Genomic DNA, 461,373 nt, shown 5'->3' with positions numbered 1-461,373 from the left:
GTCTCTCTCAGCCCATCAAAATGGGGGCGACGACACGAGAACGTATTCAAAGCATCAAGGTGGATGCTCCCACAGCAGCTCAACTGGGCCAGTTCTTCCACGGGCGCGCCATGAGCGATGTACGCGGTTGGTCCCGCGCCTTAGCGAGCGAGCCCACGCGGACCTTTGAGCACTGGAAATTTCCCCAAACCGACCCCAGCGATATGCGCTCTGTCACCATCGCCCCTTTTGTGAATACCAAAGGCGAGGTCGAGCGTTATTGTCATTTACATCAGCCCGATGGTATCAATGGCAGCCTGTTGGCTCGTTATGGCGCAAAAGAGACGCTAACGGTGCGCTGGAAGACCGAGCCAGCCTTGCCCAAGGATGTGAGCCGCTGGCGGGTTGGTATTGTGCCAGCCGATAGCGAGCATGGCTTTGAAGAGAGCCTGGATGAACGCAGCGTCATCGGGAGCCGCCGCACGGTTACTATTAAACTAGGTATGGATTTCGAAGAGCCGCCCGATTACGCGGTCTGTGTTCGCATCATGCCCCTTAGTGCCGATGGCAGCGAGATTCTCGACCCGGAGACAGAAGAAGTTTTTGTCGCAACTAGCCAGGAATTTTTCCTGGTTAAAGATGCAGAAGTCGGCCCTACTAACACTATCAGAAATCAGTTGCGCACCGTCCCCACGCTCGCTTTTGGGCGTCTTGAAGTTGCCGTTGAGATGCGCGCGGATGCCTTTGGCGAGGAGGAAGAGCCACAATGGCTGGCAAAGGATCTGGCCTATTTTCGCCTGCGCTTAAATGAGCGCACCAAAACCCATATTCTCACTGTTGGCCTCAGCAACTCGCTGCTAGCCTTGGAAAAGCGTGTACTTGAGCGGCCACGCGACGGTGGCTGTTTTCTGCTGGATGTCGATGAAGTTCGCCCGGTAGATGAGCAGCGTTTTGCTCCCTATCCGCTGCTCGCTGGCGAAGGCGAAGCCTGGTCGGCCTTCTGGCGGGCGCGTGAAGCGTTTTTTAAACGCCTGAAACAAGCAGAGGGACGCGCGGTCATTGAGGTGGCCGAGTGGACCCCAGAACTGGCTGCTGCCGCCCTGCGCTACGCACAAGCCTATCACGAGCTGATCGACGAGCTGGTAGCTCGCGGTGGGTCAACTGAGCTGCGCCAGGCGCTCTCTATCGATACGCTGTTGATCAGAAATGCACGAGGCAGCAGCCAGGCCGAAGAGGCGCTGGTGACTTTGCCCACTCACCCGTTGCGTGCCGCCTGGTATGCAAGTTATACCCAGTTGCTCCGTGTCTGGGAACAGCAGTTGCTCAGCTACTCGATGCGCGAGCGCAAGCGCAATCTGGATTTACGCGCTCTGCGTCAGCTTGTGCCAACGAATGTCCCTGCCTTTGCCTATCACGCAGCCTCCATAGAGACCTTTGCTTTCTTCCAGAACCTGCGTTTCTTCCACGGCGTAGCCCTTCCGGCAGGCGTACCTGATCCCCACCGCCGTTATAGTGATATCGCTCTCATTCTGGATACAGGCATTGACCAGGTGGGCGTTGGGGATATTCAGCCAGATCAACTGGCGGAACATCTCGCCAAATTTCACCAGCTCCATCCCTATGTAAAAACCCTGGTCACGACCTTGATCAATCCTGATCGCGGCGATTTCTTTGCTGAGGCTCTCCAGAAGATGCTCACAAGCAAAACGTCTACTGAGGAAGCTGAGCAGATCTCTGAGCCGCCTCAGTTCCAGATTGTCTCCTATGCGGAAGATGGGCAGAAGAGCACCTTCCAGGCTTTGGAGAAAGTGCGCCAGCGGCAGAGTGATCAGCAATATAACCGCAGCTCCGATCACTTCCTGCCAGCGCTGACGGTTGCTGCACGTCCGCTGAGTCAGTTGGAGTACTCAGGTCCACCTGAGGCACATATGGCGGTGGTGACAGATCTGACGCGGCCTGCGATTGTCACCTCTTCCCCGACTACGGAAAGCGCCAGCAGCGATACGAGTAGTTTCTCGCTCTATGGGCTGGTCAATCGCTTTATCTCCCAATTCACCGCCGATAGCCAGGGGCTGCTCTGGCGGCATCGGGTTGTGACAGAGGGCATCAGAAAGCCTGAGCCGCATCCCGCTGGCCCCAGGTATAGCGAGACCCTGATTGATCTGCATACCTCCTTGCTCAAAGCTGGTGGATTGCTGCTCGGTGGCGGCGTTGAGAGTCGCCCCGTCCTGGAGGTGCGCCTGGAGCAGAAACGGCGTGATCTACTTGAACGCTTACATAGAAACACAAACTGGGTGGTCACGCTGGATCGCTTCTTTACCCTTGATTACTACGATTCGCCCAATGAACCGGGCCTGAACGATCTGGCGCGCAAATACGTCCTGGATTATTCGCCCGAATTTACCGAGGGGCTGGGGCATCGCATGATGGTTACAACCTCCTGGCATAAAGAGATCGGCTCCTTGCTCCACCAGGCAATGAACGAGCTAGGCTTCGCGAGCATTGAGCAGAGTGTCAGCCGTCTCCTGCATCACTTAAAAATGATCTCTGGCCGTCTGGCCCTGGAGGCGCTGGAATCGTCAACCGGCAGAGCTGCCGCAGTCGGTCTGGGCGTGGTGACGGCCTGGCTAGAGAAGAACAAAAGGTTGCGCCAGGCTGTTCTGGTTCCCGTAGATATCTACCCACAAATGTTCTCACAAGAGGGGAATGGCCGCTCGGCACGCGGCGAGAGGCGCTGCGACCTGGTTCTTATCTCGCTGAAACGCAACATTGTGGACGCGACTTTTATCGAGGTCAAATGGCGGCGCGGCAGCGTCCCCCTTGAGGGCTTGGCGCAGGATATGGTCTTGCAAATGGAGGGGTCCGCGCGAGCCATGAAAGAGCGCTTCTTTAGCGAGAACCGGGTTGATGGCGCACTCCAACGCTCCTACCTGGCGAATGTGTTGCGCTTCTACTTTGAGCGTTCCCGGCGCTATGGGCTTTTTGATCCCGAAGCGGCGGCCTCGTTCCTGGAGCATGTGACACGCCTGGAGAAGACAGGCCTGGAGTTCAGGGCCAGCTACGAAGGGTATATTGTAAGCCTGGAGAGCGAGCAGCGCAAACCACTGCTACTGGACAACGCGAAAGTCGTGATCCTGACTGCCAGAGATTTTGAGAACGACCCGGAATTTTTCCCGCCTCTTGCGCAAGCGAGCAGTGGCACGCTCTGGACCGAAAATATTCCCGTTGAAGAACAGGTAGCGCCGGATGTGACTCAGGACGATTCTGTCGAACTAGAGGATGAGATGGATCGAACCATGCTCAGACCGATCCCACAGGTTGCACTTATCACAGGGCCTGGCGCTGATGTCACTCCTGCGAGAGATGTGCCAGCGCTGGTGGAGGAACAGAGTGATGAGGTGGTGATTCCTCTTGGTGATGCGCTGGGAGAGCGGGTAGACTGGAATCCTGGCGTGAAGGGCAGTCCGCATCTCTTTATTCTGGGCATCCCCGGTCAGGGAAAATCGTGGGCAGTGACGCGCCTCTTATCTGAGCTAGGACGCCAGAATGTGCCCGCCCTGGTTCTAGACTTCCATGGGCAGTTTGCCGAAGAGGATGGCCCATTTGTGAAAGCTGTGCATCCGCATGTCCTGGACGCGGCCAGAGGGCTGCCCTTTTCGCCATTCGAGTGTACCAGCGAGGTTGGTCAAGGTGGTTGGGAAGCCAACGCTTTAACTGTGTCCGAGATTTTTGCCTATGTAGCTAGCCTGGGCGAGATGCAAAAGGATGTGGTCTATACTGCTATTCGCAACGCCTATAAAGCGTGCGGCTTTGGGAGCGAGGCTGACCCATCGAGCTTAGAATATCCCACCCTCAAGGATGTGCTCAAACGGATTGAGCAGAATGAGCAGTCGCGCCATGTAGCAAACGTGGTGGCGCGTTGTCGGCCTTTGTTAGAGATGGACCTTTTCCGCCCAGGTGAGCAGGCGAGCGATCTTCTGGCCCTGGTGCGCGGTGGTCTGGTCATCGACCTGCACAATCTGTTCGCGGAATCGTTGCAAATGGCCGCTGGCGCGTTTGTCTTGCGCAAAATCTATAAGGATATGTTCCGCTGGGGTGTGGCGAAAAAGCTGCGCCTGGCAATTGTACTGGATGAAGCGCACCGCCTGGCCAGAGATATCACCTTGCCCAAACTGATGAAAGAAGGGCGCAAGTTTGGTATCTCTGTCATCGTCGCGAGCCAGGGCATCGGAGATTTTCACCCTGATGTGCTGGGCAACGCGGGCACAAAAATGCTGTTTCGCATGAACTTTCCTGAATCGCGCAAAGTCTCCGGCTTTATTCGAGGACGTCAGGGGCAAGATCTCTCGGAACGCATCGAGCAGCTCCCCATCGGCTCCGCCTATGTACAAACGCCTGAGATGATGTATGGCTCGGTGGTGAAAATGTATCCGCTGGAAGAATGAAAGAGTCTAATCACAAATGACAAAAACGAATCCGCTCACTCTTGGGGGGGAGGGGGATCACGTAGCGGATCTCCACCTCTTCCCCGGTGACCACGACACGATCAACAAGCAACTCAATGAGTTGTCGTTTCTGCTCGGAGGTGGCCTGGTCCCAGCCCTTGCGCAGGAGTCGCTCCTTTTTTCGTAAAAATTTTGATCATCTCTTGCTGTCATAGGCTTCTCACCTTTTTGACGTCATTAACCATATTCGTAAATAAATATAACATAATTTATTTATAATTGCATTTTTCGCCTTTTTAATTACATTGTGTTATTCCCCTCAAATTGCTCTAAGACCTGCATAGGCAAAAATTGAGCCAAGGTTTTTACTCTCAGCGACTGCTCACTAGCAATCTCAACAACGATTGGCATATTCCTCAATGTTTCTTGTCGCTGGCAAATGACCTGGGCCGTATGACTTCATACGGCCCAGGGTACTGAGATAGATGTGGGTAAACGCACCTGTAGCCTGGCGAGAATCTGACAGTAGCCATTACACCAGGAGGCAGATCGTCAGGGCTTCATCTCCATCACTTCGTGGTCATGTTCACTTTCGACAAGCGGGCGCAGATGCGCCACCGCCTGCTGCGGTGTGAGGATGCGTCCTTGGATGACCCCTGAGATTGTAATGGTTCGCTCCTGCTTGGTGACTATCACTGGTTCCTGGAACGTTCCCACGTAGCCTGGTGGAGGTGCCAGGACGAGCTGCTTCAGGTGAAATGGCTGAAGCAGTTGCTCTTTTTTCTCTTGCTTGCGAAAGTTCCGATCCATTGTCACAAACAGACCATCAGGCCCGGCCCAGGTGTTATAAACCTGAGATGAGTGATCGCTTGCGCGAAATTGTCAAAGTGTCATTGATCGGGTTCTGGCTCCACGAGGTTTTTATTCTTCCCAGCGACCTGGAGGTCGCGCTCTCGTCTGTAGGCAATTCATTCGTCGATTACGATGCATATGAGAGCGAAGAGGAAGCCAGAGCAAACGCCCAGGCATTTGATTGGAAGAATCCTGCGCACCGCGCTGCTCTGAGGGAACGCCTCTGGTCTTGCAACTGCTAGACGAGTTTATGTTGAGATATCTCAGTTGCGCCTGGCCAGATTTTCCTCTTCCGAAAATGCTCGACCAGCTTTCGAATGAGAGCGAAGAGGTACTGCGAGCATTGGAAGGATTATGCAAATTTTGAAATTCTGCGGCTCTCCCGCACTTTGCGTGATTCGAGAGTGCCTGGAGCCACACAAAAGCAGAAAGACGTTGTAACGCCTATTCCTGCACTCTGGCTTCGCAGGTATGCTAGAGCTTTCACGGAAAGTGCGAGAGAGCCAATGTTGCTGGGTAAAAACGTTACTATCCCAAAATGGCACTTAGGGGCCTATCGAGCAGAAATACGCTTCTTGCATTTGCATATTCCTATGATATACTGCATTTGATTCTTTTCCTGATTTCTCGTTTTTTAAAAAGATTACTTGCTTTGTAGAGGATGCAGCATGAAATATCAACTGGTGTTTTCTCCCTCTCTCGGCCTCTCCCCTCAGGATATTGCTCACGCATGGAATGAGGATTCGGAGGCACAGGCGATCGCTCACGTACGCCTGGAGCCCGCTTCTCAGAAAGCGTATAATGACCCGTTGCTCGATATCGCCTGGCTTGTGGTCGGTAATGTTGGTTTCGGGATCGCGACAAATGCCCTCTATGATCTGCTCAAGAAGGTGATTGCGAAGAAGGAACCAAAGAAACACATCAAAATCACGAAACTTGATCAACCAGATGGAACCCATTTGCTCATCTTCGAGCAGGATGAAGAGACTAAGGCTTGATGCTGATGTGCTGATTTCTGGGAAGGGAAGAAAGCGATGACGGTGATACGCATACAGGAACAGACGACCAAGGAGCATGAAAGCGTGGCTGTGGTCAGTTTTGATTATGGGATCCAGTTCCCTATAACAGTGAAGGATCCCTTCGCTGATGACTCAGCACGAGAGCGGGACCTGGAGTGGTATTTTGAGGAACACCTCTCACTTCCCTTTCTGGAAACAGTTCGAGCGCAGAAGGCAGCTCGGAGCATCCGCGAATATGGTGAAATCCTCTTCAAGCAGATCTTCGCCGACCCCCGAGCCTTGGCGTCATACCAGCAGGCGCGCATGGGGGGACTAGAAACGTTGCGTATTGAGATTGCTGGGTCACCGATTTTTGATCGTCTCCATTGGGAAGCGCTCTATGATCCCGAACTCAAGGAATTTTTGGCACTATATGCTTCTGTTTGGCGTCAGAATATCGCGCCACAGACCTTCCCTGCAGATATGCGTTCCTCAACGACGATCAACATTCTGGTCGTGGTCGCCCGTCCGGCAGGAGCACAGGATGTGGGCTATCGCACTATTTCCCGTCCTCTCCTAGACGCGCTCAAAGAGATTCCGCAGCCGGTACGGTTGACCCTGCTACGACCAGGAACTTATCGAGCGCTCGACGAGCACCTGGAGCGAACCACCGGTGAGCATAAGGCGGGCTACTACCATGTCATCCATTTTGATGTGCACGGTGCGCTCTTGAACTATGAGCAGTTTCAACAGGGGACGCAAACCAGCCGCTATGTCTATCAGAGCCGCTTTGGGCGCGATGACATCCAACCCTATGAAGGAGAGAAAGCGTATCTCTTTCTGGAAAGCGAGAAAGAAGAGGCTCAAGCCGACCCTGTTGAGGCCAGCGAGGTCGCCAAATTGCTGTTTAGGCATAAAATTCCCATCGCCATTCTCAATGCCTGCCAATCGGGAAAATTCATCAATGGGAGTGGAGAAGAGAGCAGCCTGGGCAGTTATTTGATCCGAGCGGGCGTTCAATCCGTGCTCTCCATGGCCTACTCGGTGACCGTCAGCGCGGCAGAGTTGCTCATGCCAGTTCTCTATCGTGAACTGTTCGCTAACCAGAACCTTTCCACAGCCCTCTCACGCGCACGGCGCGCGCTTGCCAATCAGAAGACGCGGCACGCGTACTATAATCAGACCATCGACTTGGAGGATTGGCTCCTACCAGTGGTCTATCAGAACAAAGAGGTTCGCTTTGCACTCCAGCCCTTCACTCCCCAGCAGGAGAGCGCGTACTACCAGGAGCAGGCAGCGCGCTACCGCATACCGCAGGAGCCAAGCTATGGCTTTCTGGGACGCGACATCGATATTCTCCAGCTGGAGAAACGTCTCTTGCTCAAGAGGAATATTGTGCTGGTGCGGGGCATGGGCGGAGCGGGCAAGACGACACTGTTACACCACCTGGCGACCTGGTGGCAGCACACGGAATTGGTGAAGCAGGTTTTCTATTTCGGCTACGATGAACGGGCCTGGACACGCCAGCAGGTGATGCGTACTATCGCTCAGAAACTGTTGAGGAGAGAGGAGTTTGCCCTCTTTCAGGCACGTGGCGAGGAGGCCCAGCAGGCACAACTCGCCACGCTGCTCAACAGTAGCCGTCACCTGTTGATTCTGGACAACCTGGAATCAATTACGGGAACACATTTCGCCATCCGCCATACCCTCTCTTCAAAGGAGCAGAAACGCCTCCAGCACTTTTTAACAGGCTTGGTCGGGGGCCAGACGCTTGTCCTGCTTGGCTCACGCGGGGAGGAAGCATGGCTCTCTAAGAGCACTTTTGAGAAGAATTGCTACGACCTTGGGGGCCTTGACCCCGAAGCTGCCTCTATCTTAACGGAGCGCATCCTCGAACGCTATTACGTGACCCGGTATCGCCAGGAAATGGACTTACGAACGCTAGTCAAGGTACTGGATGGCTACCCCCTAGCACTGGAAATTGTCCTTGCCAACTTGGCTCGTCAGACTCCGACTCAGGTGCTTTCTGCTCTCCAGACAGGAGCTGAAGACCTCCATCCTGGTGCGAGCGAGAAGAGAACTGAGAATATCCTACGTTGTGTCGACTACTCCCACAGTAACCTCTCAGCCGAGGATCAGCACCTCTTGCTCTGCCTAGCCCCTTTCACCTCCATTATCTATCAGAATTCATTGAAGCATTATATAGCTGCACTGAAGCGACAACCTGCTCTTGAGCATCTCGCTGTAGAACGTCTCCCTGATGTGTTGCGCGAAGCACAAAACCGGGGTTTGCTCGCTCCAGACCCCGACGTTCCTTCATTTCTCCATCTTCAGCCTATCCTGCCCTACTTCTTACGTAACCGCCTTGGGAATGAGGAGCGGCGCGAAATGCGCGCTGCCATTGAAAAAGCATTTTATGCTTGCTATCGAGAAATCAGCCAGATGTTTAATGATCTTCTTGTATCGAATCAAGCAGAAGAACGAAATGTGGGCATGGTATACACACACTTCGAGTACGAAAACCTCTCCGCGGCCTTTGACTTCGCCTTACGCGAAAATACATCATTTTTTGCTCTCTATAAACCGCTTAGTCTCTATCTTGAACGGACGCAGGAGCACCAGCGTGGAGAGGATCTGGATGCCAAGGTCTTGGCTAAATTGGAAAAGGGTTCTTCAGGTGATATTCCTGATTTTTTAAATGAAGAGTTTGTGCGTACCCTTGGATTAGCCGCAAATCGCCAGATGCATCTAAAACAGCACAATCATGCAAAAAAGATGTATGATATGGTGTTGAGGATGATGGAAAGTCTCAAGCTAGAAGAAAAAGAGCAAGTAGTCATGCAGGCAGGTACCTTGAATAATTTAGGCATAGTGTCACAGGAACAGCACCAGTGGGACCAGGCTGAGCGCTACTACCAGCAAGCCTTGCAAATCTATGTTGACCACCAAGTCTACTATGAGCAGGCGAGCACCTTGCACAATTTAGGCATAGTGGCACAGGAGAAGCGCCAGTGGGACCAGGCTGAGCGTTACTACCAGCAAGCCTTGCAAATCTATATTGACTACCAGGAACGCTATAAGCAGGCGATCACCTTGCACAATTTAGGCATAGTGTCACAGGAGAAGCACCAGTTGGATCAGGCTGAGCGCTACTACCAGCAAGCTTTGCAGATCAAGATTGACTACCAAGCCCGCTATGAGCAGGCGAGCACCTTGCACCAGTTGGGCAGAGTGGCACAGGAGAAGCACCAGTTGGATCAGGCTGAGCGCTACTACCAGCAAGCCTTGCAGATCAAGATTGACTACCAGGACCGCTATGAGCAGGCGAGCACCTTGCACCAGTTGGGCAGAGTGGCACAGGAGAAGTGCCAGTGGGACCAGGCTGAGCGCTACTACCAGCAAGCCTTGCAAATCTATATTGACCACCAAGTCTACTATGAGCAGGCGAGCACCTTGCGCCAGTTGGGCAGAGTGGCACAGGAGAAGCGCCAGTGGGACCAGGCTGAGCGCTACTACCAGCAAGCCTTGCAAATCTATATTGACTACCAGGACCACTATGAGCAGGCGAAAACATTGCACCCCTTAGGCGTGTTGGCACAGGAGCAGCACCAGTGGGACCAAGCTGAACAGTATTTCGTGCAGACACTCTTGATTTGTGGAGCTTGTCAAGATATGATCGGAACTACTATTGCTCTGGAGAGCCTGGCTCGATTCTGGCAGGTTCATAAAGATGTTGGACTGGTGGAACGTATTGCGACGCTTCTGGCATCCACATCTGAAGAGATTGAAAAGCTGTTTCAGGAGTGGTCTGGATCAGAACAATAAGGCGCTCCTTTCTCTCTGCAAGAAGTTTATGTTGTTGATCATGCCCCAACTAAATTGTTTTCTTTTTAGTTATCCCATGGCGCTTTATATCTGAAGTCTTTTAGCCTTCTACGCGCCATTTCCCGTTCATTTTCATCGAATAGAGAAGCAAATTGGGGCTTTAGTACCAAAGCCTCAACAGATAAATCGAGACGCTTTTTCTCCCAAAGCTTAGTAAATCCATCTGTTGGCTCTTTTGCTAAGAGGCGATGAGCCGTTTCTACCCCACCTTCTTCGTTTACCATGTGATAAAATTGGGTCGCTCGATAACCTATTGCTTTCATTGTTTCCCGATAAAGGTTTATCATCGCTTCATGAAATTCTTGTCTGAGTATGTCTGGATCTGCTATTTTACTTTGATCAGCTATCCTGTTAGGAACAGGCTTATTTGAATTTATTTCAACTAGACTAGTAATCTCTTCCTGTGAAGAACGTTGAGATATCTCCTTAACAACCTTTCGAATGTCGTTTGCAACACTGAGAAAAGCCTTATCACGATTATGCCAACCCAGGTCTGTAACTGGAAGAGCGTCTTTCGGAAGAGCTTGAAGCTCTCCAAGTATACCTTCCCATGAAACGTGACGAAGAATTATGGGTATAACTCGTGCTTCTCCTCGTTTATGCCTTTCAATTGCGCGCTTCATTTCAGTACTGTAACAGTATTCCGAGTCCATAAAATCTGAACTGATGAGTAGAAGAATGATTTGCGCTGAATCAAGCTCTCTCTTGATTGCAACTTCCCATTCCATACCAGCGCTAATATCGGCGTCGTACCAGATATCAATAAGCCCCTCTCTCTCCAGAGGACGCAAATGAGCCTTTAGTTCCTTGAGTAATTGTTCATCTTCACGGGCATAACAAAAAAAGATTTTCGTTGGCATTTGCAACTACCTTACGTTCTGGCTGCTGAACTTCTAATATTTTAAATATTATAATGCCGAATAAGAAGTAGTTTCAATACCAAAATGCGCAGAGCGCTTTTGGTTAGAAAATCTAGCTTGAGGATTTGCTTATTCATTTTGGGTGACAATGGCTTGTTACGTTGAAGTTGAAACAGTGTTAATAGCAAATCTAATCTGCATAAAACAATATCTTACCCAAAAGTACCGATAGCGATTTGCGTGAGATTGGGTCGAGATTTCTGGTTAGCACGTTCAAATACCTTACCATTATGGACGAGATACTCTGTCTCCGCGATTAACGTCTCGCCACGCCTTACAGCGAGTCGTACTGGCTCATCGTCGGATATCCAGAAGCCAACTCTTACATATCCATTGTTATTTGTCGTAGGAACTTCTTTTCCACGAAACTCAATCTGTACTTGGGCACCTTCTGGAACATTGTGAACGTGGACGAAGAAGTTACGAGGGACGGTTTTGTCTGTGTTATGGCTCAGCTTCACTTCGATGGGAGGTGAAGACGGATTAGTAGGCATACTTCCTCCTTGCAGTCTTCTGGACTACCTTGTGCTATTCTCGCATACTAGAGAGGAGCATATTGATGATGTTCAGCTCCCGGGACATGAACAGATATTTGCCTGTAAATATCTTGCTACGAGCTTCACTGGCGTTTAAACTGCGGAAAACGAGAAAGGGAAATTCGTCGTATTGTTGCCCAATGGGTAGCATGCTGTCCGCGGGGTAGAGCGTACGTATATAGCGTGCTAGGAGCGTGTGAAATGGGAGCCGCAGTGGGTTTTCCTGATCTTGTGGCTCATGTTCTCCCCTGAAGTGATCGCTCATTTCTTTATGCAGGAGGAAAACGGATAATGGTAGGGCATAGTGTTGATCGGTATGACTGCTCTCTTGCTCATACCGCGGAATTTTGTGCTCAGCCATATCCTGCAGTGCCTTGATCAGCGCAATACCGTCTTTGAGCGCACTCTGAAAACTGGGCGGGTAGCGCGGATCTGTGCTTAACTCTTTCATGGCCGCCAACAGATCGATACCTAACACCCTATTCCGTTTCAGGACCTGCTCAAATTGCATCCAGTATGCTTCTTGCATCGACATGTTTACTATGGGCACGACGAGAACACTCCCGTTGACGTGTGCAATTTCCAGTGGGGGGAGCGTTAATAGCTGGTCGAAGCCCTGACGCATCCTGCGGTCAAATTCGTGTGCGAAGGTCGATATCAACGCGATGTAGTTGTGTCGTTTTATCTCATCTTCTTCTTGTTTCCGCACTGAGAGTGGACGCAGGCTGATGTGTACGTTTTCCAGGGTACGCATTAGGCTCTCCTGCACAACTGAGAGTCTTTTGTCACTGTAGAATCGATGGCTAAGCGTCTGTGCTTCACGTATCAAATTGCTGATGCGCGAGGTAAACGTTTCCCCTGCAGCATACACAGATTTTCCCCCAATGGGTATCATCATGAAGTGTTGGTCGACACCCAATTTCAGGTACCCCGCGATACGTGTCATCATCGAGGTTTTAAGAATGAGCAGGACGTTGAGGAGATGGATCATACTTTCGCGCACCGTGTAGGAACGGTCGGCGCTATTGGTGTAGATGACCTGATCGGTGAGGTAAAAGAGCAGGTGTTTTTCCTCTTGATCGCGGTGCTTATCGCCGCGTCCTCTGTAGATTACCTGGAGGATTTCCATGAGGTTTTGTTCGATGTCAAAATGGGGAATATCGATGAGAATGCGTGTCGCCTCAGGAAAAGAGAGGCCGCGACTGGCTGAAGCTGTCATGAAGACGACTTTGACAGTCTTGCGAAACTGTGCAATATCCTTTTTGTCTTGCTCTGAGACGTTGGCGTGGATCTCAAGGTAATCAACGTTGGGCTCAAAGTGACCATGTGCTCTCTTGATGATCTGAATGAGCTCGGACAGGCGCTGCTTATCCTGAATGTAGACCAACTGCTGGGCAACGTTCTTGTTTTCCAGTGTGGTAATAATGTCGGTTACAATACGTTGCTTTTTCTCTTGCTCTAGCTGTTTGCTTCGCTCGGTGAATGTAGTTGCGTCGAATTGCAGTGCATCTACGCCTATTTTATAGGTGATATGAAGCTTACTGGCTGGATAGGCGTTCGCATTAATGACTGTTGCTGGTTTGCGGAGGAAGTGAAAAGTTTCTCGGTGTAGTGGGTAGGACTGATTTGAGTCTGGCGAGACCCGACGGAAGTAGATTTTATCCGGTTCGTAAGCGATATCTTCAAGATGTTGCTTGATAATTTGGGGATCGACGATTGAAGCGTCGGCAACGATAATTTTGGTGTTGATTTGTGATGAGGTGAGTAGCTCGCGATCCTGCAAGAACGTATGTAATCCATGCAGAAATTGGACGCCGCTCTCATCGCCGGTTACTTCGTCGATCATGATGAAGAGATGCCTGATGTTCTGGCTCAGTTCCCGCAGTTTCTCCGGGATAACCTGCCCTCGGTCGTTATAGACGCCTTTGAAGATGGTATTCAGGTGGTGGAGCGTCGTTTTCTGCGCGTCCTTTAACCGTTTCAGCGATTGAACGGCAACTGTCGCAACGATGGCTTGTGCCTGAGGTTTCTCTAATGTCACATGGAGTGCTGTGCAGAGACTATCCAGTACTCCGCTGATCCGTTCCCCCTTGTCGATTAACAGTCCTTCCTGGATCTCTTCGAGTTGGCGGGCGCGAGCCTGTTGCCGTTGTGCCTCGTCGCTCTCAGCGTGGATGAAGGTGACATTTTTTTCTCGGAAGGTGTCGTTGCGCTGGCCCGAGTAGTAATGCACTGCTTTTTGCCCGCCGTGGTTGCGAATGATCAGCGAATTCGAGGTAATCCCGAAGATGTCGGAGCAGGGGGGCTCCGTATCCGTCGTTTCGTGGAACTTCTGGATGATATCGAGATTGACTTGCTTGCGTGGACTGATATACAGAAACAGAAAGCCCTCGCCACTCCGGCGAGCCCGTTTCAGGAAGTTGACAATGGCGGTTGTTTTCCCGATACCTGGATTGCCGGTCAGAAAGAGGTAGGGGGAATGTCCCTGTAACTCTTTGCTGGTTAATAAGGCGTGCACATTGAGAATGTTCTGGTTGGTGTATTCTTCGAGCGTGAGCTCGGTGCGCAGGTTGGGGCTCAGATCCTTCTCTCTAATGGGCTCACGCGTATTCAAAAAGCCTTCAATGGTCTCGGAGTGAATGTGCCAGTGCGGGCCGTCACCGATGTCTACCAGGTGAACCAGCCTTTCTACAAAGTCCCTTTGGCCGCCGAACCCTTTGCGTGCCGCCCTTTGAACCTTACTCAGTACCGCGTCACGCGCCTCGCCAATATCTTTATCGTTGGTGTGGTGTCGGTAAATCTCAGCGCATGTTTTCAGTAATGATACTTGATCCTGGTTTACCGACATGGCGTTGATGGCGCGGTCTGTATAGCCAATGATGTTGAAGAGGACTTTATCCGCTTCGGTCAGAATACCCTTGCGCAATAAAAAGGCATAAAAGTCGTCCGCATAGCTGGCTGCTTGTATTAATTTGACCGTTTCTTTATCATTGCGTTTGAAGGCTGTGAAGTAGGTTTTGAGTTGTTCTGATAAAAGATCTTTGGTAACGGTCTCTTTTTCGGTATCGATACTCATGTCGCTGAAGACGCTTTTGGACCGATTGTAATACAGCTCTGCGCCGAGCATGTTGCGCACGTTCTCTATGTTGCTCAAATCCCTGGCCTCGTCGAGGTGTTGGAGCGAAAAGACAGAGAGGTCGATACAGAGGATGCGCCAGTGGCGACCGTACTTAAGCAGGAGCAGGGTATCTGCGTTGAGGAATTTGCCCCTGCGGCCGTGCTCTTTTATCTCCGCTTCGCTCATGGAGAACTCGGTCGCTTTAAAATTTTGGAATTGTTGCATCAGGTCTCGCACCGCGGCCTTATCGTTTTTGTTGTAGATGTAGAAACTATTCTGACCGTAGAAATTGCATTGCAGATAGACGATCTCTCGAGGTATGTCTTTGCGGTGGTGCGCGAACGATTGCAGGTATTCAGTGAAGAGGTTGAGGCCGGCGAGATACCCTTTGTGGGAGAAGTAAAGGATCCAACGTTGCAACTGCTCTTTGTCTATCTGGTTGATAACTCCTGTCCTCTTGTATATCTCGTTCAGCAAGCTCTGTTTGCGCAAGTGCTTCAGGTCGTTGGTGTAGAGGTCTTCAAAGTGAGTTATAACTCTCTCGTGCTGAGTGATGGCGGCTAGAAAGCCTGTGTTGAAGCCGAGCTCAAAGATTCTCCCCAGAATTTCCCCGAAATGCTGATCCTGCTCCCGTTGCTCAGTGGCGTCCCCAATAGTACGTGCGTGATGCTGTTCCATACCATAATCCTCCCTTGCAACTGCTATTTCGCGTTAGCGTGCATGACTGCGCGGACAACGGTCAGGAAAGCCAGGGAGTTGAAGCGTGCTCGTCCATCGTTCATGTTGGGAAAGATTGAGAACGCTCCGACGGATGAATCGCCGATGATGTCAGTGTAGGGGTCGAGTTTGAAACCTACTGGATTCTTTTGCTGGCCGGCTTTCTCGTAACGTGAAAAGTGCAGTAGGGTAATAAAATCGAGGATCTCCGCCTTCATGCTATTGGATGCTGAGGTGTTGAGCAGGTCATTCCAGATATATTGATCGTAGGTCGGATCGTTGGTGTAGACATTAATCAACGTCGCATAGGACATTACACCATTGTAGATGGCATTGGGATTGACTTTGATGCCATTGAAAAGGTTCAAAAAGATTTGTGAGCGACGTGACGGGTCGTTGCTTACCGTTGTGAGATCGCTGATATTATCGATATAAAGTGAGTCAGCGCGTAGCAGGGGCCCATTTTGTGCCGATGGCAATTTCCGGTTGATAACGTAGTACTTGTCGCAAAATGTCGGGTAGACTTTGATGGTATCGTCAACGCTGCGCATGGCCTGGATAATATCTTTATTCATGAAGAAGAGATCCTGCTCGTCGCTATCGGATATATTGAGATTGCTGCTATAAGGCGCGTGCGCAACGTAGAGAAAATGCTGATAGCCCTGGCGATGATACTTTCTTACCTGCTCGATAATGACATCGGGGCGGCGAAAAAGATCCTGGCTGTTCTGATTGGCTGAGAATGTGTTCAGTGTACGCACGGTGACGGTGTTGTCTGAACCCCTTTCGAGTCCAATAACTTTTCCTATGACTGTGGATATATAGGAGTCGGGCGATTTGAGGTTCTCATCGCTCTTGCGGCTAGAAACAACGATAATCGCAAGCTTATTCAAGAGATGGGGGCGCTCAGGTGCGGATGATGCACCACTGGTTTCCGGCTCTTGCAATTTAAACGTATGTGGCAGGGTAGAGTAGAGCGAGTAGAGAGCATTCCCCAACTTGTATACGTTGTTTTGAATCGTATCGATATGGAACCCTTGTGAACCACTCATATAGTCCTCTCCGAGCATGTGGGCAAGTTGCTTAGAGAGTGAGTGCATAAAAGTCTCGTCGTCGTACTTGTCGCTTTTCTCGTCCGGTGCCTGCTCTGCCCTGGCGTGGATACAGATAATAGGAGTGAATAGTGTTCTTTTCTGTTCAGTCGGGAGATTGTCGGCGAGTAGCTTAATCGCGGTGTAGGCGAGGAGCGTGTAGGTGAAACGGTACACGAAGGCTCGCGTAGAGTCCCCGTAAATGTCATGATGGCGGTAGTAGAGCGCGATGCGGCTGATATTTTCGTAAGCCTTTTTGTATTTGTTGGGTGCTCCTTCGTCAATGGGGGCCAGGAATGTTGGTAAGATGTGAATGTCCTCCGTCTGCGCGTACATGGTGAATTGATCGGTTTGCTGACTGGTTGGAGAGTAGTAGATGGGCTCAAAGACCATGTTCAATGACAATTTACTCAGTGTATTGGCGCTGGGGGCATCGCTGATGACGGCTAGGTATTTGAGCGCGTTGCGCCCGTTGCGGCTATCGAAGGTGTCTTGAAAAAAGTTCCCTTGAATAATCTGATTGACGTCTTTGGTAAGGATGCTTTTGTCTAGCGTCAACGCCAGCGAGTATTCTTGTTGAGTGGGGCCAATGGGTGCCTGTCTCAGAAAATCAACAATTGTATCGCGGAGTAGGTTAAGATTATTGCTCACTACCGGCTGAGTAACGGCTTGCTTGAGCTTTTTAATCGCAGCGATGACTTGTGCGTCGTCGTTAGAGCGGAGTGCGGGGAGGAGCTCGCTTTCAAAGTAGGCGCTTGGGCGGAAGTCTTTATTCTCCATCTCTACAAACACAAAACAATAGAGCAGAGCTACTTTCAATACTTTCTCGTAGAAGGTGTGCTCGTTTTTTGCTGCAATTTTGCGCGCCAGGAATTCTCTGCTTGTGGGATCGAGCAAGATAGTGTTGAAGTCGAAGACGGAGCGCCCGTTACCTCCGTGATTATGGACTTGCCCGTTGAATTTTATTTTGACACCAGAGGTGAAAACTTTGGTATGCCGATTTGTATCAGTGTTTTCTCCAAGGAAACCGTCTATCTCCGGAATAATCGGGAGCGAGTTAAAGGCATCGGCGCGCGCAAAGAGATCGCGGTAGTTGAACTCATCTTTGTTAAAGTATACTGTATATTCGCTATAGGCTTTGTCCGGCTGGCGGATGTATGCATCTAGCCCTTGAAGGCGTCGAATGAGATTGCCTAGGAGTTGGATGGCCTTGCTTAGCTTCTGAGCGCTTTGGCTTTGCGGCTGTTTGCTCTTTTTCCACGCCTGCATACCGTGTGCTAGGTAGTGCAGATAACGTATTCTGGCTTCACGATGTATACGTGCCACAGATTCTTTCAGGACAATGTCCTTGAGCTGATTGAGATTCGAGTTCTCCTGGACTTGCGCGCTAGCCAGGTTCTCTCGCACGTCAGCGACATCGTCTTCGTCGCAACCATCATATTGTTCGATATACTCATTGATGCTCCGGACAATTTGCTCAGTAAAGCTGTCAATATTGGTGACCTTGAGCGTTAACTTATGCGCTTTCAGCCAAGTATCGTCCTTTGATTCCTCTTTGCTTGCGTGCAGACTGCGTTTTTCTAGTAGGTGTTCTTTTTTGAGTGGATAGGAAAGCCCAACGGCTTTGTCCTGGATAAATGCATCTATGGGCGTTCGTAGCGCCTGCGTGTAGCGTTCTAGGGAGCGGTGCTGAAGTGCTTTCTCCATTCGCTCAAGTAGCTGAGTGCGCAGTTCATTGAAGATTTTTTGTTGGAGATCGTGGCTAAATTCTGACTTTTCGTTGATATCGAGGGCATGGACTGACGCAAAGCTCAGACCATCCCTGATTTCGAAGGGGTAGCGGTTGCTATCGGCAAATTTTCGTGCGACAGCGTCAGCGATTTTATCAATATCAAAGGACAGCCTATCTTTTTCGGGGAAAATGTATTCGTTGCTTTTGCTCTGATCGCTACCCTTTGTCGGTTTCTGCATTTCTCCCTGAATAGCCTGGAGAAGTTCGGCGTAGTTGACAGGGGAAAGTTGCTGATCGTTGTATTCGATACCGCTCATATGTGTACAGCCATGCTACCGCTAATACAGCTTGCACAGCACTCCCTTCTTCTATCATCTGAAAAACGTATAAACTCACAGGAGCTATAAACGTGAATAGACTTTAGCGTAAGAATAGCACAGCAACTTGGTTTTTGCAATTAATATCTCTCTTTCCCCTATATAGTAATACCGCCTTTCCCCTTTTGCTTTTGTAGAATCATTATCCCCTAAACTATGTCGTCCTTATACGCTCTAATGTTCCTGAAAGATATGGTAAGATAATGATAAACGGTATGAAGAGTAGACATGCATGTTTTTAACAGGGCCGCTGAGTGATATAAATCGCAGTGTGAAAAGCGGATAGCCACAGATGGAGATTATTATACCTCATATGTCTCTAGATGAGGAAACAGCCTGGAACTGGCCGCTAAATGATCAGATGCCTGTTGATATCACCCAGTATTATGTCTGCAAGCATAGGAAGAGCGGCCTGAGTTACTGGGTGGGAGCAGCGCGACGTATTGGCCAAACAGCGCAGGATTGGGAACAACAGCGTAAAGCGCCCATTAGCTACCTACTGAAAGTCGGCGGCGATGCCATCCATGAACGACTTTACTATGTGCTGGCTCGTGCTCTCAATCTCCCACAACAGTATGTGTTCTGGGCGGTCACGCCTCCTCATAGGGATTTGGTCGCTGTCGCTATCCAGTTTGAGCGGGACGCCTTTTTCCCTAAAGAGATCGACGTGACGAACAAAACGATCCTCTATCGCCGAAAGAGGTATGCCGTTCTCAATGCTGAGGACTTCTGGCGCCATGAGGTCTTACATTACTATTGTGGAACGGGAGACATTCATCAGGCGATGGTGAAGGGGAAGGTGCTCTTTGGCATCGATGCCGCTGATTGTCGCTTTTACACCCCTTTTCTTGAGGGCCGTTGGCAACGGTTTCTCGAACACCACCAAAAGCACAACCCTGCCGCACTTCCTGTGCTTCAGGAGATGATGCATCGTATCACTCAGCATCCGGAACTGCCCGATCTCGTCGAGCAGGAATTGGCAAACGCACCTGGACCTGTTCTGGAGTTTCTTGCACGTCTCGACCATGGGAAGTATGGAGAGAACCTTCGAGCGATGCATGCGAGTCTTGCCCAAGCGTTTACCTCGGAATGAATTTTAGAAGCTGTGCAGTCAAGCTAAAAGGCTCTTGGATGGTGCAGCATAGAGAGGGATATTTTGCCTTTTCGACACCTATCCTGTAAACCGCATCATAACAAGGTTGGTTGTAGTTGATCCGCTTTTATTGAGGGACAAAACAGGGATGCAGGTGTTTGGAGACCAAATCAACGGGGTTGAGGTCGCCTCGATAAAGCACCTCAAAATACTCAAAGAAGACTCTACGAAACTGCTAACACGTTCGAAAGCGTATAGGGCTTTGTGAGTCTCTCGGTGTAAGCAGAGTAGGGCACCATGGATTTCGATATGTTCTGGTAGCCTTTTGCCTGCCTGTTTGACCATGCCTATTGGTATCTTCTGCACTGGCGAAATCTTTTTTGCGTTCACCATCAGTGGTGGATGGAGCGTTTTACCTGAGAAAGTGGCATTGCGTGGATGCTGTATTATGCAGAACTGGGCATTCCGAGCTGCCCACGAACTATCCTCATGTTTGAGAGATACGAGATTCCGAGTTCTTGTACGATGAAACTAGACCAATCATACAACGTCTCTATCCCGTCAAACTCGATAGCATACCAGCTCCAACCTGTATCGGGGAAGAAAAAGTGACAGATGACCAGAGGGACATGACATCCCATTGTGAAATGAATGGTGGTAACAACTGCCCTGACTCCTGTGTCAATAATTTTATGTTCTGTTCTCCTTGCATGGCTCACGGATGTGTCTAGAGGTATACCTCTGCTATCAGAGGTTTTTTTCTCAAGTATAGATATGGAAGGGATGGTGTTCATGAGGATATGAGGGGTAACAGAGGAGAGAACTGGCAGGCGGACGTAGATATGATATATGTATAATTTACCCTGTAGATGCGAGATCCTGGCAAATTGCCATTGGTGGTTGGTCTCGCCACCATTTTATGCGCTCGTCGATGATAATGGCGCTGTCATAACATTCCATTTCGCGTCTTTTTTTTAAAAGCTTGGCTTCGTTGCGTATAGACAATTTCTGAGGATCTTCAGGGGCAAGATTTGAATTTTTGTATACATCTAACAAAGACTCTAACGTAGACGCGACATCTATCAAACTTGGTAAGACATCTTTTATATCATGATATCTTGGATCACTTTCTTTTATCTTCTTGCTTGCTATAAAGTAGCAGAATTTTTTGTATATCTTCTCAATCGCTATTTTCATCTGTCTTATAGATGCTTCATTTGATAGTTCATATTCATTTTCGTCATTATCTTCTTCGTCATCCTCAAATTCATCTCCTGCTAACCTTCTAGCGACCTCTTTAAAAACAAGAGCATAGACATAGCATAAGCAGTTGATGTTCTCACTTTTAAGCGAAATATGATGATCTTTTGCTATGCTTCTAATCAGGTCCTCAGGTTTTTGCTCTTTTTGCATAGCATACAACCTATCTTCAAAATTATCGAAATATACAAGGATGGTTCCCGTGTATGCTCAGTTGCATCAATGCGTTGAAGATGGTTGCTACAGTAACTCTCAGAAATCGTTTTGCTTAGGAAGAAACCTATCTATTTTTTTCAAAGCCTTTCGAAGCGACGAAAAATCTGCTATTTGGTTTTTGTTGAGAGCTGGCACTAGCCGTTTTTCGATCTGCTCAATGATAGTATTGATGTAATCATTGATTACTGTACGGTTCTCTAGGATCTCATCCGGTATGGAGGAACTGTTGTATAATTTTGCATAAAGAGATTGTATAGATTGTTCCGCTTTTTCCAGTGAATCAATAGCATTTATAATTTCTCCACGGGCGGGGAGCGTGCCTTCTGTGAAAGGCGCGCATGCATCGTCTATAGACTTTTGAGTATCTTTAAGGTATTGGCGTGTTTCCTGAAGAAAGGGCTGATTGGAAGCCATCTTTTGAGCTTTTTGTTGCTCTCTCAAGATGCTTATGTCAATGATCTGGCATACTGTATCCTCGTCTGATGAAAGTTGGTCTGTTCTGCTTAGTTTTTTTTCCGCAGGCGCGAAGATAGTAGCCGTGTAGAGTGGAAAGATCCACATTTCCATCACCTTCGGCCCATTTAAGAAGTTCAGAGGCTCGGATAGCTTGGGACGCTTGGTTGCTGGAAAAAATGTCATCAGGTGCACGGCAATAGGTGATGATCTTACTGAAAACCCCTGGAAGGCAGCTACTTAATCGATCAAAAAGATCATTTCTATCGATGGAAGCTTCGTCTCTGGTGTATCCCTTATTAGTAGGTGGGAATGTAGGTGCTTCAGCCTCCAGATGAGTAGGATAAGATGGTTCTCGAGGAGAAGATGAAGCTTGCCTTTGTGAATGCAAAACTGAGGATATGTTTGGAGCAACTTCGTGTCCTTTGGTTTGACACACTTCTGAAGATGAATGATTCATAAAGGGGATAAAAATGTCTTTGTGTCCGCGTGTTTCAAGAAGTTTCGTAATAGCAGTAAACGGAATGCCCTGGTTGTACTGGGGATGATCACTAGGGTCGCCAAAATGATGTAGGGCGACTAGTTCCCAATTCATAGTAAAGCAGGGGGCACCAGATGAACCAGGCGCTGTATTGGTCCTGTGCCTGATGCGCGTCCGATTTTTGTTTATCCCGATGATAGCATTGGTTTCCAATGAAAGTTTTAGGGTTAGAGGTGAATATGGATCTGTCTGTGGATAGTGAAGAATATATAGAGATGCATTGCATGGAAAGGAGTAGCCTTGTGCAGATGGTGTAATCCAGCCGCGTCGATTTGGGTAATCTTGATAAGGGTAGCGGATGAACTGGTTCCCTGGGGCTTTGGCGAGTCGTAAGAGGGCGTAGTCGAGTTCCTCGGAGGAGGGAAGAATATTTGAGAGATCCTCGTTAGGATTATGGAAGCTCAGATCAATGCTTGGTTCTTCTGCCAAGTAATAGGGAGGATGTTCCGATGTGAAGTAGCATACAAAATTTTCACTGCCCTTTGCTGCTTCCCACACATGATAGCATGTGATAATCCTATCTGGACCAACAAGAAATCCCGTCCCGAGATGCGTTCCATGGCGATCTTCAATGCGACATATCCTGCTCGCTAATTCATAAAGACGTTGCATGAAGATATCTAGATCGTATATAGGATTTGGAGTAATGGCCCTTTCAAGTCCCGTGTGTTTAGAAACAAGCTCTTTGAGTGGGGGGGTCGTTATTACTGGCCCAAACTGTTGTGCAAACTTAAACAGTGAAAGGTCATCAGGTCTTACTGAAAGTGCGGCTTGAAGTAGTTGTGTTGTCCAGCTTTCTTGCTCTGCTCTCTCTATCACTTTCCTTATAATGTCTGGAAAACCTAGGCCGTTTGGGACAATAATATCTTCGACTTTCTTGTCCAGATTGTCACGTAGCATCTGATCAAATTTATTGAGGTCAAATGCTTGTTGTAATGTTTGGCAAAATAGTTGCCTTTGAGTTCCATTTAAATGCTGGCCTGCTAAAAGCATTATCCTCACCTCAAAAATCTTTATTGAAGAATTGTACGCAACGAGTAGAGAGAACTAAGAGGCATTCCAATGGCGAGTTTATTTGAGGTACCATTGTTGAATAAATTGCTTGTCAGCTTCAGATAGTGTCGTGTTTATTGGCGTTTCAAAGCCATTGAGAGTTAATTCTTTGGGGATGTGATATAGCATGATGGAGTAGGGGTCAAATGTAGAGCTTTGTGTTTGTGTGTGCTTATAGTGGGTAAATATATTCTTTTCGAGCCACTCATCTGAGTAGCCGGTATAGTACTTTTTTATTGCCACTTTATTCCATTGGATGCTTGCATTAGGGCTCTGGTGTTCGTGGATCAGGCCTAATGCATGACCGAACTCATGCAGAACATAATACGAGAAATCTTTGTCGAGTGAGTTAAGCGTTAACCAACTATAATTCATCGTAGGTTCGCTTTTTGGGATAATCAGTGCATCAGTTCCAATATACGACCATGTCCCGATCTTTCCAGGCTGAAACGTAATACGTATTTCAGCTTCTGGATGATTGTCAAAAAGAAAGGTAACATTGGCGTACTGAGACCATCGTTGCGCATAAGTGGCAACTTTTTGTTGTAATGAGGGGGAGCCTTCTAAAAAAGCTACATGTAAGATGCGGCCAGGTCTCCAGCGTTTGGAGCGTAAGAGGGTAGCCTCAAAAGGAGATCGGTTAATAGGAGTTTCCTCAAAGGCTTTTTGGTTGACAAGCCAGGCCTCTTCTGGAGGGATGATTCGGTCAGCACAAAAGTATTTTGTTGTTTCTGGCATTATATTCCTCCCGATGGAAAACTCATATACTGGCTATTTTGGGGAATATTTCGGATGCTTCGATTTATATTATACATTATTTAATTCAAAAAATACTTGCGGAAATGGAAATGTTAAGCTGCAATAATGTTGCATTCAACACTTATAATAGAACATGCGTTCTCAATGAGCGCGTAAGGTTTTGGTCAAAAAGGCTCTCCTAGAAAGGAGAAGCAGACGAGAGCCGATTGAAAGAGGAAAAGAAAGACAGAGCTCTCATGAACAAACAGGCTTACCCATCGGATCTGACCGATGCCCAATTGGTTTCTTCGTCGGATTTGGAGATGGTATCTTTGAGATCTCGTGGGATATGCTCAGGCATGGGGAGTCTACATTCTCATAGAGTACTCGCCAGTCTCCTCGCAGTGTGGGATCCTGTACAACAGGAACATGGTCTGCGTCATTTAAAAAGTTCAACAGCCCAGACGCCGGTAATAAGCCAATCACACCAAGCAAGGAAGAACCTTGGTCCTTGCCCGTTCTGAAAACGTGGTAAAGAATGAATGACAAATAGCTGATATTGTGTTAAATATTGATGGGGTTGCCTTTCATTGGGCTCTAGCCTTCTTTTAAAAATGCTCAAACTATTTCGATGAAAGACGGCCTCTTTTAAGAGAGAAAGGAAGTCAAAATTGCCAGGCAAAATAATTAAGCAATATATGTGGGGGTATCAGCCTCATTTCAGGATACACGTTGAAACCGTTACGGAAATTTTGCTCCAATCTCTGGGATGCAAAACTGATGTTGAGATCTTCCTGATCGGGTTTCGAGCCGATGAAGGTAATTATCCAATTTGTGTTGAACCCGAGGACAGCTACATTTCTCCAAGCCAACTCCTAGATGTTCAGGATCGAGCTAGAGTAATCTATCAGGAGCACCCGCGTCGCCACTTGATACACAGTGCAGCGCATATGCATGAGAGGATGCATAGCAAACTTCAGGATGCCTGTCGTGCGGAGGCATTGAAGGAAGCGCTCGATCGTCACTATCTAGCTGGGGAGCTTAGCTTTTTTGTCAGCCAGTCGGCTCTGGTTGAAGCGTACGAAGTACATGTAGCCATTGGGATTCCAACAAATCTATTAGTGGAGATCCCAAGATTAGTAACGCGCGAGAAGGACTATACTCCAATCACCTCGTCGTTGGTATCAAGCGCCGTTAGTGAGATCTTAGCAGAGGCAACAAAAGCTCTGCATGGCCCAGAACCTGGTTCAGTCTCCATTATTGAACGGACAAGTGCAGAGATGGCGAGATCTGCTGCTCAGCGGTTTGTGTGGTCAATGATTGTATTGTCAACAGCGAATATGCCTATATTGCTTTATGATGCTCTTAACGAGATCGCGACGATGCGTTACGAGCGGCGAGAGGGTCTTGGCCGCATGCTGCTGGCTTCACGCAATGCAGCATGGATCACAAGAAAATTTACTCTCAACCAGCCAGTCAATCTCCGTCAGCACCGAACTGTACGTAAACTGTTGGAGCTTAGTGGAGTGAAAGGGCTAGCGCTCCTAACAGACGGACAGAAAATCTACGGTCTTGGGTCACTTGAGGATGGGTATGATCCAACAAGCGAATCTGTATTTTTCATTACGATCATTGGACAAGGCACTTGGGAGATTTACCATTGTGAGCAGTGTCTACTTCATGTGCAGTACGGGCGTCCTATGCTCCCTCATCCACGTCTTGATCGCGAACATTTCATTGATATCGCGGAGCGAGTATTTAAAGATGCAGAGATGTGCAATGCAACTATCTTGTGGGAGCTAGCTCAAGCTGCTGCCCATGCGGAGCATGGAACTATGCTTATCGTCTCTGCGGATGCTGCTGGCGAGGCGCGCAGACTAAGTGCTCAAGCAATTGTCATTGATGCGGTGCCTGTGACAGCGAACGATATAGGTCCTCTTACTGCCATTGACGGGGCAGTCCTTGTAGACCCAAAAGGAATGATGCACGCCATTGGAGTAATTCTGGATGGCGTGGCGACCGAGGTTGGAGATCCGTCTCGTGGATCTCGTTATAATTCTGCAGTTCGCTATCTTGGAACGAGCGAAATCGCAACACTGATCATTTTAGTTTCCGAAGACGGAATGATCAATGTACTTCCGGATCTCCCAAGGCGGATATCGCGCCAAGAACTTCAGGATCTGATTGCCAATCTTCAGGATGAAGCCAAAAAGGTAGGGGAGAATGGCTTTAATCTCGAGAAATTCAACAAATTCTATGATCGTTTAAAAAACCTCAGTTTCTACCTTTCTAGCACACAATGTGATGTGATCAATGAACTCCGCCGAAGAGTGGATGATTGGCTGGGGAACACTAATAACATGCGGATAATATATCAAGAATTACAGCCTTACCCAGGCATGAATGACAGCTATTTTCTGGATGAGTTGTAGGCTCAGAATAACTATTAAGGGCTCTGAAGAAAAAGAGGCAATTTGGCATAAGCAGTTTACCAATTATTCCATAGCCGTATTGCAGCATTGATAAATTTCTCTCCATTAGCAACTGGCCAACAAATGGCGTTGTTATTGCGCAGCAAATAGTGCTGCTCATTCGCACATGTAAATTTAGTGCGATCCGTTGTTTGATAAAGCCAATTGAGAATGTTAAGGACCATTTCCTTATAGGAACCGGAAAAGTTCCTGTTAGGAACATTGTAGAGTAGGCCCTCGATAAAGTATGATGGAGCGCCGCCTTCTTCGATTAAGCCATCGGCTTCGAGCTTACCACGCATGTTCTTAAAAATGCGGACAAGTGGTTTGAAATTATTGTTCGTCGCTTGATGTTTCGCCGTAACGTTTTGCGAGTGTAGTTTCGGATAATTTATAATATAGCCGTTTGATATACTGGCTAAGATAATGCCTGGAATATATTTATAATCACTTGAACTTTTAAACCGGAGATAGTGTCGATACTGATAGCAAACCACCACATCGGCGCTGCGCCGAGACCCGCCTGCTTTGATTCTAATTGCCTTGTTTCGAGGTGTCACGTTATCAGGACCGAAAGCATTTGAAAGGCGGGTGATCACCTCTTGTTTGAACTCAGCAAAAGTGTAGGTAGCGGCACTAAAACCTTGTCGAAATGCCTCTTGCTGCTCAGGTAGCAGATCGCTTATGTCATAACCATAAATGGAATCCAGCCTCATAACTATGTCCACATCGCTGTCGGCATAGATATTTGTATCGTTTCCATATGAACCCTGAAGGAACACTTCAAAATTTTTATTCGCATACGCAGCTTCTGAAGCTAAAAGCGCTTTGCGGGTTATCTGGTATGTGGCACTTGATTGAGCTACTGAGCCTTGCTTTGACCAGGTTTCGAGTTGCGATTCTGGTATGGTCATTGTGCAATATCCTTAAATTTTGAGTGTTGCTCTGATCTCTCTTTCGTATTTGGCAAACGATTCCCTTCCGAGAGAATGGAGTTTTCTCAGTTTTTGTACATCGTCTTCCAATAGATCAGTTGCGTATTCTGGCTGAGGATAAGATTCACTCACACGAACACACGGCACTTGAGGAAATAGAACGATTCTCAGTTGGTCAATTGTTCCTGAGCTTATATTGAACATCTTTGCGATATGCCGAAATGGCCAAAACCTGAAGATGATCTGGTGGAAAATACTTCGTTTCGGTTCATTGTAGCTGCCGACTCCTACGCTCAAAACTGCAATTTCTGAAGTATCCTTATTTAAAGCATGATATGTATCAGCAAGAGCGAAAAGGGTTGGATTATTTGCCACATAACCGCCATCCATTAATAACGGCTCTCCTTGATTTTCTGTTTTTACTTTAACCTTCTCAAAGAATGGATAAGCTGCACAGGAAGCAACCACCGCTTCCGCAATTGTACAGCCAAACCCCGGTTTAAAAGTTGCTGCACGCCCATGAGATTGCTGGACAGAGTTCTTAAAAACCATTGGGCGCTCAAAGTCATAATTAGTGCAAACTATCCCGACAAGCGTTTTGAACGCAGAGAAGTCTTGATCTACAAAAAGTTTATCTGCTTCAGCTTTCAAAGCTTTAGTACGCTCTCTACTAAAACGGTGCCTCATAATTTTTGGAATAAGAGTGAAATAAAGGTTTTCGATTTCTTCAATTCTGTAGCCTAGTGCAATTAGGGCGGTGATTATCGAGCCAGTACTCGTGCCAAAAATTAAATCAAAAACCTCACATAATGGTGCATTTGCGGCTGCTTCCACTTCTTTTAAGACTCCCAATGTATAAACGCCTTTAGAACCACCACCGTCCAGAGAAAGAACTCGAAATGGTTTTGCCACCTCATTGAGTTGTGCTTTATTATCTCCTATCATGTCTGTTATAAACTCCGCATTATCTTAATCTATTCTGTATTTTTACAATGCAAGCCGATCTATCTTTTTCTTACAATCGCCTAAGCATTTCCATCAGCTTTTGCTTCAAGCAATTGAAAGCTCTGTACTATTCTATTTTGTGGCGATAAGTATACCACCAATTTCTTTTTTGTACTATGATATTGCAGAGATCGAGCTGAAATGGCAGCTGTGATGAACTCAAAGGCACGGTTGTCAGCCGCAACGACTTCTGTGCCACGACCAGCAACAAGCAACTGAACATGAGCAGCATGTCTGATCGCTGCTCAAACCTAACAGACGAGCAGCAGTAGCTGCGTCAGATAATGTGCTCTTCGAGGGAGAGGTAAGGGGAGTCTGAAGTTGTCGCTCATTTCTTTATGCAGCAGAAGAACGGATAATGGTAAGGCATAGGGGTTAGTCTATATGACTGCTCTCTCATGTTCATAACTCAGAATCTTGTATTTAACTATATCCTGTGTATTATTCCCTTAATGTTTCTTATGACCTGAAACTAACCCTGAGCTGTATGACGTCATACTGCTCAGGAGGCCAAGGTAGGTTGTGGATAAACTGGATACTTGAGGCGTCGCGTCAAGATATCACAAAACTGATGCAATCAGGAACACAGGTTGAATAAATTAGCTTGTTCTCTTCTGTACAGCGTTGATTAAACGTCTTACCGTCTCGTGTGAGACTCCATAATCTTCTGCAACTTTGCGCAGTGGCTCGTGATTCTCTGTGACGCGTCGTAACACGGTTGGCCACTCCACGTGCGGAATTTTCCACTGGGGATGATGTGGTCCCGGGCGAAGTTGTGATCGGGAAACAATCGCAGGATTGCTAAGAGCATCCTCAACAGGATGATCTGGAACAGCTTCGCTTGGCTGCTCTTGACACACAAGAAGAGCATCTTTCGCCGAGCAGAGAACGTCAAGAGGGATGAGTCCTAGGTGCGACCGATGGTTCGTCGCCCGTCGGTTCCGCCGGTTCCGCTGTCGCACCCGGGATTGCTATTGCTTCCCGGGTGCTTCCCTTTCTTTCCTTTCTCTTCCAATCCAGTGGCTGCTATTGAGATGTTGGTTTCTCTTCTCGTTGGTAAATCGGGCTCTGCAGTGTTATTTCTGGTGCGATTGAAATCGCTTCTGAAGCAGACAGCAGGTTGAACGGCTGAGGTACTGCGCAGGAAAAATCCATGAGCTTGTCTGTTCCTGTCTTTTACAGAGACCGTGGTGAGAATGCCCTGGTCGGTGATGACTCTGTTGGGAAATTTTGTCCGGACAAGTTGTCGAGAAAGAGGAATAAGCACAAGCGGTATTTAAGGCGTGAAAGAGGCACCTTGACAGTCATTTTTCAGGTGAGTTCGCTCTCTTTTCTGCCCATTTTTGCATTCCATGCCTCTTTCGCAGATAGTGATTCCCTCGTCAGGACAACCTGATAAAATTTTTCAACAGAGTCATTGATGCCGGGGATGAATCGCCACCCCCGCGTGAGCGTGAGGATCGGAAAAAGCCAGCCTTTTAGAACTTGCGTTCTTTGTGACTCTCTGGTACAATAGACGTGCTAGGATCGATCGCACGTACGAGATTGAAGGAGGAGCGGGTATGCCAAAGAAATGCCAGGGACAACGCAAGCAGAAGGAACAGCAGGAGAAACGGCCTGCCACCCCCACCTTCCTGCTCGAACTGCCCCTGGTCGTCAATGCAGGGCAAGCCTCCCGCTTGCGTGCCCACCTGGAAGCCGCCCGTCAGCTCTACAATGCCATCCTCTCCCAAGGCCAAAAGCGCCTGCGTTGCATGCGCGCTGACCCTGCTTGGCACGTGGCTCGTACCCTTCCTCGCACCCAGAAAGCCGAACGGGCCGCCGCCTTCTCCGCCTTGCGCAAAACGTATGGCTTCACCGAGGCGGCCTTGCATGAAGCGGTCAAAGGACTGCGCGTGGGCTGGATTGCCGAGCACATCGAGGCGGTGCTGGCACAAACGCTGGCCTCCCGGGCGTACCGCGCCCTCAATCGCGTCTGCCTGGGCAAGGCCAAACGCGTGCGTTTTAAGAGTCGAGGACGTGGCTTCTCCAACATCGAGAACAAGCGCAATGATACCAGTCTCCGCTTTGTCTTGCAGGCGCCCGAAGCTGGAAACGCGGGCTTTGTGCTCTGGAACGGGGACCAGCTGCCCGCTCTCATCGATTGGAAGGATGAGGTGGTCACGCATGGGCTGAGGCACCGCATCAAGTATGTTCGCCTCATCCGACGTCCCGCCAGTAGCCCCAGAGCAGCCGGTGCTGATGCGCAGGGCGATCGCTACGTGGTGCAACTGGCCTTGGAGGGTAAGCCTCACCACAAGCCTAAACACACGATTGGCACGGGCACCGTCGGAGGGGATTGGGGACCCTCGACCCTGGCCCTCGTTCCCCAGGAAGGGGAGGCGAGCCTGGAGGTCTTCTGTGCAGAACTTGCTCCCGAGGCCCGTGCCATTCGTCGGTTGCAGCGGCAAATGGATCGGCAGCGGCGAGCGGCCAATCCTGAGCACTACGACGAAAAGGGGCGCATCAAGAAGCAGGGCAACAAGAAGCTCCAATGGAAGCAGAGCAGGCGCTACCAGGCCACCCGACGACGAAAGGCGACGAGAGAGCGCAAGCTGGCAGCGCACCGCAAGAGCCTGCATGGCCGCAAGGTGCATGAAGTGATGAAGCTTGGCACCACCATCATCATCGAAAAGATTTCCTACAAGGCGTGGCAGAAGCAGTTTGGCAAGAGCGTGGGACTGCGAGCACCAGGGATGTTTGTGGAACTCTTGAGACGCACCGTTGCAAGCACGGGCGGCACCCTGGTGGAAGTTCCCACACGAACCACGGCATTGAGCCAATGGTGCCACGGCTGCGGCAGACGGGTCAAGAAGCCGCTCTCTCAGCGCTGGCATCAGTGTGCATGTGGCGTGGGTCCCGCGCAACGTGACCTCTACTCCGCCTTTCTTGCCGCCTACCTCGATCCAGCAGATCCAACTCCCTCGTGTGCCCGATACCAGGGGTATTGGGATGGTGCGGAAGCGCGCCTGCGGGCAGCACACGAGCGTACTCGTCAACGCGCGAAAGAGGGGCAGAGCCTGCCCCAAAGCTTGGGCATCTCCCGAGCCGGAGCGCGTCTGCCCAAAAGTCCAGGCGAACCACCACAAGAGCGAGCAGGTCTCACCAAAGGGGACTGGCTCGAAGCGTGGAACGAACCCTTGGAACCCCCGTTGCTTTAGCACAGGGAGCTCTCAGTGTACAGTTCTACTTGTGAAACGGCAAACCAAAAAGGAAAAGAACAGGTAGGACAGATGGAGATATCATCACAGACGCGTCAGCCAGAACAGCCAGCCTGGAATTGGCCCCTTGATGATCAAACGCCGGTGGACATTACCCCCTATTATGTCTCCAAATATTCCAAAGGGGGACTGAGTTACTGGGTTGGAGCAGCGCGTTCCGTCGGTCTAACTGCTCAGGATTGGGAACAGCGACGAAAAGCTCCTATTGTGTATCTTCTCAAAGTCGGCAGCGACGCCATCCATGAACGGCTCTACTATAGAATAGCGCGCACACTCGATTTGCCACAACAACATGTATTCTGGGCTGTTACGCCACCCCATACTGATTTGGTTGCCGCTGCTATCCAATTTGAGCCAGAGGCATTTTTCCCGAGAAGGATTGATGTTTCCACAAAAACAGTACTGTATCGTAGGAGAACCCATTTCGTTCCCAATGCAGAGGATTTCTGGCGTCACGATGTCTTACACTACTATTGTGGAACTGGAGATATCCACCAGGCAATGGTGAAAGGAAATGTGCTTTTTGGTATCGATGCAGCGGATTGTACGTTTCGTGCGCCTTTTCTAGAAAACTACTGGCAACAGTATCTCGACCATTATCAAGCCCAAGATCCGATACGCCTTCCCGTCATCTATGAGATGATGCAGCGCATTGCTCACCATGCTGAATTGCCTGAACTGGTAGAGCAAGAGCTAGGAGAGGCACCAGGGCCGGTTCTGGAACACCTTGCTTATCAGCATGCTATTCCCGGTGAAAATATACGTGCGATGCATAATGAACTCCTTCATAATCTCCAAAAACTATCTCCCACCTTTCCAGGGGCTATTTTTCTATAGGCACTCGCTGAAACGTGACCACTTCTTTGAATTCGTGCAGGTACTCTCTCACTTGCTCAAAAGACAATGGCTCCTGTTGTTGAAGTTGTTTCACCGGCCTTGCTTGTTGATCTCGCCTTGTTTGCTTTGCTCTCCTTATTTTTTCGACATGATTCTCCCTGCTCTGCTTGAATTTCCTGTCGAGGTAGGATGAGTCATTTTGCCATGTGATGCTTCTACTGTATCCATTCTAGTCTTTTTTGGCAAGCTCTTGGACTTCTGAATAGATATTTCACGATGATTCAGTGCCAATGCTGGTATCTCCACCGCTTTTCTGATGCCATGTGGTAGTCTTATGAGAGAGCAGGAGAGAAAAGTGCATGACAAAGAAACAACCACCATGGATGTTCGGTACACCTCGTTCAATGCCAACTCGAGGTGGAGTACCAGAAGCCGTCAAAGCGGAAGTTAGCACAAAGGCGAATGATCTAATCGAGACGGTTTTGAAGCCACAGTATATCCAACCGCCACCTGATAATCCACAGTTCAATTATATCGTCGATCTGTATGGAAAGTGGTATCAGCGCTATTTTTATCTCTGTGCAACCTATCGTGTTCCAGATCCAGATGCACGGGTAGCGAGTTTTGAGGTAAAATGAGCGCGTATGGAGTACTCGCGCGACAATCGCTTTCACCTCTCGTTTCCACGCCACACTGGGCAATGGGTAGAGTTGTATACGGACCTGCCATTAGATGAGTGCCTGGTCTCTATCAGGGACGAGCCATTCTTTTTCCCCTAGTCGCGTAGCAACAGGCGAACCATGGCAACACCAGTAACAGGATAGTTTCTCATTCATCGCCTTCGGCGCTTCTTTTTCTTCGTTCGCTGCTGCTGCGATGGCCGTTGTTGCTGGTGTTGTGCTTGTTGCTGATGCTGCTCAGACAACAGGTGAGCGGCATACTCAGCACGTGTGCTACTCGTATTGGGAAGCCCCTGCCGCTGACAATAGGCTTCTAGTTCGTCCACATCAACAGTCATATCAATCGGATACATACCAAGTGCCGCCATCTTTTGCTTGGTGTCCTGCAAAACGTGGTACCACTCCTGCCAGGTTGTCTCCAAATCACTGGCGTCTTCTGCCGTGGCTAAGAGTCTGGCGTATTGTTCTGGTACGTAAACAGCGACAGCTATTGCCAGAGAAGGAGCGCTCAAATCTTTCCTCATGGAGTTCGCTTCCTGTCTATCAGTCAGAAACTCAAGCGGTTTCACTGACTCCCCTTCCACCTCTCGCTTCAAGACCATTACAGCATATCACACAACATTGGGAGCGGGCATTTGCTATCACGCACTCGGTTTTTGCCTCATCAGAACACATCTCCCACATCTCGTCTGCTATACTACAATAGGGCTATTCTCCCCAGACAACCTGTGCGAAGCAACCTGGAGAAAGGGCAATGCTTTGCTGCATGAGCGTACAAGGTATACTCTGCTATGAGCAGAGAGGACAAAGTACCACGCAACAATCAAATGGAAAGCGCTTTTCTGCTTGTCTTGAGTGAAAGATGGAGAAGATCTCATGGCAGAACGGATTAAGAAAGAAGACGTTGCCCGCCGGCTGGCTACACGTATGGACACGGATGAAGCGACAGCAACAGCCTGGGTTGATGGCGTCATTGAAATATTGTATGAGGCTTTTAAAGCGGGAGAAAGCGTCACGTTGCCAGGTTTTGGCGGCTTTTTTGTTCGCCCCGAGCCGAAAAGCTGGGTTTTCAAGTTCAATCCGGGCCAGCGCTTGCGCGCGCTGTTTGGTTGGTCATCAACCTACACTGGCAAACTCTAAACGAACAGAACAGTGAAAACATTCCAGGATATACTCTCTGCATCAGGACTGCAACATACAGGTGAAAGGTGACTGAACAATGACCAGAGCAAGTTGGGTCGAGCTTTGTGTGAGCAACTTCGAGCAATCCATCACGTGGTTTGAGAACGTCCTGGGTTTTCATGTTACCGCCCGCGACGCCAATGAATATGCGGAATTGTCACGTGATGAGACCTGTATTCAACTGGCAGCAGACGATACCCCATACTGGGAGACCGAGCGTTCACACCTTATTCCACCAGGGCAGCGAGGCAGTGGCGTTGAGATCGTCCTTCTGGTAGAGAACATCGATGCCATCTATCATCAGGCACAACAGGCTGAGGCTGACATCGTGCGCCCACTCGCCGAGTATCCCTGGCATATGCGGCAATTTTGGGTGCGTCATCCTGATGGCTACCTCCTTCGTCCGGCGCAAAAAATCCTCTCAGTCCATCCAACGATCTATCGTCGTCAGGTGGCTGACGCTTTTCAACGCGATATTCCACGTATTACGCAGGGATTGCAAGCAGTAAAAGAGGCCGCCGAGAAGTTGACACAACAACGGGACTATCTTGGTGCGACCACCATCTATGAAACGCTGGTGACAGAAATCTTTGAGCAGTCTCACCTCTACTACGAAGAAGAAGCTGAATACGATGGCTACCATGAAGAAGAAGGGTACTATCCCGAAGAGGAAGGATTGGAGGAGTTTGTCACAGAATGTATTGAAGCGCTGGGTATCATTTTGGCGAACGAACGGACCGATCGAGTGGCGCGTGAGAAGAGCATCGAGGTGTTGTTTGAGATCTATCAGCATGACTTGCATGCAGATGATGGGCACGGCTTTGATTCCAGCGCTGCTGATCAACTTGTCCGCTACACCACGCCGTTGGAATGCCACACACTCGCAACGAGGATTCGCAAGATTCTGGGCGGAGAAGAAGAAGCACTCACTGGTTCACGGCGTCAAGCCTATGGAAAGCTCTGGCTGGATCTAGAAAAAGAGACACTCGACGACGAAGCTTACCTGCGCATCTGTCGCGAAACCGGGCGCACTACTGACCTGATTGATCGGCTTTTGACACTTGGGCGCATTGACGAGGCCACCAGGGAGACGCGGCAGGTCGATGATCTTGTATTCCTCGGATTGGCCGATCTGTTCATCCAGCATGGACAAGATGCCGAAGCTGAGCGCTTGATGAAAACCCGTGTTCAGGAGAAACCGGCTCTCCACCTCCTGGAATGGCTGCAAAAATACTATCGGGACAGGGAGAATCTTGGTGCTGAGCTGGAGATGGCCGAAATGGTGTTCCGTGTGCAGCCACTTCTCAATCGCTATCGGGAGATCCGCAATCTCGCCAGGAAGCTCAATTGCTGGGAGACACTTCAACCGCAGTTACTCGCTTTTTTGGAGCAAGGCAAGAATGCCACGCTCCTGATCCAGATTGCCTTAGACGAAGGGGACATCGATCACGCCTTGCAATTGCTGAAAGGGATGGCAAAGAAGGATAGCTATGGTTATGCCTACGAATCTTCCTGCTATGGATATTATGGATTCGGCAACATTGCTCTCCAGGTTGCCGGATCTGCCGAAGAGACGCGACCGCGTGAGGCCATTGAATTGTATCAGCAGCACGCTGAACGATTGATCGCTCAGCGTGGTCGTCAGAATTATCAGGTAGCTAGCCAGTATCTTGCGAAGGTGCGTGCGTTGTACGAAAGACTCGGTGAGCATGAGGTATGGACGAGTTACATGAAAGCGTTGCATGAGCAAAACCGCAACCTGCGCGCGTTGAAAGAAGAATTGACGAACGCTGGCTTGTAATACCGAGATTGCCTAGTCGTGCGATGAGGAGGTTGGGGAATTTGGCCCGAGCACGACGACTTGTCGATGTTTTATGTCATTGCCTGCAAATATTTGAACCTCATGGGTCGTTGTGTGAATACGGCCAATTGGCTCTCCTTTCCCCTCCATGTAGACCGAAGTCCAATCTATACCTTTGGTGGAGAGATCCATCAGCAACGAAATTTCCCATATTACGTTGAACTGCGCGACAATGTGTCCATTTTGAAATAGCAGGCGCAACGTCTTGTTCCTTCTAGATAAAAAATAGCGTATGCTTTCACCATTGTATCTTATTTTTGCCTTTTCCTTAAAATAAAAACGCCTCTTTCCCCCACTCAGACTGCATCTAAAGCGTTGTTCTTCTGTAATTGTTCTGGTTTGGAAGAGCCGGTTAAACTAGAAGGAAAAGTCGTAGAACAATAAGCGAGGTGTTCATTAGGGGCGCAAACGGGCCATTTGTCTGATGCAATAGGAGAAGCTTTCTCCGCCCAGTGCGGAAAGCTTTACTATGGGCTATCTCAGCTCTGTTCAATTTGAACGAGCTAATAGTTGACTTTTTATTTTCAGGGGCCTGTAAAATCGGTTCATCCGTATCTTTAATACTCAGCAATTCAAACGATGTTGCGAAAAGCAAGATCGAATGTCCCGTTTAATAGGGTTAATGTTCTAGAAGCGTTAGAGGGGGATACAGGGCGAGGAAATAAAGAGGGATGATCTGTTTGCCGTTCGTATGCTTCCGGGTGATCATTTCTTTCTGCAAAGTTCGCAACATTTGCTTTTTAATGCGGTACGACATGACCTGATGAGTTTAGCATGATATCAGAAAACCTGTGCATACAAGAAATTGCCAACAGCAGCAAACAAAGAACCTAGACTTTAAGCGCCTGGAGGGCAACCACAAACACCCGCAAACAAGCTGAGCCGACTCCGGCCATCGGCTCTTTTTTTATGCCCGCAAACATGCCATATTTTAAGTTTGACCTGTTTACTCCCACGGGATACGCAACGAGATGTACCTATGACTGAAGTGGCTCTCGAACGTCCTTCATTGCTGTTATGCTTTCTGTGAAGAAGTAACATCCCCCTATCGTCAACAAGCAAATGCTGTGGCCAAGATAGCTTCTGAAGCCGTTTCGCACTCTATCAACTGTGTGCTGCTGCAATCTCGTTGCGCAACCCGTGGGTTCAGCGTGTTCAAGTACATACCCAATTAGGGGGAAGTATGTCCCACTATAATTGAAATATAGAGGTTATCTAAACTTCTCTGGGATAGCACCATGCGTCCCGTTTCATGGTCCTTACACGACCAACGAAAGGAGCAGATATGTCCCATCTTTTACATTACATGCGACGAACCATCATGTACGCTCGTCAACATTATAGCCAACTGCACATACGACGAACCATCATGTACGCTCGTCAACATTATAGCCAACTGCACATACGGCGAATCGTCATGTACGCTCGTCAACATTATAGCCAACTGCACATACAACGAATCATCATGTACGCTCGTCAACACCATAGACAACTGCAGGGAATGCTCCTCATCGTTGCTCTCCTGGCCAGCATGATCCTGCTTGCCCACTCCCTCGCTATCACCCAGCAAGCGGCAACGCACTATGCACCCTCATTACATCCATCTATCGGCTATCCACATGGTGCTAGCTCCCCCGCTGCCGTTCCGCATAATTCGACCCCCCAGGTCGCCTACTCGGATGGTGCTAGCTCCCCCGCTGCCGTTCCGCATAATTCGACTCCCCAGGTCGCCTACTCGGATGGTGCTAGCTCCCCCGCTGCCGTTCCGCATAATTCGACCCCCCAGGTCGCCTACTCGGATGGCGCTAGCCGCCTCGATATGGCCTATCCTGGGCGGACTCGCTCCTATCATCGTCTATCCTGGCGGCAGCCCATCCATCGTCTATCCTGGCGGCAGCCCATCCATCGTCTATCCTGGCGACAGCTCATCCATCGTCTATCCTGGCGACAGCTCATCCATCGTCTATCCATATGGCGGCCCTTCCGCTAAGCTGAAATAGCAACCTGTCACGCAGTGTGTTGCAGATAATTTGTATCCCGTCGGTTCCGCCGTCGCCACCGTGATGTGACTAACATCCCGGTGGCTTCTTCGTATTCAGTCACTTCCTCAAGCAGCCTCAGCACTGGTAGAAATGCTGGACGAGGTTTGAGTGGGGCAATCATCTTCAATTCGGTATCATAATAGAACCCTTCTAGTTCCAAGAGAATGGTCACCATTTCATACCGCTCTTTGGGCGTAGCAACATCCCACAAGGCGGCCATGGCTGGGAGATGTTCACCAGCTTCTCTCACCTCGTCGTAGATGACTCCACCCACGTCCGGAACATCAAGCTTTTTGAGTGCGAGGGTGATAGCAGCCATTTCGCCATCAAACGCTTCATCCTCGATATACCCTTCTCTGTGCTGCTCGAGCGTGCGATTTTTTTGAGTCTGAGGCGCTCTTTTTCGCGCTCGGCGGTTTCCGGAGTGGCTGTATTGGCGAAGGCCTTGGCCATCATGTCGCGGCGTATGAGGTCTCGCCAGTTTTCCGGCAATGCTCTGCTTTTGAGCAATTCGCCAAAATGAGCATGTACCGTTCTCGGTTCTGACATTTCCGCTCTCCTGCTCCGATAAATGTAGTAAAACGTATGCAAGCACAGCCTTACTGCATCGTTCGTTGTTGTTACTTCATCCGTAGGTGCCTCAATGCCTGGGCATTTTTGGTCTTACCCCGCGTCCATAACCAAGTTCACGTCCGCGTCCGAGCCAGTACCGCTGACGACTTGATCAACCAGCCCGATCAAGTGAAGGGCTTCGCGCAGAATGTTCAGAGATGCGTTATAATCTCTATCCTGTTCAAATTGATAATAGGCGCATTTCTGGTTTTGGCAGAGAAAAATGCGGTCAGACAACGCCATGTCTTCCCACTTCCAACGGCAACAATGGCAGGTCTTACTGGAGGGAAAGAAGCGCCCCACCTTCATGACCTGTCCCCCGCGCTGCTCAACTTTGCTGGTGAGCAGGTTCAAGAGCTTGCCGAGCGAGGCATCAGAGAACGAGCGAGCGAGCTTGCGATTTTTGAGCAATCCCTTGAGATTGAGGTCTTCAATCCCAATGATCCCATAACAGTCAGCGAGCCTGGTGGTCAGCTTGTGGAGCACATCCTCTCGCATGCAAGTGATACGGTAGTGCAAGCGTGCGACCTGCCGACGGGCTTTCTCCCGATTCGCGGGATCCCTGTTTCCTGCGATGCAGCCGCTTATTCGCTTGACGGAGCTTCCCCAGTGCCGTTTTGAGAAATGCTTGGTTTTCGTATTCCTCTCCGGTGCTCAAGGTGACCAATCGGTTCAAGCCCACATCGATGCCAATGGCTGCGGGTCGCTTTGCTGATTGCTTATCTGGAACTTCGACGGTGATCGCGATGAACCACCAATCCGCTGTGCGCGTCACCCGTGCCCCGGTGATTTTTCCCTGGAATCTCAGATTCTCCGCCATATTCACCCATCCGAGTTTGGGGATCCACACTCGGTGGTCCCCTCGTTCCATCTGATCGTTCGCGAGATAAAAGCTCGGTTTACTCCGCTTTTTGCTCTTGAATTTGGGACGGCGAGCCTTGCCCTCGAAGAACGCCGTAAAGGCTTTGCCCAGGTCCAGAATAGGCTGATCCGAAGCATTCTTCGTGACTTCCCACGTCCAGGGGAATTGTTCCCGCCTGATCTCGTTGAATTGCTTCTTGAGCTTCAAAGCGGTCGGTTTCTCTCCGGCTGCATATTGCCGATTCCATTCAGCCAATGCCCAGTTCCAGACGAACCGGCTGGTTCCCGCTGCCTTCGCGAAGTAATTGGCTTGCTCAGGTGTAGGATGCAGCCGAATCTTGTGCGCACGAATCATCGACAGTTTCCCTTACAATAGATTAAAGCGCATGATGCATGTCTATATTAGAACATTCCTTCTCCAGTGTCAAGGGAAGAGAAATGTATGTCTTTTGCCACCATTTAATGGTGTTCTCCTATCTTCTTGAAAACTGTCGCATTCTCTTTGCAAGTTGACAGTACCGATCAAACGAGATGCTCGCTGGCTGTTCCGAGCTGCCCCCCTCCCTCTGTCCGAATAAGCAAGCGGCTCAAGCCGACGGCTACCAGGGCACTACTTCCCACCAAGGCCCATCCGAGAGCTGAAGGAAGGGCCAATCCCAGGAACGTGCGGAGTGGCGCGACAGTGAACGCGGCAGCTAGTACACCAACCGAACCACCGACTGCGGTCAGCACCGAGGGGGTGAGTGTCCCCTCAGCCCGCCCTGCGTCAAGCGTCTGTGCAAGCTGGGTTATCACCACGCTGGCAAAGGCCACAGAGCGAGCCTGTGGCAAGGTACCCGTCAACCGGGTGATGAGATAGGAGAGCAGTGACGGTAGCGCTGTTGCAAGTCCACGACGCAACACATCAAAACGCAAGGTTCTGTTAAGTGCGCCTGTGCCCTCGCGACTAAGATGAGCAAGTCGCCGATGCTCAGGCCCCTGAAGCGCGACAGCTAGTGAAGGGAAGATATCCGTGATTGCGTTTACTGCGAGCATCTGGGAAGCGGTAAGCGGTGTACTCAAGCCGAGCAGGCTTGCGCCAACTACCAGGGCAAGTTCACCCATGTTGCCTCCAAGTAGCAGCCCCAGTGCACGCCGAATATTCCGCCAGAAACTACGCCCCTCGACAAGTGCTTCCACCAGTGTAGAAAAATCGTCGTCAGTCAGGACCAGATCGGCCGTCTGCCGGGCGACCTCGGTTCCCCCAATACCCATAGCAACGCCAACGTCAGCCAGGCGCAACGCGGGCGCGTCATTGACTCCATCGCCCGTCATGGCGACGACGTGCCCACGACGTTGCAAGTGTTCGATGATGCGCAGTTTATCTAAGGGGGTTGCACGCGCGATAACGGCTGCCCGCTCCAGGCGTCTGTCGACTTCCTCATGAGAAAGATCGGCGAGTTCTTTCGCGACCAGGACCTGGCCCTGATCCACCAGCAAGCCCGCCTCGCGCGCGATAGCGCATGCCGTCGAGGGATGGTCACCGGTGATCATGATGACCCGTACCCCCGCCTCGTGACATCGCTGGACCGCCGGGCACACGGTTTCACGCAGTGGATCGCTGATGCAGACGAAACCGAGTGCCGTCAGGTCTTGCGGATCTTCAAGTACACTGGCGTTGCTTCCTTCAGCCACCATCAGAACACGTAAACCGCGTTCCGCCAGGCTCTGGGCTCGTGTGAGCAGCTCCTGTCGCTTTTGCGTGTCTACTGGCAGTTTTTCACCATGTACAAGCATCCAGCGACAACGCTTAGCGAGCACCTCCGGCGCTCCTTTAAGGCAGGAACGCCCCCGCGTCACGGTGAGATGAAAAGAGCGGACGGGGTCGAAAGGAAGTTCCGCGCTGTGCTCGACATATAGTTCATTGTCCAGGGTGGCATCCAATGCTCCCTGGATGATTGCCACGTCAGTTGGATGAGCGCGCATATCCGGCGCATCTGGATGGGGGCTGGCGAGAGCCGCAGTGGAGAGGACCTGTCTCAACTCCGGCGAGAGTTCCCCTGGCACACTCGCCTCCTGCTGCATGTCAGCAACTAGAGTCAGCATCAGGCGCCCCCTGGTCATCGTACCCGTTTTATCGGCACAGGCGACATCCACGCGCCCAAGTGCTTCGACAGCCGAGAGCCGTCGCACCACTGCGTTATGACCAATAAGCCGACGCGCTACACCGGCCTCCCCGACCCTGGCAAGCAGGGGAAGCCCTTCAGGGATTGCCGCCAGGGCTACCGTGACTCCCGTGGTTATAAGCGCTGTCAGCGAGCGCTTCCAGAGCAAGCCAGCCCCGACGACGAGCGCCCCACCCGCCAGAGAAAGCGGCAGGAAATAGCGCAAGATCTGACTTAAGCGAACACCAAGTGGATTGAGCACTTCTTCTTCAGCAGCAAGAGCTGCCTTGAGGGTTCCCAGCCTGGTTTGGCGCCCGACTGCTACCACCACGGCGGATCCGGTTCCAGAGGTCACATCGCTTCCCTCCAACAAAATATGATTCGCATCCGCCAGCCCATCAGAGCGCTTTGGTACTGGGAGCGATTCGCCCGTCAGAGCCGCTTCGTCTACTTCGAGTCCCTGGGCAGTCAGTATGCGAGCATCAGCTGGAATACGATCACCTGGTGACAGCAGCAAGATATCTCCCAGTACAATCTCGCCAGCGTCCACCGTCATCGCCTGCCCATCGCGCAGCACCTGCACACTCGTTGTATCCAGATGTTGCAACGCTTCAGCAACCTGGTCTGCCTTCTGTTGTTGCCAGGCACCTACGGCGACATTAAGGAGAATCGTGCCCCCTATCAGAAACACGTCGCCAGTGGCTCCCAAGAAGAGCGAGAGCGCCGCTCCCGCGGCCAGAATACCCGTCAAGGGAGAGCGAACCTGTTCCCAGAGCGCCGAGAGCAGGCGGTGAGAAGGCACAACCACTGGCGTCTGGCGTCGCCGTTGCTCCGCTTGCGCCACCGTTAGCCCTGAAGGGGAGGATTGCAGCGTCTGGAGGACTTCCGCGATGCTTCTGTGTCCCCAGCGCTCAGGATGTGGATCGACCAGCGTCGCGAGAGCGGATCTGGAGCGTTTCCCCCCTCGTAAACGTAACCAGCTCGCGGCAATTGCCGCGAGCGAGGTCAGATGGACTCCGCGGGAGGCAATCTTCAACGCAGGTAGACCACGCAAGCCCCAGAAAACACCGATGAGATTAGAGAGGAGAGAGAAGCCAACAGCGTCACGTACAGCGGCATCACGGCACGCACTCGCCTCAATGATCGCGACGACCGCCCGTAAATCGCCAGCCATCAGGTCCGCTCGTGCTGGCAGCCGACTGCGACCATCGCTGAGTCCAATCGCCAGATCGCAGGCGGCAAAACCCTCTGCGGCGGCCGCGTGATCAGAGACAAACGCCACCACCCCCCCTTGCTGTTGCCTGGCGCGAATGATGGTCGGCGCGTCATCTTGATTGAAAAGCGCGACATGCGCGCGCTTAGCAAAGGCTTCAACCGCAACCTGATCGCCAGCCGCAAGGATGCCAATCTCAACACCATAACGCTGGCAGACCTGAACCAGCAAGTCGATCCCCTGTGCCAAGCGCGGACGAAGCGCGAATATCCCAAGTGGCTGCTCACCGTGCTCACGGCGTAGCACGAGGACATAGTAGCCACGCTGGCGCAAGTTCGCGGTATTTGGCAACGCGCTCCAATTCTCAACAGGACCTAGTGTATAGCCTTGCCCGTCAATCGTAGCCGTGGCCACCTTTCCATCAAAAGCGTCCAGGATTGCGGGTAGACAATTCACGTCCTTGAAGATATCGCCCCAGGGAGACCCGGCGGCCATGGAGACGCTAGCGGCGTGGGCAAGCAACTGCGCTATGTCATGTGCCTTTGCCAAAGGAAAGGCGCCCCCAAGCTCCAGTTCGTCCATCAGCAGGCGTACCCCATCGAGCAGCAGCAATTGCGGAAGACGAAGCATCCGTTCCTTGCGTGTACTGACCACCGTCACTCCAGAGCGTATCAATCGCGCATAAGCGGCGAGATCGGCGGTATCCTGGCCGATAGACGCTGTGCGAGGATTGACCAGGAGGAGCGCTGCCAGCGTCTGGTTCAAGGAGCGTGTCAAAAGAGCGGTTACACCAGCAAAGGCAAGCACGCACGGACCCACAATCTGCTGATAGCGATCGTAGGAGGTAGGAGTCAGGGGAGCTGGACGAGGTTGAGGAGTGAACGCGTCAAAGGAGGCAGCGCCTTGAAGCTTGAGCGCGAATGGACCACCATAGAGCCGTACTCCCGCGGGAATGCGATCACCCTGAAGGACCGAAAAAGGCATACCATCACGTCCAATGCCGGTTCCAGTTCCCGATATGACAAGAGCAGCCAGAGGAGTACGCTCACCTGTTTCTAGATGTATCAGGGCATCGGGTTGGTCCGTTGGCGCGTTCGCCATATGCTCCAGGTAACGTTGCCAGGCCTGCCGTCGCGCCTGCGTGGTAGTGAGGTGGCCCAGCGACTCCGAGCCGATCACGGCCAATCCAAGCGGACTATTCGCCAGTGACAACAGAAGGATGCTGGGCAGACTGACAAGAAGATCCGCGGCCGTGCGTCCGATGAGCCTGCGTAGCCCATAACGCACCATGGGAATACCCTGAAGGATGCCGATGACGCTTGAAACATGTACCGCTGTTTCAGCACCGGGCAGCTCCTCCTTGGCTCCGAGCAACTGGCGCACCGCCAACATCCCCAGGCCAAGCGTCGAACCCAAAAAGCGCGTCGCACTTTGCACGAGCGGCCCCGCTTCAAGGGGATAGGTAGGGCTCGACTCTCCTGGAAGTTCTGGCAACTCCAAACCTATCATTGCCGCCAGGATATCATCCAGTTCGGCCTGATGCTCATCAAACTCTACCAGCACACGCCCGGTTAAGAGGCTCACCTCTGCTCGTATACCTGGGAATTCAGTGAGTTTCTCTAGTACGCGCTGGGCCAGGGAGGGGTCGCGCTCCAGGCCGCGAACGGGAATGCGTGTGCGCACAAGCCGGCCTCGCCGCTCTGTTACAGCGTGCGAGCGTGGAGCCGCTTCTTCCGCTTCCACTATGTGAATTTGCGCCAGTTCAAGCTGGCTCACCGCCTCAAGAATAGTCTGTTCATCCGTGACCGTGGCGTCAAACTGGATCAGCACATTCCCAGTCAGCTCGTTATCCTGGACACGTTGGACTCCCTGCATCTGGCGCAATCGCGCTTTTGCGACACGCCTTTCCTGTTTTGACCATCCTGGGAGGTGAACACGCATGCGACCTGGAAGGGTATGAAGAATAAGAGGCTCTCCAACAACGGCTACGCTCATACACATTCTCGCTTTACTCGTTCAGTCAGTAAGTTCAGGAGAGGTGCATGAATGTCGGGTAGGCACGCTATTTATAAGCCCCTAGCCCCCTGTAGGTGTAGCGTTTACAAGCACCCCCCTTTCTTTTCATTATTTTGCTACTGCATCATTTCTTCGCCTGTTGGCGAAGATGTTGTGCATCTACCAAGATATCCTCAATATCCTCTTGTAGATAGGCGCCGAACCGTTGGGCCTGAAATAGAGCGCGCTTACTTATGTCGCTCAGTTGCTTACTCGTGCTATCGACCACGGCTTCAGCTCTCGGCAAGGCAGGTTGAATGCGATCATTGTTTACGGCATCGCTATTGGTCGGCTCGTGTGCTTTAGCCTGGATGTGATCCACAGAATCAGCCTCCGCGCGTGCTGTCACAATGGCCTGCTGAATACGTTGGCGGGTGAGTGCTGCGAGCAATCCAATACGTTGTCCTATTACCTCAAAGGCCTCATCAGCTCTTGCGATTGCCGACCGCCCCGACATCTCCCCTGACTCCTGGTGCATCACTGTGTCCCTTCCTTGTCCGGTATCGATGGTTTTGCAGCCGCTTTGTCAAGAGGGGTAGACCCCCTCGCTGCCGCTTCAACCTCTGATGTTGCAATCGTTTCTCCACCGACCTGCTGGCCCTGACTTCCCGCGTTCTGTGTCTGCTGTGCTGCGGTAGAGGCGGCTACCTGCATACCACGCCCCAGGCTTCGGGCAAATGAAGTCACTACATCACCTGCAACAAGCACACCCGCTGCTCCATAGACAACCCCTTTGCGAATGACTTTGCGCACCCTGGGAGAGAAGAGAGCGGCAGTAATTATAGCAGTAGTAGCGACTTCGGGTTCTAAAAAATTCTCGGCATCCATAAGTCTATTCTTCCTTTCGCTTTATCATTCTTCAGGAGCACTGTACCAGGAGAGAATCTATACGAACATCATAGACCACCCTTTAATAGATGCCTTTATCTAGAAGAACTTATAGCAGGCTATACCAGAGGGGCAGAAATCATGTGTGTTGCCTGCGAGGAATACGATGAGGAAAGACACAACGGTTGGAGAAATCAAGCGCCCAGGCGAGCAACCCATTGCTCGCCTGGGGGGTGTTCTGCCTAATCTATCAAACCTATCCATTCGACAATCTGACAGCACGCCCATACAACCCTGAGGAATTGCGTACCTTGTTCGACGAGTGTCACCCAGGGGGCTGGCTGGCTGGCGTACTTGGCGGGCTCGACGACGTGTTCCATGACCGTATCAGCAAACTGCAATACCTTATCCACGGTATTACCCTCCTGTCTGATGCTGGCAACGTTCCCCTATGCAAGAAGAGGGGAGAAGCACCTCACACTGCTCGTTTTTCAGTACTACTTGAAAGATGGCCACAGGCAAAACGAACAGCAAAGCGACAGTAGGACATACTCGAGCAGGAACTATCGGTTTGTGAGCGATTTGCCTGTAGAACGATACCAATACCTCCTACAACTGGGAGGTTGACTACTATCACCGTCCATACAGACGCGTCTCCTTTTCGCTGAAAGGTACTATTTCACCACCTGCCAACACTTCCTTCCACCCTCGGAGAAGAAGGATATTCACACTCGTCATGTTCCCTCAGTACCCACCAAAATTCTCAACGAAACGTTGCTGTTTCTCGTTTCATTATAATCATCCACAATATCCGACCGAGCCAGGGCGCCCATGGCTCAATGCTTTGGTATCTGGCTCTTGTGCTGATTTACTTGCTCCTGTTTTTAGGGAAAACGAAGACGATCAGGCATCGACGCAAAGACCGATTTGCACTCCTGATTAGTCGCACCCCTCACCACGAGCAAGAAGAATTACTCATCTTGATATCAATGCGGAAACAAAGGTTGTACACATTGGCCTGGCAACGTAACGGGAATATTCTGTCGAATGGCTATGTTAATTATAGACAGGCAAGCGGTGTTGCCGTGCTTCTCAGTCTGGTTTCTGATGGCGCTGTAGAATCGCTTTCGACGCCTGCTCGTAACGGGAAGTGGGGCCTGTTTCTTGTCGTTCTCAGTGAGGAGACATTTAGTAGTTGGGCGCAAGTGAGCATACGTACCGCATACTCCTGCTCCTTTCGGCAACCGCCATGTAACACCATGATGGTGTGTCCTTTGGGTTACCAATTCATTAGAAGGATGTCTCTATGTATTCTCGCAGAAAACGCCTACATATGCTGCCACCACTCATTTTGTTAGGTCTTGTCGCCGGTCTCTTGCTGACAGCCTGTGGCGGCAATACCAACGTCGCGACGAATAACAGCAAGGCCGCGGCGAATCAGCAAATCTTGGTACAGCCAATTAGTGGCTACTCGGATATTCAGACCCTTGATCCCGCGCTCGCGAATGAAATTCCGGCCCTGAACGTTGACAATATGCTGTATTCAGGACTGGTGCAGCTTAATAATAAACTCCAGGTGCAGGGGGAGCTTGCCTCCTCTTATAGTGTGGCGCCAGATGGGATTACCTGGACATTCAAGTTGAAACCAAACACCACATTTAGCGATGGGCAATCCCTCACTTCGGCGGACGTTGCCTTTAGCATTGATCGCGCCCTTGAGCCGACGCTGAAGTCCAGCGTCTCGCCCGCGTATCTCGGCTTAATCAAAGATGCGGCGCGGCGCAACCATGGCGAGATCAAAACGCTGATAGGTGATAGTTTGCTGACGCCTGACAAGCAGACGATCATTATCAAGACTAGCAAACCAGCTGCGTATTTTCTCCAAACGCTGACCTACCAGTGCTCATTTGTTGTGGAAAAGAGTCTGATCGATAAGTATGGCAACGATTTTAGCGATCATCTGAATGAGGGTATTGGAGGGTCTGGCCCCTGGATGGTCTCGCAATATATTCACAACAAAGAGATCGATTTTGTCCCCAATCCAAAGTACTTTGGCCCCAAACCCCAGCTCAAAAAGGTCGTTATGCCGTTCGTCAGAGAGGGCGATACGACGTATAAGCTGTATCAGAGCAACCAGGTTGATTCAGCTCCCATCCCCTCGACGCAGATTGCGAACGCCAGATCTCAGCTTGGAACACAGTTCCACCAGCAGCCTTTGCTGGATGTCTATTACTTGAGCCTGAACTACCTGGCAAAGCCGTTTGACAATATCAAGATACGTCAAGCTTTCGATCTGGCAATCAATAAAGATGCCATCGCTCATAATGTCTTTCACGATATGGTCATTCCGACGAATCATATCGTTCCATCCGGCATGCCTAGCTATAATGCCAACTTGACAGGATCACAAACCCATAAAGGTACAAATAGCGATGTTCAGCTTGCCAGGCAGTTGTTTAACCAGGGCTTAAAAGAAGAAGGCCTGACCCTGGCTGACCTTCCTCCCATCACATTCACCACGGCCTCGCAAGGATCTGCGGACAAGAGAAATGAGTACTCCGCGCTCCAGCAGATGTGGGAGTCCGCACTAGGGGTCAATGTCAAGATTGATGACATAGAACTCACGCGTTTATATTCTGAACGCAGCGCCACGGTCAATAATCCCAATGGTCTCCAGTTGCACACATTGGATTGGATTGCGGACTATCCAGATCCTCAAAATTGGTTGACTCTGCTGTTCGACCAGGGTTCGCCCAAGAATGCCGGGAACTATGGACAGAACCATACGTCAAATGCCATTCAACAGCAGGCGAATCAACGCCTCCTGGAGCAAGCTGACGTCAATCAAAATCCGGCTGAGCGTCTCAAACAATACAATCAAGCGGAGCAAGCACTGATCAACGATGTTGCCTGGATTCCAATTTACCAGAACACTAATGTTTTGGTGCGCAAATCTTGCGTCGTTGGTATTGTTGATAATGCCCAGAATATGATTCCTCCCGCTGACTGGGGAAATATTTACATCTCAACAGCGACTCCTTGTGCCAATACCAGTCAATATCAATAGCGAGGTTGCACCCGATTCAGTAGCCTGAGCAGACAGCGAGAGGGCGAGGCAAATGCTGCCTCGCCCTCTCGCTGTCTGCTCCTCTAGAGCGCATGGTCATTCGGCTGTCGCTCGATGCCTTCCTGCTCAACCAACCGCTGAATCGTTCCCCGCGAGGTACCCAGAGCGCTGGCGACCTTGCGGATGGACATGTCGGGCTGCTGCAAAAAGCGTGATCGCCTCTTCTCGCTGTGCGGGCGACAGGCTCGGGTGCGCAGGGGGTGGGAGATGCCTGGTGGTGATGTCCCGTTTGGGCGGCCAGTACTCGGTGCGTAACCAGAGCCCTTCCTCCCTTGGCTCCCATTTCCCCGTCTGCTGGAGCCCTAACGCGAGGACAGGGAAGACGCTGGGTCGCGGGACGAGCCCTACGATGACTTGCCGCTCCAGGTCGTAGATCAGCAGGGGCAGAGCTTGCTCTGCCCCCCCGAGCACAGCGATCTCCCCTGAGTGCCTGAGTGTCGGCCTGCGGGCACGCCAACGATGAATCGTGGGCTTCCAGTCCATGCTTACATGGACCCTACAATATGCATGCGACTTTTTTCTTCTCTGGACTTTGTGAGTACGCCAATTAGTAGCGGCTCCAGCCTACAAGGCGCAGATCGGTGCCATCGGAGATATCCGCAAAGTAGGTTGGGTCCCCTGTATCGAGGGAGCCATAGTACATCTTACGATTAGCGCTATGAGGATCGGCCTCCTGGAGCGCAAAGAGTTGCCCATCTTGCGATACGTTCGACCAGGCATACTGAGAAAAGGGGCAGAGTGACTGACCACCAGTTGTATCCCTGGAGAGGCGCGTGAGATTCGTACCATCAGTATTCATCCGCCAAAGGCCATTCTGGCTGGTATCTCCGCTGCCGTTCTCGACCATGAGTAGCAGCGTTGTGGGAGTGATGGCGCGTAGCATGGTAACGGCTTGATCCAGATGTGTGATGACCTGGGAGGTACCGCCCGTTGAGGGCTGAACGGTGATTGTCGTTGGTCCAACGGGAGTGTGCCCATCGCTGGTGCCGCAGTTGGCAACGTAGAGTTTTGTGCTATCGTAGCTTACATCAAAGCTACCGCAATTCCAGTTCTGACTAAGCAGCTTTTGCAGGTTGCTATCGTGCTGATTGGGGCCCCGTGTAATATCCAGGGTATAGAGATCGTTGTGAGTAGCACCCGAGTCTGGGATGAAAGAAGACAAAAGGACGCGATTATTATCTAACCAGGTCATAGGTCTATAGGCCAGAGCCATTTGTGATTGGAGGATCATCTGGAACGTGCCTGTGCCCATAGTATACAGGTAGAGCAGTGGCTTGCCTCCACTACCAGGGTACTGATTGAAGACTAGCTTCTGCCCGTCGTAGGAGAGCTGCATCTCAGCTAGCTGATTGCCACTAGGGGCACAGTACAGCGTTTGTTGTTCCTGTCCATCCACTCGTAGGAGACGGAGTTGGCTTATCCCATTTTTGTTCAAGATATAGACAACCCATTGCCCATTCTGCGTGACCTGTCCCTCATTGATATGGACGTTTGGTTCACCCAGGATGGGAGTCGCTTTAACTGTATTGTCGGCGTCGCGACGTTTTAGCGTTCCCTGCGTTGGTGCGCTGTCTGGTCCTTCATTCACAATGTAGATAAGCTGGCGATGGCTACCTTGCGTAACAGGATGGAGTGTTGCGGGACGGGCTACACTCCCTGTCGGACAGTCAGTGGTAATGGCAGCCGCGGCTGGCTGGAGTAGCGTTTTTGAAGGTGTTTGGGTTGACCTAGCGCTTGCGGGTGTATTTATTGCGACCTCTGGTTTGGCGGGAGATGCTGCATGATTATTGAGGTAGCCAGTATTGTAGAGGAGGGCAAAGACACTGGCAGTCAATGCTATACCAATTAAGGTGTAGGTAAACGCGGTGACGCGATTCGTTGTTCGCGTCGTGGGAGGAGGAGTTGAATATGTTGATGGAGGATATGAAGCGAGGATGGTTGGGGCGAAGGTTGTCTGCTTCTGTGTAGGGACGACTCCCTGTGGCATAGGGGGAGACTGGTCTGTTGGGGCAGTATAGTAATTCGTGTCTGTAGGTTTAGCGCCCATGGGTTCAGGGGAGGTGGGCGTGGTGGCGATTTGCCTCTGGAAAGGACTAGCTGGTAGCCTGGAGTCATTGACTATGGCAGAAGGCATATCAGTGAGGGCTGGGGCAGCAGAATCTGGTTTTACTGCCTCATTGAGAGCGGTGCGAAATGCAGCGGCCGACTGGAAGCGGTATGTAGGATCTTTTGCCAGAGCTTGGAGCACGACACGCTCAAGTATTGGCGTGATAGTAGGGTTGAAGGCACTCAAAGGACGTGGTTGCTCGCTGAGATGCTTTACCAGGAGTGCCATAGAGTCGTCAGCATGAAAGGGGCGCTGCCCGGTGAGTATTTCATAGAGCACTATACCGAGCGAGTAGATATCGCTCGTTTTATCGGGCCGGCTCTGAATCTGTTCCGGTGCCATATAATCGGGTGTGCCCTTAATGGCAAAGCTATCTGTGCGTGTGACATCCTGCGTTAGGGGTTTATTGTTTGTGTGCTCTACAATCTTGACGAGGCCGAAATCGGAGAGCATAAGCGTCTCTTCATTTTTGAAGAGGATATTGCCAGGTTTAATATCGCGGTGGATCAGACCTTGCTGATGAGCATATTCTAGTGCGTTAAGAATTTGATGGATAAACAGGAGTGCTTGCTCAAGAGGAAGCGGCCCTTGGTGTTTTTGCAGATAGTCTCGAAGAGAGCCTCCAGGCATATAGGGCATAACCAGGTAGGCGTAAGTACCTTGCTCGCCATACTCATACACTGGGAGGATATGGGGGTGGTCCAGGCGCGCCAGAACGCGTGCCTCTCGCGTAAAATGAGCAAGGAATTCTGTTGTATTAGATGTCTGAGGGTTGGGTGCAAAGACTTTTACAGCAACCTGGCGATGGAGATGAATGTCTTCAGCTAGATAAACGGTCGCGGTACCACCTCGACCCAATTCGCTTAACAGGCGATAGTGACCTAATATTGTTCCTATCATGCTATTACTTTCAATTAATACATAAAATTTAATTATGTCAATTCGCGCTTAGTATAGCAGGTGGGTATTTAGCATAAAAGAAAGAGACGCAGTTGTGCACCTTGCTATAGCTATTTATTATGCGCAGATAACAAACAAAGGTATTGTCAACTCGGTACAGAACTGAGCAGTGTGCTAACATGGCTTCATGAAAAAGAATGTCTCAACTTCTCCGCGCAAAGGGTTATCTGAATTCTGACAGAACCATCACTCGTTGCTTCTTGGGAACATTCTTGAGCTTGTGTTTACGCGTTCGTCTCTCTTCTCTCGGAGAGTTTCTGGAGATCCTGGTCCGACCAGATGGACCATCTGGGTTTTGCGTCGAAGGTGCGTTGCAGTTCATACTTGTTCTCAAGCACACTTTCACTGACGAAGACATTCCGCCGTCGAAATGGTTCGGGTGCTGCTCAGAGCAACCAGCCTCGCTGCGATACTTGAGGAGAAAAGAACCAGGGAGTTTCAAGCACATACTCCTTCTGGTAAAGCCACTTAGGACAAGAAAAAGATGTTCTCAAGCAAAGCTCCTTAACGGTAGCCGCGCAAAAGGCGACCCAGGGCTTTCCTTCCGACGTAGTAACTGGTGGCAATGGTTCGCTTATCAACTCCAGGCGATGATCTGTGGCATAGCGCCACCAGTCATGGCGAAAGCAACCGAGAGCAAACCAGGGATCTTCACCCTGGCCAATCTGCATCGCAACATCAGCAATAGTATGAATGGGAGAGGGAAGCGAAGCTGCTATAGTTGTTGGTTGCCCTTTCCTTGCATACCTTTTCTACTTCTATTATAGAACAAATAAGGCTCCTCTGCTAGTGGCCTTTTTTCTCATCTTGTTCTTGTCGCCTTCACTACACGCCTGACCGTCTCATATGATACCCCATAATCATCTGCAACCTTGCGCAGCGGCTCTTGGTTCTCTACTACACGACGTACCACATTCGGCCATTCGGAAACGGGAATTTTCCACTGTGGTGTGTTTGGGCCTGGGCGGCGTTGCGATAAAGGAATGCCTACTGGAGCATCAAGGGCCTGTTCAAGTAGAGTGCCAGATTGAGCATAATCAGAACTGGACTTTGGCATGTAGACAAGAATATCACCGCGACCGGGAAACAACTTGTCAATGGGGATCAAGGCCAGGTGCGACCGGTGGTTCGTCGCCCGTCGGTTTCGTTGCGACCAGTGAATTGTCACAAGCAGTTCACTGATTTTTTTGTATTCAAAACTCCAAGCTGTGGGCTCCCCCTTGGAAACAGTGTCTATCTTTACAAAGCATGGGGAGCAATTTCAAATTGCCCAGAACGATCAAGAATAACCGTCATTGGAGCATGTCTAGCAGCAGAGCGGCCGTCCATGAGAATTGGTGTGTGCCATGCCCCTCCCCATTGAGAGGGTTGTAGTACTCATAAAAGCCATGCTGCTGAACGAGATCAAGGACTGATTGGCGAACACGTTGCGAGTATTCAAGAAACCCGTAACGACGTAGTCCATGGTAGAGCAGCCAGTCCAGATTTATCCAGACAGGACCACGCCAGTAACGGTTGGGTGAGAAATCGGGTGCCTATCGGTCGTAGCTTGGTAGCGCGTAACAGGCTTCATCCAGGCCGCAGAAGGAGCGCGAGTTGAGGTAGCTATACATGCGTTGAGCCCGATTTGTGTCAGGAATTCCGGCGAAAAGCGGCAGCAAGCCAGCAGCACTCTGAACGTGAATCTGTTTGTTCTCTACGAGATCAAAATCAACATAGATTCCGTGCTCCTCGTCCCAGGGCTTGCTATTTATCGCCTGGGATGTCTGTTCAGCCCACTTCTCGAAAGATGTCGGGTCTTTCCCCACGATGCGCGAGATCTCCGCAAGGTCGCAGTCAGCCTGGCAGAGCAACGCATTGAACAGCACGTCTTGCACGAGGAAGGGGCAGTCAAGACGAATCTTTGCTTCATCGTGATCCCTGGATGAGAAGAATCTGACCAGGTAGACATAGCGATCATAATCATTGTCACTGGGCCTATCCGCTGCTAGACTGCTCCCCGTTTCCCAAAACTCAAATGATGAAAAATATTTGATCGTCGCGTCAGGATCAAATATGATATGCGGTAACAAGCCATTGGCCCATTGTCCCTGGAAGAGAGCGTAGTTCCTGCTCTGCTCGTGCTTGATCATAGTGGACGGTTCCAATGGAGACGAAAGCCGAATCCCATGATCACTGGTGACCCTAGAGAAGCGCTCCGGGCTTAGTAAAGGTCCCTGTCCAGTTCTTCCGCAATACCTCAATTGCCTGTTGAACAAGAGGTTCATGTATAGACTTCATTGTCCTACTGCTACCTTTCTCATACTCAAAGGTGAGCGAACCCACCCTTAAGCGGTCAGTTGTTCCTGCTTCATCGTCAGTTGCCAGCGCACGGGAACCTTTGGATCAGCCCTCCCGTTTCGGTCTCACATTGACTCCACAGGCGCTTTTACGTCATCGGTCGTAGCCACTACCCAGGACGGCCAGCTTTAGGTGTGAAGCTGGCGAAGCATGTCGGTGGCGAACCACGCAAGATTCAACGCGGCATTCAGGTCGCGGTCCAGGATGAGTTTACAAACCAGGCATTGATAGGTACGATGTTTGAGTGGCATGCGCTTTTTGACATGCCCACAACACGAACACCGTTTGGTGGAAGGAAACCAGCGCGAGGCAATGAACACGTCTCCTCCTGCGGTGGCGACCTTGGTCTTGAGGAACTGCAAGAGTTGTCCCATCGCCGCATCAGCCACCGCTCTCGCCAGTTTGCGATTGGCCATCATCCCCAACAGATGGAGGTCTTCGATGCCGATCACTCCAGCGGTCCGTGCCAGTTCGCTAGTAAACTTGTGCTGGACATCCCGGCGAATATTGGCGATCTTCTGGTGCTCGCGGGCCACCTTCACCCGTTGTTTCTCATAATTTTTGCCGAAAACGGTTCGGCCCGTCTCCGGGTCTTTCGTTTTCTGCTTCCGTGCAAGGGTTCGTTGCAGCTTGCCGAGCTTTCCCAGATGGTGTTCGAGCGGCTTTTGGTTCTCAAGTCGCCGCCCATCGGAAACCACAGCAGCCTGCTTGATGCCCACATCTACCCCCACGACAGCCGTGGGAGTGGGAGGGCTCTGTTTCTTGATCTCGACCTGAATACTCACATACCAATGACCTGCTTCACAGGAGACCGTTGCCCCCAGCATTTTGACCGACCCACAGATGACCTGCTTGCGCTGGTTGCGCTTCTTCGTCGGCTGTGGCGCTTTTCCCTCCTCCACAAAGCGCAGCTTTTCGGCGAGATTGACGGTCCCAAGTTTGCGAAGCAGTTTCCCTCGCCCTTTCTCGATCTTGCGCTGATCCAGAAGGAAGCGGCCAAGTCCTGGGATTGACATCCAATGGCTGCCGACGGTGAATTTGTCATTGGAAAGGTAAAAGGATTCGTGCGCTTTCCCTTTTTTCTTGTACCTGGGATACTCGGCTCGGCCTGCGAAGAAGTTGTCGTAGGCTTTCTTCAGGTCATCAAAAGCTCCTTCCACCACACATTTCGTCACGTCGTAGGTCCACGGATACTCCTGCTCCCGGATCTTGTTGAACTGCTTTTTCAGGGACATCGCGTTGGGGGACGTGAGCGTGCGCTCGGCCTCGGGGACCGTTTCCTGTTCCACTTTGTACGCTTGATACTGTTTCTCCCACTGTTCTCTCCCCCAGTTGTAAATGAATCTTCTCGTACCACAGGCACGTTTGAGATACTCCACCTGTTCAGGCGTCGGGTTGATCCGTATTTTGTGCGCGGTTTTCATCCTTGAGCGCTTTCTCTAAGGCTTTGCGGTACTCCCTGAGACCATACAATCGTGAACGAAAACAGTGGACAATACTCATCAAGTCCTGCACTCACTCTTGTTCGGGGGAAAGTGTCTCCATGTTCATCACAACCAATTCCGTGTGATGAGTCTCGTACAGATGCTTGATCAGGGCAAAGCCAAAGCGAGCCAGCCAATCCTGATGGGCAATGAGCAGGCGCGAAACCTGCCCTTCGATAATGGCATCGACGAGCCGAAGAAACCGCTTGCGCTCAAAATTGAGGCCGCCCCCGATTTCCATGATCCACTCATCCACCGCCAGTGACTTGGAGGCTGCGTAGCTTTCTAAGGCGGCCCGTTGGTTCTGTAAATCCGGTCATTGAGCGGGGCTTGACACCCGGCAATAGGCCACCGTTCGGCGTATGGGTGGCCGATGAGGGAGATTGAGCGTCGTAGCCAGATCAGCCTCATCATAGTAGCGACGCCCGGAAATGGTTCGTTTCGCTTTGAGGCGGCCTTCCCGATCCCAGCGCTGCAAGGTTTTTACACTTACACCTATTTGCTTGGCAAACTGTGCAACTGAGTATATATAATAGTTTTAGCTCGCTTTTGCACACTTTGTCAATATCTGATATTCATCTCCCCCTTCGCTGTCAAGGATTGTGTATCGCCTCCTGACGAAAAACTGATTCCTAGTTTAATCGCATGGACCGGATTGTGATAAATGTCGAGAAAGGCCGTGGCGGCATCCGCGAATGGAACGATAGGATCGATAATGCCTTCAGAAGTCAGGCGCTTCTTCAGAAACATGTCTACGAGAGTGCGTGTGATGCGTTGCCTATCCCAATGAGGATACTCTCTGGATGGGTTGTTCCAGACAGGCATACTGCTGATCAATTCAAGCCGATTGTGGTGCCACTCTGCTCCGAGTTCGAGCACAGCATCTCTTCCCTTGTAGTAGCCTAACGTGACAACACGAGCGCAGTTGCGAACCGCCCGCATCGCGCCATGTAACGCGTTGTAATTACCACTGGCTTCGATGGCGATATCCGCTCCCTGCCCATCAAACAGTTCTCGCGTGATCAGGCCAATATCCTCAAGAGTTGGATCGACAACGGTGGTGGCTCCAAATCCCCTGGCGAGCGCGCGTCGTTTCTCAATCGGATCAACCGCGACGATGTGGGCGCAACCACTGAGTTGAAGCATCTGGACAATGAAGAGACCAATAGCTCCCAGGCCAAAGACAACGACGTTATTGCCTAAACGCGCCCCGGAATCGCGTACCGCCGCGAAGGCGAACAATGCCGGGTCCAGGCACATAGCGTCCCATGCTCTCATGGGAGCGCACAATAGCTCCACTTCTTCCTCTGTCTTTGTGACCAGCTCACAGGCTGGCCCATAACAATAGATGGTATCTCCTGAGCGCACCTTACTCACACCCTGACCGATCTCGATCACCGTCCCGACAACCATGTTGCCCACAAAGTGCTGGGCGAAGATATCTGGCTGCTCCCCCTCCTCTTTCTTGACGAAGAGTCGTCGTTGTGTATCAAAGCGCCTGTCCTGAAACGGGGATTCTCCGCTAAAGAGGTGGAATTCCGTTCCATGCTTGACGGAGGCAAATGTGGTACGAATGCGTACCTCGTGTGGTTGCAGGGGAGCTTCCTGCTCTTCATGAATACGAACACTTTGAGGCTTATCGACGTAGAGACCGCGATACATGTGTAGACCTTTCTAGAACAACAAGAGCACCTTACTTCAAACCACCAGCAGCGAGTCCTTCGATGAAACGACGCTGCAAGAACAGGAACAGTACGATAACCGGGAGCATGACAATGACGCCAGCCGCGTCGGTGAGTCCCCAGTAGCGGTGAAAGGACTGCTGAAACGAAAGGAAACTCGTCGACACGGGTAGGAGCGAGTTGTCTTGGATGAACGTAATAGCGTAAATGAACTCGTTCCAGGCAGCGAAGCCAGCCACGAGGCCAACAGTGAGGAAGCCAGGCAGCGAGAGTGGCATCACAACATGGAGTGCGACCTGCAATTCGTTCGCTCCATCAATACGCGCGGCCTCGCTAAAGTCACGCGGAATACTGATAAGGAAGGAGCGCAACAGCATAATCGCCAGGGGGCTATTGATTGCCCAGTAGATGATAATTAACCCCAGTAAGTTGTCCGTCAGATTGAGGGAACTCCAGAGAAAGTAGAGCGGAACCAGAAAGAGTTGAAAGGGGATGGCAAAGCAGATCACCAGATACAGAAGAACGGCATTTCCTCCCGGCAGATCCATATGAGCCAGGGCATACGCCGCCAGCCCAGCAATAATCCATATACCGATGATGGTCCCGGTGGTAATGATGACGCTATTGAGCAATGTAACGCCGAGATTTCCCTGATTCCAGGCATTGACATAGTTACTTAGCAACGGCTGGAGCGGAAGGCCGATGGGATTGCTCCCTAGCTCGCTATCAGATTTCAAGGAGTTAAAGAGCAAGACGAGCACTGGCCCCAGCGAGAATACCGCGAGCACAATCGCGAGCAGATAATAGATGGTGCCTGCCGAATAGCCCCACACACGTTGCTGCCATTTTTTTGCGTGCGATTTCAAATCTCTACCCCCTTCCGCCGTATGAAAACGAAGATGGACGCGACGATTGCCGCTAAAACGCTCACACATAATCCCATCGCCGCTGCATAACCAGCCTCATTGAGCGCGAACGCGTTTTTGTACAGGAGGATGGTCATTACCTGAGTAGCTCCCGCCGGGCCGCCCTGTGTAATGATAAAGGGATACTCAAAGACGAGCAGTGACCAGACCGTTACCAGCAAGAGGGAGAGTCCTAGCACTGGGCGAATGCCGGGTAGCGTGATATGGTAGAACTGACGCCAGCGGTTTGCGCCATCCACCCTCGCCGAGTTATAGAGTTCGGGATCAATCGCCTGCATTGCCGACAGGTAGATCACGACAAGGAAGCCCCAGAAATGCCAGTTATCGACAAAGGCCACCGAGGCCAGGGCGAGCTTCTTATCCCCAAAAAAGTAGACATTATCCAGCAGGTGAATGCCAAAACGATCAAGCACAAACGCTAGCCCCTGTTGTGGGTCCAGAAGTTGCTGCCAGATAGCGGCATTCACGACGCTGGCGATGACGTATGGGATGAAGTACACCGCTCGGAAGAACATCTGGAAGCGCTTGATTTGCGAGAGCAGAAAGGCTCCCACAAGTCCCATTGCGATAGGGACGGTCAGAAACATGACGACCCATAGCAGGTTATAGGTCAGCGCCTGGTGAAAATCAACGTCGTGTAACAGATGCTCGAAGTTCGCTAGTCCCACGAAGTGAGCGACACCTATGCCCGACCAATCGGTAAAGGCGTAGTAGAACGTAGAGAGCGATGGCCCAAGGACAACGACAAAATTGACGAGAAAGAATGGAAGCATAAAAGCCCACGCGAGCAGCTTCCGCTTTCTACCGCGTGTGCTACGCCGGGCGCGGTCGCGGCTGACGCGCTCGGAAGAGAGCGCGCCAGTGATCGATCGCGAGGCTTGACGATGAGCCTGCTTTGACAACATTAGATCCGTCCCTTTGGAATTGGTGGCACCACTCCTTGCGCCCGCTCTTTCTGGAAAGTGTCGTTCATCTGCGCGCAGAACTGCGCTGGCGTCAGATCGCCCGTGAGCACTTTATCCAGACTCTCATAGGCAACGACTTCTGACTTAGAGGGCCAGAAGGTCCAGGTTGTGTATCCGAAATTCCCTTGAGACGCGGCCTGATTGAGTGCCAGGTAATGGTTCTTCACTCGTGGATCAATGTTCGAGGAAAAATCCGTTGCCTTGAGCGGTATGGGTGGTGGTGGATAATTGATGTCAGCTGTTTCTTGCACGGCGCGTTGTGGCGTGCTGTAGAGCCAGTCCAGGTACGTAGCCGCCGCGTCCGCCGTCTTGCTGCTGGCCTTAATGGAGAGGGTGTACCCAATCCCCAGCGCGTACAGATTGGATGGTACTCCTTCGCGCAAGGGAGGAATGGGGAACCAGTCATACTCCATATCGGAGTTTCCTTTCCCAAAATAGGACGACCAATTCGAGAAGGCCCAGCTTCCTTCTACGTCCATAGCCGCCTTCCCTTTGCCAAAGGCAGAGTCTAGCGCATCAAACTTATTGGTAAAATACTGTTGGATGCCACCACCGAACCACCCTTTTTGGAAATACTGGCGTAGAAGGGTAATAGCATCTACAAAGACCGGGTCAGTCCAGGGGATCTCACCTGTAAGCGCCTGGTAGACGGCTTGTGGTCCTGCATAGTGGTTGAAGAACATGGTCGTATACCACTCTGAACTGGGTCGACTGTCAGCGTTTCCGGCAATAAAAGGCATAATCCCCTGCCCCTGAGCTTCCTGGGCTAAGGCTTCTAGTTCGCTTCTGTTGGTTGGGACCTTCCAGCCCTTCTGACTAAAAAGCGTTTTGTTGTAGTAGATGATGAGTGTCTGATAGGAGCCAGGAAGCGAGTAAAGCTTGTTATGGATGCGTCCGGCGTCGAGCGCCCATGGAGATATTTTGTCCTTCCAATGGTATTTGTCTGCGTACGAACTAAGGTCGAGCAGCAAGTTCGCATTGATATATTGCAGGGCATACGCGGGTCCGGGGGTAGGCACGATATCGGGACCTTTGCCAGAAGAAAGAGCGATCTGAATGAGGCGATCAACATCAGCAGTTGGCTTAAAGCTGATATTGATGTTGATATTAGGATTGGCTTTATTGAAGGCATCGATATCATGCGCTTTCATATAGTTGCGCTGTTTCCCATCATCCAGCCCATACCAGTACTCGACATTTGCGCCGCTCGATTGGCCACCACAAGCGGCCAGTAGTGCTCCGGCAATGCTTGCGCCCAGGGCCGCGTTGCCGCTATCTATCAAAAAACGCCGCCGCGAGATAGGTAAATGCATGGCGCTCACTCCTTTGCTTGCGCTAAAAACCAACAGTTATGACTCGCTGATGTGTATACATCATGGTGGTTATATACATCACTTGCCATTTCCTTCTGATAAATAACAGTTTTGCCACAATAGCTTATAAAGTAACTATCTAGGTGCCTTTTCAGTACCTCTAGCGCTTCACGGGAGAAGTTCTGAGCGGCTCTCTTGCTCAGAAGGTGCAGCATGCGATGTATACATCTTGCTATATGTCATCGATGACATAGGAAGCATAACTTACTCTTCACTTATTTGTCAAGGTAATTGAAGGGAGAAATTCCAAGGAAACGGCAGGCTTCTTGACAAAAAGGGAGGGGATAAGTATGCTTTAAGTGTCATCGATATCATACAGATAATGAAGAACAGGTTTCCTTTTCTACTATGGAAAAAAGAAATGTAACGCTAAAAGACGTTGCCAGGAAGGCTGGAGTCTCTACCGCCACTGTAGCTCGTGTCCTGCACGACCAGGGGTATATCGCGGAAGAGACCCGCAAACAGGTTGAGGCGGCCATTCGGGAAACGGGCTATCGTATCAACGTTGTAGCTCAGGGATTACGGAAACAGCAAACGCTCACCATCGGCCATATCCTCCATAGCATTATGCCTAATCCGTTCTACGCGGGCGTCGCGCTTGGCGTTGAGCAGGAGGCAATGAAGCATGGCTGGAGTGTCCTGATGATTAATGTGCAAGGAGATGCACGTCGTGAACGGCTAGGGGTAGAGACGCTCATTCAGCGTCGCGTGGACGCGATTCTTTTCACCTCGGCGGTCGATGAGACCAACGTGCGCCTCGCGCTAGATGCGGGTCTCCAGGTTGTGCAAGTGCAACAACCTACCGCTATCCCCACTCATCAAGTAACGGTAGATAACTATGTTGGTTCAGCGGCGGCAGTAGAGCATCTTATCTCACTTGGACATCGACGCATTGCCTATATTGGCGCTGGCCCAACCTATGTACACCAGGACCCCGCTTTCGTTGAGTGCCTGAAATCGGTTGAGGGAGAACGGTTTTCAGGCTACCGGGATACATTACAAAAGTATCAAATCTCGGTGGACGAGCAATTGATCGCTTTTGGCCGCTACTATACTCTGGAGCATGATGACAACTCGGGTGATGGGTACACCTATACCAGGCAATTTCTGCAACTTGACAGGAGACCTACAGCGATCTTTGCTACCTGCGATATCCTGGCAACTGGAGCCTTACAGGCCATATATGAGCGCTCTCTGAGAGTTCCCGACGATATTTCAATTATCGGCTTTGACAACACATATGCACCCTATCTTACGCCGCCGCTTACCACTGTTGAACTGCCAATGACGGATATTGGAAAAGCGGCAGTGCGTATTGTGCTCGAACAGGGGCAACAAGATACTTCAACCTCTTGGGTTCAGCACCAGGTTCGACTCTCAACGCGCCTGGTTGTCCGTTCCTCCACCGGAGTCGCGCCGTCAGAACACGCGCCCACTACCCAAATTGCGCCAACAACAAATATGATGAAGGAGTAGACAAGACTATGGCTACGATACAGCAATCTTTCTCGTGGGGCGGCTTCGCCCAGCATGTAGAAGCGAACAAGTTGATTCACGCTGCGGCGGAGATTGGCCTGAGAGGTGTAGAGTTAGTTCCGCAAGAATACTGGCAGCGTATCAAGGATCATGGACTCTCCATCGTCTCTGTGGATGGTCATCGTTCTATTCAGGAAGGCCTAAATAGGCGCGAGCATCACGCACGTATTGAGCAGGAGATATATGCGAAACTTGCCCTGGCGGAGCAATGGGGGATTCGCAATCTGATCGTCTTTAGCGGCAATCGCGCGGGCCTGGATGACGAGACTGGCGCGCAGATCACTGCCGAGGGGCTACGACGAGTGGCGAAAGCCGCTGAGGATGCCGGAGTCATGCTCGTTATGGAATTACTCAACAGCAAGGTGAATCACCGGGATTACCAGTGCGATCATGTTGCCTGGGGCGTTGAGGTGTGTCGGTTGGTCGACTCACCAGCGGTGCGCCTGCTGTACGATATCTATCATATGCAGATCATGGAAGGCGATATTATCCGTACTATTCGCGAGAACCACGCCTACTTCGCGCACTATCATACCGCAGGCAATCCGGGTCGCCACGAGATCGATGAGAGCCAGGAGCTTTATTATCCCCCTATCATCCATGCCATTCAGGAAACCGGGTATATGGGTTATATTGGTCATGAGTTTAGCCCCCTCGGTGATCCGCTCGCCTCATTAAAATATGCGTTCGACCTGTGCCAGATTTAGAGCGTAGTTACTGACCTCAGCATGGAAACTTGCGGTGCTGTTGCCTCTCATACCATCCCGGTGATTGTGGTCTCACCACACTTCACAAGCCACCATTGCCTAGCGTGAGTACGCACGCTCAAGCTTTTCTTGAGCGTGCGTACTCACATTTGTACTGCTTGTGGTATAGAGTGAGATTGGGACCACAATGGGGGGTGTTTGGGTAAAAAAGTAAACCTGAACTTCCCCTGATTTTGTGGAGTAGGAAAGCCTTTGAGGTATACTACGACAGAAAGAAGGGAAACAAAGCCGTAGAAAGTACAAAAGGCCTATCCCATCGAATTTAAGCAGAAGCCGTAAGACTAGCGCAAACGAGCGGAAAATCGATTGCCCAAATGGCCCGTGACTAAGGAATGCGAAGAGGGGAAGTGGGCAAGGCTAGCGAGAACTTCTCAGACATCTGGGCGCGAGGTATGAAACGCTTGTATGTACCCATTCAAGGAGGTGTCAAGTGTCAATCAATCCTGATACTCGATTGCAGAACCTGCCACCCGAAATTCAAACCTACTCCCTGCAAATGGTTCAGTTACTTTATAACTATTTGCAAGGGAATTTATTAGGGGTCTACATAGTCGGTTCCGCAGCATTAGGAGGGTTTATTGCTGGTAGAAGCGATATCGATATACAAGGGGTATGTGCACGACAACTCAGCCAGGACGAAAAGGAACAGATTACTTCCTTACTTGCCCATCCTTCCTTACCATGTCCAACGCGAGGATGTGAATTTGTTCTCTACAGTAGAGAGAAAGTAACTACCCCCTCTCCAACTGCCGGATTTGAAGTGAATCTCAACTCTGGTCCTCAAATGCGCTTTCATGTCACCTATGATCCAAAGGATGAATCATTTCACTGGTTTCTCCTCGATCGATCGATTGCACGAGAACATGGTATCAGCATTTTTGGCCCAGATGCCCACGAACTCTTTGGGGTCATTCCGAGAGCATGGCTACTCAATGCTCTTCTTACTTCATTGCGTTGGCATACAGACCATGATGAGGCCGGCTATTCCAGTATCCTCAATGCATGTCGAGGGTGGCGATTTGCTGAAGAGAATCACTGGTCATCAAAAGTAGATGCGATTGAGTGGGCCAAAACACGTGCTGCTGATGGTGAGCTGCTTACGCAAGCCCTCGCTTTACGTGCCGGAACATGTGACAAAACATTAGATCAAAAGAAGGTAAAACAGTTTCTCAACAGAATCAGAGAGAGAATAGAGCAAGTACAACAGGTTGACACTCTCCCGCATACATGATGGGGGATGCTTCTTTCATCCAGGTGGCTTGCAGCATCCCAGTCGGCTTGCCCACATTTATAGAGAACGCGGCGAGAAAGCCCCGGTCATTGATACCGGGAATGAATCGTCGTCTCTGCTATTGATCTGAGCATAAAAACCTAAAGAGAGTAGCCGGCATGAGCAAAACAGTGACGCAGAGCCTGCTTGCGATGCCTGAGCCTTGCACGGGCGAGCAGCAGTTCATGCTCAAGCTCAGACAGATCCTTGCAACAGCGATTCTTGAGTTCACGACGTTTAAGCAGATTCCAGACTCCTTCCTGGGGATTGAACTCGGGTGCATAGGCAGGCAAACGTTCCAGGTGAATGCGTGCAGCAGCGCCTTGCGCCAGGAAATCTTTGACGGCCTGGCAGCGATGGATGGTGGAACCGTCCCAGATGACGAGCAACTTGCCTGGGATCTCGCGCAAAAGCAGTCGCAGAAACCCCACCACATCTGGTCCCTTGTAAGAGCGTTCTTGGGTCTGCATAAAGAGACGCCCCTCGGGAGTCAGCGCACCAATAGCCGAGATGTGGTCATACGTCAGCGGCACGCGCAGGACCGGCGTTTGGCCCACAGGAGCATACGTGCGTACCGCCATCGGCAAGAGATAAAAGCCCGCCTCGTCTACAAAAACGATCTGCCGCTTTTCTTGCTCTGCTTTTTTTTGAGGGCAGGCCAGCGCTCTTCTTTCCATGCCTTGATGGCCTCTTCATTCCTTTGGGTGGCCAGTTCAATCGGTTTTTGCACACTCTGCTTGGCTGCGCGAAGGAGGCGGCTACAATGGGCTGGATGATACCTGACACCAAATTGCTGCTTGATCAGCACTGCCACCCGAGCCGTGGTCCAGGCCTCACCGCGAAATCCATAGTGCTCGGATCCTTTGGCCAGCAGGTCAGGCAACTGGGCGCGTTGTTCCTCAGTCAGTTTAGGTTGGGGACCTGGTGGTGGCTGGTGGCGCAGCCCATCAGGACCATCTTGCTTCGCTCGACTCATCCATTGACTCACCGCACCTTCAGTGACTCCCAAGGCCTCGGCGATGTCTTTCTGTTTCCAGCCTTGCTGATACAGTTGCCAGGCACGCAGTCGTCGACCTTCGCGCCAATCTTTGGGAAGGGGTTCTTTCTTGCTCATACCTCCGTTCATCGGCTCGCATCGTGCTTCACTTTAGATCCTCATGCTCAGGTCAATAGATGAGGGGGGAAAGAGAGCGGGTGGCAGACATCTAGAACTTGTGTTCCTCGAATGAGGCTGGTCGCCTGCATAAGCGCAAATGTAGAAAACGCAAAAAAACGATAAAAAAGAAGAGAATATATTGTAGGGCAACAAAGGCCCAGCTCTATGCTGGGCCTTTGTTGCCCATCGTGACGGGTAAGAAGAATCTTATGAAGAGGTTGGTTGGTTTTGAGAAGAGTCCTGTTCTGGAAGCACAGCTTCGACGGAGAGAAATTCTTCGTAGTAGTAGCTCTCGACTGATGGATGCTTGCATGGTAGGGTGATGTCAATGTCCGTATCTGGTGGTGCAGGGAAAGGGTTTCCTCATGAAGAGAGACGGCTTCCTTGGAAACATGGCTCCCTTTGCTCTGTCAGTGTCGTTACCAAGAAGGGCTTCCTTACTGTTTGCAAGCAGCACGAACGACACGCCTGATCGTCTCATACGAAACCCTATACTCCTCCGCTACCTTTCGCAGCGACTCCTGGTTTTCGAGAACGCGGCGTACCACATTTGGCCATTCCGAAACGGGTATTTTCCACTGTGATGTGTCTGGACCTGGGCGGCGTTGCGAGAAGGAAACCACTTCCGGATTATCAAGTGCCTGGTCAAATGGATCATCAGATTGGATATATTCAGCACTTGACTTTGGCGTATAGACAAGAATATCACCGCGACCGGGAAATAACTTGTCAATGGGAATCAATGCTAGGTGCGACCGGTGGTTCGTCGCCCGTCGGTTCCGTTGCGACCAGTGAGTTGCTTGTAGCAATTCACTGGTTTCTTTGTGTTCAAAAACTCCTTTACGCATACGGAAAATGGACAGGAATGCCGGGCGCGGTTTGAGTGCAGCAATCATTTTCAATTGGGTATCATAGGAGAACCCTCTAGCTCCAAGAGAATCGTGACCATCTCATACCGCTCTTCAGGTGTCGCGACACCCCACAAGGGGTTCTGTCAGAGCTGAGAACGCAAGAGCGAATAAAGCGCGCAAGCCTGCTCTTCTCTCCTCCATCACCAGAGCTAACGCCTTCGATATGTCCAATCGCTGGCGGAATACCTCGCGTTGTTGAGCCAGGGAAACCTTTTGCTTCATGATGGTCCGAACGCGAAAGAACTGACGAACCTCATCAAATGCACGACAGAAGCGTGCCGCAGCTTCAACGGTTCCAAAACCATGCATCGGATAGTATCGCTGTTTGATGCCACGGTGATCTTGCTCCAATCGGTTATTGAGATACTTGTTTGTCCGATGCTGGACATGACTCCCTATCGTCTCGCGTCTAGCTCGTGGATAAGAACGATGCCCATCGGTCGTGACTTGCTCAGGAGCCTGACCAACCACAGCAACTGCCTGCTTGAAAAATCGCTGGGCTGCCTCCATATTCCGCTTCTCGCTCAACACTCAACAGAGAATCAACGAGATTGCCATCTTGGTCGATAGCCCGATAGAGGTAGCACCACTTCCCATGCACTGCGCAGAGAGGTTTCATCAACATACCAGGATCTCCCTGCTTGGCCACAGCGCTTGGTTCGCAATTGCTCTGCTATCAAGGAGCAAACCGAGCTTCCCAGTCCCGAACGGCCTCGTGAGGAAAGACAAAGCCACGCTCCAAAAACATCTCGGCACTATCGCGTAGGCTCAACCTAGAGCGAAGTCGCCACAGAACCACAAGGAAAACGATGTCAGTAGGAGCCTCAAGAGAATTGAAAGGAGTGCCCGTTCGCTCATTGAAGCACTAAGTTTGCACATTTCAAAACAAGCCGCTTAAGCGGTCAAGAGATCAGCAATTTGCTCGCTTGTGGTGCCTTGAAGCGCGTGATCAGCGATCCATGCCACAAGCAAGCGGTGATGAATTTGCTGGAGATTCCGTTTGGCTTCCCCCAGCGTTACATGCCGTTGCCATTGGGTCTGCAACCAGCCGCGATGCTCCTCCAAAAAGGAGAAGGCGATCCAGCACAAACTCCAATAGCGCTGCAGCCCCTGGGCACTCATCAGTTGATAGTGATCAATACCCAGCAGTTCTTTGACGTCTTCAAAGAAGACCTCGATGTCCCAGCGACGAGAGATATGGGTGAGCAGCTGCTCCACATCGGCCTGCAGATCGCTTGAAGCCCAGAAGCGAGCCCGGCTCACTGGATCATCGAGGTGCTGACGAATGATGATCAGTTGACAGCGATACAAGCTTTTCACCGAACTGCTCAGCACATGCACCCACACCCGATGCTCGGGGTTGCGTGGCCAGGCACAGGGCACAAAGGCCGCATCTGGTAGGCTTTCGGCATAGGCGCAAAGCCGTTGCCAACGCCAGCCTTGTGGCGAGGCCGCATCCGGGATGCGCACCGAGCGATTGCTGCGCAAGGCCGTGGTGATCAAAAAGCCACGATCTCGTGCCGCTTTCCAGATGGCTTTGGCGCTGTACCAACTGTCGAGCAACACGTGGGTGAGCGTGTCCTGCGGCGGCTCAAACTGCTTGATGATCTCAATCATGAGAGCAATCTTGCTCTGGAAAGGGACCCCTTCTTGCTCACAGGTCGCCTGCTGACGGTAGAGTCGGGGCTCAAGCGGAAAATGCTGTCCAAGCAAGACATAGAGGCCTTGCACCAGGGAATGGCCCTTGACCCGTTGGTTCTGCTTGCTGTCGTGATGCCGCCCCAGGCCTTGCATCTTCACGCCTTTCGGTTTGCCAATCGTCGAGTCGTCGCCAATTAAGTAGCCTCTCACGAAGAGCTTGCGAGGGCGACCTCGTCCAACAGGTTGCAATGTGCGCTGGCGTGAGAGATCCTCGTGTACCGAGGGCTGCATCTGAGCCACAAAGCGAGACCAGGCCAGGGCATGTATGAGTCTTTGGCTCCACGGAGCTTGGGCAAGGAAACGGCTCAGACTTGCCAGACTTTTGCTCCCAGCCACCGCCCGTTTGAAGTGCAAGAGCGTGAACCCTTGGGAACCGACGATCAACGCAAGCAGCACGGTAACGAAGTGCTGAAATTGTGGGCGCGAAAACAAGGTCTGCCAGTGGTCTAGATACTGGCGAAAACGCGCGTCCAGACATACAATAGGGTGTGGCATGGCTGACTCCTGACAAAAGACGTTTTTGCTTGTTTCTTTTGTATCATGAGTCCTCCATGCTTTCAATTTTTTACCCATTTGGGAAAGTGCAAACTTAGTGATTGAAGGTTCGTTGGCACGTTGAGCAAAAGAATGTCAGGTAACCAAGTTCAGTTTTCTTGGCGCGCTTGCGGGTCGTAGATGCCGCGCACTAAGGACAATTCATGAGCTTTGTCTTCCCTTTCCGTTCTCTTCTATCTGGGGGAAGAAGAGCAAAAGTCTGACTTCATGCCAAGATGTGGTTTCAATTCTGACAGAATCGAAGAACCCGTCGCGCCGTGAAGGGAAACAACAAGGAGGGGGGCATGACCTCGCGCGTTCCTGACCGTAATCACGGTCACCCCGCAACGGAGCCGCATTACGGACGCGGACTGGGCCGCTATCGCTGACTCGTTGCAAATCAACGCGGCCTTTGCGTCGTTTCCGCTCGATGCGCGACTACTCTCAAGACCTCCCGACGAATCGCATCGCTAAACGGGCGGATGACGAACCAGTACGCCGTGAAGGCCCGCATTGTATCTGGGTCCATCGCGTGAATGCGGGTCTCGGTACTTAGCAGATTGCCCTTGGGGGTGGATTCCAGGCGGAACTCCATCCCTACCTTTAGCCATCCAGTCCCGGTCCAATCTCGCAAACCCGCCGCGTCCAGGACGGGCGGCGTCGATCCTCCCAGCAGGCGCCAGGCCTGACTGAGGCCTGCCGAGATCACAACATGGGGAGGCTCGGAGAACAGAACGGGAATGGGCGTGACATCGAGAAAGGTGAGCCCTGCCAAGCTTGGATGCTTTTGGCCGGAGAGTTTCGCAGGCAGGAGACGCAGGCTCTCGAGCACGAGCCCAAGAGGGAGCGCGGACATCGGCACCGTGTTCAGCTCGTCCCATACATCGGCGAGCGGGGCAGCGATGACACGGGAGTGACACATGCGAAATTGCGGGTTAGGTATAACGTTATCGAGATTCAACGCCAACTCACTCCTGAACTAGCCTTTCGATGAGCCCCATTGGAAGTCTGGACGACCCTGGGATCCTTGGAGACTCTGAAGTTTGGTCTTCGTCGCTCTTTGTTATTGCATTATAGCAGATCCGTGTAGTGCCTCCCCCAATCCACCTGTGGCCCACTTCCAGTGGCAGGTGCGCTGTGCAGGCCAGCGCCAAGGGGCCGTTGCACCGCGCCTTCGCTCCCAGGCGTGGCTAGTTGGCTGAGCAACTCGTGCAGCCACGTCTCATCGAGCAGCACCTTCTGGTGGGCAGCACACCAGAAGGTGCTGCTCGCCTCTTCCTCCTGTCCGGCCTTCCTACAACTGGCTTGTAGCCTCATCTGCTTTCAACATGGTGATCGTTTTCGTTCTCTCCAGGTTTTCGAATAAGCTTTAAGGGAGAAACGTATGCATTATGCTGACACAGCTTAGGTGAAAAAGTGCATCGTCCCTTCGTTTATGACCTGAAAAATATCTTGGGTCATCTGTCTTTTCGACTTCGTGTGCGCTTCCTGACTCCATTTGACAGCTGCTCCAAAAATTCCCCAACTCACGATCTGGGCGACTGTTTCAGCCGGTACCTGGTGACACGAGCGAGAGGGTATCGCGTCCTGGAGCACCCTCAGATCCAACACGTGCTGGCCCACCCACCAACCGCGAGGGTGACTAGAGTGAACAGCGATGAGGAGGTCGAGTTGTTTGATGGCGGCTGGTTGCAATTGGATGAGGGGGTATCTCAAACCCGCATCAGGCAAGAGGGCTTCGGTGGGCAAGTGTATCGGCGAGTGGGTGTATGAGATCTTCATCACGACGTTGCCAATCGATGGCTTCCTGGTCGAGGATGTATTGGACCTCTATCATGGGCGAGTCGCCTTTGAAGCGGTATTGGCTGACGAAGATATTGAAGAAGATCCCGATCGCTGGTGTTCCTACACCGAGTGTGGGCAAGAACTCTGGCAAATCGCGTGCCAATGGGTGTGGAACCTGCGGTTAGTGCTTGGGCAAGAGATGCAAGCAGGCATGGTACGCGAGATCGAGTGGGCTCCTGCGAAAGAGGCCCCTCCTCATTTAGTGGCTGTGGAAAACTCAGTGGAAGAGTATGGCCCATGGCAGTGGGCGAGAGCCTTCGGAGGTACAACGGGACGCTTCGGGGCTGGGGCCTTTACCCCGCAAGAAAACGGGATGCTCCGTTGTCCGGCAGGAGCAAGCCTCTGGCTAAGCGAAGTGCGTCAAGAAAATGCCTTTACGCAACGGGCCGTCTACGTCGCTTCCCAGGCGGATTGTCCGCACTGTGATCTGCGGGGACAGTGTCTGGGACGGGGAGCGAAAGGTAATCGTGCTCGTCGGGTGAGTGCAATACGCCGTCTCTTACCCAGTTCTTCGTCTGTGGAGTGCAATCCTCATCTTCTCGGAGCCATCCGGTGGGTGGATGTCGCCGGTCGAGCACTTCGTCGCACGTGGATGGCTCATTGGCGCAGGCAATATGTCGAGGTGCATCCTCTTGCGGAAATGCCCGGGCCTCTTTCTCCTCCTCCTCGCCCACCGCGTGTGGTGCGTTCGCATTACCGCTGGAGTTGGTGCGACCGGCTCGCACGCAATGCCTGGTGGGGACCACCCCAACTGCGCATCACCCTTGCCGGCGTTCCCGCATTCCTTGTCAGCAACTAACCAAGGAGGAACCAGCAAACACGACAGCTTTTTCTACGATGTATTCTCTTCCCTCTGAGCTGATCATGAGGGCCGAGAGGCCTTGCCTGATTTCAGTATCCTCCAGCAACCTTCCTCTCTCCCTTTATTACTCGCTTGCTTCTAGCTCGTTGCGTATCCCGTGGGCTCTTCCACAATTTCGGGGCAGGATCAACAAGAATGGACAAAATAACCTACTCTCAAGCTCAAAAAGGCCGAGAACAGAGCTTCAAAGCCAGGCCAAAAAGCCGCAATGGGAGGTTCAAATCCTCTGACCTTGGCCCCTAGAAGGTTAGAAGTAGAACTGATAAACCTACTTCTAACCTTTGCGTATCAATGTCAAGCCATAAGGCTCATAAACACCTTCTGAAAGTTGAAGGCTTGTAAAACTTATCAAATTAGTGCTAATTTCTCAAGGAAACTTGATACACAAGCAACCTTGAGAAATCGCTTTTTGGCTATATATCAGCATAAAACCTCCAAGATTGCCCTATCTTAACTATAGAAACCCTTCTGTAAAAAACATAAAAACAACTCGCCTGTAGTGCGGTTTTAGCAACCATACATGGGCAAAGCCTAAGCAATAAAACTGCATTAGTTGTGGAATATAGTGGGGGATTTTCAGGTGTAATTCAGGGAACGGATGTATTTATTTGGGGAGAAGTGAAATACTTCTATGGATTGACAGCCTTTGCATTCTTCACCTGTGTTCACGGTTTGAAGACCTAGTTTATGGAGGAGAGAGACTATGAGTTTACGAAAGCATACTCTGCTATAAGGTGCGGTGTTTGTGTTATGCCTTGGAGCTTGAATGTGATAGGCATTTGCAAAAGCTTCTCGAGAGAAAACATCTTGTCGGTAACGTATCCTTGCTTCATTTGACAACACGCGTACAACAAAGTATCTCACACCTGAGGAGAAAAGGATGAACCAGAAAAACCTCACAAGCGCCGCGACCAAAGCCTGGCTTTGTCTATATGTTGTTAGCCTTTTGCTGGCGCTGGCGGCATGCGGTGGCGCCTCCGCAACTACTAGCGCACCAACACCCACAACGGTCCCCGCTACAGCACCCACAACGGCCCCTACTACAGCTCCAACCACAGTCTCCAGCCGCGGGAATAGTATTTCCATCGCGCAATTCACTTTCACCCCAAATAGTCTCACGGTCAAAGTGGGAACCAAAGTAACATGGGCAAACAACGATAGCGCGACTCACACAGTCACAGCTGACCAGGGAGCCTTCAATTCGGGTGCACTTGCCTCTGGCAGTAGTTTTAGCTTTACCTTTAGTAAGGCTGGAACCTTCAGTTACCACTGTTCCATCCATCCATCAATGACAGCTACCATTATCGTACAATAGCAAGCCATACAGTAGAAATTCTGACATCCATTTTGACATCCTAGAGGTTGAGATCATATACATTTGATTCACCTCCAATGGACAAAAATAAAACGCTATTCCGCACAGCAGGCCAATGGAACCGCATCAGAAGAGCACCTAGGTTCTCGCGTCGTGGACTTCAACTCTCCCCCTCTGCACCACCAGAAGGCTCGAAGTAGCAATAGATAAACCAGCTTCTAGCCTTCTTATACGTATCAATGGCAAACTGTGCTTGAAAAGGCAATTTCTATAATCAAATCAGAACACCAATAATACGTGAAAAAGATGCCGTAGCCTAAGGCCTTGGTAAAGCTTTTCTATCTTGACTATAATGATTAAAGAGGGGTAGGACATCACAAATATTGACGTTCTGCAATCTATGAGAAGGGCTGCGATGACACCAGAATGCTACCAGAAGCTTGAAACGTTGCGTCTCTCTGTCGGGACAATCAAAGCAGCACTAGAAACGGCAGAAGTGCAAAAGACAAAGGCTGACCATATCAAATTCATGAACATAGTCCGAAAGGAACTCAAGGCACTATGTCATATAATAGAGTACATCGGAGCTGATTTGAACGCTCAAACAACGGAAAAAACGAGTATTGAGGAACCGAAAAGAGAAGCAGCGCCGCCATCGTCATTTTGGTCAGCTATATTCAAGAGTCTCTTCAGGTCGCTCTCATAGCTCTAGTTGAAAAAATCGAACCATCATCTTAGTACAACAAGTACAGCGTTTAGTACAGCCACACTGACCAACAGATAAAAGAAACTACCAATACCCACAGACGATAGGCCAAGATTTTAAGCGTTCAGAAAACGACAACAAATACCCACAAATAAACCGACTAGAATCTCTCCATCGGCACCAATGGCAAGCTATAAAAAGTCATTCTCCCCCAGAGGTGGTAAGAGGCAGCTTTGACATCCCCCCAAACTAATTAATGTGGTTTCTCTCGTGTATGTTATAATTCTACGGCTCATGGCCACTCCTGGTGCATACTGCCTGCTTAGCATCCATATGATATACTTTCTTGCCAGTATGCCCACAAGAACAAAATGCCAGGAGGAAGTCATGACAGAAGTGACCAATGCAGACGTGATAAAGGCCTATGCTGAATATCCTCAGGATCTCATCGAAGGGTTTGGTGAGGAAGGGGATCTCACGCGCAAACATCTTCTGAATCCAGCCATTTTTGCCCTGCTTGGAGATGTGAGAGGCAAAAGCATTCTGGATGCAGGATGTGGTCAAGGATATCTTTGTCGGCTCCTTGCCAAAAAGGGAGCTAGCATCACAGGTGTCGAGCCATCAGAAGCTTTCTACACGTATGCGCGGAGCCGAGAACAGGAGGAACAGTTAGGCATTCACTATGTACAAGCTGATCTCTCGACCTGGACGCCTCCCTCCAACACCTTTGATTTTGTGATTGCGAACATGGTCTTGATGGATATCCCCAACTATGAGCCTGCACTCAAGAACTGTATTACAGCACTCAAGAGTGGTGGAGGACTCCTTTTTTCCATCCTCCATCCATGTTTTGAAGAAACAGGATCAGCATGGAAGGAAAAAGGCTATGTCGAGGTCCGGGACTATTTTGAGGAACGATCCATCAAACAAACCTATGGAGGATACTTCATCCATCGCCCACTCAGTACGTATCTGAACAGTGTTATTCAAGCAGGCGGCATGCTCCAAAAGGTGATTGAGCCTCAACTAGAGAAAACGGTTGCCGAGCTGCACAATGCTGAACGCTATTGGTTGGTCCCTGGCTATCTGGTCATTTTTGCTACGCGCGTTGCGCCTCTGAAAGAAGCGAGATAGGTGAAAGAGGGCTTTTCTCAGATTGCATGAAGCACCCGCTGGCGGAGCAGAGGAAAACCTGCTCTGCCATACCCCTGTCTTTTGATCAATTTCAGCTTGGTCACGTGACCTTCGACCATGCCATTATTGATCCATCAGGTGAGGCCATTCCTCACAGCATCTTTGTCTCTTTCAACACCAACGGCAAAAGACTGGAGTTCAGGGAGCTTGCTGCTTGCTGCCTGGGTCAGCCAGGCATCGAGGTGCTCGCCCGTGCGGGTGCGCAGCATCTGCGCAAACTGCTGAACCAGGTCATAGGCCAGATCGACCTCCGGGTGAAGCTGACGAAGCTTGGCCAACGTATCCTGCTCCTCAACCCGGAGCTTTTCCGGGCGACGAAGAAACAGAAAGGAAGCTTGTCGTGAAGTCGCCAAAGCTGGTGCCTTCAACGATGAGTGAGCAGGATTCTTTCGCCCGGTTGGAAGCAGACGGACAAGGTTGTCCCGTACACTCTCATAGGACCCCTGGTATCCTTGCTCTACGAGTTCGCGAAAGAGGCAGGCGATATTGTGGCAGCCGTCTTCCCAACGCTTGAACAGGTAGGGGAGATAGCGATCAACGTGGCTGGCTTGCTCACGCGGCTTACGTTCAGGAAACGTCCCCGCTGCCAACCAACTCTGCACTGTGCTGGCGCCTATGCCGACCTGTCGAGCAATAGCAGCTTGACTCAGATCAAGCTTACGTAAAGCGATCACCTGCGCGTATCGAGCCAGACGTTCCTCACGTCGGCTTTGTTGAAGGCGCTCCAGGTTTGGAGAAATTCTGACCGCTCGCTCGGATTGCCACGTTGGGACCTCCTCCTCAAGGATGACTTGTGTCTGACGTTTGCACTGAGTAGACAAATGGCGCGCCAGAAGCCCCTCCAAAGCCTCTCGAAGATTTTTCAACAGGTGAAATCTGTCCGCACACTGAATGGCTTGGGGAGCGCCTTCTCGCGCAGCAGAGGCATATTCCCCTCCACGATCTCGGCTGACCGCCATCAGATCTGGGTGCTGGCGCATCCAGGCAGCCGAAGTTTCCGCTTCCCGATCAGATAAGAGATCTACCACCCGCCGGCTCTCCAAGTTGACCAGGACCGTGCCGAATCGGCAGCCTCGTCGAAACGAAAAATCGTCTACCCCAAGATAGACGATTGAAGCAGGAAGGGCATCGGGGAGATCCATGACGCGGCGCAGAATCGTCTGACGCGTGGTCTGGATACCTAAACGGGTGGCAAGTCGAACCCCCCCTTTGCCACAGGTGGCCAGTCCGATGGAGGTGATCTGCTGGCAGTACCGGATGGTCATCCTGGCCCAGGGCTCCACAAAGGACGGGAGCCGTTCAGTAAAAATTTTCCGTGGACAGAGGGGATTGCGACAGTAGAATTTCCGCACGGTGAGGAACAACTGAACCTGGCGTCCTGCGCAGGGCACATCACGCAAGACCCGACGATAGTGACTTTGGATCGAGGATGACAGGTCAGAACACAAGGGACAACACGACGTAGGATGTGTCGCAATGACCGCAATGACCAAACCGTTTTCGGTGATCTGGATCTCATCAATCAACATCCCTTCAGGCAGTGGAAGCAGGGGCGTCCTTTCCATCACAACCTCATTCTTGGTGATGAAACACTCTTTTAGAAGGAAGCATATCATTGTTTGCCAATACATAAAAGCAAACAAGCAGTATGCACCAGGAATGTTACTGGTGGCGAAGTCGAAGCTTCCATCTCAGCTTGCTTGCTTCATGACCTGTTTGAAGGCAGAGAGACGAATTTGCGCTGGTGCTTCTCCCCGTAGAAAGCTCATAAGTTGAATGATATTGACGGCGGCAGCAATAGCTATATGGCCCAGGTGGGTTTTGGGGAGACCGATATAGCGCGAACGGCGTAAGCCCATCGTGCGCACCGCCTGTGAATGCGTTCCTTCAATCCCTGCCCGATGGCGATAGGTGTCCTTGAACTCCTCCGTCTTCTCCCGCCCGCGCGCTGCAAAAAGCGCCTGCATTTGTTCCTTGGGGTGCAAGGTCAGGGGACGTCGAGTCGTTCCTGTACAGAGGGTCCGACTGGGACAGACCTTACAATCGCTCTGAGAAAACTTGATCTTGATCAACGACTTGCCTGCATCCTGAACGGGTGTCCAGCTCGAACTGGTGCGCCCCTGTGGGCAGGTGACGGTCTCTGTTTCCCAATCGATGGAGAAATGCGTGAGGTCGTAGCCGGTCTCTGCCTGATACCAGTGGGTTTTGAGCGTGGGACCAAGCAAATCCACCTCATAGTCAGATTGGCTCTGAACAAGATTAGCGATCGTGACATATCCCGAATCCACGAGATGCTGATCCGGAAGCAGTTCCTTCTTCGCCAGGTCAGCATGGATGGCAGAAATGCTTCCCTCATCGCTCAGAGGAGCAGCGGTCGTCTGGACAGAAGTGATCAGTTGTGGGGCATCTTCATCGCACGCCTGGGTAAAATGCACTTTGTATCCGGTCCAAAACGTGCTTCTCTTCTTGCCATTTCTCGCGTCGAGGTCATAGGGAGAGGTAATCAGCTGAGCTGCTGGGAGAACTGGCTCTTTCCTCCATTGCCCTCCTTGCTCCCGTGCTTCAAACTGTTGCTCCCAAATGGTGCGAAGGGTGGTCACGGCAGGGAGCGTTTTCAGCCAGTCTGGGGTGCAGGAAGCCTGGAGCGCATCGAGGAGCATCCAGCCATCAGTTCCTACTTGGTTAGCGTACTGCGTGCGCTCCTGCTCCTCTTTTGGTAAGCGCTCCTCTTCGAGACGTTGCCCATATCGCTCCACCCACTCGGCCGGAGCGTGGGCGCGAATCCAATCAGGGGCAACCTCCGAGAGCACATTCAAGACGTAGACCATGGTCTGCGCAACGCGCAAGGTGCGGCTCAGGGAACGGATTTTCGCGAGGATATGGGTGGAGTCGGTGCGTTGTCGTCCATGAGCTTTCAGCCACCCTCCCTCCCGACACCGCTCCAACAGCAAATCCAGCAGGCGTTGTTCGGCTTTGCCCTCGATCAGGCGAGCACGAAACTCAGAGAGCACCGTATGATCAAAGCCAGCGTCGGTCAATTCCAGACTGAGGGCATACTTCCACGCCAGCCGATCTCGGACAGCGTCAGCGGCCTGGCGATCGGTCAAGCCTTCCATAAATTGAAAGATGGTCACGAGCGCCAACCGCCACGGGGCGAAAGCGGGTTGCCCATGGGTCGGAAATAGGTCGGCAAATGCCTCATCAGTGTAAATCGTTCCCAGAGCGTCACGCACTTGCATAACCACATTTCCATGGGGAAATACCGTATGAGCAACACGAACGACTTCTTCTGGAATTGGCGGAATCGGCAGCGATTTGAGTGACATGGATGACCTCCCTATCAACAAGCAACAAACCATACGTCTACTCTATATTAATTGATGAGATCCAGTTTCTCTCTTTGACTTCGCCACCAGTAACAGGAATGACCATGAGCCATTCTACAAGAACGTTTATCTACTATAAAGTAGCAGCCTGTCACGCAGTGTTGTTGTAAATAAAGAGAATCCCGTCGGTTCCGTCTCGCTCCCCCAGTGGGACACACCGACACTCAATGAGTGTCGGTGTTTTTGTTTTTACAAGGGCTTGTGCCTCATGGCCAAGCGCCGAAGCGACTCGGGGTTGACGCCGAACTGCCAAGCCACCTGCCTGAGCGATACCCCCTCGTCCAGTAACCGGAACGCCTCTTCCCGCTGCTCGAACGAGAGCTTCTGGCTCGTCTGCCGCTCGATGCCTTCCTGCTCAACCAACCGCTGAATCGTTCCCCGCGAGGTACCCAGAGCACTGACGACCTTGCGGATGGACATGTCGGGTTGCTGCAAGAGCGTGATCGCCTCTTCTTGCTGTGCGGGCGAGAGGCTCGGGTGCGTGGGCGGTGGGAGATGCCTGGTGGTGACGTCCCGTTTAGGTGACCAATACAAAAAAAGGAGCAAGAGGAGTCACTCAAACCGCCGTGTGAGGCCATCCTACTCAGCAAGGTGAGGGTGATGCCCAGAGCGAGGATTACGGCAGCACTGACCCCTAACTCGATCATGGCATGGGTGAATTCTTGGGAGGGGACGGAAGAGCCTTCGACGGAGAGCCGGGCACCGATGGAGAGAATGCTTCGGGTAGCAGAGACGATGCCGATAAAGAGAAATGGGCGCAGCGAGGTCGCGTGGGATTTGAGATAATGGGTAACGGTCCCCAGTACCTCCATGATAATCAAGACCAGCAGAAGATCTGAGACGAATTGGATAATGGCCTTTGCCAGTAGGGCAGGATCTCCTCTTCCCGCTCCTATGGCTGCTGTTATATTGGTCCCGAAATCCCAAAAGCTATAGCAGAGCGCGCAGATAGCGCCTATGAGGAAACAAGCACCTACAACAGCATAGATGATGCCATCGGCCCGATCCAGCACATACCCTGAGATCAAGGAAAAACGTCTCTACCGACCAGCAGTCTACCACCTCTGGCTCAGAGGTGGTAGACTGCTGGTCGGTAGAGACGTTTTTCCCAGCAGTATCGGAGTGGGTGTCTAATTGGGAATCTGGCATGCGACCTCCTTCTTTCACGTGATGACCTCATCATAGCACACGGCATTGAGGGAGTCGGTATTGTAGGCTTCGAAGCACGCGCGCTCTTGGATTAATCGGTCCGGAGGCTGTGGTGCTTGACGGCCGGACGTGGTTTGAGTGCGACAATCATTTTCAATTCGGTGTCATAAAATAGCCCCTCAGGCTCCAAGAGAATCGTGACCATCTCATAGCGCTCTTCAGGTGCGGCAACGTCCCACAGGGAGGCCATGCCTGGGAGATGCTCTCCGGTATCTATCACCTCGTCGTAGGTGACTCCCCCACTTCTGGAACATCAAGTTTTTGAGTGCGAGGGCGATCGCTGCCATTTCACCATCGAACGCTTCATTGTGTGTGTGCGATACACGCATTCTTCTTTGACCGTTCCAAAGAACGATGAAACTTTCTCCTTTGCCTATCGTGCGTAAAAGTGAAGTCCAAGAAATGAGGAAACAGGATAAGGAAGTGGATGACCTTATGCCTTTTAACCTTAGTGATTTAGGGATATTACGATTTCACAAACACATGCTCAATTGCATGATAGGAGTCGTTCAAGATGCGGAAACATATAAGCAAAGTATTGGCAACTTCAGAACCTCTTGGAAATCTGGAAGAGGTTGAATTGCTAGCCAAGAAGGTGACCAGTATAGATGTGGATGCTGTTGCTGTTCTCGGTAGCCTGGCTCCTAAGGGGGCTACGACTCAGGTCTATGGAAAACTCTTCAAAATACTCGCTGAGACCCGTTTACCTACTTTTTATATCCCTGGATCAGAGGATGTGCCCATTTACGAGTATCTACGGGAATCGGCAAATATTGAAATTGCCTATCCTTTCCTACGAGGAGTGCATACTACCTTTGCCATTGCTCCCGGCTACATCGTCTTTACTGGAGTAGGTGGCGCGGTGATAGACGATCCTCATGTAATACGTGAAGAGCTAGAAACTCTGCGCTATCCAGGCTGGGAGGTCGAATACCGGCTAAAATTCCTGGGAGAGCTTAAAGACTACCAGAAGATCTTCCTCTTCAGTACACCACCGGAGCATAAGGGCTTACATGAGCAAGGAAGCACTGTGCTTGCTGAGCTTATCAAGACATACAAGCCACGCCTGGCGCTGGTAAGCGGCAAGGAACAGAAGCACGAGATGCTGGGAACCTCCTCATTGGTGATGCCAGGAAGTCTGGTCGAGGGTAAGTTCAGCGTTATTGATCTTCACCATCTTACAGTCGAAACTGGTAATGTGCGCTAAGGTATTGTCAACTTGTTCGAAGCTGGATGAAAAATTGATAAGTAAGAACGAGGAAAGGCGTTAAAGGCCAATGAGAAGTGGGGAGATTGGTGTGGTTATGCGACCTGCTTGACTCCAGTCACCCGCGTTTCATTGCTGAAATCGGCTCTGTAAAATGGCACGGTATGTCCCGGCAGTCAAGCGATGACGTCGAGGTTGGAAATGCCCAGCGATGGGACTGAATGTCGAGAGAAAGCGCTGTGCCTGTGCGGGCTGATGTGAAGCGTCGCATTTTCTTCTCTCGCAATCGTGTCGGTTGGTGCGAATTTTCCGCTCGATGGTTCAAGCATGTGTGTTGCCGATGTTGCACGCCAGTCAAGATCTCTCATTTCGCGGCTCCATACCTTTTGAGCGTATCCGTGATGATGAGGCGAGGGATGTAGTGGAGCTCTTTGAGCAGTTTGTGGAAGAAGCGTTTGGCAGCTTTTGTGTTGCGGCGACTCTGCACAAGGATGTCAAGCACATTTCCGTCTTGATCCACCGCTCGCCACAAATACTGTCTCTCACCACGGATCGTAAGAAACACCTCGTCCAGATGCCACTTGTCACCACAACGAGGATGACAATGTCGCAATGCATTGGCGTACGTTTGCCCAAATTTCAGGCACCATTGACGTACCGTTTCATAGGTGACGACGATCCCGCGCTGGGCGAGAAGTTCCTCGACATCACGCGCAACTGAGAGAGAAGCGAAAATACAGCCATACCGCGTGACTGATAATTTCGGGCGGGAAGCGAAAGCCTTTGTAGTGAGGAGTAATGGGGTTTATTTTCATGCAATCAGTATGCGGGAGCATTCGCTTTTCGGCAAGTTAACAATACCATCATAAGAATCGCGCCATGCGGGGACCCCTGGCTTCAGACATGGGGAGGAGCATGGCGCACTCCTTTTTTATGGGATGCAATTGACGAATAATCGTCATATATGGTATAATTTATGCATGGAAAGAACCGTGCGGATTGAGCTACACCCGACAAGAGAACAGGCAAGCGCTTTGCAGGAAACGTTGGTCCAGTTTACTCTGGCCTACAATCATGTGTGTGCCTACGGCTGGCACCAGGGCGAGAAGAATGGTGTGCGACTGCACCACGTCACCTATTACCAGACCAAAGCTCTCTGTCCCGGTCTGGTGAGCGACTTGCTCATTCAGGCTCGCGTCAAGGCCACCGAGACGCTCAGGAGCGCCTTCACCTGGAAAGCCAAAAAGGAAGCGGCTTACCCCAAAAAAGTCGCCAGGGTACAGCAACAGGGCAAGCCCGTTCCCGTGTTCAAACCGGTTCGTTGCCCTCGTTCGCAGCACTGTGCGGTTCGCTACAATGTCCATACCTATACCCTCGATTGGCAGACCCAAACGGTTCGCCTTTCCACGACCCAGGGCAAGATGAGCCTTGCCTTCACCGTTCCTCATTTCAGCGAGCGCTATCGAGGCTGCAGGATCACCACGGCCGATCTGCTCTGCTGCAACGGACGTTGGTGGTTGCATGTGGTGGTTGACGTCCCCGAGCCCGTGGTGCAGCCTCATCCCGAGGTCATCGGGGTGGATTTGGGTCTCAATCGCCCCGCCGTCACCTCCACACGTCACTTCCTTGGCACCCGCCGCTGGAAAGAGATCGATCGTCGCACCTTCCGCCTCAAACGCAAACTGCAGTCCAACGGATCCAAATCAGCCAAACGCCACCTCAAAAGGTTGGCGCGCAAGCAGATGCGCTTCCACCGGGACTGCGATCATGTGCTCTCCAAACGCCTGGTGCAGCAGGCTCCCCCTGGCAGTACGATTGTGCTTGAGAACCTGACCAACCTGCGAGAAGGGGTTCGTCATCGCAAAGGAGAGGGACAGCGCAGGCTGCATACCTGGTCCTTTGCGCAGTTGTACGGCTTCATTGCCTACAAAGCGCAGGAGCGAGGGATCGTGGTCGAGCGAGTCGACCCGCGCCATACCTCGCAAACCTGTTCGCACTGTGGATATCAAGCCCGAAACAATCGCCGCTCGCAGTCGGTCTTTCACTGCCGCTCTTGTGGCTATCAACTGAATGCCGACCTCAATGCGGCAATCAACATTCGAGACAAATATTGTCTTGCTCAGAATGGTACACCTGTTCTGAGTGGGCCGCTGTCAGACGGCCTCTCGTCTCAGGCTTCGGCCTAGGGACAAGCCCCTGCATTCATGCATGGGGTTTCTGACTATAACTTCTTCTTGTGCAAAGTAACGTGTGCATACTCCACAATAGCAGAAGCATGAGCATTATGTGGATCCCTTTCTTGTATCTTCTGTGCCAGAGTGATACATCGCGGAATGATATAGAGGCGATCCGTGTCAAAAGCCTTATCAATGGAGCGAAAAGCATACATTTGAGCAGTCTCTAAATCTCCTACGGCGGCATTGGCACAAGCAATATCATAGAGGGTACTGGCATGTCGATTGCTTGAAAGAGCGTTGATATCTATCGATTCAAGCTGCTCAAGCGACTTTCCCGGCTCTCCAACTTTTAAGAGGCAATTCCCGGCAAATGCCTTAACGCTAACGGTATCGAAGTCTGTATAATAGGGGTCATCAGTTTCCGCCATTTTCGGCAACCCATGGGCAATCTCAAGAGCTTGTGCAATCGAGGTCTTACACTCATTCGCATTTCCCTCTGTGGCTGCAATTGCAGCAGTCACTATCGAGAACCAACCTTGTATTGGATGCTCTCTCGTATACGTTCGTGCCTGATCAATGAGTTGACGTGCAACCAATGGATTTTGCTGCCAGGTTAGATATAAATGCCCTAGATGCCCTAAAGCAGCCCCCATCAAACATGCATCTCCACTGTATTGGGCCGATGCAATCGCAAACTCATTCCAGGTTCTCGCCCGTCCCAGCTCACGTTTTCTTGTGGCTGACTGTCTCGAAAGCAATTGAGACTGGGCTTGAATTCGCCACAGTTCGCACCGATATCGATCATGTATGGTGTTCTCGAGTGCACTTTGAATCAGGCCAATATGACCTCTCAGTCCATCCTCAATGGCGAGCCCCGCGCGATGGAGAGATCGATAATGCTGTGTAATTTGCGCCAGGTTTTCAATTGTTGAAACTGATACATTTTTTACCTGGCCTTGTTTATCTTGAGCGACAATGGATGAGTATAGCGATGCATCAGAAGCGGCAGTAAGAGCAATCCCTGCTACCCCAAGTGTCTGGAGAAAGAAACGCCGTGAATGATTCATATCTATATCCTCTTTTTCGAGGTTTTGCACTGCTACTTGCATCTTCTGTATCGTAGCTTGCAACATATCCAGATTGTTTGCGTTCTGGTTGGCTTCCGGCCCTGGCTGTGATTGGTAAGAAGTATCGCCTCGTCTTCGTTGGGGCACTAAGCTCAGTTCGTCGGCTGTTTTTCCATAAAACGTGCAAAGCCGTTGTCGCGACCCCGGATTAAGCGGGTACCCCTTCTCAGCACGCAGGACGGTTCTAAAAGAAACTTTTGCACCTTCGGCCACTTCTTGCATAGAGAGATTTAAGCTCTCACGAAGAGTACGCAAAGCATCATTGGTGCGCATCTTATACCTGCCTTCGCAATGGAACTACTTTACAGTGTACTGATCTCTAGCCGCATTGTCGATACAATTTCTTGGCAATAAACCCATCTATAAGTAACTGGCAGAAAACTGGCAGAAAACTGTCACTTGAGTGACATCGATTTCTCTTGCACTTATACGCATGCTTGATTTATAGTATCACAATAAAGACTTGCTGATTTGTAATTCTTTATGTTGACACTTTTTGAGTATCGTTGGAGTAGGTTTATTTACTGTTTACCTCCTACATTTTTGATGCTATGAAAGCGGGTCAACCTCAGCTTAATGCCCAAGAAGGAAATAACACAATGAAAACAAACCCCCGACGCTCTTGCTCCTGGCTGTTTTTGCTCATGCTGCTATCGCTCCTACTTGGGGCATGCGGTGGTGGTGGCAGCACAAGCCAAACCCTCCATGTATTGATAGGATATAACACTACCTTTCATTCCCAGCAGCAACAGTGGATGCAGCAAATCTCCAACGAGTTTCAGAAATCAACTGGTGCCAATATTGCCTGGGATACCTTTAGTGGCGCCAGCGAGGAGCAGACAAAGATACAGAGTTCCATTGTCACTGGAAGCGGCCCCGATGTATTTAGTATGGGTACCACATTTGTGCCCACTGCCCAGGCCACGAAAGGTTTCACCACCCTCACTGATCAAGACTGGCAGGCTGTAGGCGGAAAAGACAGGTTCTTCAAGCCGCAGCTTTTGATGTCTGGAATATCCCCCAGCGAGCAGATCGCCGTTCCCTGGTTAATGCGCCCTTATGCTATGGTCTACAACAAAGAGCTGTTTCAGAAGGCTGGTATCACTACTCCTCCTACGACCTGGAGCGAGTTCATCCAGGACGCTCAGAAGATGACGAATCCCTCTGCTGGTGTTTACGGAACCACAATGGACCCCTCGGATTCGTACGATCCATGGAAGATCTGGTGGACGTTCGCCAAACAAATGGGTGGTAATTTTATTTCCCAGGACCTCAAGACAGCACAAATGAACTCGCCAGAAGCGGTGAATGCCGTCAAGTTCTGGTTTGACTGGGCAAATACATACAAGATAGTCGATCCAAACTCGCTGGCGTGGAAAGCAAGCAATGCCGTGCAAGCCTTCGCCAATGGCAAAGTAGGCATGCTTATTATGGTGACGCCCACTGTCACGCCGACGCTTCAGAAGTCAACTGTAGCCAATAAATATGCTTTCGCACCCATGCCAACTGTTCCTTATGGCATGCAGCAGATGCCAGCGAATGGCGTACCCGCCGAAACCATTGTTTCCGGTGATTCGCTCGCTGTCGCCGACTATTCTAACGTGAAGGACCTGGCGTTCAAATTTATCAACCTGGTAACAGACAAAGAGCACCAACTTCAGTGGACCAAAACCTTTGGCGATTTACCTGTGAACGTAGAAGCCGCGAACGAATTGGCAAGCAAGGACACTCAGACCGCGGCCTTTGTCAAGGCAGAGCAAGGGGGCACACCCACTCCATTTACTGGCGCCTGGGCTCCTCTTCAGATCTCACTGGCCGGTGTGAGCACCAAGCTGGCAAACGAGGCAGCGACAAATCACTACGACCCATCTCACATCAAGCCACTGCTGGACCAGGCCAATCAACAAATCCAGGGCAAGTTACACTGAGGATTGAGCCTATCATGGAGTAGAGGAGACTCGCGCCCAGGTGCGAGTCTCATAACTCTGGGAGGTGACAAAGATGTCGATACAAACTATTTCAGAAAGCACGCCAGCGACCCCTGTGGTACCGAGGCCTAAACGTGGTAAAAATACCGCCACTGGCCGACGACCGTTGTGGCTTATGTGGCCAAGCATCGTATTGCTTGTTGTAATCATAGGCATTCCTTTGCTGATTGCTGTATATATTAGCTTTCTGAATCTCGATCAGTATACACTGCGGAGCTGGATTCACGCCCCGTGGGTTGGGCTTAGCAACTACATCTCAGCCCTCACTTCCGGTAATGTGATCGGAGCTTCTGCCCTGACATCCCTGGGGGTGAGCCTCGCTTTTTCCTTGCTGACGACCCTGCTCATCACACCTATTGGGATACTGGCAGCTCTGACTGTTAATACCCAGTTTCGTGGCCGTACACTCGTTCGCGCACTGTATCTCATTCCGTATGTGATGCCCGGATTTGTGACCGCGCTCGTATGGCGCATGATGTTCTTGAACAAAACCGGGCTAGTTGACCGCTTTCTCGCCGCGATACATGTGGCAGATATCAACACCTACTGGCTGTTGGGGCCAAATAGTTTCTGGGCCATGGTCATCGCGGATGTCTGGGCCTCGTGGGCATTCATCTACATCATGGTTCTGGCAGGGTTACAGTCGATCCCTCAAGAGGTCTATGAAGCCGCTGAAGTAGATGGAGCGAACGCCTGGCAGAAACTTACCAGAATTGTCTTGCCACAGCTACGCCCCCTTCTGGGGCTTGCCCTGCTACTCTCGACGCTGCATCACTTCAACAATTTCACCTTGCCATTTGTGCTATTCGGCACGCCACCTCCTGTGCAGGCCGATGTCCTGCCTCTCAATATCTATATTTCCTCATTTCAGTCATTTGATTTTGGGATCGGTGGTGCTATGTCCATGATTACACTCATTCTCATGCTGATTCCTGGGTTTGTGTATATTCGGGCTTTACGCCTGGGGAAGGAGACAGCAGCATGAAAAAGCAGCGAGATGCACAGGATATTCTACCTCGACCAGTACGAGCTATTGTCATCGTGGTCCTGCTGGCCATTGCTTTGATCCCTATAGCCTATACGCTTTTGCTCTCGATCACTCCAGATGCTGAGATCGGCTCTGGAAACCTGATTCCATCCCAGTGGGCCTTTGACAATTATATTCAGATGTGGTCGACGGTAAACCTGGCGGAAGGCATGGGAAATAGCCTGATTATCTCAGGAATAACAAGCGTGATTGCGGTAGTTCTGGCTGTTGGTGCCGCTTACGTCATAACCAGGTTTAAGTTTCGCGGACGCCTCACTTACCTGTATTCGCTCGTTGGTCTGCAAACGGTTCCAGGTGTAATGCTCCTGCTTCCGATTTTCGTGCTGTTTTCTTCAATACAAGCGCTACTTCATTTGCAGCTCGTGGGAACATACCCAGCGGTAATTATTACCGATCTGACGTTCGCGCTCCCGTTCGCGACCTGGCTCATGGTCTCGTATCTCGGAAGCATACCGGTAGACCTCGAAGAGGCGGCTCTCGTCGACGGAGCCACAAGGCTACAAGCCCTCTGGCGCGTTATCGTACCGCTCGCTCTTCCGGGCATGGTGGTTGCCCTGGTCTTTTCCTTCCTGACAGGCTGGAACGATGTGCTCTTTGCTAGCGTGCTCACGTCTCCCGAAACACGAACTATCGCAGTGCAGTTGCAAGCCTTCAGTTCGGCTCAGGACGGCGGGGCCTTACCTCTGTATGGCCAGTTGATGGGCGCCGCCATCGTGAGCGCCTTGCCCGTGATCATCTTATACATGGTGTTTCAGAGATACCTGGTCGGAGGATTGACCGCTGGCGGAGTCAAGGGATAGACAGTAAAGCGCCGGGCAGGCCCATGTCGCATCCTTTATGAAAGGAAATATGAATGGCAATAGGAAGAGATGCATTCTCTGCGCTCCAACAAGTGATGGAGGATGATGCAGTCAGGCAATTGCGCCAACAGAAGAGGCTCATGGCGACATTAGGTAGCGAGAATGGGTCGCTCAAACTCGATTGGGTCGAAGGCGTGCAACGTCTGCTCGCAGACGACGCGATGCTGGAACAAGTGGAAGCAGAGGCGAGAGCGATCTGGCAACAGGGTATCCAGCATATCATCTGGGCTGGCATGGGCGGCTCAATTATGGCCGTGCATGTCCTGACCAATCTCGGCTTTTGCGACGGCCACACCGCAGGGCACATGGCGATCTATCCGTTGGATAGCACCGACCCGGCAGCCCTCAACGCGATTGTGCGCAAGATAGCACAGGCCAAGGGGTTGGCAGTACCGACCGGGAAAGAAGCCTCCAATCCAATCTTCTTACGTGCATTTCTAGATGACGTTATGATGATTGGGGTCGCAATGGGCATGACGTCCGAAGAGCCTATTACACACCTCACATGGTTCACAGAGCTATTAAAACAGGCAGGACTTCGTCCTGCGGAGCATCTACGCGTTATGACACTGCCAGGTTCCTATCTCGACAGCTTTGCACAGGAACAGCAGGCCCCCAGTCTTCCCTTGCAATTGGATGGAGGAACGGGCACTGGTGGACGGATGAGCGCGCCCACAACACGGGTATTTTTGCTACCTGCCGCGCTCTACCTCACACGCCTCTCAGAAGAATCCGGGCAATTGCGGGCGGTACTACGTCAGGCCTGGAACGAGTATGATCTGGCTCTCGCTACCGCGCACCCACAAGAGCATCCATTCGTCCGGCTGGCTGCTACCCTGAGCGATACAAGCGTTGCTGGAGCCTGTCGCTTATTCTTGAGTATGCCCGAGGGCTGGCAGGCGCTCATCCCCTGGATTGAGCAACTCATGGAGGAGAGCCTGGGCAAAGGGAACAAAGGCGTGATTGTCTTTGCTGAACAGTCGTTGGATCAGCAGGCACTCACTCATCGCGCGAACGGCACGCTGCATGTGCAAGTCACGGCCAGCGCCCCGCCGCCTCAGGAGGGCAACGTATTTGTCCTCTCACAGCCCTCGCTCGCCAGTAAGGAAACACGAGGCCGCTTAGCCACTATAGCGGCAAGTTTTCTTGGGTGGCAATTAAGTATGGCTCTCTACGGCTATCTGCAAGGTATTACCTTTGCGGGTCAGCCAGCAGTTGAAAACTATAAGGCATGTGCTCGTACCTTGCGAGCACAGAACGATCCATTGCAAGTGGCTTTGAACTGGAACGCGGCGCTGACCAATGAAGAGCTCAGACTTCTTGTGGCATCAGACGCGGAATGCCACACCTCACCCGCTGTTGGTCTTGCTCACGCTTTGCAACAGGCTATAGCGACGTGTGACGAGAGTGGTCGCCTCAGCTACCTGGATCTCACAATCAATGGTGAGGCATCCATGCACGCTGTATCCACAATAAAGGAGCACCTGCACATAATTGGAAACGAGTTGCTAAGTGTTCCCGTGAAACTGCGTCGCGCGCCAGCCGATTACCACTCAACTGAGCAGAGTGAGATGGACGGGCCACCATTCCTGGTGAGCCTGCGGATACTGGCCCTTAAGCATGAAGAAAGCATCCTCGGCACATATACCGATACCTTTCTCAATGCGCAAGCGATAAGCACCTGGCAGGCCATGATGGAACAGAAACGCCCCTGCTTTTTACTCATCATCGATGATTCTATAGAAAATGCTATTGAGCCCCTGTGCCGCTTTTTCTCCAGTGTAGCGGCCTCTCTTCGTGGACAGTAGCATCAATAGGTATGAATGAAAAGGAGACCTAGAGCACAATGAAAAAAATACAATTTGGCATTATTGGCTGTAATGGAATTGGTCGGACACACGCAAAAGCCATCGCCAGCCTGCCTGATGCGCAACTGGTCTCAGTCGCCGATATTGTTCCTGAATACGCCCAGAAGCTGGCGGATGAATTTCAGGTAACGCCCTACAGTAGCGTGCAGGAGATGCTGGCAAACGAGGAGCTCGATGTTGTCAATGTCTGCACCCCCAGTGGCATTCACGGAGAAATCGCCTGCCAGGTCATGCGCTCAGGGCGGCATGTCATTGTTGAGAAGCCGATGGATATCAAGCTGCCAGTAATCGAAGAGATGCTACGCGTGCAGCGAGAGACCGGGGTGAAAATGGCCGTCATCAGCCAGCATCGCTTCGATGCCGCCACACAGCAGGTCCATAAGCTGGCTGAGGAGCAGGCATTTGGCCGCCTGGTGCTCGGGAACGCCATTGTCCCCTGGTGGCGCTCGCAGGCTTACTACGACAGTGGCGAGTGGCGCGGCACCTGGGCGCTTGATGGCGGTGGCGTCCTGATGAACCAGTGTATCCACTCGATTGACCTCTTGCAGTGGTTGATGGGTCCGGTGAAGAGCATTCAAGCGTATACGGACACGCTGGCCCACACGATGGAGACCGAAGACGTGGCCGTCGCGATCCTGCGCTTCGCCAGTGGCGCCCTGGGAACCATCAGCGCCGCTACAGCCGCCTATCCCGGCGTTGGCACCCGCGTCGAGGTCTTCGGCACCCGGGGATCCGCGATCATTGAAGATGACCAGCTAGGCTATTTGCACCTAGCCCGCGATGATCGCGAGGAGGTTGGCGCGTATGGCATTGGCTCCAAAGCACATGGTCGCCCGAAGGTGGAGGCTGCCGCGAGCCAAGACCCTGCTGGACTCTCTCTGAACAGCCACGCCTTGCAGATCGCCGATATGATGCGGGCCATTCGCGAGGACAGCACACCACTTGTCGATGGCTATGCCGCCAAGCATCCCGTCGAGATCATTTTGGGTATCTATGAATCTTCCCGTACACATAAGGAGGTAACGCTATAATGATTCGCATTTCTGCCTTTGCCGACGAGATTTCGCCTGACCTGGATGAGCAGATCGCCGTCCTCAGCGGCGAAAATATTCACTTCATGGAGCTGCGTGGTGCCTGGAATACGAATGTGTTGGACTTCAGCGACCAGCAATTGATGACGATTAAGGAGAAGCTGGATGCGCATGGGATCGGCGTTTCGAGCATCGGTTCTCCCATCGGGAAAGTCGCTATCGATAGCTCGTTCGAAGAACACCTGCGGCGTCTTGAGCGCGCGATCGAGGTCGCGCATGTCATGCAGACCCCCTTTATCCGTATGTTCTCCTTCTACCCTCCCAAGGAGAGCGAGGCTGCCAATCCAGCCGCGTACCGCGACGAGGTGCTGAAACGGTTACGTGAAATGATCGCGCGCGCGCGTGCGGCGAATGTCGTCCTCCTCCACGAGAACGAGAAGGACATCTATGGTGACACTATAGCGCGTTGTGTTGATCTCTTCCAGAGCTGCGACGACAAAGCGTTTCGCTCAATTCTGGATCCCGCGAACTACATCCAATGTGGGCAGACCCCCTATCCCGATGCCTATGAGGCGACCCGCCCCTGGCTCGACTACGTCCATGTGAAAGATGCGGACGCCGAGGGCAAGGTTACGCCCGCCGGCGAAGGCGTAGCGCGCTGGCCTGAACTCTTGCAGCGCCTGCGGGCCGACGGCTATGATGGCTTTCTCTCGCTTGAGCCTCATCTTGCTAACGCCAGCCAGTACAAGGGTTTTAGCGGACCGGATCTATTTCGTTGCGCTTCCCAGGCCTTACAGAAAATGCTCCAGGCTATGGACTGGCAGTATGCTTAATATCCTCCCCGACAGCTGTAAGCGAAAAAGTTTGACTCCGATGAGAATGATGAACCAGCCAGCAATATTGCCATAAGCTTGGTGTTGCTAATTGGGGGGAGAAGAAATCCATTGGGCAATGTACCAGGCTAGTTTTACAGTACTAAGTAGCAAACAAAAAGCCCTTTGTAGCATTGCATACAAGGGCTTTTTTGATCTTTGAGTTAGGTAGATTGTTGCCGAAATTGTTTTATTTTGGCAATCTCCTCATCCAGCTCCCACTTGTCCGCAAAGACTCGGCCTCCGCAGTAAATCTGGCTGTGTTGCAAAAATAAAACACATCAGATAAGATACCATCAAAAAATGAGAAAAGAAGCATGACGACAACGCAACAAGCCCCGTTCAAATAGCATCATTTTGAAGCCGAGATCATTTTGCTGTGTGTCCGTTGGTATCTCAGATATGCGCTCAGCTATCGAGACCTGGAAGAACTTATGGGAGAACGAGGACTCTCGGTGGGCCATACCACCATCTACCGTTGGGTGCAACGCTACGCGTCAGCGTTGGAGCAGCGTTGCCGCCCTTACCTCAAGGTGACGACTGACTCCTGGCGCGTGGATGAGACGTACGTGAAAGTCAAGGGCGTCTGGGTCTACCTGTACCGAGCGGTGGATTCGCAGGGGAAGACCCTGGAGTTCTTGCTCAGTCCCACCCGTGACGCCCAAACCGTCAGGCGATTTTACTCGAAAACCCTGGCTGCTCCACATACCAGTGAGCCGAGCGTGATAACGGTGGACAAAAACGCTGCCTATCCCAAAGCTTTCAATGAGCTTAAAGTAGAGGGAAGCCTTCCCCATGCATGTGAACTACGACAGAGCAAATACCTCAACAATCTGATAGAACAAGATCATCGTTTCATCAAACGCCTCGTCAAACCAGGGAAGGGCTTCTTCTCATTTGAGACAGCGTGGAAAACATTGCAGGGATATGAGGCAATGAATATGATGAGAAAAGGACAGATGTATGGGGTGGAAAAAGGGAACATCGCTGGACAGATTTCCTTCATTGCCAGCCTGTTTGGACAGGTTGCTTAAAAGCAACAAGAAACGAGACTGCGCGACTATCGTCTTCCCTCGTGAATCTTTGCAACACAGCCGGCATAATCAGCACTCGATTTCGGTGTAAGGATCAGAATATCATTGCGACCAGTGAACAACTTCTCAATGGGGATCAAGGCCAGGTGCGACCGGTGGTTCGTCGCCCGTCGGTTCCGTTGCGACCAGTGAATTGTCACAAGCAGTTCACTGGTTTCTTTGTGTTCAAGACGCCTTGAAGCAGACGGAAAATGGGCAGGAATGCCGGGCGGGGTTTGAGCGCGGCAATCATGTTCCATTCGGGATCATAGGAGAACCCCTCTGGCTCCAAGAGAATCGTGACCATCTCATGCCGCTCTTCAGGCGTGGCAACATCCCGTAAGGCAGCTATGCCTGGTGGCTGCTCCTCACTTGGCTTAGGGCGATCGACGATGATGCTTTCGATGGTCGGTTGTACCAGTTTCATATCGTGGCGATTGGCGCCCTCAATCGCCAGACCGATTGGCACACCATGTCCCTCGGTGAGCAGGCTGCGTTTGGCCCCGCTCTTGCCCCGATAGGTGGGATGGGGCCGGTTTTCTCGCCGCCTAGCGGAGCTTTGACCATCGCTCCATCCATTGAGAGCCAATCCCTGTCCAGCCCATGCACCTTATCAAATTGCTCAATCCCTGCTTGCCACAATTTGAGAAAGACCCCTATTTTTACCCACTCCTGAAAGCGATCGCGTGCCGTCGAATGGGTGCACAGTTCGGTCTGATCCAGGGCTTGCCATTGACAGCCAGTTCGTAGCACATAGAAAATTGCGTCGGTACTGCTTCCACTACCTCAGATTGTCACAGAAGATAGCGAGGATTGTAGAAAGTGGAAGTAGGCGGTATCCAAAACGCTGTGTGGCGAGAAAATCATGGTCATATTCCTTCTTTGTTTGCCCTCTTCTTTCAAGCTTTTTTTCGCTCTCAAGAAGGTTGGGTCGCTTCATTCCAGCGCAGTTGCTGGCGATATCTGCGGACTTTTGCGACATTCCCACAACCTGTCGTCGTACACCAGCGACGTCGATGATTTTTTGTACGGTCAACAAAGAGCCAACTGCAAGTGGCACTCGCGCATTCGCGCACCAGGCTTCGTTCCGAGGAGGTGAGGAGTTCGGCAGCTGATCGCACGATGGGCCCAAACATCTGGTCGAGCGCACGCGAGTCACTGGACCACTCCCACCTGAAACCATCCGCGACTGGAATGATGCACCCCCCGGCTATCGCTTTGCCAAGTTCGGCATTCAGGATAGTCAGATCAGTCTCCATTGGCTGCATATCCGTTGCGACAGCGGCAAAGATACGATAGATGGCTTCTCTGAGCATGCGGGCGCCTTCGAGCACTGCAATGGCTTCGGCAGGATGCGACTCCGCTTTGTGGAGAAGATCGGTTGCATGGTCTTCAGTTATGGAGCCCGCCTGTTGACTCCAGGCCACAAGATCGTTATAGCCACATAAGTATTCCCGTGTCACTCCGCCACGTAGCCCGCCAAGCGTGTTGGCAAAATCCAGGCACATCTGCCCACCAATGAATGCAAAGGGCCTCATGGTTGTTTCGCTGGTGCTCATCACATCACTCTCTTCCGCTCATTCTTTTTTTTGTAACCCCCTAAATTGCACTTGACAAGTTACCGGTGCTTTCTTACAATGTAACTATCTATTTGTATTTTAAATGGTTACCAACATTTGTCAAGGGAGAGATCACCATGGAAAAGCACCCGTTCACCGTGCATGTCCCCCAAGCGGTTCTCGATGACCTGAAGGATCGCCTGGCGCGCACCCGCTGGCCCGATGAGGTGGGGGGAGCAGGATGGGACTATGGCACGAACCTGCACTATCTGAAGACCCTTGTAGACTATTGGCAGCACGACTTTGACTGGCGGACCCAGGAAGAAAAACTCAACCAGTTTGCTCACTTTCGCGCTGATATTGACGGTTTTGGCATCCACTTCATTCATGAGCGAGGCCGGGGACCGAACCCACTGCCCCTTCTTCTTACTCATGGCTGGCCCGGCTCGTTTTTCGAGATGCTCAAGCTGATCCCTCTGTTGACTGATCCAGAGGGGCATGGCGGCGATCCAGCTGACGCGTTCGATGTGATTGTGCCATCATTGCCAGGGTTTGGTTTCTCCGACCGCCCCACAGTTCGCGGGGTGGCAACGGCGCAAACTGCTGAACTGTGGGCCCGTTTGATGCGGGATGTGCTTGACTACTCTCGTTTTGCCGCAGCTGGCGGGGACATTGGTTCGGGCGTCACCCAGCGCTTGGCTCTGGCTCATCCTGGCCTGCTCGTAGGCATTCATCTTACCTATCTCGGGGCAAACGTACCGCTCCCTGAGCAGCCCGACCTGTCGGAAGCGGAGCAGCGCTATTTGCATGCGGTCCAGCAATGGTCGTTGGAGGAAGGAGCCTATTCAAGGCTACACGCCACGAAACCACAAACGCTGGCCTATGGCTTGAACGACTCACCAGTTGGCCTGGCAGCGTGGATTACCGAAAAATTCCGCACATGGAGCGACTGCGATGGGGAGGTTGAGCGGTGTTTCAGCAAAGATGAGTTGCTGACCAATATCATGCTCTACTGGGTCCCGGAAACCATTGCTTCCTCGGTGCGCATGTATTACGAGAATGCTCATACTTTGTCGAGGCTTCAACCAGGGCAACGCATTACCGTTCCAGCAGGGGTGGCCCTTTTCCCAAAAGAGATCAGCGTACCTCCGCGTGAATGGGCGGAGCGCCTCCTCTTCGTGCAACGCTGGACAGAGATGCCACGAGGCGGTCATTTCTCAGCCATGGAGGAGCCTGAGCTGTTGGCTGAGGAATTGCAAGCATTCTTTCGTCCACTCCGCGCGGTGTCAGCCCAGCAAACCAATTAAACGAGCAAGGAGGCAAAGAAGGTTTTCGTGCAGAATCATGGCTCTTCCGACGCTGTGACGAACTATCCAGGTGTTGCTGAACCACTGGAGACGTCGGTTCAGCAACACCTGGAGCGCGTCTCTGGCTCGGCCAGATCCTCTCGGGGTTGGGGAACGCGTTCGCGACGATTGCGATTCCGCTGTTAGTGCTCCAGGCAACGGGGTCTGTGGCGGTCATGGGCCTGGTGACGTCGATCTTTGGCGTAGGCGTGGTGGTAACCGGGGGTTGTGTTGCAAGAAGTTAGGAAGAAACAACGCTGAGCACGGAGTTTGCCCATCATTCAATGGAGGCGACTCCTCCAAAGAGCCTGGCGACCAGTGCAATCTGCCCTTTTCCATCGCCTTTGGCCACACCTTGTCCCTGTCCCTTCCTTATCATGTTCATCATCTCGCACCCCCGCAGTGTCCGCCACCCCTTAAGATACGTTCTCTTAGTTGATGGCTTCATGAGAATGCTGTTGCCAGGAGTTCGCCACAAATCGAGCACACTCCTCCATTGCGCCAAGCAGATCGCTACCACTTTCCTCATCGGCACAGAGCCATCCGGCATATCCGATCTCATGAAGTGCTGCAAATACAGGAGCAAAATCGATGTTGCCCTGACCAAGCACCTTGAATGCGCCATCGGTAATATCTTTGAGATGCACATTATCAAGCACATGACGATAATCGCGAAGCACTCCGGCGATATCGTTGATGCCAGATTTGATCAGGTGTGCGGTGTCCACGGTAAGTGTGACAGACTGATCGCTTACAGCGTCAAAGAATACCTCAAAATCCTCGCAATACATGACCGGCTGGTTATAGTGATGATGGAGTGACAAAACCGTTCTGTACTGCTGAGCTTCCTTCCCCAACTCTGAGAGGACCTGCGCAAAACCCTTGATGTCGTCCCTCGATAGACCCTGTCTTGGCTGAGCGTGACAAAAGATAATTCGTTCGGTTCCAACGGTCTGCGCAAATTTGAATAGGCTGCGCAGCGAAGCAATCCCTGTTTCATCCAACAACCCTCCAGTGATCAATCCGGAGGCAATGGCCGGGGCATCTTTCCCCCACTGTTCCACAAAGCGTGCTGGATCATCGACATACTCGCGATACTGACCGTTTTTGAGTTGCAACCCTTGATAGCCGAAGGAATGGTATCGTGAGAAGAGTACCTGTTGTTCAACTGTATTATCGGTTGGTTTGGAAAATGCCATCTTCATGCTGGTACTCCTTCATTGAATACAACGGCACGCCTCTCCTCAGCAGAACGATAGGCACTATCTAACAGCGCAACTGTTTTTAAGTTATCACGTCCACTATTTTCCGATTCTTTGCCCTGCTCCAAGGCAGTCAGAAACAGATCTAAACCTGTAAAAGTTGCTTCAGGCTTGTGTGAGCCACGGTATGGATTTTCCCATTGCTTTTGTGGTCTGCTACGATCATCCAATTTATAAAGACTGGTTCCAGCATAATTGAGTATGATCGCACCTGTTTCACCAAGCACGAACGTCTCTGTTTTCGAAACAGGAGAAGAAAAACTCTCTATATAAGAAACCAGTGCGCCTTTTTTGAAATTGACAAACGTATTGGCCTCAGTCTCTCCTACACATTGGATCGCAGGTGATGAACGTGTTTCAGAGACAAGGGAAACAGCCTCATCATCCAGTAGACGCCGGAAGCCATCAAACCAGTGAATACCCATCACTGCCATCGCATGCCTTTTCAACTGCGTTCTCCACCCGACATCCTGGCGAAACATCAAATCCTGGTGTATCACGTTTACTACCTGCCCTATCTCCCCATCAGTTACAAGGCCGCGCGCTACATCGAATGGATAGTGATAGCGGAAATTCTGGTTGACGGCGAGGCTAACGTGAGCTTGAGCGCATGTATTGACCATATGTTGCGCATCAGCATATGAATCGGCAAATGGTTTCTCAACAAACACATGCTTCCCCGCAGAAGCAAGCGTATCGACAACCTGGCGGCGTACATTCGTTGGCGTACATACTACGCCAATCTCCCACTCTGCTTTGGCGATCATCTCTTCCAATGAGGTAAACCCTTGCGCGACCTCGTATTTCTTACATATGTTATTCATACGTTCAGCATCTGTATCGCATACCGCTACCACTCGGATGCGCTCAGGATGAGGTAGATAGGCATCAAAATGCATGCGAGAAATATTCCCACAGCCAACAATTGCGATATTGAACTGTTTCATCGTTTATCCAAGCTCCTTCCTGGTTACTGAGGCATAAGATCTCAGCTAACGATACTGGAGAGTGGGGGCACATAAATAGTGCCCTCAAGCCGTCAACAATCGAGTCATGCCTAATTGCACACATTATTGCTATCAACACTTATAAGCGTTATTTATGCAATCTCGTCACCTTCAAAGTTATCGGTGCGTCGATCTGGAGCAGAGAAAGAGACTACTGCCACTAACGGCTCGGCACTGGTACACTTTGCCCAATGTTTTACCCCTCTAGGGATGCGAATCACCATACCAGAAGCCAGGTGGAAGAACTCGTCTCCTAACTTATGATCACACTCACCAGATACAACATAGAGCAATTCTTCACAATTAGGATGAGAGTGCAGAGGATTGCGTTTACCCGGCTGAATCGTCACTACACCTAACGTCTGCTCTGCTTCGGGCATCTGCGCAGCTCCTACCAGCCATGCGAGATGCCCCCAGCTCATTTGATTGACATTTTCTTGCTCCGCCACGCTCCTGATTACATCATGTTTATTCAACTACTTGTACTCCTCTCATAACGGCAATCGCTCAAAAGCAACCTGATCATTGTAATCTAACCGCATCAACAGCATTATGAAGGCTTATCTGCCACGGTCTCAGACGCTTCGATCAGGGCTACTACAGAACGACGCACGCCCTCTATATGCTCTTCCATTAGCTGCGCTGCCAGTTCACCATCGCGTGCTTCCAGCGCGGCAAGGATACGGGGACGTTCGATAGCCGTTCGCGTGACAACCTGCGGATCGCGATTAGCCCCCATGCGCACGATCTGGATCTGACGTTGTAGGCGGCCAAGCGCTTCCACCAAGATTTCATTATCAGAGAGCTGCGCGATGGCATTATGAAAGCGCTGGTCTGCGACACTATAACTAACCATGTCGCCCTGTTCCAGCACCTCTTGCGTCTCGTTGAGAATAAAGCGCAACTGCGTCAAGGTCTCTTCAGTGAGCCGGGAAACTGCCAGACGAACAGCCAGTCCTTCAAGCGTTTTACGCACTTGATACAGATCATTCACCTGCTTGGCCGTGAACGTACGCACAAAGTTTCCACGATAAGGACGACGCTCAACAAGGCCCTCCTCAACGAGAGTGGCAATGGCCTCGCGCAAAGGGGTTCGACTTACCGACAGGTCATTCGCAAGAGTACGCTCATCAAGTTGAGCACCTGCGGGAATAGCCCCCGAGGCTATCAGTTCGCGAACTTTATAGTAGATACGCCGATTGAGCGGATTGTGCTCCAGTTTGTTCTTCAACGCTCTATTCTCCATTTTTAAAGAGACCTGTACTCTCTATGGGAAGTATTGACCTGGTATATTGTATATTGTATATTTATTGTACCCGAGAAACGGTACTCTGGCAAGTGTGTTCTCGATGAAGAGATACAGGAAAGGGAATCAAATAGCATGGCAACAGTTGTACTACTTGGTACTCTTGATACAAAAGGACTTGAGTACGAGTACTTACTTATGAGGTAAAACTCGTTGCGCATCCCGTGGACAGATCCGAAGAGTCGATCATGATGTTTGCAAGCCGCATGAACGGCACGCCTGATCGTCTCATACGAAACGCCATAATCCACTGCAACCTTGCGCAGTGGCTCTTGATTCTCAATAACACGGCGTATTATGTTCGACCATTCCGAGACGGGGATTTTCCATGGTGGGGCGTCTGGTCCTGGGCGTCGTTGCGGTATAAGGAATGCCTACTTGATTGCCGAGGGCTTGTTCAAATAAGGGACCAGATTGGGCATAATCTGCACTCGGCTTCGGCGTAGAGACGAGAATATCATCGCGATCAGCAAACAACTTGTCGATGGGGATCAAGGCCAGGTGCGGCCGGTGGTTCGTCGCCCGTCGGTTCCGCCTCGCTCCCCTAGTGGGACACGCCGACACTCATCGAGTGTCGGCGCTTTTGTTTTACGACGGCTTGTGCCTCATGGCCAGACGCCGAAGCGATTCGGGGTTGACGCCGAACTGCCGGGCCACCTGCCTGAGCGATACCACCTCGTCCAGTAACCGGAACGCCTCTTCCCGCTGCTCGAACGAGAGCTTCTGGCTCGTCTGCCGCTCGATGCCTTCCTGCTCAACCAACCGCTGAATCGTTCCCCGCGAGGTGCCCAGAGCGCTGGCGACCTTGCGGATGGACATGTCAGGCTGTCGCAAGAGCGTGATGGCCTCTTCTCGCTGTGCGGGCGAGAGGCTCGGGTGCGCGGGCGGTGGAAGATGCCTGGTGGAGAGGTCCCGCTTGGGCGGCCAGTACTCGGTGCGTCACCAGAGCCCGTCCTCTCTCTGCTCCCATTTCCCCGTCTGCTGGAGCCCGAACGCGAGGACGGGCAAGACGTTGGGCCGCGGGATGAGCCCGACGATGACTTGCCGCTCCAGGTCGTAGATCGGCAGGGGCAGAGCAAACTCTGCCCCCGAGCGCTGCGATCTCCCCGAGTGCCTGGATGTCGGCCTGCGGGCACGTCAACGATGAATCGTGGGCCTCCAGTCCGACTCTACATTGTTACTTCTTTTCTTCTTTTCCGTCGATAGAACAATGCGCCGTTTCTCTGCAAGAGCAAAAGAGATCAAGGAGACCGTTTATGTCCATCGAAAAAATGAAGTATGTCCAAGCCCGCACTATGTTACTAGAGCGGATCACTTTCACATTGCAAAAGGATGAGCGTTTTGTGGCAGCCTGGTTGGCTGGGAGCTTTGGTCGTGGTGAAGAGACGTGGCTCAGTGATCTGGATCTGTACGTCGTCGTCTCTGACGTCTCGAGTGCGTCGTTGTGTGCCACCCCCTGGCAGATCGGAGCAAAAACGACGGAAGAACGCCTCGCCCTGTTCAAGCAGTTTGGGACACCTGGAATCATTTTTGAGAGAAAGAACCACGCGAAACCGATTGACGGTATCCTCACCAATGTAGTGTATCAAGAGTCCGCGCAAAGCGTCGATTGGATGCTGATCCCGCAGGCAAAAGCCTACCGGGAACACCCTTCCCTCCTGCTCTTTGATAAGGTTGGTCTTCCTGAACCACCTGCGCCAGAACCAGAAAGTCTTGAGCAGCGTATTGAACGGGTCTCGACACATGTGGGTTTCTTCTGGATCATCGCCTGCGGAAGTGCGAGGGCTCTCGCTGCAGGTAGGTTGCTTCTTTTCTCCTCCTACCTGCTCGAACTGGAAGGGGCGATTCGGGAAGTCAAAACAGCGCTTCAAGGTGAGCGCGCGGCGTACACAAAGGACACCAATCTACGAATGGCTTTCACACATGAGGAACGTGTCGCGACGTTACGTCATCTTTGTGATGAAATGGAACGTTTGATGCCCCAGGTAGTCCAGTTTGGGGGAGACGTTCCCGTCTCACCTCGTACCATTGTGGAAATGCGACTTGCATTGCCTTTCTCAGAAGAGAGAAACATACTGCCATAAATCTCATCATTCCATAGGCTCTCAAACCTTGGCGAGGAGGCACTGATGGACTCATCTGTATTGGGAAAACGGCTCTGCTTTGAGACATGAGGAGAAGGGAAAGATTACGATTGGCAGAACGAGCAGGAGATGATCAGCTCAAGAAAAGGAACTCAGCCTTGGAAAAGGCTCAGGAGGAAATGCATGTAATCACCCATATGGGAGCCTCCCGTGGAGTTGAGCAAGCAAGAAGAACTGATTGTGAAGAGGATGCGAAAAGCCAAATTATTTGTATTTTTGTGTCAAAACCGACACGAACTGTTGAATGAAGCGTTCCGTGCCGCATATCAGCGAGCGCTCTCTCTCCGAGAGCAGCATCTTGGGTTGCCTCATCCTGAGACAGCACAAACGTTGCACGACCTGGCACTGCTCTACCGAGATCAGGGCAAGTATGTGGAAGCGGAACCACTCTATCGACAAGCATTGCATATTCAAGAGCAGGTTCTGGGACCAACCCATTCTGAGACAGCAGAAACATTGCATGATCTAGGTATCTTTTTTCAGAAGCAGGGCGAACTGTACGAGGCGTTTTCCCTTGTTGAACGGGCCTTGGAGATTCGCTCGCAGTCTCTAGGAGAAGGCCATCCGAAAACGATGGCCACGCAAGCGCTTTGTATTCAGCTCGTACAGGATCTGAAAATCACACAATGATATGATCCTGATGATCAAGCTGACCCCAAACGACTTGTTCTCCGAGGTCCTTGTTGGAAAAACAACCAATTTCATGTCGGGATTTGCTGCCAATTTACAGGATGTTGGTAAAAGAAGTCAGATGGGGAGCGGTTTTCCCAGGTCCTGGCTCGTTAGTGCTCACGCTTCGTGCCGGTTGCCTACACTTCGCGCTTATTACCACCCGACTCTCACTAACAAGAAGAGATATATTGGCGATGTCACTTAAAAAAGTGATAAATGTAAAAAAAATATCTCGGTGACAGAAGCAAATATACAAAAACAACATCAGAAGCCACTAATGCATTTTGACCGGAAAGTGGCCGATGCCTGTCCTGGTGCGTACATTTTCTCTTTTGTACACTGTTAATGGTGAAATTTAGTTTTACCATTCTGCTGTTCCACAGACAAGGAGAAAAAATACGATGCGAACAACTGTGACGACTCCCCACGGCTACAAGCCGGGGGCTTCTGGAATGACTCGGCCTGCTCGTCCACAGGCTTGACGTGCATTTGCTAAGATATTGAGGCTTCCATTGTGGTCGCGGTGGATGACCAGACCACACTGGGGGCACTCGTAGACCCGCACTGACAGCGGCATCGGTTGACGACAACCGCAAGCAGAACAGGTCTGGGACGTATACGCCGGGTTGACTTTCACGACCTGCCTCCCAGCTTCTTCCGCTTTGGCGAGCAAGCGCATGAAAAACTGTGACCACGACGCATCGGCGATCGATTTCGCAAGGCGCGGGTTTTTGACCATATTGCGCACGACGAGCGCTTCCACAGCAATGAAGCCAAAGCGGGCGACCAGTTTGCACACTTCTTGCTCAATGAAGTTTTTGCGTCGGTTGGCAATCCGCTCGTGCGTGCGCGCAACAATTTTGCGTTTCTTGTCGCGCTCTTTGCTTCCCCTGGCAGCTTTGGAGAGTTTGCGTTGGGCGCGCGCCAGCCTTGCTTCGTCCTCGCGAAAAAAGCGGGGATTGGCGATCTCTTCCGCTGTGCTCAAGTAGGCAAAGGTTTTCAAGCCAACATCAATGCCGACTTCTTTCTCTGAAGGCGGCATGTGGCTCTCCTGGGTCTGTTTCGGAGAGCCTTCCACTGTGATATTCACAAACCATTTGCCCGTCGGAGTGCGTTTGACAATCGCTGTCTTGGGGGTTCCTGTGATCGGGCGATGCAGAACCATTTTCACCTGACCGAATTTTGCCAGTTCCAGCATCCCTCGGTTCTTCTGGCCCTGGGTATGGATCTTGAAGCTATTGCCATATTGTTTGAAGGTCAGCGAATGATAGCGAAAACGTGATTTAAAGCGGGGAAAGCCCGGGGTTTTTCCTTCTTCGACACGCTGAAAGAACGCGGCAAAGGCCAGATCCACCCGCTTCACCACATCCTGGAGCACCTGGGAGGGCACAAGAGCCAGATCTGGGCGAACTTCTTTGCAGCCGGGCAACTCGGCACATTGATCCTCATACGAGAGAGACCTCCCTGCGATGCGATAGGCGCTTTTGCGTTCATCGAGAGCCGCATTATAGACTTCACAGCAGAGCGTCAGCCATGCTTCCAATGTTCGCTCTTGCTTGTGCGTCGGATAGAGCCTGAACTGGTAGGTTCTGGTCGGCTTTTTCTCTTTTGGTGGTTTCTCTCGCTTAGACATGCTTTTGTTGCTCAATATACTGCTTGATCAAGGAGAGGAGCGCTCCCCCAGTTGTTCCGACAAAATAGGAATTCGTCCACAAGCTCGGCAAGCGGCGTTTCAACGCAGGAAATTCCTGTCGCAGAACCCGGGAGGAACGTCCTTTGATGAGCTTTATGAGGCGGTGAATGCCGAACTGAGGATCGACACTGACCAGCAGATGCACGTGATCAGGCATGATTTCCAGTTCTTCCACCTCGGCCTGGCATTCCTGACACACCTGGGCAATGATCTCTTTCAGGCGTGTTTCAATTGGCCCGATCAACACGTTTCGCCGATATTTCGGGCACCAGACCACGTGGTAGTGGCAACTATAATACACGTTCCGGTTGCTCTTGTAGGTTTCACTCATCGCATACAGTATACAGCTAAGAGCTATCTGCTGTCAAGAACATTTGTCCGCATCATCTGTTTCCCTCCACACCCTCGCCCCGAAAAAAGGAACGTCGCTTTCATCCCCATGACTGAAGTTCAGGGGCTTTCAGCGGCGGTATGGGTAAAAATGGTACTGTGTGGGGTTCTTCTCGCTGTAGTACTGTTCTCATTCAGCGCTTTTACGTCTGCTCCTTCGGCGCATGCCGCCACAACAGGGCATGCAGTTCGTTTACAACCAGTTGCTACTACAACATGTTATGGTCAGGCATTTAAGATTGGCTCTTATGTAATAGCAAGTGACCTCACTTACTTTGCCATCGATCATACCTTTATTGCTTCTTCATATTGTAATGACATTAACATCAAAGTCACACAACAAACTGGCCCAACACAAGCACGCGTGGTTTTCCTTGATAAAACAACGGGTGCAGTAAAAGGGTATGGAAGTTGGAAGAGCATTACTTCAGTGAATACCTGGTATGTTCTTGCTTCTAACGTTCTTGATACTACCCACTTTACCTATGAGTTCAAAGTTCCATATCCAGGGACCACTTTTACAGTCTACCAGGCGTCCTAACAAAGAATCCACCTGAATTCATATCCAGAACATCACTCGTACGCTCAGAGGGGATAGGTCGATAGCAACAACCTGGAGGCCTGCGTGGGACACACCCATGTCAGCGCCTCCGGTGGTAAATAGCGTGAATGTTGGATCTGGCTCGCTTTTGAAATGTCATGCGCCGCAGGACACCACTCTGTATGAAAAGGCTGGGCTTCTCAGAAGATACTGGTGGCGAAGTCAGAAATCGTCCTCAGTGCGAGTTGAATATCATGGAAGATTGAGCGTGAACACTGACTTCGTCACCAGTGGGTCATGCGCCCTGGCGCTCCACCGCGCATGAAAAAGGGTAGGTTACTAGCAGGGCGGGTGTAACGTCAGAGATCGGATTGCTACTCGCGCTGCGATCCGGACCACCAGTGTGATTCAGGATGCCCCGCAAGCACCACCATCTGTCGCTCCCACTTGGGAAGCACGCAAGGGAGAATTTGATCCAGCTTGGGCATCCCGTCACCCGTCCATTTCTCTCTGGAGGTAACTCATGAACGTTGTGTATGAGAGATGCGTGGGGCTCGATGTCCACAAGAGAACGGTCGTCGTGTGCGCCAGCATTCTTGATTCATTCGCGCTGTTGGATGGCCTATGCAATGCCAAGGCAGCCATGCGATTTTTCCGCAAACTCCTCAAGGGATTGCAGTTGTCCCGCACGTGATTATTACTGATGGCTCAGAAGTTACGGTGCGGCGAAACGCAGAATCTTGCCTGGGGTGGAGCACCGGCAACACAAAGGACTCAATAATTGGGCCGAGATCTCTCACCAGTCCACGCGACGACGTGAGAAGAAAATGCGGAAATGTAAATCAGTCAAACAGGCGCAGCGCTTTCTCGCTGCCTTCAGTGCCATCGCTGGGCATTTCCAGCCGCGATACCACTGTTTGCGTGCCGGAGAATACCGTCCCATTTTGCAGGACCGATTCCAGCAATAGGATGAGGTATCCAGGGGGAAACTGGTCGCATATCCCTCGCGCCATTTCCAACCTCTCCCCAAACTTCAACATCTCACTTTGTTCTGGTTCACCAATATATTTATCTCTACGAAAACTACTAAAGTAGATACTACTATACCTCTTCTCATCAGTACTATTTGGTTACCCTTGCATCATGAAAGCAATCGTATATGCTATATTTTATCTGTACAATTTATGAACATATTCTCATGTTTTGCTTGCTGGCGAATGAATGTACTCCATGCCCTCTTCGTCCTGAGACGAGCTTTTATTTCGAACCACTTTAGTATGATGAGGTTTTGCTAGATGGATCAAATATTTCATGAGTATCAACTTGTGACAGCACTTGCCAGGAAGACAGCAAGTACTCTCTACCTCGCCCAGTCCATTACCGATCCTGATGAAAAGGTCATTATTAAGTTCTTTCACGCTCTTGATTCCAACGTTGAGCAAGAGCGTTTCCAGAATGAAATCGACCGGATCTCCCAATTGCGCCATTCCTTTATTCTCCCTCTTCTCGAAGCTGGGATCGATGAAGAGCGCCCGTATTTGATAAGCGCATATGCATCTGGGAACTCATTACGTCATCGTATGATGGCCTTCACTCCTGACCCCTTCCCTTTTGACAAAGCAGTCGCTACGCTTGTACGAGTGGGACAGGCTCTTGCATATGCTCATACGCAAAATATCATGCATGCAAACATCAAACCTGAAAATATTTTCTTCAATAGCCAGGAAGAGGCACTACTGGCTGACTTTACGCCTTTGAGTCTCATAGAAACGTATTTATCTACCTCTCGGATTGATCTCTTGCATGTGCATTCTGTGCCGCCCGAACAATTTGAAGGTATCTATAGCAAGCAGAGCGATCAATATGCACTTGGATATCTGGCCTATGAACTGCTGACCGGTCAATCTCCTTTTCCTCCTGGAGACTCAACGACAGAAGAGACTTCGAAGTCTCCCACCCCGCTCACTCACATTGTCCCAGAACTCCCTCAGCATGTCGATGTAGCGGTGCTCAAAGCATTGGCAAAAGACCCGCTTGAACGCCATGAGAGCATTCAAGCTTTTCTTGAAGCACTCACGGCTTCTTCTTGGGATAGGATCATGACCACATTCCCATTGGCGACGGTGTCATCCTCAACTGGAAATGTGTCTCAGACTCCATCCATGAGCTTCGATGGCGAGAGTCTTGCGCCTTCAGAGAGTGAAGTCACGGCAAAACGCCCCGCTTTGGGGAGAACACCTACTCCTTCACCTCCTCAAAGCAGAAAAAGAGTTGCAATAGGGGTGGGGGCAGCCCTTGTTCTGGCATGTTTCCTGCTCCTGGGTATGGGAGTTCTGCCTCGCTTGCTTCTCTCGTCAGACGTATCAAAGCAGAGCTATCACCAAGGAATACCAACCCCGTCAGCAGGCTCAGCTACAACGACAGCGGCACAGGTGACACCTACCCCTCAATCATCACCTCAACCAACTATGACCGCTACTCAGACTACACCATCACCTACGGTAGCGCCGTCTACCGTCGCGCCATCGCCTACTGTGGCGCCATCACCTACTGTGGCGCCATCACCACCATCCCAACCTAAGCCAACGCCCAGGCCGACATCAGTTCCAACCCTCACTCCAACTCCTTGTCGATGTCTCCTCCTTTGTTCGTGTTGACCGTTTCGACAGAAAGGGTGTGGAGAGCAGACGGAACGAGGAGGTAAAATGCCTAAACCAGGCATTTTACCTCCTCTCTTTACACATCCCGATCATGCGAAACACCATAATCCAGTGCAACCCTGCACAGTGGTTCTTGGTTCTCAACAACACGGTGTATTACGTTCGACCATTCGGAAACAGGGATTTTCCATGGTGGGGCGTCTGGTCTTGGGCGTCGTTGCGGTAAAGGAATGCCTCCTGGATTCTCAAGGGCCTGTTCAAATGGAGTGCTAGATTGGGCATAATCAGTACTCGATTTCGGTGTAGAGATCAGAATATCATTGCGACCCGAAAACAACTTCTCAATGGGGATCAGGGCCAGGGGTGACCGGTGGTTCGTCGTCTGTCGGTTCCGCCGCGACCAGTGAACTGCTTGTGACAGTTCACTGGTTTCTTTGTCTTCAAAGACTCTTTGAAGCATGCTCAAGATGGGCAGGAATGCCGGGCGGGGTTTGAGTGCAGCAATCATTTTCAGTTCTGCATCATAGGAGAACCCCTCTGGCTCCAAGAGAATGGTGACCATCTCATACTGCTCTTCAGGTGTCGCGACATCCCACAAGGCGGCCATGCCCGGGAGGTGTTCACCAGATTCTCTCACCTCGTCGTAGGTGACGACTCCACTTACCTCTGGAACATCAAGCCTTTTGAATGCGAGGGTGATTGCTGCCATTTCACCATCAAACGCTTCATCCTCAATGTACCCTTCCCTGTGCTGCTTGAATATGCGATTTTTCTTAAGCCTCAACTGTAGCAGATCGATATACTTCTTGCCACATACCCTGTAGAAGTCGCATACCCACATTTTAATTTTATAGTGCGATAAATAAAACTATGTACATTAATAATGATGAGTATATTACGTCATGCAAACTCATCCTTTGTGTATTTTATCGCTGATAAGTGGTACCATGCGGCTATATTGCAGATGGCGTGAGCTAAAGACTATTTTGAGAGTAGTATACTATCCATAGTTTCAAGAACGCCTATGCAATGGGAACGTTCTTGGACGTTTGGGAAAGGTCGCTTCCCATACTCTTCCGTCGCGACTCCATGCGGACAGTCGCTATGATGCCTTGTTATGGGAAAGCCGATCAACCTGAACTTGACCATAGTGATCCATCTCTCATGAGATAGCAGATCACTCGTTTTTTAGTAGTTTGTCAAGGAGGATTTGTTTTTATGTCCGACGAGAAAAATCCCATGTTCCAGGAGTTGACCGATGAGGATCTAGACCAAATTGCTGGCGGCTCCGGTCTGTTTGGTGGTGTCGTGGGCTCGGTCTTGAATACAGTCAACGGCACCGCATCAAATGCCACGACGACGGCGACGTCAACAAGCCTCCCTCTTGCGACTGGTGGTGTGAACGTTGGCGTGCAGACTCCAGCCGGTAGCGTGAACCTTGGTCTTGGCACTGATCTCGGCCTCTAGCAGCGCAAAGATCGATGGAACGCAGGGAAAACGTCTAGGCGTTTTCTATTTGCTCTGTCATATGATCTCTCAAAAGCGGCTCTGCTCGTAGTCACTGGGAAATGCATTGCGAGCAGAGTTTCTCCAGCCGGTTGGTAAGTTGTTCGAAGCACTTACCAACTGGCGCTCATTTTACCATGTTTTCTATGACCTCTTCAAATCGTTCGATTTTTCGTGAAGATGCTTATAAGCGGCATCTTCAGAAGCAAAAACAGAGCATTATCCTACGCCTGGCGACACCTCCAGTGTGGATTTTTGCCTGGCTGCTTTTGCTCTGTTTCCTGGGAGCCAGTCTCCTGGCGTGGAGAACGCAGGTCCCAGTTTTCGTGGGAGGGCAGGGGATTTTGACGCGACAAAACTCCACACATGGAGCGATCATCGTCGCGGTGCTCTTTGTGCCAGTGAGCCAACAAAAGCAAATCCATCCCGGTCAAGCTGTCGAATTACGTGTTGGCCCAAAGGCGGCTTCTTTACGCGGTGTCGTTGCGTCTCTTGAACCACGCGTGATGAGTCCTCTGGATATACGCACTCGTTTTCAGCTTCAAGGTGAAAGCGCGTCGATGGTTGCCGAGCCTTCCGTCACGGCGACTATACGTCTTGATGCTCCTCTCTCAGCCAATCTCTACGCAGGGAGCACCTTTTCAGCTCGTGTCCAGGTGGGATCACAGAGTGTGCTTTCCCTGTTGCCTGGCCTCAACCAACTCGTTTCGTAGTTGGATAACCCAATACCAACTGTTTCTCTCTGTACGACCACTTCAAGGGTGAGTAGGCCATTTCCTATGCGCCTTTTTTCACTACCGGGAGGATACTATACTCATAGGGGGATGCTGTGCTTATGGAAGAACACACACCAAAGGGATATGAGACCGCTCGGGCCATTTATGACGCCCATCAGGCAAGCAAGAGGCAGAAGGCTGTGCAGCCTCGATTATCACTACCCAGCCATGAACAGGGGGAGAGTGGGTGTTTGCCGTGTGAGCCAGTTTCTCCAACACCCACGAGCGCTGAAATTCCCACCCATCCCATGAGGGCACTCAAAGAACTCGTGGCAGAGTCCGCACGACCTGTGGCATCTATTAAAACCATGGTGATTGATCCCTCGCGCTTCTTCTCAACGAATGAAATGCAGACACCTTCGGGGCCGCGCTTGCTTGCCTTACCTAGTCATCACAGAAGTACAGGCGTCTCTAGATCAGTTTCACCTAGTCCGCAGACTGCTAAGCACAGTACGACGCATCCGGCTATACTGTCGCTACCCAGTCGACAGAAAGAGGCCGTGCCGTCGAGGAATAGGCAGCGTGTCGACGTCGCCAGTTCCTCTCAATGTCGACCCGTTACCTCTGTGCGCTCCTCGCAGGAGCGCCAGCAACCGCCACAGGCAAAGGAGAAGGCGCGCACCCAGGAACCTGCTCGTCCTCGCCGTCTGAAGCACCTCCGTCGCATTCCTGCAATGAGACAGATGACTGCGGTTGAATGTGGAGCGGCTTGCCTGGCGATGATTCTTACCTACTATGGGTGCGCCACTCGTGTTTCGGATGTGCAGGAGCGTTGTGGTGTCGGTCGGGATGGCTTGTCCGCGCGTGCCATTGCGAAATCTGCGCGCCAGTATGGATGCAAGGTGCGTGCGGTCTCTTTAAAGGCCGAGGATTTCCGTTTTGTCTCGCTTCCAGCTATCATTCACTGGGAGTTTAATCATTTTGTGGTTGTTGAACGCTGGTCGAAGAGGTATGTTGACCTTGTTGATCCGGCCGTTGGGCGTCGACGCATCACCCACGCCGAGTTTGAAGAAGGCTTCACTGGCGTCGTCCTTATGGTCGAGCCAGGACCTCAGTTTACGCGGCAATCTTCCCAGCGTTCTTTCTCTCTGGGGACGTATGCACGTTCCATGTTGTCTCTCCGCGGCATTCTCGTCCAAATCATCGGTGCGTCGCTGCTGTTGCAGTTGCTTGGCCTTTGCGCCCCCCTTCTGACAGCAGTGGCGGTCGATACGATCATTCCATCCGCGAATCGAGATCTTCTCATGCTGCTTGGCGTTGGAATGCTCCTGTTGATTTTCGCGCAAGGGGTCACGAAGCTTTTGCGTGCCACATTGATTATTTATCTGCAAACACGCATTGATGTGCACATGACGCAGCACTTCTTTACCCATTTGCTCAGTTTGCCATACCGCTTTTTCCAGCTTCGCTTAAGTGGTGACTTGCTTTCCCGTATGAGCAGTAACGCTGCGATCCGCGATCTTCTCTCCAGTCAATTGGTCTCGACGGTGCTCGATAGCAGCAGTGTGCTTCTTTCTCTGATAGCCTTGATCTGGTTATCCAAATTGATTGCGGGTGTGACCGTACTCATTGGCGCGTTTCAGATTGGCTTGTTGCTGCTCACGGCCCCATCTGTGCGCAGGCTTATGCAACGCGAGCTCATGGCCCAGGGGAAAGCTCAGGGCTACTTGAATGAAACCCTGGCTGGCATCGCCACCCTCAAGGCTGCTGGCGCTGAAGAGCGCGCATTCGACCGCTGGACGAATTTGTACTTTGAGCAGATGAATATCTCCATCCGTCGCAATTATCTGGTCTCGTTAATTGGCGTCATCTTCGAATTACTTTACAATCTGTCCCCCACGCTCTTGCTCTGGATAGGAACGCTGCAAGTCATCAATGGCGCGATGCCTCTTGGCACGATGTTCGCGCTCACTACGCTGGCTACCCTCTTCCTCATGCCACTCAGTTCGCTGGCGTCGAGTGGACAGAAATTGCAGATTGCTGGCGCCCACTTCGAGCGCATCGCCGATGTGCTTGAGGCTGAACCTGAGCAAGATCCATTGCAGGTGCGCACCCCGCCAACACTGACTGGTCGTATTGAGGTGAACAATGTGCGTTTCCAGTATGCACCACACACGCCGCTGATTTTGAACGATATTACGGTGAATATTGCTCCTGGGCAGCGGGTTGCGTTGGTTGGGAGAACAGGCTCAGGCAAAAGCACATTGGGGAAGTTGTTGATTGGGCTGCTCACGCCAACGCAAGGGACGATCGCGTTTGATGGAATACCGCTGCAAGAGTTGAACTATCGCGAGGTTCGTAGTCAGTTTGGAGTGGTTCTGCAAGAATCTTTCATCTTTAGCGGCTCCGTACGCGAAAACATCGCGCTCAATCATCCAGAGATGGACATGGCACAGGTGATGAGAGCGGCACAATTGGCAGCCATCCATGAGGACATCGAGAAGATGCCCATGGGGTATGAGACGGTCATGTCTGAGGGAGGAAGTTCCTTTTCCGGTGGGCAGCGCCAGCGATTGGCCCTGGCCCGTGCCCTGGCTCACCAACCAGCCGTCCTTTTATTAGATGAGGCAACGAGCGCGCTCGATGTCACGACCGAACGCGCGGTAGAACAGAATCTCTCTCGCTTCTCCTGTACGCAGGTCGTCATTGCGCATCGCTTGAGCACCATCCGCAACGCGGATCTGATCCTGGTGCTGGATCAAGGGCATATCGTGGAGCAGGGATCTCATGAAAGGCTCCTGCGTCGTGGAGGCTACTATGCCCAACTGATCCAGAGCCAGATTGAAAGTGGTGAGATTGAAGCCGCGTAGCATTGTTTCAATGCAGATTTCCTTCGTCAACGGCCATAACAGTCGCCCTGGCCTGGTTTCATTCCCATGTGGAGCCGGGCCAGCGGTGGCTCTTACCAGAGCTTTTCGGCGTACAGTTCTCCCATGAAATGCATATTTTGCAGAAGAGCAGCGCGCCCAGGCTGTAGATATCTGCCTGCGGCGTGGTTTGGGTGCGGCCATACCTTCCATCGAGAGAGCCTATCATATTCTCTGCTGCTTGCGAACTGCATTGATAGTATGTCTGATTGTTTTGTCTGACACACCATAATCGCTGGCAACTTTACGCAGCCATCAGGGTCTGCGAATTATTGCTGAGTGAGAGATACCCCAATTTGTGAGATGAGAAGAGGGAAGATGGTCTGACGTTGGGAACGTGAGCTAGGATGAGGCGCGTTCTGACACATCCATGAGGATGGTAAGAGACACCTTCGGCAGACGAAGCGTGTCTCTGTCAGAACGCAGGTTGGGAGAAGACCTTTGGGAAAAAGTTGCGGATGTGAGTGAGGTCAAGAGGCAAGCAACTGGAGCAAACCGGGAACCGATACCCATCCATACGTGGCGAGCATAAACTCCTCTCCGCTAATCTCGCCTCGGTATTCCTCAATCAGGCGCGCACCTAGCGATTCATAAAACCTTTTGGCGGGATAGTTGTCCCGGAACGCTCCCACAAACAGAGATGGAACCATCTCTTGTTGAAAGTGCTCGGCGACAGCCCGTATCAGATTCCGCCCAATGCCCATGCGATGGTAATCGGGCAAGATATACATGGTTTTCAGTTCACCCTGATAGGCCTGGTAGCTAGGAGGTCGTTTTCCTGCTAATGCAGCGAGAGCATAGCCGACAACGGTGCCATGATCTTCCGCGACATAACAAAAAGGACGACGCTCTTCTTTCTTGACCATTTCTTCAAATCTCGGTAGAGCATTCTCATACGACAAGGCATTGAGAAACGTGTCCGAGACAATACCTTTGTGCGTGGCTTTGAGCGTGTCCACATAGATTCGTACAATGAGACGTAACTCATGGGCTTCATTTCCCTCTAAGCGCTGTTTCAGTCAACATAGCTTCCACTGAACCTCATGGACTGCTTGCTCACGCGAGAGCGTTGTTGCAGCGCTCGCGTGGGGGGGCGGCCTTCAACACCGCTTTTATCGAGCGCCTCAATGCCACCTTCCGTCAACGCCTGGCGAATTTGACTCGTCGCTCTCGTCATGCCGCTCATCGTCTCAAGACGTTTGGGATGGGCATGTACCTGATCGGATACACCTACAATTTCTGTTTTGTGCATCATGAGTTGAGCAAACCTTCGCATCTGGGTTTTCCCTTTGACCTCTGTGATGGTTGCTGGACTCATTGATCACGTCTGGAGCGTTGGTTGAACTCTTGAGTTTTCGCATCGCTGTTCTTTTGCTCCTTTGCCCTGGGTTGAGCCAAAGAGACGAGGCAAACTTAAGAAGCCCGTTGTTTCGGACAAGGATATGCGCCAACGCGCCCTGTTTCGTTTGCGAAAGGGGAACTTATGCTCCTCCACCGCTTAGTGGAGCCCTACCGACAAGAATGCCCCTTGCTCTTCACTTTACGCATAAAACAGACCAGATAAGGGAAATACAGCAAATGAATCATTGAAGGAAAACTGACCGGAAAGTGACCGGTGTCTGTCCTGGGAAATGGCTGGCTTTTCTTCTACACTCTTGACTGTAAGAGGTGGTTTTACCATCTTAGTTGTTTTACAGGCAAGGAGAAACATGTCATGCGAAACGCTTTGAAAATATTGCTGTGTGGTGCACTTCTTATGGCAGCACTGTTCTCATTCAGCGCCTTTACCTCTGTACCTTCAGCACATGCCGCGACAACAGGGATGAATCCTCATGCCATGCCAGCAGGGTTTAATGGGCATATCATATCAAATACCACGATGTCACCTTCCTATACCTGCCCATTACCGGTGATCTATTGGCATAAGAGTAACAATCCTTCCTGGGCCGTGAAGCTGGCGCAGCAGTCACTAAATTATTGGTACAACACTTCTAGTACTGGCTTTAGGACCTGGGTTCATGAATATAGCAATGGTAATCCATTTCTTCTAGCTGAAGATGGACAATTTGGCGTACTCACACAGCAGGCCGTATTTGACTTTCAAGATTATTACGGCCTTTACCCAGATGGGATCGTTGGCCCACAGACCTGGCATGCTCTTGGGCATTGCTAGTAGCCAGATATATCAATTGATGGAACTGCCTTGTAGTATGCAGAGGCTATGAAACGCACAAAAGCGCTTCCTTTGCGGCCGGGAGGCGCTTTTGAGGCTGTGTTGCAAAAAGAATGAATCCGTGAGAAGCTTTGCTTCACTTTGGGAAAAGCAGGGGCATTCTTCATATATCAGCAATATCCATTTTAAGTGGCGTCATTTCCAGGCAGACATCATTCTCTTATGCGTGCACTGGTATCTTCGGTATTCGCTGAGCTACCGCGATCTTGAAGAGATCAGCTACCATTGATGATCGTAATTATGCTTGGCCAGGGACTGCTTGGGAAACAGCAAGAAATCCAGGTGAACGAGCAATATACCACCACCCTCAAAACCTACCACGATATCGAAGAGGTGATGAAGCATCTGGCAGCCCAGGACGAGGAGATACTGCGGCAGACTCATATGATTATGCACCTGCTACAAGTCGCGGGTATTCCTTCCGAGCAGTTTATAACTTCTTCCGCACAGATTGGTGACGGTAATGGGCAGAGTACGACCGCAAAAGAGACCCAACTCTGACGTGCCAGCTCTAAGCTGATCGCCCAACCGCCCGCTTATTCTGGCTCCAGGCTCAGTACAGAGCGAGCTATCCCGGACAATTCGAACACGATAGATAGGCAAGAATGTCACCGCGACCAGCGAACAACTTGTCAACGGGAATCAAGGCCAGGGGCGACCGGTGGTTCGTCGCCCGTCGGTTCCGTTGCGACCAGTGAATTGTCACAAGCAGTTCACTGGTCTCTTTGTATTCAAAGACTCCTTGAAGCAGACATAAAATGGGCAAGAACGCCGAGCGTAGGCCCGGTCGCGACGGGCATGGCGTTTGCCTCCCCAGATGAACGGGGTAGGATGTCGATTCCAGCCCTCGACGGCCTCGGTGAGCCACTGTTTGAGTGTCTGGACGTCAGCGGGGTGCTGGCCAGAAAGCGACCGCCACTGGAGAATGCGTTGCAGCGACTCGGCCATATTGAGCCAGGAACCTGCCGTAGGTGTCCAGAGCAAGAGAATGCCGTGCTCAGCACACCATTGCACCAGACTGAAACTCTTGTGCCCTGCCAGGTTGTCCAAGATGAGCAACACCTGCACGGGTGGGAAAAAGCGATCTAACTGTTCGGCAGCCGGATAGATGTCCCAGTCTTGCCAGCGTCTTCCTTGCGGCACCACTTCTGGAGCTGCAGGACACTGCGTGAGGATGGCTTGCAGTTCGCGTTTGAGCCAGGGATGCAGCACCGCGTTCGTGCTGTGTTCCACCGCCTCAGCACGCACTTCACCAGTCGCAGGCCGAAACAAGGTGAGCAGTTTGGCCGTCTCGCTTCGCAGGTACTCGTGGGCCGACGTGCAGGCTGAGCTTCAGGTTGCCAGGACGAGCCAAGTTGGGGGATACTTTGGTAGGGACCACCTTCATCTTCACACCACAATTGCAGGCCGAGCCGCTCGGCGGTCATATAGGCGCGCTCAATCACCGTTTTTTCCTGCGTATGCGGATCGTGCCGCTCTTCCACACCATACCATTCTTTCCCTTGTGGAGCGTGGTGCCAGTCTTACACCAGGTCCGATTCTGCTGCCAGGTGTAGCCTGCGCGCATGGATGCTATGCAAGATGGTGAAGGTGCTTACCTGTAGCAACCCATCGGGAGCTTCACGCAGGGTGCGTTGCAGGGTGGTGAGCGACCAGGTGGCGGTTCCATCTTCCTTGCGCAATGGACTTCGTTGCAGTTCTTGTTCGATGCGTGTGCGTTCTGTCGGGTCATAACGACGGGGGATGACCACTGCGAGGTAAATCATCAAGAGCGGCGAGTCCACGTTCATTGAAACGGCGGATCAAGCGGGTCACGGTATCATGAACGCGCCAGCCTGCCGCCCTGGCCGCTTCGCTCAAGGACCTTCCATCAGCAACCGCCAGCAAGGCAATCGCTCGCTGATGGCGGATCACAGTTTCACTAGGAGCGCGGATCACTCGTTGGAGTTCCTGGCGTTCGCGTTCGGTGAAAAGACGCAGAGGTTGGGCAACAGGACGAGACATGGCGATCGTTTTGACGGCTCCTTTCTGAGTTGTATGTTTCTTCGTATTTCATTCTTTCACATTCCCACTGGACTTGGCGACTGACCCACTAGCAGTAGCCGCATACGCCGACAGCAGCTACTGCTAGGGAGGGAGCAAGGAGCTTAGCCGAAAAAAACTGCGTCCTGGCCTGGAGTAACGGTAGCAAGCATAAAGGTGACCAGCGATGGGGCGCTGCTCTGCCAGGGTTGATGCCAGAGAATTTTTCCGTCAAGCTTGTTTATGGCGTAGAGGTTTAGTTGAAGGGAGTGGAGAGAGGATTGGAGTGTATCCACGACGATAAGCGTATCTTGATTGGAGCTCATGCCATAAAGGTCTGGTCGTAAGCTGTCAATGCACCAGCGTTCTTTTCCGGTCGTGGTATCAAGGGCGCAGATTGTATGTTTGGGAGCTTCATTGTCTTGATTGCCTTTATAGGCATATAACTCTTGCTCTGAGAGCAGGGCAAATCCCTCATAATTGTGCTCTCGCTGCCAGAGCAACTTGCCTGTGAGAGCATCGAAAGCGATTAAGAGTTTGCCCTGATGTGGCTCGTATGAATGAGTCTTGGGATTATACAGCAGGTTGCGCCCATTAAGGTAGAGTATATTACCAAATGTTGTAACGCTTAGTCTATCGATGTAAGCTGGCATGAGAGTCGCCCAGATGCTTTGCCCGGTTTCGGGCTGCAAGGCCTGTACACTCGCGATTGGACCGTTCGGGATGGGATTGAGAGTTATCTGGTTGATAGCGAGAACGGCCCCTTTGGTAGCCACAAGTGTGAATGTAACATTATTGTCTGCGGTCGGGTAAGCTTTACGCCAGAGAGCCTTGCCATCAGCAGGATCAAGCGCGGTAACGAAAACGCTCGAACCATTCTGGCTTTGCTGATTTTCTATCGTCTCTACGAGATACACTGCCGTGCTAGTAGGAACAAGTTGCGTAATGACTGTCGAGCTCTTATAGCTCCAGCGTATCTGCCCATTCCTCGCTTGTATCGCCTGAACAGTAGCCTCTTTATTCTGATAAATGGTATCTTTACAGAAAATTATACCAAGGTTACCTGTTTCTTTTATGCCCATTTCTTGGTACTCATGCTCCCAGAGTACATGGCCGTCCTGGAGGTCTAGAGCCAGATTTAGTGTAACATGCTGAACGCTGCTACTGGTAATGTAGAGTACACCATCTATGATGCGCTGCTGGCTCCCTCGATACAGATCTTTTAATTTGAGTGGCTCGTGCTGCCACAGGATATGACCCGTGTTTGTTTCAAATGCGGTAACGTGTAGGCTGGAGATGCCCTGGTTGCTATACGGTTGTTGCCGGTCTACATCCCAACTCACAGCATATTGAACAGGTTCCAGCTGGGGAGAGGGTGAAGGTGGCATGGCCCGAACTGTCGATGTTGGGCTGGTTTTCACCTGTATAGGAGTCTGTGTTTGCGACGTTGGCGTCAAGCCACAGCCCGCTAAGAAGAGACAAAGAGCCAGTAATAATAAGTAGCTAGGAATGCATTTATGCACTTTTAAGGCCTTGAGGATATGATAGGACATAATAATATTGCTCCTATAGATAGAGAAAGCTTTATATAGACTACATGTACTTATTGTAGGGTTAAAGAGGTAAGAATAGATGGGGCATATGACCTATTTTGTGTCAATATGTGTCGGGATATAAGGGGCTGGTTAAATTCGTGCCTATAGTCATAGTCTTTGTATAGTGTAGTGCGCCCTGGTTTCCAAAGCCAGCCAGGATGCACTACACCACATACTAGTTACAGTTCTTTTGTCATATAGTCTAATTGAGAGCGGGCATGCATGCCAGCACGATGGTAGAGCTTTCAGGCGCCGGTCTAGTTGGTGGAGTCCATGTCGAGCAGGACCTCGCGGACTCCACGGCGATAATACCCGTTGAAGGCTGTGGTGAGCAGGGCGAGGGCGATGCCACGCGTGCGCCATGAGCGGCGCACGCCGACCTGCGAGATGTGCCCACTATGCTCCTGGGGATAGATGCGGCAGAGCGTGACGCCAACCACTTCTCCGTCGGCGATAGCCACATAGAACATGGATGGGTCGGCGCTGGAGTTCTTCTCGAACATACCCTCGTACCAGTCTTCATAGAGGCGATATGGCTCACCGTCGATATCGGGAAAGGTCTCCGCGATGACATTATAGATGGCTTGCTCCTCCTGGCCTGGAATGAAAGGGCGAATGGTGACAGCCTCGATAGGACGGGGAGCCGTGGGTGGTTCCTCAAATAGGATACGCATGCGGTAATCACTGGACTCGACCTTGAAGCCCTCTTGCGCGAGTAGGTTGGACATATCACGCGTAAAGCTCCAGGTGTAGAGTGTGCGAGGTGTCTCTAGAGAAGCTTCGATCAAGGCCCATGCTCGTTCCTCTGCAAATTGTAGCAGACAGGCAACGACAGGATAGGGCTTTAGCCCGCCGCAAGCCACGGTTCTTTAGACCGTGGTGAGGCGTGTTATTGGGCTTGAGCCCTTGTCAAACAGAGCACTCTCTAGAACATATGTTTGACGGCTTTAAATAAGTGGAGTATACTTTAGAAGCGACACATATATTTTTGTGAGAAGAGAGACTGAAATGGCGAAGGCCACAAAAACCATCAGACAACGTTTGAAGTATCCGCCGCAGTATGCCGACTACTTCGCGGCAAATCAGGCCCTCTTCAATCGTGTCGTCGCTTTTTATTTCGACTGTATTCAGGCGCACGAGGGTCTCCTTTCACTCAAAAACAAGCGGGCCCTCACCGCCTTGGAGAAACTCACCCATGCAACGGAGTCTAGCCCCCATCCGGTGATACCGCTCACCGATCTCGCGCCAGATATCCCGGCGATGTTCAGACGTGCCGCCATCAATGCGGCCCTTGGTTCGGCCCGCGCATTTTCTTCTTCCCTCAAAACATGGCGAGCACGTAAGGAGAAACACGAAGCCAAACAAACGAAAAAGCGCAAGAAGAGGCCGTTTCGGGAGCGGCCACCGGTCCCACCCCGATCATGGAACAAGTCAGTTCCCTTCTACGCAAGCCTTTGGCGTGAGCGTCATAGGCATGGTATCGTGCTCAAAGTCTGGACCGGCTCGTGCTGGTCCTGGCTCAAAGTCCACCTCCTCGGTCGCGATCTCCCCGATGGGTACGCGATAGGCAGTCCACAGCTTGTTAGCAAGGGAGATCGCTGGTGGTTACATACTCCCATTGAGAAGATATTCGAGGCTCCCACAAAGAGCGGAGCGCAACTCACCACCACCCAGACACGTCTCTGCGCGGTGGATCTCAATCTCGACAAGCATCTCGCTGTGTGCAGCGTCCAGACAGTTGACGGCACCATCCTGGCTACTTCCTTCATCGGGAATGGCACAGCGGTATCGGGCTGTAGGAAGAAACTGCTTGGACGCATTGCGCGCAACCGATCACAGACTGGCATCATTGCCGAGAACGAACAGGACAATGCCGACCTCTGGGCCAAAATCAGGCACGTAGACGAACAGATCGCGCACCTGGTGAGCGCTCGCATTGTGCAGTTCGCGAGCGAGCACAAGGCGAGCATCCTGGTTTTTGAACATCTGGGCAACCTGCAACCGGAGCAGGGCACGTATTCGCGCCGGAGCAATACCAAACGCGCCTACTGGATGAAAGGGCGCATTGTCCGCTACGCAAAGTACAAAGCCTGGCATGCAGGCGGCATCATCACCTGCCGTGTGAATCCGCGCAATACGAGCAGAGAATGCCATCGCTGTCACGCGGCTGTCATTCGCTATAACCAGGGACAGCCTGTGGAAGGCTACACCTCCGGCGCCGCGCTCTGTCTCTGCCCACAGTGCTAGATGCGCGATCATGCCGACAGAAATGCCAGTTTGAGAATCGGACAGCGCTTGATCGAACGTACGCAAGAACCTTTGAAGGAAAAGCCTCATGCTCGTTCGCAACGTGCGAAGAGGGAGTCGAAAGACTCAGGTGTTGGGATCTCCCAGGATGCCAAACGCCAGATGGGACCGTCTCTCCCTGCGGCCAGGCGTGGAGATCATGCCAACGGGGATGGCACCGCCCAGGGGAGAAGGCGCCGGATGGGCGCGCCTCTCCCAGATATTGCGTCCCAACTACGGGTTCACTTTGAGTAGTGGCCACGCCACCTGTCTCACGAACCCGACTACGGTACAGTGTCAGATGCTGCTCGGCTTTAGCCGATGCGGAGTGTCACAGGGATGCTATAGGCCATGTTTACACGCGCTTTGTATAGGCCCTCATCGCAAAGATGTAGGCCACCACTAGAATGCCGACGCACCAAGCAAGCGCGACCCATATATTATTAGAGACTGGCTGTCCAGACAGTAAATCACGGATGGTTTCCACGATCGCCGTCACTGGCTGGTTTTCGGCAAAGACTCTGACTACAAACGGCATCGACTTGGTTGGCACAAACGCCGAGCTGATAAAGGGCAGGAAGATCAGCGGATACGAAAAAGCTGTTGCCCCGTCGATCGATTTGGCAGTCAGTCCAGGAATCACCGCCACCCAGGTTAACGCCAGCGTAAACAACGCGAGGATGCCAGCGACGGCAAGCCAGGACAGGATGCCCGCCGACGAACGAAAGCCCATCAACAACGCGACCAGCATGATGACCACCACCGAAAGCGCGTTGGAGACCATCGAGGTCAGGACATGTCCCCACAGCATGGTAGATGGAGCTATCGGCATGGAGCGAAAGCGCTCAATGATCCCCTTCTGCACATCGGTAAACAACCGATACGCGGTATAGGAGACCCCGCTCGCAATCGCAATCAGTAAGATCCCAGGGACTAAGTAATTGACATAATTGTCGGTCCCGGTTTGAATGGCGCCGCCGAACACATACACGAATAGCAACATCATCGCAATAGGCGTGATCGTGACGGTAAAGATGGTGTCCACACTGCGGAAGATATGGCGCATGGAACGACCAAGCATCACGCTCATATCGCTGAAAAAGTATTTCTGGATCGCTTCCTGCTTCTGGATCGTTGCCACTTACTTTCCCTCCTTCTTGCCAATGATGGCTAGGAATATCTCTTCCAAGGTCGGTTGTTTTTCCACATACTCCACTTCAGCCGGTGGAAACAGCTTTTTGAGCTCCGTGAGCGTGCCGCTGGCGATAATCTTGCCCTCATGGAGAATGGCAATGCGATCAGCAAGCTGTTCCGCCTCTTCCAGGTACTGGGTGGTTAATAAGACGGTCATGCCGTCATCCGCAAGTCCTTTCACCACGCTCCAGACCTCGATGCGCGCCTCGGGGTCAAGCCCGGTGCTCGGCTCGTCGAGAAACAGGATCGGTGGGGTTCCCACCAGACTCATCGCGAGATCAAGCCTGCGGCGCATCCCGCCTGAATACGTCGACGCCTTGCGGTTGGCGGCATCGGTTAACCCGAAACGGGTCAGCAACTCGTTGGCCACCTGGTGTGGCTGTTTGAGGTGGCGGAGCCTGGCGACCATAATCAGATTTTCTCGCCCAGTCAATATCTCATCCACGGCGGCGAATTGCCCGGTCAGACTGAGTGATTGCCGCACGTGGGCTGGTTTTGACGCCACATCAAAGCCGTTGACGATGGCCGCTCCGCTATCCTGTTTGAGTAGCGTGGTCAGAATTTTGATCAGCGTGGTCTTGCCCGCGCCGTTGGAGCCGAGCAGGGCAAAAATGCTGCCCTGCTCCACGGTGAAATTCACGCCTTGTAAGACATCGAGATTCTTGTATGATTTGTGCAGGTCGTTGACCTGAATGGCAATGTTGTGCATAAAAAATTCCTTATGAGAGAACAGTCACCTTCGAGACATCAGCCATTAAGCCTTTGAGGGCGGCATACGTTAATTTATCCATCATCGCGCCGTCAAAGCGAATGGATTGGATGGCACGCTTCAGAGACCAGATGCCCGTCTGGCGGAAAGAGACATTTTTGAGGGTCGCGCCCTGAAACGAAACATCCCTCAGTGCAGGCAGGTCAAACGTGACACCGATAAAGGTCTGCCCATCAAGTCGCTGTCCGGTCAGGTCGGAAGAGGCAAAGTTCACGCCGAGAAAGGTACAGCGTTCAAAAGTCGTTTTGCGCAGGTCAGTCTTCGTAAAATTGACATCAGTCAGCTTGATGCCGATGAATTTCGCTCCGACCAGCCCCGACTTGCTGAAGTTGGTGCGTACCAGGATGGCTTCGCTGAAGTTCGCATACACAAGGTCAAGGACAGAGAAGTCGCAATCGGTCAGATTAGCGCGCGTGAAATTGGCTTCACGGACGTCACTACCCCGAAACGAGCTCCCGGTGAGGTCCGCGCCCGTAAAGTCAGAGCCATGCAACGCGCTGCCTTTAAAGTTGCTTTTATGCGCAACCACGCCCGCGAAGTCGCTCTGTGGGAGATGGCTCGCACTCAAGTTGACGGCCACCTGCCGCTCCAGGGAGTGGGAGAGGTTGGCGACCTCCTGGACAGTTTGCTCAATATTGCCGATACTCTCAATGGTTATGTCGAAGGCTGTGTCATCATCCTTGCCCTCGGCTTTGAGCTCACGGAAGCGCTCCTGCAAATCGGAGAGCAGATCAGCCTTCAATTCGGTCGCGCTTTTGACCTCATCGTAGGGAGCAAACACGCCGTTGACATAGTTGGTCAATTTATCGTTCATATCAATACCTTTCTTTTACAATAAGTTCTCTAGCACGCGCTTCGCGTACTCCCAGTTGTGTTTGTTGCGATCGTAGGTTGCTTTCCCTTTTTCCGTAATCCGGAAGTATTTTCTTCTTCCGCCCTGAGATTCATCGCCCCAGTACCATTCGATATCCCCGTCGCTCTCAAGGCGCCGAACGCTGGAGTACATGGTGGCTTCTTTTAATTCATATTCCCCACCCGAGCGCTCAGCGATCAGCTTGACAATCTCGTAGCCGTAGCGGTCAGCTTCCGATAAGAGCCGTAAAATCATCGTATCGGTATGTCCGCGTAGCAGGTCGGAAGTCAGTTTGTTTTCACTCATATCATCACCTCGTGTTTGGAGTATACACCACAGTACTATGATTGTCAAGGTATTATTCTGATGATGATACTTTGTTGAACAAACCGAATCCCCGTTCTTCTGTGACCTCCCTGGTGAAAATGACAAGATATGGCTTTGGTCAGCTTTGCTTTGCTCTCAAGAGGCTTTCATGTCTGTTTCTTTTCCTCAAGATGGACAAAGTCAAGCGAAGAAAAGGGCGACTCCTCAGCCTGGGGTATTTCATCCGTTTCCAGGGAAAGAAGGCTCAGATTCAAGCGGCGCAGCGTTCCCAGCACTCCATGCAGCGCCGCCTGATCGAGGAGCGTGCCCGTGAGCAGAGTCGTTCCCGTGGCATCATCATGGAGAATGGTTAATCCTCCCAGCCATTCTTGCCAGGACGGGTCCAGGTGCCCTTTCACATAGATGTGGCAATGCATCTCGCGTGTATCCTCCGTTCCATCTCTTTCATTTCATAAGAAGAGTATAGAGAAGATCTGGGTGAGTCAGACTCATCCAGGTGGGTGATTCAAGTGGGTGATTCAGGGTGGGTGATAAAGAAGGATATTTATCAAGTCGGCCCGTAAAACCCTGGGCTTTAGCCCTTACACTTACACACAACTATTGGATCTGGAGAAAAAACGTGGAGGCGATGCGCTGCACAAGCCTCGTTTTTCCCACACGAGAAGTGGCCCGCTTCTCTCAGAAGAAGCCGCGTGTCTCGCCAAGCTTGAAGCACATCATTGCGCATCATTACGCGTTTTTCCTGGCGTCTTTCTCTCGCATGCTCATGCGGATCTTCTACAAACGTTCAAACTTGTGTGTAAGTGTAAGGCTTTAGCCCTAGGGATATAAGGGACGTTCCTTTTGTGGTGGATAGGGTGGTGGATATCCCCTTACCACGTAGCTCAATATATGCTACAATGTAATACATGAAAGACAAAACACCAACGAGTATCCGTCTGAGTGACGAAGGCAAGCGATTGCGTAAGTTGCTCGCAGAGAAATTAGGAATTAGTGAAAGTGCTGTCATCGAGATTGCACTGAGAAGACTTGCTGAATGGGAGGGTGTGAAGCGTGGGAATGAAAACCTTTAAATATTGCCTCTATCCCACCAAAGCGCAAGCTGAGAAGTTGGAGTGGACACTTGCCAGATGTTGCGAGTTGTACAATGCCGCTTTGCAAGAGCGACGTGAGATGTACAAATATACAGGCAAAGGCACCACCTACAACGCGCAAGCCAACCAACTTCCTGAAATCAAGGAGATCAGGGAAGAGTACAAGGACATCCACTCTCAAGTCTTGCAGGATACGCTTAAGCGAGTGGAGGGAGCGTTTAAAGCCTTCTTTCGCCGTGTGAAGGAAGGCAAGACACCGGGCTACCCCAGGTTTCAGAGCAGAAACCGCTATGATAGCTTCACCTATCCACAAGCAGGCTTTTCCATCGAGAACGGGCGTCTAGCCTTGTCCAAGATAGGGCATGTGAAGATCAAACTGCATTGCAAGGTGCTAGGGACCATCAAAACCTGCTCCATCAAGAGGGAGGGACATTGCTGGTACGCCTGCTTAGCCTGTGAAGTGGAGGCGATGCCACGCACGCCTTACACCGATGAGGCAGTGGGCATTGATCTGGGTGTTTCCAAGCTAGCAACCCTCTCCACTGGTGACGTGATTGAAAACCCCAAACACTATCGACGTGTAGAGAAGAAGCTTGCCAAAGCACAGCAGGCTCTTGAGAGAAAGAAACGAGGGTCCAAGAGACGGAAGAAGGCCGTACAGCGCGTGGCGAAGCTTCACAGGAAGACACGCAATCAGCGCAATGACTACTTGCACCAGTGGTCACGGCGTCTGGTGAACACCTATGAAACCATCGTGTTTGAGGATATCGCGCCTGCCAATCTCTCCAGACGGGCAAAGTCCAAACAAGATGAAGAGACAGGCAAGTATCTTCCTAATGGGGCCAGTGCGAAATCTGGCTTGAATAAAAGTATATTGGATGCTGGTTGGAGTCAATTCATCGCCTTCTGTCAGTACAAAGCTGAGAACGCTGGTACGGTACAGGTCGTGTTGGTTGACCCAAGATACACCAGCCAAGTGTGTAGCGGTTGTGGGATGGTTCGCAAGAAGACGCTTTCTGAGAGGTGGCACTCTTGCGAATGTGGCTGTGAGTTGGATCGTGACCACAATGCTGCCAGAAACATCAAAGCTCTTTGGCTCGGACGGAGCCTTCAGGAAGCGCAAGCCTCCTGAGAAGCCCCCGGATTTATCCGTGGGGAGTCGTCACAAGGCAAGAGAGGTGGTGAGTTGGAGTGATTAGAGCAGATGGAGGCTACGTGCGGCTGCACTCGCTTCTACGCGGTTGGTGACACCCATTTTGCGATACATGCTCTGCAGATGCGTCTTCACCGTATTGACCGAGACCACCAGGGCGCTCGCAATCTCCGGATTGGAGCGTCCGGCGACGAGCAGGCGCAGCACACGTCGCTCCTGGGGACTTAGCGGTTCGATGAGTGCTGCCGCAGCGTCAGCAGAGGTGTTGTATGGCACTTGCGCTAGAATCTGTTGAGGAGGGACAGGAAAGGCATCTCTTCTTTGCGCGCGCGGCTGCTCCTGCTCGAAAGCTGCCAGCAGAGTTGAGACATACGTGCGAGAAGCAGCAAATCTGCTTTGTTCCTCGTCTTGAGGTGCATCGAGGCAGCTTTGCAGCACCTGCTTCATTGGTTCTCCTGCCTCCAGATACACGCGAACATAGCCCTCCTGCGCAGTTTCGGTGAGCAGGCGCAGAGCCAGTTTTCTTGCTTGCTCCGTTTCTCCCCATTCTTGCAATACAACCACCTGGAGCGCCAGAATGGAGATGAGATCTGATCCTCGCTGATCGCTTTCTGTGCGGGTGCGCATCCGTTCCAGCAGATGCCATGCCTCTGTATACTTCCGTTGAGCGCGATAGACGCGAGCCAGAGCCACGTATTCCAATTCCCGCGTGACAGCCAACTCCTGAAAATTGAGGTCGGTGTCAGCAGCCCAGTTGGATGCCTCGGCCAGATTGCCCTGGGCCAACCAGATCTCGATGCGCTGGCTTATTATGGTAGAGCGATAGGTAGCATACCTATGGTCTTGAACGAGGCTCTCGAATTCTTTCAATGCCGCTTCAGCCTTTGGTATATCGCCCATTCTAGTAGCGAAGTGGACGCGGTTGCTCGTTTCCCGTATGCGCAGATGCATATTCTGCGAGACCTGCGCCAGAGGAAGCAGTTTTTGGTACCAGGCGTCTACCTCTTCCAATTGATTCCATTCATAGGAGAGCATAGCCAGCCCAAGATAGACATAGCCTACCGCCGCTTCCTCAAGCGCGATGTTGGGGCGAGACGCGAACAGATCCAACATTTCCAGGTACGTTTTGCGAGCCTGGCGAAGCAGCCCTGTGCTGAGATAAGCACCTGCTAGCCGCCCCCTGGCAGTGAAGGCCATATGGTAATTTCGCGATAGATCGTATTCTTGCGTCTCTTGCTCCAAGTAGGGGAGGAGCGAAGCGAGCTTGCCTTGTATCTCATAGCTCACCATCAAGCTATAGGTGGCGAACACTTTCCAATCCGCCTCTTCTTTTCCAATCAGAGCCAATATTTCCAGAGCGATGCGCTCCAGTTGCTCTGCATCTCCTGCCAGGAAAGCAGGCTGAATGGCGCTTATCAAACGCAACAGGCGGATATGCTGAGTGAGCCAAGTGGCATCTTGCTCTGGCAGAGTTGCATGGTCTTTGCACTGGGACGCTTGCTCCACGCGCACTATGATTTCGTCAACTTGAGCCATTACTTTGGTCCGTTGCTTTTCTGGGGAATATTGCGTGCTGCGAAGCAGATTGAGCATAGTGGTAAGAGCAATGCGCGCGTGTACTCGTAATACGGCTTCTGGCAACATCTTGATCCAACTATGCATCGTCTTCACCTCGCCACTCTGCCACATGTGCTCTGCTGCACGCTCCATCAAGAGGGCTGCGTACACAAAATCACCAGCTTGCAAGGCGTGTGCAATGGCTTCCCGCAACGCATCATGCTCCTCATACCAGCGCGCTGCTCTCAGGTGTAAGACCGGCAACAGCTCATGCTGTGTCGCCTGCAAACGCGCCAACAAGACCTCGCGAAAGAGATCGTGCAGGCGATACCATCGCCGCTCTTCATCCAGAGGGATCAGGAAAAGGTTATTGCGTTCCAGCACCTCCAGAAACTCCTGGCTGCGAGGTTCATCGGTTACAGCCAGACACAGATCCGCATTCATGCGTGGAAGCACAGCAACCTGAAGCAAGAACTGCTGCAGAGGCAGGGGCTGTTGTTTCAGAACCTCCTGCTGGATATAATCCATGAGATACCGATGACCCCCCGTAAAGGTCTGGAGAAAGGTTGCCCGGTCCTCTCGCCTGCGTAAAGCCAACGTGGCCAGTTGCAAGCCCGCAATCCAGCCTTGAGTGCGATCCTGTAACAAGTTCACCTCTTCCACCGAGAAGGGGAAACCCGGTGCCTGAACAAGAAAGCTGGTCGCCTCTTCTTGGGTAAAGCACAGATCAGGATCGCGGATTTCGAGCATCTGGCCCCGCATACGCCAGCGAGAGAGCGGCAAGTCAGGATCGATACGACTGGCAAGCACCAGATGCAGATTGACTGGCAGATGGTCGAGCAGGAACGTGAGGGCTTCGTGAATCGCTTGGTCCTCAATCATCTGATAGTCGTCCAGCACCAGGGTAATCTCGCTACCCTGCTCCAGGATCTCATTGATGAGTGTTGTCAAGATTGCCTGGATCGGCGCCGGCTGCGGGGTAGAGAGCATGTGGAGCGCGTCCTCTCCGACAGCAGGCAGGTATGTGCGCAGAGCCGCGATGACCGAGGCCCAGAAGCGGATGGGGTCATTGTCCCATTCATCGAGCGAAAGCCAAGCAACCTTGCGCGCAGAAGAACGCATGTGGATCGCCCATGTGGAGAGCAGCGTGGTCTTTCCGCTGCCAGCAGAGGCAGAAAGCAGGGTTAAGCGGTGAGCAGACACTGCGTCCAAGTCCCTAAGCAAGCGCTCTCTTGGTACCAATGCCAGAGGAAGTTGCGGATGAGCGAGTTTGGTCTGTAACAGAAGCATACTGCTCTTACTTGAAGCCTGTGACATCGTTTCTCTCCGTTGTTTCTTCTGCCTATTCACCTCATGAACTGGCAAGGATGAGTATAGCATACGAAAGAGAGCGTAGCTACAAGAGGACCCTGGTGATAGAGAAGGTGCGGCGGTAGGGGTTGCGCGTGGGACGTGTGAGCGTGTTCGTTCAGACGGCCCCCTTTGATCGACGGACGCGCCCGTACGCGATTTGGCGGAGATGAGAAAAGGTGTGGATTGGATTAATGGGTATTTTGTGCCTTGACATACTTCTATTCGCTCCTCTACAATTTGAGCAGGTGCGGCACTGACTTATGTGACCTACCTGAAAAATTCTGTAGCGAGAATAGAAGAGCATGGTGGATTATTCAGGACGAACTATAGATAATTATCATCTTCTGCGACAGTTAGGAAAGGGAAGTTTTGGTGAAGTCTATCTCGCTGAACATATCCACCACAAAAAGCTGTTTGCGGTCAAAATTTTGCGAGCACGGTTGAACAAGGACAATTTACGAAGCTTCCTCAATGAGGCTCGTGCTTTTCGCCTGGATCATCCTCACATTATGCGCATCAGAGACTTTGGCCTCGATGAGGATCTCCCATTTATTGTCATGGACTACATTTCTGGGGGGACGCTTCGCCAGTTACATCCACCAGGCATCCCACTTCCGCTTAAAACGATAGTTTCCTATGTGAACCAGGTTGGCGCTGCGCTTCAATTCGCTCATGATGATGGATTGGTTCACCGTGACGTGAAGCCGGAAAATATGCTCATTGATTCCCGGGGAAAAATTCTGTTGAGTGACTTTGGGATTGTGACCTCTTCACATAGCTGGAATCCCTCTCACACCTCGGGCGTGGCCGGAACGCCAGTCTATATGGCACCAGAGCAAATACAGGCCAGGCCTGTGCGAGCGAGTGATCAGTACGCACTTGCTACAATCGTGTACGAATGGTTGGTTGGTGTGCCTCCCTTCCTGGGCACTATGGCAGAACTGGCTGTCAAACATTTGACTGTATTTCCCCCTGGTTTACGCGAACAAGACCCCACTATTCCCCTTGAAGTAGAGCAGGTGGTAATGAAGGCGCTGGCAAAAGATCCTGGGCAACGTTTCGCTAGCGTAGGCGAGTTTGCAGAGGCTTTAGAGAAAGCCAGTAAACCACCATTGGGGACGACGCTCCTTGTCCTCGACACGCATATTGATCTGATAACATCTCTTGCCTGGTCCCCCAATGGCCTCTATCTTGCCTCAAGCAACGGAAAAACTGTTGCCCTTTGGGATCCCGAGACCAGTCAACTCCTTGCCACTTATACAGGGCATCGCCGTGACGTCACAGCCGTTGCCTGGTCGCCTGACGGCACCTGTCTTGCTTCCGCAAGTAGTGACAGGACCGTCCAGATATGGGAGGCTATGACCAGAAAGCCCGTACGAATGTATCAGGAACATACTGATGATGTCTTTGCTGTTGCCTGGTCACCTGATGGCACTTATCTTGCTTCTGCTGGTAGCGATCGATCCGTACGTGTGTGGGAGCCAACTACTGGTAAGACGCTCTCTACGTATCATGGACATATTGACGATATTTTAGCCGTTGTGTGGTCCCCCAAAGGGAAGCTTCTTGCCTCTGCGAGCTATGACACCACTGTGCATGTCCATGATATTCTCAGCGGTAGGCAGGTATTGACCTATGGGGGCCGTGCCGGTGTCTACGCGCTGGCGTGGTCCCCCGATGGCGCACTGCTTGCCTCTGCAAGTTATGATCAAACAGTCCAGGTACGCGAGGTACCGAGCGGACGCTTAGTTCAGGAGTATCAGGGCCATACAGCTGGCATATTTGCGTTGGCGTGGTCCTCTGACGGGTCCTTTATTGCCTCGGGCGATGATGAGAAAACTATCCATATCTGGGAGGCCTCGACCGGAAAGCTTGTGCATATCTATCGAGGGCACGTGCGCGGCGTACGCTCCCTTGCCTGGTCACCTGATGTTTCTCCCATCAACGCCCGTATTGCCTCTGGCGGTTTGGATCGCGTAATCCTGATATGGCAGGCATCATAACACCCTTGGAGACCGATTCATCCCCTACGATCTCTTCTCTGTGGACTCTTCCTTTTGTGAAAGAGGCCTTTCTTGCCGGACCTTGGGACTGGCATCTGCGTAGCAACAGAGGGGGGTGGAGATGATGTGCTCCCTGGGAGCACATCATCCCATGGGTGCTCCGCCTCAATGTACTTTATCCCTTGTAGGGCAAGCACATTAGTTGGTGACTGGGCTAGCACTTGTTTCCATTGGTGCTGGGCCTCCATCAAATCATGTAATTCGAAACACGCCAGCGCCAGGGCATTACGGGCCTCGATATCCTTCGGGCACCAGTACACCACCGCCGCAAAGAGATCGCGTGCCTGCTCAAAAGAACCATTACGCGCCTTGAGGAGTCCAGCATTAAAGAGCTGCGCTGGATATTGAAGCAACCGTACATAGCTTTGCAGCGGTGTTCCACAACGCCTGCATTCTTGTGCGCGTGCATCATTCTCGGCCTGGCAGCTACTTTCGGGGCATGATACTTTCATTTCGCAACTCTCCTGTGTGGCATTGTGTTTATTGATTGGAGAATGCTCCATACTATGAGGTATGGTCCTCTACCAACTTGCCATCGTCTCCATCTTCTTGGGAGTTGACCAAAACGTTCTTTATCTGTTGGAGACGTACCCAGGCTTGATTGGCCCGATGCTGTACCAACAGAGGATTGGTCTGGATATCCCGTGCTGCCGCATTGAGTTGATTCTTGATGAGGATGATTTCGTTCTGAAAATCTTTCCGTTTCCTCCCAGTGGCAATTTGATCAATTTCTGTCGCCTCCACAAGGATACTATGGATATAGCTTGCCGCCTTTTCAGATTCTGAGAGAGTATTTTCACTTTTCACAGCCTTGGCATACAAAAGCGCTAGATGGTCACGCAAGGCATAGAGCGCAACAAGTGCATTTGTATATCTGGTCTGGTCTCCAGCTTGGAATGCCTGATCGCCTTGTATTTGTTGAGTCTCGATTGCCTTGCTGATTTCTCGACTATTATAGCCTTGCTGGGTAATTCCTGAATAGGTAGATAGTGCTTCAACAAAATTTTTGAGATTGAGACACTCCCCCACAACCTTCTCAAACACGTCTCGTGGAGGTTCAATTGAGCTCTGAGTGGGAGCAATGCTTGCAACTAGCTCCTCCAACTCCTCAAAATCATGAACGGCCTGTTCAAGCTCCTCTTTCTCAACAGCGGCCTCGTAGCTCTCTCTTGCCTTTTTATATTGTTCTTCAACACGGCTCTTCTTCTGAGTGTGCAGTGTTGTTGTCAATTTTTGAAATGACTCATCGAGAGCCTCTACTTCAGTGGCAGTCGGCGGCTTTCGCTCTGGTGGAGGCTCGATCTGCGTCTCAAAGGTTTTCTTGCCAATTGTGCCTTTGACAGTTATACCTGCCAGTTCGTCGACGTGAAGCGTAAAGTGAACGGGGGTTCCTTTCGCCAGAGTGGGAAGGTCCTCAATGACAATTTCTTTGACCATTTTCTTCTGTTGGTATAAAGGTAAGCGGAGTCGCTGCGTATTGCCGGGGTGATAAAAGACGTCATCTTGGCTGGCAGGTAAGGTGCTCAGCGCCTTGATGAGTTCCTTCCTATATGGTTTGCCATCGCGGCTGACTTCTAGAGAGAGAGCTTTGGAGAGCAAGGCGGTTCCACTAGAACCACCGGTTGGGCGTAACGCATCCTTGCTCTGGCTTATGGAGTGATTCACGGTCGCGATCAGGGTATCGCTACCGCTAAAAATCTCAAACGTGAGTAGATTCTCGGCTGAAGTTTGTAACGGGACACGTGTAAAGCCGAAAGAATTGCCTCTTTTCAACGCTTGCTCATCCTCAAAGCTTAGATCTGGAATGGTGAGCCGGATGTATCCATCGGTAAGATCGAGGTCAGGGGCAAGCGCCTCAACTCGCCCTCCAATGGTGACTTGTCTGGTGGCGGTGACGCTAATCCCACGGAAGAGTACACGTACGGAGCGCTGTGCATCATAGTTGATTACTCCGCCGGTGGCAGAGGCGCGAATCGCGGCTCCTAAAGCTACAATAGTGTCGACCTTCTTATAAACAGGCTCAGTACATTTTGCTCGGGGGTCAGAGGCCGTTGGATCAGCACAAAATGTCTGGCGCACGAGCTCTCGCACCAACGGAATATGTGTCGTTCCGCCTGCGAGAATGATGGCATCGATATCGGCCAGGGTAATACCGGCCTTTTTCTGCGCGAGCTCCAAGGCCTGGTAGCAATAGGGGATGGTTCTTGCGATAATGGGCCGCATGAGTGCCTCGATTTCGTCGCGCTCAAATGGGATATCAATGTTGACGGGCTGTCCCTGCTTATCATAGAGACTTGACTGACTGCGTAATATGAACTCATCTGACGTAGAAAGCGCCTTCTTCACGCCCTCAGCCAGGAGTCTGAGCTTTTCAAAGCGGTGGCGATCCTCAAGGTCATTTTTTATGTCCAGGTCGAGAGCATACTCTTCACTTAATAGGCGTTGACGCAATTCTTCGGCCAGTATACTATCAATGTCATCACCACCCAGCCGGTTGTTTCCACTAATACCTAGAACCTCAAATGCTCCCTCAATACTACGCAGGATGGAGACGTCAAAGGTACCTCCACCAAAATCGTAGACCAGGAAGATTCCATTCTGTACCTGGTTTTGCCAGCAGTAGTAGCTTGCGGCAGCGGTTGGCTCATGCAATAACTCCAACACTTGAAATCCAGCCATCTCAGCGGCCTTGCGTGTTGCCTCTATCTGAGGCTGGTCAAAATAGGCGGGCACAGTCACAATAGCGCGATCAACGATCCATTCTGCGCTCTCACTGGAAAAACGCGCGACATCTTCTTCAATTTGCTGTTTCATTTCGCGTAGTATCAGCGAAGATACCTGTTCCGGCGTCAGTTGTTCATCCCCCAGGCGTACCGATGTTCGTTTGCCCATGACGCGTTTGACCGATCTAATGGGTTCAGGCGTCGTCCCGATGCGCTGAAAAGCTTTGGTGCCAACAATTTTTTGTAGGCTCCGGGGATCCTTCCAGACACAACTTGGCGTGGTCTCTCGCTTTGTTTTAGGATCTTTATGCAACACTATATCTGTATCGGTGGGGTTCATTATGGCGACCGCGCTATTGGTGGTGCCCAGGTCGATACCGATCGCTTTACTGATTTGTTGCCTGGCCATTCTCTTTATGCTCCTCGTATGAACGTGCGACTGCATGATGATTGCCATCTCTTGGCTCGGACTCAAGTGGTGCCCCCATCACAACCCGTCCGGCTCGAACCAGTGCGGGGCCTTGGTGAGCCTGGAGCATGCGTATGATGGGTTCATAGACGTCTATGACTATCTCTTCAGTCAGGTGTTGCTGGTGTCGCCACTGCTCAATTTCCACAAAATCGGCGACCTCTTCATATGATTTGCCGAGCGGAAATTCTATCTCAATACCAGCAGATGTCAGGGCTTCAAGCATTTGATCTTTAATGATGCAGAGAGACTTATAGAGGCGTGGCAATGTCTCCTGCCTCCCTTGGAGGCGGCTGCCCGGGTCTGAGCTGGAAAAAGACGATGAAGAGCGCTGCAAAAGCATTTCTAGCTGAGCCACTAGTACAGCCTGTTCCGCCAGGGCCGCAAAACTGGTTTGAAATGCTTCTGCCTCGGCCCGGCGACCCTCGGTGAGGGAGGCATAATGGACACGTAGTAAGGCCGCTACCTCTGCAGCTGGTGAAAGCAACTCGTATTCCAGAGGGAGTGCCTCACGCTCTTTAAAAATGCTCCAATCAGGTAAGTTACCCGCAGATGACATCCCATTCCTCCAACGGCAACGTATATCTGGGCACAAATGGTGAGCTATGAAGCACGGGTTCCGGGTCGGCTTCCGCTATGGTTATTTCGCTCTCCAAAAGCTGCTGAAGCAGTTCCGTCGCATTCACATCTTCTACGCTCAGAGGGGGGGTCTCCTGCGCTAACGTTGCCAGGGTCACGGGCTTTCTTCGATGCCTACGTATAAAAGCCTCCCACTCTTCGTCTTCATACTGCGCCTCAGGGAACTCAAATAGCTCGTATGCCAGGCGAGTACGTACATTGGTCTTTAATTGTTCAGTTGCCCAGCGGAAGAGCATCTCCTCTTCTTTTGATTCAGCAAGTTGGTACAGTTCCTCTCCACGAGCGACGATCTCCGCCAGGGTTGCCCGCGTTGACAGCCGAAGGATATGAAAAGGATTTGGTTTCTCAGGTGTGATCATTTTTTGGTCTCTCTCTCAGATGAAAGATGTTTATTTAACTGATCAAGCTGTGTCTTTGCTGGGTTATTCGCACTATTAAACTCCAGCGCTTCTTCTAAAAGGCCCCTTGCGAAAATGAGCATTGCCCTGGCCAGGTGATTTTCTGTAGAGGCATTTTTCCCCTCTTCTACATACTTGAGTGCCATCTGCGCTAGGACCGTAGAAAGCTGTTGTGTGATCATCTTGTTATTTTCGTGCTCTGTATCCAACTCCAGGGCTTGTCTCAAGTATTTATCCGCCTTCTCAAGCTGACCCAGATTGGTGCAAGTGATACCATGCTGATAATATGCAGTTATGTGGAGTTGACGCGCCCTTCTACTCAGGCGCGATGTTGAGGGCACTCGCGCTATATTCTGAAGGGCCTGATCAAAGAAATTCTTGGCCAGTGCCTCCTCTGCCTCCTTGAGCAGACGCGCATTGTCCTCTTCGGGTACAAGCTCTTCCATCTCCTGGATGAGTTGCTGCGTAGCAGGGTTCTGAGGATTGAGGATAGCAGCTTGCTTTCCACGGCTTAGGGCCTCTGTATAACGTCCCTCTGAGGCAAGCCAGCGTCCATGGCGGAGACAAATTGTGGCGTGTTCTGCCTGGAGCCCCGATGGACTCTGTATAAGCGGTTCCGCCTCGTCAATAGCCTGGTACGCTCGTTCAAACTCCCCCTTTTCTGCGTAGGCATGCAGATCCCGTTTGAGCTGTACAAGCGCCTGAACGCGTGCATCTTCCAGCATTTCCTCTGAATTGGTGTAACCCGGGCTCCAGGATAGTGAGGCTTCGTAATCTCGTATGGAAAGCAGAGAATTATCGCGCACGTAGCCGCGGTAGTTCAAGTGTCTCGCGAGCGCCTGGTTCTCGGGCGCATAGGCATTTTTCTTTTCGCAGAGAGGAAGCAAACGGTCTGCTATCGCGCTGGCCCGCATCACGATTCGCTGCATTTCTTGTTTGCCCATGTTGAGGTACAGATCGTAACTCCAATCGTTGTACCAATCGAGGCATGTTACCAGGACGCGCGTAATGGGAACATCAAGCAAGATAAAAGGTTCAAGCAGATCAATGCCTCCCGGGTAGTTTTGGCGGATACCTGAGGGAAGGCTTTTAATCTCCTCGGCGTTCTGGAGAGCCTTCTCTGCGTCCATCAGCAGCGATGCTCCCCATTCATTGAGTAACTTGCTTGCCTGGCTGCTAACGTACTGTATTCTGCGATTATCGATATCTATCGCATAAGGAAGCCCATATGTACTGAGGGAAGAGCATAACTGTTGTTCTCCTGACCGGCAGATGTCAAGGCAACGCGAGTGGGTTCGCGCCCGCTGGTAGTTTCCGGTCGCGAAATCCTTCTTCCCGCTTGTGCTGTGAAAAGTGAGGATGGTATCGAGTGCATCATGCCACACCTCCTCCTGTTGGAATGGGTCCAGGGTAGAACGCCCTCCCTGTTCATTTATTCCCCGCATCAACGCAAAGTAGTACCAGAAGGTTTCTGAACTTAGCAGCAGGACCCAGAGAGCCGTGCTTACCTCCCAGTCCCTTTCTGCGTCCTCCTGTCTGGCAAGCTTTGCCAGGGCCACTTCTCTATAGAGAACGCTGATGAGGTGCATAAAAGGCACTTCCGCCTGATGCTCTTGCAGTGCCAGGCCCCATTCGTGCTTTATCTGTTCGTGATCATCGTTCACAAGTGCCGTGGCAAGTTGGGGATGCTGCCCAATGACCTGGCCTATAGCGTGGTATCGCCCCGGTACAACCTCTACATCATCGAAGCCCGGAAAGAGGAACGCAAGCAAGCGCATGGTTGCGGCCCGTAATTCGATTTTGCGTGCTCGCTCCAGTAACATCTGTTTCGTTTCGGTCCCATTTGGCTTTGCTCCTGCCCAATGGGCAGCTTGCCGTAAATACCTGGAAGCTTCAAGATATTCCCTTTCAGCGAGCGCCGTAACCGCTTGGTGGCTTAAGAAGCGAAAGCACTCCTGCTGCCAGCTAGCTGTCTGTTGGTTATCATCTGCGTCGCGCAGTGCCTGTTCCCATAGACGAGAGGCTGATGCTGTTTCACCAAGCACTGCCGCAACTCGTGCCAGCGAGGCTGCCTGTTCGCGCGATTGTCTTGAGTGTGATAGATCGGTAAGAATTTTGGGAATGAAGGCGGGGACGCTGCCTTTATTGAGCGCATAGATGGTCAATAAAGGAAGAACACGTTCTATATAAAAGGGGGTCAGGCTCTTTCGCGCCTGCTGGCGGAGAAGCGCTTCGTAGCCCTGTTCTGCCTTCCCGCTGTTGAAAGCCAGCACCATACTCAGGCTTTTACTAAACTGCGCTCGTTCCGGTGAGGTTTCTCCGGGTGAGACGTCGTGAGATGGGTTAATACGTCCATGTAAGAGGTCAGCCAGTATGGAGCAAACACGACCGAGCCAGGTGTCATTGGGTACGATTGTACGCAGAATGGTGCTGGCTTCCTCGCGTTGGCTGTTGTGGCTGTAGATAAAGGCAAGCAAGATCTGCAATTGCCTGTTGTCTGGATCTTGCAGTATGCGCTGAGCCACATCCTGTCGTAGTGCCCGGCGCTGTTGCCCATCGGCATTCACATAGAGAATGTGTAGCGCAGCCGCCACTCCTATCTGGCATGCGATCCGAATTTTCGGGTGCTTCCTGCTCTGTGCCGCTAGTTGCTCCAGGAATGGAAGCAATAAACGTGCCTGTTCTCTTTGCTTTCCCTCGCTAACCATATGGGCAATTGCTTGAGCGAGTTCGCAGAGAGCTACTGGCTCTAAGTGCTCCACAGCCTCCAGTACTGTTTGCAGTTCCGTAACAGCACTAGCGACGTCATGGAAGCTTCCATACCATAGAAGACCCAATGCTACATACCACATGAGCCATGGTTCTCGCTGTGCAGGTGTCAGTGCTCGGTAGGCGTGCCAGAGCTTTGGGTAGGTTTCAGCCCGCTGCTCAGAGAAGGCAATAAAATGAGCGCACCATGAAAGTACTTCACTATTACCTGGTAGTGTTTGTCTACCTTGATCTAACGCTTTCCGCCATGCCATCGCTGCCTGGGTACGGTATCTTTGAAGCTGTTCCTGTGGTAGGACACTTTGTGTGGTTTTGTACAAATAGAGATGGCCTAGAACGTAGTAGGCTTTAGCCAGACCCTCTTCAGCCAGACGTTCATTGAGCTCGATAGCTCTATCCAGCTGTCCCTCGCGTCCCTCCACATATGCCTGAAGCAAGCGTATTTTGCTATCGCGCCGCCCGGGAAAGACCTCATTCAGGTGGCGCTTTCCCGTATTGAGTTTGCCCTCGCGCAAAAAAAGAACTGCCAGGAGAAGCCGTGCTTGATGGTGAGAGAGCGTCAGGGCTGCTTTTTCCAGGAGAGTGATCCCCTGAGCCTGGTCCTGCCAGCGTAACGCCTGTACTCCCCGCCAGAAGAACTGATCGGCAAGAGGCAAGCGCGCGAAGAGGGGGTGTGCAATCAATCGATTCGTTACCTCCTGCTCCCCGCTACGTACCGAGCAGGCCAACCTTGTGCGTAGCACCTCTATCTCCTCAACGAGGTATGTTGTTTCTACCTCCCTCAGGTGGGTACCGGAAAAGCCTTCCCTTGCTAGGGCGAGGCGTATCTCTATAATATGTGCACGCGAATGCTGTTCAGGATTTCTCTTCATTTCTGTGAGAAGTTCCTGCATCTGTTGTTGCTCCAGGGCGGGATCTATCTCCAGGAGCAGGCAGGCGACTGTCCAGCGCCCTGACCAGTTCGCAAGTGCCCGAAGGCAACGTACCGCGCTCTCGCGATTGCCGGAGAGGATTTCTGCCCAGGCCGCATAGTAGCCCCATTGAGGATATTCTGGACACTTTTCGGCAAGAGGTGAAAGCAGATGAGCCGCTTGCTGGATATCGCCGTTTAGCAAGCATATGCGTCCAAGGGTTGCCTCAGCTATATCGCCGACATAGATGTGTAAATGTAGCTCTTTGAGACGAGCAACGTCTTCAACAGAGCATGGCAACGGGCCAGGGAGAACGCTTGTGTCGAGCCATTCAATGATTGTGCATAGCTGAAATAGTCCCGCGATCACGGGGTCTTGCATATACTCCGAGTTTGGGAAATGATCCTTCACCTCGCCATATCTGCCAAGTTGGATCCAGGAAGCCAGCTGCCCAATACGGGCGGTCCTATCGTTAGGGTCTGCAACCAGGGCACTGCTAAAATACGTACTCGCTTCAGCGGGTGAATCCTCAATGAGTAAACTGTAGAGCCCTTGGGTAGTACGCATGTGAGGAACTAAAATATGAAGGGGAGCCAGGCGCTCTGTGATTTGAAATATGCGTTTGAGCTGGGTATGTTCCACAGAAAAGTCGAGATTACACAAACGGGTAAGTAACGCTAAGATGGTCGATTCAGCATACACCTGGGGTATTGATTGAATATGGTCTATGTATATGTCGAGGACATCATCCTCAAGCACCTCGTTTCGAGCTAATGCATGAGCACAGTAAACTCTCTCCTCACGGTTGGTGGAAGGGTTGCGATATGTGAGAGCAAACAGCTTACACGCCTGAACGGGTTGGTTACGTGCTTCGTAGGCCCGGGCAGCTCGTAACCATATATCGGCGGGGCGTACTCCATTGAGCTCCTCAGGGCTGCTTGTGACAAGCATATTGCCCATATCTTCTACCGCTGCCAGGTCATCCTCGCTTAAGTGAGGCAGGCGGCTCTGATCAAGAAGCGTTTCTAGGAAGGGAAGCCATAAATGGATGGATTTAGTTGGCGAATGATGCATTTGTTTTCGTACTTTGCGCAAAAGCACCAGAGCGACCGAAGGATCAGGTTCCGCTAGCGCCTGCTCCCATTGCTTCTTGAGACGCCCCTCACTTGTAAATTTATCCCAAAAAGATGTCTTTGGTTCCATACGCGTGTAACTTTCCAGAATCTTTCTGCCGTACCTGCATAAGTATATCTTATTTTAGCGAATCACATCTATGAGCTACATCACAGCTTATGGCTTCTGGGAGGTTTAACAGCAGGTGCCAGCATTCGGCTATCTGCTGTGTATAAGGTGCCCCTTGTAGAATATCGCCTGCATATGAGCCTGCGCGGTCGCGATTGGCTCCCCACGCATCAGCATACCTTTTTCCTCAAGGCAGGGGCTTGACCCTACTGCTACACTCCTCAAAGGCGGTAACAAAAGAGACGATGCAGGTGGCGCCGCGTTCTGGGAGGCCGTCCCCAGATCCAGGGTTTGGCTCGGTGGTTGAGTTGCGCCGTAGCGACCTGCATCGCTCAATCTCATGAGCATTGGCAAAACTCTGGCCTGCGAACGCATCACGTCGGAAGAGGCGCCACCAACCTTCTTGCAGATTGAGCCAACACGCCCCTTTGGGGATCGAGCATACAAGCGGGTAAGGCAATGTTCGAGCCTCATTCATCAATGCACACCAGCTTACTTGTATCCAACGTTTTGGCTTGCTCGCGCCAGGCAGTGCGGTCGGCTTCATTCTGCTCACTCGCCCGTAAGGTCTTTTTCTTCCGGGTCCAGTTCAAACGCCGGATCGCACGACTTATGGTTGCGGAACTGACCTGGATGCCATATGCGAGCTGATGTGAAGCGCCGCATGTTCTTCTCTCGCAATGATGTTGGTTGGTGCGAAAGTTTCGCTCGATTGTTCAAGCATGTGTGCCGCCGATGCTCCACGCTAGTCAGGATCTCTCGTTTGGCGGCTCCATACCTTTTGAGCTTCTCAGTGATGAGAACCCGAGGGACGTAGTGGAGTTCTTGACGTAGCTGACGCAAGAAACGTGTCGCCGCTTTTGTGTTGTGTCGGCTTTGGATCAGCATATCAAGCCCATTGTCATCCTGATCCACTGTGCGCCAGAGGGAATGGGAATGGTGAGAACCATTTCATCCATAGGCCACGTGTTGCCACAGCGAGGACGACGATCACGTGTCTCATTGGCGTCCTTTGCCCAAACGTCAAGCACCATTGTCGCTCACTTTCAGAAGTGAGAATACTTCCACGCTGGGCCATCAGCTCTTCGACATCACACGCAACTGAGCGAGAAACGAACAGACAGCCAGATCGCATGACGGAGACGTTCTGGCGGGAAGCGAGAGCCTGTGTCATCAGGAGCCATGAGGCTTATTTTCATGAAGCTCTTCTCACACATGGTTCAGCTACATTTTCCACGTTGACAATACCAGGCGCGAATATCGCTGATGCCTTGGGAAAGACAGTGTGGATAAACCGGAAACTTGCAGAATTGCGTCAAGATGTCACAAAACTGATGCAAGAGGGAACATAGGTTGAATAGATGAGCTTGCTTTCTTCTGAACAGCATTGATCACGCGTCGAACTGTCTCATGCGAAACACCATAATCCATTGCCACCTTGCGTAGCGGCTCCTGATTCTCTATCACACGCCGTACCACATTCGGCCATTCGGAAGCGGGGATTTTCCACGGTGGTGTATCTGGTCCTGGGCGTCGTTGCGATAAAGGAATGTCTCTTGGATTCTCAAGGGCCTGTTCAAATGGGGTGTCAGATTGAGCATACTCAGAACTCGATTTCGGTGTAGCGGTCAGAATATCATTGCGACCAGCAAACAACTTCTCAACAGGAATCAAGGTCAGGTGCGACCGGTGGTTCGTCGCCCGTCGGTTCCGTTGCGACCAGCGAATTGTCACAAGCAGTTCACTGGTTTCTTTGTATTCAAAAACGCCTTGAAGCAGACGGAAAATGGGCAGGAACGCCGGGCGTCATTTGAGCGCGGCAATCATTTTCAATCAGGCGCTGCAAACCACCCACCACCTTTCAGCAGCTCGCCCAGCCTCAGCTCTGCTGTTCTTAACTTGATAGATATTGGAGGACTGCATCGTGTCCCCCATCTCCTCACGTGGCACATTATGGCTTAAGTATGACCTTGGTATAGCCATTAATGCGCTTGTCAAACTTGGTATAGGCATCGGGAGCATCATCAAGCGGCACACAATGCGAGACAACAAAGCTTGGCTTTGCCCGCCCGGCGATGATCAGGTCGCGCAAGTAGCGGTTATAGCGCTTCACATTGCACTGCCCTGTCCCCAGGCTCAGGCCCTTCTCAAAGAGCTTCCCAAAAGGGATAAGCAAACGACCTTGCGAGGCATGCGGATCAACTCCGCCCGGGTCTGAGGGGACATAGAGGCCGGGAATGCCCAGGATGCCCGTTGGATTGACGACCTGGATCAAGGCATCCAGCACAGTTGAGGGGGCCTCGGTCTCCTTTCCCGGCTGGATGGCCTGGTAGCCCACTGCATCTATGCCCTTATCCACGCCATCCCCATGCCGGTGCGCTTTAATCTGTTCCACCGGGTCGTCCTGGCTGAAATCGATGGGAATACCGCCAATCTCTTTGACCTTATCGAGGCGCTCCTTCACACGATCCACTACGTAGACCTCGGCAGCTCCGCGAATGAGCGCGCTATAGGCCGCCATCACCCCAACGGGTCCCGCGCCAAAGACGACAACCGACTCCCCGGGCGCGACATGTGCCAGTTCAGCCCCGTGATAGCCCGTGGGAAAGATGTCCGCGAGCAGGGCAAAATCGTCCTCGAACTCGTTGCCTCCTGGCAGCTTTAAGGCATTAAAGTCGGCAAAGGGGATACGCAGGTACTCAGCCTGTCCACCGGTATAAGGTCCCATCGCTACGTAGCCATATGCGCCTCCGGCGAAACCGGGATTAACCGTCAGACAGTAACCTGTATAGCCACGCTCACAGTTCTTGCAGAAACCACAGGCTACATTGAAGGGAGCTACCACGCGGTCACCCTTTTTGAGCGTAACCACAGCGGAGCCTATCTCTTCCACAATACCCATATTCTCGTGTCCAAAGACAATACCAGGCTTGGCTGCGGTACGTCCCTCGTACATATGTAGATCGGAGCCGCAAATGCATGTCGAGGTGATGCGAATAATCACATCATTGGGATGCTGAATCTTGGGATCAGGGACCTGCTCGACCTCAACATTGAAGGGTCCTTTATAGACAACAGCTCGCATAAAACCTCCTCCGGTCACTGAACACCTGTCTCGCCAGAGAGACACACGCCCTTGAATGCTTGACTACTTCAAGCACCAATGAAAACCAGTCCAAAGCACCGAGGAAAGAACAGCCATGACTAACCTTCGACCATGTCCAACAAGGCAAAGGGAGAGCTTATCCGCTAACATCTATTTTTAGTATACGTCGCAACGAACAAGTTATTTTCCCTCTTCCTCTCTCTGTTCATGAGCTTCATCATGCCACACGTTCTTTCCTAGAGCAATTTGGCGTCTATCCACTCATGCATATATGGGGACATGTGCTCCTGGAACGTGAGCAACACTGTGAAATTTGCCACCGGTACCATCTTGCACGCTTCGAGGAAGAGGAGCGATCAGGCACATGTCCGCCTCGCCTTCTGTATGTGGGGCGAGGCGGACATGCCTGGGTTGATATTGAAGAGATTTCTGTGGAATTAACTCCCCATATGATAATTCTTCCCTGATGTTCCCCCAGCAGGAGCAACTTTGGGTGTCACAGTGAGTGGCTCACAAGCAATTGATCCCCCCGTTACAAACACGCTACCACTGTACATGGATTGATGAAGCGTCGTGCCAGTAGGTGCAGTGGCGACTGGAAAGGCCGACACTGCGCGATTGTTGGCAATCGAGGTGGAGACGTAGTCCCCGGTCATATAGCCGTATTCCGTGCTTGCCCACCAGGTTGCGGTCGTTGGGCCTGCCAGGGTCTGGTGTTGGCTCCAGGTCGCACCACCATTGGTGGACGTTGCCAAGCCCACATAGATCTGGCAGGTCGCGGCAGCGCAACTCCCTGCATTGGCCCAATAATAGTAGGTTACAGCCAGGTGCGCTTTGCTGCCTGCTGTATTGCTATCGACAGCCAGGGCCGCCGTGATATGTTCGACATCGCTGCCGATCGCATCGAGGGGGATGCGTTGCAAAGGCGTCCAGGTGATGCCGTCAGTCGAGGTTGTGAGAACAATATCGTCAGTGGAATCGCCGGTTTCATTGGCAAGGCAATTCGCTTCAAAGTAGCAGCCCGCCCAGACAAGGTAGACCTTTCCTGATGCATCGATTTTTGCGGAGGGCAGGGATCCTCCTCGATAGAATGGAGCTGCCGTGCCGGAGTAGGTGGAAGGGGAGACCTTGACCAGATCAGTCCAGGTCGCACCGCCATCGGTTGATCGATAGGAATAGATGCCATCGGCTCCCGTTGTCAGATCATAGCCATAGATGGGGACGATGACATTGCCATTGGGTTGCACAACTGGCTGCCCGCCTAGAGCGGAGAAGGATTGGCTCGCTGGGCTCACTGGCTGCGACCAGGTGAGGCCTCCATCATTGGAGGAACTCATGAGAATCTGGCCATCCGCATTCCCATTATCCCATTCCTCATAACAGCGACCATAATACGCGCTTGTTGGATGATTGTCGCAGACAATCCAGTCCTTATCGAAGTAATCATTTGGGCCAGTAGCGGCGACGAGCACCGGATTGCTCCAGGTGAGCCCATCGGAAGAGCGACTGACCACCACAGCGGTACTCCCTGAAGAGCCCTGGAATTGGGTTTTCGCGGCCAGGACAGAGAGCAGCCAGATATGATGGGCCTGATCATAGATCACGACTGGATTACTGGCTCGAGCATAGGAACCGCCAGCAGCGACCGTCAGGCCAGATAATGTGCCTCTTTTCCAGGTCAAGCCAGCATCAAAGGATGTCGCCCAGCTAATCCCCGAAGCCCCACCGTAGGTGGCAAAGCGCCCACTCTGGAACGCGGCGACAACGGTTGAGCCGTAAGAGAACGTACTTGGCTCAACCTGCGTTTGATGCTGCGAGGTGGGATTGGTGAAAGGATCGCTGCTGATCTGCTGCGCAACGGGAGAAGCCGCCAGTGCATGTATCGGGCGCAGGGCTGCAAAACTCAGACCTGCGATGAGCACGAGTGTCGTGACAATCAGGAACGGTATATGATCCTTACGAGGGAGTGACACGAAGTGCATTGGTTCCATCCTTTTCTCTTGAAGAATTCCCATAGAGCCACAGTTATCCTGGGGAGCGGCTCTATCCTGCGGTAGGTAGGGAGTAGTCGCCACATGGGTTTATGAGATGCAGCGGCACTACAAATAAGCACTCACCACCATCCGCCTATTATATAATCGCACTGGCAGCCTTTTTGTGACATTTTTGAGTGCTCAGTCTCTGGAAACACTCTTTTTCTCGGCTTGAGCAGCAATTTTCTCCAATAAACACCTCTATCTCCTCCTGGAGCCTTTTCAGATAACTCTACTGTATTATTATGAAATGAGCAAAAGTTACGCGATTCGCGTTAGAAGTGCTTTTTCTCATGCTAGAGGCTGTTATGTAGAAAAAGAGCAATGACTCATGGCGCATGACATATCTCTATTCGCTCAATCGTTGTGACCATTGCAACAGACCCTATTGCCCCGTCCTTTCAAGCAGTTCTTTCAGTACGGTTAAGTTCTGCGCAACCGCACTCTTTATGCCCAAGGTGCTCAAGGGCGCAAGTGCGTTGAGTGCTCCCGGAGCATGGAGTTCGATCTCGTTTGTGAGCCTGGTATCATCTCCAAACGAGTCCAATGTGTAGGAGGCTTCGCCCTGGAAATAGGCAAAACCTCCGCTTACGACCAGATGATGGCCTGATTCGTAGACCTTTATTGTGAGTTTCTCTTCCATGGGTTTTGGTAGCGTGCGGAACTGCTGGTATACGCTCCCTACGCCAATAGGGCCTTGCGATATCTTGCGAGTCTCCTGGATGGCATAGTTCCATCGTGGCAAGTTCTCAAGATGAGCGAGGTAATCAAATACATTAACAGTAGGCCGGTGAATGAGAATACTATTGGAAAACTTCATAATGTAAATCTCCGAAGCTATCACTTTATCTTTTCGTACATCTACCTTGTCATGACCAAGAGCATGGTCTCTCGGCTAGCTTGCCATCTTTCCTCTGTGGCGACTTTCTGTCCAGGTCCTCAAAAGCTGAGATGAGGTCTTACGCATCATCTCATACACTTGGTGTCCCGAGGTAAAGAAAGCGCTACTCTTTCATCATGTTCTTCAAAAAAAAGACATTGCGTCAGCTACCACTTCCTCGCTTTGTCTATGTTTCTGGTACGTTGAGTGAGAACTGCGCACTCTTTTCGCTTGCTGTTCTACTGGATGCGCCTGGAAAGTGCCTCTCCTGCTGGTCGTTTCTCGACAATACGCCACAGAAGAGCGATGCAATCAAGAAGGGATTGTTCTTCAAAGGTATCGGTCAGAAACTTGTAGAGCACAGCCTCCTCTGCACTGACACGGATCACCATCTCTTCCCCTTTTTCGGTCAATGTCAGCTCTATCATACGACCGTTCGTTGTCGATGGGATGCGTTTGACGAAACCTGCCTCGACCAATCCATTGACTAATCGGCTAGGACTGCCCCTCTCGCAGATAAGCAAATTTCCAAGCTCAATCAGTGACAACGGCTGGTGCACCTGAAGCACATGTAGTACCTCAGCCTGCGATGGGGTAAGATCAAGGGGACGTAGCACCTCTGTTAATATCCGCTCGCCCTCCCGTTGCGCTGCAAGTATGAGATAACGTAATTCCTCAGCAGGTTGCATGTGTTTCTCTTCTCCTCTCTCCATTGATTTTTCTTCGGTTGCTGGCTTCTATGCTCATTCAGCGTTCACAGGAAGAGCCGCTCGACGCGTGGCCAAACGCTGTAGAGAGTCAGGATCATGACTGGGAAGGTAGATCGTTGGTGTAGATTGCATATATGTAAGGATCTGACGCGCGGTTTCTCGATAGGCGGCGATATTTGAAGTCACGCCATCAACCGATTGTTCGAGCATTAATTGCTCATTATATGATGTATCACCCGCAAAAAAGAGGGCGTGTTCATCTTCCTGCACCACGACCGAGTAATGTCCAACCGTATGACCTGGTGTCGCTATGAGATGGACATCGCCTGCTTTGGTAAGCGTATAGCTATTGGAAAATGGTCCAAGCCGCTGAGGGGCAAAATCAATCAACGTTGGGGCAAACCAGGCTGGCCAGTGCTGGGGAAGATACCCTTTTATTTGTCCTTGAAAACCGCTAGCAGCCTGATACTCAGCGCGTGAAACCAGAATCTCAGATTTTGGGAAATGATGCAGTCCACCTGCGTGATCCGTATGGAAGTGTGTCAGCAAGACCCAGCGCACATCATCTGGTGAGATTCCCATAGCACGAAGTCGCGGCCCGATCTCCTCTTCAGGACGAACCCATTCACGCACACTTCTGTAATAGGGATGCCACCAGGGAAAATAGCCTGGTTCAGCCGTACGGGCAGTCTCACCGGTGTCAACAACGATAAGTCCCTCAGGATGTTCGATCACCCACGCATAAATGGGTAAGGGCTCAGTCCATGTCCTGTCGAGCATCGTGTTAATGAGCCGCATAGAGTCGCTTCCTTGACCATGCACCTGCTTTGCTTTTATAGCAACAGTCCCCGTTTGAATCGCGTGAATACGCATGCTCTCTCTCCTCTTTGTGTCTACTTTAATTGATGACCTGTCATTGATGATACGTCACTGGTGACCTGTCATTGATGATACGTCATTTGATTTGCGCTGTCAAGAGGGATCGACTGGAGAAATGGGAGTTATACAGATTTTGCCAGCAGAATGTTGAGATTTACAACTTCACCAAACGGTGGCACGGAAGCCCCGGCGTTCACACCCTGTCTTTTACCCACATTTTACAATTAGATTTTGTGGAACAGCACAGGAGGCCAACTCCCCCTGTTGAGCGTTTCACAAACACATGTATAGCGAGGGGCTTGTGAAGCCCCTCCAAAAAGATGTGGGTAAGAGACAGGCATCAATGACCGGGGCTTTCTCGCCACGTCCTCTGTAAAGGCCGCTGTCTGCAGACCACGAAACCGCTGATCTTTGTATTTCACCGTTCCATAGCCACATCCAGGTTCGTACTCTGCGAACTCATTGCGCATTCCGTGGGCGGATCCAGGTTTCAGGTCATTTACCATCTGGCGGTCACGATTGACTGGAAAAGTGGCGGCCGAAAGGGAGGTGTGATGGGACGTTAGGAAGGCTCCGCAATTCGCGCGTCCGAGTGCCACAGCAGAGACACCATAACTAGCATCAAAGCCTATCACATCCCTCAAATCCTGTCTATCATCAATAGAGAAGTTCTCTTGGGAAGGGTGACCATAAAGGTCGATCCTTTCCCGACTTCGCTCTCCACCGTGATGGTTCCCCCATGATGCTTGACGATCTCCGCCACAATGTAGAGCCCCATTCCCAGTCCCGGGATCGCTTTCTGTTTGGGACCAGTAGCCCGATAGAAGCGCTCAAAGATTTTGTCGCGCTGCTCTCGCGGGATACCCAGGCCATGATCGTGTACACGGATCGTGATGGTCTCTGGGGAGGCCTCGAGGTCCATCTCGACGGTCTCTGCACCGGGAGAATACTTGATGGCATTGCTAAGCAGGTTGGTGAAGACCTGTCCGAGCCGATCTCGATCCGCCATCAGGCTGGCCTGAACGGCGCCACGCACCAGGATGCTATGACTGGGATGCGTTTGCTGCATAGTCTCGGCGATCTCCCGCAGCAACGCGTCGAGATCTACCGCCTCCTGCCGGTACTCCAGTCTGCCCGCCTGAATCTTGGAGACATCCAGCAACTCTTCTACGAGCCGGGTGAGTGTGTTGGTCTGGGTCTCCATGCTGGAAAAGGTTATGTCAAGATCGTAGCTGCCTTGCTTTGTCAGTTTCCTTTTCAGCAGAGCGGTCTGAAGTTTCAAGGCCGCGATCGGGTTCCTCAGTTCATGGCTGGCCATATTGATAAAGTCATCTTTGCGTTGATCGAGCCCCTTGCGGGCTGAATTATCCAGCACAAAGACGATGCCCCGGGACAAATTGGCTTGTAAGGCGACGCGTCCTACAATCACCGGGAGGCGGCTGCCATCTTTACACACGTATTCTTTCTCATAGGGCGTTACATACTGATGGTCGGCCAGTTCCTGCTGAGACTGCTGGATACGAAGATATTCTGGAGGTGTCATGCGCACCCAGTTTATGTTCCCGGCATGCAGATCTTCGCGTGTATAGCCGGTCATGCGCAGAAAGGTGTCGTTGGCATCCACAATCTGCTCACCTTCAATGATAGTGATCCCAATAATGCTGGAGTTCATCAGAGTGCTCGCCCGCTCCTGGCTCTGGCGTAAGGCTTGCTCAATACGTTTCTGGTCTTCGATGTCGGTGGCGGTGCCAAACCACTTGACGATCTGGCCTGCTTCATCACGCACCGGCATGGCACGGGCTAAGAACCAGCGATACGCACCCGTCTGGCTATTTCTGAGACGCTGTTCGTGCTCATACATTTCTCCCGTGTCCAGGGCATGCTGCAAGAGCGCTCGGTTGCCTTCACGATCATCGGGATGGAGGAACTGGAAATGAGCCCATTGGTCGCTTTGTGCTTGCTCAAGCGTGAGCCCGCTGTAGTCACGCCAGCGCTGGTTCGTGTACTCGAACTGGCCGTCGGGGCGTCTCGTCCACACGAGCTGTGGCACCGTTTCGGCCAGCACGCGCCAGTTCTGCTCGCTTTCTTTGAGTTGCTGCTCCGCTCGTTTCTGCTCGTCGATGTCGGTGGCGGTGCCAAACCACTTGACGATCTGGCCTGCTTCATCACGCACCGGCATGGCACGGACTAAGAACCAGCGATACGCTCCTGTGTGACCATCCTTCAGACGGTGTTCGCTCTCAAAGGGTTTACCTGTTTGGAGGGTATGCTGCCGTAGAAGCATAACCCGTACAGCATCCTTAGGATCCAAGAACTGCCGCCATCCATAGCCGCACAGTTGCTCAAAAGCGGCCTGTGTATACGCACAATAGCGCTGATTACAGTAGTCAAGACGGCCATCTGGGCGAGTGGTCCACACGAGTTGTGGTACTGTTTCGGACAGCACGCGCCAGTTCTGCTCGCTTTCTTTGAGCTGCTGCTCCGCTCGTTTCTGCTCGTCGATATCAGTGTAGGTGCCAACCCAGTGCAGGATCGCACCCTGTGCATTTTTCTGCGGCACGCCTCGGGCAAGAAACCAGCGATACGATCCGCTGGTGCCGTCTTGCAAACGGTGTTCCACTTCATAGGGCTCGCCTGCCTGGATAGAGATCTGCCATGCCGCCTGTACCCGTTGCCGGTCATCAGGATGCACACCCTCCAGCCAGCCATCCCCTTTGACCTCTTCGAGGGTCATCGCCAAATAGTCAATCAAGCGTTGATTATTGTAGGCGACAGATCCGTCAGGTCTTGCGATCCAGACCAGCTGGGGAAGAGCATCAACCAGGGCTTGAATTTCTCCTTCTGCTCGCTTGCGCGCGGTGATATCGCTCCCGACATAGACGAGGTACGCGACGTGGTGGTCCCCGTCCCTGTGGGGAGTAATCGTCGCCTCAAGGTGAAGATCCATGCCTTTTCTGGGGTGAACCAGGGTCTCGAATCGCACGGTTTCTCCCCTGCTGGCGCGTGCGATGGCTTCGCGTAATTGGTCTTGGCTGGCGGGATAAAAGGACCACCAGGGGGTGTCAGCAAACGGTTTGCCGATCACCTCCTCGCGTCGGATCTGCGCATCTTCTAGAGGGGCCTCATTGATTTCCAACAAGATCCCCTCGGGCGTGAGAAATCCGACCCCAACATACATGTCCTCCAGGATATCAGTGGCGGGATATCCGTCTGGGGAAAACGTCTCCCGGCGAGGCAAGGGTGCTCTTTTCTCGTGAAAATGCAACGCCAGCCCCCCAACGGTCGGGGCGAGCTGCACGTGCAGCCAGGTCCGGGTCACGGGAGAAACATACTCCACTTCGGTGGGTTCTTGGGTCTGTCTGGCCGTGAGCACGGCCTGGTAGAGCGAGGTGCTCACTAGCTGGTGAGCACCTCTCCAGAAGCTGTTTCCAACAAGTGCCTCTGGTGGTGCTTCCGTCATGGTCTGCGTACTCGCATTGGCATACACAACCGTCGCGGCGTCATCAATGAGAAACAAGGCACCGGGAAGCGTCTCAAGGAGCGTGAGGAGCGTCTCACAAGACGCAGGAGTGAGACGCCTGGTCTGCTTGGTATTCAACATAGCGCGGTACATCTCCCTTTCACGTGTCCCCATCCCTGGTGGCGAAGATGCGTCCCTACTCTAACTCCAAGACATCTAGAAGAACGCGTTCTCTCTCTCTCTCCACCCTTCTCTCTCCGTAGACCCAGTGCGGGTGTTCGCTGCTACGAAGTGCCCGCCTGACGGGCAATATATGTGGATGCGCTCTAAACGAGAAAAAAAGATCATTCAAACGGCTTTCATTGAGTACAGAAGGAAAGCATACGGGTATAGTTGGCAGCTTGAACGTTGGTCCGAAGGAGGCGTGGAAGACAGAGCAGTGAAGATCGGCCTGACCTCTCGCCCGAAATGCCATCTATTCATATCTCATATCTGCTATGCGGGCTCTTTATAGTAACGAACCCTCGCACTGGGCCTATCAGTACTTTGTTGACGTGGGATTTCGTCTCACTTTAAACTCATCAGAGACGGATGATCCGACCTCAAATTGCTCAGGATAGAGACTCGAAATCAGGAGTGGTTTCCCAAATCCACAAACTACTGGTAAATGGCGGTTGAATATCTGTCGGACAAGACATAAAATTTCGCCTCTCTGTTGACCTGGTATTTACTGGCGATATTGTATAAGGAGCATGCTTGCAAGCTGGCGTGCAGTTTGCGCGGCATTCACGTTCTTCCGCGTTAACGCTGTGGCAATAGCGCCATCCATCAGCAGACAAATCTGTGAAGCAACGCGGTCAATGTCAGTCAAGGTCGCCGCCTGAGCTAACTGCTTCACGTAGTCATGGACTAGTTGTTTATGTTCATTCACGATGTCATGCACAGAACGTTGCTCATCGTTAAATTCGGCGGCAGCATTGATGAAACCACAGCCATGAAAATCGGAAGAGTGAAACCACTCGTCGAGCACATCAAAGATGGCAAGAATGCGGTCTTCAGGCGTAGCGCCAATGCGATTCACCGCCTCTTCTAACCAGGCTCGCCAGCGAACATCCCGCTTTTGTAAGTAGGCGATCACCAGATGGTCCTTTGAGGGAAAATACTTATAGAGGCTCATCTTGGCAACACGGGACTCTTTCACGATGCGATCTATTCCTGTTGCGTGAATACCTTCCTGATAGAATAACCTTGACACAGTATCGATGATACGCTCGTATGGTGTTAACTCATGATTATTCATGAGACTCCTTTCTGCTAAAAAACAGACTCGTCTGTATACTCTTGACAATAGATAGATTGGTCTGTCTATTGTCAAGAGTATACAGACGAGTCTGTCTGTTGTCAATAGTAGAACAGGCCACTTGTCGGGGCTCTCCAATGCTAAAAAAACGCACAGGAACCAGATACTCATGGTTTGCGCAACGAGATTCAACTCAGCAGTGGATCGACTTGAGAGCATTCTTCAGCATTCTCCTGTTTTCATAGGCCGAGGTATCTCTGATCCTTGCGAGAAAAAAGCGAGAGCATTAAATCGGTCGAAGAAGCCGCTTTCAGTGTACGCTTTCTATGGTGAGGACCTGGCGGAGACCTACGGTCGTCATATCGAACGTGCATTGGCCTGCGATCCTCACCTCGTTATGGATGATGGTGCGGACCTGATCGTCGCGCTTCACCAGAAGCCCTCGTGTGGGGCAACCGTTGCCGCAATTGAGGAGACGACAACAGGAGTGGTGCGCGCTCGCGCCCTGGCGGAGCAGAAGCTTTTGCGCTTCCCCGTTGTCGCTGTGAATGACGCGCCAACGAAGCACTACTTCGATAATCGCTACGGAACCGGGCAGAACACGATTGACGGCATCTTGCGCGCGACCAATACGCTCCTGGCAGGCGCGACGCTGGTAGTCGCAGGCTATGGCTGGTGTGGGCGTGGCGTGGCGGCGCGAGCGCGTGGCATGGGCGCTCGCGTTGTCATGTGTGAGGTCAACGCGACGCGGGCACTTGAGGCAGTGATGGACGGCTTCCAGGTGCTGCCCATGCTTCAGGCGGCGGAGCCGGGCGACATCTTTGTCACGGTGACCGGCATGGCGGGAGTCACAGCGAAACATCAGAGTCAACTAAGACTCTGGTGTTTCTGTTTTTTAGCGTTCCGACCGCTTGAAAGAACGCCTCAACGTTTCATAACTTACTCCAAGCTGCTTAGCCACCCGACGCTGAGACACCGCAGCTTCTAGCAACCCCTTAGCCTCTTCCCGTTGAGCAGGGGACAAGCCTGGATGGGCAGGCGGTACGTGCCTTCGCGTTAGATCGAGCTTAGCTTCTCAAGCAAGTCCACCCGACCCTTTGAAAAGGGAAGAAAAGTTTTACCCTGTTACGTTTTGCGAGACTCGACCGTTTACCTCATTGATAAACTCATATGTGTATAATATCTGATGATATGGAGTCATGGAAGCATGGAACAATCTGCTGCTGATGAAGATACAATCAAATTAATTGCTGTCAAGCCTTCTCCAGAAGACGCTGGTGGCGTCAGTCGTACACCAGCATCAGCGGTTACCTGGCTTGTGCAGAATTGGGAAATATTTCCAATCATCCTGGCGACTGCGTTTTTGCGCTTTTTTGCGATAGGCAATGTGACCTTCGCGGACGATGAGGCGGTCATATTTCAGATGGCTCGTGACGCGGTCACGCGGGGATGGCTGCCGGTTGCAGGAAATCAGGCATCATTGGGGAGTATGCACCCTCCATTGGATATCTATCTGTTTATGCTGCCCGCGGCCATCAGTGCCAATCCAGTTGGGGGAGAAATCCTGGTGGCGTTGTTTAACAGCGCGGCTGTGTTGCTGACCTATCTGTGGGCAAGGCGGTACTATGGCCGCTTGGCGGGGACAATTGCGGCGGCGTTGTATGCAACATCTGTCGGGGTCTGGACATATAGTCGTAATATCTGGTCACCCAATTTTGTGCCGTTTTTTGTGGTGGTATTTCTGTTTTTGCTCTTTCGAGGGGTCCAGGAGCGACGCAGCGGATGGTTTGGGCCAGCAGTCGTCACGCTGGGGATATTGTATCAGCTCCATGAAAGTTCGCTGTTGTTGCTTGCTCCGCTGGCAATCGCACTGTTGTTTGCTTTTCGCACCTTGCGCTGGCGCGATCTTTTTATCGGGATATGCGGGTTGTTGATAGTCTTTGCCCCTTACCTCTTCTGGGAATTTCACGCACAATTTGCCGATCTGACTCAGTTGGGAAAGCAGTCACAACATTCTGTTATCAATTTTGATGTTATACGCGTTTATGCTTTTTTCTTGCATCCTACCCTCTATTATCCCTATACTGATGCAAGTGTAAGATCCGTCGAAAATCATATTCTTGTGGCAAATGCCAATTCTATTGTTCTTACGACGCCACTGCGCCATTTGCAACGCTTCTTGAAAGGAGCTTTCGTTCTTGTTCTTCTTCTCTTTGTGGGAAGTCTCCTGGTACTTGGCTGGCAAACCCTTTTTTCTCAACAGAGAAGTAGGGCAACACAAGATGGAGTAGCGACGCCTCCTAAAAAAGGGCTGAAGAGGTGGTGGGATGAGCTTTACGCGACTCCTTATAGACAGGGACTCCTTCTGCTCCTTGCCTGGCAGCTCGTTCCCCTTATTATGCTGACTCGTCACTCGATTGGTATCTTTACACATTATCTGTTGTTTCTCCTCCCAGGTCCTTTTCTGCTGATTGCGCTGGGCGTGGTGAAAAGTATCGAGTTGGTACAGCGGATGCGTCCCGCGTGGGGCACATGGGCACGCTATGCCATGGCTGGCATCGCGGCCCTGGTTATTCTGGCGCAACTCATCGGCAGCAGTGCTGCGCTCATCGATCAGACCGCAGGTAACTTCGATGGCAGAGAGGTTTTCCCCTATTTTAACGATGCCAATTCGTTGCAACACGCGTTGCAAGATGCCGATCAACTGGCCCAACAGCGGCATATTGGGCGTATCTACGTCACGATTTCCTATACAATAGATAGCGGGATGAAATATCTCGCAGAGCAGGTAAAAACGCCCATTGAATTGAATGATATCTGGCACTGTTTTATTTTACCTGATCTCAGCGCTGGTCCCGTGGTATTCCTTGCTCAGCCCAATAACCCGCTCATAGATACGCTTCTCAGCACCTATACACAGGCCACGCTGATCGATCAGCCCCAACGGTTGAGTGAAGCTCCTTTCAAACTGTATATTCTTACCGCGAAAGCTGCACCAGAGCCAGTTGCTCATACCTTCGCTCAGGGATTGCAATTGCTCTCTCCTGACGCTCAGCTTCTGCAAAGCCCCACAGCCAAATTACAATGGTTGACAACCCGCTGGAGAATAACGCAGACGCAAAAGCCAGCATCCCGCACCACCTATGGGTACACATTCCAGCTTCAAGGAAAACAGATGGATAGCATCAATTGTACGCCAACTGCGACATGGGCTGGAGATCAGCTTTTTGCATACCAGGATGCGGTCACACGCGGTAGCCCAACTCCTGCACACATTAGCATCAGCGCATATAAGTTTATCGCGCAGCCATATCTGGTCCATGCTGGTCCATTGACATTCACTACAGGTGCCAAGGTGAATACACCCCACCAACTGTTTCTGACCACAGATCAGCATAGCAGCATTCTCCTGCCTGTCTCACAATAAGGGGGTTCTCCTGATGGGGCAAGGTAAAGCGTCAATACTGGTGAGAGAGCGCCCGTAGCCCGTCGGTTCCGTTGGTTCCTCCTTTTCTGTCCTGCACTTGCCTTCTCTTCAGGCGTCAGGGTCACCAAAGGAAGAAGGTTCAGTGCTTTTACGCGCGCTTGGCTCGCACTACCACTCCATTGACCTTCTGGTGAAACTCACGCTGCGAAGCTGGAGCAATGGCCACATTCGACGGCTGCTCGCCCAACGCCTGAACGAATGCCTTGCTAAGCTCGCGATTCCCGCCAGTCACCAACGCAACTGATCCGTGAATAGCCATTGGTCGTTTCCGTTCGATCAGGAGAAATCGCTGTTCGCCAGCACTTGTCTTTCCCTCACTGTTCACTTTTCTCAAAAGAGCTGAAGAGGGCAACCACCTCACTCGTCGTGAGAATGGCATGAGCAAACGTCGGTCCGTTGATCTCGTGCGCTGCATGCATAGCTTCTTGGCTAGAAGCTGCGGTCGCATCTGTGACCAGGGTCACATGGTACCCGAGTTCCATGCCAAAGCGACCGGTTGCTTCGATACAGGTGTTGGCGATCATGCCAATGAGCACCAGGCGTTGGATGCCATGTTGCTTGAGCTGTAGATCCAGGTCCGTGTTGGCAAAACCGTTTTGCGCCCAATGCTCTTTGATCACAATGTCGCCTTTTTGAACGGGAAAATCGGGATGGAATTCTCCCCCCCAGCTTCCTTTGGCAAACGACTCACGTTTCATTGAGGCAAGTTGGCTCGGTGAGGGATACTTCCAGGTCGTGTAATCGCCTGGCTCCCAGCGATGATGAGGCACGAAGAAAATGGGAATGTTGGCGTGTCGCGCTGCGCTCACCATCTCGCGCAAATGCGTCAGGAGATCCACGGACCTGGCAACCTCTTTGAAAAGAGGATACAATTTGCCTCCGGGCGAAAGAAAGTCGTTATAAGGATCAACAAACAACAATGCTGTCTGACTTCTTTGGTTCTCTTCGATAGACATGCTTTTCCTCCAATCAGGTGAGATCTTCTTCAGAATCTTACGAGTAATGCTTGTGTATTGATGAGCTAGCGGTTGGCACGTGCGGCGCGGGCAATGCTCTCGACAAACAAGGGTGTTTCGCGCCGGTTATGATCCGAAGAGATCGGCTGCCGAGCACGCGCAGCCTCCTCAAACGTCATCCCTTGTTCCTGGATGAAGTCCAGGAACTCCTGCGTGGGATGGGAGGTCACGGTGTTGGTGTATTCACAGTGTTGCGCATCGATGGCTTTCATGCTCAGTTCCCAGATCACCTGGATGCGGGTACGCCCATTGGGGGTAAACAGGTCCGAGGTTGAGATCATTTTGCAGTAGTGTTTTTCGGCGACCTCGCCGATGTAGTGTTGGATCATTAGGCTCGCGCCAATCTTTTCGACATTGATCGACATGCGGCGCCCGTCATCGGTCGTCGTAGAAGCTGCGGTGATGTGGTTCGGAGAGCAGCAGCGCTGGTATTCGGCCTCGGGCACGGTGAACACCTAGGAGGCGATATCGACGTTGTCGATGGGAATATTCAGGGTGTGGCTGAAGGACGATTGGGACAGAATCAAGTCCGTGCGAATGATCTCTTGCATGTGGTATCTCCTCAACGTCTCTCGTACTCCTCTGAAGAGGAAAGATTTTGTATGACTTTCAAGAGTGTCCTCTGTTCCCCAGGAAGGAAGACGCATGTGACAATCATGTAGAGGCACACGCATCCTGACACGAATACTTATTCTCCCTTCTCCAGGATAACCAGAGGACCAACCGGCTGAGAGGAAGTATAGATCTGTATCCCTTCCCGCAGGTCATCATCCCACTGCATCGTCATGAAGGCGAATATCCCGTCTTGTTCTTCTTCGTTGGCTTCTTATTCCTGGTTTCTTCCTGGAGCCCGTTGCTCCGCCTCCGCAATCTGCTCCGAATGCATCTTGCTTGCCAATGTGTCATCCTCCTTGACAGAAGCATCGAAATTGGTTTACACTTCAACTATCAAAGGCAGAGGTGAAGCATGAAGCATGAACTCAATCTTGGTGTACGGACATGGCTGCATCTTAACCGTGTCAGGTTTAAGGTAGAAAAACGCCTTATAAGACATCTGGAACACTATGACCTCACACCTGCGCAATTCGCGGTGCTGGCCCATCTCCAGGCGTTTCCTGACATCTCGCAGCAAAGATTGGCCGATCTGCTGTTTGTAACCAAAGGAAACATTGTCGGACTGCTCAACCGTTTGGAGGGTCGCGGTTTCGTCCAGCGACGATCTGACCCGGAGGATGGCCGCATGCATGTGGTCTCTTTGACAGAACGGGGGAGTGCACTTGCCGCACAGGTGGTCCCAGAGCAGGAGAAGTTGGTTGCTGAGTATATGGCGTTCATCACGCCCGAAGATCAACGTGACCTTCATCAATTGTTACACACCCTTGATCGGAATCTAGAGCCCGATTAAGTTTTTTTTGACAAACTAGTTTAACTATAAACGAATTTAGCAAAAAAACTGTGTATCCAGTGCTAACTGAACAGAAAGAACGTCTGGAGCAAAGAGAAACTTTCCCTGGGGAAAGGTCCTTTGTTACTGATTGGTAAAGGAGTTATAGACATGGGCAAATCTCAATTGATACCCAATACAGAATTTAGTTATCTTGCACCTCGGGAGCGCGTGGTGAAAACCGCCGAGGCCCTCACTGCCAATGGTATGCAGACCTTTATGGTCGCTAACGCTAAGGAGGCACGCAATAAGGTTTTCGAGCTGATCCCCAGTGGCGCTGAGGTTTTCAATGCAACATCTCACACCCTTGACCAGATTGGAGTCGCTGCTGAGGTCGAATCATCCGGTCGCTATGATGCTGTGCGCAATCGCCTGATTGAGCTCGATCAGGAGGGACAGAAGCGTGCTAAACGTCAGTTGGGTGCTGCCCCTGAAGTACTTGTTGCCAGTGTCCACGCTATCACAGAGCAAGGTCAGTTGATGATTGCGTCAATGAGCGGAAGCCAACTGGGAGCTGGCGTGTCTGGCGCCGCGAAAGTTATCTACGTAGTCGGTACACAGAAGCTGGTTGCAAACCTCAACGAGGGCATCCGCCGCATTTATGAATACACGCTGCCACTTGAAGATGAGCGGGCTTTCAATGCCTATGGCGTCAATAGCGCAGTGAACAAACTGCTGATCATCAATCGGGAAATTTTCCCTGGGCGCATTTCTATCATTCTGGTCAATGAGAACCTTGGCTTCTAGATCCATCTAGTATAGCCCTGTTTAACCTGTTGTATCTATAAGCTGTTGACATATCGTACTCATGACATGTTGACAGTTTATAGGGATTCGATGAAGGTGCCAGCGCCCAATGAGGAGGTCTGACATGCTTGACGATGAAATGGCTGCCGGAGGGACCCATCGATGACAGCTATCGCTTTGCCGCATACGCGGCTGCCACAGATTGCCGTGCTCGGGGCGGGTCACGTCGGCCCAGTCATCGCACGAGTCGCGATAGAGGCGGACTACAACGTGTCGATCGCGGGTTCGGGTGACCCTGAGAAGATCGAGCTGATCGCGCAGGTGCTGGCCCCAGGGGCCGAGCCACGACGGGCAGCAGACGCTGTCGAGGAGGCGGGCATTGTCGTGCTAGCGATTCCGCTTCACAAGTTCACGACGCTGGACCCTGACCTGCTGGATGGCAAGCTTGTTGTTGATGTGATGAACTACTGGCCGCCTGTCGACGGCGTGCAGGAGTTGTTCGAGGATCATCGATACAGTAGCAGCGAGATTGTCCAACGCCGGCTCGTGAAGTCAACGGTCGTCAAGACCCTCAACCACATTGGCTACCACGAGCTCGAAGGCGAACGCCGACCAAAGGACTCGCCGGAACGCCGCGCGCTCGGGGTTGCTGGCGACGATCCGCACGCGGTGGACATGGTGGCGGAATTCATCGAGCACATTGGCTACGACGCTGTACAGTTCGACCATCTGAGCGCGGGTCGCCTGCTCGAACCAGGAGGCCCTGTCTTTGGGGCGTCGTTGCACCGAACCGAGTTTGAGCTGGCTGTCCGCGCCCAGATAATGTAGGTCAGCATCGGCTCGCTCAGATCCATACCATCAGATACTAGAAGGAAAACATAGACATGACAGAAACGCCGTACAGTATTGCACCCGTGCAGTTTCCATTTACCTTTGGCCTCGACACCTTCGGCGATTTCATAAACGACGAGGAAGACCGCACACTCTCGCACGCTCAGATAATCCGGCACCTCGTCGAACATGGGGTTCTTGCCGACCTGGTCGGCCTGGATTTCTTCGGGATTGGCGAACACCACACCGATGACTTCCCGCTGTCGGCTGGCGACGTGGTGCTCGGCGCGGTCGCTGCGCTCACCTCCCACATCCATCTCGGGTCAGCCGTCACGGTATTGAGCTCGGACGATCCGGTCCGGGTGTTTCAGCGCTACTCCACGCTCAATGCCGTCTCCAGCGGGCGGGCAGAGGTCATCCTTGGACGAGGCTCCAGCATCGACTCGTTTCCTCTCTTCGGCTACGACCTTGCCGACTACGAGGAACTCTTCGAGGAGAAGGCCAGCCTCTTCGCCGAGATCGTCAAGGGCGGTCCCGTCACCTGGGAGGGCAAGACCCGCGCGCCGCTCTATAACCAGGATATTGTGCCGCATACCGAATTCGAACCGTTTCCGGTGTGGATCGGTGTTGGCGGAAGCCCTCAGTCGGTCATCCGCGCCGCCCGCCTTGGCTTTCGGCTGATGCTCGCTATCATCGGCGGATCTCCATTGCGCTTCGCGCCTTTCTCACAACTGTTCCAGCAGGCCCTGGAGCGTTTCGGGCGCGCTCCGTTGCCGGTGGGCGTGCACTCGCCGGGCCATGTCGCCGCGACCGACGAGCAGGCCCGAGAAGAGTTCTGGCCGCGCTACCTGGAGGTTATCACCAGATACAGCAGGATCCGCGGATTCGCCATTCCGACCAGGGAATCCTTTCTTCGTGAGGTTGGGCCGGGGGGAGCGCTCTACGTGGGGTCGCCAGAGACCGTCGCCCAGAAAATTGCAGCCAATCTCACCGCGCTCGGCGCGAGCCACTTCGACCTGAAATACGGGATGGGAGGTCTCACGCAACGAGCCCTCATGACCAATATCGAGCTTTACGGCACACAAGTGGTCCCCCGCGTTCGCGAACTCCTGGTGGAAGCGCAAGGTTACCGTTCTCACTGAGAGGATCGAATTTGTCATATAGATTGCATGAGAGGTAGGCCCAGGAGTGCGCCTGTTCGCTTATCGAGGAGTTGCTCATAAGAGCCGTACTTATTGATCTGAGCATAAAAACCTAAAGAGAGTAGCCGGCATGAGCAAAACAGTGACGCAGAGCCTGCTTGCGATGCCTGAGCCTTGCACGGGCGAGCAGCAGTTCATGCTCAAGCTCAGACAGATCCTTGCAACAGCGATTCTTGAGTTCACGACGTTTAAGCAGATTCCAGACTCCTTCCTGGGGATTGAACTCGGGTGCATAGGCAGGCAAACGTTCCAGGTGAATGCGTGCAGCAGCGCCTTGCGCCAGGAAATCTTTGACGGCCTGGCAGCGATGGATGGTGGAACCGTCCCAGATGACGAGCAACTTGCCTGGGATCTCGCGCAACAGCAGTCGCAGAAACCCCACCACATCTGGTCCCTTGTAAGAGCGTTCTTGGGTCTGCATAAAGAGACGCCCCTCGGGAGTCAGCGCACCAATAGCCGAGATGTGGTCATACGTCAGCGGCACGCGCAGGACCGGCGTTTGGCCCACAGGAGCATACGTGCGCACCGCCATCGGCAAGAGATAAAAGCCCGCCTCGTCTACAAAAACGATCTGCCGCTTTTCTTGCTCTGCTTTTTTTTGAGGGCAGGCCAGCGCTCTTCTTTCCATGCCTTGATGGCCTCTTCATTCCTTTGGGTGGCCAGTTCAATCGGTTTTTGCACACTCTGCTTGGCTGCGCGAAGGAGGCGGCTACAATGGGCTGGATGATACCTGACACCAAATTGCTGCTTGATCAGCACTGCCACCCGAGCCGTGGTCCAGGCCTCACCGCGAAATCCATAGTGCTCGGATCCTTTGGCCAGCAGGTCAGGCAACTGGGCGCGTTGTTCCTCAGTCAGTTTAGGTTGGGGACCTGGTGGTGGCTGGTGGCGCAGCCCATCAGGACCATCTTGCTTCGCTCGACTCATCCATTGACTCACCGCACCTTCAGTGACTCCCAAGGCCTCGGCGATGTCTTTCTGTTTCCAGCCTTGCTGATACAGTTGCCAGGCACGCAGTCGTCGACCTTCGCGCCAATCTTTGGGAAGGGGTTCTTTCTTGCTCATACCTCCGTTCATCGGCTCGCATCGTGCTTCACTTTAGATCCTCATGCTCAGGTCAATAAGTAGTGGTACGAGGGGTAAGCGGCCTGCGTTCAGCAGTGGCACTGCTGAGGGTAGGAAGCCCGCTGACAATGTACCAGATGGGTCTAGCCAAAGGAGCCATCGGGCTACCCCTGTAATCTATGCTGACGTAAGGAACCTGCGTAAATGTCGTTACGCGCCGTCGAGGGAAAATGGCTGTTACCCTCTAGCCAAAATGGCAAGGCGGCTGGCTCATTGGCTTCCTAGTCCGATGGGCACTACTCCATTGCCCGCCCGGCGTAAAGCAGGCAGCTACGGATTGCTATCACTCCTCGATGGGCGCATCAGGGAACGCTCATACCACCAGTTGCTCGTAAGAGCCGCGAGAATGCTAGCGGGTGGAAGAGCGGACGGAGGCGGCGTAGTAGCCAAATGCCTTCCTGTAATGGGATGGACACGGTGAAGGTCCGCCAGGGTAAGTCCTGAGAAAACGAAATAAACGGATAAAGGAAGGAATGCAGATGACGAGAGGCTTGACCTCTTGGTGCGCCTTCCCATGGATTTCCATGAATCTGCTCTTCGCGAGTACTTGGACCCAACTGGAAAGCGCAGTGCGGTAAAAGTCGCATGCTGCGTTTGGAGGGGGGGAAAGGCCGCAAGGTCCTACCTATCCCTACTGTTAGCATGTGAGTTGCAGAGAGTGCGTCATTTCGGTATCCTGGTCAGGTAAAGCTGACGGGGACGCTCGATCAGTACGCGGCGTCAGGGGTGGCCCGTTTACACGGTGGAACACCAAGCCCGACAGGATGTTTGGTCACCCGTCGGTTCCGTTGCGACCAGTGAATTGTCACAAGCAGTTCGCTGGTTTCTTTGTATTCAAAAACGCCTTGAAGCAGACGTAACTTCTGTTCTTTCGTGGTTCTGAGTCGCAGGGGGACGGTTCATGAATCACACCTCATCAAGATGGATTGTTGTTTTCAGCCTATCTCACCAACGATCTCCAGACTAAGTTTTCTTCTGAATTCTGACACTAACATGCTATGTTTTAAGGCATCGGACGTTGAGCAACCTCCTTCCGCCAGGTGGGATTGGCCTTGATCGCGGTAGCGCTTTGATTGGAGTAACGCTTTGTGTCTCCACGCACACTTTTGTTATACGATTCCCAATCATCAAGATGTCCAATAAGCAGGTGATGGGTACGGCCCTTGATTTCGCACAGAGTGATCAAGTTATTCGGGTCAAGTTCGAGTTCCGGGTAGAGATGGAAGGGTTTGATATGGTGAACCTGTAATCCTTTTCCCCGGTGACCACAAACCACACAGGCTGGCTCGTGGCTGAGGTGCTCATGAGCTACTCTGGGCCATTCGGGGCTGCGAGCTTTGCCATACTGATTAGCAATTCTGGCACCAGGGTCTTTTTGCCAGGACGGAATGCGTCCATTTACCTTCGGAATATCTTTCTTTTTGATCGGAGTGTGTTTCCGTGCTGGAGCATGACCCCTGGCAGAGCTACCACCTCGTCTACGCCGGGTATATTGTCCAATATTAATAAAGGCGAGTACAAAAATTAGAAGCACAACGATCACTAGCGCAGCTGCTAGAAATGGATCCCCTACCGAAATGTGCATATTTTCTCTTTCTCCCCTATGAGCAAAAACGTTCAAAGTATACTTGCTAAAAATGTTCTCTGCTGATAAGTTCTTAAAAAGAATATATGATTGTATGAGAAAATACAATCCTTTAAGGTTTGTGGCTCTCCAATATGCATTATGTTGAGAAAGCAACCCGGATCTGCCCATTCTTGTGGTTTTCGTTTGTGCTTATGCCAGCACAGACGAAAACCACAAGAATGGGATCGCCCGCCAGTGTGCAAGTGAGTGCTCAAAGGCATGCATTGCCAAGAGCACAGGCCCGGAAGGGTTGGCACAAGAGGAAGGACGCAGATTCGCATCCTTCCTCTTGTGCTTGGAAAAATGAACGCTTGCGCTCTTTTTGTCTTCTCTTATTTCTCTGCCAGGCGATGCAAAATCTTGCAATACGCACCCGGCCCGCGCCGGAAGCTGCTCAGGCGGAAAAACTCGTTGGGGGCATGGATCTGCTCGTCCATCAGTCCCCAAGCGAAGCCGACCGTGTAGGCTCCCAGGTGGCTGAGGAAGAGTTCGCAGACGGGAATGCTGCCGCCCGCGCGAGTGTAGTAGGGCTCTTTGCCATAGATTTCCCGCAGCACATCGGCTGCTGCCTGGTTGCCCCAGTGATCGGCGGGGATCAGATAGGGTCGGGCGGTGCCGGGTAGGGCGCGGACGGTGATCTGGACGCCGGGAGGTGTGTATTTCTTGATGTGCCGAGTGAGCAACTCGACAATGGTGGCAGGCTCCTGGTTGGCGACCAGGCGGCAGGTAATTTTGGCATGCGCCTCAGCAGGCAGTACGGTTTTGACGCCTTCGCCCTGGAAGCCGCCCCAGATGCCGTTAATCTCCAGCGTAGGCCGGGCTGCAAGATGCTCCTGGGGGGTGTAACCAGGCTCAGCAAGGAGAGCAGTCACGCCGATCCGCTCCTGATAGTCCTGCGCGTCGAAGGGAATGGCGGCGATGGCGGCGCGTTCCTCGGCGGAGAGCGGGAGGACGTTGTCGTAGAAGCCTTCTACTAGAATGGTGCCCTCGGGGCTGCGCAGGGAGGCGAGCAGAGCAGTCAGGGCGTGAATGGGATTGGGCACGGCCCCGCCATAGATGCCGGAGTGCAGATCGCTTTTCGCGCCGTGCACATCGATCTGGATACCGGCCAGTCCTTTACAGGCTAGCAACAGTGAGGGCTGATCTTCGCCATACTGGACGCCATCGGAACTGAGCACTAGATCGCATGCCAGCAGATCGCGATGGCTGGCTACAAACGCGGGCAATTGCGGACTGCCAATCTCCTCCTGCCCCTCCAGGAAGAATTTGACGTTAAGCGGTAGCGCCCCTTCGGTCTTGAGCAGCGCCTCGACGCCCAGGATAGGGGTGAACATGTTTCCTTTATCATCCGATGCGCCGCGAGCATAGACGCGATCGTCGATAATCGTTGGCTCAAAAGGCGGGTGGGTCCAGAGTTCCAGCGGGTCTACCGGCTGGGTATCGAAATGGCCGTAGATGAGCACCGTTGGCTTGCCAGGGGCATGGAGCCATTCTCCGTAGACAACCGGGTGGCCCCCTGTAGGGAAGATTTGCACCTGTTCCAGACCGGCGGTTGTTAGACGTTGGGCCACCCATTGAGCGGCTCTCTGCACGTCATCGGCGTGGGAAGGCAGCGACGAAATACTAGGAATGCTGAGAAATTGCAGCAGCTCGTCCTGGTGGCGGAACTGCTGCTCTGCAAGGTATGTTTCCCATGTCATCGTGGTGGATTCTCCATTTCTAAGGGCAGGCGAGCTACCTGTCGCGAAATATCTTCTGCAATATACTATCAGCCTGGTTGATCTCGCTCCGCATCGCACGTTTCGAATCCGGTACGCTTCTTTGCGCTGAGCTTCAGTATATCCCCCCATGCTCCCTTGCAGCAAGCATTGCCGTCGATAATCATGGCTTTCGACCAGCGGGCTCAGGACCACAAGTGATAATCACCGCTTGAAATCACCACTGGACCCGATGGGAATTTCTGGTTCACGGAGTTTGGCGGGAACAAGGTCGGACGCATTACCCCTACTGGTGTCATTACCTAGTTCCCCGCCCTCGCGGCAGCCCCGGGACCATTTCTCATTATCACAGGGGCTGACGGTGCGCTCTGGTTCACTGAGTGGAAAATATGTTAGTGCAAGTGATCCGAAGTGTGAAGCGGTACTTACCAATCTCTCGCGCACCGAGAACACCACATTCGCCTGAGATCGGACAAGAATTGCGGGATCTATGTAGGCTGTTGCTCTTCAACAAACCGCCGCAGGAGTCCCCTGCCTTTGAGACATGGGGAGGAATGCGGCGTTCCTTGTTGGAGAGGAAGAGAGGGGCACTTTCCCACAAGGAAGGCATTGACAGCTATCAGTGGATGCGGTACATTTGTTCGCATAAAACAGACCATCACGGCCAAGCTCAAACTGCAGACCGATCCCACCCAGTTCGTGGCTTTGCGAGAGACCCAACTGGCCTATCGGGATGCCTTGAACTATGTGAGCCACTACAGCTTTGCGCATGGCAAGACCAGCAATCGGCGCGCCTTGCAGCATGCGTGCTACGACGAGATCCGTCTGCTGTTTGGCTTACCTGCCCAGATGGCCTGTAATGTTCCCCGCCAGGTGGGAGCCACCTACAAAACGCTCTGGACCAAAGCCAGACACAATGCCCAGGCCCGCAAAGCCGGCTGGACCAGGAAACGCTTCAAAGGCCTCGATCAGCCGCCCAAGTACGTCTCGCCGACCCTGACCTACAACTACCTGCGCGATTATGGCTTCAAGCAAGAGCAGCAGGTCAGCATCCTGACCCTGCAAGGGCGGATCGTCGTCCCCTACCGCGGCTACGAGAGGCATGTGGCCCTCATTGGACAGGGAGCGACCATCGGAGCCGCCAAGCTCTGGCATGACAAACCGCACAAACAATTCTACCTCCTGGTCTCCCTTGAGCTGGAGGTGGAGGACCCCACACCCGAAACGCATTCCCAGGTGGTTGGAGTCGACGTTGACCAACGCTACCTGGCTGTGACGGCCACTCCCACCGGGCAAACCTCGTTTTACCCTGGAAAACAGATTCGTGCTAAAGCGGATCACTATGCGCGCCTGAGAAAGCGGTTGCAGAAGAAAGGCACTCGTTCCGCCACGCGACGCCTGCTCGCCATCAGCGGACGAGAGAGACGGTTGAAACAAGACCGCAACCACCTCATCAGTCGGCGCATCGTGGATGCCCACTCTCAGAGCCTCATCGGCCTGGAAGATCTGACCCACATTCGTGAACGGACCAAGCGCAAGCGAGGAAAGAAGGCCAGCGAGAAGCAGCGGCGAGCCAATCGCCACGCCTCCTCGTGGGCATTCGCCGAATTACATGGCTACATCGGCTATAAAGCGCTGCTTTCGGGAAGCATGGCCATCAAGGTGGATGCCTATCACACCAGTCAGGCGTGCCCCAGGTGTGGCCATACCTCTCTCGGCAACCGCCCCAACAAGGGGCTGCTGTTTGTGTGCCAGGAATGTGGGTCTCGACTCCATGCGGACCTGATCGGTGCCAGGAATGTGGCGTTGCGAACGCTGCTCACCCGGCAGGACTGGGTGAGTACGGGGATCTTGTCGGTATCCCCTGATGTGTCGTGCGAAGAAGCCAAAGCACAAAGGCGGCAACGCTTTCGTGAATTGCGGTGGAGCACGGACACAAGCTCCCGCCTTTCGGCGTGGAGTGACTGACTGAATACCGAGAAACAAAACTGGAGTGGTAGGTCCGGCCACCGAAGAGTTCACGCCTGCGTCGAGATGCACGACATCACGTTCTTGCTAAGACCCACTCGAAGCTTTTTTTCCACAAATCCGCTGGCACTTCTTCTGCGAGGGTCTCTACAAGGTCGGACAGACGCACGCTTTGTAACTTCTTTCGCCATTCTTGATCTGCCTCCCACATGACACGGGCGATGGGACATGGCTTCGTCTCGCAATAATCAGCATCTCGGCAGGGATTGTTCTTTCTAATTTCGCTGCACACAAAGGTTGATCTCTTCCCCTCTACTGCCTCGACGATATCCAGAAAGGTAATCTCGGTGGGTGCCTTTGCCAATCGATACCCTCCAGTAGGACCCAAGGTGCTTTCAACGATTGAAGCCTGCGATAAACTTTGTAAGGCTTTCGATAAATACTCCTTTGGAATACCGTGGAACTCCGCCAAGTCCTTGGTCGCCAAGTAACGATTCGCTGGAAGCCCGGCGAGTATGGCACAGCAATGCAGCACCCACTCGACTTGACTTTTTAACACCATCGGTTTGACCCCTGTTTTCTCTATTTCAACGTAGCGTCGACCGAGCCTGCTACTATTTTGAACTGACCGTGTATGCGATGACAAACATGAACGAGCTCACGGGTTCGCAAACCGACGCGATAGTTGCTTTCTAGGAGTCTTCTTTGCGGTTCTTTTGGCAGGCTACCCTCTGATCGAGTCTATTATACCCTACCTTTCTCGACTCCATCAAACCAGGGCAAGCGCAGTCCCCAGCAAATGATACCATGAAATTTGCAAAAATGACTCTTGAAGGGACTCTCTTTCTAGACTATGCTTCCTGCAAAGGTCAGCACACATTTTGACTGCAAGACTTCTTATTGGTAGAGATTGCTGAGAACGTGAGGAGGGTAAGCAAAGTGAAGGAGAAGGCATTTGTCGCTCTGGAGTGTCAGTGGACCGGGAATGCCTTGCACAGAATTCGACATTTACAGCAGGAGCAAATCATCTATGGTCCCTACGCTCTCATTCCTGACACTGTTCAGACGTATGAAGAGGCAATTCAATCTCTCGTGGCAGAGAACTTACGTCAACAATATGAAATACGACGGGAGAGGAGGAAATTGAACACTGAGAGGTGATGCCCAGGCTCAAATACTTGGCTTCAGATGGAAAACACCTTACTCTCTTCCAACCACAGCAAATCTCTGCAACAGAGCCAAAAACTGCTTGCAATAGCCTCTTGGGCAAGATCTGCTGGACTGCTTATGGTCCGGCCTCCTATGAACACAGCGATGCGGCTTTTGCCTTTGAAAAAAGATCCCTTAGCAGTCGACCGCTTGACGGGACCCATTTAAGGATATACAATATCCTTAATACAGGAAGAGAGGGAGTGATTGTTCTGTCTTCCCGTGTCTCTTCCCATTCAGCAATCGCCTGAGTTTTTTAAACAGCTCAAGGCATTCAGCAGCGCGGTAAAGGAAAGCACGATTGAAGAGACAATCCGCGATCGTGCTGTGATCAGGGCTTTGCACATCAATGGTTGTATAGTCTGCAAGGATATGCACATCGAACTAGCGAGCCTTTGATTGGTAACAGAGGGGATGATGATCTTCTATGGAAATTACATGAATACTTATCCAAGGCTTTCCAACGCGCATCAGAACATATGTTTAGACAGCACAAGCCCGACTTACGGGCTACGAAGTAGGAGGTTCAGTATGAAGATTGTAGTTATTGGCGGCAGTGGACTCATCGGGAAAAAGCTTGTGAACAAGCTTCGTGAGCTTGGCCATCAGGCCGTGGCGGCGTCACCTAGCACAGGCGTCAACACCATCACTGGTGAGGGGTTAGCTCAAGCGCTTGTCGGCGCTCAGGTGGTTGTCGACGTGGCGAACGCGCCTTCGTGGGAGGACAAGGCAGTTTTAGAGTTCTTCGAGACATCAGGTCGCAATCTCCTGGCCGCAGAAGCGGCCACTGGTGTAGGACATCACGTTGCCCTGTCGATCGTCGGCACCGACCGTCTTCCCGAGAATGGGTACTACCGAGCGAAGGTGGCCCAAGAAAACCTGATCAAGGCTTCGAAGGTGCCCTATACCATCCTTCGCTCAACGCAGTTCTTCGAGTTTGTCGGCGGCATTGCCCAAGAGGCTAGCGATGGACAAACTATTCGCTTGTCGCCTGCATTTATACAGCCGATCTTGTCGGATGACGTTGTGGCTGCACTGGCCGAGGTCACACTCGAGGCGCCTGTGAATGGTATGGTTGAAGTGGGTGGTCCCGAAAAGATACATCTCGATGAACTCGTGCGCCGATTTTTGAGCGCGAACAAAGACACACGCCAGGTGATCACAGACGTTCATGCACGCTTCTACGGCTCAGAGTTGGAGGATTACTCCCTCATCCCAGGCGACAACGCGCGGATCGCCCCGACGCGTTTCGAGGATTGGCTCAGCCGCTCTGTATCTCAAAGGTAAGTCAGAAGGCAGGATCGACGCCCAGCTTCAACAAGCCTCATCAACACCTTATACACATAGGTGATTGCTCTCTCTTCGACGAAAACAAGCAGAAGAAGAGCTTTCTCAAGCTCAACGAGCGGGAGAGTTTGACTTTTTTCGTCCAAAGAAAACGAATCACCTATATACATAGGGCGGTGATGAGGTTTCTAACTCAATGCCTCCGGCAGACCGCCAATAAATTGCCTGTGTTTGCGAGGAAGGGTGTTCGCTTATTCTCACATCTATCAATTCTGTTTCTAGATATCAGAGCAGGGAAGCAACTTCCTTACAGGGATGGGACCACATGAAAGGGATAGCTACTGCGTGATGTTGAATGGAAAACAGACCAGGCATCTCACTCTTCCACTATGGAAGGCGCTCATCAAGCATGTTGATGGGCAGAAACGAGCGGAGCAGCAACTCAAAGCCAGCGAGGAGAACTTTCGCGTCCTTGCCGAGACTGTGCCACAACTCGTGTGGACAGCCCAACCCGACGGCTCGCACGAGTACACAAACCAGCGCTGGCGTGACTACACTGGGTTCACGCCTGAACGAGTACAGAGATGGGACCATCTCCAGTTCCTCCACCCCGATGATCGTGCAAGGAACCAGGCTCTCTGGCGGCATGCTCTGGACACGGGAGAAAGATTTGAGTGCGAAGGACGTCTCAGAAATGGTCAGACCGGAGTCTATCGCTGGGTCTTGACTCGCGCCATGCCGGTGCGCGATGAGGCAGGCCAGATCATCAAGTGGTTTGGCACCTGTACCGATATTGAGGATCAGAAGCGCATCGAGGAAGCCTTGCGTCAGAGTCAGGAACGTGTAAACGCCCTGATGAACTCCAACATCATCGGGATCAATGTCATCGAAGGGGAGCAGATCGTGGACGCCAACGACACCTTCCTGCGCATGACTGGTTATACCCGCGAAGACCTGCGGGCTGGGCGCATAAACGTGATGCACATGACAGCTCCAGAAGATCGGGCACAGACCCAACAGGCCCATCAGGAACTGGCTGTCCGGCAGGCTCTGACCCCCTATGAGAAAGAGTACATCTGTCAAGACGGCAGTCGCCTTCCGGTGCTAGTGGGTGGAGTCGTCTTACAGCATGATCCGTTCCAGGCCCTTGGCTTTGTGCTGGATAACTCGGCCCACAAGGAACTGGAGCAGCGCAAAGATCACTTTCTGGGGATGGCCAGCCATGAACTCAAGACACCAATCGCGTCCTTAATGCTCCAAACGCAACTGTTGCGAAAACAACTGGCAAAGCAAGACATTCACAACGCAGATAGAGCGCTTTCCCGGATGGAGTCCCAACTCAATGCCGTCACTCGACTGGTTGGAGAGTTGCTCGACCTCTCCAAAATTCAGGCGGGCAAGCTGGAGCATGCCCAGGAAACGGTGAACCTGGGCGACGTGCTTCAGGAGGTCGTTGAGATCGTGCAACAGACGCAGACGACCCATGCCATCGTCGTGCATCATGCCGAGCATCCTCCTCTTCTGATTGGGAATAAGGACCGCCTCGGCCAAGTGCTCCTGAACCTGATCAGCAACGCGATCAAATATTCCCCGGGAGCCAACACGATAGAGGTTGCTATTGAGACCTCCGAAGAGTCCGTGATCCTTAGTGTGTGTGATCATGGCATTGGCATTCCACGAGAACAGCGCGAGAAAATCTTTGAGCGTTTCTATCGGGCAGTCGCTCCATATCAGCATGCCTTTCCCGGCTTAGGAATGGGCTTGCATATTGCCTCGGAGATCGTCAAGCACCATAGGGGAACCATCACGGTAGAGAGCGAAATGGGAAAAGGGTCGACCTTTCAGGTGACGCTTCCCCGGAAAAGTCCATGAGGAACGCATATGTGCACTTTTCAACAATATGCATGTAGTGATATCTCTATCGTCAAAAGTATTCTCATTGTCGAAGATGATCCCATTCTTGGCAATCTCCTGCTGGAAGCGCTCCAGGAGGAGACGACCTGTCAAGGGCATCTTGCCCCAAGCGGCGAGATGGCGCTGAATATGCTTTCAACGATCACGCCTGAGTTGTTTCTGCTAGACTATCATCTCCCTGGGATGAATGGGCTGGAACTCGCCGACCACCTGCAGCATCGAGAAGGAGGCGATCAGAGACCCATTCTCCTCATGAGTGCCAGTTTGCCACAAGAAAATGGTGCCCTGGATTACCTCATAACGCTCCAGAAACCCTTTGACTTGGATAAACTCCTGCAATTGATTGCAGAACTTCTTGCATCATAAGGACAATGGTTCTTTGCCAGAAAGGGAGGTATTGTGACACTCCACTTGGGCTAAAGCCCAGTGGTTTCTTGCTTCACCGGGAGCGGTGACTCACTCCCATGAGGTTCCCGCTGCCTCGGGCGACCTGTGGTTCGTCGCCCGTCGGTTCCGTCGCAAGCAAAGAGCAAAAGCACCAGAGTCAATCAAGACTCTGGTGCTTTTGCGTTGCCGTCATCGCCAGACAGGCGCCTTTGCCCGCGACTGGATTCTGGAGAACCAGGCCAGACTCCTCAGCCTCTCGGCTATGCGGCGCAAGGACGCTGAGCACCCTATCGAAGAGGTCGGGCACAGAATGCACAAGATGCTCTAGCCCTCAAGCACCTCAAAGGTGACGTCACGGAACCAGACCTGGCCTATCGCTCGCCTTTATAGCGTGATGCCTCCTTCTTTCCAGTATGCCAGGAGACATTGCGCCAGTGGAATTTAGGCAACCAGCGATTCGGCTTTCCTTCAACAGCATCGGCGATCAATCCACCTAGTACCGGCGCAAATTTGAACCCATGCCCACTGTCTCCTGTCGCTACAGTGAGACCTGCGCATTGAGGGTGACGATCAATCCAGAAGTCACCATCGGGCGTGTCAACGTAGAGGCAACGGCGGGTACTCACGATAGGTGCGTCTTGTAGCGCGGGGAAAGTAGCAGCCAGGAACATTCGTAACTGTTCTATATCACTGCTGATCACGACTCGCTCATCCTGCTCAGGATGAAGCACCTGCCCTACTCCGTGATTACCTATTTTGATGACTCCTTCACGTGGATGAAGAGGGAAGCCATACCAGCCAGTGCGGCCAATATCGGCAGTAAAAACGACAAAATTCGGTGGGGTAAAAAGATTGGGATCGGTTGGCTTGAGGTGAAATACAGGATGTCCAGTCGCCTTCACGAAGGGAGTGAGGTCTGGAACAAGGAGAGAGGACCATGCCCCAGAGGCAACTACAACATGCTCAGCGTGAAAGGTACTTCCAGTATAAGTACGCACACCCCGCACATGTTGATTCTCTTTGAGCAAGGCTTCGACCTTTTGCCCTGGATACAGGTCGACCCCTTGGGTCTGGGTAAGCCGGGCCAGGGCAGCTATCACGCGACCGCTTTCCGCATAGCCTCCCTGGGCATGAAAGAAACCATCGACGAAGGCCCCAGCTTTCCAGGCCGGAAAGCGGTGTATGATAGTATCCTCTGTGAGACGCTCAGGAGTATGTCCCCGTTTGCGTAGCAGATGATAGCTTTCGTACTCGAACTCGCCAGGTGACATAGGTGCGCGCGTCAGCATAGTTACACCGACGTCATGGAAGAGCGTCTCACCCAACATCTCATTCCATTGAAGCCAGCCCTGGTATGCCTGTTCCGCCAGTTCCATATATGCTTCATCCGAACCATATTCCATGCGCACAATTTTACTAATGTCTGTAGAAGCGGCTAAGGGATGTGGCAGAGGGCCGGGGTCAATAACAGCAACACGATATCCACGCCTCTTCATTTCCAGGGCAGTCGTCAAGCCGAAAACGCCCGCGCCGACCACAAGAAGATCATATGCATTCTCTGTAAGCATCTCTAAATCCTATCCTTAGTGAATGGGAGTGCGTCCTTCATGCGCTCCTGTTGCTATTCCCCATTCCAAAAGTATAGCATAGGCTGGCTGCTCTCCGTGTTGCATAAGCGCGCACTTACAAAAGCCGCGGCGAGAAAGCCCCGGTCATTGCCGCCATCTCACCTTCAAACTCTTCAACCGGTAGTATGATACTGACCTGATCGCCAAAGCTTCCTTCTATCTAGCGCAAGTAGTGGCTTGTCAGCGAATGCGTCGCATTGAGCAAATCTCGTGGCGTACCCTCATAGATAACTGAGCCTCCCTTATTGCCACCCTCAGGACCCATGTCAATGATCCAATCGGCGTTGCGAATCACATCCAGATGGTGTTCAATCACAATCACGGTATTGCCACCATCGACCAGCCGGTTCATAATGGTAAGCAGGTGCCCAATATCCGATAAGTGCAGGCCGGTTGTTGGCTCATCCATAACGTAGATACTGCCTCGCTTATGGAGTTCGCTGGCCAACTTCAAGCGCTGGCATTCGCCGCCAGAGAGGGTGCTCAAGGGCTGGCCGAGGGTCAGATAGTCCAATCCAACATCGCTCATCGCCTGGAGCTTTGACTGCACATCTTTGATTGTGAAAAACGCGAGCGCCTGCTGGATGGTCATGCTCAGGACATCTGTAATGGTTTTCCCATTGAAGGTGTAGACCAGCACTTCGTCCTTAAAGCGCTTCCCGCCACACACCTCGCAAGGAAGTTTGACCCCTTCAAGAAAGCCCAGATCATTGTAGGTAACGCCAAGTCCTTTGCAATTGGAGCAGGCCCCCTTCGAGTTGAAACTGAACAGACCAGCGTCGACGCGGTTGACCGCCGCAAAGGCTTTGCGTATATCATCCATGATGCCGGTATAGGTAGCCGGGTTAGAACGGCTAGAGATGCCTACTGGCGACTGGTCAATCACCACGGCCTCCGGATGCTGGCGGAGGAATGCCTCATTGATCAACGAACTCTTGCCCGAACCAGCCACGCCAGTGACGACCGTCAAGACGCCAGCGGGAATGTCTACACTGACATCCTTCAGATTATTCGCTCTGGCATGGACAATCGGCAAGGTTCCACGGGACTGCCGGAACGTCTCCTTGAGCGGCCTTTGAAACTGCAAATGGTTGCCAGTGAGAGTGTCTGCTTTGAGCAGGCCTGCAAAGTCGCCCTCATACACTACCTGACCTCCTTCGCTCCCAGCGCGCGGTCCCATATCCACAAGGTAATCCGCGATTTTCATGACATCGGGGTCATGCTCTACCACGATCACTGTATTACCCTTATCTCGTAAGTTCTCCAGTTGCTCGTTCAAGCGGTGAACATCGCGCGGGTGTAAGCCGACACTGGGTTCATCAAAAATATACATGACATCTACCAGGCTCCCGTTGAGGTGCTTGACCATCTTCACACGCTGTGATTCACCGCCCGAGAGAGTATCAGTTGGGCGATCCAGGCTCAGATACTCCAGACCAATATCCACCAGGTGTTGCAACCGCTCCGTCAGCGTGCGGATGACAGGGGTTGCCGCTGGCTCTTCAATGGTCTGTATCACCCCTACCAGCTCACCAACCTCCATCGCTGACAGTTCGGCGATGGTATACCCATTGATCTTGCAACTGAGCGCCGCTTGATTGAGTCGCGTGCCCTTGCAAAGCGGGCAGGGACCGAGTCTCAAGAGAGGCTCGACCTGTTGGCGGGTGCGCTCGGAGAGGGTTTGAATATCCCTGGTGATGAATTTACGATTAAATTTGAAGAGTAAGCCCTCGTAGGTCGCATTCATCTCTTTGTTACCAATGGCCAGCTTGTATTTTCGCGGTTCGCTGTTGAGCAACAGGTCCATTTCCTCAGGAGTGTAGTCGGCCAGTTGCTTGTCATTGTCAAATAAGCCAGAGCGAATATAAAGATCGCGTTCCCAGCCAGCCAATCCCGGAGCGATGACAGCCCCCTCATTCAATGACCTGGTCATGTCGACAAGTGCCTCTGGGTCTATCCCTATCTTGCGGCCAAGACCATTACACTCCAGACACATCCCTTGAGGGTCGTTGAAGGAAAACGCATTGGTGTAGCCCACGTGTGGTGTACCGATGCGCGAAAAGAGCAGGCGTAGCACAGGCGCAATATCGGTGACCGTTCCTACTGTCGAGTGCGATCCACCACCCAGGCGTTTCTGGTCCACAATTACGGCCATGCTCAGATTCTCAATCGCATCGGTGTCCGGGAGGGGGTAGCGCGGCAGAAAGTTGCGAATGAACATACTGAAATTCTCAAATAAGAGTCGTTGTGCTTCTTGAGCAATGGTGTCAAATACCACGGATGATTTTCCTGAACCAGATACGCCGGTAAAGATGATGATTTTGCGCTTGGGTAGCCGTAACGAGACCTCTTGGAGGTTGTTCTCGCGTGCACCACGAATTTCAATATATTCTTGAGACATAATCATAGAAGCTCCCTCTTATATTGCTAGAATAGTGACAGCCGTAGCTTGCAACCAGGAGGTGTTTGAGCCTTGATGCCAGCAATCCTTCGCTCTGACGTTTCCGCTCTTTCCGCACAGACAATCAGTATAGCAGAGGTGGAGAGGCAAAACTTCTCCTTTCTTGCGATTTTTCAGGAAACATAGTGATTGGCCTACCTCAGCTCAGGGGCCGTTCCATTCTATGGGGGTGAGGAGTATCGCGATCCTCTTTAGTCTAAAACAATATACCTGCCATCTTCTGTCAGGTTTCCGGCAGGTTCGGGTGTCAAGTTGACAATAGGGGTTTAGACAGTTGTCAAAAAGCTATAATTGGCATGTACTTCTGCAACTACCTATAGCTGCTTCAAAGAAGTCCAAAACAGTTGCAAGTACATGCTTTTCCTGTTATACTTCTCCTCATGAGGACAAATGTTCGTAAGAGGAGGAGGAACGATGCGTACCAACCGTACCCACCAGCCCCTTACCTATGACGTGCGGTTGCCTGACGAAGCCCAGGCAGATGCGCTTCGCCTCCTTGACGCAAGTAAGGCCGTTGTCAATGCTGCCCTCACGATCCTCTGGCCCTGCCTCGACGCGTTTGGGGGTGAGCGTGAAGGGCCTGCCTGGAAGCAGGTTGGCAAGTACATCGCAAGCCCGTTGCCGCATGGTGATCGTCAATGGCGCTGCGAGAGCGAGGTCGTCGGCCGCTTGCTGCGGGCGCAGGCCGAGCGCAAAAAAGTCTTTACCCTCGTCGCCCCCATTCTCTCCGATGGTTTCATCCGCCCCAAAACGGAGGGGTGCCCAGCAGGCAAAAACCGTCCAGCCATCAAAGAAGCCATTACGGCCTTGCAGCAGAGCCTCGATGAGGATGAAACCAGCTTTGTCACCCTGCAAAATGTGGTCGAGCAAGCCTGCAATTTTTTCTTGCAGCATGATCGTTTCCCCACTTCCTATGAAGAATTGCAACCCATCCCCTTGTTACACGTTGGTCTGCTGACCTATGCAGGAGACGATGGTGGGGCCAAAGGCCAGGCCTATCGGCTGGCTCTTGACGCAGATGCAGGGGTGACCCGGTTTCGCTTCCGCTCCCCTGACGAGATGGGGGTGTGGCGCTGGCGCAAAGAGGAGACCCTCATTGCGTTCCCTGCTTGCCTCAAAGAGCGTCTTTCCGACGGGAAGCTCATGGCTCCCACGCTGCGCGAAGAGCGCCGAGCCGATGGTGAGCGCTTTGCCGTGCTCGACTTCATCATCGAGGTCGAAAAAACAGCCTTGCCCACCTGGGAACAGGTTGAATGCGTCTTAGGCGTGGACTGGGGTGTGCATACCCTCTTGACGGCGACTGCCATCACTGAACACAGTGAGCAAGTTGGCAGGCCATTCTTCCTGGACACTGGCGGCTTTGATGGCAAACAAGCCCGCACGCGGCGCCAGATTGATGAACTCAAGAAGAAGGTCGCGGCCCTTGAGCAGGAACGAGATGCCTTGCCAGAAGCCCATCCCAAACGCGCCTGGTACCAGGAGCGCCTTGAACTCTCTCGGCGCGAGATCGAGCGCTGTTGGGGCAAATATGAGCGGCGCAATCGAGCGGTGGCGCATCTGGCAAGTAACGTCTTGCTGCTGTTGTGTCAGATCCATGGCTGCTCGCTGCTCTCGATGGAATCGTTGAAAACCCTCAAAACCACCGGGCGAGGGAAAGGTGTCCGGGGGCGCTGGCGCCACTATCGCAATAACTCGACCGTCCGCGGGGACATCTGGAGGATCCTTCGCTATAAATGTCATCTTCTGGGCGTGCGGTTCCGTACGGCGCAACCACGAGGAACCAGTCATACCTGCCCCCGCTGCGGGATCACGGCAAAAACGTATCGTTCCCCCAGTGATCGTCGTGAAGCGGTGAAGTGGGGGCGGTGGATGGCTTGTGATGCCTGTCAGTATAACGGTGATCGGGATTATTGTGCGTCGGTCAACATTGCGAGACTGGGCGTGGCATATCTGGCTCACATGAAACATGTAGGCAAGGCGAGGTCTTGCTCCATCTCTGACCCCAGGGTCAAGCCCGTTTCGTATACCGGAATGGGTTCGGCGTTGCTGTTGCCGCCGACGGGAGAGACACCCGCCCGCACCTTGCGGGGAAAGATCTGTTACTATCCTGGCTGGGTGGCTTCTGCCTTCCTTCAATCGTCACAGCCCAAAGCTGTTTTCCTTCGATTGTGTGGATAGTTGGGCCTTGTTCAAGATAGTTCTAGATTTTAGCAACGGTTACATATCGAGATGGGAGGCAAAAGGCTTCCGGGCATTTTTTTATCGCGATGCCCAGAAGCCTTCCAGGATGGGGTAAGGAGAAGGTTGGGTTACTTGGCGGCCACCTGGTCTACGAACTTCCAGGTATCTTTGCCGTTGACATTAGCAACTTGCCAGACGGAGATGACCTTATTGGTCGTATCGCCGTTTTCGGTGAAGTTGTGGTGCCCGGTAACGCCGTTATAATCTGTTTTTTGCATCGCTGCGATGACGGCCTCACGGAAAGATTTGCTGCCGGCGGCATCATTGGAGTCTTTAGGTGTTTGAGCACCGTCGGCGAGGGCTCGTTTGATCGCTTGCAGCAGGATATTCATGCAGTCGTAGCCAGCGGCGCTATATGCTCCATAATCGCTCTCGCCATATATGCGATTATAGCGTGTGATAAAGTCTTTCGCCGAGGGGAGTACGGTTTCATTCACCTTGGCGATGGTGGCGAAGGTTGGACCACCCGTTGAGCCGACGACCTGGGCGAAGACCGGGTTTTCGATGCCATCGCCACCACCAAAGGCCAGGCTAGCGGTTCCGGAGTCGTTGAGTAGTTGTTGGCGTAACTGGGTACCACCCTGACTATCGGTGCCGCCGTAGAATACCAGGTCGGGTTTAGCGCTTTTAATATTAGCAATGGTGCCACCATAGTCATTGCTCTTCTGCTTGCTTTCGCGGTTCCCTACGAGTTGCCCTCCCAGTTTTTGCCACTCGTTGCTAAAGATGTTTGCCAGTCCAACACCATAGACCGTCGTATCGTCTATAACGTAGACTTTCCTATAGTTTCTTTTCTGGTACAGGTAATCCGCCAGGACTGATCCCTGGTGATCGTCCGTCGTCGCGATGCGGAAATAGGTTACCTTTCCAGTTGGGCGCAGTATGGGCACCTTATCCTGTGCCCCGGTGCAGTTAACCGTGGGTCCGCGTTGTGTCAGACAGGTATTGGTGTTGGAAGGGCTAATTAAGGTAATGGGGGCTTGGTTGGCAATGGGCATCTCCGCCTGTGCTACTGAACTATTAAATGGTCCTACTATGCCTGCCACGAGGGCATCATTAATCAGCGCAGTAACATTATTCTTCCCCATATCAGGATCAAAGGTTCCCTGAGCTCCAACGTCGTCTTTGGGAACAAAGACGATGTTATATCCAGGGATCAGATGCTGCGCATTTGCTTCCTGGACTGCCATCTCTGCCCCATCCTGCGCGGGCTTGCCATTGGGGGTATCCTGTCCCGACACCGGGAAATCAGTGGCTACTTTGATGGTTGTGGAGCCTTTGCCGCCTGTTTGACTTCCCGTGGCGACTGTGGGTCCGCAGGCGGTGAGGAGCAGGAGCAGCATACCAAGACTCACTATTGTAGTACTTTTCCAGGTACTGGTATGCGACCGCTGCCATTGTCTACCGATTCTCATATTGCCTTTGCCTCCTTTGAAAGTAATGGTCAAAAATCAATTATGATCATTACTTTTGAGTATAAAAAGAGCGAGAGGCGTTGTCAAGGTGTATAAGTGCGGTATCATCCATAATTTGGTATTGTCACCTTATTTATAAAAACGAGAGATGCTGATGATCTATAAGGAAAAAAAGATGGAAAGGCAATGAGAAGTGGGGCGGTTGGAGTGGTGGTGCGACATGGAAGACTCGGCCAGGGTCTTCCATGTGGGTACATCCATTCAGGACGCGCTGGATCTGGTACTGGCGCCCGGGTAGAGGCGCAGGCGGTTTCGGTTCAATCTCACGTGCCTTTCCTTTAGAGCTGCTGAGACTGCTCTATCATCATACGTGGAGGGGAATTGCAAATTGCTCTACAACAACGGTGGTGCGCCTGGGAGCATGACGGTTCGAAGGTGTGCCAGAGCCAAGGTTCCGCCTGTCATTTACCAAAAACAACAGAGAAGAATCTCTATCTAGCGATTCTTCTCTGTTGTTACAGAATTGAATAGAATTACCGATCTCCAGGTTATTTTGTGGAGATCCAGACGCACATCTCACCAGCCTGGCGATGATCCCAGACATAATAGGGAATAGCAGTGAGCGTATGCGCATGAGATTGTGGAGGGGCCGTTTTATACAATGTCTCCGACCAATCCTCGCTCTCTACAACGGTCGCCGGACCCTCAATAACGGTGATCCCACCTAAAAGCTCAGGCTCAAAGTGGCTCTCCAGTGTAGCCGTTTCAGGTAGACGGATATGATGTAGCGGCACTGCATTATCCGCACCTTCCAGACAATATATCAGGGGACCGCGTTGCAAGGCGACTCGATTACTATTCTCACGTACATCTGGATGTGCATAGACTTGCATCACCGGCATCGCCATATTAAGTACTATCTGATCACCACTCTGCCAGCGGCGCTCAATTCGTACATACCCCTTTTGCAAATGGTTATCAAGCACAATAGCTTCACCATTGAGAGAAAGTTGTGCAGCCTGACACCAACCAGGAATACGCAAGTTCAGGCCAAAATCAGCAGGCTCATCAAGGGTCATCTCCAGGCTGATCGCACCATCCCAGGGATACTTCGTTTCCTGCTTCACTTTCACGTTGTGCCCACCAACGGAAAGCTCACCTGTTCCTTGAATATATAAATGCGTAAAAATGTCTGTATCGCTCACCGTATAGACATATTGACCCAACGACATTAATGTACGTGCTATATTTGGTGGACAACAGGCACACTTGAACCATCCTACACGGTGATGATCACCTTTGCTCTCCAGGGGATTAACATAAAAATATTTGCTCCCATCAAGCGAAATACCACTTAGCATCCCGTTGTATAATGCTCGTTCAAGCAGATCAGCATAGCGGCTATCCGCATCCAGTTGGAGCAAGCGGTGGTTCCACATGGCCAGACCAATTGAGGCGCAAGATTCGGCATATGCAGTCAGATTCGGCAGGTCGTAATCTTCCGTGAAACCCTCGTTCTTCTCTGTCGAACCTATACCTCCGGTGATATAGAGCCGCTTGCTCACAAGATGATGCCAGAGACGCTCACCTGTCTGAAATAACGACTCATCGTACCTCTCCTTGACCAGGTCAGCGATAGCACTATAGAGATACATTGCACGCACAGCATGTCCAACAACCTCTCTCTGCTCTCGTATCGGCATATGCGATTGATTGTATTCATACGTCTGCGCCCAAAAATCGCGCGGATCATCCCCGCGCAAACGTGCTTCTTCATCAAAATAATGCGGCTGTTTGCCACGCTCATCAACAAAGTACTGGCTCAAATTCAGGTACCGCTTCTCTCCGGTAACACGATAGAGTTTGACTAATGCCAGTTCGATCTCTGGATGCCCGCTGTATCCCCGCTTCTTGCCTTCTTCAAGCCCGAAGGTCCTATCAAGGTAATCAGCGTAACGACTCACAATATCCAGTAATGAGCGCTTACCCGTTCCCTGGAAATGAGCTACGCCAGCCTCTATCAGGTGTCCCGCACAATAGAGCTCATGCAGGTCCCGCATATTTGACCAGCGCTTCTCCGGCTCGACTTCTGTAAACCAGATGTTGAGGTAGCCATCTGGCTGTTGGATAGAGCGTATAAACTCAATAGTCGTATCAAGCAACGTATCCAGTTGAGCATCTGGATGGGTCGCCAGACTTAAACTCGCTGCCTCAACCCACTTTGTAATATCTGTCTCCCAGAAAACATAGGGGATGGGATGCATTCCCCTCTTCCAACCCCGCTTCTCTGAATCAAAATAGTTATTCAGCTTCATTTGCTCATACATCATTGGCAAGGTGTTTTCACGCACTCTCTGCAAACGTGGTGCCCAGAATGTATCCTCAATCGTTACCGTTGTATGCGCGACAGCATTGGAACCCCGCCTTGCATCTGCTTGCTGAGTTGATGTTGGAGAAGATGATGTCATAGCCTATTCCTTTCACAATACGTATCGTACCAGCACAGGGGGCTTGTGTTGTATACAGGTCAGCTTTTCCCTATCCCATTACTCTTTCACCGCGCCAGCTACCAGACCAGAGGTAATATAACGCTGTCCGAAGATAAAAACCAGGATAATTGGCAATGCCGCAACGACCGAAACCGCCATCAGATCATTCCAGCGTACTCCATATTCTCCGATAAACTTATAAATGCCCAATGTTAAAGGGCGCTTGTTATCATCAGAGATCAATGTCAGCGGGAAAAGAAAGTCGCTCCAGCCCATCAAAAAGGTGAGAGCACCAACCGTCAATATGCCAGGTCGCGAGAGCGGCATAATTATTCGGTAGAATGCCCCCCATAAACTACACCCATCAATAAAGGCTGCATCTTCCAGATCACGCGGCAGGCTTAAAAAATAGGGACGCATCACGAGCGTTGCAAACGGTAGGGTACGCGTCGTGACTGCCAGGATTACCGCCGGAATAGAGTTCACCAGGCCGATTTGCGAAAAGATCACAAACAACGGGAGAGCTAGCATGATACTGGGAAACATCTGTACAACCAGAAAGGCCAGTAACATCCCCTGTTTTCCCTTTACTGGGAGCCGGGCCAATCCATAGGCCATTGGTGCTCCTAGCACCAAACTCAATAGCATTGTGCCAAGCGCAATCTGAAGACTATTGCCCATATAGCGCCATATATCTGTGTTCTGGATAAAGTTGGAGATATAAGGGCTCCAATCAACCTGGTGGGGAAAAAACGTCGGTGGTGTGCTGAACAGCTCTGTCGTATTTTTGAGTGAACTGACAATGACCCAGTATAAAGGGAAGATCATTACGACCGTAAAGAAAATCCCTAACACTGTCAGCATAATTGTATTCCAGGATTTGCGATTGAGAGGAGGTTTATTCGCAGCACGATAAGCTTTTTGTGTAGTCATCATCAAGCAATCTCCTCTCGTCTCAGCAGGAACAGATAGATAGCGCTTACGCCCAGTAATAGCAGGAACATCAACGTAGCAACAGCCGCTCCTGAACCAAGATCAAACTGGCCGAAGGCAATACGATAGGCATACAATGGCATTGCTTCAGTCGCATTGACCGGGCCGCCGCCAGTAATGACATAAATCAGGTCAAATACATTCAAGGTATAGATGAACCCGAGCATCAAAACTGTCAAGCTGGTTGAACGCATCAATGGCAGCGTAATATGCAAGAAACGCCCCCACCCATTTGCGCCATCAACAACCGCCGCCTCATACAGGGTCGCCGAAATTCCCTGCAAACCAGCTAAAAGCAACGACATGTTAAAGGGAATACCAATCCAGATATTCGCAATGATCACGGCCCATAGGGCCAATTTCGGGTTCGTAAGCCAGTCAATAGGTGAGGAGACCACATGCAAACTTTGCAAGACGTAGTTCACAATACCCGAGTCACTCTGCAACATCCATTTGAAGATCGTGGCACTTACAATTACCGGCAACATCCAGGCAATCATCACTGAACCACGCATCACGCCAACCAGGGGGATACGCCGATTAAATAACAACGCCATCGCGAAGCCGATAATATATTGAAAAACCAGTGAGGCAATGGTAAAGATCAGTGAGACGACCAGAGAATCGCGAAAATTTGGGTCAGAGATCACTGTATGATAATTATCCAGGCCAACAAATGGCGTAATACCAGTCAATAGGCTACCAACGTTCACCTGCTCAAAGCTATAGATAACCATGGTGATAACCGGATACACCAGAAAGAGAAGTAGGAACAGGGTCGCTGGTAATAAGAAGAGATAAGGGCCCAGCGTTTTGCTTATTCTCCGCCGCCTCACTGAACGCTGAGTCACTGTCTTTGCCTCTTGCGGAGGGGTATTGACAAGTGTAGACACAGGAAACTTCCTCCTTACTGTGACCTGCAAGGCCCAGGAGAATGAGTAAACGTACTCTCCTCTTGCGAAGAGAAATACGTCTACTCTTCCTTCTACAAAGCATGACCACTAGGACGGTAGTAAAGGCTTTACAGCTTGACTGGCCACTTGAAGAGCTGCTGAGGCGGACTTCTGTCCACTAATTGCTGCCTGAAACGCTTGCTGCACGTAATTCGAGATTTTTGGATAGTTTGGTCCATACGCGCGCGGCTTAGCTGTCGTAAGCGCATTGACAAATACAGCTTGTTTGGGATCCTGGATGAATGCGGCGTCCTTGCCCAGATCTAAACGACTCGGTAGTGTTCCGTTGCCCAGCAGGCACTTCTTGAGAACAGACAGTTCCTGTGTCCACTTGATAAATTCCCATGCTTCGGCCTGGTGCTGGCTGGTTGCGGTGATAGCCCAGTTCTCACCACCCAGAATAGATGCTGCTTGCTTGCCTTGTGGCAGAGGAACAACGTCCCAGTTAAACTTGGCATTCGAGCGAGCAGCAGGAAGGTTCCAGGGGCCATTAATACAAAATGCGGATTTGCCAGCGGTCCACTGCGTCATCGCGTCCTGCTGTGTCCAGTTCAACGCATCCATTGAGAGCAGTCTCTCTTTGGTCAGATCGACCAGGTATTGTAAGGCGGTCGTGGCCTCAGGACTATCCAGCGAGTTCAGGTCCGCTCCTGCTTCCCACAGAAATGGCAAGAACTGGAAGGCTCCCTCTTCACTTTGTACCAGAGACATCGATAGCCCATAGACACCCTTGGTGGTCAACTTCTTCGCCGCATCATGCAGTTCATCCCAATTTGTAGGCGGGTTGACACCGGCCTTCTTCAGCATATCCGCGTTATAATAGAGCGCCAGGCAATTACTATTATTTGGAATGCCGTAGTTTTTATTTTTCCAGGTTGTTGATGTCCAGGGACCGGTAATATATTCTTTTCCCTGCCCCCACGAGGAGATTTGTGAGGTTAAATCTGCCAGAATACCCATGGAAGAAAATGCCTGGTGATCCGGGTTATCAATAACCAAGATGTCAGGAAGCTGGCGGGCGGCTGCACCCTGAATAATTTTCTGTTTGAGGTCAGCGAAAGGGATGGCTGTGTGCTGAAGCTTCACATTTGGCTTGACTTTGGGGTAATCGGCCAGGAGCTGTAGATATCCAGCACCAGGAGGGTTGAAATAATCCCAGATGGTCAATGTCACGGGCCCGGAACTGGCATTACCACCAGCGCCGCCACATGCCTCAAGAAGCGTAATTGCGGCGCTCGTGCTGATACCCAGGGCCGCCGTTTTTACAATAAAAGCTCGACGGCTCATTTGTCCGGTACGAACTTCGGTCATCATGTCTTTCCAGGGTTCTTGTTGTTTGTGGGTCATCTATGACCTCCTTATAAATGATGAAAATACTGAAACTCTCTCAGAGATACATCATCCTCTTCCATCGAGGAACATTGTCATCATTCAGACCAACCAACCATAACGAGAGAACGTCTGACCACTTCCATACGAAATTCGTTGCCAATCAACTGATCATACAACGAAAAATGTCTCCATGAACTCCTTCCTGTGCTGATTACCTCCATTCTTGCTCACTACCCCGGTTGTGAGGGATCACTTGAACCGCGTAAAATCAAGCTACAGGGAAGACGCACAATACCAGAGCGTTGCTCACCAGCAAATAACGCTAGCAAGCTTTCACCCACATAACGTCCCACCTGTGCAAGGTTCATATCTACAGTTGTCAACGGCGGTCGAGTTGCACATGCCATGGGTTCCCAATTGTCAAAACCTACGACGGAAACATCGGTTGGAACACGTAGACCGCGCGCTTGTAATGCCTCCATAGCTCCTCTTGCCAACTGGTCACTACCACAAAAAAGCGCGTCAATCGAAGGATCTTGATCAAAGAGAAAATTCGTTGCGGTATATCCCCAGCTTTCCTGCCAGGGGCCCGATAGGACACGATTGTGGGGCAGCGCAATATCATGCTCAGCAAGCACCTGGCGCATGGCTCCTTCGCGTAAACGGACCGCTTCAAAATAACTGGGACCTGTAATATGGGCAAGCTGACGCCGTCCCAGATTTACAAGATGTTCAGTTGCTAGTCTCGCGCCTTGAGCATCATCGGGTAAGACGCACAAAGCGTTGGGGTCTTCGACATAGGTAAACGCATAGACAACAGGTATTGCTGTCCTCCCTATGTTTATTGGCGGGCGCGAATCTTCACGCCGGGCAGATACCACGATCCCATCAACTTTGCGCGCCAGTAAATGCTGCAAATGCTGTTGCTCGCGACTCTGATCACGTGAATTACAGAGCATCGCTGAAACCGGATGTGTCCCAAAGGCATCTTCAATCCCCATCAAGAGGGGAAGACTAAAACGTCCATAGTTGTCGGTTGTTAATACGCCAACCATGACACCATGACTTGCTGGAACATCCTCTTGGAGGCTAAAAAAACGAAAACCCAGGCGCCTGGCTTCAGAACGCACACGTTCTCGCGTTTCCGGGCTTAATTTCCCCCTCCCATTTATTGCTTTAGAGGCTGTCCCTAATGTCACGCCAGCGGCATCTGCAACATCACGCAAGGTAACGTTCTGCCTTGGCTGTGGTGATAAATCAAATAATTGTTTGTCCGGTTCAGACACCATCTAGCTATTTTCCTTGAATTTCATCCATACCACGAGGAAACTTTTCACTCATAAATGGAAATATACAACCCCTCGAATCGAAGGATACCTAATCTGCACCATAAAGTCAAGCATGTTTCCCACCAAAAACGAAAAAAACAGCATAATCACCAAAATTTGCAAGCGGACAATGACTCAAATAAGGGAAACTTTCCTGAATTTGAGAAAAACAAGATGCTGCGAGCATTATCATCTCGGCGTCAACGATCCTTCTCACACATACCTCATCAGGTCTAGCGAGCCTGATCGTTCTCGGGATGGTGCTCACACTGCTGCTCATTCTCATGGTTCTGCCAGAACTAAGAAGAACATCGGGCAAGGTGGACGGATCAAACGACAGGGACAAGCCGGAACCTTCTGGTGTGGCCCATTCAACGAGGGGGGCAAGAAGGAGACTTCAAACGAGAGCGGGGCTATCAATGAGGAGAACAGATGGAATGAGAAACCCTCTTTCTCTCTCCCCTTTCCGGCACTCTCCCAAGAATAGATCATGAGTAGACCTAGTATCCAGAGAACATAGTTCAATGTCATGTACCCCCGCATTCGATGCAGGGGTACATGACATTTACAGTGACCGGCAAAGTGGTATCTATATTATGAGGTCTTCACCTTTTTGTCTGGTTGAGCTAATACTGCCACTAGACCCACTACGCAGGCAATGGTTATCAGGAGGGGAAGCAGAAGATTCCCGGTGCTGATTTCCCCTGGAATGGGATGGAGAAGATCGCTCTTTTCACCCAAATTCTCAATGATGAGAAAGAAAATAAAGAAGCCAATGGCTGAAATGACGATAGCACCAAGTACCATCTGAATTGCTTCCTTCATACGCGATGCCGTCCCGGCTGTGGGACGTTGTGTGCTAGTTCGCGAGCGCGCAGCGAGGGCCCGCATCAGGGCAACAATTGCGAGCAGGATTAGCCCAGAGCAAAGAGCGATATCTGCCCAGTAAAAGATCTGGAATGGAAGATATCCGCTTGCCCAGAGGAAGCTTCCCTGGGACTCCAGTTGAATCTGGACAGGTACATTTACATCCATGGTTTTATTGTGGAAAGCAAAAAGTGGACCTGAAGAATCGCTGGAATTGGGATCTCTCCCAGGGGCGGGATAGTCGATGCTACCACTAAGGGTGCCTTTGAGGGTATGCTGGGAGTCACTAATGGAAGAGGGAATGGTGAGCGCGCCAACCACGTCTAGGGAATTGCCGGGATCTGAGAGTGTGGTATGGATACTATCATTCCAATCCCTCTCTTTTGGCTCCACAACCATCAATGGCTGATTTACTCCATCAAGAGTGAGTGTCAGACCATTGGGGCTTGCCCAGTAATTGTTTAAACTGCCATCGATCTGAAAACCCAGCAGAACGTTTGTGCCCTGCGCCGCCGTGAGTGTAAGTGGCTTGTCCTTGTGAGCAACAAAGACCGTATGGGAAGCATAGGAATGCGATGTGATGATGTATCCAGGGATGCCGAGCAGCAAGAGTAGAAGGAAATCCAGTAGCGCAAGAGAAAATACTGCATGATTTTTTGCGAATGAGGGAATAGATAATAGCATAACATTCTCCTACAAATATTTCGTGTGCAACTTGGCTCTTAATTCAATCGCGGCATTGACGATTGCTTTTCAGAACATAGTTGTGCAGAGAGTATGGCACCAAAGGCGTATTGCATCGAAGGGAGATAATGTTGTTTGTCTAAATTCTTTTCAGTTTTCCTCCGCATTTATTTTTCACCAAAGGGCGGCACGGAAGCCCCGGCATTCACGCCTGTCACTTATACACAAATATGAACGTTTGCAGAAGATCCTCAGCATGATGCGAGGGAAAGGTGTTGAAAAAACGCCCCTTGATACACAATGATGTGCTTTCAGCTTGGCGAGACAAGCGACTTTTTCAGCGAACGTGTGTCACCTCTCGTGTAGGAAAAAACGGGGCATGTGCAGCGCATCGTTTCCGTGTTCTTTCTCCAGATCGCATATTTGTGTATAAGAGACAGGCATTCACGCCTGGGGAGGAAGTGCCGCCTCTCCTTGCGCGTAAGCGTAGCCATCGTTGCGATGGACCGGCCGACAATATCGTGCATGAATTCCCTCGACCATGCCGAACGGACGCCCTGTCAGTTTAAAGTACCCGTCCGACTTGATCGCCACACGTCCGACATAGGTGCCAATCTTCTTGCCTTTCGTGACCACCGCACGGACCAGATCGCCTGTCCTAAATCCGGAGACGCAGCTGGGTCCTTTGGCTTTTCCTCGCGGGAACCCCCATTTATCCACATTGACCATACGACGAGCCTGCCGCCCCTGTGCCTGAATCAGCCAGGGACGAACATGCCGGATCTGGAGGCGTTCTGGCGTTGATCGCCCTGTGCATGCGGCGTCGATCCAGTGGGTCTTCGGAAGGTTTCGGCTTTGTCGGTTCCACTTGGTCAGACCGCCAGAGCCTGTCTCGACCGGCAAATCAAGAGCCTTGAGGCGCTCATACAGCTGCCACCGCGTGCTGTTGACCGCCGCTGCATCACGCAGTGGGGCGCGACGCTGCGCCTGCACCCGAGCGAGCACGTCTGGCCGGTTTGCCAGAAAGGACTCAAGGGGGTGATCGCCTTTGGCTTGGTTGCAGGGCCGACACGCGATGACGAGATTTGCGATGCGATGCGATCCACCTTTCGAACGGGGAGACACATGGTCGATTTCCAATGGCACCTCGCTCGCCTGGCAATACGTGCATCGATGCTGCCATTTGGCGAGCAGATACTGGCGTACTTCCGTTCCGCACAAGGTTCCGCGTTGGTATTCGACCCCCTCAATGGAAGGGTTCTGCAGCAACGCCAGATCAAAGCGCACGAGTTCCAAGGAGAGCGCGCCAACCGGACACCAGCGGGACAGGCGCTTGACCCAGGTCAGCAGGTGAAGCACGCGGCTCTCAAGCGAGGGCGCGAGCCACCCTTTGGGCCGCCTCCGATTGGCAAAGCGTGCCGCACGGTAGCGGGTATGGCGGCTGCGTCGAGATCGGCGCACAGCACGCCGCTTCGCGAGCGCCTCGCGGATCTGCGGGCTTCGATGAGTCAGCTCCGCCGCCCACATCACCTCACCTGACTGTTCCTGGAGCACGGCAATCCCGCTGGTTTTGGACCCAGGATCGAGTTTGACGCGCAGCGGCTCCACCACTGCCTCCGGCCTCGCCTCGCGCAAAATCAGCACAAAGGGAAAACGGCGCAAGATTGCTGCCTTGCCCGCCTTGAGCAGAAGACGGGCGCGGGCAGGAGTGCAGGGCATGAGCGGCCTGCGCTCTGCATCCACAATCAATACACGCGACATGGGTTTCTTCCTGTTCTCTCCTTGCGGGGGCCTCGTAATGAGGCATCGCGTTGGCGTGCGCCTGGCTGTCCAGCACACACCAACGGTAATGGTTTCCTCGCCCTGGTGTCAGAAGCGGCGATCTTTGCTCAGCACTGGCTTTGGACACCCCATCAACCTGTTTAACTGAGCAATTAAAGAGCCGGGAGCTGGAAAAGCCACTCCAGGGTCTGTTTTTTCGCGCTCCTTCTGAACGGCTCCGGTGTGCTCGCACACCGGGGGCTGGTCAGCATCGGGGCTTGCAGCCAAGACCACTCAGGGTCGTCTCCCACAAGCCCCCCGGTTTACCGGTGGGGTCGCTGACATTTACAACCGAGTTCTCCCCATAATTGCCAGGATAACGGCCTCTGCTCCAAATACATACTCTGCTTGCATTATAACATTTCTATCCCTGGTGTGTGATTTATCGTGACTGCATGCCATCCCGGTGATTGTGCTCCCGCCACACTTCACAAGCCACCATTGCCTAGCGTGCGTACTCACATTTGTACCGCTTGCGGTATAGAGTGAGATTGGGACCACAATGGGGGAAAGTAAATCAGCAGTATGCTGAAGAGCCCAGGGCTTTCAGTGTGATTGAAATCCAGACGGGCTTTTTACGATGTCTTCCTGATACAGTAGGAAGGATTCGCCAGCAGTATCACCAAAAGTGATACTGCTGGCGAATCCTTCCTCTCAAAGGTGATTTTTCATATTGAGGTTACTGATCTGCTACAAGGCGTGGAGAACATGTTGGATATTAGTGACTGTCCGAAGAGACAACTGAGGGCATCGGCGAACCAGAAGGTGACTTGGCATGGTCTCCAAATAGAGCGCCCAACCCGCCAGTATTAGCGGACCTCGACGACCATTTCCACTTCGACCGGGGCGCCAGCAGGCAGCTCCGCGACGCCAAGAGCGGCACGAGCATGTTTTCCCGTCTCCCCAAAGATTTCTTCAAGAAGGGTAGAGGCACCGTTGATGACGCGTGGCTGTTCCGTAAAACCCTCCGCCGAGGCGACATACCCATTCAGCTTGACAATGCGCACTATAGCATCCAGCGAACCCATCAGGCCACGTACCTCGGCCAGGCAGTTGAGCACCGCCAGGCGGGCTGCCTCCTGTCCCTGCTCAATCGAGACCTCGCGCCCCAATTTACCTTGTATTGTCAACTTCCCCGCCACAGTCGGTGTCTGACCAGAGGCAAAAACGAGCTTGCCCACCTGAACGGCGGGAACATAGCTAAAGGCTGGCTTGGGTAGTTCCGGCATGGTGAAACCTAATTCTTTTACTCGTTCTTCAAAAGACATCGTATGCTTCCTTTCCTAGTTCTTGCTATAAATAGAGATAATCCGGCAAGTAAGACGGTATCTTCAAAGGGTACCCTTACATGTTGCTTTCTTTTCAGGGGAGAGTGGAAACCAGTGTTTTTGTTACTGCCTTCGCCCACGTGCCGCAACGCGCCAAATAGCCTTGACAACCCCTCCCTGTGTCACAAGGATTTCATCCGACAGATTGACCGTCGTACAAACGTGATTTGGGAAAAACAGTAGTTTGTCGCCAATTTCAGGGCTAAAACCTGGAGCAAGGCGTACTGTACCATGCTCCTCGTTCATACGAATCACCACCCCGTTCTGACCGTCTATTGTGGCACCATATCCCTCCAAGCCTACATTGGCGGGGATGACATCGCCACAAAAGGTTTTCGACCCGGCATCGATGATCGCCAGGTCGGGTGCAGGACGGCTAACCACTGTTGCTAGAATGGAGAGCGCGAGCTCATCTGGTGCGCTCGTTCCCACTTGCGTGGTCATACGATCAAAAAAGACGTAGGTTCCCGGACGTACCTCGGTTATGCCTGGTACCTCGGCGGCTGATGACGCAGTCGGTGTTGAACCCACACTGATCTCTTGAATCGGGATACCAGCATGACGCAGCCGTTCAGCGATCGCAACCATCATCTCTCCCTCCATACGGCCTAAGACCTGTGGGTCTCTACTGGACGCCTCGGGGAAAGAGGCTCCGCGAAATGTAAAAATGCCATCCAGGCTCAAACCTGGAGCGTCCAGCACCTGACGACACAGCTTTCCTGCGGCCTCCTGCCCCACTCCCGTGCGACCCAGGCCTGAGTCGATCTCTACGCGTACCAGGAGCGTGGAACCAATCTGGCTGGCGGCCTCAGAGAGTTGTTTTATCCCTTTCTCGCTCTCGACGCCCACAATCAGGCGACAATGTTGAGCCAGTCGCGCCGCGTGCCGCGCTTTTTCGGGTCCTATGATGGGGTATGCGACAAAGATATCCTCGATGCCTGCCTCGGCGAAGACTTCTGCCTCGCTTAATTTGGCCGCGGTAATTCCTCCCGCCCCCGCCTGTAGTTGCATCTTTGCGATTTCTAACGTTTTATGCGTCTTGATATGGGGTCGCAAACGTACCCCGGCCTTCGCGGCGCTATCGGCATAGCGGTGGATATTCTTCTCTAATCGCGCAAGGTCGACAAGCAAAGCTGGTGTATCTACCTCTGTGATAGAGTGACCAATCATCGACATCCACTTCTCCTTCCTGATACTATTCCACGACGTATGTTTCTCCATGAGCTGGTGCTATCAACTGTCCAGGTCGGTGCGGCGTGAGTTGCTTTTCTCGCACAACTATCTGACCTGAGACAATAACGGCCGAAATCCCCTCAGGATACACACGGGGCTGCTCATAGGTAGCGAGATCACTAATGGTTTCGGGATCAAAGATCACGAGATCGGCGATCTTGCCCACTGCAATCATACCGCGATCCGCAAGACGAAAACGCTCCGCGGGTAGAGCTGTCACCTTGCGCACAGCCTCTTCCAACGCCAGGCTCCGCGTCTCGCGGACGTAGCGCTTAAAAAAACGGGGAAAGGTGCCATACAGTCTGGGGTGAGGACGTCCCGAGCGAAGAGGCAAACCATCCGAGCCAATCATCGAGAAGGGCGCTCGCACCACCTCGTCTACATCACGTTCATCCATATGGAAGATGAGAATGGTCATCTGTCCCTGCTCTTCTACGATCAGGTGAAAGAAGGCCTCTTCCGGCGCCATACCCAGGGTCTCAGCCACTTCGACCATGTTCAAGCCCTCAAGCGACCGCAAACGCTCCTGGCGTACCGTTGAGACAAACACACGATCCCAGCCGTTCGCGCCAACCTGGTTCTCCCAGCCCTCAATACCATGCGCGAAATCACGACAGACCTGGCGCCGCGTCTCTGGCTCGCGTAGTCGTTTGAGCATCGTTGCAAGGCCGCCTTCTTGCAACCAGGGAGGGAGAAGTTGCGTGCCTAGCGTCGATCCTGCATTGTATGGATAGACATCGATGGTCACATCCAGGCCGCGTGTACGGGCATCCGAAATAAGATTCAATGCCTGCTGAATACTGCCCCAGTTATTGCGCCCGGTCACCTTCAGGTGGCTGATATGCACCGCGACCTCTGCGCGCTCAGCGATGGTGAGCATCTCTGTAAGGGAGCTTAGAAGTTGGTCCCCTTCGCCACGCATATGTGAGGTCACTACGCCACCATAACGGCCTACTACAGACGCAAGCCGTATAAGCTCAGATGTGGGTGTATACATGCCGGGCACATACATCAAGCCCAGGGACATCCCGGCCGCGCCCGCTTCCATCGCTTCTCTCACCAACCCTTCCTGCGTGGTCATCTCCTGCTCCGTAGCATCACGCGGCTCAAAGCCCATGACCGCCACACGCACAGGGTTATGTCCAAACAGGGGACGTATATGCTGCCCCAGCGCCACGCTGCGCAACGTCTCAAATAAAGCCTTCGTTGTATGCCAGTTCCATGGGCGCGTGTCCTCCCCCAGCACAGGGGCCGAATAGTTTTTCACTGCGTCCGTGTGCGTGGGAGCCAGAGGAGCCAGGCTGAAGCCACAATTGCCGGTTATAACGGTGGTGACGCCCTGCTGGACCTTCATCGGGACCACACCCTCTCTCAGCACCGCCAGGTCATCATGCGTGTGTGCATCAATAAAGCCAGGTGCGACGACCTGACCTCCGGCGTCAAGTACGTGATGCGCCTCCGAAACAAGCTGAGAACCAAGCGCGACGATACGCTCACCGACGATGCCGATATCACCTGGAAAGGCTGGAAAGCCTGTGCCATCGACAATACGAGCATTCCTGATACAAAGATCATACATTTGTATTCACCGACCTGCCATTTTTATGCGTTCTTGAGGAATACCTTTTCTGCTCTTTCTCTCCAGGTGAGCGAAAAGGCAAAGAAGAAATTACACAGCTCTATGCAGCGTACCATATGAACCGCTATCTTGCCTACCTAACGCATTCTGGAGGCCGTTCAGCCTGCTTTATAAATACTCCGATGTATTCGCTATACCTATCTGGCCCTCTTTTCAGTTCCATTTCAGTTCCCCATATTATACCTGTACTAGATGTTGTGTTTTATAGAAAGTGGAGAACCTATCTATGCTCTATTACCGCAAGTTTCTCATCCATGGTCTCACTCTGGCCCTGCTCATGCTTTGCCTCCTGGCTTGCTCGGCAGGTAATACCTCCTCCGCGATGGCGACTCCAACCCCTTCTAACGCGATTCCGACTGCTACACCAACGCCCCACCAGGCCAGTTTGCTCCCCTTTACGCTTCCAACGAAGTGCCAGCCTCCTTCGCCTATCTCAACAAAACTTCCTGAAGTACGAGGGGCCACACCAAACGCTGAGCTCTGGGCCTTGCTCTTCCCCACCAATGGTCTGCCCATCAAAGCCAAGCAAGAAATCAAAATCGTCTGGCGTATGACCGGCTCTGGCGACATCCATCTGAGGGCCTACAATCCCGATGGCAAAAGTGTGAGTCCTGTTTGGGGGCCTGAAGAGCATGGCGGGTCAAGCTGGAATCGTCCCGGTGCTGAGTGGGGCACAGGCTTTAACTTTCCTACCCCTGGCTGTTGGAATGTCCACGTCGAGCGCACCAACGTCTCTGGTGATGTCTGGTTCAACGTAGTGTGATATTTACGAATAAAAGTTGGTCCGCTGGTTGAGGCCGTCTCGGGCGTCTCAGCGATTATCGGCCCTGCCCTGATCATCTTTGGCTCACTAATGAGAAGAGGTGCTTGTCAACGCCGTTGACAAGCACCTCTTCTCATTTCAATTTGTTCCTAGCCGGGTTACCTGCTCGGAGAAGTGGCAGGCGGCGTAGTGCTCACGCCCCTCTTTGGCCTCGAAGGCAGGTTCTACCTCGCGGCAGATATCCTGGGCCATGGGACAGCGTGTGTGGAAGCGACAACCCTTGGGGATATTGATCGGGCTGGGCAGGTCGCCAGAGAGGATGATGCGCTTACGCTGCTTCTCAATCTGGGGACTGGGAATTGGCACGGCTGAGAGCAAGGCCCGGGTATAGGGATGTTGAGGCGCCGCGTAGAGTTCATCCCTATCCGAGATCTCGACGATCTTGCCCAGATACATGACGGCGATGCGGTCGGCAACGTGTCGGACCACGCTCAGGTCATGCGAGACGAAGAGATAGGTCAGGGAGAACTGGCGCTGCAGGCTTTGGAGGAGGTTGAGCACCTGGGCGCGTACCGAGACATCCAGGGCCGAGACTGGCTCGTCAGCGATAATAAAATCGGGGTTGATCGCCAGCGCGCGCGCTACGGCGATACGTTGGCGCTGCCCACCGCTGAACTCATGGGGATAGCGGTCATAGTATTCTGGGCGCAGACCTACCACGCGCAGCAGTTCAAGGACGCGCTCATGGACATCTCTTCCCTCAGCGACCCCGTGGATGTGCATTGGCTCCCCGATTAGTGAGCCGATGGTGAAGCGTGGATTGAGCGAGGCATAGGGGTCCTGAAAGATCATCTGAATGCGCTGGCGCACCTTGCGTAGCTCTTCCCCCTCTAAACTGGCCAGGTTCTGCCCATCGAAGATGATCTGGCCTGCGGTTGGCTTATAGAGGCGTACCAGAGTTCTGGCGATGGTCGTCTTCCCCGAGCCACTTTCGCCGACCAGGCCCAGCGTTTGCCCGCGCACAATGCTGAAACTGACATCGTCGACTGCACGTATATCTCCAACCTTGCGCTGGAAGACCAGGCCCCTGGTCAGGGGAAAGTAGGTCTTGAGGCCCTGCACCTCCAGGAGCGTCTGACTCCCTACGGCTGTGTCTGTCATGATTTTCCCCTTTAACTTGAATGCAGAACTTTCTCGATGCTTTCCTGACCCAGGCGGCGCATGGCTTCAGTGCGTGCCTCCTGTCTACGGGCCGCGTATGCCTTCTCCTTTGGATCAGTGATATCGGGCCAGCAGGCCTTATGGTGCGCAGTGTTTCCAGGTATGGCCTCCAGGGGCGGCATCTCGCGACACTTTGGCCGGGCGTAGAGGCAACGCGGCATAAAGGGGCAGCCCGTGGGGGATGCAGCAGGTCAGGCGGCGCGCCCTCGATGGTTTTTAACTCTACCTGGCGCGCTTCATCCAACCTGGGGACAGAGGCCAGCAGACCAAGTGTATAGGGGTGGCGTGGATTGGCAAAAATCTCGTCGGTTGGCCCCTCTTCAACGACTTTCCCCGCGTACATGACGATGACGCGGTCGGTCATGCCCGCGACAACCCCCAGATCATGCGTGATAAGCATCAGGGCTGTCTGAAACTCTGTGCATATCTGGCTGATGAGTTCCAGAATCTGGGCCTGTACGGTGACATCCAGGGCTGTGGTTGGCTCATCGGCGATGAGCAGGCGCGGATTGCAGGCCAGGGCGATGGCGATCATGACGCGTTGGCGCATGCCGCCGCTGAACTGGTGCGGATAGGCGTTGAGGCGCTCCGCCGCTGCTGGAATGCCGACTTGCTCCAGCAGGGTAATCGCGCGCTTGCGTGCCTCGCCCTGCGAGACTTTGAGGTGAATACGCAATGCCTCGATAATCTGGTTGCCAATGTTCATTGTTGGGTTAAGGCAGGTCATGGGGTCCTGAAAGATCATACTGATCTGGGCTCCGCGTATCTTACGCATCTCGCTCTCAGGCACGCTGAGCAGGTCGTCGTCCGCGAAGATGATGCTGCCATCGGCATACTTTCCAGGCGGTTGGGGAATCAGGCGCATGATTGAGAGTGCAGTGACGCTCTTGCCGCAGCCACTCTCGCCGACGATGGCCACCTTCTCGCCGGGCCGAATGCCAAAGTTGACGCCATCGACGGCATGCACATCGCCCTGTTTCGTCTTGAAATAGGTCTTGAGATTCTGGACATCTAAGAGATACTCACTCATGGTTGCTTCCCTTTTTCGCTACTAGCGCTCAGTCATATGGGGGTCGAGGGCATCGCGCAGGCCATCGCCCACCAGGTTGCAGCTCAGGACGGTCAGGAAGATTAGAATGCCGGGAATAAACACTAGCTTGGGATCGATATCAAGCTGTCCCTGTCCGTCGTTGATAAGTGTGCCCCAGCTGGGGAAGGGGACCTTGACGCCAAAGCCAAAGAAGCTGAGAACCGATTCTAAGATGATGTTATTGCCTACTTGCAGGGTCGCGTTCACGATAATGGGGCCGATGGCATTGGGCAAGATATGGCGAAACATCAGGCGGAAGTCACCGGCGCCAATCGTGCGCGCCGCCATCACATATTCGCGCTCTTTCAAGGCCAGGAACTCGCCACGCACCAGGCGGGCAGCCGTGGTCCAACCAAAGACCGCGATAAGCGTGATAATGCTCAACGTTGATCCGTTGGTAAACGAGGCCGAAAGCACGAACAGCAGGAGATAGGTGGGGACTGAGAGGAAGACGTCGGTCACGCGCATAAGGACATTGTCGATCCAGCCGCCATAGAAGCCAGCCAGCGCTCCAATAGTGGTGCCAAGAATGATCGCGGCCAGCATGGAGGAGAGTCCCACCAGTAGCGAGACCTGGCCGCCAATCGCCGCGCGCGCGAAGAGGTCGCGTCCTAGGTCATCCGCGCCAAGGGGATATTGCCACGAGGGCGCGGCCGAGGGATCGGTCAGGGCGGGCTGTGTCGCGTTGTTGTGCCCGGTGATGATGGGTCCCACAAAGCAGAAGAGGAAGAGCAGGATCAGGCAGCAGGCGCCAACAGTTGCCGCGCGGTTGCGTACAAAGCGATCAAAGATGATGCGTGCCTGGCTACGCCGCTTGCGCGCAAGCTCTGGCGTGACATCGAGCAGGGGTTCTAGCTCGTCTTCTGGTGTCATGTCGAGTTGTTTGGGTGTCTCCATACAAATACCTCCTCATGCGTAGCGTATGCGCGGGTCCATCACGGCATAGAGGATATCCGCTAGTAGATTAAAGAGAACCACAAAGACCGCGCTCAGTATCAGAATCGCCAGCAAGACGGGATAATCGCGGTGCTCTGCCGAGTCCAGGAAGAGTCTTCCCATGCCGGGCCAGGCGAAGACGCTCTCGGTAATCGCCGCGCCGCCGGCGACCGAGCCAAAGTCGATGGCGACAACCGTAATCAGTGGGATAACCGCGTTGCGCAACGCGTGCCTCCGCAGAAGCGGAATAGGGGGGAGTCCCTTGGCGCGGGCGGTGCGGATATAATCCTGGCGTGTGACTTCAAGCATACTTGAGCGCATATAGCGGCTCCAGCGCGCGGTAAAGGTCAGGGCCAGGACGGTCATGGGCAGGATGAGGTGAATGAGATGGTCGAGCAAACCATTAAAAAAGTCATAGGTGTAGCCTGCGGTCACGTCCCCCGATGGGGGCAGCCAGCCAAGCCAGCGTGAGAAAACCTCCTGCATGAGTAGGCCCAGCAAGAAGATAGGGAGCGAGATACCTACATAGGTCAGCGTCGTCACAAGATAATCCGTCAGTTTCCCCTGACGCGTCGCGGAGAGCGTTCCCAACACGATCGCGATGATGAGCGCCAGCAGCAGAGCCAGGGAGAAGAGCTCCAACGTCGAAGGAAAGTGATCGAGAATGACGGAGGAGACGGTCTGGTTGGTGAAGAATGAGTAGCCAAAGTTGCCATGCAGTGCGCTCACCAGCCATTTAAGGTACTGGATAGGCACCGGGTCATCTAATCCCAGGCTGGCGCGTAAGGCCTGGCGTCCCGCTTCATCCAGGTTCGGATTATAGAGCACCTCTTCGGGTCCACCCGGCAGGAGGTGGATGAGGGTGAACATAAAGATGGAGAGCAGGAAAAGGAGTGGAAGCGCTTGAAGCAAGCGCCTGATCACATATCGTCCCATAGAGATCTCCAGTACTGCTAGAGGTACGTGGACAACTAACGTGTATAGTGTAACATAGCCACCAGGATGGGGGTACTTCAATGGTGCTTTGTTACCCCTGGGTAGTGCAGGTGGTGGTTTTCCAGACCTTAGCCTGGAAAACCACCACCTTGCGCTCAAGCTATTTCGCGTTATGCGTGTTCTTTGACTAGGCGGGACACTTGCCGTTGTCGCACCACCACTGTGCTACACCAACGGTCTCGGAGTTGGCGAAGGGTCCCGGCTTATAGTTGTGGGTACCCTTCTTATGGATTTCAAGATCGATCAGGTTGTAGAGGCCGATAAACGGTAACTTGTCCAGCATCGCCTGGTGAATCTGGTTAAAGACCTGCTGGCGCTGCGTGGGATCGGATATGGCCTGCTCTTTCTGGAAGAGCTGATCAAGATCATTATCGCAGAAGAAGTTCAGATTCTGCCCATGGGGTGGAATCTGGTTGCAGGCGAAAGAGGCCGCATCATCAGGATCATAGGTATAGGAGCTCGCCCACTCCGCCAGGTCATACTTTCCAGGTTGCCCACCATTGAGGAAGGGACCGAAGAAGGTGCTACCGGGGTAGTTGGTGATGTCCAGCTTGATACCGATCTTGGCGAAATCGGCCTGGATCAAGGCCTGGTCTTTCTCGCGCCAGCGGTTGTTGGCCGTGGTTGAATACTGGAACTCCAACCGTTGCCCACCCTTCTGACGTACGTTATCGCTGCCTAGCTTCCAGCCAGCATCATCGAGTACTTTGTTGGCGCCCGCGATATCAAACGGTGGGCACTGTAAGTCTTGCTGGTAGCCAGGATGATAGGCGGGGCCGTGATCGGTGCACAGGGGAATGGCCTGCCCCAGGCGTGCCACCTTCTGCAATTGCACGCGGTCAATAGCCATCGCCATAGCTTTACGTACATTAAGGTCTTTAAAGATGGGGTTATTGGAGTTAATGTGCAGGCCCTCATAGCTCGCGGACGGATTGGTCACGATCTTGTAGTTTGAGAGGGCCTGATAGGATGGCGTCTTGGTGACGTCCAGGAACCAGGCCGAGTCGGCGGTGCCAGCCTGGAGATCCTTCAGGATGGTATCCTGACTGGGAACGGCGCGGAAGACGATTTCATCCAGGTAGGGTAGCCCTTGGGAGGCCAGATAGTAATTGTCGTTGCGTACAACAGTGTAGTGGTCACCAGGCTTGCTCTCTTTCATCTTGAAGGGGCCACTGGTCACCTGGGGATTGAGTCCCTCAGTCTTTTTAATATCCCCTGGGTTCATGCTCTCGAAATGATGCTTGGGTAGGGGTGCGAGAGAGCCATCGGTCCAGGACGCGATAAAGGGTGCGAAGGGCTTTGAGAGGTGAAACGTGATCGAGAGCTTATCAGAAGAGACCTCTGCGGACTCGATCAGGCGGACGGCGACGGTGCTGGCAGCCGCGAAGCTTGGATTACTCCATGTCTTCCAGCTAAAATACACATCGTCGGCGTTGAGTGGCTGTCCATCGGACCATTTCAAGCCAGGCTTGAGGGTGAACTTCCAGGTTTTGAGGTCAGAGCTGATGCCTCCGTTCTGCTGTGTCGGTAGTTCGGCAGCGAGCGCGGGACGAATCTGTCCTGAAGCATCACCTTCGAAGAGCGCGGAGTAGAGGGTTCCATTCACTATGGTCGCGAACGTCTGCACCGACGCGTTAGGAATGAGTGCGTCTGGTTCGTTGAACAAATCGTCAACCCAGATACCACCACGCTGGGGTTTACTCGTATTGCTGGTCGTTGGCGTCCCCTGAGGGGCGCAGGCGCTGGCGAAGAGCATCAGCACCGATGAGAGCGCGACAAGTATCGTCAGGAAGCGTGAACCAGGTCGTTTGACCATTTGATCCTCCTTGCAGATAAGGGCGAACAGGCAGCGTATTGAGCCTGGCTGCATAAGCATGTTCCCTCGTGCTTATTTTTACGCTACCTCTTCAACAGTTTGAAATGCGTTTCCTTTGCTGCTGGCTTGCTTGGGGATATAGACGTAGCATAACATACAAACGAGCTTTTATTAAAGTCTAGTTTGTATTTGCCATATACTACGCAAACTATCCATTAATACTCACAAGGAAGAGCTAATAGCAGTCAGTTGCCGAAGCGATTTATTTGTGTCCATCGATGTTGTCCAGGAGCAGGCTGGCGCAGAGGAGGGCATGCTGGCGTTGCTGGGGCGAGAGGGTCGAGAACGTCAGTGTGCGCAAGGCGTTGTGAAGGAGCGCAATAAAGTACTCGCTCATATCGTCATTGCTGAGCCTATCCAGGTGGCGAACCATACGGCGAATGTGGATGACGGTGAGGTAGGCCTTGCGTAGGGCGGCATTCTCTGTCTGGAAGGTAGCTTCAGCTTGTGCTAACTGGGTGAAACGCGTGATGCGGCAGAGCACCTCCTCCATGTGCAGGCGTTCCTCCAGCGAGGCTGCGCGCGAGGTCAGTAATTGGAAGCGTATGACAGAGTCAAGCATCGCCAGGTCGCGTAGGTAATGTCCTTGACCTGTGCTACAGAAATCAATCAGCCATGCCCGGTGCTCCTCGTCAATGAGAATGTTATGCTGGTTGAGATCGCCATGTGTCGTGCTGATATAGGTGGAGCGCCGGAAGGGGCGTGTCGCTGCGGGCAGCGGATCGGTGAAGGTGCGCTCATCGTCGAGGGCGCGTAACGAGAAGCGCTGTTTGGGGTGAGGTATAATCAGGCCATCCAGGGTCTCCTCCAGCGGACGCGAGGCCTCACCAAAGGTCTGGTTGTAGTTTTCGGTGAGATCACAGAGCTGCTGGCGTCCCAAATTCGCGTACCAGGATTTACAGGTATCGAAAAAGAGGTTATCGAGAACTTGCTGGATGGCCTCGCTGTCTGCCTTCTGGTAGAAGGTGCCAAAATCTTCCAATCGCTCATTCGCCGTTCCGAGCAACGAATAGATGATTCCTCCCAGTAAGGGCGTATAGCGTACGCTCTGGACCATCGTGTTACGCCCGCCACCAATAAAGGGGAGCACATAGGTATTAAAGTTGGTGTTCTCCTTCTCGATCTTCTGTGTTGCGCCAAATTTGGTGACCACGACGCGTGCCCCACCATATGGATTAAAAGGCTGCACAAGCATGACCCCTGTGCCACTAAAACCCGGGGCCAGCGGCCTGACCAGAACACTGTTGGCCGTGCCAAAAAGGCGGCAAAGAAGATCTGCCAGTTCTTCACGTACCTGCTGATAGCGCTGGGTGCTGGGGCGAATCCGTTCACGCTGGATATCGATGTGTGAGAGCACCTGTTCTTCAGCTTCGAGTGGCTCCCAGTGGATTTCTAGCTCCAGGTTGATCTTTTTTAGTGCTTCGCGTACGCATGTTAGTAGTTTATCGGGACTGAAACGATCCTTGGGTAGAAAGTCTGCTACCTTGTGATCATGAAAGGCCTCGTGTACATGGTCGAAGGTACCGTGTGCCGAGAGAATCACAATTTGCAGTGCGTCATTGAGGCTGTACTGGCTCAAGATCTTGAGCATGGCGACGCCTTCAAAGTTGCTGATATCCGATGAGTTCATGCGCAAGTCGAGAATGAGCAGGTGGAAAAAGCTGTCCTGTAGCTTTTGGAAAGCCACGTCAATGGTGGCCGCGCTGTCGACCAGGTAATTCTCGGCCTGCAAGATCTCTGTAAGCTCTTCACGCCATTGAGGCAGGTCATCCACAATGAGTATGCGTCCATGCCGCTGCTGTGCCATTGTCCAGTACTCCTCTCTTTGCCAGAATTGATTACGCGTCACGCTCTCTACCTCTTAGACGATGCGTCACCGCGTTTCTTGAAAAAGCCATTGTCCTTTTCTACTCCTTTGGTAGCAGTAGCGTAAAGGTGACGCCAGGGCCATCGGGGTTGTCTTCAAACCAGAGATACCCATGCTGGCGCAAGGCGTTGCGGCGGGCGCTCCAGAGACCAAAGCCCGAGCTGCCCTTGGTGGAGTAGAACAGGCTAAAGACCTTGTTCTTGATGTGTGGCTCGATGCCCTTACCGTTATCACGAACCTGGATGGCAACCTTATCTTTCTGGTTATAGGCACGCAAGCTCAAGCGTCCAGTGGGTTGCTGCTGCATGGCCTCTATCGCATTATTGATTAGGTTACGCAGGATGTCATGTACGAGAGCTTTGCGCACATGCACATGGCCAGCATCTGGCGCGATATCCTGGTATACCTCGATATGGGCCGGGATATGACTCTGGAGGATGGCGTTCTCAAGGAGCGTACGCGGTGAGATAGAGATTTTTTCGTCGGCAGCACCGGGACCCGGATCTGTGATCACTTCTTTGAGTTCTGTGCTCAGGTCAAGAACCGTACGTACCGACTTCTCCGTCTTGTCGAGCTTGCTTTCTATAATTTCATCACGCATATGATGATAGTTTAGGCGTCGTTTTATGCTGGAAATATAGGTTTCGACCAGGCCAAGATCATTGCCCAGGCGATGGGTCAACTCGAAGGCCGATTGCCCGATCAGACTCACCTCCTCGGCGGCCCTGGCGCGCTGTTCGGACTCTAACCGGGCCTGGGACACTTCCAGGCGATAAATGGTACTCCCAAGCTGCTGAGCCAGGCTATCATAGAATTCGATATCGGTCTTGCCAAAGTGTCCCGCCTCACGATGGACCAGGGTGAGCGTGCCATACAGGTGTCTGTCGAAGCGAATGGGGAGGAGGAGCATGGCCTGACCATCTCTGGGTTCTGGCTGCGAGGTGGATGTATAGGCCTGCTTGCCGATAATGATCTTCTCATGATGTTTGAGGATCGACTGATAGTGCTGCTCAGCGGTGCTGATGGGTCCATGTTCATGTAGGATGCCTGGTGCGGAGAAGCGCAGACGCTGGAGTGCATCAGCGTGCTCATCATAGCGGCACAGCTCAACATAGCTCTGGCTATAGTGTTCCGCTAGTTGAAAAACGATCTGGTATCCTTGCTCAAGCTGGCTGATATCGTTGAGTTCTCCCAATTCGCGACTGGCGCGATACAGTAGGGCGAAGTGTTGCTTCTCCTTCTCTGCCTCCTGGTAAAGCTCGGCGTTGCGTAAGGCGACAATCGCCAGGTCGGCCAGTCCCTGGAGCAGGCGCTCATCACTCTCATCAAAGGCCTGTTCTTCTGGGCTCTCGATATTGAGCACACCTTTGAGCTCACCATTGACGAGCATCGGCACGGCCAGCTCTGAGCGCGTATCCTGAATGTAGCGCAGATAGATCTCTTTCCAGCCTGGCTGTGAGGGATCGATATTCAACAGTTGCCTGGTGCGGGCAACCTGTCCGACGATGCCTTCGTTCACGCTATGTTCCCTTCCTTTCTTATCTGGTAAGACGCCACGCTCGGCAGCCATCCAGAGGACTTGCTCTTCGCGATCATAGAGCATGAGGCAGCCCGTACGCGATTTGTTTTGCATGAGTTCGAGGGCTTTATCGAGGATAAGCGCAAAGACACGCTTCGTTTCTAGCTGGCTGGTAAGCTCCTTGCTAATGGCGTAGAGCGCCTGCCGTTCGTTGGCGAGGCGCTTCTCTCGCTCATAGGCCTGAGCTTTGGCAATGGCCAGTACGGCCTGTCCAGCCAGCGTCTCCAGAAATTCCTGGTCTTCCTGGTGAAATGCGCCGATACGCGTGCTTTCAAAATTGAGCACACCAATGGCTTGCTCGCCATTGAGAAGAGGAATATCTAATTCGGAGTTGGTATCAGGCACCTTATTGATATAGAGGCTACTCCAGGGAGCATCGCTATGCACGTTATCGACGCGCACTGAACGTTTGTAGTGAATGGCCCAATTGGTCAGGCCGCGCCCCTCAGAGAAGGGGATTTTAAAGGGTTGCTTTAGAACGGCATGGGTCCCATAGGCGGCTTTGGCCTCAAGTGTTTGTTTCTTGCGATCATAGAGCATGATACATGCCCCTTCGACGGGGACATAGGTAAGGGCCTGGTGTAAGAGCGCCTCCAGAAGCGCCTCCAGGTCGAGTGTGCTATTCAGCTCTTTATCAATGCGTTGTAAGATTTCTAGCTCGCGTACCCGGCGTTGTAGGAGACTATTGAAGGTCTGCGCGTTGCGGATCGCGATGGCGGCAAAGTGGGCCAGGCCTTCAATCAGCAGCTTTTGCGACCGGTCGAAATATTGGCTTTGCTCGTAGAAGATGAAGAGGACGCCAACCGCTTCCACGTCCACACGCAAGGGCACAATGGCCAGTGATTTGATGCCTTCCTGGACCAGGGGGAGCCGAACTCTTTTGAGTAGTGGCTCGCGGGTCGAGCTACATGTAGGTTCAAAAAGGGTATGGGGATGGAAGGTCATATGTTCGGTCACCTGTTCTTGCCAGTCTCTCACCAGGGATTCATGCTTGAGGATATGAGATGGTTCGCCGCTCAGGAGGCGCTCTGGTGGTGTTGGGTCATAGGTAGTGCCGACTAGGGTGGGCTTCAGAACAACGCGTTTGGCCCCGCTTGCGATCTGGATGCGCTCGATGATCTCTCTAAGGGGATAATGAAGCTGGCTGGTGAGCAGGCGACCCGCCTCATTAAGCTGTGTCAGACTATCATAAAGGCGGATATTATTGATAGCCATGAGGATATGGTTGCCCAGCACTTGCAGAATAGCCATATCTTCATGCGTGTAGGCATATGGGTGGGGATGCTGGACGGAGAGCACACCCAGGGGAATCTCCCCCAGTAGCAGGGGGACGAAGATAAAGGATTCCTTGGGCAAGGTGCCACGCACCGGAGCGATATGAAAAGGGAGCTGCTGAGCCTGGCTACTGAGATGCTCGACCAGGACGGGGCGGCGTGTTTGTAAGACATACTGGCTGGCCCCGCTGGGTGGGCGATCTCCTTCGCGAATTGCATTTCCCTCATCGATGCCATAGAGATCACGCGTATGCGTTGGGGCCTGGTAGATGGCCAGCATCAGGGCATGGCGAGCATCGAGCAGATTATTTAAGAGTGGGTAGAGGGTAGGAAGCAGGGTATCAATGGATATAACCTCCTGGTTGATAACCTGCCCAATATGCGTCGCCTCGCGGTAACGTTGCAGCATCCATGTCTCTTGTAAGACGAATGTTGCCAGCCTGGAAAATTGCTTCAATAGTTCCTCTTCGAGAGAAGTTGATGGGGATAATTCACGGAAGGCCAGGGTGAGCATCGCAAAAGGAGGATGACCTGGTCGATTGCTCAGTGCAAAAGAGATCAAGGAATGTACCTGCTCTGCCCGTGTATAGTCGGAGTGATAGAAAGGCCTTGCTTGCAAGTCTGAGACATAAAGGATTTCTGGCTGTATCTCCTGAACCTCTCGCGAGAGGAAGGGGGCTATGGTCTCTTCGCGAAGGATATGCGCGCGCGGCGCGGCAGGCGACGAGTCTCTCTGCTGGCTCTCGGCGTAGAGCGCGCGTGCGTAGTGAAACGTCCCTGTGACGGGATGATAGGCGGTCAGAATGCAGATATCAGGTGTAAAGAGGGCGCGCGCCTGCTCTGCTATGTGCAGGAGCGCTTCAGCGAGATTCCCGCGCTCATATATCTCAGCCGTGAGCCGCTGCGCAAGCTGAGCAAGGGTGATTGAGGAGAATGGGGAGCGCATAGTATATTCCTCCACCTGAAAATAGAATACGTTAGATGTTTTTGCAAATATATTGTAGTATTGAGTGTACTTTGTTATGCTAACAAAAACAATTGTTTTGTAGCTAGCTCCTGTTTTGAAGATACTCTAAGCACGTTGGTGAGAGAACCCCATATATGGGACAGGTAGGGGACATCTAGGGGACGTCGTTCGCTTTTTTTAGAATGCCAGGACCATTTGTATCAAAGGGATTTGCATGGAAAAGCGAGTACACTGGTACGAAAACCTGAGGCGTGAGCGCAAGCTACGCGGATTATCCCAGAGCGAGGTCGCGACTGCGCTCCAATGTGATACAAAAACTGTAGGGCGTTGGGAGCGAGGAGAGGCCTTTCCCAGTCCGTATTATGTCCAGCGGCTGACCCATTTTTTTCAGAAAGATGCGCTGACTCTGGGCCTGTTTGAGGATACTCTGGTACCTGAGACGGGAGAAGCATTGCCGCAGTTGCAGGCAGCCACTCTACAACCAGCGGAGCCAGCACCTGCGATGCATACCGAGCCGCGCCTGGAGATTATACCTCGTCATGAAGAGTGGGGCGAGGCTCCCTACGTCGAGGAGTTCTTTGGCCGGGATGTGGAACAAGAACTCCTCAGAGGTTGGATACTTGAGGAGGGCTGCCGAATCGTAGCGTTTCTGGGGATGGGCGGCGCAGGAAAAACTACCTTCGCGCGCGTTATAGCTGAGCAGCTCAAAAGTGCCTTCTCATCTGTCCACTGGTTCTCGCTCCAGAATGCGCCTTCCCCTGAAGCCTATATACGTGCCTGCCTGCAACACCTGGAGGCGCTGGACCCCACGGAGACCCTGTCATTTGAAGCCTCCCTTGCTCGCCTGTTGCAGTGCTGTGCCGAGAAGCGCTGCCTCTTGATTCTCGATAACATGGAGTCGATCCTTCAGGGAGGCGAGCAGGCCGGGCGCTATCGCGTGGGCTATGAGGCGTATGGCCAACTCCTGACCCACCTCGGTACTCATCCTCATCAGAGCTGTTTGTTGCTAACTAGTCGCGAGAAGCCGAAGGAGATTACACGCCTGGAGGGGGGGAGCGCCCGCGTGCGCTCACTTGTGTTGCCAGCGCTGGGAGTGGCCGAGAGCCAGCAGCTATTGCAGGAGAAGGAACTGACTGGCTCAGATGCCGAATGGGAGGCGCTTCTACGGTTGTACGCAGGCAATCCCCTGGCGCTCAAGCTCGTCTCGGCCTCCATTCGTGAACTCTTTGATGGCTCTATTGGCGAATTTCTCCGTGAGGGCGAGGCCGTCTTTGGAGATATTTCGGTGCTTCTGGAGCAGCAATTTCATCGCCTCTCCAACCTGGAGCAGGATCTGCTCCAATGGTTGGCGATTGAGCGCGAACCCGTAAGTCTCCAGACCTTGAGTGACGACCTGGTCATCCCAGTTGCGAAAGGGGCGCTTCTGGACGCGCTCAATTCCCTGCGGCGGCGCTCGATGGTGGAGATAAGCGTCGAGCATCGTTTTACCTTGCAGCCCGTGATTATGGAGTTTATGATTGAACGCCTGGTAGAATTGCTGTTTGTGGGTCTGCGTGCGGGCGAGCTGGCGGGATGTAGCGGCTACGCGGTACTGAAGGCGCAGGCCAGCGACTATATCCGCGAGAGCCAGGTGCGGCTGATTGTCCAGCCGTTGCTCAAGAAGTTGCTAGCGGCATTAGGGCATACGCATTGTGAGCGTCATTTGCGCACCTTACTTGATCGCCTGCGTGAGGGGGAGGGTCTGGAGAGTGGCTATGGAGCTGGGAACATTGTGAACCTACTTGTGACATTAAATGCGAACCTGCAAGGGCTGGATTGCTCCTCACTCACCATTCGCCAGGCTTATCTGCAAGGCAACGACTTTGCCTTTGTGAACCTGGCGTACGCCACGCTCTTGAACTGTGCACTCAACGATTCCTTTGCCTGGATACTGTGCCTGGCGATCAGCCAGGATGGACGCTTGCTGGCGGCAGGCACCACTGTCGGGACCATACGTGTCTGGAGGACTGATGACGCCACACCTGTTCTGACCTGTAGTGGGCATAGCGAGGAGATACGCTCGCTGGCCTTTAGCCCGGACGGTCGCTACCTGGCGAGTGGGAGCGAGGACCATACGGTGCGTCTCTGGGAGGTCGAGAGTGGAGCCTGTCAGCATATCTTACATGGGCATCGCGACCAGGTGCGCACCGTTGCCTTTAGCCCGGATGGACGCTATGTAGCCAGCGCGGGTGAAGATCGGCTCATTTATCTATGGGATGCCTTTTCCGGGCATGTAGCGAGCGTACTGGATGGGCATAGCCAGAGGGTGCGCTCCCTGGTCTTCCATCCCAGCCTGCCATTGCTGGCCTCAACTGGAGATGAGACGACAGTACGTTTGTGGGATTATGAGCAAGGTGCGCATGTCGCGACCCTGGCTGGGCCGAGCCAGGCAGTGCGCGTCGTGGCCTTCAGCCCCGACGGACGCTTGCTGGCGGCTGGAAGCGAAGACCACACGATTCGGCTCTGGCGAACGGAGGATTACGAGCAAGTAGTGGTATTGCAGGGCCAGGGGAGCCGCGTTCGTACCATGCATTTTAGCGCCGATAGTACCTTGTTGGCGAGCGCGGGCGACGATCAGATGCTGAATCTCTGGGATATGACAAGCCATCAACGCATCCACCAGGTACATGCTCACGGGAGCCGCATCTGGTCCGTGGTGTTTGTCCCCAATACCACGCAACTCATCAGTACCAGCGAGGATGACACAATCCGTTGGTGGGACCGGCGGAGTATGCTCTGTTTGCGTACCTTACGCGGTTATACCGACCTGTTGAAGGCTCTGGCTTATAGTCCAGATGGGCGCTTGCTATTGAGTGGAAGCGAGGACCGCACTCTTCGTCTCTGGGAGGTAGAGACTGGGCGTAGTCTGCGTGCACTGCGCGGACATCAGAATCGCGTCCGCACCGTTGCCTATAGTCAGGATGGCTTTACTATTGCCAGCGGAAGCGAGGATGAGACAGTTCGTCTCTGGGACGCGCGCACGGGGCACTGTCTTCGTATCTTACGTGGACACACACACCTGGTCCGCTCAGCAGTCTTCAGCGCCGATGGCTCCTTGCTTGCCAGTGGCAGCCATGATTTGACGGTATGCGTCTGGGAAGTCGCTACTGGCCAGTTGCTCAGACGTATAGAGGGCATCACTGGGTATATCTGGAAGGTCGCCTTTCATCCAGTCACCAGGCAGCTTGCCTGTGGCACTGACGATCCCGTAATTCGCTTATGGGACAGCGAGACGGGCGAGGTGGTGCGCGAATTTACCGGTCATACCCATCGTATCTGGGCTATAGAGTTTAGCCCGGATGGGCGCTACCTGGCCAGCTGTAGCGACGATCTAACGCTGCGGGTATGGGACGTAGCGAGCGGAGCCTGTGTGCATATCATGGATGGCCATACTGGCTGGGTACGCACGCTGGCCTTTCACCCTGACGGCACGCTGCTTGCCACGGGCAGTCATGACCAGACTATTCGCCTCTGGGAGGTGCAGACGGGGCGCTGCCTGGCGGTATGGCGCGGACATGAAGGCTGGATCTGGTCGGTAACCTTTCGTCCCGATGGGGCGCAGCTAGCTAGTTGCAGCGATGATGGCACAATCAAGCTCTGGGACGTGGCGAGTGGTGCCTGCACGCGCACTCTACGCAGTACACGGACCTACGAAGGCACAAACATTTACGGCGTCATTGGCCTTTCAGAGGCACAACGCGAGGCACTCCACTTCCTTGGAGCCATCGAAGAACAGACCTGACCGGGTGCGGGATGTGCAGGTGCTGAGAGCACCTTGCTGGAACCAACGAGGGCCATTCAAACGTGCTATTAGGGTAGAGACAAGAGAGTGCCACCAATAGTGACGTGCTGCGTGTAATATGCATTGTCTGCAATATCTGATGGGAGAGAAAGGCCGAGTTCTATGTCTATCGAGAAAAAAGAGACACTGCCAGAGATTATCGCCGCCGAGTTTGAAAGTATACGTGATGATGAGGAGGCGCGTGCTATCTACGTACGTGTGTTGGGATTGGGTCTTGTCGCGGGCCTGCGCTCAATGACACCCTTTACACTGCTTGACTGGACCAAGGAACGCGATCCTGAGCCGAAGAATGGCCTGGAGGAGCTACTGGCCTCGCCCGCGACCCGCGTGGTCACCAGCTTTCTCGCCACCGGCGAAATAGTAGGCGATAAGCTCCCCATGACCCCCTCACGTACCGAGCCCGCCCCCCTGATTGGTCGCCTGGGCATTGGCGCGCTGACCGGTCTGCTGCTCAGTCGCCGCTATGGTAAATCGCTCTGGCTAGGTGCGGCTCTGGGGGCCGCAGGAGCCGGTGTTGGCACCTTCGCGGGCTATAATGTACGCTCATGGCTCACCAAAAACACCTTCCTGCCCGACCCGGTCGTCGCCCTGCTAGAGGATGGCCTGGCCCTGGGCCTTGGTTACCTCGCAGTTAAAGAATAAACAGTATTACTAAAGAGAAAGCCGCGCTATGCCTCCTGGGGCATAGCGCGGCTTTCTCTTTAGTAATACTTGACTTATATTATCAAGTGTATCAACTCGACATTAGATCACAAATTTTGTGGGGAAACTTGATATTTGCGCGATACTCTGGGTATACTTTTAGGCAAGGTAGAGAATGCCTGGTTTAAAAGAAGCTGTATTGTCTGGGAAGGAACATGGAGCTAATGACAACGACCGCAGAGCATCGATCCGATCGATCCGTAAAGGGAACAAGAAAGTCAGCCTATGCGCGCCCGCGCGTGGTGGGTATAAAGACCGAGGTCCCCCTGATTACTGGTGAGCAGGTACGCTATGTAAACCTGGATAGTGCGGCGAGCACGCCGCCACTGGTCAAGGTACGCCAGGCCGTCGATGATTTCCTCCCGTGGTATTCAAGCGTACACCGGGGGGCGGGCTATAAGTCGCGCCTCTCGACCCACCTCTACGAGCATGCACGCGATGCCGTGATGCGCTTCGTTGGCACGACGCCAAAGACGCACGTGGTGGTATTTGTACGCAATACAACCGAAGCCTTGAATCTCCTGGCTCACCGGACCTTGCTGGAAGACGATGAGCTTATTTTGACGACGAAGATGGAGCATCACTCCAATCTCCTGCCCTGGTTTCGCAAGAAGCATGAGATGGTGCCGCTTACAGAGGATGGCCGTATCGACATAGCGGACCTGGAGCAACGCCTGTACCAGCACGATGGGAAGGTCAAGCTGATCACCATCAGCGCCGCCTCGAATGTAACGGGCCTGGTCAATGATGTCCACCAGGTGGCACGCCTGGCCCACGCGCATGGCGCGAAGATCGCCGTCGACGCTGCCCAGTTGACTCCGCATCGACACATTTCGATGGGAACGTACGGGACCGCTGATTGTATCGATATCGTGGCCTTCTCCGGGCACAAGCTCTATGCTCCCTATGGTGCCGGTGCGCTGGTGGTTCCCGCTACCCTCTTCGCCGATGGCGATCCCATGCTCGTGGGTGGTGGTACTGCCTGCCTGGTGACAAGTTCAGGCATTAAATGGGCTACGGGTCCCGATCTAGAGGAGGCTGGCTCGCCAAATGTGATTGGCGTGGTGGCGATGGCTGCCGCTCTGGAAGAACTGATGCGTTTCGGCATGGAGCGCGTGGCGGAACATGAGCGTGAACTGACACGCTATGCCATCCAGCGCTTGCAGGGAGTGCCGGGCCTTACCCTGCGCGGCCCTGCGTGGGAGTCGGTGTTGGCAGGTGAAGAGGATCGTCTGGGCGTCTTCTGCTTCACCATGGAGGGCCACAGCTATGAGAAAGTCGCCGCGGTGCTGGCGAACGAGTGGGGCGTCGGCGTGAGGAGTGGCTGTTTCTGCGCGCATCTCTACGTGGCGCACCTGTTGGGGATCTCCGAGGAGGACGCCTCAGAGGCGCGGGAACGTTTACTCACAGGTCTCCCTGTCGAATTGCCAGGGATGGTGCGTGCCAGCCTGGGCCTGGCGAATAGCAAGGATGATATTGACCGCCTGGCATCTGGCCTGATGGCCATCGCTCGCGGCGAGATCCGCGCCCAGTATGCGCATAATGAACATGGCGACCTGGAGCCAGTTGGCGATAAGCATGCCTTCGAATTCCACGGCATGAGCTTCCTCGCCTAATATATGACAGGCCAATGGCCCCCACAGAGCTGTAGGGGCCATGCCGATATAGCCTTAAGCCGGCATGGGTCACGGCGTAGGCCTGGAAATCGCAATGATATTTCTATGTGCGTCGATGACAACGATGTTTTCGTTGTTGACCCAGTGAAGTACTCCTCCACCATACCCTTGCTCTGGCCCAGGTACAGAACCTAGAAATTTTTTGGCGGTTGCATCCCAGAATGCGGTTGCATTCCAGAAGTAGATAATATTTGCTGGTCAATTGCAGCTATAGTGTGTCCATCTGGCGACCAGGCCAGGTCAGAGAAAATAGATGCCTGTGTGCCAGCGATAAGATCAAAGGTAAATGTCTGTTTAGTTGTAGGTGACCAGAGACTCAGCGGTCCTGCATAGGGCGTGGCGGCGATCCATCTCCCGTCGGGCGACCAGCGAACAACGGCATCGTTGTGATCGCGAGGATGACTTTGGGCCTGAGGAAGTGTATATGTATGGGTGGGCAGGCTAGAGGCTCGTATCTTCCAGGTTTGCAGCGTATCATGCACATTGTTGGTTGCTAGCATGTTGCTATCGGGTGACCAATCAAGTCCGAGTATGGCCTCGTGGGGTGTTATATATAGTATAGACGCGCATTGTTGGTTTTTGTTACATCAATTTTGCGTTCAAGTAAGAAATTTTAAATAAGCCGTTTTTTCTTATTGTGAGTAGTTTGGGATAAATAATGCTGGACGAAATTGAGAGATTGAAGCAAGCTTTGCAGCATGTCTATTGGCTGGGTGGCTCACCTTGCGCGGGGAAAAGCTCGATTGCGGATGAACTTGTTACGCGTTATGGCTGGCGGCTATACCGCTGTGATGACGCGTATGCCAGGCATGCCCAGGAGGCGACTGTGACAAATGAGCCAACGCTCTATCACTTAAGCCGCCTGACGCCTGATGCCCTCTGGCTTGAGAGAAGCGTCGAGCAGCAGATTCGTGAAGAATTTGCTTCCTACCATGATGAGTGGCGTTTGATTGTGCGTGACCTTGAGGCATTGCCGCGTGATGTCCCTATCCTGGCTGAGGGAGCGGCCCTATTGCCGGGGTTGGTTGCCCCTCTTTTGTGCGAGAGATCAAGGGCGATGTGGATGGTCCCAACTATGGAGTTCCAGTTAACGTACTATCAGCAGCGCACCTGGGCCAGAGAGGTCGTAAGGGAGTGTCGTGATCCTGAACAGGCCTTTGAGAACTGGATGCAGCGCGATAGCGGTTTCGCGCGTGCCGTAATCCAGGAAGTGCGGCAATATCACCTGAATGTGGTAGTCGTCGATGGCACACATACGTTAGCGCAGAACCTGGCCTATGTAGAGCAAGCCTGGCGTAGTGATGTACAGGTTTAGCGCCGAGTGGAGATGATTGTTCAGGTATCTCAGAACGCTATACTGAATGTGGAATGGGGCTGAGCAGGTGATAAGGAGCTGTTTTTTAGAATCGATGAATGGATGGGAATTGATGCATGGATCAGGATATAGGAGCAGGGTGTGCTGACCTAGTGAGTGCGATGGAGCACTGGTACGATAGTGGAACCACGGCTTCACTTAAGCAGGTACATGCCTGGATGGCCTCAGATTGCCGTGACGCGCAGGGCTATCTCTGGGACTGCCTCTTTGAGCACCCTGGACGCCTGGAAGCGCCAGATATCTCTGAGATCGTCGCGTTTGGCTCATGTTATCTGGAGCGCTGTGTCATCGAGAATAGTGAGACGCTTTATGCCGATGGGCGTTTCTCCGCGTGTGACACGCTGCGTGCCTGGTTCCAGCGTGCCTGGAGCAAGCAGGAGGAGCAGAACGCAACTATTGTCGCGCTACGGGATCTGCTGGCACGTTTGTGTTGCCGAGGCGACGAGCAGATAACCGATGTGGTTATGACTGCTGTTCTTGAGCATCTTTTTATCCAGCCAGAGATCCGCGAGTTTTTTCGTGCCTGGGAACAGGAGCCTATGTTGGCGAGTGTCTATAGAGACGCTCTTACCCTAAGTGATACCTGGGATGTTTTTGAAGAGGGCAGATAAACATTGCTTCCTTGCTGAATATCACGCATGTTGTTACTCTTTTGCCGCCAGGCAGTTGTAATAAATACAAGCTAGCATAGCAGCCGAAGCCAAAAACTTCCTCGTGTGACAGTATCAGAAAATGCTATCACTCACTACAAAAGTGGAATTCTGTATTCGTATATTTCTATGTGAAATTGTATGCAAAGTGTTGCCTGGTATGTGGGGGAAGGCATGTGAAGTGGCTGCCAAGCATGGAAAAGGAATGGTGAAATGGGTCGTTTAATTATCTGGCTTTTTTATCGTGTATTGGGCAGGAAGGTTGGCCGCATCGTCGTGGGGAGTTTTATGATCCTGTTGGGTCTCCTCTGTCTGATTGCGAGTCCGTTTTCAAGTAGTGACGCTACGGGTGCAGTTATTGCAGGCCTGGTCTGTCTGGGGTTTGGTATACTTCTCCTGGTATTAGGTATACGTGATAATGGTGGTTCTAGCTTCGGTAGGAGCACCTTTAGCGCGCGCAAAGCCTCGGGAGCGCAGGGCCAGCCCTATGGACAGCCTCAGTATGGTCAGCAGGTGCCACCCCAGCAGTATGGCCAGCCCCAGTATGGTCAGCAGGTGCCACCCCAGCAGTATGGCCAGCCAGCCCCCTATGGGCAACAGGCTCCTTACGGTCAGCCAGCCCCCTATGGGCAACAGCAGCCAAACCAGGCATATGGCCAGCCGCCACAGTATCCGGCGCAGAATAGTCCCTACGCGCAGGAGTACCAGAACCCCCAGCAGTATCCTCCGCAACGCTAATAAGGAGAGCATAAGCCAGGAGCGACAAGCATAGAGTGCCTGTCGCTCCTGCTTTTTTCTTTCTCACATCGTGGGGTAGTGAGCCTGGGGCTGTTCTTGCTGATCAGAGTGTGAGGGGGAGGAAACGGGATAGGTCAGTCCACCCTCTTCATAGGTTGCCTGCCGCGGTTGCGTCGCCTGGTAGCCCTGTTCATAGGAACGTGAGGAAGGATTGGGAGTGCTTCGCTGCCTCCTGGGCTGATAATAGACGCGTGTTTGGGGCCTATTAGCTTGAAAGAGGGGGAGCCGTCGCAGGGAGGCCAGGATGCTCTTGCCGTTTGTCCCTAGCAGGATGGTCATACCCAGGGGAATGAAGAGCCAGAGGCAAGCTACGAGATCCGTGCCAGGAAGTTTGCTCAGCGCCACGGCGAAGCCAATGCCCGCTATCCAGTTCGCGAAAAAGAGAAAGACATAGAAGATGGTCGCGCGCCGTGGCGCGGCCCCGATTACCAGGGTTCCCAGGCCAAGATAAAGCGTCATCAAACAGGCCGTTAGAAAAGGCGGAAAAATGGCGGTGACGAGCGAAGCGATGGGAATACCAATAATAACAAGCGCACAGGCCAGAAGGAATGCGCGAAAGCGACGATAGCGACGTACTGGCACCGACATTGGTCTACTCCTGATAAAATTCTTCCTTGTCTCTAGAAGATTAAAATACTTACACGAAGTATACGTTCCAGGAGAGAGAGAAGTTTATTTCACTGAAGCAGATGAGAAAAAAGAGCGATATCTTTGACTTATTGCGTCCTCAAACGTTTATATCATTGTGTGTCAATTTTATTCTGGCATCATGAGAGATCATCTTCTAGAAGTAGGTGTTCTATGTCCGGATATGTCCTTTCGACCGGGCCATTGAAGCGCCTGGGGAATACGCCCAGGGTTCATACTATCTTCAACACGCTTATGTGTTTTGTCGTTGGTGCGGGCTTGTGGCTGCCTGTGTTGGGGATCTGGCAGGGCTTTTTCTACGCGCCCAGTCTGCTGGCAACGGATCGTGCTCAGGCGGAGCAGATCTATGGCAACGCGCTTGGGATGACGCTCTTCCCTCTGATCGCTGATTTCTTCGTCTTCCTGGCGGTTGGCGTGTTTATGACCGCCTGGAGCCGCTCCCGCGCGGAGCGGCTCGCGTATCGCCTTCTCCTGGGTTTCGCAGTCAGCATTCCCGCGCTTGTGTTTGTGTTGCTGGTCCTTTTCGCTTTTAAAGTTGGTATGTAGTTAGCTACTCAGCACTTCTCGCCACTACGTAGCTCGCAGGATAAGAGTGTGTGGTGATGGCCTGGCAGAGCCAGGTCATCACCACACACTCTTATCCCATTAAAGCACCGCAGGTGCTGAGATGGAATTACTTGCTATCCGTGTAGGTGATGGGCACGTCGCCTATCTTTGTGGCACGTAGCTTCTGGTCGTAGCTGATCTTGGACGCACCAACATTGTTTGCCAGGTTCTGGCTATTATAGGTGACCTTCTCGTCGCCAATGCGCGCCACGCGCTGAGGGATGTCTTTGTCAAACTCAATCTTGGTTGAGCCAACGCTTGTAATTTTGCCCTCGTCATACGTTACAGCCAGCTTGCCAAGTTTCGTGATACGCCCTTCATCATCGTAGCTTATCTTCATATCCCCGACTTGTGTCAGGCGCCCTTGAGTATAGATCACCTTGTCTTTTCCGATGGTATGCATGTTGTAGCGGAGCAGGCGCAGCACGAACAGGTATTGTGTTGCCGTCTGTGCGTCATGAATCGGCTTGCCGCTGGTGGCCTGGATACCAGTGGCTCCAGTGTTGGTGCTACTCCCACAGGCGGTAAATGGTAGCAGCAAGAGGCTGAGGCAGAGTGTGCATAGAAGCAGGCAGATAGATATTGGACGCGGCATAGCATTCCTCTCTCAAGAGCTGTCACAATAGCCCTGTTTTTTTCTCTCTACGTTGCTGTTACCATTATAGTAATTGCCTCCTATTGGTGGATGTGCGTCCTGGCAGCCAGGACGCACATCCACCAATATACTCATATAGCATCTATAGCATCGCAATTTAGAAAGAGCACGAGCAGAAAGAACACGAGCCAACGCTCAGCTTTGCCAGTGAACAAGCTAGAGAAGGAGTAAATAGTTATTTAAATATGGAAAAGTATATTAATTATACAGAATGATTATAATGCATATATACGTTCGCTTTAGGCAAAGTAATACTTGCGAAATACATCTCTCTTACTGGTTGGTCAACTATTGTTTGTGTTGTTTGTGTGGAAAGGGATGTGTCTACGATGTCTTTACAGCTCTCTTCTGAGCCGAAGTATGCCCCCCTACCCGCGTATGCGGCTGATCTCCTTCACGCTTCACTGTATACCGCCGAAGATGTACAGCGCTTACTTGAACGCGAACTATTGATTCAAGATGCATGGGGTGGAGGACCGTTGCCAGCCTCTATTTTTCTGGGCGACGCATTGCACGTCCTGGATATTGGCTGTGGTGCGGGCACCTGGCTAAAGTCCATGAGCCAGGTATACCCCCACATGCACCTGGTAGGCGTTGATCGAGATGCGTCCGCCATCAGTGTGGCGCGGACGCTGAATACTCGCCATGCAGATGTGTGCCTGTATCAATGTGATGCGCATAGCATGGGTGTGAGTGCGTGCGAGAACGCCAGCTATGACCTGGTACACCTGCGCTTCCTGGCACCTGATAGCACACCTCACCAGTATGCCGCTCTACTGCGCGAGGCTGAGCGCCTCTGTCGCTATGGCGGGCTGATTACTGTCTGTGAGATCGAGTTGCCCATCAGCGACTGTAATGCCTTGAACCAGTTGATGCACCTGTTGCAGCAGGCGCTAGAGCGAGATGATCGCGCCTTTACTCCTGAGACCTCGCATCAATTGGGCATTATGTCCTGGACCCAAGGCTGCTTACAGGCGTTTAACTGCAAACTGGTACAGGACGAAAAGTTCTATATCCCGTGTTCCTACGGGAGCAAGGGATATTTGCTCTTCTGCCAGTATCTAGAACAGACCATACGTTGTATCAAGCCCCTGCTCATCTACACCCAGACCATTGCCTTAGAAGAGCTAGATGAGTTAGAGCACGAGGTGCGCTGTGAGGTCGCGAGCCAGAAATTTTATGGCCTCTGCCCACTATACGTACAGTCCTGGCGCCGCCTCTCCCCCCAATCCCACTAATAATGTAGTGCTTAAAAAAGAGCATAGGCGAGCGCGAAACATACGGTTTCGCGCTCGCCTATGCTCTTTTTGTATGAGGAGTATCACAATGTAAGAATGTTTATGGCAAGTGGTTTATACTAGAACAAGAAATATTTTTAAGAAAGCGTGCTTTGAGCGCAGCAAAGGAAGGAGCGCGACGTGAAACTAGACTTGGATGCTCGCCTGGTTGGTTCTGGAGCGAGCGTGATTAGCGCCATAGAGGCGCATGCCGCGGGCGAACCGCTGCGCATCATTACTGGTGGCTTGCCTGAGTTGCCGGGTCGAACGTTGTTGGAGCGCAGGCGTAATTTCGCGCGCCACTTTGACTGCCTGCGGAAGGCACTGGTCTGGGAGCCGCGAGGGCATCACGAGATGTATGGTTGTGTCCTGGTACCTCCCGGTGATCCCGAGGCCGATATGGGCGTGTTCTTCCTGCATAACGAGGGATACAGCACGATGTGTGGCCATGGCGTTATCGCGCTAGTGACTGCCCTGGTCGAGACGGGCGCGATTGAGTGTAAGGGACAGCAGACACCAGTAACCCTGGAGACGCCCGCAGGTCTGATCCGTGCGACCGCGCACCTCAATGGGCAACACTATGTTGACCATGTCTCATTTGTGAATGTTCCCTCCTTTGTCTATGCGCGTGATGTCCGCGTAGCGGTTCCCCACATTGGTGAGGTGGTGGTAGATGTGGCCTATGGCGGGGCTTTTTATGCCATTGCCTCAGTCGAACAGGTGGGCCTGCGCGTCCTGCCGCAATGCGTGAGTGAACTGGTTGAGGTAGGCGAAGCAATCAAGCATGCAGTTAACGGCAAGTTGCGGGTGGAGCATCCATTGGAAGACGAGTTAAGTTTCCTCTATGGGACAATTCTTGTGGACCTGCCAGAGAAACTCAATCATCATAGCCGCAACGTATGCATCTTTGCGGATGCAGAAGTTGATCGCTCGCCTACCGGGACGGGTCTCTCTGCGCGCCTGGCGCTGTTAGATGCTCAAGGACAATTGCGGGAAGAGGAAGCGATCACGGTAGAGAGTATCCTTGGCGCGGAGAGCGCCTTTCGCGGGCGTATCGTTGGACGGACCAAAGTGGGTACATTTAATGCCATCGTACCCGAGGTCAGCGGCAAGGCCTTTATTATTGGGCGCCATGAGTTTATCTTGAACCCAAGAGATAAAATTGGGCGAGGATTTTTCATGGATTAGGTCGGCCCCGTAAACCACCCATTGCGGCCAGGCCCGCGCCCAGCAGGAGGGCCAGCACCAGGAAGCCGAAGGTGTACAGGAAGGTATCGCGAATAGTGGTAAACTTCACAGCGTCAAGCAAGGTTGGGCTGGCACTGCCGTAGGATTGGGTAATCGAGGGCAGCGTCTCTGCAAAGAGAATGACCGCGCTCACAACCAGGTCGCAGATCCCAAGCACCAGTCCGGCCAGCAGACCTGTGAGGGCCGAGGCGCGAATATTGCCTCCACTGTGTCGGGCAATGATATAGCCCGCATAGAAGTAGATAAAGCCAGCGATGCAGAGAACGGGCAGATAGATTGCGGCATTGGTAATAAAGTTTACCATTGACCAGGGAAAATAAATGACATTCATCAGGCTGGTCATAAGATGAACGGGAAAGCTAGTGAGGCGTGCGAGAATAGTTACCATGAGATCGAGTCCAACCAGGATGAGGCCAAAGAACATGCCTCGTTTGAAAATCAGCCTCTCAACCTGCTGTGAATTATATCCATTGTCGGGACTATGCGCGCTGCGTTGCATAGGGGCCTGCCTCCACGTCGTGATAGTGATAATGGTTATGCGCAAGCACGAAATACACAAAATATATATAGGGTGATTATAGCGGGAGCAAAGGCGTTCGACAAGCGTCTCTTAAGTATGGCAAAATGGCAAAATCAGAGAGATTGTATGGTGGTTAGAGCTATGGTATACTATAAAAACGCCAGGAATGGTAACTACACCTGAAGGCCTCCTTTTGCGATATAAGGAAGTTGTCACTTCGTGCTTGCGTCGTTTGGTATACTGAACGACGATAGGGAACGGTTGCATCCTGGTTGGGAAGAAATTATGAACACGCCGTGTTTATAATAGCGAAGAACATTCCCAAAAGTACTTCCTATTAGGAGACCTGAGCGCAGAGCGCTAGCCACGTGAGTGGCGCTGCGCCCCCGAATGGGGGTTGGTTTCCGCATAAGGGGCAAAAGACACCAAGCGAAAGGGGTTTATACACAATGCCAAAGAAGGGTGAACTTTCAAAAACCGCTCGTGCCTCGCTGGCGAACAGAGAGACCGTCAACCACCTGACCACTCGCGTCTGCGATCAGTGTGGTGAGCGCATCATGCTTGCTGAGCTACAGCCAGTCAAGGTTCTTGGCACGGGCATGAAGTATTACCATAAAGAGCACTTCAAGGTCGGCTAGTCGCTGCCCTGTCTCAAAAAAGCCACAAGCCCCCATTGTTTGGGGCTTGCTTATTTTTGGTGAGTGGTGAGGTTGACCGGGGAGAGGTGTACCGCACCATTATAGTGGGGGCATGGTCGCCGTAGTGTGTAGAAAGGCAGAGTGCTGTTATGGCACAACAGATCGAGATGAAGGATAGCAGGCAGGAGCAGAAGCAAGAGGAGACGGAGACTCCTGGTTCGCAGGTCAAGGTTGCCTTTCAGGGGGAGCGAGGAGCCTTTGGCTATGAGGCCTCGCGCACCTATTTTGGTGCTGGAGGGAAAAGACATCTTCCGGGAACTGAGGTGGAGCCGGTGCCCTATCGGGCGTTTGCCGATGTCTTTCGCGCGGTGGCTGCGGGCGAGGTCGATTTTGGCCTGGTGCCTGTGGAGAACTCGCAGGCTGGAAGCATCAACGATGTCTACGACCTCTTGCGCCAGCATGACCTGTTTGTGATCGGTGAGATCTCTCACCCGGTCAATCACTGCTTGCTCTGCCTGCCAGGACAACGAATTGAGGATATCCATCGCGTTATCTCGCATCCACAGGCCCTGGCCCAGAGCGATGCTTTCCTGCGCGAACTGGGTGTGGAGATTGTCGCCACCTATGATACCGCGGGAAGCGCCAAGATGGTGCGCGAGGAGCAACTTCAGGGGGTAGCGGCCGTCGCGGGTAGCGGTGCGGCCGAACTCTATGAGTTAGATATTCTGGCGAGCGATATTCAGACTATTAAGGATAACTACACGCGATTTATCGCCCTGGGACGCGAGCCTGCGCCGCGTAGTGGTGCACCAGCCAAGACGATGATCGTTATGGCCACGGCACACCAGCCTGGCTCGCTCTACCACTGCCTGGGGATGTTGGCGGAGCAACAGATCAACCTCTTGAAGCTCGAGTCTCGCCCATCGCGCCAGCGACCCTGGGAGTACGTCTTCTATCTCGACTTTGAGGGGCATCGCGAGGATGCCCGTGTAAGAAGAGCCCTGGCGGACCTGGCAGGTCACACGCTTTTCTGTAAAGTGTTAGGCTCCTTCGACAAGAATATGTAATCCAGTCAAATAATTGTGGGGAGGAGGTGTCCCATAGTGGCCGTAGGCCACTATGGGACACCTCCTCCCCACAATTATTGTACTAAAAGCTAATCCCACTTGAGCCATCCCAGGGCGTTGTACATCTGAGTGGCCCAGATGCCCCAGGAGTGGTAGCCCTTCTGGAGATCGAAGTGGTAAGAGATTTTGAGTTGATCCAGCTGTTTCATAAAGCCGAGCGTATCGCTGTAATAAGGCTGGTCTTTGGTGGCCGCACCCAGGTAGATATGCAGCTTCTTCGCGCGTGGGGTATACAGGATAGTATATGCCGGGCTATTGTTGAGGCGGTAGGTGGGATCGCTCCCCCAGACAGAGCCTTCGGCATAGTAGTAGCCACCGAGCGAAATGAATGTGCCGAAGATATCGGGATGATGAATCGTGATATTGGCCGCGCCAAAGCCGCCCATTGAGAGGCCTCCAATGGCCCGGTGTGAAGAATCTGGGATGGTGCGATAGTGCTGATCGACATAGTTGACCAGGTCGTTGGTGATATATTTCTCGATTGGTTGTTTCTGGTCATAGCTATTTCCCCATTCACTGGTTCTTCCAGGCTTGCCATTTCCATCGGGCATTACCAGAATAAGCTCAGGAATTTTTCCAGTGGCGATCAAGGTATCAGTGGACTGGCCTGCCTTGCCGCCGGTGAGCCAGTCGATATCTTTGCCAGGAGACCCATGAAGAAGGTAGAGGACCGGGTAATGCTTTATTTTTCCCTGCGCGGTGTTATAGGACGGGGGGAGATAGATCTCGAAGGGTTTTGTCGCACCAAGCGCCTTGCTTTTCACATAGTCTTGTTTGATTGAGCTTACACCGACTTCTTTCGCCGCATTTTTATCGCCGCTTGTCGAAGCCGTAATATGGGGAGCTGTATGCAAGCCAACGTCGGGCGAGAAGGTGAAGAGATCACCTGAGCGCATGGCAAAGACCAGGATCAATATAATGGCGATTGCTCCTGCCCAACGACTGAGTGAGCGCCCCAGAGAGGAGTAGGCTATGAGATTGGGATGAGTCACTAACTCGTCTATATTGGTGACCCCACGCTGAAGCCGGCGGCGTGTTTCCGAGTGCTGCCAGAGGAACAGGCAAAAGCGTTGCAATGCGTGCAAAGGGGGATCGATCACGCTCTCGCCCGTAGCGATACCGACCGCCGAGCCAATGAAGGCGCTGAGCAGTGCCAGGGCAAGCATAATGAGAGAGGTATTAATAAGCGCATTAATTTGGAGTGGCTCAAGGTGCCCACCTGGGTCATACACTGGCTGTCGTTCTAAAGTAATAAAGCCTTTCAGGTATCCCAGGTAGAAGACGATAGCAGCTCCCAGAATAGCGGAGGTCTTACGGCGACCGATCAAAGCACCGATCAAAGCCACCAGTGAGGTCATAATGAGGGCGGCGATGAGTTGTGAGCGTAGAGGATCGAGGCCTACATCGATAATGGATGAGGCCATGGTTCCCAGAGTGGCATTGGTAAAGAGGAAGAGGCCACTGAGCAGAGCCGCGATCAGTGAAGCAGTGTAGCGCAACAGTGGTAGTAGCTCTATACGTTTAAAAAGCTTGCGCAAGCGTAGTTGCAACTTATTCATAGGATGCTTTCTCACCCCTGTGACCTGTGACCCAGTCAAAACTTCAGGCATTGAGCAATGGGGTTGGCTGTATAAGTATTTGGCCAGATGGCTGCCTATACAGTATACATGCCTCAAGATTGAAGGGAGATTAAAACGGGGCCAATATCCAAAAGTACCTTAGCCTCGAGGTCCTCTTGTGGTACACAAGTAGCCTCAAAGTTAATTACTTTTCCCTCTATAGTAACGCCACAAAGCACAAAGAGTTGCAGGGAAATAGAGAGGACATAGGTCGCGGAAATTTGCTCACAATCCACGCCCCTCTACCTCTACTTGTATTGGTGTCTACCAGGAGATGCCGAAGCCATGGAGAACCATTTGGAGCGCGATGAGACTGAGCACCGGGATAAAAATCTTGCGCAGGGTGGTATTTTTCATGAGCGGAAGGATGCGGGCGCCCACAAAGGACCCGGCCAGAATGCCGAGTGCGACGGGGGCTGCGATAAGTGGATGTACATCGCCGCGTGCGAAGTAGATACTCGCGCTAGCGGCGCCAGTGACGCCGATCATAAAGTTACTGGTCGTGGTCGAAACCTTCATGGGGATGCGCATAATCGTATCCATGGCCAGGACCTTAAAGACGCCACTACCAATGCCGAGCAGGCCCGAGAGGCATCCGGCGACACACATCACGAGAAAGCCCCAGCCTGTATTCGTCACTTCGTAGGCGACTTCTTCTCCCAGGCGTTTGTCGGGATAGCTGCTGGCGAGCGAGAGCGTGGTTGCCAGGCGATCATTCTTCACATTTTGAGGTAGCTCTTCGCCCAGTTTGACAAGGATGGGTAGCAGTGAGATCAGCAGGACAATGCCAAAGATAATATAGAGTAGTTGGGGCGCAACGATGGCTGCCAGGAGCGCACCTACAATCGCGCCTGAAACCGTGGCTGTCTCCAGGAACATACCAACGCGGATATTCGAGAGGCGGTCGCGTACATAAGCGGCGGCCGATCCGCTGGAGGTGGCAATAATCGCGATCACACTCGCGCCGACCGCATATTGAATTGGTAGACCAAAGGCCAGGGAGAGCATGGGGACAATCAAGATTCCACCTCCCAGCCCAAGCAGGGAGCCCATGAGTCCAGCTAGAATCGAGCCAGAGAAGATAAGCAGGATGGTTGTCAGGGTGAGTGTCATTAGGCGCCCCCCTTCCCCAGGAGCATTCCTAGAATCAGCAGTGCCAGGACGATACAGGTGATAATGACATAACGATAATCGCGCTCCAGGTAAAAGGCCAGAATCGAGAAGGCCACGCGTAGCATCGGCGTCGCGATGAGAATGGCCAGGCCCAGCATGATTACTGCCAGGGGTTGCAATTTGAGCAAGCCAGCGAAGAATTGATCCAGGGTATGCGGAAAGTTTGTGAGCGATTGATTTGCCAGTGTTCCCGGCTGTAGAAGCGTGAGCAATAGACCGATGATGATAATGATAGAGCTAACGATCACACCAATCTGTAGTAGCCAGCTAATCATATCGTTGGTGCGCGTGCTCGCGTTGAAGTGGGCAGATGGAGGTGGAGCTGACTCCAGGGACGCTGCCACGCTGCCCGCCTCTGGATTTTTTGCCTCTTCAGCAGAGGGTTCATGGTGATGAGATGACATAAGAACTTTGTTATACTCCTCATAGAAGATGTATGCTTGCTTCACATCCATGCAAGAAAATGATCAATTGCTGGCTGGGTGGTGTTGGGACCTCAGACTGCCTGAGGCCCCAACACCACCCAGCCAGGCGAGCGCCGCAGGCGCGATAAGCCAATTTTACAGGCATACGCACATGGCCTTCTGCCTCTATTTTAGAGCCGTGGAGTGGCAAAGTCCAATACAGGTTCGCTATACAATTAATAACCAGGAGGAATATATAAGTATGAAAGTATTCGCTAGCAGCACGTGATCTCCCCCAACAGCTATATGCCAGGCATATATAAGATAGAGCGCCCTGTGTAGTTGTAATGCCGAAGAGATCTGATGGCAGATGGGAAGTATGGCAATACAGGCATAAAGTTGATCCACCAAATGTTATTACTAGTAAGTTTTAGAAATGCCAATCACAACTAGAAAGGTTGGCCTGTGTACCTATGATGAATAAAGCAAAGCGAAACTGGGGACGTCCCTCCTGGAAACAGATGTTACTTGGTGGTGTCGTGGGTGGTGGCATAGGCGTACTAGGAGCCATTGCTGGTGTTGGCCTCTATATTGTCGATACCCTGATTCGGCCAAAGCGGCAAACAAATTTTATTGAGCAGTATACATTTAGCCCCTTTGAGGTCAATTTACCCGCGGAAGAAGTCACATTTCCGCCTTTGTACGGCGACTACGAGGTGAGTGGATGGTTTGTGCCTTCACCAGGGGCGACCACGACGATTCTTATCTGTCCTGGCTATCGCGGGAGGCGCTCGGATCTATTGGGAACCTGCGTCAATCTCTGGCGGGCGGGACATAATATTCTGGCCTTCGAGTATTATGGACACGGCGAGGTGGTGGGGAAGCCGGTGACGCTGGGCTATCGTGAGATCAACGATTTTCTCGGGGCGGTGGCCTATGCGAAGCAGCGCGTGCCAGAGACACGCCTGGGAGCGGTAGGCTATTCTATGGGGGCCGCGGTCGCGCTTATGGCCGCTGCACGTGCGCCTGAGATCGAGGCCGTAGTCGCAGATAGCCCCTTTGCTACGCATCGTAGCCCCATTGACTATGCCGTACGCCGCACTCTGCATCTCCCCTTCTTCCTTTTCGACTGGATGACAGACATGATTCTCTGGTGGCGTGCGGGATATCACTTCAACCAGGTAGAACCCTTGCGCGATATTGGGCGTATCTCGCCGCGTCCCGTGCTGATTATTCATGGCCTGAAGGATTCTATTGTCAATCCCAATGATGCCCCTCTCCTCTACAAGGCCGCGGGCAACCCCAAGGAGCTCTGGCTCCTGCCTGATGCCGACCACTGCGGAGCGTACTTTGAGGACCGGGTGGCGTACGTCAATAAGCTTGTGAACTTCTTCAATCTCTACTTGAAGGAAATGCCGGCTCCCATTCCCTTGCCAGAGCGCAAAGAGAGCCGGGCAGCAGATTCTGACGGGCACCACTTTTCAGAAGCAGGCTAAAAACGATCAGATGGAGTATCCAGGGCTGGATACTCCATCTCCTTAGAGGAAAATTGTCTGTGCGAACTCAGGCATCGGCATAGTCGAGGGTTAGCACCATGCCATCTCTGGCGGCTCGGGTGTTGGGAAAGACACTACGCGCCAATTTTTCTGCCCGCGTCGTATCATTCACCTTTGGGCTAAAGTGGGTGAGCACCAGTTGATGCGCGCCAGCGTCCCTGGCGATGCCAGCCGACTCGGAGGCGACCATGTGCGCGTTCGAACGAGCTAGTGGCAGATCGTCAAGTGTATCATACATACTCTCGCATACCAGCAGGTCGACATCGTGTGCCAGTTCGCTAAGCGCGCTCTGTGGGCGGGTGTCAGTGATATAGGCCAGGGAGATCCCGCGCCTGGCAGCCCCCAGGACGTCTTGCGGAGTGAAGGTACGTTCATTGTAGCTGACCGTCTCGCCTGTTTGTAGGCGCTTCCAGAACTGGACAGGGATATCGAGGGCGCGTGCCTGCTCGACCTGGAAGGCTGGTTGACGTTGTAGCTCGACGCGATACGCCAGGCAGGGAATGCCATGGGACGCGGGGGCGCAGGAGGCCTGGAGATTGCCAGGAAGCTGAAAATGTTCGCCACCCTTGAGTTCATGGATGTGAATGGGGAAAGGGAGTTCAGCGGCGATGCGGCGCAGGCCCTCGACGACATACGAGGTCCCCGCCGGGCCATAGATATCAAGCGGCTCCGTACGTCCGGCATGGGCGACCATAAAAAGGACGCCTGGGAGTCCCGCGACATGATCGGCATGCATATGCGAGAAACAGATTGCCCCAAGCTGGCGAAATCCCCAACCAAGCGTTTTCCAGGGGACCTGTGTTCCCTCCCCACAGTCAAAGAGTGTGAGGTGAGACCCGCTACGCACAAGCATGCAGGAGAGCCAGCGATTGGGAAGTGGCATCATGCCGCAGGTTCCAAGGAGACAAATATCTAACATAAAAAGACCTCTAGAATAGTCACTTGTCGTTCTGATACATCCACGCAAGGGCAATAATGACGCAGGAAAAAGCCCCTGTAACGGTCAAGGCTATGCTAATGACAAGAAAAGGAAAGCCGCTAAAGATGGTGAGAAAGCTCGCGAAGCCGACCCAGAAAAGCGCAAATACAATAATGAGGTAATGCCATGCCTGCCATTTTCGCATTTCCTTGCCTTTCGTCTCAGCGTACCATTGTGTCCCTACCAGGTTTGGCTTATAGTATATCAGTTGTGTGTGGCCGGGACTATAGTTTCGGTCACTATGCGGCGGCTTGCCAGGAAATATGAGTCGCGTTCAGCTGTATTGAAAGATATATTGTTGCAGGACGCGAGAAGAGGAGCAGCGAATGGCGTTACAGGTCATTAATCGTTATCACCCCCAGCGTCGCAGGCTGATGCAGCGGGGTGTCGACCAGGGACAGGCGCGTGCGATTGATGAGATAGAACTGTTGGGCGAGGAGCAGCTAAGGCCCCTGGCTCTTTTGAGCCTGCGTATGTTGTTGGTGAGTGGCCTGGGTTTTCTCGTGTTTAATATCGCAGTTTATGCTCTATTTGCGGCCCAGCATGGGCAAAATGGGGCATGGTGGCAGGGTTTGACCTTCTGGAACGTCATATTATGGGTAGTCATCAATATTGTCGGTTATGTAGTGATCCTGCCCATTCACGAAGCCATCCATGGGCTGGCGATTCTCTTTTGGGGAGGCCGACCCTATTTTGGCGCGAAACTGCCGCTGGCCCTTTACTGTGGTGCACGCAGTCAACTTTTCTCACGCCAGCAATATTGCGTGATCGCGCTCGCACCCCTGGTCGTTATTACCCTGCTCGGCGTATTGCTTATCGCCTGGCAGCCGGGATGGGCCAGCTATCTTCAACTGGCGCTTAGCGGCAACTTCGCGGGCGCCGCCGGAGATGTGCTGGTGGTCGCGCGCATGCAGAAATTGCCAGCGGATGTGTTGCTAGAGGATACGGAGACAGGCTATCGCGCCTGGCAGATTCTCGAAGAGAACGAGAAAAGCCAGAATAACTAGAAAAACTAAACAACTAGAAAAGAATTACCAATGCCAGAGTTACCAGAAGTTGAATATACCGCCAGACAGTTGCAAGCCTCTATCGTTGGCGCGACCATCCGTGAGGCGCAGGTCTTCTGGGAGCGTATCATTGCACACCCGCTTCCAGAAGATTTCTGCGCCCAGGTAAGCGGTCGTACTATTGAGGGCGTCAGGAGGCGTGGCAAGTTCCTGTTGCTTGACCTTAGTGGTGAGGGATTGCTTATCAGTCATCGCCGGATGACTGGGAACTTCCTGCTCCTAGAACCCGGCTGGACGCTGGATACAAGCCTACGTGAGCGCGATGTCCAGGCCTGGAGCACACGCGGTCCCAGTTTCACGCTTAAGGCTGATAGCTCCCAGGCCTATAGCTCGGAGATGAACTATTGCCGGGTGTGCTTTATCCTGGAAGATGGGCGCAACCTGCTCTTCACAGACCCGCGCAAATTCGGGCGCGTCTCGCTCTGGCAGCGTTCTCAGGAAGAGGAGGCGCTCAGGGGGCTGGGACCTGAGCCATTGAGCGAGGCCTTTAGCATTGAGGGACTGGCCCAGGCGCTTGCTCATCGCCGGAGCCCGATCAAGCAGGTGTTGCTGGATCAGACCGTGATCGCGGGCGTCGGCAATATCTATGCCGACGAAGCGCTTTTTCATGCCAGGATTCATCCACGTCGCGCTGCTAACAGTCTGACATCGCAGGAGATTGCCAGCCTGCACGAGGCGGTAGTGTCAGTCCTGCTCAAGGGTATTGAACATGGTGGAACCTCGTTTAGTTCCTACCGTGATCTCTGGGGCGAGGCAGGCGATAATTATAACCATGTATATGTCTACAAACAGGCTGGTAAACCCTGCACACGTTGTGGTACGCTAATTGAGCGTATCGTTGTCGCCCAGCGCAGCACGCACTTTTGCCCTGTCTGCCAGGTCCTCACTCAGGAGTAAAAAATGCTGGCGCGCAGGTCAGCGTCTCCTGCCCAAGGGTAAAGACAACATCGGCTGTCGCGGGTATGCCCACTGGTTGACGCCCTAACAGGGGGAGGGTAAAGCTGACATAGCCGCCAGTATCGCTGGTTGGATGTTGTGTAAGGACAACATCGCCATAGCGAAAATGGACCGTCGCGGTCGCAGCCATACCAGCCACGCCCGCCACATCATGCGTCAGGCGAGCATAGATAGTGATGGTACCGGAAGACACGGGCGCGTTATTTGAAGCCCAGGCGCCGCAGCGATAGGCGGGACTGGTCGTGGCGAGCGTATCTTGTTGAAAGTCCTGGTTGATGGTCATGGTATGGGTTTGTTCCGCGTCAGCTGACGAAGTCACCGTAGCACTACAGGCGACGAGGCAGGGCAGGCTGCAGAACAACAGCGTTAGACTTGCCAGAAACCAGGCCCTGGCTGAGTGAAGAAATAGCATAGTAATCTGTCTCACGCAAAAAAAGAGCTAATCCGGAGCACATGCCGGAAGGCCGGCGGCAGTGGAGGGTGAGGGGGAAGGATTGTTCATCTCCACATCATCCACATATCATCCACCACCTGAAGCGTCTGAACACAACATAGTATAGCATAGCGCAGACGAGGAAGAAAGTGCTTTTTAGAGCCGGAGGCAGTAGAGAAAGGAGAGCGGTACATGTCCTGAAGGCGTGAAGGCCTTGGAGCAGCTAAGCTTCTTAGATAAAGAATTGCTTCTTTTCAACGTTTTTAAATAAGAATGTACTACTGTTGGCTTGCTGATTGTGATTGGCTGTGTTACACTGTAAATGTTGCACGACAGTCACATCATTACCACTATGGGAAAACATTAGATCCATGTTTTTTTAGGCATGGAGCACATGTTCTCTCTGGTGTGAGTAAGCCAGGGAACCCAGGTGATTTGAGTGAATCGTGAAATTGAAGAACAACTCGACTTATTAGGTCAATTGCTCAGTGATGTACAGGATGGGCAGCGTGACAAGGACGCGGCACACATGGCTGAGCAGGTGGCACCGTTGAAGCAGATCAACGAGGCGCCACAAGGAACACAGGACTCAGTACACTGCGATGTCTCATCTGTGATGGAGACCCGTCCTGATGCTGGACGAGAGAGACGCAAGGGTGCCCCTGAGGTTATATTTGGCGAGACCAAAGAGACCGAGCAAATTCTTGCCATGGCGCGTGGATTACTGGCAGGAACGGGGCGGGCGATTATTAGTAGGATGCCTGCGCGCTCACTGGAGGCCGTACGGTCGGCTTTCGAGCACTATGAAATGCGCTATCAGGAAGCCTCACATATGATGGTGATTTATGCTCCTGAGTATAACAAGCGCGTCACGGATGGCAAGGTGGGAGTGATTAGCGCGGGGACATCCGACATTCCTGTTGCGGAAGAGGCCGCGATGATTACCGAGGAGATGGGCTGTCGGGTGACACGCATCTATGATGTAGGTGTGGCGGGATTGCATCGGTTGATCGAGCCTTTGCGCGCGTTGCTGGCGGAAGATGTAGATGCGATTCTTGTAGTAGCTGGTATGGATGGTGCGTTACCATCTGTCATAGCTGGCCTGGCTCCTGTACCGGTTATCGGAGTGCCGACATCAGTGGGCTATGGTATGGGTGGCAAGGGTGTGGCGGCGCTATTATCGATGTTGCAGACGTGTGCGCCTGGCTTGACCGTGGTAAATATTGATAATGGCGTGGGCGCTGGCATTACGGCAGGGATGATCGCCAATCGCGTGGCACATGCGCGTGGACAACGTTCGCAGTAGGATGATACGGGGTGTTCTGATCTAGGGTGTCTCACCGCAATGTAGTTGGGAGAATGTGGTAAAGAAGTTAAAGAGAGGCGGGACTTTCCATGGCAAATAACAAGCGTGGACCTGAACCTGGATCACAAAAAGCCAAGCATGGCGGACAGGCCGTGCGCGAAAAGTATGGCCCCGAGTTCTACTCGAAAATTGGGAAGAAGGGTGGCGAGACAGTCAAAGAGAAACGCGGCCCACAGTTCTATGCTGAGATTGGGAAAAAAGGTGGTGAATCCACCAAACGTCAGCAAGGTTCGGAATTTTACTCGAAGATTGGGAAAAAGGGGGGAGAGAAAGGGCGTTCTTCCACTAATGCTGCTGACGCTAAGGAATAGCCGAGGCGTATGAGGAACGTTGTGTGTTCTCTCTTCTCTGCTCGCGTATCTAGCGTGCCACATAGCGCTGCCACAGTATCGCCATAGATGTAGAAGCGTCAAGCAGAAGCGGAGCAATTCAAGCTTGAATTGCTCCGCTTCTGCTTGACGCTTGTTTACTCGTGACGTTTGAGGAAGGGAGGAACATCAATGATGTCCTCGTCATCGGCATCGCCAGCGTATCTGCGTAGCTCCTGCCGGCGTCCCAGACCACGCAGGCCGCGTAAATCATTCAAGCTGCGCTGTGTCCGTTGCTCCGGAGCTGGTTGCCCTGGCTGTCCCGACCGTATGGGTTGTCCCGGGGCTGGTTGCCTGGAGGGCATGGGACGCTGGTCAGCGGCGTTGGGCAGGGATGGCATCCGTGGTGATGTTGAACTGGCCTGTCTTCGTTCAGGGAGCTGCGTTCCTCGCTGCTGCTGAGCTGTCCGAGAAGGCGGCTTGGGCGCGGTAGGGGCCGCTGGCGGCTGATAAGGAGGCGTGTTTTGCACCACCTGTCCTGTTCCCGTAAGGGAGTTTGAGCGCGCAGCGGTATGCCCGAGACGGACTGCCTGGAGACGCGCGGTCGGAATCTCCTCCATACCAGCGGCGATCAGCGTCACACGAATGGTATCGCGGAGCGTAGGATCAATAACCGCGCCAAAGGTGATATCAGCGGCATCATCGATGGCGGCGCCAATGCGTTCAGCGACCTCATTGATCTCGAAGAGGGTCATATCTTCGCCACCACTGATATTGAAAAGCACGCGTTTCGCGCCACGGATAGTCACATTCAGGAAGCCACCCGCGATGGCCTCTTCGGCGGCAAGTTGTGCCCGGTTACGCCCCTGACCCTGTCCAATGCTCATCAACGCAGTTCCCGCCTCATGCAAGACGCTGCGCACATCGGCAAAATCAACGTTGACCATGCCAGGCACGTTAATGACCTCGGCGATACCCTGAACGCCCTGGCGTAGCACATCGTCAGCCACTTTAAAAGCATCCGAGAGGCTATAGTCACGCGCGACCGTGGTCAGGAGGCGATCATTGGGAACGGTGATAAGGGCGTCAACCTCTTTACTGAGTTCGGCTAGGCCCTGATCAGCGATGCGACGGCGGCGTGTCCCCTCGAAGGAGAATGGCAGAGTAACGATACCAATGGTGAGCGCGCCAATTTTTTTGGCAATGGAAGCGACGATGGGGGCCGCGCCCGTGCCAGTACCACCGCCCATGCCGGCGGCGATAAATACCATATCGGCCTCACCCAAGGCTGCGCGAATTTCGGCTGCGCTCTCGGTCGCGGCACGCATGCCTACTGCGGAGTTGCCGCCTGCGCCCAGACCCTTGGTGTGATGCTGTCCCAAACAAATACGCTCTGACGCTTGTGAGAGCGCCAGTACCTGGGCATCTGTATTTAAGGCCATATAGCGTACGCCGCGTACATTGGTATTGATCATACGGTTAATAGCATTCATACCACCACCACCAACACCAACGACCACAATATCAACATCATACTCAGGATCTACCGTGCCAAAGTAAGATGAGGAGGAGGAGGCAGGATTCTCGTCGGTGTCACGCCGCTCCCATTCAGCACGCGTAGGCTCATCGTGCTGCTGGAATTGTTTGCCCTGGACCTCGTGGTGCAGGACAGCCCACTGGTCTGCTTGTTCCTGATTATTACCTGGTTGGGCCTTAGCCGTCCCTTGCCTCTGGACGGGGTCTCGCCTCTGCGAGTCGTGGAATAATGGCTGCATGCACACCCCCATTTCCTCTCATCGGAACTACGGCACAGGACTCTCGCCTTCAGATAGGGTGAGCAGGTGCCGGTTGATTAGATGTTTTTGCCTTGCGCCAGAGATAGGTCAGATGCATGTCTGACCTATAAAACAAGCCCCAATCCACAATAGAGAAGAAGAGACACTAAAAAAACATACTAGTCGTATTGTATCAAGAGTGTCAAGTATATGCTTAAGTGTTTGAAGAAATGCCAATATGGCTGGGGTTGCTTGCCTCTCTATATAAATAACGAACGAGAAGACGAAAAAGGTGATACGACTTTTCGCTGACGAAGTCCTTGGAGTGGGGAGAGAGGCAAAAGGCGAGGAAGGAAAATGTATATCAGGAAGAGGGGTGAGCAGGAGGCTTATACCCCATGTGTCCCTCTTCCTGGACAAAGGACAATATCAGGATAACGCCTTCTCTTCTGAGGTTGCAAGGGCGTGTGTAATCATTCGAATGACACTCCCAATATCCATGGGCTTGCGTAGCTGATAGATGCCACGTTTGCCTAATTCTTCAACCGGGAGGGTCGCGCTCATCATAATAGTCGGGATATTGTGCAATGCATGATACTCTTGTAAACGGTCATACAATTCAAGCCCATTAATGCCTGGCAGGCGATAATCGAGAAGCAGCAAGCAGGGGTCGATACGAGGAGCCTCTTCCAATGCTTTTAGACCGTTATCAATCAGTCTAGTGGTATAGGGGGTCTCCTCTTCGATGAGTTGCTGTAAGAACTGACCAATATCGGCGTCATCTTCGACAATCAAAATGGTCGTATTCTGTGGGCCCTTTGCCGCTGGTGGAAAAACATCCCCTGGCATGACAAACTCCTTTTGCAATGGATGAGATTAAACGCCAAGTGTATACGTTTTTCTTAACGAATATACGTTGGGTTCGGTGACGCTACACAATATTTTTCATATGTGCCCTGGTGAGAGCTGTTGCAGAGCAGATACGCCTTCTACTAATAGACGTAGCCTGTCCGTAAAAATAGTAGTTTCGTCTTCCCTGATATATGCATAGAAGTAGGCAGGTGCTAGGCATAACAGCCGGATTTGGCTATCGCTCTACCATCATTGTAGTCCTCTGATATATAGACATTGGATATATCAGGAAAGAAAGCTTTTTTACAACAGTGTTGTACCTCTACTATCGACATTCGACAAAAAAATTGGAAAAAACAAAAAATTCATAGCTCCCCTCTCAAGTTATGCAAGACATTGAGAAGGGAAGGTTCCCAAAACGATAGCAAGTATTGTATCACCTGCATCGAAATTTGTGTATGCTTGCTGCCAAGAGTACAGGGCCTTCCAAATTTCTGCTGGTTCTTACTTCGGCTTGCTACGCTCGCCTTCGCGGAAGGGATGTGCGGGCGCGAAGGGCCTTCTTCAAAAGAAAAGTTTCCCATAGGGAGGATGCTTTACTGGTAGCCAGAGAGTTCGTGTGGTACAACATGTGGTTATAGAGGCAAAAAAAAGAGTGATTCGGGGTTAATGTATGACAACAATGCAAGGCAAAAATGTGACGACCTCTTTTCTGGTTAATAAACGCATCGCCTCGGCGATGCAAGAGGCACTGTATGGCGCGCAGGGGCTGGCGCTTTTAAAACATGTTCTTAATGATGAACCAGGGCAGGCCTTCTTACACCTACTACGGCTTTTAGCAGGTGCCGAGCAGGTGCCTATGCAGGTTGCTTCGGCCTATAGCGAGGTCTTTTACGCATTGGCTGCATCAGAGCATGTGTATATAACAACAGAACTGTCAGATGCCTGGCAGGCCCACATGGTGGGCCGCTTGCTTGAGGATGAAAATCCCTGGACGGCTCAGGTCGAGCGGCGGGGGCGCGCATGGTTGGGGAGTCAGGCGCGGATTTCGGCTACGCTGCATCGCCAGGCCGAGCGTGAGTTGAAGGCGCTACAGCGACTCTTCGCCCTCTCGGCTGAGGTGGTGTGGGAAGCAGTGCAAAGCGTGGTGGGTGAGACGATGCCCATGTTACGCGATGCCTGGGAACCCTGGCTTGACCTGGGAACAGTTCAGGAGTCAGGGCATAAGAGTGGGCGAGCCGCTCTTATACACCAGATTGCTGAGCTGGCGGACTGGAGTGAACTGGCAGACATGCTGGAAATGCATTGGGCGCGCCAGGGGACAGGCGCGCTGGCTCGCTATGCTGTCCTACGCTGGCAGGGAAATACGCAGACCCTTGAAGGAATTGCTCATCCCGACGCTATTCATCTCGACAATTTTGTAGGCTATGAGCGGGAACTGCGCAAACTCAAGGCAAATACTGAGCGTTTTCTCGCCGGTATGCCGGCACATGATGCCCTGCTTTATGGGCCGCCAGGGACGGGGAAGTCATCGAGCGTAAAGGCGCTGATCAATACCTACGCTGACCAGGGGCTGCGCCTGGTCGAGGTACGCAGGGAGTATATTGGTGATCTGCCACAGATCGTGGCGCAATTGCGCCAGCGCGCGCCGAGCTACCTTGTGTTTATTGATGATCTCTCCTTTGAAGAGCATGAAACCGAGTATAAAGTATTAAAGATGCTCCTTGAAGGGACGGCAGAGGCTCGTCCACAAAATGTACTCATCTACGCGACGACCAATCGGCTTAACCTGGTACGCGAGCTACATACTGATCGTAGCAAACCCACTGAAGAGGTAAACTGGCGCGACACGATGGATGAGAAGCAATCGCTAGTGCATCGCTTTGGCTTGCGGATCACATTTAGCGCACCCAGCCAGGAGCAGTACCTACAGATTGCTCAGGGGTTAGCGCGGCAGCGAGGGCTAGAGCTTGAGGAAGAGGAGCTGCGTAGCCGGGCTTTGCAGTGGGAGCGCCAACGAGTTGGCCGTTCTGGTCGCCTGGCCCGTCAATTTGTCGATGAATTAGAGGCCGAGATCGGCAGGTAGGCATGGAGAGGCCAGTACATGTACTGTACTGGCCGTGCCACGATAACAATTCCAATGGCGTCACCCCAGCAACGAGCAAGACTGATTAAGAGGACTGGCGCAGGATAATTACGCCCTGCGAGATCATTGTCTGCAAGATGCCGCGCATATCCTGGGGTGAGAGTGTGAGCATAGTCGCGATTTTATCAATGGTCATGTTGCCATTGGCGAGCATATAAATTTGACGCCACTTGCGCGGCCAGCGTGAGAGTTCGGTAAAGGGGATCTCTCTGGCGCGCAGGGGGTAGATCTGTGTCGCCTGTGGTGGGCGTATCGCTGGCAAGGGCCGTGTCACGCGTGGCTCCATTGCTGGGACCTGGGGCCTTGCTTGCGCAGGAGCGGGCAGGTGAAGAGCGGGAATGGGGCGGGTCGTGCGGTCTGGCGAAGAGGATTTAATGGCGGGATGGGAGGGGGCAGGGGTCTCCGGGTCCTGGTAAGACTTGAGTGACCAGCTAAGGGAGGTGGCTTGCTCAATCAGGCCCTGGGCCTCTTTCCCAGTCATAAGGACCTGCCCATCTTTCCCGGCAATGTAACAAGTCTTAATCTCTCCCTGGTAGATGGAGAGCACGATACGGCATGGCTCCTGAATGTGCCCAATACCTGCGGGCAAGGTGGCGTAGCCCCAGCCGTTGTAGCTATAGTCGCGTAACATGCGGTTGAGTGCAGTGAGAGTAACGGTATACACCTGTAACCCCTTGGTATTGTTTTTTGAAGTAGCCAAAGAACGCGGAATAGCACCCTGATAAAAGGGATGGGAACATCCTGACCGTTCAGGATATTTGGTGATAATAAAGGCCGAATTGAGTCATTGATTTGTGTAAAGGAAGGAAATGCCTGGGCAATAATAACATGTATAGCGGCGCACGTCAATACGCTCCGAGAGCCAAACTAGATCTACGCGTGCATCAAGATATACGTTGATAATACTTAATACAAAAAAAGTGCATTTGTAAAAGGGCATAAAAAAACGCACCCAGAGGGACTCGAACCCCCGACACTCGATTCCGAAGATCGATGCTCTAATCCGCTGAGCTATGGGTGCTTGTAGCACCTATAAACTACCATACCCTGGTTGTAATGTCAATTCCTTGCGGCTAAATTTCCAGAGCTTCACAAAAGTTGCGTTTTGCATGTATTTATTTTCATGCAAGTTACTCCCCCTCAAACTCTAGAGTTTTATATGATGAGAACGAAAATATTTCTATCCATCGTTTGAACAAAGTCCTATATGTAAACTTGCAATGCTAGTGCTGGGCCGGGATGGTAGGGAACTTCCTTCGCTGCAAACCTCCTGTAGATAGCAAATATTAGATAACAAATATTGCCTCACGCTGGCACTGGCAGAAAGATGTGGAAAGGGTTGTTTATGGCTATATTACGCAAATATAAGAATTTGTTACTCGTTTGCTCCCTCTTGCTGATTGTGTTGGCCGGGTTAGTATTTGTAATGGTGCGTTCCAATCAGGCCGGGGCGCAGGGAGCGTCGGTCCTGACCAGGCATTATCTCTATGTCATTCCCGATGGGGGCATAGATGTCTACGATATCGACCGCGCGCATGCGTTTGTCAGGCATATTGCTCTGCCCATGCTCAAAAGTGGGCGAGGTGTGGTTGCCGATCCATTGACTGCTAGCCTCTTCATCAGTTATGGTGGTAATGGTGGTGCGCATGGCGACGGTTCACTGCTGAAATATGATTTGCTGCATGATAGGGTGGTGTGGACGAAAAGCTACGACTTCGGTATCGATAGCATGGCGATTACCCCTGATGGCAAGTCGATTTATATGCCGGGTGGTTCTAACCAGTATCAGGGTTTGTGGCATGTATTGCGCGCTCGTGATGGAGCGGTTCTCCAGGCGATTCAGGTTGGCGGCGGAGCTGCGGGTCATAACACGGTCGTGGGCCTGAGTGGGAAGTATGCCTATCTGGGCGCGCTGAACAATAATCAACTCTATGTAGTGGATACTGCGAGCAACAAGGTTGTGAAGAAGGTGGGACCACTCAAAGATGGCGTCAGGCCCTTTACCGTGAACAACAAGGAGACGCTAGTCTTTACAACTGCCTCCCATTTCCTTGGTTTTGAGGTGAGCGATTTGCAGACGGGCCAGTTGCTCTATAGTGTTCCAGCCGAGGGCTTTGTAGATGGGCTGCATATGTCGGCACCCAGCCACGGTATCTCTCTCTCCCCCGATGAGAAAGAAGTGTATATTGTTGATGCCCCCAATAGCTATGTGCATGTCTTTGACGTAAGTGGTCTCCCCGAACGTGCCCCGCGTAAGGTTGCTGATATCAAATTAACAGCTTTCCAGGGCGAAGAGACGCCCTGCGTGTATGATTGTTTGCGCGAGGGCTGGGTGCTGCATAGCCGTGATGGACGCTATGTCTATGTTGGCGACTCCGGCGACGTCATTGATACGGCGACGCGAACCGTCGTGAAGCATCTTCCTGACTTGATGAATACACGCAAGTACCTGGAGATCGATTGGCGTAACGGTATCCCGGTCTTTACAACCAGTCGCCAGGGACTAGGCTACGCGTTTTAGGCGTTCGAGCGGTAATGTGTTTCTCTGGAGAGGACCTGGTAGACGAACTCCAGCCTCCATATGTCAAGGTAGAGCAGAATCAGGTTTCCTCTCCAGGGCTTGTCGGCTATGACAGCTGGTTATTTTGTATACAGTGCCTTGTTTACGCAACCGAAGATGCTTGCTCAAGGGGATAGGCCGAGAAACGCGCCAGGCGAAAACGCTCCAGGGGGATAGAGGGGGCTTGCTGATAGAGCAAGGCGCCAAGAATTTCTCCCAGTAGTGGGCCAAATTTAAAGCCATGCCCTGTGAGTCCAGTTGCAAAGACAATGCGTGCGTCGCGCGGGTGGTAGTCGAGAATAAAATCTTCGTCGGGGCTGACATCGTACATGCATGTATCAACATGGGCCAGGCGCGCGTCTTGCAGGGTTGGGAGCAGGTTTCGTACTTTTTGTGCTATCTGCGCGATAATACTCTGTTCAATAGTGGGTGGCATATCCGGATCAATTGGGGTGCCAAAGGCGTGGGAAGTGGCCTTTAACCAGGTGGAACTATAGCCCCTGGTGCTAGTGGTATGCAAGGGAAAACCATAGAGATCATTCGCGATAAAAGCTGGAAATGTGTGGAGCGCAAAGGCTGTGCTAGGAACATCGGTAAAGTAGAGCACATACTGGCGCGTCGTTGTAATGGGCAGGCGCAGGTCACCAAGGATATGCTGAATCCAGGGACCAGTCGTTAAGGCGACCCTTTCGGTCAGCAGGTCGCGCCCATTCTCTAATAGCAGGCGAATAGGCAGGCGTGAATTTTCATTGACGATGTGTTTCACACGGCAGTTACCAATGATCTTACCACCCATGTCGAGAATAAGTTGTTTGAGGGTTTGTAGGCAGGTTGATGCGTGCAGCAGGCCCGCATCAACGTTATAGGTGAAGCGGTCATATCCCTGGGTATTGAATTGAGGAAAGAGCATATGGCAGTCCTCTTGTGAGAGGAGATCAATGGGGATGCCCTGCTCTTGGAGTATGTGGTAGGCGGGGAGCGTATAGTTGTCCTCTTCCTGCCCCAGCACAAGGACGCCAGTTCGCGTATAGAGGGTGGCACGACTGTGGCGTTCCAGGCGCCTCCAGGCCTGTAAGCTCTGTTGAACCATACGTGGGTAGAGGGTGTCTGATCCATACTCAAAGCGCAGTAGGCGTGAGGGACCGTGAGACGTGGCGCGCGCGTGGTCGACAGTGTATTGCTCTAAAACATAGACATCCTTAATACCTGCGCGTAGTAAGGCATATGCGGTTGCCAGTCCTACAATGCCTGCTCCTATAATGGCCACATTTGCATGTTGCACGATATATTTGCCTCCTGGGAAAATAGCTGTAACATGTAATAATACGATTATAACAAAATATTTGTATATTATCAATGAATTGCTGCATACTATCATTTTGCAATGTTACGTGTAAATATGTAAGTATTTTTAGTATATATTGTAAGCAATATGTCATAACTTTGTGCATGCTATATCAGAGGAAAAGTGTGGTGTTATGCTCTACAAATTACATCCCTGCCAGGGAGATGTGATAAACGTTATCTACAAATAGCTCCCTGAATGAAGCTTGCGCACTCTGTAAATGATGCCAGAGAAGAGACAACTCTTGTTCCAAATGATATGATAAGGCAACAATTGATCTGGGAGTGCTGGTTACTGAAGACGTATGCTTCTGCACGGAAACAAATGACATAGTATTTGTAGATTGAGAATGAGAGACATATGGTACACGAAGAATTGCGATCACTGGTTGGCACCGATGTACGTATCGCGATAGAGGAGGCGTCTCGCATACAGGGTAAGCCCGAACTGCCTTCATCGAAGTATTTCACCTTGCGTTATGTGCTAGCGGCCGCGCTTGCTAAAGGCACAAGCATGGTTTACTATCCCGCTCAGAGCGACGATAGTGAGGCCCTTTTTCGTGGCTGCCGGGCCTTGGGTGCTCAATTAGATTGGGTAGATGCGGAGGAGACCATATTACGTGTGCAGGGTGTAGGCTATCCGCAGGCCGCAGACACCGTCACCTTGAATGTGGGGAACGCGGGCGCCGTCCTGCGTTTATTGCTGGGTCTGGGTGCCTGTCTGCCCGAAATTACCTTTGTAACCGATCACCCGCAGTCTCTGGGGAAACGCCCCAATCGCGAGCTACTGGAGGCATTGAGTACGCTGGGCGCAACGTATCAGGCGGAGGGAGCAGAGGGATGCCTCCCCATCACCTTGCGGAGAAGCGCTCTACATGGTGGCAAGGTGCGTATTTCGGGTGCGCGTAGCTCGCAGTATATCAGCGCCTTGCTCTTTCTGGCCCCGCTTCTTCCAGAGGGTCTGGAGATCGAGATTATTGATGGCTTAAAATCGCAGCCCTTTGTGCGCTCTACCTTGCAGGTATTGCACGAGGCTGGCATCCAGTTTGAGCACTCGGCTGACTTGAGTCACCTATCGGTTCCAGGCAAGCAGCAGTATCAAGCGCGAGAGTATATCTTACCAGGCGATTATCCTTCCGCGGCGGCGCTGATCTCAGCCTGCATAAGCGCGACTGATCCAGCAAGTGAACTGGTATTAAACCGCTTGAAGCCCGGAGACGAGATTGGCGACGCCCTGCTGGCGGCTTACCAGGCTATGGGCGCCCAGTTGGATATCGCTGACGAGCAGGTAACGGTACGGGGAGGAACTACCCTCCAGGGGGTTCGCGTGGATGGTGATCGCATCATTGACTGTATCCCAGTGCTGGTTGCCGCGGCCTGTTTTGCCCAGGGGGAGAGTGTCTTCTACAATATCGAGACATTGCACTACAAAGAGTCAGACCGTATTGACGATCTGTGTGCAGAGCTACGACGTGCGGGCTGCGATGTCACACCTCAGCGTGACGCAATTATTGTACGTGGTCGGCCGCAAGGGATTGAGGGGGGTGTGACCGTGGACGGACACAATGACCATCGCCTCCTGATGGCCCTGGCAATTGTAGGCATGCGTTGTCGTCAGGGCCTGGCTCTGACTGGTAGCGAGCATATTGCCAAGAGCTATCCCCATTTCTTCGCGCAGCTTAAAGAACTGGGCGTACCTGTAAAACTTGCCTAATTGGGCCTCTCTGGTGAGAGGCTGGAAAAATATGAGTTATGATGATACAATAGCCTGCGATCAGGTAATGACGAGGCGATTGAGGCATGACTGAAGATCCATCTAAAGATCCGTGGTGATGACAGCGAAAGGAATTGAATTGTGTATAAGTTTAAAGGCTTTGATAGCGCGGAGTGTGGCGACAGCATGTCCGCACTGGAAGCGATGATCAATGCCTGGATGGAAGCCGAGCATCCACGCATTCGTCATGTCTGTCAGAGTATGCGTGGTGAGCATATTTTACTCAGCTTCGTCTATGAGGATGCACGGCTGTTGGAGCAACGGGTCGCAGCCAGCGCGCAGACTGGAATCACAGGTGGCTTCCCCCGTATTTACGACGAGGATCTTATGGACGAGCGTCCGACAAGCCCTCGTATTCCGGCGACACCACCTCCCATGCATTAGCTCCGGGTTGATGCTTTTTAAAATAGTAAAACCGACTGTAACCGAGGTAAAATAAAGGATCAGCATGCCAGTTCCACATTTGCTTTACAGTACTCCAGATGGAGAGATTCGCGAAGAGACGCGGCTACAGGCGCTCGCCTTTGGTGGCAAGCCATTGGAAGCCAGAGACTTAATACCCTTGCCAGACGGAGTGACGCTTTCGATGATGCCGGATCGTCTCGCGGTTGGACTCAAGAAGACTGGTGAGCGACAGGTGCTGGCAGCGAACAGGGGCTGGGCCGTAGCGGCTCTCTTGCCCATTGGATATACGCGTACCCTGTTGCCAGAGTATGAAAAGGTACCGGGGACCGAGCCTCTGCCCTTCTTTGGCTATAGTGCTGTTGCCTCCATAAACGGCGAACTTTACGTAGCCGCCGTCAAGACGGATGATCCCCATAAGTGGCACCCTCGTTCGTTTCCGCGCAAGAAGCTAGAGCACGCGGTAAATGCCAAACTTGAGGCCTTCCCCGAAAACCGTGTCGTGCGCCAGCACGCCCATTGCGCCCTGGATTACTCCTGTCCCACCGCCAGTAACCTGTTCCTTGAGCGCTGGGAGATGGCTATCGCCGTGTCGCCCGGATGTAACGCGCGCTGTATTGGGTGTATCTCTAAACAGGAAGAAGAGGACCTGATCTCACCTCAGGACCGTCTGGACTTTATCCCCACGGTTGAGGAGATTGTAGAGGTTGCGGTCCCTCACCTGGAGAGCGCCGAAGAGGCCATCGTAAGCTTTGGGCAGGGCTGCGAGGGCGAACCCCTCATGCAGTGGAAGCGGATCGAGTGCGCCATTACGGCGATGCGCGCACAAACGAAGCAGGGCGTCATTAATATCAACACCAACGGTAGTAATCCCCGCTGGTTGCAGCGCTTATATGACGCGGGCCTGGATACGATTCGTGTCAGCACCATCTCCGGGCATCCCGAAACCTACACCGCCTATTATCGCCCCATCGGCTATCGCTTTGAGGATGTCAAAGAATCACTGAAGCGTGCTCATGAAGAGGGGCTGTATACCTCGATCAACCTGCTCTGTTTCCCAGGGATGATCGACCGCGAACGCGAGATCGAGGCGCTCCTGACCCTTGCGCGCGAGACGGGCCTGCGCCTGATCCAACTGCGCAACCTCAATATTGATCCAGAGGTCTTGCTTCCACGCATGCCTGACCTGGACAGCATGGGGAAGGCGCTAGGAATGAAGGCCTTCATTGAAATCCTTCGGCGCGAGATTCCTGAGGTCGCACTTGGCAATTTCACGCGTCCCATCCAGCGTGCCCAGGCTCAGCCTTCCGAGTTATAACAAGAGGAAGGGGTATGGTGATAGGCTGACTCCGCCAGCCTATCACCATACCCCTTTCTTTATGTAAAATTGCTATTCTGTAGCAGTGGATGTGGCACCGTGCCATTTGCCGTGAAGGCGGAGCATGCGGCGGGCGGCGGCGGCGACAGGCTCGACGCCAAGCTGTGTCAGACAGTCACGTGTCGCGCAACCTTCGGGCGTGCCGAGCTGATGCCCACGATAGAAGCAGGGCATACAGGGGAGATCGAGGTGGACAATCGTAGCCAGGTCTTTCCTATCGCCGGTGTAGGGTCCCCAGGCCTTATAGTTGGTCAAGCCAAAGATGGCGACCACGGGCGTTTCCACGGCGCTCGCCAGGTGGGCCAGGCCCGCGTCATTGCCGATAAAGAGGTCCGCTAGCTCCAGCACAGCGGTTGCAACCTTAATATTGCCCTTCCCCGCCAGGCTACGCACCGGAACGCCCGAGTGAAGCTGGTTCATAATCTGTTGATGTAGCTCGACTTCTTCAGGCCCTCCAACTAGCAGCAACTGACCCCCGGTCTCTTTGTACAGCGTGTTGGCAAGCTGGGCGAAGCGCTCTGGTGCCCAGCGACGCGCCGTGCTATAGCCGCCGCTTCCCGGATGTATGGCGATAATTGGATGGGGTGCCGCCTCTGGCACGCTTGCGTCATAGACCAGTTCGCGCGCCGCTTCGCGTTCGGCTTCACTGAGCGGAATTTCTAGCTTTGGCGTGTGGATAGTCGCGCCAACCGCGGCCGCGACCGCCATATTGTATTCCGCTTCATGCATAGCGCCAAAGCCCTCGTCCTTGACCCGGACATTGAGAAACCAGCCATGCCCATTGTCGAGACCAACGCGCCACTTCGCGCCCGTGGCCCGCATCAGGGCCTGGTGTTTCAGGCGTCCAAAGCGCAGTGTCAGGTGGTGGAAGAGCAGGACCGCGTCATAATGTCCCTCGCGCAAAGGTTTGAAGATATCTGCGAGGCGCTTTAAATTGCTTGGATGCTTGATGATCTGTTGTGGGTAGTCGAAGAGATATTTATCCAGCACGATAATGTTATCAATCACAGGCCAGCCCTTCAGGAGGCTCGCGGAATCGGGAGTGACCAGCAAGTCGATACGTGCCCGGGGGTAGCTCTCGCGTAGAGCACGCAAGGCCGGAGTCGCGAGGAGCAGGTCACCGAGGCCCGCCAGCTTCACGACCAGGATGCGCGCATCTGGAGCCAGGGTGATGGATGAGTGTATTGGCTCAGTGGTCTCGTGTGTTCGTGCATTGTTCATGCCAGGCTCCGCTTATAAAAAGATTTCTGCCCCAGCGTACGAAAGCCAATACGCTGGTAGAGACGTTTGCTCTGCTCGGTTGGAGAGAGGGTCGCGACGTGATAACCCAGGCGCTCTGCCTCATTAAGGACATGAAGTATCATGCTGGCGGCAACGCCCTGGCGGCGTGCCTCGGGCAGCGTGCCAATGCCATAAATACCTGCCACACCATGGGAGAGCAAGAGCGAGGCGCTAGCAACCACGCGACCATCAAGCGAGCCAGTAAAGTGGCGCCAGGCATGGCCCGGGCCGAAACCAGAGGCGAGATACGTCTGGTAGTAGAGCTTTATCCTATCCGTCGTTGATGCAAAGGCGATCTGTACAACATCGCAGAGCTGTTGTAGTTCCTGCGCATTGCTGACTTCCTGAATGGCTAAGGTTGGCGATGAAATTACGTTCTGTTCACGAGCGGATAGTGCGAGTGTCATAATCGCATTGTCGTAGACATGGGTAAAGCCCTGGGCCAATAATGACTCTTTCAGGTGCGCTGGCTGTGAGGCTAGATAAAGTGTCCAGCCGAAGCTTCTGGCCTGGCGTTTCGTATAGTACTCAATGAGAGCCTGGATGCGTTGTTTGATGTATGCGGGGTCGTCTGATGTGAAGCGCGAACGCAAGACGCCATTCAGCGTAGGGGTGACCGCGAACCAGAGCAGTTCCGCATCCTCTCGCAGCTCCGCACCATGAATAACGCGTCCAAAGCAGGCCATTTCTTCGGCGAAGTTCGCGGATACCGAGGCTGGCAGAGAGGGATCGTTGGTGCGTATTGGCTGGTGTTGCTGGCTCATGCGTTTCCTCCCTGAAGAGACTGGCTGGACTCCTGCGTATGTGTCCGAGCGTCCACCAGTTTGCTAAGGACGGCGGAGTGTACCTGTTCGGGCGAAATATCCTTCATACACTGCGTCGTATGGAAGCGGCAGTTGGCAGGCCCCTTGGCGAAGTAGCAGGGGCTACACCAGATGTCGCTGCGTAGCACTGTGGCGTGAGGACTCACCGGGCCGCTCATCTGGGGATCAGTTGGGCCATGAATGGCGATTAACTCTGAGCCAACGGCGGCGGCAATATGCATGGGGCCACTATCGCCAGAGATGACGATATCAGCGTGCTTAAGCAGGGCCGCCAGTTGAGGCAGATTGGTCTTGCCAGCAAAATTATACATATGCGCGTGCGTGCGTTTGAGCATTGCCTCAATTAATGGCTGATCCTTAGGGGCCCCGGTCAGGACGACGTTCATGCCATCCTCGTTTACCAGGCGCTCTATGAGACGCGCCCAGTAGGGGATCGGCCAGCGTTTTGCATAGCCATTGTGTGAGCTAACCTGGCAGGCAACCAGCGGTTTCTGTGGATCTATGCCCTCCACCTGGAGCAGGTCGGCGACCTCTTGCTCACTCTTTGGCGTGACATGCAGGGTGGGTACACGCGACTCCTGGTCAAGGGTGGCGCCACAGGCATGTAGCAGCTCCATGCAGTAATCGACTTCGTGTTTCCGCTCTCCCTCGGCCCAGTGACGGCCAGGGACACTCTCTGTCATAAAACCGGGATAGCCCTCCGCGCCAAAGCCAACGCGTCGCGGTGCGCGGCTGAGCACAGAGAGGATACTGGCCCAGGGGCCAGAGACGCTAACGGCCAGGTCATAGTCTCGTTCGCGCATCTGCTGGCGTAGGGCCTGGGCCTCGCGCCAGTTGCGTGTTTGTAGCAGGGCTTTGGGGCGGCGCCAGATATTGGGATCATAGGTCAGAAGTTGCGTGATATCGGGATCTCCGCGCACAATGGATGCGCTAGAAGGAATGGCCAGCAGGTCGATCTCCGCCTCAGGGTAGGTCCGCTTCAACTGGCGCACCACAGTCATAGACATAACCAGATCGCCAATAAGATCGACGCGGATGACCAGAATGCGTTTGGGATGGAACGTCTGAGGCGAGAGAGGTGGTCGCGCTTGCCCAAAAGCACGCAGTTTGAGATAGGCTCCCACACTTCCCAGGGCCAGGGAAATGCCACCTAGCACGAGGCGACGGCTGGTATGGACGACCGCGTTGCGCAGCTTGCGCTGGGCGTCGGGTCGTGTTGGGTAACCGTACTCATCGAGATCTTGTATTGTTGGATCGACTGCTGTCTGTGTCATACTACCATCCCGGATTGTGAGCTGTTTGCCGCGGCGATCCTGCGGCAGGGCAGGGTCTCTTCCCTGCATTATAGAGAGCTAAAGAGAAAGATGCAAACTTTTGACCGAAACGCATATATTTGGGGAACGTAGCGTAGGAGGCCCTGGCAGCCGCAGGCTGCCAGGGCCTCCTACGCTATATCAATACTTAGCGGACCTCTGATTCAAAGCGGTTATGGATCTGGAGAGTGCTCTGGCCATCATCGGTAATATGCTTCACGGCGAGCGAGATGCGATTATCCTCATTCAGCGCGTTCCAGTAGAAGCTGAGGACCTCTTCTGGTGCTCCCTGGCAGGGAAGGAGGAGGGGATCGCCTGTAAAGCTAGGTAGAGGCGTGCCAGGACTCATATAGGTCGTGAGTCCATAGCCATAGCCAGGGACGGGCGTGGCAGGATGGTAGGTGTAGCGGTCGGTAAGTTCTGGATTCGTCTGGTTGGCTTTGAGAATGCTCAGCGTGATGGAGCCTGGCTGCTGTCGTAGATCGATCATACCGCTGATGCGAGGTGTAAAGTGTGGGGCATCCGGTTCACGTTCACGCGTCGCCAGGGCCGCGTCAAAGAATAGCCCCGCGTGGAGGGACTGGTACAGCGTGCGCGTCTGGTCCCCATTGCTGACGAGGTAGATCCCAGGAAGTTCGAGCATGGCCTCATAGATGATCAGGCTGGGATCGGCGACAAGGCTGGCGTCAACTGGCTCCGTCTTCAAAACGTTCCCTGACACAGTGAAGCGTCGATTACGGCTCTGTTCGCTGCGACCCATGATCCAGTACACGATAATCCAGCCATGGTCATCTGAGGCGCGGCCAAGGACGAGTCCACGCCCTGGATAGGGATTGCTGCGCACATGCTTTACGAAGGCATTGGTGGCGATAGTGTTGGCATCTATCATAAAGTGTATAAAACTCCTTCAAGCGGCCTTGCGGCATGGTTTAATGGGGGTTATGTTCTCAGTATAGAACATGGAGGGAGAAGTGCGCCAACCAGGGTGAGCATGGGCTACCCAGATTAGCGCACGTCTATCATGCGGCTCAAGAACGCGAAGGAGTATTATGCGCGTTGTTTGCGGGAGAGAGGATATTTCTGGCGAGCGCGAGCACGCTCTCTTCAGGCACCACGCGTACGCAAGGGTGCTGGGGAAGCTCTTCAGCTGTAAAGTCCAGGCGTCCGCACGGGATGCTTGGGCAGCCGGGACAGCGCTGGGTTGAAGTGATAACGCGGTGACGCGCAGGAGCGCCCCAGGGGCCAAAGATGCGGCTATCGGTTGGACCAAAGATGCGTATGCTTGGTACATCTTGCGTGACTGCGAGGTGCAGGGGACCATTATCCACGCCCATCACGAGGCTGGCGCGTTGCAGCAACGCAGCAAGCTGCCCCACACTGCTATCGCTGATGCAGAGCGGTTGTGTGACCATCCCCTCAGCGACCTCTTCCAGCAAGGGGCGCTCCTTTGGTGTCCCGGTCAAGGCAAAGCAGAGCGAAGGATAAGAGGCCTGGAGCTGGTTGGCGCAGTTCGCCCAGGCTTCCGAGCGCCAGAGCTTGACCGCGCCACCGGTGCCGGGGTGAATGACCACGACAGGCGCCTCAGGCGCGATTCCTTCATCATGCAGCGTCTGAGCTACCCACTGCCGCTCTTGCTCCGTTGGCTCAAAGCGAAGTGGGTAGCGTTCCGGCGTGAAAGGCGTCTCCAGGGGAGCTTGTCCAAGAGCTTGTAGCCCCGCACTGGCCAGCTCCAGGTTATAGAAGGTTGAGTGCTGGTGCTCAGGAAAAGGGAGTGAGCATGAGAGGAATGGTGTCGCAGGCGGGAGCGCGTAGCCAACACGGCGGGGAATACCCGCCAGGTAGACGAGGGCCGCGCCCCACCAGAAGTCGGGCCGCAGGTTGATCGCGACATCGTAGTTGCCAGCGCGTAGCTGCTTTGCCAGTTTGAACAGAAGCATGTAAGGCGCGAGTGGATGCTGGGAGGCGCGCTGAAAGCCTGGAAAAGCGCAGGGAATGAGTTCATCCAGGGCCGGGTGGCGCTCGACAATCGCGCTGGACCAGGGACCAACCATCATCGCGATATGTGCCTCGGGGAGTTGCACGCGTAGCGCATCCAGGACGGGCGTCGCCAGCACCATATCGCCCAGGTGGTCTGGGCGCAGTAGCAGAATACGCGGTTTCTCTCCTGGCTGTTTACATGCTCGCTGGATGCGAGGCCAGCCCAGGAGACGGACCAGGAGGAGAATCAGCGTGCGTAGAGCCAGTTTCATGGGCGCACCTCGTGATCGCTGCTGCTAGGAACCAGGCGTTGAACTGCCTCCCAGACATCCTCCACCGTGATCGCTTGCATACAGGTGCAATTCTGGCACTCGCGCATCTTGCCCAGGAAGAAGCAGGGCTGACGCGTGGGATGCTTCCACAGGCCGATATGCCTGGGATCATTGGTGGGATAGGGGCCATACTCCTCGGGACTGGTTGGTCCAAAGATGCCTATGACGGGAATATCGACGGCGGCGGCCAGGTGCATGGGACTGCTATCGTTGCCAATGTAGAGCGAGCAGGCTTCGAGTTGTGCTGCCAGCTCGCCAATGCTGGTCTTGCCAGCCAGGTCCAGGACGCTGCCCGTAGGCACCTCCAGGTCTTCCAGCAATTGCTGGGTCAGTGGAGCATCGCCAGGACCACCAATAAGCAGGACACGCGCGCCCAGATCCCATATCAGTTTCTGCACCAGGGCACGATAGCGCTCAAGAGGCCAGCGCTTGGCCGTCAGATCCATGCCGGGATTACTGCCACCCCCGACAAAGACGGCGATCTGTGTTCCCTGGTAGTGTTGCGCCGTTTGGCGCTCCTGGGGCGTAGGCACAAAGCGCATGTGTGGTTGCTCAATAGGAAGCTTTAGCGCACGCGCCAGGTCGAGGTAGATATCGGCTTCGTGCTGCAAGTGTTCAGGCGAGGATGAGACTGGAACGCGATCTGTGAGGGAGAAGCCACGCCCCTTGCTATCTGGTCCAACACGTCTTGGCACGCCCGCGAGCCAGGGGAGCAGGGTCAGCATCGGCGAGCGATCAAGCACGAAGGCCATATCAAAGTGCGAGGCGCGCAGGCGACGGGCAAAGGACCTATATTCGCGCAGGCTGTAGCGACCAGGAATGCCAACAGTGCCACAGTCGATGACCTCGTCCACGGCTGGATGGTGCTCGGGGATGACTTTTGACCAGGAACCCGCCACATAGGTGATACGTGCTTCAGGGTAAGCTCGGTGTAGTACCTCCAGCAGAGGCGTGGTCATGATCAAGTCACCCAGACAGCAAGGTTTGATAATGACAATGGAGCGTGGATGTTCTTTGGCGCGTTGCACGAAAGGAGCGCGAAATAAATCGAGAAGCGCAAATGGGAAGCGCAGAAGCGTGCAAAGCGCACTGATAATATGCTGACGCAGGGCTGGAAACCTCCAACTTCTCTCTATCGACACATGTCGTTATTGAACATGTTCTCTTGTTACCGCAATGGCATTATTGTAACAGATTTCTGCTCACTGGAGAGAGAAGTTGGGACCGGTGTGGTCGGGAAGGCCCTAGAAGAAACTCGCCTCTGTTCCTTGTGGATAAATGGCGCGTGTCAGGTAGACTTCGTAGCCTTGCGCCAGCAATTGTTGATAGACCTGGGAAGCGTTGCTCAATTGTGCGAAGGGTGCGAAGAGTGTGGGACCGCTGCCAGAGAGAAAGACATGGGCCGCACCCGCCCGGAGCATACCTTCACGAGCCTGCGTGACTTCAGGATAGCGTTCAAGCACGCCACGCTGGAGGCTGTTATGCAGATCTGAAAGCTGGAAATTGCTCTTGTGCGCGAGCGCGTCCTGTATTTTGCGGCTACTGGCGCCATCGCTATAGTCGGCAGGGGAGAGATTGCGAAAGACCAGGGCGGTTGAGACGCTAATAGCTGGCTTGAGCAGAATGAGCCAGCGCATAGCCTGTGGCCAGTGGGGAGCAAGAGGCGTGATGCGCTCGCCGCGTCCCTCGCATAGGGCCAGGCCACTGGTCAGGAAGAAGGGGACATCTGAACCCAGGGCAGCGGCGATTTCATGCAGCTCAGTCATCGAAAGTGGCAGATCCCAGCCCTCTTTCAGCAGGAGCAGCGTCGCGGCGGCATTGCTGCTTCCACCACCCAGGCCAGCCGCCACGGGAACGCGCTTCTGGTGCTCAATGACAAAACCATGCTCCAATGAGAGGCGCTGACGCACGGCCTGCACGGCACGCACGATCAGATTCTCTGCCGTGCTCAATTCTGGTCGTGAGCAGATAATCTCGACTCGCGGTTCCTCAATTTCGCTGACACAGATGGTATCGTAAATATCTAGTGTTTGCATCAGCGTGACAAGCTCATGAAAGCCATCTGCGCGCCGTCCCAGGACATCGAGGGTTAGATTAATTTTGGCGTATGATTGAACGAAGCGCGTCCGCCCAGGCGTCGAGCCAGTGTAGCCTGTTGATTGTGATGTGGTATATGCGTTTCCCATGCCTGCATTGTGCCTTGAACGCCTGTGATTGTCAAGCTTTTTTGCTGCGCTCGCTCAGGCATCGCAAAAGCGAGGTGTTTTATCGTTTTCTCATTTAGAAGAGCAAGCGCACAGGCAAGCAACATTGGCTATAGTGGATAGCCTAGAAATCCCCTTTAATAAGATGAAACGAGCGAGGTTATGATATACTCTGACATAAACATGTATTGATGGCTTGTGTAGAGCTTCGCGTAGAATGCCTATTTCTGGAGTTTGATGTCAATGGATATTACCGTCGCCTATTTCCATCCTTTATTTCACCCTGAGATGGTTAAACGTGATTTTGAGCAGATTCGTGCGGCTGGGGCAAATAGTATTGTCTATGCCGTTCACGAAGAAGAGGAGCAGCGCTGGGGAAAGGATCTGGAGCGAGGGTTACGACAGGCACAGGATGCTGGTCTCAAAATCATCCTTAGCCTTGGGCGCTATGGCAATCTTTTTGCAGGCCCCTCACATATGCCAAGCTGGTACACCTTTCGGCATCCACAATCGCGTGTGCAGGATCGGCATGGGCGTCACCACGGGATGACCTGTTACAATCATGAGCCCTTCCGCTCCTGGCTCCTGGGGGAGATCGAATTTTACCTGAAGAATTACCCTATTAGTGGCCTGCTGATCGATGAGCCGCGCGGCCCCGAGATTACCTGTTATTGCCCGGTATGTCGTGCACTCTGCCCAGATATTACCGATCTGGAACACTTTCGGCGCCGCTCCATGGTGGACTTCTTTGGTGAGCTGTTTGAATCCGTGAAGCGCATAAACTCCAGGATCACGACGACCATTGTGCTCTTGCCCCAGGACCTGGAATTGATGGAGGAGTTGGCGACTATTCCTGAGCTTGATACGATGGGCTGCCATCTCTTCTGGCAATTATTGGGGGAGGATGTCGCGAAGGTTGAGGAATGGGGACGCAAGCTCGTTGAACTGACCAGGAGACAGGAGAAGCGCAGTCAGCTCTGGTTACAGAACTATAACCTGCGTGAAGCGGAGGAGCCAGAGCTGGAGGTCGCCTTTAAGAAATTATGTAGCGCTGATCCAGACGAGATCGCCTGCTATTACTACTGGCGCAACAATGAACGCCCTGAGCAGGTCTGGGAAACGACCAGGGGCCTCCTACGGCGTATTCCGCGCAAGCAACTCTTCTGGCGGCAATCAACGCTCCCGCGTGTCCCCGCTATCGCTCTGCCTGACGAGAAGCATGTAGACACAGGCAGCAAATAATTCCCATTGAAAACAAATTGTAGGGTCCAAGCTAGCTTAGACCCTACAATTTGTTTGTGGTGCTTCGTATAGGGTAATGTGTTGATGGCAGGCTGGCGTGAGCCAGCCTGCCATCAACACATTACTACCCTGCGAGCCACGTAGTGGCGAGAAGTCGCTTTTTATTTAGCGTTGAAGCGAGAACGGTGAGGAGGAATCCCCCTTCTCCTCGTGAAGCTTTTCCAGGAGGGCGCGGAGCGCTTTTACCTGCTCCTGGGTGGTCTCCAGACTCTTATCTGCTTCCAGCACCACACCCTGGACATTGAGAGCCTTGAGGGTGCGGGTATCGTTCTCATTGAGGCGCCCACCGACACGGATGAAGGCAGGATGCTGGACGGACCCACGAACGGTATTGTAATGGAGAATATCCTCGATGCTCAGGGAGCCAAATGGCTTCTCGATATCGAAGTCCAGGAGAATCGCGGCAATGCCATCGAGTCCAGACAGGTTACGAATAGTAAAGTATGGTGAAACATCGCCCGAGCGGAGCGGCGACATAATATTTTGGACGGGGAGGATGACGACCTTCTCTACATCTTTAGACTCCTGAGCCAGGAGGTGTGCTGGCGCATTTAATGGCAGCGTGATGTAATTGAAGCCCTGCTCTTTGATACTGGTAATAGCTTCGCCATTGAGCGATTCGCCATTGCCAGCCAGGTGCAGCCCGAGGACTATATCCTCCTGGTAGGAGCGTGCAGCGTCAAGCTCTTGCTTTAGTGCGGAGAGAGCTGCGCTATCTTTGCCGTCCCATTGAAAAAGCAGCCCATCGGCACCGGCTTTGAGCGCTGCTTCCGCGCTGCCCGCGCTAACCGTGGGAAACTCGACGACGATGGCGGCGGCGTGCGCCTTGGATTCGGCTCTGCTTTTGCCCAAAAAGCCCATTCCGCTACCACTTCGCGCCCGGCGTGCCTGCGTAAACAAATCATGCAGTTTAGCCATATCCTAACGTGTCTCCTTATCGTTTCACGGCCACCTCCCTGGTGGCCAGTGCGATGCAATAGAGTAGAAAACGGTTCTGATCAAACTGGATGTTGTGTGCATTATAGCACGTTTTCGCGAGGCCCGGCAGGAGCCTCATCATGTATGAGGTGCTTTCCAAATCCCTTTGGCTTCTGCCCTGGCTCGCAAGTTCTTCTTCAAGGTAAGGTGTGTGCGTGTGCAAGAGCCCACTGGGCTCTTGCACACGCACACACCTTACCTTGAGCGCCGCAGGCGCGAAGTAAGGGGTTGCATCTTGTGCGAAGATAAGAGCAGAGGATGGCAGTGGAAGGGGGAGGAAGAACAGAGACGATAAACAATAAAGGAGCCAAGTTGTGATATACGAACAGATGATGGAGGCGACGGAAGCTATTCAAGCTCGTGCGCCCCAGAAGCCCCTGGTGGGCTTGATTTTGGGGTCCGGGCTAGGAGACCTGGCGACAGAGATTGAGAACGCCGTAGCGTTGTCCTACGAAGAAATACCCCACTTTGCGCGCTCGACTGTGACTGGCCATGCAGGTCAATTACTTATTGGGACCCTGGCAGGCGTGCCTGTGGTTATCATGCAGGGGCGCTTTCACCTCTATGAGGGCTATAACGCGACCCAGATCACGCTGCCTGTGCGTGTCATGCACCAGTTGGGGGCGCAGACCTTGATTGTCACCAATGCCGCCGGTGGAGTCAATCCCGAGTATAAGCCGGGCGATGTCATGTTGATGAGCGACCATATCTTCTTACCGGGCATGGTGGGGATGAGTCCTCTGGTTGGACCCAATGATGAGCGCTTTGGCGTGCGCTTCCCGGCGGTGGCCAACGCTTACAACGCGGAGTTACGAGCGCTAGCACGTGAGGCGGCGCAGGATGTTCCGGGCTTACGGTTGCACGAGGGCGTCTATACCATGGTTGTAGGTCCACAGTTTGAGAGCAAGGCCGAGTTGCGCTTCCTGCGCCTGATTGGCTCGGATGCTGTGGGCATGTCGACGGTGCCCGAGGCCGTAATTGCCCGGCATATGGAGATGCGTGTCCTGGGTATGAGTTTGATTACGAATACCGCCACGGGCGCGGAGCAAGAAGAGGTAGATCATGTGAGCGTGCTGGAGGTGGCGAACGCCGCGCGTCCGAAGTTCGCCACCCTGGCACGAGGAATTTTGCGCAGGCTGGCCCTGCTATAAGCGATTAGGCTATCGTAACTTGCATATAGCTCCAGTTGAAGCGTTGCCCCTTCCAGTCAACAACGTAGACGAGATAGTATGTACCAGGTTGGACCGATGTACTGACCTGGTACTGCCAGCTTGCGGTCCCATCGTTATGGCATGGCTGCAACGGTTGGGTATTGCTGGAGAAGACCAGGGCACCCTGCTCCTCATTGGGAATTGGCTGTCCCAGATTATCGAGTTTCTTAAGAAGTGCATAGCTATCTTTGGTCAGGGCCTTGTTAGTATCATCTGGATTTTTGGTAAGCCAGAGTTTGCACGTAATCTCAGTGGCTTTGAGGTCGGCGCCTTGACATTTATTTGCTCCTTTGGTGCCTTTGCTCACAGCCTGGAGTGATGCTGTGTAGGTGGTTGTTCCATCAGGTTTTTGCGTAGGCTGGTCGATTGTTGCTGTTGGACATCCCAGGCCCGTTGCTGCTACATCGACTGTAGGCTGTGTCGTAGGGGAGGAAGTGGGAGTCTGTGTTTTTGTCGCAACCGGAGATTGTTTGGTAATGTTCGTTGTGGGTGGTGTGCTTTTGGGTGGGCGATTCATAGCCTTGAATGTGAAGCCAGAAAGCAGGCCTGTAATGGCAAACAGCAAGAGGGCGGTGGTGATTACTGTCTGGGAACGACTCTTGGTGCGGAGCGTATCTGTGGTTGGTAGATTGTTGCGATCATATTGTTGCATGCTGCAAGCGCTCTCTTCTTCTCATGACATACTCTGTGCGTATATCTAAATATTTTGTTGATCCGTATTCATGATACCATGCTGGCGAGAAGGGGATTATAAAACAGGACTAAGCATAGCCCAAAATGGGGGTGTACTCATGAGAATGTGAGGCTGGCGGCATTTATAGGGGGAAGCAAGGTGGCTCTGCTCGTTTGTGTGCTCAGGCGTGAGCCGCTTTGACCGTGAAATAGAGCCAGGTCCAGTTGGCGTAGGTGCCATCCCAGTCTGTCAGCACAACGAGGTAGTAGGTCCCAGGCTTTACCTCGGGCGAGACGCCAAATTTCCAGGTTCCCTGTCCCTGATCATTGCTTGCTTGCACCTGGGGCGTGGTGGCATCGAACTGGAGCCCGTTGGTGATCTCATGTGCAAGAGGAGACTGGAGCTTGTTGAGGTCTGACCAGGTAGATGCAGGAATATCGATGCGTTTGTTACTGGGAACTTTTGTCAGCCAGAGCCTGAAGGTGATGCCTTTCTGGTGAATGGCATTCCCAGATTTGGTACATGTGCCAGATTTATCAACGGCATGCGCCGAGAGTGTATATGTGACGTCGCCATTGGCTACGCCCTGGTAGACCCCCTGATCGATCAAGGGGCAGTTGAGCGGAACTTTGTTGACGGAGGCAGTATGGGTACTGGTCGCCGTAATGTGGGTAGTGGCGGCCATAGCTTGCGGGCTTTTTTGTGGGCCTTTGAGGTGCTGGAAGATGCCCACGGTCATACCAAGGATCAGTCCTGAGAGCGCGAAGAGGAGCATAGCGATAATGATGACACCCACCAGGCTTCCACCTTGTGTGTACGGCGAGCGTGGATTGATTGTATGAGCGGGTGACAGATAACTGGCCTGTCCCCTTGAAGGTGTTTTAAATGGCGATGCGGGCATTTGGTGTGTATGCTCTTTCTTGTGTCTTTCTGACCGATCTATTTTCTTATCATACCATGCTTTAGTAAAGATGACATACGATTTCTGGCACGATAGGCCAAATTGGTAGTCTTGCGTGATGTAGTTTACCTGTGCCGCGAAAGAGAGGCCGACCGGCGTCATGGGGGAGAACCGGTCGGCCTACCCAGCGTAGGGGGTATGGGGAAGGGCTGGGTAGAGGTACCCTCTCTGTGAAAAGAGAACGCGTGCCTCTATCAATTTGGGGCAGTATTTTTGCAGGATGAGCGACGGAGAGTATGGTAGAATATGGAAATAGAAGGATCATCGAGAGCGAGACCTGGGTATGCCTATCGACCCATGACGCTCGACAAAGGAGTCTGAAAATGGGTTTTCATCCCTTAGAGCTTGCGGTTCTGGCCGTGGTCGTGCTGGCTATCTTTGGCCCGAAGACGCTCTCTTCGTTTATGCATGGTGCTGGTAAAACCGCAGGTCAGGCCAAGCAGGCTAAAGATAAGTTTATGGCCGAAGTGCCAGTCGAGGACTTTTCAAAACTGAAAGACCAGGTGAATGCAGTCTCCAACCCTGGCAAGGCCGTGCAGAAATTGTTGCTTGAAGAGAAAAAAGCTGAATAGCGACGTTCCCGGGACAGGAAAAGGATGGTTGTGATGGCAGAACTGGCTTCTATGAAATGTGAGGCGTGCCGTGCGGAGTCGCCTCGTGCCACCGTCGAGGAGATCAACAGCTACATCGCTGAAATTCCCGGTTGGACGACTGTTGAGCATGAGGGCGTGCTGCACCTGGAGCGCCGGTACAAGGTCAAAGATTTTGCCACCGCCCTGGAATTGACAAACAAGATAGGGGCCCTGGCAGAGCAAGAGGGACATCATCCTGCCATTACGCTCCAGTGGGGCCTGGTGGATGTGGCATGGTGGACGCATGCCATTCGCGGCCTGCATCGCAATGACTTTATTATGGCCGCCAAAACTGAAGAACTTTTTAAGGCTTTGTCGTGAAGATATGAAATTGTAGGGTCCATGCTGGCATGGACTCTGAGCGCAGCGACGCTCCCAGCGATTGGGGTTGGCCTGTGGGCCGGGCGAGTCCATGCCAGCATGGACCCTACATTATTAGACGCGAAAGAGGCCCCGGCGAGTGGCGGGTCCCTGCCCGGAGAGGCTAATGACGTCTACGCTCTTGTTGCGTGCCTCTGGTTGCAGAAGAGCCTGTACCAGGACTTCTGCGGCGTCCTGGCGCGAAATCATACCATCGGTTGGCAGGGGATGGGGAGCCACAAAGATATCTTCGCCGCCTGGTTCGTTGTTCAGGCCTCCCGGGTGGACAATGGTATAGGTCAGACCGCTCGCGATTAAAGCTTGCTCGGCCTTATATTTGGCGCGGAGAACCCGGGTCAGGGGAGGGATGCGTTCGGGCTTGTTGGTGCTCATGGAAGAGCAAAGCACTACTTGCTGGATACCCGTTGCTTTCGCTGCCGTGATAAGATGCGTAACAGAGGTGTACTCGCTCTCCTCGATAAGCTCCAGGTCACTCATCGAGCGGGTGCCAATGGTGCTAATAACCGCGCTGACCCCCTGCATCGCATCCTCCAGCGTCTCCTCGTTGAGGCGTTCGCTGATCACAATTTCTGTATTGGATGAGTTCAGGCCCGCCGCTTTTTGTGCGCTACGAACGACGGCGCGGACGGGAATATGTTTTGCCTGGAGGGAGGCCACCACCTGGCGCCCTGTCTCGCCGTTGGCCCCCAGTACCAGGACACGTCCAGTAAATTCTGCCATGGATAATCTACCGCTCCTTACAAAACATGTTTCTATGTGTTTATTGTATAGCGCGGTACTATCCTGGAATGTCGCCTATGGTTAGCGTTCGAGAAGCGCCACGGCCTGGCAGGCGATGCCTTCGCGTCGTCCGACAAAGCCCAGGCCATCGGTGGTGGCGGCCTTCACACTGACCTGGTCAATATCCAGGCGCAGGTGTTTGGCGATGTGTTCACGCATGGCCAGGGAGTGCCCCGCGAGCTTTGGGCGCTGGGCAATAATCATCACATCAATGTTGCTGATTTTCCACTGGTGCTGCTCTAATAGGTCGCGGGTGTATTCCAGAAAAACGGTGCTGGGTTGATCCTTCCAGCGAGGATCTTCGGAGGGGAAGTGTTGTCCGATATCGCCAAGTGCTGCGGCCCCCATTAGCGCGTTGACCACGCTGTGCAGAACGGCATCCGCGTCTGAATGGCCGACCAGGCCATACTCGTAAGGAATCTGGACGCCACCTAGAATGAGGGGGCGGTCGGGCGCGAAGGCGTGTACATCATAGCCAGTACCAATACGCATTGTCATCGTGTTTGTCCTTTGATAAAAACTTCCGCAAAGAGGAGATCCTCCTGGGTGGTAATCTTGATGTTGGTGTATGAGCCGGGAAAGACGGCCACGGTATGCCCCAGGCGCTCAAGCAAGGTCGCATCATCCGTCATATCCTCCTGTGCGAGCGGCGTATGATGGGCCTGGTGAATGAGGGGAAAGGCAAAGACCTGGGGGGTCTGTACGGCCCACAAGAGTGCGCGGTCAGGCGTCTCAGTAATAATGCCCTCGCGTACCTGTTTGATGGTATCTTTCACTGGAACGGCGGCAATGGCCGCCTGGTGTTCTTGCGCAGCCTGGAGGCCCGCAGCCAGAATCTCCTGCGTCACAAAGGGTCGCGCGGCATCATGGATCATGACCCAGCGGCAGGTGGGAACCTGTCGTGCCAGCTCGTCGAGTCCATGCCGAACTGAGTCCTGGCGGCGAGCGCCACCGGGAACGACCGCGATAATTTTCTGCCACTGTTCGCGCTGGCAAAGGTCGTCCACATCGGCAAGGCGCTCCGCGTTGGTCACGATCACAATGGTATCTATGAGAGGCGAAGCCTGGAAGGTATCGATGGTATGAGCCAGGGTCACGCGGCCCGCAAGCGAGAGCCAGAGCTTGTCTCGGCCCTGCATGCGCCGGCTGGAACCCGCGGCCACAATAACGGCGGCTGACGTTTCTTGCATAGTGCTATGAGGAGCTATTCCTCGGCCTTTCTCCGTAGTGAGCGTGTGCTAGCGTCTCTCCGTGTTCCCTACCACCTGGAATGGGACGAGATGATAGGTGCTCAACGGGTCAAAAAGAAGGCACCCGCAGAGGGGTGCCGACCAGGGTTTTCAGTCTTGTGGAGGTGTGCCTTGCGCTGAAGGCACACGCCTTATTGCATTTGTCGTTGTTTGGTTGGCGACTGAATGGATGTCGTGGTGGCTCCACTCTGTGGCTGTGGCTTGGGGTGAGCGAAGATCATGCGTCCCGCCACCGTTTGCAGAACGCGGGTGACGGTTACCTCAATGGTCATGTTCATATATGAGCGACCGTTCTCAACCACAATCATGGTGCCGTCATCAAGATAGCCAACACCCTGCCCAAGCTCTTTGCCATCCTGCATAATTTTAATGTGAATGTCTTCTCCTGGCAAGAGCACAGGTTTGATGGCATTCGCTAGCTCATTGATATTGAGGACTTTAATTCCCTGTAGTTCCGCCACGCGGTTGAGGTTAAAGTCATTGGTGATGATGGGGCAGTGAAGTTCTTTGGCCATCTTGACTAGCTTACCATCTACATCGGCGATGCCCTCGATATCTGTATCAACGATCTCAATCGGCACGGTCGCATCTTTCTGCAAGCGGTTGAGAATCTCCAGACCACGGCGCCCGCGATTGCGGCGCATGGTGTCGGCGGAGTCGGCGATGCGCTGGAGTTCATTGAGTACAAAGCGCGGAACCGTCAGGGTGCCGCTGATGAAGCCAGTCTGGCTAATGTCGGCGATACGACCATCGATGATCGTGCTGGTGTCGAGCAGGATGGGAGACTGCACCCCTATCTGGAGACCGCGGTCCTTATCGCGATCTTTGCGTTTGCTCTCGCGCTCATTCTCGCGCTCTTCGTCACGCTCACGCCGGCGGAGCAGAGAGCTTTGGAAGAGGCTGGCGATGTCGTTCTTGCGCATGACAGCAATCGCTACGCCCAGGTAGCCGAAGAGGACGGCTCCCACGAAGGGCAGGATATGTCCCACAGGCTCAGGCAGGCTGGTGAGTGGAATTGCCAGCAGGGCCGAGATGATCAGGCCAACCGTCAGGCCGATGGCGGCAGCTACCAGGTCGCTGGCGGCGGTTTTGCGGATCTTGTCGCGCATCCACACGTAGGGAATCACTGTCAAGTAGGGAGTAAGAATAAAGGCGATAATACCGACGATGACAGCGATGACAGCGATCCATTGCCAGCCAATAAGTGTGCGTGGTGGCACATGCGTGAGCTGGTAGGCGTAGTAACTGACTACTGCCCCAATTGCTACGAGGCAGCCAATAATGCGTGATAAAGTGTTAACGAACATCCCTGCATCCTCCGTCGCAGTGCACGGTAAAGTGCATAAAGTAAGTATGCGCTCAAATAGCAGTGTTCTGCATGCCCGTGCAGGTAACGGCGGTGATAAAAACAAAAAAGAATAAGTGCGAAAAATGTTGCCTATTCCTGCGACACACGAGTGCATGTTTACAAGCTAGCAGAAAAATGCCTATTGAGCAACGAAAACAACGTATTGATTACGCAGTATACATGTTTTCTGTACAGGTATCAACAACCATGCGAAGACTTGCCTTTCTCCCGTTGAGAATAGTGACACAGCAAGACACGTAGAAGACCTGCATGCGTAATAGAGAGATCATGTGATTGCTCTATTACTAGTGTAGTGCAATCTCCAACGCTACCGCAAGACTACTTGCAGTAAGCACTTGAAAGTCACCAGGTAGTCCTGCCTCTTCTAGCTCGGCGCGGACGCGTGCGCCTTTGCCGACTGCGCTAGGAACGATACAGCGCTTAAAGCCAAGTTTGGCTGCCTCGCGGACGCGCATCGCCAGGCGGCTCACGGCTCGTAATTCTCCTGAGAGTCCGACTTCGCCGATCAGAACCATATCGGAAGGGACATTCTTCTCGCGATAACTCGACGCAATGGCCGCGGCCACGCCGAGGTCGATGGAAGGCTCCTCCAGGTTAAAACCGCCGATGACGTTGGCATAAACATCATGGCTGCCGACCGCCAGCCCGACGCGTTTGGTCAGGACAGCCAGGAGCATCAGGAGGCGATTATGATCAATGCCATTGGTAGTGCAGCGGGCATTGCCGAAATTGCTGGGAGTAACGAGGGCCTGTACCTCAACGAGCAGTGGGCGTGTTCCCTCCATGCTCACCACAATAGCCGAGCCGGTGGCATCCGCGTCGCGATCAGCCAGGAAGACGGCCGAGGGATTGGAAACCTCTACCATGCCCTCGCCCTGCATCTCGAAGACGCCAACTTCGTGGGTAGCGCCAAAGCGGTTTTTTACACCACGCAGCAAACGGTAGGAGTGATAGCGTTCGCCTTCCAGGTAGAGCACGGCATCCGCGATGTGTTCAAGCGCCTTGGGGCCAGCAACGGTCCCTTCTTTTGTTACGTGCCCGATGATGAAAACGGGGACATGGCTGCTCTTGGCAAGCTGCATGAGCTGCAAGGTACATTCGCGCACCTGGCTAATGCTACCAGGGGCGGCGGTGAGATGGCTGGCAATCAGTGTCTGAATCGAATCGACAATCAGTAGTGATGGTTTGAGGCGATGCACAGCTTCTGTAATCGTGTCCAGCTCAATAGAAGCCAGGAGGTAGAGGCGCTCACCTGCGATCTCCAGGCGTTCCGCGCGCATCTTCACCTGTTCGACTGATTCTTCACCCGAGACATAGAGAACTGGCCCGACCTGTTGAGCAATCGCGCCTGAGACCTGGAGTAAAAGTGTTGATTTACCAATACCAGGTTCGCCACCAATGAGAATGACAGAGCCTGGAACGAGACCACTTCCTAGCACGCGATCCATTTCCGGATAGCCCACGGAGATGCGGGGCTGACTAAGGGGTTGGATCTCGGGAAGGACAACTGGCACGTTGGTGCCTTGGGTGAGTGGGGCATGCGTGAGGAGAGCCTGGCGACGTTGTTGGGTCGCGTTCTGGCTCGGTGAGGCCTCTGCAACCTCTTCCAGCGTATTCCATGCACCACAATCGGGGCATTTCCCCATCCACTTATTCTGTTCACCACCACATTGCTGACAGACGTATTTTGTGCGTACTTTTGCCATATTAACGCTTTGAATGTTATAGGCGAGAGAAAATACAAGGGCTGCCTGAAGAATCGTCAGGCAGAGAGACCTGTCCCGTTCGCGAAAAGCAAGCGGAACAAGTCTTAGTCTTACGTCGACAAGAAGAAATGTGAGGCATGTTGTTGCATGCCCCACGGACTTGTCTCCTAGGATTCGGAACCGGAAGGATTACCTTCACTACCAGCCGAGAGCGCGGCCTCGGGAGCTGCGGGAGGCGGCAATTGCTCGATGCGATTGCGAACTTGTAGATCAAGATCGCCATCCAAAATGCTTGCCTCGATCAGGTCACCAGGATGGAATTTACCCTGGAGCAGACCTTCCGCCAGCGGATCTTCGACCATACGCTGAATGGTGCGGCGCAACGGGCGAGCACCATACTGCGGATCGAAGCCCTTCTCAATCAAGAAGTCCTTTGCGGGCTGCGGTACGACTAGTTCAACCTGCTGCTCGGTCAGCTGTGTGCGGACGCGGTTGAGCAGGAGATCGACGATCGAGTACATTTCCTCCATCCGCAGGGAATGGAAGACGATGACCTCGTCGATACGGTTTAGGAACTCAGGTTTGAAGGTATTGCGTAGTTCGCCGAGCACCTTCCCCTTCATGGAATCGTATTCGGCCTGGTTGGCCTTCGCCTTGTCCTTCGACTGGCGGAAGCCCATGGACGCTTCCTTGTTTAGCAAGGAGGCACCGACGTTCGATGTCATGATGATGATAGTGTTACGGAAGTCTACAGTGCGTCCCTTGGCGTCTGTCAGCTTACCATCTTCAAGGATTTGAAGCAGCATGTTGAAGACATCGGGGTGAGCCTTCTCGATTTCGTCGAGCAGGATCACACTATAGGACTTACGACGCACAGCCTCGGTGAGCTGACCGCCCTCTTCATAGCCGACATATCCAGGAGGGGCACCAACCAGGCGAGCCGCGGCATGGCGCTCCATGAACTCTGACATGTCAATTTTGATCAGGGCCTCTTCGCTGCCGAACATAAACTCGGCAAGCGTACGAGCAAGCTCAGTTTTACCAACGCCGGTGGGACCCATGAAAATGAAGGAACCAATCGGACGCTTGGGATCTTTCAGGCCGGCGCGTGCGCGGCGGACGGCGCGCGAGATCTTCTCGATAGCCTCGTTCTGACCGATAACGCGGGAGTGGAGCGCCTCTTCCATCTGGAGTAAGCGCTGAGACTCTTCCTGTGCGATGCGCATTACCGGGATCCCGGTCCACATCGACACGATCTGAGCGATCTCTTCCTCGCCAACAGTCGGCTTATCGGAGCCGCGCTCTTTCTGCCAACCGGACTCAAGCTTCGCGATACGCTCGCGCAGCTTCACCTCGCGGTCGCGCAGTTCGGCAGCCAGTTCATACTCTTGCTGCTGAATAGCGGCTTCTTTCTCGCGTAGGACCGATTCCAGACCTTTCATGGCTTCTTTAAGATTGAGAGGAGCGAGTGAGTTTTGCATACGCACACGGCTGGCTGCCTCGTCGATCAGATCGATAGCCTTGTCGGGCATAAAGCGGTCGGTAATATAACGACTGGCCATTTCGGTTGCGGCTCTGAGGGCCTCATCGGTGATAATCAGGCGATGGTGCTGCTCATAGCGTTCGCGGATACCCTTGAGGATCTCAATGGTTTCCTCAACCGAAGGCTCACGGATGATAACTTCCTGGAAGCGGCGCTGAAGTGCGGCGTCGCGCTCGATGTACTTGCGATACTCGTCGAGCGTGGTGGCACCGATACACTGCAACTCACCGCGTGAGAGGGCGGGTTTGAGAATGTTGGCTGCATCGACCGCGCCTTCAGCGGCACCGGCACCGACCAGGGTATGCACCTCGTCGATAAAGATGATGCAGTCGCGACTATTGCGAATTTCCTCAATAATTTTCTTGAGGCGTTCCTCAAACTCACCGCGATATTTAGTACCAGCGACCAGCGAGCCAACATCAAGTGTCAGCAGGCGTTTATTGGCGAGGGTCTCAGGAACCTCACCAGACACCAGGCGTTGGGCCAGCCCTTCCACGATTGCCGTTTTACCAACACCCGGTTCACCAATAAGCGCGGGATTGTTTTTATTGCGGCGGGAGAGAATCTGGATGACGCGTTCAATTTCCTGGTGGCGACCAATGACCGGGTCGAGCGTGCCAGCACGAGCGGCTGCGGTCAGGTCAATGCCCATCTGGTCGATGGTAGGTGTTTTCGAATGTTTAGCATCCCGTTCATGGGGAGGATTAGATTGGCTAAGCACCTGAATGGTCTGAGTGCGGACCTTCTCAAGGTTGACACCCAGGCTCTCCAGAACGCCTGCGGCAATGCCTTCGCCTTCACGAACCAACCCGAGCAGGAGATGTTCTGTACCGATATAATGGTGATTTAGGCGACGAGCCTCATCGACAGCCAGTTCGATGACCTTCTTCGCACGAGGCGTCAGGCCGATCTCGCCGAGCACGATGCGGTCTCCGCGCCCGATAATAAATTCAACGGCGCTACGAACTTTGTTCAGTTCGACACCGAGATTTGCCAATACTTTGGCAGCAACACCCTCTCCTTCACGCACAAGGCCGAGTAGAAGATGTTCTGTACCGATATAGTTGTGTTGGAAGCGCTGGGCTTCCTCTTGAGCGAGACTCAGAACTTTTCTGGCGCGCTCTGTGAATTTATCAAACCTATCTCTATCGTTCACCTGTTTGTCACCCCCCTTTCAGTGGCAGAGGGTGGAACCGAGCCCTCTGTGTCGCTCAGGTAAACCGTGTGATTCATCATACAACACCCAACATACAGCGTCAAGGATAACAACCGTAGCCTCCCGTCTGTCGTTATACGTCTATACGTCTCATACTGCTTACTGAGAAACAATCGACCTCTTAACCAATTCCTATAGTAGAGGAACGCGTCCTGAAGAAATTGTCTGCTTCATCTGTTCAGGTGCGCGGCCTTTGTCGCGTGTGCGCGACGAAAGCGAGAGAGAAAAACTGGTTCAAAAAAGCCTCCCTCTGTGTGAATGTCTCAGCCACTCCTGTGTAGGATTGGGATGGTTACCGGGTGATAAGCAGGGAAATGGAACAACTGAGATAGGCACGTGGTCTGGAAATGGGACACTGTTCTTGCCAGCGCCCGATGTGTAAAGAGGGAGACAGATTGCTAAGGTGCAAGTGACGCAAGTGAGATCAACTCTCTTGTACTCTGACCAAAAGTGAAGTATGTCCAGTTTTATCCTCCCCCACCACCTCGACGTTGGAAAGAATTCCTTGAACCTCTCGAACCCTTTTTAAAGGATTGCGAAAACTGACGCTATTAACTGCGCATTTCATCATACTACACGGAATTTGGCGCGTCAAGAAGGCCCAAAAGTGCTATGTGTGCAACGTTTAAAAAGGGTAGCTACATGTAAATGCGGTCAATATAACAAGGAACCTCCCAACTACCTCGCGTATGCGATAGGTAGCGGGGAGGTAGAAACTTTATGGTGCGAGCCACAGCTATGTTGGTCGTGGCTCGCACCAGAGCGCTGCTCTTATTCAGCAGGCTCAGTCTCGTCCTTGGCGCGCTGGCGAGCTGCGGCGCGGAAGGCCTCAGCCATCGCGGTCGTCTCGCCCTCGTCCTCCGCCTTGCTTTCGGCGCCACGCTCACGTTGAGGAGCGCGCTCACGCTTGCGCTCTTCCGTGGGGGCCGCGCTCTCAAGGGAGGGCGTGGTGGACTCCAGGGAAGGCATGGGCTCACGCGTGGCCGAAGCGGCGGTTGAAGCGGCCTCTTCCGTGGTGGCGGCGCTTGCCTCTGGCTGCTGTTGCTCAGCACCCTCTGGCTCTAGCTCGTCTACCTGGCGCAGGCTCAACCCGAGGCGACGGCGCTCGGGATCAATGCGCAGGATGCGAAGCTGCAACTGGGCGCCTTCCTGCAAGATCGACTTAGGATCAGTGCCGGGAGCCAGCTCAGAGTGGTGGATCAAGCCCTCGATACCATCTTCAATGCGCGCAAACGCACCGAAGGGAGCGATCTTGGTGACTGTGCCATTGACGAGCTGACCAGGCGTGTAGCGCTGCTCAACCGTGGTCCAGGGATCGACCTCTGCGCGCTTGATCGAGAGGGCAATTTTCTTGCGCTCCTTATCAACGCTGAGGACCTGTACCTCGACCTCCTGGCCGACATGCAGTACTTCGCTTGGATGATTGACGCGGCTCCAGGCCAACTGGCTGATGTGGACCAGTCCGTCTGCACCACCCAGGTCGACGAAGGCACCGAAGTTGGCCAGATTACTGACCACACCCTTGCGTACTTCGCCGGGCTTAAGCTCCTCAAGAAGCTCTTCGCGGCGACGCTGGCGCCATTCCTGAACGGCCATACGCTCAGAAAGGATCAAGCGGTTGCGCGCGCGATTGATCTCGATAATCTTGAGCTGGAGCTCTTTGTCTTTCATGGCCTGCAACTTGGCAGCGGTCTCTTGATTCTCGCCGCCAGCTGCGACCTCTTCCCGTTTGAGGTTGAGGATCTGAGAGATAGGCACGAAACCACGGATGCCGTTCACGTCAACGATCAAGCCGCCCTTGTTAAAGTCAATGACTTTGGCTTTGAGAAGCTCGCCGTTTTTGAACTGCTCTTCCGCGATGCGCCACTGGCGCTCGGTGTTGGCTCGCTTGAGCGAGAGGACTGCATGTCCCTCCGACGTCTCTGGCTGAATAACATAGACCAGAACTTTGTCGTCGTTGTGCAGCTCCTCAAAGGAGCCATAACCACTGGAGGGCAGCTCTCGCGTGGAGAGAACGCCTTCTGACTTCAAGCCGATATCAACCAGGATCTCATCCTGATCGATACGCACGATAACACCTTCAACGACATCGCCTCGTTTGATACCGATTGTCATTGGCGAGGACGCCAGCAAGGCTTCCATGTCGTTCTGGTTGAAGTCTTCCACGTCTTCGTGCGTAATGCTTGGATTGTTGTTTTCTACTTGAGGATCATTGCCTTCGATCATCGTCTGTACCCGCCCGCTGTTAGGATTTTCCGCTGGCATTGTCGAAAGGTCGCCGTGCTTTTCTACTTGCATGGGTGAGACCCCCTTCGATCCACGGTTTTTGCCCGTTTCAGAGGGACACTCCAGCCCAGTTTCTCGTTTTGTGCATGCGGTAAAAAATGCTTTATGCTGCTTTATGCTTGTCTTCATGTTTGCTGGCACATGGCCAGAATGAGTTGTGAAAACGAGATGGACCTTCAGTTTTTATGCCTGGGGAGTGTACCATCGGAATTGGGTTTATCGGAGGAGATGCTTAGGCGGTAGTCGTTTCGGCCATCAATACAGCTTCTGGCTAGCCAGAATATCTGTCGCGACCTGTTGCTTTGCTCTACAGAACGGTGATACGAAACGATACGCACAGGCAAGGTAGGCCCTAGTTAAGACACAGAAACGCGCCTGGACAAAGCATACCCCCACTCGATGTTGTAATTATACCAAAAGCTGTCCTTGAATGCAAGACAATACGCGGCCTTTTCGCAATGCTCTCCGATGTTTTTCTATCTTTCACATTGTATCATAATAATGCAAGCCCCTTTCATTGTGACAAACCGGATCTCATAAAGGCCATCCGTTCCTCACTCATCATGAAAAGTTTTCGCCTCGCAAGCTCGCCTCAATGATCTCAATGGTAAGATAATGGACGTGTGCGGCGCTCAGGAGCAGGGGTATGCTAAAATAGAGATATGGATGGAAGAGTTCTACAGGAGCGCACCCTGCTCCTTACACACCTGCGCACCTACCTGGAGGCGCCTGAACACGCTCATTTCTTAGATGATCAATTGGAAGGTCATCAGCCGGGGGCACGCCAGGCGGCGGTCTTGCTTGTCTTGTTCGAACATGAAGGCGAGCTTTCACTGCTTTTTATTCGTCGTGCCAGCACGCTCCGCGCGCACAGCGGCGAGATTGCCTTTCCCGGAGGAAGCGCCGAATCTCAAGATGCTTCGCCCGTTGAAACCGCTCTACGCGAGGCTTGGGAAGAGATTGGTCTCGCGCCTGAACGCGTTGAGATTCTGGGCGCCATGCCACCGGTCTTTACAGTGGTCAGTAACTTTTTGATTGTGCCTGTGGTCGGCTATCTTCACCAGGGACCTGGCGAGTTACGGCTTCAGGAGAGCGAGGTGGCCGAATTGATCGTCGCGCCCTTGCGCGCCCTGGCCGATCCCGCCATCCAGCGCGTGGAGCACTGGACGCGTGGAGAGAAGACACGCGCTGTCTACTTTTTCGATTACGGAACGTATTGTATATGGGGCGCGACAGGACGTATCCTGGCCGCGTTGCTCTCGATCCTGGATACTCACGATGCCGGATCGTCCTTTTAGGAAAGCCAGGAAAGCTACCAAATAGTTCTATTACTCTTGCTAATCCCTCTGTTTTGACTACAATTAATAATGTAATGCGATGGCTTGTAGTGCGTTCGTCGTACGATGTCTCTTGACGTAGTGCCTCTCCGAAAACCTGAGCGCGTAAGCGCTAGTCGCGAGAGCGACGTTGGTTTTCGCATAAGAAGGCAGGTTGGTCTGTAGCACCCCAAGTGGAGAAGACAGTGACATTGCCAACGTCCGATGCCCAGTTTGCACAACTTTGGCCGCAGAGACTCCCCATTCAATCACACTCGATGCCTGTTGATACCTCTTCAACCTATCCTCCTTTTCTCCTCACCCCCACTCTCTGTGTGCCCAAAGCGAACGTGCAACTGGCCGATACGTTGCTTCACTCTCGCTGGATGCTACCCCAAAAGCGCGAAATGCTCACTACGCCAGGCGTTGTTTCCTCTTATGCCGAGCACTACGCGAGTAGTAGCCCGTTGGTACAGCCAGGACAAAAAAGCGTTGTGCACGCGATGTTTTCCTCATATATAATGCGTTCTTTTCGCCTCCTGTCGCAGCTGGAGAGCGGACATTTTTGTCGTATTGATATACCAGGCTTGTAAAGCTACTATCTTACTCTAGAAATTGCATATAGTCGAAGAGAAGAGAGAGAAGCGCTATCGCTGCAAAATAACAATTGAAAAAATCAGGCCGAGGCGTGTAAGCAGAATATCGCATATCCGCTGTTGCGCACGTTCCTGCCAGGAGGGTTTAGGTCTCTCTTGCGCCGGAAAAGGAGCGTGTGCCCTGAAAAAGGAAGCCCCTTTCGCGTTCCTTTGAGGAGTCACTCAAGGGGCTGATGCTTACTTATGCCTGAGCGGCGGGGATGCCATGGAGTGTTCGGGCGTGACGAATGGCTTTGATAATGGCGCGTGCGAGCGTCTGTGCTGCGGCAGCTCCTATAATGCTGACGCGCTGCGCTGCTTGCGCTGAAGGGAGCCGTGGTGTGTCGCGTGGACCAAGCGCCAGGGCATAGATGGCGTCGCCATCAAACATGGTGTGCACCGGGCGTATGACCTGGGCCATACCATCGTGCGCCATTTGCGCGACTTTGGTACACTCCGCTTTGTTCAGCGAGGCCGTGGTCGCAATCGCGGCTATCGTCGTGTTACTAAAGGGATTGGCGGCAAGTGTGTCAGATCCCAGGAGTTCTCGTGTGCCTGCGATGACCTGCTGCGTCTCTGGATCATGAATATTGCCCAGCGCGTTGACTACGACCAGGGCTGCTACAAGCGTGCCATCGGGCAGTCGTGTGCTCGCTGATCCCAGGCCACCTTTCATCGCGAGCAGGGGGCTGACCAGCTTGCCTACGGTCGCCCCAGTTCCCGCGCCTACATTTCCCTGGATAACCGGGTCGCTGCTGGCTTGCAGACAGGCGCGGTAGCCTGCCTCTGCGTCTGGACGAATATGTGGTGAGCCGAAGGCGAGATCAAATATGGCGGCTGCGGGGACAATTGGCACCCGTGCGACCCCTGTATCTACGCCTCTGTGTTGCTCCTCAAGATAGCGCATTACGCCAGCTACTGCCTGTAGCCCGAAGGCACTTCCGCCCGTGAGGAGGATGGCGTGAACCTCATCCACCATATGAATTGGATTGAGGAGATCCGTCTCATGGGTGGCGGGAGCGCTGCCCCGTACGTCGACGCCGCCTACGGCGTCACTATCGCAGAGAAGAACGGTACACCCTGTCCCTGCCATGAGATCTGTGTCATGTCCGACGCGGATGCCGGGGATATCGGTGATGTCGTCATGCATAAATACTGCTCCATCCTGTGCGCAGATGCTTCTTCCTATAGGGGATGACAGTAGGTTTCCCCAAAAATATAGGAAACGGATTCGATAGATTGAGACATGCCTATTATAGTTCCAAAAACCAGGGCGTGGTGTAACGAAATCTTGCGCACTATTGACCGCTTGCTTTCGCTACTTTCCGCTTGTTTTCTGGCTTTGTGAGGGGAACGACAATCCTCACCGGATGGACTACCAGGGATGCAAGTATCCCTTTACCACCCTCTACCCCCTCTGACCCGAAGGCGTCAGGGGCTACTTTGCGGATGATGTTGCCAGCACCGTTCACGTCGGCGTTAAGCGTGTGCCCATCGGATGCGCGATAGAGTCCACGCTTGACGCGCTTCCCACTAAACGTGTGCTTCTCCTTGTCATTGTTCGGGTCACGCACTGGCAGTGGATCAAGGTCAAGCAAACTGGCCTTCGACGTGTAGGATTCTTCGGTGATCTCGACACGAATACCGACCAGGTGTGCCTTGTAGGTCAACATATCAATGAAGCGAGCATGTGGAATCTGGACAAAGTGTTGATTGTTCCGCTTGACCAGGTTTGCCTCTTGCTTCCAGCCATCATTCTTGCCGATGCACAACACGCCTATCTGCTCTTTCACCAGCAGATCAATAATTCGCTTGCTGGCGGTGTGCATGTAGTGATCGATACGCCTGGTCCGCTTATTCGTCAGGCGCTCCATACGCCTGGTTGTGCCTGTGTGGCCAAGCTTGCTTTGTAGGTCTGCCTTCCTCTTGTTATAGAATTGGTTCACACTTTTCACTGGACGCCCGTTAACTAAGACTGGTCGAAAGCCAGGTTTGTTTGATGTTAGCGCTACCAGATTATTCATGCCAATATCTATGCCAGCGTAATATGCAGGGTTCACCTCGGCCTGTTTGACCTCTTTCTTGTACACCACCTCAACGACATAAAAGCCTCTGCGGGGCACGATGCGTACTTGATCGATGTCTTTTTGCTTTGTTTGCACCTCGATAGGGAGCATGGAGGGTTGCACGATCCCGCGTTTCAAGTCTCTCTTGCTCAGAGCCTGGATGGTGTAGATCAGGATGTTGCGGCCTTCCGTCTTGTGTTTGTACTTCGGGAGCTTTGGACGCCCTAAGAACCTGGACGGGGCTTCCTTGTAGGCTTTCAGCGCCTCAAAGATGCTTTTCCAATTGCGATCGAGCACCATCAGGATTTGTTGACTCACCTTTGCCGGGAGAGCTTTATAGGCCTCATGCGGCTGCATTCGCCGTTGTATCTCGTTGTAATTGAGATACTTCCCTTCGTGGATGAAGACTTGACGGATCTCGTACAAGGCCGCATTGTACAAGTTCTTCGACTTGAAGGCTGCTTCATCAATAATAGCATACCGTGGATCACGCCTGTCAATTACGTGCTGCTCCACAAGTTGCATCTTTTTCGCCTGCCATTCTAAACCTACTCAAATGTGTTTAGACACTATCGAACAGGTTCAATTGCTGCACGTGCCCCTCACGGGAAGCCCCCATGACTCCTACGCCGCTTTGGGTCGTCTGCAGCACACCGCACTCAGGACGAGCCTGAGTGTGTGGCCCTCGCCGGGCAAGGAACCTCATCAAGATGTTGACGGCGCTATTGTCGTCTCGATCCATGACGAGTCCGCATTCCGCGCACCGATACGTCCTCTTGCGCAGTGGCATGGCTTGCAGATTGCCACAGCCACTACACTGCTTGGAGGTGTTGCGCTCATCTAGAACGTGAAGCTCTTTCCCATACACCTGGCATTTGTAGGTGAGCATCTGGACAAAGGCGTACAGGCCCCAGTCGTTGTAGACCGCCCGATTGAGGGCCTTCTTGCGCTCCTGATGCTCTTTCATGACCATTTGCCGCTGGGAAAGGTCCCCCACGACGACAGTTCTCTCAACCAATCGTCGTGCAATGAGATGCGATGCCTTATGCAGGCTATCGCGCTGTTTGTTGCGCTTCTTCTGCGATACGCGCTTATAGACCTTGCTCAGATGAAGAAAGCGGCGGGATTTCTTTTTACACTTGCTGCGTTTGGAGCGCAGTGTATCAAGCTGTTTGTTGTACCAACGCGAGCCTTTGAACCCACCGATGTGATAGAAGCGGCCCTCTTCCGTGACGCCCGTTGCCAGCGTCTTGATGCCCAGATCGAAGGCCACAGTATCACCGTCGCGTTTGGCTTGCTTGGGCTGTCGATAGCCGAAGGAAGCGTAGTAGTTTCCCCTGCCATCGCGACTGATGGCCACCTCTCCAAAGCCTTCGGGAGGCTCTTCGGTGAGTGCGGCACGGATAGCGGGATACTGTTTGTGCTTGCCCTTGCCCCCTGTGGGCAGAATGAGGGTGTTTCCCTCACGCGTGAGATACATCGCCGGATAACAGAGGGTAAAGAAGCCATGGCGAGGGCGCACGCGAGGAAAGCCCGGCGTTTCCCCATTGGCGAGGCGACGAAAGAAGGCTTGCATGGCTGCATCCAGGCGATAGTAGACTTCGGCAAGCAGTTTCCCATACACCTGATTGAGTTCAGGATCATAGGCACGGCTCTCAGCCAGCGTCTTCTTGCAGGCGTTGAAGCGCCACTTCTCTCCGTCTCGCAGTTTCATCACCCACCAATTGTAGAGGCCTCTGCATTTGCCTTGCATGAACTCAAGGGTGGCGATGTCTTGCTCGCTGAGGTCCAGTTTGATCTTTTTGCACAGGATCATGAAGACCTTCTTTCCTTTCACCCCCATCTCTCCTGATGAGGAGAGATCCCCTTTCGCGAGAGACGTGAACTGTTTTGTGTTAGAACATTTTTTCTTGATTGGTGCGTGTATCATACCATGATAGCGTTTGCATGTCAATGCGGAGAAATGTGCGCTTGTTGCGCACATTTGATCATGATTGCGCATCTATTTGATTACTGCTCTTTTGCTCCTTTCTGTCCTTGTTTCTCTCCTGATTTATTAGTCCCTTAATACGCAATAAACACAAAGCGTATATGCTGAGCATCTGGAAGAGCCGCAGTGTTAGAGAAGGAAACCGATTGTACGCCTGCTTGGGCTAACAAAAGGCTCTTGGCTTGGGCTTGGCTCTTGCCTGCAATACTGGTCTTCATGCGCTCCTGCTCTGCCTGTGAGAACTGATACACCCACACACCTGTTCCAGTCGCCTGTACAGTCATCGCTCCTTGTACCGTGGTGGTAATGTGAACCTCTCCGCTTGGTGTATACCCTGTCCGTAGCTGCTGCTTCGCTTGGGTGGTGAGTGCCTGGGTGAGGAGTGCTTGTAGGGCTTGGGTTTGGCAGACGATGCCTGTACACGTCTCATCGAGAGTGACATGGACGCTTGCGGCTTCCTCTCCTGGCTGGTGGTCGACGCTCGTCTTCTGCTGGCAGTGTAACGGGGTCACAAGCGTTTCGGTGGTCTGAACCTGCGTTTGCAGTGCTGCGGTAGTGCTCTGGTCAAGGCTGGCTTTCAGGCTCGCGCTTGCAGCGTCGATGTCGTGCTGCGTGATGGTCTGATAGTCGCGTGCGTCTTGTCCTCCGCTAAAGGCTCCGTTGACAGCGGAGATATTAACGCGACAACAGGGACCATAGATCGCGCCTGCCTTGAGGTTGCCTACTGGTCCTGCCTGGGTCGCGTGGGCGCTGACACTCGTCTGCCCAAAGGTGGGATAGCTTGCCGCGCTCACGGTAATACCCTGGTCAGTGACCACTTGCACCCCATTGGCTGTGGTAACAAGGGTTCCTTCTGGTATCGTCTGCGCATAGGTCGCTGCGTTGTAAAAGGTAATGTATCCGTGCGATGCCTGGGCGTCCTGGTGCGCTTTCCCGGTGGTGGCAACAGTACGCGCCTGGCTTATAGTGACGGTGGGAAGTACCCTTCCTGGCACCTGGTGATGGTTTGGGTCAGCGCTCCCGATTGTGATCGTCAGACGAGTTTCTATCGTGCGTGTGATTGGCACAAGCGTTACTGTCGTGGTCACCGTCCAGAGTGGCAACAGATATCCCAAACAGCTAACAACAAGTGTACAAGCGCATACTATGAGGCTGATAAACACAAGGGGGCGCATGTGCTTCCTTGCCCACGCTAGAGGCTTCCTCCCTCGTGGCTCTTGCTCCTGGTCAATGGGTGGGAAACTTTCAACGGTGTTGGCTGGCTCCTCTGGCTCTTGCTCCTCTCTTGGGTAAATGTGGATCTCAATGTCATACATGCGGCGCTCGCGGTCATACTCCTGGTTAGCCTCTATATGTGGTATGTCGTCCATCGTGTGCGTCTGCTGCTGCTGCTCTTGGTCAAGCTCGCGTAGAAGCTGGTCTAAGTCGTTCTGCATCTGCTTGTCTTGCATGGGGTTCCCTCCAACAGGAAGGGAAGAGTACAGGTTGATGAGACTCTTCCCTAAGACATCAGGCGTTTGGGATGCCATCCCACGGTGCTCTACAGGTGTCGAGGGGGCCGGCGCTAAAGGCGGTGTAGAAGAGAATCTCTTTGTTGAGCTGGTCGAGCTGGTCGAAGAAGCGTTCTGGGACAGTTCCACGCCAACGAATGACAATATAGCCATCGCCCGACGTGTTTGTTTTGCCATAGGAGACTAATATGGCTTGTACAGGGCGCTCTGCCTGGAATGAGGTTTGCAAGTTCAGGGCAAGTTGTTGACTGTCGCACAAGTCGCAGAGAGAGTACAAGTTCATGCCGAAACAGTGCGTGGCCGGATACGGTCGGGGGAGCTTATTGCTATTGATATCGGGAACGAATATCGCATTTCAATTGATGACTTAAATGATTTTTTACAACGTAGAAAAATAGGGAAAAGAAAAAACAAAGAGAGCTAATCTTTTTGATAGCTCTAATTTTTTGCAAACCCAACCTGTAGCCTTTGACCGCCAAGTTGCTCCTTTTGCCCTATCTCTTGGCAGGTCACTGAAATCCCTGGAAGCATTTAGAAGAATGTGTATGTTTTGTCAACATGCGAGGAAGTATTCTCGTATAACATCATGTGTGACATCAGTGAAATGGAAGAGGCCATCAGGCATGCCTGCACATCCCCATGGCTGTTTCTGTAAGGGAGGGACATCATAGAGCGATTACCTATGGGGTTCGTAATGGCTATAGATAGGGTTGGCTTACCGTAGGTTGCACATTCTACTCTAGCTAGAGAACAATAAAGAGGCTGAAGTGCTGCATTCTCACTTCAGCCTCTTTATTGTTCTCTAAAACTCCGTTAGAGGATAACAGTTATTCCCTTTTTCTCGAACAACTCATGGATATCACTCAGGATGCCCTCGACGTCGTGAGGTTCTATACGCTCACTTTCATCAATGAAATGGGATTGGCCTGACTCGATTTCCACGTTCATAGCAGATCAAGCCCGCAGTATGTGATATGGCTTCTCCCACTTTCAAGCCTCTCTCAAATTAGGTCAATGCCACTCCTTTATTTATCCCGCTTGAGAAAGTCATGTATAGTACCAGAAGATCTCTGGTTCCTCTACCCATCCGAAGTGACCATAATGGGGAATGATGGTATATGTGGTCGACGCATGGCTGAATGCATCTCTTGTTTCCTGAGCCCACACGATACCAAATGGGTCTGTGTCCCCAAAGAGGATCAGTAATGGACACGTTATTTTTGCGACCTGCTCTCTCAAGTCATAGTTTCCTATGGCATCCCAGGTCTGTTGACTCACTTCTGGAGAATATTCAATGGCATCGGAAAGGAAATGACGCAGGGAATCAGATGAAAATACATATGCGGTGAACTCCACTTTGCACATTTCCAATCAAAAACTGAGGAGAAAGAGAGGTTTCCAGGAACCATTCAATTATCAAATATACGTGCGCCCTTTCACGGGTAAAGGAGTTTCTCAAAAGAGATATGCTTGAGTAATGGCATAAGGGTTGAGCGGCATGCGTAAAGCCTCAGCAAGGCTTTAGGTGTGAAGCCCGCTGACAAAGGAGCTTGTGATCCTAGCCGAAAGGACCCAAGACCGAACCCTGTGACCTATGCCGACGAGAGAAACCTTCGTCCGAAGCGTCGTTAGATAAGACGGGTGAAATGGCTGACACACCCGACCCAAAATGGGATGGCGGCTGTCCGGCTATGTGTAAATTATGGCTGGAATTGCTCCGAAGTCCGCCCGGCGTATAGGAGGCGAGCTAAGGGTCACTAGAACTTCTTTACTTGGAATGGGGGAACTCTCAAACCGCTTTACTCGACAGAGACGCGAGAATGCTAGCGTGCGGCAGAGAGGGCGGAGGCGGCATAGTAACCGAACGCCACGCTGTAATGGCGAGGACATGGTGAAGGTCCGCCAGGGAAAGACGCTTGACGAGAGGAAGAATGGATGCAGTGAGGAAAGCAGATGACGGTTGGAGTAGTGGCATCATGTTCTCCAGCAGAGTGGGGGATGCCATGCAACAGGTTGTGCTGTGCTCAAACTGGTGCTCTTCACGGGGGCAACCCAAATCCACCACCTCATACGCAAGGGCCGAATAGGTCATGTCGAGTACTGGAAAGCGCAGTGCGGGGAAACTCGCCTGCTGCGTTTGGACGGGGGGAAAGGACGTAAGTCCCTACCTATCCGTACACTTTTTGCAACACGGCTTGTGGGACTGCTCTCCCCCACTCTCTTAGCAGATTCCTGAGGCTGAGCGCCCTGGAATAGTGAAGAAAAACGTTGCCCCTTCTCCAGGCACACTTTCTACCCAGATTTGTCCTCCTTGCTGTTTCGTGATTTCCGCCGCGAGATATAATCCCAGCCCCGCTCCAGGCTGCCGTTTCTGTTTGGTATCACTCACGCGGTAGTAACGCTCAAAAATTCTGGTCTGCAGGTCCTGCGGGATACCCTCGCCATGATCCTGCACACTCACGGTAACCATGTCTGCATCGCCAACAACTCTCACCTCAATAGATGCTGCCGACGGAGAATATTTGATGGCGTTTGTCAGCAAGTTACAGAGCACCTCCCCGGTGCGTGCTCGATCCCCGTAGACCTCCGAGTGGGTTTCTTGCGCAAACAAAATATGCTGGGACGGGGTTGTGCGCTCGATTTCCTCACAAATCTCTCGCACCAGGTCATCTATCGCAAACAACGCCGGATGTAGCAACAGTCTCCCCGTTTCAATCGCCGTCGCATCCAGGAAACCATCGATCAGACTCGCGAGCCCGTTCAGGTGTGCATCGACCTTTCCCAGTTGGGTAGTTGACTGCTCATCTCCCGCTTTCGACAAGCGCCTTTGAAGCATTTGTAACGCGAGTTTCGCACTCGCGATCGGAGTCTTGAGTTCATGATTGGCCATACCAAGCAGGGCGTCTTTCTGCCGCTCCAACTCTTTGCGCTCAGTGATATCTTCTATGGCAAGCAGAATCAGGGGGCCCTTTGCCGATTTGTGCTCATGCAAGACACGGCGGGCATTGAGCAGCATGACCTTGTGCCCGATGAGGGGAAAGGTGTGCTCTACCTCAAAGTCGTGGAAAGGCTGGTTGGTAGTGTGCACCTGTTCTAACAGCATCCGCAGGCGGGGAATGTTCCACTGGGCATTCCCCAGGTCGTAGAGGCAGCATCCTTCGGTCTCCCAGGGCTCGACCTTGAAGACTTGATAAAAAGCGTCATTAGCGCGCTCAACGTGCAGATCATCAGAGAGTACCACCAGCGGTTCGCGCACCGTCTCCACAATAGCGTCAGCACGCTCCTGGACAACTTTGAGCTGCTCGTTACCTGCCTCGAGTTCCTGATTGGAGGTGGTCACCTCCTGATTGGAGGTGACCAGTTCTTCCTGGGAGGCTTCCAATTCTTCATTGATGCTTTGCAGTTCTTCATTGCTGCAACGGATCTCCTCGTTGGCGGCTTGCAATTTCTCGTTGGCAGAGTCACGCTCTTCCAGCATCTCCTGTATTTCCGCCCGTGTGGTAGCCAGTTCCAGTTCCAGGGCCGCGATGCGTCTGGCTACAAGGCCACGCTTGCTCGTACGGTCTGTCTGCTCTCCAGACAGTGGTGTGGCAGGCACAGGAGGTGCCATATCTTCAAAGAGCACCAGGAAGTAGTGCTCGGCGGGCGGGCCTTTCAGCGGGATGACTGTCACGCGAATCTCTCTCGCCGTGCCAAAGGTAACTACCTGCAAGCCATCCTTCGTCACCGGGCGATTGTCCTTTCTGGCGGCATGGATGGCCATGCGCAAGCCAAGCCTTAGACCGTCGCGGGCCATTTTGAGCAGGTTCAAACTCGTTTTGCCAGGAGCCAGTTCCAGGTAGGGGCCAGTATGCCCGCGCACTTGCAGGATCTCCATCTCGGTATTGATGATCACACTGGCTGGGATATAGTTTGCTAGCAACAAGCGATCCGCCTCTTGCTGGATATCACCGTTTGGCGTTGTCTCCTCAGGCATTGGGGTGCCTCCTTCCTGTGGATTGCTGGCTGGCAATACTCCCTCGCTCGTTACTACACTGAGAGGAGGTCTGGGCTTACTGGCGTTTCTGGCATAGAGTTTCTGGCGACGCTCGACAGGAGTAAAGAGCCGTGATTGGGGATCGACGTTTTCCGAGACTCCCAGCAAGAGAAACCTATGTGGATTCAGCGCGTAATGGAAAATCTGGATTACCTTCTGTTGTAAAGCCGGTTCCAGATAGATGAGTACATTGCGACAACTCACCAGGTCCAATCGAGAGAATGGAGGATCTTTTGTCACGTTGTGTAGCGCAAAAATACACCGTTCGCGGATCGCCTGGCTAATGCAGTAGCTCCTCTTTTCCTGGTCGATCGGGGTGAAGAATCGCTCCAGGCGCGCGAGAGAGACCGCGCTCAACGCGTTCGCTGGATAGATACCCTTTCTGGCGCGTTCGAGTACCCTGGGATTAATATCGGTTGCCAAAAGTTGGACGGGGGGCGTTAACGAGCGCTCCTCCAGGAATTCAAGCAAGCAGATGACTAGCGAGTACGCTTCTTCGCCAGTGGAGCATCCCGGCACCCAGATTCTGATGGCATCTCCTGGAGTAAGATGCTGCACGATGTCGGGAAAAGCATAGAGGGTGAGAGCATCAAAGGCTGCTTCATCACGGAAAAAACTGGTGACAGGAAGCAGCGCATCCTGGTACAATGCATCTATTTCGGCAGGCCGCTCGCGCAGATAGGTCGCATACTCTGCAAAGCGCTCGACCTGCAGCACGGCCATGCGATGCAGAATGCGCCGTTTGAGTGTGCCCCGCTTGTATGTGAGAAAATCGACGCCTGTCTGTTGTCTGAGCACCAGGAGAATATTGGTCAGAGCTTGCTCCTCTTCCTGGAGTGTCTCGACCGATTCTGTAATCTGAGCCTGGGAGAGATAGGAGTGGGAACTCAGCCGGGTAAGTACGCTGGCAATACCCTCGGGTGGCAGTACGTGGTCGACACACCCGGCGGTGATGGCATTGTGTGGCATCTGCGGGAAGGCAGCGGAGTGTTCATCCTGTGCAAAGGTGATGCCTCCTTCGGCCTTGATCTCCTGCAGGCCCACGGTGCCATCGGAGGCAGTGCCCGAGAGCAATACTCCGATCGCTTGCTGGCCGCGTTCGTGTGCCAGGGAACGGAAGAACGTATCAATCAAGAAGGGCTGTCCGAGATCCTGTCGCCTGGGGGAGAGCTTGAGCGTGTCTTGCTTGAGTGTCATATCGGCTTGCGGGGGGATCACGTAGACATGATCCAGTTCCAGAATCATGTCATCCTGTGCTTCGTGGACAGGCATGGGCGCTATGTGGGCAAGCAGGGAAGGCAAGAGACTGGCGCGTGTTGGATCCAGGTGCTGGATCACGACGTAGGCCATGCCTGTGTCTACTGGCAGAACCCTGAGCAATTGGGTAAATGCTTCCAGCCCTCCAGCGGAGGCACCAATACCCACAACAGGGAAGGCTGGCTGTTCGGATGGTGACTCGTTGAAGGTGCTATTTGTGTCAAAGGTGGTATCCATGGTGTTCTCTCTTGGCGTCCTCTGTTTGTCTAGCATTTCCCTTTCTATCAGGACCGACCCAGTTGCACTTTTCTCTTTCTCTCTTCTCTTTTTTCATTATACTATCCGCCATGTGTCTGCCTATACATACAACGCTCTTCATGAAGTGAACCTGGTTCTGCGAATAATCTACAGAACCAGGTTCACTTCATCTGGTCATAAAAAACGAGCAAGGATAACACAAGTAGTGATCCCTGCTCGTTACTGCCGCTTAGCCGACGCTTCCCGACATCTCCAACTGGATCAGACGGTTCAACTCAACTGCGTACTCCATCGGAAGTTCCTTCATGATCGGCTCGATGAAGCCATTGACGATCAACGAATAGGCCTCTGCCTCATCGAGGCCACGGCTCATCAAGTAGAAGAGTTGATCATCACCGACCTTCGAGACGGTTGCCTCATGACCGATTTCAGTCTGGTTCTCCTCAACGCGAATAGTCGGATAGGTATCGGTGCGGGCGTGCTCATCGAGCAAGAGCGCATCACAGCGCACACTGGACTTGGTGTGGTGCGCACCCGGATTAACGCGGACCAAGCCACGATAAGAAGCTCGACCATTTCCTTTCGAGACCGACTTCGAGAGAATCTGCGACGTCGTGTACGGAGCAAGATGCGTGACCTTCGCTCCGGCATCCAAGTGCATCCCGTCGCTAGCGAATGCCACTGAGAGAATATCGCCACGAGCGCCCGGCTCCATCAATAGGACCGCGGGGTATTTCATCGTTACCTTCGAGCCGAGGTTCCCATCGATCCATTCCATCGTCGCGTCCCGGTATGCCACCGCACGCTTTGTCACGAGATTGTAGACGTTCTTCGACCAGTTTTGGATGGTTGTGTAGCGAACACGGGCACCTTCCATCGCTTTAATTTCTACGACGGCGCTATGCAGACTGTCGCTCGCATAAGAAGGTGCGGTACATCCTTCCACATAGTGAACATAAGAGCCTGGGGCAGCGATAATCAACGTGCGCTCGAACTGGCCCATGTTCTGAGCATTGATACGAAAGTAGGCTTGCAAAGGAATTTCCACCCGCACACCCTCTGGCACGTACACGAAACTGCCACCACTCCACACAGCGCTGTTGAGCGAGGCAAATTTGTTATCGGACGGCGGAATAACAGTGCCGAAATGCTCTTTCACGATGTCGGGATACTCGCGCAGAGCCGTATCCATATCAGTGAAAATCACACCAAGCTTTTCAAGGTCGGCCCGCATCTTGTGATACACGGCTTCACTCTCATATTGCGCCGTGACACCTGCCAGGAACTTCTGCTCAGCCTGCGGGATACCAAGTCGATCAAAGGTCTCCTTGATTTCCGCTGGAATGTCATCCCAGGTCTTTCCCTGTTGGGCAACCGGTTTGATATAGTAGTAAATGTTCTCGAAATCGATTCCCGACAAATCAGCCCCCCAGGTTGGCATGGGACGCTTCTCGAAGAGGGCCAGGCTCTTGAGGCGGAATTGGCGCATCCAATCAGGCTCGCCCTTCATTTCGGAAATTTGCTCAACAACCTTCTTACTTAGTCCTCGTTCAGATTTGAAGACATACTTTTCTGCCATGTGGAATCCGGCAGTATACTCCTGTTGTTCTGTACCATATACCTGAGTACTCATCATGCTTTGCTCCATCTCACATCGCTCTTCGTACAGGAAACTCGGTGTTCCCTTTATCGAAGCTCTGGCTTCTTTGCTTCCATTTCATGTATTCATATGTGTGTTGCGCATCAGTGCCATCGAGGGGATAAGCAGTCACTTCTCTTATGGGAGAACTTCATCTTTTGGCACCCGTCTTTCCAGGTGATATTGAGTGATCATATACCCAAAGGACCCCAAAAAGATGACAAGGATGAGTATTAAAGGGATGAGCGGTTGCATGTTGGACTCCTTCTCTGGCATGTTTCTCTGTGATGGTTGTATGAAAGAAAGGTTGCCAGAATATGTTCGTACAGAATGCGCATTTTTGCCTGGAGCGTATTGAGATTGCTATCCATTGACCAATCGATGCTGAAAGGCTCGTAGAGGGCAAATCTCCAATGAATTTATTTATTTTTACTAAAGATATAATACCATATTTTTGAATTTTTGTCTATTTCTGTTAAATTTAATGAATTGTATAATAGTTGAACTTTATGTGAAATCAGTAGAATTGAGGCCATATTGCATAGATTTTATATTGTATTTTTCTTAAAAAGAATATCTACTAAAAGTAGCTCATAGACCCTCCCATGAGTCAAGCCGCTCGCACCATGTCCCTCGTAACTCCCAACGCTCTGAACATCCCTTTTCTCTTCAACAAACACGAGTACTACAATGGCCGTGTTTGCAATCTCGCGTTTGTGTCTCCTCTGTTCCTTCAAATAATGGGAAAAGGGAACCAGAACATTCTTGCCGATAAACCACTTCCTGAAAGTGGTTTATCGGCAGGAGCAGTGGCGCGATGGCGTGATGATGGCAGTATATCCGAAGCCGAGGCGATAGTGCGTTATGTTCTGTGCCGTGTTTATGTTTGAGGCGATCGTGGTTCTGCTGGTGTTCTTCGCGCCTCCTGCGATTTGTGTGGTGCAACAGTATGCAGCGTGCAATGGCTAAGCAGCTGGAGGCAGAGCGTGAGAAGCGGAGAAAGAAGAGCTTGCTATCATGATGATCTTTTCCGCTTGAAAACCATCAGAAGTGAGGGTGGTCTGACCATCTACGTTGGCCCGTCGGGAGGCATTGGAAGGAGTGCGCTGAGAGGTCATTGGTCTCTTAGAGCACTCCTTCTGGCATCCTTTTGCTTTTGACCCTTAAGCGTCATACTCACCTCGTCTCATCCTCTAATGATCGCCCTCGAATAAGATTTTTCCACTGCGATTCAGCTTTCTCATCTGCTGCTGACGCTGGCATCTCAGCTTTCTCATCTGCTGCTGACACTGGCATCTCAGCTTTCTGCGGTCTCAAGGATCGTGCCGTCATTGGGCCTTCTTGATGTTGGGGAAAACGCTCATGTCTTGCATCTTGATCTCCAAAGGCCGTACGCTCCATCGATGCATTTCTTCCCCCTATGGTATCACGCACCGGGTCTAACTCATGTTTGATACCTTCTTGCTGCTTTTCTTTCTCCCTCTTTTCATGTGATTCTTGCAAATCCGCCACTCTTTGCCGCTGCAAAGCCTCATATTGCATTCTCGTCGCGTCCTGCATTTGTTGTCTTTTTAGATCCACTCCTGCTTGCTTAAACTCACTCTCTCGCTTTTCCTCCTCCCGCTCATTCGCCACTTTTTTCTCTCTCTCTCGCAGGTGCTCTGGAGACATCATGGGGTCGTCCTTCATCGACGTCCGTTGTCTCTCTGTCGTCTTTCCTCTTGTAAACGCACTCTCTTGATGAAACAGGTAGTGCGACAACATTGGGTCTGCTGTTCCCCGGGGCGCCTCCTCTACCATTCTCGTGAAGTTCTGCATCTCCTTTTCCAGTATGGTTTGAAAATGGCTATCTATTCCCAACCATTCTGCAATTCTCCCTACGATACCCATCGGAGGTATATGGCTAATAAAGACATCCACTAATGTCTGATCAGGTCCTAGGGAAGTAAACTTGACCGTACCCCTATTCTGCAAACCCTTTATCGATCTCCAGCCCACCTGCCGCTCAGGAATCCAGTTCTCATTCACTGCATCCCACTCTTGTTTCCCTCCTACCTGCACCACCCAATGGCTACGTTGGGGGTCATAGTACGTCACCTCCTGAACAAAACGCATATACTTGGGGAAATCATGAAAATGTGTGAAGAGTGCATAGACATTCTTCACTGAATCAGGTACAAGTACTGTTACATGATGCTCACCCATCATTCCCTCCCTCTCACTTTACCAATGCTATGAACGACTCAGATTCCCTCCTCCTCCCTAAGGATGCCCATTTTAATCGGGAGTATGTTGGGATTGCTGTTCGTCGATCAATCGATGAAGAAAGGACTCTTCTCTTAGAGAGCACCTCTTCAATCATCACTACAACAGGTTTGCTTCTTACTTTATAAAAAATAATACTATGCTTTCATTCATTTGTTTATGGTATTAAAAAATACGCATACCGTTTTTATTGAAAATGATGGCCTTTTGAAAAATAGTTTTTAGTAAACATATAGTTCTTCTTGTTGATCATGTTTCTCGCCTGCATAAATTTTCTTGTTTGCTATTTGCTCTCCCCTTAGACGGGAAGAAGTAGCTGTCGAGATAAAGCCAAAAGGAAGCTATCCAACACGCTAATGGTTTCTCTGGCTGAGAAATTCGAGGTGAACGTTGTTTCCACATTTCCAATTATCCACCCTTAAGAAACGCAGCAAAATCGCTCGTTCGCCATGACGATATTGCTCAATAATTGAATTTTTCTATAAAAAGCGGTGAAATCATAAATATTACTGTTGGACTCTATATTGTATTTTCCCCAAAAATAGTGTATGCTAAAGGTAGCTCATAGATCTTTCCATGAGTCAAGCCGCTTACACTATGTCCCTTGTACCCACCAATGCTCTGAGCCTTCCTCTCTCCATTTAGTAAGCGTGATTGTTACAATGGTCATGTTTGCGCTCTCGCGTTTGTGCCTCCTCTCTTCCTTCAGGCATGTGCATCTGGAGGAGAGAAATACAGGACTGCATGATTATGGAAATCTTCATTCTACCCTTGCTACCCTTGCTACTCTTCGTGCTCCTGATAGCCCTTCTCTGGCTCAGGGAGATACAGGATCGGCGCCAACGAACCCACCGAAGAAAACGATATACTCTATCCGATGGCGCCGTTTCATGAGTCTGCTCCCAGTTGACATACCTTCAGCAGAAGAAGCGCTCCTCTTCTTGGTCACAAGAAAGGCAACACCTATGAGGATCATTCAAGAAACACACGCGCCAATCAAGGCGATGGGAAACGCACAACCGAATGAGCATACAGAAACAGTAGTGGCCGTTCAATGCGCACCTCAATCTGTGCGGTACTCTTCTGCGAGAGAAGGCATTGCAAGCAAAAACAACCTCGCAGAGGCGATCAGGTCGGATAGGCATGCTCAAACTCAGTTTGCTTACCCAGCGTGGCCAACATCTAAGCCCGGACCACAGGTCACCTCCCCTCTTCCAGGGCAGAAACCACACCCCAAGCGTACTGACCAGATGGTCTATGACTGCTATGATCAGGAGCAAGGAAGACCATGCGTTTCTCCTGCAACCCGGACTGTGCGGAAGATGAGAGGCAGGGTCTACCTTCCTGATGACAACTTCCTAGAGGTGATTTCTGAAGCTGAGGCAGTGGAACGCTGGCGTGAGGATGGCAACGCATCTGAGGCCGAGGCAATAGCGCGTTGGCTCGATGATGGCGGCACATCTGATGCCACGTTTGAGATGGGAGAGCTTTTTCCCCCCACCATAGTGTAAAACTCTAACGCCATCAGGAGGCTTGCCATGACTTTCTTTACCGTGTTTGTGTTCGGGATCATTGTGGTTTTGCTGGTGTTCGTCGCGCTTTCTGCGATTCGCATCGTGCAACAGTATGAGCGCGGCGTGATCTTTGTGCTAGGACGCTTAATCGGAGCCAGGGGTCCCGGACTCTTTTTAGTTCCTCCACTCATTTCTCGTATGAGCAAGGTTGACTTGCGTATTATCACGCTTACAGTGCCCCCGCAAGAGGTAATCACTCGTGATAATGTGACGATCAAGGTGACGGCGGTCCTCTACTTCTATGTCGTCGATCCAATAGCGGCCATCGTCAATGTGATGGACTTTAACCAGGCAACCACGCAGATTGGTCAAACGACCTTGCGCAACGTTCTCGGACAATCGGAACTGGATGAGCTATTGGCGCAGCGCAATAAAGTCAACCGTGAGTTGCAAGCCATCATTGACGAGCAGACGGAACGATGGGGAGTAAAAGTGACCGCGGTCGAGATCAAGGATATTGAGTTACCTGCCACTATGCAGCGTGCCATGGCCAAGCAGGCAGAGGCAGAGCGCGAGAAGCGCGCGAAGGTGATTCATGCTCAGGGAGAATTACAGGCCTCGACACAGTTGGCTCAAGCCGCTGAAATTATTGGCTCACAGCCTGCTGCGCTACAACTGCGCTACCTCCAAACGCTGACAGAGGTCGCGGTGGAGAAGAATTCGACGATTATCTTCCCGCTGCCAATCGATCTGATTGAACCAATGTTAAAGATGACACACCAGAAGGCGGACAGGGTGGTACGTGAGCCACCCAACGATGTTCCTCTGACGGAGTTCTCTCTCCCGCGTTAGATGGCTTCTGGAAGTCGTCATTATCATGGAAGCAACGCTGCCACGAGTGTGCCTCGAAAGAGCATCTTTCTGGTAGCTCCCAGGTGAGAGAAGCGAAGAAAGATGCGCTTGCTATTGAAGAAGCACTCATTAGAACGGCATTAGTAACGCAGAAACTCGAAGCGTGTGAGCGGCTACAACCCGAATTTGAGGCAAGTCTTTGCTTCATTCAGGACGTACATGGGCAGCGGCGCTTCTCCGCATTTCCTGTTGCTGAAACTGTCCACTATCTTCATGCCCTCTGGATCTGTGCATGTAAAGACCACCTCCTGAATGTCTCGAAGCATCGTGGACGATATGAGGGAAACGTTTGCTTGGAACTCTTACGTGGTTGGCAGGAGGGAAAGACGGCTCCGGTGGTGGCATTCCTCGAGCGAAAATTGGATGGGTTAGCTTTTACTGGTCTCACGCGTAAGATCGAGAAGGCCGCAACTGCTCGCCCTCCTCATGAAGACCTGGCCCAGCGCCTTGCCCATGGTCGTCTCATCTTGTTGAATCGGAGAATGAACTTGCTACGAGCCTTAGACGCCATTTTCGCGCTGTCAGAGAGTGATTTGTTGCAGGAAGTGCATGCTGCCAGTGTGCACTATGGGCATTCTCCTCAGCAAATTGAGCAACAACGAGCCCAACAAGACGATACTCTTTCCTCTTCTGTCCTCCATCCGCTCCTGGCGCAACGGAACATGGTAGTGATGAATACACTTGGCATCCATGCCATAACGCAGCAAGCTGCTGGAGGGAGAGCACCTTCGTGGAGTGTTGTCACACCAACGGACCCTTCGCGCCCCTTTGCTGAGTATCTTATGAGCGCATATCAGGAACAGACGGCACCCTCGCAGAGCGTCCAGGTGCAGGGAGAACTCCTTGCGCAAGCACATGATGCCATCATCATTCATAGGCCAGACGACCGTATTCTCGTCTGGAATCAGGGAGCGGTTGCGCTTTATGGCTGGACCGAGCAGGAAGCTATCGGGAAGAATGTTCACACCCTTTTGCGAACCCGCTTTTACGCGTCGCGTGAGGCGGTCGCTCTCGTCCTGGCCACACGTAGACACTGGCAAGGGCAGCTCACCCAGACATCGCGCGGTGGGAAACGCTTGATCGTGGATAGTCACCAGATCTTCGTGCCTGCGAAGGCTGGTCAAGCAGCGGTCATCGTGGAGATGAACCAGGATATCACCGAACGAGAACAGTCAAGAACAAGCCGAAGCGAAGGCACGTGAGCTCGCCTTGCAGGAAACAGCACGCCAGTTACGCTGCCTTTCGCTCCTTTAGAACACGTATGATGAAGGGAGAAGATGATGACAACGACCATCCCATTTTCTGAACAACAGAGTGAACACTGGCTCCTTGAGAGGACCTATCACGCACGATTGCGCGATGGTCGGGAGCTTTTTGTTCTCGACTTCACACGGGCCATGAAGCAGCTCACTGATGTCGACGTTCCTCTTTCTTCGCAGTCCTGGAAATCAAAGCTACCAGAGTGGTTGTCTGCAAAGAAGAACACCAACGTTTCCATCCCAATCTCCACCTGGATGGAAATCTCACCAGAAGAAGCATGTACCAACTACCAGGAAGGAAATCCCGTTCTGCTCTATGGCGAGCATCGGTGGGAGCATTTGAAAGAGGCCTCTGAGACATGGAGGCCAAATAGAAACGTGTGCACCCTCATTTATGGAAACGCCAAAGAAGTGCCTGAGGTCGTCTCTGGGATTGAATATGCCGTCTGCTATCTCGACCCCAAACGAGGCCATGCTGCGAATGCTTCCTGGAGAGCCTGGTTCTCTTCGGACGTTGCCACGCTTCTTCATGGCAACACGCACATCTTCCTTCGCCCTTGTATACAGTTTCCCTATACGACCCATTACACCGTGATTGCAGCTGATGGACACATTCAGGAGTATGCGGGCAGAGCCGGGGCAATACAGGGCTTTGCTCTCCTGGCATCACAGGAGGTGCATGACCAGAGCGATCTCCACAGCATCTTCCCCCAGTTCTGCTACTATCATGAGATCATATGTCCAGATGGTGTCTACCGCATCGAATTTTTTGGTCCCCGAATGAATGAGCAGGGATACAAGTCCATAAATGATGAGTTTTAGACTTCGGTGTGAGCGCAACTGGGAGCGAAGCAGGAACAACGAAAGATGTGGTAAGGCTATGCATGCATACATTTTACTACATTAATTGGAGCAGTGAACAAAGAGGTAGAGACCACCTGATGCATTTTTTCCCTCCATGCGACCACGCTTCAAGGACGCCAATCATATCGCATGGACGTGATGCAAGCAACTGTCCTCTCATCAAACGAGAAACCATGTGATATACTGTAGTATCTGTATTTGTCGAGTGAGAAAGAGAGCATGATGGATTCGTTTCCCCCTGATGCGACATCGGTCCCGATGGTTCCTCCACCATCACCACTTGAGCCGACAGGGATCCCTCATTTGGATCTGGTGTTAGATGGAGGGTTTCCAAAAGGAGCATTAACGGTTATTCTTGGACCACCTGGAAGTGGGAAAACCACGCTTGCCAGTCAGATCGCGTTCGCCGCAGCTCAGCGTGGGGAGAAAGTTCTCTTTTTGACAGCACTGTCTGAACCAACGACAAAGCTCTTAGATCATCTGCGTTCCTATAGCTTCTTTGCGCCAAACCTCGTTGGTCGCACTGTACAAGTGTTCAGCTTGCAGCAATTTTTCCCACCGGAAGGTCCCATAACTGGGAAGGCGATTGTGGCAGAAGTGCATCGTATGAAGGCGAGTGTCGTGGTGCTTGACGGCTTTCAAGGGTTACGTGGCGAGGAAACCGATTTTGTTGCCGCCCGCCGTCTCCTCTACGATCTTGGAACACAATTGAGTATGTTGGGCACAACCTCACTCGTCACAGCGGAGGCAGATCCCCGCGATACAACTCTCTTTCCAGAGATGACCACTGCGGATGTGCTCATCGGGCTCTACAATACATTGCTCGGCGTACGCACTCATCGGGCTCTTGAGGTGCTCAAAGTACGAGGAAAAGCTGCATTACCAGGCCTCCACGGTTTGGCGATCAACGAGACAGGAGTACACGTTTTTCCTCGATTGGAAACCCGCCTCAGGCACCCGTTCAAGGTGGGCTGGAACAAGAAAACGCTCTCAGTGACGCCAGCGAAACGAGCGACCTTTGAATTGCCCGAACTCGATACCTTGCTTGGCGGTGGCCTGACCCGGCGAACAGGGACGGTCCTGATTGGGAGTCCAGGAGCGGGCAAGACACTTCTCGCGCTCCAATTTCTCCTTGCTGGCGTGGCAGAGGGAGAACCGGGAGTGTTTCTCGGATTTCGAGAGACAGCGGATCAGTTGGTTCAAAAATCGGAGGACTTTGCGTGGAGCCAACAGTTGCAGCACGCTTTGTCTGCAAGAGGGGGATTGACCGTCCACCACTGGGATTCGGTTGAATTGGACCCCGATTATGTCGCCACAGAGGTGCTTGCTGCATTAGAGCAAACAGGTGCACGGCGTCTGGTCATTGATAGCATTGCTGAATGGGAGCGAGCCATCCAAAGGAGCAGTGGAGCCGAACGTGTTCCCGATTATCTCGCAGCATTCCTGAGTCTCTTACGTGAACGGGGTGTGACGCTGCTTGCCATCAAAGAGCCAACGCAAGGCGTCATCACGCAACCGGATTTCTCCGTGAATGAACTGACGGTGCTTGCAGAAAATGTGGTGTCCATGCAGCACCTCATCTATCAAGGGAAACTCCATCGCATCCTCTCCGTTCCGAAGATGCGCTTTTCCGCCCACGATGAAACGCTCCGTGATTTTCTGATTGCGACGCCCGAGGGGGTGCGTGTGCTGGCACTCAATGAGAGTGAACGGGACATCTTGATCAAATTAGCAGAGCAGCAAGCAGCAACCCAACGGAGGGAGCCCCCCCCACAGAGGAGTTCCCCTTCAGAGCAAGAGCAACACTAAGAAAGCAGGATGTAACACTTGCATGAGGAAATATACGAACCACCCATCGTCTTGATCGTTGACGATGATATCCCGATTACCGAAATCCTGACGGTGGTGGTCGAGAGCCTTGGGTACCAGTCACTGGTCGCCTTTAATGGACAACAAGCGCTCGATCTCGCCCGTGAGCACTGGCCGGCGCTTGTGCTCACGGACGTGATGATGCCCATTATGGGGGGGATTGGTGTGGTGCAAGGGTTACGTGAGGAAGCAAGCGCAAGGGGAATTGCGCCGCCGCACATGGTACTACTCACCGCAGCCGACATGTGGCCTGAGTTATCTTTGCTTGTAGACGCTCTCATCTCTAAACCATTTAAGTTGCATCAGCTTGAGCAACTCATACACCGCTTCCTTCCCTCACCTGCATCCTCCTAGTTTCTCTCCTCACGTGGATACCTTCTCTGCTTGGAGTTGCCCTAATGCAGTAGAAGCCAAGAACAGAAGGAAGGTTTCCTTCTCCTAGAAATTGAAGCGTTCATCATGAGAGAATTCAAAAGAGACTGAAGTGAAACCGCACCGCTTCAGCCTCTTCCTCCTTATTCTCCAGAACTTGGTTAGATTGCGACCGCTATTCCCTTCATCTCCAACAACTCTTGGATGCCGTTCAGTAGCTTCTCCAAGTCGTGAGGTTCTAGAAGCATACCTTCATCAAAGCTACAAGGATGGTTTTTCAGGTTCAAAACCTTGTCATAAAACGCTATAAAAACTAAACTCTAGTTTAGTATACAAGCAAAAGACCCTCCCAGGTATACCCTGGGAGGGTCTTTTTGCGTACGAGCATGAGCGTGGGAGGGGCGCTGTTTAGAGCTTCTCGCTGGTTGCGGCTCGCTGTAGGCGCTCAATGGCTTGCTTGACCGTTTCGCGCTGGTTATAGACAGAGGAGCCGGCGACGAGAAGATTGGCTCCCGCCTTGACAACGCTTGCCGCGGTCTTCTCAGAGATACCGCCATCGACCTCGACATCGCAGGAGAGGTGACGCTCGGCCAGCATGCGGCGCAGCTCAACGATTTTGGGCAAGGTTTCAGGGATAAGCTCTTGGCCTCCAAAGCCGGGATTAATCGTCATAATAAGCACCATATCGAGCAGCGAGAGCATATCCTTTAAGAGAAAAACGGGAGTGGAGGGATTGAGCGCGACGCCGACCTTTTTTCCAGCGGCTTTGATGTGTTGGATGACGCGGTGCAGGTGCGGGCAGACCTCCTGATGCACGATAATGACATCAGCGCCTGCCTGGGCGAAGGTCTGAATATAGTCCTGAGGATTGGTGATCATCAGGTGGGCCTCCAGGGGCAAGCTGGTGCTGCGGCGGACCGCCTCGACCACCAGGGGACCCATCGTGATGTTGGGCACAAAATGCCCATCCATCACATCGATCTGAATACGCCCGGCCCCACCCGCTTCGGCGTCGCGGACCTGCTCCCCAAGACGGGTAAAGTCGGCGGAGAGAATGGAAGGAACGATCTCGACCATGCTTCTTTTTCCTTCCTGCTTACGCCTTATGCGTGAGTTGTGAGGCCGCCGCGGTATCGAAGAGCCAGGTCACATCACCCTGTGTGGGCTGGACTAGCTGCGCTGGATACTCGTCGGGGTTGCGTGCCCCTTCAATGACTTCTTTGACGGCTTCTGCCTTATCCTGGCCCGTGACCAGGAAGAGCACATGACGCGGAGCCTGTAAGACAGGAGGCGTAAGGGTCAGGCGCGCAGGGGGGGGCTTGGGCACGCTCACAGGCATGACCAGGCGCTCACGCTCCTGGAGCGAGGGCTGATGTGGGAAGAGGGAGGCCGTATGGGCCTCGGGTCCCATGCCTAAGAGAATCAGGTCAAAGGCGGGAGTGCCAGATGTGCCAAAGACGCGGCGCATCTCCTCAGTATAGGCTTGAGAGGCTGCGTCGCGATCCTTCTCCTCGGCGTGCATACGGTGAATCTGGCTGGCGGGAATGGGAACTTTGCTCAGCATGGTGTCCATCGCCAGGCGGTAGCAGCTATCCTCGCTCTCGGGCGGGACGCAACGCTCGTCAGACCAGAAAATATCGACCAGGTTCCAATCAATCTGGCTGGTGTAGGGTTCGGCGGCGAGCAGTTTATAAAGTGCTTTAGGGGTATTGCCGCCAGAGAGCGCAAAGGTGAAGCGCCCATGAGAGACGATGGCTTCTTGCGCGACTTGAATAACGTAGCGAGCCGCTGCCTGGCTGAGTGTGTCCAGACTGGAGTAGACGGAGATATGTCTATTTTGCATGTTTGTTTCTCTCCTACAAAGCTGACTGAGTAGTACACGATGTGCAATTTTTTAGCATGACGCGTGACGCCCCGCGCCTGCGGAGTTCGCCCTGGTATGTGGTGAGGTGCAGTCTGGCAACCACTGGCTGCCAGACTGCACCTCACCACATACCAGACGTGCCTGTTGTTATTCTACAAGAAGTCTATAGACTTCATTGAGCGCGGCCTCAAAGAGGCGATCATGTCCCAGAATCTCTAGCTCATCGTGCAGCAAGGTGCTGGCTATGCGCGAGGAACTTTGCCCCAGGCTAACGGTGCGTTGATGGCGTGTGCCTTCGGGGAGCTCGACCGAGGTGATCGCATATTCCGCGCCATCGGCGCGATCAATGGCAAAGGTCGCATGTTTATCATCGAGGGTACTTAAGATACGGACCAGGCAGAGTGAACCAGGTGTGAGCGCGGGTTCAACGCGAGGGCGAATGGTAATACTGCCACGCCCACTATGAACCAGGAGTTCATCTGCGCCTGGTAATTGGAGCTTGCCCGTGGCGTGTGATGTATGCCAGGAATGCTCGCCTGTCTCTGGATGATGCTGGTTCCGTTCATTAGCGGTATCGATCTGCCAGTTCAGGCTCTTGAGTAGCCAGGCGGAAAAGAGGAGAGCGCGCGTTGGATTGACGGTAGGAGTTGTGGGACTGCTGCCGTTTGCGCCAGTGGTATCCCTGGTAGGTGAAATGGCGTGCTCAATCTCTATGTGATAGATGCCGCTCAAGTAGTCTTGATAGGCGGGCACATCGAAAAATTGCGCGACCAGTTGACGCCAGGGCGTGATGCGCCCCCAATTAAGATCGCTGAGTGCCCAGCTGGAGTTCTCTGCCGTATCTGCAAGATACGCTGCCAGGCGAGCCAGGCTATTCTCTGGCTGAAGGAAGCTTTCGGAGTCGACAATGACGCGATTGCTTGTCTGAGCCAGGCGTGAAAAGAGGGTCTCATCACGGGGCGGATCCTGGAGCCACCACAGATAAATGGGAAGCTCTGGTTTGAGTAAGGGCTGGATGATCGTAGCTGCAGAGCGAAGAGCGGACCCACTGAGCATGATCGTAATCTGTTCAAAGTTGTGGCGCATGATATCGGAGATGATTGGAAACGAGCGGAGGGTCACCCACGTGCTGACCTCGGTAGGTGAACTCTCGCTGGTATCAAGGATGAGCAGTATGACGCGCGCGATATGGGTACTACAGAGATCGCGAAGAAGTGAGCTAGCGCGCTGTGCTGTGGCTATGTCCGGTGCACAGATGACAAAATTGAGGACACTGGCGCGCACATTTACGTTCTGGCTAATGCGCACGTTGTCGGCGGACAGGTGCCAGAGTGAGGTGAGAATCTCCTCGGCTTCTTCTATGCGTACCGGTTTACCTGCCCAGGGGAGATGCACGCCTGGATTTTCAAAGGATGCCTTCGTCATTCCCGTTCCCCTTCATCAAAGTGAACTTCATTGTTCATGTGGACTGCGTTGTGCTACATCTTTTATCGCTACAAACTCAGCATACAGGCTGTTATAATCAGGGACGGCGCCAGCGGAAGCCATCGCGCCAGATGAACTCATCGGAGCCCTGTGGTCCCCACGTACCAGACTCATAGGTATGAATGGTGGCAGGTGACTCGTTCTTCCAAGCATCAAGAATGCCCTGTACAAAGGTCCAGGCGGCCTCTACCTCGTCGCGGCGGGTGAAGAGGGTTGAGTCGCCGAGCATGGCATCAAGCAAGAGGCGCTCGTAGGCCTCGGGTTGCTCGCGTACGAAGGATGAGCCATAGAAGAAGTCCATATTGACCGAGCGAATCTGCTGATCGGTACCTGGTACCTTGGCACCGAATTTCAAGGAGATGCCTTCATCTGGCTGGATACGCAGCGTCAAAACGTTTGGTTCGACCTGCCCCTGAGCATCATTCTGCTTGAAGATCATCAGAGGTGGCTGCTTAAATTGAATGGCGATCTCTGTGACACGCTTGGGAAGGTGTTTGCCTGTTCTCAGGTAGAAGGGAACGCCTGCCCAGCGCCAGTTGTCAATGAACAATTTCATAGCAACATAGGTCTCGGTGGAGGACGCTGGTGAGACACCGTTCTCGCTCAGGTAGCCGCCGACCTGGTGTCCACCGACATAGCCAGCCGTGTATTGGGCGCGTATCGTGTTTTGGAGGGCCTCGCGACCAGAGAGCGGCTGAAGCGCATGGAGCACTTTCACCTTTTCGTCGCGGACCGCGTTGGCGTCAAAGGCAATGGGGGGTTCCATGGCTACCAGCGTCAGCAACTGGAGCATATGGTTTTGAATCATATCGCGGATGGCGCCTGACTCTTCGTAGTAGCCGCCGCGGCCCTCAATGCCAATATTCTCGGCAACAGTAATCTGGACATGATCGATATAGCGCCGGTTCCAGATGGGTTCGAAGATGCCATTGGCCAGGCGGAAGACCAGGATATTCTGGACGGTCTCTTTCCCCAGGTAGTGGTCAATGCGATAGATCTGATCCTCTTTAAAGACCTTACCGATCTGGCGGTTCAACTCGCGAGCGGAAGGGAGATCATGACCAAAGGGTTTCTCGACAATGATGCGCGTCCACCCTTTACGGTTGCGGTTGAGACCAACGGCCCCCAGGTTCTGAATAATGGTAGGATACTGGCTGGGTGGCGTGGATAGGTAGAAGATGCGATTGCCACTGGTGCCCCGCTCCTGGTCAAGGCGGTTGAGTAGTGCCGCGAGTTTCTCATAGCCTTCTGGCTCGTGGAAGTCGGATTGCAGGTAGAAGATGCCATTGGAGAAGCTCTCCCAGACCTGCTCGTTTACTGGCTTCTGACGAGAAAACTCGTTGATAGAGTCGAGCGCCTGTTTGCGAAAGACCTCATCATTGTAAGGACGGCGTGCGAATGCCACGACAGAAAAGCCTGCGGGCAGGGGATGTTCCAGAGCCAGGTTATAGAGCGCTGGCAGCAACTTGCGGTGAGTCAGGTCGCCGGTAGCGCCGAAGATGACCATCACGCATGGTTCTGGACTCTGTTTAATGCGTAGCCCCTCGCGAAAGGGGTTGGGCGCTTCGACTACGCTACGCTGAGGCATGAGTGTAATCTCCTCATTCAAGAATGTGTAATCTAAGACATGTAATCTAAGATCGTGTTGTCAAACTCTGGTAACGCCGGTCTCCTGGTGCTTGTTAGTCCAGCAGATAGTTCGTCTCTACAAGAAGTATAACCCCTCATGGTAGCATCTGGCTACCTGCCATGGAGAAAAGAACCGGTGATAAGCGAACTGATGTAGTGAAATACTTTAGTATATACCCGCGCGAGGTGCGCCTGAATTTCTGTGCTTGTTCTTCAAGAAAGTCTATGAAGAAACGCAGCAGAACAGGGCAGGGATAATGTATCCCTACCCTGGCGCCTGGAAGGCGTCTATTGGTGCCTGTGCAGGCCTCTAGTCAGCAACCTGCTCTTTGAGTGCCTGCTTCTTGCTCTTAATACCAGCGAAGAGCTGGTGGAAAGAGTCAATGAACTTCTGGACCCCTTCGTCCTGCAATTGCTTGGTGACCTGGTCGTAGTGGATACCATTCTTCTCCAGCTCATCAAGCGTCTTCTTCGCGCCCTCGATATCGTTCTCAATGGTGTTTTTGACGATACCATGGTCGCGGAAGTTCTTGATGGTGTCAAGAGGCATGGTGTCAACCGTATCAGGGCCAATCAGTTCCTCGGCGTAGAGGACGTCGCGGTAGGCCGGGTTCTTGGTGCTGGTGCTGGCCCACAGCGGACGCTGCACATGCGCGCCCGCATGCTTCAACGTCTCGAAACGAGGGGTGTTGAAGAAGCGTTTGAAGTCCTGGTAGACGAGACGCGCGTTGGCGATAGCGGCCTTGCCCTCAAGCTCTTTGAGCGAGGCATCGCCACCGGCCTTGATCTTGTCCTCAAGTAGCTTGTCGACCAGCGTATCAACGCGGCTGACAAAGAAGCTGGCGACCGAGGCGATGTGGCTGATATCCTTACCCTCGCTGTTGCGCTCCTCGAGTGCGCGCACATAGGCATCGACGACATCAGCATAGGACTGCAACGAGAAGATCAAGGTGATGTTGACATTGATGCCTTTGCGTAGGGTTTCATAGATGGCGGGAATGCCGGCCGGGGTCGCGGGGATCTTGATCATCAGGTTGGGGCGCTCGACTATATTCCAGAAGCGTTCAGCCTCTTTAATCGTGCCCTCGGTGTCGTTGGCGAGCTCTGGAGAGACCTCCAGGCTAACATAGCCATCCTTGCCCTCGGTACGATCATAGATAGGTCGTAGCAGGTCGGCAACGGTGCGGATGTCCTGAATCACCAGGTCCTCGTAGATCTCGTTGGAGCTTTCGCCCTCTTTGATGAGCTGCTGCATCTGCTCGTCATAAGCATGACCGGCGCTAATGGATTTCTCAAAAATGGTCGGGTTGGCGGTAACACCAAGGATGCCATCTTCTTTCAGCATTCTCGCGAACTCGCCAGAAGCGATCTGGGCACGGTCGATATTGTCGTACCAGACGCTCTGTCCCTGGTCTTGTAACTGTACCAGTGGATTGGCCATTACGTTCTTCTCCTTATATGATGGATGTACGCTTGCAAGTACACATATTCATCAAGCTTGTATCTGTTGCCCTCTAAATCGTACTACCAAAGGCAACCCATTTGTCAAGTAGATATAACAGGTATTTGAAGATAAGAGGGAGAGGTATCTCCCCTCACCTTCAGAGATGTGCCAGGAACGAAGGCTGACTATAGTACTCTTGTACCTGACCGTGGCTCCTGCCCTTCTCTTTCTCTCTGCGACTAAAGCAGATTTTTCGCCTTGGCAGTGACATTCTCTACGGTGAAGCCAAACTTCTCGTAGAGGACGCTGAACGGAGCCGAGGCACCGTAGTGATCCAGGGTGACGGTATCACCATCCAGACCGACGTAGCGCTCCCAACCGAAGGGGGACGCAGCCTCGATTGCGATACGCGCCCGTACACTCTTAGGCAGGACACTTTCTTTATACTCGGCGCTCTGTTTCTCAAAGAGTTCGCGGCTGGGCATACTTACTACACGAACGGCGATGCCCTCTAGTCGCAACTTTTCTGCTGAGCTAAGCGCCAGGGCCAGCTCGGAGCCGGTCGCGATCAAGATAACCTGTGGTGTCGTCTCGCTATCGCTGATGACATAGGCACCTTTGGCCACATTGACCGCGCTGGCATGCGTGGTGCGGTCTACAGTAGGCAGGTTCTGGCGTGAGAGCACGATGGCAACCGGACCCTCAATGGTGATGGCGTTGCGCCAGGCCTCGGCTGTCTCGTTCGCGTCACCCGGGCGGATGACGGTCAGGCCAGGAATGGCGCGCAGGGCCGCCAGCTGCTCGATAGGCTGGTGGGTAGGACCGTCCTCGCCGACGCCAATGCTGTCATGGGTATAGACATAGATGGCCTTCTGGCGCATGATTGCGGCCAGGCGGATGGGTGGGCGCATGTACTCAGAGAAGATGAGGAAGGTCGCGCCAAAGGGGATGAGGCCGCCGTAGAGCGCCATACCATTGAGGATCGCGCCCATGGCATGCTCGCGGATACCAAAGTGCATATTGCGACCGTTCTCGTCAGCCGTGAAATCGCCCAGGTCCTTCATATAGGTATTGGTAGAAGGCGCCAGGTCGGCGGAGCCACCGATCAGGTTAGGCAGCTTAGGCGCGATCGCGTTGATGGTCTTGCCTGAGGCAACGCGGCTGGCCAGGGCCTCGCCCGCTTTGAAGGTTGGGATTTCGCTGTCCCAGCCCTCGGGAAGCTTGCCGTCCTGCTCCTGCTGCCACTGTTGGGCCAGCTCGGGATAGGCGTTGGCATAGGCCGCGAACTGCTCCTGCCAGGCCAACTCCTGCTGCGCGCCACGCTCAACGGCCTGGCGGAAATAGGCCACGGCCTCTTCTGGCTCGTAGAAGGGCTCCTCAGAGGCCCAGCCAAGGTTGCGCTTGGTCAGGATAACCTCCTGCGCGCCCAGAGGCGAACCATGGGCCGACTCTTTGTCCTGCTTATTGGGGCTACCATAGCCGATGTGGGTGCGTGTGACGATGATCGAAGGGCGCTCGTCGGCCTGGGCGGCCTCGATGGCCTGGCTCACGGCCTCCAGGTCGTTGACGTCGGCGATGTGCTGCACATGCCAGCCGTAGCTCTCGAAGCGCGCACCAACATTTTCTGTGAAGGCCAGGCTGGTGTCGCCCTCGATGGTAATCTTGTTGTCGTCGTAGAAGTAGATGAGCTTACCCAGCTTCAGGTGACCAGCGATAGAAGCTGCCTCGGAGGTGATACCCTCCATCAGGTCCCCATCGCTACAGATGGTGTAGATGTAGTGGTCAAGCAGTGTATGGTCAGGGCGGTTGTAGCGGCTGGCCTGGAAGCGTTGTGCGATTGCCATACCGACACCATTGACGAAGCCCTGCCCCAGGGGGCCGGTTGTGGTCTCAACGCCGGGAACGTGGTGGTATTCGGGATGACCAGGCGTGCGGCTACCCCACTGGCGGAAATTTTTCAGTTCTTCAAGGGGCAGATCATAGCCTGTCAGGTGCAGCATGCTGTAGAGCAGCATGGATGCGTGGCCCGCGGAGAGAATGAAGCGGTCACGGTTGAACCAGTGTGGATTGCGCGGATTGTGGCGCATGTATTTGGTCCAGAGCAGATAGGTGAGTGGCGCGAGCGCCATGGCGGTGCCGGGGTGTCCGGAGTTGGCTTTCTGTACACCATCCATAGCAAGAGTACGAATAGTATTGATGCAAAGGTCCTCAAGTTGCTTTGGCTGTACTGGTGATTGCTGTTGCGTTGTCATTAATCCTCCAACAAAGAGATTTTATTTATTGTAAATCGTACACTATCGCCAACCTCTTTAATGATATCACAGATGGGTTCAAGATGGTAGATGAGTAATGTACGTTTAGCAGTTGCTCTCGCGCCTGCGGCGCGTAGGGATAGGGTGTATATGCGTAGGGCGCGAGCAATGCCCGCGCCCTACGCATATACACCCTATTTATGAATCACGTTGTGCTTTTTGTTGTAGTTCATAGAGCTTACTGATAGCCTCTATGGGCGTTAGCTCATCAACCTTCATAGTTTTCAGCTCATCAATGAGCGGGTGTGGCTCGGATGCCAGCAGCGTCATCTGCCAGGCGGCGGGCATCGCCATATCGCGCATGGCCTTGCGGCGCGCCTTGGCATCTCCCTGGCGTTCAAGCTCGGCGAGGATCTCTTCTGCGCGGTGGAGAACGGGCCGGGGAATGCCAGCGAGCTGGGCTACGTGAATGCCATAGCTGCGATCCGCGCCTCCAGGCACAATCTTGCGCAGGAAAATGACCTTGCCATCTTCCTCGGCCACGGCTACGTTGAGGCAGCGAATGCGCGGGAGCAGTTTGCTCACCTCGACCAGTTCATGGTAGTGGGTGGCGAAGAAGGTACGTGCGCCACAGCGCTTATTATTATGCAGGTACTCCACGATGGCGCGCGCGATGGCCAGGCCATCATAGGTACTGGTGCCGCGCCCGATCTCATCGAGGATCAGCAGGCTGCGCGGCGTGGCGTGATGCAGGATATTGGCGGTCTCGACCATCTCGACCATAAAGGTGCTCTGGCCCGTGGCCAGGTCGTCCTGGGCGCCGATACGGGTAAAAATGCGATCCACAATGCCAATGGTGGCCGACTCGGCCGGGACATAGGAGCCAATCTGAGCCATCAAGGTAATCAACGCCACCTGGCGCAGGTAGGTTGATTTACCCGCCATATTGGGGCCCGTGATGATGGCGATCTGGGCCTCGTGATTTGAGATGTCGGTATCATTGGGGATAAACGGGGTATCCGTCTGTGCTTGCTCGACAACGGGGTGACGCCCGGCCACAATGTGGATAGTGTCGTCCTCGTTGAGCTGGGGGCGACAATAATTATTTTTTGCCGCGACCTCCGCCAGGCTCAGAAAAACGTCGATCTCAGCGATGGCGTGGGCGGTGTCCAGGATGCGTTCAGCGGCATGGATCGCGATATCCGAGCGCAATTGCGTAAAGAACTCGTTCTCCATCTTATTGATGCGGTCTTGCGCGTTCAGGATCAGCGTCTCGTACTCTTTGAGATCGGGGGTGATATAGCGCTCGCTATTGGTGAGTGTCTGGCGGCGAATATATTCAGTGGGCGCGCGATTCAGGTTGGCGTTGGTGATCTCGATAAAGTAGCCATAGGCTTTGTTGAAGCCGACGCGCAGATTTGAGATACCCGTGCGTTTGCGCTCGCGCTGCTCCAGTTCGGTAATCCATTGTCGGCCATTCTGTGATGCCTCTTTGAGCTTGTCCAGTTCGGCGCTAAAACCTGCACGGATGATGCCGCCTTCGTTGATACTGACGGGTGGCTCTTCGATAATGGCCTTTTCAATGAGCTCGATGATATCATCATTCTTGGCGAGGCGATCAACCAGGCGTACAAGGGAGGGCGCGTTCTCGCTCGCGGTTTCATCGAGGCAGGTGCGAACCTCGGCGGCGGCGCGCAGGCCCGTCGCGAGGGCCACCAGATCGCGTGGGTTGGCGATACGCTGGCGAACGCGGTTGATCAGGCGCTCCAGGTCGCCTGCGCGTTTGAGTGCCTCTCCCAGGCGCGCCTGGAGCAGGGTATCGGTGAGGAGTTCGCTAATCGTCTGCTGGCGCAGTTGTAGGATAGGAATATCCAGCAGGGGCTGTCCGATCCAGCGCCGTAGCAGGCGCCCTCCCATCGGCGATCGCGTCTTATCCAGCACCCAGAGTAGCGAGCCTTTGACCGAGTTCAGGCGTCCCGTCTCAAAGAGTTCCAGGTTGCGGCGGGTGTAGGGATCGAGGGTCATAAAGTTATTGGTCGAGTAGGTTTCCAGCGCGATCAGGTGTTGGAGCAGGCCCTTCTGAGTCTCCTGCACATAGGAGAGAACGGCGCCCGCGGCCCGGACGGCCAGGGGCAGATGGGCGCAGCCAAAGCCTTCAAGCGAGGAGACCTCAAACTGCTTGAGCAGGCGGTGACGGGCATCGTCTTCGGCGAAGTAGCGTGAGTCATAGGGGGTGACATGCCCGGCCAGACCTGAGAGCAGTTTGACGAGGGGCGCATAATCCTCTTCTTCATCCTCTTCTGCCTCCAGGTCGGGAATATCCGCGTTGGCGTTCCCGTTGCTCCCCAACTTTGTAACCTGCTTCTCGCTCATGACGGTGGCCAGCCAGCGCTTCTTGCGATTGCCCAGGCGGCTATAGTGGGCCTCGACCAGCACCTCTGCGGGACTGACACGTGAGATCTCCTGTTGGATGGCTAGCTCAGGCTCGGGTGTGGCAAATTGTGTGACCGCGAACTCGCCCGTTGTAATGTCGATATACGCGATACCAATGGCACCTCGACCGGGGACGACCGCGGCCAGAAAATTATTGCGTTTCGCGGCCAGCATGGAGGGGTCGATGACGGTGCCGGGCGTGACAATGCGGACCACTTCGCGCTCAACCAACCCCTTCGAGAGGGCGGGATCGCTCACCTGTTCGCAGATTGCCACGCGGTACCCCTTGCCAACGAGCCGGGCAATATAGCCGTCGGCTGCGTGATAAGGAATACCTGCCATGGGGGATTTCTGTCCACGCCCAAAGTCGCGCCGGGTCAGGGCGATCTCCAGTTCGCGGGCGACAATCTCGGCGTCATCGTCAAACATTTCGTAAAAGTCGCCCATGCGGAAGAAAAGGATGGCGTCCGGATTTTGGCGTTTAATATTCAGATATTGTGTGCGTACTGGACTCTGGCTGTTGGTCTCATTCGCGAACTCTTCAAATAACACTTGTTTTTTCCCTCCTGTGATCACGTGTCTCAGTATAATTCTATTCTGTGCATGCGTCAATTTGGTGGAAGAAGAGTAGGAAAGGCAGAGCCCTTATGCGAGAAGAGCTTTCGCGCCTGCGGCGCTCAAAGGTACAGGGTGTGGTGGCAGATGACCTGGCAAAGCCAGGTCATCTGCCACCACACCCTGTACCCGAGGTGAGCTTGCGAGCCGAGGCAGGGGCGAAAGAGAAATTAGGAATTCCTGCTAATAATGGCTATACCACTTGTAACTCGCGCCAGTTGGATTATAATATTGATATATTTGATTAAGGAGGGCATCGTGTTCTACCTTGTACTAGTGATGATCGTGCTTGCGGGTGGTGTGATAACGCTCGTTGCGGTCCAGAACCTGAGTAATACAACGCAACTCGAGGTCTTGATCTGGCAAGCGCCAGCGCTGCCAGCAGGGCTTTTGATTCTGGGTGCGTTTATCCTCGGTGCGCTCTTGTTATACCTTTCGAGCGTGGGGTCTGCCATCTCTGATCGCAAGCAGATCCGAAAACTGCGCCAACGAGTCAAAGAGTTGGAACAGCAGCAAGCGCAGTCGTCTCAGCCTCCTCAGGCGCCCAGCGCGATGATGCCGCCCCAGGGGCCTGCTGGCTCTGGTCCAGCTCCTATACAGATGCAGCCAACCGCGCCAATAATGCAGATGCCGGGCATGTCTGGTCCATTAAAGAGCTAATATGTTGTGCCGGGGCCTGTCCCTGGCTGTGTTTAGGTATTCCAGATCTGCCCGAGCACTTTCCGAACGAGGACTGGCAACCCCTTCTTGCTGGTCCCCGTAGCCTCTTCTTGGGGCTTTTCAGGCGCTGGATTTTTTTTATTTTTGCTATCTGTAGTATGCCCCTGTATGGCTTGCTTACCAGGCTCCTCGGCCATCCTGGCAGTCTCTCTAGTCCCTTCAGGCTCGCCGGGGTTTGTGAGGGCTGTGGGCGCGTTATGTTGCATTTCTGCGCCAGTATTGGGCAGATGCCCGGGCTGGAGAGGGATGGTTGGCTCATCTTCGATAGCAACCGGTGCTGGCGACTCAACTTTGCCCTGTACCTCATCTTCTTGAGGCTTTCGTGGAGACGCCTCAGCGCCTGGTTCGGCGCTGGTGACTTCCGGGGATGTGCTCTTCTGGGGCTTGCGACGTGGCACCAGTTCAATCGTGTCCTCTTCATCTAGCCCCGTCACCTCTTGCTCCGCTATGGCATATTCGTTAGGCGAAGGTATGTGTGTCTCAGGTGTCTCTGTAGGAACCTGCTCATGCTGGTCAGCGTTTTCGCCAGGCTCCGGAGTCATGGGACGCGTATCGATCTCGTCCAGAGCTAGCTCTAATTCTGGCTCGTTTACCAGTGACTCTTCCGCTGGCACTATGGCGTGCTCTGGAGTGGCATGTGGCAGCGTCTGCATGTCTTCAAGAGGGGCTGGTACCTCTTCCTCCAATGGGGGGAGTTCCTGGGTAGTGCGTCTGGTTGCCTGGATTTCTGCTATAGGAGACTCCACTGTAGGCTGTTCTTGTATTGGGGCAGAGGTGGTCTCTTCGCTCTCTACAGGCGATGTTGTCGTTTCGGTCATCTCTGCTTGTTCAGGCGCGGGAGCGATGCTCTCCTGGTGCGCCTGCTGCGGCTCTTCAAGACTGTCATCATCGCTCATGAGCTTCTGTAAAAGCTCTTCCGCGGTAGGCACAATCGCCAGGTCATTCTCCTCCTGGGCGACGGGCTGGAGGACCTGGGAGGACTGTAGATCCTGCGAGGCATCTTCATCGTTCATGGAGTCGAGCCAGTCATAGGCCCCTTCGAGGGCGTTCTCGCACCAGCGGGTGTAGTCACCGCGAATAAGGTCCAGCTTTTCACAGCGCTCTAAAAGTTGCGCGGTATGGTCGAGCCAGGTGTCGCCTCGATCAAGCATCTGATCCAGCAGATGCAGATTCTCGACGCCACTGGCTTGCAGGCGCGCAAGGGTTGCCAACGCGATGGGAGAGGGCTGGATCGACTCAGTAAGCGATGCATTATCCGCGATCTGTTGCTGGAGCCAGGCGATTTCCTGTTGCACCATGGCCTGGCGCTGTTGGAGCGTCCAGAGCTGGTAGGAGTGCGTAAATTGCTCAACCTGCGCGGGATCCAGGCGCGCGAAGAGCGTCACCAGGGCCTCAGGCAGGGCTACTGGCTTGCCGATATGTTCCATTTCGGCGTGTGTGTGCTCACGCTTCTCCTGGCTGGCAGCCAGCCTGCTATCGGGTTTATTCATACCCTTCCAGCCTCCTCTCCTGACCAGGTTTTGATGAGGTATCACGGCGCCAGCGCTTCGCCCAGCGCTGAATGGACTGGTTGACCCGATCTGCCTGCTGATCGACCAGGCGTTCATCAGACTCTTCAGCGGGCGCTGTGGAGTTGAGTTCTGGCTGGTTCTGGCTAGCTTCTTCTACGGGTGTGCCAAAGATCGCCGACGCTTTGGAGGCATCAGGGCGCTGACTGGGGGGCGCTGTTTTCTCCGGCGTTGCAGGAGGAACTGTGGAGATGGGACCGTCCCAGATGGCGACTGAGGGAGCATCAGGGGCACGTTGAAGTGGTTGCCTGGCGGCGGGGGCATCTTCATTCCTGGCCTCGGACCTGACGCTGGCCTGCTCACTGGTTGTTACCGCGTGTGCTTCTTCTGTCCTGGGTGCATGGGGAACTGTCTCGCCCTGTTGCTCGATCACAGCAAGTGCTTGTTCGCGCTGATGCTCGGACAAGAGCGCTTTCACCAGCGGATTCGTGTAAATCGGCTCATGATGCTCTGCCAGTGCTTGCTCAAGCGCGTGTGCCTGCTCTTCAAGTTGCTGCAAGACTTGCTCTTGCTGTTTTAATTGCGCCTGCAACTGCTGGTTCACTTCTCTATAGTAAAGCCATTGCCGGTATTGCCCCATAAAACGTGTGCCCCACAGAGAAAATATGGATGTGTTTATTGTGTGATGGAGACGCTTCTCTCCACAATGGCAGTATAGCACCAGGGGAAACGAGAAACAAGCAGCGTGTATGTGTAAGCACTTTGAGGCCCGTAGTGGGTGGCCCTGGTTGACTATGCCAGTCAACCAGGAGGACCACCCACTACGGGCCTCAAAACAATCTGCGCACGAGATTTAGTAGGGTTATATTCCTCCGTCGCGTTGAAGTGCGGTGTTATGCGAGATGCGCAGGAGGATACCAATAATGATGTAGTTCGCCAGTACCGAGCTACCTCCCTGGCTTAAGAAGGGAAGTGGAATACCGGTCAGGGGCATGAGTTTTAAATTGCCTGCGATAATAACCAGGGTCTGGACAGCAAAAATGGTTGTCAGGCCGGCTGCCAGGAGTTGCGAGAACGTATCGGTGGCCTGCATGGCGATGCGATACCCACGATGAATGACCAGGAGGTAGATGCCTAGAATGGCAAAGAGGCCCATCAGGCCAATCTCTTCTCCCAGCCCTGAAAACATCAGGTCAGATTCGACGACGGGAATAAAGCCGCCTGGATGTCCCATGCCAATACCCGCACCAAAGAGCCCGCCGCTGCTGAGGCCAATCAGGCCCTGCAAGATCTGATACCCCGCATTGTCGGCGAAGGTGTTGTCTTTCGTGGTCCAGTGCTGCCAATTAACGACGTCGAAGCTCACAACGGCGAAGCGATTGCGGACATAGCTGAGGAGCATATAGCCGACAAAGCCAAGCACGATAAAGGCGCCAAAGGCTGAGAGTACATAGGTCAGGCGTCCACTGGCGAGATAGACTAGCGAGAGGAAGGTGCTGTAGATCAGCAGGGCTAATCCCAGGTCACTCGCGATCAAGAAGATGAGCAGGGCCAAGCCTAGCATCGTTAGCAGGGGTCCAAGCTGGCGTAGCGGGGGTAGGCGTAGCTTGCCCAGGCGGAGGTAGCCCTGCGCCAGGATATCGCGGTTATCATTGAGGTAGGCGGCGAAGAAGATCACCAGAGCGATCTTGAGTAGCTCGGAGGGCTGCAAGCCGGTGCCACCGACACCCAGCGTATCACGCGTGGGGCCGCCACCATGGCTGCGGATACCGTTGATTAAGGCGGGAAGCGCCAGGATAAAGCTAATTACGGCCCAGGTATATTTATAGCGTCCTAGCCAGGTGACATCGCGGAGCACGGCCAGCACGATACAACAGAGGCCCATACCAAGAATTACCCAGAGCAACTGGTGTGAACCCAGCGTCTCAATAGGGGTAGGTAAATCGGGTCCGATGCGTGTGGCAAAGAGCACACCGATACCGCTGAGGAGACCGACGAGAGGGAGTAAAACCTGGTCGGCTTTGCGGAAGAAGATATTGAGCACGGCGTGCACGCCCAGCAGGGCCGCGATCAAGCCCAGAACTGGAATCAACCCCTGAAGCGGGGGGAGTGTTTTGGTGCTAAAGGGAGCATTGGCATCAAGCGCGGCCTGTTTAACCGAGTTGGCCAGAAGTAGCTGAGTCATGACCAGGATAATGATCAAGCTGGGAATGATCAGCAGGCCTAACTCGCGCCAACGGTAGCGTGACAATGTCCCGGGTGCTTGGCTTGCCATCCTCGATTAACACCTCTCTATCTTGTAAGCATTTACAGTCGTACGGTTTGTTGATTACTGGGTGAGTTTGAATTGAATATAACCAACGCTCACAATATCGCCCGGACGGGCTGGAAGAGCTTCGCGGGCAGGTTGGCTATTGACATAGGTGCCATTGGAGCTGCCAGCGTCCTGGACGTACCAGGAGCCGTTACGGAACCAGACGCGGCTATGTTCTGCGGAGACAACCGGATCCGAGATCTGAATGGTATTGGTTGGGCCACGACCAATCGTGGTCTGTGGCTCCAGGGCAAAGCGCGTGCCTGGCATCAGGTTGCTAGGACCGCTATTGACGACCACAAGATGCCCAATGGTTTTGGCGCGAGCGCCACCGCCATCTTCACCTGTGGCTGATTTGCGCAGGTCGCGTGTAATGGCCAGGACAACCTGCATCAAGAAGAGATACAGCAGGATGACCAGGAGAATACGTAAGATGAATAAGAACGAATCAATTTGTAATGGCATGGGGCCGAGGCTCACCTTCTCTCAAAGTAAAAGTCGTAGCTACCAATGGTAAAGTAATCACCATTGCGCAGCATATGTTGCCGCATATGCGGGGTCCCATTAATAGTAATGCCATTGGTACTGCCGAGATCAAAGATCGAAAAATGGCCATTCTGGAACTTGATCTGGGCATGATAGCGCGAGACGCGTTTATCTTCGACAATAATATCGTTACTTAGCTGGCGACCAATGTTGACGATTGGCTTTTCGATACGGTAGATCTGCTGATTGGCCTGCGGTAGCCGGATTGTGAGCCAGGCCTGTGGCATAGGTGGCTGGGCTACCTGTGGCGCGGGCGATGCGGAAGGCTGCTGAGGAAAATTTGGATTACTTCCCGAGGCGGGTGGGTTGGATGGCGCGGACGAAATGCCGGGCAACTGCTGCCCCTGGGGAAGAGCGGCACGGATTTGCGCGAGTTGTTCCGCGCTCAGAGCCTGGGTAGCCATTGCGCCACCGGCCTGTCCATCAGCAGTCTCGGTCTCGATGCGTACATCGCTGACGCCCAGGTCGCTTGCGGCATGTAGGCGAATCACTGGCATGGTACGCAAAGTATAGCGGCGATGACGTGCAAACTCCACCAGGTGGTTCTGCCAATCGCGGACCAGCATTGCCTGGGTGGGTGTAAACTGTTGATGATCTTTGATGCTCAGGTAGATGTCATAGACGTTGGGCGCAAGGCGTCGCCCCTCGCCCTGAAGGAGGGTATTGTCTTCCATAGCTCGCTCAAGATGGCGCTGTAACTCTACCGGCTCGAGACGAGACGGAAAGAGGCGAGCGAACGGGCGCTCAATCATGCGCTGCATGAACGATTCAAATTTATTTAGCGGGTTCTGGCGAGCTTTCAATTGCTCACACTCCTGAGAGCTAAAATGTGTCGCGCTTGCTGGCTATCAGCTTCAATCTGTGCCTTTAAGGCTTCTATTCCGGGAAAGCGCTGCTCACCACGCAAGCGGGCAATAAATTCTATCACAATATAGGCGTCGTATAAATCAAGCTTAGCATCGAGTAGATGCGCTTCAACAAGACGCTCTTTACCATTAAACGTTGGACGAATGCCAATATTGACTACACCGTTATAAACGGGGGAAATTGCCTGCCCGTCACTTTCTGGGCTTTCTTGCTTGGATATAAACACACGCGCCGCGTAGACTCCATTGGCGGGCAAGAGTTTATGGGGATCAGGACGGACGTTTGCTGTCGGGAAACCAAGGACGCGCCCACGCTGATCGCCATGAACGACGATGCCGCCCACCTGTACCGGGTGCCCGAGGAGCCGGTTGGCCTCCTCGACCTGGCCCTCGCTTACTAGCGTACGAATGCGTGTGCTACTAATGCGCTCCTGTCCTGCCTCTTCCAGGGAGACCGACTGAACCTCAATGCCATGGCGTTGCCCATAGTCTTGCAGGAAAGCGACGTTTCCTGTCCGATTATGCCCGAGGCTAAAGTTGGAGCCGACGACCATGCCACGAATCTGAAAGCGCTGGCAGAGCTGATCCATAAAGTCTTCCGCGCTCAAGGCCGCCACCTCAGGGGTAAAATTGATAACGATAGTATCCTGAATATATCCAGTCCGGTGCGCGATTTGCAGTTTTTCTTCCAGGGTCGTCAAGTATTGGACATAAATATCTGGCCGCAGGACCATAAGGACATGTGGCGTAAAGGTCACGAGCACTGGTTTGCTGTGAAGCTGTTCGGCGAGCGAATGCAGCCTCTGCAACAGGTGCTGGTGTCCACGATGTATGCCATCAAAGTTGCCGATGGTCACGACAATCGGCTCTGAATTAGTGAGTGTTGTTGTGTAGTTCATAGATGTATGTGTGTATGTGAGAGTATTTCTGAGAATTGCGTATAGGCATGCATCTGCCTTTGATGCATAGTATAACTATAGTACCACAGCCCATTTTTATCAGCAATAATATTAGCCATTGCGCCTACATTGTGTCTACGTTGTGCCTACGAAAAATACACTCCTTACGAGGCTGAGCGCCTTTTTCGTAGTCCCCTGGTAGCTACAAGGACCTAGTGCGTACTGGTGGTAAAGACCTTTTTAGGATGCCAATACTGGCGCTGGTCGTCCCATTGCGCAATCGCCAGAAATTGACCCTCCTCGCTATATATACGCGCCAGCGTGGAAGCGGGTTGTGGGGCCTGGACAGATGTCTTGATGGGATTGCCATGCAGAACCTGGGTGACCTGTTCGGTACTCAGGGTAAGCGCGGGATACTGGCGAAGAGCGGCGTCGGCTGGAAAGAGATATTGTGTGACGCTTTCGTCTGCAATGGCGCCCTCCAATTGGTCAAGGGTAATGCTATCAGCGAGGGCAAAGGGGCCACTGCGTGTGCGGATCAGTCCTCCCAGGTGGGCGCCCATTCCTACATGTTCACCCAGATCATAAGCAAGCGAGCGAATATACGTGCCCTTGCTACACGCCACCGCCAGCGTCAGGCGTGGAGGCTCCCAGGCCAGGATTTCCAGTTGCGAGATCGTAATGGGGCGAGGTGCCAGCTCGATCTCACTCCCGGCGCGTGCCAGCTTATAGGCTGGCTGCCCCTGAATTTTGATCGCGGAATAGCGAGGAGGTTGCTGCATCTGCTCTCCGAGGAAGGCCGGTAACGCTTGCTCAAGCTGCTCTTGTGTGAGTGAAGTCGCGTCATGTGTGCGTAGGACGGCGCCCTCGGTATCATAGGTATCGGTCACGACGCCAAAGATAATCTCCGCCTGGTACGCCTTGCCGCTCTCGCTAAGATACTCCGCGACGCGCGTACCCAGTCCCACGCAGATAGGAAGCACGCCGCTGGCAGCTGGATCGAGCGTCCCGGCGTGCCCGACACGCCTCTGCTTGAGCAACTTACGCACGCGTGCCACGACATCATGCGAGGTCATGCCAAGCGGCTTATTGATATTGAGAATTCCGTCCATTGATACCTCTTGTCGTTTTAGGAGTGAGTTGTGTCTGTTGCGTCCAGACTGGCCAGGCGCTGGCATTCCTCGGCTAGCTGCGCGACAATTTCGGGCATGGCCTCCGCCAGGGGGCGATTTACCGTGGCTCCAGCGGCTCTTGGATGACCACCGCCGCCTAGACGCATGCAGAAGGCCGCGGCATCGAATGGCTCATAGGTTCGTAGGCTGATGCGCGTAGTCTGTGTCTCGCCATAGGCTTTGAAGAAGGCTGCTACTACGACGCCCTCGACATCGCGCAGGGTGCCAACACAGCTATCATCCAGATCCTCAGTGGCGCCAGCGGTGATCAGGGTTGCATCGTCGGCGTAGGACCAGATGAGCCGTCCCTCGCACGCGGTCTGGGCCTGCTTAAAAACCTCTGCCTGTAGGCGCAGCTTGGCCAGGGGATGGGTGCGGAAAAGGGGTTTAACCGTCGTTTCCGCGTTGGCGCCCGCGCGGATTGTGACCGCGGCGGATTCCATCGTGCGTGCGGAGGTGTTGGAGTACTGGAACGAGCCCGTATCGGTGATCATACCTGTCAGCAGGCATTGGGCGGCCTCTCCGGTGAGCGGGAGGTGTGCCTGCTGCTGAAAGAGCACCAGTAGCTCGGCCGTCGCGGCGGAGGCTGTGTCAATAATATTTACCTGCCCACAGCCAGTACTGCTCACGTGATGATCCATGTTCAGGATAGGCACATGTGCCAGGAAGTCCTGGTGTTGTTCAGCCAGCGCGCCAAAGCGATAGAGTTCGCCGGCATCCAGGGCGATCACCAGGTCAAATTGCTCGCCTCCAAGCGTGGTCTGAAAGCGTTCATGGCCAGGCAGAAAATGAAACGATGGTGGTACCACGTCGGCGCAGACTGGCACGCAGTATTTGCCTAGCTGGTCCAGCATATGGGCCAGGCCGAGGGCGGAGCCAAGGCAGTCCCCATCTGGTCGCTCATGCGCAAGAATGGCGATGCGCCGCGCGGGCTGGATCATCGCCATTGCTTGCTGGACCAGGAGGCCATCTAGCTCCTGGGCCAAAGTAGGATTCAGGTAGGTCTGGCTCATGCTTCCTCGTTCGTTGATGATGTAGGTTGTGAGGAGTCCTCCTGGTTGACCTTGTTAATGAGGGCCAGGATGCGTGCGCCCTCGGCAATGGAGTGATCAAGTTTGAAGACCAGGTCTGGCATATAGCGCAAGGTAATGCGCTCAGCCAGTTCACGGCGCAAGAAGCCTGAGGCGTTCTTCAGGCCCTGCATTGTCGCGGCCTGTTCTTCTTCGGTTCCCATGACGCTGACCATAACCTTGGCATGGCGCAGGTCGCCGCTGACTTCAACATGGGTGATGCTGGCGAAGCCAACGCGGGGATCTTTGACGCGTGTCCGCATCAGATCGCTAAGTTCGGCGGCGATCAATTCGCCCAATTTCTCTTGACGATGTGGGTTAGCCATAATCTCGTCCCATCCTCTTCGCTACACACGGATGATTTAGATCTTATTCCGAAACCCAACGCCACTGGCGTGTCTAGCGCTTCGCGCTCAGGGTTTTTGGAGAAGTAGTTAGTGGAAAAGGGCAGAAGCGTAGTATGGCCTGGTGTGACAGACATGCTACGCTTCCGCAATCCTCTATATTTCTTATGCGCCGGGCATGACGCGCTCTTGCGCAAAGGCCTCGATGATATCGCCGACCTCGATAGCGGTGAAGTCCTCAAGGATAATACCGCACTCGTAGCCGGTCAGTACCTCGCGCACATCGTCTTTACCACGACGGAGCGAGTCCACCTTGCCTTCATAGACCTTGTCCTTCTTGCGCAGGACGCGGGCCTGTGAGGAGCGCATGATCCTACCGTCGGTGATACGACAACCAGCGATAATGGTGTTACGACCAGCCTTAAAGGTCTGCATGACCTCGGCATGACCCCCGATTACCTCGCGGTACTCAGGCTCAAGCATACCGGTCAGGGCAGCCTGGATATCGTCAATCAGCTTATAGATGACGTTGTAGTAGCGGATATCGACGTGCTCTTTTTGCGCCTCGCGCTGAGCCGCGCCATCGGCCTTGACATTGAAGGCGATGACGATGGCGCCGGAGGCCGAGGCCAGGTGGACATCGGTCTCGCTGACGTTACCAATACCCTCGTGAATCAGGCGAACCTTCAGGTTGTCCTCGCCCAGTTTGGAGAGCGAGCCCTTGATGGCCTCTGCGGATCCCTGTACGTCGCTCTTGAGCACGACGTTGAGTTCCTTTACGGTGCCTTCCTGCATCTGGGTGTAGAGCGTATCCAGGCTTACCTGGCCAAGATGGGTGTTCTCCTGGCGACGGCGCTCTTGCTCAGTTTGGGCATTCTGGCGAGCAGTCTTATCGTCAACGACCACCTCCAGGCGGTCACCGGCCTGTGGTACCTCTGGCAAACCAAGGATGCTGACTGGTGTGCTGGGTGGTGCCTTTTGCACGCGCTTGCCGCGATCATTGAACATGGCGCGTACTTTACCGGCGATAGGCCCGACCACGATAGTGTCGCCCATTTTGAGTGTTCCCTGCTGGACGAGGACGGTGGCCGAAGGACCACTGCTCTTCTCCAGTTTGGCCTCAATGATGACGCCAGTCGCAGGCACGTTGGGATTGGCCTTCAGGTCCTGCAGCTCAGCGACGAGCAGGATATAGTCGAGAAGCTCATCAATGCCCTCGCCCTTCTTGGCGGAGATGGGGACACAGATGATCTCGCCACCGAACTCTTCGATCAGTACGTCGTTCTCAACCAACTGCTGCTTGACGCGATCTGGATTGGCGTTGGGTCGGTCAATCTTATTAAGCGCGATAATAAGTGGCATCTTGGCGGCACGCGCATGGTCGATTGCCTCGCGTGTCTGCGGCATGACACCATCATCGGCTGCGACCACGATAATGGCGACGTGGGCCACCTGTGCTCCACGAGCACGCATGGCGGTAAAGGCCTCGTGACCAGGAGTATCCAGGAAGGTAATCTTCTTATCGTTGACCTCAACCTGGTAGGCGCCGATATGCTGGGTAATACCTCCAGCCTCACCTGCGGCGACTTTCGTCTTCCGGATGGTGTCGAGCAAGGAAGTTTTACCATGGTCAACGTGACCCATGATCGTCACCACTGGTGGGGTGATAACCATGCCCTGATCGTCGCGAGAAGCCTGCTGTGCCTCGCTGGCGGATAGAGTCTTGCGTGCGCCTGTTGCCGCCGCGACCTCGCTCTGGGTGGGTTCAAATCCCAGATCAGTTGCAACCTGGGACGCTTTCTCGTACTCCACGACCTGGTTGATACTGGCGAAGACACTCTGTTTAATCAACTGGCGAATGATCTCATTGGGTGTAACGTCGAGTAACTCAGCAAGATCTTTTACGATGATCTGCGGTGGAATGGTAACGGGTCCAGTGACCTTTTCCTTGACCGTAGCCGTGCGACGCTCAGTTGTTCGCTGTGCATGCCCATTGCTGCTTCTAGTGCGTGATCCACCCGATGGGCGAGAAGGACGTGGTGGTCCCCCCGTGCCAGCGGGACGGTGTGGTGCTGTACCACCACCAGGCCTGGCTGGCGGACCCTTATGAATGGGTGCTCGTCCGCGATCAGGCGTGCTGCGCTCACTTACGGTACGTTCACTTGTACGTTCGGCACGCTCGCGGTCACGTTCGCGTCCACGGTCGCGCTCAGGGCGTTCTGTGACCGGGGTAGCACTGCCAGGGAGGCTATCCTGAGGAGGACGGTAGGGGCCACCTGCTGAGCCTGGGCCACTAGGTCTGCCACCTGGGCCACCGGGTCTGCCACCTGGGCCACCACTGTAACCGCCGGGTCTGCCGCCCGGGCCACCGCTATAGCCGCCGGGTCTGCCGCCCGGGCCACCACTGTAACCGCCGGGTCTGCCACCTGAAGGACCCTGGTGTGAGCCTGGGCCACCACTGTAACCGCCGGGTCTGCCGCCTGAAGGACCCTGGTGTGAGCCTGGGCCACCACTGTAACCGCCGGGTCTGCCGCCTGAGGGGCCATGCTGAGGGCCACCCGCTGGCCTATAACCACCGCCGCGATTCGGAGGACCTTGCCGTGTGGCGGGACCGCCTGGTGAAGTGGGCGGGTGCTCCCTATCACCCTGTGGGTGGGGCCCTGTTTGGGTAGGAGGAGATGTACGACGCCGAGGAGCTGCTTTCTGTTCTTGTTCTTGTTCCTGGCTGCCTGGTGTAGGGCTTTCGGACCGAGAGCCGCCACTAGTTCTTTGTCTGCCTGGCGCCGCAGGGGCGTTAGGTGTAGATTGAGTTGTCTGTTGTTGATTGGCTGGTTTGGCCTGCTCGGTCCCATCTGTGAAATCAGATGCGTCTCTCATGAAGAAGACTCCCTTTCTATCATCTGATGCGTCCAAAGACGCTGGAAATCTCTCTTCACAGCCATAAAAAAGGTCTGTCGCCCTTCCCTGGAATGTTTCGAGAAGTAGGTGACAGACCCTCGTTGGTGCAGTGCCAGGCATGTTTCAGTCCGCGCTCTCTAACGTTTAGAGAGGCTATGCTTATTTAATCATAGCTATTTCGCTCCGCAAACATTCACTGTTACAACTGCCCTGTAGACGAGGGGCTGTGTCTCTATTAAGAGTAGAGATAAAACAACACATTGTTTAATCCCCATCCGGCCACCGACCTGGTCGGATGTTCGTATTGAAACCCTCTTTCTGCCGTTAGCGGCATTCAGAGGGACGATAAGAGTAAAAATTTACAAGCACATGCTGTTTCATATGATGTACAAAACAGCCTGTTGTCGAAATTCAACTGCTCTAGTATAGCCTACTCTACAGATCCTTGCAAATGCCAGGCACCTCTACAGGACTTCTTGAGGTCCTATGTATAGAGATGCTTGATATGTGGAAACGAGGGTAGTGAGAAAAAACTTTTTGCATCCTTCTCACTTGTCTATCGACAAATGTAGAAGAAAAGTATCCTGACTCACGGCCCGCTTCCTAATACAGACGTATTACGCTTTGGGTTCTGCAACCTTTTTGCGTGTCGCCTGTGCCGGTACGCTTACTGGTAGATCTTCTGGCAGCGTGGCGATAAACGCTTCGAGTCCAGCCAGATCTTCCTGCGGGATGGCATCAATCTTCAAAACCTGTTCGAGTCGCTTGCTTTTGATTGCCTGTTTCCAGCAAGAGAGGCGTGCGCAGAGATAGGCTCCGCGTCCCGACTTCTTGCCGGTTGCATCGACGGAGACATGCCCGTCAGGCGTGCGTACCACCCTGAGCAGCTCCCGCTTCGATTTATTCTCGTGGCAGGAGACACACGTACGCAAAGGGATATGCTTTTGTGGTTTCTGTTGTTTGGCCTTTGTCATACGATGACTGTGTACCTCCTTCTTTAGTATACGACCTGCTTCTTATGTAGAAACCAACCCCCATTTGGGGGCGCGGGGCCACTGCCGTGGCTAGCGCTTCGCCCCCATTCGGGGACAAGCGCCCAGGTTTCCTAATAGGCACTTACCTGTTTCCACGTGAACGGCGTCCCGAGCGCTCATGGCGTGAGACGCTGGTGATCTGTTCCTCTGGCTCTTCGTAGATTTCACCTTCTACGGGTTTGACGACATCAACGCGCCAACCGGTGAGCTTTGCCGCCAGACGGGCATTCTGTCCATCTTTACCAATCGCCAGCGAGAGTTGGCGCTCAGGCACGGTGACAATCGCGGTATGATCTAAGTCGCGTAACTCAACTTTCAGTGGCTTCACCGGACTCAACGCATTCGCCACAAATGAGGCTGTGTCCGGACTCCACTGGATAATGTCAATCTTCTCATCATTGAGTTCACGTACGATATTGCTGATGCGTTGTCCGCGTACGCCGACGCAGGAGCCGATGGGATCGAGGCCCTCCTGGCGTGCGTAGACAGCGACTTTTGCTCGGCTGCCTGGCTCGCGTGCGATGGCTTTGATCTCCACGGACCCGTCGTAGATTTCAGGGACTTCATTCTCGAAGAGACGACGCAGCAGGTCGCGATGGGTACGCGAGACCAGGATCTGGAGCATCCGGCCCTGTATGCGGCGTACATCATAGATGTAGAGGCGCAAGCGTTGCTTCATGCGGTAGTGCTCGCCGGGAATGGTCTCCGAGATGGGCATCAAGCCTTCGACTTTATCAACTTTATCCAGGTCGAAGTCGACTACCCAGCCGCGCTGCTCCTCGCGGGTCAGGGTGCCCAGGCGAATCTCGCCTACCCAGCCCTTCACCTGTTCATAGAGGTGCTCATGTTCTGCTTCGCGGATGCGCTGAAGAATGACCTGTTTAGCGGTCTGCGTGGGGATGCGCGAAAAGATGAACGATGAATCTACGTCGAGCAATTGTCCGAGGGCCGCATTTGGAACGAGACGCTGCGCCTCCGCCAGAGAGATCTCCTCGTTAGAATCATTTACCTGGGCCACAACCCGCTTCGACGCCCACACATGGACTTCGCCATTCTTGTCGACCTCGATGCGTACATTCTCACCACCACCGAAGCTTTTACGATATGCTGCGAGGAGGGCGTTCGCTACGGTTTCCATTACCACTTCGCGGGGTAGTCCCTTCTCGGCAATTAATTGTGCGATAGCCGCCTGAAATTCGCTCCTCATATGCCTTGCTCCTCCCGCTGGTGCCCAGTTACACTCAACTCAATTTTATGTGTGCAAAAGAAAACGTCTCTAGCAGACAGAAAAGTGGGGAAAATGCCCACTTTTCGCAAAAAAAATCTCAGTTCTGTCTGTATTATATCATGCTGATTGAGCTTTGCCTAGTATTAAGACGCAAGCTCAATAGGACGCCTCAGCGCCCTGAAATTGTTTATTCTATATCCATAGCTTATATTATACTCTAAACTTGTTGTTGCTGAAAAGATGATATTTGTGATGAGTGTATTCATTCTTTTAAACATATGAGTGGGAACCTTTATTCCCGTCTCTCCTCTGGATGTGCCAAAAGAATACCCCTTTCTTGTGATATACTCGCTAATAGCGAACTATTGTCTCTATTTTGCACAAAGGAGTACTCTGTCATGGCTGTGTCTCATGTCAGTGAAGACGAAAAGGCACTGATTGAAGCAATTCGTGAGATCGCTCAGGAGCGTGTGGCGCCCCGGGCGGCTGAAATAGATCACTCTGGCGAGTTTCCCTGGGATATGAAGGAACTACTGGCCTCCCACGATATCCTGGCGATGCCCTTCCCCGAAGAGTACGGTGGCATTGGCGCCAGCGAACTGGCGATCTCGATGGCGGTTGAGGAACTCTCGCGCTGTTGTGCCACAACCGGCCTGATCCTGGCGGTTCAGCAACTCGGCTCGATGCCGATTCTGCTGGCTGGCAATGACGAACAGAAGCGCAAATATTTTCCCCGGCTGGCAAGCGGTGAGTGGCTGGCGGCCTTTGGTTTGACCGAGGCTGGTTCTGGCTCGGATGCCGCTGCGATGCAGACCTTTGCCGTGCGCAAGGGCGATAAGTATATCCTCAATGGTTCTAAGCGCTTTATCACTAATGGTGGCCTGGCCCAGGTCAACTCCATCTTCGCGATTACTGATCCTCAGGCCGGTACTCGTGGCATCAGTGCCTTTATCGTCGAGAAGGACTTCCCCGGTTTCTCTGTTGGGCGCATCGAAGATAAGATGGGTATTAAGGGTTCGCAGACGGCTGAGCTGATCTTTGAGAACTGTGAGGTTCCAGTCGAGAACCTGCTGGGAGGGGAAGGCGAGGGCTTCAAGATCGCCATGCGTACTCTGGACCGCACACGCATCGGTATCGGCGCCCAGGCCCTTGGCATCGCGCAGGGGGCCCTGGACCTGGCCGTAGCCTATGCCAAACAGCGTGTGCAGTTCAAAAAGCCGATCGCTGAGAATCAGGGCATCCAGTTTATGCTGGCGGATATGGCGACCAAGGTTGAGGCGGCGCGCCTGCTGGTCTATCATGCCTCGGAACTGGTGGATGATGGCGATGAACAGTTTAGCAAGTACTCCTCCATGGCGAAGATGTTTGCCTCGGACGCGGCTATGGATGTCACAAACGACGCGATCCAGGTTCTGGGTGGCTATGGATACATGAAGGAGTATCCCGCGGAGCGCATGCTGCGTGATGCCAAGATCACCCAGATTTATGAGGGCACCAATCAGATCCAGCGCCTGGTAATCGCGCGTGCCTTATTGTCCGAACGAAATTCGTAAGCTTAGGAGCCGTGGTGGCCCGGACGCTACTTGCGTACGCGTCTACTGCCAGAAGTAGACGCGTACGCAAGTAGCGTCGTTCAGAGGAGAAGCTGGGATCATGTCTTCCTTTAATTTCGACATGCTGGCATCTATTTATGATGCAACGCGAGGCTATCCACGCGATGTGGCGTTACGTATCGCTCAGGCCCTCGACGAGGCGTCCTCCGCGGGCCCGCAGACGCGCTTTCTGGAGATCGGCGTGGGAACCGGGCGTATCGCGCTCCCCCTGGCAAACCTGGGACGTGACCTCACAGGTATCGATATCTCTGAGCGTATGCTGGCACGGTTTGAGCATAAATTGCGGGCCGAGGACTGGCAGGAAGAACGGCTTGCCTGGGGAGAGCTGCCAGACGAGCAAGGTCAGCCGCAACCGGCATGGGGGAAGCGTTTCCAGCGCACTGAGCCAGATGCTCATATGCTCATCGCTGTTGCAGACGTCCATCACCTGCCTTTTGCAGCAGCCTCCTTCGAGGTTATTATCGCGGTCCATGTCTTGCACCTGGTGGATGATTGGCGCCAGGTGTTGCAGGAGGTCAGGCGCGTAGCGACACCTGATGGTATGTTTCTCCATTGCGGCGACGAACATGGCCCCTCAGATGTTCAGGAGGTGCGCGCCCAATGGCGACGTGTCCTTGCAGAGCTTGGCTATGATGAGCAGCGACTCTATCAACCCTCTGATGCCGATCTACAACTCGCCTGCGCCGAGTTGGGCTGGCAGGCTGAGCGCTGGATTGCCCTGACATGGGAGCGGGCTATTACGCCGCGCCAGGTCCTGGAGGGTATCTTGCAGCGCAACTGGTCAAGTATGCGCCGCGTTCCCGATGCGGTCTTTCAGGAAGGGTGTCGCCGGCTTGAGCAGTGGGCCTACGCCTACTTTGGCGCGGGCATCGACACGGTGCGCAAGCAGGAACAGCGCTTTATCATTACTCGTTACCAGGCCCAGGCTCAGGAGTGCTAATGGAGCTTCTGCTACTGATCGGCTTGCAGGGCTCCGGAAAGAGCACCTTCTACCGCACGCGTTTTGCCTCTTCGCACGCATATGTCAGCAAAGATCTCTTGCGCAACAATCGCCGCCCAGCACGTCGCCAACTCCAGCAGGTGGAGGATGCGCTGCGGCAGGGCCAATTAGTGGTTGTGGACAATACCAATGCCTCACGTGCCGAGCGCAGTGAACTGATTGAACTTGGCAAGCGCCTGGGGGCACGCGTCATTGGCTACTATTTTGAGACAGATGTTGCCAGGAGCCGTGAGCGCAACGCTCGACGCGAAGGGCGTCAGTGCGTCCCCGATGTCGCCATCTTCGCCACCCTCAAGCGCCTGGAGCGTCCCGACTATAGCGAAGGCTTCGACGAACTCTTCTTCGTCCGCAACAATGACGATAATGGCTTTGACATCTTTCCCTGGCAAACTACCTAGCGCATTTTTATCTGAGTCAAACTGAAAATAATGGCATCTCCTCCTCTTCTCCTCTAAGATCTTATTCCGAAACCCAACGTCACTTACGTGACTAGCGCTCCGCGCTCAGGGTTTTCGGATCAGAAGTAAGTCTCTCTTCGTCTCTTGTTTCCAGAGCGTGACGTTTTGTCCGATGTGGCGTTTCTTTGGAAGAGAAAATTTCAAATACGGACTGCGCAGGGAAATTGATGAATTATCAGATCGATCTACCCGAATCTGAGAGAGACCCGTTTGAGTTGCTATATCGCAGGCATGCGCCGCGACTACTTGCCTATATACGGGGAAACCTCTCATCACCTCAAGATACGGAGGACTTATTGATGGATATTTTTGTCTCCGCGCTAGATCACCAGGAGCTTCTCCTGCAAGCAAACTACGCGGTGCAAACGACATGGTTGCGCCGGGTCGCGCGTAATAAGCTGGTGGATTACTATCGTCGTCAAAAGCGGCACCCGGTTGTGCCACTCGATGAACATATTGATGATCTCTTCTATGACGGGCCAGAGCCTGAGCAGAGCGCCCTCCGCCACGAAGAATATACCTGGTTGCGCACTCATCTCAAGGATCTCTCGGAGCCACAGCAAGAGATCCTTGGCTTGCGTTTCGCGGCTGGTCTGCGTTGTGTCGAGATAGCACATCTGCTCAAGAAACGTGATGGAACGGTGCGCATGCTTCTGGCTCGTGCATTGAACGCATTGCGTGTGCGCTATGAGCAGCAGTGGGAGGAGCAATAGCTATGAACGACCAGGAATACTTTCGCGCTGAAACGGTGGACGAGCAGATTGACTACCTTGGACAGGCCAGGTTCACGCAGTCGGCAAATAGCCAAGTTGTTGGGCATATTCAGGACTTCTATGCCGATGATGCACGCGTGATTGATAACGTTTGGCAACGGTTGGAGCGGCATCGAGACGCGAAGGGTTATCTCCAGCACTCCTCCTTAGCTACTATGGAGGAAACTCTTATGAGAGATACACTAGAAAGTATGCCAACTAGGAGCGAACAACCACGCGCACCCAAGAAGCATCCGCACAAACTCACACGCGTTATTATGACAGGGCTTCAAGTAGCGGTGTTGCTGCTGGTTATCGGTGGTAGTTTTGTTATCTTCAACTTGGTGGGCAAGAGCCGGCAAGACGGGACGGCCAGCAGTGGTTCGACGGCCGACACCTATGTCAATGCGTTCACTGGTGTCTATCGCCTGGACAGCAAGAGTGGGGCTGTACGTTGGCACTACGATCCCAATCCTTCACACTCTCCAGAGGGAGCCTCCTCGGGTTGGGCAGCACCTGTCTTTTTTCAGGGGAATATCTACGCAGGCGTCTATAATGGTAAGGATCACTACCTGGTCGCGCTAGATGCTCGCACAGGCCGAGTGCGCTGGCGCAAACCTGCCTGGGTTCGAGCCATCGTGGTGGGTGACAATGCACTTTACGTCAACACGCAGGATACTGGTGACCACGTTACGGCGCAGGCCATCAAAGCGGACGGCTCGCTGCTCTGGTCTTACTCATCTGATACTGATCCCTGTACGTTTTACGGCACTATACAGAAGGTCGCGCCAAAGATGCTCTATTGTATGGAAAGCCATGAGTTTTTTGCCCTGGATACGAACAATGGGAAACAACTCTGGAAGATACCTGCATCGAAGCCTGATGAGATATATGCAGGGTCAAGCATCGTCGATGGTAGGCTGTACATCTGCATCTTGACTGGCTCGGTCAGCACGCCGGGACCCGAGCATATTGAAGCTCACGATGCCACGAACGGCAAGCTGCTCTGGAAGACTCAGCCAGTGCAGAAACAGCTCTTTGGTTTCACGGCAACGAACGAGAAGGTCTACATTGGTTCGCTTGAAGGTGACCTTGCTGTCCTTGATGCTCGCACTGGCCAACAACTCTGGACACGTCATACCGAGGGTGCGCTCTACGCCAATCCAGTAATCGATGGCGACACGGTGATCGTCGGGGCGACGGCCCTCTCCAAGGATGCCCATCCTGGCCCTCTGCCTCAGGCAACGATTATAGCCTACGATACGCAATCAGGGGCTACTCGTTGGAAGAAGCCTGTGGACGACTTCATGGGGCCAATAGATTCTACGCCAGTCATTAACGGCACGTATTACTATAATGGGACCCACACGGTAGGATCACTGAAGGTGAGCGACGGTAGCGAGGCTCGCAGCATCACTATTAGTGGAATTTTTAATGACTTCCCTGCAATGAGTATTGTTGTGAAATAAGGGAAAGCCTGACTGCTTCTGATTTAAGAAAGGGAAGTGCTGTGGGGTGGCGGCCGAAGGCCGCCACCCCACAGCACTTCCCTTTCTTAAATCAAGACTCTTTGGCTTGGGCCAGGACTTTGTCGATGCGTCTGCCGTCCATGTCAACGATTTCAAAGGTGTAGCCGTCGATCTCGACCTTGTCGCCAACGGCTGGAATGCTTCCGATATGGGTCAGGATCATGCCTGCCAGCGTCTTGTAGTTGAGGTGCGTCTCCTCAGGAACGGCTGGCATACCCAGCTTCTCGCGTACGTGTTGCTGGTCGGCCATGGCATTAATGAGCCAGCTACCATCTTCGCGCAGGGTAAAGTCGACCTCCTCGGGTTGATCGTACTCGTCATGGATCTCGCCTACTAGCTCTTCCAACACATCTTCTAGCGTCACCAGGCCCGTGACCTGGCTATACTCATCGATCACAATTGCCAGGTGCACGCCCTTGCGGCGGAAAATGGTGAGCAGGTCATCGACATACTGGTATTCAAAGATAAAGAAAGGTGGGCGAGCTAGCTTGACCAGGTCCACCTGTCCATCTTCGGCACGCTTGCGCAGTAGATCCTTGGCATAGAGCACGCCGACGATATTATCCAGGGAGTCTTCGTAGAGCGGGAGGCGCGTGTAGCCAGAGCTAAGGAAGGTCTCGATGACCTGTTCGAGTGGTGTGCCAACTTCAATTGCCACTATCTCTGTGCGTGGCATCATAATCGTATTGACGGCCCGATCCGAGAAGCGGAAGAGGCGGCTGATAAACTCCTCTTCGTCCCTCTCTACATTGCCGCTGACCGCGCCCTCGCGCGCCAGGTAGACAATATCCTCTTCAGTCACCTCCTGCTTCCGCGTCTTATGCTGGCCGATCAGGCGCAGCACCAGGTTGGCGGAGATGGTCAGAAAGCCAACCACTGGGCGCGCGAAGGCTGCCAGCTTCGTCATAAAGGGAGCAGCCGTGTTGGCGATGTTTTCGGCTGATTGTAGGGCGATACGCTTGGGCACGAGCTCACCAATCAGCAACGAGAAATAGGTGATGAGGAGCACAACAATTACCAGGGAGACGGTATCGGCGTAGGGACCGATATAGGGAACCGTCTTGAGCCAGGTGCTCAGGATTGCGCTAATGCTCGCGCCACCATAAGCCGCTGAAAGCGTGCTAATAAGGGTAATGCCGATCTGGACCGTTGCCAGGAAGCGCTCAGGGTCTTCTGCCAGGTCCAGAGCCTGTTTGGCGCTTTTCTTGCCGGCGTCGGCCTGCTGCTGAAGGCGACTACGGCGTGCCGAGACGATAGCAATCTCCGATGCAGCAAAGAAGGCATTCGCCAGGATGAGCACAAAGATAATAAGGACTTCAACTACGGGAAAACCAGACATAAGCGTTCTTTATCCTTTTGATCTCTATCAAAAACGTGCAAAACGTGGTGGAGTCAGTATCCCTGAGTTCTTTCTAGATCTGATCTCTATTCTAACATAGAATAGACACGCCTGAGCGCATACAAAAAGATCCGCCCGCAGAGCTGCGAACGGATCTCGATAGGTGGTACATATTGGCCTTGAATGCAAGCGCTCCAGGCTATTTTACGACTGGTTGTTTGCTTTCGATGGCCTGGGCTACGATCTCAGAGATATCTTCGATTTTGAGCTTCTCCTCGGCCTCGACGCCTTTGACGCCATCCTCAAACATGGTGATACAGAATGGACAGGCGGCGGCTACGACTTCGGAATTGGTCTCCAATGCCTCATTGATGCGGGTCTGGTTGACGCGTTTGCCGACCTTCTCCTCCATCCAGGCACGCCCACCACCACCACCACAACAGAAGCTCTTGTTGCGGTTGCGTTCCATCTCGTTGATGCCGTTGCTATTTAGCACCGTCAGCACGCGCCGTGGCTCATTGTAGGTGTCGTTGTAACGGCCAATGTAGCAGGGATCATGATAGGTCAGCTTGCGCTGGTCGAAGCCCTCGGGTAGCTCAAGCTTGCCATCAGAGATCAGCTGGTCGATAAAGACCGTGTGGTGAACCACTTCGTAGTCTCCACCGAGCTGCGGGTACTCGTTCAACATAGTGTTGAAGCAGTGCGGGCAGGCGGTCAGGATCGTGCGATGCTTCTGCTCACTTGCACCATCAGCGTTGGCCGACTTGTTGAAGCCATAGCCATTGAGGGTCTCAATGTTCTGCATGGCCTGCATCTGCCACAGGTACTCGTTACCGATGCGGCGCGCGGGATCGCCCGTGCAGGACTCCTCGGGACCCAGGATGGCAAAATTGACCTTAGCGGCCAGCAGGATCTTGGCGACCGAGGTCGCGACCTTCTTATTGCGCTGATCGAAGGAACCCATGCAGCCAACCCAGTAGAGGACGTCCGCGTCGGGGTTCTCCGAGAGCAGGGGAATGCCTAGGCCCGCGGCCCACTCGGCGCGCTTATCGTTGCTGATCTCCCAGGGGTTGCCATTGCGTTCGATGTTATTAAAGAGCGAGGTGACCTCTTGCGGGAACTCACTCTCCTCCATGACCAGGCTACGGCGCATATCGACGATCTTAGGCACATGTTCAATCGAGACGGGACAGATCTCCATACAGGCCATACAGGTCGTACAGGACCAGAGGGCCTCCTGGGAGATGATGCCGCCAACCATAGGCTCGTGGTGAGCCTCTTTCTCCTCGACAGTCTTACCTGCCTTGACGCCCGCGATCCCCAGTTTGCTGTAGAGCGAGTCCTGCCCCAGGATCTCGCCGCTACGTACAAAGAGGGCCTCTTTCACGCCCAGGATGATCTCTTTCGGGTAGAGCGGTTTGCCGGTATTGGTGGCTGGGCAGACGGTGTTACAGCGTCCGCACTCGGTACAGGCATAGCCATCGAGCAACTGCTTCCAGGTGAACTGCTCCACCTTAGAGACGCCATAGTCGTCGCGCTCCTCCAGGTTCTCCAGCAGTGGGAGGGCACCCTTGGGCTTATAGTTCTGGAAGAAGACGTTAAAGGGGGTCGCCAGCAGGTGCAGGTGCTTGGAGCGCGGTAGATAGATCAGGAAGCTGAGCACGACCGCGATATGCAGCCACCAGGAGACGCGGTACGCAAGCATACTACCATTGACCCCAAGAGGAATGAAAATGGGGCTAAAGAAGGCCGCCAAGGGCGTCCAGGCGTGCCCACCAGTCGCCACATAATTAAAGGACTCGACCAGGGTCAGGGTCAGAACGACCAGGAAGATCAGGCCCAGGATGATAAAGCCATCCCAGGGACCATGCAAGGCGCTCTGGAGCTGTTTGGGCTTAAAGACGCCACGGCGAATGGCAAAGACCACCAGCGCCAGCGTTACGAAGACGATAAAGAAATCGAGGATGCTCGCGAAAATAGGGCTATCACCTAAGAACGGGATCGAGATGTTGTAGGCGTTCACGATCAGTTCGAGCAGGCCGAACTGGATAATGATAAAGCCCCAGAACGTAAAGAAGTGGGCAATACCAGGGATGGGATCGCGCAGTACGCCGCTCTGTCCAAGCACTACCTTGAAGATCGAACCGATGCGCTCATTAATGTGGTCGGTACGATGTTCGGGTCGAGCCTTGGCCAGCAGGGTCACGAGTTCGCCAGCGCGTAGGGCAAAGAGTCCGAGCGCGGCCAGGAACAACACGGAAAAGATGAGTGCGCCTATCCATCCCCCGGTTGGTGAAATCGGTGGGGGGGTCATTAGTCGAACCTCCGTCTAGTATATGGACGGGCGGTTGCCATAATGTCGAACGAGAATAGCACCGTTCGGACAAGAGAACCGCTCACCGTTGAGCGAGGGCGCCTCAAGTGAGGCACCCTGACATCAACCGTCTCGGAGAGAGACGTGTGCAATAAGCATTTGCAATAAGCATTTAGGCCTTGCGGCGCTTCACTTCCTCTGTAAGCTGCGGCAGGATGGTCAGTGCATCACCAATCACGCCGAGGTCAGCGACAGAGAAGATGGGCGCGTTTTCATCCTTATTGATTGCGATGATGTACTTTGAACCCTTCATACCAGCAAGGTGCTGGATGGCGCCACTGATGCCGGCGGCGACATAGAGTGTGGGTTTTACCGTCTTACCCGTCTGACCGATCTGGTAGCTATAGGGGAGCCAGCCAGCATCAACGATAGCACGTGTCGCGCCCGGAGCGCCCTGGAGAGCCTTCGCCAGCGCTTCAACTAGCTGGAAGTTCTCGGCTTTGCCCAGGCCACGACCACCGCTGACGATGACGCTGGCATCTTCCAGAGCCGGACCCTCACTAGCAACATCGACGCTATCGACGATCTTAATGGCTTGCGCGGCACTATTGATCGAGACAGAGAGCGTCTCAACCTCGGGCGTGCGACCATCAAACTGCTCAACGGCGAAAGCCTTGGGGCGTGTCAGGACAATGCCGGTACCCTGGTGAGGATGGGTGGCCGTGACGACGTTCTCGCCGCCCCAGGGAACGGTGACCTGAAGCTCCTCGCCAGTAAATGCCAGGTCGGTCGCGTCGGTAATCAGGCCCAGGTTATTGCGCACCATCAGGCGAGCAGCGATATCGCGTAGCTCGTAGGTGGTAGCCAGGAGTAGCAAGCGTGGCTGATGGTCGTTGAGCAGAGCGCTCAACGTATCCACGGCTGGCAGCGTCAGATAATTGTCATAGGTTGCATCCGCGTGGACATAAACCTTCTCCGCGCCGTAGGCACCCAGGGTAGGGGCGACCTCCGCCGCCGCGGCGCCAAGCACGACTGCTTCGGCGCGACCCAGTTTCGCGGCTTTCCCAAGCACCTCAAGCGAGGAGCGCGCAGGCTGGCCATTCTCCAGCTCAATGAGTACCCAAATTGTATTCGACATCTTGCAATCCTCCCTGAGCACTAGAGCAACTGGTAGCGCTGCAAAAATTCAGCGATACGCTGTGCTGCGCTGCCATCGTCTTTGATTACCTGACCGGCGGCACGCGCCTCAACCTTACCAATCGTAAGCACACGCTCACGTGCGCCGGCCTCGCCTACTTGTGCAGGCTCGATGCCCAGGTCCGCGATGGTGAGTTTGGTGAAAGGCTTCTTTTTCGCGCCCATGATACCTTTCATGGTCGGGTAGATGGCTTCAAAGGAGCCGCTGGCGATGGTGACGACAGCGGGGAGGGAGCTTTCAACGGTTTTATAGCCAGTGGGAACGACGCGTTTGATGACGGCTTTGCTGCCCTCGACCTGAATCTCGCGTGCGAAGGTCAACTGGGGGAGGCCCAGGAACTCAGCCATGGCCCCGGGGACCATGCCGGTATAGCCATCGGTGCTCTCGGTTGAGCAGAAGATAAGGTCCGCGCCCTCTTTCTTGATCGCGGCGGCCAGCACGCGTGCGGTTGCCAGGGCGTCGGAACCAGCCAGGGCGGGATCGGTCACCAGGATCGCGCGGTCGGCGCCCATCGCGAGCGAGCGGCGCATGCCTTCCTGAGCCGACTCGGGACCCATGCTCAGCGCGATGACCTCGCTACTGCCGAGGGTATCGCGGAGCTTAATCGCGGCAGAGATTGTGCTCTCATCACCGGGATCGAGCACGAGAGAAACACCAGTGCGCACAAGACGCTTTGTATTAGGATCAAGCTTACTGACAGTGGTGTTTGGATCGGGTACCTGTTTAATACAGACGATGATCTTCATTGTATATATCCACCTCGCCTATTGATGATGTGTGACGTGGAGAAAAGAAAACTCCCTTGTTTCCTTTGGCTATCCTATTGTACCTGTCGCAAAAAGCGAGTGTCAACGTTGCTAGCTAACGATGACGCCTGCCAACCTCCTTGAATAAGCTCGGCCACTCCTTCCGAATGCCTGCCAGATTTGCATATAGCCAAAAGCATAGCACGCCTGGCACATTTCTGCAAAAAATATAGAGTGTGTGCGTGGACAACGGCTCTGTCGTTGTCCACGCACACACTCTATCCTAAGCGCCGCAGGCGCGAGAGGTAGTAGGCTGTTAGCTGAGGGTGCGTTGACGGCGTACCAGGAGGGCAGTGGTGACGGCGACGAGTCCGGCGATACAGAGGGGGATGCCAATAGCGGCGCCCTGTGTGCGCCAGAGCACGACGCCGATGATTTCGAGCAGCAACCCACCCACGAAGAGCACCGTAATACCAAGTGAAGAGCTTTCAAATGAGGTCCGCACCTTCTGGCGCACATAGCTGGGACTCTTGTGTGGCGTCGAACTGTCTTCTGTCGCGGCACCCTGGGTAGTATCCTCGCCCTTGCCGGTTGTCTCGCTCAGCAACGCGTAGAGATGCTCGATATGGCGGCGCGAGGTGCGCATGTAGATCTTGTGTGTGCCATCGCTGACTAGAAGTTCGCGGAAGAGTGGCTCATAGTTCTTCTGGCGGAGTGAAACCTGAGTGAGATTGGCCAGGGGAAGCGAATCAAGGAAGAGATGCTCGCGCGGGAAGCTCTTCGTATAGTAACCAATGATGCGTTGATTGGTGAGCACCAGTTCGCAGGCGGTACTGTAATTGACTTCACCGTTATCCCAGAAGCCGGGGGCGGAGAAGAGCACAACCTCGCCTTCTTGCAGGTGTTGCTGAATATTTTTTGGTCCCTTGACGCCTGTAGGCGCCTGACGTCTCTCCTGTGACACTCTCGGCTCACTCTCTTTCTGTCTCGGCTGGCGGCTATCATTTGGTTACACGGCGCAATTATAGCATATCTCAAGGAAGGAATATAGCATGACCGATTCTAGACTCAGCAATGGAAGCAGGCAGATGACTATTCGTCCCGCGCGTGTGGAGGATGCTCCAGGGCTTGCGCGCGTGCATGTTGATAGCTGGCGCACAACCTATCAAGGCGTGGTGCCCGATGCCTACCTGGCGGCGCTCTCCTATGAGCGGCGTGAACAGATGTGGCACATGATCTTGCAGATGGAGCAGGGAGATGATGCAACCTCTTTCACCTATATAGCTGAAGATGAAACCGGCAGGGTTGTAGCCTTCGTGAATGGAGGTAGGGAGCGTGCGGGTATCTCAGGCTATGATGGCGAACTCTATGCCATCTACTTGCTTGCTGAGATGCAGGGGCGAGGACTGGGGCGGCGTCTCGTGGGTACTCTGGTAGAGCATTTTGTGCGCCAGGGAATGGCATCAATGGCAGTCGTTGTTCTGGCTGATAATTCGGCGCGCTATTTTTATGAAGCGCTGGGAGCCACGCTATTGTGCGAGCAGGAAGATGAGGTTGGAGGCAAGAGGCTTACAGAACTGGTCTATGGCTGGTCTGATATTCATCCCCTCTTGCTCTCATAAGTTTTTTCTGCTTCGGTTTGTCGCTTGCTAGCCTGGCGCCTACAATATTATAGGACATGCTTTTTTATGGCATGATGTGTGCTGGTAGATAGAAACAGGAGAACAAGGGGCATCTTATGGGAGATTTACTGGCCGCGCGTGCCCAGATGGGCACCTCGCTGGCTTTTCATATCATCTTCTCTGTCCTGGGCGTTGGCCTGCCACTGCTGCTATGTATCGCCGAAGGCCTGGCGCTGAAGACAAAGAACCAGACCTGGATGCTGCTCACGCGGCGCTGGGCGAAGGCCGCGGCGATTCTATTCGCCATTGGTGCGGTCTCAGGCACGATTCTTTCCTTTGAACTGGGATTACTCTGGCCAACGTATATTGAATTCGCTGGCCGGGTGATTGGTTTACCCTTCATGCTAGAGGGTTTTGCCTTCTTTCTGGAGGCGATCTTTCTGGGCCTCTACCTCTATGGCTGGGGCCAGCTCTCGCCACGAGCACACTGGCTCTGCTCCTTCCCCATCTGGATCAGTGGCCTGGCCTCGGCCTGGTTTATTGTCAGCGCGAACTCCTGGATGAATACCCCCGCTGGCTTTGTCTTTAAAAATGGGCAGGTCGTGGATATTCGCCCTTTCCAGGCTATCTTTAATCCCAGCACGCCCTATCAGACCGTGCATATGATGCTGGCATCCTATGTGGGAACTGGTTTTGCGGTCGCTGCCGTCTATGGTTGGGCCATGCTGCGAGGGAAGCGCGATGACTACCATCGCAAGGGCTTGATGCTAGGGATGCTGATGGCGGTCGTCGCCGTCCCGCTCCAGATCGTCAGTGGCGACTTTAACGCACGCTTTCTCGCCAATTACCAGCCAACCAAGTTCGCGGCGATGGAGGCGGTCTTTAAGACCCAGGACGGTGCGCCAATCACAATTGGTGGCCTGGTAGATCCGAACACAGGCGAGGTGCGCTATGCGCTGGAAATTCCCAGGGGCCTGAGTCTGCTGGCCTATACTAACCCTGATGCCAAAGTGAAGGGCTTGGAGCAAATTCCGCGTGATGACTGGCCAAATGTGCCCCTGGTGCATCTCTCCTTTGATGGTATGGTGAGTTCGGGCTTCTTTATGCTCTTTATCGCCTTTGTCTACTGGCTGCTCTTCTTCCTCAGGAGGCGTAAGGCTCCCGAACATAAGCTCTTGTTGTGGGGAATCGTTGTTTCAGGTGTGCTGGGCTTCCTGGCGGTGGAACTGGGATGGATGGTCACTGAGCTTGGTCGACAGCCATGGACGATCTATGGCTTCTTGCGTACACGGGACGCGGTCACAACCGCACCCTGGTTGAACGAGAGCTTTTTGGCCTTCACAGGTATCTATATACTGCTAGGTGTAGCACTGGTCTGGCTCCTCTTACGTGTGGCGCGCACGCCGATGCCGCGGCTGGTGCCGCAGGAGCAAGCTCAGAGAGCGGGGGTATAAGTATGGATGTAGCGTTAGCGGCCTTGATTGTGCTCTGGTGGGCCTTGATTACCTACGCGGTGCTGGGGGGAGCCGACTTTGGCGCGGGAGTGTGGAATCTCGTTGCCTTTGGCCGCAGCAGGCAGAGGCAGCGCGAGCTTATTCATCACGCGCTGGGTCCTGTCTGGGAGGCAAACCATGTCTGGCTCATCTTCCTGATTGTGGGGCTGTTTACCATCTTTCCCGCTGCCTTTGCAGCTTTGAGCATCGCGCTCTTCCTCCCACTTACCTTTGCGCTGATTGGTATTGTCTTGCGAGGAGCTGCCTTTATCTATCGCTACTACGCGACGGATGTCGAAGGCAGGTTTGCCAGCAGCTGGGAGACGGTCTTTAGTGTGGCAAGCTTGCTCACACCATTTACCCTGGGACTAAGCGCCGCCGCGGTCGCGAGCGGGAAGCTATTGCCAGCGTCCGGGAAGCCGGACGCCACCTATATGGCTTCGTGGTTGAGCCCTTTCGCGCTCGTCATTGGCTTGATGGCGATAGCCCTCTGCTCGACGCTGGCCGCGGTCTACCTGGCCGTTGAAGCCAGCTCGGCCCATGATGATGAGTTGGCCAGCTTCTATCGAAATAGTGCCTTGATAGTAGGCGCGATTACGGCGGTTCTTGGCGCCCTAGGCCTGGCATTGTCTACTGTATATGCTCCCTTGCTGTGGAATGGTATGCTCACACGCGCATGGCCTGTCGTCATCGCGACGATGCTCATTGGATTGGGAACTGCTGCCGCGCTCTTCTTTCGGCGCTATCGAATCGCGCGTGTGCTCATGATTACTGAGGCTGCTTTCTTGTTGAGCTCATGGGGTCTGTCACAGTATCCGTATATTCTACCACCGCACTACACTATTGATGGCTCGTCCAACGAGGCTTACGTGATTGAGGCGGCGCTGATCTGTGTGCTCGCGGGGATGGTGCTCCTTGTTCCCTCGCTCTACTACCTTTTCTCGGTTTTCAAACTGCCCTATCCTGCTCCAGGTATCCGCCGTGAAGATAAAAAGTCAATGTAAGGGTATGGTGACTGGATGGCTTTGCCATCCAGTCACCATACCCTTACATTGACTAAACCACGTCGTGGCGAGAGGCTTATTGAAACGTTTGGGCGACGGCATCGGGGATAACGATGACATCATGTCCATAGCTGGCTACCTGATTGGCCCCAAACATGTGATGGTGCCCGCTGAGCTTCTCGCGCAGGCCACCAGCCAGTTCAAAACCAGCCAGGCGTACCTGTGTTGGGTCGACAACATCCAGCAGAATATTGCCAATGGTTCCTACGACGGTGCCGCCTTCGCTCAGGACGCGATACTGGTTCAGGACGCTTGCCAGGGGTAGGGTTGCCAGGTGGCTGCCCTTCTCTTCTTTGGCCAGGTTCTTCTCGCTGTCAAAGGTAATGGCATCAACACCAATGGCCTTGATATGCGCGAGAGGAAGCGCGTGATGTCCAAACAGGCCAGTCTTTACCTGGAAAGCGTAAATAGCGCTCGTCTGTGGCTCGAAGTAAAAATCTTCTATGGTTCCCACTTTCTTGCCTGTATCCAGGGTTACTGCCGCTATGCCCTTTAACTCCGTCCATTTCCTGATATTTGTTGGGGGTTGCATGCGCCTCCTCCTCGCTGTGGTGCTCTCGAATAACGTGGAGAAAGGGTCCGTTTGCTCTATTCATGTGGAAGACAAAACGGACCCAGTACTTACACGAAGCTTCTAGTGTGAAGGCTTCAGGAGCTTATGGAACATGCCAAAGAGCAAGAACGTAGGGGGCCACTGGCCAACAAAGAGGCCCCAGTCACGTTTCTTAGTAGAAAACAGAAGCGCGGAAGTGATAATAGAGATGAGCGCCGCCCAGTACCAGACCTCTTCGGAGACCTGGTCAGTGACACGAAAGTATTGATCATGGGCTTCCTTAGGAACGCTCTTAATAGTTTTTTTCTCCTGTGAAGTGCCAAAATCTATATTTGCCATTGCTGAATCTCTCTTTCTTGAATCTCGGTCTCTCGATAACATTAGTGTGAAAGAAGGAGACAACGGTGAAGCGTTTGTCTCATGATACTTCCTCTTAGTGTTTGTGGCTTGTCGCCAGGCTTTGCCTGTACTACTGTATGCACACAAAACCTTTGACTTCAGCTTATGTAAGAGTTACTATCTTTAGTATAGAGATATTCAACAAAGGCATGACATAGATCTAGCCTCCTCAGGCTTGTATCTATCGGTCTACATAGAGGGTGTTCTGCCCACTGTGACCATACAAACAAAGATACAGAACGGGTTAAAACGGCACTATGAGTGAAAATATTGTTCAACCAGCTGGAGGGAGCAAGCAGCCCGGCTGGAAATACTGGTTAAAGACTGCGCGCCTCTTTACCCTGGTGGCGACGGTAAGCCCACTGCTTGTTGGGACGGCTATTGCTGGATATGAGCGGACCTTTCATCCCCTCATCTTCCTGACAACTTTTGTCTCCTGCCTCTTCTTGCAGATTGGCACTAACTATTTTAACGAATACTTTGATTATGCTTATGGATTGGATCATGAAGGGTCTCTGGGGGCTTCGACTGTGATCTTCCGTAACGAGATGAGCGCTGGTCAGGTGCTGGGCGGTGCTATCGGCTGCTTTGTCATCGCAGCCCTTCTGGGGATTCTGCTCGTGTTTCTGGTTGGCCCAGAAATCCTCCTCTTTGGTCTGACTGGTCTCTTAATCGCGTACTTCTATAGCGCCCGCCCCTTCAAGTTAGCCAGCCGCGGCCTGGGCGATATCATGGTTTATATCGCCATGGGCCTTTTGATGACCTGGGGTGCCTACTATGTCCAGATTCAGCACTGGTCCTGGCCGGCCTTTGCCGCCAGCATCCCTGTTGGTTTCCTGATCATGGCCATCATGAACATGAATAATGTACGTGACTACCAGGATGATCTGGCGGTCAATAAGAAGACACTCCCAGTGCGTTTTGGCCTAAATTTTGGGAAGCGTTATCATGCCACCTTGCTTATGGGGAGCTATGTGGCCACAGCCCTGTTTGTGCTTGTTGGTCTGTTGCCTATCACCAGCTTGATTGTATTGGTCACCTTCCCACTGGCTTTCAGCAATGTACGCTCGGTTTTACAAGCAACAGACCGCAAAGTCTTTATGCTAGGAATTAAGCGGACTGCGATGTTGAATCTGCAATTTGGGGTTGTGCTGACCCTGGGGATTCTGCTCGCTATCTTGATCTCTGGAAGGATCAGCCTCTAGAGCGAGGGCGTATTCTGAGTAAAAAAAGGAGGTGCAGGAGGGAGACTCTCCTACACCTCCCTTTATTTACCTCAGCTATTCAACTGGCGGAGATGGCTGGTTTCGTTATAGCGCGCCAGGTGGACTGAATCGCCCGTGATATGGAGTTCGGTCATGCTGGCGTTATTAACACTGAGGCGGCGACTGGCCGAGAGGGACATCTCCAGGAGATGGCCTACAAGCAGGCGAATGGCCGTTTTATGCGATACCAGAAGTAGCGTTTGCCCGCTATGTTTCAGCAGGAGTTCGGTCAAGCAGGGGACGGTACGGGCCAGAACGGCCTGCTGTGTCTCGCCGCCAGGCGGATTGACCATCCAGGAGCCTCGATCCCAGGCCGCAAGTTCCGCCGGGTAGTGCTGTTTCAGCTGTTCACGTGGGAGGTTTTCCCAGCGCCCAAAATCCATCTCGCGCAGGGCGAGCCGTGTCTGGATTGGCAGGTTGAGCAGGTTGGCGCTGGGAATGGCGGTCTGCTGTGCGCGCTGCTGGGGGCTACAATAGATAGCGTCAATGGCTTCACCTCGCAGGCTCTCGGCCAGCGCTCTAGCCTGGAGCAGACCTGTATCGGTCAGGGGAAGTTCGGTGGTCCCACAACAAACATCATCGCGACTGGCGCTTGTCTGTCCATGACGAACAATTAATAAGCGTGTGGTGGGGAGGTTGGGATAAATGCGGCTGGCCATGCAGGCTTCTACATCCTCTTTTCTCTTTATTTGCATATTTTTGAAGTGCTGGCTACAGCATATCATATTCTTTCGCGCTTCGCGCCTGCGGCGCTCAGGGATAAAAGAAGAAAATGTTGCTATGGATGGGCAGGCGAAGCCTGCCCATCCATAGCAACATTTTCTTCTTTTAGGGGAGAGTTTGTGAGGCCAGGAAGATAAGGGTGCAACTGAGCAGTGTTACGAGGGAGGCGAGCAGGTCGAAGCGCGCCCAGGTTAGCTGGCGGCGTCGGCTCCTTCTCCAGCCACGATGAAAACCATAGCAGCGTGCCTCCATGGCGGTGCTGAGCGCTTCGGCTCGTTTGAAGCCGCTGAGGAAGAGGGGGACGAGTAGGGGAGCGATTTTGCGCGCCCGTTGCAGAAAATTGCCCTGGTCAAAACGCACACCACGCGCGGCCTGGGCTTTGATCAGGCGCTCTATTTCGCCAGTGAAAATGGGTACAAATTTGAGCGCGATGATAAAGACCATCACGAGAGTATTGGTGGGAATACCTATGCGCTGGAGCGGAGAGAGAAGTGCCTCCATACCATCGGTCAGGTCGACGAGCGATGTGGTGAAGAGCAACATAGAGAAGAGATAGTAGAGAAAAAGCACGCGCAGAATGACCAGGATGCTTGTATGCAGGCCTTCAAGAGAGATGCTCAGCATTCCCCAATGCCAGTATATTGTCTCTTGCTGGCCCGTGTAGAAGAGTACCTGGAGTACGAAAATAAAGGCCAGAAAGCCCAGGAAGGGGCGGAAGCCGCGCAGCACATAGCGTGTAGCGATGCGCGAGAGAATCTGTATCAGAATGCAGAAGAGCAAGAGGCCCGCGAAGGCCGAGAAGCTTTTAATGAGCGAGGTAACGATAATAAGCAGGATGAGGCATAGGAGCTTGCCACGCGGGTCCATACGCGTCAGAGGCGAGTGGTTATTGATGAATTGACCAAAGGTGATGGTGCGTGAGATTTCAATCATGGTCGTTGCCCTCCACTACGTATTCTAAGCTCCTCATGCTGTACTATGGCCTCCTCCAGTTCGTCGAGCGTAAGAACAGTGGTTGGGAATTCGGGATAGTGCTCGCGCAAGACCAGGGCAATGCGGACCGCTTCTGGCAGCTCTATTCCAAGCTTCACAAGCTCATTGGCGCGCGCGAGGATCTCGCGTGGTGCGCCTGAAAAGGCGAGTTGTCCCTGGTCCAACACATGAATGGTGTCTGCGAGGCCCACGACCTCTTCCAGGCTACTAGAGGCATAGATAATCGTCATCTGCTGGGTCTGTTTCAAGTGTTCAATGAGGGCCAGCAATTCTCGCCGTCCACGCGGATCGAGTCCCGCTGTCGGTTCATCGAAGATAATCACAGCGGGCTGGAGGGCCAGAACACCGGCGATAGCGACGCGCCGTTTCTCGCCTCCACTCAGGGCGTAGGTATAGCGTGTGCGAAAGTCTTCATAGGGCAGCCCAACATCCTCTAACGCTGTTTGCACCAGCCGCCGCGACTCGGCGAAAGAGGCTCTCTTCCGTAATGGGCCGAAGGAGACATCCTTACCCACCGTCTCCTCAAAGATTTGTGACTCGGGAGACTGAAAAACGACGCCAACTGAGGTGCGCAGGCGTTCGCGGTCAAAGGATGGGGCCGTCACATCTTCTCCCCGAAAGAAGAGCGTCCCTGGCGCGGCTTTAATCAGTCCAGCCAGTATATCGACCACGGTTGATTTTCCAGAGCGGGTTGGTCCCACCAGGGCAGTAATCTGGTGTTCTGGAATAGTGAGCGATAGACCACGCAGGGCTTCCGTCGCGAAGGGCGTATCGCGCAGGTAGGTATGACGCACATCTTTTAATTCGAAGAGCATAGATCCGCCTTTAGTTGTTCGGGAGTGAGAATGACGTCAGAGAGGTGTTGCCAGCCACGGGCGCGCAGGCGCTCTCCTAGCCGCGTGACCATGGGAACATCCAACCCAAGGGTTTCTAGCTGATCAGCATGTGAGAAGATCTCACTGGGCGAGCCATCCAGCAGAATCTCTCCCTGGTGCATGACGAGGACACGCTGGAAGGCTGTAACCTCGTGCATAAAATGCGTGATATGGATGACGGCCATGCCCCGTTCGCGTGCCAGGCGTTGCTCCGTGGCGAGGAGCGAGCGTACCAGGTGACCTGGCAGCATCGTGGTAGGTTCATCGAGCAAGAGGTAGCGTGGGCGCATTGCCAGTACGCCAGCAATGGCGACCTGCTGTTTCTGCCCTACAGAGAGGTCGCTAATGGGAAGCTGCGCTGAGGCGCCAAGCTCCAGGCTGGAGAGCGCCTCCTGCACTCGCTCCTCAATCTCGTGGCGAGGGAGACCTAGATTCTCTGGTCCAAAGGCGATATCGTCGATGACGGTATTGGCGACGAGCTGATCATCGGGATTCTGGAAAATAACGCCGACGCGCTGGCGAATGGTCCATAGATCCTCACCACGCGCGGTTGTGGAGATATCATCAACGCGTACCTCGCCCTGGGTTGGATGGAGAATCGCGGCGAGCAGGCGTGTGAGCGTGCTCTTGCCTGAGCCATTGTGACCGATGATCGCCACAGTCTCGCCTGGCTGGATGCGCAAGTTAATATTGCGCAACGCAGGAGGGGTTGAGACCTCCTGCGTATTGTAGTGAAAGGTAACGTTTTGAACTTCAAGCATAGCGTTTATCTGGTTTATCTGTAAGTAGGGAGTGGAGGCGCAATAGCCCCCTGTATCCTTACGCGCCGCATATCTCCCCGGCGCTAATAGGGAAGTTCCTCACGAGCCTTGGTCTCCGGAGCATGCATGAGGCGCTGCTGAACGATAGCATAGCTGCGTGCCACCGCTTCGGCGAAGATGGCTGAGATAATTGCCTCGGCGATAACCTGGGGCAGGAAGCTTGCCAGGATAACGCCATTGGCGGGGATATAGCCCCTGATCATGCCCATGGAGATTACCAGAACCGAATTCGTCAGTGAGCCGATGACACCCGCGCTGATAGCCGCCACATCGAAGCTGAAGCGTTTGAGCGCGGCGAAGGTTGCCCAGGCGGTCAGGCCGATAAAGATACGGGGTAGGATCGCCACAGTCGGATCCTTAAAGAGCGGGCTAGAGGCATGTAGAAGGCTCATCAGACCAAAAATAAAGCCTGTAAGCAGGCCGACGATTGGGCCACCGACGATGCCGCCAATAATAGTAGGAATATGACCTGTTGTCGCGTTACCAGAGACATTGGGAACCGGGATAAAGCCGATGCCAGGGATGAGGGTGATACATACCGTAAGGCCAGCAAGCATCGCAGCAATGACGATTCGCTCGGTCGTCAGTTTCCATGGATGCGTGGGATCCATGCTTTGTGTCTTCTGTTCAACTTTGCTCAAGCGAACACTCCTTCGTGTTGGATCTATGTTTCTCTGCTCGCGCGCGAGCTAAACGTAGATCAAGGCAAAAATAGCTAGAGAAGCCGGATGCATTCGTGGATATGGATCTATTGTTGAAATATACCCGGCAATTCCTATGACTGTCAAGAATATTCATAGAAGATGTTAGGGGAGGACCTGGACTCCGTGAGGGCCACCAATGAGGGCCTGTTGGGCCATGCCGAGAAAGAGGCCTGTCTCGACGATGCCGACAACATGGTGTAACTGCTCGTCCAGGGCTGCGGGATCAAGAATGCCATCCGCGAAAGTGCAGTCAAGAATAACATTATGGTTATCGGTAATGAAAGGGGTGGTGCTACCGCCGCGAAGCTTGACCGTTGCCCCAATGTCGGTCAACTTGCGTGAGACCAGGGGGCAGCGAAGGGAATGGCTTCAATGGGCAGGGCGAAGCTTTGTCCCAGGCGTTGCACGAGCTTAAGCTGATCGGCGATGACAACAAAGCGCCGTGATGCGGAAGCCACGATCTTCTCACGCAGGAGCGCCCCTCCCCCGCCTTTGACGAGGTTAAGCTGGGAGTCGATTTCATCAGCCCCATCTATATAAATATCCAGTGAGGGATGAGTGGCGAAATCGGTGATAGGAATATGGAGGCTTTGTGCCAGTTCCTGCGACGCGAGCGAGGAGGAAATGGTACCCGCGATGTGTAACCCCTGTTGCATGCGCCTGGCAAGTGCCTGAATGAAGAAGGCCGCCGTTGAACCGGTACCCAGACCTACAAACATGCCATCCTCAACTAACTGAGCCGCCGCCTCGCTTGCAGCCTGTTTCCACGCGTCACGATTTATTTCCTGACCAGTCATAAGAGCATCTCCAAAAAATAAACGAAATTATTCAAGAGGAGGGTTTACTATGAAAAACGCTCTCCTGTAGGGGAGTATAACACGCTGGAAAAGGCGCATCAAACCGTGAGCGCGAATGGGACTTCCCGCGCCCAATTCGCGAAATTATTGCCATCCATAGTGCATCGTGATACACTCACAGAGATAGCCTTTTAGAGAAGAATATCGCATTTAAGCAGTAGCGCAAGGGCCAAGAGCCTTGCGAGAGATGTCATACGCGTATTGAAAACTTGCGTATTGCAATTTGCTGAAGGAAAAATAAACGCCTGTTTTGTAGCGCAGCCGGCAGCCTTTCATAAGCCGCAGTTGCCAGGCTGCGGTTAAACACGTCTGAAAGCAGAAAAAAGCGTCCAATGAGAGGGCAGAACAGGGCAGGTCTGTTGTAGGTGGTAGAATAATGTCAAGTATATCGCGCATATTTGTGATTGAAGATGATGAGCATATTGGCCAGCAGCTCGTAAATGCCTTGCGCAACGACGGCTATGGCGTCTGGGGCGTCACCAATGGTGGTGACGCCGTACGTGCGTTATGGGCCGATGAGTATGACGTGGTGATATACGATCTCGACGCACCTGGCATAGAGGGATTTGAATTGCTGCAATGGTTGAGGGCATATCACCCCAATACGCGTACAGTATTATTGGGCGGCATAAAAGCGGAGAAGATGCGTACACAGGCATTAGAGAATGGTGCTGTGAGCTACCTGGAGAAGCCGCTAGATGTGCGCTTGCTGCGAGAAGAGCTGCGGCGTATGCAGGATGATACTGGTTTTACCGTTGACCTGGATTCCTTTGATCTGCTGGATGTGATTCAAATCATTACGATGAGCCGCAAGAATATCGCGCTGCTGGTGAATACGGGCTTGGAGGAGCGGGGACTCCTGCGTTTTCAGAATGGTGAGCTTGTATGGGCAGAGTACGGTTTCTTGCGTGGCGAGGAGGCGTTTTTTGCGCTCGCTGCTCATAAGAATGGTACAGTGATTCATCAGCCCTGGAATGGGCAGGTGATTCCTAATGTGAAGCAGCCGTTATCACGTTTGATTATGCAGGCCCTCCAGTATCGTACCAAGTATGGACAGGGGGAGATGCCCCAGCCGACGGGCGCTCAGCCAGCGCTCAATGCTCTCTCCTTTGATGATATTGATGATACCCCCTTTGGCATGGTGGCTACGACAGAGGGAGCCTCAGGACAGATACCAGTACAGCCCTCGGGCGCTTTCCCCGCCACCAATGGTATGTATGATCTCTCGAGCCAGGTCCCGGTCATGGGGGGTATGCCACAGCCATCGGGACAACTTCCCGCGCCCAATATCGCTGGTGCGATGCCTGGGCAGTTCTCCGTTTCTGAAACCTCCGGCAGCATATCCGACATATGGCCCACGCCTGGCTCGCCTTCCGGGTCGATGCCAGTTGCAGGGAATATGCCATTTATGCCTGAGACAGACCAGGATTTTGGAATTTCTACGTCGCTGGGGCAGATGAATCAGACGCCAGCGAGTGGCATTCACTCCGCTCTCTCGCAGGGGCTAAACGCTGGGAGCGGGAGTTTCCCCGCGCAGCCACTGGGTCAACCAGTGCCTGAGAGTGGACTACGCGATGTAATTTTTGGACCCGCAATTATACAGCAGGATGAGGGTGGTGTTGGGATGAGTGATGAGGCACAGAAGGAGTGGTGGGAGCGCACAGGCGAACTGCCGCGCCTGGATGAAGCTATGATGCGCGAGTGGAGCAAGGGACAGGTAGTAAACACGAATGGCTTGCAGCCAGCCGCGCAAGCTGAAGCGGGCAATGATGGGCAGGCTCAACTTTTTGCCCCTCAACCATCGATGCAGGCGCCCCAGGATATCTTGGCGCAGCAGCCCCTGCCATCATGGTTAACGGATCAGCCCACCGCTTCAAATTTACCGGTTATTCGGCCAGGTATGACGGAGCCAGGACAGGCAAGTTCACCGGCTCAGGGCGGTGAGTGGAGTGACCCTTACCAGGCCGGTGGTTCGGGTCCAGTCTATGGATCTAGCGGACTGTATCCCCTGCAACAGGGGAGTGGTATGCAACCAGCGATCAGGCCTGAATCCGTCAATGAGGTGGGGGGAGAGACGATGCGCCGGCCCGCGATCACTAATAATCATTTGCAATCCTTCCAGGCGCGTAATACAAGTGGCCCGTTGCCCATCAATAATTCTGTATCTGGCGTGGAAAGCGCCCAGGCTAACCAGAGCCAGAATCGCGATGCCTTTAACTATCCTGCCCTCAGCACGGCTCTTCAGACGCTGGGCTACTCAGTCAAGGGTTTTGTCGCGGCGGCTGTGGTAAGCATAGAGGGATCTCCACTGGCACAGATTTCCGTTGATGATAGCGATGTCACACCCCTATGTGCTCCGCTGAGTGCGATGATGAAGAGTGCCCAGCAGGGAGCAGAGCTAGGTGGCTGGGGGGCATGCGAGGATGTGTTGCTCCGCAATGCTGGACGATATATAATGGCGCGCATAGTGGGTAGCAGACGATCAACCTTTTTAGTAGTCATCACTACTCATGAGGCAAACCCCGCGGAGAGCCTGAGTATTGTTGCAAATATTGAGAGCGCAGTAAATGCAGCATTATAGGCAGTGTGGTGCCCCTGGCTGCCGCAGGCGCGAGGGCCCAAGTACCTAATTGGCACATGATGTTATCTAGCAGGAGCGAAGGAATAGTTATGAGCGGAAGCAAGAGTATAGGGCAGACACCAGAGAAATCCCAGGAAGAGAAGGAGAATAATCGCTTCTCCTTTATGGTAGGAATTGGTATCGGAATCGCTATCATTATCTTGTTATCGATTGCTTCTCTGGCCTGGAACTGGTAACAAGCTACCCCTGGCGTGATCGGATGAACCTGGCTCCTCAGCCCTGTTCGGTGTTGAGGAGCTTTTTGAGTTGGTCTAGATTTAGCTCTCCTGAATTGGGGAGATGAGGAGACGTAGGCGGATTGGGGGTTAATTGATCCGTTGTGCGCCTGGTAGACGGCGTGCTGTTGCCTTCAATTGGTGTCTCTGAGAACGTCGCAGGCTTGGATGCGCGTTTTCTTAGCTGCTGTAGTTGTAGCTCAAGATTTGACGTTGTCTTCGGCTGAGGATTGGCCGCCTGTTGTTGGCGCTGAATCTGCGCACGAACGCGTATCTCTTCTTCGCTGGGAGATGTCGGGCTGGGAGCACCATCTACCGCTGACTCGCGCTGTTTATTGAGAGCCTCAAGGACGCGTTGTTGAATAAGAGCGTTGCGTTTACGCATCTCCAGTGTCTCGAGCGTGGTCTGGACCTCGGCTATTTTTCCTTCAAGCTGGCGCAGGGCCGAGCGAAGCATCGAGACGAGGCGATCCTGGTTTTGTTTCAGGTTAAGGAAGTGCTCTGCCTGGCGTGTAAGGTCGTTATAATGCACAAGCGCGTCGCGTGCCGCTTCATCGTTATGCTGCTGTACCGCTTGTTCTGCCTTATGGAGCCAGCTTTCTGCCGTGGTCTCACACTCTTGTTGGCGTTTTTGTAGCTTTATCCCCTCTGCGATGGCGGTCGCGACCTGCGTTTTAACTTGCACAAGTTGATTGCGCATATCGAGATGAAGTTGTTTGAGCGTTTTCTCGGGATCGTCAGCGTTCTCCACAACCACATTGAGATTTGCCCGTAGCAGGGTGAGCACTCGCTCCAGCAGATTCATAAGCTTCTCTCCCGATATTGTGATATAGACAGCGTGCAATGCCAATCCGACCGACGCTGCTAAATGCCCATAAAGGGTATAAGGCACACATCTACATATAATGCGCGTCATATGTAGACACGTGCTTTAGCAGCGTCGTGCGACCACGGCTTTATATTTCATACGAATCAGACGAAATGGGCGCTTCGAAAGGATGACCTTTGGGAAGGGAGGGGCGGGAAAAGAGGGCGAGATTATCCTCGCCTGCTCTTTGCTCGCCGTAATCCGGGTGACTATGACTCTTTCGAGCTGTCACCACTGGTAACCTCAACAGTTCCATTGGCCTTGGCTCCATTGGGAGCACTGCCGTTCTGCTCTGAGAGGCTAGGAACGCGGCTCATGAGATCACCGATGCGGGTACCGCTTAGCAGCTCGAAGAGCGCGGGTACCTGGGCTGCCATATTGACGATATCCCCAGTCAGGCGGCTGGCTCCCACACCATCTGAACTGCCATTGGTGCCAGTTGAGACGATCGTAACCTTGTCGACCTTGCTGAGAGGCTCGGCGATGGCACGTACCACTTCTGGCATGTTGGTGAGCAGTTTGTCGAGTACGGCTGCCTGATTGTATTCGTGGTAGGCTGCGGCCTTGACCTTCATGGCATCGGCTTCCGCTTCACCCTTGGCACGAATGACCTCAGCTTCGGCGAGACCTTTGGCGCGCGCGATCTCGGCTTCGGCGAGACCACGAGCGCGCGAGGCGTCGGCTTCCGCCTGGCCTCTGGTGCGTGCGGCCTCAGCCTGACCTTGAGCCTCGAGGATCTGGCGCAGACGGTCGGCTTCGGCAACCGTCTCAACGCGGCGGCGCTCGGCCTCAGCGGCTTTCTGAATCGTCGCTTGCAGCTCAAGTTCGCGGCGTTGAATTTCGGCCTGCTGCACTTTGATCTGGGCCTGTTTCTCAACCTCGGTAACCTTGACGGCCTCAGCGACGACCTGCTGCTGCGTCATATTGGACTGGACATCATAGGATTTGTCTGCCGCGGCCTGCTGGCGTTTGACCTCGGCCTCGAAGGAAGCCTTTTTCATCGACAGGTTACGCTGTGACTCAGCCTGGAGGGCGAGAGACTCGGCCTCGGCCTTCACGCGCTCCTGGTCGGCCTGGGCGCGGGCAACGGCTGCTTCACGTGAGGCGCTGGCCTGCTGGATCTGTGTGTCGCGTTGGGCCAACGCAGCGGCGATATCGGCCTCTTTACGGATCCTCGCGATTTGCGGGCGACCCATATTGGTGATGTAGTCGTTCTCGTCGCGTACATCTTTAATCGTGAACGAGATGACCTCGAGGCCCATCTTATCCATATCGGGGCTGACAGTGCGCAGCATCTTGCCGCCGACGCTCTCTGGATCCTTTACCAGGTCCTCAACCGTCAACTGGCCAACGATACCGCGCAAGTGACCCTCCATTACCAGGCGGATCAGGTTCTCGCGATCATCGCGGGTCTTGCTGAGGAACTGCTCAGCGGCGGTCTTAATGCTCTGTTCGTCCGAACGTACCTTGATCTGAGTCACGGCTTCGACGTTGACGGCCACACCCTGAGTGGTATAGAGCGCCTGCGAAGGAGCCACGTCGAAGGACATTAACTCTAGCGAGAACTCTTGCGCGCGCTGGAAGAGCGGTACAACTAGCCTGGCTCCCCCGGTGATGACATCTGTTCCATTGGTGCCATAGACGATCAGGGCCTGGTTAGGACCAACCTTGCGCATGAGGCCGCCAATAACGCGTAAAAGAATTAGAATTACTACAACGAGGACAACAGCCCCAATGGCAACAGTAAGTGTGAGGTCCATTAGTCCTTACTCCTTTTGCATATTTTGACGCATAACATAAGTATCTTGTGTTTCTAAATCGTTGAGAAGAGCCTGTAACTCATCTACTTCACCTGTATCGAGCTTATCGCCCTCTTGCTCAATGAAGTGCTCCCAGGTGTCAACCTCGGCGATTCCACGCTGGTAGTTGAGCACAACAATCTCTTGCCCACGCTCCAGACGTCTGCCATCCAGGGTACGGGCGGGTATGCTCTTGCGATGGCCCCCAGGTGAAACATAGATGATCTCGCCGAGATTATTGCTAGGAATAGCCTTGTTGACCTTTCCTACCAATCCCGTTCGCTCCGAGATATCCTGTACAGTCGAAGCTTCACTTTGCCCAATTAAGCGATCAAGCAGGCTAATAATAAGAGCTGCTACAATGAAGCCGCCAACGACAGCCCCAATGATAGTGAATGGAAGCGCTAGATTGGTGGCATTATGAAACATGTAGCCAAAGAAGCCAAACCAGAGCAGAAAGAGCACAATCGCGGTTGGATTGAAGAGGGAGAGAAGCGAAAAGTGATGACCAGCATCGCTGCTCTGAGTCCCCGTGTGTTGACCATTCGCCGCATGTGTTCCTCCATGGTTTTGGATGGCTGGGGCATGTGCGGCATGAAAGGGATCGCTCACATGGGTCTGAAAGCCATGTACCAGGCCATGCCCTACGCCATGCCCCACTCCCGCATCGTGTCCAACTGCCGCGTGTCCGTGTCCAAAGTGGCCAAGGAAGGCTACAGCGAGCAGGAAGAGAAGCCCAAAGAGAAAACAGAAAAGAAAGACAAGTGAGAGCGGATCAGTTGCTAGCATAGCGCGGCTCCTTTATCTCCAGGTAGACCACATTTCCGGTTCGTTCCTGCTGGCGCCCGGTCGAAAGCTTCGACCAGGCTAATAGCTGTAGCGACCATGCCAGCAAGGCCGCTCGCAAGCGCGATAGAAAGATAAAAGGGAAATGGTGTAATACCCAGTAATGTCAGCCAGGGAAAGAGCTTGTCCGAATAAAGCGCGATTGCGCCAACTAGGAGCGCACCTAGCAGCAGGACCGAAGGGACCAGAACCGGGTGGCGCTGCAAGAGAGGATTACGGGCCAGGGGCAGTCCATGCACCTGAACATTCTGTAGTCCGGTTTGACGCATATGCACGATGATAAGACCTTTTCCTTTCTCGCGGCTACCATATGAGCACGTTCTATCTCCAACCTGAATCCGCTTCGGGTGCGACGATGGCGCATGCCTTGTAGACGCGTTACGCTGGACATCTATTAACTAAGACGTAAGTTCGCCGGAAAGATACAATGGTTATAGTACTTCTTCGTTCCCAAATTCTTCAAAATAGGCGGCGATTTGATCATTCTCTGCAACAGGCTCCGCGTTGCTGGTTAAGGCTTCGGCGACGGCCCCGAGTTCCTCAAGTGAGAGCGTGGCCAGGCGTTGAAAGAGCGCCAGGTAGCGTCGGGGATCGGATGTGCTGGCGAGAAACTGCAAAAAGCCTGACAATTCAGGTTCAGAGCGCCACTCCGCAGCACTGGCATCCAGCCAGGTGCTCAAGCGATCATTTCCGGTGTCAAGCGAGGTCAACAGGTCGGTACTGAAGTCGGGCGGATCATCGACAAGGTAACCGGGATGGACATTAAAAAAGCGCGAGAGCAGGTCGCGACTCGATGCAGTCAGGTGCAGGCGCTTACCGCTCTCGAGCTGAGAGAAATAGGCCTGGCTGATGCTCGCGTCAAGCTCTTCCTGCATAGCTTTAACGACTTCCATCTGCGTCATAGGGCGATTATAACCGCGCAACTCGCCTTCGACGGCGCGCAAGTGTTTGATTTTTTCGGCTAGTTTCATTCTGATATACACAAGCAATAATAACTATTTGTTATAAGGAGTATAGCTGTTTGCAATTGTATTTGTCAAGAGGGAAAGCTTAAGAAGGAGAAATTTGTCGGATTCTGCCTGGGGAGACGCGATATAACCTTGTTTGTATGTGCTAATCTTAGGCTAAAGTGCTTGCGCCTTTTTAAGCTTTGCTTGCACAAGAGATTATAGCTTACTGGTTGGTAAAAGAGTATACAAAATGCATAAAAATAGCATATTTGTATATGCAAACCTGAAAAACTCTTGTGAACTAGCGTTTGGGGTTGGGGAGGGCAAAGGGGGCATAAAAAAAGGAAAGGCTTGCTTGGTTTGGGGGTATAAGCAAGCCTTGGATCCTGGTAGAAATGACCTGTCAAAGCCTGTGACTCACTCTGGCAAGACATAGCTATACTATACAGGGCATTTCTCAAGAAAAGTTCAGAACTATGTAAAGTTTTTTCTATATTTTGATAGATTTTGCGCGATGAGGGAGGGATATGCAGGCCTACCCACCTCTAAGCGTTATTGGTGGGGTGGGTGAAGGCTGAGCGTGCCTTCGGCCAGGGTTTCGATGTGTTTGCGCTCGAAGAGCATGGGATGGTGGCGCACATCAAGCCACATCTGGATGAAGTCGTCATAGTGGGGACTGTTGGGATGGCCCGATTGACCCGGGGCATGTCCTGAGAGTGAGTGGGTCAGGTCGGACAGGTCCAGAATCTGGCGATAGGACGGTACGGTAATGACCGTATCGGGATTTTGGGGTGAGACGGCGCCCATATTAACTGTATCTATGTCGCCACCAACAGCAAAGGGGCCACGATTAAAGGTTTTCTCCAGCGCCTTGACGCTGCCAAGGGGATGGTTATAGGTCATGCGATGAACGGAGCCATACTGCCAGTTGAGGATGTTTTCGCCACGGCGATCTCGTAGCTCGCCAAGCGTGGCCTCAAAGGCGGCGCGTAGGGCTGCCTCCCAGGTGCGAGGACCATTGCGCATCACGCTGTCGGTGAACCAATCGTCGTTATGCTCCTTGAGCAGGCGGATGAGCAGGGGGCGCTCGCGGCTGGCGTAGCCGTTCATGGTCGCGAGGATGGTCGCGCCTACGCCCAGGTAGCTGTTGAGTAACTCCTGGTCGTCTCCAATAAGCACATCGAGCACGATGCGCGCAATTTTGCGCAGGAAGGTGGTGTAGATGGCCGCTCCGATGCTATCAGGGGAGAGGACATGGTTCCAGGTGCGTAGAATGTCCTGTGCGGCGCGCTCATGAGGTGTCCGTGGCTCGATCTGTAAGATGTAGGGTACAATCTCTTCCGCAGGAATAGAGTACCGATCGGCCTGGATGCGTGCCATGTCGCTGAGCGAGAGCTTGCCGCCGCTGGTGAGCAGGTCGCGAATACGCTGAGCGCGATAGCCATTGAGCCACTCATTGCTGATATAGTAAGGATAGTTGTCGTCGATGACACGGTTGTTTGCCGTGGCGATAAAGTGCTGATCGGGATTAAAGGTTTGTGGAAGCTCCTCGAAGGGAATGTGGCCCTGCCACTCATATTCGCCGGTCCATCCCGGTGAAGGCAAGAGCGCCTGCTGGTCCCCAGGACGAATAGGGATCGCGCCAGCCATGATATAGCCGATGTTATCCTGGCGATCGGCGTAGACAAAGTTTTGCGGTGGTACATCCCAATCGCGCAGGGCATCACGAAACTCATCCCAGTTGCTGGCGCGATTTATCTTTTGTACTGACCAGGCGATATTGCACTGCTCAAGGCCCGTCCAGCGAATGGCGATGGGAAGCTCACTTGCCTCACTTTTGCCTGAGTCGAGAGCCGGAAGGTGGGTAATGATGGGGCCGTGACGGGTCACGCGGACATCTTCGACCACGGGGTCTGCTCCCTTGACATTGATAACCTCGCGGTAGATCTTCGCCTCTTCCCATTTACCCTGGTATTCATACTGGTGCGGGTTATCGGGATTAAACTTTTCGACATAGAGGTCCTGCACGTCAGAGACGGCATTGGTGACACCCCAGGCAATATCGCGGTTATGCCCGATGACCACTCCGGGCGCACCGGGGAAGGTGGCGCCCACGACATCGATATCACCGGCGTTGAGATGGCATTCAAACCAGATGGAGGGCGCGGCCTGCCCCAGGTGTGGATCGTTACAGAGGATGGGCGAGCCAGTTGTTGTCATGGTGCCATCTACGACCCAGTTATTGCTACCACCCAGCATGCCGAAGCCTGCCAGCTCCTTCAGACGCTCATACTGGTCGAGGAGCCCCGCATTGATGCCCTGGTATGCCACGCCAGGCGGAATGATGAGCGGGTGCGAGGGATCATAGCCTGCTTCGAGCTTGGCCGCACGCTCGACGCCGATTTTCGCGATCAGGCGCGCACGGGTAAGCTCGGTTTCCCAGTTGCCGCTGAGGTTCCAACCAATCATCTTCCCCCATTGGAGTGAGTCGGCGTGGGTCCAGGGGGCGGGCTTGAAGCGCAGGATCGAAAACTCGACAGGCAGGCGATGCTGATGGTTCTGGATGAAGGTATTGATGCCCAGTACATAGGCATCGAGTATGCGCTTCATATGGGGAGTGAGTTGCTGTACAGACTCGATTGCGGAGCGGTGCATGCCTAGCCGACGGCTAAAGCGGTCGGCTTCAAGCGCGATAGGACCAAAGATCTCAGCCAGGCGTCCCGAGCCGATGCGTCGATTTAGTTCCAACTGCCAGAGCCGCTCCTGGGCATGGATATAGCCCTGAGCGAAATACAGGTCATCCTCATTCTGAGCATAGATATGGGGAACACCGTAGTGATCGGTAATGATCTCAACCTGCTCATGCAGTTCTGAGAGGTGCAGGGTGCCTTGCTTCTGTGGAAGAGAGCGTCGTGAGAGGAGCCTGAAGGTGCCAGCGGCAAAGCCAGAGAGATCACCAGCGGTCTGTAGGGATTTGCGCCACCAGGGTGCCATGTCGTGCCCTCCTTGTATGTTTAGCAGGTAGGTAGGCGCTACACATAAACCTGCGAAAAGCTTATGTGTAGCGCCTGCACAAATTTTGTATGATGCATAAAAATAGCAGCAGGGTACATATTTGTGCCCTTACTGCTATTCTACCTCATAGGGTGCTTGCCTGTCCTGGTGGCCCAACGCTACTAAAGTACGCGTCTACATATGATAATACAAGAAAGCCGTACCATTATATGTAGACGCGTACTTTAGTAGCGTCGTTCCCTAGGCCAGTTCGGTACCCCTGGGGGTATCGCGGACCTCGAAGCCCAGGGCCTTTAACTCATCGCGGAGTTGGTCGGAGCGCTTCCAGTTCTTGGAGGCCCGTGCTTCGTCGCGCTGGCGTACGATCTCCTTGACCTCGTCGCTGATCTCGAGTGGCTTCTTGGGCTCGACAGTATCAAGCCTCAGGCCAAGCACACGATCAAAATCGAGCACGAGATGGCGGCGTTCGGCTGGCTCTATCTTCGCGTTGCGCACGGTCTCACGCGTCAGCACCAGGGCGGTCGGCAGATCGAGATCGTTGTTGATCGCCTCGCGGAAGGCATCGCGAACGCGCTGGGCCTCCTCTGACCAGTTCGCCGTTTGCTCGGTGATGGGCAGTTCGGCCAGGTCATCGCGCAGGTTGTTCAGCGCGTTCTGCGCGGCCTGAATCGAGTCATCAGTATAGTTAATCTTGGAGCGATAGTGGGCGGTCAGCATGAGGTAGCGGAAGGCCATGGGATCAATGCCCTCCTCTTTGAGCGTGCTGACAAGCAAGACATTACCCTTGGAGCGTGACATCTTGATGCCATCATCGCCATTCTCGTTGCTGGCTTTCATCTTGCGGTTGCCAATGATGAGAAACTCACCATGAACCCAGTATTTGACCGGCTCTTTGCCGAAGGTACCCTGGCTCTGCGCGATCTCGTCCTCGTGGTGGGGAAACATCAGATCGAGTCCGCCCGTATGGATATCGAACTGCTCGCCCAGGTACCTGGTCGCCATGGCAGAGCACTCGATGTGCCAGCCGGGGAAACCAGAACCCCAGGGGCTATCCCAGTTCATCTGGCGGCCTTCGTCACCCTTCTTCCAGAGGGCGAAATCCTCGGGAGAGCGCTTATCCTCTGCAACCTCCATCTGTTCGCGACCATGGCCGCCGGCGCGCAGGTTCTCCACTGTGTTACCGGAGAGCTTGCCGTACTCGGGAAACTGCGCCACATCGTAGTAGACATTACCGTCCGCGATATAGGCCAGGCCCTTCTCAACCAGTGCCTGCGTCATCTCCAGCATTTCGCCGATGTGGTCGGTTGCCTTGGGACTGAGGTGAGGTGGCAGGATATTGAGTTCAGCGGCATCACGCATATATTGCTCGGTGTAGTGCTGAGCGATATCATAGGCCGAGCGCCCAGTGGTGCGTGCCTCGTACTCAAGCTTATCTTCACCGCTCTCTACATCATCGTTTTGTAGATGCCCTACATCGGTGATGTTGCGCACCAGGTAGACATCATAGCCATTGTATTCAAGCATGCGGCGCAGCCAGTCGGTCATCATAAAGGTGCGGAAGTTTCCGACGTGGATATCTTTATAGACGGTAGGGCCGCACGAGTAGATGCTCACGCGGGGTGGGTTGAGTGGCTGAAAGAGTTCGCGTTTACGGGTCAGGGTGTTGTATATATACACTGGTTTATCAGTAATGGTCGACATGAGCTTTATGGTCCTCCTCTTGCGTGTATGGGCGGTATATAGTTTACCAGACGCTTTGCCTCTCTGCTAGCGGGTCCTATAGCAGATTACTATTGCTGGCGAGCATATGCAAATGCGCATGAAAGATTGCGAAAACGGGAAGTGAGAGGAGTAGCTCAGGCGGGGACGTGCGGAGAGAAAGGCTCTAGAGAGTGTTCTTGCTGGTCAATGCATTACACAGAGAGGCAGCACGTCATTACGTCCACGGAGGGCTGAGCTACAGAATGAAGGGCGGCCTCCGTGAACGCAGCGACAGGCGCAAGAATGAATTTGTTGGCGCTGCTGCGTATATGCGTACACGATGAAAAACTCCCGGTCGTGATGTTTCTATATGCGTGTAGTATATCATATCGGCACAGGACTGTATAGCGTGAAGGGTGGTAGCTAGCGGCCTGTTTGTGTGCGCTGGCGCGCCAGCAGAAAGAACATGAGCGCGATAACCAGCGAGGCGATGCCAGTAATAATATGAGACACGTGATAATCGAGGAGAAAGAGCACAAACCAGCCCAGCGCAACGATCGACCAGGCAAGGGAGCTGATATACCAATTGTTGAGCCAGCGAGCGAGCCAGGACCTGGTACGAGACATGTGGCAAATCTCCTCTCTGTTTGTTTACGACCTAGGAGACGTAACAAAACCTGCATTTCTCCTAACTTATGCGAAGAATTGTCCTACCGTTACAGACAAGGTTGGTAATAATTGAGATGGCAAGGTATCTTTATCCATAAAGATACCTTGAGAGTGATATCCATCAGTATAGAGCACCAACACTTCTATAGTGTGCATTTCTGGACTGATAATCCAGTATTCTGATACTCCTGCCTGTGCGTAGGCGTCAAGTTTCTTCAAACGATCATATGCAGCCGTACCAGGAGAAGTTACTTCGATAACTAGGTCAAGAGCGCCTACCACGCGGCTTGGCGTCACCATGCCCAAATTCTCGCTCCGTAAAACAAAAACATCAGGTTGAACAACTCGATTAGGAGCCAGCTCAACATCCAGGGGAGCAGTAAAAACTGTTCCTAAACCAGCGAGATCCACACATTGAGTGAGATAGAACGTAAGCCACTTGACCACTGTTTGATGTGATGGAGTTGGAGACGGCGCCATAAGCAATACACCGTCCATGATTTCATAACGCTGCCCATCATCTGGCAAAGCTGCATACTCAGCATACGTCCATTGCCCCTGGCGCGGACCTGATATCCAATCAGCAGGTGTCAAGACAGACGACCTTTCAAATGTAGTCATGGTTCCCTGCCTCTCATGCAAAACAAACCAAATGATAATATAACGCGTCAATATAAGAATACCATATTCGTCTATAAGTAGGCTCATTTTCAGGTTCTTGATGAGTAGATGAGTAATGTGATGTGTCTTGCCAACCGCAAACTATCAGGACACATCACACTACTCATTAGGGCGAGCACCGCAGGCGCAAGGGGTTACGTTAAGCCTGGGGATCAAGCTCGTTGTCGGAGAGCACATTCAGGCGAGACGCCTGGGCTTGACGCTGGCTCTGAATGAGTTGTGCGATGAAGACCAGGGCTACAACAGCGAGGGGCGCGCCACACCAGGCCCCGATGGAGCCAAAGTAGTAGAGCGAGAGTGCTGGCACGAGGAGTAGCGAGATGGCCAGGCCATAGCAATACATACGGAACTCAGGGAAGATGAGCATAAGGAGCATCGCGAGATAGAGAAAGGCATAGGAGAGGATCGTTAGGAACTCCAGGCTCAGGCCAAAAAAGCCCAGAGTGGTATTAGGACTTAGCAGGCTAGAGGTATGCATAGCGATAGCAAATGCATTTTGCCCAACAATGAATAGTAAGATGGGAACCAGGCCAACGCCAATACCAATTACCAGTTTAGGGTTAATGCGCTGGCGCGCGTAGGTGAGCAGGTTCAGCACAGGGGAATGCTCCTTTCCTTGTCGCTTTACTGGTTGCTTGTGCTTTTAGTATAAGCGCCACAAAAAGAGGAGGCATAGCACACTCCTTAACAGGGCGAGCGCCATAGGCGCGAGAGCGAGATCAGGCCAGGTGGGTATAGAACTGGCCATGGAAACCGTAGGGGATATGATGAGGGACCTCCGCACGCGCAATCTCTTCAAAGGTATGCGCGTCCAGGACGAGTAAGAATGAATTACCCTTGTGGGCGTTGAGAACGACTGAGAGGATGACTCCACCGTCTTCAGCTCGCGCATTGGGGGAAGGTGTAAAGACAGGTTCGCCAGGATAACAACCGCTCTCCTCCCAGATATGGGCTGTGCGCTCTTTGAGGTCGACGCGTAGCAGACGATTGGTAAAGACATCTGGCTGCTCTTTATTGATGCTTACTCCATAGGCCACGCCGTAGTCATGGGTATTGTACTGGTGATAGTTGATCGTAGGAAGCTCAAGCGGGTGCGGCGTCAGTACCTCGTAGCTGGCGCTCTCCCCGCGTAGAGGAATGTGATAACGGCGCAGCTCGCCACTACCATTCTTATCGACTTCAGAGCCAAGCCCAAAGCTACGCAGATGATCGAGGTAGAGCGCGTTGATATTACCCGGATCGGGATAGGCTGAGAGATCGACGAGCACCTCGTCACCCTGCTCAAAGGCATTCACATGATGGAAGGTGAAGAATGCCTCGGTATGGTAGCGCCCCACAATGCTGCCGTCATGCTTGCTCATCACGATAAATTGTGTTCCCTCCTCGGGTCGCCACGTATAGTTCTCAATGAAGGGCTTACCACTGCTGAGCACCTCCAGCGGATTGATCCGGTAGGGAAATTCCGCAATAACCACGTAATTCTCGGTCATGCCAAAGCTATGAATATAGGCCGGTTCCATAATGGGATAGGAGCCGATCTCGTAGCGCCTCTTCGAACCCCTGGGCAGGCCAAAGACACGGAACTGGCTAGGCATAAAGAATTCGGTCATATAGCTAATGGTGGCCTGCTGCGCGAAGTCGTAGTGAGGGTGAGCGCAGCCATGATGGCCCTTGAGATCATCTTCAAAGTAGATGACGCCCAGTGTATCGAGCGTATCGGGATTAAAAGCGATGGGGAGCGGCGTCTCGGTCAGGGCAGCAAACTCGCCCGCGATCTTGTTGATGCTGACATTGGCATTGACGGAGGCGGTCATTGAGCCTTTAAAGATTGATTTGCAGGGATCGGTGGCAAACATACTAAAGGTGATGCGCCCCTCCTCTATGGATGTCTTATAGACATCGCTTTGCAAGAACTTATTTGCATAGGAGACCTTCCCATCCTGAAGTGAGAAGCGATGTAGCATAGCGAAGCCATCGAACCAGTGGCGGAATTGATCTTCCCCCACCTCGAATTTCGCTGGCCCGTTGCGCAAGAGGGTACCGCGGAGCCAAGAAGGGAGGCGTCCCCGAACTGGAAGCTGATCGAGAACGGTCTCTTCATTGAGGGACTGATAACCAAGGCGAAATGTATGTTCCATACGCTGATCAACATCCTTTCTTGTCGCGAGGAGAGCGCTAGCCTGAGGGACATGTAGATGGGTCCCTCTATCTATGCTAATCCCCGGGGCGAAATGAGTGTTTTTGCAGGTATGTGTTCAACTCAGCCTCGAAGGTATAGCGCTGTGGGCGAACCGGGTCGATGCGCACAGAGATGAAGTCATTCTCCTGGTAGGGTGTGGGGGGCCGGTCGAGAGGATGACTGCGGAAGACATAGGTCTTCTCGGTCAGAGGATCGGTCCACTCCGCGACGATAATCTGGCGCATGATGGGAGCAGATGGGGCATCGCTAGCGAGCGTCTCTGGAGCGTCTGGTGACTCAGGTGCACCGCTCAGCTCTTCTTCTGCTCTGTTTTGTGTTCTCTGCGGCGCGGTGGGCTGTAGGGGGTAAAGGGTGTGTATGCGCGCCTGAACAAGAGTGCCGTTCTGTGAAAGCCAGTACATCTCCTGGCGCTCAATATACGAGAGCCCAGAGAGGACGAGGATGGCGATAACGATGAGTAAGACGACGACAATAATCAGGATAAATAGCCAGGACATGAGTAATTGGCCTCTTCTCTTTCTGCAAGATAAATACAGGCGGATAGTTTTTTCAACCATAAATTATAGGTGATAGGCGAGTTTTTTGCACGCGTGCCAGGGAAGCATACGGCGCTGTTGTCCGACGCTGCTCAAGCACGCGTTTCCATATCATGGTTCATTGGGGTGGCTGTTGCCCAGAAGGATAGGAGGTATAGGTGCTCATGGATGTTGGGGCTCCGGGCTGGGCGAATTGATTAGAGGCGACGGGATAGGTGGTTTGTGACTGATACTGGCTATACGGACCAGGGTGTGGCGTCTGGCCAGGAGTGGGTTGTATCTGTCCAGACTGAACGACGATGCGTAATGGCGCGTCAGGGGTCTGTGTGCCGCGCCGGGTGAAGAGGCTAGTGAGTAGCAAGATGATGCCAAGCATGGCCAGGCCACTACCAAGGAACCAGTCGTTTTCATAACGTCCCCGTGGTTTTTGCAGGAAAGTATTGGTCAGGATATTCACTGGCTGATTGCTGCTATCATAGCCGATGATTTCTACCACCTTGTAACCAGTCCCAATGAGCGTGTAATTGGAAGAGTAGGTTGCCGTATCCTTTCCGGTGACGTTGATAGGTTGGGCCGTATCGGAATCGTAGCGAAAGGTATAGTTGTGTGCAGAGAGCGCGTTGAGCTTATTGGCATTAGCGATATCGGCCACATTCACGATATAAATTTTGGGGTCATTGCTCAACTGAAGATATTCAGTGCCTGAGCTGCTACTGTTGGGAGTAGTAGGATCGCTCTGATAAATAGCGTGCTGAAGTGTTCCCTGTTCGCTGGACTGATAGCCCAGGTCGTGAGAACGTGTGCCATAAATCAGGCCACCTATAGCCAGAATGAGCCCAGATAGGATAAGGAGAAGCGAGAACTGCGAGCGACGCATAGAATAAACCTCGTTTCCAAATTGCAAATATAAATGGTGAATTTTAATGCACTTGATGTAGGCCGCTCATATTGTATGCTAATCGAGCATAAAAAAATAGGGTGTAGTTCACAAAATTTGTGACACTACACCCTATCAACTTGTTTTGAGGAGATTTCTGTAGATTAGACCAGCGCGGCCTCGTTGGCGCGTACCGAGAAGTAGGACGACTGCTGGTGATGTACGATGATCGCCGCGGTCGACTGCTCGGGTACGAGCTGATGGGCCTCTGTAAGGTTGATGCCGATGCTCTCGGTGACGGGCAGCACTTTGAAGAGCTTCTCATGATCTACCAGGTCAGGGATGGCGGGATAGCCCCAGCTGTAGCGTCGGCCCCGATCCTCTTCCAGCCCCAGTTCATGGCGCACCAGGCGATTGGTGTACTCGGCCAGGCCCTCCGCCATCTCGACGGCGAGACCATGCACGAAGTAGCCCTCCGAATAGTTGCCTGCCTGCTGCAGCTGATCGATATACTCAGAGGCGGCGCGGCCCATGGTCACGACCTGGAGTGGCACAACGTCGATCTTCCCGCTCTCTACTGAGGCGAAGTAGTCGGCCAGGCAGAGGCGCTCGCGCTCGCGCTGGCGTGGGAAGCTAAAGCGCGTGAGCTCCCGCCACTGCGAGAGGGGCTTGCCGCTCTCAACCTCGCCAGGCTCGTAGACGATCAGATCATTGCCGCTGGATTGGCAGGGATAATAGCCGTAGACCACGCGAGGTTGCAGGTAGCGCAGGCGGCGCGCCTCCTGGAGCATGCGCTCCAGGCGTGGCTTGAAGTCCTGCTCAACGAGGCGCTCAAATTCCTCGCCATGTGTCTTGCCGCCCCAGTGCAGGCGGTAGAGTGTCTTGAAGTCCATACATTCAGCGACATCTTCTAACCCGATGCGATCAAGCACGCGTGGCCCCCAGAAGGGCGGTGTGGGCAGGGAGCGCGCTGGCTGAATGCTCGTCGAGGGCCTGGTATCCACTTGAGACTGGCTGTTGGCTGTCTCTTCTTGACCTCTTGCTTTACGCTGGCGTTCGTTCAGGGCCTCCTGCTGGATTTTCTCCACGAAGGTGGAGCGTTGTTCTGGCACGCTGGTCAGGCGATCCATGATGTCGAGTCCCTCGAAGGCATCGCGGGCGTAGAAGACGCCGGGTGCGTAGGGCAGGGGTGCCGCCTCCGCGTTTTGCTCATCGACGAAGAGGATACGCCGCCCAAATGAGCGGTTGATGGCGGCCCCGCCAATGATGACGGGGAAGTTATGGCCGCGCTTATGCAGTTCTTTTACGCACAGTGGCATCTGCTTGGAGGTACTGACCAGGAGCGCCGAGAGACCGATGGCGTCAGCGTTAACCTCGATGGCCTTATCGATAATTGTATTGAGCGGGACCTGCTTGCCCAGGTCGTATACCGTGTAACCGTTGTTGGTCAGAATCGTATTGACCAGGTTCTTGCCGATATCATGTACATCGCCAAAGACTGTTGCCAGCACGACCTTACCCTTGGTATAGCCTTCCTTCTTCTCCAGGTAGTTCTCCAGGTGTGCCACAGACTTTTTCATAACCTCGGCTGACTGAAGTACAAAGGGGAGAATCAGCTCGCCCGCGCCGAAGCGGTCGCCGACATCCTTCATTGCGGGCAGGAGCACCGTATTCAGCACTTCTACGGCCGCCTCGCTGGTTGGAGTATCACTGGCCTCGGTGCGTTCCTGAATGATTGCGTCGATAAGCGGCTCGATACCCTCTTTACGCCGGTGCAGGATCTGCCAGTGAATACGTTCGGCAGTATTCATCCCCTCGGTCGGATCGACCTTGGCCTCGCCCTCGTTCTTCTGTGGGCCGTGCGACTCAAAGTATTCAATAAAGCGTGGCAGGGCTTCAGTGCGATTGAAGATCAGGTCCTCGGCGAGTTGGCGTTGCTCCGTGTCGATCTCGGCGTATGGCTTGATATGGGTCGGATTGACGATAGCCATATCCAGGCCCGCCTTAATCGCGTGATAGAGGAAGACGCTATTGAGCACGGCGCGTGCATGAGGCTTGAGGCCAAAGGAGACGTTACTCACGCCTAGCACGGTCATGACGCCGGGCAGTTCGGATTTGATACGGCGAATGCCCTCCAGGGTGTCGATGCCCGCTGTCTGAAGTTCTTCCTGGCCTGTCGTAATCGTAAAGGTCAGGGGATCAAAGATCAGGGCATTGGGTGAGAGGTCATATTCGTTGACGCAGATGTCATAGATCTTGCGCGCGATCTCGACCTTGCGTTCAATGCTCTTGGCCATGCCCTCTTCATCGATGGTCAACGCTACGAGCGCGGACCCATGCTCAAGCGCGAGGGGGACTACTTTCTCGATGCGCTGGCGCCCATTTTCCGTATTGATAGAGTTGATGATGGCGCGCCCGGGATAGATCTCAAGCGCGGCCTGAATGACATCGGCCTCGGTTGAGTCGATGACCAGGGGGGCTTCGATACCCATTGAGAGCTTCTTGACAGTTTTGTGCATCTGCTCAGGCTCATCGGTGCGCTCCGTCACTGCCACCTGGACGTCGAGAACGTGCGCGCCCCCCTCGACCTGCTCGCGACCAATCCCTAGCAGCGTGTCATAGTCGTCCTTGAGCAAAGCTTGCTTGGCCTTCTTGCTGCCCTGGGCATTGACGCGTTCGCCGATCAGTAGAGGAGCGGGGTCCTGCTGCATCTCAACGGAGCGGATGGCGCTGGAGACGAGCGGGGGCATAATCTGCTTGAAGTCTTTGTGCTCGATATTCTGATCGGCCTGGGGGCGTGGCTTGCGTGTCACTGGTCGGCAAGCACGTACGATGGCTTGCAGGTGCTCATGACTGCTGCCACAACAGCCGCCGATGATGTTGACGCCAAACTCCTCGATAAACTCGCGCAGAGCCTGGGCCATAGGTTCTGGCTCCAGGGGATAGACAGCCTGCCCATTGACGTTGAGCGGAATGCCCGCATTGGGGATAGTCGAGATTGGCAGACGACAGTTCTCGGAGAGATAGCGCACCGGTTCGCGCATATGCTCTGGACCGGTGGAACAGTTGAGCCCAATGATATCTACGCGCAGGGCGGTGAGGGTAGTGGTCACGGCGGCGATATCGGTTCCCAGTAGCATACGCCCACTGGTATCAAGCGAGACCTGGGCCTGGATGGGTACGCGACGACCTATCTCTTGCATGGCGCGGCGCAGCCCCGTAATCGCGGCCCGCACCTCGAGGATATCCTGACTGGTCTCGATGAGCAATACATCGACGCCGCCCTTGAGCAGGGGAATGGCCTGCTCGTGAAAGATCGCGGCCAGTTGCTGATAGGTAATATTGCTGAGCATGGGGTCGTCTGAGGAAGGAAGCATACCGGTGGGCCCCACGGAACCAGCCACAAAACGTGGTTGGCTGGCGGTGCTATAGCGATCAGCCAGGCGACGAGCGAGACGGGCCGCTTCAAAATTGACCTCGTAGGTAAGATGCCCAATCTGGTATTCATCGAGCTTGAGTCGGCTGGCGGTAAACGAATCGGTCTCGATGACATCGCAGCCAGCTTCAAAGAAGCCAGTGTGAATCTCTTCAATGACCTGGGGTTTGGTCAGGACCAGATATTCATTGCAGCCCTCTGTCTGCTGACCACCATAATCCTCGGCTGTCAGCTGATAGCGCTGGATATTTGAACCCATGGCCCCGTCAAAGATAAGCGGACGACGTGCCAGGGCAGAGAGAAATTGACTCATGGGCAAAACCTGCTTTCAAAGAGATAGGCTAGGTAGATCGCAAATTATTTTTAATGAAGAGCTGATACATCATTGTAGCAGGCAATCATGCAGGTGGGAAACATCATTTTGCCCTCCATTATACCATGCTCAGCTGATGCTGAGTAACGAAAAAGGAAAGGTTTTAGTGTAGAATAAGTGTGAGTACGTTTTCTGGCTGAGTAGCGCGTGCTTCGTAAAGAGGAAAAGAGCGACACGGATCTGTCATGTCAGGCGGAGAATGGTTGGAGAGGCAGGGCACATTGATAGGCTTTACGCTTGTGCAGTGCGCAGTCATGCAATGCAAGATCCAGTGGCGGATCAAGACGTAACCCATACTCCTAAGAGGTGCCAGGCTGCTTCGGCTCCCCTTCGCGGAAAGAGCAGGATACATGAAAACTAGAGAGGCTGCATGTTTTACGCTATTGCAGTATCCTCAGCCGGATCGAGGGATTGTTTCGGTAGCTCGGCAGCCGCTGTTTCTGCATCCTGCATATGTGGAAAAACAGCATAACAAGGGAGTGCCGACATGTCAAGTATTTTTACGCTAGGTATTGAAGAAGAGTTTCAGCTAGTAGACACGTCTACGGGAGAGCTACGATCATGTGCGCCCGCGATTTTAGCGCGCGGCTATGAGCAGTTTGGGGAGCAGATTACCTCTGAGGTCTTGCAGGCGACGTTAGAGCTTACCTCAGATGTATTTCCCACGATTGAGGTGGCGCGTCAGGCGCTGAGTGTCTCAAGGGCGAGACTAGCGAAACTGGTGGTGCAAGAAGGCGTAGCATTAATGAGTGCCGGTACCCATCCTAGCTCCTCCTGGAAGGTGCAGAAGCGTAGCGAGGGCGAGCGCTATGATGAGCTTGTCGCGGAATATCAGGATGTGGTGCTCTCGGACCAGATCTTTGGTTTGCATGTACATGTGGGCATTGGCGAGAGCCTACATGATCGTGAGATAGGCATGAAAGTATTCAGCCAGGCACGCACCTGGCTGCCACATTTGCTGGCCTTATCCACCAACGCACCCTTCTGGGAGGGGCGCTATACAGGCCTCAAATCGTACCGCGCCGTCCAGCGACGACGCTTCCCGCGCACCGGTATACCAGATGCCTTCGCCTCCTGGAGCGACTATGAGCGTTATGTGCAGCGCCTGGTCGCGATAGGCGCGATTGATAATGGCAAGAAAATCTGGTGGGATATGCGTCCCCATGTCTTTTTTCCCACGCTGGAGTTCCGCATCTGCGATATGCCCGCGACCTTAGATGACACCCTGGCGATTGCGGCGCTCTGCCAGGCGCTAGTGGCTAAATTGACCTGGCTGAATGAGCGTGGCCGCGAAGTCCCAGTCTTGTCGAGCCAGCTCATAGAAGAGAATGAATGGCGAGCGATGCGTTACGGCCTGGATGCCAGGTGGCTCGATTTTACACAGGGGCGTGATATAAGTATGCGGGCGGCTCTCGCGGAGCTGCTTGATTTTGTGGATGAGGTCGTTGCTGAGTTGGGGAGTCGTAGAGAGATAAACTATCTGCGCGCATTGCTCGAAGATAAGCGTGGAACGGGAGCCGATCAGCAGATTGCCGTCTACGAAGAGAGTGGTGACCTGCGCCGTGTAGTGAGTTTCTTGCGCGAACAGACGATGCAGGGCATTCAGTCTACTGAAGGCTAGCTCTACCTATAAAAACGCATTGGTTCGGCTAGGAGTACCTGTTACATTAAAATTGACGCTGTTTACAGCTGAGAAACGTGTCTCTCTCATAAGGTGGTGATATGGGGAGAAAGAACACGTTTATGAAGAAAGAGGTAGAGCTGCACCGATGCGTTGTTTTTTCTGGAAAAGGAAGCAGCATTGTGGTGATGGGCTCTCTCTCCTCGTGTAGGAGAATGAATGGATGAGTGAGTCAGAAAAAGCGGTGCCGTTTTCGCTTGGGATAGAGGAAGAATATCAGCTTGTACGCCAGGAGAATGGAGCGCTCAGCTCAAGCGCGCCGTTTGTGCTGGAAAAGGGGGCGCCGTATTTTCAGGAGCAGATTAAGCCTGAAATGCTGCAATCTACGATAGAGTTTATTTCAAGTGTGCTTCCCAACCTGGAGGCGGCGCGAAAAGAGCTCTATACGGCGCGAGCACTGCTTTACCGGCTAACCAAAGGCGATGGCCTCTCGCTTGTAAGTGCCGGTACCCATCCCAGCGCGGCATGGCGTGAAGAGCGGCGAACCGAGAAAGAGCGTTATAAAGAGCTTGAGGAAGAGTACCAGGATGTTGGGCGCGCCATTCTGATTTTTGGCCTGCATGTGCATGTTGGCATGCCAGATAAAGAGATGGCGATTCGCATCATGAACCAGGTACGTACCTGGTTGCCGCATATCCTGGCCTTCTCCGCCAATTCTCCCTTCTGGCAGGGACGCTATACAGGCTTAAAATCGTATCGTACGGTAGTCTGGAAGCGTTTCCCACGTGGTGGCTTGCCTGACGTGATTCCCTCGCGTGCGCATTTTGATCGCTTTGTCCAGGACCTGGTAGATATGAAGTGTATTGATAATGGCAAGAAGATCTGGTGGGATATCCGCCCACACGCCTTCTTCGATACTCTGGAGTTCCGCATTTGTGATATGCCCGCGACCTTAGAAGATACGCTGGCGATTGCGGCGCTCTGCCAGGCGCTGGTGGCTAAACTCGCGCGCCTCAATGAGCGAGGCGAGGGACCCCCAGCCAGTCCCCGCGATTATATCGAGGAGAACAAGTGGCGTGCCATGCGTTATGGTCTCGATGCCGAGGCTATCGATTTTCAGCGGCATCGTAAGTTGCCGATGCGTGACGCGCTTCGCGAACTGCTTGACTATGTTGACGAAGTAGTTGATGAGCTTGGGAGCCGACGCGAGATCGATTACCTGCGTCAGGTCCTTGATGAACCCCAGGGCAACGGAGCGGACCGGCAGATCGCCGTCTATAAAGAGAGCGGAGGCGATATCGAGGCCGTGCAGCGTTTCCTCATCGAACAGACGATGCGCGATGTGGAGCTAACAGAACTCGACTCCCAGGCGCCATTTATGCGCTTCATGATGCACTCGCGCATCAGCTAGGGCGTGCATCATGAAGTGTCATGTAGGGCTGTGTGGATGTGTAACTACACATCCACACAGCTTTTTAATTCTTCTTGATGGCAGAGGGTCTGCTCTGTCCCAGTATCATAAATCAGGGCCAGGTTATTAACATGGAGATCCCAGGCAAAGTCGCGTGAACTGAGATAAGGAACGATTTGGGAGAGTTTACGGGCATCGATATCGCCAAAGCCAATGGTGATGTGCGGGAGCCACTGATTGGGGTGATAGAGCTCAGATCCTCCACTAACTATTCCTGAAATCTGTAAAGCGCGCCAGAGGGAGCAGTGGAACTTACTCAAGCAGTGATTGCGCACGAGGGGGATATAGAGCACCGGGTGCTCGCCAGTAAAGAGAGCCAGTCCAGTGGTACGCACGTAGAAACAAGAATACTGCGCGGCAAAATCATGCAGGAACGCTTTAAGAGCGGGCAGCTGATAGTCTTGGGCAATATGATACGAGAAATGGGGATAGGGCGTCACATAGACGCCTTGAACGCCGAACTCTCCTTGTAGCTCGGCCCAGAGTTCCTCAATGACCCGGTAATACGTCTCATCAAGTAAAGAAACGATGCCGTGCATGGTCGTATCCCTCAGCAATTGTGGAAAGGTCCTCATGATACGGGACGGGTCTATGTATTACTACATAGCATACTCCTGCTGGCAATATGTAGAACGCGCTATCATTAGAGTGCAAAGCAGCCAATATAAGTATATAACATGCTTTATAAGCAATGAGAGTGTTATAGTGGAGATATCTTAGACATTTCCGCTATAACACTCTCATTGCTTATCCTCGCCTATCCTCTAAAACGCGGTCTCGGCCATGCGATCAATATGCTTACAGAAGCGCTCGATCTCTTCTTCAGTGTTATAGTAGTGCAGGGAGGCGCGGACCATCGTGTTCAGGTGGCGGCTCTCCATATCCAGGAGCGTTGAGTTATAATCGGAGATAGAGACGTTGATCTTCTCCGTGGCTAGCTGGTGCTTGATCTCTTCAGGGGTGATTCCCTCAATCGTAAAGGTCACGATGCCACACTGGTTGACACCCCGATCATGCACAATGACGCCGGGTATCGGGCTAAGTTGGGTGCGGAGCTGGTATGCCAGGGCTTTGAGGCGGCGCCAGATGTTCTCCAGCCCCCAGTTGAGCGCGTAATCAACGGCGACTCCCAGGCCGATACGACCCGCGACATTCCCCTCCCAGTTCTCGAAGCGCCGCGCGTCCGGGCGCATCTCATAGCTATCCTGCGTCGTCCAGGTGGCGGCGTGCAGGTCAAGCATGGGCGGCTCTAGCTGTTCCAGGAAGGCGCGCCGTACATAGAGAAAACCAGTTCCACGCGGCCCACGTAGATACTTGCGTCCCGTGGCCGAGAGCATATCACAGCCAATTTGCTCGACATCGATAGGCATCTGCCCGACGGACTGGCAGGCATCGACGAGAAACGGAATGTGATGCTGGCGTGCTAGCTTGCCAATAGCCTGTACTGGATTGACAAGGCCGCCATTGGTGGGGACATGCGTCACCGAGATGAGTTTGACGCGCTCATCGAGCATAGACTGAAGCGCCTCGACATCGACCTGCCCATATTTGTCATTAGGGATAGGCTCTACCACGGCTCCTGTCTTACGTGCCACCTGTAAATAGGCGATATAGTTGCTCGCATATTCCGCGATGGAGGTCAGGATACGGTCCCCGGCCTGGAAGCGCATGCCATAGAAAGCCATATCCCAGGCGCGGGTTGCATTCTCTATGAGTGCCACCTCGTCGCGCGAACAGTGAAGCAGGGTCGCAATGGCATCATAGGTATGCTCTGATTGCTTCTGGGCGTGATCGGCGGCCTCATAGCCCCCAATCTGAGCTTCGAGGCGCAGGTGATCCAGCGTGGCTGAGAGAACTGGCTCGGGGAGAAGAGAGGCGCCAGCATTATTGAAGTGCAGCACATTAGCACAGCCTGGCGTCTCCTCCCTGGCGCGTTGTACATCGAAAACGAAAGGCATATCACAGCTTCCTTCTGCTTGACTAGTGTTCTGTTAAAGCTCTCTTGAAAAGGAAAAGTGGGGAGTGCAGAGGGGCGTCAGCCCCTCTGCGTCCCTTTCCCCTACCGCCGCAGGCGGTATGAATTCTTTCAAACGAAATTGAACAGAGTACTGGAAATAGACGTAGTGCTTTCTTATCTTACCATTCAGGACCGTTCCACGCGAGTAGGCATGAGAGGAGAATAGTGGTAGCTGTCAGAGAATAGAATGTGGCTTAATGATTAACAAATACATTACAAAATTTGGCCTGGAGGACTGCCAGGAGTACTAAAGCATGGAAAATTTTGAGAATATAGACAAAATTCTTTACCATTAATATAGTGACTGACGAAAGTTCCTATTGGTCTTGCGGTGAGGGGTTGTCAGAGGCAAAGGGTTGGGAAGTCTATGTTTCAGGCTTCACACATAACGATGTCTGTTCCCACCTGATTTTAGGAATGGTACGAGGAGGTACGTTAGCGATATGCATACAAAAGAGCGAAAAACAGAGATCAAGACCTATAATCTCTGTATTTTAGGCTTTGGCAACGTCGGTCGAGCTTTAGCGCGGCACCTATTAGCCAAGCGCGAAGATCTGCGGAATGAATATGGTATCGAGTGGCGTGTGACCGGTGTGGCGACCCGGCGTATGGGCTGGATCGCTGATCCTCAGGGGATCGACCTTGAGGCCCTCCTGGCCGGGAATGTGCCACCTACGCAGACAGAGCCGCGTGATGTGCAGGAGTGGCTCCAGGCTGCCCAGGCGGATGTGCTCTTTGAGCTTACCTCGACGAATCCTCAGACGGGCCAGCCCGCGATTGACTACATGCGCACAGCTCTGGAACTGGGGGCCCATGTCGTAACCGCGAATAAGGGACCAGTGGTCCATGCCTATGTGGAACTGGAGGAACTGGCGCAGCGCAAAGGGAAACATTTCCTCTTTGAAGCCACAGTCATGGCAGGCGCACCCATCTTCTCCCTCTATCAAAACTCGCTTCCAGCGACCAAACTCATGCGTTTTCGCGGCTTGCTTAACGCCACCTCAAATGTCATTATTAACGAGATGGAGCAGGGCAAAAATTTTGCTGAGGCAGTCAAACGAGCGCAGGAACTGGGTATCGCTGAGACCGACCCCAGTCTGGATGTCGACGGCTGGGATGCGACGGTCAAGCTCTGTGCGATTGCTAATGTCTTGATGGACGTTCCGCTCAAGCTCGAAGAGGTCCAGCGTGAGGGCATCCGCGAACTCCAGCCCGCCGAGCTGCAGCGTGCGCGTGCCGCAGGCACGCCCTACAAGCAGGTGGCGACGCTTGAACGCGTGGGGCAAGACGTCGTGGCACGCGTCCAAACAGAGCAGGTAGAGGCAGGCGATCCCCTGGCGGCGGTTAGCCCGGCCTCCATGCTAGCCCACATGGAGATGGATATCGTACCAGGAGGTCTGACAGTCACGCTTCACCTGCCCGAAGATGAGACCGCGGGACCCGACGCGACCGCCTATGATGTCATGGCAGACTTCATTCGTGCCGTCTCAGCATAAAGGGAAAAAGGTGTGATGGATCCTGGCAGTTGCAGACGGCCAGGATCCATCACACCTTTTTTTCCTGAGTAGCTAAACTGGCTCGTCGATGGGAGGCAGGCCGATAAGGGTGTAGTCGCGTGGGTGTTCCACCAGGAAGCGATACTCTACTTTGTACTCGCCACTTGGAGGGAGCGTGAACTGCCAGGTATACAGCGAGAGCTTGGTCTGCTCGGTTGGCGCTGGTTGCACATGAAGTGTCTTAATTTTAACGCGTTCATGTTGAGGAACAGGCAGGTGATCACGCAACACGATCTGGCGTGGGAAGGACGTGAAGTTGGAAATGGTGATACGATAGCCATAGGTCAGGCGGCGCAGGTCATTTTGTAGCAGAACCCCCTTATCGACGGCACGCTCCGTCAGCTTGCGCTCAACCTTGATGCTGTCGTCGATTCCGAGAAAGATTTTGAATCGCTCGGAGTGAGCGGTTTGTTTGACCTGGGAGGTACCAACATATTCGCCTTTCAGGAAGATATGAGTTGTACCGGGTAGAATGACGCGCTCAGTGGTATTGGTAATGGTGGCGCGCAGATGCACATTCTCCTCCAGAGAGGGAGCCGAGACATAGTCAAAGGTGCAGGGAAGGCGATCAAGCGCGATAGTTGTTTTATGTGGCGAGCCATTCGAGGGAATATCGACGGAACGCGCGACGCGGAAGACATAGGCGGTGCCTGTATTCTCCACGGATGCCGTAGCCATTTGTGCGGGCTGGGGCATGGCTGCCGCTGGTGCTGCGGCGGCTGCCGGTGGTGGCATATCCATATCCTCCATGTGCGCACTCATTCCTGCGGCTGGCATGGCCTGGCTTTTTAGGGCGCGCGCATAGACCGGGGCAGGAGTGAAGGTGTTGATATACCAGGGTTTGAGCTCAGGCAAGACCGAGGCCAGGCTGGGGCGGGCGGTAGAGAGTGAGAGCTGAACATTGCTCCAATCTTCATCAGTGCGTTGTGTGACCACGCCCAGATAAGTTAGTTCAACCTCGCCACGATTGCCGTCCTCGTTGAGCTGGACACGAACATCGTACTGTGGCTGCCACGAGGCCCCCATAATCATGTAGGAGATTTCTAGCGTTACGTCGCCTTCTTGCGGCATCTCAAGCGCGACCACGGCTGCCAGGCGGTCAGTTGTGCCGGTATTTTGTGTCTGCGTATACTCGCGGCGGCGCGCATGAATCTCTTTCTGAAGGCGTTGAACCTGTACATCCAGCTCCAGGGCCTCTTCAGCATCCTGCTGGGCCTGTTGCGCGGCGAAGCGAAAGAAGTCGGCACAGTCCTGGGGCTTCATCTGACCACGGGCCAGGCCACGCGCAAAATCGGTCGCCTGCTCGCCAAGGGAACGAAGCCACTTGCGTCGATCCTGTAACGCCTCCTGGCGTGCTTTCAGCAGCTTGGCTTGCTGCTCCAGGTGCTCGATTTCTACCTCTAGCTTCAGTAGATCATCGCGCGTCGTAAAGCTATGATAGGCGGTGGTAATATCAACATTAAGAATGCGCATGCCCTGCGGACCCTGGCCGGAGGCTCGGAGTGATTCACGAAGGAAGGGCGGCAGATCATTGATGCGCACATCATGTTCGCCCTGGGCCAGGTGCATGGTGCCTGCGCGTGTGACGAGGGCGCGGTCATTATAAACAGTTACCTCGGTAATGGGAGCCTGTATATCAGTTGCGGGCATGGGAGTCTCCTTCTATATTGCGTTCTTCGTCTTATGTACGTGCGAGCGCCAGCGCTGGTTGGCAGTAGCCTGGATGTAGAGAATAGCACATTGCGCTGTTTTTTACCAGATATTTCTATACATTTCGTGAATTATTTAAAGGAGTAGGAAGAGTGGATATTGGAGAGCGCGATGATATCCTGCTTTTGACAATGAAATGAGAATAGAGTAATGTACGGATGTTCAAGATTAACATTCAGGAATTGATGGAGTAGAGGGGACATCGCTGATGACGACGCCCGCACGCAAGCAATATTTACGCATTAAGAGCCAATACCCTGACACCCTTCTCATGTACCAGGTGGGGGACTTTTTTGAAACCTTCGATGAGGACGCACGAATCGCCGCGCGCGAGCTACAGATCGTGCTCACCAGTCGCATGTATGGCAATGAAGCGATACCCCTGGCCGGTATTCCTCTACATGCCTTAAATAACTATATTGGCAAGCTGATTACCGCGGGCTATAAAGTCGCTGTCTGCGAACAGGTGGGAGAGGTGGGCAGGGGCGTGGTCGACCGGGCCGTGACACGAATTTTAACGGCGGGCACGCTCTCAGAGCCCAATCTCCTGCCAGCACGCCAGAATAACTACCTGGTGGCTATCGCTATGGGACGTGTGCAGACCGCACTGGCGGCAGTGGATGTCAGCACCGGCGAGTTTCTCGTGACCTGGTTTCGCTCCGAGGAGCTACCAGTCGCGCTGGATGCCGAGCTTCAGCGCCTCAACCCGGTTGAATGTTTGCTTGCTGAAGGGAGTAACCGTGAGGCGTATCACTTTCCCACGCAGACGGTGACGGTGACCTCCTGCCCTGGACACTTCTTCAATTCCGAGATGGCGCAGGATCGACTCTGTAAGCTGTTTGGCGTGCAATCACTTGAAGCATATGGATGCGCGCATATTCCCCAGGCTGTGGCCGCCGCAGGCGCGATAGTCGCCTACCTGGAAAAGATGAACAATGGCCTGCTTGCCCTCCTGACGGGCCTAAAATCCTATCGCACCAGCAGCTATATGGTGCTGGATGCCCATACCCAGCGCAACCTGGAACTCCTTCAGGGCACGCGCAGTGGCAGTGTGCAGGGAAGCCTACTGGGCGTGCTCGACCGCACCATTACCCCGATGGGTGCGCGTGAGATGCGCAAGACCATTACGCAGCCCCTGCTCGACCTCAATGAACTGGATGCGCGGCTGGGAAGCGTCGAGGAGCTCTTTGAGAGTCCAGCATTGCGTAGCCGCTTTACCATGAGTTTGCAGGTCTTTAGCGATATGGAGCGTATCGCCGGGCGTATTCGCCAGGGGACCGCCGTGCGCAACGAGGTTCTGGGCTTACGCGACAATCTTGAGCATGTCCCCGAGTTGCGTGAACTCTTGCGTGGCTGCGAGGCGCTACTCCTGCGTGAACTGGCCGAGGAGATGCAGGACTGTCAGGAGGTCATCGACCTGGTAGACCGAGCCTTGATGCGCTCGGGCGAGGAGGATGAGCATGGCGATGATGGGCGCTTGATTCGCCAGGGCTATGATCCAGAACTGGATGAACTCTTTGCCTCTATTCGCGACTCACGCCGCTGGATGGTCTCTCTGGAGGGGTGTGAGCGCGAACGAACAGGCATCAAATCTCTAAAAGTTGGCTTTAACAAGGTCTTTGGCTACTATATCGAAGTAAGCAATGCCAACCTGAAACTGGTGCCTGGCGACTATATGCGCAAGCAAACGCTAGTCAATGCCGAGCGCTTTATCACGCCTGAGCTGAAAGAGCATGAGGCGCGTATCCTGAGCGCCGTCGAGCGCATCGAAGAGATGGAGAAGGGGCTCTACGGGGAGGTCCTGCGGCAGATTAGCGTCTACTATGCGCAGCTAGCGCACACAGCCAGGCTCGTGGCCCGGGTTGATGTCCTGTTGAGCTTCGCCGTGGTCGCGGTTCACCAGGGCTATACGCGTCCCCAGTTGGAGCAGGGACATGGCATTGATATTCGCGATGGACGGCACCCGGTCGTTGAATATGCTCTGGATGGCGACGCCTTCATTCCCAATGATACACAGATGGAGGCCGACGAGGGGAGGCGTATTATGTTGCTGACCGGCCCCAACATGGCAGGCAAGTCGACCTACTTGCGCCAGGTAGCACTGATTACGCTCATGGCGCAAATTGGTAGTTTTGTGCCAGCCAGGCAGGCGCGGATAGGGGTTGTCGACCGGATCTTCACGCGTGTTGGGGCCGAGGATGATATTGCGGCTGGCAAGAGCACATTTATGGTTGAGATGGAGGAGACGGGAACCATCCTGCATCATGCCACGCCCCATAGCCTGCTCATCCTCGACGAGATCGGACGTGGGACCAGTACCTATGATGGGCTGGCCATCGCCCGCGCCGTGGTGGAGCACCTGCATAGCCGCTTGAAAGCACGCACGCTGTTCGCGACTCATTATCATGAATTGGCGGCTCTCGCGGAAGAGCTGCCTCATCTCTGTGTCCATGCTATGGCGATCAGTGATGAGGATGAGCATGCTAGCATTGTGTTTTTGCACAAAGTCGTCGAGGGGAGCGCGGGCAAGAGCTACGGCGTACATGTCGCGCGCCTGGCGGGGATGCCCATGAGTATTGTGGAGCGCGCCGAAGAGATTTTATACCAGCTAGAGGAGGGGCAGCAGGCCAGCGATAGCCGTTTAATCCTTCTCCCGGAGCGCGAGGAGCATATGGGTGTGGAGAGCAATGGGCGAGTCGCGGAGTCGCAGGCGAGCTATCATTGGCAGAGTGAGGAGGCTCGACAGATCGCGCAGCGCCTGGAGGCTGGCGAGGGGAGCGCGGATGATCTAGAGCTCATCAATCTGTATGCCATTACGCCCCTGGATGCCCTGAACTTATTGTCGTTGTTGCAGAACTGTCAGAAGAAACGCACTGGAAGGCGAGCATGAGTCAGTTGTACGAGCGAGCAGAAAACAATCTGGAGCAGCGTCCAGCCCGCAGACCAATCGTGGTCTTACCCGACGAGGTCGCCGAGCGCATCGCGGCGGGCGAGGTCATTGAGCGCCCGGTATCCGTTATCAAAGAACTGGTTGAGAACGCTTTAGACGCCCAGGCCCGTGCGATACGGATCGAGGTACGTGGCGGCGGGTTGCGCCTCATGCGTGTCAGCGATGATGGCATTGGCATTCCTGAGGACGAGTTGGAGCGGGCCTGTTTGCGGCATAGTACCAGCAAGCTCTCGACCATTGAGGATCTGGAACGTTTGGGAACACTTGGCTTTCGTGGTGAGGCTCTGGCGAGCATCGCCACCATTGCCGAGATGACCCTTGAGAGCAGGGCCAGCGAGACCGGAGATACAAGTGAAGAACGTCCTGCCCAGTTCGTGACCCTGCGTGGAGGCGAGGTGGTTGAGCGTGGGCGCAAAGCCAGGGTCCCTGGAACCACGGTGACGGTGCGTGATCTCTTCTTTAACGTGCCCGCGCGCCTGAAATTTATCCGTGGAGCGCGTACCGAGAATGGGCATATTCTCCACTATATACGGCGCTATGCCCTGGGCTATCCAGGGGTGCGCTTTACATTGGTGCTCGATGAGCATATCGCCTTACAGACAAGCGGCTCGGGTGAGCTAAAAACCGCGCTGACTGAAATCTATTCCCTGCCGCTCAATGAGATGCTCTACGAGGTGGAGCGAGGCGCTGGTGAGCAGTATCGCATCCATGGCTACATCGGAAATCGGGTGTTGGCGCAGAACAACCGGCAGTACGTGACGCTCTTTGTGAATGGGCGCTGGGTTCAATCGCGGGCACTCTATGACGCTGTGGAGAAGGGCTATCGTGGCCTGTTAGCCAAGGGAAAGCATCCCCTGCTTGTACTCTTTATCGAGGTCGCCCCCAACGAGGTCGATGTGAATGTACATCCGGCCAAGACCGAGGTGCGCCTGCTCCGTGAGCGGGAGGTGCTTGATCTCCTGACGGAGTCGGTCCAGGCTGTGCTGGAGCGTAGCCCTGTCCTGCCGGAGGAGGTCAAATTCCCCGGGCCGGTCCTGGCGACCCAACACAGGCTGCCTGGTGCACGTCGCAGAGGGTTGCATATGAGCGAGACTGCCGAGGAGTACCTGGCGGAGGCCGCGTCCCCCGCCTCGGCGGAGGCGATTGCTCAGTTGCGCCCCCTGGCCCAGCTGCAACGTGCGGTGATCCTGGCCGAGGCTCCCGATGGCAGCCTCTACCTCGTCGATCAGCACCGGGCGCATGAGCGTGTAATCTATGAGCACCTGCGCCAGCGTTACGCTCATGGCATCGATTCGGCAGAGGATGAGGAGGGCGAGGCCGTTAATGGGCATCTCCTGTTGGAGCCAGTGATTGTTGAGCTGAAGCGCCACGAGGCGGAACTATTGGAAGAGCGTCTCCCCATGTTGCGTGGGCTGGGTTTGGAGTGTGAGCGCTTCGGCGGGCGCAGTTTCCTTGTGCGCTCGATTCCAGGTGGAGAAGGGTATGAGCAGCTTGTGGGTCAGGTCGAGGACCTGGTACAGATCGCCGCCGAAGATAATGAGGATTGGGAGCACAGCCTCTTGATTGGCCTGTCCTGTCGCTCGGCCCTGCGGCGGGGCCGCGAACTTAGCCAGGGTGAGCAACAGTCACTTCTGACCTCGCTGGCACACGCCTCCGTACCGGCAGTCTGCCCGCATGGTAGCCCGATCCTACTCCATTATAGCCGCAGCTTTCTCATCGAGAAATTTGATTGGTAGCTTTTGTCAGGATGTGACCAGGAAGTCGCGCATCGTGTTTAAGATGTGCTTGTAATCGATGGCGGCGAAGTCACTGGTGTCAAGCTCGTAGAGTGTGCAGTCGAGTTGCAGCGGTTCCAGGCGACCATTGCTAAGCCGGGTGCGCCACTCGTCATAGGCCAGGTGATCCTGATGCCCTGGATGCCGCTCTCCGGATTCAGAGCGCAGTTGAAAGCGCTCAAAGAGTATCTGTCCATCAGCGTAGCAGAGAAGCTGGAAGATGCGCAGAGGAAAGTTTTGCTGGCGGGTGCGAAATTCTTCTGTGGCAAAGGCTGGGTCGAAATTAGCCTCGGCGATACAGGGCTGTCCCGCGCGTAGCTGGGCTGTGAGGAAGTGATAGAGCAGGGCGAAAGTGGTTGGTGCCAGGCGACGACTGGCCTCGCGATCCGACCAGCCAAGGGACTCAAAAAGCTGCTCTTTGATACCATCTTTATTGATAAAGGGAAGCTTCAGATCAGCCGCCAGGCGCTGCCCAAGCGTTGTCTTGCCTGTACAAGGATGGCCGGTGATAAGAATAAGCGGCGTGGTCTTGTCCGTGGACATCAGTGGCGCACCCCTCTCGCGGTCAGCTCGGCGATGATCAGAAAGAGCAGGTCGAGCACGATCAGGACGACCAGGGCGAAATCGATGCGTGAGGCCATAAATGTGCTCAGAGAGAGCACGCGTGCCAGGTGATTGGTGTACCAGAGCAGACCGAGAGCCAGCAAGAGACAGGTACAGAGGCCGACCATAAACCAGCGCGCTCCCGTCCAGTCCTGGCGACTGGGCCAGAGTTCGGAGGTGACCGTCAGGATCAGGTAGGGCGCGAAGATGAGCGTCCACCAGGGCCAGTCGGGGCGGAGCAACTGCCAGTTCTGGTGCGCGTCGAGGGGAATGTCCCAGAGATTATAGCCGGTCGCGATCCAATAGAGGAAAGCGAACATGGCGGTGCCTCCAAAGAGCGGCGCAATGCCGCTGAGTCCATCCCCCACATAGCTGATAAGCTTTCCCTGGGGACGAACGTATTGTACCTCGCCCAGTTGCAGCGATTGGCGTCCCCCGCTCCGCACAACGCGTCCATATCGGTCGCGTGCTGTAGTCGGTTGTACACGGAAGAGCGTGATACTGGTGATGCGAAAGCCGAAGGGGGTGAAGAGCAGGACGACTGCCGCGTGACTGAGTTCATGCAGCATGACACCAGGGGCATTGATCCAGAACCAGATGAGCCGCCCACGCTCGCCTAGCAGCCAGTACCCGATCTCGTCTACCCGCCGGCGCAAGGCCCTGCGCGTGGCACGTAGAAGTAGGAAAAGCACCAGGACACCGCACAGGGTGAGCCAGGGCTGATAGGGTGCGATTTGTTCTATAATTTGCGTCTGGGTATCCATGCGCTCTCCTGGTTGCTATGCTAAACAACGACCTCATCGATGCGGCTGTGGTTTAGACTGGATCAGTCTGCTATGTATTGTAGATGCTGAACCTGTATAGCGTCAACAAATATGTTTGACTACACCCTCTCTTCCTGTTCCTGGGGGATGACCACGTGTTCCAGCGGTATGACCACGGGCACTGCCTGTGGGCGATCCGTGAGCTTATATTTGCGCTCAAAGTAGATACACCAGAGGCCAAAGGCCAGGTGAAGGCCGGCCAGCAGGTAGAGGACCCGGTCAATGCCAAAGAGGTCGGAGGCAGCCCCTAGAAAGAGTAGGACCGGGATAGAGCAGGCGCTATAGAGCACGATTTGCAGCGAGAGCACGCGTCCCTTGAGCTTATCAGGCGTCAGTTCCTGAATGGCGGTCTGCGAGGGAATATTGATAAAGTCCAGCGCGATGCCAGCCGCGAACATCAAGACGGCTACCATGATCATCAACCAGGGATTGCCACGCCAGCTTTGCGGCGCAAGCAGGCGCACAACCAGGGTGAGCAGAGGAATGATCGCTGTGGCAAGTGTCAGGCCCAGGGCGCCGAAGTGAATGGTGCGATATTGTCCCAGGCGTTTGACCAGTTGCGGCATCAGCAGCGAACCGGCGATCAGGCCGATACCAGCAGGCGCAAAGACAATCGGCATTGTATTAGCGGGAAGGCTCAGCAGATCTTTCACCATTGGGGTCGCGATTTCACTAATGACAAAGATAATCACACCCGCGAAGGAGAGTTGTACGACCGCCAGAAAGAGTGGCTTATTGGTGCGCACAAAGTTCCATCCCTGAGCCATTTCTTGCCAGATATGTCCCATCGCCCCAATGGTTTGCGCGGTCAGGTCGTCATCCTTGGGTGCCTGTATATGAGGGGCAAAGCTCTTGTTTGGAATGAGGAGAATAAGTCCGGAGCAGACGAGATAGAGCAGCGCCGTCGCCGCGTAGACCTGCACAAAAGGGTCGAGTGTCAGGCCAAAGAGATGAATGGTTGGCAGGAATAGCAAGGCGAGCGGTGTGAGGACCACAAAGCCCAGGGCCTGCGAAATCATGATCGTAATATTGAAGAGGGAGAGCGCGGGCATCAACTCCTCATTATTGACGAGCATCGGAATGGTGGCGGACTCTGCGGGCGCGAAGAACTGGCAAATAGTAGAAACAATAAATGAGAGCGCGTAAACGGGTAGCAGGGCATTGTGATTAAAGAGTAGCGAGAGCACGAAAATAAGGCTGACGATGCCGCGTAAACAGTTGCTGCTCCAGAGCACCTTGCGCTTCGACATCCGATCAACAAGAACCCCGGCGGGCGCGCCAAAGAGCACCGCAGGCAGGCTGAAGCTGATAATGGCCAGCCCCAACTGTGTCGTCGATTGGGTGATTGCTTCAATAAGGAGCATGATGGCACAGTTGGAGGCATTAAAAATTGTTTGTGAGATGAGTTGGGCCAGCCAGAGGCGCAAAAAATCTGGCTTGCGGAGAAGGGTAAGAAAGCCCCCTCTCGGTTTGGCTACTGCCATTCAGATGTTCTCCTTTATGAGCATATGCTCGTGGGCGTCGAGGGAAAACTCACCCGGATCTGTGAAGAGGTACGGGTGAGGATGTTAGAGGGCGATCGCAGATTTAGAGCTCATATGGATCAAAGTCGTCTTCTGGCTTGGGAAGGCGGGGTAAACGCTGTTTCATGCGACGCTCAACCTCGGAGCGTGGAAGGAGAATGTGGCGACCGCAGGTCTCGCAGCGCAAGCCGATGTCCGCCCCCAGGCGATAGACCTCCCAGTCAAAACCACCGCAGGGATGCTTCTTACGCAGGCGCAGGCGATCGCCGATCTCAAACTGTACTGGCTCCATCTAAAAATTGGGCCATGCGGGGACCCCTGGCTTTAGCCATGGGGAGGAGCATGGCGCACTCCTTTCTGTGTATACTCATAGCCATCGGATCGTTGCACACACCGCATATATTTGGGGTGAATATCGACCTTCTGCAGTCGGAATGAAGGCCGATGACGAATGGCTATCCGTCCTTCAAATGTTCCTTTGGGCGTTATGGCTTTGACCAGATCACCCGTTTGATACCCAAGAAATGTCTTTTTTCGCTCTTTGTGCTGCTTGGGGAAGCCATACTTGTCAGGCACACACATTTGCCTCCTCCCATGCCCTGTCGCTTTGATGCGCAGTGGGATGACTCCCTTCTGCACAAGCACATCAGGCGTGCTCTTGCCTACGCAAGCTGCATCCAGCCAGTGGGTTTTGGGGAGTCCTCGCGTGCTACGATTCCACTTCGTCAAGCCACCGCTCCCACACTCGACAGGCAAACCGAGAGCTTTGAGCCGTTCTCGCAAAGCACAGCGTGTGCTATTGACAGCGCTGGCATCCTTGAGTGGCTTTTTGACCTGAGCGAGAAGACGCTTGAGCACATCAGGTTTCTTTTGCAAGAAGACGTCGATCTCCTGAGTGCCTTTGGCAGTATTGCATGCTTGGCAAGCCAAGGTCAGATTGCTTATCCTGTTCGTCCCACGACGGGCACGTGGATGGATATGCTCTACCTGAAGCGAGACCTCTTGTTTGCCACAATAGGCACACGTGCGTTCCCATTTTTCCAGCAAGTATTCCCTGACCTCATAGCCTTGCAAGGTTCCTTGTTGATATTGCACGCCTGCAATGTCGGGATGCTCCATCAATTGCAGATCAAACTTCACCAGCTCCTGACTCAGAGCGGCAATGGGAGCATAGCGACACAGACGAACTACCCACGTCAGAATGTTGGCAAGGCGACTTTCTAACGAGGGTGGCAACCATCCCTTCTTCCTCCGTCGATTGTCAAATCGCGGCTTGCGGTAGCGTGTTTTACGCTGCCTACGCCCCTGGCGACTTGCACGACGACTCTCAAGACTGTCTTTAATTGCATGCCCTCGATGTGAGAGTTCAGCCGCGAACACAATATGGCCGTTGGTATCGTTCACCAGGGCAATTCCCGTCGTTTTACTGCCTGGATCGAGCTTGAGGCGCAAGGGGTGGACCTCTGGCTGTTCTACCACCCGTTTGAGCACAATGGTAAACGGATAACGTCTAAAGACGGCTGCTTTCCCTTGCCTGAGCAAGCGCCTCGCGTGTCCTGGATGCACCGGATTTAAAGGTGTATAGTCACTATCAATCACAAAAACATTGCTCAAAATGAGCCTCCTGTTTCCAGGGTAATGGTTGCCTCGACAATGATAGAGGGCGGTACTTTTCCCTGAGCACTGCATAGACCCCGCTTTGCTGTTTAACCCAGAGATTCTAGAGCTACCGGCTGGCACGCACCTGTAGGTAGGAACTTGAACACTTCTCCTCTATCGTAGCCTGATAACCTCCTGCCTAAGCAGAAGGCCCATGGCTAAGTCTGGACAGGTCCGAGCTTGCTTTCACAAGCCCCTGCCTTTAGGCATGGGGTACCTGACAATATGTATGTCCTCTACTCTCTATTACTGGTAGAGATGATGTTCGTGAATATATTCTGTCACAGCATCAGGCATTTGATAACGTATGGGACGTCCCTGGGCGACACGCTGGCGTAGATCAGTTGAAGAGATCTCCAGCATGGGAGCCTGCACGAGACGCAGACGTTGTGTGATACCAGGCAAACGCTCCTCTAGCTTTGTATTATACTCTGTGTTGTCCAGATTATCCTGATCGAAGGGGTTCCCAAGCGCCCCAGACGCTGAATAGCCGGGGCGGCCCACCGCCACGAGCGCGGTCAACTGCGCAAGAATGCCCTCGGGATCCTGCCATTTGTGTAGATCAAGCAGGCTATCCCAGCCAATAATAAAATAGAGGCAGGCCCGGGAACCGAGCTCCTCGCGCAGGCGTTTCAGGGTATCAGTGGTGTAAGATGGGCCAGACCAATCTACCTCGATGCGCGAGCAGGCAAAAAAAGGATTCGAGGCAATGGCGCGCTCGACCATGGCGAGGCGATGCTGGGATGGAGTGAGGTGATGCGTACGTTTATGTGGGGGCTGCCCAGTCGGAATAAAAAGAATATATGAGAGATTCAGCGCGACGCGAACCTCCTCTGCAACCGCCAGGTGGGCATTATGAATAGGATCAAAGGTGCCTCCCATAATACCAATATGTTCAACCGGCTGCGTGTGCTGTGATCTCTGCTGCTCTTCCAACGGTATTTCTTCCTCTTATTTTTTCAGTTTTCTGGTAGGTGGTGAGGTCTGGCTGCCTCGGGCTGTCAGACCTCACCACCTACCAGAATGTAGGAGTTTGCTTGCTTATATATTGCCAGCTAGTTCGGTCACCGTCAACTCAGCATCAGGCAGCGCATGATAGAGCGCAAACATCACATCGGTAATCGTATCAGTCTGCTCAACGCTGATCCAGAAACGTAAGGTCAGCGTGACTTTTTGCGCGGCAAAGCTCGTAAAGTGTACGCCTGGTTCGGGCTTAGGAATCACAGCCGGAATTTCTTTAAGCTCGCGGAGAATGATGGCGGCTGTCTCTTCCTTCACAAACTTGTCTTGCGGCAAGGTAATCGTGATGGCGGCGCGACGCTCACCATAGTATGAGCTATTGACGACCACGTTATTGAAGAGATAGGCATTGGGGATCATGATCTCCTCACCAGAGAGCTGGCGAACCTTCGTCGCGCGCAACTGAATATCCTCTACGCGCCCGGTGTAGTTGACGCCAACGCTATTGGTCGTGATGATATTGCCAATGTAGAAGGGGCGCTCAACCAGGAGGTAGAAGCCGGAGAAGAGATTTTTGACGATATCCTGAATTGAGACCGTGATCGCAACCGTCAGGGCACCCAGAATCGTCAAGGGAGCCGTGATGGGGATATTCCAGATTGAGAGCAGGACAAAGAGCACGATAATTAGCGTGACAAGATAGAAGATGCGCCCGATAAGCGTGCGAATGTTGATATCGATGCGATTCTCGCCCAGCGAGCGAACAATTAGGTCACGAACGGTACGCGCCGTGCCCAGGCCCAGGGCGATGACCAGAATTGTCCAGAAGAAGGTCCAGAAGAGATGCCAGAGTGTGTTAGGGAGATTGCCTGAGTCAATTTTGAGAGTGGTATCAATGCCATCTATCCAATCCTTAAAGTGATTGAATCCCCAATCGTAGATAATAGGCGCAATCAGCAGAACAATAATCACGGGCGGAAGAATGATGAGTATTCCAAGCGTCTCGATAATCCAGGTGTCGAGCACCGTTTTCTTCAAGCGCGCTCTGAGCCTACGGCGGAACTGCAAGCCTAGAAAGATCGCTATCAATGTAGCGGCAACGAGGATAATGATGCGAAATACCGGCTGTATCATACTCTTTAACCAGATATAATTAATAAGCTCCTGTGCCAAAATCATCCGAACTACGAGAACCCTTCTAGTGCGCTAACCAGATGGAGACGCCAGATAACACACATCCTGTATTTTGCCTTGATTGGTAGGCGCAAGTTTATGTTTATGCGCCTCTCATGGCAAAATCTCAGGATGATGAAATGTCTGTGATTTTTGTGTGGCTTGTTTATTCTGTGCGCATTATACCATATCGATGCTGAGAGAAGACCGTGAGGAGCTGGTGAGGGGTGAGAAGAGTACCATTCGGCAGGAGGCTACAACTTGTCGCAAGCTGCCCGATGATGTGTTGTGGTGTCTGTCCCGCTGCGCGCAGGGGAGCCAGGCCCGTGCTACCATCGCGCTTAGAGAGGCGTTTGCCTGTGGCATCTAGAATCAAGGGAACATGGGCAAAGGTGGGGATGGGGAAGCCAAGGAGCTGAAAGAGCAGAATCTGACGCGCGGTCGAGGAGAGCAGGTCCGCGCCACGCACGATCTGGTTGATCTGCATCAGGGCATCATCGACAACTACGGCGAACTGGTAGGCGAAGATACCATCCGAGCGCCGGATAATAAAGTCGCCAACTGCCTGCTGGACATGTTGCGTCATTGGCCCCATCACAAGATCGGTGAAGGCGACCCGGCTCTCATCCGGCACGCGCAGACGAAGCGAGGGGCGGCGCATTCGCTCACGCTGGCTACGTTCGCGTGTCGTCAGATAGCGACAGGTGCCGGGATAGCGTGGTCCATCCTCGGCTCCCTGCTGAGGCGCGCTCGCCGCGTGCGCGATCTCGGCCCGGCTACAATAGCAGGGATAGACCAGGTCTGCATCCTGGAGGCGTTTCCGATAGGTCTCGTAGATCTCCAGGCGCTCGCTCTGGGTGTATGGCGCATAGGGGCCGCCCACGCCGGGACCCTCATCCCAGTCCAGCCCGAGCCAGTGGAGATCGTTCAGCATACCTTGTGTGGCGCCCGCGCGCACACGGGGCTGATCGAGATCCTCGACGCGTAGCACAAATTGTCCCTGTTCGCGGCGAGCGAAGAGCCAGGCTAGCAGGGCGGTGCGCAGATTGCCCAGGTGCAGGTCCCCCGTTGGGCTGGGGGCATAGCGCCCCCGCACCACAACTTCTTCTGCCTGCTTTGCCGTTGCTGCTGAAGATGACTTGAGCATGTGATTAGACGTGGGTGGCCTCGTTCTTAAGCGAGCGCGTGGACCAGGGGCAGCAGGAGCAGGCTGGATCTGAGACATGCGCCGCCAGCGGCTGAACATCAAAGCGCGCAAGTAGCTCAGTTAGCGTGCCGAGTGGCAAGCCAACGACGTTCAAATAGCAGCCATCAATGCGCTCGGTCGGTTGGAAATCAGGATTCTGGATACCGTAGGCGCCGGCTTTGTCCATAGGATCACCGCTGGCGATATAGGCGTCGATCTCGGCATCGCTATAGGGACGCATGAGCACGGGTGTAGCCTGGCTGGCGCCAAACATCGTGATCTGACCATTTTTGAGCGCGCACACGACAACGCCGGTGACCACGCGGTGCCAGCGTCCACGCAGGGAGCGCAGGAGTTGGCGCGCGTGCTCTTCGTCGCATGGCTTGCCCAGGACCTGGTCGTCCAGGAGGACGGTGGTATCTGCCGCCACCACGAGCGCGCCTTGGGACTCGGGCATCGTAAGGGCGCCCAGGGCTTTATGCGCAGCGGTCCATTGCGCCAGGCCGTCCGCAGGCCCGCGATAGAGTGCCTGGACTGCCTCTTCATCGGTGGGCGACACGCCAATGGTGTAGGGCAGGCCAAGGGAGGTAATAATCTGCCTGCGCCTGGGAGAGGCGGAGGCGAGCAGCAAATGCGTATGGTGATTTAGCATAGAGTCAATTACCTGGTGAGAAGCTTTGTACGTAACTATATATTTTCATGCTTATTGCGTTCCAGGACGGCTACACATTCAATATGCGCAGTCTGCGGAAACATATCGAGCGGCTGCACGGAGACCAGTTGGTAGGTCTCGTCACCATGACAGAGGACATCCAGGTCGCGTGCCAGGGTCGATGGTTCGCAGGAGACATACACCACGCGTTCAACGGGATAGCGCAGCAGCGTCTCCAGAACGATGGGCTGGCAGCCTGCGCGTGGCGGATCGATGACAAAGCCATCTACCTGGGCGCTTAGCCCGGGTAGCATGTCCTCAACCTTCCCTTTGAGGATCTCAATGTTATTGGTATCGCGTGCGTTCCAATGGGCATCGCGGATGGCGCTGGGCGACTCCTCAATGGCGATAATGCGACCAAAGTGGTGTGCCATCAGCAGGGCAAAGGTGCCAACGCCGCAGTATGCGTCGACGATGGTCAACTGTGCAGGATCCTTCTCGGCGGGTCGATGCGCGAGGAGTCCATTAAGCACCATGCGAACCATCTTTTCAGCCTGTGGCGTGTTGGTCTGGAAGAACGAGCTAGGGCGGATACGGAAGGTCTTGCCACCCAGCTTCTCCTCCATGGTCTCGTCACAAATGGTCAGTCCGGCTTCTTGCAGTTGTTGCTGCACCTCTTCGGGTTGTTGAGGCTGTAGGAGCATCTGTCCCGTGCCGACACCATAGCGCACAATGACCTGTGGACGCGGATTCTCAAACTGGCTTAGCACGGTAAGCGCGCGGTTGATGCGTTCATGCGCGATGGGGCAGGAGACAAGTGGTAGAACCCGGCGCGTGTCGCGTGCGGTCAGCCCTGGTTGCCCCTCACGATTGATGGAGAAGCGCATTTGATTGCGATAGTTCCAGGGGATTTCGCAAGCCACGGCCTCCAGCAGTGGAGGCTGTTCAAAGTGGCCAATCTCGCGTAGCAGTTCTTCCACCATTTCACGTTTCCAGGTGAGCTGACGTTCATATTGCAAATGCTGCAATTGGCAGCCTCCACAAGTGCCAAAGACAGGGCAGGGGGCAACCACGCGCTCTGGCGAAGACTCATGAATCTCGGTGATCCAGACGCGAGGTGGGCGCGGCTTCCAGCGGCGGCTCCGACGCCCAGGACGTGGTTTGGGAGGATCCTCGACCGCGATAGTGACGCGTTCGCCCGGCAATCCCGCGGGTACGAGGAGCTGGAGGAGCTTTGGCTCCTCCGCCTCCTTCTCGATCGTCACTTCAGCCGTGGCGTGTCCCTGGCGTGTCAGGGGTCCAAGCGTTACTGTATGATAATGAATCATACGTTCTTGCAACTGTTCGTTGAAATCTGTCATCATTTCTTGTGCTTTTTCGCTTTATTCTGAGATTGGTTCGCTTTGCGCTGTTCGCCGCGAGATTTCATGGCACGTCGTTTCTCTGCTCGTGCCTGATCTAAGTTGGCACGTAGTTCCTGGACGAAAGCCGAATCAGCCGAGATTTCCTCCGCGGCCTCAAGGTACTGCTCGGCCTCTTTCAGTTCGCCTTTCTGAATGTAGACCTCAGTCAGCTTGCCCAGAATGCCGATATCGTCTTCATTGATTTCTAGCCCTTGCTGTAGGACATCTTCGGCGCCATCAATATCCTCGCGTACCTGGACATAGAGATCCGCCAGGTGTACGTATGCCTCTGTGTTGGTGGGATCATGGTCAACGCTCTGCAAGAAACTCTTTTCGGCCTCGTCGTACTGCTCCATGTTTAACTGGAGATAGCCAATATTGTTCCAGAGATTGGGGAAGTCTGGAGCGATGGTCGTGGCGCGCCGATAATGCTCGATAGCCTGCGGAATATGATTACGGTATTCCTCGATCATGCCCTGGTTGACAGCGATCATCAATGCCTCGTTAGCATTGGGCGAGAGCTGTTCAGCCTCGTGAAGCAGTTTCTCGGCTTCATCAAATTTGGCGTATTCATGCGAGAGCTGTTGGGCCAGTAAGATCAGGCCCAGGGCGGACCGCTCCTTCTCCAGGCTGGTGTGGAGGTTCAGTTCGGCGAGCTTGAAGAAACGCGTGGAGCGCTCCTCATCCTGCTCCGCCGCCTGAGCCAGGCGCTGCTGAGCATTTGCCAGGCTGATTAAGGCCTTTGGCGCAAGTTCAGGGAAGCGATCCGCGATGGCTTGCAGGTAATACGCGGCGCGTTCCAGGTCCTGAGATGCCTCCGCCTGGCTAGCTGCTTGCTGATACTGCTCGGACTGCTCGTCCGGGTGATGCGCGATCAAGGCATCGAGATGGTGCAGGTACTTGCTGGTGATAGTGATGCCTTTTTGAAGACCGGCTAGCGTCTGGGTGAAGACCAGCTCTTCATTCTCCTCGTCCTCGCTCTCCTCTCGGACGATGCGATTGCCCTCTTCATCGATGCCCAGTTTCTCCATTAGTTGTTCGTAACGCTGGATAAGCTCATCGGAGCGGGTCTCGAGCTCCTCGTCGGAGAGGCTCTGGAGCTGTGTCCCCTCATCGACATGAGAGACCAGGCGTGGCTCGCCACCTTCATCGATGACGGTAAAACTGGACCAGAACCAGTGGCGCCCAGTCACATCATAGACAGCGGTTGCCCTGGGCAGTTCGGGAAGGCGCTCAGAGAGTGGCGTCTGCCGCATCTCCAGTGACCAGCACACATCGACGATCCCCTCTTCGGCTTCGATATCTAGCTCATCTTCGTCCTCATCCTCCTCATCCTCCTCATCCTCTAGCTCGTCGTCTTCGTCTTCCTCCTCTAGCTCGTCGTCTTCGTCTTCCTCGTCAAGGAAATCCTCATCCTCCTCATCCTCCAGTCGCTCTTCCAGGCCTAGAATGCGGAAGTTCGCTGGCTGGGCCTCGGCGCGCCATTGCTCACGCAACTGGACCCAGGCTTCACGCTCGAGTCCCTGGCGTAGCGGGCTGTCGTGCGCGAGCAGGTCGTAGGCTTCTCCATAGTTGCCCTCACTCCAGGCATCGAAAAACTCTTCAACCGTCTGGTCGAAAAGGTCGCCTGCGGCAAAGAAGTTTTCGAAAAAGTTTTGCATCTCCTGAGCCATATCAAAGGGACCGAGCTCGTTCTCTTTCGGCATTATCTCTTCATCCTCATTTTCTATCTCTGCGTCTGGTGAGCTCAGGATAAGCTCATCGACAATATGTTGGTAGCGAACGAAATCTATTGGGGCGCGCGCTCCATGTTCTTCCAGAACGTCCAGGGCGTCTTCCATCAGGTGACGAGCCTCTGGCAGCGTGCACGGAAGGAAGCGTGCTCCTGAAAACTGCTGTGTGCGTATATACTCCAGGCGTTTCTCGGCCTGGCGTTTGCTCAAATGTGCTTCATAGAAGAAGTCTTCAATACCGTGGAGGCGATAGTCCAGCGTCATACCCATGATGCGCGCCTCTTTATAGCCATCACCCTCTTCCCAGAGGAGGATGACCTCTGCCGCCTCTTCTTCGGCAAGCGTATCGGTATAAAAGCCTTTCCAGAAGCGAGGTGGAGTGCTGGCCTGGGGTGTGATGGGTTGCGCAGGTACCTGCTCCTCGGCTGGCAAGTGCCAGTGTGGCGTAATTTTAGCATTCTCAAGGCGGAGGAGGGAGCGGCGCGCCTCTTTGCGTAACTCTTTGGTTGATGCCAGTTCGTGTAGCGCTTGCAAGAGGTCGGCGGCCTCCTGAGTAATCTGTTTGCCCAGGCCCTGTATCAGGGCTTGTTGCACAGGTTCGGATTGAGCCAGCAGGGGTGAGAGTGCCTCCTGGACCTGACGCGTATGCGTCGCGGCCTGGAGCGCTTGCGTATAGCCTGGATAGTCGGTAAGCTGTTGTTGTACCCAGGCCTGCTCTTCAGGGTTCAGGCCTGGGGAGGTATGCGCCCTTTTTGAGTTCGCGTTTGAGTTTGCTCCTGCCTTCTGTTTCTGTGACACAATCCATCCTTCCCTTCCATTTACTATACATTACGAACAGTGAGCATGGGGCGCGTAATGCCCGCTATTTTCTCTTCTTGTCCAATTCGAGTTGTTGGCGAGTGGCCTGGACAATCTCCAGGGTTGGATCGAGTTGTTCCGCCTGCTCAAGTTGGCGCTGCGCGGCCCGCTCTTCGCCTAGTACATGTAAGACCGAGGCATGCAGCGCGAGCAGATGAGCCGAGTCAGGATTGGCGGCAAGTCCGGCTTCAACGACCCGGCGTGCCTCCTGCTGGTCCTGCTGATTCATATTAATGGCTGTAAGCTCAGAGTAGGGGCGGATATCCTGTGGCTCCAGTTCGATGGCGTGTTTATAGTGTGACGCCGCTGTCTCCATATGCCCCAGCAGGCGATGGACGAAGCCTAGATTAAACCAGATGCCTGGATGATTGGGTACCAGCTTTGAGGCGCGCTCAAAATGGGCTAACGCTGTGGCCATCTGTTCGCGGCGCATGGCTAGTGCGCCCAGGTTGGCCTCGATACTGCCTTGCTCGTCAGTGGTAGGATTGAGCGCTTCTGCCTGGTGTAGCTCTTCTTCGGCCTCTTCGTTGCGTTCCTGGCTACTGTAAAGCTCAGCCAGGAGAAGATGATTCAGCGCATCATTATGTAGTTCTAGCAAGTCGCGAAGCGTTGCTTCAGCAAGCTCCAGGAAATGCTCACGTCGTCCGGGTATATTGGCCGCAGCCTCGTTAAAGGCATAGGTGGCGTATGTCCCTGCGAGACTACGCATATTTAACTCGAGTCGCTCAGGGAAGCGCTCAACCAGCCGCTGAAGATAAACCATAGCTCGCTCGGGATTGCCCAGGGCCATAGCACGGCCAGTGGCCGCTTCGCATGGCTGTCTATCAAGTGAAACCAGGGCAATCAGAGCATCATAGTAGTGTAAGATCTGGTAGAAGCCGCGTGTCAGCTCATCAAGCAGGCTTTGCATATCCTCCGCTGGCTGCTTGGCTTTGGCCTCGACCTCCTCTTCCCGGCGCGTAATCTGCTGCTGAATCTCCGTAATTGGAAGTCCTTGTAGGCGCGCCCCCTCATCATGGAAGCGCTGAACGCGCCATTCATTATTTTCGCGCACCATGGTGTATTTGCTCCAGAACCAGTGCCGGCCCGTTTCCTTGTTGATCGCCGTTCCCAATGGCATTTCGGCCAATGCCCCACTGAGCATGGTCTCGCTGAGTTCAAGCGACCAGCCAATTTCGACCTCTACGCGCTTCGCCTGGCTACTGGTCGCACTGGAGGGAAGCCAGAGCGTGCTCTGCGGTGCCTCGTGCTCCTGTACAAACGTCAGCATAAGGCGGGCGGGGTGAGCTTCATCGAACCAGCGGCGATGTTGTTCAATCCACTCAGCGCGTGTTATATCTTTTAATAGCGTGCTATCCCGGCTGAGGAGATCATAGGTCAGGCCATAATCGCCTATTGACCAGGCACCCACGAAGTTAATAGCCGTCTCCTGGGCGTCCATCTCGGGATACATGAAGGTTAGACCCCGGTCGCGCCCAACATCCTGGGCCTGGAAGATCAGAGTATTGAGGGTGTTGCTATGATGGCGGTATTCGACTGCGGGCTGGTTCCCACGCCAGGTATTGGTCGTGAGAGCCTCTTCGATCAAGCGTCTGCCCTCTGCCAGGGTACACTCAACAAAAGCATGACTGGTGGTAACCTGGCGCTCCTCTATGCTCTCAAGCACGCGACGTTTGCTGAGCGTTTCCAGGATGAATTCACGGACGCCATCGCGCCAGAAATCAAGAACGAAGGTAAAGCTTCGCACCTCGGTATAGTCATAGCCCTGTTCCCAGTAGAGCGAGAGGAGCACTTCTCCCTGTTCGCGTGTCTGTGAGACCTGTCCTCGCCAGAAGCGTGGTGGGTTTGCCGTCTTGATCTCCACAACTGAGGTGCGTGCCTGAGGAGCCTGCCACTGTGGTTTGATCGAGGCATTCTCTAAGCGCAGGAGCGCACGCCTCGCCTCCTTGCGTACCTCTTTGTTGGGGCTGACGCTATGGAGCGCGAGCAGGATATCGGCAGCATCACTGTGCTGTTCCTTGCTGAGCTCTTTGGCAATTGTTTGCTGAAGCTCTGGTGTATACTGCAAAAGCTCTTGCAACACGTGCTCGATTGAGGAGGCATCCGTGCTTTCTCGCAGGCTTTCTGCCAGGGTATGATAGTGTGTAAGCAGGTGTTGTTGTTGCTGTTGTTCTTCGTCAGTCAAGCTAAATGCTGTCTCTTTTTTCCGTACCATAAATCGCGCTCACCTCACAACTTATTATCGTGTGGATTGTACCACGAAGTAGGGGAAGAGTCGAGCGGAACAACAAAAAGAAGAGTGCTTTTGCCAGGAGCACTCTTCTTGTCTCTGATGGAAAACCTGTGCGTTTGTCTTCTCTTTTACATAGAAAGGGGCGCGTTCAATGACGAGGCCATGCCGACCTTGTTGCGCTGAACCATCGTAGAGAAGGCCGATGCCAGGGCTTGACCAGATAGCGGCGTCAACCGCGAGCTGATCAAGACGAACATGGGCAGGGCTGCACAATAGAAGTAGGATGGCAGACTGCGCCAGGCGAAGAACAGCGGGATAATCGCTAGCAAGAATGCGGCCTCGGGGCGCTTGCGGCAGATACGCCAGTAGACGTAGAGCATGGCGAGCATTGTCACGCCCTCCAACAGCGTATACACGCTGGTTGGCAAGAACGGTAGCAGGTGCGTCACACTTAAGCCAACGAGGCCAACTCCCATGGGGAACATGGGATCTGCCATGGGCGCTAGGACACCCGCGAGCCAGGCATGAGGGTTCCAGAGAATAAATGGCATATTGATGAGAAGCATGAACATACTCGCCAGCATGCAGCGATAGACTGCCTCTTTAAAGCCATAGAGACGCCAGAGCATGACAAAGTAGAAGGGCGCGATAAACCAGGCAGTTTGCTTGCTTGCCAGGGCCAGGCCAAAGAAGAGCGCTGTGCTCCAGCGTCGCTCGCGTAGCAGCCAGGCAATCACGACGAAGAGCGTACAAAGGACATCGAGATTGCCTCCGACCGTGGAGCTCCACATGGGCACATTGGCAATGCCCAGCAGGAGAACCCATGGGCGAATCTCTGGACGTGATGCCTTCCAGGCGATGGCGACCAGGAAAAGATAGCTTGCCAGGTAGAGTGGCAGGACATTATAGTTTTTAAACAGGGCGAAGGGCAGCAGGGTCAGGAAGGAGAGGGCGGGATAGCTGACCTTAGATTCGAACTCGGGAGCCTCGCCAGCCTTGAGCGCAGTATCGAGGGCGCTACGAAATTCGGCGATGGAGGGATAGTCATAGCGGTTGGCGAACTGTCCCTGGCGCAAGGGCGTGGTCCAGTTGGGTTCAAGCGTAAAGTTCTGGTTGCGATAAATATCCAGCATATTGGAGTCGGTATAGGGATTGCGCCCCTCCAGCAGCAGCATCGCGGCATTGGTATCAAGCGAAGTGCCATCATTGGAGAATTGAGGCGGCAGGACGCTCATGATCAGGCCCCGTCCAAGCTCAACCGCGCCTATTACTGTGAGAATGAGTAGGGCGAGAAGCATAAGCTTTTGCCAGCGCGTTGGAGGTCGCTTGATAGCGGACTTTGGGCGTGGCTGTGAAGCGGGCCGAAGCGCCATCCACATCGCGACAAAGCTCCCAAGGATAAGCACGAAGGGAATAAGCGAACCCACTGGCATCAGATAGGGGATATACCAGTCGTGGTCGATTTCATTGAGTGTTTGTAAGAAAATGGCGACCCCGATCCAGAGGGCGCGTCGTTGCAGATCGAAAAGGTGATAATTCTCCGGCGTGATCTCCGCCACAAAGAAGGTTTGCAGCAGGTGCCCGACCTTATCGTGGAGTAATTGTTGAAATGTCTTCTCGACCGGTTGAGTAGTCTGTGCAAAAACAGCTCGTTGTGACATATAAGCGGCTTTATCCGTTGGCTGAGGGGGAGACAGGACCTCCTTTGGCAAAGGAGAAAAACGATAGCATCGTTGTCATCCCAAAAGGATAAAGCGTCTAGCACCTCCATCAGAGTAACCGAGGCTCAACACAGGGTATGTGCTGGTTAGGAGGAATGCTGGTCTGTGGTGAGACAGCTTTGCATGGTTCCTTTCTCGGTCCATGTCTTACAACGAAGTGAAATGCGAATATGTCACAACTGGTCAAGCAAATGAACAAAAAAGTACGCTGACATAGGTTGATCGAGGCTCTCTACAGGTGCAACCGATAGTAGAGTTCGCGATGTTGCAGGCTAAAGCCAAGCTCCTCATAGAGCTGAATGGCGGGAACGTTATTCTCCCACACCAGCAGATCAATGGCGGTGAGGTGGCGTTCTTCGTGTGCATAGCCAATCAGGTAGCGCATGAGCGGTTTGGAGATGCCGCGACCGCGATAGTCGGGATGGACAATGACGCGCTTGACATAGCCAATCTGCTGAGGTGCTTCAGTGGGAGGAAGCATCAGTTCTGCCTTCCCGCAGACATTACCAGCGATTTCGGCCAGGAAGATCAGGGTGTATTCATGCGTTGAGGGGTCAACAGAACCAAAGTACTTCTCGATCTCGCGATGAATCGAGCGCGTGGGCGAGGCGCTAAAACTGTCGAGGTGATCAATTTGTTCAATATCCGCGGGCGTCGCGAGGCGAATAGCGATGGGCGTAGTGCTAATCCGTTCATCGATCATCGGCAGATCCTACATTCTTTTCTAATCTGGATTGGGCGAGAGGTAAGCGAAGCGCCAGAAGGGCCATTATCCCTAAAAAAGGAGACCCCCTGCCAGAAGGATGCCCTGAGGCATCCTGGCATGCTGGTTCGTATTTCACTATCGACAGAAAACCGTGCGAAGTCAGTAGCTATGTAAGGTTAGCGCATTTTCTTCCGTGGAAGTAAGAGCAGGGAGATCAAGGCGTACCCGGCGCAGACAAGCAGAAGGATCGAATACACGATATATTCGCCATCCATCTTCGGTGAGTTAATGGTTGAGACTAGCAGCGATATGCCCCAGTACATGAAGCCAATAAATACGGCGAAGAGCAACAGAGTGCTCATGAATTTCTTACTCATCAGACAGGTCCTTAGTGTGGTAGGGGTGGATAGATGAATGGAGCTGTGTATCTACACGCGCCCAGGGTATGTTATTGCTACCCCGTTTATTTGTCAGTGCCTATTATAGCATAGCCTGTCGAGATTGTCCCTGCTCCAGGAGTACTATGTGGCTTGTGCTCACTTGCTTGCTCTGGTATTACTCTGGCTTTGTAGCTTGTCCCACACGACGCGATGGATGACGGCGCGGAAGCGTCCCCACTCGCTCCAGTCGCCCAGGTTCTGATGGGGGCGTTGCTCGGTATGGGTCAGGTGCTCCAGGTGCTCTGCCAGTTGAGGAAGCTCTGCGGGTTGAATCTCGCGGAAGGACTCAACTGCCTCGTCTTCATCGATGGCGCCCAGGGTCCCGTTAACCTCATCCAGAAGGAAGGCGAAGGTATAGAATGAGGGAGTCTTTCTGGCGTTCTCCGTCTGGTAGGCAACAATGGCCAGGAACTGTGTAATAGTCACTTCGAGACCCGTTTCCTCATGGGTCTCGCGTACTAGTGCATCGTAGATCGACTCACCATGATGAATGCCACCAGTGAGCAGACGAAAGGTTGCAGGTGGATAGAAGGCTTTCTTCATCGTCAACAGGCGACCGCTTTGTTTGCGGCGAACGACCATACAGACCTCACCATAGCGATCTGGCTTATTGAGTGGTTCATAATCGTCGCCAGTATAGAGGGCCGCATTATGTAGTGCTGGTGTGCCGTAACGCTCAGCCAGGCGTGCGATTTCATCCTGCTGCTCGCGGGGAAGAGACGAAAGCATGTCAAGACTCCTAGATCCTAGACGATGGGTTGATTATAGTGATTAGCTGGGTTATGATTATGGCGGCTCTGACGCAGGTTGCGCTTCCAGTTCTCTTTCCAGAGATCGGAGCGTGCCAGCATCTCCTCCGCGCTTTTTAGCGAGAACTCTGTCACATTGCCGCCCATAATATGCGAAATCTCGCGCATACGTTGTTCTGGGCGTAGCTCATTGACGATGGTCATGGTTCGATTGTCGATAATCTGTTTATTGACGTTATAATGGGTATCGGCGAAGGCCGCGATCTGGGGTAGGTGCGTGATGCAGATAACCTGGTGATTGAGGGTCAACTGCCAGAGCTTCTCGCCCACGACCTGGCCGCTACGTCCACTGATACCAGAGTCGATCTCGTCGAAAATAAGCGTAGGAGTTGCATCGGCGCCTGCAAGAATGGTTTTGAGCGCGAGCATCAAGCGCGAGGTTTCACCGCCCGAGGCAATTTTGGTGAGGGGTTTGAATGGTTCACCAGGGTTGGGGGCGATCAAGAACTGCACATGGTCAATGCCAGTGTTATCGCAGGCGTAGTGTTGAAGTGGTTCCCCATTGACTGTTGAGGGAATGCCATTTTCATCGGGCACCTGGAGAATCTCGACCTGGAAGCGCGCGCGACGCATGTTCAGGTCGTTTAATTGCTCTTCCATAGCGGTTGCCAGGTGAGTCGCGGCCTCTCGTCTGCGACGCGAGAGGGTATCGGCAATTTCGCCAATCGCCTTGCGAAAGACGCTATCTTGCTGCTGGAGTTTCTGAATCATCTCGTCGCGATTGACGATAGTATCCAGCTCCGCCCGGTCGTCGGAGGCGCGCTGTAGAATCTCTTCAATACTGGCGCCATATTTGCGCTTTAGTTTGGCGATCAGATCGAGCCGCTCCTCAATCTCGATCAGGCGTGAGGGGTTATCCTCGATATCTGACTGGTAGCTGCTGACCGAGGTCGCGACATCTTCAAGCTGATAAATGGCCTCGGCCAGGGACTCATTCAGCTCATCCATGCTTGAATCCAGGCGGCTTAACTCGCTCAGGTCGCGTTGCGCGCCACGCAGGAGGTCGAGGGCGGGGCTATAACCACTGTCTCCCAGATCCGAACCCTGCAATGCTTCGTAGATGAGCGAGCACAGTTCGCGCAGGCGCTCGGCATTGCTCAAGACTTTACGTTCTTCTTCGAGTTCCTCAATTTCGCCGACGCGTAGCTCTGCCCTGTCGATCTCCTCGATCTCAAAACGCAGGAACTCGGCCCGGCGCTCCTGGTCGCGCTCATTCTGCTGTAGGGATTGCAGCGTTTTGCGTGCGTTGCGCCATTCCGCGACCTTACTGCTGAGTTGATCACGGAGGGGAAGCAATTCGGCGTAGCGATCCAGGAAGTTGATGTGTTGCTCTGGGCGCAGCAGCGTCATATGCTCGCTCTGCCCATGGATATCGACCAGCCAGCTGGCAACCTGTTGCAGGACATGCTGTGAGAGAGCGCGGCCATTAATACGGGCCACGGTGCGCCCTGAGCGGAAAATATCGCGTGAGAGGATCAGTTGCCCATCTTCAGGATCGATATCAAACTCGTGTAAGAGAGAGGCCAGGGCGACCTGGGCATCAGCGCTTTCGGTATCGGCGGCGCGCTGTTTACGGCGACTCTCGGCTTCCTCGATAGCCTCCAACAAGTTAGCGGGTGTATCCGCCCCCACGGGAGCAAGGACCTCGATGCCCTCAACCACGACGGGAGGAAGCGCATCGATAGAGAAGATGCCTTCAACCGTCGCCCGGTCGCAACCCGCGCGCACAAACTCGGCACCGATTTTGCCGCCCAGCAGGGCGTTTACGGCGTCGATAATGATAGATTTACCCGCGCCCGTTTCGCCAGTAAAAACGTTAAATTGGCGGTTGAGGCGTAAGTGTAAGCTGTCGATAATCGCGAAATCTTTAATGTTTAGCTCAAGTAGCATGATGATGTTCTACAGCTTCTTCCTTGCCAGAATGCTCAATTTCTTGCGTACTATCATTTTTCAGCTTATCGTTGATGATCTGATAGAAAGAGGTCGGTGGCCGCCGACGCAGGAACCTGGTCACGCGTGGACTCTTCTTGACGGTAACAATCGCGCCATCCTTCACCTCCCGGTTGCGCTGACCATCAGCCGAGAAGACACCATCCTGAGTCCCGGTAGAGATGCGTAGTTTAACGTGGGCCTCTGGTTGTAAGATGAGTGAGCGATTCGCGTTCAGGTGTGGTGCGATTGGCGAGAGCACCGTACTCTGCACCTGTGGATGCAAGAGCGGACCTCCAACAGCCATATTATAGGCAGTTGAGCCAGTGGCTGTGCAGAGAATCATCCCATCAGCGGTTGTGGTGTTATAGTAGTTATCGTCGACCCAGACCTGGACGCGAACGACGCGTGGCCAGGTCCCACGAGCGATAACGATATCGTTTAGCGCGAGAAATTCCTCGCTTTGTCCATCTTGCGTGAGCACTGCCTGGAGCATTGTGCGTTCATCTACCCAGACTGATGAGTCGCGCTCAAGATAATAGTGTAAATGTGTGGGAAGCTCGTCGGGTTCAAGTTCACTCAAAAAGCCAACGCGTCCGAAGTTGATACCAACAATGGGTAAGTCGGCAAATGAGCAAATACGGGCAGCATGGACAAGCGTGCCATCGCCACCTAAAACGAGCGCGAGATCACACCCTTCCAGTTTTGAGTCGGGCTGCTCATCCCCCTCCGTGCGAATATCGATGGAGCGGACTTCATAACCTTGCTGGCGTAAGTTTGGTACAAGTTGGGAAGCAAAGCTTCTGGTATCCTGCTTGCGTCCCTGGTATAAAATCGCAATAGTCTTCAAAACCATCTCCAAGCGGCAAGAGAGGGCGAACACAAGGTGCCGCCCTGACTATGAAAAGCCACTGTAGTGCTACCTAATGGTACGCCATGAAGGGCGTTTTGTCAATGCGAGAAGGGGGGGAAAAGCACATGGATAGTAAAAATGTTCTATCTTCCTTTCCAAAAGAAAGCTTCTCCAATGAGCGATTGAACGGGTGGGTTTTACCAAAAGCATAAATGCTGAGGTACACACATGACCAAATGGATGTGGTCTGTTACAATGCCTTCTCGCCGGGCGTTTTGCCATTGAAAAACAAGCAGACTTGAATGCTTCGATACAATAATCTAAAGAACCCGGTTAACCCCCTCTATACGGGCGAATTCAGACGCAGATGCGCATTCTGGTGCTGCGCTATGCTTCTCGAGAGAAGGAAAAGGAAATGCTGGCAGAGCATGCAGAGATTGCTGAGAAACGTGAGGTCGTAAAAAAGGAGGAGGCAAGTAGCAAGGAGCAGGGATGGCGCAAGTGGGGTAAGGCTACACTGGCTGTTCTTCCCCTCTACCTGGGAATACACGTGGCATTTTTCATTGTTTCCTGCCTGGCGATATTGTTTCAGGTCAATGATTTTGCCTGGTCCAATATGCCTCTGGCGACACTCTGGAGAGAATGGCGCCACTGGGATACTGGTCACTTTATCTATCTAGCGCAAAATGGCTATACAGAATCCTGGCGTACCGCCTTTTTTCCTTTGCAGCCCATGCTCATTGCAGCGCTTACGCCGCTCACACATGATAATCCTTTGATCGCCTCGATGTGTATCTCGAATATTGCCTTCCTGGTATTGCTGGTGGTCTTTTATCGGCTAGTGAAAGAGGACTTTGATCAGGAGCGTGCCGAGCGAGCAATATTGTACCTGGTGGTATTTCCAACGGCCTTCTTCCTGGCTGCTGGCTATACCGATGCGCTCTTTCTCGCTTTAGCGCTTTCCTGTTTTTATAACATGCGGCGAGGTCACTGGTGGCTGGCAGGACTTTTTGGCTTCTTTGCTAGCTTGACGCGCTCCGCAGGAGTCTTTCTGCTTGTTCCCTTCGCCTATGAATATGCGCGCCAGCGCCAGTTCGCGCTTAAGCGCCTTCTCCAGCCAGCGGTGTTGAGTATGGGACTGGTTCCGCTGGGAACAGGACTTTTTGCAGCCTATTGCTATCTACGCTTTGGCGATCCGCTGGCCTTCTCGCATGCTCAAGCCCATTGGAATCGTCAGCTCACGTTTCCGTGGATGGGTCTTCTTGACTCGGCCCTGGCGGTGAAACGAAGCAGTGGTTTCTTGAGTTTCCAATCGTTGCGCAACCTGATCGACCTGGGCTGTGACCTGTTGATTCTGGGCCTGTTAATATTATGTTTAGTTGGCCCCTGGCGTTTGCCGCGCGCTTATCTCTCTTATGTTCTCTATGGGCTGGTACTCTGGCTCTTTTTCCACCTGGTGACAAAAACAGATGAGCGCTATGCGCTTGAGTCAATGTCTCGTTATGTCATTGAACTCTTTCCAGCTTTTGTACTTCTGGCAACTCTAGGGCGAAACAAGTATGTGAACTACCTGTATCTGATGGGGTCAGGGGCAGTGCTCTTCTTCCTGCTTACCCAGTTTTTAACTGGCCACTGGGTCCTCTAGATTCCACGAGGAGCAGGTGCTAAATCATTAAGGAGGCGTAGGGTCCAAGCTTGCTTGGACTCTTTCGCTGTAGGAAGCAATTAGCTGGTGAGCAGAAGTCCAAGCAAGCTTGGACCCTACAATTTTCCTACTCCATACCCCCGTTTTTGAGTTCCTGTAATTTCTCGCTGGCAAACCAGAGTGCATCCTGCCTGGAACGGACGATGCCGTCAGCCTGGGCCTCGGCCAGGGCCTCAAGGAGTTTACCGATGATGGGGCCTGGTTTCAGATCCAGGCGGCGCATCAGTTCATCGGCTTGTAGCATGCGCGGAGGAAGAATACTCTCGCGTTGACGGATATAGCGTTCGCAGAGCAAGCGCACAGCCGCCAGGTGCTGGCGCCAGGCCTCGGTGAGCGGAAGAGGCCCGCGCATTGCCAGGTGGTCTGCCAGGGCGACGAGTGCAACCTGGATGCCGATTGGTCCCAGATCTACAAAGTAGCGGCGAATGGCGCGAGGCGTTACGTCGCTATGGCTGAGCTGCCCCGGACGCATATGGTGAGCGGCGACAAGCTGAACCAGGCGACGGTCAGCGGTACTGCCATCCAGGCGCTGCATGATATTCTGTGTTAGTGGCACACCTGCCTGGGGATGATGATAGAAGTGGATATTGCCGTGTTCATCAACGGTATAGGTGACAGTTTTTCCCACGTCATGAAGTAACGCGGCGAGCCTGGTGACAGGCTGCGAAAGGCTTGCCAGTTGGAAGACACCCTGTTGCTCTGCCTCCTGGAGCAGGACTTGTAGCTCAACCAGATCATCATGCCCATCAAAGGTGAGGGGTGAGGCGCGTAGTTCTGTCGGGCTGGCATGTAAGAGCTCATCGAGCAGTTGTAGGTAGCGTGGCGTCTCCAGAGAATGCTCAAACACATCCCAGTGGTGGAGGGATGGCTGGGGCATGCCACGCGCCTGGATAAACTCAGGAAAGAGCATGGTGAAGAGTCCATACTGATCCAGTAAACGCAGGTGATCAGTCGTGTTGGGAAAGCGTAAAAGGGCGTAGAGTTCTTCATGAACGCGCGCTCTAGCAACCTGGGGCAGGAGCGAGACCTCCCGCTTGAGCAGGGTCGCGGTATAGGGATCAAGACGCAGTTGATAGTGAACGAGGAAACGCATCGCGCGTAGCATGCGCAAGGGGTCCTGGCGGAAGCTCTGCTCACTCGCCACACGTAGCGTCCTGTTTTGGAGATCTATATGCCCATAGAGTGGGTCGACCAACTCTAGTTGAGTCCCAAACTCAAGCGAGGCGAGCAGCCCGGGGAGAGCGAGCGCCATGGCGTTGATAGTAAAGTCGCGGGCGTGAAGGTCCTCCTCAATCGTCTCTCCACGCCAGGGCGAGAGGTCAAAAACGATGTCTGGCCCGGTAGGCGAAGGGATCGTAATCCGGCATGCCTTATCGTTCATGTGGGCGAAGGCTCCACCCAGCATATTTGCTAGCTGACGCGCAATGGTGACTGTATCGCCTGGGAGCGCGATGTCCCAATCATGACACGGTTGAGCGAGGAGGAGATCACGAACGGATCCTCCCACGAGATAAGCAGGAATATTCCGCTCCAGAAAAAAAGTTGTTGTGTGTTGTAGATATGTATGTGCCTGCGCGTCCAAATTCGATTCTCTTCTGCTTTCATCTTTTAGTCGCAGTTCTCTCTGCGTGCTCATTGTCGAACGATCCAGTATCGTTGTCAAGAGGTATGCTCTTTTCTTCATGCCTTTGCAGTGCTCTGCTCCTGACATACGCTTTCGCGCCTGCGGCGCTCAAGAGTAATGGGTGTGTGTCTGGAAAATGGCTCTGCCGTTTTCCAGACACACACCCATTACCCCCGAGACGAGAGCCGGATGTGCCCTGGTTGAAGATGTGGTACAGTTACTGTCCCGCTGAAAGCTGGTATAATAGAGTTCAATAGAACCACTAAAGTACGAAAATTTTAAGGATAGATGGCATAGTGTTGGGAACCAGAAACGTAGCATGAAAGAGACCTATGGCGTGCTGCGTGTTGTGCGTGTGCAATTGCCCGCCAATGCGGCATTTGAAGATGCTGAGCTGACGCCAACTGAATGGCTGGCAGGTGAGCGATTCGTCTATGTATTGACGAATCGAGAGACCTCCATCGGGCGAGCGCTGAGCAATGATATTTTATTGATGGATCCGACTGTCTCGAGGGAGCATGCTCGGTTAGTAGTGACTGAACAGGGCTGGCGTATTTTTAACCTGACGATGCGTAACACAGTATGCGTCAACGGGCGAGCAGTGCCAGCTGGAGGGAGTCTATCCTTGCAGTCGCAGGATATGCTTATCCTGGGGCATACAACGCTGCAATTAATTGCGCCGCAAAAAGTTTCTGACCCCGCTGATGAGATCCCCACAACACAACTCTCATCGCTACATCAAGATCTCCTGGCTTCACAACAGAAGGAGCGCCAACTGAAGTTGACGAGCGAGAGCGCCGTGACGCCGCTTCCAGATGCTATGTTCAATGACATACTCTCTGCTCCCACGCCATTGATAACGGCACCTGAGTCGACCCCGTACATGCTTGCACCTTCGCCAACAAAGCTGCCTGGTAGCGGAGCACAGAGTATGGGCATGCCAGCGTCTCCAGTGGGGAGCGTGCCCCTGGAGGCGGAGGAGAACCTGACGACTGAATGGGAGGAGCAGGAGTCTCTCTTTGGTGGTGTGACGATGCAATTCGCCTTCGGTGGTCGGCGGGGCAACAAACTGCGTTGGCTCCTGGGGACACTGGGTATTTCCCTACTCGCCATGGGCGCGGTAATTATCCTGCTTTTTAATACCTTCTTTGGTGTGACCGTGCTTCAGCATGGCGTCTCCAGCCTCCTACTAACCCTGTTTATACCCTTAATTCCTGCGGGTATCGTGATCTGGCTGGTCAATGTAATTGATCGCTATGAGCGCGAACCCTGGTTCTTACGCCTGGCGGCCTTTCTCTGGGGGGGATTATTGCCATTCCCCTGGCACAACTGAGCGAAGGCCTGGTGGATGCCTGGATTAGTAGCCTGGGGCCGCAAACGAGCACGCTGCTACGCTCGCTTTTACAGGGACTCAATCCCGGTATTACCGAGGAAGCCTTAAAAGGCCTGGGCCTGGTCTTGCTCTTTTATATGCTGCGGGACGAGTTTGATAATGTGACCGATGGCTTTGTCTACGGGGCCTTGATCGGGGCGGGCTTCGCCCTGACTGAGAACTTTCTCTACTTTGCCACCAATGTCTCCAAGGGATCGCTGCCCTACCTGATCGTGGCGCGCATTGTCCTGGGCTGGCTAACGCATCCAACCTTTACGGTGTGCATAGGTGTCGCGCTAGGCTATGTGCGGCATACACGAGTGCGCTGGCAGCAGTGGCTGGTGCCAGCCGGGGGCTTCCTGCTCGCGGTATTGTTGCATAGCGTCTATGACTTCGTGATTTTCTACGCGGGCGCGCTGGTAACCAATTTGCCCAATAACGCGATCGCTTTAACGGTCTGGTGGGTCGCCATCCTGGGCAACTATATCCCTCCCTTTGTGACGCAACTGACTCTGCTCTATATCCTGGTAAAATCACTGGCACATGAAGCGACCGTCGTGCGTGAATTCCTGGCGTCCGAGGTCAGTAGTGGTGTCATACGTGTAGATGAGTATGCTCTGCTTCAGAGTTCGTTTCAGCGGGCGAAGGCGGAGCGCAAAGTCTTAAGAAAACGTGGATTGAAGCAGTGGTTGCGTGTAAGAGCGCTCTACCAGACGGAGATCGGCCTGGCCTTTCGTAAGTGGCATGTGAGCATGGGAGATGAACCCAAGCCAGGGGATGTACAGCCCGAAGATGTCTATCGCCAGCGTATACATCGCCTGCGCCAGGAATTGGAGCAGACTGGTACATAGTCTCCTAAATCTCCTCTAGGATCTACCTCGGCTTGTTAGGCGAGCCACTAGAGTAAGAGGGTATACGTCAAAAACGGCAAAGCCGTTTTTGACGTATACCCTCTTACTCTGAGCGCCGCAGGCGCGAAAACTCCTCTGCCTTCGCCAATAGAGCAGGGTTTGGGGTACCATATAAATAATCCCTTGACTTTATCAAGTCGGCACGCGAAAATACAGTGAACCTGATAGTTTCAGGCTGTCAGCCCAACTAGAGGAGTTAAAACATGCATGAAACGCAGCAGGCTAATGTTGACCTGCTTCAGATCTTTTATCTCATGCGCCTGACGCGCGCGATGGAAGAGCGCACCCGCACTCTGTTCTTGCAGGGGCGTGTTGTGGGTGGTGTCTACACCGCGCAGGGGCATGAGGCGACAACTGTCGGGGCAGCGATGACGCTGCGCGATGGCGACTGCATTGTTCCGCAGCACCGAGATCTGGGGATGCATCTAGTTCGAGGTACCTCTCCACGCGCGGTCATGTGCCAGTGGTTAGCGCGTGGCAACTCTCCATCGCTGGGACGCGATGGGCAGCTGCATATTGGAGATATGCATCATGGCATTGTGCCTATGATCAGTATGCTTGGCGAGTCGCTTCCCGTGGCGTGTGGCGTGGCGTTGACGATGAAGATGCGTAAGCGTGAGAGCATTGTCCTGGCCTCATGTGGAGATGGCGCGACCAATACAGGTCCATTTCACGAAGCGCTCAATATGGCCTCGGTGCAGAAGTTACCCCTGGTGCTGGTCATTGAGAATAATGGCTATGCCTACTCGACCCCTGGTTACAAGCAATTTAATGTGCAGCAGCTCTCTGAGCGCGCCAAAGCGTATAATATTCCGGGCGAGACTGTGGATGGAAATGATGTCCTGGCAGTCATCGAAGCCGTCTCGCGTGCGGGCGAGCATGCTCGTGCGGGTAACGGCCCTGCTATTGTAGAGTGCAAGACCTTCCGCGTGCGCGGGCATTCAGAGGCGGATAAAGCCGACTATGTACCGAAAGAACTGCGCGAGGAGTGGCTCAAAAAAGACCCTATTACCCGCTTTGAGGCCTATCTGGAGCAAGAAAGACTCTTGACGGCCAGGAAGAAAGCCCAGATGGAGGCCCGCATCCGCGAGATATGTGATGATGCGGTTCGCTATGCGGAGCAGAGTCCCGAGCCAGACGTAGCGACGGTCACGGACTATGTGTTTGCGCCCGATGGTCCTATTGCGATTGTGGGTGAGCCAGGGGCGGACAATCCTCGCTATATCAACGCCCTGGATCGGCGTACAGGTGAGTCCTTTACTACGGTAAGCCAGGAAGAGGAGGCCATTGGTCGACGATGAGCGCGAAGAAAATAACCTATTTGGAAGCCATTGGCGAGGCAATGCGCGAAGAAATGCGGCGAGATGAGGCCGTTTTCTTGCTAGGCGAGGACGTGGGTACCTACGGTGGCGCCTTCAAGGTCAGCGCGGGCTTGCAAGAAGAGTTTGGCGCGGAGCGGGTGATCGATACACCTATGGCGGAGTCTGCTATTATTGGATCGGCTGTGGGAGCATCACTGATGGGTATGCGTCCCATCGCCGAGATGCAGTTCATTGACTTTATTACCTGTGGTTTTGACCAGATCGTCAATATGGCGAGCAAGATGTACTGGCGCACGGGCGTGCCGACGCCGATGGTTATTCGTGGCCCGGCTGGTGGCGGCACCAGGGGTGGTCCATTTCATTCCTCGACCCCCGAGGCCTGGTTCTTTCATACGCCGGGCATCAAGGTAGTCTATCCCTCAACAACTTATGATGCGAAGGGCCTGCTCAAGGCGGCCATTCGTGACAATAATCCCGTGCTCTACCTGGAGCATAAGCTTCTCTATCGCCTACCCGATTTGCGCGACGAGGTGCCGGAAGAGGATTATATCGTGCCGCTTGGAGAGGCCATTGTGCGTCGCCAGGGCGCGGATATGACCATCCTGACGTACGGCGCCATGGTACATCAATGCTTACGGGCGGCTCAAGTACTGGAGCAGGAAGATGACCTTGAGGTGGAAGTGGTGGATCTGCGCAGCCTGGTCCCGCTGGACCGCGAGACCATCAAGGCTTCGGTGAAGCGTACCAATAAGGTGCTGATTGTGCATGAGGATATGCTCTCGGGTGGTATTGGGGCTGAGCTGGCGGCTATGCTGGCGGAAGAGTTGTTTGAGTATCTTGATGGTCCGATTACGCGGGTAGCGGCTCCCGACGTGCCTTTCCCCTATGCTCCTCCGCTGGAGAACGCATATCTACCCAATGCCGAGAAGATTCTCGCGGCAGCACGCAAGCTGGCCGCATACTAAGATCTTATTCCGAAACCCAACGTCACTGGCGTGACTAGCGCTTCGCGCTCAGGGCTTTCGGATAAGTAGTAATTGACGATGACATACTGCTACTTAGACCCTGGGCCTGGATGGTCGAGGTCTGAGGAGGAGATATATAAGGAGTACAAGACTATGGCAACGCCAGTTAAGATGCCTCGCCTGGGCGAATCAGTGGCTGAGGGGACGATTGGAGCCTGGCTCAAGAATATCGGCGACTATGTTGAGCGCGACGAGTCTATCGCCGAGGTGGTTACCGATAAGATCAATGCGGAGCTGCCTTCACCTGTCGCGGGCAAGATCGTCAAACTCCTGGTGCAGGTCGATGAGACGGTGCCCGTTGGAACTGATATTGTCTTGATTGAAGAAAGCGCAGATATACCCGCAGAAACGTCTCCCCAGGCTCCCTCTGCCGCTCCAGGTCCCGATGCCGCTCCTGTGCAGAAGCGCGAACAACTGGAAACTCCAGTTATGGAGCAGCGCGAGGCGCGCACCGCTGGCACACAGGCCGTGGCCTCGGCCCCTGTCACTGAGAAGAATGGCGAGGAAGAGCGCCAGCGCATTTCGCCCCTGGCTCGTCGCCTGGCGCGTGAGCATGGCCTTGATCTTAATGCCATTCAGGGCACGGGTATCAATGGGCGCGTGCGCAAAGAAGATATCCTGGCTTACCTGGAACAGCGCTCGACTGCTCAGCAGGCCGTAGCTGCCCCCAGGACTCCCGAGCCTCAGCCTGCCTCTACCGCTGTCACCTCAGCACCAATCGAAATCCCAGCAGGCGACGATGTACAGGTAATTACGCCCAGCCGTATTCGCCTGGCAACTGCTGAGCACATGGTGCGGAGCAAGCGCACCTCGCCCCATGCCACGGCTATGGTCGAGGTTGATATGACCGGGATCGCGAAGTGGCTGGAGAAGAACAAAGAGGACTTCAAGCGCCGCGAGGGCTATGCCATGAGTTATGTTCCCTTCGTGATCAAGGCGGTCTGTGAGGGCATCCGGAAGTACCCGGTTATGAACTCTTCCTGGTCCGAGGACAACAAGATCCTCATCAAGAGGCGCATCAACATGGGTGTGGCGGTCGGAACCGAGACCGGCCTGGTCGTCCCCACCATTTATGACGCGGACCAGTACACGCTGGCAGGCCTGGCGAAGCAGGTAAATGCCCTGGCCCAGCGCGCGCGCAATAACAAGCTGACGTTGCAGGATATGCAAGGAAGTACCTTTGTCGTCAACAATACGGGCGTCTTTGGCACAGTCATCTCTATTCCGATCATTAACCAGCCGCATGCCGGCATTCTGGCCATGAATGCTGTGGTGAAGCGCCCGGTGGTGACGGAAGATGACGCCATCGCCATTCGCTACATGATGTATCTCTGCCTCTCCTTTGATCATCGCCTGCTCGATGGCCTGGAGTCTGGTGGCTTCTTGAAGACAGTCAAGACGCGTCTTGAGAGCTATGGCCGCGAGATAGACGTCTACTAGAATAATTGACGTACACTGTGCAGGGTGTGCTAGTATTAGTATGTGTTTTGTTAGCTAACGCCATGTACACGTTCTGGGCTGGACCCCTCGCACCTGCGGCGCTCGCCCAGCCAGGTGATGTAGTGCAGTGGCCGCTACTTGCGTACGCGGCCACTGCACTACATCACCTATCCAGAACCCGAAAAATAAGGAATAACTAGGCATGACAACAATAATCCCTCAGCGGCGTCCCGAGTGGTTGCGGGTGCGTCCCCCCAGTGGCAAAAATTACGATGAGTTGAAGGACTTGATGCGTGGGCAGTCGCTGCACACGGTCTGTGAGGAGGCGCGCTGCCCCAATATCGGTGAGTGTTGGGGGCATAAGACCGCCACGTTTATGATTCTCGGTCGGGTCTGTACCCGGAGCTGTGGTTTCTGTGCCGTCGAGACAGGCCGTCCGATGGGGATGGACTGGGAAGAGCCTAAACGTGTCGCTGAGGCTGCGCAGCACATGGGGCTGCGGCATGCCGTCGTCACATCGGTGAACCGTGATGAGCTGAAAGACGGGGGGGCGGGAGTCTTCGCGGCCACGATCCGCTGGATTCGTCGCCTAAATCCCGAGTGTAAAGTAGAGGTCTTGACACCCGACTTTAAGGGAATATATGATGCACTAAAGGTGGTTATAGACGCGAAGCCAGATGTGTTTAACCATAATGTAGAAACTATTCCAAGGTTGTACAAGCGTGTGCGCCCGCAGGCCGTGTACGAGCGCTCTCTACAGGTGCTGAAATGGGCCAAAGAGATGAACCCAGCGGCTCCTACCAAGTCCGGTTTTATGCTTGGGCTGGGCGAGACCACAGACGAGATTTTGCAGGTGATGCGCGATATGCGCGAGCACGACGTCGATATCCTGACTATTGGTCAGTATCTACGCCCATCGTTCCAGCATCTGCCGATCCAGCGCTATGTCCCGCTTGAGGAGTTTGCAGCGCTCAAGGCTGAGGGGAAGAAGATGGGCTTCAGACATGTGGAGTCTGGTCCCTTTGTGCGTAGCTCATACCATGCTCATGAGCAGGCGGAGGGCGCGACAAAAGAGGAGTAAACTTGGATGAAAGTAAGGATACGCAATGCCGAGATCGCCTATGATGACCATGGCATCGGTTATCCCATCATCTTCCTGCATGCCTTTCCCCTCAATCGGCGGATGTGGGAGGGGCAGATGCTGGCCCTGCTGGGTGAGCAACGCTTTCGCCTTGTCGCGCTGGATTGGCGTGGCCTGGGCGAGAGCGAGAGCCAGGGGCGCGAGGCCGTGACGATGGAAGATCTCGCCAATGATGTTGCTGGTTTGATGGACGCACTGGGGATGCAGGACGCAATTCTGTGTGGTCTCTCGCTTGGCGGCTATGTGGCATTCGCATTCTTACGCAAGTACCCTCAGCGGGTCAAGGGCCTGATTCTGGCCGACACGCGTCCCGGAGCTGATAATGAGGAGGGGAGAGCCAACCGCGAACGTATGGCGCAGTTGGCTCTGACCGAGGGGACGGAGGCGATTGCCGATCTCCAACTTCCCAACCTGCTGGCAGCAACGACACGGCAGCACGCTCCCGAAGTGGAGGCGCGTGTACGCCAGATGATTCTGGCGGCAACTCCCGTAGGTATCGCCGCGATCTCACGTGGCATGGCGAAACGTGAAGACGCGACCATGTTACTTGGCGCGATCCATTGCCCAGCCCTGGTCCTGGTGGGGGCACAGGACCGCCTTACCCCGCCAGAGGTCGCTCGCGAGTATGCGGCGCGTATTCCAGGCGCGCGCCTGGTTGTGATTGAAGATGCGGGTCATCTCTCTAACCTCGAACAGCCTGAGACCTTCTTGCAGGAGCTTCGACATTTCCTGCTCACAAAGTTTCCCACAACGGAATAGCGCGTTTGTCTTGAAAAGCAAGCAGGCGTGCTTAGCAGCAGTCTCGTAGGTAGGACAAGCTATGATGCAGCCACAACAGCATGAACAGGGATGTCAGCCGCTGGTTCTGGTGGTCGATGATAACCCTGCTATTCGAGATATGGTCTCCTGGGCGCTGGAAATGGATGGCTACGAACCAGCTGAGGCTGCTGAGGGCCAGGAGGCGCTCAACTGGATACAGTGCATCTCGCGTGAGGGGCGCTATCCAGCGGTCATTTTGCTGGATCTCGCGATGCCAGGGATGGATGGGCAGGCCTTCCTTGCCTGCTTACGCCAACAGTGGGAGAGTCCTCAACCACTTCCAGGCGTCATCGTGATTACCGCGGCCAGGCAGAGTCCCGAGGCTTCCAGCCTGGGCGTTGAACGCGTCATCGTCAAACCGTTTCATGTCCGCGATCTCCTGGACGCCGTGCGATTGCTTATAGTGTAAAGAGGGTGGTGATGGCGGTCTGGCCTTGTCAGGCTGCCATCACCACCCTCTTTACACTATAAATAACACTATGCGAAGCGCCGCAGACGCTGACGAATCCAGGCCTTGCATCCCAGAAGGAGAGGGACTATCCAGGTCCAGATGGAGCGCAGGAAGGCGACGCGGAAGCCTGGCAGGAAGGGCAGAAAGGTTGTCACTGCTGGCCAGGCAAAGAAGCAGTAGGTGCTAGCCATCGTAATCCCCAGGATATGGACCGCCACCGGGATATTAATCGCAGGCAAGAATGGGATGCGCGTGGCGAGTTCCTGCCACTCTTTGGCGCTTGTCGCGCTCTCGACTAGTGCGAAGAGGCCGAAGAAGGTAATCGCGTACCAGGGCCAGTACCAGGGCGATCCCAGTCCCATGTAGAGCAACCAGGCAAGAGCCATCCAACGTATGAGGGCGAGCGGCGTTCTGGGCGCGGTTGCCGAACGCAGGGCGTGCCAGCAGATAAAGGCGAAGCTCAGAAAGAAGAGCAGCAGGCTGAGATCGCGCATGATGAACTCGGTCAACGAGCCATTTTCTGGCGCGGAGGGGAGAAAGAGACTATTAATGATATGTGTCAGAAGTTCGGGTACGGTATTGATGGCGCGGTAGGTCCCAGGATTGACTTTGAGTAGGGTGAGGATCTGACCATTATCCCAGAAGGGGGCGTAGAGCAGCACCATTGGCAGCGCAGTGCCCAGGAGCACGAGGAGGGGCTGGCGTAGGCGCTGCCAGAGCGTACCCTCTGGGGTACAGGCCAGAAGATAACAGAGATAGCCGGGCAGCAAGATGCCCACATTTACCTTAATACAGGTGGCCAGGGAGAGGTTGAGTGCGACCAGGAGATGGGTGCGCCATGTTGGCTGGCCTGTACGCACGAGAAACCAGAGTGCCAGCAAAATAAAGAAAAGTACCAGGGTATCGTTGTGGGCATTGACGCAGGCCTCAAAGAGTAGGAGCGGATTCCAGGCAAATGCCAGCGTCGCCAGCATTCTTTGCCGTGGCGATTGCTTGCTTCCTTGCAAGTAGCCTCCGATGGACCAGATGAGCCAGGTGGAGCCCAGGTGTGTGGCGAGGTCGAGTAGACGCAACGCCAGCACCATAACTGCCACATTTTGCGCCCCAAAGAGCATTCCACAGAGCAATTGGAGTGTATAGGTCAAACCCGTGTAGACTGGACCATACACCGAGGGCTGATCGGTCCAGTAGATATTGATGTATACAGGATCATGCCAGATCGCGTGCGGCGTCTGTATCAGCGGATTGAGATGATAGATAACGCCCATGCGCGCATAGGCAATGTAAGAGAAGAGGTCGGCCGAGGTCACAATGGGCATAAAGGCCCAGATCAGACCCAGGAGGAGAGCCCCGACAAACACAACCCGCAAACGTGTCCTTTGTGGGAGGATGCGCAGGGCAAGCAGGTAGAGTCCTCCGATCAGGAGAAAGAGCGCAGCGACAAGCAAGGTGTGTGTCCAGCTTGTGAGCACGCTGGGGGTAGGGAGATTGTGATGAAATAGGCGGGGGTTGAGTGCTTGCCCCGGAAAGAGCAGGTGCGAGAGCTGGATAGTCCAGGGAAAGAGATCGCCCAGGAGAGAGGAGAAGAACATCAAGCCCTGGAGCGAGAACGCGCCACTGAGCAAGAGAAAACACGCCAGCATTGCAGGTAGTAAGGCATGTGCGCGCAAGTGCATAGGGCGCGAGGTGTGCAAGGGCGTTTGTTCAGGTGAGATGGGGCTAGCAGGCAGCGCTTCAGCTACAGTGTGTCGCTCTACTCGACGATCCGTTTTCAACATTACACTCCGTTTTTTATAAAAAGCGCAATAACTCTAGTTAACGCTGTGTGCAAATCATTGCTGGTAGGTGGTGTGTTCAAGCTCAATTGAATAGGAAAGCGGGGAGTGCAGAGGGGCGTCAGCCCCTCTGCGTCTCTCACCCCTGCTACTGAATAGGAAAGCGGGGAGTGCAGAGGGGCGTCAGCCCCTCTGCGTCTCTCACCCCTGCTACTGAATAGGAAAGCGGGGAGTGCAGAGGGGCGCCAGCCCCTCTGCGTCTCTCACCCCTGCCACTGAATAGGAAAGCGGGGAGTGCAGAGGGGCGCCAGCCCCTCTGCGTCTCTCACCCCTGCCGCCGCAGGCGGCATGAATATCTTTTAAATGAAAATTGACAGAGCACTAGATCTTATTCCGAAACCCATCCCCATTCGGGGGCCACCTAAAGGTGGCACGGCAAGCCTTCACTGGCGTGTCTAACGCTTCGCGCTCAGGGTTTTCGGAGAAGTAGTAAGCATGATCTTGCGAAAAGCTATAAGGCCTCTTGAGCTTTTCTTGAATTCTCTCTGGTAGAATCAGGTCGACAAACGATACAACGAATAGGCTCTTATCACAGTGACAAAACCTGAGACGGGAGAGAGAAAAGAGCTACTCGCAGACTCATCTTCAGGGAAGTAGAAAGGCAGCGAGCTCCTAGGAGGAGCAGGCTTAGGAGGTTTTTCCTATCATGGACTTGTATGAACAGCCAATGCAGCCGGATAGGCGAAGCGAGAGCCAGGGGGCATCGCCTTCCAGCACTCGAGGCATGTCGCGGCGCAAGGCTCTAGGACTGGGGGCCGCGAGTTTAGTAGGAATTGGAGCGGTTGGTGCGGGTGGTGTGGCGTTAGAGCGCTGGTGGCAGGAGAGTCATGGGCAGCAGGGAGCCATAGGTGGAGACATCAAGATTGGGCATCTCCTGCGCAAGGCTGGCTTTGGAGCCAGTGCCAGTGAAATTCAGAGCTATGCTGGACTCGGTTTTGAAGGCGCAATTGATCGCTTGCTTAACTATCAGCAGGTCTCGGAGGAGGCGACTGAGCAGCACCTCTCGCGGCTTCAACTGGATATGAGCAAACCCGCTGAGATGCAGCAGTGGTGGCTGATGCGCATGGCGTGGACCCAGCGACCATTGCTCGAGAAAATGACGCTTTTCTGGCACGGGGTCCTGGTCAGTAGCTACCGGAAGGTGGGAGGAGCCAGAGGGTATGAGCGCATGATCGTGCAGAATAAATTTCTGCGTGAGCATGCCTTTGATACCTATGATAACATTCTGCTGGGCATCACGGCCGACCCGGCGATGCAGTTTTACCTTGATCTTAATAAAAGTACCAGCCAGCACCCCAATGAGAACTATGCTCGCGAACTGATGGAGCTTTTCACCCTGGGTCTGGGCAACTATTCGCAGCAGGATGTCTTTAATGGTGCCGCGGCCCTGACGGGCTGGCGCCTGAGCAAACAAGATCCCCTCAAGTCAACGTATGTCCCCAGCGCGCATACCAACCTGCAAACGACGTTTCTGGGGCATACCGGCAAGCTGGACTATAAAAATATTGTGGACATTTTGGCGAATCATCCGGCATTGCCCTGGTTCATCTGTCGCAAGCTCTTTACCTTCTTCGTCTATGAAAATCCCAGCAAGGACGACCTGCAACCCCTGGTCGATGCCTACAACCAGAGCAAACATAATATGGGGGCTGTGATGAAGGCACTCTTGCACTCGCCCCAGTTCTCCTCTGCCCAGGCGTATCGCAGTCGCCTGAAATCGCCTGTTGAGTTTACTATTGGAGCCTATCGGGCGCTGGAAATGCAGGGAACGGGGAAGGCGCTGCCCGCGATCACGCTCAACATGGGCCAGGAGATCTTCAATCCGCCCAACGTCGCGGGCTGGCCCGGTGACAAGGTGAGTACAGCCTGGCTCAATAGTGGAACCTGGATGACCCGTCTGAATTATATCAATGCGTTCTTGCAGGGGCAGGAGGGGGCGAAGAAGCGAGTCTTGCAGGGCCAACAGCAACCCTTAGATTTTCAGCATATCGTGGATAGTCAGAAGATAAGCTCCCCAGAGCAGTTTGTGACGTACTTTGCCAACTTTCTCCTCGATGGCAACCTGCCCGCGGAGCGGAAAGCCGTCCTGGTAGATTACCTGACCACCGGGGATACGAGCCGTGGGGCAAGCGTGAAGTTTGGCAATGGGACGAGTTACCCACTCAATCGTGTCCGGGGAACACTCTACCTGCTCATGACCCTGCCAGAATACCAGTTGAACTAAAGGGAGGTGCAGGAGGGTTTCCCTCCTGCCGGGGTGTGGGGTGTTCCCACAAAATTTCCCTTTCCTCACTTAGAAAGCAAACCATGAGAGAAAGCCAGGAGAATAGCATGAAGTTATCGCGGCGTGCAATGGTGCGAGATGGCCTGCTGGTCGTCTCTGCTGGCATGGTCATGCCAGGCATTTTTAGTCGAGGTGTCGCCTCCGCCAAGGAACTCGCGCTCCCTGGAGCGCGCTTCTCGCAGCAAGCAGGCACAAAAACATTGATTGTCGTGCAGATGGCGGGCGGCAATGATGGCTTAAATACGGTCATCCCCTATACCGATGGTGCTTATCATCAGCTTCGGCCTACGCTGGCCATTCCTGGCGAGCAAGTCTTGAACCTGGATGGGCGCCTGGGGCTGCATCCTGAATTAGCCCCTTGAAAAAGCTCTGGGATAGTGGGCATATGGCGGTCATTGAGGGGGTAGGCTATCCTAATTCCAGCCTCTCGCATTTTCAGGCTATGGACATATGGCAGACCCTTGACCTGAATGGTAATGGTCGTGACGGCTGGTTAGGCAAGCTTGTGAGTGGCTGGGTCGATAAGGATGGGCACCCCTTTCAGGCGCTGAACGTGGGGACCCAGACCGCTCAGGCGCTCCAGTCAATCAACGCCCAGGTTCCTACCTTTAATACAGTCAATAACTATCGTGTTACCCCCGATCCGGTGGATAGCGATGGCGGCAGTAGTCGGCTGCAAACCTTGATGAAGCTCTACTCCACTTATCCCAAGTCTTCTCCCTATGCCGCGCTTCTGGAGGCGACCGCTCTGAATGCCCAGGAGGGAAGCAAACAGATACATGAGGCAGCCACTCAGTATCACGCGCTGGCGACTTATCCTCAAGGGCCGTTCAGTGCGGGCTTGCAGGTCCTGGCTGAAGCGATTGTGCAGAACCTGGGTCTGCGTGTGGGCTATGTTACGCTTGGCGGCTTTGACACGCATGCCAATCAGCAAACAACTCATGCTCAACTGATGAAAACGCTGGCAGAGGGACTCTCCGCATTTTATAGCGACTTGCAGGCGCATGGTCGGGCGGATGACGTTGTCGTGATGACCTGGTCAGAGTTTGGACGCCGCGTCGAAGAGAATGGCAGCCAGGGCACCGATCATGGTACCGCGGCCCCCCTCTTTATTCTCGGAAACGCGGTGAACAGGGGCATCTATGGCGAGCCGCCCAGCCTGTCCAGCCTGGATGATGCTGGCAACCTAAAGTATACCGTGGATTTTCGTTCTGTGTACGCGACCGTCCTGGATCGCTGGCTGGGGGCCTCGTCCAAAGATGTCCTGGGCGGCGCCTTTGGCAACCAGAGCTTCTTACCATCTCTCTAATCTCCTCTGGTACCTGTCTGCCTGCCTTGCTACGCGAGCACTCGGGATAAGGGAGTGTGTGCACACACTCCCTTATCCCGAGTGCCGCAGGCGCGAAGATTCTTAAGCAGGGGATATTTCTTCCTACCCTCCAGAATTTGCTCTCACTACAGCTCTCCGCAAGATATCGAAATTAGTTTTCGCCAGGGCGTTTAGGATGTGCTTTCTCCCATCAATCCTTCTTCTACATCACAGCCAGGGGCCTGGCTCTGAAACGAAAAGTAGTTAAGAAAAGTGTAATGTCTAAGGGGTGTGGTTGAGTTGTTTTCCATGTACAAGAGAGTTACAGCGAAGAGTGCTTTGCGTATTGGCATAGACATGAAAAGTATTTTTTTGAGCGAGTTGGTACATTGCTTGGAGTTGATCTGTGAGGTTTCTCATTATTGACGATAATGCAGCGGATCGCGAGCTGATTATTCGGCAGCTGCAAAAAGAGTTTCAAGATGCCGAGTTTACTCAGGTGGGGCGACCGACCGAATTGGAGGCCGTTTTGGCCCAGGCTCCGGCTGATTTTATTTTAACTGATTATCAACTGAACTGGGCAAACGGATTACAGATCTTTGAACGAGTCAAGGCGCTTTACCCTGACGTGCCCGTGGTGATGTTTACGGGAACAGGTAGTGAAGAGGTGGCGGTTGAGGCGTTGCGCGCTGGAGTAAATAACTATGTTCTCAAAAAGCACCTGGACCGGCTTCCCATTGCCGTACGTGAGAGCCTGGAAAAGACGCGTCTGCGCAAGCAATATGAAGAAGCCATCTCCCAGTTACAACGCTCCGAAGAGCGCTATCGCGAGATTTTTGAGCAAGGACTAACTGGCGTCTTTGCGGTCACGCCTGAGGGAAAACTACTAACCTGCAATCCTGCCTTTGCCCGCATCTTTGGCTTTGCTTCCGTGGAGCAGGCGCTTGAGGCGAACTTGAGCACGCTCTATGGCGGACCTGAAAAGTATGCCAGTTTTGTGCAGCAACTGAGCCAGGAGAAACGCCTGGAGTATAGTGAGTTAGAACTGTTGCGTCGAGATGGTAGCCCGGTCTATATCGTGGCGAATGTCGTTGGTTCCTTTGATACACAGGGCAAGCTTAAAGAGTTTACTGGCTACTTTTTTGATAACACTGAACAGCATCGCCTGGCTGGTCAGTTACAGCAAGCCCAAAAACTGGAGAGCGTTGGCTTGTTAGTGAGCGGCATCGCACACGATTTCAACAACATGTTAGGTGGTATCCTTGGCTATTCCCGTCGTGGGCTTTCGCGTATTTCGACCAGCCATCCCCTTTATAATAACCTGGCCCATATCCATGAAATTGCGACAGGCGCGGCGAAAATGACTCAGCAACTGCTGGCCTTCTCGCGCCGCCAGGTGCTTGAGCCAACGGATGTTGATCTCAATAAAGTTGTGAAGAATCTGCTGGAGTTTCTCGGCAAGATTTTGGCCGACCATATTGATATCATGTTTGTCCCTGATCCGGAACTGCATACCGTTCATGTCGACTACGCCCAGATTGAGCAGGTTGTCATGAACTTATGTATTAACGCACGTGACGCTATGGCTGAAGGGGGCAGGTTAACTATTCGCACGCGCAATGTGGGTCACGAAGAGGCGCAGCGTATCAGCCACGGCGAGATGCCAGCTGAGACCTATGTGCTTTTGACGGTGCAGGATACGGGCATAGGTATGGATGAGCAGACGCGTAGTCGCATCTTTGAACCCTTCTTTACCACAAAAGAGGTCGGGAAAGGGACGGGGCTAGGTCTCTCGATGGTGCATGGGATTGTAGGCCAGCATAATGGCTACATCTCAGTTGATAGCCAGGTGGGGAAAGGCACGACCTTTAATATCTATCTCCCCGCTGTTGATGTCATGCACACACTCCCCTTGCCTTACCTACAGGACGCGAGTGAAGATGCTCAGGAGGTACGTGGTGGTGACGAGACCATTCTGGTCGTCGAAGATGATCCTGACTTGCGCTATTTGATGGAGGAGGCGCTAGGGGATTATGGGTATACGGTCATGAGTGCGCGCGACGGAGTGGAGGGCTTGCGGCTCTTTGAGAAGCACAAGGACTCCATTGCCCTGGTGATCTCCGACCTGGTCACTCCCAAGATGAAGGGGAAAGAAATCTATGATCGTATTCACGCCATGAGTGCCGAGACACATTTCTTGTTTGTGAGTGGCTATCATGCCAACCAGATCAGCCAGAACTTTGTGCTTGACAAAGGCTTTGTCTTCTTACAGAAGCCCTTTGACCTGGATGACCTAGCTGCCAAGGTCCGTGAGATCCTGGTTCAGTGACCGCTCCAGCAACGACATTGCCTCTGTCAGGCCCGCATTTTTTAGTGTGGTTCATTGGTACGCGGATTGGCAGCCACTGGCTGCCAATCCGCGTACCAATGAACCACATCTATTCAGTAGGACCCTTAGCAGGCTTGCGCAGGCTTTGCTATAATATGGTTACTAATTTTGACTCAGCACCAGGGAGTTCACATATACAATGACACAGACAGATAAAAAAGTACAGTCACCGCAGTCTGAAGAGGGGGAAACCGTCACACATTCGCCAAATGAGCGCGGGAAATGGGTCACCCTGATCTGGGTTTCGGCCCTCATGGTCGTTGGTATCTTTGGATGCATGTCTTATAGCCACTTGCCGCGGGCGAACGATGCGCAGAGCAACGCTGTTGACACACAGTTGACTCCCACGCCAACGGCAACGGGCCTTGTTGACTCAATCCAGTTGAACAAATCAGTGACTGTAAATGACACGCAGGTTACGGTGAACCAGGTGCAACAGGCAACCGGGTTCTCCGACGTCAAGAAGAAAGCAGGCAACTATACTGTGCGTGTCTATGTGACAATCAAAAACGTAGGCAAGCAAGTAAGTGGTCCGCAATATGATAAAGTACTACACTTGAAACTAGCTGATGGCACAATTGTTGCTCCAAGCTTCATCTCTGCCTCGCCTGATCTTGTCCCAGGCACCTACCAGAATGGCTCATTTGATTTCGGCGTTTCCAGCCCGGTGACGCTCTCCGACCTGACCCTTTTGATTGAGGATAAGAGCATTTCGTTTAGCAACAAGTAGATTGGTGGTACACGTTGTGGGCAGCGATGATGCGCTGCCCACAACTATTTTTTAATCAGTTTCGGGAGCGGTCACGCGCTCCAGGCGATGGAGAACCTCTTCAAAGATCTGCTGGCGTATCGCCTGGCTGCCTTCTGCTTCCTGAGGCGCTTCTGTCTGCTCAAGGCAGAGATTTTCGATGGCCAGGTAATATTCGACGAGTACCCGGTCGCTACTGGTAGTATGGGTGAGGTAATCTTCAAAGAGCTCTTCCGCCTTTGTATAGGCTTGCAGGCGATCCTGCGCTGCCTGGAGTTCTTGCTGAAGTTCAAGCACGCGCGTGTAGGGGTCGGTCTGCTGAACGCGGCGTCGCCGAGGACGGCTGGACTCTGGCTCATCCTGCATTAGCATTTGGAGCGCTAGCGCCACCTGGCCAATAGCGAGATCTGCATCTTGCTTACGCCGGGTCAACCAGGCACGGACTGCATGTACACGCACAAGCACATTCGCCCCCTCGGGCAGGCGCAGGTCATCTTCTGAAAGTAAGTCATCGCTGCCGGTTTCGTGTGCGATTGTCTCGAAATCATCTTCTGAAAACATAGAGAGAATACCTTACCAAAATCTTCTAAAAATTGACTTGATCTAGTTATATCACAAGGCGAAGAGAAAGCGTAGGAGCCAGGGACCAGGTATCTTCTGGCTTCTACGCTTTCTCTTCATAACAGGCTGAGGAGAATGAGTGGGTGATTCTGGATCTAGCCCAGCGCCTCCTGCCCAATCTCCTGTGGCTTGACGGGAGCCGTGGCCTCTGCGTAGTCTCCTGGCTGGGTGATGTCTTCACCACGCCTGGCGCCAATCATCTCGAAGACAGGCGTAAGAATGATTGCCAGCACCAGGTTCAGAATGACGCCACTGATAGCGGCATAGACCGCGGGAACGTGGATAATCCAGAAATCGATCGGGGCGGTCGACTTAATATTGTTGCTGAAAACGGTCCAGGTGCCAAAGGCCATGCCTACCAGCCAGCCGATTAGCAAGGCCCAGCGGTTGAACCAGCGTGTATACAACCCGAAAAAGACGGCGGGCAGGGTTTGCAGTATCCAGACACCACCCAGGAGCTGGAAGTTAATAACGATGCTCTTATCCAGGAACACAATAAAGAGCAGTGCACCAAATTTGATAAGGAAAGAGGTAATCTTGGCCACGTTGGTTTCTTGCGTCTCATTTGCATTGCGATGGAAGAACTCAATGTAAATGTTGCGCGTGAAGAGGTTGGCGGCGGCAATAGACATGACCGCGGCAGGCACCAGGGCGCCAATTGCGATAGCTGCAAAGGCAAAGCCGGAGAACCAGGAGGGGAAGAAGGCATTAATCAAGGCTGGAATGGAGCCATTATTGCCTAAGTCCGCCAGTGGCTTAACTTTAGCCGCGATGGCCATATAGCCAAGCAACGCTAGCAAGCCCAGCATCAGGGAATAGATTGGGAGTAGCGACACATTGCGCTTAATGACTTTCACGCTGTTGCTACTGAGAATACTGGTTAAGGAATGGGGATAGAGGAAGAGTGCCAGGGCGGAACCCAGTGCCAGGGTTGCATACGCCAGGTATTGATTAGACCCTAGGAGGTCATTAAAGGTTGGAGCGGTCCCCTTCGCCTTCGCGGTCGTGGCCGCGGCCAGCGTCTTCATATGTGCGGCATCGAAGATCTTGGAGAAGCCACCCAGTTTGTAGGGGATATAGATAATCGTGGCGAAGAGCACGATGAAGATCATGACATCTTTGACCAGCGCGATCATGGCTGGTGCGCGCAGGCCACTGGAATAGGTATAGGCGGCCAGGATAAGGAACGCCACAATCAGCGGAAGATCTACATCGACGCCAAAGATGGGGATGACAGTAGGAAAGCCAATTGCCTCCAGGGAGACCTGAATGCCAAACATTTGCAGTGCAATATAGGGCATGGTCGCCAGAATACCGGTAAAGGCAATGGCCAGGGCCAGCCATCTGCTGCCGAAGCGCCCGCGAACAAAGTCCGCGGCGGTCACATAGTTATGCTTTTTGCATACCGACCAGAAGCGTGGCATGATGACGTAAATGAAGGGGTAGACCAGGATGGTATAGGGAACCGCGAACCATCCTGAGAGGGCGCCAGCCCCATATAGTGCCGCGGGAACCGCGATAAAGGTATAGGCGGTATAGAGGTCGCCGCCAAGCAGGAACCAGGTAATCACCGTACCAAAGCGGCGGCCAGCCAGGCCCCACTCGTGAATCTGGTTTAGATCTCCGCGACGCCAGCGCGCGGCCACAAAACCCAGTACCGTGACGAGCAGGAAGAAAAAGATAAAGACGGCAATTGCATCCCAGCGCATAAGCTACTGTACCCTTTCTCAAAAGACAACGGTGTCATTGATCGACGAATAGCAATATATGAGGTGCGCTTGCGCTCCTGACGAGCAGCTATGAGCGTCCTCTGGAGGCCAGGAAGCCTTCCAGGAAGTACACGGAGGCGGTAATGATAGCTGTGAGAATAATCCAGAGTAACTGGTACCAGTAGAAGAAAGGGAAATCCAGGAATGTTGGCTCACGAAAATTGTAGAAGCCGGGGAAGAGCAGACCAAGAAATGGAATGATCAGGAGGAGGCGGAGCCAGCGATGGCCTTGCCTTTGTGGATGAGTCTCCATAGTTGTTGCTCCTTCTGTGTGGTAGCGACCACGAACATCATTGTTAAAACGCAAAAGGAAAGCTGGAGTTCTGCTGCCAATACTATGGGGCTGCAAAATAGTTCTATACATAGTTTCCAGGCGTAGTGTTTAATAAAAAGGGGCATGAAGCAGGTCATGCCATACTGGTGAAAGCTAAATATAGAAACTATCTTAGCCTAAATCGTACGGTATTTTTTTATAAATGTCAATCCAATAAAGCAAGGTGAAAAGCCAATTTTGTAGTATTTGCGTGAAAGGGTACAATAGGTTTCAAAGGATAAATTTAAGGTGGAGGAGGGGTATTTGCAAGTGAGTGAAAAAATGCAAGAGCAGATAGCCGAAGAATTGTTCGATTATAGTGATGAGTTAGAGGCGGCGGACCGGGTTACGCGCAGAGTGACGCAAGAACTGGCTTGCCAGGAGACCATGTTTTCCTCGTTAAGCCCCCTTGAGCAGAATTTTCCTCTCGAAGTGGGAGAAGTTATTCTCGGGGGGCGCTATCGTGTTGAGCGGCGCCTATACTCGCGCCCTCGCTTGAATCTTTATCTGGGGAGAGCGGTAGGACGACATTGGGAACGCGGTGGCGTATTTTCTGTGTTTCGCTGGTTGGCATGCAGGTGGCGCCGGATGTGTAGGAAGCCGGAGATGACAACAGCGCCACTGGTCGCTATTCGCGAGATCGTCTTGACAGGACTGGACGCGCATCGGCAGGCCTGTATTGAAACGGCTGGCGTTGAAGAATTTATCGAGCCGATTGGTCTGGGTTCGGCCAGGTTGGCGAATGAGAAGGATCGCGTGCTCTTTGAGCGTGGCCGGCTCTACCTGGTGCTGCAATTGCAGAGCAGGCGAGCGGGAAAGGACATCGAACCAACAACACTTGATGATTTGCTTGATGGGAAGCCCTGGCCGGAGTGGCTGAGTATCGCCAGGGTCGTGCAGTGGGGCGTACAACTGGGGCGCATGATCGCGCGCCTGCATCGGATGGGGATTATTTTAGGGGAAATCGCGCCAGAGACGCTGCTCGTTGATAAGCAAGGGCTGGCACCCTGGGCGCCGTTGTTGCTGATGTGCTGGCCGCCCGCTCCGCGCTTCTGGGATGGGTTGCCTGAAGAGGAGGCCTATGAAAAATATCGGCAGACCTTTCCCCTGGCACGTGGCTCCAAGCAGAACGCCTTTCTGGCACCTGAATTGCTTTACGGTCTCTCGGACGAGCGCACGGATGTATACTCGCTAGGGGCCATGCTCTATATGCTCGTAACACGTGTGGCCCCCATTGCTGCTATGCGCCGCCTGCAAGCCTCACAAACTCTCTGGCCTGACGAGAAGCAAGCTTTGCCTCTGCGGGCAGTGGAGAATCTGGAGCGCTATGAGGGTTTAGAGCTGATTCCGCCCCGGTTCTGGCGTGAGGAGTTGAGCGTGTCACTGGAGCAAATTCTGCTTAAAGCGCTTGCTCTCGATCCCCATGAGCGCTACGAATCAGTCTTCAGCCTGGTCGAAGCCCTGGAGGCCATTGAAGGCGAAATACAAGGGTAAGTATTGATTCTGGCTATGGGCGCTGACCTGCTCGAGAAGCAGTCAGCGCCCATTTCTCTCGCTTCTGATGCTGGCAGCAAGCATGCAAGAGAGGTGCATATATCCAAATATGAGTAGTACTGAATAAAAAGAGATTGACATTGTTAAACATTGGATGATATTATGATGACGGCAAATTTCGATATATGTATCTTGTGTTGGAGGATGTTAGTTGCTTTAGGCAAGAGCAGAGTATGTTAGGAGGAGACACGATGACGACTAAATTTGCCGTCGCGTATAGCGACTTGCGTGAGGGGGATGCGGCGGGGACAGCGCTGGGGACCACTCTTCTGGAGAAGCTTGGCGGGACTCCAGATGTCATCATCATTTTTATTTCACCTGATAGCGACCAACAAGCGATATTATCTGCGTTGCGGCGAACCTGCCAGCCTGAGCAGATGCTTGGATGTTCTTCAGCGGGCGAGTTTACCGGTGAGGTGCTAAGCGAGGGACTGGCTTGTGCGCTGGCGATACGTTCAGATGAACTATTTTTCTCCGTGGGGCTGGGGCGTGAGCTGAGCAAGGGTCATACACAGGCGGGGCGCACTATTGTCTCCGCATTCCGCTATCCTGAGATGCCGCGTGCACTGTATCGTACAGCTTTACTGCTCACGGATATTCTCTCAGGTGGCGCCGAAGATCTGATCGCCTCGATCTCCCAGCAAACAGATGGAACGTTTCATATCTTTGGAGGCGGCGCTGGCGATAATGCACGCTTTGCGCGAACACCGGTCTTCTTTGGCACGGAAATCTACGACGACGCTGCCGTTGCCCTGGAGATCCTCTCCAAAAAACCAGTCGGGATCGGCTCGCACCATGGCTGGCATCCTGTTACCGAGCCGATGCTGGTAACCAGGGCCGATGGCTTGCGCCTTATCAGCCTGGACGGTCGACCCGCGCTTGATGTATTCCAGGAGTATGCCCAGGCCACTGGCCAGACGCTGGACCTTGCCAATCCTGTGCCTTTTTTCTTGCACAATGTCTTGGGCATAGATGCAGGGCTTGGCCTATACAAATTACGTGCGCCCCTGGTGGTACATGCTGATGGATCATTCACCTGTGCCACAGAGGTGCCAGAGGGGGCGATTGTCTCGATCATGAGTGGCGTGTTAGAGGCCGCGGTAGATGCTGCATCACAGGCTGCTCAAATGGCGTTGCGCCAGATGCACGCCTGTGAGCCGGGGATGACGCTCTTTTTCGACTGTGTCGTGACCCGCTTGCGCATGGGCGACGAGTTTACTGAGGAGCTACATGCGGTGCAACATATTGTGGGGGCCCCCGGGTTTGTGGGATGCAACACCCATGGACAGGTTGTCTCTGGTGAGGGACAGTTTAGCGGCTTCCATAATTGTAACGCGGTGGTGTGTATCCTGCCTGCCTAAAGGCCTTATTAATCATGGTTGTGGAAAAGAGAGAGAAGGGATGTTTCCGGTGCTATGGCTCCGAATGAGTATGTGATTGCCTCAACCAGTATTGAGGATAGTTACCTGGCGGGCCGAGCCCTGGGCTGGCAAATACGCGAGGGCTTAAGCGCCGAGCCAGACGTGGTCATCCTTTTTCTCTCTCCTCATTATGAGCACCAGGTCTTTCTCCACGCCTTGAAACAGACATGCCGGCCTGATATGCTCATCGGCTGTACCTCCATGGGCGCGTTTACAAGCTATGTTCAGGGAGGTGGCATGGCCAGCGCACTGGCTATCCGCTCTCACGAGATGCTGTTTCAGGCCACTATAGCCAGGAATGCGAGGGCGGATGTGGTTCAGGCTGCTGAAGGTCTGGTTGCCTCCCTCTCAAGCGCTGATAAGCATCCTACCATGCAGCGGACGCTCCTTCTCTTTGGAAACGGTGAGGCGGGTAAGCTTGATGCTCTACTGTCCCGCCTTTTGCGCCTCACACATGGATCACATCAGCTCCTGGGTATGTATGCAGGTATGAACACCCATTATCATATGGCGGTCTTGTATGAGACGGAAGCGCTCAGGGAAGGCGTGGTTGCCCTGGAGATCCTTTCATCCAGGCCAATTGGCCTCGCATCCTTGCCAGCCTGGAGTCCTGTCGGCTCCCCGATGCTGGTTACAAAGATACGCGATAATACTGTGCTGAGTATTGATGATGTAGCTCCGCTCAGCCTGTATAGGAGTCAGGCTGAGGCGCAAGGTCTTGCCTGGAACGCAGGCAATAATGAAGAGATTATGCGCTTTCTGCTTAACACCCCACTCGGTATTGACACTGGTATGGGGCAGCATATCTGTATGCCGTGCGCGCACACACTTGCCGATGGCTCGGTCACGTTTCTGGAACTGGCTCCCCTCCAGGGGCTTGTACAGTTTATGAGAGCACCAGCCTCCGTAGTCGTTGAGGCCACTGAAAAGATGACGCGCAGCGCCCTCCAGTATATGCATGGCTACGAACCAGGGGCCGCGCTTTTCTTTGAAGGCGAAGGCTATAGGCCACGGAGCGCGAATGATTTTCGCCTGGAGCTTGAGGCTGTCCAGCGTGCTCTAGGTTCAACACCATATGGGGGGTGTAGTACACGGGGGCAATATGCGCGTGTACAAGGGCAGTATGGTACTTTTCAGCGCCATGCCCCACTCATCTGCATTTTTCCTCGGTAGTCATTGGTTAGCCGATGCTACAGATCAGCCCGAGTTGTTGCTGTGCCGCGATACGAATAGCATCCACAAAGACGCCGGCATAGCTTGGCTGAACCTCGTCGATCAGGCGCGAAGTGCGTTTGCTTGCGCTTAACTGCCGCTCTTGTAAGAAGGTATGATAGTCAGTCTCAGCCTCGTGAGGATCAGGAATAGAGATATCCTGCAGACTGGAGGCCAGGAGGGCCGTTTCAGTCGGTGTCAGGTAGCCGATATAGTTGCCATAGGGATCACCACCCTGGTAGCCAAAGGGCATAGCGCGGCGTCCACAGGCCAGGAACTCAAAGAGCGCCATCGCGCGCACAGCGTGAGATGCCAACCAGCCACGCAGGTGCAGTGTTGTTGGGAGGCGCCCAATTATGACGCCATTGCTTGGTACATCTATGTCGTCATCCGCGAGGAGCATGTGCAATGCCTCTTCTGGCAGGTGTTCATGTGGTGGCTGAGACGGTGTCTCCCATGGCGTGCTTTGATGAAGACTGTCGATGAGATCGTTCAGGCCAGCTGATTGTAGGAGGGAGATGAGCTCACTGCTTTCCATAGGGGGTAAGGCTTCGCTCGTATTGACTGGGGAAGCAAGCTCTGGTGTCATCTCAAACTCTGGCGACATGTACCAGGGGAGACAGAATTGTTGGACCAGCGCTCCCCAGACGGTGCGGAGGGCCTCGGAGTCTTGATAGAGCTGAGGGGGATGCGTCTGAACATAGCGGTCGCTTAGCGGAGTAAATTGCCCTGGATCGCAGAGAAGTGCGTATTCTTGATGTGTATGCGGGCCACGAGGAAGACCCTGAGCAAAGGCTTTGGCGCGCGTCCAGGTGCGCAACTGGCGCATGGGCTGTGGCACAAATAATTCTTCTTGCGCGCAACGCGTTTGCTCAAACAAGTGGTAGGTGTGGGTATCATCGCCATCGACAAGCCAGCGAGCAAAGGCTGGCATAACACGCCCCGTATAGACCTCCCAGGCGAAACCTTGTATACGTACGATCATAAACTCTCTCTCGTTAACTACAACGCTAAATAGCTACAGTGATGAGGGAAGTATGCGTAAACACTTGGAAATGCGATCTGGTTACTAGGAGCGGCCCTGCTGACGATCAAACGCATGCTAACCGCAGCATCTATAGATGCTGTGTGCCAGTCAATGCTTATACCTGAGATACATAGTACCCGTGTAACCTCCTTTTTGCCAAGTGTATGGGCTGTTAGTAATGGCTACACGGGTATTGAAACAGACGGGTTTATGCCTTTGTGTCTTGCCCTGCGTTGTTGTCGTTTGTCTTCTCCTGGTTGGGCATGACGAAGATGCCCATTTGTGCCTGTTGCATCATCTCCTCCAGGAAAGGATCATCCTGAAGTCCTGAGAAGGAGAGGGGACCCTGGGATGGCTTAGGTGGCCGTTGCTGGTTTTCCAGGCTCGCCTTGAGCTCAGGAGGCAGATCCATTGAGAGCGGCTGGAAATTGCCCGCGACATTATAGTGATGCATTGGGGAATGTATCGGGGGCTGTTGGATATTGGCAACTTGCTCTGGATGTTGGAGGGAAGCAAGGGGCTGCGAAGGCGCCACCGTCTGCGGGCCAGTTGGCGGGATGACAGGGTATGGTCCCGTTCCATTAACACCATCCATCGTGACGGTGGGGTAGGCCCCTGAAGGGGATGCCCCGGCCGACATGGCCGCTAAGCGTGGTTGTGTGCCTTCTGTATTGGACATCGCCATCGTCGCAAACGGGTTGGTGTTCCCTGTGCCGCCAGGGGTAGGAATGGCGGGATCGATTCTGGTTGGCATCGTGGGAATCAAGCCGCTGTTTGGATTGACGCGTGGCTGGGTGGGTGGCACCATATTCGACATGGGACCATTATTGGGATAAAGCCGTGGCTGAGTGGGTGGAACCATGGATGACATAAATCCCGGCTGCTGCATTCCGGGGGCATTATTGGAGAAGGCTGCACCATTTGGCTCAGCAAAGATATTTTGCAGAATATTATTCACCGCCGGGCTGGCAGGTGTACCAGACATGGGTCCAAAGACCACATTGCCTTCCTGAGGATCAATCCAGGGAACATTGCGTGGCATCTGCTGGGCCAGGCCCGCTTTTTGATCTTGCTTGCGTTTCATGAGGAGGATAGACACAACCGAGGCTCCGATAATCACCATAAAGCCGATTCCCCCCCCAATGGGGAGAAGCATAGAGGTGCCATTGTCACTGCCCTTGTCATTCTGATTGCTCGTGGTTGCTGGCTGGGCGACAGCGGTAGGTGTAGGGCTATCAGGCTGAGTGGCCTGGGCCGTAGGCATCGCGGTTGCCGTCGCGGTTGCTTGAACTGTAGGCGTTGCGGTCGCCTGTACGGGGGGAGGCGGTGGTGGCGGAAGTGTTGGCTGAGGTTGCTGCGTGGGGACCCGAGTCGGGGCCTTAGTAGGTGTGGCGGTAGGGCTGGGTGTAGGACTAGGTGTGGCGGTTGGCGTATCAGTAGGTGTAGGGCTAGGAGTGGAGGTATCTTGCGGGCTCGCCAATGCCGTGTTGACTGGTTGAGCGGGTGTGGATTGCGCGGAACTGGTATATGCCGCCCCCGCGGTTGAGTGAGAGATAAGCGCAATGGCACCTATAGCAGAGAAGAAAAGTAGCGCAAAGCAGAGAGCCATCATCCGCAATGTCCACTGGGCGTTCCCATAGTGACGCTTTTTCACAGTTTCGAGCCTCCCGGCTTAAATAATAGCAAATACACACAAAATAGCCATAAATAGCTTGGATAGCCTCTCATTGCGCTCAGATGGTATAGCGAGTTCCCCATGCATTGTGTATAACTGTACCATCCGCCTATCCACTGGCCTATATCGTGCAAGAGAATAGAAAAAAAGAGATAAAACAAGCAAGGCAAAAATAAAAACAGCGCCCATGGGCGAGCAATGAACAAAAACCGAGCAAAACTAAGAAGATAGAGGCAGTTAGCGCAAACCTCGTGGTTATAGTGTATGTATTAAGAGGGAGAAGCGTCAAGCTGTCAGCTAAAATGTACTATAAAAAACATGAATGGGTGAATATCAGTATTTAAACATTATAAATATAAGAGCTGTAGAAAAGATATATAGGGTTAATGAAATTGGATACAAGAAAAGTGCCGCGTGTGTGATTTCGTGGCTAAGAAAGAGGGAAATGCCTGGAGTGATCAGGTGGATGCATGCAATGGGGCAGATATTTGTGCATCTGTGTATGGTTTAACGCCTGCCTGTATACTAATAGCAAATGTCAGGCGTCTTTCTTAAAGAAGATCAGAGATGTGATCCCAGGCTTCTTGTAGCGAACCCTCGATTCTGGGTGTGGGAAGATGTGGAAAGTGCCATCACGAGATTGCACATCCTCCTGAGCACCTGCTGAAACCTTGAGGCAGGAACCGCTTATGGCTGTAAAACATCGGCTTGAGAGTATTATTACGACCAGCAGGCACAAGGGAGGACAAGCGTACGAGGTTGAGCCTCCCAATGAACTCCACGCCAGGCATTTGCTTGCCGTTCTCATGCTCGTAGTACTGGCGGTTTCAAGTTTCAATGGACTGCGCCTGGTCCTAGCTGCTGGTGGCGTCTTCTGGCTGCTGGGATGGGTCTTTATTCTCTGTTATGCCTATGTTCTTTTCTGGCTGGGGCACAATGTTTCTCTGGCTGGTGGACATTTCGCCTGGATCTCGCAACTTGCCAATCAGCAGTGGGGCCGCTTAGCCGGGCTGTGCATCTGGATTTGTTGCATTTTGTTTATTTTTCCTACATTTCAAAGTGCTCTCCTTTTCCTCTATGCTGTCAACGGTGGCCTTATCCCCGATATAAACGCTGTTCTTTGGGGAGGAATGGTGGGTCTTGTTATGGCTACGGGCCTGGCCTGTATTCCTATGCGCTATCTAAAGCATATCTTGCTGCTGGTTGGTGCGCTCTATACAGGGATGTTTATTGCCGCGGGGATACTTGGCATCTGGTGGGTTGGAACCGGCCACACGTCTGCGCTGGAGCAAATCGCCTGGCAGAATCGCGTGCCACACCTTCCCAATGAAGGGGCCTTTGGCATGATTATCTGGGCGTTATTAGGGATCGAGACACCTTTCCTGTTGATGAACGAGGTAAAAGGAGGCGTCATACAGCAGCGACGTGCCTGTCACTTTATCTGGTGGGGGATACTTGGCCTGGCTATTGCATACACGCTGGCGAACCTGGGATTGCTGCTGATTGTGCCACCCAGATTTGCGGGAGAGGTAGGAAGTTTTCTCCTGATATTTACCATCTGTTTAGGCGAATGGGCGGGGTGGGTTACCCTGAGTGTGCTTGTTGTGAGCCAGGTGGTAATCGCGGCTGTGTGTCTCTTGTTAGCGGCTCGCATGTTTATATTTATGGCTCGGCAGGGGCTATTGCCACAAAAGCTGCTCTCCCTGGATTGTTCTGGCGTGCCGCGTTATGGCATTATGGTCCAGGCACTTGTGACCTTTATATTTCTGTTGTTTATATATGGTCTTGTACCACATTTTGTTTTGTTTCCTGCTGCGCCTGTTCCTGGCTTACGCATTTATATCATCACTGAAGCTACTACCACAATTATCTGGTTGCTTCCTACCGCACAACTGTTTGTTCTTGTCGCATGGTCCATGTTCAAGGTGGAGAAAAGGTGCCAGCACAAGGAGAGCTATGAAGGAAGAGCTATGCAGAGAGGGTATACAAGGTGGTCGCTTTTAGGAGTCTCCCTGGTAGGATTACTGTTGGCGGTGTATGGTGTGCTCTCTACCCTGAGTCACTCATGGATACCTGACCTGATAGCTACGCCAAAGTGGATGTGTTACGTTGGTCTCTGGTCGCTGATATTTTTGATTGTCAGTTGGCTCTGCATTGAGGTTCCCTATCAAGGGCGTCGCCTGGCGGACTTGAAGAAATTAATCACGAGCGAGAGGCGGCTACGGCAACAATTGCAAGCATCCTACCATGAGCATGAATTTCTTGCTCTCTCTCAACAAAAGCTCCTCCAGGAGCGCGATCAGCTCTATCATGAGCAACGGTTGCTAGCGATTACCGATGCCGTGACGGGTTTATCTAATCATCGTGCATTGATGATGCGCTTGGATGCGGCGTTTGCGTACCATGGGAAGCAGAGAGAACATTATGCGCTCTTTTTTATTGATCTTGATCACTTCAAGCATGTGAATGATCAGTATGGACACCTGGTTGGCGATTTTCTTTTGCATGAGGTTGGCGCGCGCCTGGCGTGGGTGGTGGGGGATGGAGGAATAGTAGGGAGGTATGGGGGAGAGGAGTTTGTCGCGCTGTTGTGGGTGCGTGATCTCTCCCATATGCGCGAGGTTGCAGAACGGCTGCGCATGGAGATAATGAAGGAGCCTTTTCTCTGGCGGCAGGAGAGGGAATCTGTCCCCATTTGCTTGCGGATGACGGTGAGTATAGGTGTAGCTGTCTATCCATTGCACGGGACAAGGCGACAAGAGTTAATTGCCCAGGCTGATAGGGCTATGTACCGGGCCAAGGGCAGTGGACGTAATTGTGTCTGTATCGTGGACCCGGACGAGAGGGTACAGATTGCAAAATGGGATGAAGAGCAGAAGTCAGATGCGGAGGAAATGGCTCTTCAGGCTTTACTGACCATGTTAAAAGTCCATGACGAGCCAATATATTGGCATGGGCAGCGCCTGGCTGTGCTGGCTGAAGCCGTCGCCAGGCGGTTACATTGTCGCGAAGAGGACATCGCGCACCTGCGCGTAGCGGCCATGCTCCATGATGTGGGTAAGATTGCTGTCCCTAAGGAGATCCTCTTTAAAAAGGAGCCTCTAGACGGGTCTGAATGGAGGCAAATGAGGCAACATCCGATTATTGGCAGAGCCATTATGGCACAGACAGGGGGAAGCTTTTCTCTGGTGGCGTCGATTATTGGTGCGCACCACGAGCGTTGGGATGGCACTGGGTATCCAGATGGGCTGGAGCGAGAGGAAATCCCTCTCCTGGCACGTATTCTCAGCGTGGTGGATGCCTATGACACGATGACCTCTGTGCGCCCTTATCATACGCCAAAGCGAGTCGATGAGGCGTGTAGTGAACTGGTGCAGTGTATGGGAGCACAATTTGATCCTATTACGGTACGAGCTTTTCTAGAGGTAGTATCGCAACGCGAGACTGAGGCCTATTTGCAACATGTACGGATGGGTGAAGCGGTCAGTAGTAAGCAGAAGCAAGAGAGGGAAGGGAGCACCTAACTTCCTCCCCTCTCTCTCGCGAGGAAGATCTTAAGCGTAATCGTGCAGCAGATGGATCTGGATGGGGTGGCGTAGCGTGCGCAACGCCTTGACTTCTATCTGTCGGATACGCTCGCGCGTCAGCTTAAAGTACGCGCTTAACTCTTCGAGTGTATGGCAGTAACCATCATAGAGTCCATACCGAAGCTCGATAACCTGGCGTTCACGCTGGCTCAGTGTTTCAAGGGCGCGCGAAATATGATCGCGTAGTACCTGGTGCGTGACGACTTCAGCCGGAGCGGCCGCATGCGTATCCTCAAGCATATCAGCGAGATGGTACTGTTCATCCTCAATAAGTGGCGCATCCAGAGAGATGGGGGCCTCTGCGATACTTTGTAGCTCTACCACACGTTCTTTTGTTAGATTGATGGCCCGAGCGATTTCTTCGGGGAAGGGGTCGCGACCGAGATCCTGGTAAAGCTGCCGTGTGATGCGTTTCATCTTGTAGATGAGTTCAACCACGTGTACCGGCACATGAATTGTACGGGTGTGCTCGGCGACTGCGCGACTGATCGCTTGACGAATCCACCAGGTGGCATAGGTGCTAAAGCGAAAACCTCGTTGAGGGTCGAACTTCTGTACGGCGCGAATAAGGCCGAGATTGCCCTCTTGAATGAGATCGAGGAGCGATATGCCTTGATTATTATAGCGTTTTGCGATGCTTACGACGAGACGTAAATTGGCTTCGACCAGGCGTTTTTGTGCTTCCATATCACCATTGGCGACGCGCCGGGCAATAGTAAACTCCTGTTCAGATGTCAGCAGTGGGAAGCGACCAATCTCGGCCAAATATTGACGAATTGCATTGTCGACCTCTCTATCGCTTTCTCCCTCAGTTTCAGCCTCTTCTTCCTCTTCGAAAAAGACATCGTCCTGCATTTCGTTCTGGGCTGCTTTCCCTCTGCGGCGCCGGGTTGGCCCACCTGACTCCTCATTTGAGGAATCTCCATCGAGGAAGCTTTGTTCGCTGGAGTCTTCTTTCTGCCCTGAAGTCTTGCGTGTTGAGGGGCGTCCAGGTTTGCGGCCTCGCTTGCCGCGACTCTCCGTTGTTAATTTGCTTGCACCCTGGTGTGTATGCTGACTGGCGGATAATCCTTCACCCGCCACAGAACTTTGCTCGGGAAGAGCGAGATGAACAAGTGATTCAGTCTCTTGACGTTGTGTACTGGCTACCATATACCTACTCCTTATACCTCAAAACCCATTCCACTAATTGGTAACCGGGACTGGTGATGCATCATAGCAGCCGTTGTCCTTTTCAGGCTGCGTTTTGGTGTGTGGGCTGCATCGCCTATGCTCTTATGCAGAAACCAACCCCCCTTCGGGGGCGCGGCGTCACTGTCGTGACTAGCGCTTCCCCCATTCGGGGACAAGCGCGCTCAAGTTTCCGAATAGGCAGTATGTCCAAAAGTTTTTTAGACACATCCCCCCTATCTCTCTTAGTTGCAAGATGTGTGCCAATAGTGAGGTGCGAAGATATAAAAATGTGAATGTTTTTATAAAAATAGATGTAAAGGGGCTTTAGAAGCTACTGGAGGCTTAATTGATAATAATATATATTGGCACCATTGAGATTAAATGGTGCATTTAATCTCAATGGAACATACCAGAAAAAATTTACGGGTATTGTGGATATATCCACAGTTTAACTGGTGATCTATTTCACTCCGATGCAAGGCCTCCATACTCTCTCCATGAGAAAAAAGCCTTGAGCCACGTTTATTTGTGCTAGAGCAGACAAACAGTCGTTCGCATGCTGAAGGGGACAACTACCGTGGGACAACGCAAAAAAAACCATCCAAGGTCTCTCCCTGTCTATGTGCATCAGGCGCCTCAACCTCCTATCCAAAATTTAGCGCAACCTCAGGCGGAGTCCCAGCCGCGGCGAGCGCCTGAACAACGAATGTCACCAAGGAACAAGCTTACTGAGAATATTACGCGTCTCCCTACTCGCCCCTCGGGGCAGCCTTCTGAGCAGCGCGAGACCTCAGCTCTTTTTGTTACTGAGAGCAGCCTCCAGGCACTCTCGCTGACCCTCGCGGAGACGTCACCTGCGTTGTCGGCTGTAAGCGGTGAGCCCCCTACATTAAACATGGATGAGTATAAACAGGCCTTAAGACGTGAGACTCCTGTGCCCCCAGCCCTTACCCCTGCTACACCATCCAGGACTATGCCACAAGCCGTTCGAGACGATAGACCTGCTCGGGCAACCAGCGCCGCTGCTATGCGGCCTCGGCGTGATAGACATAGCTCTCAGGCTGAACCTCTCTTGCTCTCTCGGCCCTCCTGGCCACATGCAAACGGCCCATTTAAATTTGGCTGGCGCGACGCGTTGCGCTGGTGGCTCCTCTATCCGGGACGCATGGAGTTCTTACTCTGGCTTCTTGGCTCCCTCCTCCTCATTATTGTGACTGGCGCCTTGATTGTGGCGGTGTTGTGGAGCGTGGGCTGGCTGCACCTGGCCATATCCACATCTCTGATCCTGAATTAGAGCTTGCGTTGCTGATAAAGAGAAAGTCCCACTTATATTAGTATATGCCGGTATAAAAGCATGTATTTGTTATAATGTTTTTTGGGTTAAGTAAAGCCGAAATTTTTACCATCTATTTGTACATAGGCTGCTTGTTTTATAAGCATGGATGGGGATGTTGTAAAGTTGTAGGGAAGGTTGTTTCACGTTTATGAGGATGCGTTGGAAATCTCTCTCTCGTCGTGTTTGGGGTTTGGGTTGTGGCATAGGAGGGGTCGCATTGATCCTGGCACTCGTTCCTCTTTGGCTGGCCTGGCAGGCAGAAAACAGGGCCGCAGGCGCCGCTCCCATACGTCGTAGTACATATACCACGCCTGCCGCACTCCCCTGGCGTGCTGCTTCTGATCAGAGTGGGCACATATGGGTGACGTTCCCAGGATGTGACCCCGCTCCACGCTGTGCGCATCCCTCGCCAGGAACGTTGGCCACCTTTAGCCTGGCCGAGAGGCGTTGGCAGCAGACAGTGACGTTACCCCAGGGCTTTAGCCAGCCGCTCAACCTGGTGGTGGATCGGCAGGGGCGTATCTGGTTTACCATGTTTATGACCAATGCCCTGGGGATGTATGATCCCGGGCTGAAGGTATTTAAACAGTGGTCGCTGAAGACCAGGGACGCTGGCCCGTGGGATCTCGCCATCGATAGTCAGGGGCGTATCTGGTTTACCGAGCATTATGTCAATAAAATTGGCTCTTTTGATCCAACGACCTGGGAGATGGGGCGAGAGGTAGCAACGCCAGCGCTTGATAGTCATCCATACGGCCTGGCTATTGATGCTCATGACACGGTATGGTTTACAGAGAATACTGATGTTGTGGCTTTGATTGCCTGTTACCACCCCAACACGCAGGAGGGCTTACGCGAGTACCGTATTCGCTCAAGGGGAACCTCTACGAGTGGTGTTACGCCGCATAGTATACGCGTGGCCTCGGATGGCAAAATCTGGTGGACCGAAGGCTGGGCGAGTGCTTTGGGAGTCCTGGACCCGGTGCTGGCAGTGGCGGGGACCAATCAGGGGGTGAAGGAGTATTTCTATCCAGGTATGGGGGCGACTCATACCTCGGGACTGGCCATGGGCACGCGTGGGGAGGTCTACTTTACCGATTCCTTGCGAGAAACGGTAGGGGTGCGTACACCAGATGGTCACTTCGCTTTTCTGAAGCTGGCGCCGAATGCTCATCCTCATGATGGCATGCTCCTGATTGGAGGCGAAACACTCTGTGTGCTGGAAGAGTTCGCGAATAGGCTTGAGCTGCTCGCGGTGCCTCTGAGCACAACCCATTCATAGGGGCTTGCTCGACTTGTCTTTCTCAAAGTGGTACAATGGCCTGCGATGAGCACAGGGGATGTACACACCGCCCAAGAAATGTAAGGAGAGTGCCATGCCGCGAGGTCGGGATAAACACGAGACGCCTCAAGAGAGTATTGATAGTATTCTGCTTGCTGTGAGTAGGCGTGAAGATATCGATCATGAAACCTTGTCGCATTATTTTGATCGCTTAGATGAAGAATGGACACAAGGGGCACGTGAAAAGGTCTTGCATCTGCTGCGGAGCCACGATGTCTCCGCGCATACCGCGGCTATTCTCATTCTCTCTGAACTGGCGACCGACTTCGACCTGGAAGAGCTTGAGGACTTTGTGACGGATCCTACGGTCAGTGATATGGCCAAACTGGCGCTCTCGCCGATTCTAAAAGAGCTTGGCTCTGAGATGGCCGACGAAGGCCTGGTGGAATATCTCAATGATCCAGCCGGGGCGATGTTGCGCATGCAAATGAATCTGCTAGAGCTGGTGGGGCAGAGCGAGAAGGGCGTGGAGTCGGTACTGGAAGATGTTGCCTCCATGCCGCTTGAACGCAAAATGGCCTTTATCAACTGGCTGGGGAACAGTAATGATCCACGAGCCGCAAAACTGCTGATCCCGTTGATGGAGAACCAGGCGGGGAAGGTTGTCCTGGCGGTGCTTGAAGCCCTGGAGCAGTTGGGCGCGACCGCCGCGACCCAGACCATTCCCGCTTTAAATTACCTGGTGTCGACGACCTCTAATCGGCAGGTCAAACAACAGGCGCGGGCCGTGCTTGGGCGCTTGATGATGCATGTCTCACCAGATATCGAGATGGAAGGGAACGTGGTCGCGCTCCAGCATCTGCATCCCTACCAGGCCCGTGTCAGTTTTATCGACGGTTCGGGTGCTCAGATGGTCTTGCTGTCCTGGCGGCGTCCCGATGGACGGCTCAAGGGTGTCAATGTCTTTATCCATGACCAGTGGGGTGTGAAAGATTGCTATGGCATCGATGATATGGAGTTGGAGCGTTGGGTAGAGCTTATCAATGAAATGCAGGGCCAGGGCTTTGGGAGCTTCCATGTCTCCTTTGAGTATGGCCGTGCCCTTATTATAGAGCACCGTACCCTGTCGAAGCGCCTGCGCCATAAGCTTCCCATTGCCTATAACGTCTGGCGTCCCCTGATTGAAGCACGCCCAGAGGAATACGAGGACGCGCAACATGCAGAGCAGGCTCCACCAGAGGAGGCCCTGCCCGCGGTGGTCGCGGAGCCTCTGACGCTTGACGAGAAGACGCGTGCCCTTGTCGCCAAGGGAGCGGATCTCTATAAGCTTGCCGAGTTTGCCTCCTGGATGTTTGACCCGGTTGCACGCCTGGAACCCTATATCAATCGCTACTGGAGCACGCACAGCGCGCAAGAACTCCTCTTTCCCCCCACCACAAAGCGCAAGCGACGCGGCGTAAGCGAGGAGCAGGAGAAGCAGGCCCAGGAAGATGTGGTACTGAACGAGGCCATCGACGAACTGATAGATGAGCAGTGGCAGACCCTCTATGAGACGCGCCTAAGAAAGCAAGCTGCACTCTTCGCCTATGCCGGGCGCAAGAAAGAGGCTCGGCTGATGAACGCGGTTGCCGCGGCCCTACATCCTGCATCGGGCCTTCCGGCGCGTGAGCAACCCTTTGTGCGGATGTTGATGAAGACCTCGATTGAGCAGGGGCCCCTGCGTATGATGGTTGAGGCCCTCGGCTCAGGCAGTGCGGGACCCCTCCCAATAGCCCTCTTTGGTGATGAACCGGGCGAATAAGTCCGGTTCAGATAAATGATGTGCTACGCCCTGGTTGTCTTCGGCAACCAGGGCGTAGCACATCATTTATCTGAACAAGCGCCGTAGGCGCGAGAAGTCAAGCGCTACATGTTAGCGTGCCGAGGCCAGGGCAGGAGCCTTCAGAAGCTCCTGGGCCGCATATTCACCGCTGTGCATGGCGCCCTGAATACTGCTGGATTTGGTATATTCACCGGCCAGGTAGAGTCCTTCAATCTTTGTTCGATTGCCTGGAAGCGTGTCATAGATACCAGGCGGTTGCTCGAATTGAGAGAAAGGGATGCGATAAACGGCGAGCAGTTGCCAGTGAGCGAGATTGCGCTCGGGGAACCAGCTTGCAATCTCTTCGCGGCAGCGCTCGGCCAGTGTCTCATCATCCTCCGCGGGATTGCCCAGAACGGTTGCGCTCAGCAGATGCTTGCGCGGTGGGGCGTACGTTGGCGCAATGTTCGTCAGGAGGACGGCGTTGTTGACATAGGCGTGCTCATTGGCGTTCAGCAAGATTTTGCGTTGAGAGTAGAGACGTTCATCGCCCGCGAAATAGACGCAGACCGACCCGACTGTCTGAGTTGGCAGTGGCTCCTTGAGCCAGCGAGCCGTGACCGTGCTGGGGGTTGCCAGGACGACCTGCTCGGCGTGAATTTCCTCGCCATTGCTCAGGCGTACGCCATTGATACGCCCTTCGCTGGTGAGTAACTCTTCGACACGGGTGTTAAAGCGGATGCTCCGTGGGGGGAGCGCGGCTGCGAGCTGCTCAGGAATACGCTGGATGCCTTCGGCGGGGAGAATAATGTCCCCTGTTGAGAGCGTCTTAAATGTGAACTGAAACATGCGTGCGCTGGTGCGCAGTGAGCGATCCAGGAAGATCCCACCATAGAAAGGACGCGCAAAGTTTTGGATAAACTTCTTCTCCGAGAAGCCCAGGCGGCGCAAGTAGTCCTCAGTCGATTCGTCCTGTCCCTCGGGCTGCTCTTCGCCCGCGAAGATGGCGCTGGTGGACTCCCCCACGAGCTTGTTACGCAGGTAGAGTATACGCGCCTTGTCGGCTGGCGAGATCAACGGATTGAAGATGCCAGGGAGCAGAGCCTTGGGATCGCGCAGGGGATCTGAAATTTCATAGCGTTTCCCCTTTTTGACCAGGATGGCGCCCGGCTCAAACTTGCGGATCTTGAGCCGCTCATAGTCGAGGTGACGGCTGGCTGCGGCGTACGCGGTAAACAATACCTGAAAACCACGATCCAGGCGATAGCCATCCTCATGGTAATCTGTGCGCATGCGCCCCCCAACCTGGTCTGCGGCTTCCAGGACCAGGACGTCTTGTCCAGCCTCTACCAACTTTTTCGCGCATGTCAGTCCTGCCAGACCAGCACCGACGATGAGAATCATCTTCAGCTCCTTACCATAATGGGTTCATCACTAGTCCAGTGATGAGCTTGGGATATAGATAGGTGGATTTCTGCGGCATACGATCATCTGCCTGGGCTACTTCGCAAACCTGTCGCAGGGGTGTGCTATTGAGGAGCAGAGCGGCCTGCGCCTCTCCCTTTTCTACTGCGGCAAAGACGTAGTCCGCGTCATGTGAATAGCGCACATAAGTTCCCGCCGTCATATCTTCTGCACGCAACCCCAGCGTCTCCTCCAGCAAGAGGCGTTGGGCGATCGCGACATCCAGATGCTTCCAGGCTTCAGAATGCTCGCTCGTTTGCATATAGTGGCGGCCTTGCTCCGTCAAGCGCAACAAAAGTACCTGCTCGTTGGTGAGGATGACAAACGCAGGTTGCTCCTGTCCGGCTTTCTCCAGGTGTGCGATCACGTCCTTGCTGGCGCGTGTAGCGAGCGTCTCTACCGTAAAGTAGCGCTTGAGTTGCTCGCCAGTGAGTTGAGCTTGCATCGTGGGCGCCAGGTTTGTGAGCAGGCGATGAGTTGGTAGGACCAGCATGCCTGGATCGTCGACATCGATGAGCGACATCAAGGTGAAATTGGCGGCGTCGTCAGGGTGTAGCTCTTTGCGCTGCTCTTTCAGTTCGTCCCGATATGCCAGCGCTGTCTCGTAGCGATGATGCCCATCCGCTATATAGAGTTGACGCTCACTGAAGAAATCCTGGATAAGCGCAATATGCTGTTGATCTTGAATGGGATGGAGGCGATGTTCTACGCCCTCTTCATCTTGAAACTGAATCTGAGGATGTTTGGCGTAGGTCGCGAGCAGGCGGCGCATGCGACCCTGTGGATCCTCAAACAGGCTCATAATCGGACTCAGGTTCGTCGCGCATGCGCGGTAGAGATTGAGCCGATCTGCTTTGGCCTTTTTCATCGTGTGCTCATGAGGGAGGACGACGCGGGCGCTCCAGGGTTCAAGGCGCACACGAGCTAGCAGGCTGGTACGTGTATATACCTGGTCCGTGTGAGTAAATAGTTGCTGATAGAGGTAGTAGCATGGCTGCTCCTCCATATGGAGCACACCCTGGTTGCGCCATTCAGAAAGATAGGCCGCGGCACGTGTATAGACATTGTCTAGATCATTATCGTGATCGGTAGTCTTGCCTAGTTCCAGGCGAATAATATTATAAGGATCACGCTCGTAATAGCGCGCTTGTGCCTCTGGAGTGATAATGTCATAAGGAGGAGTAACCACGTGAGCCAGGTTCGACACGCGGTCCTGTGCATAGCGTAGTCCACGCAGCGGTCGTACATCAGCCATAAAACGGAACTCCAATCTCTCTATTTACTTCTTCTCCGAAACCCTGAGCGCGCTTGCCCCCGAATGGGGGAAGCTCTAGTCACGCCAGTGACGTTGGGTTTCGGAATAAGATCTTACTACCTAAAGGAAGAAGTTATGGATGTTGGCGTGTAGAAAGTGATCAATCTGCCTTGAAGATGTACCAGGAGGGTGTTCTTGACCCTGTCTGGGCTACTATATCTCTTGCTCATTGTATCACAGGGTCATCGACGGGAAGAAATGCAGCCTTTTCTGGGACAATAAGAAAAAAAGTTCAAGAAAAGGCTTGACAGAGGGATGAGGCTATGGTAGTATATTGCTTGTAGAACAAAGGTTCTAAATGCTCTCCCAATCCCCATAGACTCCTCCGTATCGTCCTCATTCAGCGGTCGGGTTCTCCTCTCTCTCCCTCCCGACCGCTGGGGGTGGTGGAACTAGAGGTCCCTGCTTTATCAAGCTCTTCATTTTATCCTTTCTCTCTTATGCACATACTGGTTATAAGCATCAAACGCTCGATATACCCACAAGTCCTACTTCGTGCGGAACGCATTGACGTGCACTGATACGGTATGTAGACTGATTGTAAGAGATTAAAGCCTGAAAAGAGCATCTTTGGATGGATACTAAAGAAAAGCGAGCTTCTATAGGTGTTCTTGCATGCATAATCGAATGGTAGACCGTATCTGGAGTTGCATATGCACACATTTGTAGTGGATCAGCTTGTAGGACAAATTGTAGGTGGGGATGACTACCTCGTCGAGCGTTTCTTGGGGAAGGGGCGTTTGCAGGCTGTATACCTGGCGCGCCAGATCTCTACACAGGAGCATGTTGCGCTCACACTTTTTATCATGCCAGAGCATTTCTCCTCTGAAGCGTGTGAGCGTTTTCAACAGCGCTTTGAGCGCGAGGCAGGTAAACTTCAGGGGCTTAAGCATCTACATATTCTGCCCGTATATGCGTATGGCATATACCAGGGCTATCCATATATGTTAACGCCGTATATGATGCATGGTTCGCTGGTAGATGTTATCAAGCGGAAAGAGCGCCCGGCATATACGGACGTGGCACGGATCCTTGGGCAGGTAGTTGCGGGACTCAGCTATGCACATCGACGTAATATTGTGCATGGAGCTCTCAAGCCTGCTAATATTGTTCAGAGTGCCCAGGAAACGATGCAGGTGGCTGGTTTTGGTTTGATGCATATCCAGCAGATGTATGGTATTGAAGAGCATAAGCATCCATTCGCGCATCTCCTGAGCGTGGCTGGCACGTTTATCACGCCACCAGCATACCTGGCACCAGAGGTTTTGCGCGGCGAGAAGGTTGATGTGCGTTCAGATATCTATGCATTGGGCGTGATCCTCTTTGAGCTTCTGTGTGGGTGTGTTCCATTTTCCGGGAAGAAGCCAGCAGAGGTCTTGCAGCAGATGCAGCAGGAACCTCTCTCTTCCCTCCGAGGGCTCTGTCCCGATATGCCTATCGCACTAGAACTTGTAGTGAAGCAGGCATTAGAACAAGAGCCGCAGCGTCGTTTTGCGCAAGTGGAAGAACTCGCCGAGGCCTTTTCCCAGGTCGCGCGCGGCTTGGGAAAGAGCGCCCGCCCGGCGCCGTATAAGAAGCCTCAACGCGAAGACGAGCCGCTACAGGATGAGCGAGACCCCTGGCAGCTCTTGCCTCCCATTATTACGGGTAAAAGTCCTGCATTGCATATTTTTCCTGAACCGCAGAAGTCACAGCCTCCATTGGCTGCGCCTCTTGTGCATATGTTACAGGAGGAGCAGGTTGCCCGCTCTGCCTCAGTGCTACAGCCCGATGCCCTGGTGCTTCCGCAGTCTCCTCGAGCACAAAAAGTCATTCTTCCGCCTCCCGACGCTGTCGCTTCCCAACAATATGTCGAGAGCGAAATTGATCTACCCCCAGACAGAGGAACGCGGTCAGGAGCACAGAGAGGCCGACCCGCGCCGCGACGTGCCGCGTCCTCCTATGAGCAACGAGCCCAAAGGCCGGAGGCGCAGGAATGGGAGCAACAGCTACCAGTATTACCTCCTCTGTCCTCCGGGAAGCGTGCCGATCCCTGGCTCTCCCTGGCTGGTGGTGACGAATTTGAGTGGTCGCCTGATGTACGTGGTCCGCAGAGCGTAAAGCGTCCACTTGTTATCCCGCCTGGAGCTGGTCGGCAGCGCTCTGGCTCACGCGTTGTAAATCGGAGACGTGTGCTAGCGTCGTTGGCCACGGGCGGCGTCGCGTTGGCGGGTCTGGCATTTGTGTTGCATCCAACCTTGCCAGGAATCCAGGCACAGCCTGCTCCCAAGACTGGACAGGGACAGACGGCAACCACGGGAACACAGCCACAACCTGGTTCTGGGGGCGCTCCGAAACCTGGAGCGGGCAATGTCGTCTCGCTGCCAGGAGTCAACCAGTTGCCAGCCAATGACGCACTTAACTTTACCAATCCTGTGGATCAGAAGGCGAGTATCCTGGTGCATATGACGGATGGGACATTTGTGGCTTTTGAGCGCGCCTGCACCCATGTGGGGGTGAGCGTCAACTATGACAAGGGGACACAGATGCTTGTGTGCCCAGCCCATGGCGCAGTTTTTGATCCTGCCAATGGCGGGGCGGTTGTCCAGGGACCTGCCACCAAACCCCTTCCTAAGCTGGGTGTAAAGGTCAATGGCGATGGCACGCTTGTGATCTCGTAGCGGCACCAGGGGCAGGGCGCGGCGATGTATGCTAGCTTGCTAACAGCTGTACAAGGCGCTACAATACAATCCTGTCTATTGTTGCTGCCTGGAGAGAAAAGGATCTGTGCTTCATGAACCCGACGCTGATTACATACCTTGGCCTCATCGTCGCACTGGCTATTTTAGGCTGGGGTGGGCTTGTGTTGTTGCGTTACTACCATAAACCGCGCGCGAGCACGCGCCAGCATACGCGGAAACTAGATGCATGGGTCCCCTTCAATCCGATCTCTTCCAGTGAGGAGGAGTACCTGGAAGCGATTGGCGAGGATGAAGAGGACTCATCCAGTCGCTTGCATGCGCGCGCGCGCCAAAACGGTCACTCACAAAATGGTCACTATAATACAGAGCATAAGCAAACCCGCTAGCGATTAGTTTCTGCATAGAGAGGAACTAAGAGACAGAGACGGAAGTAGAGATCAGAGCAGATCCTGGCCTCTCCTGGGCGAGCGGTAGCAAGCGGCCGCCTCAGTGTCTATTTACCCTGGCTCTCGAGTATGCGTGTGACCTCGGCAAGAATGTCCTCCACATTTAGGTCAGGCAGTTCTTCCGTGGTTGTTTGCTGAGAGGCATACTGCTCTGTATCGGTGCTCTCCTGACTTGACTGGAAGAATTCACGTTCACAGCCCTGGATGGCCTCCAGGATGGGTTGATTCTGTTGAATGATGCGGGGGAAGAGGCTATGATAAATACCCACTGTTTGCATGATGGCGCCAACTGCCAGCTGAAATTGCTCAAAGGAGAGATAGTGGGTGGCGAGAGGAATCGTTTCTTCCAGGCGCACCTCACCATCTTCGAGGTCCATACCAAATTTTCCAATTGCGATACGATAGTTGACGGCCATCAATGCCTCCAGGCATTCCAGGCGCTTGCGCTGGGAGACGCGCATGAAGTGAGGCACGACCAGCATCAACTTGCGTAAATCATCGCGACGCTGTAGCCCGACGATTAAACGCCACTGGCCATGCTCACCGTGAAAGATCATCTCTAACAATTCCTGCTGCTCATCGATGCGAGTGATCTTCAGGCCCATGCGATTGAGATAGTCTATAAGTTGTGGAATGCCAAAGCTGTGTGACATGAGGTCTCTGCTCCTTCGTATTTCCATGTCCAAAATATTGGAGAAATGCTGCTAGTTTGCGTTCTACTGAAGAAGGAGGGGGTATAAGGATCGTCTCGTGACCGCCTCTCTTCTGCTGTGTTGCTGAGCAGCACCATGTGGTCGGGTTCTCACTGTCTATAGATGTAGATTCAGCTATTTGTCCAAGTATAACATATTGCTGTGCTCGTTTCAGGCAAAAAAACAGCCTGGTGGAGCCGCTGAAAACTGGGAAATGAAGACTCGCATACGCTTTTGATGGAATATATACAGACCAGATAGAAGTAATGTATGCTTATAGTACTGTTAGGTGCCCAGGGGGAAGGCTGATATCATTGCCCGATTATAACCCTCTATAGAGGACGTATCTAGGGCTTTTCTTGCTCTAGAAAATGGAGAGGTAGAGCTTGAGAGCGACCTTGGTCATGTCCTACTTTGATGAAGACGAGAAGAACAGTAATGTATTAGTGCTGAGTGGAGAAACTAAGATGAGTATTGAACAGCAACAGACGAATACGCAAGCCTCCCTTGATGCTCGCTTGCAGCGTGGAGCGGAGAACGCGGTCAAGTGTATGGGGATTGGCGAGACAGATCGCGTCTTTATTATTACCGACGAGGCACGCCAGGGAATTGCGGACCGAATTGCCCAGGCGGCCCGCGCTCGCCACGCCCAGGTCGAGACTGTGCTCCTGGAGCAGTTTGGCTCGCGTCCACTTACCGTATTTACCAACGAGTTTCGTCAGACAATCCAACAGGCGCAGCCGACAGTGACCTTCTATATCGCGACCGCGCAGCCGGGCGAGATTAGCTTCCGTATCCCTTTGCTACCATTCTTGCAGCAACTGGGGGTGCGTCATGGCCATATGATCGGCATCGACGAGCAGTTGATGATGGATGGCATGTGTGCTGATTACGACGAAGTCTTCGCCATGACAAACAAGGTCTACGCGATTGTCCGCGAAGCGAAACGTATACGCGTGACCTCGCCCAAGGGAACCGATGTCAGCGCAACCTTCCACCCAGAGTGGAAGTGGATACCCTGCCATGGGCGCTATACAACTTCTGGGGCCTGGGGCAACCTGCCCGAGGGCGAGGTCTTTACCGCCCCTGCCAGCGTGGATGGCGTGCTGGTCTGCGAAGTGCTGGGAGATTTCTTCTCGGAGAAATACGGGGTACTTGAGCAGCCATTGACCATTAAAGTGGAAAATGGGTATATTACAGAGATCAGCAGTGCGAATAATGCCCTGGCGCAGGAAGTGCATGATTATCTCTTCTCGACGCCTAATGGCAATCGCGCGGGCGAGTTCGCCATTGGTACCCTGACCAGCTTAAAGCGGTTGGTTGGTAACCTGTTGCAGGACGAGAAGATGCCAGGACTGCATGTGGCTTTCGGCAATCCGTATCCCGAGTTTACTGGCGCGGATTGGGATGCCAAGGTGCATGTCGACGTCATTCCTACTCAATGTACAATTGAGATCGATGGGCGCATCATCATGCGCGATGGAGTATTCACACTCTAGGTTGGTTTTCTGGTTCCTGGTAGGGATGTGGTGTATCCTGGCTAGTCTGAAACTGTCAGGATACACCACATCCCTACCAGCTCACCTCTCGATGAGCAACTGAGCACTTCGACGGACTTCCCAGACCTGAGCCGCAACTGGGAAGAATGAAAGAGGAGATGCCATATGGCCGTGGCAAGAGGGCAGCACCTCATTGGCAAAAAGCTTGGTTCATACAGGCTGGAGCGGGTACTGGGCTATGGGGGGTCGAGCGCGGTATTTCTCGCGCAACAGCTTGAGCCAGAGCACAAGGTAGCAGTGAAAGTTTTCCTGCCGCGTCAGACGATGGATCGGCAGATGTTGCGCGAATATTACGATCGTTTTCTCCACGAAGCTGAGGCCGCCAGCGCACTCGATCACCCGCATATTTTACCCATTTATGCCTATGGCGAGCAGAATGGGTTGCCTTATATCGTGATGCCGTATATTTCAGGAGGCACGCTTGCTCAGCATGTGCAGAAGCGAGGTGCGCTTACATTACGCGAGGCGCGGAAGTATCTCTCTCAGATCGCTATGGCTCTGGATTACGCGCACGCGCAGGGGCTTGTACATTGTGATGTCAAACCCGCGAACATTCTTTTGACAGATGATGGGCAGGTGATGCTCTCTGACTTTGGCATTGCGCGCATTCAGGCTACGCAAGCCCAGAGAGAGGGGCACAGTGGAGAGGGGCGTAGCGAGATGTTGATGGGAACACCAGATTATATCTCGCCCGAGCAGGCAATGGGCCTGGCTGTGGATGGACGTTCAGACTTGTACTCTCTCGGTATCACCCTTTTTTATTTGCTCACAGCCCGGTTGCCCTTCAACGCTGACTCAACAATTGCCCTGGCGTTGCTGCATGTGCATGAAAAGCCTTTGCTGCCGGGAGCGGTGCGCAAGGATATTCCACCCTCGGTTGATCGCGTGCTGGCCAGGGTGTTGGCCAAGGCGCCGGAGGATCGCTATCAGAGTGCTACGGCGTTCAGCGAGGCGTTTGCAGACGCCCTATCCCGGCAAGCGCAGTCCAGGCGTCTACCTTTCTCCAGCTCTCCATCGGCGCCTGGGAGCGAAGGAGGCCCCCACAGGATAAAAGTCGCGAACCATAGCGGCTTGATGCCCTCACTTCCTGGTCGTAGGCGTAGTCGTGCCTCCCGGCGCAAACTCTGGTTGGGAGGAGTCGCGCTCCTGCTCTTCTTGATGAGCGCCATGGTGGCCTTAACAGGGGTACTCTCCGTACGCTGGACGGGTGGACATCTCGTGGCTCCGCCTATTGCCGCCAAAGGGGAGGTCCGAACGCCAGTGGTCTCCAGCCCAGACCTTTTTTCTGAGCACTCGGCATGGCCTTTGAGCCAATCGTTTTTCTTTGACAAGACGAGTGCGCGCTATCATGTAGTGAATACGTTACCGCAACAGATTCCCTTGATCTCACTGTATCAGCAGCAAGAGTTTAGCGATTTTCGCCTGGACATCGTGACTCAGGAGGTACGCACCCCTTCGCCTGCTGATGGCGGCGACTTTTATGGTCTTGTCCTGCGTGCCGACCCGGACCAGGCGCGTTATTATCTCTTTGAGGTTCTTACCTCAGATAATGGACAGTACATCTTCTTGCGTTACGATAGCACCGCCAGTCATCATTGGACGACGCTGGATTCAGGTCCGGCCCCCATGCTCAACATTGGAATGGGGAAGCAGAACAAGCTCCATGTTGAGGCCTCTGGTTCGACCTTTCGTTTTATGATTAATGACCAGAATGTAGGATCGGCGGTAACCGATAGCTTGCCAGGGGCTGCCCTGCTGACCAATGGTCAGATTGGCTTGTATGTGGAGGAGAAGGATACCGAGGTTGCTTTCTCGCAGTTACATGTCCTTTCACTGAAGAAGCAAGAGCCGCTGAACTAAGAATAATGGGGAATGTGATACGCCCTGGCAGCCTGCGGCTGCCAGGGCGTATCACATTCCCCATTATTCTTAGCCAAATACGAACGAGGGGCGTGTGGGGAAGAGTGCGCCAAGCAGCGCCTCGGCTTCATCGGCAACATTGGTATCGGGAAAGGCATACCGCAGATCCTCTAAACTGCGATACCCAAAGAGTAGTTGCAGGAAGACCAGGGGGGCAAAGCTAGCGCTTGCGTCCGCTTCATAGATGGGGACACGCCAGGGCGTGACCTGCTCAAGCTTCCCCGCCTTGAAGGTGAGCTGTACGCCATCGCGGTAGAAATTCAGTTTGAGATCACCGCTGTATACTGCGAGGGCCGAGGTGGCTAGACGGCGCTCTAGAACTGGAGCTAGGCGGTAGAGAAAGGCTGGAAGATCATGTACCCGTACATACCAGGCGTATGGTTTGTTTATAATGGGTACCAGTTGTTTGCTGATTACGGTATAAAGTGGATGCGAGCCTCCCAGGCTGAGCGAGAGCTTTTGTAGTGGCCCAACATTTGCCTGTGTCACAATGGCCTGTTCGCCCAGAGCTTTGAGTGCGCGCAAAAGCGAGGGCATGATTTGCTGTGCGTTAACACCTGGCGCGATATCCATGGCCCACACGGTGAACCTGGGTCCCCCACGACGTGCCATGGCGAAGATGTAGCCGAGGCGTTCTCCGGCTGGATCAAGAATAATCTGCAAATCATTATGCACATTGAGTGGAACCTGATGCCAGGCGTCAATGTGGTATTGCCAGAAGGCATCGGGAAGGCTGTTCCAGACGATGCTATCGGCCTGGCGGCGAGTATAGCAGTGCTGAATGAAGTCGATGTCTGCACGTGTGGCGCGCCGAAACTGGCAAGTCTCTTGCTCACCTGCTTTGAGTTGTGGCAGGAGCGCCAGGTTGATGGTACAACTTCCACCCAGGTCAAGCGCATACTCATAGCCGAATTGGCGGTAGAAATAGGGGATACCAGTAATGGCCTGTACGGGATGCCCCTCAGCCTCGCTGCGCGCGTGCAGGAGCGCGAAGAGTTCGCGAATCAAGCCACGATTGCGATACTGGGGGTCGGAAGCCACAACCTCAGGACGCCCCACCGGGAAGCGCAGGCCTTCGTATTCCCACTCATGCCGCCAGAGACAGGCGCAGGCGATGACAGGATTCCCCTCTTTGTGGGTATCTTCAACGAGCCCATAGTCGTAGGGACTCATAAGAGGGTGATCGCCCTGCATAAGAGCGCGTGCGTACGCGCCCATATCTTCGTTTGGAGGCTCCTCGGCTTTGTCGCGGAAGACATGCGCTGCCAGTTGCGTGAGGCGTTCTGTATCGGCTGGCGTTGACCAGCGTAGCACCAGCCCATCTCCGAGCTCCTTGCGGTACGAGCTAGATGCGGCCGTTTGCGAATGCATGGTAAAATATCCCTTTTTAAAGTAACTATAAGCATGGAGGAGAGCCTCTGTCAAGGAGAATAGTGTGTAGTGTGAGGTGCGACCACAGCCGCACCTCACACTACACACTATTCTCCTGATCTCCGCAGGCGTGAAGGTGCTCCAGAGAAAGGGATTGCATTTGACATCGCTTGCACAACCCTCTATACTGAAACAGACTAAAAATAGAACTTAGCCGCTATGTTGGCTTTGGCTTGCATAGTAGGCCAAGAGGAGGATAGCTGGACATGGCTTATGTGATTACTCAGCCCTGCATTGGTGTCAGGGATGCATCCTGTGTCGATGTTTGTCCCGTTGACTGCATTCATCCCTCTTCTAACGAGCCTGGATATGAAGAAGCGGAGCAGCTCTTCATCAATCCTGATGAGTGCATCGATTGCGGCGCGTGTGAACCCGCTTGCCCGGTGACAGCCATCTTTGAAGAGTCGGCTGTTCCTGACGAGTGGAAGAGCTACATTAAGATCAACGCTGAGTTCTTCAATCGAGGTTAGTACCCGCGCTGAAGCGGGATGGCACCACCATATCTTCGATTTGCGTATCTATGGGGCAAGCAACGTTTCGATAGACAGAGGAGCGAGCTTGCTCCCATTGTTGTCCGGCATCTTTTTCATCTCTACGTGCTGTGATATAATACAGGTGCTACATTCTTTCAGTGTACACACTTATCTTCTGTATGGAGCGTACCCCAATGCCAATAACTCGACGTAGACGTGCTAATCCACCTGAACAGCCCGAGAATACTAACCAGAATCCCGCTGAGCAAGCAGAGAACGCTGCTGAGGCTGTGGAGACGCCCGCCACCGAGCAAACAAGTGAGAAGAAGTCAGCTCCCGCCGAGAATGGAACGGGTGGGGCAAGTGGTGAGGTCAATTACCCTCCTTATCAGCAGGCAGCACCCAACCAGTCTACGGGCGTTGTGCCGCCTTTCAACGGTGAGCATCGCTCCGAGTTTAGAGGGGATCGGCCCGAGTATCCGCCTGCAATGGAGTCTACGCCTCCTCCGGTTACGCGCCGCCCTACTTTCCGTCGCCCTCCTTTGTCGTCCGCCAATGCGCTCAATGGTCCGACCCAGCCGGCGATTCCTCAGACTCCGCCGCCTGCGCCAGTGGTGACCCCACCCGCATTGCCGACGCCAACTCACGAGATCAATTTGCCGCTGGGGAACCTGTTACACCTGGCATATAACCCTAGCTATACCGGCTCAGACGAGGCGCGTAAGACGCTATTACAGAAACTGGCGCAAGAGAGTAAAGCTGGTGGGCGCGCGCGCTGCTGGAGCTGTGGCTCTCTGGCAATTGTCTATGATAACTGGAATACGCGCAGTAAGAACTTTGGCGAGGTCGGTGTCGCGTTCTGCGAAATATGTGGTGTGTGGAGTGTAATGTAGCGGCTCGTTTTCTAGTGGTTGAAGTGAATGGTGGCAAGGGTATGGGTGCCTCTCTACGTCTTCCTGGGCATGTTCCCCGACAAGATCGAGTATCCAGTTGAGGGATAGGGGCGCAAAATGTGCCCCTATAGCATTCTTATGCATCGTGGATAACTGTCATATGTATTGTCGTCTGCCGTAGTCGTGTCGCGCATATTGTACTGATATCGTACTGCTCTTTTAGCTTGCTTAGGACGATATGAGGGAGTGCCATATGACCATGGACCAGGATGTCCCGGTAACATTTCTCTGTCCCCGTTGTAAAAGCCCGATGTATAAGCCAAATGGGAGCGTTTTATATTGGCATGCCGATACCAAGCATCCAGCTTGCAGTATCACAAATATACCCGACGCTGCTCCAGGCATACAGCCCGTACGTGAGCTAGAGGCACAAGGCGCGAGCGGCAACGCCTTCCTGCCTCCGCAGACCTTGCGCTAGTTTTCTGGATGCCTATGTGGGGTTCTCTTTGCTGTACGCGCTCTGTTAGCGTGGTCTGTGGGCCGGTTTGGAGGGAAAGAGAAGCAACTTCAAGCCGTCTATGTACGTATATGCTAGTGAGTGGACGTGTAAAGGCGCGCAATAGAGATGTGCGGCCTGCCCCTGTATGCTGGCAAAGAGCATGTGCCGTATGCTCTAATAGAAGAGAGCGTGTGCTTTTGCTAGATTTGTCTGCGAGGTAGACTTATGTACAATCCAAGAAACAATAATCCGTACGGCGGAGACCCCTATGGCAATCCCTACGGTGGCGGCAATCGCCGCAGGAGCCGCTTTGATTCGCCTTATCGGTATCAAACGTTGCCCTATGGGTATAGCAATACAGCGGCCCAGTCCAGCAGCTTGATGGCCAAAGTGCTCAATATGCTGGGCCTCTCGTTCCTGGTGGCCTCGATTGGCGCCTTTTTCGGCATTGCCATTGGTCTGTCTAGTGGGGCCTCGATTCTGTTTGCCCTGTTGGGACTGGTCTTGCTGATCGTGCTCCAGTTTCTTATTCAGCGACCCGGTATCAATCTCTTCCTGCTCTACAGCTTCACCTTCATAGAGGGCCTGTCGCTGGCGCCCTTGCTGGGCTATTACCTGCATAATGCATCGGGCATTCTCTTTGAGGCGTTTGCCATTACGGCGGTGGCTTCAATTGGTTTGGGTGTGTATGCCTGGACGACGAAGCGCGATTTCTCGCGCCTGGGAGATTATCTCTTCTGGGGCTTAATCCTGCTGATTGTCGCCAGCCTGATCGGCTTCTTCTTCCGTTCGCCACTTTTCTATACCGTGATCGCCTTTGTGGGCGTGGCCATCTTCTCGGGCTTTGTGCTGTTCTATATTCAGCGCGCCAAGTATATGGCCGATACCACGCCAAACGCGATTGGCCTGACAATCTCCATCTTCTTGACAGTTCTAAACCTCTTCCTGTACATCCTGGAGATCCTCTCGATCTTCCAGCGTGGAAATAATCGGTAAGAGGCAGAAAAAAACAGGGGCGACGCAACATGCGTCGCCCCTGTTTTTTTCTGCCTCTTACCGGCGTGCTCATTCGGTAAGGGGAAGCATTTCACTTTTTCCTGCTGAGCGTATATACTGGTGGTGGGTTGTCGCGAGACGCGCAAGCTCATGGGAAAAACCTGGAATAGAATGAGGGAAGGTTTTGTTTTCCTGAGTAGCGGTCAAAAGTTACTGGTAGAAACGCCGCTTCGATCATTAAAAAACTGGGGCCAGGCGGAGAAGCCAGGGGTACCCTTACAATATCACAAAACTGTGATATTGCCGCAGTAGTTGCGCGATTGTATCCGTTAAAAAACTGATGTAGCCAGCGTTTTTCTTGCGCCTGGCCCGCAAAAAATAAAGTGAAGAGAGAAAGGAGCGTGGCGTTTTCCCCTTCTAATTGGAAAGAGCGTTGGAAATGGGGGTTGACGTCGCAAAAAGAGAGTATGAGCACACATAGCAATCTCATTTATGTTGGCGACCAGGATTTTGAGGAGAAGGTGTTGAAGTCTTCAACGCCTGTTATCGTGGACTTCTGGGCAGCCTGGTGCGGCCCCTGTCGCATGATCGCCCCCCACTACGAGCGCCTGAGCGATGAGTACCAGGGGAAACTGGTATTCGCGAAGATGGATGTGGATGAGAACGGCAACGTGCCGCGCCAGTTTGGTGTGCAGGCGATTCCCACCCTGCTGGTCTTCAAAGGTGGTGAGCTCATTGGCCGCATGGTCGGTGCTGCGCAGCCCGCGAAATTGAAGGCCGACATCGACCGCATTCTGGCGGGAAATGGCGCTGCTACCGCGTAAACCTATACCATAAATCTGGCCCCTTCGGGGGCCAGATTGCATTTTTGCCCGTATTACCACTCGACGCTTTCCTTTTTTTGTGATATTATTCTTCCCATACACATACAATACATATCTCATTTTTAACTGTTGTATGGACATAAGGGGAACCGTATATGCCAATTTTGGAACGATCAAATCCACTGCCACTGTATTATCAGCTAAAGGAAGTGCTTAAACAGCAGATTCAGGCAGGCCATCTCGCGCCGCATACGGCGATACCATCGGAGCCGGAGCTGGTGGCGCAATATCATGTAAGCCGTGCGACCGTACGCCAGGCATTGACCGAACTGGTACATGAAGGGTTGTTGTATCGACAGCATGGGCGGGGCACGTTTGTCTGTGAGCCACGCGTGCAGCAGCGCGTCGCCAGTGAGTTGACCAGCTTCTCTGAGGAACTGCGCCGCCGTGGTCTGAAGCCTGGAGGCATGCTTTTCGTCAGCGAACTGGTACGTGGCTCACAACAGGTGCGCGAGCAATTGCGCCTGAGCGATGAGGAGCAGGTGGTGCGCCTGGAGCGTCTGCGCACGGCCAATGATGAGCCAGTAGCGTATGAAGTGAACTATCTGCCCTATCCTCGTTCGGCCAACCTCTACCAGCGTGCGAAAGAGGCGGGAGATGGTTCTCTCTATCACTTGATGTCAACCGAAGGACTTGTTCCCTACATGGTTGAACACGCCTTTAAAGGCGATCTGCCTTCGAAGCGCGAGGCTGAATTGCTGCGTATTAAAGAGAACGAGTGTGGTATGCGCTCAGCCTGCACGACCTTTGATGAGACGGGAGCGCCCATTGCTTTTACCGAGGCATTTTATCCCAGCGACCGTTTCGAATATCGTTTGACTTTGCGCGTTACCAAGTAAGATCTTATTCCGAAATCCAACGTCACTCACGTGACTAGCGCTTCCCCCTTTCGGGGACAAGCGCGCTCAGGTTTTCGGAGAAGAAGTAAATCCATTATTGCTGGGCATGTACCATACCTTGTATCCCGATCAGCACGGCTGTTACAGTATGTTGAGGTGGGTGCGCCTACTTATAACAGAAGTAGAGCATGTGTGATCTGGTAGCGTTGTTGTGGCATGATGTATGTGGACTTTTTTGTCTGCAGTGCAATAATGAGAAGTAAAAGAGAGAATGATGGATAACGAGCAAGATACACAAAACTCCGGGTCGAGCAATAATACCTTTCCGCTGCACTTTGTCAGCCGCGAGGAGATGCGCGAGCCTGATCCGGCGGATGGACAGGCCTGGACTGACCGCGGCAATAATGCCGCGGCCAACGAAGACTATGAGACCGCCGCGGAATGCTTTGAGCGTGCCGTGGCGGCTGATCCTGAGGATGCGCGTGCGCGTTACAATCTCGCCCTGGCACAGCAGTATCTCGGCGATACAGAGCTGGCCATTGCCGGGTATCGTCGAGCGATTGATCTTGATCCAAACCTGATCGATTCCTACATCAATCTGGGCAATCTTTATGGCGAGATTGGCATGTATGAGGAGTCACTGGAGACGTTCCAGCAGGGCCTGGAGCTGGACCCCCAGAGCGACGAACTCTATTTGAGCGTAGGTGATACCTACAGGTTGCAAAACCTCTATCGTGATGCTATTCAGGCCTATCGGCAGGCCCTGATGCTCAATCCAGATAATACGCTGGCGGCTGACAATCTGCGTGACGTGCGCGAGCGCGTGAATGACCAGTACCGGCGTATGATGGAGCAGGAGCACCGCATCGATGAGGATCCCGCCGATCCCACGCGCTATGCGGAACTGGCAAGTATTCAGCTTGATATGCATCGCTATGACGAGGCGCTTTCGCTGGCCAATCAGATGATCGCGCTTGATCCCCAGGGGCGTGCTGGCTACGATATGCTCGCGGCAGTGTACGAACAGATGGGTGATGCCGAGCAGGCGGCAGAGATCTATCAGCGTATCGCGAACCAGTACCCAGAGGATCCCGACGTATGGGAGAAACTGGGTTTCTGGCGCTCCTTACAAGACCGTACAAATGAGGCTATCGTCGCATATGAGCGTGCGGTCGAGCTGGATGCGCAGCGCACAACGGCACGCTTCAGCCTGGCGGAGGCCTACCTGGAGGCGGATCGCTATGCCGATGCGCTCCCCATCTACCAGAACATGGTGGATACAGGCGAGGGGCTGTTGCAGGATGATGATCTCGCAGCTGCCTTCGCGGGCCTGGCAGAGGCCTACAACTCACTGGGGCGTCATGATGAGGCGATGCGCGTATCTCATCAGTTGCTGGAGCGCTTTGAGGACGACCCTGAAGGGTACTATCAGCTCGCTGTGGCCTATGATGGTTTGAATCGCCCCAATGATGCGATTGAAAACTATCTCAACGCCATTGATGCCGATCCGTTGAATGCCGATTACTATAACGACCTGGCAGACACCCTGCTGACGGAGAAGCGCTACGACGAGGCCCTGGAGTATGCGCAGCAAGCCATCGCCATGGACCCCTCGCTCACAGTAGCCTATGAGACGCTGGCCCAGGTCTATGACGCACTTGGACGCGGCGACGAGGCTGAGGAGGCCCGCATCCAGGCCCGGGAACTACGTTCCGCGACCGGGGCCTAGCGGTTCCAAACAATAAAAGAAATGAAGCCTCCTGAAAGCCGTATGCTTCCAGGAGGCTTCATTTCTTTTACCCAGGCGCGAGGTTAGAGGTTAGCCTCGATTGCGGTGCTGAACTCCTCCAGAGTTTCCAGGCGATACTGGAGATGTTCGTAGACCAGCTCTCGTGTTTGAGGCGAGGTCGCGCGAAGCAGCTCTTCGCGCAGATTAGTGAGCAACTCCAGACGGAAGGCTAACGTGCGTGGGATAAGCTGCTGCGCCGCGAGGCTGCTGAGTAGATTATGGAAATCATCAGGTTTGGGCAGCCCCATTGCGGTCACGAAGACGCTACAGATGTAGAGGTAGTTCTCGATTGCCTGCTGGAGGTAGCGCTCGGCCAGTCCATAGAGGCGATGATCGTTTAAGAATGTCTCGCGTGGTTCGGCCTGCAAGTTACGTAGAATGCGGATAGCCTCCCTAAGTTTTGCGAGTGGTGGACGGATAAGTTCAGGATCGACAGGCTGGCGTGCGGGGCCACGTAAGCGACGACTAAGCGCTTGATTCTGTATCTCATCAAATTTCTTAAAGTCGAGGTAGGCCATGACGGCGCGCGACTCGAAGAGGATTCGCTGGCGCTCATCGCGGCTGAAGAGGATCTGACCATATTTGATGATCTGAGACTTTAAGAGGAGAGAAGCCTTGTTGAGAATGACGACATCTATACTCTCGGACTCCAGGCGTTTGGCCAACTCGCTGAAGAAGTAGAGCTGGTAGTCGAGAAACTGATCGGCTTTGACCTGGTCCATGAGCAGAATGGCGATATCAACATCACTAAGCTGACCAAAGGAGGCGCGATTGGAGAGCGAACCCGTCAGGTAGGCGGCATTAACGGGATTCTGCGCAAAGAGCTGAGTCAATTGAGTCTGTTTTTCGAATAAGTTCATCAACGATCTCCAAGTTTCATCCGGGGACCTGTCTCAGGTCGTTGGCGAACACGGCAGGGCGGCTTTTTTAATGAAATCCTTGAACTCTCTGAACTCTTCATTGTTAATTGTAAGGGAGTTTTCTTTACTTAAAATATACCATAAAAAAGGCGCTTTGGGGGATATATGCCAGGAAGAAATACTCTGGATGAAGGAAGATCGATGGGGCGATGTGGAGAGGAATGGGTAGAAGGTTGGGGCTAACCTTCTACCCATTCCTCTCCAGTGGTGGCGACCTCTTTTTTCCAGATAGGAACGCTGGCTTTGAGCGTATCGATGATATAGCGGCAGGCATCGAAGGCTTCGGCGCGGTGAGGGCTGGCGACGACGATAATCACGCTGGCCTCTCCGATTTCCAGGCGTCCAAAGCGATGTGCGACGGCGACACGCTCGACTCCCCAGCGCTGTTCTGCCTCAGCAATAATCTCCTGAATGCGTTGGCGTGCCATCTCTTCATAGGCCTCATATTCCAGGTGGCGTACCTGTTTTCCGCGCGCATGGTCGCGTACAACCCCTTCGAAGACGACGATGCCGCCTACGCTGGGATGGCTGACCGCGGCAACAAGCGCGTCACGCTCAAGGGGCGCATGGGTTAGTTGGATAATAGGCTCCATATATCTCTCCTGACGTCTCTGATGGATTGTTTACGACGCGCCATTGTCTTGTGGCTCGCTCCCGCCACCCATAGGCGGAATAAAGACCAGCTCGTCGTTCTCATGCAATGCTGTCTCCGGCGGGACATAGGCGCGATTGAGCGCGCAGAGGCAGCGCTCCAGGATGTCCTGTAAACGCGGATAGCGCGTCACCAGGTTTTTTTTGATCTCAGCGATGCTCGTTCCATCGGCCATATCCAGTAGCTCGTCGCTCTGGCCTGTAACCTCGCGTAAGGAGGCAAAATAGCGAATGCGAATTTTCATGGCTCACAGTATAGCACAAAATAAGGTAAGGTGTGTGCGTGGAAAACGGCCCGCATGGCCGTTTTCCACGCACACACCTTACCCCTCGGCTCGCGTAGCAAGCCGAGACAAACACCAGAGGAGATGAAGGATGACTTTCTGCTAGAAATGGTGATGTTTGTTCTGCTATGAGACGTAGTATATATAAATTGAAAGAACCAGCCTGATAGAATAGTAGCAATCTACAAGCAACAACTGTTTTTAGTAGGAAATGTTTGGCTATTTCCCTCAATTTCTCTTGCCAGAACGTAGAAAATCTGGTAAATATAGTGAATGGCAGCAAATAGAAATATTTGAGAAATTGTAGGCCATCGCCCGACACCTCTGTCAAAGTACTTTCCTCCGCGAAAAGGAGTACACCATGGTTCAATTTCTTGTGAAGCGGCTCATTGGATTTCTCTTCGTCGTTCTCTGCGTCTCGTTTATTACCTTCATTCTAGGTTATCTTGCTCCTGGCGACCCCATCCGGGCACTGTTGGGTCAGCACCAGGATCCCGTTCTTTATGCGGCCTTAAGACATCAGTATGGCCTGGATCAGCCTTGGTACCAGCAGTATTGGCGCTTTTTGACTGGCGCCGTTCACCTGGACTTTGGGTATTCTTACCATACCCAGGGACGCCCCGTCTCTGAACTGATTCTTCAGGGTATCCCCTACTCGTCTGAATTGGGCTTCTGGGGGACTGTACTTACCCTGGTGCTTGGTATTCCTGTTGGTATCGTCAGCGCCTTGAAGGCCAATAAATGGGTTGATACCCTATTGATGAGTATCGCCCTGGTATGCTGGGCATTGCCAACGTTTATTGTTGCCATTTTCGCCCAGGTAGGCATTGTCTGGTTCGACAAATGGACTGGTGCCCAGTGGCCGGTGGCAAACTGGGGCCAACTCTGGCAGTACGGGCCTGATGACATCAAGTATAAGCTTTTCCCCATTCTCATTTTCGCGCTTGTTGGTTTTGCGTTCTATTCACGTTACGCGCGTACGACGCTCCTGGAGACCCTGCGCCAGGATTATGTGCGTACCGCTCGTGCGAAGGGCCTGGCTGAGCGTGTCGTCGTTTATCGTCACGCCTTCCGCAATGCTCTCATTCCGCTGGTGACCTCGATTGGCCTGGCCTTTGGCCTGGTTATTGCTGGTACATTCTTTATTGAGCAGATCTTCAATATCCCTGGTGTGGCCTCAACTGGCTTGCAGGCCATTAACGACCGTGATTATCCTGTCATTCAAGCTTCAGTGTTGCTGGTTGCGGCCTGTGTCGTTCTGGGCAACCTCATCTCTGACTTGCTCTACACCGTCGTTGATCCACGCATTAAACTCGATTAGTGAAGGATCAGACGCGTACCTGAAATGTCAGGTACAGAGAGAGGCTCTCACTCCCTGACGTATATGTTAGGGAGCGAGGGCCTCTCTTGTTTCCTGATTTTGGCGTATGACGCGCCTAGCGTGCGCTTCTGAGGGCCAGTTCTGTCAGGGTGCGGACACCGAAGCCTGTGCCGCCTTTCTCCATGTTTTTGGCGTTCTCAGAGAAGGCTGTGCCTGCAATATCCAGGTGCGCCCACTTCGCGCCGTTGCCCACAAAATGTTCGAGGATCTTGGCCGCCGTCACAGAGGAGGCGCCGCGACCACCTGTCTGTTTGACGTCAGCGATATCGCTCTTGACCAGTTCGCCATATTCCTCGTCGAGGGGCATGGCCCAGTATTTCTCACCTACGGCCTGGCCTGCCGCAATGATCTCCTGCTGTAGACCCTCATCATTGCTGAAGAGGCCCGACATGACGTTACCGAGCGCAACGACGATACCACCTGTGAGCGTTGCCAGGTCGATGATTGGTGAATGACCTTCCTGTGAAGCATAGGAGAGCGCATCGGCCAGGATGAGGCGCCCCTCGGCATCGGTATTGAGAATCTCAATAGTTTTGCCGTTCATGAGACGTAATACGTCGCCTGGACGGAAGGCGCTTCCACTGGGCATATTTTCGCAGGTGGGCACGAAGGCCGTGACATTGGTTTTTGGCTTGAGCGCGGCGATGGCCTGCATGGCACCGATAGCGGCGGCGGCACCACCCATGTCGCTCTTCATCGTCTCCATGCTGCCAGCGGGCTTAAGGGAGAGGCCACCACTATCGAAGGTGATGCCCTTGCCGACGAAGGCCAGACCCTTCTCCTGGCTCTCAGGGGCGCCACGGTAGCGCAGAATGATGAAGTGTGGTGGTTCGACACTGCCCTGGGTGACTCCAAGGATGCCACCCATGCCTAGAGATTCAATCTTCGCCTGGTCGAAGATCTCGCACTCCAGGCCGTATTGTTGCGCCATGGCGCTGGCCCGGTTGGCAAGCTCGGTGGGGGTCAGGACGCGTGGAGGCTCGTTGACGAGATCGCGGGCAAAGTTGGTGGCTTCCGCGAAGATCTTGCCCTTCTGCACGCCCTCTTCGACGGCAGCTTTATTACTCTCGGAGGTTTGTAGTTGAACGTCTTTGAGCTTGCGCTCTCCGTTCTGATTCTGCTGGTACTTGCGGAACGCGTAGGCACCGAGGAAAAGACCCTCGGTCAGGGCCTGCGCGGCCTCTGAGACCGCGGAACCCTCTGCAAGGGCCAGGGTCGCGCTGCGGGCATTGGTGCTATGCAGGTGACGGACGATGCTGGCGCCAATTTTGCGTAGCGCCTGTGGCTCGACCTTCTCTGCTGCGCCAAGACCAACAACCAGGATGCGCTTAGCTGCTAGCTTCCCCAGCGTGTGGATGGAGAGCAGTTCACCCGTGTTGCCCTTGAACTCTTCGTTTGTGCCACATTCGCTAATGACGCCACCCAGGGCCTGGTCAATGGCCTGTCCGGAGGAGGAGAGCTGGATGCCCTTTGCCTCACCAGTGGCACGCGTGGCCGTGATGACGAGGACATCGCTTGAGATTTTGTTTAAGGATTGGGTTGTTACAAGAAGATCCATACAAACACCTTCTAGGAACCTTCTCGTCGCTTGATACGGGTTCTGGCTCCTGGTTCGCAAGACGAGAAGATTGCCTTCTCTGCTATCGCTACTGTTCAAGGCTGAATCGGGCGATAGAGGACAAATAAACACCGCGGCTAAGATTGTCGCGTATGTATGGGATGGGTACACTCTGTATGATATTGCAGTTTGCCAGCTTTCCGCAAGGTCAAAGCGCTTATTTTTACTATAGACTATCTCTTCAGGGAAGCAGTCGCTCAACAATTTCAAGCAGCTGGCGTGGCTTGAAAGGCTTGGTCAGGTACTCTGTGCATCCGATTTCGCGGGCAGCCTCTCCTTCGTCATGTAAGGCGTAGGCAGTAACCGCGATAATGGGTATCTGCTGCATGTCGGGCCGAGAGCGTATGAGCTGGGTAGTACGATAGCCATCCAGCACGGGCATGGAGAGATCAGTCAGGATAAGATCGGCGTGTTCACGATCAAGAATGGAGAGGGCCTCGCGTCCATTGGAGGCCGAGATACAACGATAGCCACGCGTCGATAACACGCGTTCAATCAAGATGCGGTTTGAGATCTCATTTTCAATAATGAGGATGGTACGTTGTGGTGTGGCTGGTGGCGTACTTTTAAACATCACTATCTACCTCTCCTGATGTGTAGTCTGTCAATGGTTTTTGTCTGGTTCTGATTTTACGCCAATGGGCGCTGCGCTTCGGGTGTGTGTGTAGACGGGCTAACGGATGCGGCGACGGGCAAGGTAAAGGCAAAGGTTGATCCTCGGCCAGGAATGCTCTCGACGGCTATTTCCCCGCCCTGTAACTCGATCAGTTTTCGCGCAATGGTCAGGCCCAGGCCAGTACCGCCAAAGCGGCGCGTTGTACTTCCATCGGCCTGGCGAAACGCTTCAAAGATATATCCCAGGGCGGCTGGCGAGATGCCAATACCGGTGTCATGCACCGAGATCAGGACCTGGGCGCGTTCGGGCATATGCTGGCAATGGATCGTCACGCCCCCTTTTTCGGTAAACTTTAAGGCATTTGAAACCAGGTTGAGTACGATCTGGCGCAGGCGATGGCTGTCCGCAAGCACTTTGGGAACCTGGGGGTCGCACTCCAGGTTAAGGTACAGGTCTTTATTGAGCGCCATGGGCTTGAGTTGATTGACGACTTCGCTCAGGCTAACGTTCAGCTCAAGGGCCTCCGGCTTCATCTCGATGCGGTCGGCCTCAATTTTTGAGAGGTCAAGCATATCGTCGACCAGGTGTGAGAGGTCTTCGGCGCGCCGGACCATAAATTGAATGTGTTCTTCCTGCTCTGAGCTTAGCTCACCCTCGACATAGCCTTCCAGCAGTAGGGCGCCATAGCTAATAATACTATGCAGGGGCGTGCGTAATTCATGTGTCACATTGGCCAGAAATTGTGACTTTAAGTGATTTGCCTGTTCCAGGGCTGAGTTTTTCTCCTTGAGTTCGGAGAAGAGCAGCGTATTCTGGATGGCCATTGAAGCCTGAATAGAGGCTGAGCTGAGCAGGAAGGTTTCGTGGTTACGAATAGGCCGTGGCTCCTGCGCATAGAGCATTATTGCGCCAATTGCCTGATCCTGGAGCAAGAGCGGGACCGCGATCACAGAATGGTACCCCATCTCAAGCGCCAGCTCGGCCCAGTGCTCCTGGCTCTCCTGGTAGACGAGTGTGACATCCTCGCCATAGGTGATTTTCTGACTCTGGATAACCAGGTGTGCCAGGAGCATATCCAGCTCGCGCAGGGCTGAGCCTGGAATGGGAGTCCGGCTTGCCTCTATTCCCCCTGATGAGGGGAACGGAGACGCGAAAGCGCTATTGGTGTTGGTCTCTGGCATGTTATATGCTATGCTACCACGCGCGGGCAAGGCGGCCATCTTTGTTGTGACGGCAAGCGTAATATCGCGATTTGGGTCGGCGTAGACGCTAATATTTTTGGCCTGGGCAAAGCGTATGCCATTGAATGGAGTCACGCCTGCGCTAGCTTGTGCCCGTGCACCGTTCTCTGTTGTTGGGCGCTCCCAGTGGGCAACAGCCCAGGGCACAGGCATCTCACGGCCATAGAGCAGCAACGCGATATGGGTAGACTGCATGATGGTTCCCAGGCGTGAGACAATCTCACCAAGGAGTGGCTCAAGATGGAGTGTCGAAATAAAAGCATCATTCATGAGCAGGAGGTGGTTCATTTGCTCGACGATGGCTTGATTTTCATGTGCTAGCGACTGGGTAAGCTGACTGGAGGCATGTTCTGCTTCTAATGCATCATGTGGACTTGAGGGTGGAGCTGATGTTGGTCGTTGTTCATTTATTAACTTTGTCTTGAATAATCTTGATAGAAAACGCATGCGACCCCTTCTAACACCGTGAAAAGTAAGGAGAGGACGGGGTGCCAGCTCGTCCTCCCCTTACCACGTGTACGCAAACTTGCACACACGAAGCTCCAGGAAGGTGCGCGTGCAGACCCCATGGGGAAAAGGTCTCACGGAAAAGTAGATGTACGCTACAAGCTGCTCGTCGAGGTGGATCTGCTTGCTCACGCACACCCCGCTCTCCATCCCAGGCCTATGTATTATAACGTATAAGAACGCAAATAGTTATC

The 461,373-nt window shown here is 53.3% G+C and carries 361 protein-coding genes, 1 tRNA gene and 18 pseudogenes (1 of these 380 running past the window's edge); 147 read left to right on the top strand and 233 right to left on the bottom strand.

The genetic code is table 11. The annotated features are described in order from the left end of the window. Nucleotides 1–4,424 carry the 3' portion of an ATP-binding protein gene (locus KTE_RS08265; RefSeq protein ID WP_201380144.1) on the top strand. The gene continues 622 nt to the left of window position 1, outside the view, so only the last 4,424 of its 5,046 coding nucleotides appear in the window; its start codon lies off the left edge, out of view; its stop codon occupies nt 4,422–4,424. 16 nt (nt 4,425–4,440) lie between these two features. Beyond that, nucleotides 4,441–4,611 (top strand): hypothetical protein, encoded by a 171-nt coding sequence (locus KTE_RS08260; RefSeq protein ID WP_201380143.1) that lies wholly within the window; start codon nt 4,441–4,443, stop codon nt 4,609–4,611. Between the two features lie 365 nt (nt 4,612–4,976). On the opposite strand, the gene KTE_RS08255 is transcribed toward KTE_RS08260, so the two are convergent. Beyond that, nucleotides 4,977–5,234 (bottom strand): hypothetical protein, encoded by a 258-nt coding sequence (locus KTE_RS08255; protein WP_201380142.1) that lies wholly within the window; start codon nt 5,232–5,234, stop codon nt 4,977–4,979. A 47-nt stretch (nt 5,235–5,281) separates the two neighbouring features. Here KTE_RS08255 and KTE_RS08250 point away from each other — a divergent pair, with 47 nt between their 5' ends. The 3 genes from KTE_RS08250 to KTE_RS08240 all read left to right on the top strand — a co-directional run bounded on the left by KTE_RS08250 (nt 5,282) and on the right by KTE_RS08240 (nt 10,099). Beyond that, nucleotides 5,282–5,518: a hypothetical protein gene (locus KTE_RS08250; protein WP_201380141.1), complete on the top strand. Its 237-nt coding sequence runs from the start codon at nt 5,282–5,284 to the stop codon at nt 5,516–5,518. A gap of 426 nt (nt 5,519–5,944) precedes the next feature. Continuing rightward, nucleotides 5,945–6,274: a hypothetical protein gene (locus tag KTE_RS08245; RefSeq protein WP_201380140.1), complete on the top strand. Its 330-nt coding sequence runs from the start codon at nt 5,945–5,947 to the stop codon at nt 6,272–6,274. A 36-nt stretch (nt 6,275–6,310) separates the two neighbouring features. Further along, nucleotides 6,311–10,099, top strand: coding sequence for a tetratricopeptide repeat protein (locus KTE_RS08240; protein WP_201380139.1), 3,789 nt, complete (start codon nt 6,311–6,313; stop codon nt 10,097–10,099). 65 nt (nt 10,100–10,164) lie between these two features. Here the strand turns inward: KTE_RS08240 and KTE_RS08235 are convergent, their stop codons facing one another. The 4 genes from KTE_RS08235 to KTE_RS08220 all read right to left on the bottom strand — a co-directional run bounded on the left by KTE_RS08235 (nt 10,165) and on the right by KTE_RS08220 (nt 18,590). Then, the gene (locus KTE_RS08235) at nt 10,165–11,019 is read right to left on the bottom strand and encodes a toll/interleukin-1 receptor domain-containing protein (protein ID WP_201380138.1); all 855 of its coding nucleotides are present in this window, start codon (nt 11,017–11,019) and stop codon (nt 10,165–10,167) included. A gap of 212 nt (nt 11,020–11,231) precedes the next feature. Beyond that, the gene (locus tag KTE_RS08230) at nt 11,232–11,573 is read right to left on the bottom strand and encodes a hypothetical protein (protein ID WP_201380136.1); all 342 of its coding nucleotides are present in this window, start codon (nt 11,571–11,573) and stop codon (nt 11,232–11,234) included. 34 nt (nt 11,574–11,607) lie between these two features. After that, the gene (locus KTE_RS08225) at nt 11,608–15,411 is read right to left on the bottom strand and encodes a helicase-related protein (RefSeq protein ID WP_201380134.1); all 3,804 of its coding nucleotides are present in this window, start codon (nt 15,409–15,411) and stop codon (nt 11,608–11,610) included. A gap of 23 nt (nt 15,412–15,434) precedes the next feature. Further along, the gene (locus KTE_RS08220) at nt 15,435–18,590 is read right to left on the bottom strand and encodes a hypothetical protein (RefSeq protein ID WP_201380132.1); all 3,156 of its coding nucleotides are present in this window, start codon (nt 18,588–18,590) and stop codon (nt 15,435–15,437) included. A gap of 352 nt (nt 18,591–18,942) precedes the next feature. On the opposite strand from KTE_RS08220, the gene KTE_RS08215 reads away from it, so the two are divergent. Further along, on the top strand, nt 18,943–19,743 hold the full coding sequence (locus tag KTE_RS08215; RefSeq protein ID WP_201380130.1) for a hypothetical protein: 801 nt from the start codon (nt 18,943–18,945) through the stop codon (nt 19,741–19,743). An 858-nt stretch (nt 19,744–20,601) separates the two neighbouring features. Here KTE_RS08215 and KTE_RS08210 read toward each other — a convergent pair. From KTE_RS08210 to KTE_RS08195, 4 genes are all read right to left on the bottom strand, one after another. Further along, nucleotides 20,602–21,156 (bottom strand): hypothetical protein, encoded by a 555-nt coding sequence (locus KTE_RS08210; protein ID WP_201380128.1) that lies wholly within the window; start codon nt 21,154–21,156, stop codon nt 20,602–20,604. Between the two features lie 99 nt (nt 21,157–21,255). Then, nucleotides 21,256–21,633: a hypothetical protein gene (locus KTE_RS08205; RefSeq protein ID WP_201380126.1), complete on the bottom strand. Its 378-nt coding sequence runs from the start codon at nt 21,631–21,633 to the stop codon at nt 21,256–21,258. Between the two features lie 37 nt (nt 21,634–21,670). Continuing rightward, nucleotides 21,671–23,206: a trypsin-like peptidase domain-containing protein gene (locus tag KTE_RS08200; protein WP_201380123.1), complete on the bottom strand. Its 1,536-nt coding sequence runs from the start codon at nt 23,204–23,206 to the stop codon at nt 21,671–21,673. 78 nt (nt 23,207–23,284) lie between these two features. Further along, a complete protein-coding gene (locus KTE_RS08195) occupies nt 23,285–24,004 on the bottom strand; it encodes a M12 family metallopeptidase (protein WP_201380121.1) in 720 nt (239 codons plus the stop codon). A gap of 671 nt (nt 24,005–24,675) precedes the next feature. Between KTE_RS08195 and KTE_RS08190 the strand changes: the two genes are divergently transcribed. Beyond that, a complete protein-coding gene (locus KTE_RS08190) occupies nt 24,676–26,436 on the top strand; it encodes a diadenylate cyclase (RefSeq protein WP_201380119.1) in 1,761 nt (586 codons plus the stop codon). Nucleotides 26,437–26,492: 56 nt separating this feature from the next. On the opposite strand, the gene KTE_RS08185 is transcribed toward KTE_RS08190, so the two are convergent. Both KTE_RS08185 and KTE_RS08180 read right to left on the bottom strand, forming a co-directional pair. After that, on the bottom strand, nt 26,493–27,389 hold the full coding sequence (locus KTE_RS08185) for a nucleotidyltransferase (RefSeq protein WP_201380117.1): 897 nt from the start codon (nt 27,387–27,389) through the stop codon (nt 26,493–26,495). 12 nt (nt 27,390–27,401) lie between these two features. After that, the gene (locus tag KTE_RS08180) at nt 27,402–28,355 is read right to left on the bottom strand and encodes a patatin-like phospholipase family protein (RefSeq protein ID WP_201380115.1); all 954 of its coding nucleotides are present in this window, start codon (nt 28,353–28,355) and stop codon (nt 27,402–27,404) included. A 1,622-nt stretch (nt 28,356–29,977) separates the two neighbouring features. On the opposite strand from KTE_RS08180, the gene KTE_RS08175 reads away from it, so the two are divergent. The 3 genes from KTE_RS08175 (at nt 29,978) to KTE_RS08165 (ending at nt 33,150) form a co-directional block, all read left to right on the top strand. Further along, a complete protein-coding gene (locus tag KTE_RS08175) occupies nt 29,978–31,615 on the top strand; it encodes a zinc ribbon domain-containing protein (RefSeq protein ID WP_201380113.1) in 1,638 nt (545 codons plus the stop codon). 72 nt (nt 31,616–31,687) lie between these two features. Further along, entirely contained in the window at nt 31,688–32,512 is an 825-nt protein-coding gene (locus KTE_RS08170) for a hypothetical protein (protein ID WP_201380111.1), read from the top strand. Nucleotides 32,513–32,871: 359 nt separating this feature from the next. Beyond that, nucleotides 32,872–33,150, top strand: a complete 279-nt coding sequence (locus tag KTE_RS08165) for a hypothetical protein (RefSeq protein WP_236600327.1) — start codon at nt 32,872–32,874, stop codon at nt 33,148–33,150. 194 nt (nt 33,151–33,344) lie between these two features. Here KTE_RS08165 and KTE_RS08160 read toward each other — a convergent pair whose 3' ends face one another. After that, the gene (locus KTE_RS08160) at nt 33,345–33,716 is read right to left on the bottom strand and encodes a hypothetical protein (RefSeq protein WP_201380109.1); all 372 of its coding nucleotides are present in this window, start codon (nt 33,714–33,716) and stop codon (nt 33,345–33,347) included. Between the two features lie 352 nt (nt 33,717–34,068). Here KTE_RS08160 and KTE_RS08155 point away from each other — a divergent pair, with 352 nt between their 5' ends. The 3 genes from KTE_RS08155 to KTE_RS08145 all read left to right on the top strand — a co-directional run bounded on the left by KTE_RS08155 (nt 34,069) and on the right by KTE_RS08145 (nt 38,225). Further along, nucleotides 34,069–34,332, top strand: coding sequence for an HU family DNA-binding protein (locus KTE_RS08155; RefSeq protein ID WP_201380107.1), 264 nt, complete (start codon nt 34,069–34,071; stop codon nt 34,330–34,332). 79 nt (nt 34,333–34,411) lie between these two features. Next, the gene (locus KTE_RS08150; protein WP_201380105.1) at nt 34,412–36,175 is read left to right on the top strand and encodes a glyoxalase/bleomycin resistance/extradiol dioxygenase family protein; all 1,764 of its coding nucleotides are present in this window, start codon (nt 34,412–34,414) and stop codon (nt 36,173–36,175) included. A 1,345-nt stretch (nt 36,176–37,520) separates the two neighbouring features. Further along, on the top strand, nt 37,521–38,225 hold the full coding sequence (locus tag KTE_RS08145) for a hypothetical protein (RefSeq protein ID WP_236600326.1): 705 nt from the start codon (nt 37,521–37,523) through the stop codon (nt 38,223–38,225). A 17-nt stretch (nt 38,226–38,242) separates the two neighbouring features. Here KTE_RS08145 and KTE_RS08140 read toward each other — a convergent pair whose 3' ends face one another. The 6 genes and pseudogenes from KTE_RS08140 to KTE_RS08115 form a co-directional block, all read right to left on the bottom strand. Continuing rightward, entirely contained in the window at nt 38,243–38,596 is a 354-nt protein-coding gene (locus KTE_RS08140; protein ID WP_201380104.1) for a hypothetical protein, read from the bottom strand. Between the two features lie 344 nt (nt 38,597–38,940). Continuing rightward, nucleotides 38,941–40,105, bottom strand: a pseudogene (locus KTE_RS08135) (RNA-guided endonuclease InsQ/TnpB family protein). Nucleotides 40,106–40,272: 167 nt separating this feature from the next. After that, nucleotides 40,273–45,102, bottom strand: coding sequence for an HAD-IC family P-type ATPase (locus KTE_RS08130; RefSeq protein WP_236600325.1), 4,830 nt, complete (start codon nt 45,100–45,102; stop codon nt 40,273–40,275). Nucleotides 45,103–45,247: 145 nt separating this feature from the next. After that, entirely contained in the window at nt 45,248–45,640 is a 393-nt protein-coding gene (locus tag KTE_RS08125) for a hypothetical protein (RefSeq protein WP_201380102.1), read from the bottom strand. Continuing rightward, nucleotides 45,640–45,990 (bottom strand): hypothetical protein, encoded by a 351-nt coding sequence (locus KTE_RS08120; RefSeq protein ID WP_201380101.1) that lies wholly within the window; start codon nt 45,988–45,990, stop codon nt 45,640–45,642. The genes KTE_RS08125 and KTE_RS08120 overlap by 1 nt, the downstream gene beginning before the upstream one ends. Nucleotides 45,991–46,232: 242 nt before the next feature. Next, nucleotides 46,233–46,403 (bottom strand): hypothetical protein, encoded by a 171-nt coding sequence (locus tag KTE_RS08115; protein ID WP_201380100.1) that lies wholly within the window; start codon nt 46,401–46,403, stop codon nt 46,233–46,235. A gap of 893 nt (nt 46,404–47,296) precedes the next feature. Between KTE_RS08115 and KTE_RS08110 the strand changes: the two genes are divergently transcribed. Beyond that, nucleotides 47,297–49,057 carry an ABC transporter substrate-binding protein gene (locus KTE_RS08110; protein ID WP_201380099.1) on the top strand — a complete coding sequence of 587 codons (1,761 nt, stop codon included), beginning with the start codon at nt 47,297–47,299 and terminating at the stop codon, nt 49,055–49,057. Nucleotides 49,058–49,183: 126 nt separating this feature from the next. Here the strand turns inward: KTE_RS08110 and KTE_RS08105 are convergent, their stop codons facing one another. From KTE_RS08105 to KTE_RS08055, 9 genes and pseudogenes are all read right to left on the bottom strand, one after another. After that, the gene (locus KTE_RS08105; protein ID WP_201387280.1) at nt 49,184–49,600 is read right to left on the bottom strand and encodes a hypothetical protein; all 417 of its coding nucleotides are present in this window, start codon (nt 49,598–49,600) and stop codon (nt 49,184–49,186) included. A 64-nt stretch (nt 49,601–49,664) separates the two neighbouring features. Next, nucleotides 49,665–52,124 carry a serine/threonine-protein kinase gene (locus KTE_RS08100; protein WP_201380098.1) on the bottom strand — a complete coding sequence of 820 codons (2,460 nt, stop codon included), beginning with the start codon at nt 52,122–52,124 and terminating at the stop codon, nt 49,665–49,667. A gap of 1,352 nt (nt 52,125–53,476) precedes the next feature. Next, nucleotides 53,477–54,316, bottom strand: a pseudogene (locus KTE_RS08090) (trehalase family glycosidase). Between the two features lie 336 nt (nt 54,317–54,652). Next, nucleotides 54,653–55,948, bottom strand: a complete 1,296-nt coding sequence (locus tag KTE_RS08085) for an RNA-guided endonuclease TnpB family protein (RefSeq protein ID WP_201380094.1) — start codon at nt 55,946–55,948, stop codon at nt 54,653–54,655. Further along, nucleotides 55,908–56,537 (bottom strand): annotated as a pseudogene (locus KTE_RS47430) (IS607 family transposase). The gene KTE_RS08085 and the pseudogene KTE_RS47430 overlap by 41 nt, the downstream one beginning before the upstream one ends. 32 nt (nt 56,538–56,569) lie before the next feature. After that, nucleotides 56,570–57,670: a zinc-binding alcohol dehydrogenase gene (locus KTE_RS08070; RefSeq protein ID WP_201380092.1), complete on the bottom strand. Its 1,101-nt coding sequence runs from the start codon at nt 57,668–57,670 to the stop codon at nt 56,570–56,572. Nucleotides 57,671–57,701: 31 nt separating this feature from the next. After that, on the bottom strand, nt 57,702–58,556 hold the full coding sequence (locus KTE_RS08065; RefSeq protein WP_201380091.1) for a carbohydrate ABC transporter permease: 855 nt from the start codon (nt 58,554–58,556) through the stop codon (nt 57,702–57,704). Further along, nucleotides 58,553–59,521 carry a carbohydrate ABC transporter permease gene (locus KTE_RS08060; protein ID WP_201380090.1) on the bottom strand — a complete coding sequence of 323 codons (969 nt, stop codon included), beginning with the start codon at nt 59,519–59,521 and terminating at the stop codon, nt 58,553–58,555. The genes KTE_RS08065 and KTE_RS08060 overlap by 4 nt, the downstream gene beginning before the upstream one ends. Continuing rightward, complete coding sequence (locus KTE_RS08055) at nt 59,521–60,894, bottom strand: ABC transporter substrate-binding protein (protein WP_201380089.1); 1,374 nt, start codon at nt 60,892–60,894, stop codon at nt 59,521–59,523. The genes KTE_RS08060 and KTE_RS08055 overlap by 1 nt, the downstream gene beginning before the upstream one ends. A gap of 408 nt (nt 60,895–61,302) precedes the next feature. Between KTE_RS08055 and KTE_RS08050 the strand changes: the two genes are divergently transcribed. The 3 genes from KTE_RS08050 (at nt 61,303) to KTE_RS08040 (ending at nt 64,488) form a co-directional block, all read left to right on the top strand. Then, a complete protein-coding gene (locus KTE_RS08050) occupies nt 61,303–62,430 on the top strand; it encodes a LacI family DNA-binding transcriptional regulator (RefSeq protein WP_201380088.1) in 1,128 nt (375 codons plus the stop codon). Between the two features lie 8 nt (nt 62,431–62,438). Further along, nucleotides 62,439–63,197 carry a hydroxypyruvate isomerase family protein gene (locus KTE_RS08045; protein WP_201380087.1) on the top strand — a complete coding sequence of 253 codons (759 nt, stop codon included), beginning with the start codon at nt 62,439–62,441 and terminating at the stop codon, nt 63,195–63,197. A 490-nt stretch (nt 63,198–63,687) separates the two neighbouring features. Further along, complete coding sequence (locus KTE_RS08040) at nt 63,688–64,488, top strand: aminoglycoside adenylyltransferase domain-containing protein (RefSeq protein ID WP_236600324.1); 801 nt, start codon at nt 63,688–63,690, stop codon at nt 64,486–64,488. A 140-nt stretch (nt 64,489–64,628) separates the two neighbouring features. On the opposite strand, the gene KTE_RS48825 is transcribed toward KTE_RS08040, so the two are convergent. From KTE_RS48825 to KTE_RS08010, 7 genes and pseudogenes are all read right to left on the bottom strand, one after another. After that, nucleotides 64,629–65,204, bottom strand: a complete 576-nt coding sequence (locus KTE_RS48825; RefSeq protein WP_236600298.1) for an IS630 family transposase — start codon at nt 65,202–65,204, stop codon at nt 64,629–64,631. Continuing rightward, nucleotides 65,135–65,641: an IS630 family transposase gene (locus tag KTE_RS48820; RefSeq protein ID WP_236600299.1), complete on the bottom strand. Its 507-nt coding sequence runs from the start codon at nt 65,639–65,641 to the stop codon at nt 65,135–65,137. The genes KTE_RS48825 and KTE_RS48820 overlap by 70 nt, the downstream gene beginning before the upstream one ends. 479 nt (nt 65,642–66,120) lie before the next feature. Next, complete coding sequence (locus KTE_RS08030; protein ID WP_201380085.1) at nt 66,121–66,492, bottom strand: hypothetical protein; 372 nt, start codon at nt 66,490–66,492, stop codon at nt 66,121–66,123. 153 nt (nt 66,493–66,645) lie between these two features. Further along, nucleotides 66,646–67,456 (bottom strand): annotated as a pseudogene (locus KTE_RS08025) (IS6 family transposase); the annotation flags it as partial. A 32-nt stretch (nt 67,457–67,488) separates the two neighbouring features. After that, entirely contained in the window at nt 67,489–68,790 is a 1,302-nt protein-coding gene (locus KTE_RS08020) for a transposase (protein ID WP_201380083.1), read from the bottom strand. Nucleotides 68,791–69,229: 439 nt separating this feature from the next. After that, nucleotides 69,230–69,790: a hypothetical protein gene (locus tag KTE_RS08015; protein ID WP_201380081.1), complete on the bottom strand. Its 561-nt coding sequence runs from the start codon at nt 69,788–69,790 to the stop codon at nt 69,230–69,232. Nucleotides 69,791–69,900: 110 nt separating this feature from the next. Further along, entirely contained in the window at nt 69,901–70,146 is a 246-nt protein-coding gene (locus KTE_RS08010) for a hypothetical protein (protein ID WP_201380079.1), read from the bottom strand. A gap of 243 nt (nt 70,147–70,389) precedes the next feature. On the opposite strand from KTE_RS08010, the gene KTE_RS08005 reads away from it, so the two are divergent. The 4 genes from KTE_RS08005 (at nt 70,390) to KTE_RS07990 (ending at nt 74,691) form a co-directional block, all read left to right on the top strand. Beyond that, a complete protein-coding gene (locus KTE_RS08005; protein WP_201380078.1) occupies nt 70,390–70,602 on the top strand; it encodes a hypothetical protein in 213 nt (70 codons plus the stop codon). Continuing rightward, nucleotides 70,571–71,473: a hypothetical protein gene (locus tag KTE_RS08000; RefSeq protein WP_201380077.1), complete on the top strand. Its 903-nt coding sequence runs from the start codon at nt 70,571–70,573 to the stop codon at nt 71,471–71,473. The genes KTE_RS08005 and KTE_RS08000 overlap by 32 nt, the downstream gene beginning before the upstream one ends. A gap of 943 nt (nt 71,474–72,416) precedes the next feature. Then, nucleotides 72,417–72,851: a cupredoxin family copper-binding protein gene (locus tag KTE_RS07995; protein WP_201380076.1), complete on the top strand. Its 435-nt coding sequence runs from the start codon at nt 72,417–72,419 to the stop codon at nt 72,849–72,851. Between the two features lie 1,093 nt (nt 72,852–73,944). Further along, nucleotides 73,945–74,691, top strand: coding sequence for a bifunctional 2-polyprenyl-6-hydroxyphenol methylase/3-demethylubiquinol 3-O-methyltransferase UbiG (locus tag KTE_RS07990; RefSeq protein ID WP_201380075.1), 747 nt, complete (start codon nt 73,945–73,947; stop codon nt 74,689–74,691). Between the two features lie 134 nt (nt 74,692–74,825). Here the strand turns inward: KTE_RS07990 and KTE_RS07985 are convergent, their stop codons facing one another. The 5 genes and pseudogenes from KTE_RS07985 to KTE_RS07965 form a co-directional block, all read right to left on the bottom strand. Next, complete coding sequence (locus tag KTE_RS07985) at nt 74,826–76,316, bottom strand: ISL3 family transposase (protein ID WP_307811909.1); 1,491 nt, start codon at nt 76,314–76,316, stop codon at nt 74,826–74,828. A gap of 126 nt (nt 76,317–76,442) precedes the next feature. Next, a complete protein-coding gene (locus tag KTE_RS07980; RefSeq protein ID WP_201380073.1) occupies nt 76,443–78,077 on the bottom strand; it encodes an IS1182 family transposase in 1,635 nt (544 codons plus the stop codon). A 249-nt stretch (nt 78,078–78,326) separates the two neighbouring features. Next, nucleotides 78,327–78,683: a helix-turn-helix domain-containing protein gene (locus KTE_RS47420; RefSeq protein ID WP_236600323.1), complete on the bottom strand. Its 357-nt coding sequence runs from the start codon at nt 78,681–78,683 to the stop codon at nt 78,327–78,329. A 44-nt stretch (nt 78,684–78,727) separates the two neighbouring features. After that, nucleotides 78,728–79,150: pseudogene (locus KTE_RS49505) on the bottom strand (phosphate-starvation-inducible PsiE family protein); the annotation flags it as partial. Nucleotides 79,151–79,377: 227 nt separating this feature from the next. Beyond that, nucleotides 79,378–79,566 carry a hypothetical protein gene (locus KTE_RS07965; RefSeq protein ID WP_201380071.1) on the bottom strand — a complete coding sequence of 63 codons (189 nt, stop codon included), beginning with the start codon at nt 79,564–79,566 and terminating at the stop codon, nt 79,378–79,380. Between the two features lie 294 nt (nt 79,567–79,860). On the opposite strand from KTE_RS07965, the gene KTE_RS07960 reads away from it, so the two are divergent. Then, a complete protein-coding gene (locus tag KTE_RS07960) occupies nt 79,861–80,553 on the top strand; it encodes a hypothetical protein (protein ID WP_201380069.1) in 693 nt (230 codons plus the stop codon). Nucleotides 80,554–80,682: 129 nt separating this feature from the next. Here the strand turns inward: KTE_RS07960 and KTE_RS07955 are convergent. Then, a pseudogene (locus KTE_RS07955) lies at nt 80,683–81,368 on the bottom strand (IS6 family transposase). Between the two features lie 165 nt (nt 81,369–81,533). Here KTE_RS07955 and KTE_RS07950 point away from each other — a divergent pair. Next, entirely contained in the window at nt 81,534–82,739 is a 1,206-nt protein-coding gene (locus KTE_RS07950; RefSeq protein ID WP_201380066.1) for an RNA-guided endonuclease TnpB family protein, read from the top strand. A 35-nt stretch (nt 82,740–82,774) separates the two neighbouring features. Here the strand turns inward: KTE_RS07950 and KTE_RS07945 are convergent, their stop codons facing one another. Then, nucleotides 82,775–84,130: a helix-turn-helix transcriptional regulator gene (locus KTE_RS07945; protein WP_201380064.1), complete on the bottom strand. Its 1,356-nt coding sequence runs from the start codon at nt 84,128–84,130 to the stop codon at nt 82,775–82,777. Nucleotides 84,131–84,456: 326 nt separating this feature from the next. Here KTE_RS07945 and KTE_RS07940 point away from each other — a divergent pair, with 326 nt between their 5' ends. The 7 genes and pseudogenes from KTE_RS07940 to KTE_RS07910 all read left to right on the top strand — a co-directional run. Then, nucleotides 84,457–85,785 carry an ABC transporter substrate-binding protein gene (locus KTE_RS07940; RefSeq protein ID WP_201380062.1) on the top strand — a complete coding sequence of 443 codons (1,329 nt, stop codon included), beginning with the start codon at nt 84,457–84,459 and terminating at the stop codon, nt 85,783–85,785. Between the two features lie 73 nt (nt 85,786–85,858). After that, nucleotides 85,859–86,830, top strand: a complete 972-nt coding sequence (locus KTE_RS07935; RefSeq protein WP_201380060.1) for a carbohydrate ABC transporter permease — start codon at nt 85,859–85,861, stop codon at nt 86,828–86,830. Further along, nucleotides 86,827–87,693, top strand: a complete 867-nt coding sequence (locus KTE_RS07930) for a carbohydrate ABC transporter permease (RefSeq protein WP_201380058.1) — start codon at nt 86,827–86,829, stop codon at nt 87,691–87,693. The genes KTE_RS07935 and KTE_RS07930 overlap by 4 nt, the downstream gene beginning before the upstream one ends. Nucleotides 87,694–87,746: 53 nt before the next feature. Then, nucleotides 87,747–89,561, top strand: coding sequence for a hypothetical protein (locus KTE_RS07925; RefSeq protein ID WP_201380056.1), 1,815 nt, complete (start codon nt 87,747–87,749; stop codon nt 89,559–89,561). 38 nt (nt 89,562–89,599) lie between these two features. Then, complete coding sequence (locus tag KTE_RS07920) at nt 89,600–90,652, top strand: Gfo/Idh/MocA family protein (RefSeq protein ID WP_201380054.1); 1,053 nt, start codon at nt 89,600–89,602, stop codon at nt 90,650–90,652. Next, nucleotides 90,652–91,485 carry a sugar phosphate isomerase/epimerase gene (locus tag KTE_RS07915; protein ID WP_201380052.1) on the top strand — a complete coding sequence of 278 codons (834 nt, stop codon included), beginning with the start codon at nt 90,652–90,654 and terminating at the stop codon, nt 91,483–91,485. The genes KTE_RS07920 and KTE_RS07915 overlap by 1 nt, the downstream gene beginning before the upstream one ends. A gap of 392 nt (nt 91,486–91,877) precedes the next feature. Further along, nucleotides 91,878–92,558: pseudogene (locus KTE_RS07910) on the top strand (IS6 family transposase); the annotation flags it as partial. A gap of 388 nt (nt 92,559–92,946) precedes the next feature. On the opposite strand, the pseudogene KTE_RS07905 reads toward KTE_RS07910, so the two are convergent. Both KTE_RS07905 and KTE_RS07900 read right to left on the bottom strand, forming a co-directional pair. Beyond that, nucleotides 92,947–93,365, bottom strand: a pseudogene (locus tag KTE_RS07905) (transposase); the annotation flags it as partial. A gap of 149 nt (nt 93,366–93,514) precedes the next feature. Next, the gene (locus KTE_RS07900) at nt 93,515–94,156 is read right to left on the bottom strand and encodes an ABATE domain-containing protein (protein ID WP_201380050.1); all 642 of its coding nucleotides are present in this window, start codon (nt 94,154–94,156) and stop codon (nt 93,515–93,517) included. A gap of 137 nt (nt 94,157–94,293) precedes the next feature. On the opposite strand from KTE_RS07900, the gene KTE_RS07895 reads away from it, so the two are divergent. Continuing rightward, on the top strand, nt 94,294–95,463 hold the full coding sequence (locus KTE_RS07895; protein WP_201380048.1) for an epoxide hydrolase family protein: 1,170 nt from the start codon (nt 94,294–94,296) through the stop codon (nt 95,461–95,463). Nucleotides 95,464–95,490: 27 nt separating this feature from the next. Continuing rightward, the gene (locus tag KTE_RS07890; RefSeq protein WP_201380046.1) at nt 95,491–95,649 is read left to right on the top strand and encodes a hypothetical protein; all 159 of its coding nucleotides are present in this window, start codon (nt 95,491–95,493) and stop codon (nt 95,647–95,649) included. A 130-nt stretch (nt 95,650–95,779) separates the two neighbouring features. Here the strand turns inward: KTE_RS07890 and KTE_RS07885 are convergent, their stop codons facing one another. The 6 genes and pseudogenes from KTE_RS07885 to KTE_RS49500 all read right to left on the bottom strand — a co-directional run. Then, complete coding sequence (locus tag KTE_RS07885; protein ID WP_307811908.1) at nt 95,780–95,890, bottom strand: integrase; 111 nt, start codon at nt 95,888–95,890, stop codon at nt 95,780–95,782. 43 nt (nt 95,891–95,933) lie between these two features. Then, the gene (locus tag KTE_RS07880) at nt 95,934–96,707 is read right to left on the bottom strand and encodes a sugar phosphate isomerase/epimerase (protein ID WP_201380044.1); all 774 of its coding nucleotides are present in this window, start codon (nt 96,705–96,707) and stop codon (nt 95,934–95,936) included. Then, the gene (locus KTE_RS07875) at nt 96,704–97,711 is read right to left on the bottom strand and encodes a Gfo/Idh/MocA family protein (RefSeq protein ID WP_201380042.1); all 1,008 of its coding nucleotides are present in this window, start codon (nt 97,709–97,711) and stop codon (nt 96,704–96,706) included. The genes KTE_RS07880 and KTE_RS07875 overlap by 4 nt, the downstream gene beginning before the upstream one ends. A 152-nt stretch (nt 97,712–97,863) precedes the next feature. Further along, entirely contained in the window at nt 97,864–98,247 is a 384-nt protein-coding gene (locus KTE_RS07870) for a cupin domain-containing protein (protein WP_201380040.1), read from the bottom strand. A 74-nt stretch (nt 98,248–98,321) separates the two neighbouring features. Beyond that, complete coding sequence (locus KTE_RS07865; protein ID WP_201380038.1) at nt 98,322–99,002, bottom strand: GntR family transcriptional regulator; 681 nt, start codon at nt 99,000–99,002, stop codon at nt 98,322–98,324. Between the two features lie 663 nt (nt 99,003–99,665). Further along, nucleotides 99,666–99,941, bottom strand: a pseudogene (locus KTE_RS49500) (helix-turn-helix domain-containing protein); the annotation flags it as partial. A 30-nt stretch (nt 99,942–99,971) separates the two neighbouring features. Between KTE_RS49500 and KTE_RS07850 the strand changes: the two are divergent. The 3 genes from KTE_RS07850 to KTE_RS07840 all read left to right on the top strand — a co-directional run bounded on the left by KTE_RS07850 (nt 99,972) and on the right by KTE_RS07840 (nt 101,851). Beyond that, complete coding sequence (locus KTE_RS07850) at nt 99,972–100,283, top strand: hypothetical protein (RefSeq protein WP_201380036.1); 312 nt, start codon at nt 99,972–99,974, stop codon at nt 100,281–100,283. A 50-nt stretch (nt 100,284–100,333) separates the two neighbouring features. Further along, the gene (locus tag KTE_RS07845) at nt 100,334–101,161 is read left to right on the top strand and encodes a hypothetical protein (protein ID WP_201380034.1); all 828 of its coding nucleotides are present in this window, start codon (nt 100,334–100,336) and stop codon (nt 101,159–101,161) included. A gap of 300 nt (nt 101,162–101,461) precedes the next feature. Further along, nucleotides 101,462–101,851, top strand: a complete 390-nt coding sequence (locus KTE_RS07840) for a tetratricopeptide repeat protein (RefSeq protein ID WP_374226804.1) — start codon at nt 101,462–101,464, stop codon at nt 101,849–101,851. A gap of 472 nt (nt 101,852–102,323) precedes the next feature. Here the strand turns inward: KTE_RS07840 and KTE_RS07835 are convergent, their stop codons facing one another. Both KTE_RS07835 and tnpA read right to left on the bottom strand, forming a co-directional pair. Continuing rightward, complete coding sequence (locus KTE_RS07835; protein WP_201380033.1) at nt 102,324–103,526, bottom strand: RNA-guided endonuclease TnpB family protein; 1,203 nt, start codon at nt 103,524–103,526, stop codon at nt 102,324–102,326. Beyond that, complete coding sequence (gene tnpA / locus KTE_RS07830; RefSeq protein WP_201379581.1) at nt 103,519–103,917, bottom strand: IS200/IS605 family transposase; 399 nt, start codon at nt 103,915–103,917, stop codon at nt 103,519–103,521. Before tnpA ends, KTE_RS07835 begins: the two co-directional genes overlap by 8 nt. Before the next feature lie 108 nt (nt 103,918–104,025). Here tnpA and KTE_RS07825 point away from each other — a divergent pair, with 108 nt between their 5' ends. From KTE_RS07825 to KTE_RS47415, 4 genes and pseudogenes are all read left to right on the top strand, one after another. Beyond that, nucleotides 104,026–104,517 (top strand): hypothetical protein, encoded by a 492-nt coding sequence (locus KTE_RS07825; protein WP_201380032.1) that lies wholly within the window; start codon nt 104,026–104,028, stop codon nt 104,515–104,517. A gap of 628 nt (nt 104,518–105,145) precedes the next feature. Then, a pseudogene (locus tag KTE_RS07820) lies at nt 105,146–105,485 on the top strand (DDE-type integrase/transposase/recombinase); the annotation flags it as partial. A 327-nt stretch (nt 105,486–105,812) separates the two neighbouring features. Then, nucleotides 105,813–106,547, top strand: a pseudogene (locus tag KTE_RS49495) (serine/threonine protein kinase); the annotation flags it as partial. Nucleotides 106,548–106,822: 275 nt separating this feature from the next. Then, on the top strand, nt 106,823–107,098 hold the full coding sequence (locus KTE_RS47415) for a hypothetical protein (protein WP_236600321.1): 276 nt from the start codon (nt 106,823–106,825) through the stop codon (nt 107,096–107,098). A gap of 155 nt (nt 107,099–107,253) precedes the next feature. Here the strand turns inward: KTE_RS47415 and KTE_RS07810 are convergent, their stop codons facing one another. Next, on the bottom strand, nt 107,254–107,886 hold the full coding sequence (locus tag KTE_RS07810; protein ID WP_201380030.1) for a hypothetical protein: 633 nt from the start codon (nt 107,884–107,886) through the stop codon (nt 107,254–107,256). Nucleotides 107,887–108,395: 509 nt separating this feature from the next. Between KTE_RS07810 and KTE_RS07805 the strand changes: the two genes are divergently transcribed. The 3 genes from KTE_RS07805 to KTE_RS07795 all read left to right on the top strand — a co-directional run bounded on the left by KTE_RS07805 (nt 108,396) and on the right by KTE_RS07795 (nt 112,269). Continuing rightward, nucleotides 108,396–108,644 carry a bacteriocin gene (locus tag KTE_RS07805; RefSeq protein WP_201380029.1) on the top strand — a complete coding sequence of 83 codons (249 nt, stop codon included), beginning with the start codon at nt 108,396–108,398 and terminating at the stop codon, nt 108,642–108,644. A gap of 176 nt (nt 108,645–108,820) precedes the next feature. After that, complete coding sequence (locus KTE_RS07800) at nt 108,821–109,396, top strand: hypothetical protein (protein WP_201380028.1); 576 nt, start codon at nt 108,821–108,823, stop codon at nt 109,394–109,396. A gap of 122 nt (nt 109,397–109,518) precedes the next feature. Further along, nucleotides 109,519–112,269, top strand: coding sequence for a peptidase domain-containing ABC transporter (locus KTE_RS07795; RefSeq protein WP_201380026.1), 2,751 nt, complete (start codon nt 109,519–109,521; stop codon nt 112,267–112,269). Between the two features lie 527 nt (nt 112,270–112,796). Here KTE_RS07795 and KTE_RS07790 read toward each other — a convergent pair. Both KTE_RS07790 and KTE_RS07785 read right to left on the bottom strand, forming a co-directional pair. Continuing rightward, on the bottom strand, nt 112,797–113,285 hold the full coding sequence (locus tag KTE_RS07790) for a GNAT family N-acetyltransferase (protein ID WP_255552845.1): 489 nt from the start codon (nt 113,283–113,285) through the stop codon (nt 112,797–112,799). Nucleotides 113,286–113,341: 56 nt separating this feature from the next. Then, nucleotides 113,342–113,581 carry a hypothetical protein gene (locus KTE_RS07785; RefSeq protein WP_201380022.1) on the bottom strand — a complete coding sequence of 80 codons (240 nt, stop codon included), beginning with the start codon at nt 113,579–113,581 and terminating at the stop codon, nt 113,342–113,344. A gap of 459 nt (nt 113,582–114,040) precedes the next feature. Between KTE_RS07785 and KTE_RS07780 the strand changes: the two genes are divergently transcribed. The 3 genes and pseudogenes from KTE_RS07780 to KTE_RS07770 all read left to right on the top strand — a co-directional run bounded on the left by KTE_RS07780 (nt 114,041) and on the right by KTE_RS07770 (nt 115,060). Then, entirely contained in the window at nt 114,041–114,499 is a 459-nt protein-coding gene (locus tag KTE_RS07780) for a peptidoglycan-binding protein (RefSeq protein WP_201380020.1), read from the top strand. 169 nt (nt 114,500–114,668) lie between these two features. Continuing rightward, nucleotides 114,669–114,776, top strand: a pseudogene (locus KTE_RS07775) (IS6 family transposase); the annotation flags it as partial. A gap of 8 nt (nt 114,777–114,784) precedes the next feature. Beyond that, entirely contained in the window at nt 114,785–115,060 is a 276-nt protein-coding gene (locus KTE_RS07770) for a hypothetical protein (protein ID WP_201380018.1), read from the top strand. Nucleotides 115,061–115,261: 201 nt separating this feature from the next. Here KTE_RS07770 and KTE_RS07765 read toward each other — a convergent pair whose 3' ends face one another. The 5 genes from KTE_RS07765 to KTE_RS07750 form a co-directional block, all read right to left on the bottom strand. Continuing rightward, a complete protein-coding gene (locus tag KTE_RS07765) occupies nt 115,262–115,792 on the bottom strand; it encodes a transposase (protein WP_374226770.1) in 531 nt (176 codons plus the stop codon). A gap of 290 nt (nt 115,793–116,082) precedes the next feature. Then, entirely contained in the window at nt 116,083–116,325 is a 243-nt protein-coding gene (locus KTE_RS47410) for a hypothetical protein (protein WP_236600320.1), read from the bottom strand. After that, nucleotides 116,288–116,563: a helix-turn-helix domain-containing protein gene (locus KTE_RS47405; protein WP_236600319.1), complete on the bottom strand. Its 276-nt coding sequence runs from the start codon at nt 116,561–116,563 to the stop codon at nt 116,288–116,290. Before KTE_RS47405 ends, KTE_RS47410 begins: the two co-directional genes overlap by 38 nt. A gap of 143 nt (nt 116,564–116,706) precedes the next feature. Beyond that, nucleotides 116,707–118,134 carry a PQQ-binding-like beta-propeller repeat protein gene (locus KTE_RS07755; RefSeq protein ID WP_201380016.1) on the bottom strand — a complete coding sequence of 476 codons (1,428 nt, stop codon included), beginning with the start codon at nt 118,132–118,134 and terminating at the stop codon, nt 116,707–116,709. Between the two features lie 299 nt (nt 118,135–118,433). Beyond that, the gene (locus KTE_RS07750; RefSeq protein ID WP_201380014.1) at nt 118,434–118,964 is read right to left on the bottom strand and encodes a GNAT family N-acetyltransferase; all 531 of its coding nucleotides are present in this window, start codon (nt 118,962–118,964) and stop codon (nt 118,434–118,436) included. A 220-nt stretch (nt 118,965–119,184) separates the two neighbouring features. On the opposite strand from KTE_RS07750, the pseudogene KTE_RS07745 reads away from it, so the two are divergent. Next, nucleotides 119,185–120,717, top strand: a pseudogene (locus tag KTE_RS07745) (zinc ribbon domain-containing protein). Nucleotides 120,718–120,817: 100 nt separating this feature from the next. Here the strand turns inward: KTE_RS07745 and KTE_RS07740 are convergent. From KTE_RS07740 to KTE_RS07720, 5 genes are all read right to left on the bottom strand, one after another. Beyond that, on the bottom strand, nt 120,818–121,552 hold the full coding sequence (locus tag KTE_RS07740) for an ABC transporter permease (RefSeq protein ID WP_201387003.1): 735 nt from the start codon (nt 121,550–121,552) through the stop codon (nt 120,818–120,820). Nucleotides 121,553–121,603: 51 nt separating this feature from the next. Continuing rightward, nucleotides 121,604–122,365, bottom strand: a complete 762-nt coding sequence (locus KTE_RS07735; protein ID WP_201380012.1) for an ABC transporter ATP-binding protein — start codon at nt 122,363–122,365, stop codon at nt 121,604–121,606. A gap of 10 nt (nt 122,366–122,375) precedes the next feature. Beyond that, complete coding sequence (locus KTE_RS07730; RefSeq protein WP_201380010.1) at nt 122,376–123,239, bottom strand: pentapeptide repeat-containing protein; 864 nt, start codon at nt 123,237–123,239, stop codon at nt 122,376–122,378. 15 nt (nt 123,240–123,254) lie between these two features. Beyond that, the gene (locus KTE_RS07725; protein ID WP_201380008.1) at nt 123,255–123,584 is read right to left on the bottom strand and encodes a PadR family transcriptional regulator; all 330 of its coding nucleotides are present in this window, start codon (nt 123,582–123,584) and stop codon (nt 123,255–123,257) included. Between the two features lie 167 nt (nt 123,585–123,751). Then, the gene (locus tag KTE_RS07720) at nt 123,752–124,021 is read right to left on the bottom strand and encodes a hypothetical protein (RefSeq protein ID WP_236600318.1); all 270 of its coding nucleotides are present in this window, start codon (nt 124,019–124,021) and stop codon (nt 123,752–123,754) included. A 643-nt stretch (nt 124,022–124,664) separates the two neighbouring features. Between KTE_RS07720 and KTE_RS07715 the strand changes: the two genes are divergently transcribed. After that, the gene (locus tag KTE_RS07715) at nt 124,665–125,831 is read left to right on the top strand and encodes an RNA-guided endonuclease TnpB family protein (protein WP_201380005.1); all 1,167 of its coding nucleotides are present in this window, start codon (nt 124,665–124,667) and stop codon (nt 125,829–125,831) included. A 63-nt stretch (nt 125,832–125,894) separates the two neighbouring features. Here KTE_RS07715 and KTE_RS07710 read toward each other — a convergent pair whose 3' ends face one another. Then, complete coding sequence (locus KTE_RS07710) at nt 125,895–128,726, bottom strand: LuxR C-terminal-related transcriptional regulator (RefSeq protein WP_201380003.1); 2,832 nt, start codon at nt 128,724–128,726, stop codon at nt 125,895–125,897. 338 nt (nt 128,727–129,064) lie between these two features. Between KTE_RS07710 and KTE_RS07705 the strand changes: the two genes are divergently transcribed. Beyond that, nucleotides 129,065–130,765 carry a WD40 repeat domain-containing serine/threonine protein kinase gene (locus tag KTE_RS07705; protein ID WP_201380001.1) on the top strand — a complete coding sequence of 567 codons (1,701 nt, stop codon included), beginning with the start codon at nt 129,065–129,067 and terminating at the stop codon, nt 130,763–130,765. A gap of 17 nt (nt 130,766–130,782) precedes the next feature. Here KTE_RS07705 and KTE_RS07700 read toward each other — a convergent pair whose 3' ends face one another. From KTE_RS07700 to KTE_RS07630, 16 genes and pseudogenes are all read right to left on the bottom strand, one after another. Further along, on the bottom strand, nt 130,783–131,277 hold the full coding sequence (locus tag KTE_RS07700) for a zinc ribbon domain-containing protein (RefSeq protein WP_007906859.1): 495 nt from the start codon (nt 131,275–131,277) through the stop codon (nt 130,783–130,785). A gap of 52 nt (nt 131,278–131,329) precedes the next feature. After that, entirely contained in the window at nt 131,330–133,957 is a 2,628-nt protein-coding gene (locus KTE_RS07695; protein WP_201379999.1) for an Hsp70 family protein, read from the bottom strand. Then, nucleotides 133,935–134,576, bottom strand: a complete 642-nt coding sequence (locus KTE_RS07690) for a hypothetical protein (protein ID WP_201379998.1) — start codon at nt 134,574–134,576, stop codon at nt 133,935–133,937. The genes KTE_RS07695 and KTE_RS07690 overlap by 23 nt, the downstream gene beginning before the upstream one ends. Further along, nucleotides 134,560–135,015: a hypothetical protein gene (locus KTE_RS07685; protein ID WP_201379997.1), complete on the bottom strand. Its 456-nt coding sequence runs from the start codon at nt 135,013–135,015 to the stop codon at nt 134,560–134,562. The genes KTE_RS07690 and KTE_RS07685 overlap by 17 nt, the downstream gene beginning before the upstream one ends. Then, the gene (locus KTE_RS07680) at nt 135,012–139,937 is read right to left on the bottom strand and encodes a hypothetical protein (RefSeq protein ID WP_201379996.1); all 4,926 of its coding nucleotides are present in this window, start codon (nt 139,935–139,937) and stop codon (nt 135,012–135,014) included. The genes KTE_RS07685 and KTE_RS07680 overlap by 4 nt, the downstream gene beginning before the upstream one ends. Before the next feature lie 260 nt (nt 139,938–140,197). Further along, nucleotides 140,198–140,412, bottom strand: a pseudogene (locus KTE_RS49490) (IS630 family transposase); the annotation flags it as partial. A 34-nt stretch (nt 140,413–140,446) separates the two neighbouring features. Further along, entirely contained in the window at nt 140,447–140,569 is a 123-nt protein-coding gene (locus KTE_RS49485; protein WP_374226769.1) for a hypothetical protein, read from the bottom strand. A 49-nt stretch (nt 140,570–140,618) separates the two neighbouring features. Further along, a pseudogene (locus tag KTE_RS47395) lies at nt 140,619–141,175 on the bottom strand (transposase); the annotation flags it as partial. A gap of 124 nt (nt 141,176–141,299) precedes the next feature. Further along, nucleotides 141,300–141,710 (bottom strand): hypothetical protein, encoded by a 411-nt coding sequence (locus KTE_RS07665; RefSeq protein ID WP_201379994.1) that lies wholly within the window; start codon nt 141,708–141,710, stop codon nt 141,300–141,302. A 217-nt stretch (nt 141,711–141,927) separates the two neighbouring features. After that, on the bottom strand, nt 141,928–143,061 hold the full coding sequence (locus tag KTE_RS07660) for a glutathione-independent formaldehyde dehydrogenase (protein WP_201379992.1): 1,134 nt from the start codon (nt 143,059–143,061) through the stop codon (nt 141,928–141,930). Nucleotides 143,062–143,519: 458 nt separating this feature from the next. Next, nucleotides 143,520–145,064, bottom strand: coding sequence for a sialidase family protein (locus tag KTE_RS07655; RefSeq protein ID WP_201379990.1), 1,545 nt, complete (start codon nt 145,062–145,064; stop codon nt 143,520–143,522). 436 nt (nt 145,065–145,500) lie between these two features. After that, a complete protein-coding gene (locus KTE_RS07650) occupies nt 145,501–145,935 on the bottom strand; it encodes an SRPBCC family protein (RefSeq protein WP_201379988.1) in 435 nt (144 codons plus the stop codon). A 299-nt stretch (nt 145,936–146,234) separates the two neighbouring features. Continuing rightward, complete coding sequence (locus tag KTE_RS07645) at nt 146,235–146,684, bottom strand: MarR family winged helix-turn-helix transcriptional regulator (protein ID WP_201379987.1); 450 nt, start codon at nt 146,682–146,684, stop codon at nt 146,235–146,237. Between the two features lie 54 nt (nt 146,685–146,738). Next, complete coding sequence (locus KTE_RS07640; protein ID WP_201379986.1) at nt 146,739–147,578, bottom strand: N-acyl homoserine lactonase family protein; 840 nt, start codon at nt 147,576–147,578, stop codon at nt 146,739–146,741. A 646-nt stretch (nt 147,579–148,224) separates the two neighbouring features. Next, nucleotides 148,225–151,185 carry a PAS domain S-box protein gene (locus tag KTE_RS07635; protein ID WP_201379985.1) on the bottom strand — a complete coding sequence of 987 codons (2,961 nt, stop codon included), beginning with the start codon at nt 151,183–151,185 and terminating at the stop codon, nt 148,225–148,227. 586 nt (nt 151,186–151,771) lie between these two features. Then, the gene (locus KTE_RS07630; protein ID WP_201379984.1) at nt 151,772–152,344 is read right to left on the bottom strand and encodes a TetR/AcrR family transcriptional regulator; all 573 of its coding nucleotides are present in this window, start codon (nt 152,342–152,344) and stop codon (nt 151,772–151,774) included. A gap of 313 nt (nt 152,345–152,657) precedes the next feature. Between KTE_RS07630 and KTE_RS07625 the strand changes: the two genes are divergently transcribed. Together KTE_RS07625 and KTE_RS07615 are read left to right on the top strand one after the other, a co-directional pair. After that, a complete protein-coding gene (locus KTE_RS07625) occupies nt 152,658–153,332 on the top strand; it encodes an adenosylhomocysteinase (protein WP_374226768.1) in 675 nt (224 codons plus the stop codon). Between the two features lie 219 nt (nt 153,333–153,551). Beyond that, nucleotides 153,552–155,771, top strand: coding sequence for a glycosyltransferase family 39 protein (locus KTE_RS07615; protein ID WP_201379982.1), 2,220 nt, complete (start codon nt 153,552–153,554; stop codon nt 155,769–155,771). 148 nt (nt 155,772–155,919) lie between these two features. Here KTE_RS07615 and KTE_RS07610 read toward each other — a convergent pair whose 3' ends face one another. The 3 genes and pseudogenes from KTE_RS07610 to KTE_RS07600 form a co-directional block, all read right to left on the bottom strand. After that, nucleotides 155,920–156,090: a hypothetical protein gene (locus KTE_RS07610; RefSeq protein WP_201379981.1), complete on the bottom strand. Its 171-nt coding sequence runs from the start codon at nt 156,088–156,090 to the stop codon at nt 155,920–155,922. A 55-nt stretch (nt 156,091–156,145) separates the two neighbouring features. Continuing rightward, on the bottom strand, nt 156,146–156,787 hold the full coding sequence (locus tag KTE_RS07605; protein ID WP_201379979.1) for an isochorismatase family cysteine hydrolase: 642 nt from the start codon (nt 156,785–156,787) through the stop codon (nt 156,146–156,148). A 65-nt stretch (nt 156,788–156,852) separates the two neighbouring features. Next, nucleotides 156,853–157,398 (bottom strand): annotated as a pseudogene (locus KTE_RS07600) (hypothetical protein). A gap of 416 nt (nt 157,399–157,814) precedes the next feature. Here KTE_RS07600 and KTE_RS07595 point away from each other — a divergent pair. The 4 genes from KTE_RS07595 (at nt 157,815) to KTE_RS07580 (ending at nt 161,011) form a co-directional block, all read left to right on the top strand. Next, nucleotides 157,815–158,252 carry a MarR family winged helix-turn-helix transcriptional regulator gene (locus KTE_RS07595; RefSeq protein ID WP_201379977.1) on the top strand — a complete coding sequence of 146 codons (438 nt, stop codon included), beginning with the start codon at nt 157,815–157,817 and terminating at the stop codon, nt 158,250–158,252. 150 nt (nt 158,253–158,402) lie between these two features. Then, on the top strand, nt 158,403–159,038 hold the full coding sequence (locus tag KTE_RS07590) for an LUD domain-containing protein (protein ID WP_201379976.1): 636 nt from the start codon (nt 158,403–158,405) through the stop codon (nt 159,036–159,038). Nucleotides 159,039–159,200: 162 nt separating this feature from the next. Then, a complete protein-coding gene (locus KTE_RS07585) occupies nt 159,201–159,866 on the top strand; it encodes an NADPH-dependent F420 reductase (RefSeq protein ID WP_201379975.1) in 666 nt (221 codons plus the stop codon). Between the two features lie 56 nt (nt 159,867–159,922). Next, on the top strand, nt 159,923–161,011 hold the full coding sequence (locus tag KTE_RS07580; protein WP_201379974.1) for an LLM class flavin-dependent oxidoreductase: 1,089 nt from the start codon (nt 159,923–159,925) through the stop codon (nt 161,009–161,011). Between the two features lie 112 nt (nt 161,012–161,123). Here the strand turns inward: KTE_RS07580 and KTE_RS48810 are convergent, their stop codons facing one another. The 4 genes from KTE_RS48810 to KTE_RS07565 form a co-directional block, all read right to left on the bottom strand. After that, entirely contained in the window at nt 161,124–161,699 is a 576-nt protein-coding gene (locus tag KTE_RS48810; RefSeq protein ID WP_236600298.1) for an IS630 family transposase, read from the bottom strand. Then, nucleotides 161,630–162,136 (bottom strand): IS630 family transposase, encoded by a 507-nt coding sequence (locus KTE_RS48805; protein ID WP_236600299.1) that lies wholly within the window; start codon nt 162,134–162,136, stop codon nt 161,630–161,632. Before KTE_RS48805 ends, KTE_RS48810 begins: the two co-directional genes overlap by 70 nt. Nucleotides 162,137–163,199: 1,063 nt before the next feature. Continuing rightward, complete coding sequence (locus KTE_RS07570; RefSeq protein ID WP_201379973.1) at nt 163,200–163,781, bottom strand: HNH endonuclease; 582 nt, start codon at nt 163,779–163,781, stop codon at nt 163,200–163,202. A 374-nt stretch (nt 163,782–164,155) separates the two neighbouring features. Then, on the bottom strand, nt 164,156–165,523 hold the full coding sequence (locus tag KTE_RS07565; protein ID WP_201379971.1) for a dipeptidase: 1,368 nt from the start codon (nt 165,521–165,523) through the stop codon (nt 164,156–164,158). Nucleotides 165,524–166,186: 663 nt separating this feature from the next. Here KTE_RS07565 and KTE_RS07560 point away from each other — a divergent pair. After that, nucleotides 166,187–167,509, top strand: a complete 1,323-nt coding sequence (locus KTE_RS07560; protein ID WP_201387001.1) for an RNA-guided endonuclease TnpB family protein — start codon at nt 166,187–166,189, stop codon at nt 167,507–167,509. A gap of 76 nt (nt 167,510–167,585) precedes the next feature. On the opposite strand, the gene KTE_RS07555 is transcribed toward KTE_RS07560, so the two are convergent. Further along, a complete protein-coding gene (locus tag KTE_RS07555) occupies nt 167,586–168,071 on the bottom strand; it encodes an Rrf2 family transcriptional regulator (RefSeq protein WP_201379969.1) in 486 nt (161 codons plus the stop codon). 869 nt (nt 168,072–168,940) lie between these two features. On the opposite strand from KTE_RS07555, the gene KTE_RS49480 reads away from it, so the two are divergent. The 5 genes from KTE_RS49480 (at nt 168,941) to KTE_RS07530 (ending at nt 172,634) form a co-directional block, all read left to right on the top strand. Next, the gene (locus tag KTE_RS49480; RefSeq protein WP_374226803.1) at nt 168,941–169,117 is read left to right on the top strand and encodes a carboxymuconolactone decarboxylase family protein; all 177 of its coding nucleotides are present in this window, start codon (nt 168,941–168,943) and stop codon (nt 169,115–169,117) included. A gap of 132 nt (nt 169,118–169,249) precedes the next feature. Beyond that, nucleotides 169,250–170,005 carry an SDR family oxidoreductase gene (locus tag KTE_RS07545; protein WP_201379965.1) on the top strand — a complete coding sequence of 252 codons (756 nt, stop codon included), beginning with the start codon at nt 169,250–169,252 and terminating at the stop codon, nt 170,003–170,005. Nucleotides 170,006–170,350: 345 nt separating this feature from the next. After that, nucleotides 170,351–171,877: an ATP-binding protein gene (locus KTE_RS07540; RefSeq protein ID WP_374226767.1), complete on the top strand. Its 1,527-nt coding sequence runs from the start codon at nt 170,351–170,353 to the stop codon at nt 171,875–171,877. 9 nt (nt 171,878–171,886) lie between these two features. Further along, the gene (locus KTE_RS07535) at nt 171,887–172,285 is read left to right on the top strand and encodes a response regulator (RefSeq protein ID WP_201379962.1); all 399 of its coding nucleotides are present in this window, start codon (nt 171,887–171,889) and stop codon (nt 172,283–172,285) included. Between the two features lie 85 nt (nt 172,286–172,370). Continuing rightward, the gene (locus KTE_RS07530; RefSeq protein ID WP_201379960.1) at nt 172,371–172,634 is read left to right on the top strand and encodes a hypothetical protein; all 264 of its coding nucleotides are present in this window, start codon (nt 172,371–172,373) and stop codon (nt 172,632–172,634) included. A gap of 43 nt (nt 172,635–172,677) precedes the next feature. Here the strand turns inward: KTE_RS07530 and KTE_RS07525 are convergent, their stop codons facing one another. Together KTE_RS07525 and KTE_RS07520 are read right to left on the bottom strand one after the other, a co-directional pair. Then, on the bottom strand, nt 172,678–173,874 hold the full coding sequence (locus KTE_RS07525; RefSeq protein ID WP_201379958.1) for an FAD-binding oxidoreductase: 1,197 nt from the start codon (nt 173,872–173,874) through the stop codon (nt 172,678–172,680). Nucleotides 173,875–174,094: 220 nt separating this feature from the next. Further along, complete coding sequence (locus tag KTE_RS07520) at nt 174,095–176,335, bottom strand: excinuclease ABC subunit UvrA (RefSeq protein WP_201379955.1); 2,241 nt, start codon at nt 176,333–176,335, stop codon at nt 174,095–174,097. Nucleotides 176,336–176,809: 474 nt separating this feature from the next. Here KTE_RS07520 and KTE_RS07515 point away from each other — a divergent pair, with 474 nt between their 5' ends. Continuing rightward, entirely contained in the window at nt 176,810–178,573 is a 1,764-nt protein-coding gene (locus tag KTE_RS07515) for a zinc ribbon domain-containing protein (RefSeq protein ID WP_201379954.1), read from the top strand. A 131-nt stretch (nt 178,574–178,704) separates the two neighbouring features. Here the strand turns inward: KTE_RS07515 and KTE_RS07510 are convergent, their stop codons facing one another. From KTE_RS07510 to iscB (KTE_RS07475), 8 genes are all read right to left on the bottom strand, one after another. After that, entirely contained in the window at nt 178,705–180,051 is a 1,347-nt protein-coding gene (locus KTE_RS07510; RefSeq protein ID WP_201379953.1) for a branched-chain amino acid ABC transporter substrate-binding protein, read from the bottom strand. A gap of 548 nt (nt 180,052–180,599) precedes the next feature. Next, on the bottom strand, nt 180,600–182,519 hold the full coding sequence (locus KTE_RS07505) for a glycoside hydrolase family 127 protein (protein WP_201379952.1): 1,920 nt from the start codon (nt 182,517–182,519) through the stop codon (nt 180,600–180,602). Nucleotides 182,520–182,597: 78 nt separating this feature from the next. Beyond that, nucleotides 182,598–183,476 (bottom strand): carbohydrate ABC transporter permease, encoded by an 879-nt coding sequence (locus KTE_RS07500; protein ID WP_201371235.1) that lies wholly within the window; start codon nt 183,474–183,476, stop codon nt 182,598–182,600. Next, the gene (locus KTE_RS07495; RefSeq protein ID WP_201379951.1) at nt 183,476–184,426 is read right to left on the bottom strand and encodes a carbohydrate ABC transporter permease; all 951 of its coding nucleotides are present in this window, start codon (nt 184,424–184,426) and stop codon (nt 183,476–183,478) included. The genes KTE_RS07500 and KTE_RS07495 overlap by 1 nt, the downstream gene beginning before the upstream one ends. A gap of 108 nt (nt 184,427–184,534) precedes the next feature. Beyond that, nucleotides 184,535–185,833, bottom strand: coding sequence for a sugar ABC transporter substrate-binding protein (locus KTE_RS07490; protein ID WP_201379950.1), 1,299 nt, complete (start codon nt 185,831–185,833; stop codon nt 184,535–184,537). A 215-nt stretch (nt 185,834–186,048) separates the two neighbouring features. Next, nucleotides 186,049–187,107: a LacI family DNA-binding transcriptional regulator gene (locus tag KTE_RS07485; RefSeq protein WP_201379949.1), complete on the bottom strand. Its 1,059-nt coding sequence runs from the start codon at nt 187,105–187,107 to the stop codon at nt 186,049–186,051. Between the two features lie 633 nt (nt 187,108–187,740). Next, the gene (locus KTE_RS07480) at nt 187,741–188,697 is read right to left on the bottom strand and encodes a hypothetical protein (protein ID WP_201379947.1); all 957 of its coding nucleotides are present in this window, start codon (nt 188,695–188,697) and stop codon (nt 187,741–187,743) included. Between the two features lie 444 nt (nt 188,698–189,141). Beyond that, a complete protein-coding gene (gene iscB, locus KTE_RS07475) occupies nt 189,142–190,458 on the bottom strand; it encodes an RNA-guided endonuclease IscB (RefSeq protein ID WP_201379946.1) in 1,317 nt (438 codons plus the stop codon). Nucleotides 190,459–190,495: 37 nt separating this feature from the next. On the opposite strand from iscB (KTE_RS07475), the gene KTE_RS48800 reads away from it, so the two are divergent. Further along, entirely contained in the window at nt 190,496–190,627 is a 132-nt protein-coding gene (locus KTE_RS48800; RefSeq protein WP_255552843.1) for a hypothetical protein, read from the top strand. Between the two features lie 700 nt (nt 190,628–191,327). Here KTE_RS48800 and KTE_RS07470 read toward each other — a convergent pair. From KTE_RS07470 to KTE_RS07460, 3 genes are all read right to left on the bottom strand, one after another. Continuing rightward, a complete protein-coding gene (locus KTE_RS07470; RefSeq protein WP_201379945.1) occupies nt 191,328–191,786 on the bottom strand; it encodes a RidA family protein in 459 nt (152 codons plus the stop codon). A gap of 123 nt (nt 191,787–191,909) precedes the next feature. Beyond that, nucleotides 191,910–193,022 carry an alanine racemase gene (locus tag KTE_RS07465; protein ID WP_201379944.1) on the bottom strand — a complete coding sequence of 371 codons (1,113 nt, stop codon included), beginning with the start codon at nt 193,020–193,022 and terminating at the stop codon, nt 191,910–191,912. A 19-nt stretch (nt 193,023–193,041) separates the two neighbouring features. After that, nucleotides 193,042–194,658: an amidohydrolase family protein gene (locus tag KTE_RS07460; protein ID WP_201379943.1), complete on the bottom strand. Its 1,617-nt coding sequence runs from the start codon at nt 194,656–194,658 to the stop codon at nt 193,042–193,044. 286 nt (nt 194,659–194,944) lie between these two features. Here KTE_RS07460 and KTE_RS07455 point away from each other — a divergent pair, with 286 nt between their 5' ends. Next, entirely contained in the window at nt 194,945–195,481 is a 537-nt protein-coding gene (locus KTE_RS07455) for a hypothetical protein (RefSeq protein WP_201379942.1), read from the top strand. Between the two features lie 138 nt (nt 195,482–195,619). On the opposite strand, the gene KTE_RS07450 is transcribed toward KTE_RS07455, so the two are convergent. The 7 genes and pseudogenes from KTE_RS07450 to KTE_RS07420 form a co-directional block, all read right to left on the bottom strand. Continuing rightward, nucleotides 195,620–196,642 (bottom strand): ABC transporter ATP-binding protein, encoded by a 1,023-nt coding sequence (locus KTE_RS07450; protein WP_201379941.1) that lies wholly within the window; start codon nt 196,640–196,642, stop codon nt 195,620–195,622. An 11-nt stretch (nt 196,643–196,653) separates the two neighbouring features. Further along, nucleotides 196,654–197,732: pseudogene (locus KTE_RS07445) on the bottom strand (ABC transporter ATP-binding protein). A 21-nt stretch (nt 197,733–197,753) separates the two neighbouring features. After that, nucleotides 197,754–198,689 carry an ABC transporter permease gene (locus tag KTE_RS07440; protein WP_201371246.1) on the bottom strand — a complete coding sequence of 312 codons (936 nt, stop codon included), beginning with the start codon at nt 198,687–198,689 and terminating at the stop codon, nt 197,754–197,756. A 12-nt stretch (nt 198,690–198,701) separates the two neighbouring features. After that, nucleotides 198,702–199,664 (bottom strand): ABC transporter permease, encoded by a 963-nt coding sequence (locus tag KTE_RS07435; RefSeq protein ID WP_201379939.1) that lies wholly within the window; start codon nt 199,662–199,664, stop codon nt 198,702–198,704. Nucleotides 199,665–199,851: 187 nt separating this feature from the next. Continuing rightward, nucleotides 199,852–201,540, bottom strand: a complete 1,689-nt coding sequence (locus KTE_RS07430; RefSeq protein WP_236600316.1) for an ABC transporter substrate-binding protein — start codon at nt 201,538–201,540, stop codon at nt 199,852–199,854. 262 nt (nt 201,541–201,802) lie between these two features. After that, nucleotides 201,803–203,407: a response regulator gene (locus KTE_RS07425; RefSeq protein WP_201379935.1), complete on the bottom strand. Its 1,605-nt coding sequence runs from the start codon at nt 203,405–203,407 to the stop codon at nt 201,803–201,805. 100 nt (nt 203,408–203,507) lie between these two features. Beyond that, a complete protein-coding gene (locus tag KTE_RS07420; protein WP_201379934.1) occupies nt 203,508–207,266 on the bottom strand; it encodes a GAF domain-containing protein in 3,759 nt (1,252 codons plus the stop codon). A 235-nt stretch (nt 207,267–207,501) separates the two neighbouring features. Between KTE_RS07420 and KTE_RS07415 the strand changes: the two genes are divergently transcribed. From KTE_RS07415 to KTE_RS07405, 3 genes are all read left to right on the top strand, one after another. Continuing rightward, entirely contained in the window at nt 207,502–211,068 is a 3,567-nt protein-coding gene (locus tag KTE_RS07415) for an NB-ARC domain-containing protein (protein ID WP_201379933.1), read from the top strand. Nucleotides 211,069–211,230: 162 nt separating this feature from the next. Then, complete coding sequence (locus KTE_RS07410) at nt 211,231–211,770, top strand: DUF4126 family protein (protein WP_201379932.1); 540 nt, start codon at nt 211,231–211,233, stop codon at nt 211,768–211,770. Nucleotides 211,771–211,994: 224 nt separating this feature from the next. Then, entirely contained in the window at nt 211,995–213,446 is a 1,452-nt protein-coding gene (locus tag KTE_RS07405) for an aminotransferase class V-fold PLP-dependent enzyme (RefSeq protein WP_201379931.1), read from the top strand. 191 nt (nt 213,447–213,637) lie between these two features. On the opposite strand, the gene KTE_RS07400 is transcribed toward KTE_RS07405, so the two are convergent. After that, the gene (locus KTE_RS07400) at nt 213,638–214,006 is read right to left on the bottom strand and encodes a WD40 repeat domain-containing protein (RefSeq protein ID WP_201379930.1); all 369 of its coding nucleotides are present in this window, start codon (nt 214,004–214,006) and stop codon (nt 213,638–213,640) included. A 158-nt stretch (nt 214,007–214,164) separates the two neighbouring features. Between KTE_RS07400 and KTE_RS07395 the strand changes: the two genes are divergently transcribed. From KTE_RS07395 to KTE_RS07385, 3 genes are all read left to right on the top strand, one after another. After that, nucleotides 214,165–214,821, top strand: coding sequence for a hypothetical protein (locus KTE_RS07395; RefSeq protein WP_201379928.1), 657 nt, complete (start codon nt 214,165–214,167; stop codon nt 214,819–214,821). A gap of 116 nt (nt 214,822–214,937) precedes the next feature. Next, a complete protein-coding gene (locus KTE_RS07390) occupies nt 214,938–215,492 on the top strand; it encodes a hypothetical protein (RefSeq protein WP_201379926.1) in 555 nt (184 codons plus the stop codon). A gap of 252 nt (nt 215,493–215,744) precedes the next feature. Further along, complete coding sequence (locus KTE_RS07385; protein WP_201379924.1) at nt 215,745–216,269, top strand: hypothetical protein; 525 nt, start codon at nt 215,745–215,747, stop codon at nt 216,267–216,269. A 63-nt stretch (nt 216,270–216,332) separates the two neighbouring features. On the opposite strand, the gene KTE_RS07380 is transcribed toward KTE_RS07385, so the two are convergent. Beyond that, nucleotides 216,333–216,917 (bottom strand): hypothetical protein, encoded by a 585-nt coding sequence (locus KTE_RS07380; RefSeq protein ID WP_201379922.1) that lies wholly within the window; start codon nt 216,915–216,917, stop codon nt 216,333–216,335. 213 nt (nt 216,918–217,130) lie between these two features. Here KTE_RS07380 and KTE_RS07375 point away from each other — a divergent pair, with 213 nt between their 5' ends. Beyond that, nucleotides 217,131–217,523, top strand: coding sequence for a hypothetical protein (locus KTE_RS07375; protein ID WP_201371259.1), 393 nt, complete (start codon nt 217,131–217,133; stop codon nt 217,521–217,523). A 127-nt stretch (nt 217,524–217,650) separates the two neighbouring features. On the opposite strand, the gene KTE_RS07370 is transcribed toward KTE_RS07375, so the two are convergent. Beyond that, nucleotides 217,651–218,178, bottom strand: coding sequence for a hypothetical protein (locus tag KTE_RS07370; protein ID WP_201379920.1), 528 nt, complete (start codon nt 218,176–218,178; stop codon nt 217,651–217,653). 389 nt (nt 218,179–218,567) lie between these two features. Here KTE_RS07370 and KTE_RS07365 point away from each other — a divergent pair, with 389 nt between their 5' ends. Continuing rightward, complete coding sequence (locus tag KTE_RS07365) at nt 218,568–219,476, top strand: class I SAM-dependent methyltransferase (RefSeq protein WP_201379918.1); 909 nt, start codon at nt 218,568–218,570, stop codon at nt 219,474–219,476. Between the two features lie 180 nt (nt 219,477–219,656). Then, on the top strand, nt 219,657–220,703 hold the full coding sequence (locus KTE_RS07360) for a proline racemase family protein (RefSeq protein ID WP_201379916.1): 1,047 nt from the start codon (nt 219,657–219,659) through the stop codon (nt 220,701–220,703). Here the strand turns inward: KTE_RS07360 and KTE_RS07355 are convergent. Beyond that, the gene (locus KTE_RS07355; RefSeq protein ID WP_201379914.1) at nt 220,693–221,262 is read right to left on the bottom strand and encodes a hypothetical protein; all 570 of its coding nucleotides are present in this window, start codon (nt 221,260–221,262) and stop codon (nt 220,693–220,695) included. The genes KTE_RS07360 and KTE_RS07355 overlap by 11 nt on opposite strands. A gap of 470 nt (nt 221,263–221,732) precedes the next feature. Between KTE_RS07355 and KTE_RS07350 the strand changes: the two genes are divergently transcribed. Beyond that, nucleotides 221,733–221,921: a hypothetical protein gene (locus KTE_RS07350; protein ID WP_007906583.1), complete on the top strand. Its 189-nt coding sequence runs from the start codon at nt 221,733–221,735 to the stop codon at nt 221,919–221,921. A gap of 149 nt (nt 221,922–222,070) precedes the next feature. Then, a complete protein-coding gene (gene pheA / locus KTE_RS07345) occupies nt 222,071–222,988 on the top strand; it encodes a prephenate dehydratase (protein WP_201379912.1) in 918 nt (305 codons plus the stop codon). Nucleotides 222,989–223,077: 89 nt separating this feature from the next. Here the strand turns inward: pheA and KTE_RS07340 are convergent, their stop codons facing one another. The 3 genes from KTE_RS07340 to KTE_RS07330 all read right to left on the bottom strand — a co-directional run bounded on the left by KTE_RS07340 (nt 223,078) and on the right by KTE_RS07330 (nt 226,244). After that, complete coding sequence (locus KTE_RS07340; RefSeq protein WP_201379910.1) at nt 223,078–224,607, bottom strand: esterase family protein; 1,530 nt, start codon at nt 224,605–224,607, stop codon at nt 223,078–223,080. Nucleotides 224,608–224,931: 324 nt separating this feature from the next. Next, nucleotides 224,932–225,780 (bottom strand): sulfite exporter TauE/SafE family protein, encoded by an 849-nt coding sequence (locus tag KTE_RS07335; RefSeq protein WP_201379908.1) that lies wholly within the window; start codon nt 225,778–225,780, stop codon nt 224,932–224,934. Continuing rightward, nucleotides 225,780–226,244 (bottom strand): DUF1634 domain-containing protein, encoded by a 465-nt coding sequence (locus KTE_RS07330; protein ID WP_236600315.1) that lies wholly within the window; start codon nt 226,242–226,244, stop codon nt 225,780–225,782. The genes KTE_RS07335 and KTE_RS07330 overlap by 1 nt, the downstream gene beginning before the upstream one ends. Nucleotides 226,245–226,717: 473 nt before the next feature. Between KTE_RS07330 and KTE_RS07325 the strand changes: the two genes are divergently transcribed. Next, nucleotides 226,718–227,740: an alpha/beta hydrolase gene (locus KTE_RS07325; protein ID WP_201379904.1), complete on the top strand. Its 1,023-nt coding sequence runs from the start codon at nt 226,718–226,720 to the stop codon at nt 227,738–227,740. 67 nt (nt 227,741–227,807) lie between these two features. Here the strand turns inward: KTE_RS07325 and KTE_RS07320 are convergent, their stop codons facing one another. Further along, nucleotides 227,808–228,719: a ribonuclease Z gene (locus KTE_RS07320; RefSeq protein ID WP_201379902.1), complete on the bottom strand. Its 912-nt coding sequence runs from the start codon at nt 228,717–228,719 to the stop codon at nt 227,808–227,810. A 386-nt stretch (nt 228,720–229,105) separates the two neighbouring features. Between KTE_RS07320 and KTE_RS07315 the strand changes: the two genes are divergently transcribed. Together KTE_RS07315 and mutM are read left to right on the top strand one after the other, a co-directional pair. Next, nucleotides 229,106–229,786: a DUF3267 domain-containing protein gene (locus KTE_RS07315; RefSeq protein ID WP_201379900.1), complete on the top strand. Its 681-nt coding sequence runs from the start codon at nt 229,106–229,108 to the stop codon at nt 229,784–229,786. Nucleotides 229,787–229,816: 30 nt separating this feature from the next. Continuing rightward, nucleotides 229,817–230,743, top strand: a complete 927-nt coding sequence (gene mutM, locus KTE_RS07310; RefSeq protein ID WP_201379898.1) for a DNA-formamidopyrimidine glycosylase — start codon at nt 229,817–229,819, stop codon at nt 230,741–230,743. Here the strand turns inward: mutM and KTE_RS07305 are convergent. Next, complete coding sequence (locus KTE_RS07305; protein WP_201379896.1) at nt 230,730–231,215, bottom strand: hypothetical protein; 486 nt, start codon at nt 231,213–231,215, stop codon at nt 230,730–230,732. The genes mutM and KTE_RS07305 overlap by 14 nt on opposite strands. Nucleotides 231,216–231,675: 460 nt before the next feature. Here KTE_RS07305 and larB point away from each other — a divergent pair, with 460 nt between their 5' ends. Together larB and KTE_RS07295 are read left to right on the top strand one after the other, a co-directional pair. Further along, nucleotides 231,676–232,542 carry a nickel pincer cofactor biosynthesis protein LarB gene (gene larB, locus KTE_RS07300; RefSeq protein WP_201379894.1) on the top strand — a complete coding sequence of 289 codons (867 nt, stop codon included), beginning with the start codon at nt 231,676–231,678 and terminating at the stop codon, nt 232,540–232,542. 89 nt (nt 232,543–232,631) lie between these two features. Then, on the top strand, nt 232,632–232,913 hold the full coding sequence (locus tag KTE_RS07295; protein ID WP_007906556.1) for a KGG domain-containing protein: 282 nt from the start codon (nt 232,632–232,634) through the stop codon (nt 232,911–232,913). Nucleotides 232,914–233,068: 155 nt separating this feature from the next. Here the strand turns inward: KTE_RS07295 and ftsZ are convergent, their stop codons facing one another. After that, the gene (ftsZ, locus tag KTE_RS07290; protein ID WP_201379892.1) at nt 233,069–234,685 is read right to left on the bottom strand and encodes a cell division protein FtsZ; all 1,617 of its coding nucleotides are present in this window, start codon (nt 234,683–234,685) and stop codon (nt 233,069–233,071) included. A gap of 429 nt (nt 234,686–235,114) precedes the next feature. Next, complete coding sequence (locus tag KTE_RS07285) at nt 235,115–235,534, bottom strand: response regulator (RefSeq protein ID WP_007906554.1); 420 nt, start codon at nt 235,532–235,534, stop codon at nt 235,115–235,117. 676 nt (nt 235,535–236,210) lie between these two features. Here KTE_RS07285 and KTE_RS07280 point away from each other — a divergent pair. Then, entirely contained in the window at nt 236,211–237,623 is a 1,413-nt protein-coding gene (locus KTE_RS07280; RefSeq protein ID WP_201379890.1) for an ATP-binding protein, read from the top strand. Between the two features lie 85 nt (nt 237,624–237,708). Here the strand turns inward: KTE_RS07280 and KTE_RS07275 are convergent, their stop codons facing one another. Together KTE_RS07275 and KTE_RS07270 are read right to left on the bottom strand one after the other, a co-directional pair. Next, nucleotides 237,709–238,347, bottom strand: a complete 639-nt coding sequence (locus KTE_RS07275) for a hypothetical protein (RefSeq protein WP_201379889.1) — start codon at nt 238,345–238,347, stop codon at nt 237,709–237,711. Between the two features lie 283 nt (nt 238,348–238,630). Continuing rightward, nucleotides 238,631–238,704, bottom strand: a tRNA-Arg gene (locus KTE_RS07270). 324 nt (nt 238,705–239,028) lie between these two features. Here KTE_RS07270 and KTE_RS07265 point away from each other — a divergent pair. Next, nucleotides 239,029–240,204, top strand: coding sequence for a hypothetical protein (locus KTE_RS07265; RefSeq protein ID WP_201379888.1), 1,176 nt, complete (start codon nt 239,029–239,031; stop codon nt 240,202–240,204). 142 nt (nt 240,205–240,346) lie between these two features. On the opposite strand, the gene KTE_RS07260 is transcribed toward KTE_RS07265, so the two are convergent. Further along, nucleotides 240,347–241,525: an FAD-dependent oxidoreductase gene (locus KTE_RS07260; protein ID WP_201379887.1), complete on the bottom strand. Its 1,179-nt coding sequence runs from the start codon at nt 241,523–241,525 to the stop codon at nt 240,347–240,349. A gap of 423 nt (nt 241,526–241,948) precedes the next feature. Between KTE_RS07260 and aroA the strand changes: the two genes are divergently transcribed. The 3 genes from aroA to KTE_RS07245 all read left to right on the top strand — a co-directional run bounded on the left by aroA (nt 241,949) and on the right by KTE_RS07245 (nt 245,081). Then, the gene (gene aroA / locus KTE_RS07255) at nt 241,949–243,301 is read left to right on the top strand and encodes a 3-phosphoshikimate 1-carboxyvinyltransferase (RefSeq protein ID WP_201379886.1); all 1,353 of its coding nucleotides are present in this window, start codon (nt 241,949–241,951) and stop codon (nt 243,299–243,301) included. A 141-nt stretch (nt 243,302–243,442) separates the two neighbouring features. Further along, nucleotides 243,443–243,745 carry a hypothetical protein gene (locus KTE_RS07250; RefSeq protein ID WP_201379885.1) on the top strand — a complete coding sequence of 101 codons (303 nt, stop codon included), beginning with the start codon at nt 243,443–243,445 and terminating at the stop codon, nt 243,743–243,745. Nucleotides 243,746–243,809: 64 nt separating this feature from the next. Beyond that, nucleotides 243,810–245,081, top strand: a complete 1,272-nt coding sequence (locus tag KTE_RS07245) for a radical SAM protein (RefSeq protein WP_201379884.1) — start codon at nt 243,810–243,812, stop codon at nt 245,079–245,081. A 72-nt stretch (nt 245,082–245,153) separates the two neighbouring features. Here the strand turns inward: KTE_RS07245 and KTE_RS07240 are convergent, their stop codons facing one another. The 7 genes from KTE_RS07240 to ispE all read right to left on the bottom strand — a co-directional run bounded on the left by KTE_RS07240 (nt 245,154) and on the right by ispE (nt 253,054). Then, complete coding sequence (locus tag KTE_RS07240; protein ID WP_201379883.1) at nt 245,154–246,362, bottom strand: glycosyltransferase family 9 protein; 1,209 nt, start codon at nt 246,360–246,362, stop codon at nt 245,154–245,156. After that, the gene (locus KTE_RS07235) at nt 246,359–247,186 is read right to left on the bottom strand and encodes a GNAT family N-acetyltransferase (RefSeq protein WP_201379882.1); all 828 of its coding nucleotides are present in this window, start codon (nt 247,184–247,186) and stop codon (nt 246,359–246,361) included. Before KTE_RS07235 ends, KTE_RS07240 begins: the two co-directional genes overlap by 4 nt. Next, a complete protein-coding gene (gene waaF / locus KTE_RS07230; RefSeq protein ID WP_201379880.1) occupies nt 247,183–248,520 on the bottom strand; it encodes a lipopolysaccharide heptosyltransferase II in 1,338 nt (445 codons plus the stop codon). The genes KTE_RS07235 and waaF (KTE_RS07230) overlap by 4 nt, the downstream gene beginning before the upstream one ends. 187 nt (nt 248,521–248,707) lie before the next feature. Then, nucleotides 248,708–249,448 (bottom strand): IMP cyclohydrolase, encoded by a 741-nt coding sequence (locus KTE_RS07225; RefSeq protein WP_201379878.1) that lies wholly within the window; start codon nt 249,446–249,448, stop codon nt 248,708–248,710. A 139-nt stretch (nt 249,449–249,587) separates the two neighbouring features. Next, nucleotides 249,588–250,808, bottom strand: a complete 1,221-nt coding sequence (locus KTE_RS07220; RefSeq protein WP_201379877.1) for a glycosyltransferase family 9 protein — start codon at nt 250,806–250,808, stop codon at nt 249,588–249,590. Continuing rightward, nucleotides 250,805–251,896, bottom strand: a complete 1,092-nt coding sequence (gene waaF, locus KTE_RS07215; protein WP_255552973.1) for a lipopolysaccharide heptosyltransferase II — start codon at nt 251,894–251,896, stop codon at nt 250,805–250,807. Before waaF (KTE_RS07215) ends, KTE_RS07220 begins: the two co-directional genes overlap by 4 nt. A gap of 216 nt (nt 251,897–252,112) precedes the next feature. Then, nucleotides 252,113–253,054, bottom strand: a complete 942-nt coding sequence (gene ispE, locus KTE_RS07210; protein WP_201379873.1) for a 4-(cytidine 5'-diphospho)-2-C-methyl-D-erythritol kinase — start codon at nt 253,052–253,054, stop codon at nt 252,113–252,115. A gap of 261 nt (nt 253,055–253,315) precedes the next feature. Between ispE and KTE_RS07205 the strand changes: the two genes are divergently transcribed. Continuing rightward, complete coding sequence (locus tag KTE_RS07205) at nt 253,316–254,314, top strand: hypothetical protein (RefSeq protein WP_201379871.1); 999 nt, start codon at nt 253,316–253,318, stop codon at nt 254,312–254,314. Nucleotides 254,315–254,479: 165 nt separating this feature from the next. Here KTE_RS07205 and KTE_RS07200 read toward each other — a convergent pair whose 3' ends face one another. Beyond that, nucleotides 254,480–255,292 carry a hypothetical protein gene (locus KTE_RS07200; protein ID WP_201371296.1) on the bottom strand — a complete coding sequence of 271 codons (813 nt, stop codon included), beginning with the start codon at nt 255,290–255,292 and terminating at the stop codon, nt 254,480–254,482. 377 nt (nt 255,293–255,669) lie between these two features. Between KTE_RS07200 and KTE_RS07195 the strand changes: the two genes are divergently transcribed. Continuing rightward, nucleotides 255,670–256,503: a purine-nucleoside phosphorylase gene (locus KTE_RS07195; protein WP_374226802.1), complete on the top strand. Its 834-nt coding sequence runs from the start codon at nt 255,670–255,672 to the stop codon at nt 256,501–256,503. Between the two features lie 4 nt (nt 256,504–256,507). Here the strand turns inward: KTE_RS07195 and KTE_RS07190 are convergent, their stop codons facing one another. Further along, the gene (locus tag KTE_RS07190; protein ID WP_201379867.1) at nt 256,508–257,215 is read right to left on the bottom strand and encodes a hypothetical protein; all 708 of its coding nucleotides are present in this window, start codon (nt 257,213–257,215) and stop codon (nt 256,508–256,510) included. Nucleotides 257,216–257,417: 202 nt separating this feature from the next. Further along, on the bottom strand, nt 257,418–258,137 hold the full coding sequence (locus KTE_RS07185; RefSeq protein WP_201379865.1) for a hypothetical protein: 720 nt from the start codon (nt 258,135–258,137) through the stop codon (nt 257,418–257,420). Between the two features lie 383 nt (nt 258,138–258,520). Here KTE_RS07185 and KTE_RS07180 point away from each other — a divergent pair, with 383 nt between their 5' ends. Next, nucleotides 258,521–258,769 carry a twin-arginine translocase TatA/TatE family subunit gene (locus KTE_RS07180; RefSeq protein ID WP_201379863.1) on the top strand — a complete coding sequence of 83 codons (249 nt, stop codon included), beginning with the start codon at nt 258,521–258,523 and terminating at the stop codon, nt 258,767–258,769. A 33-nt stretch (nt 258,770–258,802) separates the two neighbouring features. Then, nucleotides 258,803–259,150: a 4a-hydroxytetrahydrobiopterin dehydratase gene (locus KTE_RS07175; protein WP_236600314.1), complete on the top strand. Its 348-nt coding sequence runs from the start codon at nt 258,803–258,805 to the stop codon at nt 259,148–259,150. A gap of 114 nt (nt 259,151–259,264) precedes the next feature. Here the strand turns inward: KTE_RS07175 and KTE_RS07170 are convergent, their stop codons facing one another. From KTE_RS07170 to KTE_RS07140, 7 genes are all read right to left on the bottom strand, one after another. Beyond that, nucleotides 259,265–259,930, bottom strand: a complete 666-nt coding sequence (locus tag KTE_RS07170) for an SDR family oxidoreductase (RefSeq protein WP_201379859.1) — start codon at nt 259,928–259,930, stop codon at nt 259,265–259,267. 81 nt (nt 259,931–260,011) lie between these two features. Continuing rightward, on the bottom strand, nt 260,012–260,482 hold the full coding sequence (gene ispF, locus KTE_RS07165; protein ID WP_236600645.1) for a 2-C-methyl-D-erythritol 2,4-cyclodiphosphate synthase: 471 nt from the start codon (nt 260,480–260,482) through the stop codon (nt 260,012–260,014). 2 nt (nt 260,483–260,484) lie between these two features. Next, on the bottom strand, nt 260,485–261,180 hold the full coding sequence (gene ispD, locus KTE_RS07160; RefSeq protein WP_201379855.1) for a 2-C-methyl-D-erythritol 4-phosphate cytidylyltransferase: 696 nt from the start codon (nt 261,178–261,180) through the stop codon (nt 260,485–260,487). A gap of 191 nt (nt 261,181–261,371) precedes the next feature. Further along, on the bottom strand, nt 261,372–262,547 hold the full coding sequence (locus KTE_RS07155; protein ID WP_201379852.1) for a PIN/TRAM domain-containing protein: 1,176 nt from the start codon (nt 262,545–262,547) through the stop codon (nt 261,372–261,374). A 346-nt stretch (nt 262,548–262,893) separates the two neighbouring features. Next, entirely contained in the window at nt 262,894–264,315 is a 1,422-nt protein-coding gene (gene radA, locus KTE_RS07150; protein WP_236038033.1) for a DNA repair protein RadA, read from the bottom strand. Between the two features lie 167 nt (nt 264,316–264,482). Next, entirely contained in the window at nt 264,483–267,014 is a 2,532-nt protein-coding gene (locus KTE_RS07145) for an ATP-dependent Clp protease ATP-binding subunit (protein WP_201379849.1), read from the bottom strand. A gap of 831 nt (nt 267,015–267,845) precedes the next feature. Continuing rightward, the gene (locus tag KTE_RS07140) at nt 267,846–269,372 is read right to left on the bottom strand and encodes a 30S ribosomal protein S1 (RefSeq protein WP_201379848.1); all 1,527 of its coding nucleotides are present in this window, start codon (nt 269,370–269,372) and stop codon (nt 267,846–267,848) included. Between the two features lie 650 nt (nt 269,373–270,022). Between KTE_RS07140 and KTE_RS07135 the strand changes: the two genes are divergently transcribed. Further along, on the top strand, nt 270,023–270,658 hold the full coding sequence (locus KTE_RS07135) for a CoA pyrophosphatase (RefSeq protein ID WP_201379847.1): 636 nt from the start codon (nt 270,023–270,025) through the stop codon (nt 270,656–270,658). Between the two features lie 855 nt (nt 270,659–271,513). Here the strand turns inward: KTE_RS07135 and KTE_RS07130 are convergent. The 5 genes from KTE_RS07130 to KTE_RS07110 all read right to left on the bottom strand — a co-directional run bounded on the left by KTE_RS07130 (nt 271,514) and on the right by KTE_RS07110 (nt 277,161). Continuing rightward, on the bottom strand, nt 271,514–272,461 hold the full coding sequence (locus KTE_RS07130; RefSeq protein ID WP_201379846.1) for a P1 family peptidase: 948 nt from the start codon (nt 272,459–272,461) through the stop codon (nt 271,514–271,516). Between the two features lie 148 nt (nt 272,462–272,609). Further along, nucleotides 272,610–273,902 carry an RNA-guided endonuclease TnpB family protein gene (locus KTE_RS07125; protein ID WP_201379845.1) on the bottom strand — a complete coding sequence of 431 codons (1,293 nt, stop codon included), beginning with the start codon at nt 273,900–273,902 and terminating at the stop codon, nt 272,610–272,612. A 37-nt stretch (nt 273,903–273,939) separates the two neighbouring features. Then, the gene (locus KTE_RS07120) at nt 273,940–275,193 is read right to left on the bottom strand and encodes an RNA-guided endonuclease TnpB family protein (RefSeq protein ID WP_201379844.1); all 1,254 of its coding nucleotides are present in this window, start codon (nt 275,191–275,193) and stop codon (nt 273,940–273,942) included. Nucleotides 275,194–275,441: 248 nt separating this feature from the next. Beyond that, the gene (locus KTE_RS07115) at nt 275,442–276,818 is read right to left on the bottom strand and encodes a hypothetical protein (RefSeq protein WP_201379842.1); all 1,377 of its coding nucleotides are present in this window, start codon (nt 276,816–276,818) and stop codon (nt 275,442–275,444) included. A 58-nt stretch (nt 276,819–276,876) separates the two neighbouring features. Next, nucleotides 276,877–277,161, bottom strand: a complete 285-nt coding sequence (locus KTE_RS07110) for a hypothetical protein (RefSeq protein ID WP_236600313.1) — start codon at nt 277,159–277,161, stop codon at nt 276,877–276,879. Between the two features lie 9 nt (nt 277,162–277,170). Between KTE_RS07110 and KTE_RS49475 the strand changes: the two genes are divergently transcribed. Then, nucleotides 277,171–277,302, top strand: coding sequence for a hypothetical protein (locus KTE_RS49475; protein ID WP_374226801.1), 132 nt, complete (start codon nt 277,171–277,173; stop codon nt 277,300–277,302). A gap of 1,797 nt (nt 277,303–279,099) precedes the next feature. On the opposite strand, the gene KTE_RS07100 is transcribed toward KTE_RS49475, so the two are convergent. From KTE_RS07100 to KTE_RS07090, 3 genes are all read right to left on the bottom strand, one after another. Continuing rightward, entirely contained in the window at nt 279,100–282,408 is a 3,309-nt protein-coding gene (locus KTE_RS07100) for a chemotaxis protein CheB (RefSeq protein WP_201379838.1), read from the bottom strand. Nucleotides 282,409–282,658: 250 nt separating this feature from the next. Then, nucleotides 282,659–284,065 (bottom strand): Fe-S cluster assembly protein SufB, encoded by a 1,407-nt coding sequence (gene sufB / locus KTE_RS07095; RefSeq protein WP_305068541.1) that lies wholly within the window; start codon nt 284,063–284,065, stop codon nt 282,659–282,661. 1,179 nt (nt 284,066–285,244) lie between these two features. After that, nucleotides 285,245–286,276, bottom strand: coding sequence for an SRPBCC family protein (locus KTE_RS07090; protein WP_201379836.1), 1,032 nt, complete (start codon nt 286,274–286,276; stop codon nt 285,245–285,247). Between the two features lie 1,022 nt (nt 286,277–287,298). On the opposite strand from KTE_RS07090, the gene KTE_RS07085 reads away from it, so the two are divergent. The 6 genes from KTE_RS07085 to KTE_RS07060 all read left to right on the top strand — a co-directional run bounded on the left by KTE_RS07085 (nt 287,299) and on the right by KTE_RS07060 (nt 293,105). Further along, complete coding sequence (locus tag KTE_RS07085; protein ID WP_236600312.1) at nt 287,299–287,844, top strand: hypothetical protein; 546 nt, start codon at nt 287,299–287,301, stop codon at nt 287,842–287,844. Nucleotides 287,845–287,871: 27 nt separating this feature from the next. Further along, a complete protein-coding gene (locus KTE_RS07080; RefSeq protein WP_201379834.1) occupies nt 287,872–288,699 on the top strand; it encodes a slipin family protein in 828 nt (275 codons plus the stop codon). A 353-nt stretch (nt 288,700–289,052) separates the two neighbouring features. Then, a complete protein-coding gene (locus KTE_RS07075) occupies nt 289,053–289,961 on the top strand; it encodes a PAS domain-containing protein (RefSeq protein WP_201379833.1) in 909 nt (302 codons plus the stop codon). A 75-nt stretch (nt 289,962–290,036) separates the two neighbouring features. Further along, entirely contained in the window at nt 290,037–290,840 is an 804-nt protein-coding gene (locus tag KTE_RS07070) for a hypothetical protein (protein ID WP_201379832.1), read from the top strand. A 261-nt stretch (nt 290,841–291,101) separates the two neighbouring features. After that, the gene (locus KTE_RS07065) at nt 291,102–292,691 is read left to right on the top strand and encodes an ATPase domain-containing protein (RefSeq protein WP_201379831.1); all 1,590 of its coding nucleotides are present in this window, start codon (nt 291,102–291,104) and stop codon (nt 292,689–292,691) included. An 18-nt stretch (nt 292,692–292,709) separates the two neighbouring features. Beyond that, nucleotides 292,710–293,105 (top strand): response regulator, encoded by a 396-nt coding sequence (locus tag KTE_RS07060; protein WP_201371319.1) that lies wholly within the window; start codon nt 292,710–292,712, stop codon nt 293,103–293,105. 426 nt (nt 293,106–293,531) lie between these two features. Here the strand turns inward: KTE_RS07060 and rpe are convergent, their stop codons facing one another. The 7 genes from rpe to mutS (KTE_RS07025) all read right to left on the bottom strand — a co-directional run bounded on the left by rpe (nt 293,532) and on the right by mutS (KTE_RS07025) (nt 304,782). After that, nucleotides 293,532–294,200 (bottom strand): ribulose-phosphate 3-epimerase, encoded by a 669-nt coding sequence (rpe, locus tag KTE_RS07055; RefSeq protein WP_201379830.1) that lies wholly within the window; start codon nt 294,198–294,200, stop codon nt 293,532–293,534. Nucleotides 294,201–294,219: 19 nt separating this feature from the next. Continuing rightward, a complete protein-coding gene (gene pgl, locus KTE_RS07050; RefSeq protein ID WP_201379829.1) occupies nt 294,220–294,966 on the bottom strand; it encodes a 6-phosphogluconolactonase in 747 nt (248 codons plus the stop codon). 168 nt (nt 294,967–295,134) lie between these two features. Beyond that, complete coding sequence (locus KTE_RS07045; protein WP_201379828.1) at nt 295,135–296,412, bottom strand: glucose-6-phosphate dehydrogenase assembly protein OpcA; 1,278 nt, start codon at nt 296,410–296,412, stop codon at nt 295,135–295,137. Nucleotides 296,413–296,509: 97 nt separating this feature from the next. Continuing rightward, a complete protein-coding gene (gene zwf, locus KTE_RS07040) occupies nt 296,510–298,060 on the bottom strand; it encodes a glucose-6-phosphate dehydrogenase (protein ID WP_201379826.1) in 1,551 nt (516 codons plus the stop codon). Between the two features lie 351 nt (nt 298,061–298,411). Beyond that, nucleotides 298,412–299,542, bottom strand: a complete 1,131-nt coding sequence (gene tal / locus KTE_RS07035) for a transaldolase (RefSeq protein ID WP_201379824.1) — start codon at nt 299,540–299,542, stop codon at nt 298,412–298,414. Between the two features lie 242 nt (nt 299,543–299,784). Next, nucleotides 299,785–301,797, bottom strand: coding sequence for a transketolase (gene tkt, locus KTE_RS07030; protein WP_201379822.1), 2,013 nt, complete (start codon nt 301,795–301,797; stop codon nt 299,785–299,787). A 198-nt stretch (nt 301,798–301,995) separates the two neighbouring features. After that, on the bottom strand, nt 301,996–304,782 hold the full coding sequence (mutS, locus tag KTE_RS07025) for a DNA mismatch repair protein MutS (RefSeq protein ID WP_236600311.1): 2,787 nt from the start codon (nt 304,780–304,782) through the stop codon (nt 301,996–301,998). A gap of 95 nt (nt 304,783–304,877) precedes the next feature. Here mutS (KTE_RS07025) and KTE_RS07020 point away from each other — a divergent pair, with 95 nt between their 5' ends. Together KTE_RS07020 and KTE_RS07015 are read left to right on the top strand one after the other, a co-directional pair. Then, nucleotides 304,878–305,093, top strand: a complete 216-nt coding sequence (locus KTE_RS07020; RefSeq protein ID WP_201379819.1) for a hypothetical protein — start codon at nt 304,878–304,880, stop codon at nt 305,091–305,093. A 10-nt stretch (nt 305,094–305,103) separates the two neighbouring features. Then, nucleotides 305,104–305,505 carry a lipopolysaccharide assembly protein LapA domain-containing protein gene (locus KTE_RS07015; protein ID WP_201379818.1) on the top strand — a complete coding sequence of 134 codons (402 nt, stop codon included), beginning with the start codon at nt 305,104–305,106 and terminating at the stop codon, nt 305,503–305,505. Between the two features lie 32 nt (nt 305,506–305,537). On the opposite strand, the gene KTE_RS07010 is transcribed toward KTE_RS07015, so the two are convergent. From KTE_RS07010 to nusA, 12 genes are all read right to left on the bottom strand, one after another. Beyond that, on the bottom strand, nt 305,538–307,055 hold the full coding sequence (locus tag KTE_RS07010) for a hypothetical protein (RefSeq protein WP_201379817.1): 1,518 nt from the start codon (nt 307,053–307,055) through the stop codon (nt 305,538–305,540). Then, on the bottom strand, nt 307,048–307,713 hold the full coding sequence (locus tag KTE_RS07005; RefSeq protein WP_201379816.1) for a hypothetical protein: 666 nt from the start codon (nt 307,711–307,713) through the stop codon (nt 307,048–307,050). Before KTE_RS07005 ends, KTE_RS07010 begins: the two co-directional genes overlap by 8 nt. Before the next feature lie 222 nt (nt 307,714–307,935). Beyond that, on the bottom strand, nt 307,936–309,348 hold the full coding sequence (locus KTE_RS07000; protein WP_201379815.1) for an FtsW/RodA/SpoVE family cell cycle protein: 1,413 nt from the start codon (nt 309,346–309,348) through the stop codon (nt 307,936–307,938). A 54-nt stretch (nt 309,349–309,402) separates the two neighbouring features. Further along, the gene (locus KTE_RS06995) at nt 309,403–309,852 is read right to left on the bottom strand and encodes an FHA domain-containing protein (RefSeq protein WP_201371332.1); all 450 of its coding nucleotides are present in this window, start codon (nt 309,850–309,852) and stop codon (nt 309,403–309,405) included. An 11-nt stretch (nt 309,853–309,863) separates the two neighbouring features. Next, complete coding sequence (locus KTE_RS06990; protein WP_201371333.1) at nt 309,864–310,736, bottom strand: DUF3662 and FHA domain-containing protein; 873 nt, start codon at nt 310,734–310,736, stop codon at nt 309,864–309,866. Continuing rightward, nucleotides 310,733–311,698 (bottom strand): bifunctional riboflavin kinase/FAD synthetase, encoded by a 966-nt coding sequence (locus KTE_RS06985; RefSeq protein ID WP_201379814.1) that lies wholly within the window; start codon nt 311,696–311,698, stop codon nt 310,733–310,735. The genes KTE_RS06990 and KTE_RS06985 overlap by 4 nt, the downstream gene beginning before the upstream one ends. Nucleotides 311,699–311,910: 212 nt before the next feature. Further along, entirely contained in the window at nt 311,911–312,810 is a 900-nt protein-coding gene (gene truB, locus KTE_RS06980; protein ID WP_201379812.1) for a tRNA pseudouridine(55) synthase TruB, read from the bottom strand. Nucleotides 312,811–312,827: 17 nt separating this feature from the next. After that, a complete protein-coding gene (locus KTE_RS06975; RefSeq protein ID WP_201379810.1) occupies nt 312,828–313,883 on the bottom strand; it encodes a bifunctional oligoribonuclease/PAP phosphatase NrnA in 1,056 nt (351 codons plus the stop codon). After that, entirely contained in the window at nt 313,880–314,266 is a 387-nt protein-coding gene (gene rbfA, locus KTE_RS06970) for a 30S ribosome-binding factor RbfA (RefSeq protein WP_201379808.1), read from the bottom strand. Before rbfA ends, KTE_RS06975 begins: the two co-directional genes overlap by 4 nt. Nucleotides 314,267–314,449: 183 nt before the next feature. Next, nucleotides 314,450–317,161: a translation initiation factor IF-2 gene (gene infB, locus KTE_RS06965; RefSeq protein ID WP_201379806.1), complete on the bottom strand. Its 2,712-nt coding sequence runs from the start codon at nt 317,159–317,161 to the stop codon at nt 314,450–314,452. 638 nt (nt 317,162–317,799) lie between these two features. Next, complete coding sequence (gene rnpM / locus KTE_RS06960; protein ID WP_007906457.1) at nt 317,800–318,156, bottom strand: RNase P modulator RnpM; 357 nt, start codon at nt 318,154–318,156, stop codon at nt 317,800–317,802. A gap of 142 nt (nt 318,157–318,298) precedes the next feature. Continuing rightward, nucleotides 318,299–319,423, bottom strand: a complete 1,125-nt coding sequence (gene nusA, locus KTE_RS06955) for a transcription termination factor NusA (protein ID WP_201379803.1) — start codon at nt 319,421–319,423, stop codon at nt 318,299–318,301. Nucleotides 319,424–319,842: 419 nt separating this feature from the next. Between nusA and KTE_RS06950 the strand changes: the two genes are divergently transcribed. From KTE_RS06950 to KTE_RS06930, 5 genes are all read left to right on the top strand, one after another. Then, the gene (locus tag KTE_RS06950; protein ID WP_201379801.1) at nt 319,843–320,997 is read left to right on the top strand and encodes an acyl-CoA dehydrogenase; all 1,155 of its coding nucleotides are present in this window, start codon (nt 319,843–319,845) and stop codon (nt 320,995–320,997) included. Nucleotides 320,998–321,097: 100 nt separating this feature from the next. Beyond that, a complete protein-coding gene (locus tag KTE_RS06945) occupies nt 321,098–321,997 on the top strand; it encodes a class I SAM-dependent methyltransferase (RefSeq protein ID WP_201379799.1) in 900 nt (299 codons plus the stop codon). After that, entirely contained in the window at nt 321,997–322,455 is a 459-nt protein-coding gene (locus KTE_RS06940) for an ATP-binding protein (protein ID WP_201379797.1), read from the top strand. Before KTE_RS06945 ends, KTE_RS06940 begins: the two co-directional genes overlap by 1 nt. Before the next feature lie 227 nt (nt 322,456–322,682). Then, a complete protein-coding gene (locus KTE_RS06935; RefSeq protein WP_201379795.1) occupies nt 322,683–323,228 on the top strand; it encodes an RNA polymerase sigma factor in 546 nt (181 codons plus the stop codon). Between the two features lie 2 nt (nt 323,229–323,230). Then, a complete protein-coding gene (locus tag KTE_RS06930; protein ID WP_201379793.1) occupies nt 323,231–324,736 on the top strand; it encodes a PQQ-binding-like beta-propeller repeat protein in 1,506 nt (501 codons plus the stop codon). 91 nt (nt 324,737–324,827) lie between these two features. Here the strand turns inward: KTE_RS06930 and KTE_RS06925 are convergent, their stop codons facing one another. The 5 genes from KTE_RS06925 to KTE_RS06905 form a co-directional block, all read right to left on the bottom strand. After that, entirely contained in the window at nt 324,828–326,135 is a 1,308-nt protein-coding gene (locus KTE_RS06925; RefSeq protein WP_201379791.1) for a hemolysin family protein, read from the bottom strand. A gap of 199 nt (nt 326,136–326,334) precedes the next feature. Further along, the gene (locus tag KTE_RS06920; RefSeq protein WP_201379789.1) at nt 326,335–328,449 is read right to left on the bottom strand and encodes a 4Fe-4S dicluster domain-containing protein; all 2,115 of its coding nucleotides are present in this window, start codon (nt 328,447–328,449) and stop codon (nt 326,335–326,337) included. Nucleotides 328,450–328,621: 172 nt separating this feature from the next. Further along, on the bottom strand, nt 328,622–329,587 hold the full coding sequence (locus KTE_RS06915) for an electron transfer flavoprotein subunit alpha/FixB family protein (protein ID WP_201379788.1): 966 nt from the start codon (nt 329,585–329,587) through the stop codon (nt 328,622–328,624). A 20-nt stretch (nt 329,588–329,607) separates the two neighbouring features. Beyond that, nucleotides 329,608–330,393: an electron transfer flavoprotein subunit beta/FixA family protein gene (locus KTE_RS06910; protein WP_201379786.1), complete on the bottom strand. Its 786-nt coding sequence runs from the start codon at nt 330,391–330,393 to the stop codon at nt 329,608–329,610. A 316-nt stretch (nt 330,394–330,709) separates the two neighbouring features. After that, nucleotides 330,710–331,357 carry a hypothetical protein gene (locus KTE_RS06905; protein WP_201379785.1) on the bottom strand — a complete coding sequence of 216 codons (648 nt, stop codon included), beginning with the start codon at nt 331,355–331,357 and terminating at the stop codon, nt 330,710–330,712. A gap of 88 nt (nt 331,358–331,445) precedes the next feature. Here KTE_RS06905 and KTE_RS06900 point away from each other — a divergent pair, with 88 nt between their 5' ends. From KTE_RS06900 to KTE_RS06890, 3 genes are all read left to right on the top strand, one after another. Continuing rightward, nucleotides 331,446–332,015, top strand: a complete 570-nt coding sequence (locus tag KTE_RS06900) for a GNAT family N-acetyltransferase (protein ID WP_201379784.1) — start codon at nt 331,446–331,448, stop codon at nt 332,013–332,015. A 116-nt stretch (nt 332,016–332,131) separates the two neighbouring features. Beyond that, nucleotides 332,132–333,469 carry a cytochrome ubiquinol oxidase subunit I gene (locus KTE_RS06895; RefSeq protein ID WP_201379783.1) on the top strand — a complete coding sequence of 446 codons (1,338 nt, stop codon included), beginning with the start codon at nt 332,132–332,134 and terminating at the stop codon, nt 333,467–333,469. A gap of 2 nt (nt 333,470–333,471) precedes the next feature. Continuing rightward, the gene (locus KTE_RS06890; protein ID WP_201379782.1) at nt 333,472–334,512 is read left to right on the top strand and encodes a cytochrome d ubiquinol oxidase subunit II; all 1,041 of its coding nucleotides are present in this window, start codon (nt 333,472–333,474) and stop codon (nt 334,510–334,512) included. Between the two features lie 76 nt (nt 334,513–334,588). On the opposite strand, the gene KTE_RS06885 is transcribed toward KTE_RS06890, so the two are convergent. Both KTE_RS06885 and KTE_RS06880 read right to left on the bottom strand, forming a co-directional pair. Continuing rightward, complete coding sequence (locus tag KTE_RS06885; protein ID WP_201379781.1) at nt 334,589–335,104, bottom strand: PRC-barrel domain-containing protein; 516 nt, start codon at nt 335,102–335,104, stop codon at nt 334,589–334,591. 102 nt (nt 335,105–335,206) lie between these two features. Then, nucleotides 335,207–335,464 (bottom strand): hypothetical protein, encoded by a 258-nt coding sequence (locus KTE_RS06880; protein WP_201379780.1) that lies wholly within the window; start codon nt 335,462–335,464, stop codon nt 335,207–335,209. 317 nt (nt 335,465–335,781) lie between these two features. Here KTE_RS06880 and menA point away from each other — a divergent pair, with 317 nt between their 5' ends. Next, on the top strand, nt 335,782–336,729 hold the full coding sequence (menA, locus tag KTE_RS06875) for a 1,4-dihydroxy-2-naphthoate octaprenyltransferase (RefSeq protein WP_201379778.1): 948 nt from the start codon (nt 335,782–335,784) through the stop codon (nt 336,727–336,729). A gap of 71 nt (nt 336,730–336,800) precedes the next feature. On the opposite strand, the gene KTE_RS06870 is transcribed toward menA, so the two are convergent. The 6 genes and pseudogenes from KTE_RS06870 to rpiA form a co-directional block, all read right to left on the bottom strand. After that, on the bottom strand, nt 336,801–337,448 hold the full coding sequence (locus KTE_RS06870) for a histidine phosphatase family protein (RefSeq protein ID WP_201379776.1): 648 nt from the start codon (nt 337,446–337,448) through the stop codon (nt 336,801–336,803). A gap of 169 nt (nt 337,449–337,617) precedes the next feature. Then, entirely contained in the window at nt 337,618–338,445 is an 828-nt protein-coding gene (locus KTE_RS06865; protein ID WP_201379774.1) for an energy-coupling factor transporter transmembrane protein EcfT, read from the bottom strand. Then, entirely contained in the window at nt 338,442–339,320 is an 879-nt protein-coding gene (locus KTE_RS06860; protein WP_201379772.1) for an ATP-binding cassette domain-containing protein, read from the bottom strand. Before KTE_RS06860 ends, KTE_RS06865 begins: the two co-directional genes overlap by 4 nt. Further along, nucleotides 339,305–340,141, bottom strand: coding sequence for an ATP-binding cassette domain-containing protein (locus KTE_RS06855; protein WP_201379770.1), 837 nt, complete (start codon nt 340,139–340,141; stop codon nt 339,305–339,307). The genes KTE_RS06860 and KTE_RS06855 overlap by 16 nt, the downstream gene beginning before the upstream one ends. A gap of 83 nt (nt 340,142–340,224) precedes the next feature. Beyond that, entirely contained in the window at nt 340,225–340,842 is a 618-nt protein-coding gene (locus KTE_RS06850; protein ID WP_201379768.1) for an ECF transporter S component, read from the bottom strand. Nucleotides 340,843–341,007: 165 nt separating this feature from the next. Then, nucleotides 341,008–341,624, bottom strand: a pseudogene (gene rpiA / locus KTE_RS49470) (ribose-5-phosphate isomerase RpiA). 514 nt (nt 341,625–342,138) lie between these two features. On the opposite strand from rpiA, the gene KTE_RS06840 reads away from it, so the two are divergent. After that, on the top strand, nt 342,139–344,343 hold the full coding sequence (locus tag KTE_RS06840) for a response regulator (RefSeq protein ID WP_201379766.1): 2,205 nt from the start codon (nt 342,139–342,141) through the stop codon (nt 344,341–344,343). A gap of 89 nt (nt 344,344–344,432) precedes the next feature. Then, nucleotides 344,433–344,579, top strand: coding sequence for a hypothetical protein (locus KTE_RS06835; RefSeq protein WP_201379764.1), 147 nt, complete (start codon nt 344,433–344,435; stop codon nt 344,577–344,579). Nucleotides 344,580–344,616: 37 nt separating this feature from the next. Here KTE_RS06835 and KTE_RS06830 read toward each other — a convergent pair whose 3' ends face one another. From KTE_RS06830 to metH, 14 genes are all read right to left on the bottom strand, one after another. Further along, the gene (locus KTE_RS06830) at nt 344,617–345,423 is read right to left on the bottom strand and encodes a PspA/IM30 family protein (protein WP_201379762.1); all 807 of its coding nucleotides are present in this window, start codon (nt 345,421–345,423) and stop codon (nt 344,617–344,619) included. A 272-nt stretch (nt 345,424–345,695) separates the two neighbouring features. Further along, a complete protein-coding gene (locus KTE_RS06825) occupies nt 345,696–347,246 on the bottom strand; it encodes a flotillin family protein (RefSeq protein ID WP_201379760.1) in 1,551 nt (516 codons plus the stop codon). 6 nt (nt 347,247–347,252) lie between these two features. Beyond that, the gene (locus KTE_RS06820) at nt 347,253–348,074 is read right to left on the bottom strand and encodes a hypothetical protein (RefSeq protein WP_201379759.1); all 822 of its coding nucleotides are present in this window, start codon (nt 348,072–348,074) and stop codon (nt 347,253–347,255) included. Beyond that, the gene (locus tag KTE_RS06815; RefSeq protein WP_201379758.1) at nt 348,068–348,406 is read right to left on the bottom strand and encodes a hypothetical protein; all 339 of its coding nucleotides are present in this window, start codon (nt 348,404–348,406) and stop codon (nt 348,068–348,070) included. Before KTE_RS06815 ends, KTE_RS06820 begins: the two co-directional genes overlap by 7 nt. Before the next feature lie 156 nt (nt 348,407–348,562). Next, a complete protein-coding gene (locus KTE_RS06810) occupies nt 348,563–349,102 on the bottom strand; it encodes a helix-turn-helix domain-containing protein (protein WP_201379757.1) in 540 nt (179 codons plus the stop codon). A gap of 531 nt (nt 349,103–349,633) precedes the next feature. Further along, the gene (locus tag KTE_RS06805; RefSeq protein ID WP_201379756.1) at nt 349,634–352,075 is read right to left on the bottom strand and encodes a penicillin acylase family protein; all 2,442 of its coding nucleotides are present in this window, start codon (nt 352,073–352,075) and stop codon (nt 349,634–349,636) included. A gap of 261 nt (nt 352,076–352,336) precedes the next feature. Next, nucleotides 352,337–353,797: a cysteine--tRNA ligase gene (gene cysS, locus KTE_RS06800; protein ID WP_201379755.1), complete on the bottom strand. Its 1,461-nt coding sequence runs from the start codon at nt 353,795–353,797 to the stop codon at nt 352,337–352,339. A gap of 423 nt (nt 353,798–354,220) precedes the next feature. Continuing rightward, nucleotides 354,221–354,424, bottom strand: a complete 204-nt coding sequence (locus KTE_RS06795; RefSeq protein WP_201379754.1) for a hypothetical protein — start codon at nt 354,422–354,424, stop codon at nt 354,221–354,223. Between the two features lie 66 nt (nt 354,425–354,490). Continuing rightward, entirely contained in the window at nt 354,491–355,174 is a 684-nt protein-coding gene (locus tag KTE_RS06790) for a Uma2 family endonuclease (RefSeq protein ID WP_236600310.1), read from the bottom strand. 112 nt (nt 355,175–355,286) lie between these two features. Next, nucleotides 355,287–355,745, bottom strand: a complete 459-nt coding sequence (locus KTE_RS06785) for a hypothetical protein (protein ID WP_201379752.1) — start codon at nt 355,743–355,745, stop codon at nt 355,287–355,289. Nucleotides 355,746–355,866: 121 nt separating this feature from the next. Continuing rightward, a complete protein-coding gene (locus KTE_RS06780; RefSeq protein WP_201379750.1) occupies nt 355,867–357,285 on the bottom strand; it encodes a carotenoid oxygenase family protein in 1,419 nt (472 codons plus the stop codon). 76 nt (nt 357,286–357,361) lie between these two features. After that, a complete protein-coding gene (locus KTE_RS06775) occupies nt 357,362–357,844 on the bottom strand; it encodes a hypothetical protein (protein ID WP_201379749.1) in 483 nt (160 codons plus the stop codon). 157 nt (nt 357,845–358,001) lie between these two features. Beyond that, nucleotides 358,002–358,760: a hypothetical protein gene (locus KTE_RS06770; RefSeq protein ID WP_201379748.1), complete on the bottom strand. Its 759-nt coding sequence runs from the start codon at nt 358,758–358,760 to the stop codon at nt 358,002–358,004. A gap of 164 nt (nt 358,761–358,924) precedes the next feature. After that, nucleotides 358,925–362,509 (bottom strand): methionine synthase, encoded by a 3,585-nt coding sequence (metH, locus tag KTE_RS06765; RefSeq protein WP_201379747.1) that lies wholly within the window; start codon nt 362,507–362,509, stop codon nt 358,925–358,927. A gap of 547 nt (nt 362,510–363,056) precedes the next feature. Here metH and KTE_RS06760 point away from each other — a divergent pair. Both KTE_RS06760 and KTE_RS06755 read left to right on the top strand, forming a co-directional pair. Continuing rightward, nucleotides 363,057–364,190, top strand: a complete 1,134-nt coding sequence (locus KTE_RS06760; protein WP_201379746.1) for a carboxylate-amine ligase — start codon at nt 363,057–363,059, stop codon at nt 364,188–364,190. A gap of 223 nt (nt 364,191–364,413) precedes the next feature. Then, complete coding sequence (locus tag KTE_RS06755; protein WP_201379745.1) at nt 364,414–365,601, top strand: carboxylate-amine ligase; 1,188 nt, start codon at nt 364,414–364,416, stop codon at nt 365,599–365,601. A 44-nt stretch (nt 365,602–365,645) separates the two neighbouring features. Here the strand turns inward: KTE_RS06755 and KTE_RS06750 are convergent, their stop codons facing one another. Together KTE_RS06750 and KTE_RS06745 are read right to left on the bottom strand one after the other, a co-directional pair. Continuing rightward, nucleotides 365,646–366,200, bottom strand: a complete 555-nt coding sequence (locus KTE_RS06750) for a 2'-5' RNA ligase family protein (protein WP_201379744.1) — start codon at nt 366,198–366,200, stop codon at nt 365,646–365,648. 225 nt (nt 366,201–366,425) lie between these two features. Beyond that, complete coding sequence (locus KTE_RS06745; protein WP_201379743.1) at nt 366,426–367,619, bottom strand: aminotransferase class V-fold PLP-dependent enzyme; 1,194 nt, start codon at nt 367,617–367,619, stop codon at nt 366,426–366,428. 502 nt (nt 367,620–368,121) lie between these two features. On the opposite strand from KTE_RS06745, the gene KTE_RS06740 reads away from it, so the two are divergent. Further along, entirely contained in the window at nt 368,122–369,174 is a 1,053-nt protein-coding gene (locus tag KTE_RS06740) for a hypothetical protein (RefSeq protein WP_201379741.1), read from the top strand. A 72-nt stretch (nt 369,175–369,246) separates the two neighbouring features. Here KTE_RS06740 and KTE_RS06735 read toward each other — a convergent pair whose 3' ends face one another. Further along, nucleotides 369,247–370,884 (bottom strand): mucoidy inhibitor MuiA family protein, encoded by a 1,638-nt coding sequence (locus tag KTE_RS06735; RefSeq protein ID WP_201379739.1) that lies wholly within the window; start codon nt 370,882–370,884, stop codon nt 369,247–369,249. 268 nt (nt 370,885–371,152) lie between these two features. On the opposite strand from KTE_RS06735, the gene mutS (KTE_RS06730) reads away from it, so the two are divergent. Further along, nucleotides 371,153–373,834: a DNA mismatch repair protein MutS gene (gene mutS, locus KTE_RS06730; protein ID WP_201379737.1), complete on the top strand. Its 2,682-nt coding sequence runs from the start codon at nt 371,153–371,155 to the stop codon at nt 373,832–373,834. Then, nucleotides 373,831–375,630: a DNA mismatch repair endonuclease MutL gene (mutL, locus tag KTE_RS06725; RefSeq protein ID WP_201379735.1), complete on the top strand. Its 1,800-nt coding sequence runs from the start codon at nt 373,831–373,833 to the stop codon at nt 375,628–375,630. Before mutS (KTE_RS06730) ends, mutL begins: the two co-directional genes overlap by 4 nt. Before the next feature lie 6 nt (nt 375,631–375,636). Here the strand turns inward: mutL and KTE_RS06720 are convergent, their stop codons facing one another. The 18 genes from KTE_RS06720 to KTE_RS06635 all read right to left on the bottom strand — a co-directional run bounded on the left by KTE_RS06720 (nt 375,637) and on the right by KTE_RS06635 (nt 396,931). Continuing rightward, nucleotides 375,637–376,212 carry an AAA family ATPase gene (locus tag KTE_RS06720; protein ID WP_201379732.1) on the bottom strand — a complete coding sequence of 192 codons (576 nt, stop codon included), beginning with the start codon at nt 376,210–376,212 and terminating at the stop codon, nt 375,637–375,639. Then, complete coding sequence (locus KTE_RS06715) at nt 376,212–377,036, bottom strand: hypothetical protein (protein ID WP_201379730.1); 825 nt, start codon at nt 377,034–377,036, stop codon at nt 376,212–376,214. Before KTE_RS06715 ends, KTE_RS06720 begins: the two co-directional genes overlap by 1 nt. A 119-nt stretch (nt 377,037–377,155) precedes the next feature. Then, nucleotides 377,156–378,580: an MFS transporter gene (locus tag KTE_RS06710; protein WP_201379728.1), complete on the bottom strand. Its 1,425-nt coding sequence runs from the start codon at nt 378,578–378,580 to the stop codon at nt 377,156–377,158. A gap of 103 nt (nt 378,581–378,683) precedes the next feature. Continuing rightward, nucleotides 378,684–378,911, bottom strand: coding sequence for a DUF951 domain-containing protein (locus KTE_RS06705; protein WP_007906355.1), 228 nt, complete (start codon nt 378,909–378,911; stop codon nt 378,684–378,686). 32 nt (nt 378,912–378,943) lie between these two features. Then, nucleotides 378,944–380,233 (bottom strand): RNA-guided endonuclease IscB, encoded by a 1,290-nt coding sequence (gene iscB / locus KTE_RS06700; RefSeq protein WP_201379726.1) that lies wholly within the window; start codon nt 380,231–380,233, stop codon nt 378,944–378,946. A 291-nt stretch (nt 380,234–380,524) separates the two neighbouring features. Next, nucleotides 380,525–381,214, bottom strand: a complete 690-nt coding sequence (gene nadD, locus KTE_RS06695) for a nicotinate-nucleotide adenylyltransferase (RefSeq protein ID WP_201379724.1) — start codon at nt 381,212–381,214, stop codon at nt 380,525–380,527. Between the two features lie 105 nt (nt 381,215–381,319). Continuing rightward, a complete protein-coding gene (locus KTE_RS06690; RefSeq protein ID WP_201379722.1) occupies nt 381,320–382,372 on the bottom strand; it encodes a mechanosensitive ion channel family protein in 1,053 nt (350 codons plus the stop codon). Between the two features lie 205 nt (nt 382,373–382,577). Next, the gene (gene gluQRS / locus KTE_RS06685; protein WP_236600309.1) at nt 382,578–383,558 is read right to left on the bottom strand and encodes a tRNA glutamyl-Q(34) synthetase GluQRS; all 981 of its coding nucleotides are present in this window, start codon (nt 383,556–383,558) and stop codon (nt 382,578–382,580) included. 4 nt (nt 383,559–383,562) lie between these two features. Beyond that, nucleotides 383,563–384,249, bottom strand: coding sequence for a nucleoside triphosphate pyrophosphatase (locus KTE_RS06680; protein ID WP_201379719.1), 687 nt, complete (start codon nt 384,247–384,249; stop codon nt 383,563–383,565). Between the two features lie 35 nt (nt 384,250–384,284). After that, complete coding sequence (locus KTE_RS06675; protein ID WP_201379718.1) at nt 384,285–385,613, bottom strand: class I SAM-dependent RNA methyltransferase; 1,329 nt, start codon at nt 385,611–385,613, stop codon at nt 384,285–384,287. Next, nucleotides 385,610–388,183, bottom strand: coding sequence for a tetratricopeptide repeat protein (locus KTE_RS06670; RefSeq protein WP_201379717.1), 2,574 nt, complete (start codon nt 388,181–388,183; stop codon nt 385,610–385,612). The genes KTE_RS06675 and KTE_RS06670 overlap by 4 nt, the downstream gene beginning before the upstream one ends. A 64-nt stretch (nt 388,184–388,247) precedes the next feature. Further along, nucleotides 388,248–390,458 (bottom strand): tetratricopeptide repeat protein, encoded by a 2,211-nt coding sequence (locus tag KTE_RS06665; RefSeq protein WP_201379716.1) that lies wholly within the window; start codon nt 390,456–390,458, stop codon nt 388,248–388,250. A gap of 146 nt (nt 390,459–390,604) precedes the next feature. Next, the gene (locus KTE_RS06660) at nt 390,605–392,137 is read right to left on the bottom strand and encodes a hypothetical protein (protein ID WP_201379715.1); all 1,533 of its coding nucleotides are present in this window, start codon (nt 392,135–392,137) and stop codon (nt 390,605–390,607) included. A gap of 292 nt (nt 392,138–392,429) precedes the next feature. Next, nucleotides 392,430–392,900, bottom strand: coding sequence for a GNAT family N-acetyltransferase (locus tag KTE_RS06655; protein ID WP_201379714.1), 471 nt, complete (start codon nt 392,898–392,900; stop codon nt 392,430–392,432). Nucleotides 392,901–393,079: 179 nt separating this feature from the next. Then, nucleotides 393,080–393,280: a hypothetical protein gene (locus KTE_RS06650; RefSeq protein WP_007906339.1), complete on the bottom strand. Its 201-nt coding sequence runs from the start codon at nt 393,278–393,280 to the stop codon at nt 393,080–393,082. A gap of 159 nt (nt 393,281–393,439) precedes the next feature. Then, nucleotides 393,440–394,072, bottom strand: coding sequence for an NUDIX hydrolase (locus KTE_RS06645; RefSeq protein WP_201379713.1), 633 nt, complete (start codon nt 394,070–394,072; stop codon nt 393,440–393,442). Nucleotides 394,073–394,089: 17 nt separating this feature from the next. Next, nucleotides 394,090–396,042 carry a DNA repair protein RecN gene (gene recN / locus KTE_RS06640; RefSeq protein WP_201379710.1) on the bottom strand — a complete coding sequence of 651 codons (1,953 nt, stop codon included), beginning with the start codon at nt 396,040–396,042 and terminating at the stop codon, nt 394,090–394,092. Further along, nucleotides 396,032–396,931: an NAD(+)/NADH kinase gene (locus KTE_RS06635; protein WP_201379708.1), complete on the bottom strand. Its 900-nt coding sequence runs from the start codon at nt 396,929–396,931 to the stop codon at nt 396,032–396,034. The genes recN and KTE_RS06635 overlap by 11 nt, the downstream gene beginning before the upstream one ends. 418 nt (nt 396,932–397,349) lie before the next feature. On the opposite strand from KTE_RS06635, the gene KTE_RS06630 reads away from it, so the two are divergent. Further along, nucleotides 397,350–398,579, top strand: coding sequence for a mannosyltransferase family protein (locus KTE_RS06630; RefSeq protein ID WP_201379706.1), 1,230 nt, complete (start codon nt 397,350–397,352; stop codon nt 398,577–398,579). A 127-nt stretch (nt 398,580–398,706) separates the two neighbouring features. On the opposite strand, the gene KTE_RS06625 is transcribed toward KTE_RS06630, so the two are convergent. Then, complete coding sequence (locus KTE_RS06625) at nt 398,707–400,302, bottom strand: HD domain-containing protein (RefSeq protein WP_201379704.1); 1,596 nt, start codon at nt 400,300–400,302, stop codon at nt 398,707–398,709. A 280-nt stretch (nt 400,303–400,582) separates the two neighbouring features. Between KTE_RS06625 and KTE_RS06620 the strand changes: the two genes are divergently transcribed. The 8 genes from KTE_RS06620 (at nt 400,583) to KTE_RS06585 (ending at nt 408,702) form a co-directional block, all read left to right on the top strand. Next, nucleotides 400,583–401,596: an FHA domain-containing protein gene (locus tag KTE_RS06620; RefSeq protein ID WP_201379702.1), complete on the top strand. Its 1,014-nt coding sequence runs from the start codon at nt 400,583–400,585 to the stop codon at nt 401,594–401,596. 11 nt (nt 401,597–401,607) lie between these two features. Further along, nucleotides 401,608–402,486 carry a PrsW family intramembrane metalloprotease gene (locus KTE_RS06615; RefSeq protein ID WP_236600308.1) on the top strand — a complete coding sequence of 293 codons (879 nt, stop codon included), beginning with the start codon at nt 401,608–401,610 and terminating at the stop codon, nt 402,484–402,486. A gap of 263 nt (nt 402,487–402,749) precedes the next feature. Further along, the gene (locus KTE_RS06610; RefSeq protein ID WP_201379700.1) at nt 402,750–403,847 is read left to right on the top strand and encodes a thiamine pyrophosphate-dependent dehydrogenase E1 component subunit alpha; all 1,098 of its coding nucleotides are present in this window, start codon (nt 402,750–402,752) and stop codon (nt 403,845–403,847) included. Beyond that, a complete protein-coding gene (locus tag KTE_RS06605; protein ID WP_201379698.1) occupies nt 403,844–404,833 on the top strand; it encodes an alpha-ketoacid dehydrogenase subunit beta in 990 nt (329 codons plus the stop codon). The genes KTE_RS06610 and KTE_RS06605 overlap by 4 nt, the downstream gene beginning before the upstream one ends. Nucleotides 404,834–404,986: 153 nt before the next feature. Beyond that, nucleotides 404,987–406,333, top strand: coding sequence for a dihydrolipoamide acetyltransferase family protein (locus tag KTE_RS06600; protein ID WP_201379696.1), 1,347 nt, complete (start codon nt 404,987–404,989; stop codon nt 406,331–406,333). A gap of 202 nt (nt 406,334–406,535) precedes the next feature. After that, nucleotides 406,536–407,414, top strand: a complete 879-nt coding sequence (gene lipA, locus KTE_RS06595; RefSeq protein WP_201371406.1) for a lipoyl synthase — start codon at nt 406,536–406,538, stop codon at nt 407,412–407,414. Between the two features lie 6 nt (nt 407,415–407,420). Next, complete coding sequence (locus KTE_RS06590) at nt 407,421–408,233, top strand: alpha/beta fold hydrolase (RefSeq protein ID WP_201379694.1); 813 nt, start codon at nt 407,421–407,423, stop codon at nt 408,231–408,233. A 61-nt stretch (nt 408,234–408,294) separates the two neighbouring features. Continuing rightward, nucleotides 408,295–408,702, top strand: a complete 408-nt coding sequence (locus tag KTE_RS06585; RefSeq protein WP_201379692.1) for a response regulator transcription factor — start codon at nt 408,295–408,297, stop codon at nt 408,700–408,702. Nucleotides 408,703–408,770: 68 nt separating this feature from the next. Here the strand turns inward: KTE_RS06585 and KTE_RS06580 are convergent, their stop codons facing one another. Next, nucleotides 408,771–410,522 (bottom strand): hypothetical protein, encoded by a 1,752-nt coding sequence (locus KTE_RS06580; protein WP_201379690.1) that lies wholly within the window; start codon nt 410,520–410,522, stop codon nt 408,771–408,773. A 703-nt stretch (nt 410,523–411,225) separates the two neighbouring features. Between KTE_RS06580 and KTE_RS06575 the strand changes: the two genes are divergently transcribed. From KTE_RS06575 to KTE_RS06555, 5 genes are all read left to right on the top strand, one after another. Further along, entirely contained in the window at nt 411,226–412,803 is a 1,578-nt protein-coding gene (locus KTE_RS06575) for a DUF1800 domain-containing protein (RefSeq protein WP_201379688.1), read from the top strand. 107 nt (nt 412,804–412,910) lie between these two features. Then, nucleotides 412,911–413,225: a hypothetical protein gene (locus tag KTE_RS06570; RefSeq protein WP_201379686.1), complete on the top strand. Its 315-nt coding sequence runs from the start codon at nt 412,911–412,913 to the stop codon at nt 413,223–413,225. A gap of 23 nt (nt 413,226–413,248) precedes the next feature. After that, the gene (locus KTE_RS06565) at nt 413,249–414,172 is read left to right on the top strand and encodes a DUF1501 domain-containing protein (protein WP_201379684.1); all 924 of its coding nucleotides are present in this window, start codon (nt 413,249–413,251) and stop codon (nt 414,170–414,172) included. Between the two features lie 406 nt (nt 414,173–414,578). Further along, nucleotides 414,579–416,501 (top strand): hybrid sensor histidine kinase/response regulator, encoded by a 1,923-nt coding sequence (locus KTE_RS06560; protein ID WP_201379682.1) that lies wholly within the window; start codon nt 414,579–414,581, stop codon nt 416,499–416,501. Between the two features lie 199 nt (nt 416,502–416,700). Next, nucleotides 416,701–417,291: a hypothetical protein gene (locus tag KTE_RS06555; protein WP_201379680.1), complete on the top strand. Its 591-nt coding sequence runs from the start codon at nt 416,701–416,703 to the stop codon at nt 417,289–417,291. Between the two features lie 51 nt (nt 417,292–417,342). On the opposite strand, the gene KTE_RS06550 is transcribed toward KTE_RS06555, so the two are convergent. From KTE_RS06550 to KTE_RS06540, 3 genes are all read right to left on the bottom strand, one after another. Then, on the bottom strand, nt 417,343–417,870 hold the full coding sequence (locus KTE_RS06550) for a hypothetical protein (protein ID WP_201379678.1): 528 nt from the start codon (nt 417,868–417,870) through the stop codon (nt 417,343–417,345). Between the two features lie 155 nt (nt 417,871–418,025). Continuing rightward, the gene (gene mctP, locus KTE_RS06545; protein ID WP_201379676.1) at nt 418,026–419,639 is read right to left on the bottom strand and encodes a monocarboxylate uptake permease MctP; all 1,614 of its coding nucleotides are present in this window, start codon (nt 419,637–419,639) and stop codon (nt 418,026–418,028) included. An 88-nt stretch (nt 419,640–419,727) separates the two neighbouring features. Then, nucleotides 419,728–419,952, bottom strand: coding sequence for a DUF3311 domain-containing protein (locus KTE_RS06540; protein ID WP_201379674.1), 225 nt, complete (start codon nt 419,950–419,952; stop codon nt 419,728–419,730). 330 nt (nt 419,953–420,282) lie between these two features. Here KTE_RS06540 and KTE_RS06535 point away from each other — a divergent pair, with 330 nt between their 5' ends. From KTE_RS06535 to KTE_RS06525, 3 genes are all read left to right on the top strand, one after another. Beyond that, nucleotides 420,283–421,506 carry a hypothetical protein gene (locus KTE_RS06535; protein WP_236600307.1) on the top strand — a complete coding sequence of 408 codons (1,224 nt, stop codon included), beginning with the start codon at nt 420,283–420,285 and terminating at the stop codon, nt 421,504–421,506. 251 nt (nt 421,507–421,757) lie between these two features. After that, nucleotides 421,758–422,927, top strand: a complete 1,170-nt coding sequence (locus KTE_RS06530) for an FIST signal transduction protein (RefSeq protein ID WP_201379671.1) — start codon at nt 421,758–421,760, stop codon at nt 422,925–422,927. A 54-nt stretch (nt 422,928–422,981) separates the two neighbouring features. After that, nucleotides 422,982–424,160 (top strand): FIST signal transduction protein, encoded by a 1,179-nt coding sequence (locus KTE_RS06525; protein WP_201379669.1) that lies wholly within the window; start codon nt 422,982–422,984, stop codon nt 424,158–424,160. Between the two features lie 7 nt (nt 424,161–424,167). Here the strand turns inward: KTE_RS06525 and KTE_RS06520 are convergent, their stop codons facing one another. Next, nucleotides 424,168–425,184 carry a hypothetical protein gene (locus KTE_RS06520; protein WP_201379667.1) on the bottom strand — a complete coding sequence of 339 codons (1,017 nt, stop codon included), beginning with the start codon at nt 425,182–425,184 and terminating at the stop codon, nt 424,168–424,170. Between the two features lie 250 nt (nt 425,185–425,434). Next, nucleotides 425,435–426,880, bottom strand: a complete 1,446-nt coding sequence (locus KTE_RS06515) for a hypothetical protein (protein WP_201379665.1) — start codon at nt 426,878–426,880, stop codon at nt 425,435–425,437. Nucleotides 426,881–427,590: 710 nt separating this feature from the next. On the opposite strand from KTE_RS06515, the gene KTE_RS06510 reads away from it, so the two are divergent. Then, nucleotides 427,591–430,425, top strand: coding sequence for an amino acid permease (locus KTE_RS06510; RefSeq protein WP_201379663.1), 2,835 nt, complete (start codon nt 427,591–427,593; stop codon nt 430,423–430,425). 30 nt (nt 430,426–430,455) lie between these two features. Here the strand turns inward: KTE_RS06510 and KTE_RS06505 are convergent, their stop codons facing one another. Further along, nucleotides 430,456–431,640, bottom strand: coding sequence for an RNA polymerase sigma factor RpoD/SigA (locus KTE_RS06505; protein ID WP_201379661.1), 1,185 nt, complete (start codon nt 431,638–431,640; stop codon nt 430,456–430,458). Between the two features lie 598 nt (nt 431,641–432,238). Here KTE_RS06505 and KTE_RS06500 point away from each other — a divergent pair. The 3 genes from KTE_RS06500 (at nt 432,239) to KTE_RS06490 (ending at nt 436,080) form a co-directional block, all read left to right on the top strand. Beyond that, complete coding sequence (locus tag KTE_RS06500; RefSeq protein WP_201379659.1) at nt 432,239–432,955, top strand: hypothetical protein; 717 nt, start codon at nt 432,239–432,241, stop codon at nt 432,953–432,955. A gap of 259 nt (nt 432,956–433,214) precedes the next feature. Continuing rightward, nucleotides 433,215–434,279 (top strand): hypothetical protein, encoded by a 1,065-nt coding sequence (locus KTE_RS06495; protein WP_201379657.1) that lies wholly within the window; start codon nt 433,215–433,217, stop codon nt 434,277–434,279. 94 nt (nt 434,280–434,373) lie between these two features. After that, complete coding sequence (locus tag KTE_RS06490; RefSeq protein ID WP_201379655.1) at nt 434,374–436,080, top strand: HEAT repeat domain-containing protein; 1,707 nt, start codon at nt 434,374–434,376, stop codon at nt 436,078–436,080. Nucleotides 436,081–436,191: 111 nt separating this feature from the next. Here KTE_RS06490 and KTE_RS06485 read toward each other — a convergent pair whose 3' ends face one another. Then, nucleotides 436,192–437,484, bottom strand: a complete 1,293-nt coding sequence (locus tag KTE_RS06485; RefSeq protein WP_201379653.1) for an NAD(P)/FAD-dependent oxidoreductase — start codon at nt 437,482–437,484, stop codon at nt 436,192–436,194. A 10-nt stretch (nt 437,485–437,494) separates the two neighbouring features. Then, nucleotides 437,495–438,799: a DUF1015 domain-containing protein gene (locus tag KTE_RS06480; protein ID WP_201379651.1), complete on the bottom strand. Its 1,305-nt coding sequence runs from the start codon at nt 438,797–438,799 to the stop codon at nt 437,495–437,497. A 713-nt stretch (nt 438,800–439,512) separates the two neighbouring features. On the opposite strand from KTE_RS06480, the gene KTE_RS06475 reads away from it, so the two are divergent. Together KTE_RS06475 and KTE_RS06470 are read left to right on the top strand one after the other, a co-directional pair. Then, a complete protein-coding gene (locus tag KTE_RS06475; protein ID WP_201379649.1) occupies nt 439,513–441,519 on the top strand; it encodes a protein kinase in 2,007 nt (668 codons plus the stop codon). Nucleotides 441,520–441,632: 113 nt separating this feature from the next. Beyond that, the gene (locus tag KTE_RS06470) at nt 441,633–441,926 is read left to right on the top strand and encodes a hypothetical protein (RefSeq protein WP_201371430.1); all 294 of its coding nucleotides are present in this window, start codon (nt 441,633–441,635) and stop codon (nt 441,924–441,926) included. A gap of 107 nt (nt 441,927–442,033) precedes the next feature. Here KTE_RS06470 and KTE_RS06465 read toward each other — a convergent pair whose 3' ends face one another. Beyond that, nucleotides 442,034–442,639, bottom strand: coding sequence for a YbjN domain-containing protein (locus KTE_RS06465; RefSeq protein WP_201379647.1), 606 nt, complete (start codon nt 442,637–442,639; stop codon nt 442,034–442,036). A gap of 506 nt (nt 442,640–443,145) precedes the next feature. Here KTE_RS06465 and KTE_RS06460 point away from each other — a divergent pair. Both KTE_RS06460 and KTE_RS06455 read left to right on the top strand, forming a co-directional pair. Continuing rightward, on the top strand, nt 443,146–444,177 hold the full coding sequence (locus KTE_RS06460; protein ID WP_201379645.1) for an aminopeptidase: 1,032 nt from the start codon (nt 443,146–443,148) through the stop codon (nt 444,175–444,177). Nucleotides 444,178–444,342: 165 nt separating this feature from the next. After that, on the top strand, nt 444,343–446,097 hold the full coding sequence (locus KTE_RS06455) for a serine/threonine-protein kinase (protein ID WP_201379643.1): 1,755 nt from the start codon (nt 444,343–444,345) through the stop codon (nt 446,095–446,097). Between the two features lie 69 nt (nt 446,098–446,166). Here KTE_RS06455 and KTE_RS06450 read toward each other — a convergent pair whose 3' ends face one another. Beyond that, entirely contained in the window at nt 446,167–447,528 is a 1,362-nt protein-coding gene (locus tag KTE_RS06450; RefSeq protein WP_201379641.1) for a GNAT family N-acetyltransferase, read from the bottom strand. Between the two features lie 266 nt (nt 447,529–447,794). Here KTE_RS06450 and KTE_RS06445 point away from each other — a divergent pair, with 266 nt between their 5' ends. The 7 genes from KTE_RS06445 (at nt 447,795) to KTE_RS06415 (ending at nt 453,901) form a co-directional block, all read left to right on the top strand. Then, nucleotides 447,795–448,058 carry a ferredoxin family protein gene (locus KTE_RS06445; RefSeq protein WP_007906263.1) on the top strand — a complete coding sequence of 88 codons (264 nt, stop codon included), beginning with the start codon at nt 447,795–447,797 and terminating at the stop codon, nt 448,056–448,058. A gap of 197 nt (nt 448,059–448,255) precedes the next feature. Then, nucleotides 448,256–448,954: a hypothetical protein gene (locus KTE_RS06440; RefSeq protein ID WP_201379639.1), complete on the top strand. Its 699-nt coding sequence runs from the start codon at nt 448,256–448,258 to the stop codon at nt 448,952–448,954. A gap of 253 nt (nt 448,955–449,207) precedes the next feature. Further along, nucleotides 449,208–449,432: a hypothetical protein gene (locus KTE_RS06435; RefSeq protein WP_201379637.1), complete on the top strand. Its 225-nt coding sequence runs from the start codon at nt 449,208–449,210 to the stop codon at nt 449,430–449,432. 246 nt (nt 449,433–449,678) lie between these two features. Then, complete coding sequence (locus KTE_RS06430) at nt 449,679–450,449, top strand: Bax inhibitor-1/YccA family protein (protein WP_201379635.1); 771 nt, start codon at nt 449,679–449,681, stop codon at nt 450,447–450,449. A 467-nt stretch (nt 450,450–450,916) separates the two neighbouring features. Next, a complete protein-coding gene (gene trxA, locus KTE_RS06425; RefSeq protein WP_201379633.1) occupies nt 450,917–451,273 on the top strand; it encodes a thioredoxin in 357 nt (118 codons plus the stop codon). 155 nt (nt 451,274–451,428) lie between these two features. Next, complete coding sequence (locus tag KTE_RS06420; protein WP_201379632.1) at nt 451,429–452,172, top strand: GntR family transcriptional regulator; 744 nt, start codon at nt 451,429–451,431, stop codon at nt 452,170–452,172. Nucleotides 452,173–452,443: 271 nt separating this feature from the next. Further along, nucleotides 452,444–453,901, top strand: coding sequence for a lipopolysaccharide assembly protein LapB (locus KTE_RS06415; protein WP_236600306.1), 1,458 nt, complete (start codon nt 452,444–452,446; stop codon nt 453,899–453,901). A gap of 83 nt (nt 453,902–453,984) precedes the next feature. Here KTE_RS06415 and KTE_RS06410 read toward each other — a convergent pair whose 3' ends face one another. From KTE_RS06410 to moaD, 3 genes are all read right to left on the bottom strand, one after another. After that, nucleotides 453,985–454,821, bottom strand: coding sequence for a HepT-like ribonuclease domain-containing protein (locus KTE_RS06410; protein ID WP_201379630.1), 837 nt, complete (start codon nt 454,819–454,821; stop codon nt 453,985–453,987). 239 nt (nt 454,822–455,060) lie between these two features. Further along, complete coding sequence (locus KTE_RS06405; RefSeq protein WP_201371442.1) at nt 455,061–455,474, bottom strand: molybdenum cofactor biosynthesis protein MoaE; 414 nt, start codon at nt 455,472–455,474, stop codon at nt 455,061–455,063. A 30-nt stretch (nt 455,475–455,504) separates the two neighbouring features. After that, nucleotides 455,505–455,777, bottom strand: a complete 273-nt coding sequence (gene moaD / locus KTE_RS06400; RefSeq protein WP_201379629.1) for a molybdopterin converting factor subunit 1 — start codon at nt 455,775–455,777, stop codon at nt 455,505–455,507. A gap of 400 nt (nt 455,778–456,177) precedes the next feature. On the opposite strand from moaD, the gene KTE_RS06395 reads away from it, so the two are divergent. Next, nucleotides 456,178–457,137 carry an ABC transporter permease gene (locus KTE_RS06395; RefSeq protein WP_201379628.1) on the top strand — a complete coding sequence of 320 codons (960 nt, stop codon included), beginning with the start codon at nt 456,178–456,180 and terminating at the stop codon, nt 457,135–457,137. A gap of 115 nt (nt 457,138–457,252) precedes the next feature. Here the strand turns inward: KTE_RS06395 and KTE_RS06390 are convergent, their stop codons facing one another. From KTE_RS06390 to KTE_RS06380, 3 genes are all read right to left on the bottom strand, one after another. Continuing rightward, the gene (locus tag KTE_RS06390; protein WP_201379627.1) at nt 457,253–458,755 is read right to left on the bottom strand and encodes a leucyl aminopeptidase; all 1,503 of its coding nucleotides are present in this window, start codon (nt 458,753–458,755) and stop codon (nt 457,253–457,255) included. Nucleotides 458,756–458,996: 241 nt separating this feature from the next. Then, complete coding sequence (locus KTE_RS06385; RefSeq protein WP_201379625.1) at nt 458,997–459,389, bottom strand: response regulator; 393 nt, start codon at nt 459,387–459,389, stop codon at nt 458,997–458,999. 56 nt (nt 459,390–459,445) lie between these two features. Then, a complete protein-coding gene (locus KTE_RS06380; RefSeq protein ID WP_201379623.1) occupies nt 459,446–461,119 on the bottom strand; it encodes a cell wall metabolism sensor histidine kinase WalK in 1,674 nt (557 codons plus the stop codon). Nucleotides 461,120–461,373 lie beyond the last annotated feature (254 nt).

It is taken from the genome of Ktedonobacter sp. SOSP1-85 (assembly GCF_016587415.1).
In the GTDB taxonomy this organism is placed as follows: domain Bacteria; phylum Chloroflexota; class Ktedonobacteria; order Ktedonobacterales; family Ktedonobacteraceae; genus Ktedonobacter.
Note: the sequence above shows the minus strand (reverse complement) of the source record. Positions and strands in the feature narration are given on the sequence as shown.

Bases quoted from the DNA above. Each gene is read 5' to 3' on its own strand.
- KTE_RS07580 (WP_201379974.1), top strand. From the start codon at position 159,923: ATGACAGAAACGCCGTACAGTATTGCACCCGTGCAGTTTCCATTTACC.
- moaD (WP_201379629.1), bottom strand. From the start codon at position 455,777: ATGAAAATTCGCATTCGCTATTTTGCCTCCTTACGCGAGGTTACAGGC.
- KTE_RS08200 (WP_201380123.1), bottom strand. From the start codon at position 23,206: ATGCTTTTAGCAGGCCAGCATTTAAATGGAACTCAAAGGCAACTATTT.
- KTE_RS07570 (WP_201379973.1), bottom strand. From the start codon at position 163,781: ATGCACATTTCGGTAGGGGATCCATTTCTAGCAGCTGCGCTAGTGATC.
- KTE_RS06780 (WP_201379750.1), bottom strand. From the start codon at position 357,285: ATGGAACATACATTTCGCCTTGGTTATCAGTCCCTCAATGAAGAGACC.
- KTE_RS08230 (WP_201380136.1), bottom strand. From the start codon at position 11,573: ATGCCTACTAATCCGTCTTCACCTCCCATCGAAGTGAAGCTGAGCCAT.
- KTE_RS06675 (WP_201379718.1), bottom strand. From the start codon at position 385,613: ATGATGACAGATTTCAACGAACAGTTGCAAGAACGTATGATTCATTAT.
- pheA (WP_201379912.1), top strand. From the start codon at position 222,071: ATGGCACAACAGATCGAGATGAAGGATAGCAGGCAGGAGCAGAAGCAA.
- KTE_RS07180 (WP_201379863.1), top strand. From the start codon at position 258,521: ATGGGTTTTCATCCCTTAGAGCTTGCGGTTCTGGCCGTGGTCGTGCTG.
- KTE_RS07155 (WP_201379852.1), bottom strand. From the start codon at position 262,547: ATGTTCGTTAACACTTTATCACGCATTATTGGCTGCCTCGTAGCAATT.
- KTE_RS07500 (WP_201371235.1), bottom strand. From the start codon at position 183,476: ATGATGACTACACAAAAAGCTTATCGTGCTGCGAATAAACCTCCTCTC.
- recN (WP_201379710.1), bottom strand. From the start codon at position 396,042: ATGCTACTTGAGCTAAACATTAAAGATTTCGCGATTATCGACAGCTTA.
- trxA (WP_201379633.1), top strand. From the start codon at position 450,917: ATGAGCACACATAGCAATCTCATTTATGTTGGCGACCAGGATTTTGAG.
- KTE_RS06660 (WP_201379715.1), bottom strand. From the start codon at position 392,137: ATGTCACAACGAGCTGTTTTTGCACAGACTACTCAACCGGTCGAGAAG.
- KTE_RS06530 (WP_201379671.1), top strand. From the start codon at position 421,758: ATGACGACTAAATTTGCCGTCGCGTATAGCGACTTGCGTGAGGGGGAT.
- menA (WP_201379778.1), top strand. From the start codon at position 335,782: ATGAGTGAAAATATTGTTCAACCAGCTGGAGGGAGCAAGCAGCCCGGC.
- mutS (WP_201379737.1), top strand. From the start codon at position 371,153: ATGACGACGCCCGCACGCAAGCAATATTTACGCATTAAGAGCCAATAC.
- KTE_RS06435 (WP_201379637.1), top strand. From the start codon at position 449,208: ATGACCATGGACCAGGATGTCCCGGTAACATTTCTCTGTCCCCGTTGT.
- KTE_RS07295 (WP_007906556.1), top strand. From the start codon at position 232,632: ATGGCAAATAACAAGCGTGGACCTGAACCTGGATCACAAAAAGCCAAG.
- KTE_RS06690 (WP_201379722.1), bottom strand. From the start codon at position 382,372: ATGATACAGCCGGTATTTCGCATCATTATCCTCGTTGCCGCTACATTG.
- gluQRS (WP_236600309.1), bottom strand. From the start codon at position 383,558: ATGCTCAAGTCATCTTCAGCAGCAACGGCAAAGCAGGCAGAAGAAGTT.
- KTE_RS08055 (WP_201380089.1), bottom strand. From the start codon at position 60,894: ATGCATTTACCTATCTCGCGGCGGCGTTTTTTGATAGATAGCGGCAAC.
- KTE_RS06540 (WP_201379674.1), bottom strand. From the start codon at position 419,952: ATGGAGACTCATCCACAAAGGCAAGGCCATCGCTGGCTCCGCCTCCTC.
- KTE_RS08170 (WP_201380111.1), top strand. From the start codon at position 31,688: ATGGAGATATCATCACAGACGCGTCAGCCAGAACAGCCAGCCTGGAAT.
- KTE_RS07175 (WP_236600314.1), top strand. From the start codon at position 258,803: ATGGCAGAACTGGCTTCTATGAAATGTGAGGCGTGCCGTGCGGAGTCG.
- KTE_RS07005 (WP_201379816.1), bottom strand. From the start codon at position 307,713: ATGGGGCAATACCGGCAATGGCTTTACTATAGAGAAGTGAACCAGCAG.
- KTE_RS07835 (WP_201380033.1), bottom strand. From the start codon at position 103,526: ATGTCTAAGCGAGAGAAACCACCAAAAGAGAAAAAGCCGACCAGAACC.
- KTE_RS06470 (WP_201371430.1), top strand. From the start codon at position 441,633: ATGAACCCGACGCTGATTACATACCTTGGCCTCATCGTCGCACTGGCT.
- KTE_RS08165 (WP_236600327.1), top strand. From the start codon at position 32,872: ATGACAAAGAAACAACCACCATGGATGTTCGGTACACCTCGTTCAATG.
- KTE_RS08215 (WP_201380130.1), top strand. From the start codon at position 18,943: ATGGAGATTATTATACCTCATATGTCTCTAGATGAGGAAACAGCCTGG.
- KTE_RS07080 (WP_201379834.1), top strand. From the start codon at position 287,872: ATGACTTTCTTTACCGTGTTTGTGTTCGGGATCATTGTGGTTTTGCTG.
- KTE_RS07455 (WP_201379942.1), top strand. From the start codon at position 194,945: ATGCTCTATTACCGCAAGTTTCTCATCCATGGTCTCACTCTGGCCCTG.
- KTE_RS06715 (WP_201379730.1), bottom strand. From the start codon at position 377,036: ATGGATACCCAGACGCAAATTATAGAACAAATCGCACCCTATCAGCCC.
- KTE_RS06600 (WP_201379696.1), top strand. From the start codon at position 404,987: ATGGCAACGCCAGTTAAGATGCCTCGCCTGGGCGAATCAGTGGCTGAG.
- KTE_RS08235 (WP_201380138.1), bottom strand. From the start codon at position 11,019: ATGCCAACGAAAATCTTTTTTTGTTATGCCCGTGAAGATGAACAATTA.
- KTE_RS06580 (WP_201379690.1), bottom strand. From the start codon at position 410,522: ATGTTGAAAACGGATCGTCGAGTAGAGCGACACACTGTAGCTGAAGCG.
- KTE_RS07685 (WP_201379997.1), bottom strand. From the start codon at position 135,015: ATGATCACACCTGAGAAACCAAATCCTTTTCATATCCTTCGGCTGTCA.
- KTE_RS07370 (WP_201379920.1), bottom strand. From the start codon at position 218,178: ATGCCGCGTCCAATATCTATCTGCCTGCTTCTATGCACACTCTGCCTC.
- KTE_RS06770 (WP_201379748.1), bottom strand. From the start codon at position 358,760: ATGCGTCGCTCGCAGTTCTCGCTTCTCCTTATCCTATCTGGGCTCATT.
- KTE_RS07130 (WP_201379846.1), bottom strand. From the start codon at position 272,461: ATGCATGACGACATCACCGATATCCCCGGCATCCGCGTCGGACATGAC.
- KTE_RS06775 (WP_201379749.1), bottom strand. From the start codon at position 357,844: ATGTCCTGGCTATTTATCCTGATTATTGTCGTCGTCTTACTCATCGTT.
- KTE_RS06585 (WP_201379692.1), top strand. From the start codon at position 408,295: ATGATGCAGCCACAACAGCATGAACAGGGATGTCAGCCGCTGGTTCTG.
- KTE_RS07395 (WP_201379928.1), top strand. From the start codon at position 214,165: ATGCTGGACGAAATTGAGAGATTGAAGCAAGCTTTGCAGCATGTCTAT.
- KTE_RS06750 (WP_201379744.1), bottom strand. From the start codon at position 366,200: ATGCACGGCATCGTTTCTTTACTTGATGAGACGTATTACCGGGTCATT.
- KTE_RS07850 (WP_201380036.1), top strand. From the start codon at position 99,972: ATGCCTGGTGGAGAGGTCCCGCTTGGGCGGCCAGTACTCGGTGCGTCA.
- KTE_RS07465 (WP_201379944.1), bottom strand. From the start codon at position 193,022: ATGTCGATGATTGGTCACTCTATCACAGAGGTAGATACACCAGCTTTG.
- KTE_RS07660 (WP_201379992.1), bottom strand. From the start codon at position 143,061: ATGCGAGCTGTTGTCTATAAAGGACCCTTCAATGTTGAGGTCGAGCAG.
- KTE_RS07460 (WP_201379943.1), bottom strand. From the start codon at position 194,658: ATGTATGATCTTTGTATCAGGAATGCTCGTATTGTCGATGGCACAGGC.
- KTE_RS06680 (WP_201379719.1), bottom strand. From the start codon at position 384,249: ATGCTAAATCACCATACGCATTTGCTGCTCGCCTCCGCCTCTCCCAGG.
- KTE_RS07350 (WP_007906583.1), top strand. From the start codon at position 221,733: ATGCCAAAGAAGGGTGAACTTTCAAAAACCGCTCGTGCCTCGCTGGCG.
- KTE_RS07185 (WP_201379865.1), bottom strand. From the start codon at position 258,137: ATGCCCGCATCGCCATTTAAAACACCTTCAAGGGGACAGGCCAGTTAT.
- KTE_RS48810 (WP_236600298.1), bottom strand. From the start codon at position 161,699: ATGGAAAGAAGAGCGCTGGCCTGCCCTCAAAAAAAAGCAGAGCAAGAA.
- KTE_RS06655 (WP_201379714.1), bottom strand. From the start codon at position 392,900: ATGATCGATGAACGGATTAGCACTACGCCCATCGCTATTCGCCTCGCG.
- KTE_RS07645 (WP_201379987.1), bottom strand. From the start codon at position 146,684: ATGCAACCTGCTGAGGAATTACGTTATCTCATACTTGCAGCGCAACGG.
- KTE_RS07335 (WP_201379908.1), bottom strand. From the start codon at position 225,780: ATGACACTCACCCTGACAACCATCCTGCTTATCTTCTCTGGCTCGATT.
- ispD (WP_201379855.1), bottom strand. From the start codon at position 261,180: ATGCAAGAAACGTCAGCCGCCGTTATTGTGGCCGCGGGTTCCAGCCGG.
- KTE_RS07340 (WP_201379910.1), bottom strand. From the start codon at position 224,607: ATGAATAAGTTGCAACTACGCTTGCGCAAGCTTTTTAAACGTATAGAG.
- cysS (WP_201379755.1), bottom strand. From the start codon at position 353,797: ATGTCGACCATTACTGATAAACCAGTGTATATATACAACACCCTGACC.
- KTE_RS07615 (WP_201379982.1), top strand. From the start codon at position 153,552: ATGGAACAATCTGCTGCTGATGAAGATACAATCAAATTAATTGCTGTC.
- KTE_RS07585 (WP_201379975.1), top strand. From the start codon at position 159,201: ATGACAGCTATCGCTTTGCCGCATACGCGGCTGCCACAGATTGCCGTG.
- KTE_RS07795 (WP_201380026.1), top strand. From the start codon at position 109,519: ATGGAAGAACACACACCAAAGGGATATGAGACCGCTCGGGCCATTTAT.
- KTE_RS07000 (WP_201379815.1), bottom strand. From the start codon at position 309,348: ATGGCAAGCCAAGCACCCGGGACATTGTCACGCTACCGTTGGCGCGAG.
- aroA (WP_201379886.1), top strand. From the start codon at position 241,949: ATGGTACACGAAGAATTGCGATCACTGGTTGGCACCGATGTACGTATC.
- KTE_RS08210 (WP_201380128.1), bottom strand. From the start codon at position 21,156: ATGCAAAAAGAGCAAAAACCTGAGGACCTGATTAGAAGCATAGCAAAA.
- KTE_RS07120 (WP_201379844.1), bottom strand. From the start codon at position 275,193: ATGATCCTGTGCAAAAAGATCAAACTGGACCTCAGCGAGCAAGACATC.
- KTE_RS08245 (WP_201380140.1), top strand. From the start codon at position 5,945: ATGAAATATCAACTGGTGTTTTCTCCCTCTCTCGGCCTCTCCCCTCAG.
- KTE_RS08125 (WP_201380102.1), bottom strand. From the start codon at position 45,640: ATGCACCAGGAGTCAGGGGAGATGTCGGGGCGGTCGGCAATCGCAAGA.
- KTE_RS06870 (WP_201379776.1), bottom strand. From the start codon at position 337,448: ATGGCCAGCCGCATTTATCCCAACCTCCCCACCACACGCTTATTAATT.
- mutL (WP_201379735.1), top strand. From the start codon at position 373,831: ATGAGTCAGTTGTACGAGCGAGCAGAAAACAATCTGGAGCAGCGTCCA.
- KTE_RS07825 (WP_201380032.1), top strand. From the start codon at position 104,026: ATGACTGAAGTTCAGGGGCTTTCAGCGGCGGTATGGGTAAAAATGGTA.
- KTE_RS07545 (WP_201379965.1), top strand. From the start codon at position 169,250: ATGAAGATTGTAGTTATTGGCGGCAGTGGACTCATCGGGAAAAAGCTT.
- KTE_RS08085 (WP_201380094.1), bottom strand. From the start codon at position 55,948: ATGAAAACCGCGCACAAAATACGGATCAACCCGACGCCTGAACAGGTG.
- KTE_RS07605 (WP_201379979.1), bottom strand. From the start codon at position 156,787: ATGTCTATCGAAGAGAACCAAAGAAGTCAGACAGCATTGTTGTTTGTT.
- KTE_RS08195 (WP_201380121.1), bottom strand. From the start codon at position 24,004: ATGCCAGAAACAACAAAATACTTTTGTGCTGACCGAATCATCCCTCCA.
- KTE_RS07595 (WP_201379977.1), top strand. From the start codon at position 157,815: ATGAAGCATGAACTCAATCTTGGTGTACGGACATGGCTGCATCTTAAC.
- KTE_RS07240 (WP_201379883.1), bottom strand. From the start codon at position 246,362: ATGAACAATGCACGAACACACGAGACCACTGAGCCAATACACTCATCC.
- KTE_RS07515 (WP_201379954.1), top strand. From the start codon at position 176,810: ATGCGTACCAACCGTACCCACCAGCCCCTTACCTATGACGTGCGGTTG.
- metH (WP_201379747.1), bottom strand. From the start codon at position 362,509: ATGAGTCAATTTCTCTCTGCCCTGGCACGTCGTCCGCTTATCTTTGAC.
- KTE_RS07190 (WP_201379867.1), bottom strand. From the start codon at position 257,215: ATGCAACAATATGATCGCAACAATCTACCAACCACAGATACGCTCCGC.
- KTE_RS06795 (WP_201379754.1), bottom strand. From the start codon at position 354,424: ATGTCTCGTACCAGGTCCTGGCTCGCTCGCTGGCTCAACAATTGGTAT.
- KTE_RS08100 (WP_201380098.1), bottom strand. From the start codon at position 52,124: ATGATAGGAACAATATTAGGTCACTATCGCCTGTTAAGCGAATTGGGT.
- KTE_RS08140 (WP_201380104.1), bottom strand. From the start codon at position 38,596: ATGGCTGCTATCACCCTCGCACTCAAAAAGCTTGATGTTCCGGACGTG.
- KTE_RS07935 (WP_201380060.1), top strand. From the start codon at position 85,859: ATGTCGATACAAACTATTTCAGAAAGCACGCCAGCGACCCCTGTGGTA.
- KTE_RS06925 (WP_201379791.1), bottom strand. From the start codon at position 326,135: ATGTCTGGTTTTCCCGTAGTTGAAGTCCTTATTATCTTTGTGCTCATC.
- KTE_RS07390 (WP_201379926.1), top strand. From the start codon at position 214,938: ATGGATCAGGATATAGGAGCAGGGTGTGCTGACCTAGTGAGTGCGATG.
- radA (WP_236038033.1), bottom strand. From the start codon at position 264,315: ATGGCAAAAGTACGCACAAAATACGTCTGTCAGCAATGTGGTGGTGAA.
- KTE_RS06740 (WP_201379741.1), top strand. From the start codon at position 368,122: ATGCATACAAAAGAGCGAAAAACAGAGATCAAGACCTATAATCTCTGT.
- KTE_RS07535 (WP_201379962.1), top strand. From the start codon at position 171,887: ATGTGCACTTTTCAACAATATGCATGTAGTGATATCTCTATCGTCAAA.
- KTE_RS08155 (WP_201380107.1), top strand. From the start codon at position 34,069: ATGGCAGAACGGATTAAGAAAGAAGACGTTGCCCGCCGGCTGGCTACA.
- KTE_RS07650 (WP_201379988.1), bottom strand. From the start codon at position 145,935: ATGAAGTTTTCCAATAGTATTCTCATTCACCGGCCTACTGTTAATGTA.
- KTE_RS06480 (WP_201379651.1), bottom strand. From the start codon at position 438,799: ATGGCTGATGTACGACCGCTGCGTGGACTACGCTATGCACAGGACCGC.
- KTE_RS07900 (WP_201380050.1), bottom strand. From the start codon at position 94,156: ATGAGCACCAGCGAAACAACCATGAGGCCCTTTGCATTCATTGGTGGG.
- KTE_RS06760 (WP_201379746.1), top strand. From the start codon at position 363,057: ATGTCAAGTATTTTTACGCTAGGTATTGAAGAAGAGTTTCAGCTAGTA.
- KTE_RS07725 (WP_201380008.1), bottom strand. From the start codon at position 123,584: ATGAGTGAAAACAAACTGACTTCCGACCTGCTACGCGGACATACCGAT.
- KTE_RS07425 (WP_201379935.1), bottom strand. From the start codon at position 203,407: ATGGCACAGCAGCGGCATGGACGCATACTCATTGTGGATGACCTGCCT.
- KTE_RS06455 (WP_201379643.1), top strand. From the start codon at position 444,343: ATGGCCGTGGCAAGAGGGCAGCACCTCATTGGCAAAAAGCTTGGTTCA.
- KTE_RS06830 (WP_201379762.1), bottom strand. From the start codon at position 345,423: ATGAATCTGCTGGAGCGAGTGCTCACCCTGCTACGGGCAAATCTCAAT.
- KTE_RS48805 (WP_236600299.1), bottom strand. From the start codon at position 162,136: ATGAGCAAGAAAGAACCCCTTCCCAAAGATTGGCGCGAAGGTCGACGA.
- KTE_RS06985 (WP_201379814.1), bottom strand. From the start codon at position 311,698: ATGAACTACACAACAACACTCACTAATTCAGAGCCGATTGTCGTGACC.
- KTE_RS07135 (WP_201379847.1), top strand. From the start codon at position 270,023: ATGGATGGAAGAGTTCTACAGGAGCGCACCCTGCTCCTTACACACCTG.
- KTE_RS06835 (WP_201379764.1), top strand. From the start codon at position 344,433: ATGAGCGGAAGCAAGAGTATAGGGCAGACACCAGAGAAATCCCAGGAA.
- KTE_RS06975 (WP_201379810.1), bottom strand. From the start codon at position 313,883: ATGAGCCAGACCTACCTGAATCCTACTTTGGCCCAGGAGCTAGATGGC.
- KTE_RS06475 (WP_201379649.1), top strand. From the start codon at position 439,513: ATGCACACATTTGTAGTGGATCAGCTTGTAGGACAAATTGTAGGTGGG.
- mutM (WP_201379898.1), top strand. From the start codon at position 229,817: ATGCCAGAGTTACCAGAAGTTGAATATACCGCCAGACAGTTGCAAGCC.
- KTE_RS06520 (WP_201379667.1), bottom strand. From the start codon at position 425,184: ATGATCGTACGTATACAAGGTTTCGCCTGGGAGGTCTATACGGGGCGT.
- KTE_RS07995 (WP_201380076.1), top strand. From the start codon at position 72,417: ATGAACCAGAAAAACCTCACAAGCGCCGCGACCAAAGCCTGGCTTTGT.
- KTE_RS06605 (WP_201379698.1), top strand. From the start codon at position 403,844: ATGAGCGCGAAGAAAATAACCTATTTGGAAGCCATTGGCGAGGCAATG.
- pgl (WP_201379829.1), bottom strand. From the start codon at position 294,966: ATGCAAAATAGACATATCTCCGTCTACTCCAGTCTGGACACACTCAGC.
- KTE_RS07705 (WP_201380001.1), top strand. From the start codon at position 129,065: ATGGTGGATTATTCAGGACGAACTATAGATAATTATCATCTTCTGCGA.
- KTE_RS07220 (WP_201379877.1), bottom strand. From the start codon at position 250,808: ATGAAACTGGCTCTACGCACGCTGATTCTCCTCCTGGTCCGTCTCCTG.
- sufB (WP_305068541.1), bottom strand. From the start codon at position 284,065: ATGATGAGTACTCAGGTATATGGTACAGAACAACAGGAGTATACTGCC.
- KTE_RS07115 (WP_201379842.1), bottom strand. From the start codon at position 276,818: ATGCAAGACAAGCAGATGCAGAACGACTTAGACCAGCTTCTACGCGAG.
- KTE_RS06745 (WP_201379743.1), bottom strand. From the start codon at position 367,619: ATGCCTTTCGTTTTCGATGTACAACGCGCCAGGGAGGAGACGCCAGGC.
- KTE_RS06410 (WP_201379630.1), bottom strand. From the start codon at position 454,821: ATGAACTTATTCGAAAAACAGACTCAATTGACTCAGCTCTTTGCGCAG.
- KTE_RS07415 (WP_201379933.1), top strand. From the start codon at position 207,502: ATGGAAAAGCGAGTACACTGGTACGAAAACCTGAGGCGTGAGCGCAAG.
- KTE_RS07085 (WP_236600312.1), top strand. From the start codon at position 287,299: ATGAGGATCATTCAAGAAACACACGCGCCAATCAAGGCGATGGGAAAC.
- rpe (WP_201379830.1), bottom strand. From the start codon at position 294,200: ATGGTCGAGATCGTTCCTTCCATTCTCTCCGCCGACTTTACCCGTCTT.
- KTE_RS06445 (WP_007906263.1), top strand. From the start codon at position 447,795: ATGGCTTATGTGATTACTCAGCCCTGCATTGGTGTCAGGGATGCATCC.
- KTE_RS07875 (WP_201380042.1), bottom strand. From the start codon at position 97,711: ATGAAACAGTTCAATATCGCAATTGTTGGCTGTGGGAATATTTCTCGC.
- KTE_RS07785 (WP_201380022.1), bottom strand. From the start codon at position 113,581: ATGATGCACAAAACAGAAATTGTAGGTGTATCCGATCAGGTACATGCC.
- truB (WP_201379812.1), bottom strand. From the start codon at position 312,810: ATGGACGGAATTCTCAATATCAATAAGCCGCTTGGCATGACCTCGCAT.
- KTE_RS06805 (WP_201379756.1), bottom strand. From the start codon at position 352,075: ATGGCACCCTGGTGGCGCAAATCCCTACAGACCGCTGGTGATCTCTCT.
- iscB (WP_201379946.1), bottom strand. From the start codon at position 190,458: ATGTCGCGTGTATTGATTGTGGATGCAGAGCGCAGGCCGCTCATGCCC.
- KTE_RS07305 (WP_201379896.1), bottom strand. From the start codon at position 231,215: ATGCTATTTCTTCACTCAGCCAGGGCCTGGTTTCTGGCAAGTCTAACG.
- KTE_RS07845 (WP_201380034.1), top strand. From the start codon at position 100,334: ATGTCCATCGAAAAAATGAAGTATGTCCAAGCCCGCACTATGTTACTA.
- KTE_RS08105 (WP_201387280.1), bottom strand. From the start codon at position 49,600: ATGGACTGGAAGCCCACGATTCATCGTTGGCGTGCCCGCAGGCCGACA.
- KTE_RS06865 (WP_201379774.1), bottom strand. From the start codon at position 338,445: ATGATTGAAATCTCACGCACCATCACCTTTGGTCAATTCATCAATAAC.
- KTE_RS08120 (WP_201380101.1), bottom strand. From the start codon at position 45,990: ATGGATGCCGAGAATTTTTTAGAACCCGAAGTCGCTACTACTGCTATA.
- KTE_RS47410 (WP_236600320.1), bottom strand. From the start codon at position 116,325: ATGATTTACCTCGCAGTGGTCATCCCCCGTCGTTATGACCCGACAGAA.
- KTE_RS06490 (WP_201379655.1), top strand. From the start codon at position 434,374: ATGCCGCGAGGTCGGGATAAACACGAGACGCCTCAAGAGAGTATTGAT.
- KTE_RS08205 (WP_201380126.1), bottom strand. From the start codon at position 21,633: ATGGCTTCCAATCAGCCCTTTCTTCAGGAAACACGCCAATACCTTAAA.
- KTE_RS06610 (WP_201379700.1), top strand. From the start codon at position 402,750: ATGCATGAAACGCAGCAGGCTAATGTTGACCTGCTTCAGATCTTTTAT.
- KTE_RS06880 (WP_201379780.1), bottom strand. From the start codon at position 335,464: ATGGCAAATATAGATTTTGGCACTTCACAGGAGAAAAAAACTATTAAG.
- KTE_RS07435 (WP_201379939.1), bottom strand. From the start codon at position 199,664: ATGGGACGATATGTGATCAGGCGCTTGCTTCAAGCGCTTCCACTCCTT.
- KTE_RS06590 (WP_201379694.1), top strand. From the start codon at position 407,421: ATGAAAGTAAGGATACGCAATGCCGAGATCGCCTATGATGACCATGGC.
- KTE_RS07555 (WP_201379969.1), bottom strand. From the start codon at position 168,071: ATGGTGTTAAAAAGTCAAGTCGAGTGGGTGCTGCATTGCTGTGCCATA.
- KTE_RS07065 (WP_201379831.1), top strand. From the start codon at position 291,102: ATGATGGATTCGTTTCCCCCTGATGCGACATCGGTCCCGATGGTTCCT.
- KTE_RS06710 (WP_201379728.1), bottom strand. From the start codon at position 378,580: ATGGCAGTAGCCAAACCGAGAGGGGGCTTTCTTACCCTTCTCCGCAAG.
- KTE_RS07630 (WP_201379984.1), bottom strand. From the start codon at position 152,344: ATGAATAATCATGAGTTAACACCATACGAGCGTATCATCGATACTGTG.
- KTE_RS08070 (WP_201380092.1), bottom strand. From the start codon at position 57,670: ATGTATCGCGGTCTCTACGTCGATAAGCCTCAAAGTGTTCGTATTCAT.
- KTE_RS07985 (WP_307811909.1), bottom strand. From the start codon at position 76,316: ATGGAAAGGACGCCCCTGCTTCCACTGCCTGAAGGGATGTTGATTGAT.
- KTE_RS06405 (WP_201371442.1), bottom strand. From the start codon at position 455,474: ATGGAGCCTATTATCCAACTAACCCATGCGCCCCTTGAGCGTGACGCG.
- KTE_RS06820 (WP_201379759.1), bottom strand. From the start codon at position 348,074: ATGCTAGCAACTGATCCGCTCTCACTTGTCTTTCTTTTCTGTTTTCTC.
- KTE_RS07225 (WP_201379878.1), bottom strand. From the start codon at position 249,448: ATGATAGATGCCAACACTATCGCCACCAATGCCTTCGTAAAGCATGTG.
- KTE_RS06705 (WP_007906355.1), bottom strand. From the start codon at position 378,911: ATGGAGCCAGTACAGTTTGAGATCGGCGATCGCCTGCGCCTGCGTAAG.
- ispF (WP_236600645.1), bottom strand. From the start codon at position 260,482: ATGCGTATTGGTACTGGCTATGATGTACACGCCTTCGCGCCCGACCGC.
- KTE_RS07950 (WP_201380066.1), top strand. From the start codon at position 81,534: ATGGAAAGAACCGTGCGGATTGAGCTACACCCGACAAGAGAACAGGCA.
- KTE_RS06385 (WP_201379625.1), bottom strand. From the start codon at position 459,389: ATGTTTAAAAGTACGCCACCAGCCACACCACAACGTACCATCCTCATT.
- KTE_RS06450 (WP_201379641.1), bottom strand. From the start codon at position 447,528: ATGCATTCGCAAACGGCCGCATCTAGCTCGTACCGCAAGGAGCTCGGA.
- KTE_RS06810 (WP_201379757.1), bottom strand. From the start codon at position 349,102: ATGAAACTAGCCGAAAAAATCAAACACTTGCGCGCCGTCGAAGGCGAG.
- KTE_RS07235 (WP_201379882.1), bottom strand. From the start codon at position 247,186: ATGAGCCAGCAACACCAGCCAATACGCACCAACGATCCCTCTCTGCCA.
- KTE_RS08260 (WP_201380143.1), top strand. From the start codon at position 4,441: ATGACAAAAACGAATCCGCTCACTCTTGGGGGGGAGGGGGATCACGTA.
- KTE_RS06525 (WP_201379669.1), top strand. From the start codon at position 422,982: ATGGCTCCGAATGAGTATGTGATTGCCTCAACCAGTATTGAGGATAGT.
- KTE_RS06575 (WP_201379688.1), top strand. From the start codon at position 411,226: ATGGACTTGTATGAACAGCCAATGCAGCCGGATAGGCGAAGCGAGAGC.
- KTE_RS07405 (WP_201379931.1), top strand. From the start codon at position 211,995: ATGACAACGACCGCAGAGCATCGATCCGATCGATCCGTAAAGGGAACA.
- KTE_RS07525 (WP_201379958.1), bottom strand. From the start codon at position 173,874: ATGCTTACAGAGAATGCATATGATCTTCTTGTGGTCGGCGCGGGCGTT.
- KTE_RS07470 (WP_201379945.1), bottom strand. From the start codon at position 191,786: ATGTCTTTTGAAGAACGAGTAAAAGAATTAGGTTTCACCATGCCGGAA.
- KTE_RS07720 (WP_236600318.1), bottom strand. From the start codon at position 124,021: ATGCATTGCCACATCTATGTGAAAGGGCACCTGGACCCGTCCTGGCAA.
- KTE_RS07930 (WP_201380058.1), top strand. From the start codon at position 86,827: ATGAAAAAGCAGCGAGATGCACAGGATATTCTACCTCGACCAGTACGA.
- KTE_RS07960 (WP_201380069.1), top strand. From the start codon at position 79,861: ATGCGGAAACATATAAGCAAAGTATTGGCAACTTCAGAACCTCTTGGA.
- KTE_RS07520 (WP_201379955.1), bottom strand. From the start codon at position 176,335: ATGTCTCAAGAATATATTGAAATTCGTGGTGCACGCGAGAACAACCTC.
- KTE_RS08150 (WP_201380105.1), top strand. From the start codon at position 34,412: ATGACCAGAGCAAGTTGGGTCGAGCTTTGTGTGAGCAACTTCGAGCAA.
- KTE_RS06620 (WP_201379702.1), top strand. From the start codon at position 400,583: ATGAAAGAGACCTATGGCGTGCTGCGTGTTGTGCGTGTGCAATTGCCC.
- tal (WP_201379824.1), bottom strand. From the start codon at position 299,542: ATGGCCAATCCACTGGTACAGTTACAAGACCAGGGACAGAGCGTCTGG.
- KTE_RS07655 (WP_201379990.1), bottom strand. From the start codon at position 145,064: ATGCACTTCGTGTCACTCCCTCGTAAGGATCATATACCGTTCCTGATT.
- KTE_RS06890 (WP_201379782.1), top strand. From the start codon at position 333,472: ATGGATGTAGCGTTAGCGGCCTTGATTGTGCTCTGGTGGGCCTTGATT.
- KTE_RS07980 (WP_201380073.1), bottom strand. From the start codon at position 78,077: ATGTCACTCAAATCGCTGCCGATTCCGCCAATTCCAGAAGAAGTCGTT.
- KTE_RS06735 (WP_201379739.1), bottom strand. From the start codon at position 370,884: ATGCCCGCAACTGATATACAGGCTCCCATTACCGAGGTAACTGTTTAT.
- KTE_RS07200 (WP_201371296.1), bottom strand. From the start codon at position 255,292: ATGGCTAAACTGCATGATTTGTTTACGCAGGCACGCCGGGCGCGAAGT.
- KTE_RS07710 (WP_201380003.1), bottom strand. From the start codon at position 128,726: ATGTCACAGGCTTCAAGTAAGAGCAGTATGCTTCTGTTACAGACCAAA.
- KTE_RS07735 (WP_201380012.1), bottom strand. From the start codon at position 122,365: ATGCACAACATTGCCATTCAGGTCAACGACCTGCACAAATCATACAAG.
- KTE_RS07125 (WP_201379845.1), bottom strand. From the start codon at position 273,902: ATGCAACTTGTGGAGCAGCACGTAATTGACAGGCGTGATCCACGGTAT.
- KTE_RS08250 (WP_201380141.1), top strand. From the start codon at position 5,282: ATGAGTGATCGCTTGCGCGAAATTGTCAAAGTGTCATTGATCGGGTTC.
- KTE_RS08045 (WP_201380087.1), top strand. From the start codon at position 62,439: ATGGCTACGATACAGCAATCTTTCTCGTGGGGCGGCTTCGCCCAGCAT.
- KTE_RS06720 (WP_201379732.1), bottom strand. From the start codon at position 376,212: ATGTCCACGGACAAGACCACGCCGCTTATTCTTATCACCGGCCATCCT.
- KTE_RS07100 (WP_201379838.1), bottom strand. From the start codon at position 282,408: ATGGATACCACCTTTGACACAAATAGCACCTTCAACGAGTCACCATCC.
- KTE_RS07385 (WP_201379924.1), top strand. From the start codon at position 215,745: ATGGGTCGTTTAATTATCTGGCTTTTTTATCGTGTATTGGGCAGGAAG.
- KTE_RS07505 (WP_201379952.1), bottom strand. From the start codon at position 182,519: ATGACATCATCTTCTCCAACATCAACTCAGCAAGCAGATGCAAGGCGG.
- KTE_RS07280 (WP_201379890.1), top strand. From the start codon at position 236,211: ATGACAACAATGCAAGGCAAAAATGTGACGACCTCTTTTCTGGTTAAT.
- KTE_RS07680 (WP_201379996.1), bottom strand. From the start codon at position 139,937: ATGGAACCAAAGACATCTTTTTGGGATAAATTTACAAGTGAGGGGCGT.
- KTE_RS07640 (WP_201379986.1), bottom strand. From the start codon at position 147,578: ATGCGTATTCACGCGATTCAAACGGGGACTGTTGCTATAAAAGCAAAG.
- KTE_RS08220 (WP_201380132.1), bottom strand. From the start codon at position 18,590: ATGAGCGGTATCGAATACAACGATCAGCAACTTTCCCCTGTCAACTAC.
- KTE_RS06565 (WP_201379684.1), top strand. From the start codon at position 413,249: ATGGCGGTCATTGAGGGGGTAGGCTATCCTAATTCCAGCCTCTCGCAT.
- KTE_RS06920 (WP_201379789.1), bottom strand. From the start codon at position 328,449: ATGACCCCCCCACCGATTTCACCAACCGGGGGATGGATAGGCGCACTC.
- KTE_RS06665 (WP_201379716.1), bottom strand. From the start codon at position 390,458: ATGGTACGGAAAAAAGAGACAGCATTTAGCTTGACTGACGAAGAACAA.
- KTE_RS48825 (WP_236600298.1), bottom strand. From the start codon at position 65,204: ATGGAAAGAAGAGCGCTGGCCTGCCCTCAAAAAAAAGCAGAGCAAGAA.
- KTE_RS07945 (WP_201380064.1), bottom strand. From the start codon at position 84,130: ATGCGCACCAATGATGCTTTGCGTACTCTTCGTGAGAGCTTAAATCTC.
- KTE_RS07915 (WP_201380052.1), top strand. From the start codon at position 90,652: ATGATTCGCATTTCTGCCTTTGCCGACGAGATTTCGCCTGACCTGGAT.
- KTE_RS08255 (WP_201380142.1), bottom strand. From the start codon at position 5,234: ATGGATCGGAACTTTCGCAAGCAAGAGAAAAAAGAGCAACTGCTTCAG.
- KTE_RS07690 (WP_201379998.1), bottom strand. From the start codon at position 134,576: ATGTCATCTGCGGGTAACTTACCTGATTGGAGCATTTTTAAAGAGCGT.
- KTE_RS08020 (WP_201380083.1), bottom strand. From the start codon at position 68,790: ATGCCACACCCTATTGTATGTCTGGACGCGCGTTTTCGCCAGTATCTA.
- KTE_RS06505 (WP_201379661.1), bottom strand. From the start codon at position 431,640: ATGGTAGCCAGTACACAACGTCAAGAGACTGAATCACTTGTTCATCTC.
- KTE_RS47415 (WP_236600321.1), top strand. From the start codon at position 106,823: ATGTTTCCTGCTCCTGGGTATGGGAGTTCTGCCTCGCTTGCTTCTCTC.
- KTE_RS07715 (WP_201380005.1), top strand. From the start codon at position 124,665: ATGAAAACCTTTAAATATTGCCTCTATCCCACCAAAGCGCAAGCTGAG.
- KTE_RS07635 (WP_201379985.1), bottom strand. From the start codon at position 151,185: ATGTTGAATACCAAGCAGACCAGGCGTCTCACTCCTGCGTCTTGTGAG.
- KTE_RS07780 (WP_201380020.1), top strand. From the start codon at position 114,041: ATGCGAAACGCTTTGAAAATATTGCTGTGTGGTGCACTTCTTATGGCA.
- KTE_RS07020 (WP_201379819.1), top strand. From the start codon at position 304,878: ATGCGAGAAGAGCTTTCGCGCCTGCGGCGCTCAAAGGTACAGGGTGTG.
- KTE_RS07990 (WP_201380075.1), top strand. From the start codon at position 73,945: ATGACAGAAGTGACCAATGCAGACGTGATAAAGGCCTATGCTGAATAT.
- KTE_RS08110 (WP_201380099.1), top strand. From the start codon at position 47,297: ATGTATTCTCGCAGAAAACGCCTACATATGCTGCCACCACTCATTTTG.
- KTE_RS07380 (WP_201379922.1), bottom strand. From the start codon at position 216,917: ATGTCGGTGCCAGTACGTCGCTATCGTCGCTTTCGCGCATTCCTTCTG.
- nusA (WP_201379803.1), bottom strand. From the start codon at position 319,423: ATGAGGAGCGAATTTCAGGCGGCTATCGCACAATTAATTGCCGAGAAG.
- KTE_RS07895 (WP_201380048.1), top strand. From the start codon at position 94,294: ATGGAAAAGCACCCGTTCACCGTGCATGTCCCCCAAGCGGTTCTCGAT.
- KTE_RS07490 (WP_201379950.1), bottom strand. From the start codon at position 185,833: ATGACCCACAAACAACAAGAACCCTGGAAAGACATGATGACCGAAGTT.
- KTE_RS06550 (WP_201379678.1), bottom strand. From the start codon at position 417,870: ATGTTTTCAGAAGATGATTTCGAGACAATCGCACACGAAACCGGCAGC.
- KTE_RS06510 (WP_201379663.1), top strand. From the start codon at position 427,591: ATGGCTGTAAAACATCGGCTTGAGAGTATTATTACGACCAGCAGGCAC.
- KTE_RS08185 (WP_201380117.1), bottom strand. From the start codon at position 27,389: ATGACCATACCAGAATCGCAACTCGAAACCTGGTCAAAGCAAGGCTCA.
- KTE_RS06885 (WP_201379781.1), bottom strand. From the start codon at position 335,104: ATGCAACCCCCAACAAATATCAGGAAATGGACGGAGTTAAAGGGCATA.
- mctP (WP_201379676.1), bottom strand. From the start codon at position 419,639: ATGCGCTGGGATGCAATTGCCGTCTTTATCTTTTTCTTCCTGCTCGTC.
- KTE_RS07315 (WP_201379900.1), top strand. From the start codon at position 229,106: ATGGCGTTACAGGTCATTAATCGTTATCACCCCCAGCGTCGCAGGCTG.
- waaF (WP_201379880.1), bottom strand. From the start codon at position 248,520: ATGACACAGACAGCAGTCGATCCAACAATACAAGATCTCGATGAGTAC.
- KTE_RS07010 (WP_201379817.1), bottom strand. From the start codon at position 307,055: ATGAATAAACCCGATAGCAGGCTGGCTGCCAGCCAGGAGAAGCGTGAG.
- KTE_RS07365 (WP_201379918.1), top strand. From the start codon at position 218,568: ATGTCTTTACAGCTCTCTTCTGAGCCGAAGTATGCCCCCCTACCCGCG.
- KTE_RS06915 (WP_201379788.1), bottom strand. From the start codon at position 329,587: ATGTCGAATACAATTTGGGTACTCATTGAGCTGGAGAATGGCCAGCCT.
- KTE_RS07740 (WP_201387003.1), bottom strand. From the start codon at position 121,552: ATGAGCGTGATGCTTGGTCGTTCCATGCGCCATATCTTCCGCAGTGTG.
- KTE_RS07245 (WP_201379884.1), top strand. From the start codon at position 243,810: ATGCCAGTTCCACATTTGCTTTACAGTACTCCAGATGGAGAGATTCGC.
- KTE_RS07440 (WP_201371246.1), bottom strand. From the start codon at position 198,689: ATGGAGACACCCAAACAACTCGACATGACACCAGAAGACGAGCTAGAA.
- KTE_RS07450 (WP_201379941.1), bottom strand. From the start codon at position 196,642: ATGACAGACACAGCCGTAGGGAGTCAGACGCTCCTGGAGGTGCAGGGC.
- zwf (WP_201379826.1), bottom strand. From the start codon at position 298,060: ATGCCTCAGCGTAGCGTAGTCGAAGCGCCCAACCCCTTTCGCGAGGGG.
- KTE_RS07480 (WP_201379947.1), bottom strand. From the start codon at position 188,697: ATGCTATTATCTATTCCCTCATTCGCAAAAAATCATGCAGTATTTTCT.
- KTE_RS06910 (WP_201379786.1), bottom strand. From the start codon at position 330,393: ATGAAGATCATCGTCTGTATTAAACAGGTACCCGATCCAAACACCACT.
- KTE_RS07805 (WP_201380029.1), top strand. From the start codon at position 108,396: ATGTCCGACGAGAAAAATCCCATGTTCCAGGAGTTGACCGATGAGGAT.
- KTE_RS06825 (WP_201379760.1), bottom strand. From the start codon at position 347,246: ATGGACCTCACACTTACTGTTGCCATTGGGGCTGTTGTCCTCGTTGTA.
- KTE_RS08060 (WP_201380090.1), bottom strand. From the start codon at position 59,521: ATGTTGTCAAAGCAGGCTCATCGTCAAGCCTCGCGATCGATCACTGGC.
- KTE_RS06630 (WP_201379706.1), top strand. From the start codon at position 397,350: ATGCTGGCAGAGCATGCAGAGATTGCTGAGAAACGTGAGGTCGTAAAA.
- KTE_RS07885 (WP_307811908.1), bottom strand. From the start codon at position 95,890: ATGATGAACATGATAAGGAAGGGACAGGGACAAGGTGTGGCCAAAGGC.
- KTE_RS08010 (WP_201380079.1), bottom strand. From the start codon at position 70,146: ATGAGGCTACAAGCCAGTTGTAGGAAGGCCGGACAGGAGGAAGAGGCG.
- KTE_RS07700 (WP_007906859.1), bottom strand. From the start codon at position 131,277: ATGAAAGTATCATGCCCCGAAAGTAGCTGCCAGGCCGAGAATGATGCA.
- ispE (WP_201379873.1), bottom strand. From the start codon at position 253,054: ATGGGAAACGCATATACCACATCACAATCAACAGGCTACACTGGCTCG.
- KTE_RS08180 (WP_201380115.1), bottom strand. From the start codon at position 28,355: ATGATAGGAGATAATAAAGCACAACTCAATGAGGTGGCAAAACCATTT.
- KTE_RS07420 (WP_201379934.1), bottom strand. From the start codon at position 207,266: ATGCGCTCCCCATTCTCCTCAATCACCCTTGCTCAGCTTGCGCAGCGG.
- KTE_RS07110 (WP_236600313.1), bottom strand. From the start codon at position 277,161: ATGAACTTGTACTCTCTCTGCGACTTGTGCGACAGTCAACAACTTGCC.
- KTE_RS06995 (WP_201371332.1), bottom strand. From the start codon at position 309,852: ATGCCATTACAAATTGATTCGTTCTTATTCATCTTACGTATTCTCCTG.
- KTE_RS06900 (WP_201379784.1), top strand. From the start codon at position 331,446: ATGACCGATTCTAGACTCAGCAATGGAAGCAGGCAGATGACTATTCGT.
- KTE_RS06485 (WP_201379653.1), bottom strand. From the start codon at position 437,484: ATGATTCTCATCGTCGGTGCTGGTCTGGCAGGACTGACATGCGCGAAA.
- KTE_RS07355 (WP_201379914.1), bottom strand. From the start codon at position 221,262: ATGCAACGCAGCGCGCATAGTCCCGACAATGGATATAATTCACAGCAG.
- KTE_RS07045 (WP_201379828.1), bottom strand. From the start codon at position 296,412: ATGACGAAGGCATCCTTTGAAAATCCAGGCGTGCATCTCCCCTGGGCA.
- KTE_RS06555 (WP_201379680.1), top strand. From the start codon at position 416,701: ATGACACAGACAGATAAAAAAGTACAGTCACCGCAGTCTGAAGAGGGG.
- KTE_RS06645 (WP_201379713.1), bottom strand. From the start codon at position 394,072: ATGCTTTCGTCTCTTCCCCGCGAGCAGCAGGATGAAATCGCACGCCTG.
- KTE_RS07695 (WP_201379999.1), bottom strand. From the start codon at position 133,957: ATGGCCAGGCAACAAATCAGTAAAGCGATCGGTATCGACCTGGGCACC.
- KTE_RS07590 (WP_201379976.1), top strand. From the start codon at position 158,403: ATGGGCAAATCTCAATTGATACCCAATACAGAATTTAGTTATCTTGCA.
- KTE_RS06650 (WP_007906339.1), bottom strand. From the start codon at position 393,280: ATGAGTAAGAAATTCATGAGCACTCTGTTGCTCTTCGCCGTATTTATT.
- KTE_RS06790 (WP_236600310.1), bottom strand. From the start codon at position 355,174: ATGAGCCTACTTATAGACGAATATGGTATTCTTATATTGACGCGTTAT.
- KTE_RS07565 (WP_201379971.1), bottom strand. From the start codon at position 165,523: ATGACATGGGAAACATACCTTGCAGAGCAGCAGTTCCGCCACCAGGAC.
- KTE_RS07810 (WP_201380030.1), bottom strand. From the start codon at position 107,886: ATGGCAGCAATCACCCTCGCATTCAAAAGGCTTGATGTTCCAGAGGTA.
- KTE_RS06930 (WP_201379793.1), top strand. From the start codon at position 323,231: ATGAACGACCAGGAATACTTTCGCGCTGAAACGGTGGACGAGCAGATT.
- KTE_RS06840 (WP_201379766.1), top strand. From the start codon at position 342,139: ATGTCAAGTATATCGCGCATATTTGTGATTGAAGATGATGAGCATATT.
- KTE_RS07325 (WP_201379904.1), top strand. From the start codon at position 226,718: ATGATGAATAAAGCAAAGCGAAACTGGGGACGTCCCTCCTGGAAACAG.
- KTE_RS06415 (WP_236600306.1), top strand. From the start codon at position 452,444: ATGATGGATAACGAGCAAGATACACAAAACTCCGGGTCGAGCAATAAT.
- KTE_RS07090 (WP_201379836.1), bottom strand. From the start codon at position 286,276: ATGATGGGTGAGCATCATGTAACAGTACTTGTACCTGATTCAGTGAAG.
- KTE_RS07730 (WP_201380010.1), bottom strand. From the start codon at position 123,239: ATGAACGATAAATTGACCAACTATGTCAACGGCGTGTTTGCTCCCTAC.
- KTE_RS48820 (WP_236600299.1), bottom strand. From the start codon at position 65,641: ATGAGCAAGAAAGAACCCCTTCCCAAAGATTGGCGCGAAGGTCGACGA.
- KTE_RS08130 (WP_236600325.1), bottom strand. From the start codon at position 45,102: ATGAGCGTAGCCGTTGTTGGAGAGCCTCTTATTCTTCATACCCTTCCA.
- KTE_RS07070 (WP_201379832.1), top strand. From the start codon at position 290,037: ATGATGACAACGACCATCCCATTTTCTGAACAACAGAGTGAACACTGG.
- KTE_RS06895 (WP_201379783.1), top strand. From the start codon at position 332,132: ATGGGAGATTTACTGGCCGCGCGTGCCCAGATGGGCACCTCGCTGGCT.
- KTE_RS07920 (WP_201380054.1), top strand. From the start codon at position 89,600: ATGAAAAAAATACAATTTGGCATTATTGGCTGTAATGGAATTGGTCGG.
- KTE_RS07265 (WP_201379888.1), top strand. From the start codon at position 239,029: ATGGCTATATTACGCAAATATAAGAATTTGTTACTCGTTTGCTCCCTC.
- rbfA (WP_201379808.1), bottom strand. From the start codon at position 314,266: ATGGCTAACCCACATCGTCAAGAGAAATTGGGCGAATTGATCGCCGCC.
- ftsZ (WP_201379892.1), bottom strand. From the start codon at position 234,685: ATGCAGCCATTATTCCACGACTCGCAGAGGCGAGACCCCGTCCAGAGG.
- KTE_RS08145 (WP_236600326.1), top strand. From the start codon at position 37,521: ATGTCCCATCTTTTACATTACATGCGACGAACCATCATGTACGCTCGT.
- KTE_RS07940 (WP_201380062.1), top strand. From the start codon at position 84,457: ATGAAAACAAACCCCCGACGCTCTTGCTCCTGGCTGTTTTTGCTCATG.
- KTE_RS07755 (WP_201380016.1), bottom strand. From the start codon at position 118,134: ATGTCCTATCATATCCTCAAGGCCTTAAAAGTGCATAAATGCATTCCT.
- KTE_RS06390 (WP_201379627.1), bottom strand. From the start codon at position 458,755: ATGGATCTTCTTGTAACAACCCAATCCTTAAACAAAATCTCAAGCGAT.
- KTE_RS48800 (WP_255552843.1), top strand. From the start codon at position 190,496: ATGAGGCATCGCGTTGGCGTGCGCCTGGCTGTCCAGCACACACCAACG.
- KTE_RS06860 (WP_201379772.1), bottom strand. From the start codon at position 339,320: ATGCTCTTCGAATTAAAAGATGTGCGTCATACCTACCTGCGCGATACG.
- KTE_RS07925 (WP_201380056.1), top strand. From the start codon at position 87,747: ATGGCAATAGGAAGAGATGCATTCTCTGCGCTCCAACAAGTGATGGAG.
- KTE_RS06380 (WP_201379623.1), bottom strand. From the start codon at position 461,119: ATGCGTTTTCTATCAAGATTATTCAAGACAAAGTTAATAAATGAACAA.
- KTE_RS07205 (WP_201379871.1), top strand. From the start codon at position 253,316: ATGGATATTACCGTCGCCTATTTCCATCCTTTATTTCACCCTGAGATG.
- KTE_RS06855 (WP_201379770.1), bottom strand. From the start codon at position 340,141: ATGCTTGAAGTTCAAAACGTTACCTTTCACTACAATACGCAGGAGGTC.
- KTE_RS07880 (WP_201380044.1), bottom strand. From the start codon at position 96,707: ATGAAGATGGCATTTTCCAAACCAACCGATAATACAGTTGAACAACAG.
- KTE_RS08225 (WP_201380134.1), bottom strand. From the start codon at position 15,411: ATGGAACAGCATCACGCACGTACTATTGGGGACGCCACTGAGCAACGG.
- KTE_RS08160 (WP_201380109.1), bottom strand. From the start codon at position 33,716: ATGAGGAAAGATTTGAGCGCTCCTTCTCTGGCAATAGCTGTCGCTGTT.
- KTE_RS47405 (WP_236600319.1), bottom strand. From the start codon at position 116,563: ATGTCTCGTCCTGTTGCCCAACCTCTGCGTCTTTTCACCGAACGCGAA.
- KTE_RS07400 (WP_201379930.1), bottom strand. From the start codon at position 214,006: ATGCTAGCAACCAACAATGTGCATGATACGCTGCAAACCTGGAAGATA.
- KTE_RS07170 (WP_201379859.1), bottom strand. From the start codon at position 259,930: ATGGCAGAATTTACTGGACGTGTCCTGGTACTGGGGGCCAACGGCGAG.
- KTE_RS07510 (WP_201379953.1), bottom strand. From the start codon at position 180,051: ATGAGAATCGGTAGACAATGGCAGCGGTCGCATACCAGTACCTGGAAA.
- KTE_RS06935 (WP_201379795.1), top strand. From the start codon at position 322,683: ATGAATTATCAGATCGATCTACCCGAATCTGAGAGAGACCCGTTTGAG.
- KTE_RS06420 (WP_201379632.1), top strand. From the start codon at position 451,429: ATGCCAATTTTGGAACGATCAAATCCACTGCCACTGTATTATCAGCTA.
- KTE_RS08240 (WP_201380139.1), top strand. From the start codon at position 6,311: ATGACGGTGATACGCATACAGGAACAGACGACCAAGGAGCATGAAAGC.
- KTE_RS07410 (WP_201379932.1), top strand. From the start codon at position 211,231: ATGTCTATCGAGAAAAAAGAGACACTGCCAGAGATTATCGCCGCCGAG.
- KTE_RS06465 (WP_201379647.1), bottom strand. From the start codon at position 442,639: ATGTCACACAGCTTTGGCATTCCACAACTTATAGACTATCTCAATCGC.
- infB (WP_201379806.1), bottom strand. From the start codon at position 317,161: ATGAGAGACGCATCTGATTTCACAGATGGGACCGAGCAGGCCAAACCA.
- tnpA (WP_201379581.1), bottom strand. From the start codon at position 103,917: ATGAGTGAAACCTACAAGAGCAACCGGAACGTGTATTATAGTTGCCAC.
- KTE_RS07485 (WP_201379949.1), bottom strand. From the start codon at position 187,107: ATGGTGTCTGAACCGGACAAACAATTATTTGATTTATCACCACAGCCA.
- KTE_RS06430 (WP_201379635.1), top strand. From the start codon at position 449,679: ATGTACAATCCAAGAAACAATAATCCGTACGGCGGAGACCCCTATGGC.
- KTE_RS08175 (WP_201380113.1), top strand. From the start codon at position 29,978: ATGCCAAAGAAATGCCAGGGACAACGCAAGCAGAAGGAACAGCAGGAG.
- tkt (WP_201379822.1), bottom strand. From the start codon at position 301,797: ATGACAACGCAACAGCAATCACCAGTACAGCCAAAGCAACTTGAGGAC.
- KTE_RS06755 (WP_201379745.1), top strand. From the start codon at position 364,414: ATGAGTGAGTCAGAAAAAGCGGTGCCGTTTTCGCTTGGGATAGAGGAA.
- KTE_RS06395 (WP_201379628.1), top strand. From the start codon at position 456,178: ATGGTTCAATTTCTTGTGAAGCGGCTCATTGGATTTCTCTTCGTCGTT.
- KTE_RS06945 (WP_201379799.1), top strand. From the start codon at position 321,098: ATGTCTTCCTTTAATTTCGACATGCTGGCATCTATTTATGATGCAACG.
- KTE_RS07140 (WP_201379848.1), bottom strand. From the start codon at position 269,372: ATGCAAGTAGAAAAGCACGGCGACCTTTCGACAATGCCAGCGGAAAAT.
- KTE_RS08050 (WP_201380088.1), top strand. From the start codon at position 61,303: ATGGAAAAAAGAAATGTAACGCTAAAAGACGTTGCCAGGAAGGCTGGA.
- KTE_RS07610 (WP_201379981.1), bottom strand. From the start codon at position 156,090: ATGGCTATTCACGGATCAGTTGCGTTGGTGACTGGCGGGAATCGCGAG.
- KTE_RS07285 (WP_007906554.1), bottom strand. From the start codon at position 235,534: ATGCCAGGGGATGTTTTTCCACCAGCGGCAAAGGGCCCACAGAATACG.
- rnpM (WP_007906457.1), bottom strand. From the start codon at position 318,156: ATGACAAAGGCCAAACAACAGAAACCACAAAAGCATATCCCTTTGCGT.
- lipA (WP_201371406.1), top strand. From the start codon at position 406,536: ATGACAACAATAATCCCTCAGCGGCGTCCCGAGTGGTTGCGGGTGCGT.
- KTE_RS06570 (WP_201379686.1), top strand. From the start codon at position 412,911: ATGAAGTTATCGCGGCGTGCAATGGTGCGAGATGGCCTGCTGGTCGTC.
- KTE_RS06460 (WP_201379645.1), top strand. From the start codon at position 443,146: ATGAGTATTGAACAGCAACAGACGAATACGCAAGCCTCCCTTGATGCT.
- KTE_RS06950 (WP_201379801.1), top strand. From the start codon at position 319,843: ATGGCTGTGTCTCATGTCAGTGAAGACGAAAAGGCACTGATTGAAGCA.
- KTE_RS07320 (WP_201379902.1), bottom strand. From the start codon at position 228,719: ATGTTAGATATTTGTCTCCTTGGAACCTGCGGCATGATGCCACTTCCC.
- KTE_RS07330 (WP_236600315.1), bottom strand. From the start codon at position 226,244: ATGTCATCTCATCACCATGAACCCTCTGCTGAAGAGGCAAAAAATCCA.
- KTE_RS07430 (WP_236600316.1), bottom strand. From the start codon at position 201,540: ATGGTCAAACGACCTGGTTCACGCTTCCTGACGATACTTGTCGCGCTC.
- KTE_RS06440 (WP_201379639.1), top strand. From the start codon at position 448,256: ATGCCAATAACTCGACGTAGACGTGCTAATCCACCTGAACAGCCCGAG.
- KTE_RS07375 (WP_201371259.1), top strand. From the start codon at position 217,131: ATGTCCGGATATGTCCTTTCGACCGGGCCATTGAAGCGCCTGGGGAAT.
- KTE_RS07800 (WP_201380028.1), top strand. From the start codon at position 108,821: ATGTTTTCTATGACCTCTTCAAATCGTTCGATTTTTCGTGAAGATGCT.
- KTE_RS06940 (WP_201379797.1), top strand. From the start codon at position 321,997: ATGGAGCTTCTGCTACTGATCGGCTTGCAGGGCTCCGGAAAGAGCACC.